This is a genomic window from Paraflavitalea speifideaquila, assembly GCF_032395985.1.
GTDB classification, from domain to species: Bacteria; Bacteroidota; Bacteroidia; order Chitinophagales; family Chitinophagaceae; genus Paraflavitalea; species Paraflavitalea speifideaquila.
The window spans coordinates 5720490-6172275 of record NZ_CP135920.1 but is presented as its reverse complement, the minus strand read 5'-3'; the positions used below and the strand labels follow the sequence as shown (position 1 = coordinate 6172275).

The 451786-nt window shown below is 46.0% G+C and carries 578 protein-coding genes, 2 tRNA genes, 1 other RNA gene and 37 pseudogenes (2 of these 618 only partly in view); 320 read left to right on the top strand and 298 right to left on the bottom strand.

The annotated features are described in order from the left end of the window. Window positions 1–26 carry the final stretch of a tetratricopeptide repeat protein gene (locus RS881_RS62425; protein ID WP_484557607.1) on the top strand. 1039 nt of this gene lie to the left of the window's left edge, so only the last 26 of its 1065 coding nucleotides appear in the window; its start codon lies beyond the left edge, outside the window; its stop codon occupies window positions 24–26. Then, window positions 1–280, top strand: the 3' portion of a protein-coding gene (locus RS881_RS42375) for a tetratricopeptide repeat protein (RefSeq protein ID WP_484557644.1). It extends 59 nt beyond the left edge of the window; only the last 280 of its 339 coding nucleotides appear in the window; the start codon falls outside the window, past its left edge; the stop codon is at window positions 278–280. Before RS881_RS62425 ends, RS881_RS42375 begins: the two co-directional genes overlap by 85 nt. Before the next feature lie 564 nt (window positions 281–844). Then, entirely contained in the window at window positions 845–2059 is a 1215-nt protein-coding gene (locus RS881_RS42370; RefSeq protein WP_315816314.1) for a TonB-dependent receptor, read from the top strand. Between the two features lie 376 nt (window positions 2060–2435). Next, entirely contained in the window at window positions 2436–2717 is a 282-nt protein-coding gene (locus RS881_RS42365) for a hypothetical protein (protein ID WP_315816313.1), read from the top strand. A 133-nt stretch (window positions 2718–2850) separates the two neighbouring features. Further along, a complete protein-coding gene (locus tag RS881_RS42360; RefSeq protein ID WP_315816312.1) occupies window positions 2851–3060 on the top strand; it encodes a hypothetical protein in 210 nt (69 codons plus the stop codon). 325 nt (window positions 3061–3385) lie between these two features. After that, window positions 3386–3808, top strand: a complete 423-nt coding sequence (locus RS881_RS42355) for a methyltransferase domain-containing protein (protein WP_315816311.1) — start codon at window positions 3386–3388, stop codon at window positions 3806–3808. Continuing rightward, window positions 3775–4083, top strand: a complete 309-nt coding sequence (locus RS881_RS42350) for a methyltransferase domain-containing protein (protein ID WP_350340312.1) — start codon at window positions 3775–3777, stop codon at window positions 4081–4083. Before RS881_RS42355 ends, RS881_RS42350 begins: the two co-directional genes overlap by 34 nt. A 68-nt stretch (window positions 4084–4151) precedes the next feature. Here RS881_RS42350 and RS881_RS42345 read toward each other — a convergent pair whose 3' ends face one another. Further along, the gene (locus tag RS881_RS42345) at window positions 4152–4976 is read right to left on the bottom strand and encodes a glutaminyl-peptide cyclotransferase (protein WP_315816309.1); all 825 of its coding nucleotides are present in this window, start codon (window positions 4974–4976) and stop codon (window positions 4152–4154) included. A gap of 447 nt (window positions 4977–5423) precedes the next feature. Here RS881_RS42345 and RS881_RS42340 point away from each other — a divergent pair, with 447 nt between their 5' ends. The 3 genes from RS881_RS42340 to RS881_RS42330 are packed head-to-tail and all read left to right on the top strand — an operon-like array spanning window position 5424 to window position 6674. Beyond that, a complete protein-coding gene (locus RS881_RS42340; protein WP_315816308.1) occupies window positions 5424–5621 on the top strand; it encodes a hypothetical protein in 198 nt (65 codons plus the stop codon). Beyond that, window positions 5618–6013, top strand: a complete 396-nt coding sequence (locus RS881_RS42335) for a zinc metalloprotease (protein WP_315816307.1) — start codon at window positions 5618–5620, stop codon at window positions 6011–6013. Before RS881_RS42340 ends, RS881_RS42335 begins: the two co-directional genes overlap by 4 nt. After that, a complete protein-coding gene (locus tag RS881_RS42330) occupies window positions 5910–6674 on the top strand; it encodes a zinc-dependent metalloprotease (protein ID WP_315816306.1) in 765 nt (254 codons plus the stop codon). Before RS881_RS42335 ends, RS881_RS42330 begins: the two co-directional genes overlap by 104 nt. A 3-nt stretch (window positions 6675–6677) precedes the next feature. Here RS881_RS42330 and RS881_RS42325 read toward each other — a convergent pair whose 3' ends face one another. Beyond that, complete coding sequence (locus RS881_RS42325) at window positions 6678–7550, bottom strand: NAD(P)/FAD-dependent oxidoreductase (RefSeq protein ID WP_315816305.1); 873 nt, start codon at window positions 7548–7550, stop codon at window positions 6678–6680. Window positions 7551–7683: 133 nt separating this feature from the next. After that, the gene (locus RS881_RS42320) at window positions 7684–7809 is read right to left on the bottom strand and encodes an FAD-dependent oxidoreductase (protein WP_315816304.1); all 126 of its coding nucleotides are present in this window, start codon (window positions 7807–7809) and stop codon (window positions 7684–7686) included. Window positions 7810–8041: 232 nt separating this feature from the next. On the opposite strand from RS881_RS42320, the gene RS881_RS42315 reads away from it, so the two are divergent. Together RS881_RS42315 and RS881_RS42310 are read left to right on the top strand one after the other, a co-directional pair. Continuing rightward, complete coding sequence (locus tag RS881_RS42315; RefSeq protein ID WP_315816303.1) at window positions 8042–8239, top strand: hypothetical protein; 198 nt, start codon at window positions 8042–8044, stop codon at window positions 8237–8239. A gap of 105 nt (window positions 8240–8344) precedes the next feature. Beyond that, window positions 8345–8757: pseudogene (locus tag RS881_RS42310) on the top strand (DUF4197 family protein); the annotation flags it as partial. A gap of 340 nt (window positions 8758–9097) precedes the next feature. On the opposite strand, the gene RS881_RS42300 reads toward RS881_RS42310, so the two are convergent. The 3 genes from RS881_RS42300 to RS881_RS42290 are packed head-to-tail and all read right to left on the bottom strand — an operon-like array spanning window position 9098 to window position 10604. Then, window positions 9098–9829, bottom strand: a complete 732-nt coding sequence (locus RS881_RS42300) for a LytR/AlgR family response regulator transcription factor (protein ID WP_315816302.1) — start codon at window positions 9827–9829, stop codon at window positions 9098–9100. Further along, window positions 9805–10362, bottom strand: a complete 558-nt coding sequence (locus RS881_RS42295; RefSeq protein WP_315816301.1) for a sensor histidine kinase — start codon at window positions 10360–10362, stop codon at window positions 9805–9807. Before RS881_RS42295 ends, RS881_RS42300 begins: the two co-directional genes overlap by 25 nt. 17 nt (window positions 10363–10379) lie before the next feature. Then, window positions 10380–10604: a hypothetical protein gene (locus RS881_RS42290; RefSeq protein ID WP_315816300.1), complete on the bottom strand. Its 225-nt coding sequence runs from the start codon at window positions 10602–10604 to the stop codon at window positions 10380–10382. Between the two features lie 374 nt (window positions 10605–10978). On the opposite strand from RS881_RS42290, the gene RS881_RS42285 reads away from it, so the two are divergent. Beyond that, window positions 10979–11992: a hypothetical protein gene (locus RS881_RS42285; protein ID WP_315816299.1), complete on the top strand. Its 1014-nt coding sequence runs from the start codon at window positions 10979–10981 to the stop codon at window positions 11990–11992. Continuing rightward, window positions 11935–12282: a hypothetical protein gene (locus RS881_RS42280; protein ID WP_315816298.1), complete on the top strand. Its 348-nt coding sequence runs from the start codon at window positions 11935–11937 to the stop codon at window positions 12280–12282. The genes RS881_RS42285 and RS881_RS42280 overlap by 58 nt, the downstream gene beginning before the upstream one ends. 175 nt (window positions 12283–12457) lie before the next feature. Here the strand turns inward: RS881_RS42280 and RS881_RS42275 are convergent, their stop codons facing one another. From RS881_RS42275 to RS881_RS42260, 4 genes are all read right to left on the bottom strand, one after another. Further along, window positions 12458–12820, bottom strand: a complete 363-nt coding sequence (locus tag RS881_RS42275) for an oxidoreductase dimerization domain-containing protein (RefSeq protein ID WP_315816297.1) — start codon at window positions 12818–12820, stop codon at window positions 12458–12460. A 61-nt stretch (window positions 12821–12881) separates the two neighbouring features. Next, window positions 12882–13370, bottom strand: a complete 489-nt coding sequence (locus RS881_RS42270) for an FAD-dependent oxidoreductase (RefSeq protein WP_315816296.1) — start codon at window positions 13368–13370, stop codon at window positions 12882–12884. After that, the gene (locus RS881_RS42265; protein ID WP_315816295.1) at window positions 13340–13621 is read right to left on the bottom strand and encodes an FAD-dependent oxidoreductase; all 282 of its coding nucleotides are present in this window, start codon (window positions 13619–13621) and stop codon (window positions 13340–13342) included. Before RS881_RS42265 ends, RS881_RS42270 begins: the two co-directional genes overlap by 31 nt. Beyond that, a complete protein-coding gene (locus RS881_RS42260) occupies window positions 13618–13857 on the bottom strand; it encodes an FAD-dependent oxidoreductase (RefSeq protein ID WP_350340005.1) in 240 nt (79 codons plus the stop codon). Before RS881_RS42260 ends, RS881_RS42265 begins: the two co-directional genes overlap by 4 nt. 94 nt (window positions 13858–13951) lie before the next feature. On the opposite strand from RS881_RS42260, the gene RS881_RS42255 reads away from it, so the two are divergent. Next, window positions 13952–14491 carry a hypothetical protein gene (locus tag RS881_RS42255; protein ID WP_315816294.1) on the top strand — a complete coding sequence of 180 codons (540 nt, stop codon included), beginning with the start codon at window positions 13952–13954 and terminating at the stop codon, window positions 14489–14491. A gap of 20 nt (window positions 14492–14511) precedes the next feature. Continuing rightward, window positions 14512–15159 carry a serine hydrolase domain-containing protein gene (locus RS881_RS42250; protein WP_315816293.1) on the top strand — a complete coding sequence of 216 codons (648 nt, stop codon included), beginning with the start codon at window positions 14512–14514 and terminating at the stop codon, window positions 15157–15159. 49 nt (window positions 15160–15208) lie between these two features. Here RS881_RS42250 and RS881_RS42245 read toward each other — a convergent pair whose 3' ends face one another. Further along, window positions 15209–15616, bottom strand: coding sequence for a hypothetical protein (locus RS881_RS42245; RefSeq protein WP_315816292.1), 408 nt, complete (start codon window positions 15614–15616; stop codon window positions 15209–15211). After that, the gene (locus RS881_RS42240) at window positions 15607–16002 is read right to left on the bottom strand and encodes a hypothetical protein (protein ID WP_315816291.1); all 396 of its coding nucleotides are present in this window, start codon (window positions 16000–16002) and stop codon (window positions 15607–15609) included. Before RS881_RS42240 ends, RS881_RS42245 begins: the two co-directional genes overlap by 10 nt. Before the next feature lie 378 nt (window positions 16003–16380). Between RS881_RS42240 and bshB1 the strand changes: the two genes are divergently transcribed. From bshB1 to RS881_RS42205, 6 genes and pseudogenes are all read left to right on the top strand, one after another. Beyond that, window positions 16381–17118, top strand: a complete 738-nt coding sequence (bshB1, locus tag RS881_RS42235) for a bacillithiol biosynthesis deacetylase BshB1 (protein ID WP_315816290.1) — start codon at window positions 16381–16383, stop codon at window positions 17116–17118. 628 nt (window positions 17119–17746) lie between these two features. Next, window positions 17747–18319 carry a fatty acid desaturase gene (locus RS881_RS42230; protein WP_315816289.1) on the top strand — a complete coding sequence of 191 codons (573 nt, stop codon included), beginning with the start codon at window positions 17747–17749 and terminating at the stop codon, window positions 18317–18319. Beyond that, entirely contained in the window at window positions 18310–18810 is a 501-nt protein-coding gene (locus RS881_RS42225) for a fatty acid desaturase family protein (RefSeq protein ID WP_484557606.1), read from the top strand. Before RS881_RS42230 ends, RS881_RS42225 begins: the two co-directional genes overlap by 10 nt. Window positions 18811–19063: 253 nt before the next feature. Further along, window positions 19064–19938, top strand: a pseudogene (locus tag RS881_RS42215) (carbon-nitrogen hydrolase). Window positions 19939–20111: 173 nt separating this feature from the next. Continuing rightward, entirely contained in the window at window positions 20112–20474 is a 363-nt protein-coding gene (locus tag RS881_RS42210) for a four helix bundle protein (protein WP_315824781.1), read from the top strand. Between the two features lie 112 nt (window positions 20475–20586). Beyond that, window positions 20587–21570: pseudogene (locus RS881_RS42205) on the top strand (agmatine deiminase family protein). A 750-nt stretch (window positions 21571–22320) separates the two neighbouring features. On the opposite strand, the gene RS881_RS42200 reads toward RS881_RS42205, so the two are convergent. The 5 genes from RS881_RS42200 to RS881_RS42185 all read right to left on the bottom strand — a co-directional run bounded on the left by RS881_RS42200 (window position 22321) and on the right by RS881_RS42185 (window position 25344). Further along, on the bottom strand, window positions 22321–23076 hold the full coding sequence (locus RS881_RS42200; RefSeq protein ID WP_315816286.1) for a DUF2911 domain-containing protein: 756 nt from the start codon (window positions 23074–23076) through the stop codon (window positions 22321–22323). 76 nt (window positions 23077–23152) lie between these two features. Continuing rightward, entirely contained in the window at window positions 23153–23395 is a 243-nt protein-coding gene (locus RS881_RS60700) for an energy transducer TonB (protein ID WP_350340003.1), read from the bottom strand. Further along, window positions 23332–24408, bottom strand: a complete 1077-nt coding sequence (locus tag RS881_RS42195; RefSeq protein ID WP_315816285.1) for a carboxypeptidase-like regulatory domain-containing protein — start codon at window positions 24406–24408, stop codon at window positions 23332–23334. The genes RS881_RS60700 and RS881_RS42195 overlap by 64 nt, the downstream gene beginning before the upstream one ends. Further along, window positions 24402–24782, bottom strand: a complete 381-nt coding sequence (locus tag RS881_RS42190; RefSeq protein WP_315816284.1) for a hypothetical protein — start codon at window positions 24780–24782, stop codon at window positions 24402–24404. Before RS881_RS42190 ends, RS881_RS42195 begins: the two co-directional genes overlap by 7 nt. After that, window positions 24775–25344 carry an RNA polymerase sigma factor gene (locus RS881_RS42185; RefSeq protein WP_315816283.1) on the bottom strand — a complete coding sequence of 190 codons (570 nt, stop codon included), beginning with the start codon at window positions 25342–25344 and terminating at the stop codon, window positions 24775–24777. The genes RS881_RS42190 and RS881_RS42185 overlap by 8 nt, the downstream gene beginning before the upstream one ends. A 226-nt stretch (window positions 25345–25570) precedes the next feature. Between RS881_RS42185 and RS881_RS42180 the strand changes: the two genes are divergently transcribed. From RS881_RS42180 to RS881_RS42165, 4 genes are all read left to right on the top strand, one after another. Next, the gene (locus RS881_RS42180) at window positions 25571–26410 is read left to right on the top strand and encodes a cytochrome-c peroxidase (RefSeq protein WP_315816282.1); all 840 of its coding nucleotides are present in this window, start codon (window positions 25571–25573) and stop codon (window positions 26408–26410) included. A gap of 53 nt (window positions 26411–26463) precedes the next feature. Next, on the top strand, window positions 26464–26778 hold the full coding sequence (locus RS881_RS42175) for a hypothetical protein (protein ID WP_315816281.1): 315 nt from the start codon (window positions 26464–26466) through the stop codon (window positions 26776–26778). Window positions 26779–27163: 385 nt separating this feature from the next. Next, a complete protein-coding gene (locus tag RS881_RS42170; RefSeq protein WP_315816280.1) occupies window positions 27164–27487 on the top strand; it encodes a hypothetical protein in 324 nt (107 codons plus the stop codon). Window positions 27488–27632: 145 nt separating this feature from the next. Continuing rightward, the gene (locus RS881_RS42165; protein WP_315816279.1) at window positions 27633–28187 is read left to right on the top strand and encodes a carboxypeptidase-like regulatory domain-containing protein; all 555 of its coding nucleotides are present in this window, start codon (window positions 27633–27635) and stop codon (window positions 28185–28187) included. A 194-nt stretch (window positions 28188–28381) separates the two neighbouring features. On the opposite strand, the gene xerD is transcribed toward RS881_RS42165, so the two are convergent. From xerD to RS881_RS42150, 3 genes are all read right to left on the bottom strand, one after another. Continuing rightward, a complete protein-coding gene (xerD, locus tag RS881_RS42160) occupies window positions 28382–29242 on the bottom strand; it encodes a site-specific tyrosine recombinase XerD (protein ID WP_315816278.1) in 861 nt (286 codons plus the stop codon). A gap of 115 nt (window positions 29243–29357) precedes the next feature. Beyond that, the gene (locus RS881_RS42155) at window positions 29358–29861 is read right to left on the bottom strand and encodes a YkgJ family cysteine cluster protein (protein WP_315816277.1); all 504 of its coding nucleotides are present in this window, start codon (window positions 29859–29861) and stop codon (window positions 29358–29360) included. A gap of 917 nt (window positions 29862–30778) precedes the next feature. Beyond that, window positions 30779–31096: a YraN family protein gene (locus RS881_RS42150; RefSeq protein WP_315816276.1), complete on the bottom strand. Its 318-nt coding sequence runs from the start codon at window positions 31094–31096 to the stop codon at window positions 30779–30781. A 76-nt stretch (window positions 31097–31172) separates the two neighbouring features. On the opposite strand from RS881_RS42150, the pseudogene manA reads away from it, so the two are divergent. The 3 genes and pseudogenes from manA (at window position 31173) to RS881_RS42130 (ending at window position 33103) form a co-directional block, all read left to right on the top strand. After that, window positions 31173–31737 (top strand): annotated as a pseudogene (gene manA / locus RS881_RS42140) (mannose-6-phosphate isomerase, class I). Window positions 31738–31803: 66 nt separating this feature from the next. Beyond that, window positions 31804–32388, top strand: a complete 585-nt coding sequence (locus RS881_RS42135; protein WP_315816273.1) for a cupin domain-containing protein — start codon at window positions 31804–31806, stop codon at window positions 32386–32388. A 187-nt stretch (window positions 32389–32575) separates the two neighbouring features. Beyond that, window positions 32576–33103: a DUF6580 family putative transport protein gene (locus tag RS881_RS42130; RefSeq protein WP_315816272.1), complete on the top strand. Its 528-nt coding sequence runs from the start codon at window positions 32576–32578 to the stop codon at window positions 33101–33103. A 1168-nt stretch (window positions 33104–34271) separates the two neighbouring features. Here the strand turns inward: RS881_RS42130 and rnhA are convergent. The 8 genes and pseudogenes from rnhA to RS881_RS42090 all read right to left on the bottom strand — a co-directional run bounded on the left by rnhA (window position 34272) and on the right by RS881_RS42090 (window position 39429). Continuing rightward, window positions 34272–34745: a ribonuclease HI gene (rnhA, locus tag RS881_RS42125; protein WP_315816271.1), complete on the bottom strand. Its 474-nt coding sequence runs from the start codon at window positions 34743–34745 to the stop codon at window positions 34272–34274. 12 nt (window positions 34746–34757) lie between these two features. Continuing rightward, a complete protein-coding gene (locus tag RS881_RS42120) occupies window positions 34758–35351 on the bottom strand; it encodes a YiiX/YebB-like N1pC/P60 family cysteine hydrolase (protein WP_315816270.1) in 594 nt (197 codons plus the stop codon). A gap of 573 nt (window positions 35352–35924) precedes the next feature. Continuing rightward, window positions 35925–36359, bottom strand: a complete 435-nt coding sequence (locus RS881_RS42115; RefSeq protein WP_315816269.1) for a choice-of-anchor J domain-containing protein — start codon at window positions 36357–36359, stop codon at window positions 35925–35927. Further along, window positions 36305–36559, bottom strand: a complete 255-nt coding sequence (locus RS881_RS42110; RefSeq protein ID WP_315816268.1) for a hypothetical protein — start codon at window positions 36557–36559, stop codon at window positions 36305–36307. Before RS881_RS42110 ends, RS881_RS42115 begins: the two co-directional genes overlap by 55 nt. A 154-nt stretch (window positions 36560–36713) precedes the next feature. Then, the gene (locus RS881_RS42105; protein WP_315816267.1) at window positions 36714–37412 is read right to left on the bottom strand and encodes a choice-of-anchor J domain-containing protein; all 699 of its coding nucleotides are present in this window, start codon (window positions 37410–37412) and stop codon (window positions 36714–36716) included. A 388-nt stretch (window positions 37413–37800) separates the two neighbouring features. Next, the gene (locus tag RS881_RS42100; protein WP_315824780.1) at window positions 37801–38580 is read right to left on the bottom strand and encodes an acyl-CoA carboxylase subunit beta; all 780 of its coding nucleotides are present in this window, start codon (window positions 38578–38580) and stop codon (window positions 37801–37803) included. Next, window positions 38520–39274: pseudogene (locus RS881_RS42095) on the bottom strand (carboxyl transferase domain-containing protein). The gene RS881_RS42100 and the pseudogene RS881_RS42095 overlap by 61 nt, the downstream one beginning before the upstream one ends. A 23-nt stretch (window positions 39275–39297) precedes the next feature. Beyond that, a complete protein-coding gene (locus RS881_RS42090) occupies window positions 39298–39429 on the bottom strand; it encodes a hypothetical protein (protein ID WP_315816266.1) in 132 nt (43 codons plus the stop codon). A 323-nt stretch (window positions 39430–39752) separates the two neighbouring features. On the opposite strand from RS881_RS42090, the gene RS881_RS42085 reads away from it, so the two are divergent. Beyond that, window positions 39753–40661, top strand: coding sequence for a DUF3810 domain-containing protein (locus RS881_RS42085; RefSeq protein WP_315816265.1), 909 nt, complete (start codon window positions 39753–39755; stop codon window positions 40659–40661). Window positions 40662–40781: 120 nt separating this feature from the next. On the opposite strand, the gene dcd is transcribed toward RS881_RS42085, so the two are convergent. After that, window positions 40782–41318, bottom strand: a complete 537-nt coding sequence (dcd, locus tag RS881_RS42080; protein WP_315816264.1) for a dCTP deaminase — start codon at window positions 41316–41318, stop codon at window positions 40782–40784. A gap of 158 nt (window positions 41319–41476) precedes the next feature. Between dcd and RS881_RS42075 the strand changes: the two genes are divergently transcribed. Further along, window positions 41477–42025, top strand: coding sequence for a 4'-phosphopantetheinyl transferase family protein (locus RS881_RS42075; protein WP_315816263.1), 549 nt, complete (start codon window positions 41477–41479; stop codon window positions 42023–42025). A 173-nt stretch (window positions 42026–42198) separates the two neighbouring features. Here the strand turns inward: RS881_RS42075 and RS881_RS42070 are convergent, their stop codons facing one another. The 6 genes and pseudogenes from RS881_RS42070 to RS881_RS42045 form a co-directional block, all read right to left on the bottom strand. Continuing rightward, window positions 42199–42462 (bottom strand): hypothetical protein, encoded by a 264-nt coding sequence (locus RS881_RS42070; RefSeq protein WP_315816262.1) that lies wholly within the window; start codon window positions 42460–42462, stop codon window positions 42199–42201. A 43-nt stretch (window positions 42463–42505) separates the two neighbouring features. After that, window positions 42506–42715, bottom strand: a complete 210-nt coding sequence (locus RS881_RS42065) for a hypothetical protein (RefSeq protein ID WP_315816261.1) — start codon at window positions 42713–42715, stop codon at window positions 42506–42508. Then, window positions 42712–43179, bottom strand: coding sequence for a hypothetical protein (locus RS881_RS42060; RefSeq protein ID WP_315816260.1), 468 nt, complete (start codon window positions 43177–43179; stop codon window positions 42712–42714). Before RS881_RS42060 ends, RS881_RS42065 begins: the two co-directional genes overlap by 4 nt. 33 nt (window positions 43180–43212) lie before the next feature. Further along, window positions 43213–43906 (bottom strand): annotated as a pseudogene (locus tag RS881_RS42055) (DUF2130 domain-containing protein). A 53-nt stretch (window positions 43907–43959) separates the two neighbouring features. Further along, window positions 43960–44250: a hypothetical protein gene (locus tag RS881_RS42050; RefSeq protein WP_315816259.1), complete on the bottom strand. Its 291-nt coding sequence runs from the start codon at window positions 44248–44250 to the stop codon at window positions 43960–43962. Continuing rightward, on the bottom strand, window positions 44247–44489 hold the full coding sequence (locus tag RS881_RS42045; protein WP_315816258.1) for a hypothetical protein: 243 nt from the start codon (window positions 44487–44489) through the stop codon (window positions 44247–44249). The genes RS881_RS42050 and RS881_RS42045 overlap by 4 nt, the downstream gene beginning before the upstream one ends. A gap of 185 nt (window positions 44490–44674) precedes the next feature. On the opposite strand from RS881_RS42045, the gene RS881_RS42040 reads away from it, so the two are divergent. The 20 genes from RS881_RS42040 to RS881_RS41945 all read left to right on the top strand — a co-directional run bounded on the left by RS881_RS42040 (window position 44675) and on the right by RS881_RS41945 (window position 59865). After that, the gene (locus RS881_RS42040; protein WP_315816257.1) at window positions 44675–44929 is read left to right on the top strand and encodes a hypothetical protein; all 255 of its coding nucleotides are present in this window, start codon (window positions 44675–44677) and stop codon (window positions 44927–44929) included. After that, a complete protein-coding gene (locus tag RS881_RS42035; protein WP_315816256.1) occupies window positions 44869–45519 on the top strand; it encodes a trypsin-like serine peptidase in 651 nt (216 codons plus the stop codon). The genes RS881_RS42040 and RS881_RS42035 overlap by 61 nt, the downstream gene beginning before the upstream one ends. After that, window positions 45494–45718 (top strand): trypsin-like serine peptidase, encoded by a 225-nt coding sequence (locus tag RS881_RS42030; protein WP_315816255.1) that lies wholly within the window; start codon window positions 45494–45496, stop codon window positions 45716–45718. Before RS881_RS42035 ends, RS881_RS42030 begins: the two co-directional genes overlap by 26 nt. Before the next feature lie 103 nt (window positions 45719–45821). Continuing rightward, complete coding sequence (locus RS881_RS42025) at window positions 45822–46217, top strand: hypothetical protein (RefSeq protein ID WP_315816254.1); 396 nt, start codon at window positions 45822–45824, stop codon at window positions 46215–46217. Then, window positions 46174–46791, top strand: a complete 618-nt coding sequence (locus RS881_RS42020) for a DNA/RNA non-specific endonuclease (RefSeq protein ID WP_315816253.1) — start codon at window positions 46174–46176, stop codon at window positions 46789–46791. The genes RS881_RS42025 and RS881_RS42020 overlap by 44 nt, the downstream gene beginning before the upstream one ends. A gap of 43 nt (window positions 46792–46834) precedes the next feature. Next, complete coding sequence (locus RS881_RS42015) at window positions 46835–47659, top strand: effector-associated domain EAD1-containing protein (protein ID WP_315816252.1); 825 nt, start codon at window positions 46835–46837, stop codon at window positions 47657–47659. Then, window positions 47659–47937, top strand: coding sequence for a hypothetical protein (locus tag RS881_RS42010; protein WP_315816251.1), 279 nt, complete (start codon window positions 47659–47661; stop codon window positions 47935–47937). The genes RS881_RS42015 and RS881_RS42010 overlap by 1 nt, the downstream gene beginning before the upstream one ends. Window positions 47938–48018: 81 nt before the next feature. Then, on the top strand, window positions 48019–48186 hold the full coding sequence (locus RS881_RS42005; protein WP_315816250.1) for a hypothetical protein: 168 nt from the start codon (window positions 48019–48021) through the stop codon (window positions 48184–48186). A gap of 8 nt (window positions 48187–48194) precedes the next feature. Continuing rightward, window positions 48195–48725: a S1 family peptidase gene (locus RS881_RS42000; RefSeq protein ID WP_315816249.1), complete on the top strand. Its 531-nt coding sequence runs from the start codon at window positions 48195–48197 to the stop codon at window positions 48723–48725. A gap of 11 nt (window positions 48726–48736) precedes the next feature. Beyond that, window positions 48737–51703 carry an ATP-binding protein gene (locus RS881_RS41995; RefSeq protein ID WP_315816248.1) on the top strand — a complete coding sequence of 989 codons (2967 nt, stop codon included), beginning with the start codon at window positions 48737–48739 and terminating at the stop codon, window positions 51701–51703. Between the two features lie 61 nt (window positions 51704–51764). Beyond that, window positions 51765–52373, top strand: coding sequence for a trypsin-like serine peptidase (locus RS881_RS41990; RefSeq protein ID WP_315816247.1), 609 nt, complete (start codon window positions 51765–51767; stop codon window positions 52371–52373). Window positions 52374–52396: 23 nt separating this feature from the next. Next, a complete protein-coding gene (locus RS881_RS41985; RefSeq protein WP_315816246.1) occupies window positions 52397–52792 on the top strand; it encodes a trypsin-like serine peptidase in 396 nt (131 codons plus the stop codon). Window positions 52793–53273: 481 nt separating this feature from the next. Further along, entirely contained in the window at window positions 53274–53816 is a 543-nt protein-coding gene (locus RS881_RS41980; protein WP_315816245.1) for a phage tail protein, read from the top strand. 33 nt (window positions 53817–53849) lie between these two features. Further along, a complete protein-coding gene (locus tag RS881_RS41975) occupies window positions 53850–54401 on the top strand; it encodes a phage tail protein (protein WP_315816244.1) in 552 nt (183 codons plus the stop codon). Between the two features lie 45 nt (window positions 54402–54446). After that, complete coding sequence (locus tag RS881_RS41970; RefSeq protein WP_315816243.1) at window positions 54447–54992, top strand: phage tail protein; 546 nt, start codon at window positions 54447–54449, stop codon at window positions 54990–54992. 321 nt (window positions 54993–55313) lie between these two features. Next, window positions 55314–56156, top strand: coding sequence for a type 1 periplasmic-binding domain-containing protein (locus tag RS881_RS41965; protein WP_315816242.1), 843 nt, complete (start codon window positions 55314–55316; stop codon window positions 56154–56156). Then, window positions 56147–56791 carry a formyltransferase family protein gene (locus tag RS881_RS41960; protein WP_315816241.1) on the top strand — a complete coding sequence of 215 codons (645 nt, stop codon included), beginning with the start codon at window positions 56147–56149 and terminating at the stop codon, window positions 56789–56791. Before RS881_RS41965 ends, RS881_RS41960 begins: the two co-directional genes overlap by 10 nt. Further along, on the top strand, window positions 56773–57066 hold the full coding sequence (locus RS881_RS41955) for a hypothetical protein (protein WP_315816240.1): 294 nt from the start codon (window positions 56773–56775) through the stop codon (window positions 57064–57066). The genes RS881_RS41960 and RS881_RS41955 overlap by 19 nt, the downstream gene beginning before the upstream one ends. Window positions 57067–57094: 28 nt before the next feature. Further along, window positions 57095–57952 (top strand): hypothetical protein, encoded by an 858-nt coding sequence (locus RS881_RS41950; protein ID WP_315816239.1) that lies wholly within the window; start codon window positions 57095–57097, stop codon window positions 57950–57952. Further along, on the top strand, window positions 57943–59865 hold the full coding sequence (locus RS881_RS41945) for a T9SS type A sorting domain-containing protein (protein WP_315816238.1): 1923 nt from the start codon (window positions 57943–57945) through the stop codon (window positions 59863–59865). Before RS881_RS41950 ends, RS881_RS41945 begins: the two co-directional genes overlap by 10 nt. Window positions 59866–59984: 119 nt before the next feature. Here the strand turns inward: RS881_RS41945 and RS881_RS41940 are convergent, their stop codons facing one another. The 7 genes from RS881_RS41940 to RS881_RS41915 all read right to left on the bottom strand — a co-directional run bounded on the left by RS881_RS41940 (window position 59985) and on the right by RS881_RS41915 (window position 63962). Continuing rightward, entirely contained in the window at window positions 59985–60749 is a 765-nt protein-coding gene (locus RS881_RS41940) for a response regulator transcription factor (protein WP_315816237.1), read from the bottom strand. Window positions 60750–60760: 11 nt separating this feature from the next. Further along, window positions 60761–60934 carry a hypothetical protein gene (locus RS881_RS60695; protein WP_350340310.1) on the bottom strand — a complete coding sequence of 58 codons (174 nt, stop codon included), beginning with the start codon at window positions 60932–60934 and terminating at the stop codon, window positions 60761–60763. Between the two features lie 29 nt (window positions 60935–60963). Beyond that, window positions 60964–62022 carry an ATP-binding protein gene (locus tag RS881_RS41935; RefSeq protein ID WP_315816236.1) on the bottom strand — a complete coding sequence of 353 codons (1059 nt, stop codon included), beginning with the start codon at window positions 62020–62022 and terminating at the stop codon, window positions 60964–60966. Further along, window positions 61967–62575, bottom strand: a complete 609-nt coding sequence (locus RS881_RS41930; protein WP_315816235.1) for a ligand-binding sensor domain-containing protein — start codon at window positions 62573–62575, stop codon at window positions 61967–61969. The genes RS881_RS41935 and RS881_RS41930 overlap by 56 nt, the downstream gene beginning before the upstream one ends. Continuing rightward, window positions 62568–62843 (bottom strand): hypothetical protein, encoded by a 276-nt coding sequence (locus RS881_RS41925; protein WP_315816234.1) that lies wholly within the window; start codon window positions 62841–62843, stop codon window positions 62568–62570. Before RS881_RS41925 ends, RS881_RS41930 begins: the two co-directional genes overlap by 8 nt. Window positions 62844–62848: 5 nt before the next feature. Continuing rightward, complete coding sequence (locus RS881_RS60690) at window positions 62849–63067, bottom strand: two-component regulator propeller domain-containing protein (RefSeq protein ID WP_350340309.1); 219 nt, start codon at window positions 63065–63067, stop codon at window positions 62849–62851. 466 nt (window positions 63068–63533) lie between these two features. Continuing rightward, complete coding sequence (locus RS881_RS41915; protein WP_315816232.1) at window positions 63534–63962, bottom strand: ligand-binding sensor domain-containing protein; 429 nt, start codon at window positions 63960–63962, stop codon at window positions 63534–63536. Between the two features lie 335 nt (window positions 63963–64297). On the opposite strand from RS881_RS41915, the gene RS881_RS41910 reads away from it, so the two are divergent. The 25 genes and pseudogenes from RS881_RS41910 (at window position 64298) to RS881_RS41780 (ending at window position 84525) form a co-directional block, all read left to right on the top strand. Beyond that, complete coding sequence (locus RS881_RS41910; protein ID WP_315816231.1) at window positions 64298–65650, top strand: TonB-dependent receptor plug domain-containing protein; 1353 nt, start codon at window positions 64298–64300, stop codon at window positions 65648–65650. Continuing rightward, complete coding sequence (locus RS881_RS41905) at window positions 65647–66792, top strand: SusC/RagA family TonB-linked outer membrane protein (protein WP_315816230.1); 1146 nt, start codon at window positions 65647–65649, stop codon at window positions 66790–66792. Before RS881_RS41910 ends, RS881_RS41905 begins: the two co-directional genes overlap by 4 nt. Continuing rightward, complete coding sequence (locus tag RS881_RS41900; RefSeq protein ID WP_315816229.1) at window positions 66789–67067, top strand: hypothetical protein; 279 nt, start codon at window positions 66789–66791, stop codon at window positions 67065–67067. Before RS881_RS41905 ends, RS881_RS41900 begins: the two co-directional genes overlap by 4 nt. 1 nt (window position 67068) lies before the next feature. Further along, the gene (locus RS881_RS41895; protein WP_315816228.1) at window positions 67069–67476 is read left to right on the top strand and encodes a hypothetical protein; all 408 of its coding nucleotides are present in this window, start codon (window positions 67069–67071) and stop codon (window positions 67474–67476) included. Further along, window positions 67451–67921 carry a hypothetical protein gene (locus RS881_RS41890; RefSeq protein WP_315816227.1) on the top strand — a complete coding sequence of 157 codons (471 nt, stop codon included), beginning with the start codon at window positions 67451–67453 and terminating at the stop codon, window positions 67919–67921. The genes RS881_RS41895 and RS881_RS41890 overlap by 26 nt, the downstream gene beginning before the upstream one ends. Then, window positions 67899–68309, top strand: a complete 411-nt coding sequence (locus tag RS881_RS41885) for a RagB/SusD family nutrient uptake outer membrane protein (protein ID WP_315816226.1) — start codon at window positions 67899–67901, stop codon at window positions 68307–68309. The genes RS881_RS41890 and RS881_RS41885 overlap by 23 nt, the downstream gene beginning before the upstream one ends. A gap of 189 nt (window positions 68310–68498) precedes the next feature. Next, entirely contained in the window at window positions 68499–69371 is an 873-nt protein-coding gene (locus RS881_RS41880; RefSeq protein ID WP_315816225.1) for a RagB/SusD family nutrient uptake outer membrane protein, read from the top strand. A gap of 20 nt (window positions 69372–69391) precedes the next feature. Further along, a complete protein-coding gene (locus RS881_RS41875; RefSeq protein WP_315816224.1) occupies window positions 69392–70090 on the top strand; it encodes a DUF3823 domain-containing protein in 699 nt (232 codons plus the stop codon). A gap of 86 nt (window positions 70091–70176) precedes the next feature. Next, the gene (locus tag RS881_RS41870) at window positions 70177–70515 is read left to right on the top strand and encodes a hypothetical protein (protein WP_315816223.1); all 339 of its coding nucleotides are present in this window, start codon (window positions 70177–70179) and stop codon (window positions 70513–70515) included. Window positions 70516–70546: 31 nt separating this feature from the next. Beyond that, the gene (locus RS881_RS41865) at window positions 70547–71647 is read left to right on the top strand and encodes a glycoside hydrolase family 2 protein (protein ID WP_315816222.1); all 1101 of its coding nucleotides are present in this window, start codon (window positions 70547–70549) and stop codon (window positions 71645–71647) included. Between the two features lie 34 nt (window positions 71648–71681). After that, window positions 71682–72020: a hypothetical protein gene (locus tag RS881_RS41860; RefSeq protein ID WP_315816221.1), complete on the top strand. Its 339-nt coding sequence runs from the start codon at window positions 71682–71684 to the stop codon at window positions 72018–72020. Window positions 72021–72039: 19 nt separating this feature from the next. Next, window positions 72040–72270: a hypothetical protein gene (locus tag RS881_RS41855; RefSeq protein ID WP_315816220.1), complete on the top strand. Its 231-nt coding sequence runs from the start codon at window positions 72040–72042 to the stop codon at window positions 72268–72270. Window positions 72271–72432: 162 nt separating this feature from the next. Continuing rightward, window positions 72433–73884: a beta-L-arabinofuranosidase domain-containing protein gene (locus RS881_RS41850; protein WP_315816219.1), complete on the top strand. Its 1452-nt coding sequence runs from the start codon at window positions 72433–72435 to the stop codon at window positions 73882–73884. After that, window positions 73863–74111, top strand: coding sequence for a hypothetical protein (locus RS881_RS41845; RefSeq protein WP_315816218.1), 249 nt, complete (start codon window positions 73863–73865; stop codon window positions 74109–74111). The genes RS881_RS41850 and RS881_RS41845 overlap by 22 nt, the downstream gene beginning before the upstream one ends. An 81-nt stretch (window positions 74112–74192) precedes the next feature. Beyond that, window positions 74193–74768, top strand: a pseudogene (locus RS881_RS41840) (glycoside hydrolase family 43 protein); the annotation flags it as partial. 50 nt (window positions 74769–74818) lie between these two features. Beyond that, window positions 74819–75175, top strand: a complete 357-nt coding sequence (locus RS881_RS41835; protein WP_315824779.1) for a family 43 glycosylhydrolase — start codon at window positions 74819–74821, stop codon at window positions 75173–75175. 26 nt (window positions 75176–75201) lie between these two features. Beyond that, window positions 75202–77644: pseudogene (locus RS881_RS41830) on the top strand (glutaminase domain-containing protein). A 160-nt stretch (window positions 77645–77804) separates the two neighbouring features. After that, the gene (locus RS881_RS41820; RefSeq protein ID WP_315816215.1) at window positions 77805–78191 is read left to right on the top strand and encodes a hypothetical protein; all 387 of its coding nucleotides are present in this window, start codon (window positions 77805–77807) and stop codon (window positions 78189–78191) included. After that, complete coding sequence (locus RS881_RS41815; RefSeq protein WP_315816214.1) at window positions 78125–78739, top strand: cellulase family glycosylhydrolase; 615 nt, start codon at window positions 78125–78127, stop codon at window positions 78737–78739. The genes RS881_RS41820 and RS881_RS41815 overlap by 67 nt, the downstream gene beginning before the upstream one ends. A gap of 63 nt (window positions 78740–78802) precedes the next feature. Next, window positions 78803–79228 carry a LacI family DNA-binding transcriptional regulator gene (locus RS881_RS41810; RefSeq protein WP_315816213.1) on the top strand — a complete coding sequence of 142 codons (426 nt, stop codon included), beginning with the start codon at window positions 78803–78805 and terminating at the stop codon, window positions 79226–79228. Continuing rightward, complete coding sequence (locus RS881_RS41805; protein WP_315816212.1) at window positions 79165–79833, top strand: substrate-binding domain-containing protein; 669 nt, start codon at window positions 79165–79167, stop codon at window positions 79831–79833. Before RS881_RS41810 ends, RS881_RS41805 begins: the two co-directional genes overlap by 64 nt. Before the next feature lie 218 nt (window positions 79834–80051). Continuing rightward, window positions 80052–80540: a glycosyl hydrolase gene (locus RS881_RS41800; RefSeq protein WP_315816211.1), complete on the top strand. Its 489-nt coding sequence runs from the start codon at window positions 80052–80054 to the stop codon at window positions 80538–80540. After that, window positions 80495–82622, top strand: a pseudogene (locus RS881_RS41795) (glycosyl hydrolase); the annotation flags it as partial. The gene RS881_RS41800 and the pseudogene RS881_RS41795, both read left to right, overlap by 46 nt. Before the next feature lie 39 nt (window positions 82623–82661). Then, window positions 82662–83210, top strand: coding sequence for a glycosylhydrolase-like jelly roll fold domain-containing protein (locus RS881_RS60685; RefSeq protein WP_350340307.1), 549 nt, complete (start codon window positions 82662–82664; stop codon window positions 83208–83210). A 316-nt stretch (window positions 83211–83526) separates the two neighbouring features. Next, on the top strand, window positions 83527–84525 hold the full coding sequence (locus RS881_RS41780) for a DNA alkylation repair protein (protein ID WP_315816207.1): 999 nt from the start codon (window positions 83527–83529) through the stop codon (window positions 84523–84525). 117 nt (window positions 84526–84642) lie between these two features. Here RS881_RS41780 and RS881_RS41775 read toward each other — a convergent pair whose 3' ends face one another. The 8 genes and pseudogenes from RS881_RS41775 to RS881_RS41745 form a co-directional block, all read right to left on the bottom strand. After that, entirely contained in the window at window positions 84643–85599 is a 957-nt protein-coding gene (locus RS881_RS41775) for an efflux RND transporter periplasmic adaptor subunit (protein ID WP_315816206.1), read from the bottom strand. Then, complete coding sequence (locus tag RS881_RS41770) at window positions 85578–85796, bottom strand: hypothetical protein (protein WP_315816205.1); 219 nt, start codon at window positions 85794–85796, stop codon at window positions 85578–85580. Before RS881_RS41770 ends, RS881_RS41775 begins: the two co-directional genes overlap by 22 nt. Window positions 85797–85826: 30 nt before the next feature. After that, window positions 85827–86291: a TolC family protein gene (locus tag RS881_RS41765; protein WP_315816204.1), complete on the bottom strand. Its 465-nt coding sequence runs from the start codon at window positions 86289–86291 to the stop codon at window positions 85827–85829. Next, on the bottom strand, window positions 86266–86826 hold the full coding sequence (locus RS881_RS62420) for a TolC family protein (protein WP_484557605.1): 561 nt from the start codon (window positions 86824–86826) through the stop codon (window positions 86266–86268). The genes RS881_RS41765 and RS881_RS62420 overlap by 26 nt, the downstream gene beginning before the upstream one ends. After that, window positions 86733–87023 (bottom strand): hypothetical protein, encoded by a 291-nt coding sequence (locus RS881_RS62415; protein WP_484557604.1) that lies wholly within the window; start codon window positions 87021–87023, stop codon window positions 86733–86735. The genes RS881_RS62420 and RS881_RS62415 overlap by 94 nt, the downstream gene beginning before the upstream one ends. A gap of 5 nt (window positions 87024–87028) precedes the next feature. Further along, the gene (locus RS881_RS41755) at window positions 87029–88570 is read right to left on the bottom strand and encodes an efflux RND transporter permease subunit (protein ID WP_315816202.1); all 1542 of its coding nucleotides are present in this window, start codon (window positions 88568–88570) and stop codon (window positions 87029–87031) included. Beyond that, window positions 88458–90082, bottom strand: a pseudogene (locus tag RS881_RS41750) (efflux RND transporter permease subunit). The gene RS881_RS41755 and the pseudogene RS881_RS41750 overlap by 113 nt, the downstream one beginning before the upstream one ends. 389 nt (window positions 90083–90471) lie before the next feature. Next, window positions 90472–90657, bottom strand: a complete 186-nt coding sequence (locus RS881_RS41745) for a hypothetical protein (protein ID WP_315816201.1) — start codon at window positions 90655–90657, stop codon at window positions 90472–90474. A gap of 418 nt (window positions 90658–91075) precedes the next feature. On the opposite strand from RS881_RS41745, the gene RS881_RS41740 reads away from it, so the two are divergent. The 3 genes and pseudogenes from RS881_RS41740 (at window position 91076) to RS881_RS41735 (ending at window position 92114) form a co-directional block, all read left to right on the top strand. Continuing rightward, window positions 91076–91513, top strand: coding sequence for an aminotransferase class V-fold PLP-dependent enzyme (locus RS881_RS41740; RefSeq protein WP_315816200.1), 438 nt, complete (start codon window positions 91076–91078; stop codon window positions 91511–91513). A 182-nt stretch (window positions 91514–91695) separates the two neighbouring features. Further along, a pseudogene (locus RS881_RS62680) lies at window positions 91696–91802 on the top strand (YdeI/OmpD-associated family protein); the annotation flags it as partial. Window positions 91803–91823: 21 nt separating this feature from the next. Beyond that, window positions 91824–92114 carry a YdeI/OmpD-associated family protein gene (locus RS881_RS41735; protein ID WP_315816199.1) on the top strand — a complete coding sequence of 97 codons (291 nt, stop codon included), beginning with the start codon at window positions 91824–91826 and terminating at the stop codon, window positions 92112–92114. Between the two features lie 296 nt (window positions 92115–92410). Here the strand turns inward: RS881_RS41735 and RS881_RS41730 are convergent, their stop codons facing one another. The 20 genes from RS881_RS41730 to RS881_RS41650 all read right to left on the bottom strand — a co-directional run bounded on the left by RS881_RS41730 (window position 92411) and on the right by RS881_RS41650 (window position 107836). After that, window positions 92411–93070, bottom strand: a complete 660-nt coding sequence (locus tag RS881_RS41730) for a M90 family metallopeptidase (RefSeq protein ID WP_315816198.1) — start codon at window positions 93068–93070, stop codon at window positions 92411–92413. A gap of 345 nt (window positions 93071–93415) precedes the next feature. Further along, window positions 93416–93685, bottom strand: a complete 270-nt coding sequence (locus RS881_RS41725) for a tetratricopeptide repeat protein (protein WP_315816197.1) — start codon at window positions 93683–93685, stop codon at window positions 93416–93418. Continuing rightward, entirely contained in the window at window positions 93652–94245 is a 594-nt protein-coding gene (locus RS881_RS41720; protein ID WP_315816196.1) for a tetratricopeptide repeat protein, read from the bottom strand. Before RS881_RS41720 ends, RS881_RS41725 begins: the two co-directional genes overlap by 34 nt. 23 nt (window positions 94246–94268) lie before the next feature. Continuing rightward, complete coding sequence (locus tag RS881_RS60680; protein ID WP_350340306.1) at window positions 94269–94523, bottom strand: tetratricopeptide repeat protein; 255 nt, start codon at window positions 94521–94523, stop codon at window positions 94269–94271. 386 nt (window positions 94524–94909) lie between these two features. Further along, window positions 94910–96112 (bottom strand): DEAD/DEAH box helicase, encoded by a 1203-nt coding sequence (locus RS881_RS41715; RefSeq protein WP_315816195.1) that lies wholly within the window; start codon window positions 96110–96112, stop codon window positions 94910–94912. Further along, window positions 96109–97173: an SNF2 helicase associated domain-containing protein gene (locus RS881_RS41710; RefSeq protein WP_315816194.1), complete on the bottom strand. Its 1065-nt coding sequence runs from the start codon at window positions 97171–97173 to the stop codon at window positions 96109–96111. The genes RS881_RS41715 and RS881_RS41710 overlap by 4 nt, the downstream gene beginning before the upstream one ends. A gap of 86 nt (window positions 97174–97259) precedes the next feature. Further along, window positions 97260–97658, bottom strand: coding sequence for a hypothetical protein (locus RS881_RS41705; RefSeq protein WP_315816193.1), 399 nt, complete (start codon window positions 97656–97658; stop codon window positions 97260–97262). 253 nt (window positions 97659–97911) lie between these two features. Then, the gene (locus RS881_RS41700) at window positions 97912–98139 is read right to left on the bottom strand and encodes a hypothetical protein (protein WP_315816192.1); all 228 of its coding nucleotides are present in this window, start codon (window positions 98137–98139) and stop codon (window positions 97912–97914) included. A gap of 161 nt (window positions 98140–98300) precedes the next feature. Then, window positions 98301–98903, bottom strand: a complete 603-nt coding sequence (locus tag RS881_RS41695) for a response regulator (protein WP_315816191.1) — start codon at window positions 98901–98903, stop codon at window positions 98301–98303. A 2-nt stretch (window positions 98904–98905) separates the two neighbouring features. Next, the gene (locus RS881_RS41690) at window positions 98906–99418 is read right to left on the bottom strand and encodes a sensor histidine kinase (RefSeq protein WP_315816190.1); all 513 of its coding nucleotides are present in this window, start codon (window positions 99416–99418) and stop codon (window positions 98906–98908) included. After that, on the bottom strand, window positions 99364–100719 hold the full coding sequence (locus RS881_RS41685; RefSeq protein ID WP_315824778.1) for a 7TM diverse intracellular signaling domain-containing protein: 1356 nt from the start codon (window positions 100717–100719) through the stop codon (window positions 99364–99366). The genes RS881_RS41690 and RS881_RS41685 overlap by 55 nt, the downstream gene beginning before the upstream one ends. 226 nt (window positions 100720–100945) lie before the next feature. Then, a complete protein-coding gene (locus RS881_RS41680) occupies window positions 100946–102118 on the bottom strand; it encodes a serine hydrolase domain-containing protein (RefSeq protein WP_315816189.1) in 1173 nt (390 codons plus the stop codon). A gap of 169 nt (window positions 102119–102287) precedes the next feature. Next, window positions 102288–103316: a DUF4249 family protein gene (locus tag RS881_RS41675; protein WP_315816188.1), complete on the bottom strand. Its 1029-nt coding sequence runs from the start codon at window positions 103314–103316 to the stop codon at window positions 102288–102290. Window positions 103317–103325: 9 nt separating this feature from the next. Continuing rightward, complete coding sequence (locus RS881_RS41670; RefSeq protein ID WP_315816187.1) at window positions 103326–103583, bottom strand: hypothetical protein; 258 nt, start codon at window positions 103581–103583, stop codon at window positions 103326–103328. Window positions 103584–103665: 82 nt separating this feature from the next. Then, a complete protein-coding gene (locus RS881_RS41665; protein WP_315816186.1) occupies window positions 103666–104892 on the bottom strand; it encodes a TonB-dependent receptor plug domain-containing protein in 1227 nt (408 codons plus the stop codon). Further along, entirely contained in the window at window positions 104865–105557 is a 693-nt protein-coding gene (locus RS881_RS41660; protein WP_315824777.1) for a TonB-dependent receptor plug domain-containing protein, read from the bottom strand. Before RS881_RS41660 ends, RS881_RS41665 begins: the two co-directional genes overlap by 28 nt. 59 nt (window positions 105558–105616) lie before the next feature. After that, window positions 105617–105748 carry a hypothetical protein gene (locus RS881_RS60675; protein WP_350340305.1) on the bottom strand — a complete coding sequence of 44 codons (132 nt, stop codon included), beginning with the start codon at window positions 105746–105748 and terminating at the stop codon, window positions 105617–105619. A 330-nt stretch (window positions 105749–106078) separates the two neighbouring features. Next, entirely contained in the window at window positions 106079–106873 is a 795-nt protein-coding gene (locus RS881_RS41655; RefSeq protein WP_315816185.1) for a FecR family protein, read from the bottom strand. Window positions 106874–107228: 355 nt separating this feature from the next. Further along, on the bottom strand, window positions 107229–107363 hold the full coding sequence (locus RS881_RS60670; RefSeq protein WP_350340304.1) for a hypothetical protein: 135 nt from the start codon (window positions 107361–107363) through the stop codon (window positions 107229–107231). A 29-nt stretch (window positions 107364–107392) separates the two neighbouring features. Next, window positions 107393–107836 (bottom strand): RNA polymerase sigma factor, encoded by a 444-nt coding sequence (locus RS881_RS41650; protein WP_315816184.1) that lies wholly within the window; start codon window positions 107834–107836, stop codon window positions 107393–107395. Window positions 107837–108355: 519 nt separating this feature from the next. On the opposite strand from RS881_RS41650, the gene RS881_RS41645 reads away from it, so the two are divergent. Together RS881_RS41645 and RS881_RS41640 are read left to right on the top strand one after the other, a co-directional pair. Then, window positions 108356–109531, top strand: a complete 1176-nt coding sequence (locus tag RS881_RS41645; protein ID WP_315816183.1) for a tetratricopeptide repeat protein — start codon at window positions 108356–108358, stop codon at window positions 109529–109531. 91 nt (window positions 109532–109622) lie between these two features. Beyond that, complete coding sequence (locus tag RS881_RS41640; protein ID WP_315824776.1) at window positions 109623–110291, top strand: sensor histidine kinase; 669 nt, start codon at window positions 109623–109625, stop codon at window positions 110289–110291. A 17-nt stretch (window positions 110292–110308) separates the two neighbouring features. On the opposite strand, the gene bsh is transcribed toward RS881_RS41640, so the two are convergent. The 5 genes from bsh to RS881_RS41615 form a co-directional block, all read right to left on the bottom strand. Next, on the bottom strand, window positions 110309–111001 hold the full coding sequence (gene bsh / locus RS881_RS41635; protein WP_315816182.1) for a bile salt hydrolase: 693 nt from the start codon (window positions 110999–111001) through the stop codon (window positions 110309–110311). Continuing rightward, window positions 110950–111357: a linear amide C-N hydrolase gene (locus tag RS881_RS41630; protein WP_315816181.1), complete on the bottom strand. Its 408-nt coding sequence runs from the start codon at window positions 111355–111357 to the stop codon at window positions 110950–110952. The genes bsh and RS881_RS41630 overlap by 52 nt, the downstream gene beginning before the upstream one ends. Before the next feature lie 166 nt (window positions 111358–111523). Beyond that, window positions 111524–112198, bottom strand: coding sequence for a TonB-dependent siderophore receptor (locus RS881_RS41625; RefSeq protein ID WP_315816180.1), 675 nt, complete (start codon window positions 112196–112198; stop codon window positions 111524–111526). Beyond that, on the bottom strand, window positions 112189–113031 hold the full coding sequence (locus RS881_RS41620; protein ID WP_315816179.1) for a TonB-dependent receptor domain-containing protein: 843 nt from the start codon (window positions 113029–113031) through the stop codon (window positions 112189–112191). The genes RS881_RS41625 and RS881_RS41620 overlap by 10 nt, the downstream gene beginning before the upstream one ends. Window positions 113032–113140: 109 nt before the next feature. Next, entirely contained in the window at window positions 113141–113845 is a 705-nt protein-coding gene (locus tag RS881_RS41615) for a TonB-dependent receptor plug domain-containing protein (RefSeq protein ID WP_315816178.1), read from the bottom strand. A gap of 372 nt (window positions 113846–114217) precedes the next feature. Here RS881_RS41615 and RS881_RS41610 point away from each other — a divergent pair, with 372 nt between their 5' ends. Continuing rightward, a complete protein-coding gene (locus RS881_RS41610; protein ID WP_315816177.1) occupies window positions 114218–114799 on the top strand; it encodes a hypothetical protein in 582 nt (193 codons plus the stop codon). 130 nt (window positions 114800–114929) lie between these two features. On the opposite strand, the gene RS881_RS41605 is transcribed toward RS881_RS41610, so the two are convergent. After that, entirely contained in the window at window positions 114930–115571 is a 642-nt protein-coding gene (locus tag RS881_RS41605) for a S24 family peptidase (RefSeq protein ID WP_315816176.1), read from the bottom strand. Window positions 115572–115895: 324 nt separating this feature from the next. Here RS881_RS41605 and RS881_RS41600 point away from each other — a divergent pair, with 324 nt between their 5' ends. Beyond that, window positions 115896–116732: an SGNH/GDSL hydrolase family protein gene (locus tag RS881_RS41600; RefSeq protein ID WP_315816175.1), complete on the top strand. Its 837-nt coding sequence runs from the start codon at window positions 115896–115898 to the stop codon at window positions 116730–116732. Window positions 116733–117273: 541 nt separating this feature from the next. Here RS881_RS41600 and RS881_RS41595 read toward each other — a convergent pair. From RS881_RS41595 to RS881_RS41500, 20 genes and pseudogenes are all read right to left on the bottom strand, one after another. Further along, on the bottom strand, window positions 117274–117621 hold the full coding sequence (locus RS881_RS41595) for a hypothetical protein (protein WP_315816174.1): 348 nt from the start codon (window positions 117619–117621) through the stop codon (window positions 117274–117276). A gap of 418 nt (window positions 117622–118039) precedes the next feature. Beyond that, window positions 118040–118360: a S8 family serine peptidase gene (locus RS881_RS41590; RefSeq protein ID WP_350340002.1), complete on the bottom strand. Its 321-nt coding sequence runs from the start codon at window positions 118358–118360 to the stop codon at window positions 118040–118042. Further along, the gene (locus tag RS881_RS41585) at window positions 118285–118950 is read right to left on the bottom strand and encodes a S8 family serine peptidase (RefSeq protein ID WP_315816172.1); all 666 of its coding nucleotides are present in this window, start codon (window positions 118948–118950) and stop codon (window positions 118285–118287) included. The genes RS881_RS41590 and RS881_RS41585 overlap by 76 nt, the downstream gene beginning before the upstream one ends. Before the next feature lie 50 nt (window positions 118951–119000). Continuing rightward, the gene (locus RS881_RS41580) at window positions 119001–119351 is read right to left on the bottom strand and encodes a hypothetical protein (protein WP_315816171.1); all 351 of its coding nucleotides are present in this window, start codon (window positions 119349–119351) and stop codon (window positions 119001–119003) included. 89 nt (window positions 119352–119440) lie between these two features. Then, window positions 119441–119674: a hypothetical protein gene (locus RS881_RS41575; RefSeq protein WP_315816170.1), complete on the bottom strand. Its 234-nt coding sequence runs from the start codon at window positions 119672–119674 to the stop codon at window positions 119441–119443. A gap of 111 nt (window positions 119675–119785) precedes the next feature. Continuing rightward, window positions 119786–119986: a hypothetical protein gene (locus RS881_RS41570; RefSeq protein WP_315816169.1), complete on the bottom strand. Its 201-nt coding sequence runs from the start codon at window positions 119984–119986 to the stop codon at window positions 119786–119788. 71 nt (window positions 119987–120057) lie between these two features. Further along, window positions 120058–122157, bottom strand: a complete 2100-nt coding sequence (locus RS881_RS60665) for a zinc-dependent metalloprotease (RefSeq protein ID WP_350340303.1) — start codon at window positions 122155–122157, stop codon at window positions 120058–120060. Next, window positions 122140–122262 (bottom strand): annotated as a pseudogene (locus RS881_RS60660) (DUF5118 domain-containing protein); the annotation flags it as partial. The gene RS881_RS60665 and the pseudogene RS881_RS60660, both read right to left, overlap by 18 nt. A gap of 191 nt (window positions 122263–122453) precedes the next feature. After that, the gene (locus tag RS881_RS41555; RefSeq protein ID WP_315816168.1) at window positions 122454–122594 is read right to left on the bottom strand and encodes a hypothetical protein; all 141 of its coding nucleotides are present in this window, start codon (window positions 122592–122594) and stop codon (window positions 122454–122456) included. Between the two features lie 38 nt (window positions 122595–122632). Beyond that, window positions 122633–123361: a hypothetical protein gene (locus RS881_RS41550; protein ID WP_315816167.1), complete on the bottom strand. Its 729-nt coding sequence runs from the start codon at window positions 123359–123361 to the stop codon at window positions 122633–122635. A 26-nt stretch (window positions 123362–123387) separates the two neighbouring features. Beyond that, the gene (locus tag RS881_RS41545; protein WP_315816166.1) at window positions 123388–124905 is read right to left on the bottom strand and encodes a RagB/SusD family nutrient uptake outer membrane protein; all 1518 of its coding nucleotides are present in this window, start codon (window positions 124903–124905) and stop codon (window positions 123388–123390) included. A 41-nt stretch (window positions 124906–124946) separates the two neighbouring features. Next, a complete protein-coding gene (locus RS881_RS41540) occupies window positions 124947–125297 on the bottom strand; it encodes a hypothetical protein (protein ID WP_315816165.1) in 351 nt (116 codons plus the stop codon). A 25-nt stretch (window positions 125298–125322) separates the two neighbouring features. Continuing rightward, entirely contained in the window at window positions 125323–126048 is a 726-nt protein-coding gene (locus RS881_RS41535) for a TonB-dependent receptor (protein ID WP_315816164.1), read from the bottom strand. Continuing rightward, window positions 126045–126365 (bottom strand): TonB-dependent receptor, encoded by a 321-nt coding sequence (locus RS881_RS41530; protein WP_315816163.1) that lies wholly within the window; start codon window positions 126363–126365, stop codon window positions 126045–126047. Before RS881_RS41530 ends, RS881_RS41535 begins: the two co-directional genes overlap by 4 nt. Then, window positions 126338–126793, bottom strand: coding sequence for a hypothetical protein (locus tag RS881_RS41525; protein ID WP_315816162.1), 456 nt, complete (start codon window positions 126791–126793; stop codon window positions 126338–126340). Before RS881_RS41525 ends, RS881_RS41530 begins: the two co-directional genes overlap by 28 nt. Beyond that, window positions 126760–128328, bottom strand: coding sequence for a SusC/RagA family TonB-linked outer membrane protein (locus RS881_RS41520; protein WP_315816161.1), 1569 nt, complete (start codon window positions 128326–128328; stop codon window positions 126760–126762). The genes RS881_RS41525 and RS881_RS41520 overlap by 34 nt, the downstream gene beginning before the upstream one ends. Continuing rightward, window positions 128325–128519, bottom strand: coding sequence for a hypothetical protein (locus RS881_RS41515; protein ID WP_315816160.1), 195 nt, complete (start codon window positions 128517–128519; stop codon window positions 128325–128327). The genes RS881_RS41520 and RS881_RS41515 overlap by 4 nt, the downstream gene beginning before the upstream one ends. Window positions 128520–128700: 181 nt before the next feature. Beyond that, complete coding sequence (locus RS881_RS41510; RefSeq protein WP_315816159.1) at window positions 128701–129585, bottom strand: FecR family protein; 885 nt, start codon at window positions 129583–129585, stop codon at window positions 128701–128703. Window positions 129586–129963: 378 nt separating this feature from the next. Next, complete coding sequence (locus RS881_RS41505) at window positions 129964–130218, bottom strand: sigma-70 family RNA polymerase sigma factor (protein WP_315816158.1); 255 nt, start codon at window positions 130216–130218, stop codon at window positions 129964–129966. Continuing rightward, the gene (locus RS881_RS41500) at window positions 130215–130529 is read right to left on the bottom strand and encodes an RNA polymerase sigma factor (protein ID WP_315816157.1); all 315 of its coding nucleotides are present in this window, start codon (window positions 130527–130529) and stop codon (window positions 130215–130217) included. The genes RS881_RS41505 and RS881_RS41500 overlap by 4 nt, the downstream gene beginning before the upstream one ends. A gap of 467 nt (window positions 130530–130996) precedes the next feature. Here RS881_RS41500 and RS881_RS41495 point away from each other — a divergent pair, with 467 nt between their 5' ends. Both RS881_RS41495 and RS881_RS41490 read left to right on the top strand, forming a co-directional pair. Continuing rightward, window positions 130997–132055 carry a M20/M25/M40 family metallo-hydrolase gene (locus RS881_RS41495; RefSeq protein WP_315816156.1) on the top strand — a complete coding sequence of 353 codons (1059 nt, stop codon included), beginning with the start codon at window positions 130997–130999 and terminating at the stop codon, window positions 132053–132055. After that, a complete protein-coding gene (locus RS881_RS41490; protein ID WP_315816155.1) occupies window positions 132052–132531 on the top strand; it encodes a peptidase dimerization domain-containing protein in 480 nt (159 codons plus the stop codon). The genes RS881_RS41495 and RS881_RS41490 overlap by 4 nt, the downstream gene beginning before the upstream one ends. 188 nt (window positions 132532–132719) lie before the next feature. On the opposite strand, the gene RS881_RS60655 is transcribed toward RS881_RS41490, so the two are convergent. The 6 genes from RS881_RS60655 to RS881_RS41465 form a co-directional block, all read right to left on the bottom strand. Next, window positions 132720–133127, bottom strand: a complete 408-nt coding sequence (locus tag RS881_RS60655; RefSeq protein ID WP_350340001.1) for a TlpA family protein disulfide reductase — start codon at window positions 133125–133127, stop codon at window positions 132720–132722. Continuing rightward, window positions 133066–133296, bottom strand: coding sequence for a hypothetical protein (locus RS881_RS41485; protein WP_315816154.1), 231 nt, complete (start codon window positions 133294–133296; stop codon window positions 133066–133068). The genes RS881_RS60655 and RS881_RS41485 overlap by 62 nt, the downstream gene beginning before the upstream one ends. Window positions 133297–133312: 16 nt before the next feature. Continuing rightward, entirely contained in the window at window positions 133313–133948 is a 636-nt protein-coding gene (locus RS881_RS41480) for an efflux RND transporter periplasmic adaptor subunit (protein WP_315816153.1), read from the bottom strand. Between the two features lie 558 nt (window positions 133949–134506). Next, window positions 134507–134701 carry an IS66 family insertion sequence element accessory protein TnpB gene (gene tnpB / locus RS881_RS41475; RefSeq protein WP_315816152.1) on the bottom strand — a complete coding sequence of 65 codons (195 nt, stop codon included), beginning with the start codon at window positions 134699–134701 and terminating at the stop codon, window positions 134507–134509. 520 nt (window positions 134702–135221) lie between these two features. Then, window positions 135222–135701, bottom strand: a complete 480-nt coding sequence (locus RS881_RS41470; RefSeq protein WP_315816151.1) for a helix-turn-helix domain-containing protein — start codon at window positions 135699–135701, stop codon at window positions 135222–135224. A gap of 115 nt (window positions 135702–135816) precedes the next feature. Beyond that, window positions 135817–136092 (bottom strand): cupin domain-containing protein, encoded by a 276-nt coding sequence (locus tag RS881_RS41465; RefSeq protein ID WP_315816150.1) that lies wholly within the window; start codon window positions 136090–136092, stop codon window positions 135817–135819. 276 nt (window positions 136093–136368) lie between these two features. Between RS881_RS41465 and RS881_RS41460 the strand changes: the two genes are divergently transcribed. From RS881_RS41460 to RS881_RS60640, 37 genes and pseudogenes are all read left to right on the top strand, one after another. Then, complete coding sequence (locus RS881_RS41460; RefSeq protein ID WP_315816149.1) at window positions 136369–137142, top strand: sodium:solute symporter family transporter; 774 nt, start codon at window positions 136369–136371, stop codon at window positions 137140–137142. Next, window positions 137139–137507: a hypothetical protein gene (locus RS881_RS41455; protein ID WP_315816148.1), complete on the top strand. Its 369-nt coding sequence runs from the start codon at window positions 137139–137141 to the stop codon at window positions 137505–137507. The genes RS881_RS41460 and RS881_RS41455 overlap by 4 nt, the downstream gene beginning before the upstream one ends. Further along, window positions 137477–138226, top strand: a complete 750-nt coding sequence (locus tag RS881_RS41450; protein ID WP_315816147.1) for a sodium:solute symporter family transporter — start codon at window positions 137477–137479, stop codon at window positions 138224–138226. The genes RS881_RS41455 and RS881_RS41450 overlap by 31 nt, the downstream gene beginning before the upstream one ends. A 126-nt stretch (window positions 138227–138352) precedes the next feature. Beyond that, window positions 138353–139411, top strand: a complete 1059-nt coding sequence (locus RS881_RS41445; RefSeq protein ID WP_315816146.1) for a glycoside hydrolase family 130 protein — start codon at window positions 138353–138355, stop codon at window positions 139409–139411. A gap of 1 nt (window position 139412) precedes the next feature. After that, entirely contained in the window at window positions 139413–139838 is a 426-nt protein-coding gene (locus RS881_RS41440; protein WP_315816145.1) for an AGE family epimerase/isomerase, read from the top strand. Window positions 139839–139953: 115 nt separating this feature from the next. Further along, on the top strand, window positions 139954–140379 hold the full coding sequence (locus RS881_RS41435) for an AGE family epimerase/isomerase (RefSeq protein WP_315816144.1): 426 nt from the start codon (window positions 139954–139956) through the stop codon (window positions 140377–140379). After that, a complete protein-coding gene (locus RS881_RS60645) occupies window positions 140289–140588 on the top strand; it encodes an AGE family epimerase/isomerase (RefSeq protein ID WP_350340301.1) in 300 nt (99 codons plus the stop codon). The genes RS881_RS41435 and RS881_RS60645 overlap by 91 nt, the downstream gene beginning before the upstream one ends. A 474-nt stretch (window positions 140589–141062) precedes the next feature. Next, window positions 141063–141233 carry a hypothetical protein gene (locus RS881_RS41430; RefSeq protein WP_315824774.1) on the top strand — a complete coding sequence of 57 codons (171 nt, stop codon included), beginning with the start codon at window positions 141063–141065 and terminating at the stop codon, window positions 141231–141233. Then, window positions 141161–141634 (top strand): TonB-dependent receptor plug domain-containing protein, encoded by a 474-nt coding sequence (locus RS881_RS41425; RefSeq protein WP_315824773.1) that lies wholly within the window; start codon window positions 141161–141163, stop codon window positions 141632–141634. Before RS881_RS41430 ends, RS881_RS41425 begins: the two co-directional genes overlap by 73 nt. Before the next feature lie 277 nt (window positions 141635–141911). After that, window positions 141912–143021, top strand: a complete 1110-nt coding sequence (locus RS881_RS41420) for a SusC/RagA family TonB-linked outer membrane protein (protein ID WP_315816143.1) — start codon at window positions 141912–141914, stop codon at window positions 143019–143021. Between the two features lie 31 nt (window positions 143022–143052). After that, entirely contained in the window at window positions 143053–143583 is a 531-nt protein-coding gene (locus RS881_RS41415; RefSeq protein WP_315816142.1) for a hypothetical protein, read from the top strand. A 53-nt stretch (window positions 143584–143636) separates the two neighbouring features. Beyond that, on the top strand, window positions 143637–144014 hold the full coding sequence (locus tag RS881_RS41410; RefSeq protein ID WP_315816141.1) for a hypothetical protein: 378 nt from the start codon (window positions 143637–143639) through the stop codon (window positions 144012–144014). 245 nt (window positions 144015–144259) lie between these two features. Continuing rightward, complete coding sequence (locus RS881_RS41405) at window positions 144260–144589, top strand: RagB/SusD family nutrient uptake outer membrane protein (protein WP_484557603.1); 330 nt, start codon at window positions 144260–144262, stop codon at window positions 144587–144589. Between the two features lie 5 nt (window positions 144590–144594). Then, on the top strand, window positions 144595–145845 hold the full coding sequence (locus RS881_RS41400; RefSeq protein ID WP_315816140.1) for a RagB/SusD family nutrient uptake outer membrane protein: 1251 nt from the start codon (window positions 144595–144597) through the stop codon (window positions 145843–145845). 71 nt (window positions 145846–145916) lie between these two features. After that, complete coding sequence (locus RS881_RS41395; RefSeq protein WP_315816139.1) at window positions 145917–146837, top strand: DUF5017 domain-containing protein; 921 nt, start codon at window positions 145917–145919, stop codon at window positions 146835–146837. A 32-nt stretch (window positions 146838–146869) separates the two neighbouring features. After that, window positions 146870–147394 carry a hypothetical protein gene (locus RS881_RS41390; protein WP_315816138.1) on the top strand — a complete coding sequence of 175 codons (525 nt, stop codon included), beginning with the start codon at window positions 146870–146872 and terminating at the stop codon, window positions 147392–147394. Further along, the gene (locus RS881_RS41385) at window positions 147337–147690 is read left to right on the top strand and encodes a hypothetical protein (protein WP_315816137.1); all 354 of its coding nucleotides are present in this window, start codon (window positions 147337–147339) and stop codon (window positions 147688–147690) included. Before RS881_RS41390 ends, RS881_RS41385 begins: the two co-directional genes overlap by 58 nt. A gap of 150 nt (window positions 147691–147840) precedes the next feature. Next, window positions 147841–148676: pseudogene (locus tag RS881_RS41380) on the top strand (polysaccharide lyase family 8 super-sandwich domain-containing protein). Then, window positions 148660–149010, top strand: a complete 351-nt coding sequence (locus RS881_RS41370) for a polysaccharide lyase beta-sandwich domain-containing protein (protein ID WP_315816135.1) — start codon at window positions 148660–148662, stop codon at window positions 149008–149010. The pseudogene RS881_RS41380 and the gene RS881_RS41370 overlap by 17 nt, the downstream one beginning before the upstream one ends. Before the next feature lie 34 nt (window positions 149011–149044). Next, window positions 149045–150637: a discoidin domain-containing protein gene (locus RS881_RS41365; protein WP_315816134.1), complete on the top strand. Its 1593-nt coding sequence runs from the start codon at window positions 149045–149047 to the stop codon at window positions 150635–150637. Continuing rightward, complete coding sequence (locus tag RS881_RS41360; protein ID WP_315816133.1) at window positions 150610–151371, top strand: polysaccharide lyase family 8 super-sandwich domain-containing protein; 762 nt, start codon at window positions 150610–150612, stop codon at window positions 151369–151371. The genes RS881_RS41365 and RS881_RS41360 overlap by 28 nt, the downstream gene beginning before the upstream one ends. Beyond that, on the top strand, window positions 151326–151982 hold the full coding sequence (locus RS881_RS41355; protein ID WP_315816132.1) for a T9SS type A sorting domain-containing protein: 657 nt from the start codon (window positions 151326–151328) through the stop codon (window positions 151980–151982). The genes RS881_RS41360 and RS881_RS41355 overlap by 46 nt, the downstream gene beginning before the upstream one ends. Window positions 151983–152101: 119 nt before the next feature. Beyond that, window positions 152102–153096: pseudogene (locus tag RS881_RS41350) on the top strand (glycoside hydrolase family 88 protein). Beyond that, entirely contained in the window at window positions 153093–153230 is a 138-nt protein-coding gene (locus RS881_RS41345; RefSeq protein ID WP_315816130.1) for a hypothetical protein, read from the top strand. The pseudogene RS881_RS41350 and the gene RS881_RS41345 overlap by 4 nt, the downstream one beginning before the upstream one ends. A gap of 7 nt (window positions 153231–153237) precedes the next feature. After that, window positions 153238–153534 (top strand): glycosyl hydrolase family 28-related protein, encoded by a 297-nt coding sequence (locus RS881_RS41340; protein ID WP_315816129.1) that lies wholly within the window; start codon window positions 153238–153240, stop codon window positions 153532–153534. Between the two features lie 67 nt (window positions 153535–153601). After that, a complete protein-coding gene (locus RS881_RS41335; RefSeq protein WP_315824770.1) occupies window positions 153602–154594 on the top strand; it encodes a glycoside hydrolase family 28 protein in 993 nt (330 codons plus the stop codon). 98 nt (window positions 154595–154692) lie between these two features. Next, a complete protein-coding gene (locus RS881_RS41330; protein ID WP_315816128.1) occupies window positions 154693–155031 on the top strand; it encodes a sialate O-acetylesterase in 339 nt (112 codons plus the stop codon). Window positions 155032–155057: 26 nt separating this feature from the next. Next, on the top strand, window positions 155058–155555 hold the full coding sequence (locus RS881_RS41325; RefSeq protein ID WP_315816127.1) for a sialate O-acetylesterase: 498 nt from the start codon (window positions 155058–155060) through the stop codon (window positions 155553–155555). 43 nt (window positions 155556–155598) lie between these two features. Next, complete coding sequence (locus RS881_RS41320) at window positions 155599–157065, top strand: sialate O-acetylesterase (RefSeq protein WP_315816126.1); 1467 nt, start codon at window positions 155599–155601, stop codon at window positions 157063–157065. Window positions 157066–157093: 28 nt separating this feature from the next. Next, a complete protein-coding gene (locus RS881_RS41315) occupies window positions 157094–157558 on the top strand; it encodes a hypothetical protein (RefSeq protein WP_315816125.1) in 465 nt (154 codons plus the stop codon). Between the two features lie 614 nt (window positions 157559–158172). Then, a complete protein-coding gene (locus tag RS881_RS41310; RefSeq protein ID WP_315816124.1) occupies window positions 158173–158544 on the top strand; it encodes a HEPN domain-containing protein in 372 nt (123 codons plus the stop codon). Beyond that, entirely contained in the window at window positions 158525–158812 is a 288-nt protein-coding gene (locus RS881_RS41305; protein WP_315816123.1) for a helix-turn-helix domain-containing protein, read from the top strand. Before RS881_RS41310 ends, RS881_RS41305 begins: the two co-directional genes overlap by 20 nt. 325 nt (window positions 158813–159137) lie before the next feature. Beyond that, window positions 159138–159383 carry a hypothetical protein gene (locus RS881_RS41300; protein WP_315816122.1) on the top strand — a complete coding sequence of 82 codons (246 nt, stop codon included), beginning with the start codon at window positions 159138–159140 and terminating at the stop codon, window positions 159381–159383. Between the two features lie 172 nt (window positions 159384–159555). Then, window positions 159556–159852, top strand: coding sequence for a hypothetical protein (locus tag RS881_RS41295; protein WP_315816121.1), 297 nt, complete (start codon window positions 159556–159558; stop codon window positions 159850–159852). Next, window positions 159812–160210: pseudogene (locus RS881_RS41290) on the top strand (recombinase family protein); the annotation flags it as partial. The gene RS881_RS41295 and the pseudogene RS881_RS41290, both read left to right, overlap by 41 nt. Window positions 160211–160240: 30 nt before the next feature. Next, window positions 160241–160723 carry a recombinase family protein gene (locus tag RS881_RS41285; RefSeq protein ID WP_315824769.1) on the top strand — a complete coding sequence of 161 codons (483 nt, stop codon included), beginning with the start codon at window positions 160241–160243 and terminating at the stop codon, window positions 160721–160723. Beyond that, entirely contained in the window at window positions 160662–161354 is a 693-nt protein-coding gene (locus RS881_RS60640) for a recombinase zinc ribbon domain-containing protein (RefSeq protein WP_350340300.1), read from the top strand. The genes RS881_RS41285 and RS881_RS60640 overlap by 62 nt, the downstream gene beginning before the upstream one ends. On the opposite strand, the gene RS881_RS41280 is transcribed toward RS881_RS60640, so the two are convergent. Then, window positions 161313–161390 (bottom strand) — tRNA-Lys (locus RS881_RS41280). The genes RS881_RS60640 and RS881_RS41280 overlap by 42 nt on opposite strands. A 223-nt stretch (window positions 161391–161613) precedes the next feature. Here RS881_RS41280 and RS881_RS41275 point away from each other — a divergent pair. Together RS881_RS41275 and RS881_RS41270 are read left to right on the top strand one after the other, a co-directional pair. After that, window positions 161614–162099 (top strand): hypothetical protein, encoded by a 486-nt coding sequence (locus tag RS881_RS41275; RefSeq protein WP_315816120.1) that lies wholly within the window; start codon window positions 161614–161616, stop codon window positions 162097–162099. 61 nt (window positions 162100–162160) lie between these two features. Then, the gene (locus tag RS881_RS41270; protein WP_315816119.1) at window positions 162161–162388 is read left to right on the top strand and encodes a DUF4268 domain-containing protein; all 228 of its coding nucleotides are present in this window, start codon (window positions 162161–162163) and stop codon (window positions 162386–162388) included. A gap of 6 nt (window positions 162389–162394) precedes the next feature. Here the strand turns inward: RS881_RS41270 and RS881_RS41265 are convergent, their stop codons facing one another. Then, complete coding sequence (locus tag RS881_RS41265) at window positions 162395–163018, bottom strand: class I SAM-dependent methyltransferase (RefSeq protein WP_315816118.1); 624 nt, start codon at window positions 163016–163018, stop codon at window positions 162395–162397. 179 nt (window positions 163019–163197) lie between these two features. Here RS881_RS41265 and RS881_RS41260 point away from each other — a divergent pair, with 179 nt between their 5' ends. Continuing rightward, window positions 163198–163368 (top strand): hypothetical protein, encoded by a 171-nt coding sequence (locus tag RS881_RS41260; protein ID WP_315816117.1) that lies wholly within the window; start codon window positions 163198–163200, stop codon window positions 163366–163368. Window positions 163369–163385: 17 nt separating this feature from the next. Here RS881_RS41260 and RS881_RS41255 read toward each other — a convergent pair whose 3' ends face one another. Then, a complete protein-coding gene (locus RS881_RS41255) occupies window positions 163386–164495 on the bottom strand; it encodes a zinc-dependent alcohol dehydrogenase family protein (RefSeq protein ID WP_315816116.1) in 1110 nt (369 codons plus the stop codon). Between RS881_RS41255 and RS881_RS41250 the strand changes: the two genes are divergently transcribed. From RS881_RS41250 to RS881_RS41225, 6 genes are all read left to right on the top strand, one after another. Next, window positions 164494–165009, top strand: coding sequence for an alpha/beta hydrolase (locus tag RS881_RS41250; protein ID WP_315816115.1), 516 nt, complete (start codon window positions 164494–164496; stop codon window positions 165007–165009). The two genes, RS881_RS41255 and RS881_RS41250, sit on opposite strands and share 2 nt — an antisense overlap. Continuing rightward, window positions 165006–165386, top strand: coding sequence for an alpha/beta hydrolase family protein (locus RS881_RS41245; RefSeq protein ID WP_315816114.1), 381 nt, complete (start codon window positions 165006–165008; stop codon window positions 165384–165386). Before RS881_RS41250 ends, RS881_RS41245 begins: the two co-directional genes overlap by 4 nt. A gap of 76 nt (window positions 165387–165462) precedes the next feature. Then, window positions 165463–166182 (top strand): hypothetical protein, encoded by a 720-nt coding sequence (locus RS881_RS41240; RefSeq protein WP_315816113.1) that lies wholly within the window; start codon window positions 165463–165465, stop codon window positions 166180–166182. A 23-nt stretch (window positions 166183–166205) separates the two neighbouring features. Continuing rightward, window positions 166206–166397, top strand: coding sequence for a hypothetical protein (locus RS881_RS41235; protein ID WP_315816112.1), 192 nt, complete (start codon window positions 166206–166208; stop codon window positions 166395–166397). Window positions 166398–166408: 11 nt separating this feature from the next. Then, complete coding sequence (locus RS881_RS41230) at window positions 166409–168070, top strand: glycosyl hydrolase family 95 catalytic domain-containing protein (RefSeq protein ID WP_315816111.1); 1662 nt, start codon at window positions 166409–166411, stop codon at window positions 168068–168070. After that, on the top strand, window positions 168019–168468 hold the full coding sequence (locus tag RS881_RS41225; protein WP_425476401.1) for a glycosyl hydrolase family 95 catalytic domain-containing protein: 450 nt from the start codon (window positions 168019–168021) through the stop codon (window positions 168466–168468). Before RS881_RS41230 ends, RS881_RS41225 begins: the two co-directional genes overlap by 52 nt. A gap of 212 nt (window positions 168469–168680) precedes the next feature. Here RS881_RS41225 and RS881_RS41220 read toward each other — a convergent pair whose 3' ends face one another. The 5 genes and pseudogenes from RS881_RS41220 to RS881_RS41205 form a co-directional block, all read right to left on the bottom strand. After that, a complete protein-coding gene (locus RS881_RS41220; RefSeq protein ID WP_315816109.1) occupies window positions 168681–168869 on the bottom strand; it encodes an ATP-binding cassette domain-containing protein in 189 nt (62 codons plus the stop codon). After that, on the bottom strand, window positions 168866–169657 hold the full coding sequence (locus RS881_RS41215; protein ID WP_315816108.1) for an ATP-binding cassette domain-containing protein: 792 nt from the start codon (window positions 169655–169657) through the stop codon (window positions 168866–168868). The genes RS881_RS41220 and RS881_RS41215 overlap by 4 nt, the downstream gene beginning before the upstream one ends. A gap of 18 nt (window positions 169658–169675) precedes the next feature. Beyond that, window positions 169676–169912 (bottom strand): annotated as a pseudogene (locus tag RS881_RS60635) (ATP-binding cassette domain-containing protein); the annotation flags it as partial. Continuing rightward, window positions 169906–170133: an ATP-binding cassette domain-containing protein gene (locus RS881_RS41210; protein ID WP_315816107.1), complete on the bottom strand. Its 228-nt coding sequence runs from the start codon at window positions 170131–170133 to the stop codon at window positions 169906–169908. The gene RS881_RS41210 and the pseudogene RS881_RS60635, both read right to left, overlap by 7 nt. A 120-nt stretch (window positions 170134–170253) precedes the next feature. Further along, window positions 170254–170577 carry a carboxypeptidase-like regulatory domain-containing protein gene (locus RS881_RS41205; protein WP_315816106.1) on the bottom strand — a complete coding sequence of 108 codons (324 nt, stop codon included), beginning with the start codon at window positions 170575–170577 and terminating at the stop codon, window positions 170254–170256. 737 nt (window positions 170578–171314) lie between these two features. Between RS881_RS41205 and RS881_RS41200 the strand changes: the two genes are divergently transcribed. The 16 genes and pseudogenes from RS881_RS41200 to RS881_RS41130 all read left to right on the top strand — a co-directional run bounded on the left by RS881_RS41200 (window position 171315) and on the right by RS881_RS41130 (window position 182359). After that, complete coding sequence (locus RS881_RS41200) at window positions 171315–172634, top strand: M43 family zinc metalloprotease (RefSeq protein WP_315816105.1); 1320 nt, start codon at window positions 171315–171317, stop codon at window positions 172632–172634. Then, window positions 172556–173254: a choice-of-anchor J domain-containing protein gene (locus RS881_RS41195; RefSeq protein WP_315824768.1), complete on the top strand. Its 699-nt coding sequence runs from the start codon at window positions 172556–172558 to the stop codon at window positions 173252–173254. Before RS881_RS41200 ends, RS881_RS41195 begins: the two co-directional genes overlap by 79 nt. Beyond that, entirely contained in the window at window positions 173236–173376 is a 141-nt protein-coding gene (locus RS881_RS41190; protein WP_315816104.1) for a T9SS type A sorting domain-containing protein, read from the top strand. Before RS881_RS41195 ends, RS881_RS41190 begins: the two co-directional genes overlap by 19 nt. Window positions 173377–173971: 595 nt before the next feature. Beyond that, a complete protein-coding gene (locus RS881_RS41185; RefSeq protein WP_315816103.1) occupies window positions 173972–174340 on the top strand; it encodes an ATP-binding protein in 369 nt (122 codons plus the stop codon). A 100-nt stretch (window positions 174341–174440) separates the two neighbouring features. Beyond that, window positions 174441–175868, top strand: coding sequence for a toprim domain-containing protein (locus RS881_RS41180; protein WP_315816102.1), 1428 nt, complete (start codon window positions 174441–174443; stop codon window positions 175866–175868). Between the two features lie 31 nt (window positions 175869–175899). Next, window positions 175900–176217: an SAM-dependent methyltransferase gene (locus RS881_RS41175; RefSeq protein ID WP_315816101.1), complete on the top strand. Its 318-nt coding sequence runs from the start codon at window positions 175900–175902 to the stop codon at window positions 176215–176217. Between the two features lie 19 nt (window positions 176218–176236). After that, window positions 176237–176380 (top strand): class I SAM-dependent methyltransferase, encoded by a 144-nt coding sequence (locus RS881_RS60630; RefSeq protein ID WP_350340000.1) that lies wholly within the window; start codon window positions 176237–176239, stop codon window positions 176378–176380. After that, window positions 176377–176682: a hypothetical protein gene (locus tag RS881_RS41170; RefSeq protein ID WP_315816100.1), complete on the top strand. Its 306-nt coding sequence runs from the start codon at window positions 176377–176379 to the stop codon at window positions 176680–176682. Before RS881_RS60630 ends, RS881_RS41170 begins: the two co-directional genes overlap by 4 nt. A 92-nt stretch (window positions 176683–176774) precedes the next feature. Continuing rightward, a pseudogene (locus RS881_RS61935) lies at window positions 176775–177011 on the top strand (DUF1835 domain-containing protein); the annotation flags it as partial. Window positions 177012–177322: 311 nt separating this feature from the next. Then, the gene (locus tag RS881_RS61930; protein ID WP_315824767.1) at window positions 177323–177529 is read left to right on the top strand and encodes a DUF3658 domain-containing protein; all 207 of its coding nucleotides are present in this window, start codon (window positions 177323–177325) and stop codon (window positions 177527–177529) included. Continuing rightward, window positions 177522–178483 (top strand): annotated as a pseudogene (locus RS881_RS60620) (serine hydrolase domain-containing protein); the annotation flags it as partial. The gene RS881_RS61930 and the pseudogene RS881_RS60620, both read left to right, overlap by 8 nt. Window positions 178484–178531: 48 nt before the next feature. Next, the gene (locus tag RS881_RS60615) at window positions 178532–178888 is read left to right on the top strand and encodes a DUF3471 domain-containing protein (RefSeq protein WP_350340299.1); all 357 of its coding nucleotides are present in this window, start codon (window positions 178532–178534) and stop codon (window positions 178886–178888) included. Window positions 178889–178940: 52 nt separating this feature from the next. Next, window positions 178941–180841, top strand: a pseudogene (locus RS881_RS41145) (DNA gyrase/topoisomerase IV subunit A); the annotation flags it as partial. Window positions 180842–180853: 12 nt separating this feature from the next. After that, window positions 180854–181462, top strand: coding sequence for a hypothetical protein (locus RS881_RS41140; protein ID WP_527250442.1), 609 nt, complete (start codon window positions 180854–180856; stop codon window positions 181460–181462). A 187-nt stretch (window positions 181463–181649) separates the two neighbouring features. Continuing rightward, window positions 181650–181832: a hypothetical protein gene (locus RS881_RS41135; protein WP_315816096.1), complete on the top strand. Its 183-nt coding sequence runs from the start codon at window positions 181650–181652 to the stop codon at window positions 181830–181832. Between the two features lie 314 nt (window positions 181833–182146). Beyond that, on the top strand, window positions 182147–182359 hold the full coding sequence (locus RS881_RS41130; RefSeq protein ID WP_315816095.1) for a hypothetical protein: 213 nt from the start codon (window positions 182147–182149) through the stop codon (window positions 182357–182359). A 72-nt stretch (window positions 182360–182431) separates the two neighbouring features. Here the strand turns inward: RS881_RS41130 and RS881_RS41125 are convergent, their stop codons facing one another. The 5 genes from RS881_RS41125 to accD form a co-directional block, all read right to left on the bottom strand. Beyond that, complete coding sequence (locus RS881_RS41125; RefSeq protein WP_315816094.1) at window positions 182432–182902, bottom strand: hypothetical protein; 471 nt, start codon at window positions 182900–182902, stop codon at window positions 182432–182434. Between the two features lie 2 nt (window positions 182903–182904). Continuing rightward, complete coding sequence (locus RS881_RS41120; protein WP_315816093.1) at window positions 182905–183165, bottom strand: hypothetical protein; 261 nt, start codon at window positions 183163–183165, stop codon at window positions 182905–182907. Next, a complete protein-coding gene (locus tag RS881_RS41115) occupies window positions 183162–183407 on the bottom strand; it encodes a hypothetical protein (RefSeq protein ID WP_315816092.1) in 246 nt (81 codons plus the stop codon). Before RS881_RS41115 ends, RS881_RS41120 begins: the two co-directional genes overlap by 4 nt. Before the next feature lie 41 nt (window positions 183408–183448). Then, the gene (gene smpB, locus RS881_RS41110) at window positions 183449–183883 is read right to left on the bottom strand and encodes an SsrA-binding protein SmpB (protein ID WP_315816091.1); all 435 of its coding nucleotides are present in this window, start codon (window positions 183881–183883) and stop codon (window positions 183449–183451) included. A 95-nt stretch (window positions 183884–183978) separates the two neighbouring features. Beyond that, a complete protein-coding gene (accD, locus tag RS881_RS41105) occupies window positions 183979–184722 on the bottom strand; it encodes an acetyl-CoA carboxylase, carboxyltransferase subunit beta (RefSeq protein WP_315824765.1) in 744 nt (247 codons plus the stop codon). 507 nt (window positions 184723–185229) lie between these two features. Between accD and RS881_RS41100 the strand changes: the two genes are divergently transcribed. From RS881_RS41100 to RS881_RS41060, 8 genes and pseudogenes are all read left to right on the top strand, one after another. Further along, window positions 185230–185934, top strand: a complete 705-nt coding sequence (locus RS881_RS41100; protein ID WP_315816090.1) for a succinate dehydrogenase cytochrome b subunit — start codon at window positions 185230–185232, stop codon at window positions 185932–185934. Window positions 185935–185994: 60 nt separating this feature from the next. Then, window positions 185995–187214, top strand: a pseudogene (sdhA, locus tag RS881_RS41090) (succinate dehydrogenase (quinone) flavoprotein subunit). Continuing rightward, the gene (locus tag RS881_RS41085) at window positions 187192–187968 is read left to right on the top strand and encodes an FAD-binding protein (protein WP_315816087.1); all 777 of its coding nucleotides are present in this window, start codon (window positions 187192–187194) and stop codon (window positions 187966–187968) included. The pseudogene sdhA and the gene RS881_RS41085 overlap by 23 nt, the downstream one beginning before the upstream one ends. Before the next feature lie 134 nt (window positions 187969–188102). Next, window positions 188103–188408, top strand: coding sequence for a four helix bundle protein (locus tag RS881_RS41080; protein WP_315816086.1), 306 nt, complete (start codon window positions 188103–188105; stop codon window positions 188406–188408). A gap of 71 nt (window positions 188409–188479) precedes the next feature. After that, window positions 188480–189229 carry a succinate dehydrogenase/fumarate reductase iron-sulfur subunit gene (locus RS881_RS41075; RefSeq protein WP_315816085.1) on the top strand — a complete coding sequence of 250 codons (750 nt, stop codon included), beginning with the start codon at window positions 188480–188482 and terminating at the stop codon, window positions 189227–189229. A 260-nt stretch (window positions 189230–189489) separates the two neighbouring features. Next, a complete protein-coding gene (locus tag RS881_RS41070) occupies window positions 189490–189972 on the top strand; it encodes a VOC family protein (RefSeq protein WP_315816084.1) in 483 nt (160 codons plus the stop codon). A 102-nt stretch (window positions 189973–190074) separates the two neighbouring features. Beyond that, window positions 190075–192216, top strand: a complete 2142-nt coding sequence (locus RS881_RS41065) for a S9 family peptidase (protein WP_315816083.1) — start codon at window positions 190075–190077, stop codon at window positions 192214–192216. Window positions 192217–192386: 170 nt separating this feature from the next. Continuing rightward, a complete protein-coding gene (locus RS881_RS41060; RefSeq protein WP_315816082.1) occupies window positions 192387–194003 on the top strand; it encodes an ABC-F family ATP-binding cassette domain-containing protein in 1617 nt (538 codons plus the stop codon). Window positions 194004–194056: 53 nt separating this feature from the next. Here the strand turns inward: RS881_RS41060 and RS881_RS41055 are convergent, their stop codons facing one another. Together RS881_RS41055 and RS881_RS41050 are read right to left on the bottom strand one after the other, a co-directional pair. Continuing rightward, window positions 194057–194356, bottom strand: a complete 300-nt coding sequence (locus RS881_RS41055; protein ID WP_315816081.1) for a hypothetical protein — start codon at window positions 194354–194356, stop codon at window positions 194057–194059. 56 nt (window positions 194357–194412) lie between these two features. Then, on the bottom strand, window positions 194413–194868 hold the full coding sequence (locus tag RS881_RS41050) for a hypothetical protein (protein ID WP_315816080.1): 456 nt from the start codon (window positions 194866–194868) through the stop codon (window positions 194413–194415). Between the two features lie 252 nt (window positions 194869–195120). On the opposite strand from RS881_RS41050, the gene RS881_RS41045 reads away from it, so the two are divergent. The 6 genes from RS881_RS41045 (at window position 195121) to RS881_RS41020 (ending at window position 198622) form a co-directional block, all read left to right on the top strand. Beyond that, complete coding sequence (locus tag RS881_RS41045; protein ID WP_315816079.1) at window positions 195121–195759, top strand: hypothetical protein; 639 nt, start codon at window positions 195121–195123, stop codon at window positions 195757–195759. Further along, complete coding sequence (locus RS881_RS41040; RefSeq protein WP_315816078.1) at window positions 195756–196628, top strand: DUF8818 domain-containing protein; 873 nt, start codon at window positions 195756–195758, stop codon at window positions 196626–196628. The genes RS881_RS41045 and RS881_RS41040 overlap by 4 nt, the downstream gene beginning before the upstream one ends. 11 nt (window positions 196629–196639) lie before the next feature. Continuing rightward, complete coding sequence (locus RS881_RS41035) at window positions 196640–197167, top strand: hypothetical protein (protein WP_315816077.1); 528 nt, start codon at window positions 196640–196642, stop codon at window positions 197165–197167. After that, window positions 197164–197937 carry a hypothetical protein gene (locus RS881_RS41030; protein WP_315816076.1) on the top strand — a complete coding sequence of 258 codons (774 nt, stop codon included), beginning with the start codon at window positions 197164–197166 and terminating at the stop codon, window positions 197935–197937. Before RS881_RS41035 ends, RS881_RS41030 begins: the two co-directional genes overlap by 4 nt. Beyond that, window positions 197907–198350: a hypothetical protein gene (locus RS881_RS41025; protein ID WP_315816075.1), complete on the top strand. Its 444-nt coding sequence runs from the start codon at window positions 197907–197909 to the stop codon at window positions 198348–198350. Before RS881_RS41030 ends, RS881_RS41025 begins: the two co-directional genes overlap by 31 nt. Window positions 198351–198463: 113 nt before the next feature. After that, entirely contained in the window at window positions 198464–198622 is a 159-nt protein-coding gene (locus RS881_RS41020) for a hypothetical protein (RefSeq protein WP_315816074.1), read from the top strand. Here RS881_RS41020 and RS881_RS62675 read toward each other — a convergent pair. Next, window positions 198606–199073, bottom strand: a complete 468-nt coding sequence (locus RS881_RS62675) for a DUF8428 domain-containing protein (RefSeq protein ID WP_527250441.1) — start codon at window positions 199071–199073, stop codon at window positions 198606–198608. The two genes, RS881_RS41020 and RS881_RS62675, sit on opposite strands and share 17 nt — an antisense overlap. A 194-nt stretch (window positions 199074–199267) precedes the next feature. Next, window positions 199268–199663 (bottom strand): hypothetical protein, encoded by a 396-nt coding sequence (locus RS881_RS41015; protein WP_315816073.1) that lies wholly within the window; start codon window positions 199661–199663, stop codon window positions 199268–199270. Between the two features lie 439 nt (window positions 199664–200102). Here RS881_RS41015 and RS881_RS61925 point away from each other — a divergent pair, with 439 nt between their 5' ends. Both RS881_RS61925 and holA read left to right on the top strand, forming a co-directional pair. Then, a complete protein-coding gene (locus tag RS881_RS61925; RefSeq protein WP_425476312.1) occupies window positions 200103–200210 on the top strand; it encodes a hypothetical protein in 108 nt (35 codons plus the stop codon). 19 nt (window positions 200211–200229) lie between these two features. Next, entirely contained in the window at window positions 200230–200886 is a 657-nt protein-coding gene (gene holA / locus RS881_RS41010; RefSeq protein WP_315816072.1) for a DNA polymerase III subunit delta, read from the top strand. Between the two features lie 32 nt (window positions 200887–200918). Here holA and RS881_RS41005 read toward each other — a convergent pair. Further along, window positions 200919–201862, bottom strand: a pseudogene (locus RS881_RS41005) (bifunctional riboflavin kinase/FAD synthetase). A 383-nt stretch (window positions 201863–202245) separates the two neighbouring features. Between RS881_RS41005 and RS881_RS41000 the strand changes: the two are divergent. The 4 genes from RS881_RS41000 to RS881_RS40985 are packed head-to-tail and all read left to right on the top strand — an operon-like array spanning window position 202246 to window position 203382. Next, window positions 202246–202542, top strand: a complete 297-nt coding sequence (locus RS881_RS41000) for an AIR synthase related protein (protein WP_315816071.1) — start codon at window positions 202246–202248, stop codon at window positions 202540–202542. Continuing rightward, entirely contained in the window at window positions 202518–202640 is a 123-nt protein-coding gene (locus RS881_RS40995) for a hypothetical protein (protein ID WP_315816070.1), read from the top strand. The genes RS881_RS41000 and RS881_RS40995 overlap by 25 nt, the downstream gene beginning before the upstream one ends. After that, window positions 202637–203194 (top strand): AIR synthase family protein, encoded by a 558-nt coding sequence (locus RS881_RS40990; protein WP_315816069.1) that lies wholly within the window; start codon window positions 202637–202639, stop codon window positions 203192–203194. Before RS881_RS40995 ends, RS881_RS40990 begins: the two co-directional genes overlap by 4 nt. After that, entirely contained in the window at window positions 203191–203382 is a 192-nt protein-coding gene (locus RS881_RS40985) for a hypothetical protein (RefSeq protein WP_315816068.1), read from the top strand. The genes RS881_RS40990 and RS881_RS40985 overlap by 4 nt, the downstream gene beginning before the upstream one ends. 478 nt (window positions 203383–203860) lie before the next feature. Here RS881_RS40985 and RS881_RS40980 read toward each other — a convergent pair whose 3' ends face one another. The 3 genes from RS881_RS40980 to RS881_RS40970 are packed head-to-tail and all read right to left on the bottom strand — an operon-like array spanning window position 203861 to window position 204927. Beyond that, window positions 203861–204256, bottom strand: a complete 396-nt coding sequence (locus RS881_RS40980; protein WP_315816067.1) for a hypothetical protein — start codon at window positions 204254–204256, stop codon at window positions 203861–203863. Continuing rightward, window positions 204226–204456: a hypothetical protein gene (locus RS881_RS40975; RefSeq protein WP_315816066.1), complete on the bottom strand. Its 231-nt coding sequence runs from the start codon at window positions 204454–204456 to the stop codon at window positions 204226–204228. Before RS881_RS40975 ends, RS881_RS40980 begins: the two co-directional genes overlap by 31 nt. Before the next feature lie 45 nt (window positions 204457–204501). After that, window positions 204502–204927 carry a hypothetical protein gene (locus RS881_RS40970; protein WP_315816065.1) on the bottom strand — a complete coding sequence of 142 codons (426 nt, stop codon included), beginning with the start codon at window positions 204925–204927 and terminating at the stop codon, window positions 204502–204504. Between the two features lie 113 nt (window positions 204928–205040). Between RS881_RS40970 and RS881_RS40965 the strand changes: the two genes are divergently transcribed. Continuing rightward, on the top strand, window positions 205041–205229 hold the full coding sequence (locus tag RS881_RS40965) for an SAM domain-containing protein (RefSeq protein WP_315816064.1): 189 nt from the start codon (window positions 205041–205043) through the stop codon (window positions 205227–205229). A 121-nt stretch (window positions 205230–205350) separates the two neighbouring features. Here the strand turns inward: RS881_RS40965 and RS881_RS40960 are convergent, their stop codons facing one another. Together RS881_RS40960 and RS881_RS40955 are read right to left on the bottom strand one after the other, a co-directional pair. Further along, window positions 205351–205704: a hypothetical protein gene (locus RS881_RS40960; RefSeq protein WP_315816063.1), complete on the bottom strand. Its 354-nt coding sequence runs from the start codon at window positions 205702–205704 to the stop codon at window positions 205351–205353. Next, the gene (locus tag RS881_RS40955; RefSeq protein WP_315816062.1) at window positions 205701–206072 is read right to left on the bottom strand and encodes a BlaI/MecI/CopY family transcriptional regulator; all 372 of its coding nucleotides are present in this window, start codon (window positions 206070–206072) and stop codon (window positions 205701–205703) included. The genes RS881_RS40960 and RS881_RS40955 overlap by 4 nt, the downstream gene beginning before the upstream one ends. Before the next feature lie 405 nt (window positions 206073–206477). On the opposite strand from RS881_RS40955, the gene RS881_RS40950 reads away from it, so the two are divergent. The 7 genes from RS881_RS40950 to RS881_RS40920 all read left to right on the top strand — a co-directional run bounded on the left by RS881_RS40950 (window position 206478) and on the right by RS881_RS40920 (window position 209982). Continuing rightward, on the top strand, window positions 206478–207335 hold the full coding sequence (locus RS881_RS40950; protein ID WP_014217201.1) for a sigma-70 family RNA polymerase sigma factor: 858 nt from the start codon (window positions 206478–206480) through the stop codon (window positions 207333–207335). 136 nt (window positions 207336–207471) lie between these two features. Further along, on the top strand, window positions 207472–207612 hold the full coding sequence (locus RS881_RS40945; protein ID WP_315816061.1) for a hypothetical protein: 141 nt from the start codon (window positions 207472–207474) through the stop codon (window positions 207610–207612). After that, a complete protein-coding gene (locus RS881_RS40940) occupies window positions 207606–208046 on the top strand; it encodes a DUF4249 family protein (protein WP_350340298.1) in 441 nt (146 codons plus the stop codon). The genes RS881_RS40945 and RS881_RS40940 overlap by 7 nt, the downstream gene beginning before the upstream one ends. 22 nt (window positions 208047–208068) lie before the next feature. Then, window positions 208069–208356 carry a DUF4249 family protein gene (locus RS881_RS40935; protein ID WP_315816059.1) on the top strand — a complete coding sequence of 96 codons (288 nt, stop codon included), beginning with the start codon at window positions 208069–208071 and terminating at the stop codon, window positions 208354–208356. Window positions 208357–208559: 203 nt separating this feature from the next. Beyond that, a complete protein-coding gene (locus RS881_RS61920) occupies window positions 208560–209015 on the top strand; it encodes an NAD(P)/FAD-dependent oxidoreductase (RefSeq protein ID WP_315816058.1) in 456 nt (151 codons plus the stop codon). After that, window positions 208973–209497, top strand: coding sequence for an NAD(P)/FAD-dependent oxidoreductase (locus tag RS881_RS61915; RefSeq protein ID WP_315816057.1), 525 nt, complete (start codon window positions 208973–208975; stop codon window positions 209495–209497). Before RS881_RS61920 ends, RS881_RS61915 begins: the two co-directional genes overlap by 43 nt. Before the next feature lie 125 nt (window positions 209498–209622). Beyond that, window positions 209623–209982: a dihydroneopterin aldolase gene (locus RS881_RS40920; RefSeq protein WP_315816056.1), complete on the top strand. Its 360-nt coding sequence runs from the start codon at window positions 209623–209625 to the stop codon at window positions 209980–209982. 1 nt (window position 209983) lies between these two features. Here the strand turns inward: RS881_RS40920 and RS881_RS40915 are convergent, their stop codons facing one another. Together RS881_RS40915 and RS881_RS40910 are read right to left on the bottom strand one after the other, a co-directional pair. Continuing rightward, the gene (locus RS881_RS40915) at window positions 209984–210430 is read right to left on the bottom strand and encodes an MATE family efflux transporter (RefSeq protein ID WP_315816055.1); all 447 of its coding nucleotides are present in this window, start codon (window positions 210428–210430) and stop codon (window positions 209984–209986) included. After that, complete coding sequence (locus RS881_RS40910; protein WP_315816054.1) at window positions 210420–211355, bottom strand: MATE family efflux transporter; 936 nt, start codon at window positions 211353–211355, stop codon at window positions 210420–210422. The genes RS881_RS40915 and RS881_RS40910 overlap by 11 nt, the downstream gene beginning before the upstream one ends. 151 nt (window positions 211356–211506) lie before the next feature. Here RS881_RS40910 and RS881_RS40905 point away from each other — a divergent pair, with 151 nt between their 5' ends. The 9 genes from RS881_RS40905 (at window position 211507) to RS881_RS40865 (ending at window position 217327) form a co-directional block, all read left to right on the top strand. After that, window positions 211507–212355 (top strand): DUF3822 family protein, encoded by an 849-nt coding sequence (locus tag RS881_RS40905; RefSeq protein ID WP_315816053.1) that lies wholly within the window; start codon window positions 211507–211509, stop codon window positions 212353–212355. Then, the gene (locus tag RS881_RS40900; protein WP_315816052.1) at window positions 212346–212636 is read left to right on the top strand and encodes an RsmD family RNA methyltransferase; all 291 of its coding nucleotides are present in this window, start codon (window positions 212346–212348) and stop codon (window positions 212634–212636) included. The genes RS881_RS40905 and RS881_RS40900 overlap by 10 nt, the downstream gene beginning before the upstream one ends. 5 nt (window positions 212637–212641) lie before the next feature. Next, complete coding sequence (locus tag RS881_RS40895; protein ID WP_315824764.1) at window positions 212642–212884, top strand: RsmD family RNA methyltransferase; 243 nt, start codon at window positions 212642–212644, stop codon at window positions 212882–212884. Between the two features lie 105 nt (window positions 212885–212989). Continuing rightward, a complete protein-coding gene (gene bioD, locus RS881_RS40890) occupies window positions 212990–213619 on the top strand; it encodes a dethiobiotin synthase (protein ID WP_315816051.1) in 630 nt (209 codons plus the stop codon). A gap of 36 nt (window positions 213620–213655) precedes the next feature. Further along, window positions 213656–214093, top strand: a complete 438-nt coding sequence (locus tag RS881_RS40885; protein ID WP_315816050.1) for a 5-formyltetrahydrofolate cyclo-ligase — start codon at window positions 213656–213658, stop codon at window positions 214091–214093. A 74-nt stretch (window positions 214094–214167) separates the two neighbouring features. Beyond that, window positions 214168–215112 carry a tetraacyldisaccharide 4'-kinase gene (lpxK, locus tag RS881_RS40880; RefSeq protein WP_315816049.1) on the top strand — a complete coding sequence of 315 codons (945 nt, stop codon included), beginning with the start codon at window positions 214168–214170 and terminating at the stop codon, window positions 215110–215112. Continuing rightward, window positions 215106–215243: a hypothetical protein gene (locus tag RS881_RS40875; protein WP_315816048.1), complete on the top strand. Its 138-nt coding sequence runs from the start codon at window positions 215106–215108 to the stop codon at window positions 215241–215243. Before lpxK ends, RS881_RS40875 begins: the two co-directional genes overlap by 7 nt. A gap of 9 nt (window positions 215244–215252) precedes the next feature. Continuing rightward, window positions 215253–216551, top strand: coding sequence for a ribonuclease R family protein (locus tag RS881_RS40870; RefSeq protein ID WP_315816047.1), 1299 nt, complete (start codon window positions 215253–215255; stop codon window positions 216549–216551). Further along, window positions 216527–217327, top strand: coding sequence for an RNB domain-containing ribonuclease (locus tag RS881_RS40865; RefSeq protein WP_315816046.1), 801 nt, complete (start codon window positions 216527–216529; stop codon window positions 217325–217327). Before RS881_RS40870 ends, RS881_RS40865 begins: the two co-directional genes overlap by 25 nt. A gap of 512 nt (window positions 217328–217839) precedes the next feature. On the opposite strand, the gene RS881_RS40860 is transcribed toward RS881_RS40865, so the two are convergent. The 3 genes from RS881_RS40860 to RS881_RS40850 form a co-directional block, all read right to left on the bottom strand. After that, the gene (locus RS881_RS40860; protein ID WP_315816045.1) at window positions 217840–218169 is read right to left on the bottom strand and encodes a VOC family protein; all 330 of its coding nucleotides are present in this window, start codon (window positions 218167–218169) and stop codon (window positions 217840–217842) included. 167 nt (window positions 218170–218336) lie between these two features. Then, a complete protein-coding gene (locus RS881_RS40855; RefSeq protein ID WP_315816044.1) occupies window positions 218337–218957 on the bottom strand; it encodes an oxidoreductase in 621 nt (206 codons plus the stop codon). A 68-nt stretch (window positions 218958–219025) separates the two neighbouring features. Beyond that, on the bottom strand, window positions 219026–219172 hold the full coding sequence (locus tag RS881_RS40850) for a hypothetical protein (RefSeq protein ID WP_315816043.1): 147 nt from the start codon (window positions 219170–219172) through the stop codon (window positions 219026–219028). Between the two features lie 135 nt (window positions 219173–219307). On the opposite strand from RS881_RS40850, the pseudogene RS881_RS60605 reads away from it, so the two are divergent. From RS881_RS60605 to rnpB, 9 genes and pseudogenes are all read left to right on the top strand, one after another. Then, window positions 219308–220056: pseudogene (locus RS881_RS60605) on the top strand (polyprenyl synthetase family protein). Beyond that, window positions 220053–220271 (top strand): hypothetical protein, encoded by a 219-nt coding sequence (locus RS881_RS40835; RefSeq protein ID WP_315816040.1) that lies wholly within the window; start codon window positions 220053–220055, stop codon window positions 220269–220271. Before RS881_RS60605 ends, RS881_RS40835 begins: the two are co-directional and overlap by 4 nt. A gap of 417 nt (window positions 220272–220688) precedes the next feature. Beyond that, window positions 220689–221803 (top strand): annotated as a pseudogene (locus RS881_RS40830) (amino acid permease); the annotation flags it as partial. Window positions 221804–222010: 207 nt separating this feature from the next. Beyond that, window positions 222011–222148 carry an amino acid permease C-terminal domain-containing protein gene (locus tag RS881_RS40825; RefSeq protein ID WP_315824763.1) on the top strand — a complete coding sequence of 46 codons (138 nt, stop codon included), beginning with the start codon at window positions 222011–222013 and terminating at the stop codon, window positions 222146–222148. A 149-nt stretch (window positions 222149–222297) separates the two neighbouring features. Next, window positions 222298–222789: an HD domain-containing protein gene (locus tag RS881_RS40820; RefSeq protein WP_315816039.1), complete on the top strand. Its 492-nt coding sequence runs from the start codon at window positions 222298–222300 to the stop codon at window positions 222787–222789. Between the two features lie 182 nt (window positions 222790–222971). Then, the gene (locus tag RS881_RS40815) at window positions 222972–223211 is read left to right on the top strand and encodes a hypothetical protein (protein WP_315816038.1); all 240 of its coding nucleotides are present in this window, start codon (window positions 222972–222974) and stop codon (window positions 223209–223211) included. Next, the gene (locus RS881_RS40810) at window positions 223190–223648 is read left to right on the top strand and encodes a hypothetical protein (protein ID WP_315816037.1); all 459 of its coding nucleotides are present in this window, start codon (window positions 223190–223192) and stop codon (window positions 223646–223648) included. The genes RS881_RS40815 and RS881_RS40810 overlap by 22 nt, the downstream gene beginning before the upstream one ends. After that, window positions 223624–223998 (top strand): Smr/MutS family protein, encoded by a 375-nt coding sequence (locus RS881_RS40805; RefSeq protein ID WP_315816036.1) that lies wholly within the window; start codon window positions 223624–223626, stop codon window positions 223996–223998. The genes RS881_RS40810 and RS881_RS40805 overlap by 25 nt, the downstream gene beginning before the upstream one ends. Window positions 223999–224016: 18 nt before the next feature. Next, window positions 224017–224443, top strand: an RNA gene (rnpB, locus tag RS881_RS40800) — RNase P RNA component class A. A gap of 107 nt (window positions 224444–224550) precedes the next feature. Here rnpB and RS881_RS40795 read toward each other — a convergent pair. From RS881_RS40795 to RS881_RS40775, 5 genes are all read right to left on the bottom strand, one after another. Next, window positions 224551–224964 (bottom strand): CPBP family intramembrane glutamic endopeptidase, encoded by a 414-nt coding sequence (locus tag RS881_RS40795; RefSeq protein WP_315816035.1) that lies wholly within the window; start codon window positions 224962–224964, stop codon window positions 224551–224553. Between the two features lie 222 nt (window positions 224965–225186). Continuing rightward, complete coding sequence (locus tag RS881_RS40790) at window positions 225187–225465, bottom strand: hypothetical protein (protein ID WP_315816034.1); 279 nt, start codon at window positions 225463–225465, stop codon at window positions 225187–225189. A 20-nt stretch (window positions 225466–225485) separates the two neighbouring features. Further along, on the bottom strand, window positions 225486–226427 hold the full coding sequence (gene plsX / locus RS881_RS40785) for a phosphate acyltransferase PlsX (RefSeq protein ID WP_315816033.1): 942 nt from the start codon (window positions 226425–226427) through the stop codon (window positions 225486–225488). A 29-nt stretch (window positions 226428–226456) separates the two neighbouring features. Next, the gene (gene rpmF / locus RS881_RS40780) at window positions 226457–226648 is read right to left on the bottom strand and encodes a 50S ribosomal protein L32 (protein WP_315816032.1); all 192 of its coding nucleotides are present in this window, start codon (window positions 226646–226648) and stop codon (window positions 226457–226459) included. 28 nt (window positions 226649–226676) lie between these two features. Further along, window positions 226677–227225 (bottom strand): YceD family protein, encoded by a 549-nt coding sequence (locus RS881_RS40775; RefSeq protein ID WP_315816031.1) that lies wholly within the window; start codon window positions 227223–227225, stop codon window positions 226677–226679. A 213-nt stretch (window positions 227226–227438) separates the two neighbouring features. Between RS881_RS40775 and RS881_RS40770 the strand changes: the two genes are divergently transcribed. From RS881_RS40770 to RS881_RS40685, 18 genes are all read left to right on the top strand, one after another. Beyond that, window positions 227439–227849: a DUF4920 domain-containing protein gene (locus tag RS881_RS40770; protein ID WP_315816030.1), complete on the top strand. Its 411-nt coding sequence runs from the start codon at window positions 227439–227441 to the stop codon at window positions 227847–227849. A gap of 717 nt (window positions 227850–228566) precedes the next feature. Continuing rightward, window positions 228567–229433, top strand: coding sequence for a group II intron reverse transcriptase/maturase (ltrA, locus tag RS881_RS40765; RefSeq protein ID WP_315816029.1), 867 nt, complete (start codon window positions 228567–228569; stop codon window positions 229431–229433). A 52-nt stretch (window positions 229434–229485) separates the two neighbouring features. Then, on the top strand, window positions 229486–229842 hold the full coding sequence (locus RS881_RS40760; RefSeq protein ID WP_315816028.1) for a group II intron maturase-specific domain-containing protein: 357 nt from the start codon (window positions 229486–229488) through the stop codon (window positions 229840–229842). 159 nt (window positions 229843–230001) lie between these two features. After that, window positions 230002–231138 (top strand): cytochrome-c peroxidase, encoded by a 1137-nt coding sequence (locus tag RS881_RS40755; protein WP_315816027.1) that lies wholly within the window; start codon window positions 230002–230004, stop codon window positions 231136–231138. A 77-nt stretch (window positions 231139–231215) separates the two neighbouring features. Then, window positions 231216–231344 carry a hypothetical protein gene (locus RS881_RS40750; protein WP_315816026.1) on the top strand — a complete coding sequence of 43 codons (129 nt, stop codon included), beginning with the start codon at window positions 231216–231218 and terminating at the stop codon, window positions 231342–231344. Window positions 231345–231370: 26 nt separating this feature from the next. Then, window positions 231371–231772: a TonB-dependent receptor plug domain-containing protein gene (locus RS881_RS40745; protein ID WP_315816025.1), complete on the top strand. Its 402-nt coding sequence runs from the start codon at window positions 231371–231373 to the stop codon at window positions 231770–231772. Between the two features lie 5 nt (window positions 231773–231777). Continuing rightward, window positions 231778–232776, top strand: coding sequence for a TonB-dependent receptor domain-containing protein (locus tag RS881_RS40740; RefSeq protein ID WP_315816024.1), 999 nt, complete (start codon window positions 231778–231780; stop codon window positions 232774–232776). An 8-nt stretch (window positions 232777–232784) separates the two neighbouring features. Continuing rightward, window positions 232785–232997 (top strand): hypothetical protein, encoded by a 213-nt coding sequence (locus tag RS881_RS40735; RefSeq protein ID WP_315816023.1) that lies wholly within the window; start codon window positions 232785–232787, stop codon window positions 232995–232997. 33 nt (window positions 232998–233030) lie between these two features. Further along, window positions 233031–233243 carry a hypothetical protein gene (locus tag RS881_RS40730; RefSeq protein ID WP_315816022.1) on the top strand — a complete coding sequence of 71 codons (213 nt, stop codon included), beginning with the start codon at window positions 233031–233033 and terminating at the stop codon, window positions 233241–233243. 151 nt (window positions 233244–233394) lie between these two features. Continuing rightward, window positions 233395–233562 carry a hypothetical protein gene (locus RS881_RS40725; RefSeq protein WP_315816021.1) on the top strand — a complete coding sequence of 56 codons (168 nt, stop codon included), beginning with the start codon at window positions 233395–233397 and terminating at the stop codon, window positions 233560–233562. 145 nt (window positions 233563–233707) lie between these two features. Beyond that, window positions 233708–234382, top strand: a complete 675-nt coding sequence (locus RS881_RS40720; protein WP_315816020.1) for a glycerophosphodiester phosphodiesterase family protein — start codon at window positions 233708–233710, stop codon at window positions 234380–234382. A 10-nt stretch (window positions 234383–234392) separates the two neighbouring features. Continuing rightward, complete coding sequence (locus RS881_RS40715) at window positions 234393–234629, top strand: glycerophosphodiester phosphodiesterase (protein ID WP_315816019.1); 237 nt, start codon at window positions 234393–234395, stop codon at window positions 234627–234629. Between the two features lie 1094 nt (window positions 234630–235723). Further along, window positions 235724–236086: a hypothetical protein gene (locus tag RS881_RS40710; protein ID WP_315816018.1), complete on the top strand. Its 363-nt coding sequence runs from the start codon at window positions 235724–235726 to the stop codon at window positions 236084–236086. Beyond that, entirely contained in the window at window positions 236071–236286 is a 216-nt protein-coding gene (locus tag RS881_RS40705; RefSeq protein ID WP_315816017.1) for a hypothetical protein, read from the top strand. The genes RS881_RS40710 and RS881_RS40705 overlap by 16 nt, the downstream gene beginning before the upstream one ends. 93 nt (window positions 236287–236379) lie before the next feature. Further along, window positions 236380–238503, top strand: a complete 2124-nt coding sequence (locus tag RS881_RS40700) for a DUF8740 domain-containing protein (RefSeq protein ID WP_315816016.1) — start codon at window positions 236380–236382, stop codon at window positions 238501–238503. Beyond that, the gene (locus RS881_RS40695; RefSeq protein ID WP_315816015.1) at window positions 238401–239039 is read left to right on the top strand and encodes a hypothetical protein; all 639 of its coding nucleotides are present in this window, start codon (window positions 238401–238403) and stop codon (window positions 239037–239039) included. Before RS881_RS40700 ends, RS881_RS40695 begins: the two co-directional genes overlap by 103 nt. A gap of 221 nt (window positions 239040–239260) precedes the next feature. Beyond that, window positions 239261–240268: a hypothetical protein gene (locus RS881_RS40690; protein WP_315816014.1), complete on the top strand. Its 1008-nt coding sequence runs from the start codon at window positions 239261–239263 to the stop codon at window positions 240266–240268. 16 nt (window positions 240269–240284) lie between these two features. Next, on the top strand, window positions 240285–240662 hold the full coding sequence (locus RS881_RS40685; RefSeq protein WP_315816013.1) for a hypothetical protein: 378 nt from the start codon (window positions 240285–240287) through the stop codon (window positions 240660–240662). Window positions 240663–240817: 155 nt separating this feature from the next. Here the strand turns inward: RS881_RS40685 and RS881_RS40680 are convergent, their stop codons facing one another. The 3 genes from RS881_RS40680 to RS881_RS40670 form a co-directional block, all read right to left on the bottom strand. After that, a complete protein-coding gene (locus RS881_RS40680; protein WP_315816012.1) occupies window positions 240818–241612 on the bottom strand; it encodes a DUF2452 domain-containing protein in 795 nt (264 codons plus the stop codon). 144 nt (window positions 241613–241756) lie between these two features. Next, window positions 241757–242188, bottom strand: coding sequence for an META domain-containing protein (locus RS881_RS40675; RefSeq protein WP_315816011.1), 432 nt, complete (start codon window positions 242186–242188; stop codon window positions 241757–241759). A 145-nt stretch (window positions 242189–242333) separates the two neighbouring features. Beyond that, window positions 242334–242549, bottom strand: a complete 216-nt coding sequence (locus tag RS881_RS40670) for a YqaE/Pmp3 family membrane protein (RefSeq protein ID WP_315816010.1) — start codon at window positions 242547–242549, stop codon at window positions 242334–242336. A gap of 899 nt (window positions 242550–243448) precedes the next feature. Between RS881_RS40670 and RS881_RS40665 the strand changes: the two genes are divergently transcribed. Both RS881_RS40665 and RS881_RS40660 read left to right on the top strand, forming a co-directional pair. Beyond that, window positions 243449–243628: a hypothetical protein gene (locus RS881_RS40665; protein ID WP_315816009.1), complete on the top strand. Its 180-nt coding sequence runs from the start codon at window positions 243449–243451 to the stop codon at window positions 243626–243628. Continuing rightward, entirely contained in the window at window positions 243604–244389 is a 786-nt protein-coding gene (locus tag RS881_RS40660) for a sensor histidine kinase (protein ID WP_315816008.1), read from the top strand. The genes RS881_RS40665 and RS881_RS40660 overlap by 25 nt, the downstream gene beginning before the upstream one ends. Before the next feature lie 22 nt (window positions 244390–244411). Here RS881_RS40660 and RS881_RS40655 read toward each other — a convergent pair whose 3' ends face one another. The 3 genes from RS881_RS40655 to RS881_RS40645 form a co-directional block, all read right to left on the bottom strand. After that, window positions 244412–245230, bottom strand: a complete 819-nt coding sequence (locus RS881_RS40655) for a hypothetical protein (protein ID WP_315816007.1) — start codon at window positions 245228–245230, stop codon at window positions 244412–244414. A 281-nt stretch (window positions 245231–245511) separates the two neighbouring features. Further along, entirely contained in the window at window positions 245512–245820 is a 309-nt protein-coding gene (locus RS881_RS40650) for a dienelactone hydrolase family protein (protein ID WP_315816006.1), read from the bottom strand. Between the two features lie 8 nt (window positions 245821–245828). Further along, the gene (locus RS881_RS40645) at window positions 245829–246347 is read right to left on the bottom strand and encodes a dienelactone hydrolase family protein (RefSeq protein WP_315816005.1); all 519 of its coding nucleotides are present in this window, start codon (window positions 246345–246347) and stop codon (window positions 245829–245831) included. Window positions 246348–246512: 165 nt separating this feature from the next. Between RS881_RS40645 and prfB the strand changes: the two genes are divergently transcribed. From prfB to RS881_RS40590, 11 genes are all read left to right on the top strand, one after another. Next, window positions 246513–247605 (top strand): peptide chain release factor 2 gene (gene prfB / locus RS881_RS40640; RefSeq protein WP_394341593.1). Its coding sequence is split into 2 segments (ribosomal slippage): window positions 246513–246572 and window positions 246574–247605, totalling 1092 coding nucleotides; the frame shifts between segments, so codons are not numbered across the junction. Window positions 247606–247641: 36 nt separating this feature from the next. Continuing rightward, entirely contained in the window at window positions 247642–247815 is a 174-nt protein-coding gene (locus tag RS881_RS40635) for a hypothetical protein (RefSeq protein WP_315816004.1), read from the top strand. Between the two features lie 2 nt (window positions 247816–247817). Further along, entirely contained in the window at window positions 247818–249272 is a 1455-nt protein-coding gene (gene pruA / locus RS881_RS40630) for an L-glutamate gamma-semialdehyde dehydrogenase (RefSeq protein WP_315824762.1), read from the top strand. A 272-nt stretch (window positions 249273–249544) separates the two neighbouring features. Further along, window positions 249545–249916 (top strand): porin family protein, encoded by a 372-nt coding sequence (locus tag RS881_RS40625; protein ID WP_315816003.1) that lies wholly within the window; start codon window positions 249545–249547, stop codon window positions 249914–249916. A gap of 246 nt (window positions 249917–250162) precedes the next feature. Then, entirely contained in the window at window positions 250163–250684 is a 522-nt protein-coding gene (gene pyrR / locus RS881_RS40620; RefSeq protein ID WP_315816002.1) for a bifunctional pyr operon transcriptional regulator/uracil phosphoribosyltransferase PyrR, read from the top strand. Between the two features lie 202 nt (window positions 250685–250886). Beyond that, window positions 250887–251222 carry a hypothetical protein gene (locus tag RS881_RS62670; RefSeq protein WP_315816001.1) on the top strand — a complete coding sequence of 112 codons (336 nt, stop codon included), beginning with the start codon at window positions 250887–250889 and terminating at the stop codon, window positions 251220–251222. Beyond that, complete coding sequence (locus tag RS881_RS62665; protein ID WP_527250440.1) at window positions 251114–251344, top strand: hypothetical protein; 231 nt, start codon at window positions 251114–251116, stop codon at window positions 251342–251344. Before RS881_RS62670 ends, RS881_RS62665 begins: the two co-directional genes overlap by 109 nt. 130 nt (window positions 251345–251474) lie before the next feature. Continuing rightward, window positions 251475–251684, top strand: a complete 210-nt coding sequence (locus RS881_RS40605) for an aspartate carbamoyltransferase (protein WP_315824761.1) — start codon at window positions 251475–251477, stop codon at window positions 251682–251684. Between the two features lie 60 nt (window positions 251685–251744). Then, window positions 251745–251939 (top strand): adenylyltransferase/cytidyltransferase family protein, encoded by a 195-nt coding sequence (locus tag RS881_RS40600; protein WP_315816000.1) that lies wholly within the window; start codon window positions 251745–251747, stop codon window positions 251937–251939. Then, on the top strand, window positions 251876–252232 hold the full coding sequence (coaD, locus tag RS881_RS40595) for a pantetheine-phosphate adenylyltransferase (RefSeq protein ID WP_315815999.1): 357 nt from the start codon (window positions 251876–251878) through the stop codon (window positions 252230–252232). The genes RS881_RS40600 and coaD overlap by 64 nt, the downstream gene beginning before the upstream one ends. Window positions 252233–252373: 141 nt before the next feature. Further along, window positions 252374–252679 carry a hotdog fold thioesterase gene (locus RS881_RS40590; RefSeq protein ID WP_315815998.1) on the top strand — a complete coding sequence of 102 codons (306 nt, stop codon included), beginning with the start codon at window positions 252374–252376 and terminating at the stop codon, window positions 252677–252679. A gap of 84 nt (window positions 252680–252763) precedes the next feature. On the opposite strand, the gene RS881_RS40585 is transcribed toward RS881_RS40590, so the two are convergent. Then, window positions 252764–253396, bottom strand: coding sequence for an NUDIX hydrolase (locus RS881_RS40585; RefSeq protein WP_315815997.1), 633 nt, complete (start codon window positions 253394–253396; stop codon window positions 252764–252766). 61 nt (window positions 253397–253457) lie between these two features. On the opposite strand from RS881_RS40585, the gene pyrE reads away from it, so the two are divergent. Both pyrE and RS881_RS40575 read left to right on the top strand, forming a co-directional pair. Continuing rightward, window positions 253458–254093 carry an orotate phosphoribosyltransferase gene (gene pyrE, locus RS881_RS40580; protein ID WP_315815996.1) on the top strand — a complete coding sequence of 212 codons (636 nt, stop codon included), beginning with the start codon at window positions 253458–253460 and terminating at the stop codon, window positions 254091–254093. A 168-nt stretch (window positions 254094–254261) separates the two neighbouring features. Further along, the gene (locus RS881_RS40575; RefSeq protein WP_315815995.1) at window positions 254262–254480 is read left to right on the top strand and encodes a heavy-metal-associated domain-containing protein; all 219 of its coding nucleotides are present in this window, start codon (window positions 254262–254264) and stop codon (window positions 254478–254480) included. Here RS881_RS40575 and RS881_RS40570 read toward each other — a convergent pair. Continuing rightward, the gene (locus tag RS881_RS40570; protein WP_315815994.1) at window positions 254477–254824 is read right to left on the bottom strand and encodes a hypothetical protein; all 348 of its coding nucleotides are present in this window, start codon (window positions 254822–254824) and stop codon (window positions 254477–254479) included. The two genes, RS881_RS40575 and RS881_RS40570, sit on opposite strands and share 4 nt — an antisense overlap. A 3313-nt stretch (window positions 254825–258137) precedes the next feature. Beyond that, window positions 258138–258617: an LEA/WHy family protein gene (locus tag RS881_RS40565; protein ID WP_315815993.1), complete on the bottom strand. Its 480-nt coding sequence runs from the start codon at window positions 258615–258617 to the stop codon at window positions 258138–258140. A gap of 491 nt (window positions 258618–259108) precedes the next feature. Here RS881_RS40565 and RS881_RS40560 point away from each other — a divergent pair, with 491 nt between their 5' ends. The 14 genes and pseudogenes from RS881_RS40560 to RS881_RS40490 all read left to right on the top strand — a co-directional run bounded on the left by RS881_RS40560 (window position 259109) and on the right by RS881_RS40490 (window position 270761). Then, the gene (locus RS881_RS40560; protein ID WP_315815992.1) at window positions 259109–259351 is read left to right on the top strand and encodes a WbqC family protein; all 243 of its coding nucleotides are present in this window, start codon (window positions 259109–259111) and stop codon (window positions 259349–259351) included. 385 nt (window positions 259352–259736) lie between these two features. After that, a pseudogene (locus RS881_RS60590) lies at window positions 259737–260963 on the top strand (hypothetical protein); the annotation flags it as partial. Window positions 260964–261158: 195 nt separating this feature from the next. Next, window positions 261159–261728, top strand: coding sequence for a PKD domain-containing protein (locus RS881_RS60585; RefSeq protein WP_350340297.1), 570 nt, complete (start codon window positions 261159–261161; stop codon window positions 261726–261728). Beyond that, the gene (locus RS881_RS40545; RefSeq protein ID WP_315815989.1) at window positions 261632–263056 is read left to right on the top strand and encodes a PKD domain-containing protein; all 1425 of its coding nucleotides are present in this window, start codon (window positions 261632–261634) and stop codon (window positions 263054–263056) included. Before RS881_RS60585 ends, RS881_RS40545 begins: the two co-directional genes overlap by 97 nt. Before the next feature lie 127 nt (window positions 263057–263183). Further along, a complete protein-coding gene (locus RS881_RS40540) occupies window positions 263184–263999 on the top strand; it encodes a T9SS type B sorting domain-containing protein (RefSeq protein WP_315815988.1) in 816 nt (271 codons plus the stop codon). A gap of 113 nt (window positions 264000–264112) precedes the next feature. Next, a pseudogene (locus tag RS881_RS40535) lies at window positions 264113–265134 on the top strand (PorP/SprF family type IX secretion system membrane protein). A gap of 122 nt (window positions 265135–265256) precedes the next feature. Next, window positions 265257–265592 carry a carboxypeptidase-like regulatory domain-containing protein gene (locus RS881_RS40525; protein ID WP_315815985.1) on the top strand — a complete coding sequence of 112 codons (336 nt, stop codon included), beginning with the start codon at window positions 265257–265259 and terminating at the stop codon, window positions 265590–265592. Continuing rightward, window positions 265589–266128 (top strand): hypothetical protein, encoded by a 540-nt coding sequence (locus RS881_RS40520; RefSeq protein WP_315815984.1) that lies wholly within the window; start codon window positions 265589–265591, stop codon window positions 266126–266128. The genes RS881_RS40525 and RS881_RS40520 overlap by 4 nt, the downstream gene beginning before the upstream one ends. 286 nt (window positions 266129–266414) lie before the next feature. Continuing rightward, window positions 266415–267614 carry an outer membrane beta-barrel protein gene (locus tag RS881_RS40515; protein ID WP_315815983.1) on the top strand — a complete coding sequence of 400 codons (1200 nt, stop codon included), beginning with the start codon at window positions 266415–266417 and terminating at the stop codon, window positions 267612–267614. After that, window positions 267587–268033, top strand: a complete 447-nt coding sequence (locus RS881_RS40510; RefSeq protein ID WP_315815982.1) for an outer membrane beta-barrel protein — start codon at window positions 267587–267589, stop codon at window positions 268031–268033. The genes RS881_RS40515 and RS881_RS40510 overlap by 28 nt, the downstream gene beginning before the upstream one ends. Before the next feature lie 97 nt (window positions 268034–268130). After that, window positions 268131–268628, top strand: a complete 498-nt coding sequence (locus tag RS881_RS40505; RefSeq protein ID WP_315815981.1) for a hypothetical protein — start codon at window positions 268131–268133, stop codon at window positions 268626–268628. A 55-nt stretch (window positions 268629–268683) separates the two neighbouring features. Then, window positions 268684–268893, top strand: coding sequence for a hypothetical protein (locus RS881_RS40500; protein ID WP_315815980.1), 210 nt, complete (start codon window positions 268684–268686; stop codon window positions 268891–268893). Between the two features lie 5 nt (window positions 268894–268898). Further along, the gene (locus tag RS881_RS40495) at window positions 268899–269357 is read left to right on the top strand and encodes an FKBP-type peptidyl-prolyl cis-trans isomerase (protein WP_315815979.1); all 459 of its coding nucleotides are present in this window, start codon (window positions 268899–268901) and stop codon (window positions 269355–269357) included. A gap of 306 nt (window positions 269358–269663) precedes the next feature. Then, window positions 269664–270761, top strand: coding sequence for a T9SS type A sorting domain-containing protein (locus RS881_RS40490; protein WP_315815978.1), 1098 nt, complete (start codon window positions 269664–269666; stop codon window positions 270759–270761). Between the two features lie 133 nt (window positions 270762–270894). Here RS881_RS40490 and RS881_RS40485 read toward each other — a convergent pair whose 3' ends face one another. The 5 genes from RS881_RS40485 to RS881_RS40465 form a co-directional block, all read right to left on the bottom strand. After that, a complete protein-coding gene (locus RS881_RS40485; protein WP_315815977.1) occupies window positions 270895–271071 on the bottom strand; it encodes a hypothetical protein in 177 nt (58 codons plus the stop codon). A gap of 324 nt (window positions 271072–271395) precedes the next feature. After that, a complete protein-coding gene (locus RS881_RS40480) occupies window positions 271396–272283 on the bottom strand; it encodes a M56 family metallopeptidase (RefSeq protein ID WP_315815976.1) in 888 nt (295 codons plus the stop codon). After that, window positions 272280–272753, bottom strand: coding sequence for a hypothetical protein (locus tag RS881_RS40475; protein ID WP_315815975.1), 474 nt, complete (start codon window positions 272751–272753; stop codon window positions 272280–272282). Before RS881_RS40475 ends, RS881_RS40480 begins: the two co-directional genes overlap by 4 nt. A gap of 3 nt (window positions 272754–272756) precedes the next feature. After that, the gene (locus RS881_RS40470) at window positions 272757–272882 is read right to left on the bottom strand and encodes a BlaI/MecI/CopY family transcriptional regulator (RefSeq protein WP_315815974.1); all 126 of its coding nucleotides are present in this window, start codon (window positions 272880–272882) and stop codon (window positions 272757–272759) included. Next, window positions 272879–273139: a BlaI/MecI/CopY family transcriptional regulator gene (locus RS881_RS40465; protein ID WP_315815973.1), complete on the bottom strand. Its 261-nt coding sequence runs from the start codon at window positions 273137–273139 to the stop codon at window positions 272879–272881. Before RS881_RS40465 ends, RS881_RS40470 begins: the two co-directional genes overlap by 4 nt. A gap of 285 nt (window positions 273140–273424) precedes the next feature. On the opposite strand from RS881_RS40465, the gene RS881_RS40460 reads away from it, so the two are divergent. Then, window positions 273425–274336, top strand: coding sequence for a 7TM-DISM domain-containing protein (locus RS881_RS40460; protein ID WP_315815972.1), 912 nt, complete (start codon window positions 273425–273427; stop codon window positions 274334–274336). Window positions 274337–274546: 210 nt separating this feature from the next. Next, window positions 274547–275371 (top strand): sensor histidine kinase, encoded by an 825-nt coding sequence (locus tag RS881_RS40455; protein WP_315815971.1) that lies wholly within the window; start codon window positions 274547–274549, stop codon window positions 275369–275371. Window positions 275372–275554: 183 nt separating this feature from the next. On the opposite strand, the gene RS881_RS40450 is transcribed toward RS881_RS40455, so the two are convergent. After that, entirely contained in the window at window positions 275555–275764 is a 210-nt protein-coding gene (locus RS881_RS40450; protein ID WP_315815970.1) for a sodium/proton-translocating pyrophosphatase, read from the bottom strand. Next, window positions 275761–277720, bottom strand: a pseudogene (locus RS881_RS40445) (sodium-translocating pyrophosphatase). Before RS881_RS40445 ends, RS881_RS40450 begins: the two are co-directional and overlap by 4 nt. Window positions 277721–277970: 250 nt before the next feature. Between RS881_RS40445 and RS881_RS40440 the strand changes: the two are divergent. Then, window positions 277971–278384: a hypothetical protein gene (locus tag RS881_RS40440; protein WP_315815969.1), complete on the top strand. Its 414-nt coding sequence runs from the start codon at window positions 277971–277973 to the stop codon at window positions 278382–278384. Here the strand turns inward: RS881_RS40440 and RS881_RS40435 are convergent. Genes RS881_RS40435 through RS881_RS40420 form a run of 4 tightly spaced genes read right to left on the bottom strand, consistent with a single transcriptional unit; the run spans window position 278345 to window position 281337 of the window. Beyond that, window positions 278345–279073 (bottom strand): AsmA-like C-terminal region-containing protein, encoded by a 729-nt coding sequence (locus tag RS881_RS40435; RefSeq protein WP_315815968.1) that lies wholly within the window; start codon window positions 279071–279073, stop codon window positions 278345–278347. The genes RS881_RS40440 and RS881_RS40435 overlap by 40 nt on opposite strands. Further along, window positions 279052–279609 (bottom strand): AsmA family protein, encoded by a 558-nt coding sequence (locus RS881_RS40430; RefSeq protein WP_315815967.1) that lies wholly within the window; start codon window positions 279607–279609, stop codon window positions 279052–279054. Before RS881_RS40430 ends, RS881_RS40435 begins: the two co-directional genes overlap by 22 nt. Further along, window positions 279606–280856: an AsmA family protein gene (locus tag RS881_RS40425; RefSeq protein ID WP_315815966.1), complete on the bottom strand. Its 1251-nt coding sequence runs from the start codon at window positions 280854–280856 to the stop codon at window positions 279606–279608. Before RS881_RS40425 ends, RS881_RS40430 begins: the two co-directional genes overlap by 4 nt. Window positions 280857–280893: 37 nt before the next feature. After that, window positions 280894–281337 carry an AsmA family protein gene (locus tag RS881_RS40420; protein WP_315815965.1) on the bottom strand — a complete coding sequence of 148 codons (444 nt, stop codon included), beginning with the start codon at window positions 281335–281337 and terminating at the stop codon, window positions 280894–280896. 76 nt (window positions 281338–281413) lie between these two features. On the opposite strand from RS881_RS40420, the gene RS881_RS40415 reads away from it, so the two are divergent. The 10 genes from RS881_RS40415 (at window position 281414) to RS881_RS40370 (ending at window position 286383) form a co-directional block, all read left to right on the top strand. Further along, window positions 281414–281701 carry a TrmH family RNA methyltransferase gene (locus tag RS881_RS40415; RefSeq protein WP_315815964.1) on the top strand — a complete coding sequence of 96 codons (288 nt, stop codon included), beginning with the start codon at window positions 281414–281416 and terminating at the stop codon, window positions 281699–281701. Then, the gene (locus RS881_RS40410; protein WP_315815963.1) at window positions 281593–282012 is read left to right on the top strand and encodes a TrmH family RNA methyltransferase; all 420 of its coding nucleotides are present in this window, start codon (window positions 281593–281595) and stop codon (window positions 282010–282012) included. Before RS881_RS40415 ends, RS881_RS40410 begins: the two co-directional genes overlap by 109 nt. A gap of 215 nt (window positions 282013–282227) precedes the next feature. After that, window positions 282228–282974, top strand: coding sequence for an ankyrin repeat domain-containing protein (locus tag RS881_RS40405; protein WP_315815962.1), 747 nt, complete (start codon window positions 282228–282230; stop codon window positions 282972–282974). Further along, a complete protein-coding gene (locus RS881_RS40400) occupies window positions 282938–283417 on the top strand; it encodes an ankyrin repeat domain-containing protein (RefSeq protein WP_315815961.1) in 480 nt (159 codons plus the stop codon). The genes RS881_RS40405 and RS881_RS40400 overlap by 37 nt, the downstream gene beginning before the upstream one ends. Window positions 283418–283433: 16 nt before the next feature. Beyond that, the gene (locus RS881_RS40395) at window positions 283434–284174 is read left to right on the top strand and encodes an ankyrin repeat domain-containing protein (RefSeq protein WP_315815960.1); all 741 of its coding nucleotides are present in this window, start codon (window positions 283434–283436) and stop codon (window positions 284172–284174) included. Between the two features lie 44 nt (window positions 284175–284218). Continuing rightward, window positions 284219–284476, top strand: coding sequence for an ankyrin repeat domain-containing protein (locus RS881_RS40390; protein ID WP_315815959.1), 258 nt, complete (start codon window positions 284219–284221; stop codon window positions 284474–284476). Window positions 284477–284481: 5 nt separating this feature from the next. Continuing rightward, window positions 284482–284661, top strand: a complete 180-nt coding sequence (locus RS881_RS40385) for a hypothetical protein (RefSeq protein WP_315815958.1) — start codon at window positions 284482–284484, stop codon at window positions 284659–284661. Further along, window positions 284633–284761 carry an SHOCT domain-containing protein gene (locus tag RS881_RS40380; protein WP_315815957.1) on the top strand — a complete coding sequence of 43 codons (129 nt, stop codon included), beginning with the start codon at window positions 284633–284635 and terminating at the stop codon, window positions 284759–284761. The genes RS881_RS40385 and RS881_RS40380 overlap by 29 nt, the downstream gene beginning before the upstream one ends. Window positions 284762–284941: 180 nt before the next feature. Further along, window positions 284942–285154, top strand: a complete 213-nt coding sequence (locus RS881_RS40375) for a thioredoxin domain-containing protein (protein WP_315815956.1) — start codon at window positions 284942–284944, stop codon at window positions 285152–285154. 467 nt (window positions 285155–285621) lie between these two features. Then, the gene (locus RS881_RS40370; RefSeq protein ID WP_315815955.1) at window positions 285622–286383 is read left to right on the top strand and encodes a hypothetical protein; all 762 of its coding nucleotides are present in this window, start codon (window positions 285622–285624) and stop codon (window positions 286381–286383) included. 94 nt (window positions 286384–286477) lie between these two features. On the opposite strand, the gene RS881_RS40365 is transcribed toward RS881_RS40370, so the two are convergent. From RS881_RS40365 to RS881_RS60575, 12 genes and pseudogenes are all read right to left on the bottom strand, one after another. Beyond that, window positions 286478–287086, bottom strand: coding sequence for a redoxin family protein (locus RS881_RS40365; RefSeq protein ID WP_315815954.1), 609 nt, complete (start codon window positions 287084–287086; stop codon window positions 286478–286480). A 36-nt stretch (window positions 287087–287122) separates the two neighbouring features. After that, window positions 287123–287917 (bottom strand): YihY/virulence factor BrkB family protein, encoded by a 795-nt coding sequence (locus tag RS881_RS40360; protein WP_315815953.1) that lies wholly within the window; start codon window positions 287915–287917, stop codon window positions 287123–287125. Window positions 287918–288108: 191 nt separating this feature from the next. Next, a pseudogene (gene mltG / locus RS881_RS40355) lies at window positions 288109–288551 on the bottom strand (endolytic transglycosylase MltG). Next, complete coding sequence (locus RS881_RS40350) at window positions 288545–288964, bottom strand: endolytic transglycosylase MltG (protein WP_315815952.1); 420 nt, start codon at window positions 288962–288964, stop codon at window positions 288545–288547. The pseudogene mltG and the gene RS881_RS40350 overlap by 7 nt, the downstream one beginning before the upstream one ends. A gap of 579 nt (window positions 288965–289543) precedes the next feature. Further along, window positions 289544–289867 (bottom strand): preprotein translocase subunit SecG, encoded by a 324-nt coding sequence (gene secG / locus RS881_RS40345; protein ID WP_315815951.1) that lies wholly within the window; start codon window positions 289865–289867, stop codon window positions 289544–289546. 66 nt (window positions 289868–289933) lie between these two features. Next, window positions 289934–290485: a hypothetical protein gene (locus RS881_RS40340; protein WP_315815950.1), complete on the bottom strand. Its 552-nt coding sequence runs from the start codon at window positions 290483–290485 to the stop codon at window positions 289934–289936. Further along, window positions 290427–290843 (bottom strand): DUF8458 domain-containing protein, encoded by a 417-nt coding sequence (locus RS881_RS40335; protein ID WP_315815949.1) that lies wholly within the window; start codon window positions 290841–290843, stop codon window positions 290427–290429. The genes RS881_RS40340 and RS881_RS40335 overlap by 59 nt, the downstream gene beginning before the upstream one ends. Before the next feature lie 8 nt (window positions 290844–290851). After that, a pseudogene (gene lptE / locus RS881_RS62410) lies at window positions 290852–291220 on the bottom strand (LPS assembly lipoprotein LptE); the annotation flags it as partial. Window positions 291221–291485: 265 nt separating this feature from the next. Beyond that, a pseudogene (locus RS881_RS61910) lies at window positions 291486–292722 on the bottom strand (sigma-54 interaction domain-containing protein). 76 nt (window positions 292723–292798) lie between these two features. After that, the gene (locus RS881_RS40315) at window positions 292799–292930 is read right to left on the bottom strand and encodes a TRAM domain-containing protein (protein ID WP_315815948.1); all 132 of its coding nucleotides are present in this window, start codon (window positions 292928–292930) and stop codon (window positions 292799–292801) included. A 7-nt stretch (window positions 292931–292937) separates the two neighbouring features. Next, a complete protein-coding gene (locus RS881_RS60580) occupies window positions 292938–293612 on the bottom strand; it encodes a radical SAM protein (protein ID WP_350339999.1) in 675 nt (224 codons plus the stop codon). Continuing rightward, window positions 293576–294247 (bottom strand): hypothetical protein, encoded by a 672-nt coding sequence (locus tag RS881_RS60575; RefSeq protein WP_350339998.1) that lies wholly within the window; start codon window positions 294245–294247, stop codon window positions 293576–293578. The genes RS881_RS60580 and RS881_RS60575 overlap by 37 nt, the downstream gene beginning before the upstream one ends. Before the next feature lie 275 nt (window positions 294248–294522). Between RS881_RS60575 and RS881_RS40305 the strand changes: the two genes are divergently transcribed. The 3 genes from RS881_RS40305 to RS881_RS40295 all read left to right on the top strand — a co-directional run bounded on the left by RS881_RS40305 (window position 294523) and on the right by RS881_RS40295 (window position 298237). Beyond that, complete coding sequence (locus RS881_RS40305) at window positions 294523–297006, top strand: outer membrane beta-barrel protein (RefSeq protein WP_315815947.1); 2484 nt, start codon at window positions 294523–294525, stop codon at window positions 297004–297006. Between the two features lie 146 nt (window positions 297007–297152). Then, window positions 297153–297374 carry a hypothetical protein gene (locus RS881_RS40300; protein WP_315815946.1) on the top strand — a complete coding sequence of 74 codons (222 nt, stop codon included), beginning with the start codon at window positions 297153–297155 and terminating at the stop codon, window positions 297372–297374. Beyond that, complete coding sequence (locus RS881_RS40295) at window positions 297290–298237, top strand: patatin-like phospholipase family protein (protein WP_315824759.1); 948 nt, start codon at window positions 297290–297292, stop codon at window positions 298235–298237. The genes RS881_RS40300 and RS881_RS40295 overlap by 85 nt, the downstream gene beginning before the upstream one ends. An 85-nt stretch (window positions 298238–298322) precedes the next feature. Here the strand turns inward: RS881_RS40295 and RS881_RS40290 are convergent, their stop codons facing one another. Both RS881_RS40290 and RS881_RS40285 read right to left on the bottom strand, forming a co-directional pair. After that, a complete protein-coding gene (locus tag RS881_RS40290) occupies window positions 298323–298463 on the bottom strand; it encodes a hypothetical protein (RefSeq protein WP_315815945.1) in 141 nt (46 codons plus the stop codon). 274 nt (window positions 298464–298737) lie between these two features. Then, window positions 298738–299157 (bottom strand): hypothetical protein, encoded by a 420-nt coding sequence (locus RS881_RS40285; RefSeq protein WP_315815944.1) that lies wholly within the window; start codon window positions 299155–299157, stop codon window positions 298738–298740. A gap of 117 nt (window positions 299158–299274) precedes the next feature. Between RS881_RS40285 and RS881_RS40280 the strand changes: the two genes are divergently transcribed. From RS881_RS40280 to RS881_RS40270, 3 genes are all read left to right on the top strand, one after another. Further along, window positions 299275–299350 (top strand) — tRNA-Gly (locus RS881_RS40280). Window positions 299351–299649: 299 nt separating this feature from the next. Beyond that, the gene (locus tag RS881_RS40275; protein WP_315815943.1) at window positions 299650–299886 is read left to right on the top strand and encodes a nidogen-like domain-containing protein; all 237 of its coding nucleotides are present in this window, start codon (window positions 299650–299652) and stop codon (window positions 299884–299886) included. After that, window positions 299840–300229: a T9SS type A sorting domain-containing protein gene (locus tag RS881_RS40270; protein ID WP_315815942.1), complete on the top strand. Its 390-nt coding sequence runs from the start codon at window positions 299840–299842 to the stop codon at window positions 300227–300229. Before RS881_RS40275 ends, RS881_RS40270 begins: the two co-directional genes overlap by 47 nt. A gap of 245 nt (window positions 300230–300474) precedes the next feature. Here RS881_RS40270 and RS881_RS40265 read toward each other — a convergent pair whose 3' ends face one another. The 6 genes and pseudogenes from RS881_RS40265 to RS881_RS40240 all read right to left on the bottom strand — a co-directional run bounded on the left by RS881_RS40265 (window position 300475) and on the right by RS881_RS40240 (window position 307605). Further along, window positions 300475–301824: a TolC family protein gene (locus RS881_RS40265; RefSeq protein WP_315815941.1), complete on the bottom strand. Its 1350-nt coding sequence runs from the start codon at window positions 301822–301824 to the stop codon at window positions 300475–300477. Window position 301825: 1 nt separating this feature from the next. Continuing rightward, window positions 301826–302409: pseudogene (locus tag RS881_RS40260) on the bottom strand (ABC transporter ATP-binding protein). Between the two features lie 395 nt (window positions 302410–302804). After that, a complete protein-coding gene (locus tag RS881_RS40255; protein WP_315815940.1) occupies window positions 302805–303032 on the bottom strand; it encodes an ABC transporter permease in 228 nt (75 codons plus the stop codon). A gap of 44 nt (window positions 303033–303076) precedes the next feature. After that, entirely contained in the window at window positions 303077–305050 is a 1974-nt protein-coding gene (locus RS881_RS40250) for an ABC transporter permease (RefSeq protein ID WP_315815939.1), read from the bottom strand. A 22-nt stretch (window positions 305051–305072) separates the two neighbouring features. Beyond that, window positions 305073–306962 (bottom strand): FtsX-like permease family protein, encoded by a 1890-nt coding sequence (locus RS881_RS40245; RefSeq protein WP_315815938.1) that lies wholly within the window; start codon window positions 306960–306962, stop codon window positions 305073–305075. Then, window positions 306898–307605: an ABC transporter permease gene (locus tag RS881_RS40240; protein ID WP_315815937.1), complete on the bottom strand. Its 708-nt coding sequence runs from the start codon at window positions 307603–307605 to the stop codon at window positions 306898–306900. Before RS881_RS40240 ends, RS881_RS40245 begins: the two co-directional genes overlap by 65 nt. Before the next feature lie 614 nt (window positions 307606–308219). On the opposite strand from RS881_RS40240, the gene RS881_RS40235 reads away from it, so the two are divergent. Then, complete coding sequence (locus RS881_RS40235) at window positions 308220–308522, top strand: VOC family protein (RefSeq protein ID WP_315815936.1); 303 nt, start codon at window positions 308220–308222, stop codon at window positions 308520–308522. 405 nt (window positions 308523–308927) lie between these two features. On the opposite strand, the gene RS881_RS40230 is transcribed toward RS881_RS40235, so the two are convergent. The 4 genes and pseudogenes from RS881_RS40230 to RS881_RS40220 all read right to left on the bottom strand — a co-directional run bounded on the left by RS881_RS40230 (window position 308928) and on the right by RS881_RS40220 (window position 310188). Further along, on the bottom strand, window positions 308928–309287 hold the full coding sequence (locus RS881_RS40230; protein WP_315815935.1) for a hypothetical protein: 360 nt from the start codon (window positions 309285–309287) through the stop codon (window positions 308928–308930). Between the two features lie 53 nt (window positions 309288–309340). Next, complete coding sequence (locus RS881_RS40225; protein ID WP_315815934.1) at window positions 309341–309703, bottom strand: DUF389 domain-containing protein; 363 nt, start codon at window positions 309701–309703, stop codon at window positions 309341–309343. Window positions 309704–309732: 29 nt separating this feature from the next. After that, a pseudogene (locus RS881_RS60570) lies at window positions 309733–309977 on the bottom strand (DUF389 domain-containing protein). Continuing rightward, window positions 309928–310188 (bottom strand): DUF389 domain-containing protein, encoded by a 261-nt coding sequence (locus RS881_RS40220; RefSeq protein ID WP_315815933.1) that lies wholly within the window; start codon window positions 310186–310188, stop codon window positions 309928–309930. The pseudogene RS881_RS60570 and the gene RS881_RS40220 overlap by 50 nt, the downstream one beginning before the upstream one ends. Window positions 310189–310667: 479 nt before the next feature. On the opposite strand from RS881_RS40220, the gene RS881_RS40215 reads away from it, so the two are divergent. The 8 genes from RS881_RS40215 (at window position 310668) to RS881_RS60565 (ending at window position 314751) form a co-directional block, all read left to right on the top strand. Further along, window positions 310668–310796 carry a hypothetical protein gene (locus RS881_RS40215; protein WP_315815932.1) on the top strand — a complete coding sequence of 43 codons (129 nt, stop codon included), beginning with the start codon at window positions 310668–310670 and terminating at the stop codon, window positions 310794–310796. 99 nt (window positions 310797–310895) lie between these two features. Then, window positions 310896–311282: a hypothetical protein gene (locus tag RS881_RS40210; protein ID WP_315815931.1), complete on the top strand. Its 387-nt coding sequence runs from the start codon at window positions 310896–310898 to the stop codon at window positions 311280–311282. Window positions 311283–311615: 333 nt separating this feature from the next. Further along, on the top strand, window positions 311616–311891 hold the full coding sequence (locus RS881_RS40205; RefSeq protein ID WP_315815930.1) for a hypothetical protein: 276 nt from the start codon (window positions 311616–311618) through the stop codon (window positions 311889–311891). An 8-nt stretch (window positions 311892–311899) separates the two neighbouring features. Further along, window positions 311900–312139, top strand: coding sequence for a hypothetical protein (locus RS881_RS40200; protein WP_315815929.1), 240 nt, complete (start codon window positions 311900–311902; stop codon window positions 312137–312139). Beyond that, the gene (locus RS881_RS40195) at window positions 312136–312339 is read left to right on the top strand and encodes a hypothetical protein (protein WP_315815928.1); all 204 of its coding nucleotides are present in this window, start codon (window positions 312136–312138) and stop codon (window positions 312337–312339) included. The genes RS881_RS40200 and RS881_RS40195 overlap by 4 nt, the downstream gene beginning before the upstream one ends. 81 nt (window positions 312340–312420) lie before the next feature. Next, complete coding sequence (gene istA, locus RS881_RS40190) at window positions 312421–313974, top strand: IS21 family transposase (protein ID WP_315814078.1); 1554 nt, start codon at window positions 312421–312423, stop codon at window positions 313972–313974. A 19-nt stretch (window positions 313975–313993) separates the two neighbouring features. Beyond that, entirely contained in the window at window positions 313994–314683 is a 690-nt protein-coding gene (locus RS881_RS40185; RefSeq protein WP_315814079.1) for an ATP-binding protein, read from the top strand. Further along, entirely contained in the window at window positions 314635–314751 is a 117-nt protein-coding gene (locus RS881_RS60565; RefSeq protein ID WP_350339967.1) for an ATP-binding protein, read from the top strand. Before RS881_RS40185 ends, RS881_RS60565 begins: the two co-directional genes overlap by 49 nt. Before the next feature lie 676 nt (window positions 314752–315427). On the opposite strand, the gene RS881_RS40180 is transcribed toward RS881_RS60565, so the two are convergent. From RS881_RS40180 to RS881_RS40165, 4 genes are all read right to left on the bottom strand, one after another. Further along, window positions 315428–315886, bottom strand: a complete 459-nt coding sequence (locus RS881_RS40180; protein WP_315815927.1) for a hypothetical protein — start codon at window positions 315884–315886, stop codon at window positions 315428–315430. Window positions 315887–315897: 11 nt separating this feature from the next. Beyond that, entirely contained in the window at window positions 315898–316344 is a 447-nt protein-coding gene (locus RS881_RS61905) for a hypothetical protein (RefSeq protein WP_425476311.1), read from the bottom strand. Between the two features lie 177 nt (window positions 316345–316521). Then, a complete protein-coding gene (locus tag RS881_RS40170) occupies window positions 316522–316665 on the bottom strand; it encodes a hypothetical protein (RefSeq protein ID WP_315815925.1) in 144 nt (47 codons plus the stop codon). Between the two features lie 1903 nt (window positions 316666–318568). Further along, window positions 318569–318886, bottom strand: a complete 318-nt coding sequence (locus RS881_RS40165) for a hypothetical protein (protein ID WP_315815924.1) — start codon at window positions 318884–318886, stop codon at window positions 318569–318571. 258 nt (window positions 318887–319144) lie between these two features. Between RS881_RS40165 and RS881_RS40160 the strand changes: the two genes are divergently transcribed. Then, entirely contained in the window at window positions 319145–319318 is a 174-nt protein-coding gene (locus tag RS881_RS40160; protein WP_315815923.1) for a hypothetical protein, read from the top strand. 412 nt (window positions 319319–319730) lie between these two features. Here the strand turns inward: RS881_RS40160 and RS881_RS40155 are convergent, their stop codons facing one another. After that, complete coding sequence (locus tag RS881_RS40155) at window positions 319731–319967, bottom strand: hypothetical protein (RefSeq protein ID WP_315815922.1); 237 nt, start codon at window positions 319965–319967, stop codon at window positions 319731–319733. Between the two features lie 414 nt (window positions 319968–320381). Beyond that, window positions 320382–321686 carry an RHS repeat domain-containing protein gene (locus tag RS881_RS40150; protein ID WP_315815921.1) on the bottom strand — a complete coding sequence of 435 codons (1305 nt, stop codon included), beginning with the start codon at window positions 321684–321686 and terminating at the stop codon, window positions 320382–320384. Between RS881_RS40150 and RS881_RS40145 the strand changes: the two genes are divergently transcribed. Then, the gene (locus RS881_RS40145) at window positions 321663–322268 is read left to right on the top strand and encodes a hypothetical protein (protein ID WP_315815920.1); all 606 of its coding nucleotides are present in this window, start codon (window positions 321663–321665) and stop codon (window positions 322266–322268) included. The genes RS881_RS40150 and RS881_RS40145 overlap by 24 nt on opposite strands. Here the strand turns inward: RS881_RS40145 and RS881_RS40140 are convergent. From RS881_RS40140 to RS881_RS39785, 74 genes and pseudogenes are all read right to left on the bottom strand, one after another. Continuing rightward, window positions 322252–322674 carry a hypothetical protein gene (locus RS881_RS40140; protein ID WP_315815919.1) on the bottom strand — a complete coding sequence of 141 codons (423 nt, stop codon included), beginning with the start codon at window positions 322672–322674 and terminating at the stop codon, window positions 322252–322254. The two genes, RS881_RS40145 and RS881_RS40140, sit on opposite strands and share 17 nt — an antisense overlap. Further along, window positions 322671–323120: a hypothetical protein gene (locus tag RS881_RS40135; protein WP_315815918.1), complete on the bottom strand. Its 450-nt coding sequence runs from the start codon at window positions 323118–323120 to the stop codon at window positions 322671–322673. Before RS881_RS40135 ends, RS881_RS40140 begins: the two co-directional genes overlap by 4 nt. Next, window positions 323087–324013, bottom strand: coding sequence for a hypothetical protein (locus tag RS881_RS40130; RefSeq protein ID WP_315815917.1), 927 nt, complete (start codon window positions 324011–324013; stop codon window positions 323087–323089). The genes RS881_RS40135 and RS881_RS40130 overlap by 34 nt, the downstream gene beginning before the upstream one ends. Window positions 324014–324140: 127 nt before the next feature. Beyond that, window positions 324141–324899, bottom strand: a complete 759-nt coding sequence (locus RS881_RS40125) for a DUF6443 domain-containing protein (protein WP_315815916.1) — start codon at window positions 324897–324899, stop codon at window positions 324141–324143. A gap of 35 nt (window positions 324900–324934) precedes the next feature. Further along, window positions 324935–326359 (bottom strand): hypothetical protein, encoded by a 1425-nt coding sequence (locus RS881_RS40120; RefSeq protein ID WP_315815915.1) that lies wholly within the window; start codon window positions 326357–326359, stop codon window positions 324935–324937. Between the two features lie 266 nt (window positions 326360–326625). After that, window positions 326626–326907 carry a hypothetical protein gene (locus RS881_RS40115; RefSeq protein ID WP_315815914.1) on the bottom strand — a complete coding sequence of 94 codons (282 nt, stop codon included), beginning with the start codon at window positions 326905–326907 and terminating at the stop codon, window positions 326626–326628. A gap of 52 nt (window positions 326908–326959) precedes the next feature. After that, a complete protein-coding gene (locus tag RS881_RS40110; protein WP_315815913.1) occupies window positions 326960–327583 on the bottom strand; it encodes a hypothetical protein in 624 nt (207 codons plus the stop codon). 5 nt (window positions 327584–327588) lie between these two features. Next, window positions 327589–328170 (bottom strand): hypothetical protein, encoded by a 582-nt coding sequence (locus RS881_RS40105; RefSeq protein ID WP_315815912.1) that lies wholly within the window; start codon window positions 328168–328170, stop codon window positions 327589–327591. Beyond that, the gene (locus RS881_RS40100; RefSeq protein ID WP_315815911.1) at window positions 328148–328897 is read right to left on the bottom strand and encodes a hypothetical protein; all 750 of its coding nucleotides are present in this window, start codon (window positions 328895–328897) and stop codon (window positions 328148–328150) included. Before RS881_RS40100 ends, RS881_RS40105 begins: the two co-directional genes overlap by 23 nt. A 384-nt stretch (window positions 328898–329281) precedes the next feature. Next, window positions 329282–329686, bottom strand: coding sequence for a RagB/SusD family nutrient uptake outer membrane protein (locus tag RS881_RS40095; RefSeq protein WP_315815910.1), 405 nt, complete (start codon window positions 329684–329686; stop codon window positions 329282–329284). Window positions 329687–329694: 8 nt separating this feature from the next. Beyond that, the gene (locus RS881_RS40090) at window positions 329695–330780 is read right to left on the bottom strand and encodes a RagB/SusD family nutrient uptake outer membrane protein (RefSeq protein ID WP_315815909.1); all 1086 of its coding nucleotides are present in this window, start codon (window positions 330778–330780) and stop codon (window positions 329695–329697) included. 71 nt (window positions 330781–330851) lie between these two features. Next, window positions 330852–333731: a SusC/RagA family TonB-linked outer membrane protein gene (locus RS881_RS40085; RefSeq protein ID WP_315815908.1), complete on the bottom strand. Its 2880-nt coding sequence runs from the start codon at window positions 333729–333731 to the stop codon at window positions 330852–330854. A 115-nt stretch (window positions 333732–333846) separates the two neighbouring features. Then, window positions 333847–334077 carry a hypothetical protein gene (locus tag RS881_RS40080; RefSeq protein ID WP_315815907.1) on the bottom strand — a complete coding sequence of 77 codons (231 nt, stop codon included), beginning with the start codon at window positions 334075–334077 and terminating at the stop codon, window positions 333847–333849. A 147-nt stretch (window positions 334078–334224) separates the two neighbouring features. After that, a pseudogene (locus RS881_RS61900) lies at window positions 334225–334433 on the bottom strand (FecR domain-containing protein). A 343-nt stretch (window positions 334434–334776) separates the two neighbouring features. Continuing rightward, complete coding sequence (locus RS881_RS60560; RefSeq protein ID WP_350340296.1) at window positions 334777–334860, bottom strand: hypothetical protein; 84 nt, start codon at window positions 334858–334860, stop codon at window positions 334777–334779. A 5-nt stretch (window positions 334861–334865) separates the two neighbouring features. Then, complete coding sequence (locus RS881_RS40070) at window positions 334866–335327, bottom strand: hypothetical protein (RefSeq protein WP_315815905.1); 462 nt, start codon at window positions 335325–335327, stop codon at window positions 334866–334868. A 237-nt stretch (window positions 335328–335564) separates the two neighbouring features. Then, complete coding sequence (locus tag RS881_RS40065; RefSeq protein WP_315824758.1) at window positions 335565–335891, bottom strand: sigma-70 family RNA polymerase sigma factor; 327 nt, start codon at window positions 335889–335891, stop codon at window positions 335565–335567. Continuing rightward, window positions 335801–336151 carry a sigma-70 family RNA polymerase sigma factor gene (locus RS881_RS40060; protein ID WP_315815904.1) on the bottom strand — a complete coding sequence of 117 codons (351 nt, stop codon included), beginning with the start codon at window positions 336149–336151 and terminating at the stop codon, window positions 335801–335803. Before RS881_RS40060 ends, RS881_RS40065 begins: the two co-directional genes overlap by 91 nt. 155 nt (window positions 336152–336306) lie before the next feature. Continuing rightward, window positions 336307–336678, bottom strand: a complete 372-nt coding sequence (locus RS881_RS40055) for an ABC transporter permease (RefSeq protein WP_315815903.1) — start codon at window positions 336676–336678, stop codon at window positions 336307–336309. A gap of 80 nt (window positions 336679–336758) precedes the next feature. Further along, on the bottom strand, window positions 336759–338387 hold the full coding sequence (locus tag RS881_RS40050) for an ABC transporter permease (protein WP_315815902.1): 1629 nt from the start codon (window positions 338385–338387) through the stop codon (window positions 336759–336761). A 54-nt stretch (window positions 338388–338441) separates the two neighbouring features. Continuing rightward, window positions 338442–338717, bottom strand: coding sequence for an ABC transporter permease (locus RS881_RS40045; protein ID WP_315815901.1), 276 nt, complete (start codon window positions 338715–338717; stop codon window positions 338442–338444). Between the two features lie 146 nt (window positions 338718–338863). Then, window positions 338864–339427: an ABC transporter permease gene (locus RS881_RS40040; protein ID WP_315815900.1), complete on the bottom strand. Its 564-nt coding sequence runs from the start codon at window positions 339425–339427 to the stop codon at window positions 338864–338866. Continuing rightward, entirely contained in the window at window positions 339376–340680 is a 1305-nt protein-coding gene (locus tag RS881_RS40035) for an FtsX-like permease family protein (protein WP_315815899.1), read from the bottom strand. Before RS881_RS40035 ends, RS881_RS40040 begins: the two co-directional genes overlap by 52 nt. A gap of 88 nt (window positions 340681–340768) precedes the next feature. Then, complete coding sequence (locus RS881_RS40030; protein WP_315815898.1) at window positions 340769–341128, bottom strand: ABC transporter permease; 360 nt, start codon at window positions 341126–341128, stop codon at window positions 340769–340771. A 2-nt stretch (window positions 341129–341130) separates the two neighbouring features. After that, window positions 341131–341304: a hypothetical protein gene (locus RS881_RS40025; protein ID WP_315815897.1), complete on the bottom strand. Its 174-nt coding sequence runs from the start codon at window positions 341302–341304 to the stop codon at window positions 341131–341133. A gap of 19 nt (window positions 341305–341323) precedes the next feature. Beyond that, the gene (locus RS881_RS40020) at window positions 341324–342466 is read right to left on the bottom strand and encodes an ABC transporter permease (RefSeq protein ID WP_315815896.1); all 1143 of its coding nucleotides are present in this window, start codon (window positions 342464–342466) and stop codon (window positions 341324–341326) included. Window positions 342467–342531: 65 nt separating this feature from the next. After that, entirely contained in the window at window positions 342532–342954 is a 423-nt protein-coding gene (locus RS881_RS40015; protein ID WP_315815895.1) for an ABC transporter permease, read from the bottom strand. Between the two features lie 110 nt (window positions 342955–343064). Next, window positions 343065–343298, bottom strand: a pseudogene (locus RS881_RS60555) (hypothetical protein); the annotation flags it as partial. Between the two features lie 78 nt (window positions 343299–343376). After that, entirely contained in the window at window positions 343377–343733 is a 357-nt protein-coding gene (locus tag RS881_RS40010; RefSeq protein ID WP_315815894.1) for an ABC transporter permease, read from the bottom strand. A 124-nt stretch (window positions 343734–343857) separates the two neighbouring features. Continuing rightward, a complete protein-coding gene (locus RS881_RS40005) occupies window positions 343858–346275 on the bottom strand; it encodes an ABC transporter permease (RefSeq protein WP_315815893.1) in 2418 nt (805 codons plus the stop codon). 85 nt (window positions 346276–346360) lie between these two features. Further along, complete coding sequence (locus RS881_RS40000; RefSeq protein ID WP_315815892.1) at window positions 346361–347392, bottom strand: DUF4097 family beta strand repeat-containing protein; 1032 nt, start codon at window positions 347390–347392, stop codon at window positions 346361–346363. Between the two features lie 100 nt (window positions 347393–347492). After that, on the bottom strand, window positions 347493–347783 hold the full coding sequence (locus tag RS881_RS39995; RefSeq protein ID WP_315815891.1) for an ABC transporter permease: 291 nt from the start codon (window positions 347781–347783) through the stop codon (window positions 347493–347495). After that, window positions 347780–349234, bottom strand: coding sequence for an FtsX-like permease family protein (locus tag RS881_RS39990; protein WP_315815890.1), 1455 nt, complete (start codon window positions 349232–349234; stop codon window positions 347780–347782). The genes RS881_RS39995 and RS881_RS39990 overlap by 4 nt, the downstream gene beginning before the upstream one ends. A gap of 22 nt (window positions 349235–349256) precedes the next feature. Next, window positions 349257–349673 (bottom strand): ABC transporter permease, encoded by a 417-nt coding sequence (locus RS881_RS39985; protein ID WP_315815889.1) that lies wholly within the window; start codon window positions 349671–349673, stop codon window positions 349257–349259. Between the two features lie 368 nt (window positions 349674–350041). Then, window positions 350042–351628: an FtsX-like permease family protein gene (locus tag RS881_RS39980; protein WP_315815888.1), complete on the bottom strand. Its 1587-nt coding sequence runs from the start codon at window positions 351626–351628 to the stop codon at window positions 350042–350044. Between the two features lie 23 nt (window positions 351629–351651). Further along, window positions 351652–352452, bottom strand: a complete 801-nt coding sequence (locus RS881_RS39975) for an ABC transporter permease (RefSeq protein WP_315815887.1) — start codon at window positions 352450–352452, stop codon at window positions 351652–351654. Between the two features lie 125 nt (window positions 352453–352577). After that, window positions 352578–353810 carry an ABC transporter permease gene (locus RS881_RS39970; RefSeq protein ID WP_315815886.1) on the bottom strand — a complete coding sequence of 411 codons (1233 nt, stop codon included), beginning with the start codon at window positions 353808–353810 and terminating at the stop codon, window positions 352578–352580. Then, window positions 353810–354166, bottom strand: coding sequence for an ABC transporter permease (locus RS881_RS39965; RefSeq protein ID WP_315815885.1), 357 nt, complete (start codon window positions 354164–354166; stop codon window positions 353810–353812). The genes RS881_RS39970 and RS881_RS39965 overlap by 1 nt, the downstream gene beginning before the upstream one ends. Window positions 354167–354186: 20 nt before the next feature. Then, window positions 354187–354723, bottom strand: a complete 537-nt coding sequence (locus RS881_RS39960) for an ABC transporter permease (protein WP_315815884.1) — start codon at window positions 354721–354723, stop codon at window positions 354187–354189. Then, complete coding sequence (locus tag RS881_RS39955; protein ID WP_315815883.1) at window positions 354687–354974, bottom strand: hypothetical protein; 288 nt, start codon at window positions 354972–354974, stop codon at window positions 354687–354689. The genes RS881_RS39960 and RS881_RS39955 overlap by 37 nt, the downstream gene beginning before the upstream one ends. 153 nt (window positions 354975–355127) lie before the next feature. Further along, a complete protein-coding gene (locus RS881_RS39950) occupies window positions 355128–355643 on the bottom strand; it encodes an ABC transporter permease (RefSeq protein WP_315815882.1) in 516 nt (171 codons plus the stop codon). Window positions 355644–355672: 29 nt separating this feature from the next. Then, entirely contained in the window at window positions 355673–357532 is a 1860-nt protein-coding gene (locus RS881_RS39945; protein WP_315815881.1) for an ABC transporter permease, read from the bottom strand. A 150-nt stretch (window positions 357533–357682) separates the two neighbouring features. Next, on the bottom strand, window positions 357683–358066 hold the full coding sequence (locus RS881_RS39940) for an ABC transporter permease (RefSeq protein ID WP_315815880.1): 384 nt from the start codon (window positions 358064–358066) through the stop codon (window positions 357683–357685). 26 nt (window positions 358067–358092) lie between these two features. Beyond that, entirely contained in the window at window positions 358093–360138 is a 2046-nt protein-coding gene (locus RS881_RS39935; protein WP_315815879.1) for an ABC transporter permease, read from the bottom strand. 63 nt (window positions 360139–360201) lie between these two features. Then, window positions 360202–360771 carry an ABC transporter permease gene (locus RS881_RS39930; protein ID WP_315815878.1) on the bottom strand — a complete coding sequence of 190 codons (570 nt, stop codon included), beginning with the start codon at window positions 360769–360771 and terminating at the stop codon, window positions 360202–360204. Between the two features lie 68 nt (window positions 360772–360839). Then, on the bottom strand, window positions 360840–361943 hold the full coding sequence (locus RS881_RS39925) for an FtsX-like permease family protein (protein ID WP_315815877.1): 1104 nt from the start codon (window positions 361941–361943) through the stop codon (window positions 360840–360842). A gap of 31 nt (window positions 361944–361974) precedes the next feature. Further along, the gene (locus RS881_RS39920) at window positions 361975–362592 is read right to left on the bottom strand and encodes an ABC transporter permease (RefSeq protein WP_315815876.1); all 618 of its coding nucleotides are present in this window, start codon (window positions 362590–362592) and stop codon (window positions 361975–361977) included. 350 nt (window positions 362593–362942) lie between these two features. Then, entirely contained in the window at window positions 362943–363806 is an 864-nt protein-coding gene (locus RS881_RS39915; protein ID WP_315815875.1) for an ABC transporter permease, read from the bottom strand. 109 nt (window positions 363807–363915) lie between these two features. After that, window positions 363916–364428 (bottom strand): ABC transporter permease, encoded by a 513-nt coding sequence (locus RS881_RS39910; RefSeq protein WP_315824757.1) that lies wholly within the window; start codon window positions 364426–364428, stop codon window positions 363916–363918. 17 nt (window positions 364429–364445) lie between these two features. Continuing rightward, window positions 364446–364868 carry an ABC transporter permease gene (locus RS881_RS39905; RefSeq protein ID WP_315815874.1) on the bottom strand — a complete coding sequence of 141 codons (423 nt, stop codon included), beginning with the start codon at window positions 364866–364868 and terminating at the stop codon, window positions 364446–364448. Beyond that, window positions 364865–365113 carry a hypothetical protein gene (locus RS881_RS39900; RefSeq protein WP_315815873.1) on the bottom strand — a complete coding sequence of 83 codons (249 nt, stop codon included), beginning with the start codon at window positions 365111–365113 and terminating at the stop codon, window positions 364865–364867. The genes RS881_RS39905 and RS881_RS39900 overlap by 4 nt, the downstream gene beginning before the upstream one ends. 11 nt (window positions 365114–365124) lie before the next feature. Then, window positions 365125–365346 carry an ABC transporter permease gene (locus tag RS881_RS39895; protein WP_315815872.1) on the bottom strand — a complete coding sequence of 74 codons (222 nt, stop codon included), beginning with the start codon at window positions 365344–365346 and terminating at the stop codon, window positions 365125–365127. Between the two features lie 73 nt (window positions 365347–365419). Next, window positions 365420–365794, bottom strand: coding sequence for an ABC transporter permease (locus RS881_RS39890; protein WP_315815871.1), 375 nt, complete (start codon window positions 365792–365794; stop codon window positions 365420–365422). Next, complete coding sequence (locus tag RS881_RS39885; protein WP_315815870.1) at window positions 365761–366654, bottom strand: ABC transporter permease; 894 nt, start codon at window positions 366652–366654, stop codon at window positions 365761–365763. Before RS881_RS39885 ends, RS881_RS39890 begins: the two co-directional genes overlap by 34 nt. A gap of 14 nt (window positions 366655–366668) precedes the next feature. Further along, complete coding sequence (locus RS881_RS39880; protein ID WP_315815869.1) at window positions 366669–367829, bottom strand: ABC transporter permease; 1161 nt, start codon at window positions 367827–367829, stop codon at window positions 366669–366671. A 120-nt stretch (window positions 367830–367949) separates the two neighbouring features. Next, a complete protein-coding gene (locus tag RS881_RS39875; RefSeq protein WP_315815868.1) occupies window positions 367950–369578 on the bottom strand; it encodes an FtsX-like permease family protein in 1629 nt (542 codons plus the stop codon). Window positions 369579–369705: 127 nt separating this feature from the next. After that, the gene (locus tag RS881_RS39870) at window positions 369706–370077 is read right to left on the bottom strand and encodes an ABC transporter permease (RefSeq protein WP_315815867.1); all 372 of its coding nucleotides are present in this window, start codon (window positions 370075–370077) and stop codon (window positions 369706–369708) included. Continuing rightward, on the bottom strand, window positions 370074–370325 hold the full coding sequence (locus RS881_RS39865; protein WP_315815866.1) for an ABC transporter permease: 252 nt from the start codon (window positions 370323–370325) through the stop codon (window positions 370074–370076). The genes RS881_RS39870 and RS881_RS39865 overlap by 4 nt, the downstream gene beginning before the upstream one ends. Before the next feature lie 135 nt (window positions 370326–370460). After that, window positions 370461–370826, bottom strand: coding sequence for an ABC transporter permease (locus RS881_RS39860; protein ID WP_315815865.1), 366 nt, complete (start codon window positions 370824–370826; stop codon window positions 370461–370463). Next, window positions 370754–371272, bottom strand: coding sequence for a hypothetical protein (locus RS881_RS39855; RefSeq protein ID WP_315815864.1), 519 nt, complete (start codon window positions 371270–371272; stop codon window positions 370754–370756). The genes RS881_RS39860 and RS881_RS39855 overlap by 73 nt, the downstream gene beginning before the upstream one ends. Beyond that, on the bottom strand, window positions 371263–372318 hold the full coding sequence (locus RS881_RS39850) for an FtsX-like permease family protein (RefSeq protein WP_315815863.1): 1056 nt from the start codon (window positions 372316–372318) through the stop codon (window positions 371263–371265). Before RS881_RS39850 ends, RS881_RS39855 begins: the two co-directional genes overlap by 10 nt. Beyond that, on the bottom strand, window positions 372315–372818 hold the full coding sequence (locus RS881_RS39845) for an ABC transporter permease (RefSeq protein ID WP_315815862.1): 504 nt from the start codon (window positions 372816–372818) through the stop codon (window positions 372315–372317). The genes RS881_RS39850 and RS881_RS39845 overlap by 4 nt, the downstream gene beginning before the upstream one ends. Window positions 372819–372987: 169 nt before the next feature. Then, on the bottom strand, window positions 372988–373548 hold the full coding sequence (locus RS881_RS39840) for an ABC transporter permease (protein WP_315815861.1): 561 nt from the start codon (window positions 373546–373548) through the stop codon (window positions 372988–372990). After that, the gene (locus RS881_RS39835; protein ID WP_315815860.1) at window positions 373539–374774 is read right to left on the bottom strand and encodes an FtsX-like permease family protein; all 1236 of its coding nucleotides are present in this window, start codon (window positions 374772–374774) and stop codon (window positions 373539–373541) included. Before RS881_RS39835 ends, RS881_RS39840 begins: the two co-directional genes overlap by 10 nt. 77 nt (window positions 374775–374851) lie before the next feature. Further along, window positions 374852–375175: an ABC transporter permease gene (locus RS881_RS39830; protein ID WP_315815859.1), complete on the bottom strand. Its 324-nt coding sequence runs from the start codon at window positions 375173–375175 to the stop codon at window positions 374852–374854. Further along, the gene (locus tag RS881_RS39825) at window positions 375148–375348 is read right to left on the bottom strand and encodes a hypothetical protein (protein ID WP_315815858.1); all 201 of its coding nucleotides are present in this window, start codon (window positions 375346–375348) and stop codon (window positions 375148–375150) included. The genes RS881_RS39830 and RS881_RS39825 overlap by 28 nt, the downstream gene beginning before the upstream one ends. Before the next feature lie 119 nt (window positions 375349–375467). Further along, a complete protein-coding gene (locus RS881_RS39820) occupies window positions 375468–375644 on the bottom strand; it encodes a hypothetical protein (protein WP_315815857.1) in 177 nt (58 codons plus the stop codon). Between the two features lie 231 nt (window positions 375645–375875). Continuing rightward, window positions 375876–376376, bottom strand: a complete 501-nt coding sequence (locus tag RS881_RS39815) for an ABC transporter permease (protein ID WP_315815856.1) — start codon at window positions 376374–376376, stop codon at window positions 375876–375878. A 17-nt stretch (window positions 376377–376393) separates the two neighbouring features. Further along, window positions 376394–377803, bottom strand: coding sequence for an ABC transporter permease (locus tag RS881_RS39810; RefSeq protein WP_315815855.1), 1410 nt, complete (start codon window positions 377801–377803; stop codon window positions 376394–376396). Continuing rightward, the gene (locus RS881_RS39805) at window positions 377800–378147 is read right to left on the bottom strand and encodes a hypothetical protein (protein WP_315815854.1); all 348 of its coding nucleotides are present in this window, start codon (window positions 378145–378147) and stop codon (window positions 377800–377802) included. The genes RS881_RS39810 and RS881_RS39805 overlap by 4 nt, the downstream gene beginning before the upstream one ends. 271 nt (window positions 378148–378418) lie before the next feature. Continuing rightward, entirely contained in the window at window positions 378419–379096 is a 678-nt protein-coding gene (locus RS881_RS39800) for an ABC transporter ATP-binding protein (RefSeq protein ID WP_315815853.1), read from the bottom strand. 53 nt (window positions 379097–379149) lie between these two features. After that, window positions 379150–379371 carry a hypothetical protein gene (locus tag RS881_RS39795; RefSeq protein ID WP_315815852.1) on the bottom strand — a complete coding sequence of 74 codons (222 nt, stop codon included), beginning with the start codon at window positions 379369–379371 and terminating at the stop codon, window positions 379150–379152. Between the two features lie 323 nt (window positions 379372–379694). Next, a complete protein-coding gene (locus tag RS881_RS39790; protein ID WP_315815851.1) occupies window positions 379695–380432 on the bottom strand; it encodes an efflux RND transporter periplasmic adaptor subunit in 738 nt (245 codons plus the stop codon). Between the two features lie 103 nt (window positions 380433–380535). Beyond that, on the bottom strand, window positions 380536–380787 hold the full coding sequence (locus tag RS881_RS39785; RefSeq protein WP_315815850.1) for a hypothetical protein: 252 nt from the start codon (window positions 380785–380787) through the stop codon (window positions 380536–380538). A 328-nt stretch (window positions 380788–381115) separates the two neighbouring features. On the opposite strand from RS881_RS39785, the gene RS881_RS39780 reads away from it, so the two are divergent. The 4 genes from RS881_RS39780 to RS881_RS39765 all read left to right on the top strand — a co-directional run bounded on the left by RS881_RS39780 (window position 381116) and on the right by RS881_RS39765 (window position 384070). Then, window positions 381116–381343, top strand: coding sequence for a response regulator (locus RS881_RS39780; protein ID WP_315815849.1), 228 nt, complete (start codon window positions 381116–381118; stop codon window positions 381341–381343). Then, window positions 381340–382431, top strand: a complete 1092-nt coding sequence (locus RS881_RS39775) for a sigma-54-dependent transcriptional regulator (protein ID WP_315815848.1) — start codon at window positions 381340–381342, stop codon at window positions 382429–382431. Before RS881_RS39780 ends, RS881_RS39775 begins: the two co-directional genes overlap by 4 nt. Next, complete coding sequence (locus RS881_RS39770) at window positions 382401–382475, top strand: helix-turn-helix domain-containing protein (RefSeq protein ID WP_315824756.1); 75 nt, start codon at window positions 382401–382403, stop codon at window positions 382473–382475. Before RS881_RS39775 ends, RS881_RS39770 begins: the two co-directional genes overlap by 31 nt. A 104-nt stretch (window positions 382476–382579) precedes the next feature. Next, window positions 382580–384070: a sensor histidine kinase gene (locus RS881_RS39765; protein ID WP_315815847.1), complete on the top strand. Its 1491-nt coding sequence runs from the start codon at window positions 382580–382582 to the stop codon at window positions 384068–384070. Window positions 384071–384185: 115 nt separating this feature from the next. Here the strand turns inward: RS881_RS39765 and RS881_RS39760 are convergent, their stop codons facing one another. The 13 genes from RS881_RS39760 to RS881_RS39705 form a co-directional block, all read right to left on the bottom strand. Then, window positions 384186–384983, bottom strand: coding sequence for a nuclear transport factor 2 family protein (locus RS881_RS39760; protein ID WP_315815846.1), 798 nt, complete (start codon window positions 384981–384983; stop codon window positions 384186–384188). 115 nt (window positions 384984–385098) lie between these two features. Beyond that, window positions 385099–385464 carry a hypothetical protein gene (locus RS881_RS39755; protein ID WP_315815845.1) on the bottom strand — a complete coding sequence of 122 codons (366 nt, stop codon included), beginning with the start codon at window positions 385462–385464 and terminating at the stop codon, window positions 385099–385101. Between the two features lie 149 nt (window positions 385465–385613). Then, window positions 385614–385895 carry a class I SAM-dependent methyltransferase gene (locus tag RS881_RS39750; protein ID WP_315815844.1) on the bottom strand — a complete coding sequence of 94 codons (282 nt, stop codon included), beginning with the start codon at window positions 385893–385895 and terminating at the stop codon, window positions 385614–385616. A gap of 230 nt (window positions 385896–386125) precedes the next feature. Continuing rightward, window positions 386126–387472 carry a DUF3526 domain-containing protein gene (locus RS881_RS39745; protein ID WP_315815843.1) on the bottom strand — a complete coding sequence of 449 codons (1347 nt, stop codon included), beginning with the start codon at window positions 387470–387472 and terminating at the stop codon, window positions 386126–386128. 4 nt (window positions 387473–387476) lie between these two features. Beyond that, complete coding sequence (locus RS881_RS39740; RefSeq protein WP_315815842.1) at window positions 387477–388925, bottom strand: ABC transporter permease; 1449 nt, start codon at window positions 388923–388925, stop codon at window positions 387477–387479. A 12-nt stretch (window positions 388926–388937) separates the two neighbouring features. Further along, window positions 388938–391082, bottom strand: a complete 2145-nt coding sequence (locus tag RS881_RS39735) for a TonB-dependent siderophore receptor (RefSeq protein ID WP_315815841.1) — start codon at window positions 391080–391082, stop codon at window positions 388938–388940. Next, complete coding sequence (locus tag RS881_RS39730) at window positions 391016–391402, bottom strand: carboxypeptidase-like regulatory domain-containing protein (RefSeq protein WP_315824755.1); 387 nt, start codon at window positions 391400–391402, stop codon at window positions 391016–391018. Before RS881_RS39730 ends, RS881_RS39735 begins: the two co-directional genes overlap by 67 nt. A 587-nt stretch (window positions 391403–391989) precedes the next feature. Further along, window positions 391990–392304, bottom strand: a complete 315-nt coding sequence (locus RS881_RS39725) for a ribosomal maturation YjgA family protein (RefSeq protein WP_315815840.1) — start codon at window positions 392302–392304, stop codon at window positions 391990–391992. Between the two features lie 162 nt (window positions 392305–392466). Then, complete coding sequence (locus RS881_RS39720) at window positions 392467–393759, bottom strand: hypothetical protein (RefSeq protein ID WP_315815839.1); 1293 nt, start codon at window positions 393757–393759, stop codon at window positions 392467–392469. Between the two features lie 207 nt (window positions 393760–393966). Then, window positions 393967–394794 (bottom strand): glutaminyl-peptide cyclotransferase, encoded by an 828-nt coding sequence (locus RS881_RS39715; RefSeq protein WP_315815838.1) that lies wholly within the window; start codon window positions 394792–394794, stop codon window positions 393967–393969. A 13-nt stretch (window positions 394795–394807) separates the two neighbouring features. After that, window positions 394808–395317, bottom strand: coding sequence for a hypothetical protein (locus RS881_RS39710; RefSeq protein ID WP_315815837.1), 510 nt, complete (start codon window positions 395315–395317; stop codon window positions 394808–394810). Between the two features lie 21 nt (window positions 395318–395338). Then, complete coding sequence (locus tag RS881_RS61895; RefSeq protein WP_425476310.1) at window positions 395339–395554, bottom strand: heterodisulfide reductase-related iron-sulfur binding cluster; 216 nt, start codon at window positions 395552–395554, stop codon at window positions 395339–395341. Beyond that, window positions 395484–396113 (bottom strand): (Fe-S)-binding protein, encoded by a 630-nt coding sequence (locus tag RS881_RS39705; RefSeq protein ID WP_315815836.1) that lies wholly within the window; start codon window positions 396111–396113, stop codon window positions 395484–395486. The genes RS881_RS61895 and RS881_RS39705 overlap by 71 nt, the downstream gene beginning before the upstream one ends. Window positions 396114–396318: 205 nt before the next feature. On the opposite strand from RS881_RS39705, the gene RS881_RS39700 reads away from it, so the two are divergent. The 6 genes from RS881_RS39700 (at window position 396319) to RS881_RS39675 (ending at window position 398748) form a co-directional block, all read left to right on the top strand. Then, window positions 396319–396834 carry a Crp/Fnr family transcriptional regulator gene (locus RS881_RS39700; RefSeq protein ID WP_315815835.1) on the top strand — a complete coding sequence of 172 codons (516 nt, stop codon included), beginning with the start codon at window positions 396319–396321 and terminating at the stop codon, window positions 396832–396834. Next, window positions 396831–397019 (top strand): helix-turn-helix domain-containing protein, encoded by a 189-nt coding sequence (locus RS881_RS39695; protein WP_315815834.1) that lies wholly within the window; start codon window positions 396831–396833, stop codon window positions 397017–397019. Before RS881_RS39700 ends, RS881_RS39695 begins: the two co-directional genes overlap by 4 nt. A gap of 311 nt (window positions 397020–397330) precedes the next feature. Beyond that, entirely contained in the window at window positions 397331–397465 is a 135-nt protein-coding gene (locus tag RS881_RS39690) for a YHS domain-containing protein (protein ID WP_315815833.1), read from the top strand. Next, complete coding sequence (locus RS881_RS39685) at window positions 397429–397611, top strand: YHS domain-containing (seleno)protein (protein ID WP_315815832.1); 183 nt, start codon at window positions 397429–397431, stop codon at window positions 397609–397611. Before RS881_RS39690 ends, RS881_RS39685 begins: the two co-directional genes overlap by 37 nt. An 18-nt stretch (window positions 397612–397629) precedes the next feature. Further along, window positions 397630–398019 (top strand): DoxX family protein, encoded by a 390-nt coding sequence (locus tag RS881_RS39680; RefSeq protein ID WP_315815831.1) that lies wholly within the window; start codon window positions 397630–397632, stop codon window positions 398017–398019. A 174-nt stretch (window positions 398020–398193) separates the two neighbouring features. Further along, window positions 398194–398748 carry a hypothetical protein gene (locus RS881_RS39675; RefSeq protein WP_315815830.1) on the top strand — a complete coding sequence of 185 codons (555 nt, stop codon included), beginning with the start codon at window positions 398194–398196 and terminating at the stop codon, window positions 398746–398748. Between the two features lie 50 nt (window positions 398749–398798). Here RS881_RS39675 and RS881_RS39670 read toward each other — a convergent pair whose 3' ends face one another. Next, window positions 398799–399047, bottom strand: coding sequence for a hypothetical protein (locus tag RS881_RS39670; protein ID WP_315815829.1), 249 nt, complete (start codon window positions 399045–399047; stop codon window positions 398799–398801). Between RS881_RS39670 and RS881_RS39665 the strand changes: the two genes are divergently transcribed. The 3 genes from RS881_RS39665 (at window position 399000) to RS881_RS39655 (ending at window position 399956) form a co-directional block, all read left to right on the top strand. After that, entirely contained in the window at window positions 399000–399335 is a 336-nt protein-coding gene (locus RS881_RS39665; RefSeq protein WP_350339997.1) for a YceI family protein, read from the top strand. The genes RS881_RS39670 and RS881_RS39665 overlap by 48 nt on opposite strands. A 98-nt stretch (window positions 399336–399433) precedes the next feature. Next, window positions 399434–399715: a YceI family protein gene (locus tag RS881_RS39660; protein WP_315815828.1), complete on the top strand. Its 282-nt coding sequence runs from the start codon at window positions 399434–399436 to the stop codon at window positions 399713–399715. 49 nt (window positions 399716–399764) lie between these two features. Further along, entirely contained in the window at window positions 399765–399956 is a 192-nt protein-coding gene (locus RS881_RS39655) for a hypothetical protein (protein ID WP_315815827.1), read from the top strand. A 270-nt stretch (window positions 399957–400226) separates the two neighbouring features. On the opposite strand, the gene RS881_RS39650 is transcribed toward RS881_RS39655, so the two are convergent. Continuing rightward, a complete protein-coding gene (locus RS881_RS39650; protein ID WP_315815826.1) occupies window positions 400227–400382 on the bottom strand; it encodes a hypothetical protein in 156 nt (51 codons plus the stop codon). Between the two features lie 145 nt (window positions 400383–400527). On the opposite strand from RS881_RS39650, the gene RS881_RS39645 reads away from it, so the two are divergent. The 6 genes from RS881_RS39645 (at window position 400528) to RS881_RS39620 (ending at window position 402985) form a co-directional block, all read left to right on the top strand. Beyond that, complete coding sequence (locus RS881_RS39645) at window positions 400528–401226, top strand: NRDE family protein (RefSeq protein WP_315815825.1); 699 nt, start codon at window positions 400528–400530, stop codon at window positions 401224–401226. 27 nt (window positions 401227–401253) lie between these two features. After that, complete coding sequence (locus RS881_RS39640) at window positions 401254–401541, top strand: hypothetical protein (protein ID WP_315815824.1); 288 nt, start codon at window positions 401254–401256, stop codon at window positions 401539–401541. After that, window positions 401541–401780 (top strand): hypothetical protein, encoded by a 240-nt coding sequence (locus tag RS881_RS39635; protein ID WP_315815823.1) that lies wholly within the window; start codon window positions 401541–401543, stop codon window positions 401778–401780. The genes RS881_RS39640 and RS881_RS39635 overlap by 1 nt, the downstream gene beginning before the upstream one ends. A 62-nt stretch (window positions 401781–401842) precedes the next feature. Then, the gene (locus RS881_RS39630) at window positions 401843–402316 is read left to right on the top strand and encodes a hypothetical protein (protein WP_315815822.1); all 474 of its coding nucleotides are present in this window, start codon (window positions 401843–401845) and stop codon (window positions 402314–402316) included. 22 nt (window positions 402317–402338) lie between these two features. Continuing rightward, a complete protein-coding gene (locus RS881_RS39625; protein ID WP_315815821.1) occupies window positions 402339–402581 on the top strand; it encodes a hypothetical protein in 243 nt (80 codons plus the stop codon). Continuing rightward, entirely contained in the window at window positions 402560–402985 is a 426-nt protein-coding gene (locus tag RS881_RS39620) for a hypothetical protein (protein ID WP_315815820.1), read from the top strand. The genes RS881_RS39625 and RS881_RS39620 overlap by 22 nt, the downstream gene beginning before the upstream one ends. Window positions 402986–403188: 203 nt before the next feature. On the opposite strand, the gene RS881_RS39615 is transcribed toward RS881_RS39620, so the two are convergent. Beyond that, a complete protein-coding gene (locus RS881_RS39615; protein WP_315815819.1) occupies window positions 403189–403683 on the bottom strand; it encodes a phosphoribosyltransferase family protein in 495 nt (164 codons plus the stop codon). A 103-nt stretch (window positions 403684–403786) separates the two neighbouring features. Here RS881_RS39615 and RS881_RS39610 point away from each other — a divergent pair, with 103 nt between their 5' ends. Together RS881_RS39610 and RS881_RS39605 are read left to right on the top strand one after the other, a co-directional pair. After that, entirely contained in the window at window positions 403787–405088 is a 1302-nt protein-coding gene (locus RS881_RS39610) for a 4Fe-4S dicluster domain-containing protein (protein WP_315815818.1), read from the top strand. A gap of 47 nt (window positions 405089–405135) precedes the next feature. Further along, on the top strand, window positions 405136–405387 hold the full coding sequence (locus tag RS881_RS39605) for a DHCW motif cupin fold protein (RefSeq protein WP_315815817.1): 252 nt from the start codon (window positions 405136–405138) through the stop codon (window positions 405385–405387). A gap of 92 nt (window positions 405388–405479) precedes the next feature. Here the strand turns inward: RS881_RS39605 and RS881_RS39600 are convergent, their stop codons facing one another. From RS881_RS39600 to RS881_RS39585, 4 genes are all read right to left on the bottom strand, one after another. Next, the gene (locus RS881_RS39600) at window positions 405480–405911 is read right to left on the bottom strand and encodes a hypothetical protein (RefSeq protein WP_315815816.1); all 432 of its coding nucleotides are present in this window, start codon (window positions 405909–405911) and stop codon (window positions 405480–405482) included. After that, window positions 405877–406344 (bottom strand): hypothetical protein, encoded by a 468-nt coding sequence (locus RS881_RS39595; RefSeq protein ID WP_315815815.1) that lies wholly within the window; start codon window positions 406342–406344, stop codon window positions 405877–405879. Before RS881_RS39595 ends, RS881_RS39600 begins: the two co-directional genes overlap by 35 nt. Window positions 406345–406464: 120 nt before the next feature. After that, the gene (locus RS881_RS39590; protein WP_315815814.1) at window positions 406465–406980 is read right to left on the bottom strand and encodes a hypothetical protein; all 516 of its coding nucleotides are present in this window, start codon (window positions 406978–406980) and stop codon (window positions 406465–406467) included. Continuing rightward, the gene (locus RS881_RS39585; RefSeq protein WP_315815813.1) at window positions 406965–407270 is read right to left on the bottom strand and encodes a DUF2279 domain-containing protein; all 306 of its coding nucleotides are present in this window, start codon (window positions 407268–407270) and stop codon (window positions 406965–406967) included. The genes RS881_RS39590 and RS881_RS39585 overlap by 16 nt, the downstream gene beginning before the upstream one ends. Window positions 407271–407686: 416 nt before the next feature. Between RS881_RS39585 and RS881_RS39580 the strand changes: the two genes are divergently transcribed. The 3 genes from RS881_RS39580 to RS881_RS39570 all read left to right on the top strand — a co-directional run bounded on the left by RS881_RS39580 (window position 407687) and on the right by RS881_RS39570 (window position 409962). Next, window positions 407687–407968: a hypothetical protein gene (locus RS881_RS39580; RefSeq protein ID WP_315815812.1), complete on the top strand. Its 282-nt coding sequence runs from the start codon at window positions 407687–407689 to the stop codon at window positions 407966–407968. Next, a complete protein-coding gene (locus RS881_RS39575; protein ID WP_315815811.1) occupies window positions 407943–409415 on the top strand; it encodes a phospho-sugar mutase in 1473 nt (490 codons plus the stop codon). The genes RS881_RS39580 and RS881_RS39575 overlap by 26 nt, the downstream gene beginning before the upstream one ends. Window positions 409416–409494: 79 nt before the next feature. Continuing rightward, on the top strand, window positions 409495–409962 hold the full coding sequence (locus RS881_RS39570; protein ID WP_315815810.1) for an OmpH/Skp family outer membrane protein: 468 nt from the start codon (window positions 409495–409497) through the stop codon (window positions 409960–409962). A 391-nt stretch (window positions 409963–410353) separates the two neighbouring features. Here the strand turns inward: RS881_RS39570 and RS881_RS39565 are convergent, their stop codons facing one another. The 10 genes and pseudogenes from RS881_RS39565 to RS881_RS39520 form a co-directional block, all read right to left on the bottom strand. Then, entirely contained in the window at window positions 410354–411505 is a 1152-nt protein-coding gene (locus tag RS881_RS39565; protein ID WP_315815809.1) for a DUF8696 domain-containing protein, read from the bottom strand. Between the two features lie 483 nt (window positions 411506–411988). Continuing rightward, window positions 411989–412111: a hypothetical protein gene (locus RS881_RS39560; RefSeq protein ID WP_315815808.1), complete on the bottom strand. Its 123-nt coding sequence runs from the start codon at window positions 412109–412111 to the stop codon at window positions 411989–411991. A 41-nt stretch (window positions 412112–412152) separates the two neighbouring features. Beyond that, on the bottom strand, window positions 412153–412512 hold the full coding sequence (locus tag RS881_RS39555) for an RHS repeat domain-containing protein (RefSeq protein ID WP_315824753.1): 360 nt from the start codon (window positions 412510–412512) through the stop codon (window positions 412153–412155). A 224-nt stretch (window positions 412513–412736) separates the two neighbouring features. Beyond that, the gene (locus RS881_RS39550) at window positions 412737–413483 is read right to left on the bottom strand and encodes a hypothetical protein (RefSeq protein ID WP_315815807.1); all 747 of its coding nucleotides are present in this window, start codon (window positions 413481–413483) and stop codon (window positions 412737–412739) included. Between the two features lie 1187 nt (window positions 413484–414670). Next, window positions 414671–414880 (bottom strand): hypothetical protein, encoded by a 210-nt coding sequence (locus RS881_RS39545; RefSeq protein ID WP_315815806.1) that lies wholly within the window; start codon window positions 414878–414880, stop codon window positions 414671–414673. Between the two features lie 498 nt (window positions 414881–415378). Beyond that, window positions 415379–415699, bottom strand: a complete 321-nt coding sequence (locus RS881_RS39540; RefSeq protein ID WP_315815805.1) for a hypothetical protein — start codon at window positions 415697–415699, stop codon at window positions 415379–415381. Window positions 415700–417454: 1755 nt separating this feature from the next. Next, a complete protein-coding gene (locus RS881_RS62405) occupies window positions 417455–417958 on the bottom strand; it encodes a BamB-related PQQ repeat family beta-propellar protein (RefSeq protein ID WP_484557643.1) in 504 nt (167 codons plus the stop codon). 57 nt (window positions 417959–418015) lie between these two features. Then, window positions 418016–419630, bottom strand: a pseudogene (locus tag RS881_RS62400) (c-type cytochrome); the annotation flags it as partial. 184 nt (window positions 419631–419814) lie between these two features. Further along, a complete protein-coding gene (locus tag RS881_RS39525) occupies window positions 419815–421008 on the bottom strand; it encodes a Gfo/Idh/MocA family protein (RefSeq protein WP_315815802.1) in 1194 nt (397 codons plus the stop codon). 36 nt (window positions 421009–421044) lie between these two features. Then, window positions 421045–422233 (bottom strand): annotated as a pseudogene (locus RS881_RS39520) (nucleoside permease). A gap of 348 nt (window positions 422234–422581) precedes the next feature. On the opposite strand from RS881_RS39520, the gene RS881_RS39515 reads away from it, so the two are divergent. From RS881_RS39515 to RS881_RS39420, 18 genes and pseudogenes are all read left to right on the top strand, one after another. Beyond that, complete coding sequence (locus RS881_RS39515; protein ID WP_315815801.1) at window positions 422582–423046, top strand: MarR family winged helix-turn-helix transcriptional regulator; 465 nt, start codon at window positions 422582–422584, stop codon at window positions 423044–423046. A 46-nt stretch (window positions 423047–423092) separates the two neighbouring features. Beyond that, window positions 423093–424640, top strand: a complete 1548-nt coding sequence (gene hutH, locus RS881_RS39510) for a histidine ammonia-lyase (RefSeq protein ID WP_315824752.1) — start codon at window positions 423093–423095, stop codon at window positions 424638–424640. 26 nt (window positions 424641–424666) lie between these two features. Then, window positions 424667–426353: pseudogene (gene hutU, locus RS881_RS60550) on the top strand (urocanate hydratase). A gap of 500 nt (window positions 426354–426853) precedes the next feature. Further along, window positions 426854–428229 (top strand): annotated as a pseudogene (locus tag RS881_RS39490) (alpha,alpha-trehalose-phosphate synthase (UDP-forming)). Further along, a complete protein-coding gene (locus RS881_RS39480; RefSeq protein WP_315815795.1) occupies window positions 428223–428435 on the top strand; it encodes a hypothetical protein in 213 nt (70 codons plus the stop codon). The pseudogene RS881_RS39490 and the gene RS881_RS39480 overlap by 7 nt, the downstream one beginning before the upstream one ends. Further along, on the top strand, window positions 428366–429085 hold the full coding sequence (otsB, locus tag RS881_RS39475; RefSeq protein ID WP_315824751.1) for a trehalose-phosphatase: 720 nt from the start codon (window positions 428366–428368) through the stop codon (window positions 429083–429085). The genes RS881_RS39480 and otsB overlap by 70 nt, the downstream gene beginning before the upstream one ends. Next, window positions 429078–429353, top strand: coding sequence for a trehalase-like domain-containing protein (locus tag RS881_RS39470; protein WP_315815794.1), 276 nt, complete (start codon window positions 429078–429080; stop codon window positions 429351–429353). Before otsB ends, RS881_RS39470 begins: the two co-directional genes overlap by 8 nt. Continuing rightward, on the top strand, window positions 429350–430849 hold the full coding sequence (locus RS881_RS39465; protein ID WP_315815793.1) for a glycoside hydrolase family 15 protein: 1500 nt from the start codon (window positions 429350–429352) through the stop codon (window positions 430847–430849). The genes RS881_RS39470 and RS881_RS39465 overlap by 4 nt, the downstream gene beginning before the upstream one ends. A gap of 131 nt (window positions 430850–430980) precedes the next feature. After that, window positions 430981–431196, top strand: coding sequence for a hypothetical protein (locus RS881_RS39460; RefSeq protein ID WP_315815792.1), 216 nt, complete (start codon window positions 430981–430983; stop codon window positions 431194–431196). A gap of 256 nt (window positions 431197–431452) precedes the next feature. Next, the gene (locus RS881_RS39455) at window positions 431453–431707 is read left to right on the top strand and encodes a carbonic anhydrase (RefSeq protein ID WP_315815791.1); all 255 of its coding nucleotides are present in this window, start codon (window positions 431453–431455) and stop codon (window positions 431705–431707) included. Beyond that, the gene (locus RS881_RS39450) at window positions 431704–432087 is read left to right on the top strand and encodes a carbonic anhydrase (RefSeq protein ID WP_315815790.1); all 384 of its coding nucleotides are present in this window, start codon (window positions 431704–431706) and stop codon (window positions 432085–432087) included. The genes RS881_RS39455 and RS881_RS39450 overlap by 4 nt, the downstream gene beginning before the upstream one ends. A 251-nt stretch (window positions 432088–432338) precedes the next feature. Further along, a complete protein-coding gene (locus RS881_RS39445; RefSeq protein ID WP_315815789.1) occupies window positions 432339–433274 on the top strand; it encodes an amidohydrolase family protein in 936 nt (311 codons plus the stop codon). After that, a complete protein-coding gene (locus RS881_RS39440) occupies window positions 433247–433579 on the top strand; it encodes an amidohydrolase family protein (protein WP_315815788.1) in 333 nt (110 codons plus the stop codon). The genes RS881_RS39445 and RS881_RS39440 overlap by 28 nt, the downstream gene beginning before the upstream one ends. A 300-nt stretch (window positions 433580–433879) precedes the next feature. Further along, a complete protein-coding gene (locus RS881_RS39435; protein ID WP_315815787.1) occupies window positions 433880–434299 on the top strand; it encodes a transporter-like protein in 420 nt (139 codons plus the stop codon). A gap of 35 nt (window positions 434300–434334) precedes the next feature. Continuing rightward, window positions 434335–434829, top strand: a complete 495-nt coding sequence (locus RS881_RS61890) for a transporter-like protein (RefSeq protein WP_425476309.1) — start codon at window positions 434335–434337, stop codon at window positions 434827–434829. Beyond that, entirely contained in the window at window positions 434826–435872 is a 1047-nt protein-coding gene (locus RS881_RS39430; RefSeq protein ID WP_425476308.1) for a transporter-like protein, read from the top strand. The genes RS881_RS61890 and RS881_RS39430 overlap by 4 nt, the downstream gene beginning before the upstream one ends. A 193-nt stretch (window positions 435873–436065) precedes the next feature. After that, entirely contained in the window at window positions 436066–436365 is a 300-nt protein-coding gene (locus RS881_RS39425; protein ID WP_315815786.1) for an arginase family protein, read from the top strand. Next, on the top strand, window positions 436362–436973 hold the full coding sequence (locus RS881_RS39420; RefSeq protein ID WP_315815785.1) for an arginase family protein: 612 nt from the start codon (window positions 436362–436364) through the stop codon (window positions 436971–436973). Before RS881_RS39425 ends, RS881_RS39420 begins: the two co-directional genes overlap by 4 nt. A gap of 2 nt (window positions 436974–436975) precedes the next feature. Here RS881_RS39420 and RS881_RS39415 read toward each other — a convergent pair whose 3' ends face one another. Genes RS881_RS39415 through RS881_RS39390 form a run of 7 tightly spaced genes read right to left on the bottom strand, consistent with a single transcriptional unit; the run spans window position 436976 to window position 441085 of the window. After that, window positions 436976–437383: a helix-turn-helix domain-containing protein gene (locus RS881_RS39415; RefSeq protein ID WP_315815784.1), complete on the bottom strand. Its 408-nt coding sequence runs from the start codon at window positions 437381–437383 to the stop codon at window positions 436976–436978. Beyond that, window positions 437325–438071 (bottom strand): response regulator transcription factor, encoded by a 747-nt coding sequence (locus tag RS881_RS39410; protein WP_350340380.1) that lies wholly within the window; start codon window positions 438069–438071, stop codon window positions 437325–437327. Before RS881_RS39410 ends, RS881_RS39415 begins: the two co-directional genes overlap by 59 nt. After that, window positions 438005–438673 carry a sensor histidine kinase gene (locus tag RS881_RS39405; protein ID WP_350340379.1) on the bottom strand — a complete coding sequence of 223 codons (669 nt, stop codon included), beginning with the start codon at window positions 438671–438673 and terminating at the stop codon, window positions 438005–438007. The genes RS881_RS39410 and RS881_RS39405 overlap by 67 nt, the downstream gene beginning before the upstream one ends. After that, on the bottom strand, window positions 438651–439022 hold the full coding sequence (locus tag RS881_RS39400) for a triple tyrosine motif-containing protein (RefSeq protein WP_315815783.1): 372 nt from the start codon (window positions 439020–439022) through the stop codon (window positions 438651–438653). Before RS881_RS39400 ends, RS881_RS39405 begins: the two co-directional genes overlap by 23 nt. A gap of 38 nt (window positions 439023–439060) precedes the next feature. Then, window positions 439061–439285 (bottom strand): hypothetical protein, encoded by a 225-nt coding sequence (locus tag RS881_RS60545; protein ID WP_350340295.1) that lies wholly within the window; start codon window positions 439283–439285, stop codon window positions 439061–439063. Beyond that, window positions 439255–439470, bottom strand: coding sequence for a hypothetical protein (locus RS881_RS39395; RefSeq protein ID WP_315815782.1), 216 nt, complete (start codon window positions 439468–439470; stop codon window positions 439255–439257). The genes RS881_RS60545 and RS881_RS39395 overlap by 31 nt, the downstream gene beginning before the upstream one ends. After that, entirely contained in the window at window positions 439457–441085 is a 1629-nt protein-coding gene (locus RS881_RS39390; RefSeq protein ID WP_315815781.1) for a ligand-binding sensor domain-containing protein, read from the bottom strand. The genes RS881_RS39395 and RS881_RS39390 overlap by 14 nt, the downstream gene beginning before the upstream one ends. Before the next feature lie 252 nt (window positions 441086–441337). Between RS881_RS39390 and RS881_RS39385 the strand changes: the two genes are divergently transcribed. The 8 genes from RS881_RS39385 to RS881_RS39350 all read left to right on the top strand — a co-directional run bounded on the left by RS881_RS39385 (window position 441338) and on the right by RS881_RS39350 (window position 449476). Then, window positions 441338–444487, top strand: coding sequence for a SusC/RagA family TonB-linked outer membrane protein (locus tag RS881_RS39385; RefSeq protein WP_315815780.1), 3150 nt, complete (start codon window positions 441338–441340; stop codon window positions 444485–444487). A 214-nt stretch (window positions 444488–444701) separates the two neighbouring features. Further along, a complete protein-coding gene (locus RS881_RS39380; RefSeq protein WP_315815779.1) occupies window positions 444702–445022 on the top strand; it encodes a RagB/SusD family nutrient uptake outer membrane protein in 321 nt (106 codons plus the stop codon). Next, complete coding sequence (locus RS881_RS39375) at window positions 445022–446176, top strand: RagB/SusD family nutrient uptake outer membrane protein (protein ID WP_315815778.1); 1155 nt, start codon at window positions 445022–445024, stop codon at window positions 446174–446176. The genes RS881_RS39380 and RS881_RS39375 overlap by 1 nt, the downstream gene beginning before the upstream one ends. 111 nt (window positions 446177–446287) lie before the next feature. Then, complete coding sequence (locus RS881_RS39370) at window positions 446288–446860, top strand: hypothetical protein (RefSeq protein WP_315815777.1); 573 nt, start codon at window positions 446288–446290, stop codon at window positions 446858–446860. A 59-nt stretch (window positions 446861–446919) separates the two neighbouring features. Then, window positions 446920–447621 (top strand): hypothetical protein, encoded by a 702-nt coding sequence (locus tag RS881_RS39365; protein WP_315815776.1) that lies wholly within the window; start codon window positions 446920–446922, stop codon window positions 447619–447621. 11 nt (window positions 447622–447632) lie between these two features. Further along, the gene (locus tag RS881_RS39360) at window positions 447633–447872 is read left to right on the top strand and encodes a heparinase II/III family protein (protein WP_425476307.1); all 240 of its coding nucleotides are present in this window, start codon (window positions 447633–447635) and stop codon (window positions 447870–447872) included. Between the two features lie 168 nt (window positions 447873–448040). Further along, window positions 448041–448211 carry a hypothetical protein gene (locus RS881_RS39355; RefSeq protein ID WP_315815775.1) on the top strand — a complete coding sequence of 57 codons (171 nt, stop codon included), beginning with the start codon at window positions 448041–448043 and terminating at the stop codon, window positions 448209–448211. 8 nt (window positions 448212–448219) lie between these two features. After that, complete coding sequence (locus tag RS881_RS39350; protein ID WP_315815774.1) at window positions 448220–449476, top strand: glycoside hydrolase family 88 protein; 1257 nt, start codon at window positions 448220–448222, stop codon at window positions 449474–449476. 170 nt (window positions 449477–449646) lie between these two features. On the opposite strand, the gene RS881_RS39345 is transcribed toward RS881_RS39350, so the two are convergent. Both RS881_RS39345 and RS881_RS39340 read right to left on the bottom strand, forming a co-directional pair. Next, complete coding sequence (locus RS881_RS39345) at window positions 449647–451089, bottom strand: BamA/TamA family outer membrane protein (protein ID WP_315815773.1); 1443 nt, start codon at window positions 451087–451089, stop codon at window positions 449647–449649. Further along, the gene (locus RS881_RS39340; RefSeq protein ID WP_315824748.1) at window positions 451076–451747 is read right to left on the bottom strand and encodes a patatin-like phospholipase family protein; all 672 of its coding nucleotides are present in this window, start codon (window positions 451745–451747) and stop codon (window positions 451076–451078) included. Before RS881_RS39340 ends, RS881_RS39345 begins: the two co-directional genes overlap by 14 nt. Between the last annotated feature and the right edge of the window lie 39 nt (window positions 451748–451786).

Sequence of the window (451786 nt, the reverse complement as noted above, 5' to 3'; positions counted from 1 at the left end):
GTATGAAATTGCCAATAGCTTTTTAGCGCAGAACCGGTTGGCTGATGCGGAGAAAGCGGCTTTTGAAGTGATCAATAAAGCGGGATCTTATGAAAACTGGGTAACCAGGGCGTATATTCTGCTGGGGGATGTTTATTTTAAGCAACAAGATTATTTCAATGCCAAGGCTACTTATCAGAGTGTTGTCGACAATGCCAAAATAGAAGAATTGCGCCAGGAGGCAGAAAGGAAGCTGAAAGAAACGGCTGATGCGGAAAAGAAGGGGAGTAAGGTGGAGTAGAATCGCTGATTGAAAAGGTGAAGGCAGATTGCGCGGATTGAAGGAGTCGAAATCTGGATGGATTAAGACGGAGTGCGCAGATCATAGGTATTAAACTTAACAACACAGAATCAATTTGCAGATGAATAATAAGTCAGTTTTTAAAGTAGTAGGCATGAGTGTCTGTTTCCTGGGTGCAGGGATGGTGGCACTGGCACAGGATACTACGAAACGTAAAACGATTGATATTACATCCACCTTTAAGCCTGTATTAAGGGAGGCTGCCAAGATCAACTTCAATGCAGTACCACCATTGGTGGATACTTCGCGGCCTGCGCTGACTTACAATATACCTGTACAGAACTTGTATTTTACTTATCAGCCTGCGGAGCTTAAGCCGGTTGCTTTACAAATGGATTCGATCAGTGGCTGGCAATACAGTAATTATATTAAAGTAGGGATTGGTAATGTGCATCAGCCTTATGTAAAAGCAGGCTTTAGTTTTGGTGACGGGAAAAACAGTTTCTTCAACCTGTTTGCCAATTATTATAACTCAAAGGGGATCAGCCTTTTCAAAAGAACAGTTTGGCCAGTGTTGGGGCAGCAGCTACTTATAAAACCTCTCAAAACCTGGAGTGGAATGGTACGTTGGGTTTTAGTAGCAATGATTATTACTTGTATGGTTTCAAGCCTGAGAACCTGCAATTCACCAAGCGTGATCTGCGGCAGCGTTTCCAAACGATTGAAGGGAAGGTGCACCTGCGTAACCTGGAGCCTACGGAATTTGGTCTTAACTATCACCCCAGCCTGCGGGTAAGTGTTTTTGGGGATAATCATACTATTAAGGGGCGTGAAGCGAATACGGTGCTGAACCTGCCGTTGGAAAAATCATTTGGAGATGAATTTTCGTTCAAGTTGGGTGTAACTGCCGACCTTACGAATTATCAATTGGATAAGAGTGGCAGTAAGTTCACAGACAATAATAATTTGTACCAGGTAGCGGCGGCAGTATTATACAAAACGCCCAACCTGTACATTCATGGAGGGGCAATGCCTACCTGGCAAAATAGCCGGTTTAATTTGTTACCCAACCTGATGGCGGATATCACCACGAATGATAAGCAGTTGACCTTACAATTGGGGTGGATTGGATATTACCTAAAGGGATCTTATCAGCGTTTTGCCTCGCTGAATCCCTGGCTGGCACAGCCGGATTCGTTGATGAACACACGGGTGGAGGAACGATATGCTGGTTTCAAGGGATCGGTAGCGGGGCATTTCACTTATTCGGCCAAAGTTGGTTTGCAGAAGTTTACAGACATGGCGTTGTTTGTGAATGATACGGTAGATGGGAAAACTTTCAAAACGATCTATGAGCCACGGATCAATGCAGTAAACCTGCATACGGAAGTGGGGTATAATATTGGAGAAAAATTCAATGCTTCGGCGTCGGTTAATTTTAACTGGTTTACAAAGGTAGAGCGGGAATTAAAAGCCTGGGGGCAGATCCCTATTGAGCTCAATGTAGGGCTTCGTTGGCAGATGATGAAGGACCTATGGTTTCACACGGATGTATGGGCCTGGGATGGTCCACGTTATCGTGCCAGGAACGGAGATGCGTATAAAGGGGATGCGGGTTTTGACCTGAATGCAGGGGCGGAGTTTCGCATTACTAAAAACTTTAACCTGTGGCTGCAGATGAACAATATCCTCAACAACAAATACGAACGCTGGAATCAATACCAGGTATTTGGATTCAATATCCTGGGAGGAATTACGTATTCTTTTAATCAGAAGTAGAGAGAAGTCGGGAAGTCGGGAAGTCGGAAAGACCGAAAGACCGAAAGACCGGAAGACCGAAAGACCGGAAGAAAAACAGCAAGGTTGCTATGGTATTGCTTACCGACTTTCGGACTTTACTGACTTACGGACTGCTCCGGAAGTCCGGAAGAAAAGCAGCAAGGTTGCTATGGTATTGCTTACCGACTTTCGGACTTTACTGACTTACGGACTGCTCCGGAAGACCGGAAGAAAAGCAGCAAGGTAGCTATGGTATTGCTTACCGACTTTCAGACTTTACTGACTTACGGACTACTCCGGAAGTCCGGAGACCGTAATTTTTCTTTGTTATTCCCATAGAAAAACTGTTGCTTCGCAACGCTAAAAACTGCGGAATATGACAGAAGCGCTGACGAGTTATTTGATCCAACATAAAAGTATCAGTATCCCGGGGTTGGGAACGGTTTATATTGAACGTATCCCGGCTCAAACGGATTTTATCAATAAGCAGATACTGCCGCCTTCCTATCATTTCAGGTTTGACAAATATTTTGATGCACCTGATAAGGAATTTTTACGTACCTGGCTCAGCAAAAGGACATTGCGGATTATGAAGCGATCAAATGGTATAATGAATGGGCATATGACCTGCGTAACCGGCTGCGTACGGATGAGGTAGTGGAATGGAAAGGGGTAGGTTCGCTTAAAAAGATGTTTCGGGTGATATTGTATTTGAGGCTTCGGGGGCCATTCCCGCCGACCAACGGCCTGCTCCGGCGGTACGGGTTATACATAGTAATACGCAGCATACGATGCTGGTGGGCGACCGGGAAGTGACGCGGGAACTCACTGCTGATGAAAATTATGCGCCTTACCCCGAAGAAGTGCCCACCAACAATAACTACTGGTGGATCTATGCGCTTATTATTGCCGCTATTGCACTAAGTGCCATTTTTTTCCATTTCTATCAGAACGGTTTTTCCGCTACGGGCAGCCAGGAACGGATCAGTGTTCCTCGTTAAGTCCGGGAGTCCGAAAGTCCGAAAGACGGAAAGTCCGGAAGACGGAGAAGACCGGAAGTGGGGAAGTACGCAAGTTCGGGGGCAAAAAGCCAGTGAGCATTGCTGGCTAAATCGAACATACTTGCCGACTTTCGGGTTTTACTGACCTTTTGGACTTTTGTATTCTGTAATCTTTCGCTTTCTTTGCAACCGTGGAAAAAAGGATACAATACACTACACGCATTGCCCGGCCTGCAAAGGGAACTCCCTACACAAGGTACTGGCTGTAAAGGATTTTACTGTATCACGGGAAATTTTTGAGGTATGGCATTGTGATGGCTGCAGTTTGCGGTTTACGCAGGATATTCCGAGTGAAGGGGCTATTGGGAAGTATTACCAATCGGAGAATTATATCTCTCATACGAATACGAATAAGGGGCTGGTTAACCGGCTTTACCATATTGTCAGGAACCATACACTGAATAAAAAGAAGAAACTGGTACAGTCTTTTACCCAACGCAGTACAGGGAGTTTGTTGGAGGTGGGGGCCGGTGTAGGGGCTTTTGCAGCCTTTATGCGCCAGGCGGGTTGGGAGGTAATGGGGCTGGAGCCGGATGCTGAAACGCGGAAGCGGGCATTGGAGCAAAACCGTATTGGTTTACAGGATACGGGGATCTTTTCAAGTTGCCGGCAGGAACCTATGATGCTATTACGCTGTGGCATGTATTGGAGCATGTGCATAGTTTGCATGAATACCTGGATCAACTAAAAGTATTATTAAAACCGGGCGGCGTACTGCTGATCGCGGTTCCCAACTATACCTCGCATGATGCGGGCTTTTACCAGGAATACTGGGCTGCCTATGATGTGCCCAGGCACCTGTATCATTTCTCCCCCGCCTCTATGCAGGTACTGCTTCAGCAGCATGGACTTGTATTAAAGTCGGTGAAACCAATGTGGTTTGACAGCTTTTATGTAAGTCTGCTTAGTGAGCAATACAAAACGGGCAAGGCCGGTATGGTCAAGGGCTTTTACGTGGATTAATTTCCAATAGTAAGGCGATGGGCGATAAAAGAAATGTAGCTCGCTGATCTATCTTATCACCCGATAAGTTATTGAATTTTTATCTCATACAGGAGGGGCCATTTTTTACCGGTAACATATAGTTTGCCGGTTGTGCTGTCGTAGGCAATTCCATTTAATTCTGCTGCGCCAGGGTAGATGGCCTTGGCTTCCTTATCAAGGTTTTCGAGATCCAATTGACCCAATACTTTACCGGAGACCGGATCGATCTTGAAAATGATGTTTTCGCTCCATTTATTAGCATAGAGAACGCCATTCACATATTCCAGTTCATTGATATTGCCTACAGGGTTTCCATTGTGTATAACGTTAACGGTATATTTTACGCGTAGGGAATCGGGATCGAGAAAATAAAGATTACTGGTACCATCGCTCATGATGAGGGAGGCGCTATCGTGTGTTAATCCCCAGCCTTCGCGGGTAGGCAACTTAAATTCTTTGATCAATTTATAGGTATTGGCATCATATATGAAACCGGCACCGCTCTGCCAGGTCAGCTGATAAATTTTATCCTTAAATACTGTGATGCCTTCTCCAAAGTGTTTTGACCTGTCGAGCTTTGCCTTGGTCACTACTTTTCCTGTTTCCCGGTTCACCATACCAAATTCAGAAGGGTAGGGGCTGCCCTCGTTATTGCCACCTGAACTTTCCAGTAGCTGACCTTTGTAAAATTCCAATCCTTCGGTGAAATAGGTGGTATCATGGGGCAGTTTGTTGACCACGGTAAAGGGGATGGCAGGCGGCGCCGCATCTGCATTTCCATTATTGGGAATATCTGGGGTATTGGTATCATTATTACCACAGGCCCAGGCTGCAGCCACGATTACAAGTGCTATGTAGATGGTTTTCTTCATAAAAGACTATCCTAAAGGGCTCAAAAATACAATTTGACGGTAAGTAAAGGGATTTCGGTACTTGAAATTTTTGGTAAAGTGCTTTGATTTGTAGAAAACTTTTATCAGTTTTACAGTAGCTTATGGTCTGAATACCACTCAATCGCGTATCTCCTATCCTTTTTCTTCCCAAACCAGAGTGGCTCAATCAATAGGTTACTCTGTGGACCAGTTGGTGATTATTTTTCCTTTTTGTTTACTTGATTCGCTCCAATATCAATGGTTTATTGTTATTGTCCTGGGCCTGATATGCCGGTTTTGCGGTCATCAGGACTTATGGTTAATACGTATCCTTTTAGTTCCAGACTTCCTATAGAAATGATTCCACCCTACTTGTTAGCAAGCAAGTCCTTATGAAGACGACTTCCATCGCCTATGTGACCGACACCAAGAAAGAATGTCGTTGCTATGAAATATTTTGTACTTGCTTACTTATTATTGTTCACTGGCCTGGCTGCTACTGCTCAACGTAATTGCGCTACGTATGAATACCTGCAACAGCGTTTGCAGGCAGATCCTTTACTGGCGCAAAAGATGGCAGCTATAGAAAGTTATCAAGGCGGTGATGTTATACTCAATGGTACGGTAACTCCTGCTCCGGGGTGATCAAAATACCGGTTGTAGTGCATGTATTGTATAATACGCCGGACCAAAATATCAGTGATGCACAAATCAAATCGCAAATAGAGGTATTAAACAAAGACTTTAGAAAGCTCAATGGAGATACGGTGAATATTCCGGCGATGTTTAAACACCTGGCAGCAGATTGTCAACTGGAATTTGAGCTGGCTAAAATAGATCCTTCGGGTAGGGCTACTACCGGGATCACGCGCAGGAATACATCGATCATGATGTATGGCCTGGATGACCGGATTAAGTTTTCCAATAAGGGGGATGGATGCCTGGGATACGGAGCATTACCTGAATATTTGGATAGGCAACCTGGCGGGTGGGTTATTGGGATATGCGAGTACGCTGGGTTGCGACAAAGCGATTGATGGGGTGGCGATCAGGCCTTCGGCTTTTGGCACCACGGGTACAGCGGGGTATCCCTATAACAAAGGGCGTACGGCTACGCATGAAATTGGGCATTGGCTGGGCCTGCGTCATATTTGGGGTGATTCTTATTGTGGTGATGATCATATTGATGATACACCGCCACAGCGGAGCTCTACACGCAATTGTCCTACGGGTGTTGTTATTACGTGTGATAACAATCCGACGGGTAATATGTACACGAATTATATGGATTTTACGGATGATGCCTGTCTTAATCTCTTCACGCAGGGACAACGTAGTAAGATGAGAAGTTTGTTTGTGCCTGGTGGGGTACGGTACTCGTTGTTGTCATCAAAAGCGATCACGGGAACACCCGTCACTGAACCGGTAAGGCCGGTGGATGAGCCGGTAAGGGTAGTAGCTTCGGGCATCAAGGCTTACCCCAATCCGGCCAATAGTTTCTTTGTGTTGGAGGAAGCCAGGGAAGGGGAACTGATCGGTAAAACGGTTACGGTACGTAACCACCTGGGGCAAGTGGCAGTACGGGTAAAGTTGGGCAAGGGAAATACGCAGATCAATGTGGGGCACTTACAAAGCGGTATGTATTTTATTCATATAGAGGGTTCTTCAGAGATCATTAAGTTGCTCAAAGTGAAGTAGGCTTTACCCTTTCATCATTTCTGCTACTTTTTCTCCAATAACGGGGGCGAGGGCTACGCCCATACCGCTCATACGCACGGCGCAAAAAACGTTGGGTGAAATTTCCTTCATGATGGGCATTTTTTCGGACCCCATGCCCATGATCCCGCTCCAGCGGTCGGTAATGGCATATTCTTTTCCGGGTAAAATATAATGTGCCAGGAAATGTTCGAGTTCTTTCTGAATGGCGTCGGTGGTATTCAATTCGGTGGTGTGTTCTTCCCGCAGGGCTTTGTTGCGGGCGCCTCCCAGGAGTACGCGGTTGCCAATATTGCGGAAATAATAGAAGCCTTCATCGTAATGAAAAGTACCATTCAGTTTCAGGCCATGTATGGTGGAGGTTACCAATACCTGGCCACGGGCAGGTATAATATCGAGTTTGGGTAATAGTTCTTTGGCAAAAGCATTGGTGCACACCAGGATCCTGGCTGCGGTAAAGCGCAATTGGTGATTGGTATAGAGCACTATTTTATCGAGGATCTTTTCAAAGCGGGTAATTTCTACGCCATTGAATACAATGACACCCATGGATTGTACGAGTTGCAGGAGGGCCTGGCAAAGTTTACCGGAATGTAAATAGCCTTCGAGTTTATTTTCCAATAAATGGGCCACGTTGTGAAAACCAAAATCGCTGATCTTTTTATCGGATAGTTTAAAGGTTTGGCTTGTTTTAATGGCTTGCTTTAGTTTCTTGTTCACACTGGCCATCAGTTCTTCCAGGGCTTCTATGCCGGGGTCGTTATTGGTGGGGATCAATTCATAGCCGCCACACAATTCAAAGTCGATCTGTTTTTCATCCAGTACTTTGCGTATGCGTTGTAAACCCTGGTAGCGCATGCTAACAAGTTCGAGGGTTTTGTCTTCCCCATTTTATTAAAATCGTCCTGTAGTTCGGTAACGCTGCCAAAACAAGCAAAACCGGCATTGCGGGTGCTGGCGCCGGTAGGTATGATACCACGGTCGACGATGGCTACGGAACACTTAGGGTTTTGTTTTTAATATAATAAGCACTCCACAATCCTACGAGGCCACTGCCGATAATAATAATATCCTTAGGTGCGTAAAAGCTCTCTTTTTCCCAAATGGAGATCTGCATAACGGTATAATTATAGAATAGTGGTATTAAATTTGGAATCAACAACCGCAGGCAGGCAGTACAACACGTTGTCAAACGCTACAAGATCAAATAATTCTGGTAATAATGTATCCCCGGCGGAGCTTATGATTTTGCCCACACAGATACGGTAAAAGCAACCAGAATATTGTACGTTTGCGCTTGACATAAAACAAAAATAATCGCTAATCTGTACTACTTCAATTATTTCCTTATGAAAAAATCGATCTACGCTTTATTCCTATGCACGGTATTGTTGAACAGTTGTGAAACTGCTCAGCAAATTATTAAAGATTATGGACAAACCACAGGTAGGTTGACGAATGCCGACATTGTGTCGGGCTTAAAGGAGGCTTTGTCGGTGGGGGCGCAGCAATCGGCCAACCAATTGTCATCGCTGGATGGTTTTTAAGAATGCGGCAATCAAGATCTTATTGCCTGAAGAAGCGCAGAAAGTAGAAAAACATTACGTGATGTTGGCCTCGGGAGCCTCGTAGATAAAGCAGTTCTTTCCGTAAATCGTGCAGCAGAAGATGCTGCCAAATCGGCTGCTCCTATTTTCATCAATGCGGTGAAGACGATGAGTATCCAGGATGCATTGGGTATTCTTAAAGGCGGTGATTTTGCAGCCACAAATTACCTCAAACAAAAAACGACGCTTCAGTTAACAGAAGCTTTTCGCCCCATCATTGAGCAATCATTGAGTAAAGTAGGGGCTACTAAATATTGGTCGGACGTATTTACGAATTATAATCGTTTTGCTGCCAATAAGATCAATCCCGATCTTAGTGCTTTTGTAACGGGTAAAGCCATGGATGGTATTTTTTCCAGGTAGGACTGGAAGAACAGAAGATCCGAAAAGATCCTGTTGCCAGGACCACAGAAATACTGAAAAAGGTATTTGGTAGTAAGCAGGCGCAGGGGAGTTAGGTCGGCAATCATGCATTGGCAATGGGCTTGCTTCGATCATGTGTGTGGAATTTTTAGTGGATAAAGATCAAATACATAATAATTTTTTCGTTCCAACTTCAACCATCGGAAGCGGCTCTCTTAGGAGGGTCGCTTTTTTGTTTGGGGAACAAGTACGCCCCCGCTCTAAAGGATGGTGCAAAAAGCTGGGTAACAAAGAGGTGACACCTTTCGTTTTCGTAACAAGGGAAAGGTGTCACCTCTTTCCTGATGAAGGTGAGCCGCTCTCCAACGCTGCATTCGCCGGGCGACAGAGCGACCCACCTTTGTTCCTTGCGCCAGGAATGCCATAGAAAGATCGTTACTGGTTGATGGCTTTGAGCAATTCGTCTTTGTGTTTGCGGCTGATAGGAAGTGTGTGGGTGCCAATGGTCACCTCGTAGCCCTGGAGGCTGTTTATTTTGGAGGTGGCGATGATGTATGACTTGTGGATCTTCAGGAATAAAGGGGCCGGTAAATTATCCTGCATGGATTTAATGGAGGCATAGGTAATGATCTTTTGGGTAGTGGTATGGATGATCACGTAATTCAGCATCGCTTCTATAAAGAGTATCTCATTAAATGACAGTTTTTGCAACTGGCGATTGGTTTTTACAAACAGGTAATCTACAGGCGGAATATTGCTGGTAGCAGGTACGGATTGCTGCCTGGTTAAGTTAAAATATTCCTGGGCTTTGTTGACGGATTTCAGAAAGCGGTTTAAGGTAATGGGCTTTAAGAGGTAATCCAATACATCGAGGTCGTAACCGGCAATGGCATATTCGGGGTAGGCGGTGGTGAAAATGACTTTTGGGGGCTGGGTGAGGCTTTTCAAGTAGTCAATACCATTGATGCCGGGCATCTGGATATCGAGGAACAATAGTTGAATGGCATGTTGAGCCAGGTACTGGCTGATCTCGCTGGCATCTTTGGCCATGCCCACCAGGTGGAGGGCGGGCGCTTGCTGCACCAGTTTTTGCATGCCTATCCTGGCAATGGGCTCATCGTCGGCAATGAGGCATTGGATGGTTATATTGTTTGGAGGTTGAGCCATACTTCAAAAGTGTTCTCGTGTTGTTTAATTGTCAGGGAATGGCTGCCGGGATAGAGCAGGGCGAGCCGGCGTTTCATATTGGCCAGTCCGATACCGCCGATGGGTTGGTTGCTATTGTGGTGGTGCCAGGTATTGAAACCATAAAAACTTAATTGGTTATTGGTATAGGTCAAACAGCCTTTAATAATAACGGGATCATGGATGTTGGGGGCATGTTTGAACATGTTTTCAATAAGGGGCATGAGGAGAAAAGGGGCAATGGTAAAACCTTGTAATGGATGCTGGAAGGTAAAGCTTACCTGGTAATGTTCATCCATGCGTATTTGTTGGAGGTTTATATAATGCTGGAGGTATTCCACTTCTTTTTCGATGGGTACTTTTTCCTGGTTGCATTCATACAACTGGTACCGTAACATTTCGGAGAAAGCGCTAAGGGTATGTTTGGCAGCTTCGGTCGATTCATCCATTTGTATGTATACGGTATTGATGGCATTGAACAGGAAATGGGGGTTGACCTGTGTTTTGAGGTACATGAGTTCGGTAGCGACCTTTATTTTTCGGCCTCTTCTATTTTTCTTTTGGCCTGGAACCATTCAATAAAGAGTTTGCCAATAAAACCTGCGAGGGCACCTAATAAAGCAATGATGTAGCGGTTGGTGACGAGGTCGCTATAATTCCAGGTAAAGTTAAAGCGAATGGGGACGACCTGGTGGTGCAGGGAAAATTGCATTAGGTACACGAGGAGGAGACCAGATAGTACAATGGTAGTGAGCATGGCTGCCAGGAAGAGCCATTTGTTTTTCCGGGAAAATAAACGGGGGTGATGAGGAAATAAGCGATATAAAAACGAGCATTACCTGGCCCACATCGAATGCTGTGAACAATAACCGGTTGGCAATATTGTCGACATAAAAATACACGACCTGTTGCCAGCCCAAAAACACAACGATCCAGATCAATGCCTGCAAAAGGATTTTGCGCATGGCGTTAAAGTACGATTTTCAATACACTCCCACTTTGTTTTTATAGGAAATGACGGCTTTCCGGGATCAATAACAGGTTGTTGTCAGTGCTATAAATTATTGAAGGGTTGATATAATAAACTTTTTAACGCGCGTGGCAGGAGGAAGCTTTGCAGAAAAGAAAGGTATGAAATATCGGTTGTTCATTGTTTTGCTTGTCATTGGTAGTTTACCGGGTACTGCCCAGGAGGCTACCGACAGTATGTTGACCAAAGCGCAGGGTTATTTTGAAACGATCCGTCAGGTTAGCGCTACCCGGGAAGCGGGTTTGTGGGGCAGGGGATTGGCCGGACCGGTGATGCTGGTGGATACGGGTTCGCGAAAGGTATATACGAATACGGTGGATAAGGAAGGGCGGCTAAAAATAGAAGGGACTGTTTATACGGGGCAATTGCCGCTGACGGTCAATATTGCCAATACGGCTACTGAATGGGCAGGTATTAGGTGGACGATGTTGTTATTGCCATTGCCTGCTTCTCGGTACGAAAGGGTGAAGTTGATGGCGCATGAATTGTTTCACCGCATTCAGGATTCACTTGGTTTGCCGGCCCAAAGTCCGGTTAGTGAGCACCTGGATACGGAGAATGGGCGTATCTATTTCAGGCTTGAATTAAAGGCATTGCAGGCCGCCTTACGGGCGCCTGTTAATAAACGCCGGCATCACCTGGAACAGGCGATCTTATTCAGGCTATGGCGTTATGAATTGTTTCCCGGTGCCCGTGTTGCTGAGGTTGCCCTGGAGCGGAATGAAGGGCTGGCAGAATTTACAGGTGTTTATGTGAGTGGCATTGCCGGCAAAGACACGGGTTATTTACCAGGGCTTGTTGAGCATGCTGCTACGAGTTATCCCACCTTCACCCGTTCCTTTGCTTATATAACGGGCCCCTTGTATGGGATGTTGCTTTCGCAAAAGCAGGCGGGTTGGCAGGGGACGCTTCAACCGGAAGATGATTTTGTGAAGTTGCTGATCAAAGTATATAAGTTGCAGGTACCCCTGGTTACCAGGGAGGCGGTGGCCAACCCCCAACAGGCTTATGATGAGGTATTGATCCGCCGGGAGGAGGCCGTGCGGGAAGAAAAAGGATGGCCAAAGAAAAGGCTTATGTTGCCAGGCTGGTACAGGGGCCTATACTGGAATTAGGGCTTACCAAAAACATGCGTTTCTCTTTTAATCCCAGCAGGCTTTTCCCACTGGGCAGTTATGGAACGGTATATCCTACAATTACGATGACAGATGATTGGGGCAGATTGGTGGTAACAGGGGAGGCATTGATGAAAAACTGGCGTATTTTATTTGTAACGATGCCTGTGGATACAGATCCTACCGGCCAGGTAATCAAAACAGCGGAGTGGGAGTTGACCTTGAACCAGGGATGGAAACTGGTAGCGGGAGAAAGGGCAGGGGATTATAGGGTGGAGCGTGGGAGGTGAGGAGGCAGCATCCAGAATTTAGAATACAGTATTCAGCCTGTAAGATGGGGCATATAGAAAGTGGGCAGTATTTAAAGAACAAGGTCCGTAGGTAATATTTACTTACGGACCTTGTTGTATGGGAACTAGTTTATGAATGATAGTTCATTCGCCACACGCTATTCACCACTCAACCTTACAGGTGGATGGCTTCGCCATAGGCGGCTTCGATAGCGTCTTTCACGCTTTCGCTGATGGTGGGGTGTGGGTGGATGCTGTTCAATACTTCATGGTAAGTAGTTTCCAGTTTGCGGGCTACCACTGTTTCAACAATCACTTCGGTTACGTTGTAACCGATCATGTGGGTGCCTAACCATTCGCCGTATTTGGCATCGAAGATCACTTTTACGAAACCTTCGGTATGACCAGCGCCAACAGCTTTACCAGAAGCGCTTAATGGGAATTTACCCACCTTTATTTCATAGCCGGCTTCTTTGGCTTGTTTTTCGGTGTACCCTACAGAAGCAATTTCGGGTGTGCAATACGTACAACCGGGCACGTTGCCATAATCGAGTGGCTCGGGCTGGTGGTTGTATTTCTTTCATTGTAACCAATATTCTCTACGCAAATGATACCTTCTTTGATGCTACGTGGGCCAATGCCTGACCAGGTACGCAATCGCCAATGGCATAGATGCCAGGTACATTGGTTTGGTAGTATTTGTCGACGGCAATCTTTCCTTTTTCGGTCTTCACGCCAGTTTCTTCCAGGCCGATGCCTTCAATATTGGCGCTAACACCTACGGCGCTCAACAGTACGTCGGCTTCGAGGGTGATCTCGCCAGTAGCGGTCTTCACTTTTGCTTTAACACCATTACCGCTGGTATCCACGCTGGTTACTTCGGCATTGGTCAATACATCGATCCCTTTCTTCTTAAAGTTCTTTTCGAGCTCTTTGGAGATATCCTCATCTTCAACGGGAACGATCCTTGGCAGGAACTCTACGATGGTTACCTTGGTGCCCAGGCTGCTGTAGAAATAACCAAATTCAACACCAATGGCGCCACTACCTACCACGATCAGGCTCTTAGGCTGTTGGGGCAGTGACATGGCTTCGCGGTAGCCAATGATCTTTTACCATCTTGTTTCAGGGTAGGCAGTTCGCGACTGCGGCCACCAGTAGCTACGATAATGTGTTTGGCTTCTACTAGCTGCTTAGCGCCATCGGCAGCAGTTACTTCTATCTGGCCCTTGGCTTTTAATTTACCAAAGCCCATTATTACGTCGATCTTATTTTTCTTCATCAGGAACTGAACGCCCTTGCTCATTTTATCGGCTGCTCCACGGCTGCGTTTGATCACAGCGGCAAAATCATGCTGACCAGTGGCTTCAATACCAAAATCTTTGAGTGGTTAATATAGTCCATTACCTGGGCACTTTTGAGGAGTGCTTTGGTTGGGATACAACCCCAGTTGAGACAGATACCTCCCAGGTTTTCCTTTTCAATAATTGCTGTCTTAAAGCCCAGCTGCGAGGCACGGATAGCTGCCACGTATCCACCGGGGCCGCTACCGAGAACTACTACGTCGTATGCCATATGTGATGTACGATTTTAAATTTCAGAATTCTGAATATGAACACTTTATTGCTCAAAAGACCAGCGAAGCTACTCGAAAATGGTAAAAAGCCAAATGAGCACATTCTATAACAACAGATGGCAGTCAGATGTTTATTCAGTAACTTCCTTGTCAAAGCGGTTGTGGTATGAAAAAGATTCTTCGTTTTTTCTCTATACGATTGTGCTCCTCCTTGTTGTTTTTACGGTCTATGCTTTTGCCAGCGGCCGCACGTACCTGTTCAAAGCGGTTTGGTACAATTTTGCGGATATTGATGATTATGAGAAGTTCACGAATAATACGGTTACTACGGATGTACACCAGCCCTGGGATACCTCGACGGCTTATAATGGGGTAAAAATGCCAGATAGCCTGCATAAAATGCTACAGGAACTTAGTACGGTGGCGGTGCTGGTCATTAAAAATGATTCGCTGTATTTTGAACAATATGATGAGGGTTACAATGACTCGTCATGGTCCGGGTCATTTTCGGTAGCCAAAAGCATTACCGGGCTGTTAATAGGGGCTGCTATCAAGCAAGGGAAGATCGGTTCGGTACAAGACCTGGTGGGCAAATACCTCCCGGAATTTGCTTCGGGTAAAAGGCTACGGTAAAGATCATTGACCTGCTGACGATGAGCAGTGGCAGTGATTGGGACGAATCGTATTCCAACCCGCTTTCTGTGACCACGCAGGCGTATTACGGCAGTGATATTTATAAAACGGCCACGGGGGTGAATATTATTCATACACCAGGCACCTTACACAGTTATAAATCGGGTGATACCCAACTACTTGGCCTTATTGTGGAAAAAGCAACGGGCAAGTCGCTTAGTGCTTATGCTGCTGAAAAGCTGTGGCATCCGCTGGGAGCTGAGCATCCAGCTTTGTGGAGTACGGATCATACGGGCGGGCATGAGAAGGCGTATTGCTGTTTTAACTCCAACGCGCGTGATTTTGCACGGCTGGGACAGTTGATGCTGGACAGTGGCCGCTGGAAAGGGCAGGAGATCATTACGCCCGAATATTTCAAGAAATCCATTACGCCTTGCGGCATCAAAGACGAAGGTGGCAATGCCTGCGATTATTATGGTTATCAATGGTGGATCGTACCCAACCAGCCGGATATATTCTATGCACGTGGCATTCTTGGTCAGTATATTATTGTGATCCCTGCTAAAAAGCTGGTAATGGTCCGATTGGGTAAAAAGCGTTCACCAGTGCGCATCAATGGCGCCCCCGCCGAGGTGGACGGGTTGATCCGTTGGGCGGAGGGGTTGTAAGGAAATGTGGTTGATAGATCGTATGGAGAAATTGCTAAGTGACGTGGCTCTACAAGTTCGCATTGTTGGAATGATCGCACCAATCATACACCACCAGGTTTCTCCAGAAGGGGATAGCGGGTAGTTTGGCTTTATCGTAATACTCAAAACAATCTTTGTAAGGTTCTCTAAGGTGGCCGTTCCAGTCGTCCGATTCCTTAGCTGTTTCATTGCGAACATAAATGTCCAGGAGATCTTGCAGCTCACTGATCAGGTAATGCCGGAAGTCGCGGCCATACCATACTACGTCAAATCCCCGGATAGATAATACGGGGCTTACTTCCACCGAAGGATCCACTACCTGATACCGATGGTAGGCTACGGGCACTAATGCAGGGGCTTTTTCCCAGATCTCATGAAAGCTCCTGATCTTGTTGTCGGGATCTGCAGGTTTCGGTCCCCATGATTTTAGCCACAATCCCCTGCCTTTTGCAGATCGTCAATCATCCAGTCATAAACATCAGTCAACCTGTTCCCTATTTCCTCTTCATCATCTTCAAACCAATTGCGTAATAGGGACTGTTCATAAAATTCACCTTCTTCCACATCCGGATACGCGTAATGGCGGGTTTTCCGGTCAACAGTATGCAGGATGCGTAGAAATTCACGATGCTCCGGGGAGAATTTGAGCCCATATTTCTCCTGTACCTGGTCGATCTGCTCATCGGTCATCCCGATCCATTTGGCGCCACAGGCCCATTGAGGACAGGTTCTATGGCCCAGTGGAAGCTGGGGATCCTGGTTCCAGTGGTTCTCCGTATGGTCTTTCAGCCAATACAGAAAATCGGTATAGTCGAGCGACATCGGAGACATAATGGTTTACAAGGTTTTATGGTTAAATAATGGATGTCCCGGTCCTTATACGAACCTTGCCTCATCCATATACCAGCCATCTGTCAAACAGGGGTGTTTACCAATGGAAGATACAAGTTTGGTAGATGGTTGACACCTGGTTTGCCGGATTTTTAAAAAAGGTTACTGTCAGGCAGTTTTTTTCTGCAACCGGGCGGCTTTTAGGCGCACAGCCAGGCCAGTGATTGCGGTTTGCCGGAGCTAACACTACTCAAATCTATTGGCGCCTGATTAAGAGCTGTTCACGCCAGAATAATGTCTTAACAACAAACCTTTTACCTTTTTTGATGTTTTACTACTTTTGACGCGCATTTAACTGCAAAATCAGGTATGAAACTAGACATTCTCGCCATTGGCGTACATCCGGACGATGTAGAGCTGGGCTGTTCCGGAACGCTGCTCAATGAAATCAGGCTGGGTAAAAAAGTGGGTATCCTTGACCTCACACAGGGTGAGCTGGGAACCCGCGGTACCATCGAAACCCGTTATGCAGAAGCAGGTGCAGCGGCCAAAATCCTGGGCGTACACATGCGGGAGAACCTCAAAATGCGGGATGGTTTTTTTCGCAATGATGAGGCGCATCAGCTTCAATTGATCCAGGCGATCCGTACTTATCAGCCAGAAATAGTGATTGCCAATATACTGGATGACCGCCATCCGGATCATGGCCGGGCGGGGCACCTCATTGCTGATGCCTGTTTCCTTTCGGGGCTTATCAAAATTGAAACAAAAGATACTGCTGGAAATTCTCAAGCGCGCTGGCGGCCCAAATATGTATTGCATTACATGCAGGATTGGTTCCATGAGCCTGATATCCTGATCGATATCAGTGAAGTGTTTGAGCAACGAATGAAATCAATTGAAGCATATTCCACGCAGTTTTTTACGGGTGGCCCTGACAATAAAGAACCACAAACGTATATTTCATCGCCCGATTTTTTAGATAGTGTCATCGCACGGGCGCGCATGCTGGGCAAACGGATCGGGGTTAAATATGCGGAAGGGTTTATTAGTGAGAAGAAGATCGGTATCCGGAACCTCGATGCGTTGGTGCAAGTAGAAACATAGTCGGGAAGTCGGTAAAGACCGGAAGTCAGTAAAGTCGGGAAGTCGGTAAAGTCCGAAAGTTAGTAAAGTCCGGAAGTCGGTGAGTATGTTCGATTTAATCGGAGACACTCACCGGCTTTTTGTCTTTGGACTTTCCAGTCTTCCGGACTTTACCGACTTACGGACTTCCGGACTTGTCTTCCGGACTGTTTCCAGTCTTCCGGACTTTACCGACTTACGGACTTTCGGACTTGTCTTCCGGACTGTTTCCAGTCTTCCGGACTTTACCGACTTACGGGCTTCCGGACTTGTCTTCCGGACTGTTTCCAGTCTTCCGGACTTTACCGACTTACGGACTTCCGGACTTGTCTTCCGGACTGTTTCCAGTCTTCCGGACTTTACCGACTTACGGGCTTCCGGACTTGTCTTCCGGACTGTTTCCAGTCTTCCCGACTTTACCGACTTACGGGCTTCCGGACTTGTCTTCCGGACTTGTCTTCCGGACTTTTTGTCGGGGAATTGTCATCAAAGTTAGCGTCTAGCTAAAATTCCCGATTTCGGTATATCAATTGCACATTTTTAGCCGTTTTTTAGTAGGTTAAGCATAACTTTGCCAACCTTTTAGAATTAAATCAGTTGTTCAATGTCAGTGCCCAAGTTTGCAAACGTTCCACATTCTTTTCACGCAGAATTAAAAAAGCGTATCAGTTCTTACTTTACAGAAGTAGGAAAATCTACAACCGGTGATTACCCTATCTTTATGAAGGCGGTGATCCTGATGGTGGCTTTTATGGTCATCTATGTGCACCTGGTATTCTTTACACCCGGTGTGGTATTGCAGGTACTGGAAAGTATTTTGCTGGGTGGCGTTGTTTCGGCCATTGGTTTTAACGTGATGCATGATGGTGCACACGGTAGCTTCAGCAAATACAAATGGATCAATTCCTTTGCTGCGCTTTCACTCAATATCCTCGGTGGTAATAATTTCATGTGGAATGTAAAGCACAATGTGATCCACCACGCGTTTACCAACGTAGACGGTGTTGATGATGATATTGACATCCAACCCTGGATGCGCATGAGCACTACGCAGAAAAATATCGTTTACACAAATACCAGCATATCTATTTTTGGTTCTTGTATTCCCTGCTTTACATCTTCTGGATATTTGTATTGGATTATCAAAAGTATTTTAAGAGCAAGATTGGCAATATGCCACTGAAGAAAATGAAGTTGTCGGACCACCTGGTATTCTGGGGGTTCAAAGTATTCCACTTCTTCCTTTTTGTAGGGTTGCCTATTTACATGGTAGGTTTCACCTCCTGGTTGATCAGCTTTTTGATCTTCACCCTCGTAGCCGGGTTGGTATTAAGCCTTGTATTCCAATTGGCGCATACGGTAGAGCATACTGCTTTCCCCATGCCTGATGAAGCAACCGGTAAAATGGAAGATGAGTGGGCGGTACACCAGATCAAGACTACGGCCAACTTTGCTACCAACAACAAACTGGTAAGCTGGCTGGTAGGCGGATTGAACTTCCAGATAGAACACCATTTATTTCCTAAAATATCGCATATTCACTATCCTGCCATCAGTAAGATCATCAGGCAGGCATGCCAGGAATACGGGATCGCGTATATCGAGTATCCCCGTGTACGGTATGCAGTGGCTTCGCACGTAGCTTTCTTAAAGCAAATGGGACGGGCGGCGTAGGGAGAAGTCCGAAAGTCAATAAAGTCGGAAAGTCCGTAAGTATCTTCGTAATAATCGAACATGCTTACGGGCTTTCGGTTTTCCGACTTTCTGACTCCAGTACCTGATTTGCGGGTCTCTCTGGTTTTCTGGCAACGATCACCTGCCATTGAGCGTCTTACAGCCGGTATTAACTTTCGGTCTTTCGGACTAACCGGCTTACCGACTTTACTACTAATAAACTATTTTTGCACTTCATTTTTAACGAGCTATCATGTCAACAGTAAAAGTAGGATTGGTGCAAATGAGTTGCACGGCAAATAAGGAAGAGAACCTGCAAAAGGCAATCGTCAAGGTGAAAGAGGCAGCTGCCAAAGGGGCGCAGATCGTGTGTCTGCAGGAACTGTTCACATCCCTTTATTTCTGTGATGTGGAAGATTATGAAAACTTCAAATTGGCGGAGCCCATTCCGGGTCCTTCTACGGATGCGCTGAGCAAGGTGGCAGCCGAAGCGGGGTGGTGATCATTGCTTCTTTGTTTGAAAAACGTACACAGGGTATTTATCACAATACAACGGCGGTATTGGATGCCGATGGCACTTACCTGGGCAAATACCGCAAGATGCATATCCCGGATGATCCGGCTTATTATGAGAAGTTTTACTTCACGCCGGGAGATCTGGGGTACAAAGTATTCAAAACCAAATTTGCCACTTTTGGGGTACTGATCTGTTGGGATCAATGGTATCCGGAAGCAGCCCGTATAACGGCCCTGATGGGTGCGGAAATACTGTTTTATCCTACGGCTATTGGCTGGGCTACATCACAAGATGAGGCTACGAATACGGAGCAATACAATGCCTGGCAAACGATCCAGCGCAGTCATGCAGTAGCCAATGGCGTGCATGTGGTGAGTGTGAACCGGGTAGGATTGGAGCAGCAGGGCGCGATGAAATTCTGGGGTGGTTCTTTTGTGTCCAACCCTTTTGGTACGTTGCTGTACAAAGCATCGCACGACGAGGAAGAAGTAACTGTATTGGAGCTGGACCTGGCAAAAACAGACCGGTATCGTACGCATTGGCCTTTCCTGCGCGATCGTCGTATCGACTCTTACCAGCCGATCACGAAGCGGTTTATAGACGAAGAATAAGTCGGGAAAGTCGGGAAAGTCCGAAAGTCGGGAAGTCTGAAAGTCGGGAAGTCTGAAAGTCGGGAAGTCGGGAAAGTCCGAAAGTCGGGAAAGTCCGTAAGTATGTATGTATTTGATTAGTTTAATATTTATAAGGCTGCTGATTGGTTCTACTAATCACTAAAAATTATTTGATGCCTTTTAAGTTTGAAAAACTAATTGTTTGGCAGAAATCTTTGGAGCTTGCAAATGAGGTGCACTTATTAAGCAGTAAATTCCCCAAAGATGAGTTGTACATATTGACATCGCAAATTAAGAGGGCTGCAGATTCTGTGGCCTTAAATATTGCAGAGGGCTCAACCGGACAATCAAATGCAGAATTTGCAAGGTTTTTAGGGATCGCTTTGAGGTCGAACATTGAAGTTGTTGGGTGCATACATCTTGCTAAAAGAAGGCAATATCTCAACTGCCTGGAATTTGATAAAATCTATAAGATGTGTGAGGAAATTTTGGTGATGATTAATTCATTAAGATATTCACTTAATAAAAATAATTAGTTTGAGCAAGTTACGTGCAGACAGCAGTCATCTTCCGGACTTTCAGACTTCCGGACTTCCGGACTTACCCCAAAGCTTAGGATATTATTTTCCTGCAGAGTTTGCTCCGCATGTGGCTACCTGGCTTAGCTGGCCCCATAAAGAAGCATCCTGGCCTGGGAAGATAGAAGCTATTTATCCTTATTACAGTCAGTTTATTAAAGAGCTGGCACTTAGTGAAAAGGTACGGATCAATGTAGCTGATGAGGCCATGAAGCAATTTGCGCTTGGCCATATCCGGGAAGCAGGCGCCAATCTTGATCAGGTGGAATTTTTATACATCCCACAAACGATGCCTGGTGCAGGGACCATGGTCCGGCCTTCCTGATCAATCCCAAGGCTGCTATCAAAAGGTGATCGTTGATTGGGGTATAATGCCTGGGGCAATAAATATCCACCTTTTGACCTGGACGATGTAATACCCACGTTGATCGGCAAGGCATTCAACCTGCCGGTTTACCATCCCGGTATTGTTATGGAAGGTGGGTCGGTAGAGTTCAATGGCAAGGGTAGTTTGCTTACTTCCACAGCCTGCTTACTCAACCCCAATCGCAACCCGCAGTTGGATCAACAACAGATAGAAACCTACCTCATGAACTATTATGGGGTGGAACAAATACTGTGGGTAGATGATGGTATTGTAGGTGATGATACAGACGGCCATATCGATGATACGGTTCGCTTTGTAAACGAAGACACGGTATTAACGGTAGTGGAAGAAAACAAGCAGGACGAAAACTACGACTTATTACAACACAACCTACAGCAGTTGAAAGCCATGCGCCTGCTCGACGGAAAGCAGTTGAATATTGTAGAATTGCCCATGCCGGATGCGGTAGTATATGATGATCAGCGCTTACCGGCTTCTTATGCCAACTTTTATATTGCCAATACATCGGTGATCGTTCCTACCTTCCGTTGTGATAAGGACGATAAGGCATTACAGATCATTCAACAAAGTTTCCCGGACCGTAAGGTGATTGGTATTGATTCGACAGAGATCATTTGGGGGCTGGGTAGCTTCCATTGTTTGAGTCAACAGGAACCGGCGGTTTAGTCCGGAAGTCCGGAAGTCCGGAAGTCCGGAAGTCCGAAAGTCAGTAAAATCAGAAAGCCCGTAAGTATCTTCGATTATATCGAACATACTTACGGGCTTTGGTCTTTAGCCTTGCTGTCTTTCGGACTTTCCGACTTTCCGACTCTTTAGGGGCTTTGGTCTTTAGCCTTGCTGTCTTCCGGACTTCCAGACTTTCCGACTTTCTGACTCTTTAGGGGCTTTGGTCTTTAGCCTTGCTGTCTTTCGGACTTTCCGACTTTCCGACTCTTTAGGGGCTTTGGTCTTTAGCCTTGCTGTCTTCCGGACTTCCAGACTTTCCGACTTTCTGACTCTTTAGGGGCTTTGGTCTTTAGCCTTGCCGACTTCCGGACTTCCAGACTTTCCGACTTTCTGACTCTTTAGGGGCTTTGGTCTTTAGACTTTCCGACTTCCGGACTTTCCGACTTTCCGACTTTCTGACTCTTTACGGGCTTTGGTCTTTAGCCTTGCTGTCTTTCGGACTTCCGGACTTTCCGACTTTCTGACTCTTTACGGGCTTTGGTCTTTAGCCTTGCTGTCTTCCGGACTTCCAGACTTTCCGACTTTCTGACTCTTTAGGGGCTTTGGTCTTTAGACTTTCCGACTTCCGGACTTCCGGACTTTCCGACTTTTATCCTTTTACACCCAGCTTAGCCAGGAGCTTTTTGTTCAGGGCTACATAATCATCGTTCTTAGCTTCTATGGCCAGTTCGATTGATTTATTGGCAGAAGCTATGGCGTCTTGCTTTTTGCCCAGTTTAGCCTCGCAATTAGCTTTTGGTGTAATACCCAGAAAGCTTTGGGGTTTAATTCGGCAGCTTTATTAAACCAGCCAAGTGCTTTGTTGAGGTCTTTACCATTATCCAGGTAATACAGGGCAGCAGTGAAATAGGGTTTCTTGGCTTCTTCCGCGTCGTCATTGATCAGTTGGTCGATCTGTGCCATCACCTTGGTATCGATATCGGTAGCGATGGGCAGGCTTACGAGGGTTTTGTCCCACTGGATCTGTAATTCGCAGGTGCTTGCTTTTACATTTACAAACTGCATGGTGAATGATTCTGCAGCGGCGGGAACAACACGGGCAGGAACTTTTACGCGTACTACATCATTCTCTTCTTTGTAAGCGGAGGGAGAAGTGATGTCGAGTTGTTTGGTAATGATGAGGGTCCAGCTGGTAACATCGGGAATGGATACGAGGCCGTATTTACCTGCGGGGATCTTTTTACCGCCAATAGTTACTTCATCGCCAAAGGTGAGGGTAGTAGCCTGGTTGGCACCGGTACGCCATACTTTTTTGTAAGGCACCAGGTCGCCCATGATCTTACGGCCTTTGATCACAGGGCGGGAATAGGACAGTTCAATGGAGGACAATCCAAAGTCCTGCTTAATGTTTTGTGTAGGAGAAGGTGCCGGGGTTTTTAGTGACTGTGCATGACCGGCATACGCTAATAGGAGCGTGAAAGCAAATACGTTGATGAGTTTGCGCATGACATTAAATTTGCGCAAAGGTAAAAGAATAAAGGCGTGCAGAAAGTTTAGTTATACAGAAGGTTGATCGGGCAGGTTAGAAGTTAATTACCACCGTAGCTGTTGCCTTACGGCCACTGGTCAATTTCCAGGAAGGGCCGGCTTTGATAAGGCGAATGGCTTCCTCATCATAGGCTTTCCCAAGGGATTGCCCGACTTTGAAATCGGACAGGATACCTTTTTTATTTACCTGGAAGGAGACAACTACGGTTCCTTTTAATTCGGGGTACCGGCAGGTAGCCGCTTGTTTTTTTCCAGGTATTGCTGGTATTCGAGCCAACCATATTCAGGCTGGGCATTTTGGATTGTTTTCTGGCGACCAGCCGGGGTGTTGACCAGTCCCAGGTCTTTGCTTAGTGTTTTGAATGCAACTGTATCCAAAGTACGGTCCTGTGTTTGCAAGGATTCATTGAGCAAGGGATTGGGAGCTTTTATACCCAATTGGTTCAGCGAAATTTTGTTATCGGAGTTGTTCAATAGTTTAATATTCTGTGTATAGTAGCCCGAATACCCCACGGCCACATTGACTACGGAATCTTTTACAGGGATATTGAAATAGCCCTTTTGATCGGTATAGAAATCCTTGTTGCTATCATCTATCCTTACCAGGGCATTGGAAAGGGGATTGTTGGCCTGATCGGTTACGCGCCCGCTTATAAATCCGCTCAGCAAGGCATCGGGATTCTTTTTAGCTTGTCTTTCGGATAATTCCTTGCGGGACCTGTTCATCTCCTGTTCGCGTGGCTTGGTATAGGAACCAAATGCATTGGAATCCCTGGCTGTTTTGGCAATAACGATCTGTTCGTATTCAGCTTTGCTTTTATATACTTTGTCCAGGGTATTGCTATAGTAGTTGAAATTTTTGCTTTGGTTATCAACTGGCTTGGTATTGGCGACAATGGAGGCATTGTCGTTCTTCAATTGCTTGCGGTAGCCTGGCTTTCCTTTGGCGCTATCTGCCAGGGAGATATTTCCTGAAGCTTGTTTAGCCTCCTCCAGGGTGGATATAGAATTGGGTTTTGTCCAGTTCTGGGTAAGGCTTTCGCGGGTAGGGGCGGGTTCATTAGCTGCCAGGTTTGGTGTTTGTGGCAGGATGGCTTTTTTAGGAGCCAGCTCAGGCAGGGGTCTGTTTTCAGGTCTTAAGAGGTCTGCCTCGTTATTATTAGCGAATGTACTTTCATTGGTGGATAAAGTAGTCTTAAAAGAAGCGCCTGAATCTGTGGCATTGGTTGCTGGCGCAGCAGCAGGTGTTGGAGGAATAACGCTATCGGGTTTGGTTTCCTGTTTTACCACGGCCAGTTGATGTTCGGCAACCAGGGGGCGTTGGATTGTTGGAAAGCATTGTAGGCCCAGATGCTGCCGGTTATAACGATAATGGCGGCGGCAGCGGCCTTCCACCAGGCGAAAGCGATTACGCGTGCTGGTTTGGAGTCGTTTTTATGCACTCTTTCCTGCAGTTGCTCGCCGAGTTGTTGCAAATGGGTATCCACCAGAGAGGCATCATGTTGTGCCAGTGTTTGTTGCATGCCTTCAATGGCATCGGCCAGGAAGGGATCTTCCAGGGCCGCTTGTTCGAGGGCGTGCATTTCAGCCGGCAGCATTTTGCCTTCCAGGTATCGTTGGATATCTGCTGCTGAATATTGTTTAATATGGTCGATATTAGCCATTTCTTGTATCGTCAATTGTCAATCGTGAATGGATTGGCTGCATCGGCTTTGGTGTTCTGTGCTTTGCTTTTAGTGCCCCCTCTTCCTCTTTTTCCATACAAATCTTCAAATTTCTTCGGCCATTTTGTATATAACTGCGCACCTTGTTCCAATCCAGGCCGGTTATATCTGCAATTTCCTTATAACATTTGTTTTGTAAATAGAACAGCTCTACGCTCACTTTTTGTTCGGCCGAAAGGGTTTCCAGGCAGCGTTCCATTTTCTGCAGGTTTTCTTCCTTCAGCATTACTCCATTCAGATGCATTTCTTCCCCGGATTGCATACTGTCGGGATTAAATTCGGTGGTTTTCAGATTTTTGGGGGTTCTTAGCTGCATCAGGCAGTAATTCTTGGCCAGGGTATAGAGCCAGCTTTTGAAATTATCCACCTGGTGTTTGGGCAGCTTTTGTACCAACTCCTCAAATACCTGCATTACAGCATCTTTGGCGGTTTCGGGCTCTTTCAGATACTTCAGGCAAACGCCATACAAAAGATCCATATATCGTTGAAACAGAATGGCCAATACCTCCAGGTCGCCGGAGCTTTGAAACTTTTCTACCAGGTCTTTGTCTGGCAGGGTGTTGGTTGGTATGTTTTTATAAAGGCCACTGACTCATAAAATTAGTAAAAGATAAGATAAAATGGATGGTGCAAAAATCGGGGTGGCATAAGGGTAATTTCCGGCAGGTGTGTTATAGGGATGTGGGCGGGTGGCGCCCTATTTCTTCACACTAATAGCCGATTGAAAAATGAAAACCAGGATCCTGTTACTGATGGTATTTTGTATAGCCTGTTTGGCTTTTATTGTTGAATCCTGCCAAAAGCCGGGGAAGACCCAGGACCGTCAAAGCCGCCGGGTGGCGGGCCGGGGCCGGATCGGGGATGGTAGTGGACCTCAACTACCAGCTACGCCGTATGATTATGTAAATAGTGCTGCCGGCATGCCTGCATATCTGCGCGATTACTTGAACGGCCACGCCGATGTAGACAACACGCCGGCCAATAATGCGATCACGAACCAGGGGGCTACGCTGGGGCGGGTATTGTTTTATGATAAGTCTCTTTCGGTGAACAATACGATCAGTTGCGGCACTTGCCACCTGCAGGCGCAAGGGTTTACAGATGGTCAGGCATTTTCTACCGGGTTTCAAGGCGGCAAAACGAGGCGCAATTCCATGGCAGTGATCAACCTGCGTTATTTCAAGGCCAGGAAAATGTTTTGGGATCTGCGGGCGCCGGACCTCGAAACGCAGGTATTGATGCCCATCCAGGACCATATTGAAATGGGCATGCCTTCGCTGGCAGCACTGGAAACGAAACTAAGGGGCATTGCTTACTACCCTGACCTTTTCAATAAAGCTTTCGGAACAACGGATATTAGGTCTGACAGGATATCGAAGGCGCTTTCGCAATTCCTGCGTTCTATTGTTTCTTTCAATTCAAAATATGACCAGGGACTGGCCACCAACCTGTCGAACCTCAGTACGGCGGAAAAAGCCGGACTGGTGGTATTGCAGCGGCTGAATTGTGTGGAATGTCATAGTGATCTGAGTACGGTATTCCCGCGAAAAATCCCACTTTCTTTATAGCGGATAACTCGGGCGAAAATACGGGTAATGGCTCCAACAATGGACTGGATGAAGTGTACCCGGATAATGGCATTGGTGAAATAACGGGGCTTGCCAAAGACCAGGGCACCTTTAAAATCCCCACTTTAAGGAATATTGATCTTACAGCGCCGTATATGCATGATGGGCGTTTCAGTACGTTGGAACAGGTGATGGAACATTACCGGGTAGGGGCTAAAGTGCATCCCAATAAAGGAATACAGATACCAAATGGTGGTTATAAGGGGGTATTAACGGCCACGGATATTGCCAATGCGATTGCATTCATGAGAACGCTGACGGATGAGTCGATGACTACAGATGTTAAATATTCCAATCCATTTAAGTGAGAATAAGCTGCGAGCCCCGGGCTGTGAGCTGCGAGCGAAAGGGTATAGCTGTTAGGTTTTTGTAGCTGGCTTTAGCTTCCTGGAGGTGACACCTTTCGTTTGCGTCGCAAGCGAAAGGTGTCACCTCTTTCTAATAAAGGTGAGTCACCCTCCTGCTCTGCCTGGCAGCGCTGCAGGGTGGCCCACTTTTTTCTACCTGCAAAAAAGGCGTCACCTCTCTGGCATTTTGGCTAACAGCTCATTCCGCCCCCTTTATGTAATTTTCCGCTCCCTGCATCTAAGCCTTAAACCTTTTGTTTATGGCTGCACCTATACATGTCAACATCCCCGAGCCCTGCCATGAAAACTGGCAGCAAATGACACCAATGAACAAGGCCGCCATTGTATGGCTTGCCAGAAGACGGTAGTGGATTTTACGTTGATGAGTGACCAGGAGATACTGAACTTTATTTCAAGCGCCTCTTCCTCCGTTTGTGGCCGTTTCAACAATGATCAGCTAAATAAGACGTATGTTGAAAAGAAGATCAAGCCTTCTTTTACGTTCCGGTATGCCTGGAATATGTTGGTAAGTGCCTTTCTCCTTAGCGGCTCAGGTGCTATGGCTCAAACGGAGAACATAACACAGGGCAAAGTGGCTGCCCCGGTCAGGCCGGCACCGCCTAAGAAAAAAAAAAGGTCAAGAAAAAGTCTATCGATTTCGAGTATCTGAGTATAGAAGAGATCAGTTTAAAAACAATGGGTCTCATAGGTATGAAGATTGTTCCTGTTGAGCCACGTAGCTCCACTACCCTGGGTTTTGTTACTACTGGTACTTATGCTCCCCCATGGACCGGTATCTGATCCCACCTTTAAAGATGTTTGGTTTCATTAAGGATAGCAGTACGCAAAAAGCGATTGGCTATGCCTCTGTTCGTATCAAGGGTATTAAGGAGGGTATTGCTGCTGATGGAGATGGACGCTATGAACTGGCCCTGCCGGACATGGGCGGACAAGTGATGCTGATAGTAAGTGCGGTGGGTTATGAAACAAAGGAGTATATAACAACTGTGAATAATTTCAAGGCAGCAGAAATACTGTTAGCACCTGCACCGGATGAGCTAACCCCGGTAGTGGTGACGGCTGGGAATGTAATGGGTAAAATATCAAGAACGGTGTGTACCACTACCACCGCTGGTAAAGTGATTACGGTTCAGGAAATATCAAGGATACAGCAAATAAAACGCCAGGTGAACGATTGGTTGCCTGGTAAAAAGGATGTACGCATTTTTCCCAACCCGGTAATAGCAGGCAACAGCATCAACATGCAGGTGAAGTTGAAAGCAACAGGTGAATACAAGCTTGAACTGATGGATGCGGCCGGCAGGGTAGTGTATATTCAGGCCTTGCAGATAGTGCAAAAGAACAGTTGATCAATATGTCTACGCAATCATCCTGGAGTAAGGGTATTTACTGGGTGCGTATTTCCAATGGTACAGGTAAGAAAGTGTACGAGGCTAAGGTATTGCTGCAGTAATTGATTATTGATTAATCATTATTGAATATTACGCCGGCAAGATGTTTTGAGGCGCGCCGCTCGTAGCTCACGGCCCGAAACTCATTGTTCTTATGGCTTAAATGCCGGATGGAATCGTTGGAGGGTATCGCGCAGGAAATCGCGGTCGAGGTGGGTATATATTTCGGTAGTGGTAATGCTTTCGTGGCCCAGCATTTCCTGTACGGCGCGTAGGTCGGCGCCGCCTTCTACCAGGTGCGTGGCAAAAGAATGCCGGAATGTATGAGGAGAAATATTCTTCGTAATTCCGGCTTTCTTTACCAGGTCTTTCAGCATCAGGAAGATCATTACACGGGTCAATTTACTACCCCGCCGGTTGAGGAATAAAATATCTTCCTGTCCCTTTTTAATGGGCATGTGCACCCTGATATCATTGCGATAAATATTGATGTATTTGATAGCCGATAAACCGATGGGTACCAGTCTTTCTTTATCGCCCTTCCCCACTACCCGGATGAATTCGGCGTCCAGGAATAATTGGGATAGTTTTAAATTCACTACTTCACTTACCCGCAGGCCACAACTGTACATGGTTTCCAATATGGCTTTATTGCGGCCCCCTTCGGGCTTGCTAAGGTCTATCTGGTCAATGATCTGCTCTATTTCTTCAAAGGCCAATACATCGGGTAAGGCACGTTTTAATTTGGGAGCTTCCAGTAAAACGGTGGGATCATTCACAACGATCTGCTCCATAGAGCAGTATTTATAAAAAGCACGAATGCCCGAAATGATCCTTGCCTGGGAGGTAGCCGTCATACCCAATTCGGCCACCCAGCGGGTGAATTGTTGTAGGTCATTCAGTTCAAGGGCGGCGGGATTTTTTTCAATACCTTTTTGTTGGAGGAACTGGGTCAGCTTTTCAATATCGCGGCCATAAGCTTCGACGGAGTTATCAGACAGGGATTTTTCCAATTGGAGAAAAGCCCTGAATCCCTTTATATGGTTCCCACATGGTGAAACAGGAGTTAGCGTTTAGGTTGTAGCCGTTAGCGCCTTTGCTTTGCTAAAGGCTAACGGTTACATGCCATTACTTAATGTCTACTTTTACAATTGAGTTTTTCTCTTGTTTCACATTTACCTGGCTCATCATCTTCTCTACCAACTTGTAGGTGGCGGGGCAGTATTCTACATTTTGTTTGAATACATGCATATACTCGGTCATATGCCGCTTGGTATGGTGCGGAAAGCCTGAGCAATCGCGCGGGCGCACCTCATAGATAGAACATTTATTGTCCTTCAGGTTCAGGAACTGGCAGGGCTGTTGTTTGTTGATCCAATCGCCATTGCGGTCTTTGTACAGCCATTTTTTACGAAAATCATCTGCCTTCATATCCAGGTGGCGGGCAATGCGCTTAATATCTACCTGGGTAAACGTAGGGCTCATTGTTTTGCAGCAATTGGCGCAGGCCAGGCAATCCATGTCTTTCCATACTTCTACATCTGTGCGGGCAGCCAGTTGATCAAGGCCCCGGGGAGGATTGTTTTCCAGTTTGGTGAGAAAACGCCGGAATGCCGAGCGGTTGCTAAGCATGATCTTTTGAAGGAACGAAAATTAAATGCCATCTGTAAATGCTGGGTTAGATGTGTGAAATAAGTGCAATATAAAGATAATACAGAATAAAGTCGGGAAGTCCGTGAGTCGGGAAGTCCGTAAGTCGGGAAGTCCGTGAGTCGGGAAGTCTGAAAGATAAAAGTCAGTAAGCAACTCCGATTAAATCGAACATATTAACAGACTTTCCGACTTTACCGACTTTCGGACTCGTTTTCACAAATACAGAATAAAGCCGGGAAGTCCGTAAGTCGGGAAGGCCGAAAGATAAAGTCAGTAAGCAACTCCGATTAAATCGAACACATTAACAGACTTTCCAACTTTACCGACTTTCGGACTCGTTTTCACAAATACAGAATAAAGCCGGGAAGTCCGTGAGTCGGGAAGTCCGTGAGTCCGGAAGGCCGAAAGATAAAAGTCAGTAAGCAACTCCGATTAAATCGAACACATTAACAGACTTTCCAACTTTACCGACTTTCGGACTCGTTTTCACAAATACAGAATAAAGCCGGGAAGTCCGTGAGTCGGGAAGTCCGTGAGTCCGGAAGGCCGAAAGATAAAAGTCAGTAAGCAACTCCGATTAAATCGAACATATTAACAGACTTTCCGACTTTGCCGACTTTCGGACTCGTTTTCACAAATACAGAATAAAGCCGGGAAGTCCGTAAGTCGGGAAGTCCGTGAGTCGGGAAGTCTGAAAGATAAAAGTCAGTAAGCAACTCCGATTAAATCGAACACATTAACAGACTTTCCGACTTTACCGACTTTCGGACTCGTTTTCACAAATACAGAATAAAGTCGGGAAGTCCGTGAGTCCGGAAGGCCGAAAGATAAAAGTCAGTAAGCAACTCCGATTAAATCGAACACATTAACAGACTTTCCGACTTTCGGACTCGCTTTCACAAATATACGTCTTCAATAAACAGGTATTCGGGTGGTTGTTGATCGAGGATCATAATGGAGAGTACATCGTATTGTACGCGTTTCCATTGGGGATATTGATATTGAAAGGCTACGCCTGCGGTAACAATGCTCCTGATCTTTTTGTGGGTAACGCTTTCTTCGGGCAAGCCATAAGAAAGGCTTTGGCGGGTTTTTACCTCCACAAAATGTAAGACTTCTTCGCGGGTGGCGATGATATCAATTTCATAGTGCTGGTGGCGCCAATTGCAATGCAGTACTGTGTATCCCTGTTGTTGCAGGTAATCGGCAGCCAATCGTTCTCCTTTTTACCGGTTTCATTGTGTCGGGCCATGAACAGCTTTTTGTATTATTGTGCCCTTAAACAGGATTATGGACAATCGTACAAAAATAAGTAAGCTAGCTGGAAAGGTTCAACCGTATGCATGGGGAGGATCACAATTTATTCCCGCCCTGTTGGGGCAAAGTAACCCGGACAACAAACCATTTGCTGAATATTGGATGGGGGCACGACAATGCACCTGCCGACCTCATTGATGCGCAGGGGCAAAAGCAGGCGCTGAATGCCTGGGTAGCGCAAGATCCGGTGGCTGCGCTGGGCAAGGTAGTGAATGACCGTTTTGGCCGTCTTCCTTACCTGTTTAAAGTATTGGATGTAAAAGACATGCTCTCCATCCAGGTGCACCCTGAAAAAAAAGCTGCAGTAGAAGCCTTTGCTGCGGAAAATAAGCAAGGGGTGGCGCTTACGGCTCCCAATAGGAATTACAAAGACGATAACCATAAGCCGGAGTTGATGCTGGCTTTGAGTGATTTCTGGCTGCTGCATGGCTTTAAGCCTGCCGATCCGCTCAAAAGGTATTGGCACAAGTACCGGAACTGCAATTCCTGCTGCCCATCTTTGGCGATGGTGATTATGCAGCTTTGTATAAAACGGTAATGGAAATGGACCAACAGGAGGTCAATGATCGTTTGCAACCCTTGCTTGATCGTATCCTGCCTTTGTATGAAAAGGGGGCTAAAGAAAGAGCAGGAAGACTTTTGGGCTGCGCGTGCTTTCAATACTTTTTGTGAGCCGGGACGTACAGACCGGGGTATCTTTTCGATTTACCTGTTCAATGTGGTGAACCTCCATCCGGGGGAAGCTATATTCCAGGATGCGGGTATCCTGCATGCCTACCTGGAAGGACAGAATATGGAGATCATGGCCAACTCGGACAATGTACTGCGGGGTGGATTGACGAATAAACACATTGATGTGCAGGAACTGATGAAGCATGTACGGTTTGAACCCATTGTACCTATGGTGATCAAAGGAACACCCGGACGGGTAAAAGGAGAGGAGATCTTCCTGACGCCTGTTAATGATTTTGAATTGCACCAGCTTACACTGCAAGCGGATGAACCGATAACGGTAACAGCTACCACGGCCGATATTTATTTTGTGTATGTGGGTAGTGCTGAAGCCAAGGCTGGGGATAACCAGGTAAGCCTCCACAAGGGCGAAGCGCTGCTGGCCCGGGCTGGTGTTACGGTGCAGTTCAAGAGTACTGAAAATGCCGTGATCTTCACCGCGACTGTACCGGCTTAAGTTTCTGCGAGGTCTTACCAATTGCCATTTTGGCAAATTGGGCGCTTTTTCTCATTTTGGGAACACCCATAGTTAAGGCAAGGATAAGACAAGGTTAAGACAAGGATGAGGCTTGGGTAAAAAATGCCGGATTGGCAGGTTGCCCCTTAAAAATAATTAAGTTACTTTTGCATTATTAATGTCCCGTATGAAACTGAACCGATCAACCATCATTTATCTATTGGTACTCATAGCAGCCGCTTCGGTATACCGCGCCTTTGATAACCGTATGTGGGGTTTTGCTCCACAGATCGCTATGGCGCTGTTTGGCGGTATGGCTATCCGCAACAAAGCCTGGGCTTTTGGACTGCCGCTCTTTTCGCTCTTTATCTCTGACGTTATTTATGAAGTATTGTATACCAAAGGCTTGACACCCATCCGGGGATTCTATGATGGCCAATGGGTCAATTACCTCATTTTGGGTTCTGTAACGCTGGTAGGTTTCCTGTTCAGCAAGGTAAATATCAAGAACATTGTATTGGGGTCGCTTCTGGCGCCGGTATACTTTTTCCTGGTTTCCAATTTCATGGTATGGGCTGGCGTAGGGGTTGATCTCTATCCAAGAACCTGGGATGGACTGGTAGCTTGTTATGAGGCTGCATTGCCTTTCTTTAAAGGTTCTTTGATCAGTACCTTCTTTTTAGCGCTATCTTCTTTGGCGTTTATTATTTGGTAAACAAACAAGCGAAGCAAAAGGCGCAGGTGCCTGCTGCCGCCTGATAACATATTTGCACACTACATGTAAGCCCGGGTCAGTAATGGCCCGGGTTTTTTATTGTACGGGCAGTCGCATTCCTACCGTGAGGGGTTGAAAAGGATCATTTTTTGGGATAGTGGGGGCTCAACATTTTATGAAAATGCGCCTTTACTACCCTGCCGGTACCCTGGGACTACCCTTGTTCTACCTTGGAACCACCCTAGGGGGCTGGTTCTGACCTGCGCGGATTGGCCTTTAACCATAGACTTAAAACTGTATTTTCATTTGTGGTTTTTGGTATCATCCTTGATGAACGTCAAGCACTATGTGGGCATAATGGCTAACCTGACACTTTAATATATTTTAATGACTAATGTTATAGAGTTTTTTTGCTGGGATAATGACAGGCCATTGGAAATTCAACTTGAACCAGAAGCCACTCTATTCACCGTCAACCCGGGTGACACTATAAAGTTTGTTCCAATTAATCCGACAGAAAAGTTTAGGTGGGGGATTAGGGTGGACAATGACACAAAATGTCTGCAATTATTTCCAGATACTCCTGGTGCATACGATGATGTTGATGTTTATTTAAACGACAAAATCATTATATAGGAAAATATACTATTGTTTAGGCTATACCCCAGCCATGCTGCGACCACTGAAATTGAATAGCCTTCGGACTGCCCTATCAATCCCCGGAACGGGGCTGTCGCGATTAGAGGTTATTAGGGGCCATTTGAAGGGAGAGGTTTTTAGGAGAGAGGGAACTGCTATTGGCCAGAGATCGGGTCCTAAATGAACTGTAATGGGATTATAATGGTTGCCCCCACCCGACCAGTACCCCGGATACCAGTGGGATCCATGTAGGATAGCCTGAACATCCACTGAACATCCACTGAACATCCACTACACATTCACTACAACTCGCACTGGCTCCCTGTGTAGAAGGCAATATTTAGAGGGAGTCAGTGCGAGTTGTAGGTGCTTTTAGGCCTATAAGCGAGGCCCAGACCAGGTTTCAGCTGGTGCCAACGGTACAGTTTTGGTCAAAACAACCCGATTCCTGCCTTAGAGAAGGAAGCGGCATTTTGTCCTGATTTTAAGTAAGTGATTGATTATAAACTAAATACACCAGTGGCGCTACCTAGCCGGCTTCGCCCGATTCATAACCATGGTCTACCTGCAGGTTTCTGCCATCGGCGGCGGTAGTAGCCAATACATCGCAGCGGTTATTGTATACATTTTCGGCATGGCCTTTTACCCACACAAATTTGATATGGTGTTTTTGAGATAGTTGGTGGTAACGCATCCACAGGTCTTTATTCTTCTTGCCGCCCGCAAAATTGGTGGCGATCCATTTCTTAAGCCAGCCTTCTTTAACAGCTTTTACGATATACTGGCTGTCGGAATAAATGGTAATGGTCAGTCCATCACGGTTCAGGGCTTCCAGGGCAGCAATTACTCCCAGGAGTTCCATGCGGTTGTTGGTGGTGCGGCGGTAACCGGCTGATAGTTCTTTGGCTTTGCCTCCATACATGAGGATGGCGCCATAACCTCCGGGACCAGGATTACCACGGGAAGACCCATCCGTATAAATAACCAGTTCTTTATTAGTCAAAATAGCAATGGATTAAAGTGTTTGAAAAGGGTAACGCATTACGACGCTGCACCAGGGGTTCAGGTATAAATGGTCAATAGGAATGATATCACGGGTCACGATCTGTTTTTCGGTGAGCTTAAAATATCGTTTGATCAGTTTAAACTTATTGCGGTCGGTGATGCGATCGGTTGGGATCAGTATCCTTTTGTTGGTGGCCCTGGCCAATCCTTTATAGATCATTTCAGAGCAATACATTTTATCGTCGGTAGCCAGGTCGAACTGGATATCAAAAGCTACTTGTTGGCGCTCCCGTTCGTTCATATAGACCAATAGCTTGCTTTTTTCGTCATCGGTGAGTTGATAGCGGGCGATGGCAAAGCCCAGGTTTTTGGCGGGGTTGCAAAAGCTATCCAGCAATTCCTTTTTCACTTTGTTGTGGATATGGGCATAATCGGTTTCTACATGGCATACATACACTTTTCCGCTGTCGATCATGGCAATACCGCTGTGTGAATAAATGGCCTCCCGTTTGGATAAGGCTTTGATCTGTTCACTGGCATAATCGGTGCCGGTACGTAATATCAAGTCTCCTGGCTGTATGAGGGTACGGGCTTGCCGTATCATGGAATCATTGGCTTTTTCACCTCTCCAACCTCCAAAGCTACTACATCGGCGGTATTACCTGGCTCAGGAGTGTCATTACAACCTGTAAGGGCTGACAACAGCAATAGCGCACAAAAAGGGATAATGAAAATGATAAACGCATCATGCGATGAATAACATAGCGGCAATGATCGGCAAAAATGAACAAATAAAAAAGTCGGGAAGTCGGGAAGAGGGAAAGACCGGAAGACCGGAAGTCCGGAAGTCCGGAAGTCCGGAAGTCCGGAAGTCGGGAAGTCGGGAAGTCGGGAAGTCGGGAAGACGGGAAGACGGAAAGTCGGGAAAGTCCGGAAGTCAGTAAAGTCGGGAAGTTTGAAAGACGGAAAGTTTGAAAGCCGGTAGGTTCGGAAAGTAGGGAAGGTGGTAAAATAAGTAAATCCGTAAGTATGTTCGATATAATCGATAATAACTTACGGACTTTCGACTTTCCGACTTCCGGTCTTTCGGACTATTTACTTCTTTCGGACTATTTACTTACAAAGCTAAAGTCGTCGATACCGATCTGGTCGCCATAGGAGCCGCCGGGTCCACCATCTAACATGTAATAGCGGAAGGCGATGCGGCCTTTTTGGTACCTGTGATACCGCTTAGGGTGATGGTGTATTTGGTCCATACGGCAGGATAAGCGCCTCCCATACCCGGATTAATATCCAGTAGTTTGGGTGAAAAATCGCCGGTATCTACAGCTGCTTTTCCTACGAAAGCATTACTGGTTTTGGTATTGATCCATACCTGCATCCTATCGGCATAATCGCCTTTGGTGCGGGTGTAGAAGGAAAATTCATCCCCATTCTTCATGTCGGTAGGAGGCGAAATAAGCCAGGCGCTAAGGGTAGATGATCCCAGTCCGCAGTTCATATCTACGCTTACGTATTCGTTTTGACTGAAAGTAGACGAATAGGCGGGGAATCCTACTACTTCATCGCCCAGTTTGCCACCATATTCAAAACGCCCCTGCCTCCAGGCCATGGGGCCGATGGGGTCGCTGTTGTTGATGATGACCCATCCTTTTTGGAGATATTACCTACGGTATCAAACGACTCTTTATAGGAGCGGGAAACGATGGGTGGGGGCTGGTTTTCATCGGCCTTAAAATCCTTTTCGCAGGAAATGATCAGCAACACCAATACGGTGAGACTGGTTAAGGAAAGGTATAATTGCTTATTCATAAGAATAATTTTTTGAGGCGCGGGAATTATTGTTTACTAACAAAAGCTACGCTGTCGATGCCCACAGCGCTACCATTACCGGTGCTGCCTGCATCCAGGGTATAATAGCGGAAAGCAAAGCGGCCTTTAACAGGTTTGGAAAAGCCGGCAAGGGTTATCTCAAACCGGGTCCAGTTGAATGGAAAGGCTTTGGGATTGAAGGCAGCGGGATCATCGGTGGCGGTAGCATAATCGAACCAATCATCAACAACATTGTAAACAGGCGGATTGATGGAATGGATGAGTTCAAAATCGCCCCGGTCGGCGGTATAGTTGAAATTGGGATCGCGTGGATCAAGGAAGTGCCTACATTGGTACCATCATTTTTGCGATTGATACAAATTTCCAGGTTATTGCCATAATCCAATGCTTCGCCCGGATCGCCATAGAGGGCACAACGGCTATAAAAGATGATCTTATCACCATTTTTCATCCATACCGCTGGCGAAATCAACCAATTGCTGGCTACGGAAGCGCCGCCGCTGGTTACCTCAGCATCGCAAATGACATAACCTACATGACTTCCTTTGGAGGAATAAGCGGGAAAAAGAGGCATGGCAATGGGCTGGCCGCTTTCTGTGGTCATTGGGGCGCTGGCCTGCACCCAGATATGGGAACCTTTTGGATTGCTATTATTAAGCGGAATCCATCCGCGGTGCCAGGCATTGGCCACAGTATCAAACTCTTCTACAAATGATTGATCTGGAAGGGGTGGTGGGATAAGGGTGGCCGGATCATCTTTCTTACAGGCTGTTACACCTGTAATAACGACACATAAGGACAGGACAATCCTGGTTAATGTAGATTTTCTCATGATGCGCAGTAGTTTGGTAAATGATGAAATGAAAATAATCAATTTTTAACAAAATTTCAAAAATCACTTGCATCATCAATGCACATCCTGACAGCTTTTCATGAGCTGCATAAAACCGGTTACTAACGGGGGTTAGCAAGCGGGGAAATCCTCATGGGAACTGGGTATTTTCGGCCATCGTGAATCAATGTTGTTTAGTGAAGAAAACGTTTGCCAGTAACAAAGGTGGGCCACGCTGCAGCGCTGCAACAGCCGGGCGGCAGCGTGACTCACCTTAAAGGAGTGACAAACTTCACTAAACGATATTGAATCGGCAGTCGTGAATGGCCAGTAGTGAGTGGTAAATGGGGAGTAAGGTGATAAATTCTTGATGCTGTGTTCTGCATACTTACACTTGAATAACCCCTGTATTAAATGGTGGTATATGGGGTTGGTGGTTGGCAGCGGTTAGTCCTTCAGAAATGACCTGGCGGGTTTGCAGGGGATCAATGATCCCGTCGACCCATAAACGTGCAGCAGCATAATAAGGGCTTGTTTGCTGGTCGTACCGGCCTTTTATTTCATTGAGCAATTGTTGTTCTTCTTCTGGTGATACTTCTTTGCCTTTGGCTTTCATACCGGCTACCTGTATCTGTAATAAGGTTTTAGCTGCTTGTTCGCCGCCCATTACGGCTATTTTGGCTCCCGGCCAGGCATAGATGAAACGGGGATCATAGGCTTTTCCGCACATGGCATAGTTGCCGGCGCCATAAGAGTTTCCTATTACGATGGTGATCTTGGGTACTACGGAATTGGCTACGGCATTGACCATTTTAGCGCCATCTTTAATAATACCTGCCTGTTCGCTGCGCGAACCTACCATGAAGCCGGTTACATCCTGCAGGAATACGAGGGGTATCTTTTTCTGGTTGCAATTCATAATAAAGCGGGCTGCTTTATCGGCACTGTCATTATAGATCACACCACCCATTTGCATTTCGCCTTTTTTGCTTTTTACCATTTTGCGCTGATTGGCTACAATGCCTACGGCCCATCCATCGATGCGGGCATAACCACAGATAATGGTTTTGCCATAATCCTGCTTGAACTGGTCGAACTCAGAATTATCTACCAGTCGTTCAATAATATCCAGCATATCGTAGGCCTTGGTAGCATCGGCGGGGAGGATGCCATAAAGTTCTTTGGGTGATTTGGCTGGTTGGGCGGGTTGGATGCGGTCAAAACCAGCAGTAGGATTGGGGTGGCCCAGCTTACCGATGATCCTTTTACCTGGTCCAGGCATTCTTCTTCGGTGCTGAACTTATAATCGGCAATACCGCTGATGGCGGTATGGGTAGCGGCTCCGCCCAGTGTTTCACTGTCTACCTCTTCACCAATGGCTGCTTTAACCAGGTAGGGGCCTGCCAGGAAGATGGAGCCATTGCCTTCTACCATCAGGGTTTCATCGCTCATAATGGGCAGGTAGGCGCCCCCTGCCACACAAGAGCCCATCACGGCGGCTATTTGGGGTATACCCATGGCGCTCATGCGGGCATTGTTACGGAAAATACGGCCAAAATGTTCTTTATCGGGAAAGATCTCATCCTGCATGGGCAGAAAAACACCGGCACTATCTACCAGGTACACCACCGGCAGGTGGTTTTCCATGGCTATTTCCTGCATACGCAGGTTCTTTTGCCGGTTATTGGAAACCAGGCGCCTGCTTTAACGGTTTGGTCGTTGGCTACAATCATACATTGCCGGCCGCTGATATAACCTATACCAGCCACGGTACCGCCCGATGGGCAGCCACCCTGGTCGGGGTACATTTCCCAGCCTGCAAAAGCGCCTATTTCAGTAAAAGGAGTATTGTCATCCCGCAGGTATTCAATACGCTCACGGGCGGTTAGTTTTTCTTTTCGCGTTGTTTTTCAATGGCCTTCTTTCCGCCGCCTAGTGCCACCTGGTCAAAACGCTGACGCAATTGACTCAGGGCTAATTTCATTATATCTTCATTCTTGTTGAATTCCAGGTTCATGGTGCAAGCATTTGTATTTGCAAAATAAGCTTTTCGTTTGGACCCGAAAGCGGTTCTTTGAGCTGTTAGGGTTTGAAGAGGTGACACCTTTCGTTCGCCGTGCAGGGGAAAGGTGTCACCTCTGATTAAAGATTTTAATTACTTTTAAAGGGTATGTGGAAGAAAAATAAGACACTGGTTCTATTAATAGCAGCGGCCATCCTCATTAAAGTTTTCTCCCTTTTCCCCGATGCGGTAGAGCGATATTATACGCATGGATTGTACGTGTATACCTCGGCCATCCAACGGGCACTTTTGGTTGGATACCTTTTAGCATTGGCGACTTGTTCTATGGGGTAGCCATTATATTCCTGTTGTATAAACTGGTGGACCTGATAAAACGACTTTTCCGAAAGCAAACCAACCGGGCTTACTGGCTGGGTGGCGGGCGTTTGTTCCTGGTTATCTTTCTTTGGGTCTATGTGTCGTTCAATGCCTTGTGGGGGTTGAATTATAACCGTCATGGCATTGCTGCCGAATTGGGGTTGGAGGTAGAGAAATATACGAAAGAAGACCTGTTGTCGGTAATGCATACGATAACGGACCGCTTGTATACGCTGGATTCAACGGGGCGTGTGCATCGGGCTTCCTTGCTGAGGAAAAGAACCTTATTCAAAGGGGCGGTAGCTGCCTATGATAGTTTATCGCTGCACCAAAGCGGCCTGGGTTATTCTTTCAGGTCAGTAAAACCATCCTTGTACAGTTACCTGGGTAATTACCTCGGCTTTTCGGGGTATTACAATCCTTTTAGTGGCGAAGCGCAGGTTAACACCACGATGCCGGTATTTGTATTGCCGTTTACTACCTGTCATGAAATAGGCCATCAGTTGGGCTATGCCAAGGAGAATGAGGCGAATTTTGCGGGCTACCTGGCCAGCAAATCATCGGCAGATGCAGCTTTCCGTTATTCGGTATATTTTGACTTGTATTCGTATTCCTGGTATTACCTGTACCGGCAGGATTCGGTACTGGCCAAGCGGTTTACGACGCAATTGCCGCCAGGGGTAAAAAAGGACTATGCGGAGTTAAAAGAGTTTTTACTCAGGCACCGTAACCCGGTGGAGGCGGTCATTGATAAACTGTACGGGCAATACCTGAAGGCCAATCAACAACCGTCGGGTAAACTAAGTTATAATGAGGTGATCGCCTGGCTGATTGCTTACTATAAAAAATATGGTGCAGAAGCGATATAATGTGGTAATGTGCTGATTTGAAAATTTGAAAATGGGCTTAAGTGAGGATGCCTACCTGTCTCTTAACTACATTTAGTCTATTAGTTCATTTTCAAATTAACACATTCTCAAATTCTCAAATTAAAACTTGTTCTTCCACATCATACTTTCAACGGGCCTGTTGGGTTGGCCGCTGTATTTGGCATTTTGTTTCTGGTTGTATTTCACTTCAATTTCACCATCTACAGGGAAATAGATCAACTGCCCTACGGGCATACCGGCATATACTTTTACGGGTTGTTTGACGGATATTTCGAGGGTCCAGTTTCCGCAGAAGCCAACATCGCCTTTGCCGGCAGTAGCGTGGATATCGATACCCAGGCGGCCTGTAGAGGACTTTCCTTCCAGGAAGGGTACATGGGCATGGGTTTCGGTATATTCCAGGGTAACGCCTAAATAAAAGACGTGTGGATATAGTACAAATCCTTCTTCGGGGATCTCGAAAGATTCGATGGTATTGTGTTTTTTGGCATCCAGGATATGTTCACGGTAGGTGGCCAGTACTTTACCCAAATGCACATCGTAGGAGTTACTGCCCAGGCATTCCCTGTCATAAGGCTCAATCTTAATGGTTCTTTTCTCTATTTCTTCCAATATGCGGGTATCCGACAAGATCATGTGGTATGCTTATTTTATATTTGAGGCGAATTTAGCTCAAGCAGCGAAAGTAAATGCTAAAATTATACAGTGGGGCTGTTTTATCAACATAATATCAACGAGCATACAAAACTGGGGATCTGGCGTATAGAAGAAGCGGAATCGTTTTTCTGGAAAAAGTGCCGCTCAAGCGGGATGTATCGCATCCCTACAAGCGTTTGCAGCACCTGGCGGGCCGGTACCTGCTGCCTGCTTTGTTTGACGATTTCCCCCTATCAGAAATACTGGTAGCGGATACACGCAAGCCCTTTTTGGAAAATGAGCAGTACCATTTTTCCATTTCTCATTGTGGCAATTTTGCTGCGGCCATTGTTAGCGACACCCAACGGGTGGGGGTGGACATTGAGTTTGTGACGCCCCGTTTGCGCAAGATTGCGGAGAAATTTCTGCATCCCGCCGAAGCGCTGTTCCTGGAAGATTGGGAGGCCTTGCCACAAATGCACCTGGAACTAACCACTTTGTTGTGGAGTGCCAAAGAAGCCATTTATAAATGGCATGGAGAAGGGTTGGTAGACTTTAAAGAGCATATGCGGCTTTGCGGGCCCATTGTTTCTGGTAGCAATGAATGGATTACGATGCCTTTTGAGTTCCGCAAAAATACAGTGGTTCCCATGACGGTTACAGCCCGTCTTTTTGACCAACTGGGGCTGGCCTGGGTGGTGACTTAAAATTTAGCCCCATTAGGGGCTCCGCTTTGTGGAAAACGTATTCATAGCATATTGTGCGCTGTAGGCGCACAACCATTGTAGCGTCACCTACGGTGCCGCATTGAACGCTGAACGTGGTTCTACAAAGCTGTAGCACCTGAAGGTGCAAATAATACCCTTCAAAAGCTAGTGCATTAAGTAATTGATGTTGATTTGCTGTTGGGCAGGCTGTCCCAACAGCAAGCAGTATATTTTGTAGTCACATCTTTATTGAGAATTCCAGGAACCTGCTTCATTTGCGTGCTAGTAGAGGCTATGCGGGCTTTGTGAAAAATTTCTCCCGTTTTATATTCCTGATTTTTATGAGCAAGGATAGATTTCTTTTTCTGTGTTCCCAGGATACGAACATCATCCAACGTATAGTACTTCTTTTTGTCAACCATCATAGTGACTTTCATAATTCGAATGTACTAATGATTTGATTTTCAGAAGCAAAAGGGGTTAATCACCTGCCAGGAAGGCGGCGATCTGCCATTTGCCCTTTTTCTTCTCCAGCTGCAGGCGGTAATCGCAGATATCCCAGGTCAGGTCATTACGTACCCAGCCGGTTATTTTGCCATCAAAGGTTTGGATATATACCCAGTTGTCGGAGTTGCCTCCCTTTACTTTGGAAACAGGCTCATCTATGATCTTTACCACATCATAATTCAATTGACCAACGGAGGGAGATAAGCGGTCGTCTTTTTGCGTACGTGTACGTCGGGTGCAATGATGGTGATACAATGGCCGCACTCATCGCAATATTTGTTCTTACTATCGCGCTGTGCTGCATAAGGGAAAATAAATCCATCGGCTGTATTAGCTTTGAATACGCCTCCCAGGCTAATTACGTCCTGCAGGTTCTTCCATATCTGTGAGGCGGGAAACTGGGGTGCATATATTTCCTTAAACCCCTTGATGCCATTGGTAGCTCCATTAGACGCTACTTTCACAGCCGGGCTCAATTGTTTCAGCAAGGCGGCGGCATCCTTCCGGGTTACTATGTTTTTCAGGGTATCCACAAATACCTTCAGGGAACTGTCTTTGTTCACTTCATTGCGGGGTGGGTACTTATAGTTTTGGGCAGCAGCCAATAAAGCATTTAACAAAAGGAGAAGGGTCAGTGTATATTTCATATCAGCGCCTTGGAATTGGGCGCAAGTTTACGGTTAATCTTCCAATAAATCGGCTTCATCCAGTAGATTCAATTGAATATTTTCACTGCCGGCAATGCCTTCAATAGAGCCCTTGATATGGGCGGCATTCAACAATACTTTTTCCAATTGCTTTTCTCTTGCTTTCCACAGTTTTTCCATGGCATCCCTTTCCTTTTGTATGGAAGTTTTCATGGATTGGAATCCTTCGCGGATGGCTTTCCACTGTTCGCCAAACTCATTGCTGGTGAGGTAATCGTATAGCAGGTGCATTTTTCGCCCCGGTTTTCCTGTGAGCGGTTGGCATTGGATACTTTAATGATGCCATCCCGCAGCACATAGGCCAGGGCGGCCACTTCGCCAAAAGAACATACCCAAATGCCTTCTACCTGGCCAAATTTGGTTAGTTGCTCGGGCATGGCCTGACTTACAATCACCGCTACATCGGCTGTCGTACTGCGCATATCGGCCTTCAGCTTTTCTATCCACGATTTATCGAAATGTTTGGTGCGTTTACTTTCATAAATAATGCGTCCACATTCCTGTCCAAACTGGTTGCGGATGGTTTGGATACAGTCTGCCCCCGGATTCCTTTTCCTACCTCACTGATCATATCAAAGGGAAAAGCGGCTTTCAACATTTCTTCCAGGGCCAGTTCCTGTATCTCACCCTGCAATTGCATGGAGCCTTGCTCGGCCTTGCGTTTCATTTCTTCTATCAGCTTTCGCTGGTCTTCCAGTTGTTTTTCCAGTTCGCGTTGCTTTAGCTGGTGTTCCATGTCCTTACTGGCGGTTTTGGCTTCCTCCAGTTTGCGGATCTCGTCTGATAGTTTGGTTCTTTCTTCCTGTAATTTGCGTTGAACAGACAGTTCCAGTTCAGCTTCCCTGGTTTGGAGCGATTGTTCTTTTGGAGGAACTCCAGCTCTTTCTGTCTGGCCAGTTTCAGTTTTTCTTCGTTGTCCTTATTATTTTGGGTGAGTAAGTTGACCTGGTTCTCATAATCGGCACTGATGCTTTTGCGGAGGTTGGTTTCCAGGGATTGCTGCAATTTCACTTTCTCTTCCTGCAGCTTTTGGGTATAGGCGTTGGCCGCGGCCTGGGTCTGCTGCTGGTATTCTCTTTCTTTCCTGGCCAGGAGCTCGGTCTGGTCGCGTTCTTTTTGGCGGATTCTTCCATGACCTGCTTTTTATAGGCCACCATCTGTTCGCGTAGCTCCTTCTTGTATTCTTCCGATACAGCATCCTCAATATCAAACTGATGCCCGCATTTTGGACATTTAATATCCGTCGCCATTCCCTGTATTTTGGCGCAAGTTAATTAAAAAGGGAGTGGCAGGGGCAGGGGGTGGAAAGGATGAGCATATTTGACCTGGTTGTTCTCCCGGCCGGAAAGCGGGGCCTATTTCGCAAAAAAGCGTGTTTATACGGTTTCTGAAGTTGGGCAGGTAGAATAACTTTCCTGAAATACTGCTTCAAAATGTGGATACAGGGCGGGAAGCCGGTATCTGCCATCGGTTTAACCAGTTAAAAACATTGTTTATGGCAACTACTCAGGAAAAATTGAAAGGCTTGCTTTCGCAGATAGCCAACCAGGACAATCTCCTGGGCCAGGAATTGCAGGACAGGGGTTCCAGTGCAGCCTGGGAAGAGGAGGGGATCAATATTATGAGGGGATGGCGAGTCATCAGGGTGATCAGGAATCTTTTGAGGAAGATTATGGCAAGGAGGCGGTGATACTGCGGGTGGGCAGGCCGGTACTGATCATCAGGAACAATGAAACGGAACTGGTATTTGAAGAAGCTGAAAGTGAAGTGTGGAGGGATCGTTTATTGAATGCAAAACAACAATTATCGCTGTCTATACCTGCCATTGGCCGTATTGAATTGCAAAATCATCCTTCTTTGGATTGGTGCGGTACGGGCTGGTTGATTGATAAGGATACGGTAGTAACCAACCGGCATGTGGCCGAATTGTTTGGCCGCAATAGTGGTGCTGGTTTTACCTTCCGTCAGGGTGATGATGGCAAAGCAATGAGCGCTTCTATTGATGTGTTGCAGGAATACAATAACCCGGAAACGAGAATGTATAAACTTAAGAAGATATTATACATAGAACCAGAGCCTGGGCCTGATATGGCATTTTTAACAGTGGAGCCATTTGGCGATGATATGCCCAGGCATATTGTGTTGGCAGGGAAGCCAGCAACTGATCAAAGTGATGTGGCGGTGATCGGTTATCCGGCCAAGGACAGCCGGATGCCGGATGTGGAATTGATGGAAAAGATCTTTGGCAATGTGTTTGGTAAAAAGGCTGGCGCCGGGTAAGATCACGAATGTTACACCCACCCGGATATTCCACAACTGCTCTACACTGGGAGGCTGTTCGGGCAGTGCTGTTATTGACCTGAATACGGGTAATGCGGTAGGCTTGCATTTTGCCGGCCGTTTTCTTCAATCCAATTATGCGGTACCTACAGCACTGTTGGCGCAGAAACTGGATACTGTAAAGAATAAAAGACGGTAGTACCGGTATCGCCGGTGGAAAAGCCAACTCCAGGCAATAATGGGGCAACGCCGGCGCCGGCACCAGTAGTACCTGGGGTAAGCATACAAGGGGCGCTTATACGGTGACTATCCCCTTACAAATCACTGTTTCCCTGGGTGGCAATGGTACTATTACGGGTGTGGTGGGCAATACGACTACCGGAGCAGCTACGCCGGTAGCGCCCGAACCTGAGTCGGATGAATTTTTCACGGAAGGGCGTGCGGAGGATTATGCCGACCGTAAGGGGTATGATGCCGATTTCCTGGGCGAAGACTTCCATGTACCTTTGCCCCAGGTAATAAGTGATAAGCGGAAGAAGGATATCCTTACTTATGATGTAGATGGGGCTGCTGAACAGGTGTTGAGGTACCAGCATTTTTCGGTGGTAATGAGCCGTAGTCGCCGGGTTTGCCTGTTCAGTGCCGTGAACATCAATGGTGCGCGATCCAAAAGGCAGCCCGTGCCCCTGGCGTTTTGATCCGCGTATACCTCAGGAGGCCCAGGTCATGAAAGAATGTTATGGCAATGCGCCTAAATACAGCCGTGGACACATGACACGCCGGGAAGACCCGGTTTGGGGTCGTGAGGAAGAAGCATTACAAGGCAATGCCGATTCAATGTGTGTAACGAATACGGTACCGCAAATGCAAAGTTTTAATGCACCGGTATGGCTGGCTTTGGAAGATTATGCCTTGGCACATGCCCGGGAAGATAAAATGCGTATATCGGTCTTTACAGGTCCGGTATTGCGGCCCAATGATAAAGTGCAATTTGGCGTTAAGATACCTGAGCAATTCTGGAAGATCATTGTATTTGTGCATGATGAAACGGACAAACTTACTGCCACCGGTTATATGATGTCGCAGGAAGAACATATACCCGACCAGGAATTTGTATTTGGCGAGTTTGGTACGGCACAGGTCTCGATCGCTTCGATTGAAAAGAAGACGGGCTTATCATTCGGCAACCTGTCAGGACTTGATCCCATGAATGATGAAGCTGTTGGCGACCCTATACGGCCGTTGACTGATAAAAGTCAGGTAAGGTTTTAGCATTCATTATCCATTCACCAAACACCGTTGTAGCGGCTGTACTATGCACCCTGTTTTTGATTCATTGGTTTATCCCTGGCACCTGGATGAAGCACTGCGCTTTTATACGGTGTTGTGCCAGGCTTATCAGCAGACAGGTGATATAGATACATTTTATAAAAGCTGCGGGGTATATGTTACTGAATTACCTACCATCAACCCGGCGCAACCCTCTGGCGATCTCTGGAAAGAGGTATTGAATAAGTTATCTACGAAAAATAAATTAAAGAAACTTACTGAAGTATTGTTGGCGGATAATCCTGTTCAGCAGGTAATGGATGTGATACAACTGGTACAAAATGCGGTATCGGCCGTTGATGCCAGCGTCATCAATATTAACCTGGTTATTCTTGACCGGGCGGATCTAAGGCGAAACCTGGAATTGCTGGCCACTGAGAATGATCCGGTAAAAGTGTTGTTGATCAAGGGTGGACCGAAGAGTGGTAAATCGTATAGCAGGCATTTGTTTGAGTTAATGGCTACACAGCGGGGTGCTGAGGTGGTTTATCTCTATCGCTTTATAATAGTAGAATTGAGAGATGTATTGGAAGAGCTGTTTGCTACGGCAGGCGATGTGAAAGCGATACCTGATGGGGATACGACTGCGTCGGGTTGGTATGCGAAAGCATGTCGCCGGCTGCGTGATACAGCAGTGGCCAATAACAAACATATCTGGGTGGCCATTGATGACCTTGGTTTTATTGAAACAGGAGGCACACCAGAAGAGGTACGGAAAACGAATTCGATCATGGATCCTGAGATCAGGGATTTTTCGATCAGTTTGTGGCGCAAATGTCAGGACTGGCTTTCCGAAAGCATTTTAAACTGATGCTCATTAATTATCCATCGGGCAAATTGCCTACGAGTTGGTACCAGGAGTACCTGAGAGAAGAAATGTTGCAGGAATCGGATATTATAGAAACGCATATTGAAGACCAGATACAGCGATGGTGTCATGCCAATAAAAAACATGTATTGCCGGGTGATGTAACAAAAGCGGCGGTTGATGTGATCACGAAGGCCAATAATCCCGGGCCTGAGGATAACGATAAACCGCGCCTGGAACGGATCAAAGATGCTACCAGTCAATTACTCAAAACCCTTTAGTTAATACGATATGATCACTGGCGCCAATAGTATTTATGATTTTTACCAGTTCATGGATGCTTTGCAGAAAGCGGCCAGGGGGTGGTATTTCTGCAAACGATTGAAGAAGATCATGTAGTAAGCATTTCTACGGGCTGGCTGATCACAGATGAGTTGTTGGTAGCGCCTTGGAATGCCAATTGGCAGAATGGGGAGCTTCCTTGTCGTTTTGCCTGCCGATTTGCTGATGACAGTGAAAAACAGATGTAACCATTCATGTGCAGTTGATTAATGCGGTGGCATTACCCGGCAATAAAGAGCGTGATTTTGCTTTGTACCGGATGCCGCAGGCTTATCTGGGAAGGGCGATGCATCTATGTATGGATAGCTTGCAGGAAGGGGAAGGCGTTTTTGTACTCCAGTATACGGAGGGAGCTAGTAAGCTGAAGATTGCAGCAGGGCATTTGTTGCGCCTAGGCGAATTGGTTCAATATAGTGCGGATACTAATCTGGGAGCGAGTGGAGCTCCCGTTATCAATGCCAAGGGCCAGGTATTGTGCATGCATTTAGGAAGCATTTATAGCGATAACGAAGGACAATGGGTAAATACAGGTACAAGGTCTAATCATGGGGTCTCGCTGGAATCGCTGTTTACCCAGTTAAAAACATATAAGGACGAGTGGTTTGAAATAGCCAATTACCACCAACTGGCCATGTTGACTATTCAGGAAGCGGTGCTGCCTGCAGCAGAACTGGAATCTGTACCGTCGATGCCACCACGCGGTGTTAAAAAAGTATTCAACCCATAGTATCTCCTGTATTGCTACAAGCAGCCTTACAATGGTATATAGATCCTTCTACACTGAATGAAGGAGAGCAAAAGGAGCTTAAACCTTTTGTAATAGATGGCCATCCTAAAAAATGGGCTATGAAGCTGGAGGAAAGGCAACAACTTTTATCGGCAACTGGTTCTTTGGAGGTATTACGTACTACCTGGCATTCAATTCCCAAAGAGGAGGTGCCATCGGCATCCACTATGATCCGTGAAAAAGTAATTGAAGGGATACTGGAAGGACCGCCGTATGCGCTGGAGGCTATTGCAGAAGCGGAATTGCCCTATTGGCTACAGGCAGTACCCTGGTTTGATAATGCCATCACGGGATTGCCAACGCCTGCTGCCATTCAGCTTTCGCTGGAACAACGCCGAATGCGAAGCCGGTTGAGCATGGTGGCCGGGCCTGACTTCAGTGGCCGGCAGGAAGAGTTGACCACGATGCAAAAATGGTATGGGGAAAAAGAACAAGGCCCCTTGCTGATCACGGGCATTGGTGGAGTAGGTAAATCATCGCTTATTTCAAAATTCATACTGGATCAGCCACCAGCGACGGTGTTTTTCTGGCTTGATTTTGACCGGGCCGATCTTTCGCCCGATGATGGGGAGTCGGTGTTGGCTGTTATAGACCAACAGGCTTATGTACAATTAGAAGGGTATAAAAATGTCATTCCGAAAGAAGGGGGTTGGGAGCAACAGGCTGTACGATTGGGTGAAGCGATTGCCGGGGTGTTGTCTCCGTCTGATCCTGGCTTGTTGATGGTACTGGATGGATTTGAAGTAGCACAGCATACCAAGCGATACAATGAAATTTGGCAGGTGTTGGAACGCCTGATGCAGCAATTGCCCGAACTGAAAGTGATCGTAAGCGGCAGGGCGCCCGTCAAGTCCTTACAATTGATGGGCCGCAAAGCGGTGCCACTTCCATTAAAAGGAATGGATGCAGCAGCCTCGGCGGGCTGGCTCCGTGCACATCAGATCACGGATGAGACTGTCATTGCTGAAGTATACAGGATATCGAAAGGGGTACCCCTCATATTGAGGCTGGCGGCCAGGCTGGTAGAAAAAGGAGGCAATGTATTTGACCTGCCCAAAACCTTGCCCGAATCGATGATAGAAGGCTACTTGTATCAACGCATACTGGACAGGGTAATAGACCCCTTATTGCATCCGCTGGCGAAAGACCTGTTGGTGGTGAGGAAAGTAACGCTGCTGATGCTGGAAAAGGTATTTGCGGGCAGCATACCGGAAGGCAAAGAACCTGCAGAAGTATTTGAAGGCTTGATGCGTGAGATGGGACTGGTAAATGAAGCGGACCCGGGAGCTTCGATTGCGTTGCCGGCTGAAAGCGGAGAACTGCACTTAAGGTCGGAAGTACGGTCTGCCACCTTGAAGTTGTTGGAATTAGAGAATGCGGATCATGTGAAGGGCATTCACCAGAAAGCTATTGACTGGTATACTGGGCAGGATCAATCGATCGCCAGCAACCGGGCTGAATTGATCTATCATTACCTGCATTTGGGTGACATTATGAATGCGGAGGCTTTGTGGCAGGAAGACTGCCGGCTATTGCTTGCAGATGCGGAACCCGATTTTGTGGAAGGAGCCATCGCTGCCAAAGCCTGGTTAAAAACAAAATTAGAAACAACGCTGCCTGTCAATGCCGGTGGCCAGTTAAATACGGAATCCTGGGAATTGGATGCCCTGGGGCGTATTAAAGATGCGATGCTAAGAGGATTGGAAAGGATTGTACCTGATATACTGCAAGAGCAGGGACAGCGCAGTGCCAAAAGCCCACTATTGGTATATGATGCACTGGTACTGATGAAAAAGGACCAATTGGGGGATGCGTATCAACTGCTTGATGGCAACTCCACTCTAACCTTGCCCATACGGCTGCAAAGAACAGCGTTGAAAGCGCTCCTTGCAAGAAAACAAGGAAATATGCCGGCAACAGAGGATTGTCTTTTACTATTAGAGTCCATACTGCCTGAAAAAGTGGGTGATTTGTCTTTGCCCGTTTTGTTGTTGCGTGCGGCCCGTATCAGGTTGCAAGTGCTTTTTAAACAAGAGATGACCCTGTATTCGTTGATGAATGAAAACGGCAATGAACAAGGCGAATGGATCAAACGAAATATTCATCGCTTCCTGGTTCCTGCTGATGTCGTCATGTCGGTACTTTGTGATCAGTTGACGAATATTTCAGTAAAGCAGGAATCCTTTACGGCCTTACTGGATGTTCCCTATGGTCCTTCAGGTTTGCAGGAGTTTAAAAGTTTGCTGAACCGGAAAAGAACGAGGAGTACCGGTTATAAATATGAAATACTACCACCCAATGCAAATGTAGCTGAGGCGGAATCCTATTGGCGGAGCATGCTGGAGGAGCGGATGCAGAAATTAACGAAAGAAGACCCGCTTCCGGAGGGCCATCAACAATTGATCATCAGCCTGGCGCTTGCGGGACTCAAAAAGTGGATGTTGGCCACCAATGACCTGTACCTGGCACAGGCTACGGATTATTTAATGGAAAGTAAGACGCCCAATGAATGGGCGCCCCTTGCCCTGGTCAACGCTTTTGCGGCCCTCAGGGGTGAACAATTGGAGTTTTCCCGTTTTAAAATGGCGGGTACCGACCGGTTTATTGCTACGGTTATCAATCCACGTAATAAAGACATGCTGTCAGCCCGGTTGCCGGTTTCGGATGACGCGTTGAAATTGGCAATTGATGTATTAATAGCCGACCAGGCTGGATCTTATGTTGATAACTTACAGACGCTAAGGGGAAAGATCGTGGAGACTGTACCGGGCGGGCAGCCCAAAAAACGGTTGCCCCTGGGAGTGATCCGTGAAATGCCGCCGGAGTCTGGTCCGCTCGCTTTACTGATATTGGGTCCCGATCCGCTGGAGGAGTTATGCCGTTTGCAATTGGGATTGCCTGCAGATTTTGAATGGTAAAAGAAAAGGTCCATGATAGATATCTTTGCCCCCTGGTATATCCGTTCGATGATCCCCAGGGGTGGAACTGCGCCGGTTGCTATCCGAGCTCTTTATTACCAATGAGGAGGCCCTGGATATTGCACAGCAGGCTGGTTTGAAAAGGTATAAGCTGAATACGGGGCAAGCGCCTTATTATCTGTGGAAGCAAATATTGGAAATGGCATCCAGCGAGCAACGCTTGCGTAAGGTGGTGGAAACGGCTGCCGGCTTTCTGCACCAGGAACATCCTTCGCTGCCCTTTTTTACTGCCTTACTGGCCCAGGAAACGCCCATCATCATGGCGCAGCTTCCACGAAACAAGGATGGTTCCACCAATTTCATTAATAGTACGGACCTGGTAACAAGGCCGGAGGCCTTATTATATTACGATGACCTTACGCTCCAGGTTGGCCGGATACCAGCGCTTATCGGTAGTTTGCAATTACTGCAGCAACTGGCGCCGGCTGTTTGCCACCTGTTGATCGACTTTAATGGCCTGATAAAACATGGAACGGGTTTTCGCATAGGCAATAACTTATTGCTAACCAATTGGCATGTGGTACATGATGAGCAGGGAATGGGTGCCACGAGCATTACAGCCGAATTTGGGCATGAAGACGATGGCCAGGGGGATTTAAGAATACGGTAAGGTTGTCCTGCCGGCATGATAATGTGGTATCTGATAAAAATGATGACTGGGCCGTTATAACGGTTACGGCGGCTATGGATGCTGGCTGGCCCATCATAAAGTTGTCGGATGCGGTTGATCCTGAATTGCATACGCCTGCTTACATCATACAACATCCTGAAGGACAAAGTAAACGAATTGGTTTTGTGCGTAACCAGGTGGCCGATTTTACCGACCGGGTAGTGCATTACCTGACCGACACACAGGAGGGATCATCCGGCGCCCCTGTATTTAATGGTGATGGGAAATTAATTGCGTTGCACCATGCGGGTGGGAGGCCACAGCAGATACCAGGCCGTTCTCCGGTGAAAAAGAATGAGGGTATCCGTATTGCCCGAATCTTGACAGCCTTACAACAACAAGGAGTTGTCATTGCTTAACAAGTCATACGCCCTGTTGCAAACGGTAGCTGCCATAGGTTGACCTTTTTCGGGCATAGCTATAATTTTTGAAACGTAGTATTACTTAATCTTTTTACTGAGATCAATAAAATATAGATCTGTACTGCCTGTTTTATTAACTGAATAGGTTGAGATATAATTACTTACTGACAAGTACGTATGTTTTTTTGTAGGCTTGTCAAAAAAATACGCGTTGCAGTATATTATCAAATTTGCCTATTTTTATAAGGCTTATTTGAATCGCTACTTATTTAATCCTTACCAGGTAACACACTGACTCCATTCTGAAGCAACTACCACTAACCCATGCCGTTGGCTAAGCAGCTTGTACCCTTTTAGCCTTTCCGGATTCCCTAACTGGTTATTGATTCTGTTTAGCACCTGATTGTCGTTGTTAAAAAGTGCATGCTTTTTTAGCATTGATCTTCTTTGTCATTATATAAAACCTAAACATTCAATTATGCAAGGAACTATGGCAGTTGTTACCTGCTGGGCTGCAGATTTTGCACCCAAAGGCTGGGCTTATTGCAATGGGCAACTACTGCCTATTGCTCAAAACCAGGCCTTATTTTCCCTGTTAGGGACAACCTATGGAGGGAATGGAACTACAAATTTTGCGTTGCCGGACCTTCGTGGCCGTTCTGTGGTAAGCCAGGGAAATGGACCTGGCTTGTCGGGCTACACTTTAGGGCAACAGGTAGGGAATGAGAGTACTACGTTAGTCATTAATAATATGCCTATCCATGCGCATGCGGGGAATACCAATTATTACCTGCAGGGCGATGGTGTATCATCCGGTGAATCGAATGTTGAGAATAATTACCCGGGCAATTTTGCGGGGGCTTATGCGCCTAATCCGACAGCCAGTGTGAATATGCTGGAGCCTGCTTATGCGGGTACTGTATCAGCGGTTGGCGGCACGCAACCATTTTCGGTGTTAATGCCTTACCTGGTTATTAATCATATCATTTGCTTACAGGGCATTTACCCCAGCCGTAATTAAGCTCACTATCTATCACCCTTACAATTTTTAATCATGTTTGTGGATCAATACTTATCAAACGTTACCATATTTGCCGGCAATTTTGCTCCCCGTGGATGGGCTTTTTGCCAGGGGCAATTAATGTCTATTGCAGAGAATACGGCGCTTTTTTCATTAATAGGAACTACCTATGGAGGCGATGGGGTTCAGACTTTTGCTTTGCCCGATCTTCGTAGTCGTGTAGCCGTTCATGCCGGACAAGCGCCTGGCAGGCCAACGTACGTCCTTGGCCAGGCGGCTGGTACAGAGAACGTAACTTTATTACTTAGTAACCTGCCTAATCATACGCACCCTTTTGTGAGTGCCACGGGTAAACCACAAGCCAATAGTGCGGTAGGAACGGTAGCCAGTCCGATCAATGCAGTGTCGGCACAATTGGCGGCTGTTGTTTACAATACTGCGAGCTCAGGGTCGGTGATGGGTATATCTACCTGTAATGCCGTTACACCTTCTACCGGGGGCAGTACTCCCATGCCTATTTTATCGCCTTACCTGGCGATGAATTATATCATTTCGAAAGAAGGTATTTTCCCATCACGCAACTAAGTCTTTGATACAACATTTAACTAACATTCTTTAAAGCATATAATTATGGACGGAGTTATTGGTTATGTAACCGGCTTTGCCGGCAATTTTGCTCCACGGAGCTGGGCATTATGTCAAGGGCAAATAATGGCCATTGCTCAAAATACAGCTTTGTTCTCCATTCTTGGAACAACCTATGGTGGTAATGGTCAAACAACCTTTGGCCTCCCCGACTTGCGGGGAAGGGCTGTTGTAGGTGCTGGTCAGGGACCAGGTTTAAGTTCTTATTCATTGGGTCAGGTAGGAGGTACTGAAACCAATACAATGACCTTGTCCACTATGCCCGGCCATAGTCACCCGGTTATTATGAAGATCACACCGGGTGCCAATACTACACCGGATAGCAATTTGCCTACTGCCGGGGTGTATGCCACACCGATCACAGGCGAGCAGCTTTATTCGGGCGGTATTACAGGTGCTATGAAAACTTATCCTGGCACAATTGTAACAGGAAATTCACCAGGAGGTTCTACACCTTTTTCTATCCTGCATCCGGTAATGGCCCTTAATTACCTGGTTTGTTTGCAGGGTGTATTTCCTGCGAGAAACTAAGGGAATCACTATTCATTTTTTAAACTGCTTATATGTCGCTTGTTGCGGGACTTTTGTTACCCCGGTCTACTGATTATCCCGCTCTGGGATTTGATATCCTGGATGGACTTCGATATAACTTAAAAGGAACCGGGCAAGAGGATGCCCGGTTCCTTACAGAAAATATTGGGTATGGTGAAGATCATGACCTGAATTATGCCAAGGCTGAAAAGTTAGTATTACAGGACAATGTTGATGTGGTCATTGCTTATTGTAGCGCTGCCAATGCCGAGCCCCTCTATAATTTGGCAGGTATATCAGGCAAACCATTTATATTTTTAGATGCCGGTATGCAATTGCCGGAAATGGCCCCTCACCCTAATTGTTATTATATTTCCTACAGGGTATACATGCCTGCCGCCTGGCAGGTTTTATGGCAGGCCATCAAAACCGGAAGGTATTGATGGCTACCTCTTTTATGATGGTGGTTATCGCGGCCCCTGGGGGTATACGCGCGGACTGGAAGCTGCCGGTGGGTTGATTTGTGGCAACTACGTAAGCGGATACAAGGAAGCAGAATTCAATATTGACATGTATATGGAACTGCTTCATCATTCAGGTGCGCAATCGGTGGCAGCCTGTTTCAGCAGTTACCTGGCCAACTTGTTTATTAAAGCGCTGAAAGAGAAAGAACCATCGGCCATTGCTTTGCCTTTTTATTGTTCACCTTATATGGCTGAAGAAATACTGCTCTCCCAATGTGATTTTCCGGGTGGTACTTTCCATGCTATTGTGCCCTGGGGTACCAGCCTGCAGGGAGAAGAGCAAACGATATTCAAAGAAACGATACGCCGGGAGAAAAACAAGGCTGCCAATATCTTTCATTTACTGGGCTGGGAAGCTGGCATTGTTTCGCAGCAAGTAGTACAGGCTGGTATAAACTCGCTCAAGGGCTTTGCTTATAACAGTCCACGGGGCACCGTTACCATCCACCCGGTTACCCAGCACACCTATGCGCCTTTGTATAAGGGCGAGATCGTTGTTGGTGAAGGAGGTAATGCGCCTTGCAAATACCGGAAACGATTGCGGTATTGGCTGATGATCATGCCCAGGTGCAGAACGATAGACCTGAATCAGGCTCGGGTTGGAGGAACAATTATTTATGTATTTAACCTATGCGTATAGCTATACTTTGTAATGACAGGATCGCTTTGCCGGCATTGGACCAGTTGTTGGCTACAGGGCTTGTGGTGGCTGTGGGCGTTCCATTTGGGAATCATGCGATCCGTACACTTATTGAAGGGCGATGTAAGCAGGTAAATGTATTGCTTCAGGAGTTTCATAAGAAAAGCATGGGCGCCGAATTGCAGCAATGGATTGGCCAATACGTACCAGATGTGGTGTTGGTCAAAACCTTTCCCTTCCTGATCCCTGCTGAGGTAATACGGTTGCCCCGCTATGGCTTCATTAATTTTCATTATGCGCCCCTGCCGGAATGGAGAGGGGCTAATCCATTGTTTTGGATGATCCGTAATCAGGAAACGACGGGCGCTGTTACGGTACATGAAATGAATGAAACGTACGATGCAGGCCCGGTGTTGTTACAACAACCTGTGCCACTGACGCCTGATGTGAACTTTGGGCTTTTCTATACACAATTGGCCTATGCGGGCGTGCATGTTACCGGTATGCTGTTGAATGGATTGCTTACGGGCACTTTGCAGAAAAAGAACAGGACCATTCCAGGGCCAGGTGGTATAACAGGCCTTCACCCGCCGACCTGTTTATTAACTGGGCCATCATGGATGCGGGCGAAGTAAATGCCCTGGTGAATGCCTGCAATCCCTGGAATAAAGGAGCAGCAACGCGGTGGAATGACTGGCTATTTGGCATCAGTCATGCTACTGTTGTAGCATTTGCCGGTGATGGTAAACCACCCGGCACTGTTATTTCGATCAATGCCCGGGAAGGTCTGACCATTGCCTGTAAAGGGGGACAAGCCATCAGGGCCGAAGTGGTGTACTGTGAAGAGGGGTTTTATCCCGGTCATAAACTAGCAGCCTTTGGACTACAGGAAGGACATTGCCTTTCCTGAATAAGAATAAAAATGTAAAACCATCCAAATGAGACATAAAATACTTACTGTAATTCCATTATTGTTGATTGTTATTTTAATGCATTTGCCGGGAAGTTTGCAGGCGCAGACCTGGGGCTTCCGGAATGGCTGGGGTACTGTTACTCCTGGCCAGGAAAGAGGATTGGCCACAGCAACTGATGCTGCCGGTAATGTGTATATGGCCGGTATTTATACCGGGGCTATTGATTTTGGCACAGGGCCTTTGCCCGCCATTGCCCCGAATGAAGGTTTTATCGCAAAATTCAATACGTCTGGAGTTTGTGTTTGGTCTATTGGTATAAGCGGCTCTGGAGGAGGTAATGACGCTGTGACGTCTATTACTGTAGATGCTGCCGGCACTACGGTATATGCGGGTGGTACCTTCAATGGTGATATCACGATTGCACCTATACCCACGATTACCAAAACGGGCATTACCGGTTTTATTGCCAAATTGAATGCTGCCAATGGTCAGGGGTTATGGATCAATACGATTGATGGCACCGGCTCGGAGACTGTGCAGGGGCTTTGCCTGGATGCCACGGGTAATGTATATGCATCGGGTACTTTTCCTACTGGTGCTGTTTTTGGAGCCCTGGGCGCGAAGACAGCCAATGGAGGTAGTTCTACCGATCTATTTGCAGCGCAACTAAACCCTGGTACAGGCGCCTTTAACTGGGTGAGTACTGGCGGTGCATTTGAGAGTACAGATAATGTGCAAGGAAGTGGCATTGCCTGGGTATCGGCCTCTAATGAAGTCGTAGTAGTGGGTAGTTATAATAGTGCTACTGCTACTTATTCGACTACCACACCCGCCTCTAACTTTGTTCTCAACAATGCCGGCTCGGTGGATATTTGTTTTTAAAGCTCAATGCTTCTACAGGTGCATTTACCAATGCTATAGGCGTGGGAAATACCGGCCTTGATGATGGTGTGGCGTGTGTTTTTGATCCATCTACACAGGATATCATGGCGGCAGGTTATTATAACAGTGCTACCCTTCAATTTGGTACTAACACGCCACTTACCAATGAAGGAAATTTTGATGCCTGGTATGTACGGTATAATCCCGCTACCAATTTATTTGTATGGTCTAATGGGGCCGGAGGAAGTACTGGCGGTTCCGATAGGGCCTACGATATTACGACCAATGGTACAGGTGCTATTTTTGTAGTAGGCACTTTCCGGGGTGTATTTGATATTCCCACTAACCTTCCCGCGTTTACATTAAACAACACTAATATTGCTGATGATATATTCCTGGCCCGTATCAATGCCGCAGATGGCAATGGTCAATTGCTGGCACAAGGGGCAGGACCTGCCGGAAACACGATAAGCAATGTAGGTTTTTCCTGTACTGCAGGCGCCAGCGGCAGCATCTGGATCGCCGGCAGCTATAGCAATAATATTACGCTGGCTCCTTTGGCTCCGTTGGCTGCTGTAGGCGGCACGGCCGATATATTATTAGCGAGGTATAATGATCCGGTGCTGACAGCTACTCAATCGCAAACGGATGTAACCTGTAATGTGGGTTGTAATGGTACGGCTACGGTTACCCCTTCGGGTGGCGTTGCACCTCTTACCTATACCTGGGTAGGCAGTGCAAGTACTACGGGTACAGCTTCCGGCCTCTGCGTAGGGGCCACGCCAAGCGTTACGGTAAAAGATGCTATTGGTCAAACGGTGTCCAAGAACTATACCATCACCATGCCAGCTACTTCACTGGCTACAGCCAATACCACGAATACTACTTTTGTGGTGTCTGCTTCTAATAATAATATTTACGATGCCACCTGTAAGCTCATCACTACGGTGGTACCCAATGGGGCCAACCCGGTAAGCGGTACGGTGGCAGCGCGGGTATGGTTTGAAGCAGGTGTACCCGTGTTTGGCGGCACACCGTATGTAGCCAGGCACTATGAGATTGCACCGGCTACAGGTGCTGCTACAGCTACTGGCCGTATTACCTTGTACTATACGCAGGCTGAATTTACTGCCTTCAATGGTGCTCCCAATACACCGGCTAAATTGCCTACAGGCCCTGGTGACGCTGCCGGCAAAGCCAATGTGCGATTTACCAGGTATGGCGGCGTGAGCAGTAACCCTGCTACCGGATTGCCCGCTACTTATGCTGGGGCTGGTACTATAATTGATCCTGTAGATGGCGATGTGGTTTGGAACGCTACGCTTAGCCGTTGGGAGATCAGCTTCAATGCAGTTGGCTTCAGTGGCTTCTTCATGCAAAGCTCTTTCGCGGTATTGCCGGTTTCCTGGGTATCTGTCAATGGTTTGCTGAACCAGCAGGGTCAACCTGTTATCAGTTGGAAGGTACAAGAGCAGGATGTGGCTTCTTATAGCATAGAAAAATCCATTGATGGTCAGCCTTATACTTCCATTGTAACTATTTCCTCTAAAGGGGATGGCGAAAATGAATACAGCTTCCAGGAGTTACAGGCACTAAGTGGAAAAGCCAATTACCGGATCAAACAAACAGATCACAACGGCCGTGTTACTTATAGTAAGGTATTGCTGTTGAAGAGTGACCGGAAAGGATGGATAACTCTGTATCCCAACCCGGTTAAGCGAACAGCTATCTTAAATGTAACGGATAAGGAGTTGCTGAATACGGTAGCCCGCTTGTACGATGGTACGGGCAGGGAAGTACAACGCATACAAATAACCCAAAGTGTGACCACAATACATATGGATCAACTCAATGCAGGTGTATATACGCTGAAATTGATGAATGGGCAAACGATGAGGATACTGAAGGAGTAAAGAGTTGGAATACTGAATACAGGAGACAGCATATAGGATACAAAATATAGCATTTAGAATCCAGAATGGTTGCAGGGCTTACCTGCTCCTTCTGGATTCTTTTTTGCGTATTTTGTTTCTTACTCACCTTTTTTCATGCTCATGTACTCGGTGGGTGTGATGCCAAATTGTTTGAGGAAATTACGGCCGAAATTATTCTGTGAGTTGTAGCCTACCATATCTGCCACTTCGTATATTTTATACTGGCCAACTGCCAGCATTTCCGCTGCTTTTTTCAACCGGGTAATATTGATCAGCTCATTGGGGGTGAGGTTGGAGATGGCCTTGATCTTACGGTATAATGTGGGGCGGCTCATATTCATTACCCTGGCCAGCTTTTCAACATCCAATGCTGTATCTTCCAGGTGATGGCAAATGGTTTCATTGAGGCTTTCCAGGAATTGTTCATCGGCGCTGGAATAGGCCATACTCTTGATATGTACCAGGGGTGAGTTGGCAAAGTATTCCCTTATCTTACTGCGGTTGGTGAGCAGGTTGGCCACCTGTACCTGCAGGTGCTCGGGTGAGAAAGGCTTTTCTATATAAGCATCGGCTCCCAGCTTCAGCCCTTCGATCTTTGATTGGAGGGTATTTTTAGCAGTGAGCAGGATAACAGGGATATGGCTAAAATCGAAATTTGTTTTGATCAGCCGGCACAACTCAAAGCCATCCATGACCGGCATCATCACATCGCTGATCACCAGGTGTACAGCTTCCTGGGATAGTATGGACAATGCTTCTTGTCCATCGGTAGCGGTTAGTACAGTATAAGCTTCTCCCAGTTCATTGGCCAGGAATTCAAGGATCTCCTCATTGTCATCAACCAGCAGTATGGTGGGCCTCATGGTATAGCAGGTTATTGGGTTACTGAAAATTGAGTGTTGTCATTGGGCTCCCCGGCACCTGCACTGTTTCCGGTGCCAGTGAGTGGTAAGCTGACCACGAAAGTGTTCAATTCATTAGACTGTTCTTTCAGGTACAGGTTGCCTTTATGTAATTGTGTCAGCGACCGGGCCAATGCCAGGCCAATACCGGTACCCTTTTGCTTTTCTGTTTCCTTTAACCGGAAAAAAGGTTCAAATATTTTTCCTTCATGTCCTGTGGAATGAGGTAGCCGTCATTGGCTACTTCGATAGTAAAGTATTGATCAGTTGGTTCAACAGGCAATAGCTGCACCTGCACTTTGGTTCCCGCATATTTAATGGCATTACTGAATACGTTGCTGAATATCTTATTCAGTGCATCCAGGTCGGCCAAGGTATTTAAAGGAGCTGCCGGAAGGTCCATGTTGAAGGATAAATTGCGTGCCTCGGCCAGGGTTTTGAAATTGGCATACATCTCTTCCAATAATTCGGAAATATTGATGGGGGTAAAAGTCAGGCTAAAGCCCTTGGTTTCTGTTTGCCTGAAATCGAGCAATTGATTGGTAAGGTCTATCAGCCGGTCGGTATTGCGCTCCATGATGCGGAGATTGCTCTGCCATTCAGGAGCGCCATCCGATCTTTTGATCACTTTCTCCAAAGGGCCTTTGATTAAGGTAAGGGGTGTTTTTATTTCATGGGCTACATTGGTAAAGAACGCTATTTTGGCCTGGTACAACTCTTTTTCTTTTTCATGCTCCAATAGTTCCATCTTACGTTTGTTCCTTTCTTCTGTTCTGCGGTGGTAATGCCGGATGATGTAAAGTACGATCAGGATCACGAGCAGGGTATACAGGAGATAAGCTGCTATGCTGGCCCAAAAGGGTGGCAGGATGCGTATTTGTAGTTGTAATACGCGGCTATTCCAGGCGCCACTGTTATTGGCGGCCTTGACCATGAAATGATAGGTGCCTGGGGCGAGACCGGTAAAATATACCTTTCGGTTAGTGGCGAGGTGTGTCCATTCTTTATCCAGGCCTTCCATTTTATAGGCATATTCTGTCATTTCGGGAGCAGTGTAACCCAAGGCCGCGAAATCAATACTGAAGGATGACTGGGTATGCTGTAAAGTAATTTGTTCGGTTTGCAGGATGGATTGGGTAAGGGACGAGCCTTGCGATCTGATGCTGAGTTCTTTGTTGTTAACCTGGAAGCCGGTAATATAAACGGGGGATAAAATTGTTTTGGGTAAACTCATCCGGGTTGAAGCTGATCAATCCTTTTACGCTTCCAAAATACATACGGCCCTGCTTATCCTTGTACCCGGAACTATAATTGAATTGATCACTTAATAGTCCATTGGCTTTGGTAAAAACTTTCATGGCGCCGGTTACAGGATTAAAACAGGTTAGTCCCCGGGAAGTACTGATCCATAAATGTTTCTTGCCATCCTCCAGTACTTTAAACACAAAATCACTGGGTAGTCCATTCTGGGTGGTATAACGTTTTACTGTTTTACCAGCAGGGTTGTACAGGCATAAACCACCACCTTCGGTAGCAAACCATAGGTTATGGTAGCTGTCCTCAAAAACATTATTGATCAGGTTGCTGGGTAGGCTGTTGGCATTGTGAGGATCATGTAGTAGTTGCCCATGTATTCCGCTGGTTGTATTGTAATAGTGTACGCCACTGCCCAGTGTGCCCAGCCATATAGTTCCATCCCGGTCCTCCAGGATACTATAGATAAAAAGATAACCGGGGGCTTCCTGAACAGGTATAAAATGATCACCTTTCTTTTCATACTTAAACAATCAAGGGGGTGCCCGCCAGTATCTCACCTGCCCGGGTTTGGAATAAAGTGAGTATAAAATTGCCCCGGAAAGATGAGGCACCCCCACCACCTGAATAATGCCTGATCACTTTACCAGTGGCAATATCCATTACATCCAGCCCATGTTCAAAGGTGCCAATCCACAATTCTTTACCTACTGCGAGTATACCATGAATATTGGAATAGGAAATACTGGTTCGATTGGCGCCGGGAAGGTAATGTGTGATCTTTCCGGAAGTCTGATCCATTTTATTCAATCCCCGTCTTCGGTGCCTATCCAAAGATGGCCATATTGGTCTTCACAGATCTCGCGGACGGCATTGCCGCTAAGGGTTGAAAGGGTATTATCGGGAAAGAATTTTTGAAAGGAAGTGTATTGATGGGGGTAATAGTTGACGCCTCCGAAATAAGTGCCTGCCCATATTCCTCCTTCTTTGTCCTTGCAGAGGGAATATACTGCATTGTCAGAAATGGAGTAGGGGTCATTGTATTTTTACGCAGGTTGATAAAGCTATTGTCCCGGATATTGTAAATATAAATACCCGACTCTGTGGCGATCCAGTATTCATCACCACCGTAATGGATAAAGTCACGGCCATAAACTTCGGTACCATCGCCATTGTAGGTAAGGATATCCTTGTAGGTACGGCTGGCTATATCGAAGCATTTTATGCCCTGGTTGGAAGTGGCTATGAGTAAGGAACCTTTACCGGTATCATAAATATCATCGATCCATTTGGAAGGGGAGGAGCGTGAATGATTAAAAACATCTGTATTGGTAAACTGATTTGCCCGGCTATCGTAATGTTGTACCTGCCCTTCGGAAGTAGCTGCCCATAATTCATCATTAGCCAGGATGCAAATAGAGGATATCTCGGTATTGCTGTTGCTGATGAGCTGGGGCAAGGTATCCTTCAATTCATTGTAACGATACAGTTTTAATCCCACAACAAACCAAAGGTTGCCAGTATTGTCAGAAGCCAGGTCGCGCACATCTGACCAGCCGGTGTTTTTATGAAACGGAAACTTTCGGTAGCTGCATTGAAGCGATACAGTCCTTCGCGGGTACCTACCCAAAGAATGCCTCTTTTATCTTCATGCAGGCTGTAGGCAAAATTATTGCCCAGGCTATTGCTGTCGGCAGGATCGGGACGGAATACTTTGAAGCTGATGCCATCAAAGCGGTTAATACCATCTTTCGTACCAAACCATATAAACCCTTTCTTGTCCTGTACACTGCAAAAGACGGTATTATTGGAAAGGCCATTCTCTACCTGGTAATGCCTGAAATAATAACCCTGTCCATACCCTTGGGGAGTACAGGCAAAAAGCAGGGCAATCGTTATGCAAATGACACAATTTTTCAAGCAGCGTGCATGGGTATTTGCACAAATATAATGAGATATAAGCCTCGTGTTGCATGATCCTTTCAATTCAGGTGATTGTTCAACCTGGGCTACCATCCAGTGCTGCTTTGTGCAAATTCGTATTAGCACTGGTACTCAGCCAATTCGTAGTATTTATGCAAACGCCCCCACCTATTTGAGACGTTTTGCCTAAACAATGAGACGAATAATACCGTCCGGGAAAAAGAATATTCCAAAATTTACAAACGAATGCTGCACAGGTGCATATTGATGGCCTGAATAAACTCATTCATGCAAAGGTTTACGTTGTTTATTCACTAACAATTAACTGCCATATGAAATTAGTAACCAGGTGTTTCCCCGCGGGAAACAGGCAATCCTTATTGTCATTGCCTGCAAAAATACTGATCCTGCCTTTCCTGCTCCTTTCAGTAGCCGGGTTAGCCCAAAATAAGATACCTGTTTCGGGTATTGTGGTAGATAGTGCCGGAAAAGGTATTTCAGGTGTTACGGTAACAGAAAAAGGTACGAAAAACATTATTGTCACTGCGGACAATGGCGCATTTTCCATCAACGTGGCAGGCACCAATTCGGTACTTAATTTTACCTATGTTGGCTTTGGCACCAAAGAGGTAAGGATAGGTAATCAAACTCAGTTAAACGTATCTCTTGAACAGGCCAATGCCGATCTGGGTGAAGTGGTGGTAGTGGGGTATGGTTCAAGGAAAAAGGAATCATTGACGGGCGCTATTTCTACGGTAACCTCCAAAGACCTGGAGCGTGTGCATGGTGGCGCCACGGTTAGTTCGGGATTGGCGGGTAAATTACCTGGTGTAACGTTCCGTATGCCCGATGGACGTCCGGGCGCCAGTGCCAGTATTCAGATCCGGAATATGGGTGATCCGCTCTATGTAATAGACGGTATTCAACAGGATGCAGGGCAGTTCAATAACCTGGCTCCGAATGATGTGGAAAGCATCACGATCCTGAAAGATGCTTCTGCGGCCATTTATGGGGTACGGGCAGCTAATGGGGTAGTGGTGGTAACCACTAAACGTGGCAGGACGGGTACCCGCAATACGATTAATATTGATGCTTATACTGGTTGGCAAAATTGGTCACGATTTCCTAAAACTGTGAATGCTTATGAGTGGCAGCTGGGTGTATTGGAAGCCGACATGAACCGGGTGAACCCTTCTACGAATATGACGAAAGAAGAACTGGCGAAGTGGAAGCAAGGTACGGAATATGGCTACCGCAGTTTTGATTGGTACGATTTTATTGTAAAAGGCAATTCTCCTCTTACTTCCATGAATGTAAATGCTACGGGAGGATCGGAAAGGATCAACTATTACCTGTCTGTTACCCGCCTCGACCAGAACTCTGTACTGGGTCGTGAATTCACTTTCAAACGCACGAACGTACAAAGTAATATTGATGCCAGGATCACCAACCGCTTTAAAGTTGGTATGCAGATCAATGGCCGGGTGGAAACACGCGATAATCCAGGGGTGCCAGGGGAGATGATTACTGGGCGCCTCGTTTTGCCCTATTCCGCAACCGCCCTTATGAACGGCCTTTTGCCAATGATAACCCGGAATACCTCAACGATATTGGTCACAATGCGGAAAACTGGGGCCTGCTCAATAAAGCCAAATCGGGTTATTGGCACCAGGACTGGCGGGTGATCCAGTTGAATTTTAATGGAGAATATACTACGCCTATCAAGGGGCTGACGATACAAGGAAAATATTCTTATTACCTGGCAGATATGGTGACGAATGGGCATGAATATACGTATGATGCATATACATTTAACCCGGCAGACAGTACGTACAAAAGAACGGGCGGTAGTGATAATCCCTGGCGGGAGCGGATCGTTGAAAAGGTATTTAACCAGGTTGTTCAGTTGCAGGCCAACTACAGCAATACTTTTGGGCGGCATACGGTAGGCGCCACCCTGGCCAGTGAACGTATTGATAGGAGGAATATCAGGACCTTCCAACATGCGGTGCCCAGTATCAATGAACTGCCCAACCTGCAGTTTCCAGATATGGATGCCAATAATTTTGAGGATTATGACCGGCAGGAAGCCCGTTCGGGGTATATAGGGCGTGTGAATTATAACTATGACAATAGGTATTATATTGAGTTTTCCGGTCGCCGGGATGCTTCCTGGAAATTTGCACCTGGCAAACGGGTAGGGTATTTTCCCAATGTTTCGGCCGGTTGGAGAATTACCTCGGAACGGTTTTTTCAACGAATGACAGGTGGCAATAGTATACTTACTGATCTTAAGCTCAGGGTCTCTTATGGTCAGTTGGGTGATGACAATGTTCCCGGCCTCGGGCCATTTGATTACTTATCGGGTTATAACTACAATGTAGGCCGCTCGATCTTTAATGGTACAACTGTATTAGGCGCTCGCAACCGGGGTGTTCCCATTACCAACATCAGCTGGTTTGTAAGTACCATTACAGATATCGGTGCCGACTTCTCCCTGTTGAATGGACGTTTAACGGGTTCTGTGGATTATTTCTATCGTAAGCGAACGGGTTTGCGTGGCCGTAAATATGATGTACTGGTTCCTTCGGAGTTGGGTTATGGACTGCCTGATGAGAATGTGGAAAGTGATGCCGTGATGGGAGCCGAAGGTTCATTAAATTATACAGGATCTATTGGTGAGGTGAAGTTCAATGTGGGGGTAACCTGTCATTTGCCCGTAGCAAATTCCTTAATTCTTATAAACCGGTGTATGGTAATTCCTGGGATAAATATTTCAGGGGAAGGGAAAACAGGTGGAATGATATTTATTGGGGATATGAAGTGATTGGTCAGTTCCAATCGCAGGATGAGATCAATGGCTATGATGTAAATATTGACAATGAAGGTAACAGGACGCTGCTGCCTGGCGACCTGATCTACAAAGATATCAATGGTGATAAGAAGATCGACGGATACGATGTTCGGCCTATTGGGTATGCTGCCAATAAGAATCCCAATGTGAATTTTGGCTTCACTTTGTCGGCCAGTTTCCGGGGATCGATTTTACGGCCGATTTCTCGGGCGGTTCCATGTATACTTATGGACAGCACTGGGAAATGAAATGGCCTTTCAAAATGGGGGCAACCTGCTGCGTCAATTCTTCGACAGCCGTTGGCACCGGGAAGATCCGTTTGATGTGAACAGTAAATGGATTCCGGGGAAATACCCCGCCTTACGTTTCAACCAGGGAGGACATAGTAACTACCGGGATGGACAATGGAACTCGACGTTTTGGACCACCAATGTAACCTACTTGCGGGCAAGGACGATTGAGATTGGTTATACGCTGCCCAAAGCCTGGATGCAAAGAGTGAAACTGAATAAGGTGCGGTTCTATGTAAACACGTACAACCTCTTTTCGATCGATAACTTAAAGGATATTGGGGTAGAACCGGAAGTGATGGACCCCAATGGGTTGCAATATCCACAGAACAAGTTTATAAATGTTGGCGTCAACCTATCCTTCTAACTACACAATTGCACTGCAATATGAAAAGTATTTTTCAGCCATCCTATTATCTGCGGCCCTGCTGGGTACGGGATGTACCAGGGAAAGTGATTTTCTGGATAAAAAGCCTACGGACATCCTGTTGGATGAGGCGGTATGGAAAAGCAAAAAACTGGTATTGAATGTACTGGCAGATCTCTATGACCGCATACCCAACTTTCAGGGTATTGATGGTTATTGGAACTATGGCAACTTTAATGAAGCATTCATCTCCCGTAATGGGGACCGTTGGCGCTTTGAAAATTCGGATTGGAACTATGGTGAGTGGGGTATGTGGGACTATGGGTATATGCGGGATCTCAACATTGCCATAGGCAAACTCGGAAAAGCCACTGAATTGGGTGAAGGAGACCGGAACTTATTTCTGGGTGAAACGCGTTTTTTTGCGGGCCCTGCTTTACTTTGAAATGGTAAAGAGAATGGGTGGGGTGCCGTTGATCACAGAACCGATGACGTATGATTTCAGCGGCGACCCTACACCGCTGCAGCATCCCCGGGCAAAAGAGGCAGAACTGTATGATTTTATTATCAGTGAGCTGGAGGCTGTAACTACTTTGTTGCCAGATGCGCCCGGTGATAAAACAAGGGCCACGAAGGGCACTGCGCAGGCTTATATCAGCCGCATTGCGCTTTATGCAGGTTCCATTGCAAAATATGGGGCTTCTACACCCTCTGTTACTTTGCCGGGCGGGGAAGTAGGTATACCTGTTTCAAAAGCAACTGCTTATTATACAAAAGCATTGGCAGCCGCGAAGGCTGTAAGCGGTTATTCACTGTATATGAAAAAGGGGTGACCTGCCGGATAACTTTGCGAGCCTCTTCCTGGATAAAGGAGCTAACCCGGAAGTGATCTTTGCGGAAGACTATAAATTGAAAAGTGGTAAAGTACATGGGTATACGATCGACAACCAGCCTATGTCGATGACGGAAGAGAGTTTTGGCGGGGGCTCAATCCTGCATTAAACCTGGTACAGGAATTTGAATTGCTCAATAATACCTTCGCCCCGCTTGCCAATACTTCAGGTACAGGCTACGTATATTACAACGCACCTTCAGATATTTTCCAGGGGCGCGATGCCCGCCTGGCAGGCACCGTGATCTTTCCCGGCGCCAGCTTCAAAGGCCGTACGGTAGATATATGGGGAGGATTTATGCTGGCCGATCAATCGATTATTTCGGGTACCAACTTTGGTGAACAGAAAACATTACCAGGGAAAACATCTCCTGAAGTAGTAGTGGGGGAAGATGGCCCTATTCCCGGACTTGAATGGAGTGCACAAACGGGATTCCTTGTTCGCAAATGGCTGGACCCTGCTGCGGGCGCCGGCTCATTGGGTACACAAAGTGACGTATGGTTTATCCGGATGCGTTATGCTGAAGTATTGCTCAATGCTGCAGAAGCTGCTTTTGAACTGGGGCTTGCAGAAGCCAAAGACCACCTTAACCTGGTGCGAAGAAGGGCAGGCTTTACCACCGATCTTACGGATGCAGATGTTAGTTTCGACAGGATCGTTCATGAAAGAAGGGTGGAACTGGCATTTGAAGACCATATACTCTGGGACAACAAGCGCTGGCGGCTGGCACATAAAGTTTGGAATGGAAGCGCCATGAATGAAGCCGATCTCAAGGCCAATATAGGAAAGGCTGATAAGGTAAATACGCAGGTATTTGGCCTCATTCCTTACAAAATGTATACACCGGCCACACCAGCTACGAATGGCAAGTGGGTCTTTAAGATAGCCAAACCCAATGCGGTTACAGGGGCAGACAGGTTCCGCCTGGGCAATTATTATTCTTACATCAACAATGATATCATTAACAACAATCCCAAGATTGTTAGAAATCCCAACCAATAAAGTTGTTAAACGATCAATGTATGAAAAAGACACTTGGATATATACTCGGGGCTGTTTTTATCCTGCTATTTGCCTCCTGTGCAAAAGACAATTATGATTCGCCCAATGCAACACTGGCAGGCCGGATCGTATACAATGGAGAACCCATCAATGTGGAATACAACCAGGTATATTTTGAACTTTGGGAGCAGGGATGGGATAAGCCAACACCTATTGGCGTAAACATTGCCCAGGATGGGGGATATTCGTCTGTACTTTTTAACGGTACTTATAAACTTATTTTTCCCGGCGGGCAGGGGCCGTTTATGTTGAAGAGTGGAGGTGCTACCAAAGATACTATTGTGGTTAGTTTATCTGGTAATCAAAAGTTGGATATTGAGGTACTTCCTTACTACATGGTACGTAATACGCAGTTTACTGCCAGCAGCAACAATGTAACGGCTGCCTTTAAGCTGGAAAAGATCATTACTGATGGCAATTCAAAGAATATAGAAAGGGTTACGTTGTATATCAATAAAACTCAATTTGTTTCAGAAGGAAACAATGTGGCCAAAACCAGCATCAATGGCCCCGCTATTGTGGATCCTAATAATGTAAGTCTTAGTGTGGGTATTCCTACGCTGGTGCCCTCCCAAAACTATGTTTATGCACGGGTAGGCGTTAAAATAAGCAATGTGGAGGATTGGATCTTTTCACCGGTTAAAAAAATATCATTTTGAATTGAAGTCTATAAGCAGGCTCTCTGCTGAAATACTATAAGGAGCCTGTAACATTTATCCGTATATTTCTAACAAATCGACCCATCATGCGCATTTATCCTGTATTAGTGACACTCTTATTCTTTTTCAACGCCCTTCATGCACAGCAAAACTGGCAAATGGTACCCGGTCATATTACTACTCAGTGGTCGGCCGAGGTGCAACCTGCTAATCCGTTGCCCGAGTATCCACGTCCTCAGTTGGTGCGTAAGAACTGGCAAAACCTCAATGGTCTCTGGCAATATACGATCCTGCCAAAAGCACAGGAAGAAACAATACCGGCTCCTTTTGCCGGCAATATCCTGGTGCCTTATGCTGTAGAGGCGGCCTTATCGGGTGTTGGGAAAACAGTTGGAAAGGACAGTGTGCTGTGGTATAAAGAGTGATCAACTTACCGGCAGCTAAAAAGATCAGCAGGTGTTATTGCATTTTGGCGCGGTTGACTGGCGTTGTACGGTATATGTAAATGGTAAAAAGGCAGGCACTCACCAGGGCGGTTATGATCCTTTCTCTTTTGATATTACAACCTTGCTGAAGAAAGGCAAGGAACAGGAAATTGCGGTATGTGTATGGGACCCTTCTGATGAAGGGCCACAGCCACGCGGCAAGCAAGTGAGAAAACCCAATGGCATCTGGTATACGCCCGTAACGGGTATCTGGCAAACGGTATGGTTAGAAACAGTGCCTGTAACTCATATTGTATCTACTAAACAAACACCGGATATTGATTCCAATAGCTTACGTGTTGAAACGAAGGTGGCCAATGCACAAACGGGTGACCTGATAAAGGTTGCGGCATTTGATGGCACTACCAAACTTGGTGAATACAGTGTTACTGCCGGCGACGATGTTAATGTGGTGATCAATGAGCCGAAATTATGGTCGCCTGAAAATCCATTTCTCTATGCATTGAAAATAACGTTGGTTCGTGCTGGTAAAGTAGTGGATGAGGCGGATAGTTATTTTGCAATGCGTAAGATATCTATGGGGGTAGATGGTCATGGTGTACAAAGGATGTTGCTCAATAACAAATTTGTATTTCAGTATGGCCCGCTGGATCAGGGATGGTGGCCTGATGGGTTGTATACCGCTCCAACAGATGAGGCCCTGAAGTTTGATGTAGTGCAAACCAAAGAGATGGGGTTTAACATGATCCGTAAACATGTGAAGGTAGAGCCAGCCCGCTGGTATTACCATTGCGATCAGGCGGGCATCCTGGTATGGCAGGATATGCCCAGTGGTGACCTGGGCGCCCACTGGGAACCACGCCCTGCTGTAGAAGGCATTGGGTATGATATGGAGCGGTCGGCTGAATCGGAACAGATTTACCGTACGGAGTGGACTGCCATCATGGAAAGCCTGCACAATTTTCCCAGCATTGTATCCTGGGTACCTTTCAATGAAGCCTGGGGCAGTTCAAGACGAAAGAAATCGTTAACTGGACCATGCAAAAGATCCTTCCCGCCTGGTCAATACAGCCAGTGGCGGCAACTTCCATGCAGTAGGGCATATCATTGACCTGCACAATTATCCTCAACCGGCGATGCCCAGTGTGGAATTATTCGGAGCACAATACATTATTGTGTTGGGAGAATTTGGTGGATTGGGATTGCCGTTGGAAGGGCATACCTGGCAGGATAAGAACAACTGGGGATACCGTAGCTATAAAAACAAAGAAGAGCTGTTTGCCAATTATGTACAGCTCATTAATAAATTCCCTGCCTTGATCAAAAAAGGGTTATCTGCCGCTGTATATACGCAAACTACGGATGTAGAAGTGGAAGTGAATGGGCTGATGACCTATGACCGGAAAGTATTTAAGATACCGGTCCAAAGTCTAAAGCAGGCACATAGCAAACTGTATGATAGTAACCTGGTGCGCATGAAATAATCAAAAAAGATCAGTTGATATGAATCATCCTAACTGGAATAAATATAGAAGGAAGGCATTCCTGTGCCTATGGCTAGCGACGGTAGTAGCCGCCACGACGATTCAGGGGCAGATGAGCCTGAAGGTGGAGACGGTGAACAAACCTGACAATACGGCCCGCAACCGGTATTATGTGGGTAATAAAGCGCCTTTGCAGCAGCAGTATTTTATCAAGCTGCCGGTTACTGCGATCCGCCTGGCGGCTGGCTGAAAAAGCGCTGGAACTGCAAAGGGATGGTCTTACAGGCCACCTGGGGAGATTAGCATCTGGCTGTCGCGCGAGGACAATGCCTGGCTGCACAAAGATGGCAAAGGAAAATATGGGTGGGAAGAACTGCCTTACTGGCTTAAAGGATATGGGAATATTGGTTATATGCTGCGCGATGAAAAGATGATCACCGAAGCAAAATTTTGGCTGAATGCTGCGCTGGATAACCAGCGGGAGAATGGTGATTTCGGTCCCCTGGTGACACGAAATGGTAAGCGAGACCTATGGACGAATATGCCCATGCTCTGGTGTTTACAATCGTATTATGAGTATGCAAAAGATCAACGGGTATTGGACCTGATGACCAAATACTTTAAATGGCAACTGTCTATTCCGGATAGCGAGCTGTTGGAAGACTACTGGGAAAATAGCCGGGGCGGTGATAATATTTACAGTGTATACTGGTTATACAACCGTACAGGCGAGCCCTGGTTGCTGGAACTGGCAACCAAACTGCATAAAAATACGGCCAACTGGACGCATGCTAACAACCTTCCTAACTGGCATAATGTTAATGTGGCACAGTGCTTTCGTGAACCTGCTCAATACGCTTTGTTAAGCCATCATGCCAATGACCTGCAGGCCACTTACAATAACTTTAAACTGATCCGTGATATCTATGGACAGGTACCGGGTGGTTTATTTGGCGCGGATGAAAATGCCCGTAAAGGGTATGATGATCCGCGCCAACTGGTAGAAACCTGTGGTATGGTAGAACAAATGACTTCCGATCAAATGTTGTTATGGTATACCGGCGATACCAAATGGGCCGAGAATTGTGAGGACATTGCTTTTAATACGTTCCCTGCTGCTTTCATGACGGATTACAGGTCCTTGCGTTACCTCACAGCACCCAATATGGTGGTGAGTGATAGCAAGAACCACGCACCTGGTATTGATAACAATGGTCCCTTTCTCATGATGAACCCTTTCAGCAGCCGCTGCTGTCAGCACAATCATGCTGCCGGTTGGGTTTATTATGCCGAAAACAGCTGGATGGCTACACCAGATAATGGATTGGCAGCACAACTGTATGTAGAGGGAGAAGTAAAGGCACAGGTAGGCAATGGTGAGGAAGTAACGATCATTGAAAACACGCATTATCCTTTTGAAGAATCGGTGAGCCTTACAATAAAAACCACTAAGGCTACCAGCTTTCCTTTATATCTGCGGATCCCGGAATGGTGTAAGCAAGCAGTCATCAAAGTAAACGGAAAATCAGTTAGCACCTCAATTACTCCAGGCGGTTATGTGCGGTTGCAGCAACAATGGAAAAACAATGATCGTATTTCTTTAGAGCTGCCCATGGCTTTACAACTGCGTACCTGGGATAAGAATAAAAACAGTGTGAGCATTAACCGGGGGCCTATTACGTATTCTTTGGAGATAAAGGAGCGGTATGAGCAAAAGACAGTAAAGAAACAGCCATTGGTGATTCGAAATGGCAGGAGAAGGCGGATCCCGCTAAATGGCCTTCCTTTGAAATTTACCCGGCCACAGCCTGGAACTATGGATTGTTGCTCAATAACCAGCCATTGGATAAAATATTCACGGTAGTAAAGAAGGAATGGCCTAAAGACAATAACCCTTTTACACTTACTAGCGCACCTATTGTATTAAAGGCAAAAGGAAAACAAATTCCTTCCTGGACGATTGATCAGTATGGACTTTGCGGCCTGTTGCCCCAGAGCCCGGTAAACACGACTGAGCCAGTTACGGCGATAACATTGGTACCCATGGGAGCTGCCCGTTTGCGGATCAGCGCTTTCCCGGTGGTACGATAAAGATAAAGCAGCATGCATGAGTAGAATAAGCAGTCTTTTAGTTTTGTTAGTTTTCGTCGCAGTTAAAGGTGCGCTGGCTCAATCGGCCAGCGCCACCTTTCCAATCCGTTACTACCTGCAGGGGCCGACCCATTTTCTTTTTATAAAGATGGCCATTACTATTATACGCATACAACGGGTAACCGGGTAGATATTTGGAAGACGAGAAGCCTGGCTGACCTCAGGACTGCACAACGGAAAACGATTTTCATCCCACCACCCAACACGGCTTATTCTAAGGAAATATGGGCACCGGAAATTCATTTCATCCAGGGCAAGTGGTATGTATATTTTGCCGCCGATGACGGGCGCAACGAGCATCACCGGATGTATGTGCTGGAAAATGGATCGCCCGATCCGCTGGAGGGCAGTTGGACCTTTAAAGGGAAAGTGGCCGATCCGACAGATAAATGGGCTATTGACGGTGATGTATTTACCTGGAATAACCAATTGTATATGATCTGGTCGGGATGGGAGGGAGATACCAATGGACAACAGGATATTTACATCGCCAAAATGAAGAACCCCTGGACGATAGAAGGCAATCGTGTAAAGATTGCCGCACCACAATTTGACTGGGAAAAACATGGCGATCTGCACGATGCCAATAACCCACCTCATGTAAACGTGAATGAAGGGCCACAAGCCCTGGTGCATAATGATAAGCTATTCATCATTTTTCGGCCAGTGGTTGCTGGACTGATTTCTATGCGCTGGGTATACTTAGCTTTACCGGTAAGCAAGATCTACTCGATGCTGCTAACTGGAAGAAGCATCCACAACCTTTCTTTAAACAATCAAAAGAGCAGGGCGTGTATGCGCCTGGGCATAATTCATTTTTCAAATCACCAGATGGGAAGCAGGATTGGATCCTGTACCATGCCAATAGTGCACCGGGGCAGGGATGTGGCGGACATCGTTCACCGAGGGCCCAGCTGTTTACCTGGGATAAGGCAGGTATGCCTGTATTCGGAGAGCCACTGAAGGAAGGCATACCTATCCCGGTGCCATCGGGAAATAAATAATTTCACCTAAAACAGTAATAACAATCATGAAAAAACTGCTGGCAATTGGCATAGCCTCTGTACAGTTAAGCAGTGCAATGGCGCAGGAAATGCGTGCGCCTGCGTACCCTTTGATCACGCACGACCCCTATTTCAGTGTATGGTCAACCTCGAACCAATTAAATGGCTCACCAACAAAACATTGGACGGGCGCGGATCAATCCTTATTGGGATTGATCAATGTAGACGGTACAACGTATCGTTTTATGGGGGCTCCTGAAAAAGTATACCATACGGTAGTGCCCACCTCGGACGAAAGATCATACCAGATAGCTTATACAGAAAGTGAACCAGCCAGCGATTGGATGACTCCTGCTTTTAATGATCAATCCTGGAAGAAAGGCGGCGCTCCTTTTACTGATGACCAAAGCAACGCCGGCACTTTATGGAAAAGCAAGCATTTATGGGTGCGCCGGGAATTTACGCTGGATCAAACGGCATTCAATCAGCTGTTCCTAAAGATCAACCATGATGACAATGCAGAAGTATACCTCAATGGTGAGAAGATATATAGTTATGCAGGCTGGTTGAATAAGTTTCAATACTTCAGGATACCAGAAACAGCCATGCGAAAGCTGGTAAAAGGGAAAAATGTACTGGCCATCCATGTAGCCAATACTGCAGGCGGTGCCTGGCTGGATGCTGGTATTGTCAATGAACCGAAAGAACAGCCGGGTGGTAATATCAAACTGGCCACCCAGCAAAGTGTTACAGTCAATGCTACGCAAACGCATTACCAGTTTACAGCAGGAAAAGCAAAACTCTCCCTGGTATTTACCTCTCCCTTATTGCCCGATAACCTGGACCTCCTTTCGAGGCCGGTAACTTATGTTACGACAAGAGTAAGCTCTATGGATGGCGCCAATCACAAGGTACAGTTGTATTTTGGTGCTTCTTCCTTGCTGGCCACCAATACGGCTGCGCAGGAAGTAAAAGCACAACAATACCAGGCACAGGGATTGTCGATCCTGAAAACAGGAACTACGGAGCAACCGATCCTGAAAAAGAAGGGGGACGACCTGCGGATCGACTGGGGTTATCTCTATGTAGCGGTGGCTGAAAAAGACAAAGGGCTGCAATATGTTTCAACTGCTGCGGAAGCTATGAATGTATTTAGTGCGGCCAAATACAAAAGGGCTACGCAAATGGCAGGCAGGCAGTTGATGCTAAATACTATTTTGTCGGGTGTGGCGGGCTACAACAAGGACTTTACCAGTACCATCCTGGTAGGGTATGATGATCTTTATTCCATCCAATATTTTGGCCAAAACCTAAAAGCCTGGTGGACGGATAAAGGAACAACTATCGAGCAGGAACTGGCACAGGCGGCGGCTGATCAGGAAAGGATCCTGGCTCAATGTGATCAGTTCAATAAAAAACTGTACAATGAAACGCTTAAGGCGGGTGGCGAGCAATATGCTCAATTGTGTGAGCTGGCTTATCGCCAAAGCGTGTCAGCCCATAAGATATTGAAAGATCCGCAGGGCGATATTCTCTTCCTGTCGAAAGAGAACTACAGCAATGGTTGTATCAATACGGTAGATGTTACCTACCCTTCAGCGCCTTTGTACCTGGCTTATAACCCAGTGCTATTGAAAGGAATGCTGAATGGTATCTTTTACTACAGTGAGAGCGGCAAATGGACGAAACCCTTCCCGGCACATGACCTGGGAACTTATCCCCTGGCCAATGGCCAGTTGTATGGCGAGGATATGCCGGTGGAAGAAGCAGGTAATATGATTATTCTTACTGCCGCCATAGCGCATGCAGAGGGTAATGCCAATTATGCCAGGAAACATTGGAGCACGCTCACTACCTGGGTTGACTACCTGGTAAAAGATGGATTTGATCCGGCCAATCAATTGTGTACGGACGATTTTGCCGGCCACCTGGCTCGCAATGCCAATCTTTCTGTAAAAGCCATCATGGGCATTGCCGGTTACGGTATGCTGGCGACTCAGTTGGGGATGCTGCTACTGGAAAAAATATCATGATACAGCGGTAGCCATGGCCAACAGGTGGATGCAGCTGGCTGGCGATGGAGATCATTATTCACTGGCTTTTGAAAAGAGTGGCACCTGGAGTCAGAAATACAACCTGGTTTGGGATAAGCTGCTGCATCTAAACATCTTCCCCAAAGAAGTCTTTGAGAAGGAAATAAAATTCTACCTGGGTAAGCAGCAAGCATTCGGATTGCCACTTGATAGTCGCAAAACTTATACAAAGTCTGATTGGATCATTTGGACGGCCACCCTTACCAATAATCAACAAGAGTGGAATGCTTTCATTCAACCCTTGTACAAATTTGCTGCTGAAACTACCAGCCGGGTGCCACTGAGTGATTGGCACGAAACCACGAACGGCAAGCAAGTAGGTTTTCAGGCAAGGAGTGTAGTAGGCGGATACTTTATTAAACTTTTAGACAAATAATGAAACAATATAAAGTTGTATTCTTACTACTTGTCATTACAGGGGGTGTACAGGGGCAATCAACGAAAAAGCCATAGCCCCAGGCAATACAGCAACTGTAGCTGCCGGTAAAATATGGCCAGTCGAAAAAGCCAATGCATGGTACCAGCAGCATAAGTGGTTGACGGGCGCTAATTATATTCCCGCCAACGCCATCAACCAATTGGAAATGTGGCAGGCAGCAACCTTTGATCCTGCGACGATTGACAAAGAATTGGGATGGGCCGAAAGTATTGGCTTTAATACGATGCGGGTATTCCTGCATTCACTGGCCTGGAAACAGGACCCTGAGGGGTTTAAGAAAAGAGTAGACGAGTTCCTGGTGATTGCTGCCAAACATCATATAGAACCCATGTTTGTTTTCTTTGATGATTGTTGGAACAAACTCCCAAGGTGGGCTTGCAGCCTGCGCCTAAAACAGGTATTCACAATTCGGGTTGGATGCAGGACCCTGGGCAGCCTGCTTCTTCGGACAGCAGTAACTTTCCTGATCTGGAAAAATATGTAAAGGATGTGCTGACGCAATTTGCGCACGACAAACGTATCCTCTTGTGGGACCTGTATAATGAACCCGGCAATTCGGGTAAGCGCGATTCTTCGTTGCCGCTGCTTAGGAAAGTATTTGAATGGGCCAGGGCGGTGAACCCCGATCAGCCCATTAGTGCCGGTTTATGGTCCTGGGACTTTGAAAAGCTCAATGAGTTCCAGTTAAACAATTCAGATATTGTTACGTATCATGATTATGAAGAAGCGCCCTGGCACCAGCGTGTGATAGAATTGCTGAAGGCGCATGGCCGCCCATTGATCTGTACTGAGTATATGGCGCGCACACGCAATAGCCGGTTTGCCAATATCCTTCCCCTGCTGAAGAAGAAAAATGCAGGCGCTATTAATTGGGGATTTGTAGCGGGGAAAACCAATACGATCTATGCCTGGGATACGCCTTTGGCCGATGGCAGTGAACCCATTGAATGGTTCCAGGATATTTTTAGACCGGATGGTAGCCCATACCGGAAAGATGAAACTGATCTCATCAGGAAACTGAACCAACCATAAGCACTTTATGGAGGGTTGTCTGTTACGGACGGCCCTCCGATAAAGATGTGTTAACCAATTGGCATGAGTGAACCTATTATCAGAACTACGATACTGGATATAGCGCGTGAGTTGAAGGTGGCCGCAGCAACAGTTTCCCGGGCCTTGAATGATCATCCGGCCATCAGTAATGCCACCCGTGAAGCGGTAAAGCTGGCTGCCAAAAGAATGAATTACCAGCCTACTAAAATAACTTCTTCTTTACGATTTGGTAAATCAAAGATCATTGGCGTGATCATTCCCAGTGCCGAGATCAATTTTTTTGGTTCTGTTATTCATGGCATTGAAAAAGTAGCCAGTAAGAACGATTACAATGTACTGATCTACCAGTCCAATGAATTGTATGAATTGGAAAAAAAGCGGTGCAAACCTTTCTCCGTTCGCGGGTGGATGGAGTGTTGGCTTCTATCTCCAAGGAAACCATCAACCTGGGCCATTATGCGGATCTGAAAGCCAAAGGGGTACCGCTGGTATTATTCGACCGGGCACATGATTCGTTACAAACGCCGGCAGTGGTGGTTAATGATTACCAGGGTGCTTTTAATGCTACCCGGCACCTGATCGAACAAGGCTGCCGCCGTATTGCCCATATCGGCGGGCAGCAACATGTGACCAATTTCAACCAGCGGCTGCGTGGGTATATTGATGCGCTTAATGTGCACAATATTGCTGTTGACGATGACCTCATTGTATATGGAAAGGTGAGTATAGAATCGGGCAGGGAATGTATGAAGGGGCTTCTGTCCCGCCAACCCGATGCCGTATTTGCGGTAGAGGATTTCACTGCCTTGGGCGCCATGCAAACGATCAAAGAAGCCGGGCTTCGCATTCCCAATGATATTGCCATCATTGGTTTTGCCAATGAAATGTTTAGTGAATATTTAACGCCGGCTTTATCCACGGTTAACCAGCATACCGTTCGTATGGGTGAAGAGGCTGCTGCGCTGTTCTTTGAATTATTTAATAAAAAAATATCACCTAAGCTCCCTCCCCGCAAGCTCGTCCTGGAGCCGGAGATCATTTGCCGTCAATCCAGCGCTCTGCGCGCTATTTAACTCGGTGTTTGGCTGACGTAAACGTATTGCCCCCATGCAGTATGCACGATTGCCGATTCAATGTCATTTAGTGAAGGGTGTTCCCCTTTAAGGTGAGTCACGCTGCCGCCCGGCGGATGCAGCGCAGCAGCGTGGCCCACCTTTATGACGCGCAAAAGTTTTCTTAACTAAATGACATTAATTCACGATTCCCGTTTTCGCTGTATCTTACACGGGTCATGCTACACATAAAACCCTATGCCCTCAGCTCCCTGCTGTTGCTCTTTTGCCCTGCTATGCTGCAAGCACAAAAAGCAGCTCCTGTTACCGGTGTGCTGGAAAAAGGTTTTCTCACGCCGCCGGATTCTGTAAAACCAAGTGTATACTGGTATTGGATGAGTGACAATGTATCGGCCGAAGGGGTGGTAAAAGACCTGGAGGCCATGCAAAAGGTGGGTATTGGCCGGGCTTTCATTGGTAATATTGGTTATCCTGCAACGGAAGTGCCTTATGGACAGGCGCCTTTGTTTTCGGAACCATGGTGGCAGGCCACCGAAGCGGCCATCCGTACAGCATCGGAAAAAGGCATCGAGATCGGGCTTTTCAATAGTCCTGGGTGGAGCCAATCGGGCGGCCCCTGGATCAAACCCGCCCAAAGCATGCGCTACCTCACCAGTGTGGAATGGCGGGTAAAGGCCCCAGGAAATTGTCTATGCCCTTACCTGTAGACAAAGAAAATTTCCAGCCGGTAGCCATTATGGCTTTCCCTGCACCGGCACATGATGAAGAGGAGATCGCCCTGCAGAAACCTGCATTGACTTCCACGATTGGGCTTGCTGCTATACAAAATCTGACGGATAGGGATATTAGCACCGAAGTATTGTTTCCCGATAAAACGACCGCTGTCAGCATCGATCTAGCCCTTACAAAGCCATTCACCGCCCGTAGCCTGGTGCTGTATCCTGCTGCCACTCCTTTCCGGGCCAGGGTAACCTTACAAGCCGGGGATGGTAATCAATTTAGGGATATAGAGGAGTTTGAGCTCAACAGGACCAATCCTCAACTGAATGTGGGGTTTATTCCCTTTGCGCCCGTGTCCATTTCGCTACCTGCCACCAGTGCAAAAGTATTCCGGCTGGTGCTGGCTGATATTCAAGGCAAGGCTGGTCTGGCCGAAATTAAATTATCTGCCGTACCGGTAGTAGAATATTATATGGAAAAGCAGCTGGCCAAAATGTTCCCAACACCCTTGCCTTTGTGGAATGAATACCAATGGCCCCGGCAGCAGGAGCCTGAATCGAAAGACCTGGTAGTAGATCTGAATAAAGTGATGGACCTTACCCGACAGCTTTCACCCAATGGCACCTTACTCTGGAATGTGCCCAAAGGCGATTGGATCATTGTACGCTATGGCATGGTCCCTACGGGGGTTACCAATAGTCCTGCTTCTGCAGAAGGTCAGGGATTGGAATTGGATAAACTGAACAAAGCAGGTATAGCCAACCATTTTGAGTCTTTTGCCGGTAAAATACAAGATCGAATAGCACCTGAGCACCGTACTGCGCTGAAATGGCTGGTGGCAGATAGTTATGAAACGGGTTCACAGAACTGGACGGATGATATGGCCGTTGATTTTAAAACAGCGATGGGTTATGATCCCCTGAAATGGTTGCCCACTTTATCGGGTAGGGTAGTAGCCAGTGCGGACCTGTCGAACCGTTTCCTTTGGGACCTGCGGCGTTTTATTGCCGACCGGGTGTCTTCACAATATGTGGGCGGTTTACGTGATATCAGTCATCAGCATGGCATGAAATTATGGCTGGAGAATTATGGCCACTGGGGTTTCCCCGGTGAGTTTCTGCAATATGGCAGTTTGGCCGATGAAGTATCGGGTGAATTCTGGAATGAAGGTGACCTGGGGAGTATTGAGAACAGGGCTGCTGCTTCTTCGGCGCATATTTATGGTAAAACAAAAGTAACTGCTGAATCCTTTACAGCCGGTGGACAAGCGTATGTACGTTATCCTGCCCTATTAAAAAGCGCGGCGATTGGTCTTTTACTGAAGGGGTGAATAATACCTTGTTGCATGTTTTTATAGAGCAACCCTATGGGGATAAAAAGCCCGGGGTGAATGCCGGTTTTGGAACTGAGTTTAACCGCAACAATACCTGGTTTTACCAGGGCAAGGCATTTATAGATTATCTGCGCCGGTGTAATTTTTATTGCAGCAAGGTAAGCCGGTTATAGATGTAGCCTATTTTATTGGAGAGGATGCACCTAAGATGACAGGTATCCGTGATCCGGAACTGCCAGCTGGCTACCAGTTTGATTATATCAATGCAGCGGCTATTAGCAGGCTATCGGTAAAGGATGGCCGTTTGGTATTGCCGGATGGCTTATCCTATCGTTTACTGGTGCTTCCGCCATCGGAAACCATGCGGCCCGGGGTATTGTTGAAGATCAGGGAATTGGTGCTGGCCGGTGGGGTAGTGATGGGTACTCCACCCAAGCGTTCGCCTGGCCTGCAAAACTATCCTGCCGCGGACATGCAGGTACAGCGCACGGCCACTGAATTATGGAATGGCGTGGATGGCATCAACAATAAACAGGCTTCTTTTGGAAAAGGACTGGTATTGCAGGGGATGACGATGAAGGAGGCTTTGTCTTTATTGGAAACACCTCCCGATTTTATTAGCAATACGGCCACTACGATATTGTATACGCATCGTACAACACCTGTTGGTGAAATCTACTTTATCACCAACCAAACTGATCAGGCTATTGAATTTGAACCGGCCTTTCGCACTTTGGGCAAGCAACCGGAATGGTGGGATGCGGTAACAGGGGTAATGCGGCCCCTACCCGAATACAAAGTAGAAAAGCAACATGTTACTATCCCTGTAAAGCTGGAAGGGTATCAAAGTGCTTTCATTGTATTCAGAAGGCCGGCTATTGGTAAAATGATCGGTGTTAATTTCCCAAAACTGAAGCCTTTGCAAATGCTCAATAAGCCCTGGATGGTGCAATTTGATACGGCTATGCGGGGTCCCCTAAAGGCAGTTGTATTTAACAAACTGGAAGATTGGACCAGGCATGTCAATGCAAATATTAAGTATTATTCCGGCCCGGCTGTTTATAAAACAACCTTCGTGGTCAATAACCTGCCAGGCGGCGAGCGTTTCCTGCTCAACCTGGGATCGGTAAAGGTGATGGCAACGGTTAAAGTGAATGGGAAAAATACAGGTACCGCCTGGACAGCTCCCTGGCAGGTAGATATTACGGAGGCGTTGAAGAAAGGAGAGAATAAACTGGAAATAGAAGTAGTCAATACCTGGGTGAATCGCCTAATAGGCGATAGCAAATTGCCCCGGACCAACGGAAAACCTGGACCAATGTAAATCCTTATCAGGCCGATAGCCCGCTGCAACCTGCCGGTTTGATGGGGCCGGTTACTTTGTGGTCGGTAAAATGGTAGCTTGTTACTACGGCCACTGTGTAACCCGCGGCCTATTCCGCGAGGGTATTCCCTATCTGAAACTATAGAATGGGGTGGTTTCGCGGATCTTCTTTACGGGACTGTCCGTATCTTGTGTGCCAAATTCTGATCACGGTGGAACCATTCAAAAACATATACAACGATACTTTCTTTAGTTTATTTACCCGTATACTTTCTAATACGCTTAAAGGGGTCGATAAGAAAAAGTTCCTAAAAGGGTGTACGACGACGGTTGGGAAGAAAGGGAGCTGAAGCAACGCATGAGGCATATAGCGGTGGTACTGCATGACTTTTTACCCGGCAATTATGATCAAAGCATCGCAGGTATTAAGCAGCTCATCACCGCACTGCGCGAGGAAGGCATCAACGGTGGATTAGAATACATGATATTTACCGAATATGTAGAATGTTATGGGCTGGATCATTATGATACCTCTATGCAGGCCATGGAATTTATTACGCAGTTTATCAGTTGTGAATTTGCCATTCGGCCCTTCCTCATCCGGTATCCGGAAAAAGGCATGAAGCAGATGCTACAATGGTCGAAACATGAAAGCCTGCATGTGCGCCGCTTTTCCAGTGAAGGGTGCCGTCCCCGCCTGCCCTGGGCCATGGCTTTGCCGGCACTGAAAAAAGATCCTGCCTTGATCTTACCCATACTGGAAAACCTGAAAGATGATAGTTCGGAGTTTGTACGCAAAAGTGTAGCCAATAACCTCAATGATATTGCGAAAGACAATGCCGATACTGTATTGGGCATTGTTAAAAGGTGGCAGGGGCATTCGCCCCGCACGGACTGGATCATTAAACATGGCAGTCGCACCTTACTGCGCAAGGCCCACCCGCAGGCCATGAAAATATTCGGGCTTGCTGTAGCCGATAAAATAACCATCGATAAGCTAAAGATCGCTGATAAAAGTATTGGTATTGGCGGAACGCTTCATTTTACTTTTAATCTTACCAATAACGGCAGCAAGCCCATTAAGCTGCGGGTGGAATACGGCATTGATTATATGAAATCCAATGGAAAGGGGAATAGGAAATTGTTTAAGATCACGGAGAATACTTATCAACCTGGTCAAGTTTATACCTTTAAACGCGCTCAGTCATTCCGCAACCTCACTACACGGAAGCATTATGCCGGTCAGCATTCTCTGGCAATAGTGATCAATGGGCAGGAGTTGGCTAGGAAGAAATTTATTGTAACGGCCTCCTGATGCGCCTGGTTTAATGCCTTAACTTAGGGCAACCAGGCCCCATCAATGGTGCTTACCATCAATGGGCCTGGTTAAAAGTAAAATGTTTTTAGCTGCCCACGCTTCTCTTAATACCCACTATTCCTCTCCGCTGTTCTTCATTTTCATCAGCAGGGTATAGGCATTCTTTACTACTACCGGGCGATCCAGGGGCAGGCTACTCCTGATCTCTGTATAGCCTTTTGAAGATACGCCGGTTTCAACCGGCTGCAACTTGTACTTATTGCTGCTTTCTTCACTGAATATATAATACGTATTATTCCATTTCACTATGGCCTCTTCCGGAACGGCTATTACCTGGGTATTGTTGAATTGAATGGCTGCATTCATAAACATGCCCGGCATCAGCGCTTTTCCGGGGTGTTCTATATGGCAATGCACTTCTGCCGCCCTTTCTTCATTCACTGCGGGTGTAATAAGGCTGATGGTGGCGGTATATTTTATTTCCGGTTGACTATTGGTATAACAGGTGACCTTTTGTCCAATAACCAGGTTGGCTGCATTGTTCTCAAATACCGTAAGGCTTAGGTGCAGGTCTTCCGGGCTGATGAGCTCAAACAGTACATCGGTGGGGCTTACATACTTGCCGGTATTGACGTTTACCTTACTCACAAAACCACTGATGGGAGCATAGAGATAAATACTGCGGGAGATATTGCCTTCATGCAGGGATTCGGGATTGATACTTATCAGCCGTAGTTTTTCGGCCAGGGAGCGTAGGAGTATCTGTTGGCTTTCAAATTCACTGCGGGACTGCTGGTAAACCTTATCACTGACGGCCTTGGTTTCGTTCAATCCCTGCTGCCGTTTATAATCGACTTCTGCAAAACGAAGACGGGTTTTGGCGGTCAGGTAATCCTGTTGCAACTGTATGTATTGCTGGTCTTCAAGGGTAGCCAGGATGGCGCCTTTGTTGATCCTGGAGCCTGGCAAGAGGGTGGTCTTCTTGATATAGCCACCCAAAGGGATGCTGATGGAAACTATGTTTTGTGGTGGTACATCTATGATGCCGCTTACCTGTATGCTGGAGTGCATGGCTCTTTTTCGGGCCTGCCGGTCGCTATGCCTGCATTGGTAGCCTGTACAGTAGTGAGTGTTACCATGTTGTCCTGTACCTGAATGGTATCGGCCAGTGGTTTTGGTTCGGCAGGGGCTGCTGTGGCAGCAGGCTTTTCCTTGCAATGGGCAAATACACTGATGAAAATAAATGCAGTTATAATTCTATTGGTCATGATCATGCTTTTATGCTTACTTAGAAGCCGTTATTTTTCTATTTCAAAAGCAGCTTCATTGCGCTGCTGTATTGCATTAAAATAATCACTGCGTAATTGCAGTGCCTGGTTCACCAGTATCACCCAATCGAGGTAACCGGTTTCACTGGCCTGCAACCGCTGGGTAGCGGTATGGATGATGGTAGTGGCATTGGGCAGGAGCTGTTGTTGGTATTCGAATACCAACTGGTTGCGTTGCAGGTATACCTGTGTTGCGGCATGGAGGCTGGCCTGTAATTGTTGGGCGGCTGCGGCTGTTTCCTGGATACGCTGGCTCACCTGGATATCAGCTGCTTTGATGCGTGACCGCTGGGCTCCTGAAAAGATAGGTATGCCTATGCCTATATTGGCCGAAGAGAACCGTTTACTTCCTGCGAAGTACAACTCCTGGTGTTCTTTGGTGGTTTGCCATCCAATAATGGAGGTATTATTATAACCTGCGGTAAACGAGGGCAACAGCTTGCTTTTTTTCGAGCCTGGCCTGTTCAGCCGAAAGTTGTGTCTGCTGTTGTTGCAGTTGTAGGGCAGGGCTTAACCGAAGCAAACTGGTATCGGGTATAGCTGCCAGTGGATATAATACGGTATCTGCTACGGGCTCCGGTTTATCCTGACTGTTCAGTAAGATCTTTAATTGTGTTTGTAATACCTGGTAATCGGTTTCCAGCAGGCTTAACTGATTGCCTACCTGCTGCCGCTGATTTTGAACCGTTGTTTTTTCCAGTACATCAATATCTCCTGCCTGGAACCGCTGCTGTGATCTTTTGAGGAGGTTGCTGTACAGGCTATCGGCTTCCTGTAGCAGGCGGCGCTTTTGTTGCAATACCAGGAGTTGATAAAACACCTGTTTTACGATGGCCCGCAGTTCCACCTGCTGTTGTTGCCTGCTTGTTTCACTGATCAGGACATTGGTCTTATGAATACTGCGCTGGTGTTTGTATACTGTAGGAAATTGGATGCTTTGTGAAATAGAGAAACGGTTGTCATTGGCCAAACTGTTAAACCGTCCATACTCTGCGGTAAGGGCTGTTTTGTCCAGGTCGAAATAGCTTTTTGAAGCGCTTTGTAATAGCTGATGGTGGTATTGGCTATTTGTAAGCGTTGGTTGTTCTTCAGTGCACTGTCGATGGCAGCCTCCAGCCGGATGGGTTGCTGTGCTTGTGCAGCGGCTGCGCCTAGTAATAGTAACACCAGGGCTATTGCCTTTTAGGTCGTGGTTTGAAATTGCCAAAGCCTTTCTCGAATAGAATATAGAGGACGGGCAACAGGAATAGGGTGAGCAGGGTAGAGATGATGAGTCCACCGATCACCACCGTAGCCAGGGGCTTCTGTACTTCGCCACCGGCACCGGTACTGATGGCCATGGGAATAAAGCCTAGTGAAGGCACGAGTGCCGTCATCAATACGGCCCTCAGTTTTGATTTGGTGGCATGAATCACAATGCCCCTTACATCGTGCCAACCCTCCTGTTTCAGCCGGTTAAATTCGCTCACCAACAGGATGCCATTCAATACGGCTACGCCAAATAGTGCAATAAAGCCCACTCCAGCGGAAATGCTGAAAGGCATATCCCTTATCCAAAGGGCGGCGATACCTCCGATTGCTGATAAGGGAATCGCGGTATAGATCAATAAGCCCTGTTTGATGGAATGGAAAGCAAAATACAAAAGCAGGAAGATCAGCAGCAGGGCTACTGGTACCACAATGCTCAAACGTTCTTTTGCTGCATTCATATTCTCAAAAGAACCACCATAAGCAATGGTATATTCCCTGGGTAGGTTGAGTTGCTGCTGTACTTTTTGTTGCAACTCCTGTACGACGGACTGTACATCGCGGCCATTTATATTAAAACCAACAATGATGCGGCGACGAGTGTTTTCCCGCTGTACCTGGTTCACGCCTTCTATTTCCTGGATGCTAGCTACCATGGATAAAGGTATTTGTGTGCCCTGCCGGGTAGGTACCAGCAGGTTTTGAATATCGGCCATATGCTTACGTGATTCTCCTGCCAGGCGAACTACCATATCAAAACGTTTTTCTCCTTCATATACCTGCCCCGCCACTTGTCCGGCAAAGGCGGTATTCACTACGCGGTTGATGTCGCTTACATTCAATCCATATTTGGCCATGCCATCGCGGTTGTATTTAATTACGACCTGGGGCATGCCTGTAACGGTTTCTTCATACACATTGATAGCGCCATGTACGGTTTGTACGATCCCATTCAACCGGTGTGCGTATGCGGTGAGGGTATCGAGGTTTTCGCCAAATATCTTACACACAATGTCCTGGCGTGCGCCTGTCATCAATTCATTGAAACGCATCTGGACGGGGAATTGAAAACTAACGGTAATGCCTGGTACGGCTTCCAGGGCGGTGGTCATTTTGGCACTGAGCCCGGGAAAAGTTTTTGCAGAGGTCCATTCCTTTTTGGGTTTCAGTACCACGATCATATCGCTGGCTTCAAAAGGCATGGGGTCGGTAGGGATCTCGGAACTGCCAATCTTGGTGACCACCTTTTCTACTTCGGGGAACTGCTTCAATAATATCTTTGAAGCCTGTTGGGTAGAGCGGATGGTATTGTTGAGGTTGCTGCCGGTTAATAACCGGGTCTCTACCGCAAAATCACCTTCTTCCAACTGGGGAATGAACTCTCCTCCCATACGACCCAGGATGATCACTGCGCCTATGAACAAGGTGAGCACAACGGCGATCATAGATTTGGGATATTGCAGCAAGCGGCTTAATGTGGGATGGTACCTTCTCTCCAGCCAACTCATCAGCCGGTCGGTCATTGTTTTTATGGTTGAGCTTTTTGTTCAGACACAAAGCAGCCATCATGGGTACATAAGTTACGGATAGCAGGAAAGCCCCCAGAATGGCAAAGGCAATGGTGATGGCCATGGGTTTGAACATCTTTCCTTCAATGCCCTGCAAGGACAGGATGGGCAGGTAAACAATGAGGATGATGATCTGGCTGAATACTGCACTTTTGATCATAGAGCCTGTAGAGTTGATGACCTCTTCATCCATTTGCTGCTGATTGATGCTGCTTAGCTGCCTGAAGTGTTTGGAATGGGAAAAGCGATGGAGGATGGCTTCCACCACAATGACGGATCCGTCTACGATCAACCCAAAATCAATAGCGCCGAGTGACATCAGATTGCCGCCTACACCAAATTGGTTCATCAGTATAATGGCGAATAACATGGATAAGGGGATAACTGAAGAAACGATGAGCCCTGCCCGCAGGTTGCCCAAGAAGAATACCAGGACCAGGATCACGATCAGGGCACCTTCGAGTAAGTTGGTTTCTACTGTCTCAATGGCATTGTTTACCATTTTGGTGCGGTCGAGGAAGGGTTCAATGATTACGCCTTCAGGCAACATCTTTTGTATTTCTGCTACTTTTGCTTTTACCCGTTTTATTACTGCCGATGAATTTTCTCCTTTCAGCATCATCAGTACGGCGCCTGCCACTTCACCCTGATCATTGTAGGTCATAGCTCCATAACGGATGGCAGCCCCGTATTGTATGGTGGCCACATCGCGCATGAGCAGGGGAATACCATTGCTGGTTATTTTAACCACTATCTTTTCAATATCTTCCAGGGCTTCCGTAAGTCCTTCGCTACGGATATAAAGTACGGTGGGTCCTTTTTCGATGTAAGCACCGCCGGTATTCTGGTTGTTCTTTTCCAGGGCATCGAATACGTCGGCAATCGTAAGGTTAAAGGCTTTTAACTGTTCCTGCCTGACGGCAATCTCATATTGCTTTAATTGTCCGCCAAAGCTCGATACTTCGGCTACGCCTGGTGTGCCCATGAGTTGACGCCGCACGATCCAGTCCTGCATGGTACGCAGCTGCATGGCATTGTATTTACCTTCATAGCCCCGTTTGGGTCTTACTACGTACTGATATATTTCGCCCAGACCAGTTGATACGGGGGCCATGACAGGCGAACCGATGCCAGCCGGTATTTCCTGTTGTACCTGTTGCAATCGTTCACTGATCTGTTGACGCGCCCAGTATATGTCGGTTGCATCATCAAAAACGATGGTGACGAGGACAGGCCAAAGCGGGAGAAACTGCGTACCTGCTTCAGGCCGGGTATATTGCTGCAGGCCTGCTCAATGGGAAAAGTAATGAGCCGTTCAATATCCGGTGCGCCTAATGAAGGCGAAACGGTAAGTACCTGTACCTGGTTGTCGGTGATATCGGGTACTGCATCAATGGGAAGTCTGGTCACCTCAAAACTGCCCCAGATGGTGAGGGCAATAATAAATAATCAATGACCAGCTTATTCTTTACAGAAAAGCTGATGATCTTATTCAGCATAAGGAATGAAATCTTGTAAAATGAATAAATGGTTATCATGCAGTAATAGCCTGCATGGAGGGTTTACGGATAATATCATGTGGGCACAATAGGAATACAAGCCTGCTGCACCAATCGATTAATCCATAAAATGAAATGACCTATGTTAGCATTTGGGAGGACGGAATAATGTGCCCAAGGCAGGCTGGGGAAGATCTTCATTATTAAAAACAGGCTGTACTACTACAGTTGTAAACAAGGGATGTTGTTCGATAGCTGGTTTAAAAGAGAGGATCAGCGGATGATCAACAGACTGGAGGTTTACTTTTTATAGGGCAATTGCATGTCGCGGTCATCATCATTGTCGTTGAGGTCGGTACCCCAGTAATGCATGGCCAGGAATTGAACAAAATCTACCCGGTTGTCCAGTTGGTGATGCTCCATGTAATGACCTATCAGGGCTGGCAGTTTCAGTAACTGGTTCAGTGAAGTATCATTCAGCAGCACAATGAAAAACAGTATGGATATGCATCCTTTTTCACGGGACAAATATAGTCAGGTATTTTCATAATCAATATGTATGGCACCAGGTATTGTCTGGGAATTAATTAACTTTAAATATGAACCATCCTATTGATACTGCTAAAGACCTTTTCCAGCTGGAAGAAGGGATTACTTATCTCAATTGTGCTAATATGTCGCCTATGCTCAAGGCGGTGCGGGAAGCCGGGATACAGGCGCTGCACACCTGGCTACGCCCTGGAATATCAGATCGGTTGATTGGTTTACGCAAGCGGAAATATTGCGGGAATTGGCGGGTACTGTATTTCAAACAGCGGCCAGCAATATGGCTATTATACCTTCTGCGAGTTATGGCCTGGGATATATGTATGTATCACCTCATCGGTAGGAAGCGGGCGACCCCTTGGAATATTCCTGGCTTACAAAGCGTGGTAGTGAAGATTTTACGGCACTAAAAAGTAATACGGAAGGGTACCGGCCTGGTGCCCGGAAATTTGATATGGGTGAATTTTCGCAGTTCAATTTAATGCCTATGTCCATTGCCGCTTTGGAGCAAATTGTTCGTTGGGGACCTGGCGCCATTCAGCAGCAACTCACCACACTTACAGATAACATAACAGCTTATAAAAAAGAAAAAGGTATTGAAGATGGGAGCATCGAAAGTACAGTGGGACATATAGGAAGTATTCCATTGGGCAACAGGGATGTGGCTGCTTTGCAAAAACGTTTGGCAGAAAACAAAGTGATCATTAGTTTCAGGGGCGAATCTATCCGGATAGCACCGCATCTGTACAATGATATGGATGATATAGAGCGATTACTGGCATGCCTGGAAGGATAAAAGGATCTAATTAAACAATAAATGATGACAAGCAGCAAGGACGAATTACCTGTTAAAGCCTTTAAAACAGCGCAGTTATTTGAAAACTGGGTAGCTAAAAATGTCAAAGGGAAAGGCATCTGGCTTCGTGTGTATAAAAAGATTCGGGCATACCCAGTATTACGATCACTGAAGCGCTGGATGTGGCGCTTTGTTATGGATGGATCGATGGACAGCGGAATACTTTTGATGAGGAATCCTATATCCAGAAGTACACCCCCGCCGTGCGAGGAGCATCTGGTCTAAAAAGAATATTGAAAATGTGGAGCGATTGATCAAGGCAGGTAGAATGCAAACAGGTGGATTACAGGAAATTGAAGCGGCCAAAGCCGATGGCCGTTGGGGGCGGGCTTATGACTCACAGGCCAACAGTCAGGTGCCCGATGATTTTCTACAACTGGTGAAGAAAAATAAAGCTGCGTGGAAATTCTACCAAACCCTTAACAAAACGAACCTGTTTGCCATTTCCTGGCGACTGCAAACGGCCAAGAAACCCGAAACCAGGGAAAAGCGGATGGTTACCATCATTGCTATGCTGGCAGAGGAGCAAAAGTTTCATTAGGGGTAGTGGATATTTGCCCTGATTTTGCGTATACCCTACGGGCAGGGCTTCATAATAACCCCCTATCTTATTGCCTATGCTTTGTGTAATAGGACTAAGTATAGCCGGTTGAGTTTCAATGATTGTGGGTAGATCGTTGGCCTCTTTGTTTTTGTGGCAGGATACAGCCAGGAAGGTAAGGCAAATCCAGCCTGTTAGGGTACAGATTGTTTTATTCATGATAGGGTGCTTGATTTTCAGGATGGACCACCAATAATTACGAAAATCATACCCGGAAGGATGGCTGAACAGATCTTTTAACATGTGTATAACGTCCTGGGATGGATGGGGTTATAACCATGGTGGGCCTTAAAGCTGGCAATAAGGGATATTAATGGCTGGGCTTTATTTAGGAGGAGCGGGCAAAAGATGACCTTCAACAAGGCGTATAGTTCGGGGTGTTTCTTTTCCATTTCGGCAGGTTTCTCAAAGAAGTATTCAGATACTACGGCTAAAAATTCAGCTTCATTGGTAGTGCCATAGTAGTTGATATCCGACCGGCCTTCGCGTATCAACTGCATTTCTTCATGAATGCGTTTTAACCAGGGCCTTGCATATTGATGAGGAATGAGTGCTTCGGGCAGTCCATCGGTAGCGCCATCTGATTTATCTACCAGGTGTACAAATTCGTGGATAGTCGTATTGTGTTTATCTGAACTGCTGCGGAACCCATCTCTTACATTTTGTTGGGATAGGATCATTACATTTTGCATGGGGCCATTACCTACCATGCCCAAAATATTGCGGTCTTGTCCATCCTGTTGGTAATCCTCATTGAAGGAGCCGGGATACAGCAGTACCTCATGTATATTCCTGTATTCCCAATCGGGGAAGGCGAAGATGGGAATAATGGCACCTGCAGCTACCAATACCTTATCAATATCTTCTACAGTGGTTTTTACGCCGGTGATATGCACTTTTGCAAAAAGGCCATTACCCGCGCTTCAAACCGGGCTTTTGGTCATTGTCCAGTGCACGGTAAAAAGCTACTTGTTGTTGTAATATGGGTTGTATGGTTTCGGGTGTGAGTGTGGGTAAGGCTTTTTCCTTCTGAAAGCCAGCGAAAGTAGTATACCCATGATCACTATTCCTGCAATGCCAATAATAGTTTCCATCCTATAAGAATATTGTCAAATATCATCATTTCATCCCTAAGCCGGTAAAATAATTATGGATACTAGAGGTATCTGCCTTTTTTCATTTTAGGGTAGCTGTAATAAAATTTGTCTTGTTGCTACCAAATTAACGGTCGCTTTTTTTTCTTAGGAGCGGCCTTTTTTTTTACCAGCTGGCATGGGGCCTGCGGTGAAAGTACGCTGTAACATCTCTTCAAAACTGACCATGGTCTTTTCCTGGATCCTTGCCAACCACTTGGGTGCAAACTGGTCGTAAGGATTTATTTCCAACGCTCTTACAAGATCGGGAACCGCATTTTGATAATCAAAAATGGTAGCATAAAGTATGCCCCTGTTGCAAATGGCATCCGAATGCAGTGGGTCTATTTGAAAGGCGCGGGTAAAATCATCCAGCACATGTTGAAGTTCGTTGTGCGCCTTGGTTTGTAGGAATAGCTCATTCCAGGAATTGCCCCTGTTGTACCAGCCATCAGCGTTTTCTGGTTTGAGGCCAATAGCAATGGTAAAATCATCGATGGCCAGCTTGTCTTTTTCAAGGCGGCATATACACAACCCCGGTTAATATAGTTTCTGGCTTCCATAGGTTTTAATTTGACTGCTACATGGTAGTCTTTCAATGCCCGCTCATGTTCCTTTTTCTCATCCCAACAGTCGCCCCGGAGCCGGTAAGCGTTTACATGTTGTGGATTCAGCTTTATCACCTGTGAATAGTCCTGTATGGCTTTGTCATAGTTGTGTTTATCAAACCAGGCGTAACCGCGATCCAGGTAGGCTAACTCAAATTTAGGATCCAGTACAATGGCTTTGTCAAATTCCTGCAGATCATACCATACATTGCCGCGTTGATACCAGGTATAGACAAAGTCAGGTTTTAATTTGATGGATTTGCTAAAGTCGTTGATGGCTTTTTCATATTTTTTGATGTAATGGATATTACCCCTGCCATAATACGCCATGGCATTTTTGTGATCCAGGGATATTACATGATCGTGATCTTCATAAGCCTATCGTATTGGCTGGTGGCTTTATAAGCTTCACCCCGGTTGAAACGGGCAGCGACATTATCAGGATCTAATTCGATTGCCTGGCTGCAATCATTATTAGCCTCATCAAATGATTGTTTCAGGAGTGCTAGTACTCCACGGTTGGTATAGTACCTGGCTGCCTTGGGGTTGATGGCAATGGCCTGTGTATGTGCTTTTACTGCCTTGTCAGGTTGTCCTGTATCGGCCAGCGCCAGACCCAGTTGGTGGTAAAGTTCTGCATCGTTGTGTTGGGCAAGTACCTGGTCAGGTAAAAGGGTTATTACTTTCTGAATTGATCATTGTCATTGAGTGCAGTTACGGTTTCCCGTAACTTATCTAGACCCGTCATCGTTAGTAGTTTGTAGGTAAAATAGGTTAATTATTTTAAACACCAAACAGAAGGTAGCGCTTACCTGTTTTTCTTATTATACTTATGCCGGCTGGAACCACAATAAATTCAATAGGTCGTCTTTGGACAAAGAGGATACTAAAGAACTGCCGGTTTTGATGAGGTCATCGGCCAGTGATCTTTTAGTATCCTGCATTTTCATGATCTTTTCTTCTACGGTTTCAGGGCAGATGAGGCGGATGGCAATTACTTTTTATCCTGTCCAATGCGATGGGCGCGGTCAATGGCCTGATTTTCTACGGCGGGGTTCCACCAGGGATCTACCAGGTATACATAGTCCGCTTCTGTGAGGTTGAGGCCGGTGCCGCCAGCTTTGAGGCTGATGAGGAATACCCGGCTATTGGGATTGGTTTGAAAGGCATTGACTACCGCGCCCCGGTTGCGGGTGCTGCCCGTGAGCATTTCAAAGCCAATATTCCTGCTGATCAATTGTGTTCTGATCAATTGCAGCATGGACACAAACTGGGAGAAAACGATGATCTTATGATGGGGTGATTTGGTTTCAATTTGTTCTATGAGGGTATTGATCTTGGCCGAACTGGTACCGGTCAGGGCATCATCACCCAATAAGGCGGGTGCATCGCAGATCTGTCTTAAACGGGTCAATCCCTTTAGTACATTCATAGGGCTTTTCTTCAATTCATCGGCTGTTGTGGCAGAAATATATTCCCTGAACTCTTTTTCATAAGCTTCATAGATTCCACGTTGTTCCTCTTCCATTTCACAATACAATACCATTTCGGTTTTCTCCGGCAGCTCTGGGGCTACTTCCTGTTTTGTTCGTCGTAAAATAAAAGGTTTTACTTTTTTGTGCAGCTCAATAGCCCGCTTGCTGCTTTTGAAGGTGTCAATGGGTATGGAATAGGTGTCTTTAAAGAATTGCTTGCTGCCCAGGAGGCCGGGGCAGGCAAATGACAGTTGACTGAACAGATCGAATGTATTGTTTTCGATGGGGGTGCCGGTAACGGCTATTTTGTTGCGGGAGTTTAGGAGGCGTACTGATTTGTACCGTTGGGTTTCGGGGTTCTTGATATTTTGTGATTCATCGAGGAAGACATAATTGAATACATAGTCTTTCATAAACTGAATATCCGTCAGCAAAGTGCCGTAGGAAGTTAGTATCAGTTCATATTGGTCGAAGCTGGCGGCATCCCTGATGCGGCTGGCTCCATGAACAGTCAGTAGTTTAATAGAAGGGGCAAAACGGGCTACTTCCTGTTGCCAGTTAAATATCAATGTTGAAGGTACAACCAGCAAATTTGTGTTGCGCTGTACCTTATTTCTTTGTGAAAGTATGAAAGCAATGATCTGGATGGACTTACCCAATCCCATATCATCGGCCAGGCAGCCGCCGAAATTGAGGTCATCTAAAAAGTTGAGCCAGTTCAACCCTTCTTTTGATAAGGGCGAAGGGTGCCCTGGAATGCTTCGGGTACTTCAATTTCCTGGATATGCTGTATGTCGTCCAGTTTTTTGCGGTACAATTGTACCTCTTGCATTACAGCTTCATCGACCATGGCTTCCTCATACAGTTGCTCAATGGCAGTGAAGTTGATCTTATCAATCCGGATGGTTGATTCATCAATTACCTCGGCATTGTTGAAGTAATGGGTAAATTTCTCGATCCATTCAGCAGGCAGGATACCTTTGGTACCATCATCGAGTTGTACGTACTTGTTTTGGTTGCGGATGGATTTATATACTTGCTTTAAGGATGCTTTCTGCCTGCCAAATTTTACGTGTACATTGGCATTGAACCAATTGATACCGGTATGTATCTTGATATCGACCTTTACGCGGTGAGGGTTTAACCTATTGCCCTCCAGGTCGTTAAAACCTAAAACGGTAATTCCCTGCTTGTGCCATTCTTCAAAAGCATGCAGGAACCAATCTTCGGATAAGAAACGGTCGCGGTGCAGGTACCAGTAATGGAGGTCATTGTCCCGTTGTTCTTCAAAATGGGGATGTTGCTGCAGTATGAGTGCTGTAAAACTCCTTTCGGCCTGGTCATCGCGCTTTACCAGGAACTCCTTGCCTTTGGCATCGGTACCATGCACCTGTCTTTGGGTACGGATGGGAATCTCTATATCGCTATACCGTACTACCGGGATAATCATGACGTAGTTCTTCAGGTCGGATAAATAGATAATGCGTTGTATTCCCTGGTTGAATCCTTCCTGCTCCAATTGAATGGGTGTAGCCTCGCCGATATAGTCATAATGGATCGGGATATTGTCTTCCAGTTTATCCAGCAGTTGTGCTTTGAACTCAGGATACTTGTTGGAATGTACCAGGAAGTGGTGCTTTTTCTTCAGTAGTTCAATGACTCCCAATGCCTGCAATTGATCTACCAGGTAGAGGATATTGTTGGCTTCCAGGAACCAGTTGAACCGAAGATTTAGCTCACTTAAGGTATACTCTTTATCATACAAATTCAGTTTACCATCCACGGCATAGAATTCAGCTTCCCGTGATACGGTGAGGTTGATGGGGGTAGGTATCAGGGCTGCTTTAATTGCTACAACGGAACTGGCTGTTATATTATCAGACGCTTCGGGATTGTGGTAAAAGAAAGGGTAGCGGGCGGGGTTTTTACGATGGCTTTCAGGGCGGTAAGATCGGTTGCTGACCTTTTAGCAGACGGGTGTTGCTGGAATTTATGAACAGCGGTATAGAATTTCAGGTGATCCGGGTCATCAAGGGTCCAGGCCAGGTCGAGCGGCGGCACCAGGATCATGGGATTTTTTATCTTTCCTTCTTTGGATACAGGAGCCTGGTACAATTCGACCAATAAATGTTTATGGTATTTGTGTTGTTTGAATACGACACAAATGGTTTTGCCATCGACCTCGGGTGATTCTTTGGGTATGTCGCTTGTTGCGGGGTACAGTACCTGCTTCATGGCCTGCAGGGTGTCCTGGTTGATGGCCAGCAAGGCGGGTTCCCGGGGAGTAATGGCTATCTTGTTGTGTTCAAATTGGATGTTGAAATATTGGTAGAGGTCGGCTGCCGCAGACAGGCCATAATCGGCTGCAAACTTTTTAAGTTTTTCATGACGCAGGCGTGGAAAGAAAAAATACCTAGTTCTTCCCGGCGGATGATGGCGGTCAATACTTGTGCTTCATGGGTGCACAATTGGTTGGGGTCCTGGTTGCAGGTACAGGATACGAGCAATTGCTGGCCCTGCCTTAGGACTGATACGGGGGAAATGGGGGGATGGCGTATGGGCCAATAAAGATGCCGTTGTCGATGTTCAGGCTATGAGGGGTAATGAGGCGGTACTCCCTGGCTTCCACATAGCCGGCGCCCCGGCTGTGTTGTGCGATCAGGGTTTCGGTAAGGCCTTCGGCGGGAAACCTATTAAAACGAATATCCTGGCTTCCGGAGAGGGATATGTCATTACCTGTCTGCTCCATAAGCCTGCAAATATCGGGAACAATACCCTTTTAGTCATATTTTAAAATAGCATGAAACGCCTGCTTATCATCCTCTTTTTCCTTCCGGTTGGCCCCTTCTGGAGTCCGGCCAGTAAGTGGATTGCTTTCATTAGCAATAGTGGTAGGTTTAAATGATCATGCTATAACAAATGGGTGTGTTGCATGACCCATTTCAACAGGGCATTGTTCCCTTCATCCAATTGTAGTTTACGACAAATATTGTGGCGGTGGTTCTTGATGGTATAAGGGCTTAAGAACAAGGATTGTGCAATTTCCTTGGTTGTTTTCTGGTCGCGAATGAGTTGCAGGATATTTAACTCTGTGGGGTTCAATAAGCCGGCAGGGTGTGTGATCTTTTCACCTGTGGCCGAATTGTTGATGATGCGGTTCATGACCAGTTGCACGCCTGCAAAAAGTTGGGCTTCATCCACGGGTTTTATGATGTAATTGGCCGGATTGGTGGCAGCGGCCTGTTCTATGATGGTCCGGTTTTGATAGGAGGTGATGTATATCACTTCAAAAGCATAGTCGCGCTGCAGCTCTGTGATGAGTTCAATGCCCGATTGTGATTCATGGAGGTTAATATCGCAGAGGAGGAGGTGCGGCAACATTTCGGGCATGGCGGCCTTTACCTCTTTGACGGAGATGGCAATACGGGTTGTACATTGAAAAGCCGACAGCAATTGTTGTTCAATAAACCGGGCTATAATAACCTCATCTTCGATAATCAATACACGGACCATATTTAAACAGGAATTAAAAGCTGATAAGTTAAGCCGTACCCATTGGATACGGTAATTTTTCCATTCATTTGCCGGGTCAGGTCATGGACGAGTGAAATGCCCATGGTTACAGGTTTTTCCTGCCGGGCATGATCTATCCCGCTGCCATTATCGGAATAGGTAAACAACATGCTGTGTTCATCCACTGCTTGCATGGAGATGTTGATTACGGGATCGTGGTGATCTGTAAAGGCATATTTATAGGAATTGGTGAGTAGTTCGGAGAGAATGAGGCCAAAGGACAGGGCTTGCTTGCCCTGTAGCTGGATACCGGCGCTGATGTTTTGCTGGATGCGTATCCTGCCTTTACTATCGTAGATGCGTTGCAGGTGATCGGCCAGTTCGGTAGTGAATTCATGTACATGCACAGAGAACTGTTCTTCATAGCGGAACAGTTTTTCATTGACCAGCATCATGGCCTTTATCTTGCCCATATTGCCTTTGAGTATTTCGCGGGAGGCTTCATCATTGACCATGGGGCTTGCAGGCTGCTGAGGCCATAAAGCAGTTGCAGGTTATTCTTTACGCGGTGATTGAGTTCATTGATGAGTATCTCAATTTTGGTATTCTTATCTGCCAGTAAAGCTTGTTGTTCAATAAGGTGGCGGTTTGAGATACTTAGTTCTGATGTACGGCTGGCTACTTTTTTTTCGAGCAGGGCATTCTGGGATTGCTGCAGCCTGTTGAGTTCTTCCAGGGCTGCATGTTTGTCTATTTCATGCTGGCGGAGGTCTTCCTTCAAGCCGGTGGCAAACAACAGGAAAACGCCCAGGGTGGTGAAGTTGGATACATAGGGGGCAGTGAGCAAACTTTTTTCCTTGAGGATTGCTGAACTGAATACAAAGTATATGGCCGACAGGAAAAACAATAAAAGGCCATAGGCCAGGTAACGCTGGGCAGGTGTAAGCCGCCACCAGCATATCCATAAAGATGCCACCACAAAACTGAGGGGGAATACGGATAGCCATAAATTGATGGTATTGACCAGCGCAAAGGAGCCGGTTATATAATCAATAATAAAACCTGTAAATGACAATACGCCTACTTCTATAACCAATATGCGCCCTACATTGTACAATATGGGATTGTACAACTTCATGTGCCAGAAATCCATGAGCAGCCTATAAATAGCGAAACTGCCCAGGTGAACAAAGATGAGGTTGAATAACCAACCGGTTGATGGGTGATTGGGGAAAAACCAATCAATAAAATAGCCCCCAGTACAGATGCCGTACATGCCAATGCCAGCCACATAACACAAAAGCCATAGGTAGGGCCTGTACCGGCTTACGATCCAGGATAATAAGGCGTATATAAACAAGACGCACACAGCGCCCTGCGACCAGGCGTCGATCTTATTCAGTTGTTGTTTTGATTGATCAAAGGAGGCTTCCTGCTGTAAGGAGAAATTAAAGATGGGCCAATAGCCCTTGGTATGATGAACCTTGAGCAATAATTCATAGGATTGGCCTGGTTGAAAGGTCAATAAGTTATACAATCGTCCATCAAATGGAATGACCTGCCGCTGCTCTCTGAATAAGCCTGCCTTTCTATGGAGTATACATTGATTTGCCTGATAAAGATATACATCTACGAAGGTGAGGTTGTTGAAAGAAAGGACCATATCGGCTACGGTACGCATATTGTTTTTAATGGGCATGCGGAGCCAGTAAATGCCGGTAGGTGATTTCCCCTTTAGTTGGGCCAGTGGAATAAACCGGGTGCGGTGTAGATTGGCAAAGGATGTATCTGAGCCGGGGGCTTCATCTTCCCAGATGGTAAGATAAGAAGCCAGTAATGTTTTTTGAGCAGCCTGATTGGTGTTGTGCAGGGTTAAGGTATCAGCCTTGCAGGGGAGGGCTGCAAGTAGGAATATGAAGAAGCAACATGTAAGCTGTCGGGCGAGGGGATGATCAACATGTACAATAAAAACGCAATATAGTATTTACGGGTTAATAAACGGCTGGAAGTGAATAGAACCCTGGGGTCTATTGGGGGATGGTTTAGGGTTTTCCACCAGGTAGCTTCATTTCATCCAGGAATAACCTCAGTTTCTCATAGAACCAGCCTCCTTTATCGCAATTGGTAAAATAAACATAACCGATCTTAGGCTCCCGGTAAAACATACAACCTGCCTGGAAACCACCATTATCGCCGCCATGTGAATACCGGATACCATGATCGGTAGGTTCTACGGCAAAGCCAAGGCTCCAGCCTTTGATGGTTCCCCAATTGGCTTGGGCTTCCCTGGGTACATGAGATTGTTGCTGAAGCATTTGATCTATGGTGCTTTTCTTTAGCCCTTTGTTGTTTATGATAGCTATCAAGAAACGGGCATAATCAACGGCTTCGGTATGCAAGGTGCTGGCTGCTCCAAAATAAGTGGAATCTTCATCGGGTGGGGCAGCGGGCCAGGCCTTGGCAAATACTTTACCGCCCTGGTAGCCTGTTACTTTATGGAGGCGGATGCGATCATTCCAGGTAAAATAAGAATGGCTGAAACCCAAGGCCTTTGCTGCCTCCTGTTGAAAAAGGGGATCGAGGTTTTTCAGCGTACGTCCCCGCAGGTGGGCCACCACTTTGGCGAGGTAATGATAGCCCTTGCCTGAGTATCCAAAAGTGCTGGGTGGATAGGCGAGGTACATGTCTCCACGTTGTATATGCCGGGAAGTATCCAAATCATCATACCAGCGCCAATTGGGAAAACCTGTGGTGTGGTCCAGTACCATCCTGGCTGTAATGCGTTTGTAACGTTCGTCATGCGCAATTTCCGGAAAAGGGAGGTATTGGTACAAAGGCGTATCGAGGTTTAATAAGCCCCTTTCTACCATTTGTAATACCCAAAAAGCAAATACGGGTTTGGATAAAGAAGCTGCTTCAAAAAGCGATTGTTCATTTACTTTTGGGGCATCCAGGCGGGCAACACCCAGCGCGCGGTGATAGACCACTTTACCTGCGCTGATAAAAGCAATGGACAGGGCTGGTAATTGGAGGGAGTCTACCTGGTTCTGAAGAAACTTGTCCATCGCAGCTGTGCTGATCTGCCTGCCGTTCCAGGTTTTGATCTGGGCAGGGGCTGTATACAAGAGGCCCATGCACAGGATCAGTAAAGTGCTATATTTTGCAATTGGACCCGTATATCGTGTCAGGCAGGCTGGTGGATGGTGTACATGCATAGCAACAGGTTTATGGTAGCTTGTATACAAGTTAGGTAATCCCGGGAATGCAAAAAGCGCCCTGCAGCCAGGACGCCTTTGCGTAGAAAGGGGCGTAAGAAAAGGTTAGTGGGCCAATACGATTGCCAACAATTCGCGGGCAATCCATCTACTACTTATTTGGGATAGATCAGTCTGTCGGAAACAGCGGTAGCATAAAAGAATCCCAGCGCTCCCCGCTGATATTACCAGGGGCTGAACTGGGCGCAGGTTTATAGATATTGCCATCGTCTTCCAGCTGTTTGATTAGGATATTGAGGTAATTGTATATCTCTTTCGTTAAAGACTGTAACCTAACCTGCACAGGATAGGGTTGGAGTATCCCATAAGAATAATTTAATTCCTCTCCTTTATTATTGAACATTTTATAGCGTACTGGTATAATATTGATGCCGGGGGACAACAACCTGTCATCAAATACATAGAATTGAATTGTATTGACACTAGTATTCGTGATCCTCCCCGAATCTAAGTAATTGTCGTACGCGTAATACAGTGGGACAACACCCGCAAAAAAGTCAGCTGGGGAAGCGAGAGAGTAAAGACTTGTTAGCAAGTAATAGTTTTTTTCGTTGGGCGGGTCTTTAAAGAATACATAGGGTACAGATCCGCGGTTGGTATAGGGTTGAAGGATGGTATCTCTGAATTCTGCGTGTTCCACTGCAGATACAGGAGGCATAAAGGCCGAAGCCTCGAACACTTCATGACCGATCTCTACCCTGAGCCGGTAGGTATGCCCGGGTTGTCCCTTGATTTTGGTAGTTTGATAAAACCCGTTATCGTAGTTTTTGAAGAGGTTATGTGAGGTAGTGAGGAGCGTATCTATTACCCTGGTATTTATATGATAAACATATTTATACCGCTCTATGGATTTGGGAGCTGGGGTGAGTGTATCTGTAGTGCCGGCATCGTCTGTAATGATCACCCGCGCTCCTTTTACCGGTTCGGCATTGTCGGGCCCGTTGTATGTAGGACCTGGTTTGTTGATCAATCCGGTTGATTTGGTGATCCGTACATGGTAAGGCCCCTTCATGGTGCTGATGCTTCCTTCGATAGTATAGAAAGACCGGACAGCTTGCGGGCCTGGATTAAAGTCTTTGGTACAGCCTGCCAGGGCTATTATAAAGGTCGTGCAGGCTATAAAGTATGGAATACGCATGATCGTTGCTTAGAAGTTAAAATTGTAAGTGACAGTGGGTAAAATGCCACCCAGGTAAACTTTGGATGTTTTGACAAAACTGTAGTTACTTTCATCTTGCTTGACATAAAGGGCAAACACATTGTGCCGGCTGTAGGCATTGTATATGTTGAGCACCCATTCGCCCAGCCATTTTCTTTTCTTTTTGAAGCGTTCTTTCCAGGTCATGCTGAGGTCGAGCCGGTGATAGGCGGGCAGGGTATAACCATTGCGGGTACTGTAATACATAAATCGGTTTCCATAAAAAGTATAGGTTCCCAGGGAAGGGTAGTATGGCCACCGCTGCGGTACACCCAATTACCCGAAATGCTTAACCTGGGAGAAATGGTTCGACTGTAGACCACTGAGACATTGTGCCGGCGATCATAGGTAGCGGGATACCATTCATGATTGTTGATGCCATTGATACGGCGTGAGGCCTTGGACCAGGTATAACTGATCCAACCGGTAGATAGTCCCTTATTTTTTTCACCAATAGTTCCAGGCCATATCCACAGGCTTCTCCGGTTAGTACCTGGGTTTCAATTTTATCATTGAGGAACAGTTCTGCATTGTCTTTGAAATCGATGATGTTGTATGATTGCCGGTAATAGGCTTCGAGACTGGCTTCGTATTCATTGCCGGAAAAGGTTTTGTATATGCCTGCTGAATAGTGGTCGGAATATTGTGGTTTGAAGTAAGTATCGGAAGGCATCCAAAGATCGGTAGGCAAGCCTACCGAAGAATTGGTGAGTAGGTGCTGGAACTGGTAATTGCGTCCATAGGCTATCTTAAGTGAGGTGACTGGGTTTAATAATATCCGGACGGTGATCTTGGGCTCTGCGCCAAAATAAGATTTGACGATTTTCCCACGGCCATAGAAAGTACTGTCAATAGCCGCCGAGGTATCGGCGTTGTACCGGTATACGGTCTGATCGCCCAGGGCCGCAAAGCCTGTGGCGCGGATACCATAGGCCACACTGATGCGGTTGCTTAATTTTTGTTCATGGTTGAAGTAGGCAAACAACTGAACAGACCGGCGATTGTTGAGGGAAATATCATTGGCATACGGGCGACTTGAGTTGGGTATTACTTTACCGGGTGATACGTCCTGACCTGTGATGCCGGCGCCGAATTTGAACTGGCTGTTCTTATGAGAGCTCCAGTCAAAATCGGTCTTGAGGGTGACCTCTTTCAGGTTGGCCTTCCAGGAAAAATCTTTTGTATCATCCAGCGTATAGTATGAATAATTATAATTGCTGTAGAGCAGCGAGGTGTTGGCAAATAGGTGGGGATTGAATACATGGTTCCACCGGGCGGTGATGGTGGTATTGCCCCAGTCGAGGCGGGTGGTATAATCGAGTGGTGCGAAATAGAATTTGTCATGCCCGGTATAAGCGGATAAGTATAGCTTATCTTTCTTACCCAAGACGGTATTGAATTTGGCATTCAGGTCATAGAAGGATATCTTGTTTTTGGTGGTCTGGGCCTCGATAAAGTTCAATACATGGGTAAGGTTCAACAAGCTGCCTACTGCACTGAAGCGACCAGATACCATGAAGGAGGACCTGTCTTTTTAATGGGGCTTTCATAAGTAAGCCGGCTGGCCAGTATGCCTATGTCACCGGAGCCGGTGTATTGTTTGTTATTGCCTTCTTTCATGCGGATATCCACTACTGATGACAGGCGTCCACCATATTGGGCCGGGAATACGCCTTTGTAGATGGCTACATCTTTCAATGCATCGGTATTGAAGACGGAGAAAAAGCCCATGGTATGGGTGGGATTGTATACCGGCGCCTCATCGAGCATGATCAGGTTTTGATCGTACGACCCACCACGTACGGACAAATTGGTGGTGCCTTCAGCCGAGGCCTGGATGCCGGGCAGGACCTGGAGGCTCTTCAATACATCCGGCTCGCCGCCTCCCATGGCTATTTTCTTAATGTCGGTAATACTCAGGCGGTGATTGCCAGTGACTACATTGCGCACGATGCTTTTCTTGCCGGTAGATGAAATGACTACGGATTGGAGTGTATCGCTTGTTTTAGTACTTAAGCCAATATTGTGTTTGTATCCCTGCTCAACGGAAATCGTTTCTTCCAGTTCCTGGAACCCCACATAAGAGCAGTTGAGCAAGTAGGCTCCGGTAGGAACGGTTAAGGAATAAAAACCATAGGCATTGGAAGTAGTGGTAAATGTTTTACTGCCTGATAAGGTGATGGTGGCCCCGATCAGGGATTCGCCGGACTGGGTAACTGTTACAAACCCATGTACAGTGACTATTCGGTTAGCTTGATTATTGTTTTTTTTAAGATGATAATGTTGCCCATTACCTGGTGCTGTAAGGGGGTATTGGATAACAAATCGTCCAATACCTTTTTCACGGTAACTAAATTTTGCTTGTAAGTGATGCGCTTCAGGCCTTTTATGTCGGCGCTTTTGTAGCTGAACTTAAATTTTGTAACCCATTCTATAGACTCTAATGCCTTTTGAAGGAAACATCGTTGAGTTCGATATTAATTGTGTCTTTATTGATGTCCTAGGCCTGGCTTTGTTTTGTTGTCAATTGGGCACAGGCTACCAATAACAGGATTGCTATGATCTGTTTCATAAGTTGTGTTCCCGAATTAGTTTATTCTATTGTGATAATGCCTTTATTTTTGTGATGCGGCATTCGAAGACGATTTGGATAACGTTCAGTGCTTTGTCGAGGCCGTCTTCTTCCCTGAGGGCTGCGTTGATCAATTGTTTTTTGAGGTCATTGTTTTTATTACAATGGAATCTTTATAGACCCTTTGCAGATCGGCCACCATATTTTCGAGGGTTTCCTCTTCATACCGTAGTTCACCCCGCTTCCAGCTACTCACTTTGTTGGTGTCTATTTTATGCTGGCGGATGATGGTATCGGCAATCACCTTTAGCTGATACCCTTTTTCGAGGGTGGCGAGTAATTTACTGCCCGCTTGTACCTGTACCTTGCCGCGTTGTACATCCACTTGTAGCTGGTGCTGACCAGGATAGGCTTTGATATCAAAAGCTGTTCCCAGCACGCTGGTGGTAAAGGCTCCCGAATGAACAAGGAAAGGAATTTGTTGGGCATGCTGTACATCAAACCAGGCTTCGCCAGCGAGTTCAACTGTGCGTTGCTTACCGGAAAAAGAAGCCGGGAACCGGAATGAAGAAGCTGCGTTGAGCCATACATGGCTACCATCAGACAGTATGACCTCATAATCACTACCCGGCGCCGTAGAGATCACATGGTAGTCGGTAGTTGCGTCATAGGATCCCATGGCTGCATAGACGATCTGCTTATCGTATTTGCTTACGGTAATATAGCCCTGGGTAGCAATAACACCATTGGCTACCTCATCCAGGAGTATCTGCGATCCATTGTTGAGGGTGAGTACGTTTTTGTCAACAGGCGCCAGGGCCAGGACAGGAGGCTGGAGCTTCCTATTGTGACTTGTGTGACTGCGGTTGAGAAAAAGTAAACACCTGCGGTTACCAACATGAGAACGGCTGCTGCAGCAGCCCAACGGTATATTGGCAAAAGCATACGTATAGGGGCGGTGGCGGGTCGCGCAACGGATTTATCAATGCGTACAATATGTTGCACCATTTTTTGCCAGTAGGCGGTATTGCCGGGCATGATGGGTGTTTGCTGCTGCATTAGGCCTGTCATTACGGTACTGAACAGTTCCTGGCCGGCATCGGACTTTATAAAAGCTGCCAGTTCCTGCTCTTCGGGAGGAGTGGCTTTACCTGCCTGGTATTGTTGCAATAAATAGGTTAACCGTTGTTTTTCCATTGATCTTCGCTTTTATCATGTGCCGGGCGCCTCTGCCTTAATAAGAAGCGCGAGCGGGCATTTAGGACTATCGGCGTCCAAAATTATTTTTCTCCGAAAAGGAATAGGAGAATGGACAGGGTAACACCAGCCTGGGCCAGGTATTCCCGTATAAATTTAAGAGCGGCCACCAGGGCATTCTTAACGGTATTGGGAGACAGTTGCAGGGCTTCTGCAATTTCCGGAATGGTTTTCCCCTGATCGCGGCTTAGCTGGTAGATCTTTTGCGCTGTGCCGGCAATTGATCCACGGCATCGACAATGAGCTGGTTCAGTTCTTTGAGGTCATACCATTCATGGGTGGCATGGGCAGTGGCTTCGGATTCTATTGGGAGGGGCTGTGAAAACTTATTGGTCAATACCATTTTGCGGGCATAGGTATAGCACTCGTTGGAGGCTACCTTAAATAACCAGCCGCCAGGATTATCTATCTGTTCCAATTTATCCCTGTTGAGCCAGAGCCTGATGAAGGTTTCCTGGATAATTTCCTGTGCGGCTGTTTCTGACCGGGTAAATTTCAGGATGAAAGGATGCAGACGGGGTAAGAAGAGATTGAATAAGCTTTCAAAGGCCTGTTCATCACCTGTGGTAATCATGTTGAATAATAATCTTTCGTCGGGAGGCAAGGTTGCCTGGTTGTCTTGATGGGCCAATGGGAGTTGTTTAACGTAGCTTGATCAATGATGCGAAGGTGATGGCAAATGGGCTATTCTGCAAAATCAAATTTCCGGGTAAGGGGTTTTAGTGCTTGTTTTTGCATAATGAGTATGGACAAAATATATTTGTGGCTCGTTTACAGGCAGCTCATAAAAAGCGCCTGTAGTGCAACAAATGTCCTTTTAAGAGGGGTAAATGGGGATGGAAGGGATTGGGGCTGGTGGGCAAGGTGAATGCAGGGTGTATTTATTTAACTAATATATTGTTGATAATTATTGTATTATAAGTTAATTTACTTTCTCTTATATCCGGTAAATGGGGAAAATAGGGTGTATGAATTGTTGAAGCAGGCGAATGAATTGCCGGAATTTCTTGCTCAACTTCCCGGGGTGGGCGCCGACTATTAGCTGCAACTCATATAGTAAAAAAATCCTTCTTAAATTGGGGCTTTTAGTCGATTGAACATGATAGTAACCTCGGTAATACTTTTCCGCAAAAATTGGTTTTTGACGAGTTTGTCGCTCCTGCTGTTTGTAACGGCTTTCCCGCAGTCATTGCAGGACGTTCATAACCGGTATCAACCGTTGATAAAAGGCGCCAAAGAAGATACCACGCTTGTCAGGAATCTGCTGAAGTATGGTAATGATCTCCTGGATTATAACAATGATACGGCTGTTATCATCTTGCAGCAGACTGCTATAGTAAGTAGCAAAATAAACGATGTCTATGGAATGGGCAAAAGCGCCTTCCTGATAGGAGGAGTGCATCAGGATAAAGGGGAATATGGAGTGGCCAGGGCCTGTTATGATACGGCAGTGAAATATTTTTCTTTACTAAGCAGTCAGTTAGACCTGGGCAAGGTTTTTTATAATACGGGCAACCTGTATTATTTCCAGGATCAGTATGATGAAGCTATTGGCTGGTATCTGAAAGGGGCGGCTGCTTTTGAAAAAGCAGCCGCCCCGGGTTTGCTGGCCAGGGCTTATGATGGCATAGGGAATACTTTACATAGTATGGATCAATATGAAAAAAGCCTGGGCTATTTTAAAATGGCGGAGGGAATTGCCAGGGAGAACAAGGATAGTGTAATGCTTACGCGCATACTTAATAATAAGAGTATTGCTTATCATTCCATGGGCAAAAAGAAAGAGAGTTTACAAATGAAACTGGCGGCTTTACCATTTGCGGACTCGCAGCATGACCTGATTTCGCAAAGCACGATCAGGTCTAATATAGCTGATGCGTATATTGACTTCAGGAAAATGGATTCGGCTGCATATTACCTGCGGGAGGCTGAAAGACTGGCACTCAAATCTGGCAGGCCTTATTACCTGATGCAGGTCTTTTTATGTTATTCCAAAATGTATAAGGGAACCAAGGATTATCGCAAAGCCAGGGATTATTTGCTGAAGAGTATAAAGATCGCTGAAGAATTAGGCAGTAAAGAAGGATTGTTTAAAGCTTATGGCAACCTGTTGCAGGTGTATTCGTCACTGGGGATGAATGAGGAAAGCATGGCGGCATTTCAACAATTCGTGTTGTACAATGATAGTATTGCCAATGAAGGTATGCTGGCGCAGGCTAATGAACTGGAGACAAAATACCGTACGGTTCAAAAGGATAAGGAAATAGCTGAAAAGCAACTGGCTATTGAGCACCAACGGTCGACCTTGAAGAAAAAGATATGGTAATCGTTTTTCGATCATTTCACTGATCACGCTGGTGATCATTGGTATGTTGATATGGCTTGGATTCAGGCAGAAACAAAAATTGCAGTGGTTGATGATCCGTAAAGAACATGAACTGCTGGCAGTGAAAGCGATGATGGAAGGAGAGGAGCGGGAGCGTACGCGTATTGCCCGCAATTTACATGATGGGGTAGGAAGTATATTGTCGGCAGCCAGGCTGAATATGGACTCTTTGGGGCACCAGGTGGGGCAGTTGCCGCTGATTCCCGCCTACCGGGAATCGCTTACGTTGCTGAAAGATGCTACGGCGGAGATCAGGGAAACGGCGCATAACCTATTGCCCGTAATACTGTATGAGCAGGGGCTACAGGAAGCGGTACGGACGTTTTGTATGAAATTCACCAGCAACCATCAACTGGGCATCGACTTTCAATCTTATGGATCGCCGGTCCGGTTCAATCACCATTTTGAATTGATGGTGTATAGAACGATCCAGGAGCTCATCAATAATGTGATCAAACATGCAGAAGCTACGCGGGTACTTGTGCAACTGGTATTTAATGCGGACATGATCAGCATTACGGTGGAAGATAATGGAAAGGGGTTTGAATCTGCTGATACCGGTCGGGCCATGGGGTTGGGGATTACGAGCCTTCACGCACGAATGAAAGCTTTCCAGGGAAAGGTGGATATAGATTCTTCTCCGGGCGGCACTTCGATCCATATTGAATTCAAGACGGATCCACTGCTGTATGTGGCCTAATGCAGTCAGGGAGCCTGCTAATTGTCCAGACCCTGGAACTTGAAAGGTGCACTGGTTCTGAACATTCCTGCTGCATTGCCGGCATAGGTTTCTCCATTGGATATGCCCAGCTTTTTAACAGATGCCGTTGCTGAAAAATCAACATCCTTAAAGTTGATCCAGAAGGTATTGGGGGTAAGTACAGTTTCAAAATAATAGACGAGGTTCTTATGATCTGCTACTGACCGCCACCGCGTAGAGGAAATATTGGGCTGTCCTGGCGTGGTGATGCCATAGGGAACAGAACAGTTCCTGATCACGCTGAACACACTGGCAATGGCAACATGTGTATTATCGGTTTTAGGTATTGCTTCTGTGTAAAAGGCTGCTCTTACAAATCGATCAGCTGCGCGGTTGGTGCCCGGCAACATAACAGTGCCGCCTATTTCGTGCCAGTATTCATTTAAGGCCAGTTGTTTTTCATAAGCCGGCGAATTGGTCATAACCAGGTAGCTCTGGTGGTGGTGGATGATCAACCTGCCTTTTATGTACTCAAAAATGGCATTGTCGCCCGATGCATCCGAAACAGAAAGATGGAGATTTGCCATTCGATCCTGGCCAGGCACTTTATCGGTTACCACTGTGTATGTTTCTTTGGAAAGCTCCTGAACCACTTCGTTTACAGTGGCAAAATTGTCCAATACATATTGTGTCCAGGCTGAAACAGACAAGCCTGGTTTCCTACCATCATAAAAGGGTATTCCGATTCGGCCAGCCACAATAAATTGGCTACCAGCCCTTTTTCATTCATGCCATCGGTAGTAGAGATATCGTAACCCGAAGCTACTACGCTGCCGTATTTGGCCTTCCATTGTAAGGAATTGGGGCCCGCTACGCCGTTTCGGGTTATACCCCTGGGAAAGATCCATAGATTGGTAAGGATATCTTCTTTCCAGTCCATTGACCGGGCGGTGAGGATAATATTGTTGAGTCCTTTGTACATAACCCGCGTACAGGCAAAACTCATGTAGAGGGCGCTGCCCAACTGTATTACAACTGTCAATAAAGCGGCTTTGAAAGTAGTCATACTGTGATCTTTTAAGTTAACAGATGCCTACGGTAGAAGGGAGGTGAGGCGGAATAACTGGTAATATAGATTAATTATGCCATGTAGGTTGTTTTTGTTAAGCCTGACTATATAAAAAGGGGTGTCTCACAAAATAAGACACCCCTTTTAGGGCTTGATTGCCAGTTTATGGAAATGTGTTGGTTAAAACCGATAAGAAAAGCTGGCCACAAAGTTGCGAGGACGCTGGGGGGTTTACAGACCAGTAGCCGATATAATATACCTCGTTGGTGAGGTTGTTAACATTGCAGCCAATGGAGAATTTTTCGGCATTGTAGGAAATACCTGCATTGATCAGGGTATAGCTGGGCAGGAAGAAATCGCCTGTGGTGGTATTGTTGATCACTTTATACTGACTGGCATAGTTACCACCCACCCCGATGCCGAAATTCTTCAGCTTTCCGGATTGGAATTTATAATTAGCCCAGAGGTTGGCGAGGTTAGGAGGGCCCTGGCCGCCGGGTGCACTGCCTACTTCGGCATAAAAATCATTCTTGTTACCTGCTTTTACTTTGATGTCGTTATAGCTGTATCCGGCAATGATGCTTAAACCGGCCATGGGGAAAGCGCGCAGGTCCAGTTCAACGCCCTTGCTTTCTACCTTACCGCCTTGCTTGTAATCGTTCCTGTTTAATGGATCAACCGTTACGCGGTCACTTACTTTAATATTGTAGAAGGACAGGGTGGCGCTTAGTTTATTGGCAAATAAGTTGGTTTTAACACCAAATTCCAGTTGATCGGCATGTTCGGGCCGGAATGACCTGGTGCCTTTGCTATTGCCGAGGGTATCGGCTATGGGCAAGGGGCCACATTGATGAAGGCATTCATATAATTGACAAAGAGTGATACCTTGTCGGGTACGGGTTGGTATACGATGCCAAATTTGGGAGATAGGGAGGTCTGGTCATATTTACCCTGCCTGGTACTCTTTTCTCCCTTATTATCAAAATAATCTGCTCTCAGGCTCACCATGGCCATCAGGCGGCGGGAGATATTCAGTACATCGGAGGCATAAGCGCTGTAGGTATAATTGCTGATGTTGCTGTTGGTCTCCCCGCTTTTGGCTATGAGTTGGTCAACAGAAGGCTTGGTAAGGTAAACGGGATCGTGGGCGTTGCCTGTTTCATTATCTAAATAATTTACCTCGCCCTGTGGTGTTACATTCCTGGCCCAGGCCCAACCGGAACCATTGTTGATCACATTGCGGCTAAAATAATCGAGACCTACCAATACGCGGTTGCGCATGCCGCCTATGCGGAAGTCGCCATTAAAGTTTTGTTGGATGTCGGTGGTAATGGTGGTTTGATTTTCATTGTGAAAATACTGGCTGAAATATTTATCTCCTGCTACATCGTCCCATACAGAGGGATCATCCCATATATAGGTATAGTATCCGTTCGATTTAACGGTTCCTCTTGAAAAAACAGTTTGTGAGGTCCACCTGTCGGATAGTTTGTAGATCATTTGTCCCTGGAAATTATACCGGGGATTTTTGATGGTGATGTCGTTGCTGGTAAAGGATAGTGAATTGTTGAGGTTAAGCTCCTTTATGTTTTTAAAGGTAAGCGGGCTTTCGCGGTCGGAATGGAAAAATACGGGAGCTACAGCTCTTTCTTCTTCCAGTATCCCGGCCATGAAATGGAAGGATAGTTTGTCGTCTACCTCATATACGAGTGAGGGGCTATGAAGAATGATTTTTTGAATCCTGCATCCTGGAAGCTGTTCTCTGAATGATAGGCTGCATTTACGCGCAGGGCGATCTTATCTTTTTTGCTGAGGGGGTATTGATATCGGCGGTAATCCTGTTGAGGCCAAAACTGCCAAAATTATAGGCAATCTCTCCGCCTGTAGTGAAGTAGGGTTTCTTGGTAATGGTATTGATGATACCGCCATAGCTATAGAAGCTACCGCCAAACAGGGTGCCTGAAGGGCCTTTGATGACCTCAATTTCTTCTATATTGGCGGGATCGAGGTTGCCGCTGGTAATGCCTGGCAGTCCATTGTACATGGTGGGCTGGGCATCAAAGCCTCTTAAAGCAAAATAGGAAGCGCCATCGCCTGCCCGGCCGGTTGACTCCCAGGTTCTGCTGATGCCGGGTATATTGCGCATGGCATCATCAAAGTTGGTAATCCCCTGCTGCTTGAAGGTTTCGGCCGAAACAGTACTGTATACCTGGGGATTCTCCAGGTTCTTCAGCGGCATTTTGGCTACGAAACGGTTGGCTCTATTCAGGTTCTTAGAAGAAACAACTACTTCTTCCAATTGGGTAGCATTTTGGTTGAGCACAAAATCGATGACCACAGTTTGGTTGGGAGCAATAGTTACCTTCTTTACTTCAGTGGTAATGGAAACTGCATAGGCCTTGACCTTCCAATTGCCCGGCTTTACGCTGGGAATTATATAGGTGCCGTTTTCGTCGCTGATGCCTGACCAGGGACTGTGTTCCACCTTTACAGTAACATAGGGGCGGGTTTTCCGTCGTTGGTGGTGATAGTGCCCTTAATAACGCCATTATTTCCATTGTAGGGCTGCCCCAACAGGGTAAGAGAGGATAAAGGGTACTAAGAATAAGCAGTAGCTTTGCCATTGGTAAACTTTGAGATTAGGTGTGATTAAGGCGCAAGGTGTTTCATAGGCTTAAAAACCCTGTTCCGCAATCAGGAAAAAAATATGCGTAACCGGGAAAAAGTTGGCTCATGTATTCCTTTGAGGCGGGCGCTGACGGGTTGGAAAAGATTGGGGGAAATTGGGCTATCGGGTAGCAATGGGCTGATTATTGCTCCTGTATTTTTAGTAATATCGTATTAATAAGCAAATAACATGAAAGGTATTTCAGCGGCTTTAATTTTGTTGTTTTCGGCCTGCTACGCTAGTGGGCAAACTACTGCACAAGGATATTATGTAACACAAGCCAATGATACGATTGCTGCCCAAATTAAGATCAAGAAAGGGATATTGGGTCAACAGAATAATGATCTCAATGAAAAAGTTGAAGTAATGGATAGTATAAAGGGGATCATAAAATACCTGCCAGAAGATATTAATGCCTATGGGTTTTTGTATAAGGGCCACAAGTATGTCTTTGTATCGAAACCTATCAAAAATGGGTCGAGAAGATTTCTGGCTGCCTTTTACATTGGTACTAAATCGAGTCTTTACTATTACGGTTTCCATAACACCGAAGGAACTTTTGGTTCCAAACAGGTATTTTATACATTTGAAAGGCCGGGTAATACTTACCTGTTTTTAAAGAATACGGTGAACAAGCAGTTTAAAAGCCAGGTAAAGGAATTCTATAAAGATAGCCCTGCTGTGATGGAAATAATTGACTCAAAACTTAGATATTGGCTGGACCTGGATAAGGACCTTGTTGAAATACTGCAAAAGGCTAACCTGGAGTGATTCCAGTTCATCTGTATAAATTCCATTGAATTGTTGGAGAAGATGGAGGACCAGCCTTATAATTTTATCTCAAACTTTTTCGGCGGGGCCATTTCCCAATCCATTTTTCTTTTCACGAGCCAAAGCTCTTTCATCTCGGCAGCAGGGACGGTAAATTGTGGGTAGAACTCTTCATTGTCGCTAATGGCAATAAAGTTGGCTGTATCCTTTTGTATAAGCGTTTTACCAGTATATCGTTTTCCAGCACGATCACGTAGATGTAGAAATTGGCAATTTGCATCCATTGGTCCTGTTCTATCTTTTCGCATACGAGGTGATAGCCTTCTTTATAGGTAGGCTGCATGCTATCGCCTTTTACTTCAAACACTCTATAGTTTTCTCCGCGATAAGGAAATCCAGGTAAGGTAAACATGCTCAGTTCCTGTAGATAGACGGGATCATTGTAATTACGTGCGTAGCCTGCCTGTGCGGCAATGGGTACAAAGAAGATACCCTGGTTATCCAGATCGTCCCCAATCTTTTTGTTTCTCCTGGTTACAAAATAAGGTATTGGTTTTTCCGTTAACGAATCCACAACTGGAGGGGCTCCTTCATAAAAACTATCATAAAACTTTTTAATAAAAGCCTCACTGGGATCAGCTTGTCTGGAAAGGTACCGGCTCACATTGCCTTTGCTTTCCCCGGTTGCTTTTGAAAGAGCAGCGACTGGAAACCTCAAGCTAAGTGACTCGAAATCTTTGTAAAAGGCCTCTATTTGTAGCTTTGTGAGCATTTGCAACAATGTTGTAATGAAGGAATTTAAAATACTAAACCGGGTATAATGATAGTTGTATAAAAGTTGTATATTTGAGTGGTAAGGATACAACAAATATAATACAAAGGATTGACATATAAAAACTATCTCATACTCTAGCGGCAGCCTCAAAAGAATCCGTCACTTAATAAAAACCAATAAATATGACAATGGAACTCGAAAGAATTCTTAGAACAGAGGGTACTCCTTCCGGGGAAAGCTTGGTGAAGCAACTAACAGTGCACCTTCGATCGGAAATGTACTTTTATCCAAAACATTTATTACGGGTGGCACTTTCAACCAATGGATCAAAAGCTTTACATTACTACCTCGATTGACTGTGAGATCTTGTTGAACATCCGACTTGCCAATGGGTTCCTGAATGCCAGTAACCAGGATCTAAAGGGGGTAACCAATTTACACCTGAACCTAAAGGGAGGGGTAATGCAGACGTTGGACCTGGATACGATGTTGTTATACAACCAGGTTATACAGTTTCTCTTCATTGCCTACAGGAACGGATCGTCGGGCCCCATTACCATTACTGTTTCCTACAGCAGTTATGAGTTATTTATGAACCGGAATATGTATGCTCCTAAGGCTATTAAGATCCTGGGTGATAGTATATCGGCAGGGGCCAATTCTTCTTCCACCAATGCAAAGCCTTATGGCTCCTGGTTTTCTCAAGTGGTTTTCAACCATTATGGCGCTACAAAGGATGTAAAAGGTATCAATAAAGCGGTAGGTGGTGTTACTGCTGAAGGAATGGACCGGGCTTCTATTACCGGATGGAGTTACTGCGACAATGCTGATGTTGTGCTGGTGGCGCTGGGCACCAATCCGGATACGTCGGATACTGTGTTTACGAGTAGTATTGAAAATATTCTCAACCGGGAGAAAGTGTACCATCCCAATGCCTGGTTTATAGTTTGTGCCCCCATTGTGAAAGACAATTCAGGAGAAGCGCAAATGGTAGTTTACCGGACGATCCTGCAGAATATCGTTTCCACACGCAGCGATCCCAAGACGCTTTACTTACCTTTTGAGAACCTGGGTATCCTTCCGGGGTTATACCGACAGATGTTCACCCGAACCAGGCCGGTCATGACAGCATGTATAATTATGCCAAGCAATTCCTGATTACCAACAATGTGACGATCTAAAGAAATCCGAACAAGGTAACCCCGGAGCAAGTACATCTTGCGAGGTTTAAAAATAATGTGTAAGGATGGCGAAGGTAAACCTTATAGCGATGGGAACACAGCTGCTGGACTTTATTTCTCCATGCTTACACATTATTTTCAATCATGAGGTACTTGGTCAGAGGGGTATCCATCACCTTAGTTACGAATGAAGGTATCATGATGACGGCCTTGCCTGTTACCCGGTCGATTGTTACAGGGCACTTCGCAAAAAGGGAGATTTGAGTGACGAACGTGCGTTGCAGTTGAAACCCTTCAACTGCATTGGGCCGCCCTTGGTAACCGTACGTTCCCACCTTTTACTGACCCTATCAGCAGAGCGTGCGCGCTTAAGGACGGTCAACAGCCTTGCCTGTAGGTTGACGTCCTTTGCATACGCGGTGAGGTCGCAAAACAGGTTGCGCGCGATGCTGGCGACTTTACCTGCTCTTCCAAATTCAGCCATGTTATCCCGTGTACGCCCGAAACCAGGATCGTTCCTAATCCTGCCTGCAGTTATACCTTTGGTTCTTCATTTTCCATTTTGCTGTTTTTTGTGTGTTAAGTAATAGAATGCATTGGCCGGTCCAACTGATAAAATCTTTATATAGCCGGAAAAGGCCATGCACCCAATCGTGCCCACTTCGCCCGGTATGGCTGTTTTTTTGCGGGGGTATTGCCTGGGTATTGCCTAAGTATTGCCTGGGTATTGCCTTGGCGGGGTAGTATTCCTCTGGGATTCCCTGGGGATCCGGATAGAGTAGGCAGGCAATCCGGCTACCAGTTTCATACAATACAGGTACCATTACGCTACCATCCCGTCCAGCTATGTTGAGTGTGTTTGTCATATACATCAATTTTGATGACACAAAGCTGCGGCATTTGCCTGGGCCGATTTACCCATATCGTACCCAGTGGGTAGAAGTTTATTTTTGCAACAGGGCATAAAAAAACACCCTAACAGCGCGTTTTTAGCTAAACCATGACCGGATATCCAATTACGTAAGTGAATTACCGGACATAAACAATCCAGTGGGTGGATTTTATTTTTGTCACAGGAACTGTAGCATACATGGAGCACCCTAAATCAGCAGGCTAACCGAAATTGATTATCATAGCCTATGATAGGGATTTGCCTTCCTCTTAGTACGAGTCAATGGTTTTTGTGGACTTCTGGTAGTCACTTTTCTTACGCAATTGGAAGGAATTGTGACCACTAAATTTTGCCTGCCGGGACATATGAAAGTATGGGCCGACCATTCAAGGTCAGCCCAACGTTTCATTTTTCATGATAAGGTTCCGGTGAAGAGTTGACCGGATGTAATCCATTATTCTAATGTTTTTCTGCTTGCTTACCTGGGCAGCCAGTTGAGCGGCGCGATAAGCATTAACGATGCCACCGGAACTGCAAAGCTCACCAAAATCGATTTTGGGTTCTCCCTGTATTGATCCGCCCGGAGCCAATACCTGAACTCCTTTACGGGACACTACACTCTTCTTCAGGATATCGATCATTTGTTCGGTTGTAAGGTCAGGGAAATAAGTCCACAGTAAGGCTGCAATACCGGATACCACAGGCGTAGCCATACTTGTACCGCTTTGGGATAAATATTTGTTGCCGGGAATAGTGGAATAGATATCACTACCGGGAGCAAAACATCTACGGACTTCTTTCCATAATTACTGAAAGAAGACGGCTGCCCCTGCCAGGTGGAAGCCCCTACCTCTATTACATTCTTAACAGCCCGCTTTTGGGCAATTTTCTTATATGGATAATGGATATGTGTGTCCACATCTCTTGAATCATTGCCGGCTGCATGAACCAGCAATACGCCTTTCTTTTCCGCATAGCGATAAGCCGCATACACCAGTTCAGGATGTGGTGTCAGGTATTTTCCAAAACTCATGTTGATAACTTTGGCGCCATTTTCCACGGCATACATAATACCGGCTGCCACATTCTTGTCTGTTTCATCTTCGAAGTAAGCAAGGATACGAACAAACATCAGCTCAGCATCGGCAATGCCATCCATACCGATCCCGTTATTCCGTTCTGCTCCAATGGTGCCGCCCACATGCGTACCATGATCTGCGCTCCTGGCTAAGAGATTGGGATTTCCATAATAGCGCTTTTTCAGATCGGTCTGATGTGGATCGATGACAGCAAGACTATCCACATACTTTTGATTTGACAGGCAAACTTCCTCGAATTCCTGGCGGGCCTCTTTTACCCAGTTCCCTTTTGAGCAACAATGGAATCCCACTTTGAAACCGGCAGACCACGCAATTTGTTTCCGAAGAAATAGAATGCGTTCTTTGCAACCTTATCATCTTTATCGGATGGACTGATCTTAAAGCTTGCTCTAAAAGTGAATTCTTCTTCCGGATTGGTACACTTCTCTTTCAACTGCCTGGTAAAACCTGGTACATATTTCAAATAAAGTTCTGTTTCAGCAACCTTATGAAATGTACTGGCAAGGCCCGGTTTGGTCATTACTACATCTTTGAAATAGCGATACTCTTTCAACTCTTTTTTTGAGAATTGTGTAGTATTGGTATCCAGGTACCGCCCTTTCAATCTTATAAATTCACGGTTCGATTCCAGTATTCCTCTTTGTTGTTGTTTCCCATCCGGGTAACCAACAAAGTTCCAGCCATGAATATCATCTACATAACCGTTATGATCATTGTCGATATGATCACCTGGGATCTCCCTTTATTAACCCATAATTTGTTTTTAAGATCCTCATGATCCACATCACCGCCGGCATCCACAATGGCTACCACTACTTTTTGCCTGGGCGTGAACTGTTTCAGGAATTCGTATGCCTTATTGATGGAGGAACCCCAAACGGAATCCTGCTCCAGGTCTAGCTGTTCCCAGCCAGCGGGGCTTTCCACTGCGTTTTATTCTGCGAATAAGCAAAGCCAGACACAAGAAAAGACAATAGGGTCAAATGAACTCGTTTCATTATTCTATTTTGGATGAGTGTTAATAAGCTGATACCTTTTCTATTTATTCTTTAGCACCTTATTGATCTGAAGGGCCAATGCCTGGTAATGCAGCTTATCATCACCGGTAGCAGTGCTTGCTTTTGCAGTTGCCAGCTTCTGGATCTTCAGTGCAATATCCAGCAGGTACAACTTACCATTGTCAATTGCCGTTGTGGTTACTTCTTTTTGAAAACCCGGGTTGTCTCCGAATTGCTCCAACAACATCTTTGTGGTGAATGTCCCTTCGCCTTCTTTATTTTCGATTTTCCTGATCTGTTCCGCATATTTTTTTACAAATCCTGTAGGGTCAAGATCATAAGCAACAATTTCATCGAGGATGGTGCAAACGCCTGATCATTCAGTCCAAAGAGCCCGGTGGATTTCTTTTCTTCAAAAGGCTCAAGCGCCATATCGGCCACAAAATTTTGCAGACTGATATCACTGGCGTTCAATTTACGCCCTGCAATTGTGCCTTCGAATGCACCTGTATACAGGTCATTGAGGTATTCTCCGATCCCGTAAGGATTATCTGAAATATGGGATGATAACAAAACATTTTTTGTCAATTTTTTGAGCTCGCCAAGCAATTTTCCTCTCAACAATACAGCTGGATCGAGGCCAGGTGACAGTTTTTTTCTCAGTTCAGCATTGTTCAACCAGTTTGCCTGGCGATATTGATTCAGCGTCCATTTCAGCGCATTTTTTTGCAGCTCTTTTGGAACGGACTGGTGCAGCTTACCGGCAGTGCCATCTTTTACCTCGTTCAGGTAGATGCCTCCCACATTGTACATGACGTTACGGATATAACGGTAATATTGATTCATGATCTCATCATATATCCCCTGACGGTAGCTGTGATCGGGATCATCCTTCACCCAGTTGTTGAGGTTGGAGAGAATATACTTCAGGTTCTGAATACCGTATTCACTGGCCTTTACAGGATCATTACCGAGATCCTCCTCTATGGAGCTGGGATCATAACGGGAAAGGATTTGTTGCTTTCCATAGCGGTAGATGGGGTTGCCGGCTTTGGCATCCACCCAGCTTTCGAGCGTTGCCTGTTCATCCCATTCTGTTTTGGTTCCGGGCACTGGTTGATAATTCCATTTTACCAGGAAATAATCATACTCGCCCAGTTGAGGAGGTGTAAGTTTAACCTGCTTGTCCTGCGGCTGTGCCACATAATTGAAACGCGCATAATCCATGATAGACGGGGTGGTGCCATATTGCTGTGTGAAAGTCGCCGATCTCAGGGAGTCTACCGGGAATGCATTGGAAGAAGCCATATTGTGCATGAAGCCAAGACAGTGCCCTACTTCATGACCCACCACATATTCGATCGACTCATTGAAAAGCTCATCAGTCAATTTTCCATTGCGGATACTTTCATCCAGTTGCGCCGTCTGCACATAACGCCATTTATTCAGCAAACGCACCACATCATTGTATACGAGTACAGTGGCAGAAATGATCTCGCCGGTTGTGGGATCAACCCAGGAAGGTCCCATGGCATTCTCCGTGGAAGAAGGCAGGTAACGGATACAGGAGTATTTGAGATTGTCCGGATCGAAGCTGGGATCGTTTACAGGAAAATCCTTCACCTGAACGGCGTCTTTGAAACCAATCGCTTCAAAGGCAGTGTTCCAGTGAAGAACAGACTTCCTGATGGGCTCTTTCCATTTGCCGGGGAAAGCATTGTCTACATAGAAGAGGATCGGTTTTACGGGCGTCACTTTCTCTCCCCGTGCGTAGGCTTCAGGGTTAGAAGGCTCCAGGCGCCAGCGGTTGGCCAAAGCATATTTGAAACTACCATCCTTTTGCTGTGAAAACTGCAATTTCTCGGTAGGGAATATACCCACGCGTGCATCTGCGATGCGTGGCGTCATTTTGTCCTCGGGTAGCAAGAGGAAAGACCTTGTCACTTTTGCAGAAACGGGGTATTTGTCTAAAAGTGTGAAGAACAACACTTTGATAGACATTTCATAAGACAAAGTTGATGTGATGGAAAAATTATCGTCAAATGTTTTGATAGCCCCCAGGGCGGAGTTGTCTCTTTTGAATTCTCCGGTCAGAAATCCCGCGCGTGAGAAAAAACTGAAGGCCCTGAAGTCAGACAGGAACAGATTGGTAAAATCCACCACAATAGCGCTGCTGTCTTTATTCCAGGCTTCGATCTTGCTTTTGGCAATTACAGATGTACCAAAGTTCTTACTGATAGCCTCTTTTCCTCCATCACTGTTATCATCCGATGTTACTCTTACATTCAACTGCTGTAAAAAAGCAATCGAATCTTCCACCACAAATTTCACGTGTATGGGTGGGTTCGCTTTATAACCTACCACGCCAAAACTATTGTCGGACACCTCACTAAGGGTGGAAGCTATCAGCATTTCCCGGTTGAGGTATTTCGCCGGAATTTCGAAATACACTTTTTCCTTCACCTTGTAAAGGGTTACAAAATTGCTTGCTGCTTTTTGTGCTCCTTTCAACAGCTTCTCATAATCAGATTCCCTTACATAGGGTTTTGCGGGAGCAGCATTTGTTACAGGGGCGCGCTTTTTTTCTTACCGAACAACTGAGCTGAAGCATTTGTGTAAAATAATATACACAATAATGCCCCGAAGAATGCAAATAGATTCTTTTTCATACACTTTACTGTTTAAATCGCCTTATTTAAGGAATTACTTTATACGGGTTGGGCTATGGCCTCCAGGTCCAAACCATAATTGTCTTTAAAATAATTGATCATGGCAGTTCTTGCCTGGTGAATTTTGGGATAGGTGGCTTTAGGGTAGAGCGATTGGAGCTCTGCTGCTGTATAGCGCATGCACAGAAATACATACCCTTTGAAATTATAGGCAGGCGTCAGGTATTTGATAGTGGCTCCAATTGGCAGATAGGTAGAAAATGCATAGCCGGTTGCATCCAGGTCTCCCAGGAATCCCCGGTACCTGAAAAATGTTCCCCTTCGAAGGAGTATTGCTTGATCTCTGTTACATAATCGAAGAGAGAATGGAATGCAGGCGCATCATTTATCTTTTTCCTGTCGTAAGCAATTTTGATTGCATGGGCCAATATCTTCACCCTCGTTTCTTTCAATTTTGCGGCAGGCACCGGTGGTGCGCTTTGCGCTTCAGTGAACAGGGCGTTCACCCAAAAATCCACACCACCGGGGTATACTGTGTTATATACTTTACTGGTTCCTGAAGGATAGTAATAGTTGTACACCAGATACAGGTAGGGAGGAAATATATCTTTTGCATATTCAGGTTTCAGGAAACTGAATACTTTGTCTTTCAGGAAATTTATTTGATAGGTTGCCTGCTCATCATTGAGTGGCTTTCCACTATAGATCTGGGTGGAGCCCTGCCAGGCTCGGTTCAGATGGGTTGAGTCGAAGCCCGTATAAATAAAACGAATGCCGAATTGATCGAAGACTTCTTTTGCTGCGGCATCATAGGCATGGTTCCCCTGCGGGAATTCATAACGCGTGCCGAATGGAGAATCTTCTCTCGGAACAATTGCCGCTTCTTTGGAACAGGAAGCCAGTACCAGCATTCCCGCTATTGATATATATAGAAAGATCTGTTTCATTTTTCAGTATTTCTGTTTTGGTAATACTAATTATCTCTTTTAGGCGCCAGTTTATTTTGTTGGAGCGCCCTGTTCCTATTCATCACTTCTTCGGGTATGGGAAGCGTGTAAGCAGGGTCTTTTTCTTTGAGGGTATAGGTATTGAGCGGGTTGGCAGCATTGAGCCCAACGCGCCAGCTATGGGTAATGCCGGGCATTCCATAACGGCGAAGGTCGAACCAGCGATGTGCTTCATAGCATAATTCCATGCGGCGTTCTTCCCGCACCAGCTGAACAAGGGCCTCTCCGGTTAGGCCGGATACGGGCATATAGTTTCCCGGTTTGAAACGTTTGATACGAAGCGCATTCAACGCATCGGTAGCCACTGTGGCGCCTACTTCAGCCGACATGGCCCCGGCTTCGGCAAGATTCAGGTAAGCTTCCGAAATACGGAATGCACGCGAGAATACTTCTCCCATTAAAAGGTTTGAATTGGTGAGGTAAGGCACTCCTTTTCCATACGCGAGGAATACATTGTCATTATCCTGATCCCTGTTGATATACCATTCCTTTCTGAGATCGCCTGTTTCAAAACTGTTCACCAATGCAGGTGATGCAAGAAAATAACGCTCGGTCTTATAGGCCGAAGTGAGGAAAGTGTTGCTGTATACCCAGGGTGTGATATCCTGTGAATTGAAGCCAAAGAGCCAGATCACTTCCGGAGATTTGAAAGAAGTGAAAGGATGATAAAGCCTCCTGGAGCCAGCAGGCGCCAATTGCAGGGTATTGAGATCAAGCAATTTGAAGCGATTGTCCCTGATCACCTGTTGCGCATAGCTGGCCGCCTCTTTCCAGTTTTCCATATACAGGTAAACCCTCGACAGCAACAGTTGCACCATCGGCAGGCTGGTGCGAAAATCAGGCGCAAACTGTGAAGACTCCGGCAATTGCAGGTAATAACTTTCTGCTTCCTTCAGGTCTTTCACAACCTGGTCATATACTTCTTTAACGGTATTCCTGGGTATCTCTTCATATTCGATCTTGCTCGACAGCTTCAAAGGTACACCCGGAGATTGTGGGTTATAGTTATAGGGCTCTCCGAAAAGATTCACCAGATGAAAAAAGTAAAAGCCTCTCAAAGCATAAGCCTGTGCCTTTATTTTATCTTTTTCCAATTTCGTTCCTTCTACAATATCTACATAATCCAGCGCTGCATTGGTACCCAGTATCAGTTTATAGGTAAGGTCCCAGAGGTTCTTATACTTTCCGTATCCGCCATTGTCGCGCATCTGCGTATGCATTTCCGCCTGCCAGGTAAACGTATGAAAAAGTGCATTGTAGAAACTGGCATCGCTGACAATGGCAGCCGTACCGGTAGTGAGGGCGATATCATCGTCCAGTACCTGAAGCCCCGCAGTGATCTCACCACAGTCCACCTGATTGCGCGGATACCCGTTGCCCAGCAGCATGCTGTTGATAGCGCTGGCGTCTTTGGGTACAAAATATTGCTGGGATTGCGGCTCAAGGAATTTCTTGCAGCCCGCGGTGGAACCCAATGTGAACAACAGTATGATAAGTTTCGATTTCGTATTCATTGCAGATACCATTAAAAGTTAACATTTAAGCCAAGTGTGTAAGTGCGCGGCATTACCTGGTTGCCGGGCAGCTCAGGATCGAACCCGTTGAGCCGGCTGCTGGCAATCACAAATGGATTGGCCACACTGGCATTCAGATTTAGTTTGGTTGCACCTATTCTCTTACAGAATTTCTCGTCGAATTCCCAGGCAAGCGATAGTTGACGGCAACGCAGGAAAGATGCATCGATCACTCGCATATCGGATCTCGCCCACATATCCAGCCAGGAGTACCTTATGAGGTTGGGCAACTCGTACCGGTAATCCGTTCCGCGGATCATGGCTGGGATATTCGTAAAGGCTTCATCGCCCGGTTTTTCCAACGGTCCAGCAATTCCCTGTCAAAATTCACTTCTGGGGCCGGCATTCTTCCATCGCTGGAGAAACCGGAATAAGGTGATGACAGTCGTTTTTGGCTCCAAACAAAGCGGCAAACTGGCTCGTGAACAATAAATTCTTATACCTGAAATTGATATTGAGACCGCCGGTAAAATTTGGCGTCGTTTCGCCTGAATACACCAGGAAACTGAGCGGATCAACAAAAGTGCTTTTCTGATCAGCAGGCATATCTATATTGTTGAAGAGCGGCCTTCCGTCCACACCACTCAAACCTGCATAGGAAAAGGACCAGAATCCTGAAACCGGATAACCTTCGCGTAAGATCTTGCTGCTGCTACCCTGCAGAAATTCATACATCGTGGTCTCTCTTACAGCCTTTCCAACCTTATTGAAGTTCCTGGACGAATTGACGCGGACCATCAGGTAGAGGTCTTTCTTGTTGATCGGCAGCCACTCGATAGCAATTTCAGCGCCACGGTTGTTGATACGTCCACCGTTGATGTCCATGGTATTGAGGCCTAATCCATATTCATACGGAAGGTTCTGCGGCAGGATCACGTTCGATTTCTTGGAATAATAATCGAATACGATATTCACTCCTTTGAAGAGACCCATATCGAAACCGATATTCCAGTCGGTGGTTTTCTCCCACGACAGGTTGAAGTTCGGCAACTGATAAATCCTGTTCAGGAAATCGTAATAGGTATTGTCGAGTGCGCCGAGGCGGAGTATCAATTCATTGCTCCTGTTGGTGAGCGCATTCCCCTGATGCCATAAGATCCGCGCAGGCGCATCATATCCACAAAAGGTAATTTGTTTTCAATCCAGGGCTCCTTCGAAATATCCCAGGATAATCCGAATGAATAGTTGGGATCGAATCGTTTGGTTACATCCTGCCCGAAGCGGTTGGACATATCGTTCCGGATATTCGCATTCAATACATAGCGGTTCTTGTAAGAATAGGCAAATGTTGCAAAGTAGGAAGCGAAATTGGTCAGGTTCCTGTTCTTGCTCCAGGATGGATTCAGGTCTGAATACAGGGCATCGAACACCCCCAGTCCGGTGGATAAGTACCGGTGATCGGCACTAAATTTCTGAGCGGTGTGGGTTTTGCCAGCAGGTTTCCATTTTCAGGCATATACCCCCAAACGGTGTTGGCAATGGTAGTTTCTTCATTGGACCTGATCTCCTGCCCTACCATCGCATTGATGCGATGTACCCTGTTGAACTCTTTCGTTAACTGCAGGAGATTGGTGATATTACTGGTTGTTTGCTTTGCATTATTGGTATACAACTGACCGCCGTATGGAAGGATCGCAGATTTGAACTCGGCAGTTCCCGGCGCAAATTCGCTGTAATCATAGCCACGGTAAGTCCTGGCGATATAATTGGTCCTGGCGCCTGAATAACTTTCGCCGGTCAGGTTGGATGCAGATAATCCTCCTCTCAATTGATAAGTAAGCCAGGGGTCAGCTTCCATTGAAAATCGATGGCGGCATTGATCTGTGTATTCTTTGCAGAAGTGCCGCTGTTATTCCTTTCATTCACTAAATTAAAGCCATATGCTTCGCGATTTGTATTCAGCGCATACGAAGCCCTTGTATTGTAGAAAAGCAGGGAGCCATCGTCTTCATAGGCAGGTATGGCGCGGCTGGTGGTCAGTGCATAGTTCAACGGGTTTACCAATGGGGCAAAACTGTTGGTTTGGGTCATCGTTCCGTTGAGGTAGGTATTCAGCGTGATCTTGTCTGTCAAACGGGAGTTGATCACCAGGTTGGCAGTATACCGTTTATTATCATTTCCTGTTTCCTGTCCTTGTACATTATTGTATCCAAGTGAAAAACGGTAACTGTTTCTGAATGTACCACCGGATACGCTCACGTTATGGGTTTGAGAAACGGCATTGCGGGCAAGGATGTCCAACCAGTCTGTGTTGCTGCTTTCCAGTTTTCCCCTTTGTGCCAGATAGGTTTCCAGTGAAATGTTTCCTTCGAGATACATCCTGTGAATGCCTTCGAATGTATTCATTTGCTTCAGTGGCAGGAAAGTATAAGGAGTACCCCAGTTGAGCGCTTCTTCAGAGGTGAGGATCCGCTCCTGCGAATTCATCATGTTGAACCGGTTGTAACCAGGTCGGCCGGTCATGGAAACATAGCCGTTATAATTGATCGAAGTTCTGTCCCTGGCAATCTTTTTTGTTGTGATAACGATTACACCATTGGATGCTTTCGATCCATAGATGGCAGTGGCCGACGCATCTTTCAGAACAGTGATCGATTCAATGTCCAGCGGATTCAACCAGGATACCTGGTTGCCGATAATATTTCTCAGCTCGCTCATCAGCGAAGCATTCCCTTCGAGTTTCAGGGGATCTGGCTGTATAATGCCATCCACTACCCAAAGCGGCGATTTATTGCCCAGGAAGGTGGATGTTCCGCGTATTTCCACAGCAGGTGTGTTACCGGCCCTGCTTCCTGAATTGGTGACCATCACACCTGCCATCTGCCCCTGCAACATTTCATCGATGGTGGTTGAAGCGGGGTTGAATATGTCCTTTGCTTTCACAGTTGCCGAGGAGCCAACCATATCTCTCTTGTTCATGGTCTGGTAACCGGTAACTACATATTCTTCAATCGATGAGCCCACTATTTCCATCTCAACATTGATGATGGTGGCCTTACCTACTTTAACCTGGTGCTTCTTATAACCCACGTAAGAGAACAACAGTATCTCGCCCTGCACGGCTTCGATCCTGTAAGTTCCATCTGCGGAGGTGACCGTTCCTTTTTTTGTAGTAAGGTTGACAACGGAAACAATGGAAAGCGGAACACCGGCGGAGGTAATTACCTTTCCCGTGATCAGCATCACTGCTGTTTCCGGCTCTGCAGCATTTCCTGGCGGCGGCAAAGGCGTTTTGCTTTCGATCAGCGTGATAGTACGGCCCTGAATGATAAAGTCGATACCGCTCCCTTTCAGTGCCAGTTTCAAAGCATCAGCCAGTGGCATGTCTTTCACCGAAATGCTGACCTGGCCAACTTTATCCAGTTCCTGTTGGCCGGCAATGATGCTGTACCCGGTTTGAGTTTGATGGCTTTCAGCACCTCGATGATCTTCGAGTTCTTTGCCGAGAGACTCACTGTTTGCCCCTCAGACCTTGCAGCCACCTGCATACAAAGGACAAGCATAAAGAAAGAAATCAATCTCATAACTTTTACAATTTGGCTGGACGGATACGAAAAACATCGTATCCTTTGAAAAACACGACAGATTGCATAAATTCGCAATTAGTTTTAGGTATAACAATAAAGGTCTGAAGGCTTTTATCTTGCTTTGCCTGAGATCCAGCCCCTGTTCACAGCAAGGGGCTTTTTCACAAAGCAGGTTTATTCATCGGATGATCAATTTTTTATCTTCTATAAGGAATTGAAGGCCACTGTTTTCCAACGATTTCAATACTTCGCGGAGTGGAAGTTTACGATCCACGATCATAAAGAACCGGCGGCCTTTCAGTTCATCATTACTTTGGTAAACTACCTCTACATCATACCACCTCGAAAACTCTTTCATGATGTTTTCCAGTTTTTCATTTTCGAAATAGAACTTTCCACTTTTCCAGGCCATCACGCTGTTGATGTCTGCATGCTGCTTTAACTGGATCTTACCCGATGCTGTAACAGCTTGTTGTCCCGGAGAGAGCAACTGTGTATTTTGATTATCGGGTTTATCATTGAGCAGTGCAGCTACTTTTACTTTGCCTTCAAGCAATGTAGTTGCAACGGTGCTTTCGTCAGGATAGGCGTTTATATTGAAATGCGTACCGAGCACCACCACTTCGCTTTTTCCGTTTGCAATCACTTTGAATGGAGCCTCGCTCCTCGACACTTCAAAGTAGGCTTCACCGGTAAGCGTTACAATGCGCTCATTTCCGGCAAACGCAACCGGGTACCTCAACGAGGAAGCTGCGTTCAGCCACACTTTAGTGCCATCGGCCAGGGAAACATCGTAAGTGGCGCCCCTGGGAGTTGAAATGGTATTAAACAGGTTGGCATTATTACTACCCCTGTACGCCAGTTGTCCATTTTTATAGGAAAGATTTACCTCCCCCTGATTGGGTAATACGGCAAGCCCATTACTGTCCAGGTTAACGCGGGAGCCGTCTGCCAGCGTCAATTGGGCTGAGTTGGAAGCAGGCGGGCGATCATACTGAACAGGATTTTCCGCCACCTGGGAAGAAGGTATTTTATTCGTTTGGTACAAGAGTATTCCTGCCACCAGGATAACCAGTATCGATGCAGCGGCGATCCATCTTGTGCTCCTTAAACGCGTAAATGGAACAGTTGCAGCTGTTCTCCTGCGAATAACTTCCAGCGTTTGAGTGCTTATCTGTTCTTTTTATCAGCGGAGTAGGAATCGGTAATATTGGGCTGCCTATCTGCATAAGCATCGTATTCGTTCAAAATGTTGCTCCACTTCCCTGGCATTACCCTTGAGAAAGCGGCGGATCATTCTTTTAAGATCGTTTCTGAGGTGGTCAACTGGTCTCACAGTTTGCTTCTTTTTCCCCTATGTGACCATTTTCTCAAAAACTCCCAAAAAAAAATTAATAATTATTTTTGCTGGTACCAGTTGGCAGGAATATTTAGCAGGGATTCAGACGCCCGGAATGATGGTGATGGCCACCAATAACTTCTTTCTAAGCGCTTTGGAAGAAGTCCCGATCTGATTCTGTACTGTTTTCTGTGAAATATTGAGCCGCTCTGCAATTTCCTTTGTAGACAGGTTTTCCCGGAAGTATAACAAGAATATTTCTTTTCTTTTGGGAGGAAGGGTATTTAGCCAGGCAGTTGCCAGGTCCTGCAATTCCTTTTCTACCACGGCATTGTCTGCTCCCAAGGCTGTAGTCACCAGCGCATCAAATGCTTCATAATAGGGAACATCCGTTTTTTCCTGGACAACAATTTATAGAGCTTATAGCGGATAGCGCTGTTCAGGTAGGCGGGAAAATTATCGATGGAGAGTTTCGCCCTGCGATCCCAGATGTCTATAAACAGCTCCTGGACCATATCCTGGCATTGATCTTCATCTTTTAGGCGTTTATACGCAACATTATATGCCAACTCCCAATAACGATTCCAAAGTTCTTCAAAAGCTTTGTGGTTGTTGTTGGTCATTTGGGCGAGCAGTTCCTGATCGTTGTATGATGAGAAAGGAGACAAATAAAATCCGGCCTGTTAGTTCTACTGTAACAGCCTGTCAAAGAAATCGAAATATTTCCTTTCAGCAAAAGTAAAAGCCCCTGGCATTTCCCCGGGGCTCTTGATCCCGAGCGGGGACCGGAAAGAATGTATCCAATGCCTTTTGCAGTTTCCTTCCTGCTCTTCCCTGATCCTTTCAATCCAATATCCCTTCTTTCACAAGGCTTGCCGGTACAACAAAAGCCGGTAAGTTCGATATGTGCGGAAAAGCTCATTATCGATGAAAGAGATCCGCGGATACGCGTGCTGGGCGGGGCCTGCCTGTGCGGACGAACCTTTTCAAATGCGAATTGGGGAAATTAGTTGGAATAGCGCATAATTTACTATTTATCAAGTACTTGTACATTGAAGGGGCCAATATAGTAATATATATTATATATTACTATAATTAATATACCTTCACATTTAACCAGCAAAAAGACTTCTATATGAGAAACATGCTATTGATTTTACTAAGTCTCATTTTAGTATTGGTTATTACCGTCGTGATAAAAACAGCGATTTACCCTTTTACCAAAACTCCCACGGCAGCTGAAGCCTTTCGAGCGCCTGTCGATGAATCAGCAGTCCGTAGACTATCAGGTGGCATTAAAATTCCAACTATATCCACAGGCGAAAGCGGCGTTTTCAATTACGCTCCGTTCGATAGCCTGAAAACGTACCTTCAGGCTAATTATCCGCTTGTTTATAAAAATTGTGTTTACGAGGAAGTAAACAATTACGGCCTGGTTTTTCGCTGGAAAGGAAAAGATTCATCTAAACAACCCATTTTATTTCTCTCTCACCAGGATGTCGTTCCACCCGGAACAGCTCCTGTAAAAGACAGTAGTACCAATATTTTTAACCTTGATGCTAAATCCATACCACCAATCGACACAATTTCGGAAGCATGGGATTACGGACCTTTCTCGGGCGCCGTTATAAACGGCCGCATCTATGGGAGGGGTTCACTAGATATGAAAAGCATGTTATTTGGCTTGCTAGAAGCGATGACCAAAGTCATGCAGGAGGGCTTTCAACCTTCGCGTGATATTTATCTTGCTTTCGGTTTCGACGAAGAAGTTGGCGGACGAATGGGCGCGGTGAATATCGCCAGCTATTTTAAAAACAAAGGGCTGCATTTTGATGCGGTTTACGATGAAGGCGGTATCATCGCTACCAGCGGGACGATAAGCGGAATGAACAATGATGTTGCATTGATTGGCTGCGCGGAGAAAGGTTTTTTGTCAGCACGGATAACCGTGAAAGGATTGGGCGGGCATTCTTCTACGCCACCATTGCAAAGCGCGATCGGGAAAGCCGCAATCATTATGCAACGTCTTGAACAAAGTCAGATGAAACCGGAGATTATTCCACTGATCAACAATTTTTTCACCAATGTGGGTGGTTCGATGAGTTATACGAACAAAATGGCCATTGCCAATCAATGGTTGTTGAGATCAATCCTTTCAAAACAACTGACAAAAATAATTCGACAAATGCATTGATCAGAACTACCACAGCATTGACAATGATGAAAGGAAGCGATGGCACTAACGTGCTGTCGCCTGCGGTTTACTTTGTTGTAAATTTCAGAATATTGCCCGGCAATACCGTGGCAGAAGTACGGCAACATATAAAAAAGGCGTGTGAGGGATTCGATGTCAGCGTTGAAGATATCGACAATACTCGGGAGGCGTCACAGGTATCCCCTACCAATACCAGGGCTTACTCCATGATCACAAAAGCTGTACATCAGCTATATCCCGGTGCCATTGTTACGCCTTATTTAACTGTTGGAGGAACGGATGCCTACAAATATGAAATCGTGAGTGACCATGTTTATCGCTTTACCCCTTTCGCCATTAATAAGTTCGAACAACAGACAATTCACAGTACAAACGAATACATCAGTATCGATAATTTCAGCAGGATGATTGCGTTTTTCGAAATAATGATTAAGCACTACGATGATGCCAGTTGAATGAGTTTTTAATGCCAGTTATGAAATTTAAACGACACAAGCCCTACAACTTCCTGCGGTAATAGAATTGGATCATCTCTATTGTCAGTTTTTGGATTAGCCCTTCCAGCTTCATTACACACCCTTTGTAGTATTGTTCCATAGGTTTTCGATTTTATCAATTAAAACATTTCTTGTCTCATAACTTTTTATTCATTTATCAGTTCTTCAATTTGCTCCACGAATTTATTCGATTCGTAATTGGCCAATCCTGTATGATGGAGCCTGATTTTTCCGTATTTATCCAATATGACGGTAGTAGGCAATGAACCGGAGTAAATCTCTCCGGGAACGTTGCCATTTGACTGATACATAGGGATTGAAAACTTCTCTTTATTCAGATAGGCTTTGCCTGTAGCGGGGTCGCTGTCCTCGTTGATGGTCAGAAAGAATATATCAGGATTGTTTTTGAACTTGGAATAAAGTGCTTCGATAGAGGGAAACTCTGCCCGACAAGGCGGACACCACGATGCCCAAAAGTTGATGAATGCAACCTTACCTTTTAATGAGCTTAACGATACGCTTTTCCCCGTCTTTATCCTTAAATATAATATCATAACCGGTATGTTCCGGTAATAATGCCCTATCTTCCATTACGGCAGTTTGGGTGGGTTGCTTTTTCTCCACTTTATTATTTTTCCCGTTGTTACAGGCAGCAAAACAGAAGCCTGCCACCGTCAATAAAATGTATGTGAGCGTCACTCTTTTATTCAATTTTATTTTCATAATTTTTTATGCTTTGCTACTTTATCTTGCCCTCTTTGATTTCTTCCGAAGGCTTTACAATAATTTTATCCTGTGGCGCAAGGTTACCAAACACTTCTGTCAGCGTATCTAAGCGAACGCCCTCACTTACAGCTATACGTTTTATTTCATTGCCGTTCAAGGTAAGTACATAAGTTCCCGACTGCGTATTTAAAACGCTCTTGCTTTGAACCCAATAAGTATAATTTTTACGCTGTAATTTCAACTTTACCTGTGTATAGTCGCCGCCCTGCAATTCGCCCGATGGGTTGCTCACGTCAAATTCCAATGTGAGGGAGCGGTCTTGCTGGTCGAGCAAACCCGATGTTCGGGAAAGAACGGCATCAAATGTTCTGCCCGGCTGTGGGCTTACGGTAAACGTAGCAGGCATGCCCTGCTTTACCGAAGAAGCGTGTTTTTCGGGCAGGGATAAGGTCAGGCGGAGCTTATTGCTCTGCGCCATCATAAATATGGGTGTATTGCTTCCTGTTCCTGCCAATGCTCCAACAGAAACATTCCTTCGGGTAATCACGGCATCAAACAGCGCTGTAATGCGGAGATACTGCTGTAACTGTGAAGAATGCGCCGTACCTGCTTTGAAGCATCGTAAGCGGATTTGGCACTTTCCTAGCACTTTTAGCCCTGTCCAGTTCAATATCCGCTACCGCTCCGGTAGTTTTGGAAGCAGTTACCAATCGGTCATACGCCTGTTTTGCATACAGGTAATCGCTATATACCTTTTGCTCGGTGGATTTATCGGAAAGGTACTGCTGCTGCATTTGGGGGCTTCCAGTACCGCCAAAAGCTGACCTTTACGAACCCGGTCGCCTCTGTCCACATACATCCGCTTTACAAATCCTGTAACCATGGCATCACCACATGGTCTTGGTTATGATGGCGCTGCACTTCCTGCTGAGTGAAAAATAGTATTCAAAAATGAATATCCTCTATTGAGCGCTTACGATATCAGGGATATTATATTAAGGACTTATGCCATTAAAGCTAAATCTCCGCTGGATGTACTCGAACAAATTAAAAAAAGGCATGACCAGAGAAAGCTGGAAAAGGCAGCCAAAGACTCACCTTAACTTGTCAAAGTAGAAATAACTACCCTGTATTTTTGGGTCGTCGCCAGTCAAGACCCGACAGTAGCATTTGCAGATCATAAGCACTCAGTTGTACTGAACCATTATCATCTATCAGAGTCACGTTGAAGCGACCTTTTGTGTAGTCTTCCGTAAAATAAGGTATAGCCATCTTGTTCTGCCAGTAATAGTTTAACATGCGTACACCACTTATTAAGGAAGATAAAGATATCCTTATCACTTATTGTCTTGCCCAATTCATTACGAACGATACCACACAAGCCATCAAATGACTTCTGCATATTGATAAAACTGGAATATAAAAAATTGCTGTGATGATCAGTTAGTAGTGCAATAGCGCTCATGATACAAGGGCTTTAAGATAATCCGCCGCAACGGGCTGTTAAATCTTGATACCCTTCGCTTCTGCGAACAATGGCGGTGATGTTTCTTTTGCACGGGAGCCGTAATGGCAATAAAACCACTTGTCGCTGCTTTTTTATTAGGTGCTTTGGGGAATGGCAACGACTTCGATAATAATAAAATACAGCTCTGTTGAAACCATGCTTACTGCAGAACTCCTTTACTGTTTGATCAGGAGTTTTTTCATACTCCGCCAGCAACTGTAGATATTGATCCCTGGTGAGTCTAGATGCCCTGGATCTTTTTTTCTTTTCTATTTGGGCTGGTGTATTATTAGCATTTACCTCTTTCGTTATTCTCTCTCTTTTGTTTTGAAACCTTACAGCGTTTTACTACAGGCGGGTGGAGTATTGATAATATTAAGTGACTATTTGAGATTATATCCAGTCTTGTTTTATGCTACGGATATTCCTTAAAGAAGTGGACGATTTGAAAAGAATTCTGTTTAGATAAAAGTTCTGGTGCCCGAAAAGTTATCCCTGAATTCCTTAGGGTGATTCCTTTCTTCCTTTTGAAGACCCGGTTAAAATTGGAGATATTATTAAACCCCACTTTGTAGGCAATTTCAGCAATCGTATTTGTTGTGTCTATTAATAAACGGGAGGCATGACCAATCCTTATTTCATTCAAACAATCGATAAAAGTAAATCCGGTTCGCTTTTTAATGAAACGGCTAAAGGAAACATCCTTCATATTGGTTATTGCGGATACCTGGGCGAGGGAAATTGGATCGCTGTAATTTGCATGCATAAAAGCAAATGCTTTTTCGAGCCTTCGGCTCTTGTAGTTAAATTGCTCGTCAGAGACGCTGGTATCAGACAGGGTCAGATAATTACGGGATGTAGAAAGATCGTGCAAAATTGACATCAGCTCCAGCACAGAATCAAATCCCTGTTTTTATTGAGATGCAACAGCCGGTCTTTTATATTTTCTGTTGTTTCTACAGAGAATAAAATACCATTTTGTGCACGTTTGAACATGTTTCGGATAAAACTCAGCTGGTTCCTATGGAGCGTTTTCTCTTCAAAAAATCCCGGTGAAATTGTATGGTGACTTCCGTAATTTCCCTGGTTTTGCATTCATGTGTAAACCAGGCATGGCTCAGGTTCGGACCAATCAGTACAAGCTCAAAGGCCTCTAATATACCTACATGATCGCCGACAATACGCTTGGCGCCTTTTGCATGTAAGATCAGGTTCAACTCATATTCTTCGTGATAGTGGAGCGGAAAATCGAACTGCTTTTTCTTCCGGGAAAAATGGTAAAACAATCACTTTGTGTGAGTGGTGTAATTTCCCGTACAATGTTATTATTCATAGCGGGAGCGATTAAAAAGTACTACTTTTTTAACCGAAGTTAAGATATTGATTCACACAATAAATAGTTTCTGCGAAAACGTTTTCGGCGCAGATTCGTATCACTTGTTGGCAAAAAGTATTAATAAGGGAAAGAGCGCCTTGTTACTTTTGAAAAGTATATTGTCGAGTATTTTTTGTTTAAAAACCGAACATCCATTGCGTTTTCTGCGGAACGATAAACCGGTTCAATGCAGAAAAACGAAGAAAGCCGGACTGCTATGCATCTAACGCCCATTGACTTTGCCATTCTCCTGACTTATCTGGCCACAACGATTTTCATCGGGCTATGGCTCCGCAAGAAAGCACGGAAAAATAAAGAGAGCTATTTACTGGGAGGTAAATCGCTGTCCTGGTATAAACTGGGACTCAGTGATGCCTCCGATATGTTCGACATCAGCGGGACCATGTGGATGGTGAGTCTGTGTTTTGTATACGGCATGAAGAGTATTTGGATACCCTGGCTTTGGCCTGTTTTTAATCAGATATTCCTGATGATGTTTTTATCCAAATGGCTCCGCCGTTCCAATGCTGCTACGGGAGCAGAATGGCTGAAAACACGTTTCGGGACTAACGGTAAAGGCATTACGGGCTCTCACAGCATTATAGTCGCCTTTGCTATATTAAGCTGCCTGGGGTTTTTGGCCTATGGCTTTATTGGCCTGGGCAAATTCATCGAAATATTTATACCATGGCAGGTGCTGAATGAATATTTACCCTTCGACCTTCCCAAAGTGTATGTGCCCCATTTCTATGGTATCGTTTTTACGCTCTTTGCCATGTTCTATTCTATTCTTGGTGGACTGCACAGCATCGTGCTTGGCGATATCATCAAGTATTGTATAATGATTGTTGCCTCTGTTTCCATTGCTGTGATAGCGGCATTGCACCTCCACCGAAGCCAATCGGGAATCGCCGTTCCGGACGGCTGGTTAAATCCTTTTTCAACTGGCATCTGGGATTGAACTGGGATCCTATTTTTAAGGATGCCGGAAAGAAAATTTCCGAGGATGGATTTGGTGTTTTTGGTTTCTTCTTTATGATGATGCTGTTTAAAGGTGTTTTTGCAAGTCTTGCCGGGCCGGCGCCCAACTACGACATGCAAAAAATACTGTCTACACGTTCGCCAAAGGAAGCCTCCAAAATGACTGGGTTTGTGTCGCTGATCTTGCTTCCGGTCCGCTATGCAATGATTATCGGCATCACTGTACTGGCACTGTTGTATTATCATCAAATGGATGTCCAGGGGCCGGAAGGCACTGATTTTGAAAAATATTACCCGGTGCGATCAATAGTTTTTTGCCGGCAGGGATATTGGGGCTTGTTCTGACGGGCTTGTTAGGAGCGTTTATGGGAACTTTTTCCGGGACCCTGAACGCTGCACAGGCGTATATTGTCAATGATATTTATCTAAAATACGTTAATCCTACTGCTGGTACCCGAAGGATAATGAACATGAACTACCTCGTAGGCGTATTGGTGGTTGTGGTTGGGGTCTTACTTGGATGCTGGGTAAAAGATGTCAATAGCGTGCTGCAATGGATTGTTGGAGCGCTGTATGGCAGTTACATCGCGGCCAATATGCTTAAATGGTATTGGTGGCGTTTCAATGCCAATGGCTTTTTCTGGGGTATGATCTGCGGTGTGATAGCGGCACTCATTTTTCCTTATTTATTCGACGGGCTTGCGCTGTACTATTGGCCCCTGCTATTTTTGATTTCATTGCTTGCCTGCCTTATCGGAACTTACTTTGCTCCTCCCACCGACCCTGAAACATTGGAGTCTTTTTATAAAACAGTGCGCCCGTGGGGATTTTGGGGGCCTGTGCATGAAAAGGTACTACTGAAAGATCCCGCATTTCAACCCAATAACCGGATGAAACTCGATGCATTTAACGTGATTTTGGGTATGCTCGCGCAATGCTGTCTCACTCTTTTACCCATGTACCTTGTTTTATGGATGAAATTGCCGCTTCTCATTATTATCGCAATATTGATTGTTATCATATTCATACTGAAACGGACCTGGTGGAATAAGCTGGAAGATTAAATCTAATACTATGTCATTTAAAGAAAGATTGTCTGAACTGAATCGCTATTACCGGTTATTGAAAGAACAGAAAAATGAAGCACTGTTTTGTAAGAATGGCTTTTTAGCCGGTATAAAAATCCTGTATTGACGGCAGCCCATATACCCATCGACTGGCGTTATGATTTGGATGAAGCATCTAACCCGTATTTGATGGAACGTAACGCGTTTAACGCCGTCTTCAATCCTGGTGCCATCAAATGGAAAGGGAAGTATCTGCTGATGGCAAGGGTAGAGGGAGCCGACCGTAAATCATTTTTCGCTATTGCTGAAAGTGCAAATGGTATTGACGGGTTCACTTTTTGGGATTATCCGGTGGTGATGCCTGAAACAAAGCAGCCGGACACAAATGTATATGATATGCGTTTGACAGCACATGAAGATGGATGGATATACGGCTTGTTTTGTACGGAGCGGCGTGATCCTTCCGCGCTGCAGAGCGACCAATCAGCGGCACTTGCCCAGTGTGGCATTGCGCGCACCCGGAATCTGATAGATTGGGAACGATTACCTGATTTAAAAACAACTTCGGCGCAGCAGAGAAATGTTGTGCTGCATCCTGAGTTCGTGAATGGACAATATGCATTTTATACCCGTCCGCAGGATGGCTTTATTGATGCAGGCAGTGGCGGCGGCATAGGTTTTGGATTATCCGCGGCCATTAGTCCCGCAGTAATAGAAAAAGAATCCATCATTGACGGCAAAAGTTATCATACCGTTTACGAAACCAAGAATGGCCAGGGACCAGCGCCATTAAAAACGCCTTATGGCTGGCTACACCTGGCGCATGGTGTACGTAATACGGCGGCAGGGCTCCGCTATGTCCTGTACATGTTTATGACAGACTTGCACGATCTCACCAGGGTCACTTATAAACCCGCTGGTTATTTTCTTGCCCCGGAAGGAGAGGAACGCATAGGTGATGTGTCTAATGTTGTTTTTTGTAACGGCTGGATAGAAGATCAGGGACGCGTATTTATTTATTATGCATCCTCTGATACACGTGTTCATGTGGCGACCTCATCGATGGAAAAGCTGCTGGATTACGTGATGCATACTCCGCAGGATGAGTTGCGCTCAGGGCTACCGCAGATCGTACCTGCTCACTTATTAATAAAAATAAACTTTTGCGGGAGAGCATATTAGTATGATAACAAGGGATGAGTGCGAAAAAGAGTTGAACGATATCCTGGACTTTTGGGCACATACTGCCTATAATGAAACAAGCGGAACGTTTTACGGCAGGATAACGAACAACAACCAGCAAGATGCGACTGCGCCGCTGGGGGTGGTGCTTTATGCGCGCTTGTTGTGGACTTTCTCGTCAGCGTATCTGCATACCAGCAATCCCCTGCATAAACAGCGTGCTGATGCGGCATATACTTTGCTGCACCGGCATTTTTACGACAAGGAACACGAAGGCTTTTACTGGTCCGTAACAGCGACAGGCGAACCTCTTGATACACAAAAAAGATATATGCGCTTGCTTTCGTGCTGTATGGGTTATGCGCTTATTATACAACTTCCCCGGACAGTAAGGTATTGGAGGAAGCCAGATCATTATTCCATCTGATAGAACAGAGGAGCTATGACACTAAAAATGGTGGTTACCTGGATGCTTTCCTGCGTAACTGGCAACCGGGGAAGATCTGCGGCTAAGCGCCAAAGATGAAAATGAGCAAAAGACCATGAATACGCATCTGCATGTTCTGGAGGCTTACACAAGCCTGTACCGTATATGGCAGGATGCTCTGCTCGCAAAAAGAATAAAAGAGCTGATCCATCTTTTGAATTACATATTGTTCATTCCGGGACACATCACCTGGTGCTTTTTTGACGAATACTGGAACCGCAAATCGGATATTATTTCCTATGGCCATGATATTGAAGCTTCCTGGTTGCTGATGGAAGCGGCACATGTATTGGGTGATAACGCGCTGCTTTCTGCTACGAAACAACTGTCCATCCAAATAGCCACAGCAGCATTGACGGGAATGGATAAAACGGGTGGGCTTGTTTACGAATATCATCCCGGCCGGCAGTCCCCGACCGAGACAAACATTGGTGGGTACAGGCAGAAGGCATTGTTGGCTTCCTCAATGCCTGGCAACTAACCGGTGATAGTGTTTTCTTGCAGGCTGCCAGCGGGCTGTGGGATTTTGTGCGCAATCATTTACGGGATAAAAGATATGGAGAATGGTATTGGGGTGTTCACGAGGATTTGTCAGTGATGCAGGGGGAGGATAAAGCCGGTTTCTGGAAATGCCCGTATCATAACAGCCGGTGTTGCCTGGAAGCCGTGACAAGAATGGCATTCGTATGATCTGGATTGTTGGTGTGTGCATCATTATTACAGGATCGTACCTATTCATATTATGTGTGGCTAAAAAGTATTACTATTCAATATAACGACAGAACTAAATTTGAACAATCCCTTTTACTAAAACGACTACTATGTTTGCCATAACCATCTCCCTGCCTTTAGGCTACCCGTGCAAATGGGTTTTGCCAGTATACAAATACACCCAACTTACTACTAAGTTTCTATTGTTCTTTTCCGGACAATATCTTAAAATCGCCTAACAAATTACCATATGAATTTCCTTAGATCCTTTTGCTATATTTCACTTGTATGGGTGATGTTGTTCGCCTTCAAGGCAACTGTTTGTGCTCAACAATCCAAAAAAGTAACCGGGAAAGTGCTTTCCGATAAAGGCGCACCGTTGCCAGGTACTGTTATTGTTGTAAAAGGGGTAATGGAGCAGCAACCCTTGCTGATTCCACAGGCAACTTTGCTATTACCCTAACATCTCCCAATGCATTCCTGTTGTTTTCCCATGTAGGTTATGACAGCCTGGAAGTAGCCGTTAATAACCGCAGTTCGGTAAATGTAATATTGAAGCCGCGCAACCTGGAACTGGAAGATGTGGTGGTGATTGGTTATGCACAGGTAAAAAGAAAGATCTGACCGGTTCAGTTGGCTCTGTCAGGGTCGAAGATCTTCAGAAAGCGCCCGTGCGGTCATTTGAAGAAGCCCTTGCCGGCAGAGTGGCGGGCGTGCAGGTCTCGGCCAATGACGGTCAGCCCGGTTCGGCTTACAATATCGTTATTCGTGGTAACAACTCTGTAACACAGGACAATTCCCCCTTGTATGTAGTGGATGGGTTCCCAATTGAAAATCCCAATAACAATGTGATCAGTCCGGAAGATATTGAATCCATCGATGTATTAAAGGATGCTTCTGCAACGGCTATTTACGGCGCCCGCGGTGCAAACGGGGTCATCATCATTACTACAAAACGTGGGAAGGGCAAAACCTCTGTTTCTTTCAACAGTAATGTTGGTATGAATGAAGCGATAAAAAAGTAAAATTGCTAAGTCCCTATGAGTTTGTCAGGTACCAACTGGAATATTATCCAACTTCTGCTCAGGCATCTTATTTGTCAGACAGTACAACACTCGATGACTATAAAAACGTGCAGGGTATTGACTGGCAGGATTTGATCCTGCAAAAGGTGTTTTTCAAAATTACAATCTTGCTACAAGAGGATCTACTCCCAATAGCAATTACTCCATCTCCCTGAATGCAACAGACCAGGATGGGATCATTATTAATTCAGGCTTTAAACGTTACAGTGGTCGCGTAGTGGTGGATCAGAAGATCAACCCAAAATTGAAGGTCGGCGTCAATACGAACTATACCTATACCAAATCTTATGGCAACGTCATGGCCTCTTATGGTGGTGCTACGCCGTATGCATCTGTACTTGGCAGCGCATGGGTATACAGACCCATCACCGGTTCACCCAAAGGCGCCGGGTTTGAACAGAATAATGAGGACCTGGTTGATAACAGTTTTGACCCGGACATTAACCCTTCCAGTGATTACCGGTATAATCCCGCTATCAATACGCAGAATCTATTGAATGACCGTTTTTCCAGCACCATTAATGCCAATGGATATGCACAATATGAAATCATAAACGGACTGACAGCAAAAGTGACCGCCGGTGTCAGTAACGCAAACAATAAAACCAATATCTTCTATAACAGCAACACCTACGGTGGAGATCGCAGGAGCATAGGCGGCTTAAACGGCCCTAACGGAAGTGTTTTAAATGCTCAGGTGTTCAGTTATCTCAACGAAAATACGCTTACTTATAACAGGGTTTTTAACAAAGCACATCAACTCAATGTGCTGGCAGGTATTACTTTCCAGGGACTCAAGACAAATGCCAACGGATTCAGTGCCGGATCATTGCCCAATGAAGAACTGGGGATAGAAGGTTTGGATGAAGGGGTAGCAACGACTACTGTTTCCAACAAAAGCACCAATACACTCATGTCTTACCTGGGGCGGGTAACCTATAATTATAGATCTACCTATTACTTGACGGCTTCTTTCAGAGCAGACGGCAGTTCTAAATTTTCCCCGCAAAACCATTGGGGCTATTTCCCGTCAGGTGGCGTTTCCTGGCGATTCTTTAATACGCCCTTGTTTAGAAAACAGGACTTTATCACAGATGGAAAGTTGCGCCTGACCTACGGTGTCATCGGGAATAACCGGATCAGTGACTTTGCAACACTTCCGACCATTGCCCTACCGGCAACGAGCGGGTATAGTTTCGGCAATGCGATCTCTCCCGGCGCATCCTATTCCGCGCTGGGTAATAAAGACCTTAAATGGGAAAGCACTTCACAACTGGACATAGGGGTAGACCTTGATATCCTGAAAAAGAATATCACTAACCGTTGATTATTACAAAAAGGTGACTTCCGATCTGCTATTGAATGCTTCTTTGCCTGGTTCCACAGGATATGCTTCAGCCTTTGCTAACATAGGTAAAGTACAGAATACAGGCTGGGAGTTTACGATAAACACGATCAATGTCGCTAACAAGCAATTTAACTGGGAGAGCAGCTTTAATATTTCTTTTAATAAAAATAAAGTAGTTGCACTGACTGATAACCAGGAAGCGATGCTGAGTTTCGTAAGCTGGTCCACCAACAGTTACAGTTCGTTGCCCTCTTTTATCGCCAAGATTGGTCAGCCCATCAGTATGTTTTACGGCTATGTATTTGATGGTGTGTATCAGGTAAACGATTTTAATAAAAACTCTGCAGGGGGCTATGTGCTAAAAGATAATATCCCCGGCAACACCGGCCCGCGTGCTTCTGTGCAGCCCGGCAATGTCAAGTTTAAGGATATTAATGGAGATGGTACTGTCGATGCAAAGGACCAGACTATTATAGGAAACCCCAATCCGAAATTTATTGGCGGCTTCTCAATAATTTCCGATACAAAGGATTTGACTTAAATATTTTCTTTCAATGGTCCTATGGGAATGATATTGAAAACGCCAACCGGTATGTGTTCGAAGGGGGCGTTGGCAGCAATAAAAACCAGTTTGCCTCATTTGCAGGCAGATGGACATTCGACAATCAAAGCTCCGGTATTCCCAATAATAACGGCCCGGCAGTTTATTCTTCAAGAGTAATTGAAGATGGCTCTTACCTCAGGTTAAAAACTGTTCAACTGGGCTATACTTTACCGGCAAAATCGCTTGGTAAGGCAGGAATAAAAAGCCTTCGTCTGTATGTTTCGGGGCAAAACCTGGTAACCTGGACAAAATATACAGGCCCTGATCCGGAAGTTTCCATTTTCAGTACAGCTCTTAAAACCGGATTTGATTATTCTGCTTATCCCAAAGCACGGACCCTGACAGCAGGGGTCGATATTACTTTCTAACGATTAAATTGACCTTTTATGAACCGACATACCCGTTTTGTTATCGCAATGCTATCTCTCATTCTCATAACCTTTACGTCCTGTAAAAAATACCTGGAAGGTGCGCCTTCTGATTTTTAACGCCCTCCGAGTATTATAAAACGGAGGGGCAACTTAATAATGCCCTTACGGGGATTTATGACATTATCGGGAGGCAGGGTACCTATCAGAATTATTACTGGTCTTTCCTGAGCTCGGTCAGTGATGTGGAGTATTACCGTGTCTCTTCTCCGGGTGCCACCAATCCTTTACTGTTCAATCAGCTTCCTTCAGATCCTTATATAACGTCCTGCTGGAACACGCTGTACGATGGTATTAACCGCGCCAATGCCTTACTGGGCGCAATCGATAATTCACCGGTAGATACCACTATTAAAAAGCCCATCAAAGCGCAGGCGCAATTCCTCCGGGGATATTATTACTTTTTGCTGGTATCTAATTGGGGTGAAGTGCCGTTGCGTTTAAGAGCTTCAAAAGTACAGCAGATGCCAACTGGCCCAAATCATCCATTAAAGACATCTACACACAAGTATTAACCGACATGACAGTCGCCGAGGCTGCATTACCGACTCCCTTACAGGTGGGGACTGCCGCAGGTATTCGTGTTACCAATACGGTGGCCGAAGGGATCCTGGCAAGAGTATGCCTGACAATGGCAGGAGAGCCTTTAAAAGATGCATCCAAATATGCAGATGCAAAGATGTGGGCAGCCAAAGTGATCAACTCCGGATTTCATTCACTTAACCCGGATTACCGGCAGGTCTTTATCAATCACTGCGCGGATGTTATTGAACCCAAAGAATGCCTTTGGGAAGCCGAGTTTTACCGCACGCCCAGCAACGGGTCGGAATGGGGAACTAATGGCGCTACCAACAGCATCAACTTCAGGAATATCGACTACGGCCTGTCCTATGGGCAATATGCATTAACCAAGAAATACTGGGATTTGGTCAACCTGACACCCAATGACCTGAGACGAGACTGGAATATGGCGCCATTCGCCCTGTCAGGAGCGCAGACTGGTACGACCGGTATTATCAAGACCGCCATTGGCACAACTACAGCTAATATCTGGAGCCGCTATGAAGGTAAATGGCGGAGGGAGTTTGAGACCTATACACCCAAAGCCTCCGGTGCTACCAGTATAAACTGGCCTATCTTACGCTATGCCGATGTGTTGTTGATGTATGCTGAAGCAGAGAACGAGCTCAACGGGGCTACTGCAGACGCCTATAATGCTATCAATCTGGTGCGGGAAAGGGCGCAGGGAAAAGGTTACCGGATTACAGGGTTTACCATCACCAATGCCGGCTCTGGCTATACCAGTGCGCCTGCAATCACTGTCCCCTCTCCGACGCAGGGCAATGGAGCTACCGCTACAGCAACCATATCCGGAGGAAAAATAATTGCTGTCACGATCAATAATATTGGAGGAAACGGTGCTTTTTATACTTCAGCGCCAACCATAACGCTGACCGGCGGTAACGGTATTGGTGCCGTTATAGCGGCTACATTGGAGTCCATTGTTCCCACGAGCGCAGATTTAATAGCCGGATTGAGCCAGGAGGCTTTCCGTCAGGCAGTACGTGATGAACGCGCTGTGGAACTGGCAGGAGAGGCTTTGCGAAAACATGATTTGATCCGTTGGGGAACACTCGTGTCTTCCATGAAGGCATTGTCGGCATATATACGCGCAGATGCAGGCGTGATATCCGGGTTTCAATATGTGGCGATTCCCGGGGATAATGTCAGTTCAAGAGATATCTTTTGCCGATACCGACGACAGAGCTGACGCTTAACAAAGCACTTAATGGACAGAATAATCCAGGATATTAATAAAGCATAAGCATTCAAACTGATTTTATGAAACGATACTTGCTGATACTATTTGTAGCCTTCTTTTTCACTGCCTGCCGCAAAGACGGCGTTAACAGACCAGACTTCGATGTGTCTGTGGAGAACCTGACCTTCCATGTTGGGGATACTGTTATGTTTACCTTCAGCGGCAACCCGGATTTTCTTACTTTTTATCCAGGTATTGCCGGATATAGATATGATTTCAAAGACCGGGTAAAAGCTGCCGGTAAACCCATACTGACATTTACTTCATATGCGCAGAAAATAGGGACCCAACAGCCTTCCCTGCAGTTACTGGCATCCACAGATCTTAATGGCAATTATACTCCTGCCGGCATTGCGGCTGCTACCTGGACCAATCTTACAAACAGGGCAGTGTTCTCATCGGGAACAGATAATACTCCGTCTGGTGATATAGATCTTTCGGATATTGGTAATGTCGATAAAAATATATACCTGGCTTTCAAGAAACATGATGATAGCAGCTCGACCCTGAAACCCTGGGCCTGGACAATCAGGAGTTTTAATATTAATCTGACCACTACAGAAGACAGTCAGGTCTATCCTGTTACGACCTTGTCTGCCAGCGGCTGGTTGGCCATCGATGTTCGTAACCCTGTATATAAATGGACTGTATCCGGCACAGCGTTGACCATTGATGGTGGTACGATCGATACTCCTGAAAATGAAGACTGGGTGATAACCAATCCGCTAAACCTGTACGCAGTGAAACGTGATGTCGGCATATCTTTAAAAACATTGATACAAGGATATCTTCCTATACGTATGTGTATACAACGCCCGGAACCTATTCGGCAACATTTGTGGCCGGCAATCAGAATGCCAAAGACAGGGATGAAGTGGTTAAGCATTTTAGCGTCGTTGTACAATAAGATTGTGAATGACAGGCGAAGACAATGGCAGTGATTTATACGACAAACAACAATAAGGTGAAAAGTATGACAAAAGGTTGTCAGCACGCAGGATGCAGCCTGTTCATTGTTCTCTTACTTCTATTTATTAGTAGCAACCCCTTGATTGCGCAGGTACGGCCTGCGCAATCAAATATTGATACGTTGTGCAGTCGCCTCACACGCCCGTATCAATATGTAAAAGCGGATGTTACTGGAATTCTGTCAGGCATACTGGAAAATGGCAGTTGGCCGGATATCAATTATGAAGATACGGTACAACCCTCCTTCCGCGAGCATGTAACACGGATGAAGAACATGGCCATTGCTTATAGCAACACGGGCAATCCTTTGTATCATTCAGCCGGGTTGCTCATGCATTTGAAAAGCGCGTTCGGATTTTTCTATAATAAAAAATGGAAGTCTGCCAACTGGTGGTATACAGAAATTGGTATGCCTAATGATTATATGGTAGCGCTTTTACTTTTAAAACCTGTATTGCAAAAGAACCCTTATTGCGCTATGCTACTTTTCTCAAAGATGCTACCGGCAATCCATCACATCAGGGAATGAATCGTTTGTGGGTCTCACGCATAACAATATTCAAGGGATGCATTGAAGATGATTATCCGTTGATCGAACGCGGGTTTTTGTCAGCAGCTTCTACGCTCGTCATAGCTGAACCGCAAGGCAGCGAGGGGATTAAGAACGATTGGAGTTTTCACCAGCACCGGGCACAGCTCTATTCAGGAGGCTACGGATTGTCCTTTGCCGGCGATATGGCTGACCTTATATGGTTAAGCGAGGGAACGGTGTTCGCTAACCTATTTAATAATGAACAGCGGGATATTTTTTTAGCCTGCTGCTGAAAGGACATCAACGGCTGGGCTATCGTGATGCGGTAGATTTTGGTACGGTAGGCAGGAATATTACGCGGCCGGATGGAACAAGAAATATCGATAAAGGTACACTGGGGAAATTAGTGGCTGTTGACAAAGATCACGGGGCGGATTCACGCAATGGCTACGCCACCTGGATGGTGGAAATTATCCCGATCAGTATCAGGGAAATCATTTTTCTGGCGATCTGCTATCATGATCCAACATGGACCTGACTGGTATCTATCCGCCAAAATGATATCTGCGCGGACTACCGGAACCGAAATGTTAAATGATGAGAACCTGCAGGGTTATAACCTCCCACTCGGTGCCACCAATATCATGACTACTGGAAAAGAATACAGCAATATTTTCCCCGTGTGGGACTGGAGCCGTGTGCCGGGAGTGACCGCTGTCAGAAACCCTTCTGCCAATAAACTCTCCTGGTACCTGTTTGGCTCGAACGAGTTTGCAGGCGGGGCAAGTGATGGCAAAAATGGGGTAATGGCCTATGAACATCTGTATAATGGCGTGACGGCTCAGAAAGCTTATTTCTTTTTAAACGGCTACCTTGTTTGTCTGGGGGCCGGCATCGAAGCGATGAAAACGCAGGAGATCATAACCTCTATTGATCAGTCCAATGCCAATGGCAAGGTAGAAGCAGGTTATTTGTCAGGAAAGACTTTCGCATTGTTGGGCAGTGATGTCTTGTCCTTTGATACAACTGCTGCTATCTGGGTCTATCATAACCGCACCGGATATTTTTGCCCAATGGCGGCAAAGGAGTAGTGCAGCAACGGGATCAGACAGGTTCCTGGGGAAATATCAATAATTCGGCGAAGTCTATTGCTGTAAGCAAAAATGTATTCAGCTTTTGGCTAAGCCACGGTGAGCAACCTGTCCATGCCACTTATGCATACCAGGTCGTACCCGGCAAGGCGTTGCCGGAATTTCAAAAAGATGATCGCCCGCCCTGATTTCAGTATCATAAGCAACACAAAAGATGTGCAGGCTATCAGGACCGACAGCGTTAAGGCAGCAGTGTTTTATGAGCCGGGAAGTGTCGATTTTGGCGATGGGTGGGAGGTCAGCGTTGACAGAAAGGGCATTGTTTTACTGACCGTCAGAAATGGCCGTTGCTCCATTACTGTTGCCGACCCCATGTATAACCAGCAAAAGATAACAGTTTCCGTGAACAGGACGATAAAATGGCCATCCGTTGCTGTGAAAAACGGAGTGAGTTATATAACGATCGATTTACCTCAGGGCGCAATGCAGGGCAGTAGTGTGAAACTGGACTGCGCATATTAAGAGTGTCACCTCTTTTTAACGATAAAAAAGCCATATGAAAAAGTATTATTTCATTGCCCTGGTGGCAACCGTTTGCGCATGCAATCAGGTCACCGCACAAATAAAACTGTCGCTGAATAAACCGACCATGGATTCGACTACTGAAAATAGCAGTTATCCGCCCTCCAATGCCGTGGATAGTGATACGACGACCAAATGGTCCTCGTCCTATTCCTATAAGCAGTGGTTGTATGTGGATTTACAGGCAACCTGTGATATCAAAAAAGTGACTATCCAGTGGGCTGACGGTTGCTATGCAACAGTATTTGACATTTTCTTCTCCCTTGATGCCGCCAACTGGACATTGGCAAAAACTTTCCCTTCCAATACCAATGGTACTTTCCTGAGTATTGATGGATTATCTGGCCAGGCCCGTTATGTAAAATTCTTAGGGAGGGGAAGAGCTAACACATTAAAAGGTTACCGTATCTCGGATTTTTCTGTATATGGTTATTTACCGGCTACAACAGCTCAGCAAACTGAGATCAATACATTGACCACCCGTTTGCTGACACGCTACGCAAAAAAAGGTGTCACGACTTCAGAAGTTAGCGGTTATTTCAATACAATACTGACAGACGGCAGGTGGTCTGATCTTTCCTATACAACCGGCGGCAACTGGTTGCAACATCCGGACCGGCTGCAGAAAATGGCGCTTGCCTACAACAAGCCTGGAAACCTGTATTATCACGATACGGCAATGCTCAATAAAGTCGCAAAAGGACTCAGTTATTTGCGCCGTAAACATCCAGGCTCCGGCAATTGGTATGATACGACGGTTGCTGCACCGGAAGGCTATATGACGGCGCTTATCATCGTGAAAAATGATCTTAACCCCGATTCCGCACAGCTCTATTCAACCTATTTACTGGATGCTACAGATAACTACGCCCACCAGGGGATGAACCGTGCCTGGGTATCCGGCATTACGATACACAAAGGTTGTATAGAGAAACGCTACTGGCTGGTTGATAAAGGATATTCTTCGATGTCTGACTGCCTCAATATTGTCACAGGTACGGATAAGGAAGGGGTCATGGCAGATGGCAGTTTCCATCAGCATCACGATCAGCTTTATACAGGTGGTTATGGAAAAACGATGCTGGAATACCTGGCTTATTATCTTAGGCATAGCGACAGCCTTTCCGTCAATACTTATTTCACGCAGGCAAAGCGACAGACGCTCACTGATCTGTTTTTAGGCGGCCTGCAGTTATTGTCCTATGGAAAAAATGTTGACTTCGGCAGTGCGGGCAGAGAGGTTTCCAGGAACAATTCAACATCCATGCTTATAAGCACACCAATGATGGATACGATGGCCCTTAATGATACTGCCAACGCCACGGCGTACCTAAACTGGCGGGACCATATCAACGGGGTGGGCGACTTCCCGTCTGCCTTTGCAGGTACAAAATATTTCTGGAAGTCTGCGATACTGACGTCCCATAATACCGGCTTTTACATGTCAGCTAAAATTATTTCCTCCCGTACTTACGGAACGGAAGGCATCGGAGGGAAAATGCCAAAGGTTATAATCTACCGCTGGGTGCGACAAATATCATGCGGACAGGCAATGAATACAAAATGAAGGTCAGTGGTGTTTATAAAGGCATCTTCCCTATCTGGCAGTGGTGCCGCATTCCAGGCACAACGGCCGAACTGAATGAAGCGGCGACTACATTAACCAATTACCTGGAAGGGACCAATGATTTCGGTGGCGGTTTATCACACTATGACGATGGTATCATTGCTTACGAGCATGACTATAACAGCGTTCAGGCTAAAAAGGCTTACATCTTTATGAATAACCAGATGATTTGCCTTGGGGCCGGAATCTATGCGACCAAATCCAACGAAATCATTACCTCTGTTGATCAGGCGCGTTCCAGTAGTGCCATTTCCTATAATAATGGAGCTACAACCCAAACCTTTGCCGCAGACTCTTTGACGGCCAATACCTTTACGTGGGTGCATCACAATAATATCGGTTATATTTTTCCACAAGGCGGACTGGTCACCTTACTCAATAAAGTTCAATCCGGTAGTTGGTCTGATATAAATAGCGGAGGTAGTACCAGTGTTTTATCCGACACTGTTTTCAGCACTTACTTCAGGCACAGTTCAACGCCTTCGAACAGGCACTACTACTATATTGTTACACCTGATGTGCCGCTATCCTCCATGGATTCCCTGTATAATAACAACAACTATGCGTTCCCCAGGAATGAGGCCGATATACAAGCCGTAAGATATGATGGTGCCAACAAAAATATGCAGTGGTATTCTACTCTCCGGGAAGTATTGACATGGGAGATGGAATGACGATCACCTCGGCTAATAAAGCCATCGTTTTCATTAAAGAATACGCAACAAGCTACCGGGTTTCCATAGCTGATCCATTGTATAATCAGAGCAGCATATCCATTACCATCAATCAGCAGCTTACCGGATCTGGAGCCAGCTATGCCGGAGGTGTTACTACCATCACTTTTACGATGCCTCCCGGAGATGCGGCGGGCAGCACTGCTACGTCATTTTATACCAAAGTTTCTTCCGGAGCAAGGATAGCATTGAATGCTGCATTAAATAAAGACAGAGTGGTAGATATTTCATGGACACCTGCGGACAGTAGCCGGTATTACCGGTTGAAAATACAGGAGCGCAATGGCCGGGCAGTATATTCTGCCGTCAGGAAAGTGTATACAGATAATGATGCTGCGATAAAAGTATATCCTAATCCCGCGCAGGATTTTGTAGAACTGCGGGGTGAGGCCATACCCGCCGGGAATACGTTTGTCAGGCTGCTTGACGGGCAGGGAAGATTGATAAAAACAGTGAATACTTCACAACGCCCGGTACATATTCAGACAAACGGACTGAATGCCGGAAAATATTATCTGCAGCTGGGGGGGATAAGACTGGTAGAAAGGTGAGTTACTCATTCCTTATTGTTCGTTAATGAATGATTATGTACGGGGAATGAAAAGGAAGCAATGCGAAATAAAAGGATGGACCCGAATTTATAGAAATACAAAAGTGAGAATATACAGATATGCTACGGTTATTGAAATTGCCCCGTTTTAAATCCATCAGGCAGGCACTGCTGCTGTTAATGTTCGCAGGCCTGCAAACACTGCCCTTAGTGGCGCAGCGCACGCTTATGAAAAGAGATACGGTCCTTTCCCTGATGAACAAGGTTTGCCGCTGGCAGATCAATGAATGGGGAGAGGGCCGCATCATCAAACTGCCCAAAACACAATGGGAAAATGCGGTTTTATACACCGGCATAGTGGCATTGCAGGACATAGCGCATAGCAATGACTATGACCGGTTCCTGTATCAGGTGGGAGAAGAATGCAATTGGAACACGGGCCCGGTAAGATTATTTGCTGACGATTACTGTATAGGACAACTGTACACAACGATGTACAAGTGGCATAAACAACCAAAAATGATCGCCTCCTGGCGCCTCCTGGCAGACACCATCGTGGATCGTTATTTTAATGAACCGCTGGAAGTTGTACCTGGCATCAATCATCGTGAATGGGCCTGGTGCGACGCCTTGTACATGGGGCCTGCTTCGCTGGCCTCTCTTTCAATGGTAACGGGCGATAGCAGGTATTTGCGTAAGGCGGATACACTCTGGTGGAAGACCTCGGCTTATCTCTATAGCAACAGCGATAGTTTGTTCTACCGGGACAGCCGTTTTTTTACGCGCCGGGAAGTAAACGGACAAAAGGTCTTCTGGTCCAGGGGCAACGCCTGGGTGCTGGCGGGGCTTGCAAGGACCATGGATAATATGCCTGCATCTTTTGCAAACCGCAAAAATATATCCGGCAGTTTAAGGAAATGGCAGCGAAAATAGTTGCTCTTCAGCAGCCGGACAGCAGTTGGCATGCTTCATTGTATGATCCTGTAACGTTCAGTACAAAGGAATCAAGCGGAACGGCACTGTTTTGTTACGGGATGGCATGGGGTATCAATCACGGTATTTTGTCAAAGAAAAAATACCTGCCTGTTGTTGAAAAGGCCTGGGGGCTCTTGTGACCTCCCTGCATCCTGATGGCAAACTGGGCTATGTCCAAAATGTAGGCGACAAACCGGTAGCAGCTACCTATGAAAGCACCAATGTGTATGGAGTAGGCGGTTTTTACTGGCGGGTAGTGAAATCTATAAAATGAAGCTGCGATGATAAAGAAAGGGTCAATTCTATTCTTTTTGGTGGGACTGCAGTTATTGTTATGTGCGCCCGTATCTGGTCAAACCTGGAATATTGCAGACTTCGGAGCTATCGGCGATGGGAAACATGTCAATACAGGAGCGATCCAGCGAGCCATTGACTCCTGCACACTTAAAGGAGGGACCATTCTTGTTCCAAAGGGGATCTTTCTTTCAGGAACATTGTATCTGCGTTCAGGTATTACACTCCATGTTTCGGAAGGCGCGACCTTGAAGGGCAGCCCCATTTTAATGATTATCCCGTAAATAAGGTTCGGTATGAAAATGCGTTTACACATGCGCCAAACGGCACGCTGATTACTTCAGGGCATTTCTGTTTGCTGAAAATGAGCATCATATTACCCTTACAGGGAAAGGTACCATAGATGGAAGCGGTGATGCCACTGATTTTAACCTGGGTAATGACAGCGATGATCCAAAAAGTAAGCTCCGGCCTTGCATGTTACTGTTCATAAATTGTAAAAATATCAACGTATATGATCTTCATTTGACCAATTCGGCTTATTGGTTGCAAAATTATATCGGCTGCGATACACTGCATTTACGCGGTCTTTCGGTATATAACCATACCAATTACAATCAGGATGGTATTGACATCGATGCGCGGAATGTACTGGTCGAAAACTGCCGGATAGATGTTGATGATGATGGTATCTGTTTCAAAAGCCATGAACGGAAAAATATCGTGGAAAACATCATTGTACGAAACTGTACGATCGCTTCCAATTGCAATGCCATAAAATTTGGTACAGTGTCAATGGGCGGGTTTAAAAATGTTCGCATCAGCAATTGCCGTATCCATAAAGCCTCTGCTGACCATATCCGGCACTGGCAGCAAAACCTTGAGTTTATTGAACAACCGGTAACCGTACTGTCTGGTATAGCCCTGGAATCAGTAGATGGTGCTGTAATAGACCAGGTACATATCGAAGATATAGAGATGAAAGATGTGCAGACACCTGTTTTTATCGTACTTGGAAATAAAAGCAGGCGACCTGCCGGAGATACCACTTACCGGCAGGGCAAGATAAGTAATATTCACATCAGCAATGTAAGAGCCGAAAGCCACAGCAAAATGGCCAGTTCTGTAACGGGATTTCCCGGGGCATATATAGAGAACGTGCAACTGGAGAATATCCGCATTAGTGGTATGGGTATGGGGACGTTGGCCGAAGCAAATGCATTTTTCCCGGAGAATGAAAAAGCGTACCCGGAAAACAGAATGTATGGTGTGGTATATCCTGCAAGCGGGTTTTACCTGCGTCACGTAAAAAGATCTCGCTTTCAAATGTCAGCCTCGACCTAAGAAAAAGTGATGCAAGACCTGCGATCGTTCTCAATGATGTGTCCGGGGCCAGTGTCCATAAACTCAGGGCAGCCATTCCGGCAGAAGGGAGCGCTCTGATGCGGATCATCGATAGCCGTTCGATAACGATCACAAACCCGTCGATTGGAAAAAGCAAGCCGAAGCTGGTCGAATTAATCCGGACAGACGAAGAGGATTTGTCTCTGGAAGGGACCAGGCGTTATCCAGAATGGCTGCATAAAGCGGATAACGTAAATACGGTGACAGATACGGCCTTTTACATTTTTCTGCTTGCCGGCCAGTCGAATATGGCAGGCCGCGGTAAGACAGATGACAGCAGTAAAGTGGTAAATGCAAATATCTTCATGCTCAACAGTCATAATGAATGGGTGCCTGCGGTTGATCCCGTGCATTATGATAAACCTTTGCCGGCGTAGGCCCCGGGATTGCCTTTGCAAAAGCCATGATAAAAGACAGGCCCTGGATTAAAATTGGGCTTGTGCCCTCAGCCGTGGGTGGTTCGGCCATAAGGTATTGGCAGCCGGATTCATTGTATATCGGTCTTCACCCGTTTGATGATGCTATCAGACGAACAAAAGCTGCGATGAAAGATGGCGTGCTGAAAGGAGTACTCTGGCACCAGGGAGAAGCAGATAATTCACCTGAGGGAGCTGCGCTTTATATGAAACAGCTATCCATTTTAATTGAGCGTTTTCGAAAAGAATTTAGGACGCCTGCATTGCCCGTTGTGGCAGGAGAGCTTGGTTATTTTCATAAGCCTTATATTAACGGCGTATTAAAAAACTTACCTGCCATAATACCGAATACAGGTATAGTTGCTGCCGCCGGGTTGACCGCCAATCCCGACGGAATACATTTTACTACCGGATCAGCCAGAGAATTGGGAAGAAGATATGCGAAAAGTATGCTGCTGCTGCTCGACACGACAACAAAGCCATGAATAATTGAATTTAAGATAAAGGAATATTTTATACGAGATGAATTTGAACTACAAAAGACAATCAGTGGCCATGCTGCTAAGCTCCCTGGTTGCTTCAATGACCGCAATGAGCCAATTAAAACTACCGGCCTTCTTTGGTAATGGTATGGTGCTGCAGCGAGACCAGCCGGTTGCTGTTTGGGGCCAGGCAGCGCCTGAGAGAGACATAGAGATTTCTTTCGACGGCTCGGTTGCGCGCGTAAAATCTGACGCAGAAGGAAAGTGGAAAGTAAACCTTCCATCGCATAAGGCGGGAAGATCTTACACTCTTACCGTAAAAGATGGACGGCAAGTGGTTTCTTTTAAAGATGTTTTGGTCGGAGATGTTTGGTTGGCTTCAGGTCAGTCCAACATGGAGTTTAAGATGAAACAGGCAAAGGACAAATATCCTGCTGAGATCGCTGGTGCCAATAATCCTGAGATTCGTCAGTTCATCGTAAAAACAGGCTATCAGTTTAATGGCCCTGCCGGGGACGTGGGACGTGCGGAATGGAAGGCCGTGACGCCTGAAACGATCAATGATTTCACTGCTGTAGGGTATTTTTTTGCAAAAGAACTATATAGAAAATATGGTGTACCGGTTGGCATTATCCTCTCCAGTGTCGGAGGAACACCTGCGGAAGCGTGGATGAGTGAAGAGGGGCTAGCCACCTTTCCCCACTATGAGCAGGAGGTGGCTGCCTGGAAAGATTCTATAAAACTCCAACAGACGATTGCAGCGGAGGCAAAGACCCAACGGGAGTGGTACGGTTATCTAAAGCAGCAGGATAGCGGATTGGCGTATTCCTCTATACCGTGGTACAGTGAACAGTACCAGTCTTCGGATTGGAAATTATTTAAGCTGCCCGGATTTTGGGAAGAACAGGGTATGCCTGAAACAGATGGCGTGGTATGGTTCCGTAAAGAGATTGATCTTTCCCCAGAGCAGGCAGGAAAACAGGCAGTGTTAAATCTGGGATTTATTTCTGATGAAGATACAACCTACGTAAATGGAATAAAGGCAGGAGCGGTCAGCAGTCGTTTTGCAGGCAGAAAATATATCCTTCCCGACGGGCTGCTCAAAGCTGGGCGGAATGTAATTGTGATCCGGGTCATCAATAAGTGGAACCGGGGCGGTTTCATGCCCGGTAAAGAATACGATCTGAAAACCGGCGATAACGTGTTAAGCCTTGAGGGAGATTGGCTATACAAACCGGGCGTGCTTGCCCGCAATCCTTTGCCTGCGGCTACGGCGTTTCAGAATAAGCCAGCAGGCCTGTACAATGGAATGATTGCGCCGCTGATCCCGTATGCTGTCAAAGGCGTGATCTGGTATCAGGGGAGGCCAACACGCCGAAGGCTAAAGAATACAGGGCACTTTTTCCTGCACTGGTCCGGGACTGGAGAAGCAAGTGGCAGCAGGAAAAGCTTCCTTTCCTGTTTGTCCAACTGGCTAATTATTTTCCGGCAAAAAAGAACCGGGCGAGAGTGAGTGGGCTGAACTACGTGAGGCGCAATTGATGACGTTGCAGGTTCCTCACACAGGTATGGCGATAATCAGTGATATTGGAGAATGGAATGATGTACATCCGCTTAATAAAGAAGATGTCGGTAAACGTCTGTACCTGGCAGCTGAAAAGGTGGTCTACGGAGTGAAAGATCTTGTTTATTCCGGACCGTTGTATAAATCCATGAAACGGAAGGGGAATAAAGTAGTGCTTACTTTTACAAATGCGGGAAGTGGTTTAATGGCTAAGAATGACTCCGTGTTGCACACATTTGCAATCGCCGGAATAGATAATAAATTTGTTTGGGCAAATGCGCAAATAACAGGAAAAAATGAAGTTACGGTATGGAGTGATAAAGTAATAGTTCCTGTCGCAGTTCGCTATGCATGGGCTGATAACCCGGAAGGCGCTAATCTGTATAACAAAGAAGGATTGCCTGCTTCCGGTTTTAGAACAGATTTAACTAAAATAAAGTAAGCGTAGTGGATTCAAAGATAAAATCGGGTCTTAACTGCGTGCCCGATCAAATTGACCATGTCATGCCGAAGCAAATTGACCCCCGATTTTGCTGGCGAAGATTTTCAGTTTATGTATGATGGGGCGATTCAAAACTGAGTTGCTTTTTTTTTTTCAACAGGAGAGTATAAAATACTTTGTGTAAATAGTTAAAGTAACGGTATTAGAGTCGGCATCTGTGTTCAAAGATAGTTAAGAACTGGTGAAGAATAAGACCCCAGTTTCAGATTGTGACTCTTTCTGATTCCTTCAGAAGAGGGCATACACTTATTATAATTCCAATCAGCCGTAGTCGGAATCTTACCAATTTTTCTTACTAAATTACCCCACTGTATAAGAATACCCTCTATGTCCGTTTTTGGGTTTAAAAATATATTTGGCATATCGCCTGCCAACAAGGGGCATGGCTGTACCGGGCCACTGATTTGCCCTTAAATGAACAGTCGGCGGAACTCCCATTGATCAGCAAAGGACAAATCGAAAAAGAATGGAATAAGGATTATACTAAGGCATGGTAGTTTTACCAGGCGGCCCGGCACAGCATTGAGAATAGCTGGACTGAACTCTGTGCGTTTATGCTGCACCAATCGGTGCAGCATATTTGTATGGCCTTGTTCAGGATAATGATGGGCTACCGCTCCAATACCCATAACCTTATCCGGCTGCTGTTACTGACAGGCTGCTTCTCACCACGATTACTTCGTGTGTTTCCAGGTAGTACAAAGGAGGAAACTGAATTGTTCGACTACTTGCAGGAGGCTTATGCCGGTGCCCGCTATAAAGAAGAATACTCAGTGCCTGCTGATAAAGCAACCATACTGGTCAGGCGGGTTAAACTACTACTAAGTTTTGCTGAACAGCTCTACGCAGACAAATTCATTACCCTTGAAGAAGCGCCCATTTTTTCTTTTCCTTTAACCCCAAACCATGCCCCGGAAAAAGACTGACCCCCGATTTAAAGAAAGAATACCTGTTTTCCTGCAAATGATCGGTGATACCTTCCATTTCCTGCGACTGGAAAAAGGAGTATCCATCCAGCAGGTAGCCAAAGCCATTAAAATGGCTCCTCTCACCATTAGTAACATAGAAAAAGGCAGTAACCAGGGAATTCGGTATCTCACTTTTATACGGTTATGCACTTACTATGATGTAACAGCGAGGGAGTTCTTTTCTGGTTCAGGATTTACTTACCAATTTTATGCAGAAGGGATATAGATCAGGGGCATTATGCTGGCCTCATTTAACTTCGCTTTATTTTGTTTTAATTATCAGCAATTAAAATCGAATCCTTTTAAATAGATTTCAAATGGTTTTTAATTCCCCGGATAAGATGCCGATTCGTTTTTTGTAAATAGGGCTTATAGTCTCTCTTACGTTGTTGTGCTTGTTAAGGCTATAGTTCTTGCCAAATCAAACAAAATCAACTACGATCGGATATAATCGCACTCGATCGCATACAATCGGATAAAATCGCTTACCTACACTTTTCGCGCGTCGTAACTTGGCTGTGTAATCCATTTATCCAAACAAATCAAAATGTATGCAAAAATTTTTCAAAGAAGAATTCCAGGTACCAATCGATGCGATGGTCGAAGTATCAAGTGTTAAATGTGAACACAATCTTCACCATATAATCCTTGAGGTCGACGAGTATGAAGAGATCATCACCATGCAATTGGAATACTCGAAAGAAGAAAGAGAGGTCATTCATAAAATTGAAGATGCAATAGATGACTATTCGCAAAGCGATGATGACGACGAAGAAGAAGAGGGCGACGATGAGTAAGCCTTCTCCTATATCATGACCAGAAAGATGCTGTAAGAGAAGGCTATGCCATGTTGTAATGTATAATATCACTCGCTCATGTTTATTGACGCGGGTGATATTATAACTGTTATGGATATATCATAATCCATTTGAAATTTTGATGTGCATTTTGTATATTTAAACCAATCCTATGAAACCCCACATGATTCCCTTGCCCAAGCTTAAAATGGGTAATTCTGAAGAGGGAGGCGAAGAAGAAAAAGGTAAGCTGTCAATTGCTAAATGTCGTGAGCTATTGAAAGAAGAAGGTCGAAACCTAACCGACGAACAAATCCTTAAAATTCGAGATTTCATGTACCGGTTGGCGGCTATCGGCTGGGAGCAATACCAGTACCAGCAGCAACAAGCTAAAGTTATTCACCTCGAAGAACATAAAACAGTAAACAATGAAAACAGCCATTGTTTACGTACGGGTTGGTACCGATGAGCAAAGCGAAAAAGGATATTGTTTACAACACCAGGAAGAGCGTTTGCGTCAATACTGCCAGTACCAAAATATCGAGGTAGTAAGATTTTACAAGGAAGATCATTCCGCTAAAACATTTGAAAGGCCAGCGTTCAATGAACTGCTGGCTTTTTTATAAAAGAACAAGCAGGCTGTAGACTTACTGCTTTTCCTAAAGTGGGATAGGTTCAGTCGTAATGCGGGGGATGCTTACATGATGATCAGCCGGTTGAATAAGTTAGGTGTAGAGCCACAGGCTATCGAAGAGCCCATTGACCTGAACATCCCGGAGAACAGGATCATGCTGGCTTTTTACCTGTCAGCCCCGGAGGTGGAAAATGACAGGCGTTCGCTCAATGTCATTGCTGGTATGCGCCGGGCTATGAAAGAGGGCCGGTATGTAACTACAGCTCCCAAAGGGTTTAAAAACGTCCGTAACGAGCTGAACAGGCCCATCATAGTCCCCGGCAAGGATGCCCATTTAATTCAATGGGTATTTGAAGAGGTGGCAAGAGGCGTATACACCGTCAAAGATGTATGGCGCATGGCAAGGCGAAAGGGATTGGACGTAGGACGTAGCAATATCTGGTACCTGCTTCGTAACCCCATCTATTACGGGAACATCTTCATACCTGCCTATAAAGATGAACCGGCTATGTTGGTTCAGGGCCTTCATGAGCCTCTTATCAGCGAAGCCCTATTTTATGAAGTACAGGATGTATTGGATGGCAAGAAAAGGAAAACGACCTCCAAATACACTGCTCAAAAAAGAACTGCCATTAAGGGACTTTATGCAATGCCCCAAATGTGGCCGCAACCTGACCGGCAGCGCTTCCAAAGGCAAAGGAGGTAGGTATTTCTATTACCATTGCATATCTCCCTGTGGCAACCGGCTAAAAGCTGAAGATGCCAACGATAAGTTCATCAAAAAGTTAGCAATAGCAGTCAAAGAAGAGCATATCACCCTTTTTGAACACGTCATGAGGGATCATTACCATAAATCCAATAAAGACAATAGCAAGGTTGCCAGCGAGCTAAAAGCAGAGATTGAAAAGAATCGTGAACGGATTGCTAAAGCCCAGCAATTAATGGTAGATGGGGAGTTGCCTGCTGCGGATTACCGTGAAATTAAGATACGTTATGAAGCGGCGATACAAAGACAGGAAAGGGAGCTAAATAGTTTATCCCAGGTAGATAACAACCTCCTGGAATATGCAGAGGCGGCGGCAGACATCTTACGGAACCTTCCTATGTATTTTTCAACAGCCAGCCTGCCGGTGCAACAAAAGATCGTGAGTTCAATATACGCGGAAAAACTGATTATTGATGAAAAGGAATGTCGAACCCCGAAGTACAATGATGTGATCGAGTGGATAAGCACGCTGGGCGCGGCTTCCGGCGAGATCAAAAAACAGGCTTCCAAATTTGGAAGCCTGTCCGACTGGGTGACCCCCTGGGACTCGAACCCAGGACCTACTGATTAAGAGTCAGTAGCTCTAACCAACTGAGCTAGGGAGTCTATTCCTGTTACTGTTCGATATTGTGATTACAAAACCGGATTGTAAAAGGGATTGCAAAAGTAAGGAAAGTCAATGATATGAAATACAGTTTGGCTAAAAATGTCAGCTTCCGACCGGAAATTCTCGCCGGGGAGGATTGCTGCTTCCATTTTTAGCAAGGATTTTGCATAGGGTAGGGGAGGCCGTTCCAATAACCGGCCTCACCCCTTAAAATCAACTATTTATGAAAAACACTTCTCTCGTCCTGGTCTGCTTGCTCCTGGCAACAGCCTCCCTGGGCCAGTTAAAAGCCAAAGTCATTTGCGCGCCTTTTGATGTTGATATCCTGGAAGGAAAAGTGAATGGTATGAAGGCTACCATTGGCGCCGGGGAGTTAAAAAATAAATTCCCTTGTTTTACCAGCGCTACCAACGACAGTGCCAAATGCGGCGAAGCGATCTACTTTAAGGACAAGGATATTACCTTCTATACGGGCAGGGACTATGTAGAGATCGGGGAAAAATTCAAAGGAAAGATCAGTCTACCACTGATCGGGGCCAGCCGGGGCAGTTTATTCAAATGGTTGGGCCATCCCAAGATAAAAGATGATACCTGGGATGCTTTTCAAACAGCCTATGGCACCTTAGTACTGCACTACAACAAAGCCAATAAGGTACGGCTTATGCAATTCAGCACCCGGGATACGGGTTCCTTAACCTTGTGTGAGTAGGCTGCTGTACAAAGCATGGCAATAAAGGATGCTGGTGTATCTTGCGCGCTAAAGTATTGGGATGTACACAAGAGAGGATATTTCCAGGCAAAAGCAAGCCTTCTGGACAGCATTTGGCAGGTATATGCAGCCGGTATTATCTGCTGAAGGTATGCCAGTGAGCTGGCTGAATTATAAAACCGGGGTAGGTGGTATCCATTTTAAAATGGATGTAGAGCGGGATCACGCTGTGATCATGATCCTGTTGTCGCACAGTGATAGTATGGTGAAACATTCCTTTGAAAATTGATTGAAGTCACGAAGGCTTCCTGGCAACGAGGAAATATTGTTGCCCGCTACGCTGTATACATGTTGTCTCTTGCATCTTAAATCCCGTATTGATTATCGTGCCTTCCAATTCAGCAAGGTTGAATAACCTGTGGGGCGGTATCAGTCCAACTTTGCTAATCAATAAGAGGGCAATACCGGTCAATGACCTCTTGCCCAGGCAAGGGGTTACAGAAATAAATAGTCCTCCTGGTTTTAACAAGTCATGTATTCTATGCAAGGCCTTAGGCATGTTCTCCAGTAAATGAAGCATATAGATGCCCAGGATCACATCAAATGTGCCGGACTTGTATTCCTCATCAAACAGTATTGTATGCTTGTAGTGTATGTTGGGGATATGGCGTTCATTGGCTTTGTCTTGGGCGATCTGGATCATTTGGGCCGAACTATCAATACCATATACGGTATGTACCTCATGAGCAATTTCGTTGGCCAGAATACCGGTTGCGCATCCAAAATCCAACACTTCATGCTGTTTGAGGAGGTATTGAGTTATTTTTTCAAGGATCTTAATCCGTACCTGCTGATCCTTCATTTCTTCTTTGTCGTATGCTGCTGCGTTCTTGTTCCAAAAGTTTACTGATCTATCCATTTTGCGTATGGTTGTTTTTAACCATGGTAAAAATAACCAATTAGTTTCCAGCTTCCCTACCATCGATCACTACCTGGCGGAAACGGTAAATGAGCACCAGGGTTGTATAGGGTAGTGGCGTCCAGTTTTGTACATCCTGGGGGATCATTTACAAGGGCCGGTCATTAGCAGAGTGGTTAATGGATGGGTTTCTATTGTTGAATGCGACGGTAGAAAAACTTTTGCTGAAGGATCACCTCAGCTTGCGGATCACGGCTGATAATATAACGGATTATACCGACCGGTTGATGCCTGCTCAACCCGGTCGTATAATATTGTTGGGTGCTACTTATCGCTGGTATAAAGATTAGTTGGGAAGGAATAGTTTTTAGAATTTTATGATCACTTTGCCGAATGCCTTGCCCGATTTGAAACGATGAAAAGCATCCTGCACTTTTTCGAGGGGATAAACGCTGTCAATAACAGGTTTGATATTATTTACTTCAATGGCATTTACAAAGTCACCTAACTCCTGTGCATTCCCCACTGAATAAGCCTGTAGCCGAACATAATTGGTAATTAATGGGATCAGGTCGATGGTGAGCTGCGTGCCTGTCATCAAGCCGATCAACCCCACAAAGCCATGTTGTTTTACAGAAAGGATGCTTTGTGCAATGGTATTGGTTCCGGCTACATCCAGGGTAATATCAACGCCCCTGCCACTATTCCGTCGTTTTACTTCCTTACTCCATTCCGGAAATTCTTTGTAGTTGATCACTTCATCGGCCCCCAGGTCTTTCAGTGGCCATTCTTTTTGTTTGCTGCCGGTGGTGGCAATCACTTTTAGTCCAAAGGTTTTGGCTATTTGTAAAGCAAAGAGGGAAACGCCGCCACTGCCCTGCACCAAAATCGTTTGTCCTGCCCGGATATTGGCTTGTTCCACCAGGCAGGTCCAAACGGTGAGCCCACCGACGGGCAGGGGGGCTGCTTCTTCATCCGAAAGGTTGCCGGGTGTTCTGACCAGGGTATTTTCGGGTTGCACGGTATATTCGGCCAACAGGCCCGGTGCTGAAAAACTGGTTCTTAGCTGATCGTGGTACGGCGTATTTCTGCCTGCTTCCCAACGGACAATAAAGGGTATGATGACGCGATCGCCCTTTTTCCAACGGGTTACTTTGCTACCCACTTCTTCTACCATACCCACGCCTTCGGAAACCGGAATATGGGGAAGGGGAATGCCAAAAGGTATCCTGTTTTCCACAACGATCAGATCATGGTATTCAAGGGAGACGGCGGTGGTTTTTACCAGCACTTCATGTTCGCCTATAACAGGGGTAGGTATCTCTCTAAGGTGTAAATGTTCAATGCCAAACTGTTCTACTTTCAATCCGTGACCTTTCCATTTCATGCGGAGAACCCCAGGCTCATAATTGAGCATTTTGGCATATAGCGTTTCTGGTGGGTTGATAGTTTTGGGCCTTCTAAATCTACCCCACATGAAAAGTGTATTACTGGTTGTTGTTAGTATGGTATGTTCACAGTTAGCCCCTGCCCAAGGGAAACCCATTCCCTTGTATGAAAAAGAGATACCCAATTCAAAGCCAGCGCCAGCCGATTACGTAGAGAATACCGATAGTTCGGGATTGATCAGGAATGTGACGCATCCTACCATCACCCCCTATTTCCCAAAAAAAGGTACAGGAACAGGAACGGCTGTTATCATTTGTCCAGGTGGTGGTTATGCCGTGTTGGCATCAGCAGGCAGTGCAAAAGTGGCCAGGGCCTTTACTGATATTGGGATTACGGCTTTTGTGCTGAACTTCCGCCTGCCCAATGACCTGATCATGCAGGATAAGACCATTGGTCCCTTGCAGGATGCTCAAACGGCTTTGGCATTGATCCGTAAGCGGGCGGCAGCCTGGGGCATCAATCCGCAGAAGGTAGGCTTTGTGGGTATATCGGCAGGGGGCACCTGGCAACAACGGCAGGCACCCATTATGATAGGCCGGTGATCGAGAATAAAGAACAGGTCAACCTGCGTCCCGGTTTTATGGTCCTCGTCTATCCGGTGATCCTGTTCGATACGGCCATAGAAAGCGGTACCCGTGAAAACCTGATAGGCGCTGCAGCTCAACCCGCACTCATCGATCATTTCAGCAATGAAAAGCATGTGACGGCCGCTACACCGCCCAGCTTCCTGGTACATGCGGCAGACGATGATGTGGTACCTGTAAAAAACAGCCTTGTATTCTTCAATGCCTTACTGGTAGCCCATGTGAAAGCATCCATGCATATTTTTCAATCGGGCGGACATGGGTTTGGTTTCAACGATCCCAATACTAAATGGTTTGACTGGTGTAGAAATTGGTTGAAAGAGAACGGATTCTAAAAATATCCCGGTATCTTTTGGGAGGATTTCCTATTCTCCCATCCAATATGAAAAACAGCTCATTATCCCGGTCCTGGTGGCCCTTATCCTTATTGCTGCAGCATTCAGCAAACCTTCTCAGTTACCTGCTGAACCTGCCAAGACCCATTTTACATGGACAGGCGCCTGGCAGCCCACCCGCAAAAGTGCGGGTGATGGTATTACAAAGCTCGATACCAAGATTGGTCAGTTTATTACCCTGCCCAATAAGGAGGCCATGGCGCAGGTGATCTTCAACATCCATCATAAATTTCCAGGCTCCGCACCCTGGGCCACCTGGGCAGTAGGCGATCTGTCGCGGGCTACACCCGCTTATGCCGGTATTTCGGACGAAACACATGAAGCCTGGTTGTCTTATATGGATCGGCTGGGTGTAAAAATATTCCTGGAGATCTTTCCCTTTAAAGCAAATGCCAGGAAAGGCACTACTGCTACGGATGTTCCTGCCACAATGGATACCTGGCTACAGAAATTCAAACACCACCCATGTGTTGCCGGTTTGGGCATTGAACTGGAGTATTGGGGAAAAGCGACTGATTCGGCCGTTGCTGCCTGGGATGCGAAATTGAAATCGCATAAATCCGTTTACCGCTTATTCCTGCGCCATTATGATGCTGCATATATGCCGCCTGCTTATCGCGGTAAAGGGGATCTAATCTTTATCAACGATGCTTCAGAAGGCACCATCGAAGAACTGAACCAGGGTTTTGCCAATTGGGCCAATCGCTTTGCGCCCACAGCTGTTGCATTCAAGTAGGTTACCCCGCCGATGAGGATGGCATGAATGGCAGTGCAGACCTGGGTTGGTGGAAATTAAAAGACCCGATAAGAGATTGGGGCGAGGCCATTCTTCCTTTGATCAAAGATACTAAGCAGGAATTAGGATATATTTGGGTCACTGCGCAATCGGGCAAATCCTATCATACAAAATGGGATATCACTAAAGGAGCCCGCTTGCCTGCACACCCATGAATACAAGTACCATGAGATCATTGTTTTTGTTATTATTACTGCCCACTGGCATTTTGTGGGCACAGCCTGCCAAAAAACACAACCTTCAGTTTGACCACCTGGCTACGCGTTGGGATGAGGCCATGCCACTGGGCAATGGTATGTTGGGCGCCCTGGTATGGGGCAAACAAGATCAATTGCGTTTATCGCTCGACCGGGCCGATCTATGGGATGAGCGAAAGGCCATGGACCTGTCGGCCTTTAATTTTAAGTGGGTAGAGGAGCAGGTATTGAAAAATGATTATGCTCCTGTACAGCGATTGGGCGACCGGCCTTATGATGCCATAGCCTACCCTACCAAATTACCGGCAGCGGCCATGGAATTTGATATCCATACTTTCGGCAAAGTGCGGTCCAACACCCTGGATATTGAAACGGCTCTCAATACCATTCAATTTGAATCGGGTATTGTATTCCGCTGTTATATCCATGCTACCTTGCCACAGGGCTTCTTTAGTTTTGAAAACCTGCCGGCAGCCCAAGCCGCCCAGGTGCTGCCAAAGCTTATTGTACATAATTACAACAGGGATAAAAGCCCCACCGCATCCGATAACAGCCATGCAGGCCAGGGGTTGGAAAAGCTGGGGTATGCAAAAGGAACGGTTACCCAAACGGCCGGTTCTATTCATTACAGGCAGCCTACTTACGATGGCCATTATTATGAAGTGCGGATACAATGGAAACAGTTTCCCGGCAACCGGGTCATTGGTACCTGGACCATTACAAGTGATAAACCTGCGTTGTTGCCTGCTTTATCTGTTGCTGCTAAAGAGCCTACCGGCTGGCCTGCTCATATAAGCTGGTGGAAACAATTCTGGAGCCGCTCGGCTGTTCAAGTGCCTGATGAACTGATCGAAAAACAATACTATTTAGAACTGTATAAGCTGGGTAGTGTAGCGAGGGCTGGTGCGCCGGCCATTACCTTACAAGCTGTTTGGACGGCAGACAATGGCAGCCTGCCACCCTGGAAAGGTGATTTTCATAATGACCTCAACACGCAATTGAGTTATTGGCCCACATATACCGGCAATCACCTGGCCGAAGGGGCCACGTTTACAGATTGGTTGTGGAAGATGAGGCCCAAGAACCTGCAGTATACCCGGCAATATTTTGGTGTAGCGGGGTTGAATGTGCCGGGTGTGGTAACCCTGAGTGGTGATCCTATGGGCGGATGGATTCAATATTCCTTATCGCCTACTGTAAGCGCCTGGTGTGCACAGCATTTTTATTGGCAGTGGAAATATTCCATGGATCCGCGTTTCTTGCAGGAACGGGCTTATCCTTATATCCATGAGGCGGCTACCTATCTTGAAAATATCACACGCCTGAAAGATGGCGTCCGGAAATTACCACTTAGTTCTAGTCCGGAATACAACAATAACAGCATCGATGCCTGGTTCAGGGATTGGAGCAATTTTGACCTGTCCTTGTCAAAATATTTATTTACAGTGGCTGCTGAGGTAGCTGTTGCTGCAGGCAGGCCACAAGAGGGAAAGCATTGGCAAACCATATTGAGCCAGCTACCGGATTATGAAACCAATGAAACCGGATTTACCGTTGCGCCTGGTCAAAACCTCAATGAATCGCACCGCCACTTCTCCCAATATATGGCCATCTACCCCTGGCATTATTAGATTATAATAAAACCCGTGATAAGGAGCTTATTGACAAATCGCTGGCGCGCATTGAAGAAAAAGGCACCCGCGCCTGGTGTGGTTATTCCTTTAGCTGGATGGCTTCTTTATATGCCAGGGCTTATAAGGCGGATAGTGCATGGAAGCAGTTGCAGATCTTTGCTGCTAATTTCTGTTCACCCAATAGTTTCCATTTAAATGGCGATCAGAAGGGTGGTCAATACTCCGGTTTTACTTATCGTCCATTTACCCTGGAAGGCAATTTTGCTTTTGCCCAGGGGCTGCAGGAAATGTTGTTGCAAAGCAGGAAGGGCTACCTGGAAGTATTTCCGGCGGTGCCCCGTAGTTGGAAGGAAGCATCTTTTACCAACTTAAGAGGGAGGGGGCATTTCTGGTAAGCGCCATCAAAGAAAATGCCGTACCTGTATCAGTGAAGGTGTTTGCTGAAGCCGGTGGTATACTAAAGATCAAGCTGCCATTTAGAACCTGGCTGGTAAAAATATACCCTCCTCACTGGTGACGGTGAATGAGGAAGGCGTTTTATCCGTACGGTTAAAAAAAAAGGACAAACCGTAGTGTTTGAGAATGGCTATGAATAGTTGTAAGGCTATCACACAGTGATGGTGGCTTTTCCTTTCTCCAATGCCAGGAACTTATTTACACAAGAAGGGATCTCGGCCTGGTAATGGCTTACATACACCAAGGTAGTAGGCGATTTTGCACAGATAGTATCTACCAGCTGACGGAATAACTGCGTATGCGCTGCATCCAATCCCTGGCAAGGTTCATCCAGGATCAATAGTGCTGGGTTTTGATCAGTGCCCGGGCTAGTAAAGTAAGCCTTTGTTCGCCGGCAGATAATCTCGACAGTCCATGCTGTGCTTTGGCTTCCAGTTGCATCACCTTGATCCATTGATTCACCAGTTCTTCCTGTTCTTCGCTAAGCGTACGGAACAGGCCGATGGTGTCAAATAAACCAGAGGCAATAGCCTGGAAACAGGTAGCTGTATAATCAAAATACAAGTGCATTTCGGGCGATACATAGCCTATCTTTTTCTTGATATCCCAGATACTTTCTCCACTGCCGCGCAACTTGTCGAATAAATAGATTCTATTGGCATAGGCCTGCGGATTATCGCCGGTGATGAGGCTAAGCAGTGTTGATTTGCCTGCGCCATTGGGGCCTGATACACTCCACCGTTCACCACGCTTTACTTCCCAGTCAATATGGTTCAGGATATACTTCCCTTCATACTGGATGGTTACCGCTTCCATTTTAATAGCCGTGGTAAAATCAGTTTCCGGTGTGCCAGTTATAGCTTGTAATGCTGTTGTAATGGGCAGGGATATATTTTCCGGCTCAGGGGCGCGGTATTGATGGACAGGAACAGCACTGCCAAGCACGCCTTTTTGAAGGGTAGCTACATGCGTAATGCAGGGCGATAATTGATCGGGTGTAGTGATTAAGAGTAAGGTAATGCCGGAAGTGCTGATCTTATCCAGTATCTGGTGCAGGATGGCCCGGCCATTGACATCGAGACCCACAAAGGGATTGTCTAGCACCAGCAACCTGGGCTGCCGCAACAAGGCAGTGATGAGTTGTAACCTTTTATTTTCACCATTGGATAATTGTATCAGGGGTTCTTCCAGCAGTTTGTCAATTTGCAGCAGGGATATCCATTGTTGGGCGGCTGCTTCATTGGCGGGTGTAATATACCCGGCCAGGGTTTGAGCTACGGTAGCCGTTTGTTCCGCATCGAAGGAGTTAAAACGTTGCTGGTAATAGAAGTCACTCCGGTTGGTAAGGTCTTTAAACCGGTGTTGTTGTTCTACTACTACAATGGAATGGTGAAAGGTTTCCGGTATGCCAAAGCAGGCATGGATATGACCACTGAAAAATGACGGCCTTCCAGCGTATGGGCCAGTACTGTTTTACCACTGCCCGATTGACCGGTGATGGCCCAATGCTGTCCATCATAAATACTAAGATTGATATTGTCTAATACTTTTTGTGCCCCCAGCTTTACTGCAACCTGATCTAATTGTAATAATATCTCTGCCATGGTAATCCTTCCTTATAAGTGGGGCAAAGATAAGGGATAAAAAAAGCACACCACGGTTATAGGATATTCCTATGCCGTGGCATGCTCTGAGTGAGGATCAATAACTATAAATCTAATAGACTATTGTTCCAGTTTGATTTCGCCTACATCTGTGGGTTGTCCATCAACCACTGTAACGCCATCTTTCGCTGCATTCTTATAAGGTGGCTTTGCTTCAATGATCACGCGATACGTACCAGCTTTTGCACCGGTAATTTCAAAAGCGCCTTTATCGATAGTTGCTTTCAGCGTATCCGTGCCTGATAAGGCCCATGCACGTACTCCACCGTCAGCGGGTGATACTGTACCTTTAACGGAACCTGTTTGAACAGCCTGGAAGGCGAATAATCCTGCAGTGGCGGCAACAATGCTTAATCCCACCAATTTTGACTTGATGCTTTTCATAATAAAGCTAAATTATAGGTTAATAAAAATGGTTGCTTAATAGACTCTCTTACGGTTGTTTTGGAGTAGTGGGGTTATGTACAAGTAGACAAGGACTATGCCATAATCTTTTTCAGTTGACAAAAAATAAATTAACAACTCTTTGCCCGGCGCAAGCCAATGCAATGGCTTTCATGGCACGATTGTTTTAATGCGCTGTTTTTATTTACACTTTTGTTGAGCAAGAAAATCTACACGCAGTTGATTAAGAATTTATTTTTGTTAGCGCTCATAGCACGTTGAATAAAAAAGGATCAGACCAACCAGGAAGGTAGAACGAATATGATACTGCACCTGATACAATGCTTACTCTACCGTATTTCATTAAAATAATTTTATTTTTTTAGTCTCCTTTCGGCATGTCATATACAGCCCGGATGATAGGGTAGTTATAATTACTGTGAATTAAGCGGCCAGCCATTCGCCGGTAAATTTTGTCATCTAGCCGTTATTTATCGGGGAGATTTTTTTATTTCAGTAATTTGGTAGGGAAACTGGTGCCTTCAAAATGCTGGTTGGCAGATAAAATACCTGGATTGCTCTATTTTTAGCCCCGGCAACCAACAGTTTTGAACCATCATACGTAGTCATATTAAACAATTCAGCATGTTGGCCCTCAACCGAAACTTATTGCCTACTGTATTTCTGCTTCTGATCTACTGTTCCGTCTTTGCCCAGCAAAAGCAAAAAGTTGACCGTTGCGGAACGGTCGGGGCCCTTCAAAAGCCCTGGAACGCAATCCCGCTTTAAAAGCCAATTTTGAATCCTCGGTCCAGGAACTGCGCCAGGTAACTACTTTACGCCAAAACCAGCTTAACGGCGCCCTGCGGGAAGAAGGTGACCCCATCTATGTGCCGGTGGTCTTTCACATTGTTTTACAAAATCCTAATCAGGTAACTGATGCCCAGGTACAGGCCCAACTGGATGTACTCAACAAAGATTTTGCGGGACTCAATGGCGATTCTACCAAGATTCCCGGCTATTTCAAACCCCTGTTTGGCAAGTCGAAGATCCAGTTCAAACTGGCACAGCGTACGCCCAATGATGAGCCTTCCAACGGTATTAACCGCTACGTTACCACCCGCGCCTCGTATGCCTATACTGATAATACCCTTAAATACACTGCTTCTGGTGGAGCTGATTCCTGGGATCCCACCCGCTACCTTAATATATGGCTTACCAATATATCGGGCGGCATTCTGGGCTATGCTACCTTTCCCGGTGGTAGTGTGGCCGCCGAGCAGGGCGTGGTAGTATTGTACAGCAGTGTACCAGGCGGCAGCGCAGCCCCTTACAATAAAGGCCGTACCCTGACGCACGAAACCGGCCACTACTTTTTCCTGTACCATATATGGGGAGATGACGATGGCGCCTGCTCGGGCACTGATTACGTAGACGATACACCCAACCAGTCGGCCGAAACAGGTGGATGCCTGACCGGTCTTCAAACCGATGCCTGTGCTCCTGCTGCCACGGGTAAGATGTACCAGAATTATATGGACTATACGGACGATGCGTGTATGGTGATGTTCACCCAGCAACAAGATACCCGGATGGAAACTGCCTTTAATTTATACCGGGCTTCCCTGCTCAATTCCAATGGGGCCGATCCCGTGGTGTTGAAAAATGTAAACGCCTCCCTGCGCAGCATCAATAATCCTGCTTACCGCGTGTGCATTGCCAGTTTTGCGCCTTCCATCACCTTGCGCAACATGGGTATTCAAACCCTGACTGCTGCCAATATCTATGCCAGCATCGATGGAGGTACACCCGTAGGTACTGCCTGGACAGGCTCCCTGGCAAGCCGGGCTACTACCAATATAACCCTCAACAATCTTACTACTGTGGCCGGTAAACATAACCTGAAGATCTATGTAACCGATCCCAACGCCACCACCGATGGTGATATGAAAGATGATACGCTTACCACCGTTTTTGAATATTTTCCCCGGTTGATCCGTCCCTTACCGAAGGGTTTGAAGGCAATACTTTCCCGCCACAGGGTTGGGATATCGTAAATCCCGATAGTTACCTTACCTGGGAAAAGGTGACCGGCATAGCCAAAACCGGCAATGCGTCGGTGGTGATCAAGAACCTTCAATATGAACAAAACGGTCCGAAGGATTACCTGCGCCTGCCCTTGGTGAACATTGGTACAGCCGATTCGGCCTTCCTTTCCTTCCAGGTGGCGGCAGCCGTGGCAACCGATCCCTCTACTGCAGGCAATGTATGGGATACCTTGCAGGTACTGGTAAGCACCGATTGTGGTAATACCTATACCAGCCTCTATAAAAAATGGGGCGGCTCGCTGATTACCCGTAAAACGCCTATTACTACCTCTTTTGTACCCAATTCAACCGAATGGCGCAAGGATTCGGTCAACCTGACCAGCTATATTGGAAGCGGACCCATAATGGTAGCATTCCTGAATAGTTCTGAATACGAGAATAATATTTACCTCGACGATATCAATCTGTATAAGGTGCAGATCAATCCCAATTTGAAGGAGAAGGGGGTACTGGTATCGCCCAATCCTACCAGCGGCGCGCTGACGGTGCAATTTTATCCCAATCCCACCAACCTGAAGGGAATTGCTATTTATAATGTAGCAGGTCAAAAGTGGCTGAAAGACTGGTAGGCAATAACAATGCTACCACCCGGTATGATTTTGACCTAAGTCCATACGCCAATGGTCTATATTCTGTGCGTGTGGTGTTCAGCGACCGGACGGTGGTGCAAAAGGTGATCAAGAACCGGTAATTAGGTTTTCTGGTGAAATAAAGATCAAACCGGCTTTTGCGGCCCCTGGGTCGCCGAAAGCCGGTTTTCTTATGCCTCCTGCCAGTACTTAGTACCTATGATGGTCCTATCATCTACCTCGTATCTTATGGTCATCTTAGGGTCATCCTAGGGTTATCTTAGGTTTATCTTAGGGTTTAAACCCTAAGATAAGCCGAGAATAAGCCAAAGATATCCCTAAGAAAACCTTATTCACAGAGAAGGTACAGAGGTAGATCATAGGCTGAAGCAGGACGAAGGCCGGTATTAGGTTAAACTGTAATGCAAATAGTTCATCGTCAAGCCTTTTTCCACAAATCGTTAATATCTAGCGGAAACAGCTTCTGACTCGCTTTTCCTATATTTGCCCGTTCTGGAAAAAGGGGCAGGGTAGCGGCTGCCCTAAAAAAATGGGGCACCAATTTGTTTTTTCTCGTATTTCGCAGTTTATTGCCTTGGAAATCAGGACACAATTGACTGCGGCGGAATAGCCGCCTGGTTGATGATTTGGGCCAAGTGGCTAATAATCAATATTGTATAGAAAACCTTAGTTGATAACATAAAAACAATTCCCCGATTGGCGGGGAGAATGGATATGGCAAAAGAAAAAGACAGCAACCTGTTTGATTACAATGAAGAGTCGATCCGTAGTCTTGACTGGCGGGAACATATTCGTCTGCGACCTGGTATGTATATCGGGAAACTGGGCGATGGCAGCAGTCCGGACGATGGCATCTATGTATTAATAAAAGAAGTGATTGATAACTGTATTGACGAGCATACCATGGGATATGGTAAACATGTGGATATTACCATTGAAGGTAAAACAGTTACCATCCGCGACTATGGCCGTGGTATTCCGTTGGGCAAAGTAGTAGATGTAGTGAGTAAGATCAATACCGGCGCTAAATATGATAGCAAGGCCTTTCAAAAAGTGTGGGATTGAATGGAGTAGGTACCAAGGCGGTCAATGCTTTGAGTACTTATTTTAAAGTAACGGCTTACCGTGAGGGTAAGGAAAAGACGGCAGAATTTGAAAGGGGGTATTGACCAAGGAACACAAAGAAGCCAAATCAACGGAAGAGAATGGAACGATGGTATCATTCGTGCCCGATGATACGGTATTCAAGAATTTCCACTATATCCATGAGTACCTCGATGGGCAGCTCTGGAACTATTGTTACCTTAATGCCGGATTGATCATTAACCTCAATGGCAAGAAGTATGTGAGTAAGAATGGCTTGCTGGACCTCTTGCAGCGTAAAACCAATGAAGATGAACTGCGCTATCCTGTGATCCACCTGAAGGGGGAAGACATAGAGGTAGCCATCACACACGAGAATCAATATGGGGAAGAATATTATTCCTTTGTAAACGGGCAGTATACGACGCAGGGAGGTACGCACCTGGCCGCTTTCCGCGAAGGATACGTGAAAACCATTCGCGATTTCTTCAAGAAGGATTATGATGCGGCGGATATCCGTGCCAGCATTTGTGCAGCGGTATCGGTTCGTGTACAGGAGCCGGTATTTGAGAGCCAAACCAAAACAAAACTGGGTTCGCAGGTCGTATATGATGGCGGTCCTACTATGCGGAACTTTATAGCGGATTTCCTTTCCAGGGAGTTGGACAATTTCCTGCACCGTAACCCCACTACCGCCGAATCGCTGAAGAAGCGTATTGAACAAAGTGAGCGGGAGCGCAAGGAATTGGCGGGCATCAAAAAGCTGGCCAATGAGCGGGCAAAAAAAGCCAATATGCACAACCGTAAGTTGCGCGATTGCCGCTTTCACCTCAATGATGAAGCTACCGGAAAGGACAAGGATAATATACTGGAAAAGCAAAAAGAGAGTACCATCTTTATTACCGAAGGTGATTCGGCCAGTGGATCTATCACCAAAGCCCGCCAGGTAGAAACGCAGGCGGTATTCAGCTTGCGTGGTAAGCCCCTCAACTGCTTTGGTCTTACCAAGAAAGTAGTATATGAGAATGAAGAGTTCAATCTCTTACAACATGCCCTCAATATTGAAGAAGGGTATGAGGGCTTGCGTTATAACAATATTGTAATTGCTACCGATGCGGATGTGGATGGTATGCACATTCGCTTGTTGTTAATGACCTTCTACCTGCAATTCTTCCCCGACCTGGTGAAGAATCAGCACGTGTACATTCTGGAAACGCCATTGTTCCGCGTACGTAATAAACAGGAAACGATCTACTGTTACGATGAAGGAGAAAAGCAGGCTGCTATTAAAAAGCTGGGCGGCAAACCCGAGATCACCCGCTTTAAAGGGTTGGGTGAAATATCGCCCGATGAGTTTGCCCACTTTATAGGTCCTGAAATGCGTAAACAGCCGGTGATCATTGAGCAAGGGAACATATCCAGCAACTGTTGGAATATTATATGGGCAAAAATACCCAGGAGCGCCAGGAGTTTATTATTGATAACCTTAAAGTGGAACTGGACCTGGTAGAAGAAGGGGCAGGGGAAAAGAAAGATTAACCATGTTTGAATTTCATGCCGACCGGAAACGATACTTTGATATCCAGCGCGATAATGCTGAACGTTTTGTAATTCCGTTTATTGAAGAAAAGTTTCCTATTAAACCAGGGCAACGCATACTGGAAATAGGTTGTGGTGAAGCGGGGGTATTGATGGCCTTCCTGCAAAAAGGATGTATCGGCGTAGGGGTGGAATTGGATTCACCGCGCCTGGTTCATGCCAGGGAATGGACAAAAGAGTTCCTGGATGCCGGGAAAGTAACTTATATCGACAAAGACATTTATAAGGTAGATGTAGAACGCGAATTGGGGGAAGTTTGATGTCATTGTCCTGAAAGATGTGATTGAGCATATTCATGATCAGCCCAAGCTGATTGCTGCAATGAAAGGGCTGCTGAACCCCGGCGGTTGTATCTTTTTGGTTTTCCACCCTGGCAAATGCCATTCGGAGGCCACCAGCAGATCTGCAAAGGAAAATGGTTGAGTAAGCTGCCCTGGTACCACCTGCTGCCACGCAGCTTGTACGCCTATATTCTAAAACGGAATAATGAGCCCGTAGGGGATCTACTGGAAATAAGGGATACCCGTATTTCCATCGAACAATTTGAACGAATTGCTAAAAAAACGGGATATAAGATAAGTTTAAGCAGGCATTACCTGATTAATCCGATCTATGAGTATAAATTTGGATGGAAGGCCCGGAAGCAATTGGGCATTTTCAGGCATATTCCCTGGTTTCGCAATTTCGTAACCACCTGTGTATATTATCTCATAACACCTGAATAGAAAATTCAAGTAATGATCCATATAGTTTTTAATGAAGCTGATGTTGATGTACTGAAAAAGCCATTGAGCTGGATGAAACCCTGCAAGGAGATGTGATTCAGATAAAAGACGATTATGCAGTGGGGCCATTAACTGGTATTTATACCACCGAAGGTATAGAAGCCCGCAAGCAATGGTGGCGTGATATTTTGGCCGGTGGGGATTATGACGGCAAAGTAGAAGCTCAGGAAGTTGACGACAATAGGGTAGTGGCTGAGTTGGTGGAACGTTTACAAAACGAACCCACTGAACTGGTTTGGATCTGGGCCGCCCAGAATAAACATGATGTAAGTGGCTATTATTGGCTCATGAGCCAGTTGAAGGATTTTCAGGGAAGGTTGTATATCCTGTACCTGAATAATCTGCCTTTCATCAATGAAAAAGGGCTGATCTTTTATCCCGAATGGCTCCATGTGATTCCGCCGAAGGAATTCCTGAAAGCAAAAAAACTGGCCCGCCCCATTACGCTTAGTGAGTTTGAAGTTGATCCCGATGAATGGACCAAATTGACACTGGAAGATAAAGGTGTACGCTTACTGGAAGGGGGTAAAAAGCTATCACAGCAGGACTATGCCTACTATGATGCTGACCTGAAAAATATATTACCAACGATTGGCAGAAGGCTTCCAGGATCATTCACCAATTCCTGCATAAGAATAAACAAACCACCGGCGATGCGTACATCCTCTGGCGCATCAAGACCTTGTTGGCGGCTGGTGAATTTGATGTACAAGGCGAAGTAAAGAACATGAAGGAGTTTGAAGTCAAGAATAAAGTTGTGCAGGGAGCAGAAACAACCAATGCCTAATCATATCATGAGACAAAACTTCTGGCTGACCTTATTGGTAATACTGCAGTTGGCCTGCAGCAGCCATACCACCTCCGTCCAAACCGATGCCGACCGCATCAATGAACTGGTTACCGCTTATGCGCGCCAATACAAGTTCAATGGAACAATACTGGTGATCAATAGAGGACAAGTGGTATTCAGCAAAGGATATGGCTTTAAAAGTGTTAAAGACAGTACCTGGAATGATGTAAATACCATCTATCAACTGGGGTCTGTTACCAAACAATTTACTGCTACCATTATCCAGCAACTGCAGGAACAGAAGAAATTGTCGGTGCATGATAAACTGGCGAAGTATTATCCGGGACTTCCGGGGCCGATACCATAACTATTGAGCACCTGCTGACCCATACCTCGGGTATTTTCAATTATACCAACGATGGTAAGTTTATGGCCAGCGAGGCGGTTAAACCCGCTACCCAGGAAAAGATCATCGCCTTGATTAAAGACAAGCCGCTGGATTTTAGCCCCGGTACACAATGGAACTATAGTAACTCAGGTTATTCCCTGTTGGGTTATATTATTGAAAAAGTAACCGGCCAGCCTTATGAGCAGGTAGTGCGGGAACGTATTTTCAAACCATTGGGCATGATGCACAGCGGCTTTGATTTTACCCACCTCACAGATGCAAATAAAGCGACCGGCTACAATATCTACCGGGAAAATGTGAAGGTGCCGGCTGGCATTGTTGACTCTTCCGTGTCTTATGCAGCAGGCGCCATTTATTCAACCGTCAATGATCTGTGGGAATGGCATAAAGGATTATTGAAAAATACGATCATTAAAGCCAGCTCTCTTGAAAATGCCTATACACCCTATAAGCGGAATTATGGCTATGGCTGGACAATAGATTCAATATTTGGTAAGCGGATCGTGCAGCATGGGGGTGGTATCTTTGGTTTCAATACCAACTTTGCACGCATTCCAGCTGATGATGTTTGTGTAGTATTATTGGCCAATATGAATACCGGAGCGTTGGGGGCTATCAATGAAGGTATCCTGGCTATTTTATACAACCGGCCTTATCAAATACCCAGGGAGAAAGTGGCCATTAAAGTAGATTCGGCTATTCTGCAACAATATGCAGGTGAATATGAATTGAAGCCAGGGTTTACCATTACGGTGCGTGTAGTGAATGGGACTTTGAAAGGAGTAGCAACCGGGCAACCGGAGTTTGACATGTTTGCAGAAACAGACAATAAGCTCTTCCTGAAAGTGGTGGATGCCAGTGCCGAGTTTGTAAAAGATGCGGAAGGCAAGGTGAATACGATGATTTGGACGCAGGGAGCAACGATAACTGCTAAAAGAATAAAATAAATAAGGATGGGAATGCCGTATTAAGGCTTTTGTATCCTTCTAAAGAATATCTATGGCAAAATCAAAAATAAACGAGCAGGCATTTAATCTTGACACTGGGTTAACGGGCCAATACAAAACCTGGTTCCTGGACTATGCATCTTATGTGATCCTGGAAAGGGCAGTACCTGCGGTGGAAGATGGGTTGAAACCAGTACAACGGCGTATCCTGCACGCCATGAAAGAAATGGATGATGGCCGTTACAATAAAGTGGCCAATATCATCGGCCAGGCCATGCAATACCATCCCCATGGTGATGCCAGTATAGGTGATGCACTGGTGAATATGGGGCAGAAAGACCTGCTGATCGATACTCAGGGTAACTGGGGTGATGTGCGTACCGGCGATGATGCGGCGGCGGCCAGGTATATTGAGGCTCGCCTTAGCAAGTTTGCCCTGGAAGTGGCTTTTAATGCCAAGACTACCGAGTGGGCATTGAGCTATGATGGTCGTAAAAATGAGCCGGTAACATTGCCCATGAAGTTTCCTCTATTGCTGGCACAGGGTGCCGAGGGAATTGCGGTGGGACTGGCTACTAAAATATTACCACACAATTTCAATGAGTTGATCGAAGCAGCCATTAAATACCTGCGGGGCAAGAAGTTTGAATTGATACCCGATTTCCAAACGGGTGGTATGATGGATGCCACCAATTACAACGAAGGCAAACGGGGTGGTAAAGTGAGGGTGCGCGCTCATATTGAGGAATTGGATAAGAAGACATTGGTGATCAAAGATGTACCCTATGGCGTTACTACGGCTCAGTTGATGGACTCTATTGTAAAGGCCAACGACCAGGGCAAGATCAAGATCAAAAAAGTAACTGATAATACAGCTGCAGAAGTAGAGGTACAGGTAGACCTGGCGCCCGGTATTTCGCCGGATATCACCATTGATGCCCTCTACGCATTTACAGATTGTGAAGTGAGCATTTCTCCCAATGCCTGCGTGATCGTAGACCACAAACCGCAGTTCCTGAGCGTATACGACCTGCTGCGTTTGTCGGTAGATAAAACCAAGGATCTGCTGAAACGTGAGCTGGAGATCAAATTGGGCGAACTGCAGGAGAAATGGCATTATACCTCTCTGGAAAAGATCTTCTTTGAAGAAAAGATCTATAAAGAGCTGGAAAAGAAACATGAGACCTGGGATAAGGTATTGCTGGCGATTGCCAAGGCTTTTGAACCCTTCAGAAAGCAACTGAAGCGCGATATTACGCGCGAAGATATTGTGAAGCTGACGGAAAAGCCGGTACGCCGTATCTATAAGCTGGATATTGATGAGTTGAATGACCAGATCAAGGGACTTGAAAAAGAGATCAAACAGGTAAAGAGTGACCTCAATAACCTGGTTGATTTTACGGTGGCCTATTATGAAAACCTGCAAAGCAAATACGGTAAGGGCAGGGAACGTAAAACTGAGATCAAGTTGTTTGAAGCCATTCAGGCCAAGCAGGTGGCCATTGCCAATATCAAGATCTACGTAAACAGGGCAGATGGTTTTATTGGCACCGGTTTAAAGAAAGATGAGTTCATTGCCGATTGTTCGGCCCTGGATGATATCATTGCCTTTACCAAAACCGGCAAGATGAAGATCGTGAAGGTATCGGATAAGGCGTTTATTGGTAAGGATATTATCCATGTAGCGTTGTTTCAGAAAAACGATGAGCGTACTACCTACAATATGATCTATGTAGATAGCAAAACAGGTATCAGTTATGCCAAACGCTTCAATGTAACTGGTATTACGCGCGATAAAGAATATGACCTTACCAAGGGTGATGAAAAAGTAAAGTCCATTATTTCACGGCCAATTCCAATGGTGAAGCCGAGATCGTGAAGATTGTACTTAATCCCAACAGCTCGGCCCGTAATAAGGAACTTGATTTTGCCTTTGAAGAGCTGGAGATCAAGAACCGGACCAGCATGGGCAACCAGGTGACGAAATACCCCATCAAGAGCGTTAAGTTCAAAGAAGCGGGCCGTTCTACCCTGGGTGGCCGTAAACTGTGGTTTGATGACCAGTTTGGCCGCTTGACCACAGAAGCCAAAGGCGAATACCTGGGCAGCTTCCAACCGGAAGACCGGTTGCTGGTGATGTACCACGATGGTACCTATCAAATAACCGATCAGGAATTGACCAAGAAGTTTGATGTAGAGCAAGTGGTAGAGATCGAGAAATTCAATCCTGAAAAAGTAGTTACCGCTATTTACCTGGACAATGATAAACAGCAGTTCAATATCAAGCGTTTCAAAATTGAAACGACTACCTTGAACAACAAGTTCATGTTTATTAAAGAAGGAGATGGCAATTACCTGGATTCGGTAACTACCCATCCTGAACCTATTGTAATGATCAAATCGGGCCGCGGCACACAGGCACGTACACAAAAGGTCAAGATCCATGGGTTTGTGGAAGTAATGGGCTGGAAAGCGGTAGGTAATAAACTGACCGACTTTACGAAGAGCACCGAGTTTGAATGGGCCATGAAGGAGATCAAGGAAACTGAGAATGATCAACCTGAGTTATTTTAGATCAATTGGGTAAGGAGGCAATCAACAGCTTCTGCAGCCTGTCATATTATAACAGTGGGTTATCTGTTCCGGACAGGTAACCCATTGCTTTTAAGTAGTGGACAATATAGCGCATGCCTATGCGTTAATTTTTAGTAGTTTCGGGCCCAAACCCTTTAACTATATTTACCCTCAACCCTCCCAAAGCATGAAAAGGATAGTAGGTTCTTTACTGGTGATAGCCCTGTTGGCCACCAGCTGCGGCAAAGAGATCAGTACGGAAACCAATGGCACAGGCACCGGCAACGGACCAGGCACAGGTGGTGGCGGCTCGTCAGCCCCGGTACCTACCAGTATTTTTCAAAGGGCAGTTACTGGAAATACAAACTAACGGGTGCTTTTCCGGGCGAAACAACCATTACCAGCACGGGACAGTCACGTACGGTAAGCGGCATTCCCTGTACCGTATTCAATGGCACCAGTACCACTACGCCAGGTACATCTGAAGGCTTTTATGGTATTAAAGACCATAATTACTACACTTTTATAAAAGCTGTTTCACCCAATACAGGTGCACTGCTGGATGTATCTTTCCTGTACCTGAATGATACGGCATCTGTTGGGTATACCTGGGATCATGAAGGAGGAACGGGCAATGGCTTTAAAGCATTTACTCCCGGCGAAATACTGGAAAAAGGTATTACGATGACAGTGGAAGGCAAATCCTACAAAGACGTGACGCATACACAGATTGAACTACAGTATGATATACCTGGCTTGGGGGTGCTCACATTTGCTACCTATGATTACTATATTGCTAAAAACATCGGTATTATCAAGATCGATACAGAAGGCGACCTCACCTGGGGCGGTGGTATAAAGACGGAATCGAACCTGATCGATTATTCTATCAAATAACAACTGCATTCGTAATTAAAAAGGGTGGTTTACTTCTTATAAGTGAACCACCCTTTTAATTTATTGAATGAGCTATTTTTTTCTTTTTCGCAATCGCACCAGGGCATTTTGGGTAAGGCTGCTGGAGAGGTACATATCATACCGGTGAATGCCGTCGGTGATGACCATCAGGGCCGTATTGGGCGGATATTTACCCAGGTTTTCGGCAAACATACCTATTTCGCTAACGGGTCGTTTATCGTCCATAGCAATATAGATAGTGAGTGCGCGGGAGCTCAACTCCTGTTTCAGGATAATGGGCGTTTTATTGAGTAATACACTGATCGTGTCCCCATCAATATCTCCATTGTCATAAAAACTGATCCGAATGGAATCGCTTTCTATCTCCAGGTCCTGGAGGTAGATATTTTTCCTGCTTTCGTATTTCTCTACCAGTTTAGCCGTCACCGCTTCCTCTAATTTGGTTGGCTTTAATACCAGCGAATCTGGCGTCAGCACTGCAATGGAGGCTACCGGTTTTTCGCTTGCTGGCGAGTTGGTCACAATCACATCTTCCTGCTGGGGCTGCCAGATCTTTTGCCAGTAACCATATTGTTCAGCAGACTATCCTGGTTGGCATTATCCAACGTAAAACTGGTACGTAATTCGGGGCAGGTATATTTGTACTTAGGTTCAGTAATAAACGAACCACTCAAGGTACTTTTGGCCTGGCTTACCATTAGTTTGCCATAAAAGCCCATGGGGCATTCAATACCATTGCGGGTATTGGAGCTGTAATGGAACATGGATAAACCTGGAATGATCACTTCCCGGGTAGATTTGTTGTAGCTGCCGCGTACAAAAAACTCTGATAACTGTCCTTGAAGTAATAACCGAAGATACCCTCTACTTCGTCGCCTTTTTGTTTGAGAATTAATTCGGTGAGGTAGTTGTTCTGATTGCCCTGGTCTACAACATCGGCCTTGCCAAACCAGGAGCCGGTTACTGTTTGGGCACCCAGGTATTGGGCTGCCAATAACGATAACAGGAGGATGGTAGTTTTCAGCATATGTGAAATTAAGGAGAAAAAATCAAGCCAAATCCATCTCCCTATTTCATATAACGCTTCATTTCGCGGTCATTGTCCCTTTGTTTAATGGTTTCGCGTTTATCGTACAGTTTCTTACCCTTGCCCAGGCCTATTTCCATTTTTGCCAGTCCACCCTCATTAAAGAATATCTTGAGTGGCACGATGGTATAGCCCTTTTCTTTGACCTTGGCCTCAATTTTACGCAATTCCTTTTTTTGTAGCAATAGCTTTCGCTCCCTTACCGGGTTGTGGTTATTGCCGATGCCATGGGAGTATTCTGCAATATGGAGGCTTTTAATCCACAGTTCTCCTTTCTGAAAATAACAATAGCTGTCATTGAAGCTGGCCCGGCCAGCCCGGAGTGATTTTACTTCCGTTCCCATCAATACCAGGCCTGCATCGTATTTGTCTTCGATGAAAAACTCATGATAGGCCGATTTGTTGCTAATAGACATGGGAGAAATACAAGCATTTAGAAGACAGGAGACAGAATACAGAAGTCTGCATCGCAACATTCTGTATTCTGTCTCCTATATTCTGTATTCTTTTCTTAGTTTTTAAACAATGATAGTACGGTAGCCAGTTTATCCTTTAGCTCCTTGCGGTGTACAATGAAATCAAGGAAGCCATGTTCCAACAGGAATTCGCTGCGCTGGAAACCTTCAGGCAGGTCTTTCTTGATGGTTTCTTTGATTACCCGGGGGCCGGCAAACCCTATCAGGGCGCCTGGCTCGGCAATATTCAGATCGCCCAGCATACCGAAAGAGGCAGAAATACCTCCAAAGGAGGGGTCGGTCAACAAAGAAATATAAGGAATGCCAGCATCAGTTAGTTGTGACAACTTACCCGATACCTTGGCCAGCTGCATCAATGAAAAAGCACTTTCCATCATACGTGCGCCGCCAGATTTACAAATGATCATCAACGGGATACGGTGTTCCAGGCATAGGTCGGCCGCGCGTGAAATACGTTCGCCCATTACACTTCCCAGCGAACCTCCAATGAACTCAAAGTCCATACACCCAATTACCAGGTCAAAAGATTTGACCTTACCCCGGGCCACCCGGATAGAATCGGTAATATCGGTTTTGGCCCAGGTTTCCTGCAGGCGTTTGTCGTAAGACTTCAGATCGGTAAAATGGAGGAAATCTTTAGAACGGATGTTCTCATACAAGATCTCAAATTGATCCTCATCATAAATGACATCAAAATACTCTGAACTGCCTATGCGGTGATGGTAATTGCATTTGGGGCACACAAAAATATTTTCCCGGAGCTCGGTCACGGTACATATATAACCGCATTCCGGGCATTTGCTCCAGAGTCCTTCGGGTGTTTCCTTTTTCGGCGGTACTGGTCAGAATCCCCTTCTTAATCCTTTTGAACCAACTGCTTTTCGTTTCTTCACTTTGCCCTTCTTCTCCTGCCAGATTGGCCTCAAAATCCTCTTCTTGCTTCATTAGGTCGATTTTAAGGGGGCTAAGATAGAATTTTAGAATAAGTGCAAGAAGTACAGTATAAAGTGAAAGAAGATTCAACAAAATAACCAATGAAATGACGCAGGAATGGTGTGCCATATTTTCACTGAAGGAGTATTCAATACATTATAAATGCGTAAGCACGACATGGTATAACGAAATGTTGCCAAGAATGGTATATATATCAGGAAATTTTTACCGAAATATGATATTTGACCTTGCTGCGTTATTTTTGCGTCGAAATCAGTCGAATAGAACAACTTGACTCAAGATGATCACATTCAATCATCGGGAGACTTGCCAAGAATAATAAATACTAACCAATGAAATGGTCTGCCTTCTTTACGTCCTCCATCGGCAAAAAACTGGTAATGAGCTTAACAGGAATTTTTCTGATCACCTTCCTGGTGGTGCATGCGGGGATCAATGCCTGCATATTTGCCGACCTGTTCGATCCTGCGGATGATGGTGAAATGTTTAACCGGGCAGCTCATTTTATGGGTTCAAGTTGGGTGATCCGTGCCGCAGAAATTGGCCTGTTTGCGTTTATCATCCTGCACGTGGTACAGGGTTTTATGGTAGAAATTCAGAATCGCAGCCGCCGGGGCGTAGGATATCAAAAGCAGATGGGCAACAAAGGCAGTAAATGGTACAGCCGCTCTATGGGGTTGCTGGGTACCTTGTTGTTGTTGTTCCTGATCATGCACATCTCTCATTTCTGGGTGCCTTCCCGTATTACAGGTTTACCTGAAGCTTCCTACGATGTTAATCACCACGATCTTTTTATTAAAATGTTGCAGGTTTTTGAGAACCCATTCATTGTAGTCTTGTATATACTGGGATGTATTTCCCTGGCCTATCACCTGGCACATGGTTTCCAGAGTGCTTTCAGAACCCTGGGTGTTTACAATAAGCGTTACCTGGCCCTGCTTAATGGCGTAGGTATTGGATTTTCTATCCTGGTACCCCTGGTATTCGCCCTGATGCCCATTAGCATGCACTTTCAGTGGGTAGGTTTACAGAACTAAGCAAACAAAAATTATTCCGGAGACCTGCTCCAGATAAATTAAAAACCATAAACTGGTTATATGTTGAATTCAAAAATTCCTGCCGGTCCTTTAGAACTCAAATGGACAGATTATAAAGGTCATTGTAAGCTGGTAAACCCAGCCAATAAGCGTAATCTGGAGATCATTATTATCGGTACAGGATTGGCTGGAGCTTCGGCAGCAGCTGCCTTGGGTGAACTGGGGTATAAAGTAAAAACCTTCTGTTTCCAGGATTCTCCCCGCAGGGCTCACTCCATTGCTGCACAGGGTGGTATCAATGCTGCCAAGAACTATCAGAATGATGGCGACTCTGTTTTCCGTTTATTTTATGATACAGTAAAGGGGGTGATTACCGCGCCCGCGAAGGCAATGTGCACCGGCTGGCCGAAGTGAGCGCCAATATCATTGACCAGTGCGTGGCACAGGGGGTTCCTTTTGCCCGCGAATATGGTGGTTTGTTGAGCAACCGCTCCTTTGGTGGAACACAAGTACAAAGAACTTTTTATGCGGCTGGTCAAACCGGTCAGCAATTATTAATAGGCGCTTACCAGGCCCTGGAGCGCCAGGTAGCACTGGGTAATGTGATACAATATTCCCGTCATGAAATGCTGGATATTGTAAAGATCGATGGTAAAGCAAGAGGTATCATTGCCCGCGACCTCATTACCGGTGAACTGCAACGCCACTTTGGTCATGCAGTATTGTTGTGTACAGGTGGTTATGGCAACGTTTTCTACCTGTCGACCAATGCCATGGGTAGTAATGTGACCGCTGCCTGGAAAGCCCACGTAAAAGGCGCTTATTTTGGTAATCCCTGTTATACACAGATCCACCCCACCTGCATACCTGTAAGTGGTGATCACCAGTCCAAGCTTACCCTGATGTCGGAAAGCTTGCGTAATGATGGCCGTATCTGGGTGCCCAAACAAAAAGGCGATAACCGCCGTCCCAATGAAATCGCAGAGGAAGAAAGAGATTATTACCTTGAAAGAAGGTACCCTGCTTTTGGTAACCTGGTTCCGCGCGACGTAGCCTCCCGTGCCGCCAAAGAACGTTGTGATGCAGGTTATGGTGTAGGTACTTCCAAACAGGCTGTATACCTGGATTATACCGATGCTATTGAGCGTTATGGAAAGATAGAATGCCGCAAGCTGGGCATCAACAATCCCGATGCTGAAACCATTCGCAAGCATGGTGTAGCCGTTGTGAAAGAGAAATATGGTAACCTTTTTCGATATGTACGAAAAGATTACCGGTGAAAATCCCTACGAAGTGCCGATGCGCATTTATCCCGCGGTGCATTATACCATGGGCGGCTTGTGGGTAGATTATGAACTAATGACCACGGTACCTGGTTTATATTGTCTTGGTGAAGCCAATTTCAGTGATCATGGTGCTAACCGCCTCGGCGCTTCTGCCCTCATGCAGGGATTGGCCGATGGTTATTTCGTGATCCCTTATACCATTGGTAATTACCTGGCCGAAGAGATCCGTACCAAAGCGATCCCAACCACTGATGCAGCTTTTGAAGAAACTGAAAAGGCTGTACAGAGCCGCATCGAAAAACTGATGGGCATTAAAGGAAAGCAAACAGTTGAGAGTTTCCATAAACGCCTCGGCAAGATCATGTGGGAGAAATGTGGTATGGCACGCAATGAGAAGGGACTCCAGGAAGCCATTGTAGAAATACAACAACTGAAAAAGGAATTCTGGAGTGATGTACGTATACCTGGCATCATCAATGAAATGAATCCCGAGTTGGACAAAGCCAACCGGGTAGCAGATTTTATTGAGCTGGGTGAGCTGATGTGTAAAGATGCCCTGAACCGCAGGGAGAGTTGTGGTGGTCACTTCCGCGAAGAATCACAAACCGATGAAGGAGAAGCCATGCGTGATGACAGTAAATTCCAGTATGTAGCTGCCTGGGAATATAAAGCGGATAGCCAATGGGAGTTACACCAGGAGAAATTAGAATTTGAGGTAGCTAAGCCAAGTCAACGTTCTTATAAATAGAATTTCTAATTTGAAAATTTGAGAATGTGGTAATTTGAGAATGAAAAATTACATCCACTATCTAATTTTCAAAGTATGAGAAACGACAAAGAGAATGTGATCGTAGAAAAACGTTCAACTTTTCGCTGGCTGTTGTGAAGTATTGTGAAGTTCTTGAATGCAATCGGAAATATGTAATAGCTAAGCAGCTTTTACGCGCAGGTACATCAATTGGAGCTAACGTATTTGAAGCTCAAAATGCTGAAAGTAAGGCTGACTTTATTCACAAAATGAAAATTGCGGCCAAAGAGGGGAGTGAAATTTTGTACTGGTTGATGTTGTGCGAAAAAAGTGAGGGATACCATTTTAGACCTGAACTGAGGAGAGCATTAGATGAGATCATGAAGATTTTGTCCAAAATTATTTCCTCAGCCAAAGCTAAAATTCAACACCCGATGTAAATGTTCTTAATGCATTTTCAAATTATCAAATTGTCTAATTAACACATTTCATACACATGGAGCATTATACAATGAATCTGACTCTCAAGGTCTGGAGACAAAAGAATAAGGACGACAGGGGACAATTTGAAACCTACCCGGTAAAAAATGTTTCATCGGAAATGTCTTTCCTGGAAATGTTTGATGTATTGAATGAAGAGCTTATCCGGGATGGTAAAGATCCCATCACCTTCGACCACGATTGCCGGGAAGGGATTTGTGGTGCCTGCTCCATGTATATTGATGGCCGGCCACATGGTCCCTGGCAAGCCAATACCACCTGCCAGTTACACATGCGTGCTTATAAAGATGGTGATACCATCGTAGTAGAACCCTGGAGGGCGAAAGCTTTCCCCGTGATCAAGGACCTGATGGTAGACCGTACTGCGTTTGACCGTATTATTCAGGCTGGTGGTTACATTTCAGTGAATACGGGTAACCCAGTTGACGCCAATGCTATTCCGATTGAGAAAGACAAGGCAGACCTGGCCTTTGCCAATGCAGCCTGTATTGGTTGTGGCGCCTGTGTAGCAGCCTGTAAGAACAGCTCGGCCAGTTTGTTTTTATCTGCCAAGGTTTCTCACCTGGCCTTATTGCCACAGGGTGATCCAGAGCGTAAAGACCGTGCGCTGAATATGATTGCTCAAATGGACAAAGAAGGATTTGGCGGTTGTACCAATACGGGCGCTTGTGAGGCCGTATGTCCCAAAGAGATCTCCATCAGTAATATTGCCCGCCTCAACAGCGAGTACCTGCGTGCCGGACTGACCATTGATAAGTAATTGTGGGAATCTGGATCTATTGCATTTTGAGGATTTAGATGAGCTTATAAATAATTATAAACCGGCTTATGGCCGGTTTTTTGTGCCTTTAAAGATTGGCAAGTGGTGACACTTTTCGCGCTCGATGCAGGCCCTAGGGTGGGTCGCCCTTTCAGGGCGGCTGCCCCTGAACCAGAGAACATTTTCAAGGCTAAAGGCTAATATCCAACAGCTAATACCCTCCTTCAACCTTTACTCCTCAATTGTTGTTAGTTTAGCTGATGGAATATAAAATACCTTCTCAAACACGCATTGGGCATGTGCATTTAAAGGTGGCCGATCTGGACCGGTCGCTGGCATTTTACCAGGGCCTGCTGGGTTTTGAGATTATGCAACGTTATGGTTCCCAGGCAGTTTTCATTTCTGCGGGAGGATATCACCACCATATTGGTCTCAATACCTGGTACAGTAAAAACGCACCGCCTGCGCCTCAACAAGCTGCCGGTTTATTTCATACAGCCATCCTGTATCCCACCCGGAAAGACCTGGGTCAGATATTGAAAAGGCTAATGGAGTCCAAATATCCGTTGACGGGTATGTCGGACCATGGCGTATCGGAAGCTATTTATCTTGATGATCCCGATGGCAATGGGGTAGAGCTGTATTGGGATAAACCCAGGGAGCTATGGCCTCTGGATGCGGCCGGCAACCTGCAAATGATCACCGAACACCTGGATGTGGAAGGCCTGCTGGCCGAAGCGTGATGCACGCGTTTTACCCATTTCCCGTGAATTTTCATTCTTTACACCAGAGGTAATACCAACTGCCTTGATTGAGTACTTTCAGCACCATTAAAAACCTGCTGCATGAAAAATCTATGTTTATTGTTCCTGGCTGTTTGGTTAACTGCCTGTAATCAAAGTTCTACAACTATGCAAACGTATCAGTGGCCCAAGGATATTAAGACGCCTGGCGTTGGGAAAGAACCCAAGGAGTTCAAAGCACATGGCGATACCCGTATCGATGATTATTATTGGCTTAATCAGCGTGATAATAGCAAGGTAATAGACTACCTGAAAGCAGAAAATACTTACCTGGATACGATGATGGCTGGCACCAAGGCATTGCAGGATAAACTGTTTGCCGAAATGAAAGGTCGTATCAAGGAAAAAGATGAATCCCTGCCATTCAAGAACAATGGCTATTGGTACTATTCCCGTTTTGAAGAGGGAAAACAATATCCCATCTTTTGCCGCAAGAAAGAAACACTGGAAGCGCCGGAAGAGGTCATGTTGGACCAGAACAAAATGGCCGAAGGATTCAAGTATTATTCCATTGGCGGAAGGTCGGTGAGTGATAACAATGAATTACTGGCTTATACAGTGGATTCTGTAAGCCGCCGCTTATATGGCCTGCGGTTCAAGAACCTGAAAACAGGAGAGATCTATCCTGAAAATATTCCCAATGTAGAAGGAGGCAGCCTTGCCTGGGCAGCCGATAACAAAACCTTCTTTTACATTAAGAAAGACGTTACTACTTTATTAGGCTACCAGGTATGGCGCCACGTATTGGGTACCGATGCCAGGCAGGATGTACTGGTTTATGAAGAGAAAGACAATCGTTTTTACATAGGTATTTTCCGCAGCAAATCAAAAAAGTATGTAGGTATCGTGTCTGATATGAACCAGGTATCAACAGAATACCGGCTGCTGGAAGCCGCTAACCCAACAGGCAACTTCAGTATTTTTCTGCCAAGGCAGAATAACCTGCAATACAGCATTGAGCATTTTAACGATAAGTTCTATGTGCTTACCGATTGGGATGCTCCCAATTTCAGGTTGATGGAAACGCCCGAAGGGAAAACAGCAAAGGAGAACTGGAAAGAAGTGATACCACACCGTAAAGATGTATTTGTATCCAGCCTCACTGTTTTCAAGAACCACCTGGTATTGAGCGAAGTGAAAGATGCCCTGAACCAACTGCGGGTGATTAATCAAACCGACAAGAAGGACTACTACATAACATTCGATGAAGCCGTATATACTTCTTTTGTAAATGTTAATCCCGACTACAATACCAATGTGCTCCGTTTCTCTTATACTTCTATGACCACGCCCAGTTCCATTTATGATTACAATATGGATACCCAGCAGCGTGAATTGAAGAAACAAACGGAAGTATTGGGCGGTTATAAGAAAGACCTGTACACTTCCGAGCGTGTATGGGCCACTGCCCGTGATGGTGCGAAAGTTCCCATATCGCTGGTATACAAGAAAGGCGTGAAGAAAGATGGCAGCAATCCCTTGTTGCTGTATGCCTATGGGTCTTATGGCTCCAGCATGTCTCCTGGTTTTAATGGCAATGTGATCAGCTTGCTGGACAGAGGTTTTGTATATGCCATTGCGCATGTACGTGGTGGACAAGAAATGGGCCGCCAGTGGTATGATGACGGGCACCTGTTTAAAAAGAAGAATACGTTTTATGATTTTATTGATGCAGGGGAGTTCCTCATCAGCGAAAAGTATACTACCAAAGAACACCTGTATGCCAATGGCGGCAGCGCGGGTGGTTTGCTCATGGGTGCTATCACCAATCTGCGCCCCGATCTGTGGCATGGAGTAGTAGCTGATGTGCCTTTTGTGGATGTGATCACTACCATGTCTGATCCATCCATTCCTCTTACTACTGGTGAGTATGAAGAGTGGGGTAATCCAGCCGATAGCGCTGAATACTTCTATATGAAGTCTTACTCTCCTTATGATAATGTAGAAAAGAAAGCCTATCCCAACCTGCTGGTTACCACTGGTCTGCACGATTCTCAGGTGCAGTATTTTGAACCTGCCAAATGGGTAGCCAAATTGCGGGAGTTGAAAACCGATAGTAATGTGGTGCTTTTCAAGATCAATATGGAAGCTGGCCATGGAGGCGCTTCAGGCCGTTTTGATTACCTGAAAGATGTGGCTTTGCGCTATGCCTTCTACCTGGCGCTGGAAGGGAAAACGGAATAGGGCGCTGAATGATTGAAAAGTTGATAGGTTGATAAGAGCCGGGTTTAAAGACCAGGGGGAATAGAAATTGAGGAAGTTTGTCTGATAATCAGTCTTTTATCAACTTATTAACTTGTCAACTAATCCACCTATTTATCGTACCTTTGCGCCCTGAAATTCAGATTTAAAATATGATATCGGTAAATAACGTAACACTCTCTTTTGGCAAGCGGGTTTTGTTTGATGAGGTAAACCTTTCTTTTAATAAGGGTAACTGCTATGGAGTTATTGGTGCCAATGGTGCCGGTAAGTCTACCTTCCTCAAAATATTATCTGGCGAAATTGAGCCTAATAAAGGCACAGTCGACATCACACCCGGCGAACGGATGGCGGTGTTGAATCAAAACCATTTTGCGTTTGATGAATCCACCGTATTGAATACGGTGATGATGGGGCATACCAAGTTGTGGAAGGTGCTGCAGGAGCGCGATGCGATCTATACCAAAGAGGATTTTACCGAAGCTGATGGTTTGCGTGCCGGTGAGCTGGAGGGTGAGTTTGGAGAAATGGGCGGCTATACCGCCGAAAGCGATGCGGCAACCCTCTTAAGTGAGCTGGGTGTAGAAGAAGAAGTGCACCAAACCCTGATGAAAGATATCAGTGGTGCCTTGAAGGTAAGGGTACTGTTAGCACAGGCATTGTTTGGTAATCCCGATGTACTGATCCTCGATGAGCCTACCAACAACCTGGATGTGATTACTATTTCCTGGTTAGAGAATTTCCTGGCCAGCTATGAGAATATTGTGATCGTAGTATCCCACGACCGTCACTTCCTCGATTCTGTATGTACACACGTAGCCGATGTGGATCGTCAAAAGATCAAGATCTATACCGGTAACTATACTTTCTGGTACGAGAGCAGCCAGCTGGCAGCCCGCCAGGCAGGCGATAAGAATAAGAAGATGGAAGAAAAACGCAAGGACCTTATGGAGTTCATTGCGCGTTTCAGTGCCAACGCTTCCAAATCCAAGCAGGCCACTTCCCGTAAGAAAGCCCTGGAGAAATTGGTTATTGAAGATATTACCCCTTCCAACCGTAAGTATCCTGGCATCATCTTCAAGCAACTGCGTGAAGTAGGTAACCAGATATTGAATGTAGAAAAGCTTTCAAAGTCTTTCGATGGCCGGGCATTGTTTTCCAATGCCAGCTTCACCCTCAATAAGGGCGATAAGGTGGCCATTGTGGCCGATGACCAGATGGCGGTAACCGCTTTCTTTGAGATCATCAACGGTAACCAACAGGCAGATAACGGTAAGTTTGAATGGGGTACCACCGTATCCAAAGCCTACTTGCCTAATGATAACTCCGAATTCTTTACCGGTAGTCTCAACCTGATGGACTGGTTGCGCCAATATGTTCCACCCCATGTTACGGATGTGGATGAACCCTTCCTGCGTGGCTTTTTGGGCAAGATGCTATTCAGTGGCGATGAGATCATGAAGAAAACGAGTGTACTGAGCGGAGGTGAAAAAGTACGTTGTATGATCAGCCGCATGATGTTGCAGGACCCCAATGTGGTGATCCTTGATGAGCCTACCAACCACCTTGACCTGGAGTCTATTCAGGCTTTCAACGAAAGCATGGAAAACTTCAAAGGTATTGTGTTGATCACTTCTCATGACCATACCTTCCTGCAAACGGTGGCCAACCGCATTATCGAATTGACCCCCACAGGTGTTATCGATAAGCTGATGAGCTTTGATGAGTACCTGGAAGAAAAGCAGGCCAGGAAGCTGAATGTGGCGTAAGATTATAAGAAGCTACTTATACAAGATACAGGCGGGACAATGTTCCCGCCTTTTTATTTGCCTAAACGTAGGTTGGCGCCCAACTGTAACCCCAGGGCAAAACTGCCTATATTCAACTGGCAATAACCGGTGACCCTTCGGATGGTTAGGTGAAAGGTGTTGGCCACATAGTTGGAATTATAGCTTTCCGGCTTGGCGTACTTATCAAATCCCTTCAGTCTCCGGGGATTGAAAACCGCTGCAATCTTGTAGCCAATAAAGCCACCAGTAATAGGCACTAAAATATCTGAATGGATGGCCAGGGTCAGGAACTGCCGGTTACGGTCGATCAGGTTGGCGGCCGTATCCGGCAATTGTTGCCGGAAATCCAGGTATTTCCCAAACTCATTGTTCCAGGAAATCTCTGTGCCTATTGCCCTCCATTCACCGCCATTGTAAAAGGTATCACTACGTTAATGCCTCCCATAGCTCCCCAGGAGCCAAAGAATTTCCCGCCCTGCCGGGCATTGATCAGCGAATCGTTCATGTTGTCATTGCGATACTGGTCTCTGTCGTTGGTAACGGAAGTTACTTTATACCTGCCCAGGGCGCCACTTACCCCATACCAGGCCTGGAAATGGCCCAGGTTGTGGCTTCTGTATACCGAGCCCAGGAAAGCCGTAAAACCATCCCGATGATCATCATTTGCACCGCCTGTGGTAATACTGCCGCTGGCAAAGGTGGCTGATGCGATATGCTCGCCTTTGGTGGGAATGGTTTTGTAAGCATTCGTATTGGTATGCATCGGATGCTGAAAATAAGCGTAGCGGGTACAACTGCTGAGGATAACAATAACTAAAAAGCAGGTAATAAAGAGTTGTTTCATGCGATGATGGAAAGGTTGTGAAGAAGACATCCGGTCAAACCTATACGTTGCATAGAGCAGGTTGCCGGTATATTACGACGATAAAAGCCCTGTTGAGGCAATAAAATCCTAATTTTAAACGCTATAAATAAGGCTACTGCTGTTGATGCTTAAAAACATGAAAATCAGAGGGCTTTATATAGGTTGCCTTTCTGGAAGCCCAATTGCCCTCCACTTGCAGAAAGGAATTCTGTTAACCGAAATTGCAGTTTGTTGATCTGGAGGATCCTGATACTTGCTTTATTGAGTCTATCCATACTGCAGCCGGCTTTTGCCCAGGCTCCGCGGACAGAGAAATCTTTGTCCAACCTCCGGGAAAAGACGATCCTTGCCAACCAAACCGTGGTTCAGCTAGATACCCTTAGCATCGTTCCCAAAACGGTGTTCATACTGGGGGCGCCGGATAGCCTCTATACCATCGATTTTGTGAATGGGTTACTTACCTGGAAATCCAGGCCTGCCCTGGATACCCTGGTGGTCTATTACCGCGTTTTCCCCGCCCGGCTCAATGCGGTGATGAACAGGATGAAGTATGACAGCATCATGAACAATTTCATCGGCCAGCCTTTTGCGCCCAATTATGCCGGCATATCCCCATCCGAAGGGTTCTTCAACTTTGGCAATATCAATTACAATGGTAGTTTCGGCAGGGCCATTTCCTTTGGCAACAGCCAGGATGCCGTGGTTACTTCCAACCTCAACCTGCAGCTGAATGGGTACCTGGCCGATAGTATAGAGATCGTTGCTGCCATTACCGACAACAATATCCCCATTCAGCCAGATGGTACCACCCAGGAGCTCAATGAATTTGACCGCATCTTCCTCCAGTTCAAAAGAAGAACTGGGCATTGAGTCTAGGTGATATTGATATCCGTCAACAACAAAGCTATTTCCTCAGCTTTTATAAACGCCTGCAGGGTATTTCATTTGAAACTACCACCGCCATTACCCCTTCCATCAGCAATAACCTACTGGTAAGCGGCTCCATAGCTAAGGGGAAATTCACCCGCAATGTGTTTAATGGCCAGGAAGGTAACCAGGGGCCCTACCGCTTGCAGGGCGCCAACAATGAATTCTTCTTTGTAGTGCTGGCCAATACAGAACGGGTATATATTGATGGAGAATTACTGCAGCGGGGCGAAGACCAGGATTATGTGATCAATTATAACACTGCCGAAATTGCCTTTACGCCCAAAAGAATGATCACCAAAGACCGGCGTATCCAGGTAGAGTTTGAATATGCCGACAGAAATTACCTCAACTCCAATATCTACCTGGCCGATGAAGTAAAGCTGGGTGAAAAGGCAAAACTACGCATCGGCTTTTTCAATAATGCAGATGCCAAAAGTTCACCCATCAATCAATCGCTGGACGCCCAACAGAAGAAATTTTTGAATGCTATTGGCGATAGTGTATCCAGGGCCTTTTATCCTACTGCCAGCCTCGATACTTTTGCGGCCGGTAAAATACTGTACAAGAAAATAGATACTACTTATACCGGAGCCCCTGCCCGCGATTCGATCTTTGTATACAGTACCAATCCCGATAGCGCCCGTTACAGCCTTTCTTTTATTGATGTAGGTGTGGGGAATGGTAATTATATCCCTGACCTCAATGGCGCCAACGGAAAAGTATACCGCTGGGTAGCGCCCATAGATGGAAAATTACAGGGACAGTATGAACCAGCCGTTCTACTGGTAACACCTAAAAACAGCAGCTGATAAGCATTGGAGTGGATTACAATATCACCAGGAATATGGTCCTCAATACCGAAGTGGCCATGAGTAATTATGATATCAATACTTTCTCAACCAAGGATAAAGGCAACGATAAAGGATATGCCGGCAAAGTGCTATTGAAAAATACCACCCCGTTTAAATCGTCCAAAGTAGGATTACAATTGGTTACCGAAGGTGGATTTGAATATGTAGAGGCAAAGTTTAAGCCACTGGAGAGATTAAGGAATGTGGAGTTTACCCGCGATTGGGGATTGCCATTTCAGGTAACACCCGAAAATGAAGCCATAGCCACGGGAGGAGCACAACTGCTGGATGCCAAGGGTAATTCGGTCAAGTATCAGTTTACGCGTTATACCCGGGGTAGCATTTTTACAGGTATCCGCAATACCATTAGCCATTATCAGATCATTAAGGGCTGGAAACTGAACAATGTGTTCATGTATTCCAATGTAAACAGTGTTACAGATAAAGGGTATTTTTACGCCCTACTATTGATATCTCCCGCCAGTTTCCTGGCTTGAAGAATTATACGTTGGGATTGAATTATTCCATAGAGCACAATAAGATCCAAAATAAGATCTCTGATACCGTATTACCCCAAAGCTTTTCCTTTGAGAACTTCCAGGCCTCCATTAAATCAGATCTTGCCAAACCCAATCACTGGGGTGTGATCTATTTTACCCGTACCAATGCCTATCCATTGGGTAAAGTCCTGGCTACTTCCGATCGAAGCCATAACATAAATGTCTTTGCTGAACTGCTTAAGAATGAAAGGCACCAGTTTCGCTTTAATAGCACGTATCGCACCCTCACCATCCTCAATGACAAGGTAACCTCTCAAAAGGCCGATAACAGCCTGTTGGGAAGGGCCGAATACCTCGTGAATGAATGGGGAGGCATGCTTACCGGCAATGTATTGTATGAGGTAGGAGCGGGGCAGGAACAAAAGCGTGATTACGCTTACCTGGAAGTACCAGCGGGTCAAGGTGAATATACCTGGATCGATTATAACAACGATGGCATTCAGCAACTCAATGAATTTGAGGTGGCTTTGTTCCAGGACCAGGCCAAGTACATTCGCATATTTACCCCTACCAATCAATTTGTGAAGGCCAATTACAATACCTTCAATTATACCCTGGGTTTGAATCCCCGGTCGATCATTAATATGTCTACCGCCAGGGGATTCGCTAAGCTATTGGCCAATGTGAACCTGCAATCATCTTTACAGCTCAATAAAAAGAAATTGCCCGGGGCATTGTGCAATTCAATCCTTTCAAAGCTCCTTTAAATGATACCTCGCTGATCACCCTCAATTCTATTTTCGTCAATACCTTTTCTTTTAACCGGTTCAGTCCTAAATGGGGGTTTGACCTCAACAATTCGCGCAATAGCAGTAAATCCTTGCTTACTTATGGATATGAAAGCCGTAAGCTGGAAGAGTGGAACCTACGCGGGCGATGGAATATTACCCGGATGTTCATGCTGGAATTGAGTGGTAAAACCGGCGTTAACCAGCTCAATACCTCTAACCCCAAATTCGACAACCGTAATTTTAAGATCGACCAATATGCGGTAGAGCCCAGGTTGACCTTTACCAGGGGAGCCAATTTCCGGGCCATGGTAGGATATAAATTCACTGATAAGAAAACCAATCCGGCAGCAAAGAAAAGTCGGCCTCCAATGCTCTTAGTTCCGAAATAAAGTACAATATCCTGCAAAGCACTTCTATCCTGGGGCGCTTTACCTATAACAATATTTCTTATAGTTCACTCGCCCCCAATCCCAATACCAATTCACCGGCTGCCTATATCCTGTTGGATGGTTTATTGCCAGGTAAGAACTTTCTTTGGAACCTGGATCTTACCAAGCGCCTGTCGAATAACCTCGAAATAAATATCCAGTATGAAGGGCGTAAACCGGGTACTTCAAGGGTAGTACATGTGGGGAGAGCGGCCATCAGGGCCTTGTTATAGGGGCATAAAAAACCGTCCCGGTATAGCCGGAACGGTCTTCCATATTGTTAAATATCCTATAGAGAATTATCCGAAGATGCCACCTTTTTTTCAGTTCACGTACGCCTTCTCCGATCTTGAAACCATTGTGGTAAACTTCAATTTTGTAGTTACCTTTCTTGAAACCACTGTTTTGTTTCCAGGGATATTCTACGTGTGTTTTCTTGCCAGTTTCAATGTTTACAGGCATTTTGAAAGTGTAGAACTTGTCGCCTTCTTCACGGGTAGTGAAGGTACCGGAACCCAGTGCTTCAACAGTTACTGGCTTTCCTTCGGGATCAGTTACTGCTACATATACATCTGTAGCGCCTGCATCTGCAATACGATTGTCAACATCGAAAGAGATAACCAGCTTGTCTACTCTTTTTGCAGTAGTAGTAACCTTTTCTTTACCGCTGCTTCTTACATCAATCGGTGTGATAGCAATGTTGGAAGCATTGAGGGTAATGGCTACATCTACTTTCTTTCCAGGGCTTGCTTGGCAGTATTGGTAGTTGCCAGGTCAGTAGAAAGTTTTTCTTTGTCGGCTGTTAACTGAGTTTTTCAGTAGTCAGCACTTGATTTTCCTGTGTTAAGCGGGCTACTTCCTGCTCCAGGTTATTGATCTTAGAATTCAGCTCGGCAATTTGACCGGCCAATTCTTTTTCTCCCTTTCGTTAAGCCTGTCTTTTTCAGCTTGGCAGCGATCTGGTTCTTCAGTTTAGAGATCTCGCTGTTGCGTTCGCTTAATTTACCTTCCAGTTCATTGTTATAACCGGTCAGTGAATCCAGGCGGATAACGGCTGCATCAAAAGTTTTTTGCAATTCATTCTTGGAAGAATCTACTGCCACATATTGTGTTTGCAGATTAGTGATTTGTTGGTCAGATTTGTTTTTGTCCCACAGGAAATAACCCCATGTACCCAAAATACCAACGGCCAGTAAGCCGATGATCAGGTTTTTGGAATCTTTCTTAGGAGGCTGATTTTGGGGACTAGCTGATGGATAATTGGTTGTGCTCATAATTAATATGTGTTTTCAAAAGTTTAAAATTTGGGTGCTAACCCTTTTGTTAGGCTTCGATAGTGGGTTGGTCCAAAACCATGCCAGAAATTCCCGGGAGGGGGCTGGATGGCGGGTTGGAAAACGCTGAAATGTAGTATAGTATTGTGTTATAGCTGTGTATATTTCATCTCCAAACAAGGTTTTTTTAGCGTAATATTGCACCAATTTTAAATAGTCGAAGCCCACATGTCTGCTGAAAAATACTATCCGATTGGAAAAAGAAGCAATATAAACCGATCTATTGGCTGGAGGGAGAAGAAGATTATTTCATTGATAAGGTAGTTAATTATGCGGAACACCATATCCTGAATGAAGCAGAGGCGGGCTTTAACCTTACCGTTTTTATGGCAAAGATGCCAGTTGGCCCGATATCATCAATGCCTGCCGCCGCTATCCCATGTTTTCCGATAAGCAAGTTGTACTACTCAAAGAGGCGCAGCAAATGCGGGATATTGATAAGCTGGAACCTTATATCGAGAACCCCTTAAGTCCACCATCTTTGTAGTATCCTATAAGGAAAAAAGGTGGATGGGCGTAGTAAACTGGCCAAAACCCTTAAAGAGAAAGGGGAGATGCTTACTACCAAAAAGATGTATGATAACCAGTTGCCCGACTGGACCAATGAGCTGGTACAATCCAAAGGTTATACCATGTCGCAGAAAGCATTATTGCTGTTGGTAGATCATATTGGCAATGACCTTAGCCGGATCAATAATGAGATTGATAAAATGCTGGTGAACCTGGGTAGCCGGAAGAATATAACAGAAGATGATATTGAAAAATATGTAGGTATTAGTAAGGAGTACAATCCATTTGAATTACAAAGCGCGATTGCTGCCCGGGATCTTTCCAGGGCCATGCGCATCATCCAATACTTTGAGGCCAACCCTAAAGCCGCGCCCATCCAATTGGTTTTACCGGCTTTGTACAACCTTTTCAGTAAAACCTATATGGTCTTTGGTCAAAGCGCCAAAGATGAAAAGACCATAGCCCTGAATATCGGTGTCAATGCCTGGTTTGTGAAGGACTACCTGCTTACCGCCAAGAATTATGGATATGAGGGCACCGAAAGCGCTTTATTATTATTACACCATTACAACCTCAAAAGCATCGGTGTAAATGATGCGGGTACCTCTGATGCCTCCTTGCTTAAAGAAATGGTAGCAAAGATGATGGCATAGCCGGTTGAGTATACAGTTGCACTACAAGTATGCTATAGCTCAGATTCGAAAAAGCGGAGTGAATCTACTTTGTCCTTTGCCAATTGTTCCTTCAGGGCCTCAAGACCATCGAACTTGAGTTCCGGGCGTAAGTATTTTTAACGTATACCCTAAGCGTACGGCCATAAATGTCCTGATTAAAATCAAACAGGTTCACCTCTATGGTGCGCCTGTTATCCGTAATCGTAGGCCGTATGCCAATGCTCATCATACCTTTGAGAGGTGAGTGGACATTTACTGTACCACTTGCTTCCGCCTCCTGGCTGTTCCCTTCTGTCTTCTGTATTCTAATTTCCGCTTCCACTACATAAATGCCATTGCCAGGCACCAGTTTTTCGTCCTGTTCCATGCGCAGGTTAGCTGTAGGATAGCCCAATACCCGGCCCAGTTGATTGCCTGCTACTACTGTGCCCTCGAAAAAGAAATCATAGCCCAGTAAAGTATTGGCCTGCTCAATCCGGCTATCCAGGATGGCTTGCCTGATACGCGTAGAACTTACGGTATTTTCATCGATCACATGTGGCGAGATCTCCATCAGCTTAAATTCCGACCGCTCACTATAGGCTTCCAGGAGCTTATAATTACCGGTGCGGCCCTGCCCAAAGCGATGGTCGTACCCAATGATGATGGTATGCGGGTGGAATTTTTCTATCAGGAAGTGCTCAATGTATGCTTCCGGGCTTTGTTGGGCGAAACTGGCTGTAAATGGAACGATCACCAGGTGATCGATACCACATTTTTCCAGTAACTCAATCCTTTCCTCAATTGTATTAAGCAGTTGAAAAGCGGGTTGCGTTTCCGATACTACCTTTCGCGGATGCGGGTGGAACGTTATAATTACCGTTTCTCCATCTATCCGGCGGGCTTCTTCCTTTAATTGCTCCAGTATTTGCCAATGCCCCAGGTGTACCCCGTCGAACGTACCGATTGTAAGCACTGCCCGCTTAAAGGGGGTATAGATTCTGTTGAATGATAAACTTTCATAAATGCCGTGCGAAAATACTTTGAAAGTCCGAAAGTCCAATAGTCCGTAAGTCCGAAAGACGGTAAGTCACGACATCCGGGCCTGTATTTGCAGCTTTCGGACTTCCGGACTTCCCGGCTTTTCTGACTTCCCGGACTTTTCGGACTTGGCGGCTTTCCAACTTCCCGACTTCTTTCTTAGTTTTGCGCCATGAGTTTATATTCACAGCGGGGCGTTTCTGCTCAGAAAGAAGAGGTGCACAGGGCTACCGAAAAACTAGATAAAGGCTTGTATCCCTATGCTTTTGTAAAATTTACCCTGATTACCTGACTGGCGATACCAATTTTGTAAACCTGATGCATGCCGACGGGGCGGGCACCAAGAGCATCCTGGCCTACCTGTACTGGAAGGAAACTGGCGATATCAGCGTATGGAAGGGCATTGCCCAGGATGCCATAGTGATGAACCTGGACGACCTGCTTTGCGTAGGTATTCACGATAACCTGCTTTTCTCCTCTACCATCGACCGCAATAAATCACGCGTACCCGGTGAAGTGCTGGAAGTGATCATCAATGGTACACAGGAATGCTTTGATGAGCTGAAGCAATACGGTGTGAATATTCATTTTTGGGCGGCGAAACTGCCGATGTAGGCGATGTAGTGCGCACCATTGCCGTCAATGGCACCATGGCAGCCCGCTGGCCCCGGCAACAACTGGTGACCAATGAAAAATACAAGCAGGCGATGTGATCGTAGGATTTGCCAGCTATGGACAAGCTGTTTATGAATCTACTTACAACAGCGGTATTGGCAGCAATGGCCTTACCAGCGCCCGGCATGATGTACTAAGTAAGTTCTATGCTCAGCAATTTAAAGAATCATACGAAAACTCCCTGAGCGATGAGGTGGTTTATATCGGACCCCATAAAATGACTGATGCGCTAAAGGATGCTGGTTACGACCTGGGAACTGACTCGAAACTCGCAGCTCAAAGCGCGCAGCTTACTATCGGTCAACTGCTGTTAAGTCCCACCCGTACCTATGCCCCTTTATTAAAAACGTTGTTCAATACCCAATTTGAAGCCATTCATGGCTTGATCCATTGCAGTGGTGGCGGGCAAACCAAATGCATGAAATACCTGCCAGGTAATTTCCGCATTGTAAAGGACAACCTGTTTGAGCCGCCGGTGATCTTCAAGATCATTCAACAAGCATCTGGCAGCGATCTGCGCGAAATGTACCAGGTATTCAATATGGGCCACCGCCTGGAAATATTTACTTCGAAGCCGCTGCTGCCGGCATGATCGAGGCGGCTACAGCATTGGGCATTGAAGCAAAGATCGTAGGCAGGGTAGAAGCCAGTGACAAAAAGAACTGGTACTCAAAACCGGCGGAGAAGAAATCGTATACTAGATTTAAATACCGACTGGCAGCTACTTATTACCTGGTGAACATTAATCAGGTAGTAAGTAACTGCCAGTTGCTTTTTTAATGACCATAGGGCAGATAGTAATTTGTTGAGGTGGTTATACGCCGTTGGTAGACCTGTGCGCCTGACAATCGTTTTTGGGAGTACCTTAAATTGACGAGGGGCAGGTGGAAACCTGCCCCGTAGTTAACGAAGGTTAACTTGCGTATAGAAAAACGTAATACTTATTGTTGGTAATAAAAATACTGGTCGCATGGATTCAAGGGCTGTGCCATTTTCTTATCTATTGAAAACCAATTGTTAACAATGCGATGGCCATTCCTGGAATGATCGGTTTTGATACAGTTTGTGCGCATTATCGGACACGTTGTTTTACTCATGGAAAGTTGAGGCTGGCCATTGAATAGTTTCAGTGATTTATTTCACTTTTTTCGATCTTGAAAGTAGCTTTATAATAATAACGGCCTGCGGACACCTTTCGCGTTCCAAATAGGGAGGCCTCTTTTGAGCGATCCTTTCTACTTCCGCTTTCATCAATCGCTCAATTTTTTTCCTTACCCAGGTAAGTTGCGGCGGCTTTGTTTTTACGAGGGTAAGCAATGATCACAATTTCCTGCAGGTTGCCCTGCGCGGCAGCCGGTGCTTCTGAATAGATTTCATAATCCTTCAATTTACCTTGCTCATCCAGTGCAAAAGAATACCAGATAGCGCCTTCGCCGTCATTATCTATCATCTCTGCCGGATAGCGGAAATTCTTATTAAAGAACCGCATCAGGGTAATCATTACGGTGTCGTCCGATTGGTAATTTAATAGCGCCCGCTGCTTCAGGTATAGCTGATGTGCTTCATTCATGGTTTTTTGGCGTAAGGCCATTAACTCTAATTCTTTTTCCCTTTTCAATTGTTCTATAAACGTTGCCTGTTGTTCTTCAAGCAATAGCGCTTTTTTTTTTCATATATTATACGTTGTTTGGCGTCGAGGGCTTGCTTCTCTTCTGCGTTTTTTTGCAGTTTGTAGAGTATCAATTCTTCCGGTGAAGTTTGTTGCTGTTGCTGCATTGTTTTCAATTCTGCCAATTCCTTCTTAATAAGCGTACTGATCTTTTGATCTTCCTTTATTTCCTTTTTCTGCAGCATTTCTTCCAATACCTCTTGCCGGATATGATTTTTTCATCTTTGAATTTATACTTCAGCTGCACATATCTTTCTTTTGTTGCAATACCAATTCTTTTTCATTTCCAACAATTTTTGTTGGATAACATTATCATTTTGTGCATCACCCTTGATCGCTTTTTCCTGCAGCAATTTTTCCAGCACCAGTTTTTGTTGCCGGATTGATTCCACCTTCATCGCCTCTTCTGACTTTTCTTTAGCAGGAACGGTATCGGTGTAATAAAGATCCTGCTGCGGGCTGGTATAAATATCCTTTTGCTGTGAAACGTACTTATCTGCTTGTTGCCTGGTGTTACTGCCTTGCTGATTGGTAGCCTGAGCTTCCTTTTGCTGACCAGCATATAAAGTCACAGAAAAGAACAGTACCAATGAAACAGGTAATACCATTACCCGGCTCCAGTAACCATACTTGGATTGATTGAGTCGAGTGATCATGGCAATACGTCTTTTGAGTTGGTTTTGAAAAAAATGTTGCGCAAGTGATTGTTGACGGCTAGCCATCACCTGCTGTACCAATAGTTCGGCATATTGGTATTTGTTGCTGCCAGATGCAGCATATTGGTCGGCCAGGAACTCATGAATGGCTTTCAGTTCTTTTTAATGAGGTAGAAAAAGGGGTTCATCCAGCCGATCATAGCGATCAACTCTGCCAGCAAAATATCAACGGAATGTCGTTGCTGCACATGGAACAGCTCATGGCGGAAGACCTGCTGTCCCTGCTCACTATTAAAATTTAATTGATCATTCCAGAAGATCGAGCGGAGAAAGGAAAAAGGTGTGCCCGGTTCCTGGGTTTGGTAGAATTTTAATTTTTCTACTACTTCAAAGGATAACGCCGGGATAGCTGGCGGATATACCTTAAACTACGCAATAGGGCCACCAGAAAAACAGGATACCTGCACCATACATCAGCTTAATAAGATTGGGTAAGCTGATCAAGGCGTTTACCTGTTGCTCCTCACTTAGCATGGCCGGCACTTCCTGCAGGGTCACCACCCGGGCTGTGTGATATACAACTTGATGGAGGGTATTACTTTCCGCCTCTAAAACGGGGATCCTGATCAATGGCAATATCACTGAAAGTACCAGGCTACCCATCAGGTAAAACCGGTTGTAATGGTGAAAGCGCTTGTTGCGCAGGAACAGGTGATAGTATCCAAACATTACTCCAGAGCAAAGCACTACTTTGCCCAGATAGGATAAAATGATCATGATGGGTTATTTTGGGCTTTCTTAATTTGGTCGAGCAGGCTCTGCAAATCTTCCTGGCTGAGCTTGTTGTCATGTACAAACTGCGAAACCAGCTTGGCTGGCGAGCCTTCAAAATAACCCTTCACCAGCTGGTTAACACTCTTTTTGCCATAATCTGTTTTACTGACCCTTGGTTTATACAGGTTATTGCGTCCTTGCACCTCATACTCTACAAATTCTTTGTCAATCAATATCTTAAGAATAGTGGCCACCGTATTGGAGTGTGGCTTCGGCTCCGGAATATGCTCCATAATCTCTTTTAGAAACCCCTGCCCCAGGTCCCATACTACCAGCATAACCTGTTCTTCGGCTTTAGTGAGCGGTTTCATAACTATGTTTTTAGTTGTACCCCAAATCTATAACTATTTTTTTAGTTACAAAATCTTTTTAGGGGTTATCCACAATGTTTTTTGCCATTATCCTGATCGCACAGGTTTTAAATAGTTACAGCGTCTATAGTAGTGTTGGCGCAGATTACAGCTTACTATCACCCCTAGGGACAATCGTTTGTGCTGACATTCAATCCGAAGTATGCCCTCCACAGCTTTGTTTTTATCCACAAAAGCTATGAGATTTCGGGATTGCGTGTTATTTTTGCAGACGGTTCTGGACGGAACGGACACATTAACAGCTCATTTGCAGTTGATTTGCAACCTGCCCTGAACTTTCTCAGTCTATATATTGTTGATACTGTACCCTGCCCCAAAAGTAATTTTTATACTTAGAAATTTGATATGAGACAGCTCAAAATTGCTACCCAGATAACTAATCGTGACTCGCAGGCAGTAGAGAAATATCTGCAGGAAATTTCAAAAATTCCGATGATTACTCCTGAAGAGGAGACTGTACTTGCCCAGCGGATCAAGATGGGGGATCAGAAAGCGTTGGATAAGTTAGTTCAGGCGAACCTTCGTTTCGTAGTTTCCGTAGCCAAGCAGTACCAGCACCAGGGCTTGTCCCTCAGTGACTTAATCAACGAGGGCAACCTCGGTTTGATCAAGGCTGCCCAGCGGTTTGACGAAACCAAGGGTTTTAAATTTATCTCCTACGCCGTATGGTGGATCCGTCAGTCAATTTTACAGGCTTTGGCCGAACAAGGCCGTCTTGTACGCCTGCCTCAAAATAAGATTGGCACTTACAACAAGGCCAATAAAGCCTATATGGCTTTTGAACAGGAGCATGAGCGCGAGCCCAGCACCGAAGAACTGGCCGAGTTGCTTGAAATGAGCGAAACCGAGATCAACAATATCTTCCAGAGCAATACCCGTCACACCTCCCTCGATGCCCCTGTGCACGAAGCCGAAGATGTGGCTATGGGCGACCTCCTGGAAGGCGGTGATGATACCGATGATGACGTGATGAAAGACTCCTTGCGTAACGAGATCCGCCGCGTACTGAAATCCCTCAGCCCACGTGAAGCAGAGATCGTAAACGCTTATTTTGGCCTCGATGGCGAAAATGGTGTTACCATTGAGCAGATCGGTCAGAAATACGATCTTACCAAAGAACGTATCCGTCAGATCAAGGAAAGGGCTATTAAGCGCTTACAGAAAGCCCGCTACAGCAATGCGCTGAAAGCCTATTTAGGATAATTTTCCAGCTTACCGGGGCACCGTTCCCAGGTAGGTACAACCATATTTAGGTTAGTATTAGTACGTTAATCAACATAAAAGCCCGGTATGGTGAAAACCAGCCGGGTTTTTGTTGCATTCCATATCTTTATAAGGTATGTTCAAGCGCCTGGGTCTGGCTATATTGCTCATGGGGATACTCGTATCCTGCGAAAAAGCCATTTCTTTCGCACCCCGTAATGCCGGGCCAATGGTGGTGGTAGAAGCCACGATCGAGAATGACCAGCCCCCATTGTAATCCTTTCCCGCAGTCTCCATTACTTCAGTAAAATATCACCCGATTCGCTGGCGGCCTCCTTTATTCGTAATGCCGAAGTGTCTATTTCCAACGGCACCCGCACACACCTCCTTAAAGAATATGCCTTGCCGGCCAATAATGGCTATATCGTTTATTACTATTCCATTGATTCGGCCAACCTGGCCACCGCCTTTAAAGGCGAATTCAATACAAGTTACTCCCTGCGGGTAAAAGTAAATGGCAAAGAATATACAGCCCAAACCACTATTCCCCGTCTTACCAAAACCATTGATTCCATTTGGTGGAAACCGGCTCCCGTCAATACCGATGCCAACAAGGTGATCCTATGGGCCGCACCACCGATCCCCTGGCTTTGGCAACTATATCCGCTACTTTACCCAGTCCAATGCCGAACCCTTTTACCCGGGCCTTAATTCGGTTTTTGATGACCAGATCGTGGATGGAAAAACCTACGATGTACAGATTGAACATGGAGTAAACAGGAATGAGTCTATTGACCTGGAAGATTATGCGTTCTTTTACCGGGGTGATGTGGTAACCGTGAAATTCTGTAATATTGACAAAGCTACTTTCGATTTCTGGCGTACCATGGAATACAATTACTCCAGCATCGGCCATCCTTTTTCTTCCCCTGTTAAAGTACTTAACAATATCAATGGAGGCGCCCTGGGCTATTTTGGCGGTTATGCCGTTCAGTATACTACCCTGGTTATACCCCGATGATAAGTTAATTAGTTGACAGATTTACAGGTTAACTGGTTGATCGGGGAAACAGTTTCCACCCTTTTCAACTTTTAAACTTGTTAACCTGTAAACTGTTATATTACACACCAGGTTATTCACAGCCTATTAAGGTCTGCTAAGCCTGGTGATTTGTTAACCCTTTACACATTATTTTTGCAAATTGTCTGTAAGAAAAATAGAATATGCAAAGCGAAAAAGTACATTGTTTAATTATAGGATCAGGTCCGGCAGGATATACAGCAGCTATATATGCAGCAAGGGCTAATATGAAACCAGTATTGTACCAGGGTATTCAGCCTGGCGGTCAATTGACCATTACCACTGAGGTGGAAAACTATCCTGGTTATGCCGATGGCGTACAAGGCCCCGAAATGATGATCCATTTCGAAAAGCAGGCTACCCGTATGGGCGCCGATATCCGGTTTGGGCTGGCTACCAAGGTTGACTTTTCCCAACAACCTTATAAAGTGTGGATCGATGAGGAGAAATTGATAGAAGCCGATGCTGTTATCATTGCAACCGGCGCTTCGGCCAAATGGCTGGGCCTGGAAAGCGAACAGCGGCTCAATGGCTTTGGGGTAAGTGCCTGTGCCGTTTGCGACGGGTTTTCTTCCGTACCAAAGAGGTGGCCATTGTAGGGGCAGGCGATACCGCTGCTGAAGAAGCACTTTATCTTTCCAAGCTGGCATCTACTGTACACATGTTTGTACGCAAGGATGCCATGCGCGCTTCCAAAGTAATGCAGGAGAGGGTATTGGCTACTCCCAATATCAAAGTATACTGGAATACCGAAACCGATGAGGTATTGGGCGAAAATAAGGTGGATTCCGTTCGCATCAGGAATATTAAGACTGGCGAAAAACAAACCATTTCCGTTCAGGGTTTCTTTGTAGCCATTGGTCACGAACCCAATTCCACCATTTTCAAAGGCATCATCGATATGGATGAAGCCGGTTACATCAAAACTATTCCCGGTACATCTAAAACCAATATTGAAGGCGTTTTTGCTGCTGGTGACGTACAGGATAAAATATATCGCCAGGCCGTAACAGCTGCCGGTAGTGGTTGTATGGCCGCCCTGGATGCCGAACGTTACCTGTCGGCTAAAGGTTTGGTCTAATGTTAATAGCAGGTCTCCGCTGCTGTATTACAATACTTTCGGTGATACCGAAAAAATAATATTACAATTCCCTAGTTCTTTCTAATTTGGCCCCGCCCCAATAAGGCGGGGACCAAATTTCTCTTATGGTTACTATTGAACTACAAAGCATCCGGTTACAGGCATATCATGGTTTTTATGAGGGCGAACAAAAAACAGGAAGCTCTTATGAAGTGAACCTGAAGATCAGTTACGATGAAGGCGCGGTTAAGTTCGACGACCTGAAGAATACCATCAATTATGTGGATGTATTTGAGATCGTAAAACAAAGGATGAAAGTTGCTACCCCATTGCTGGAAAAAGTAGCCGAAGGCATTATCCGTAAACTGAAGCACCAATACCCCTTTTCTACCGAAATTATCCTCTCTATTTATAAGTTGGAACCACCCATCGAAAATATCCAGGGAAAGCTGGGGATCACCATGCACAAGAAGTACGGGCAGTAAGCTAGATTTCTTTCTTCTTCCACCGGCCACTCCTGATATACCAATAGGATAGCGAGAACAGAGTAGTCCAGTAAAGCCATTCCGACATCCAGCCCCAGGTAATGGACCATTTGAATACTTCCAGTACCAGGTAAATATAAAGGCAGTAGAGGGTAATGGCGGCAGCCTCAATAGCCAGGTTCACCGCCGAATTGCCGGTGCCCGTTACTGCGTTCAGCCATACTGTAGAGAACGACATCAGCACCAGGGCGCTCGATACCACCCGCACTACCGGTATAGCATCTTCTACAAAAGATGCATCCTGCCCATAAACCGACAGCAGTACATGCGGAAAGAAATTCAGGAATAGCGCAATCGTCAAGGCAATACAGAAGCTGATACGTACAATTTTTTGAACCAGCGGGATCACCAGGTCCTTTCTGCCCTGGCCAATTATATTACTCACCATCGTATTGGTGGTAGCAGCAAAAGACCAGGTAAATACACCAAAAAACCAAAGAGGTTACGCATCGTATTGAGATGGCCAGGTCGCGGTTACTATGTCCTTGCGAAAAGCCATGCCGCTCTACCAGGATATAAAAGAAGATCCAGCTGATCACGCTAATGGCGTGTTGAAATATCAATGGAGAGGATTGTACCAGGATCAGTTTGGAAATATCTTTCTGGTATCCCAAATGTTTGTACAGTGAAAACCGTTTGCTGATCCCTTTACGATGGATCACTGCAAATACCACGAACATGCCTGTTGCTTCGGCAATCACTGAGGCGATAGCGGCTCCGTTGAACCCCAGTGCGGGGAAACCCAGTTTGCCATAGATCAGCGTATAATCAAAGAATATATTCGCTATTGTTTCGGCCAGCGTGCCAATTACCAGGTATTTACTTTGGTTGGTGCCTACCAGCAAGGCATTGCGCATCTGGTAGATGTATAGGAAGGGCAAACCCCAGATCCGGATATAGAGAAAGTTGACCGATTGCTTCAATACATTTTCATCGTGCAGAGAGTATTTCAGGATGGTGGGCGCTACCAAAAAAGTAAGTGCGATACCAATGATGGCAATTACCAAGGCAATACGCACCCCTTGGGAAAACAGTTTTCCAATCTCGTCCACCCGGTTTTCACCTGCCCGGCGTGCGATCAGCGCCTGCAAACCATTGTTGAGGCCAAAACCAATGGCGGCAAATATGAGGTAATATACGCCTGTGAGGCCGGCTGTGCCGAGTTCCTGCTCACCCAGGCCGCCGAGGAAGATGTTATTGGTAATGAAATTGATCTGAGGTACCAGCAATGCAAAACTGATCGGCAAGGCGATCTTCAATATCTGTTGGTTGGATACTTCTACCCGTAAATCATTCGGAATAACTGTGCCCATAACTAATAACTACTCCTCCCAAATCTCATGGTACCGTTGTAGAACCTGCAAAAATAATATATTACCGGCAAATCGACTGTTTCCTCGTACAGCTGCGGCCTTCAATTCGTCTAATTCGCATAATTCGTGTAACATTGCAGCTCTAAATAATATGCTTAAAGCCACATTCGATATTATTCCGGAAAATGCCCGGCAGGAAGAAATACAGAACAGCCTGTTACTCATGGAAGTGGGCGAAAAGGTATTTAGTTATTTGTTGTACAACAAACAGCAGCAACGCTTTATGGCTTTGCGGCAGTATAACCTTGATTTTATGCCTGGTAAACCGGTGATGGAAGCATTGCAGGAAATATTAGCGGGCGATGAGCTGTTGCAGCTTGCCTACCGCGAAGCATTTGTTATTTACCACTATACCGATAGCAACCTGCTGCCCGAAAAGTTCTTCCATATTGAACTGAATAAGCCGGTTACCGAATTGATATTTGGCAATGCCCATAAAGGATTGCTCCTGAGCGAAAAGATCCCAGGCTGGAATGTGTACAATATCTATCGTATACCCCGGGAAGCTCATACCCTGATGCAGCAAAAATTTGCTGCCGGCAAATATTGGCACTATTATACCATCATGCTTTCTGGTATTGAAAAAGAGTCTTCCGGTGAAGGTGTATTGAAATTGATCGTAGCTTCCGACAGGATCGTGGTGACTGTATTCAAGAACAATACCCTACAACTTATACAAACCTATCAGTACGATACCCCGGATGATGTATCGTATCATTTACTAACCCTTTGCAACCGGTTTGAACTGGACAATCAGCAGGTATTGCTTAAAATATCGGGCCTCCTCGATGAGCAGTCCATCCTGTACCAGGAATTATTCAAATATTTCCTGCACATGGAATGGGAAGCCATTACCGCCAGTTCGGCCCTGCATGAGGCCTTTGAAGCCTATCCTGCCCATTATTTTTCACCTTTGCTGAACATGGCCCTATGCGTATAATAAGCGGTGAATTAGGAGGACGACGCATCAATCCGCCGGCTAAAATGCCGCATACACGCCCTACGACTGATATTGCCAAAGAAGGCCTCTTCAATATTATTCAGAATAATCTCGACATAGAAGCCCTCAAAACACTGGATATCTTTGGTGGCACTGGCAGCATCAGCTATGAACTGGCTTCCCGCGGAGCTGCTGACCTTACTATCGTGGAGAAAGATACGGCCATGTATGAGTTCATTAAGAAAACTTCGCAGGACCTTAAGCTCTCAATTTCAAGGTGATCAAGATGGAAGTATTCAAATTCCTAGAGCAATGCACAGAACAATTTGATTTCATCTTTGCCGGACCGCCTTATGCCCTTGCTACCATTGACGAGCTGCCGAAAAAGATAGTAGAAAAGCAGTTGTTGAAGCCCAATGGGTGGTTTGTGCTGGAACATACACCGCGCAATAATTACGAAAACTATCCCCAGTTTGTTACCGCCCGCAATTACGGTACCACAATTTTCAGCATTTTTGTAAATAAGTAAAGAATAGCTTCGAGCTGTGAGCTTCGAGCAACGAGCAATCAAATACATGGTTCTGTATTAGCTCGCAGCTCGCAGCTAGCGGCTCGCAGCTTAATACTCGAAGCTATGAACAAAATATTCGTCACCGGTATCGGTACCGGCATCGGTAAAACCTTTATCTCGGCCCTTTTAGCCAGGGCCCTGGAAGCCGATTATTGGAAACCCATCCAGGCTGGCTATGAAGAAGGGACCGACGGGGAGTATGTAGCGGGTACCCTTTCAGGTACCTCCTCCATTGTCCATCCTGAAGTGTACAAGCTGAAAATGCCTGCATCCCCCCATATTGCCGCCCGGGAAGAGGGCGTGACCATCTCCATCCAAAAAATTTGTGAGCAGGTTCCGTCAATAAGTCGTAATTTGATCATCGAAGGTGCTGGTGGATTATTGGTCCCGTTAAACGGATCGGAATTTGTGGCAGACCTTATTAAAGCCCTGGGAGCTAAAGTGATCTTGATCAGTCGTAACTACCTGGGCAGCATTAACCATTCATTATTAACCGCCCGTGTGTGCAGGGAAATGAATTTGCCGGTGTTGGGGTGGATTTTCAATGACCAATATCTACACTATGAAGAAGAAATTGTAAGCTGGACCAACTACCCAATGATAGCATCGGTTCCCTTTAAGAACGCAGCAGACGGACAATTTATCGAGGCGCAAGCGGCCACCCTTCAAAAGCGACTGAAAGGATTTCTATGATAAAAAAACGTTCGTAAGGACTACCTGCAACGCAGGATGGATATTCCCGAAGAAGATCTCCAACAGCAAACAGCCCTTATGGCGTTTAACTTTAGAAAGTTAAGCTTCCCATCCATTAAATACCTCCTGTCTTATTCACCGCTATTGACAAGGCGTGAATTTGATGTATCTGTTTGTGAAGACATGCTCAAGCAACAAAACCCTTCCATGCAAACTGCCTGGCCGCGCATAGAAGAAAATGCTGCCGACATGGAGGCTTCCTGGTGCAAAGGGGGACTTTTTATCAAAAACAGGTATAATATTCTGGAACCCATCAGTACCAATATCATCGAGCCCGAACAACTGGATGTCATATTCATACCCCTGGTGGCTTTTGATGAAAAGGGATACCGTGTAGGCTACGGCAAAGGGTATTATGACCGCTACCTGGCACGTTGCCGGCATGATATCATTCGCGTAGGATTCTCCTTTTGAAGCCATACGGGGCATTGAGGACATCAACCAATTTGATGTACCTTTAAATTTTTGTATCACACCGTATCGTAATTATGAATTTTAACGCTCCGCTGCTACGGCCCATACGGATATTGCTATTTCCTCTTTCATTGGTTTACGGCGCTATTATTTGGTTGCGCAACAGGCTGTTTGATAAGAATATACTGAAGTCTTCTTCCTTCAACCTGCCCATTATTTGTGTAGGTAACCTTTCGGCAGGAGGTACCGGCAAAAGCCCCATGGTAGAGTTTTTGGTGAAGCAATTGCATACTGATATGGAGGTAGCCGTATTAAGCAGGGGATATAAACGCAAAACCAGGGGTTATGCCCTGGCAGGGCCCCGTACTACAGCCCTGGAAATTGGCGATGAACCCATGCAGTTCCATCTCAAATTCCCAGATGTGTCCATTGCAGTGGGCGAAGAGCGGGTAGTGGCCATTCCACAGCTGCTGCATGATAAACCCGGTACCAGGGTGATCATACTGGATGATGCTTTCCAACACCGTACCGTAAAGGCTGGACTGAACATCGTGCTCTCTGATTATAGCAACCTCTTTACCCGTGATTGGTTCCTCCCCACCGGCGACCTGCGGGATGAAAAGAACAGTTATAAGCGGGCCGATATCCTGGTGGTTACCAAATGCCGCTCCGACCTGGCTGTGACAGAAAAAACGGCCATCCTGGAAGAAATAAATCCCCTGCCTCACCAGCAGGTATTCTTTTCCTCCATTCGTTATGGACAGCCATATCATATACTCCATAGAGATCAGCTGTCACTGAACGATTCCATGGAAATACTCCTGGTAAGTGGTATTGCCAACCCAACACCTCTCAAAAGGTATATGCAGGAGGTTTCTAAAACCTACTATGAGATACCGTACAGCGATCATCATATCTTCTCCATTGATGATTTAAAAGACATCGTAAAAGGTTTGACGCTATTCAAACCGCCAATAAGATCATTCTCACCACCGAAAAAGATGCTGTACGATTGGTAAAATTTGAACAACAATTAAAAGAATTGCCTGTGTATGTAATTCCTATAGAAGTGCAGTTCCTCTTCAACGAAGAACAGGTGTTTAGTGATTTAATCACTAAATTCATCAAGGAATTTACATTCAGGCCTTAAAAACTTGTGATGAGTAAGAAACAATCAAAGAAGAGTAAGAACAACAAGAGTAAAAAGAAAAAAGGGTTTACCGATCAGGATACCTTTAAAGGTGTACTCGACATTACCCGTTCCGGAGTAGGATACGTAATTGTACCCGATAGCCCCAGTGATATACTGGTGCGTCCCGGCGATTTCAATACCGCCCTTCATGGCGATACCGTAAGAGTACGGGTGATCAATAGCGGCGGACGCCAGAGTAATCGCCAGCAGGGGAAAGTGGTAGACGTTGTGCAACGTAAGCAAACCGAATTCATGGGCCGACTGGAAATAGGAAAAACCTTTGCGTTTTTCATTGCGGATGTAGATAAACCCATGCCCGATATTTTTGTACCCCTTACGAGCCTCAAAGCGGCAAAAGACAAAGACCGCGTTATTGTGCGCATTGTTGAATGGCAGCCCAATAAAAAGCCCGTAGGCGAGGTGGTGCAGGTGATGCAGCCAGGCGATGCCAATGATATGGCCATGAAGGAGATCCTCATGCAAAACGGATTTCCTTTGACCTTCTCCGATGATGTATTGGAAGAATCGGCCCGTATACCCGATGCCATTCCTCAATCAGAGATCAAGAACCGTAAGGACATCCGCGATACCCTTACCTTCACCATTGACCCGGTTGATGCTAAGGATTTTGATGATGCCATATCCTTCCGGGTATCGAAGAATGGGAACTATGAAATAGGCGTTCATATTGCCGATGTGAGCCATTATGTAGAGCCCGATACTGCCCTGGATAAGGAAGCTTATAACAGAGCTACCTCGGTATACCTGCCAGATAGGGTACTGCCCATGCTGCCCGAAAGGATCTCCAATGAACTTTGCTCCCTGCGCCCCAAGGAAGACAAGCTCACCTTTTCAGCTATTTTCCAGATCACTGAGAAAGGCGATATAAAACAACATTGGCTGGGCAAAACTGTGATGCATTCCGATCACCGGTTCACCTATGAAGAAGTGCAGGAGATCATTGAAAACCAGGAAGGTTTATACAAAGATGAAATACTCATCCTGAATAACCTGGCTCAAAAATTCCGCAAGGGCCGTTTTAAGAAAGGCGCCATCAACTTCTCGTCCCAGGAAGTGCGTTTTAAACTGGACGAAAAGGGCAAGCCAATTGGGATCATGATCAAGGAAAGCAAGGAAGCCCATCAACTCATTGAAGAGTTTATGCTGCTGGCCAATCGTACGGTGGCCGAAAGTGTGACCAAGATCAAGTTCAATAAAAAGATATTCCTTTCCCATACCGGGTGCATGATACGCCCGATGAAATGAAGCTGGAACCCTTTGCCGCTTTTGCCCGCAAATATGGCCATGAGTTCGATACCAAGTCGCCCGAAGGCATTGCCCGTTCTTTTAATCAGATGTTGAAAGATGTACAGGGCAAGCCCGAACAACATGTACTGGAACAATTGGGTATCCGTACCATGGCCAAGGCCGTATATACCGCCGAGAATATTGGCCACTATGGGTTGGGCTTTAAACATTACTGTCACTTTACTTCACCCATACGACGTTATCCCGACGTAATGGTACACCGCGTATTGTTTGATATCCTGAATGAAAAGATAGAGCCCGATAAGAAGATGGAGCAGAAATGCAAACACTGCAGCGAAAAAGAACGCAGTGCCATGGAATCCGAAAGGGCCGGCAATAAATACAAGCAGGTTGAGTATATGCAAAACTTCCTGGGTGATGAGTTTGAAGGTGTGATCAGTGGCGTGGCATCCTTTGGATTTTGGGTAGAGACCATCGAGCATAAATGTGAGGGTCTGGTAAGCATCAACAGCTTGTTGGAATATGATGATTTCCGTCACCTAGAGGGCGATTATAGCCTGGCGGGTATGCGTAGCGGCCGGAAATTCAGGATGGGCGATAAAGTACGTATCAAGGTGGTGGCTGCCAACCTTACCAAACGACAATTGGATTATGAATGGGTGATCACCGCCACGGCAGGAGATGACAAAGTAGAAGCCAATTTGCAAAAACCAGGTTATCCCATCCCCAAAAGGGTAAGGGAGGCAAACGCAAAAAATCATAACAGAAGGTAATCCTTTATAACGATAATCCGATACAGGAGCAGTGACCAGGTGGTTAATGTTCTTTTTGTATCAGCAGGCGTAAGTAGTTAGTTTCTTTTGTTGAGCCAGATGCCGGGCGGGTTAGGCGATTCGGTATGGGTAAATACTGCCTGCAGACAGGTTAACCCGACAATAATAAGCGTGATTTTATATAGCCAGCTGTTAAGCTGCGTCTAAATGCCTGGGGAGCAGATGAACTGCCTTTTTATAGGCTGAAATGATAAAGGGCCTTAAAACAAAAAAGCTTACCGGAGGATGGAAATCCCTGGTAAGCTCGTACATGGCTATACCGTAAACTGGTGGAAGCGTCTATTAATTGTAATACTCAGGCAGCATCATAGGCAGCCTGCAGATCCTTAATGATGATCTTGTTCATCTCCATCATAACAGCCATCACATTATTGGCTTTCTTTTGATTCTTATCCATTAACATTTTGGGCAGGATGCGAGGCGTGATTTGCCAAAAAGACCAAATTTGTCCTTCAGCCAGCCACACTGACTTTTTCCCCGCCTTCTGAAAGCTTTTCCCATAACTCATCAATTTCTTCCTGTGTAATACTATACACAACTATCGAAACGGCCATATTAAATGTGACTTGAGGACCACCATTCAACGCAAAGAACTCCTGTCCGTACAGGTGAAAAGTAGAGGTCAATACTGACCCTTTAGGTCCATGACCTACATCGCCCCAGCGCAGTATATCACCCTGTTGCAGGTTTTCTTTGAAAATGGAAGCATAGAATGCTACCGCTTCTTCTGCATTGTTATCAAACCACAGGCAGGTGGTCAGCTTTTGTTCGTTTTGTTGCATGATCATTGGTTTAAAAGATGATGATACAAACTTACTATCGGGAAACATTGTGGAGCGGGTGCAGTACCGTCTATGTTAAGGGTAAATTGCGACAAATAGACAGGGAAGTGGGTTTGTAACACCCGCCTGGCCATAGAACGGGCGTCATTATCGCTGGGAATGGTAGCCTAATGGTAGTGATAGGGCAGATATATTGCCTGAACATGGCCTGATACTCCCCAGCATATGAAAGCAATATCGCCCCATTCAGATTTGATGCCGCCGGGCTCTATCACGATCACATCGATGCCGAAAGATTTTACCTCATTGCGCAATGCATCACTGAGACCTTCCAGTGCAAATTTACTGGCATGATACCATCCGCCGAAAGGAGCCGCTATTTTACGCCCTATAGAAGATATGTTCACGATCTTGCCCCCTTTTTGCACCCGCATCCCGGGAAGTACCAGCTGTATTAACCGCGCTGCGCCAAAGAGGTTTACTTCCAGTTGGTATTTGGCATCCTGCATGGGTACATCCTCAACGGCCCCATAAGAGCCAAAACCTGCATTGTTGATCAGCACATCGATTCTTTTCTCCACTGCCAATATTGAAGCAATGCCGGCTTGCATGGATTGATCATTGCTAACATCCATCGCAATGGGTTTAATACCCTGCTTTGTAAGATCGTTTAATTTATCCGTTCGCCTGGCTGCTCCATAAACGATATAGCCATTTTGTGCCAACACCCGGGCAGTTGCTTTACCAATACCGGCAGAGGCACCAGTGACCAATACTACCTTTTTCATACCTGACATGTTTAATGTTTGTATAGCAAAGGTCGGACAGGAAAAGGCAGGTTGTTTTTGCCAGCGGCTCAATTTACTTTGGTCAACAGCTCATGGGCCAACACACTCATCTTATTGTCTGATGCCTGGATCAGCAGAAAGATTTTATACCCTGCATAAGGTAGCCAGTATACGTAACTGGTATCTTCTTTCTTGCGACCTGTTTTCAGGTCCATTATTTCACTGTCTGATAACCGGGCTATCCGGGAGAAAGCGAACAGGGAAAAGATAGGGATTCAAAGAGATTGCATAACATACCCTCTTCCACTTATCAACCTTTCAGCCTATCTTGCATTCCTTACTTCACCACCATGCATTCATTTGAAGAGCTATCAAAAGCATTTGCGCAACAGTTCGGCATCCGGCATTTTCCCGAACAACCGGCTTCCCTGTACGATCCCAATGAGTATTTCTTAAGCCTGGGTGGGAAAAGGGTCAGGCCCGTATTATGCCTTATGGGCAATGAGCTCTTCGATGAAATTGCACCCGATGCCTGGCATATTGCCACGGCTATAGAACTTTTCCACAACTTTACCCTTATCCATGATGATATCATGGACAAAGCGCCCTGCGCAGGAATATGCCCACCGTGCATGAGAAGTATGGAGAATCAACCGCCCTGCTGGCCGGCGATGTAATGCTGGTAGCAGCCTATGATTACCTCAATAAAGTGAAGTCCGAGCACCAACGTAAGATCACTAGCCTTTTCAATAGAACCGCCAAAGAAGTATGTGAAGGACAACAATTGGATATGGATTTTGAGAAACAGGAAACAGTGAACCTCGAGGATTATATTCGCATGATTGCCCTTAAAACCTCTGTTTTACTGGCTGCCAGCCTTCAGATGGGCGCCATCCTCGGTGGCGCTTCAAGAGGCAACCAGGAAGATCTATACGCTTTTGGACGCGAACTGGGTATCGCCTTCCAGGTACAGGATGATTACCTCGACGCCTTTGGAGATCCTGCCAAATTTGGCAAACAGGCTGGGGAGACATCGTGGCCAATAAAAAGACCTTTCTCGCTATTAAGGCACTGGAATCCTGCACCCCTCTTCAGGTGAAGGAGCTCAAGCGCCTCATGCAGGATAACCCGCCTGATAAAATAGATCGTGTACTCACCATCTTCCGCGATGGAGGGGTAGACAAATGGGCTTTTGACCTTAAAGAAAAATACCTTAACAGCGCCTTGGGGCACCTGGAAAATATTGCCGTGCTTTCAGGCCGTAAGGACCCCATCACCCAACTGGCCCATTTCCTCGTACAACGCGATTACTAATCCAGCCCAAAGCAGCCATATCAAGTCATTATAGCCGGAAACAGCCTTTCCCGGCTATTTCGTGGATAGCTAGAGGGTAGCTGAAGGGTAGTAATAGGGTACAAATAGCGTTCATTACCCAAACTGCCATTCTTCCCGGAAAAACTGCCTGATTTCTGTTACTGGTTCCATAACCTGTCAACTTTTCACCTTGTCAACCTTGCGTTTCCCTTTTTTTCCCTAATTTCCGCCCCTTAAACCCAACACCAGTATGGCAAACTCGTTATTCCGGAAAAATCACTCGATACACTCACCAGGGAGTATAATACGGGATTGGGGGAGGGGCATAGCCACACAGGGCTCAAAAGAGCCTTGCGGGTGAAAGACCTCACTGCCATGGGTATTGCAGCTGTTATTGGGGCCGGTATTTTCTCTACCATCGGAAAAGCCTCCTTCGATGGAGGGCCTGGTGTCATCATCCTGTTTATTATTACGGCCATTACCTGCGGCTTTTCGGCCCTGTGTTATGCCGAATTTGCCAGCCGTATACCCGTATCGGGCAGCGCCTATACCTATGCCTATGTGTCCTTTGGCGAAGTGGTGGCCTGGATCATTGGTTGGTCGCTCATCTTAGAATATGCCATCGGTAATATTGCTGTAGCCATCAGTTGGAGCGGCTATTTCCATAACCTGCTTACCGGTATTGGCGTTCATTTGCCGGCCTGGCTGGTCAATAACTACGACAGCGCCTCTCCCGAAGTGTTGGCTGCTGCTCCACATATTGGTAGCCTTCCCATAATCATGAACCTGCCCGCCTTCCTCATAGTGGTTTTGATCACCTGGATCGTTTATATCGGCATCCAGGAAAGCAAGCGTACTACCAACTATATGGTGGGGTTGAAGATAGCCGTTATCATTTTCGTGATAGTGGCCGGATTCTTTATGTAGAACCAGCCAACTGGAGCCCCTTCCTGCCCAATGGGTTTGATGGTGTATTGAAGGGCGTATCCGCTGTTTTTTTTGCTTATATCGGCTTTGATGCCGTGTCTACTACCGCCGAGGAGTGCCGTAATCCACAGCACGACCTGCCCAGGGGTATGATCTATTCCCTCATTATTTGTACCGTATTGTATATTCTTATTGCACTGGTATTGACCGGCATGGTATCGTATACCGAACTAAATGTGGACGATCCCCTCGCTGCTGTATTCCGTAAAATAGGATTGCCCAAAGTAAGTTATGTGATCTCCATCAGCGCTGTGATCGCTACTGCCAGCGTACTCCTGGTATTCCAAATGGGCCAGCCCCGTATCTGGATGAGCATGAGCCGTGATGGTCTGTTGCCCAAACGCTTCAGCAAAATTCACCCCAAGTTCAACACCCCTTCTTATGCTACCATTTTAACAGGTATCCTGGTAGGTGTACCCGCCTTATTCCTGAACCTGACGATAGTAACCGACCTTACCAGCATCGGTACCCTCTTTGCATTCATCCTGGTTTGTGGAGGTGTATTGACATTGCCTAAAGAAGAACTATCTTCCAACAAACGTTTTAAACTGCCCTATATCAACGGACAATGGATCATCCCCTTGTTGGTGATCATTGCCTTTGTTGGTTTCAGACAAGCCATCATCGAACGGTTCGAGTTCTCCAAAGGATTTGAATTCTGGAAACATTATATCCCCTTTTATCTTTTCCTGGTCGTGGCTATTATATTGGCTGTAGCAAGTTTTACCCGTAAACTCTCTTTCATTCCTGTAATGGGCATGCTGAGCTGTTTCTACCTCATGACCGAGATCGGCGTTAAGAACTGGATCGTATTTGCTATCTGGATGGCCATCGGCCTGTTTATTTATTTTATGTACGGCTATCGTAAAAGCAAGCTGGCCAAAGCCTGATCTATGGTGGATGAACTGAAAGATACCTGGCAGCTTTTATGCCAGCGTTATTCTACAGACCCTATTCTAATGGAGGGATTGTATGAGGAGTTGCATAAAAATATGCTTCCTCTATCCGTTATTACCATAACCAGCAGCATATTGCTCACTTGCTACAACTGGCCCGGGAATACAGTTCCCATTTGCAAAATAAAGAGGTGGTATTGTTTTCGATCTTCTACCATGATATTATCTACAACGTGCTGCGCAAAGACAATGAATTACGCAGTGCTGCCCTTGCCGTTAAAAGGCTGGCCCTGCTGCAGGTGCCAGTGGTTCAACGCGAGGCCGTAAAGGTCTTTATTGAAGCCACACAAACCCATAAGATCCCCGACAAGGGGGTGAACCAATCGGACCTGGCATTCTTCCTCGATTTTGATATAGCTATTCTGGGCACTTTCTGGGAACAATACGAAACTTATACCCGCCAGGTACGGAAAGAGTACCGCGTATATCCCGATATGCTCTATAAGCCCGGCAGGAAGAAGTTTTTGCAAAGTACCCTGCAGGCTGATCACCTGTTTCATACCCATCTTTTCAGAACAGCCTTTGAGGCCCAAGCCAGGGCCAATATGGAAAAAGAACTGCTGCTGTATGCCTAAGCCGCTGGTTACCCGTCAGGGCCTGTAAGCAGGGGCAGGAACAATTCCCGAAATGCCTGAAGAAGTCATTACCTGGCACCACGCCTCCGTGAAAAAGTCGCTCTGAAACCCTCACCCACAAAATCTGCGATAAATCCGCCTGATCTGTGATAAATCTGCACAATCAGCGATAATTTTGCACCATGAAATTTCAGATAGGTGATAAGGTCGTGGTGCTGCACTCCAATGACGATGGGGAGGTGGTTGATATTATTAATGAAAAAATGGTCATGGTGGATGTACGGGGTGTAAAATTCCCAGCTTATACCGACCAGTTGGATTTTCCCTATTTCAAACGGTTTACCGAGAAAAACTATTTCCGGAAAAGAAAGGGAAAAAGGAGAAGAAATACATTGATGATGTGCCCCGCGAAAAGAAGGTAATAAAAGACAAAGTAGTAGATGGCGTATGGATTACTTTCATACCTGTATTGGTGGCCGATGAATTTGGCGATGATGTAGTAGAAGAATTGAAAGTTCACCTGGTGAACAGAACCCACACCGGATACAAGTTTACCTATACACTCAATTACCAGGGCGAAACCTCCTTCGACCTCATTAACCAGATACATCCTTTTGAAGATTTCTATATTCATGATGTACCTTTTGAAAACCTCAACGACAGTCCCACTTTTGCTTTTGAATTTTCCCTGATCAATGCTGATAAGAACAAAGCCGAGTATTTTGAGGCCTCCCTCAAACTGAAACCCAAACAGGTTTTTGCACGAATAGAAGAGCTAAAGAAAAAGGCGAGGCTACTTTTTCTTATAAACTGTTCGATACCTACCCGCCCCGGGTGGAAGATGCCGGGATTGACATGAGCGTATTGAGTAATAAAGGCTATAAGGTATACGATGCTGCTCATACCAGGCAACACCTGGAGCCGGCTAAAAATGAAATAGACCTGCACATTGAAAAGCTTACGCCCGATCCTGATAAAATGGATAACCTGGAAAAGCTGGACCTGCAATTAAAGACCTTCGAGAAATACCTCGACCTGGCCATCCTGCACCACAAACCTGCTTTTATAGCCATCCATGGCGTAGGCAGCGGTAGGTTGCGGGATGAGATCCATGAAGTACTCCGTTTGCGCAGAGAGGTTAAAAGCTTTTTCAATAAGTATCATCCCGCTTATGGCTATGGCGCCACTGAGATCTACTTCCAGTATTAAAAATGTACCTTTGCGGCAACTACAAACCGGGTTATCGCTTTCTCTGCTTGCAGAGAGGGAGGAAAGTCCGGACAGCGCAGAGCAATGTACCGGTGAAGAGCCGGGTTCATGGTGATTGGTGGCAACACGGGTCACTGTGAAACAGATAGTGCCACAGAAAATAACTGCCGTACTTCGGTGCGGTCAAGGTGAAAATGTAGGGTAGAGCCTACGGTGTTATACAGTAATGTATAGCAGGGGTAAACCTTACATGCTGAAATGCCATGTATACCAGCGGTCGAGGGCTGCTCGTCCGAATTCGTTCCGGCGCAAGCTGGAAAGGTCCGTTGGGTGGGTAGGCAGCAAGAGCCTGTCAGTAATGCCAGGCCCAGATAAATGATAACCATATTCACGCCGGCTTGCCGGCATGAATAAACAGAATCCGGCTTACAGGTTTGTAGTTATTTTAAATAGTCAGAAAGTCTGGAAGTAGGTTCGGAATCTTTGAACACACTTCCAGACTTTCATTCTTCTGGTCTTTCCGACTTTCGGCCTTCCCCTCTTCCGGACTCTTTATTTCAGGTTTCCCAGATACCCAGCCAACTCCATTAACCAGGCTATGCCCAGGTGTACGATCAATCCGCCCCAAATACTACGGGTATGATATACCACTACACCTAAGATAATTCCACCAAAATAGGATGTAATGCATTCAAACAAGGGTTTGCCAAAGTGAATGCAGCAATAAAAAGCACCCATGGGCAAAATGGCATCCTTGTCTCCATATCGCATAAATGCTAGTACCAGGAAGCCACGGAAAAAGAACTCAATGGTGAGAAAATCAATACCATAAGATAGCTCATACAAGAACTTCCAGGGCCAGGAAGTAGTTGCGTGATCATCTATGAAAGCAATGCGCTGTACTTTGGGATACGTTTGCAGAAAGTCGGCCTGTGTGCCTGCCAGCCCTATTAAAGGCACCATCATCAGTAATAAAGAAATAGGGCTTTATTACAAAGCCTTTTAATTGCGTGCCCGCCACTGGCCAGTCGTATTTGAACCAACGCCAAACCAGCGTGACCAATATGCCTACCAACAGGCATTTTAGAGGCCAGTTAAGCGTCATATACCAATACCTATCCCAGGGAGTAGTTAAGGAAGAAGTAAGCCACCGGGCAATATCATCGGCCGATACCTTAATAGCAAAGATCAGCGGGGCGGCCAGTAGTAACAGGTAGAAATGGAAGGGTGGGGGAGCTGTATGCTTATGTAGTAAAAATTGCAATAGCCAGGCACTGCCAAAAACAAAGAGGTAAAGACAAAAAAGCCGGCCAGCCGGGGCAAGGTTTCCTTACCTATGATGGAACGTTCGATACCAGCTGTATAATTGAAATAGATCAGTACCGCCATCAGTAAGGTTACCAATAGCCATAACTTGATAGAGAGCCCACGAACATATTCCCGTAAATAGCCGAGGATGAGTTTCATGGTAAAATATAGGTAAGGAACTAGGCTACGAAGCTGGCCTTCATCTTGCCCATCAGGTCGGCTTCAATCATTTTCTGCGCTACCTTGATCATATTGCAAAATGCTTTGGCATGTGATATGCCATGCCCAATGATCACCGGTTTGGCAACACCCAGTACAGGTGTACCACCATACAGTTCAAAATTGAAACGGTCGAAATATTCGTGCTGAATTTGCTTGCGGTGGGTAATATCGTAGATGGATTCAGCCATTTTAAGGATCACATTACCGGTAAAGCCTTCGCATACCATTACATCGGCCTTATCTTCCAGTACGTCCCGGCCTTCTATATTGCCGGTAAAATTGATCTGGCTGTTTTCTTTCAGCAGCGGATACGTATTCTGCGCCAGGATATTGCCCTTACCTTCTTCTTCTCCAATATTCAATAAAGCTACCCGGGGATTGGGAATACCCAATATATGCTGTGCATACAGGGAACCCAGGATGGCAAACTGGTTCAGGTGCTCTGGTTTACAATCGGCATTTAAGCCGACATCCAGCAGCAAACCGGTTTTACCGTCTTCTTTGGGAATAATGGTAGAGATGGTAGGGCGCTGAACACCTTCTATGGCTTTAATACTGTACATGGCGCCTACCAGCATGGCGCCGGTATTGCCGGCGCTGATAAATGCCTCAGTTTTGCCCGTTGCCAGCAGGTGAAAGCCTACGGCAATAGAAGATTGTTGCTTTTCTTTAAGCGCTTTGGTGGGATGTTCGTGCATGTCAATAACCTGTGGCGCATGCACAACTTTTATCCTACCTGCAGGAATTTGGTATTCCTGCAGCAATGGATTGAGCTGGGCTTCATCACCGGTTAGAAACAATATTGCCGGATTATCAGTTTCCGACAAATATAGCTGGATACCTTTCACCGTTTCCAGCGGTGCAAAATCTCCACCCATCATATCTAAACCAATTATCATCCGGCAGGTAAGGTTTGTATTAAAAGGGTTTATTTAATGGGAGAATTTTCTACCACCACTTTTCCTTTATAATACAATTTACCCTCGCTAACGTGAGCGCGGTGACGTACATGGATCTCTCCAGTAGTGCTGTCCTTGCTTAATGTAACCTTCTCAGCTTTATAGTGAGTTCTTCTCTTCGCACCCCTTTGTTGGGAATGTCTGCGTTTCGGATTAGGCATAACCTCAAAATTTATATACTACTAAAAATCAATTGTCTCCTAAATCTTTGAACTTTTCTAACCCTTTCCATAACGGGTTGGTAGGTTCGTTGTTTTGTGCATCCAGCTTTTTAAGCATGGCCAGCACTTCTTTATTACAATGTGGGCCTCCCATCTCCTCCTCTGTACACATACGCTGCATGGGAATGCTCAGGTTAATAAACTCATAGATCCAATCTGATACCCGTAAGTGGCTTTCGCCCCTGGATATATAATAAACATCCGGATCTTCTTCCTGCTCATTCATCACTTCCGGGTCTTCCACCATCTTCACTACAATGTTGAAATCATCCCAGAGGTCCAAAGGCAGGTTATTACCACAACGGTCGCAAGTTACTTCCAGTTTACCGCCTACCTCAAACTTCAACAGCATAAAACCCACCTTCTTATCAAGCGTTAGCTTTACCTGTGCCGTACAGTGGCGGAAGTCCTGCTCCTGGTAATCTACAAAGAACTTATCGTCGATAACATACTCAAACTCATGAATTCCCGGCTTTAATCCTACAAATGCAATATCAAAATTCCTGCGGCTACTCATGAGCATCCCTTTTAAAGAGTTTGCAAAGGTAGGGATAATCCACTAAAGATTAAGCCCTAAGAGGAAAAAAAGGCGTAAAATATTCCCACAGTTGTTAATTGAGTCATACCAGCCTGTAAATCAGGCACACAGGAATCAATTTTCTGCTTTCGTAAACGAGTCTGGCCCACTTTCTGCACCTTTGTAGTCTAAAATTAAAGAAGGAACATAAATATGAAAAAGCTTTTATTATTAGTGGTAGCTGCCACTACCTTATCCCTGGCACAAGCCCAGCCCCCTAAAGGCCCTGCCAATCCTGGTAATACTTACGGCGCTAAGATCAACTCCAAAGGTGCTATCGACATTTCCAAATTGCCCGATGCTTTGGCTAAAAAGACAGTATTGGACAAACCAAGGTCATTGCCAAAGTATTGGATGTATGCCCCAAAAAAAGGCTGCTGGATGAAAGTACAGGTGAACGACTCCACCACTGCTTTCGTAAAAATGAAAGATTATGGGTTCTTTGTACCCATGGACATGATCGGCAAAACCGTGGTATTGGATACCGAAGCCAAACTTAAAACCACTTCAGTAGATGAACTGAAGCATTATGCTGAAGATGCTAAAAGCCACAAGCCGAAATAGACGCCATTACCCAGCCCAAGAAAGAGATCCGTCTCCTCGCTAATGGTATCCTGGTAATGAAGTAAACAATATAAAGTGAGGCCTAAGGAAAGTTGGGTTTCAGTAACTAATAGAGAAAGAGGATGACCTGTGATGGGCCATCCTCTTTGTTGTGTGCCGGGCATGTATATCAGCTCTAGGGTGAAAGTCCCGAATACGTGTTACAGTGCATAGTATTAGCCAAGGGCAAGGGTGTCCATCGCGAGGTGGAATCTGAAAGAAGCCGGCGGCAAACGTTCGAGCCTACGAACAGAAATTGCATACAAGGCGGGCTGACATGGGTGATGTTGCAACACAAACAGAAACCCTACACTGTGCAGACTGTCAGAACGTAAATGCAGAGGCTACATGAACGGAAAGCGGATATACTTACCCCGGGAGGTCTGCAGGCGATTCTTCGCTTAGAGCAGAAGTCAGCCGAAGCCGTAGTAGGAAGGAAACGAGCCATCTCCCCGTAAAGGGCAAAGACGGAAGACTCACAGCCAAACCGAAGGGCCGAATGTTAGAATGGCGAAAATGAACAAGACGTTTATGATTGAGGCGATTACAATAGAAGAACATTAGAAAACTACCTGTGTGAGGATAAGCCGGAAGCTAAAAGTAAAACACAGGAGGAGTTGAGCCTCATCATGCAACCAATGGGAATAACGCTGGGATGATTTTTTTTTAAGTAATAGTATGCTGGAAGAAATATTAGATATCCGCAATGTACAAAAAGCCTTTAAGCAGGTAACTGCCAATAAAGGGGCTGGAGGTATAGATGGTATGCAGACCGATGAACTTCGCGACTACCTGAATACCAACTGGCAAACACTGCGTACTAGTATTTTAGAAGGCACGTACCGCCCCCAGGCAGTGAAGAAAGTAGAAATAGACAAGGAAAACGGAGGCGGTAAAAGGATGTTGGGAATACCTACAGTAATCGACAGGTTAATTACGCAGTCAATAGCCCAGTGGTTGAGTCCGCAGTATGAAGCGGAGTTCTCCAATTATAGCTATGGGTTTAGAGAGAATCGCAGTGCTCATCAGGCAGTGTATCAGGCTCAAACCAGCCTGAACGACGGCAATGAATGGGTAGTAGAGCTGGAGCTGGAGAAGTTTTTCGATCGGGTGAACCACGACCGGTTAATGTCGGCGCTGGCCCAAAAGATAACGGACAAGCGGACACTGAAGCTACTGCGAGCGTACCTGAACTGCGGAATAATGGAGAATGGAGTAGTGATAGAACGCAAAGAAGGCACTCCTCAAGGTTCTCCGTTATCACCGCTGATGAGCAACATTGTTTTAAATGAACTGGACAAAGAGTTAGAGGCAAGAGGCCACCGGTATGTACGATATGCAGATGACTGTAGCATCTATGTGAAAAGTGAAAAGTCAGCGGCTCGAGTGCTGACTACAATCACAGAGTTCATAGAAAAGAAGCTAAAGTTAAAAGTAAACCGCACAAAAGTAAAGTCAGCCGCCCCAATGACAGTACGCTACTGGGTTTTTCTTTTTACCGAAGCGAAAAGGGCTGGCAAATACGTATTGCGCCCAAATCGCTGAGAAAGATTAAAGAAAAGATGAAAGAGCGAACTCAGCGTAAATCCCCGGTAAAGTGGAAGACAAGATAAAGAAGATGGAGGCGACAATCGTTGGTTGGGTGAACTACTTTAGGATAGCCAAAGCCAAAAGCAGAATGGAGGAACTGGACAGATGGGTAAGAACGCGTCTAAGGATGGGAATATGGAAACAATGGAAAAGACCAAAAACGCGGTGGATTAACCTGAAAAGGCTGGGAATCAATCCTGGGAAAGCCTATGAGTGGTCAAATAGCCGTAGGGGCTATTGCCGCATTGCACACAGTCCAATATTGACAAGGGCATTAAATAATGAATACTTTGTCAGGCATGGATACGTAGGGTTCGCAAACTACTATTACTGGAAAACAACTCACCAAACTAAGTTATTCTGACAAACCGCCGTATACCGGTCGGTACGTACGGTGGTGTGAGAGGTCTGTGAGGGAATTAATCCCTCACAACCTACTCGATTATCATTCCTGCCCAGGCCAACTCAACCTGGTGCCAACAAGTGATTCATCCAAACAGCTATCCGACTATCTTTGTAGCGTATGAAAAAGATTATTGTCATCACCCTAATGACAGGATTAGTAGCAGTAATAGCCTCCTTTACCAGCCTCGACCCGGCAACGGAGCCCCTTGATCTTAATGACAGCCTCCGTGCATTGTATGCCCGGCCGGTGAGCGAATGGCCACAGCCCATAATTGACCAGGGCGTGCAATGGAAAGAATTAACAGCTCTGCCAGTCGACTCCAACATAGTAGCCAAATTAAAAGACCCTAAGATCCAATTAGGTAAGTTGCTGTTCTTTGATCCCCGCTTATCAGGGTCCAACCAGATATCCTGCAGCAGCTGTCATGATCCGGACCTCGCCTGGACGGATGGGCGTACGGTATCCCTGGGTAATAATCACCTGCAGGGTACCCGCAATACTTCTACTTTATTAAATATTGCCCAGGTAAAAGAACTCTTTTGGGATGGCAGGGCTGCCAGCCTCGAAGACCAGGCCATTAATCCCATGGCCACCATGCATGAAATGAACCAGGAACCGCCCACCATACCGTCAGAACTGGCGGCTATTGCGGGCTATCCGCCTTTATTTGAAAAAGTATTTGGTGATAAACGTATTACCCTCGACCGCATACTGGATGCCATTGCCAGCTTTGAAAGATCACTGGCCAGTCGCAGAAGCCGCTTTGATGACTTCGTCAATGGCAAATACAAACAACTGTCTGATGAAGAAATACAGGGATTGCACCTGTTCCGCACCAAAGCGAGATGCATGAACTGTCACAATGGAACCTACTTCACAGATAACCAGTTTCATAATATTGGCCTTACTTATTATGGTCGTAAATACGAGGACCTGGGCCGCTATCATGTTACCAAAGAAGCGGCTGATGTTGGTAAGTTCCGTACACCTTCCCTGCGTGATGTAATGCGCACGCGACCCTGGATGCACAATGGACTTTTTGATAATATCGACGGCATCCTCAATATGTACAATGCCGGCATGCCGCAACCCAAACCCAAGCCCGACCAGGTGAATGATCCCTTGTTTCCCAAAACAGATCCACTCATTAAAAAGCTTGAGCTCACACCAGAAGAGAAGAAAGCCGTTGTGGCATTCCTGGATGCTATAACAGGAATTCCATATAAGATGGACCGGCCCGAATTGCCAAAATAAAAGTTTTATTGCCTCTATTACACCGTATCACCTTGGTGGATAATTTGTAATATTGACGTTCATATTGAACGATGCACATGAAACTCTTATACTCCCTGATCGGTACCCTGATAAGTTCCGGAGCCCTGGCGCAAACTGTAGACAGCCTTGATGCCATTGTAGTAACAGCTCAAAAAAGGAAGAAAAATTACAGAAGATCCCTGTAAGCGTATCTGCCATTACCTCCAGGCAGGTGATTGATTATCGTCTATGGAATACGAAAGATATTACGGCCATTGTTCCCAACCTCTATAGTGCCGATCCTGGCGATAACCGGAATGTGACTTCTATTCGCGGCATTACCACTACTTCCTATGATCCGGCCGTGGCTACCTATATTGATGGTGTAAACCAGTTTGGGTTGGATACTTATATATCCCAGCTCTCCGATATTGAACGCATTGAAGTATTGCGTGGCCCACAGGGCACTTTGTATGGCCGTAATGCCATGGGCGGAGTGATCAATATCATCACCAAACAGCCCGGCAATCACCTTACCGGCTTTGCTGAAGCCAATATGGGGAATTATGGCCAGCATCGTATTGCTGCGGGTATCCGCACCCCGCTGATAAAAACAAACTATTCCTGGGCGTAGCAGGCTTGTATGACCGTCGCGAAGGATATTATACCAATCTCTACAACAAGAAGGATTTTGACCGTCAGCACAACCTTTCCGGCAATTACTACCTGAAGTATATTGTTAATCCACGTTGGGCCGTCACCTTCAACCTGAAGCACCTGGCCAACCGTAACAAGGGTACCTTTCCCCTGGTGAATGGCGTAGAAGATGCCTTTGCCCATCCTTTTGAGTTGAATCAAAATGCGGTAACAGAAATGGTGGATAATACCTTCAATACCTCATTATCCATTAATCATACTGGCCATGCTTTTAATTTTACTTCTCAAACTGCCTGGCAATCCAATCACCGGTATTATAAAGATCCCATTGATGGCGATTTCTCGCCCATTGATGGGGTAAGCATTATTAACAATTATGGTAGTAAATGGAATAAAGTAAAAGTGCTTACCCAGGAGTTTAGGTTTACCTCACCCACAGCCACCAGGTCGCCATTAAAATGGACTGCCGGTACTTATCTATTTGTACTGGACAATCCGGTAAAGCAGGCTACTCATTTTGGAGAAGATGCAGAGCTGATGGGATCGCCCGATAAAAATTACGCACTGATCAATACTTCTACAGACAAAGGTTTTGGGTTGGCATTTTATGGTGAAGTAAACTATGCCTTGAACAAACAATGGGAAGCAATTGTAGGCCTGCGTTATGATTATGAACATAAGAAACAACAAGTGTTGGGTGAATACAAACCCGATGCTTCACCCGATCCTATCTTTAATTTTCAACCCGATACGGCCGCCACGGCCAACTTCAATGCCTTTTCACCCAAGCTGGGAGTATTGTACCATGCTACTAACAACAATGATCTGTATATCACCTTTAGCCGGGGCTATCGTGCAGGTGGCTTAACTCAATTAGCGGCTGACCCTTCCACACCACCTTTGTACCCTTATAAGCCCGAGTATAGCAATAACATAGAATTGGGTAGTAAGAATACTTTTTCAACAACAAGGTTCGTTTAAACATTGCTTTGTTTTATGGTACTGTTACCGATGCCCAAGTGCCTGCACTCGTATTGCCCGATGCCATTACCATCACTAAAAATGCCGGTAAGTTACAAACCAATGGGGCGGAAATAGAACTGGCTGCTTTGCCCCTAAAAGGGCTGGAAATTAATTACCAGGTAGGTTTCACCGATGCAGAATATAAAACGCTTAAGGTGCCGCAAAATGGGGAGCGGTAGATCTGTCTGGCAAAAACAACTTTTACACCCGACATGACCTCTATGCTGGCCCTGCAGTACCAGTTTGCTGTAAGCCATAAACCTTTTATTCAATTCATGGCGAGGGGTGAATGGCAATACCTGGGCGAACAATATTTTGACCTGGCCAACAAGATCAGGCAATCGCCTTATAACCTGCTCAATACCCGTACCGGTATTAGTACAAAAAAATGTGGACCTGCTTTTCTGGGCCCGCAATATTGGTAATAGGAAATACATCAGCTATGCTTATGATTTTGGAGCTGTACACCTGGGTAATCCCGAAACCTGGGGTGTTACCCTACGGGTGAAATGGTAATAATAAGATACAGTACTAACCCCGTCTGTATTTGGCATAATTGTTTTAAATTGGATAATTATGACAAATGAGCAAAAAGGGATTGGGAAAAATGAACCAATCAGTGATAAGGATGCAAACACCCGCAGTGTTGATGAAGCTGCTAATATTGCTTCATCGGGCGCTGTATTACCTGACCCAGAAGAAATAAAACTTCCACCTTTATACAAAAGGATACACCTCATCTGACCGTTGTTGATGTAAACAAACCAAAGGACAACAATTCAGGTGAGGATAATGAAGATCAAGGCGCCTGGGATTTCCGGAGAAATAAATAAATTAATGCCTTCATCAAAGTGCACATTGTATATTTATCCCTACAACCAAATACTCCATGAAATATACGCTGCCATTGCTGTCGGTTACTTCAATTGTTGCAACAATCGTCCTGCTTTCCTGTAAAACAACCCATAAAATGGCTTCCTCCGATCAGTTTCCTGCATTTTATAAAGAAGGCCATCGCGGCACCCGGGGTCTTATGCCGGAGAATACTATTCCAGCCATGATTAAGGCCATTGAAGTAGGAGCTAATTTTATTGAAGTTGATATTTATATTACCAAAGACAAACAGGTTTTAATTGCCCACGATCCCATGGTGAACGTAAACCATTCCTTGTACGGGGATGGAACAGAAATAGCCAAAGCTGATGCCAGGAAATATGTTTGGCGTCAGATGAATTATGCCGATATCCGCAAATTTGATGTGGGGTCCAAGCCTTATAACGGTTGGCCACAACAGCAAAAGCTAAAGACCTATATGCCCCTGCTGGGTGAACTGATCGACTCTGTGGAGGCATTCACGACGGCCCGTAAAATACCAGGTGTTATTTACAATATTGAAGTAAAAACAAGTCCTCAGTATGATAGCCTGGGCTACAATGCTGGCCCGGAAGAAATGATCAAAGCAGTGATGGATGTAGTGAACAGCAAATCCATCGGCAAGCGTTTCTATATCCAGTCATTTGATGTACGTCCCTTACAGGAAGTGCATAAAAATATCCCGGGGTGACCATCGGCTTTTGACTGGCTCTGCCAACATTACCCTCAACAATAACCTGACACAATTGGGCTTCACCCCTGATATTTACAGCCCCCATTACAAAATGGTAACGTCCGAAATGGCGGCTGCTTGTAAACAACATAAAATGAAGCTGGTACCCTGGACGGTAAACACCAAGGAAGAAATGCAGGCCCTCATCAAGTTGGGCGTAGATGGCATCATTACTGATTATCCCAATTTTTTCAGCCAATTGTAGTTTGTTATCTCTGGCCCTATTTTAATGTAAATCAAATTATTCAGCCCTGTTTCAGGGCTTTTCCCATTTCCGTAAATGCCTTTTACTGAAACCGTAACAGGGATAGCCTTCTTACGCTGCACATTTGCGTACAAATTAATGGCTTAGATGAAAGGGATCTTTACGCTTATTACTATTAAAGATAGCTCTTTGTAATGCTGGTGGGGCCCTCCGTCATGCTCTTTAGCGTTGAATTTAACGGATTATGTGGTCCTGAATTGACATCATCATCTGCTCCACCTCGTTTTATTATTCTCTATCAGCCAGGGTCAAAAATACTGAGAACATTTTTGAGTAAGCCAGGTCTGACAATTTAAGATACTAAGTCCTTTGAATGGTTCCATTGACCTACGAAAAGTTAAACCGGTTCCTTTAAAGGCACTACTTGATCACAGGGGCCTCCTGTCCTTGCAGGAGGCTTCCTATTAAAGACCCCGAGGTATCTGCGAGGTGTCAAATAGGCACCAAAAAGGGGCCAGGTTCGTACCAAATTCGGGATTAAAGCGTACTTGCCTAAGCGGGCCCAGAACAAGGGGCGAATCAGAGGCGAATCAGACCCAAAGCCCCCCCGTACCTTTTACTGCATTTCCTTGCAAACCATGCATTTACTATGCGACGAAGTATTTCAAAAGGCAGCAACCATGCTTTGGGGAATGCCTTTCTCACCCAATTATTCTAAAATATACCACGAAGAGGGAATTTTTATATTTGAAAAAGTCTCTACTTTTATGTCAGATTAGTAGTGCCCCTTCATATCCCCAACCGTAACATATCTCATTGTCGTTTACTAACCATCAGCAAACGATGGTCCTTGAAAAGATCAGAACTCACTCAACCTGTACTGGTATTGATACCTTGCTACGGATGTCCCCATGACCCGCTAGCGATTTGAATGATTACATTGAATTTCAAGACCCTGCCTGACATATTCCAGTATGCCATATACCTTTTAGCGTCTGACCTGTTGTACACCAAAAAAATATCTACTACCGGCCAGTATTGAGCATGGATTCTATTCTCCTGTATTACCTAACCTTTAAAATACATACCTGCTTATGAATAAAATCTACAAGGCATTCCTCCTTTTACTATTGACAGCCAGTACCTGTCACCTATCAGCGCAAAGCATTAAACCCTTTGTTTTCAATGTTGCCGGCGGATATTTCAATGATCCCAATTCTTATTATCGTTATGATTGGAGTATTGGTGAAATGACCATGATCGATGCACTGGCTCCATCCGACAGCATTATCCTCCTTACTCATGGTTTGTTGCAACCTTTAACCGAAATAGTAGGGAAGTCAAATCTCTCCCTGATATTCGGTTCCGGTGAATACCGGCTGTTTCCAAATCCTACCCCTGGTAAGTTTGAACTGGACTTTTTGTGCGGGAAACAGGTTTTATGGAAATACAGCTAACAGATGGTAATGGCAGGGTGCTTGAAACACGCGAATACGAGTACAAGAACTGTTGCCGTATTGAGTACTTCGACCTGTCGCGTTATCCAACTGGTACCTATTATGTGGTGGCCCGCTTGTCGCCTGATAGAAAGCGCAGTGATAACCATGCCGTGATCAGGCGTAGTGCTTTCAGGGTAGTCAAAATTGACAACAGATAATCCCACACAAATATTTTCCATACCCTTATAAGGCAGGATAATACCTGCAGGTTGATCAAATAGCATCTCTCTAACCACAAAACACATCAAACTATGAAGCGATTTTTATGCATACTCCTTGTATTGCAACTGGTATTTATGATCACCATAGGGCAGGCCCCCAACCTCTTAAATTACCAGGGAGTAGCCCGCAATTCCGTAGGTAATGTTCTTCCCAATAAAGCTATTAAGCTAAGGCTAAGTATCCGGGATGGTTCTGCTGCAGGAGCGATCGTGTATTCTGAAACCCGTTCTGTAACAACCAATCCTGTAGGCTTGTTCTACGTACAGGTAGGAAGCGGAGGTGCAACCAACGTAACCGGTACCGTAGCTGGTATTAACTGGGGAGGTGGCGCTAAATTTATGCAGGTAGAAGTAGATCCCGATAACGGCAATGCATTTACCACCCTTGGCACGTCACAACTATTATCAGTACCCTATGCTTTGCATTCTTCAGGCGGTGCACCAACAGGTCCGGCAGGTGGAGACCTTAGCGGTACTTACCCAAATCCGGCTATTGCCGCCAATGCAGTAGTGACTGCTAAAATTGCCAACAATGCCGTGACTACGGCCAAAGTAGTAGATGCAAATATTACAACTCCTAAATTAGCGGATGGTGCTGTAACCACCCCTAAATTGGGGAATGGATCTGTTACTCAAGTTAAAATAGGTCCCGGCGTAACACTGCCTCCCAGCGGTCCCGCAGGTGGCGATCTCACAGGCACCTATCCCAATCCCACTATTGCCCCCAATGCAGTTGTGACAGCTAAAATTGCTAACAATGCAGTAACCACTGCCAAAGTACTAGATGCTAATATCACAACTCCTAAATTAGCGGATGGTGCTGTATCCACCCCTAAATTGGGGAATGGATCTGTTACTCAAATTAAAATAGGTCCCGGTGTAACCCTGCCTCCCAGCGGCCCCGCAGGTGGCGATCTGACAGGTAGCTATCCCAATCCCACTATTCTTGTTAATGCAGTAACCACTGCCAAAATACTAGATGCAAATATTACAACTTCCAAACTGGCTGATGGTTCTGTAACTACTCCCAAACTAGCCGATGGATCAGTAACAACAGCCAAGGTAGTAGATGCGAATATCACAACTTCCAAACTGGCTGATGGTTCTGTAACTACTCCCAAACTAGCCGATGGATCAGTAACAACAGCCAAGGTAGTAGATGCGAATATTACAACTTCCAAACTGGCTGATGGTTCTGTAACTACTCCCAAACTAGCCGATGGATCAGTAACCACAGCCAAGGTAGTAGATGCGAATATCACAACTTCCAAACTGGCTGATGGCTCTGTTACAACGCCAAAGCTCGCCGATAATGCAGTAACCACAGCCAAAGTAGTAGATGCGAATATCACCACAGCCAAACTGGCTGATGGCTCCGTTACAACGCCAAAGCTTGCCGATAATGCAGTAACCACAGCCAAAGTAGTAGATGCGAATATCACCACAGCCAAACTGGCTGATGGCTCCGTTACAACACCAAAGCTCGCCGACGATGCAGTGACAACCAGCAAAGTAGTAGATGCAAATATCACAACCGCCAAACTGGCCGACGATGCTGTTACTACCGTTAAGGTGTTGGATGCAAATATTACAACACCCAAACTGGCAGATGCTTCAATAACGCAGGTAAAGATCGCCCCGGGTGTTACCTTGCCACCCAGTGGCCCTGCAGGTGGTGACCTAAGTGGCGCTTATCCCAATCCTACTGTGGCAAAGATCCAGAGCGTTGGTGTATCAGCCGTTGCACCATTGGCCGGACAAGTGTTAAAATATGATGGGGCTAACTGGGCACCCGCGGCCCTCGGCGGTGGCGGATTTACCCTGCCTTATATAACACTGGAAAACAATGCAGGCACTTTATTTTCAATAACCAATGCTGGCGATGGTACATCGGTGGAAGGGGTGAATAATACAACAAGTAGTAGTATCAGTGCTATACGTGGTATTGTGTCTTCTGCTTCCCCGGGCGGTTTTTCCGCTGCAGTACGTGGTATCAATAATGGTACAGGTGGCCTTGGTATTGGTGTGTGGGGCTCTCAAGCAGGTTCCGGATGGGGCGTGTATGGAGTTTCCCCAACGGACTGGGTGTTTATGGAAATTCATCAGGTGCAGGCACCGGCGTCTATGCCAACAGCAATGCCGGGACGGGCTTAACTGCTACTTCCAACAATGGCATACCAGCCAGCATTTCCATTTTCAATAACGCCAATAACAACAATGCACTAAATGTTAGTTCTTTGGGTAATGGTACAGTTGTTAATGTATCTAGCTCGGGCAATGGTAAAGGTGTATTTAGCTCCACAGGAGCTGGGTTTGCTGTACATGGTATTACAAGTGCGGTAAGCTCGGCTGGTATTATAGGTGATAATTCAGGTGGTGGTGAAGCGGTAGTAGGTCGCAATACCAGCGATATTGCAGGCGCTGTAGTGGGCCGTAATGATGGCGGAGGATATGGCGTGCGTGGATTCATAGCCACCAATACCAGCAATACCGGCGTAGGTGTATTAGGACAGGTAGGAGTGAACGGTAGCACCGGCCGGGCCGGCAGGTTTGAAAACTTCAATGCGACCAATACTGATGCAAACATACTTGAAGTGGAGTCCAACAGCAATGGTAATATTCCGGATAATACCCTCGGTAATGCTTCATCCTTTTACTCGATAATACCAACAGTGTTGGTGCTGCCGTAAGAGCAGAGGTAAATACCATTTTCGGCAACTTCGGTGCAGCGGGTGTATTTGGTATTTCTTCGGGAACCGGCGGTCGTGCAGGTCTCTTCTATGCATCCAACCCGGCTGGCAATGGCGCATCACTGATAGCGCTGACAGATGGCAATGGTAATGCCATCACAGCCAATGCCGGTAAAGACGGAAATGGTGTAGAGACCAATATTGATGGGTCAGGCACAGCTATGTATGCCTGGGTCCCTACCTTCTCCCAGGGACGTGCCGGCAGGTTCGAGATATTCAATGAAGGCAACAATAACAACGTAGTTACGGTGAAAACAGTAGGTAATGGTACCGCTGGTGATTTCAAGGTAGACCGTACCACTGGTACGTCTCCGGCAGTGAAGGGAGAAGTGAATTCCATATTTTCCAATTTTGGAACTGCAGGGGTATATGGTATATCCTCCGGTACTGGTGGATTTGCCGGTCTGTTCCATTCTTCTAACCCTGCAGGAAATGGTCCTGCAGTGATAGCCTTGGCCGAAGGGAATGGTAATGGCGTAACAGCCAATGCGTCTAATGGAGGTGACGGTGTTGAAAGCACCGTTAATGGAACAGGTACCGCTGTTTTTGGTTGGGTCCCCAATTTCGCTAATGGCAGGGCCAGCCGTTTTGTAAACTTTAATGCCGCCAATACCAACCCTGTACTAACAGTAGAACAACATAGCAATGGTTCCATAGCTCTCTTTAAAAGCGGTAATCCGGGAACAGTCAATGTAGCCAGAATAAATTCAGCAGGCAGAGGTTTCTTTAATGGCGGTACTCAAAATAGTGGAGCGGACGTTGCCGAGGTTTTTGATGTGAACGGTGAAATTGAACAATATGAAGCAGGAGACGTATTGATTATCTCCACCAATAAAGACCGTGCTGTTGAAAAATCTGCCCTGCCTTATTCAATGCTGGTGGCGGGTGTTTATGCTACCAAACCAGGCGTTTTGCTTACGGAAGAACACATTGATAGCGATTTGACTGGCAAGATCCCCATGGGTATCATTGGCGTGTTACCTACTAAAGTGTGCACAGAAGGTGGAGCCATCAAACGAGGCGACCTGATCGTTACCTCCTCTATCAGCGGTGTAGCCATGAAAGCCGATCCCGATAAAGTTAAAGTTGGGCAGGTAATAGGCAAAGCCCTGCAAGATTACAATACCCCAGGTATAGGAAAGATCAATGTATTGGTAAGCATTAAATAAACGCTAAAAAACACGTATGACATTCAAACAACAATATAAAGTAATGATCGCTGTGATGGTATTGCTGGGCCATGCCTTCATTGCCAATGCGCAGGATGATGAGAAAAGAAATACAGGCGAAAGCCTCGGAAAACAATACCTCAACAATCGGGTACCGGGATTACAATATGCACCTGAGAAACCAAAGGCGCTAAGAAGGGCTACGGTTGCAGAACAAGCAGAGAACCACAGCGAAAGCAGTGGCATGCAACTGAAAAAAGGAACCATCAAGGAAATGCGTTTTGCCCAGGGGGCGGTGGAGGAAATTTCAAAAGTACTGCCCGCAGTACGGCCAGATCACAGTCAGCTGGCTCCACTTTGCCCAGTGATCAGAAACCAGGTGGACAAAAGCTAACTCCACCTGCCAATGGCCCCTTGCCTACACAAGGCGGTGCGGTAGAGCCAGCAGCAACTAAACAAGCGCCTGAAACAAAATCCAATACAACCAAGCCGGTTGCGCCAAAGGAAGTTAAAAAGTGCCTGCGAACCAATAAAAACGCTTAATAATTTTTATACCACTTCCACCCAGGTATGATCGGCCAGTAATTTCACCGCTGCTACAAAACGCTTATAAGGCCCGGCTCCGCCGCCCCATTCGCGCGGACTTACCAGCGACAGCAAGTGACTGCCGTCTTGCTTTTCATACAGGTAATAGGTTTGCCCGATCACGGGGGCAAAATTCAATTTGGCGCCATAAATGACCAGTGATAGTTCCTTGCGTTTCTGTATTTCCTGGGCCTGTAAAGCCAGTAGCTCTATTTGTTTACGTATCTGACCCAGCTGCATATTCGTTTGTTCTTCCATGGCAGTAAGCGCTTTATGACGGATCACCCCTTCCTCTGTTGGTTTGATCAGGGCCCCCGCTATAGAAGCTGAATAAGGCAGTACACTCATTTGCTTATGGTAATATTCCACATTGGTATACTCCCGTTGAGCAGGGGTATATCCTTTTTGGGTTATTTTCATATAGCCATTCGGCATCAGCTCATTCATTACCTGCAATACTGGCTTATGATCCTTGTAGAACAGCGTTTCAAAGGTAATACCATCAATGAAGGTAGCTTTACTGGTATCGGCTATCTCCGGGTTTTCAAAACTATGTTCCTGTCCGTCTGGTACCAGCGTATATTTTGACTCAAATGCCTGGTTCTCTATGGTTACCCAATTCATGTTAATTGATAATAACCGTTCGTTTTCCACAGCTTCCATCTTGTAGATGCCAGACCGTGGCCTGTCTCCAAACTCATAGATGCCTTTTTCTGGAAACAGCTGCCAACTGGATAGGAAATTATAGGCCTGTATCATGTCTCAAAAATATAAAACCTGCCAGTCTTTTAAAAACCGGCAGGTATATTTAACAGCTTCATACTGTTGAAGCAAGCGATTACTGATTGACGGTTCATGGCCCACCGAAGCAGAAGAATGCTAATTGCCGAAGGGCGATACACATCACTGTAGGTACAATGCTTCAAATGTAGCCAGCAGTTCCTGGTCCTTTAACAACTCGAGTTTAGTTCCGGTAATGCGATAATGACTGGTGGTATTGAGTGCCTGGAATAGCTTGGACTCAGTATCCATAGCATTTTGGCAAAACATTTTGGTACTGGCTACACCTGTAAAGCTAAGGTGTGATTCGTGGGTAGTATAACCTCCAAAATAGTTGTTACAGCCGCCAAAGCCTTTGACACGGCCCGTATCTAATTGCAGAAATACATCTTTGGATAACTTGGGTAATCCATTGGGCATACTGCTCAGCCCGGTTAATTTCCATCTTGTATTGGTGAGTGTACTATTGGCTCCTCCATCCGTGGAAGGCCTGTTCCTGGGCGTACAACCTGCCAGGAGCGCAATAACTGCCAGAAAGAATAATACCTTTTGCATAGTCTATGTTTTGTTGGTGGAAAGATGCTGTTACAACGGTACATACATACTACGGCAAAAGGATTAACATTTTTTAGGGGAGATAAAAAAGAACTTCTACTTGGAATAAGGCAGAAACTCGACATACATTGAGGCAGAAAAGCTATTAAGCTGCGTCAAATACTACCAGTAAAGCATAAACAACGCCAGGAATCCAGAAGATCAGGGTCAAGATAAGGCTGATCCAGAATTTGCTGTTGATGGTGCCTTCCTTAAGGTATACAGCCAATGGCGGTAATAAAATGGCCAGGATAGCCAGTAATACCTGGTCAGTCTCTGCGTCCTTGCCAGCCTTTTTATCAGCCTTGTATAGTTTAAACAATTTCTTGGCTTCTTTCAGGCGGGACCTCCTTTCACTGCGGGGCAGATTTTAAAATCCTTCATCGCATCCTTTACGGCATTGGGATCTGGTTCAGAACTGGCAGGTACTGTAGCGGGAACAGGCACAGAAGTGCTAGCCGCCATGCTTGCGGGTGTTACTGTACTAATCAGGATTAACAATGCAAGTAGGTAAATAATAAGTCTTTTCATAGTGATTAATTTTGGAATTTAATACTATGAATTTAACATATATTTTTGATTTCCAACCATGAATTAATTCCCCACCTCTTTGGTGTATTCATGATCAGGGTCAAAATTCAGGGCATAAATGCGCGGAACAGCGCCAGGGTACTTGCAGATCAAATCTTTTATAACTATCTTTCCTTATATCTCTAAAACCACCCAACCCTGATACGTTTTTATAAATTCAATCCTGCGAAATCGTCCGCTATCCAACCTTTTGGGCAGGCATTATTGCATTATTGGAACTTCCTTAAATCCATTGGTATTACCAATGCGATGGAGGAATACGAAAAACGCAGGTTAAGCATCTTTAATCAGCTTAACATTTTCAGTATGGTGGCTGGCCTGGTGTTAACCCTGGCCGGGCTTTTCAGTAATGACCATCTTCCCCCCTGGTATGGTATGTAGTATGCTCCCCGCTCGCCATCGGTATCATTATTTTATGGCTTACTTATGAGCAATACTATGAAGCCTCGCGACTCATCTATTTTAGCGTATATCCCATTGTTACTTGCCTGGTATACCTCGGTAAAGTAGATGCAGGTGTTTCTTTGTTCTTTATCCTGTATGGCGTGATGGCCGTTTTTCCTCCAAAAGTTTACCAGCATCGTATTTGCCTTTTGTTGGTCGGCTGCTTGTTACATCATCGCCGCCGTAATGCCGCATGATTATTATTTCCGCCTGGCTACCGTTAATTTCTGGCTATATGTATTCCACCATGTTACCGCCCTTGGCTTTATCTTCTATACCTTGTTCCTTATAAAAAAGAGAATGCTGATTACCAATTCAGCCTCCTCGGAAAAAGTAGGGAATTGCACCGGCGTAACCTGGAAATAGGCAAACAAAAACAGGTGATTGCTGAAAAGGCCGCTTTATTAGAACAGCAAACCCGGGAACTGACGGAGCTGAACCAGGTAAAGAACAAGTTGTTTTCGGTCATAGCGCATGATCTTAAAACGCCCATGTACGCATTACGCAACCTGTTTTACAACATGCAACGCTACAAACTATCTTCCCAGGAGATATTGGATATGGTGCCGGGCATTGCTACCGAAATGAACTATACCACCAGCTTAATGGAAAACCTGCTCCAATGGGCCAAAACACAGATGAAACACGCTACCGTGAATCCGGAGGTGCTCGATGTCCAAAGGATGGTTATTGAAGTATTACAACTATTACAACTACAAGCTGAAAATAAAGAAGTGTACCTGGAGTCAAAGTTGGATGAGCCGGTATATTGCTATGCCGATCGTGAAATGGTAAGCCTGGTACTGCGTAACCTGCTGTCCAATGCCATTAAATTCACCCCCAAACACGGTACCGTGTATGTGGGCGCTACTGAAAAATCCAGGCAAATTGAGGTATTTGTGCAGGATACAGGCATTGGCATGAGCCGGGAAAATATGCAGCGTATTTTTGGAGAGGCCTATTATACAACCAAGGGAACCAATCATGAAACCGGTACCGGCCTGGGCCTCAAACTTTGCAAGGAATTCCTGGCAAAGAATGGGGGCGATATCACTGTTGAAAGTGAACCAGGCAAGGGTAGTATATTCTCCTTTACCTTGCCACGTTATGATAACCAGGTAACCTAAAGAAGAGTGAATGCCTGGTACGTTAAAGAATAGCTTTTATACCCAAACCATAATAGTTCCTGTTGCCGGTGATGCTGTAATCTTTATCCTGGCCGGGGTTGCTGCAAGCAGCATATAATTCCAGCCCCTGGGTCTTTTTCAGAGGAAGTTTATAACCAACATATACGTTCTGTATGGAGATCGCCTCCTCCTTGCTTTCTCCGGGAATCATGGGAAGCAGATCAGGATTGAAGTAATAAACGATATCTATACCAGCAGAAATTTGCTTCCAGGAAATCCGGTTTACCCAACCGTCGGTCCAGCTTGTTTTATCGCTGTTGAGATCACCAGTTACGTTATGGTCAACATAATAGTTAATGGGGTCTACTGTTTTACTTTTTATACTGGTGGCATTAATGCCTGTGAGCCAGAACAGGGAGTTCTTATTCGGCAGTGTTGCATTGATCCCTAAATGATGCGTGGTTCCATTGACATTGGAAAAAATGTACCGGTAAGTTGATGGTGGTAAATAAGTCATCACCATGGCACGAAAATGCCGCCGTTCATACTGATAGTTTATTGATAACCGGTTATTAGACAGGCCCAAACGAGTGCCTGCCTGCAATGTCCAGTAAGCATGGTTCGGATCTGTGGTTGTGGGAGGAAAGTAGATACCGCCACCCACCGTATAAAATGGATTTACATCAGGGATGTATGTATTATTATTCAATGGAGTGGATACGTCTCCAAAGCTATTTGTTTGGGCATAAGAGGCAAAGAGCTTCAGACTGGTAGGATGATTCGGATCCGTCAGTCGAAAAACATCAACAGTGCTGGTGACAAAGGGAAAAATCCGCTTCACTTCCAGTACATTTCATTCCAGCTACTTCCTGCTGGAAAACCGTTATTATAGGTCATATAAGTTGACGTATAACGATCATCAAGATAACGGAACATAAAATGTACTGGGGTTCTATATGCCAGTTGTTAATCAGTACCCTGTGGTAGTTTATCCGGTCGCTGCGCAATACCTGTTGCATTTTGCGCGCTGCATTGTTCAATTGGTAAAGATCATCGCGGCCGGGATTGTCCCTTAACATATTTTTCTGATAGCCCTTCAGCTATACGGTGTCGATATAACGATTATTTAAATATCCTATTGAAGAAATCCTGCATATCCTTCCAGGAAGCAGTGTCAGCAGCTGCATTGTATTTAATGGGCATGTTAAAACGTTGTCCTGTTAGGGTTGCACCTGGGTTGGTAAAAGCGTGTTTCGCATCAGCATAGGCTTTAAATGTATAATCTGCTCCGATAGCATCCATTTGCTTTTTAAAGGCATCTACCTGTTCTTGTGGTACATAACTATCAGCAGCGCCATGACATACGAGGATCTTAGCTTTCAGCAGGTTTTTGTCTGCAGGTACTCCTCGCAGATCCCCATGGAAGCTCACAACGCCTGTCAGGGGGCTCCCATTTTGGCGGCATTTAATACCATCGAACCTCCAAAGCAATAACCAATGGCTGCAATTTTAGTGGTATCCGTCTGTGGATAGCTTTTCAGCTTATTCAGACCAGCCATGAAACGTGAACCTGCCAGGGCCGGATTGGTATAAAAAGGAGTAGCATATTTTTCTGCCAGGGCGGGACTATCTGCTACAACGCCATTCCCGTACATATCAGCTACCAGTGCTATATAACCCAGGTTGGCCAGTTGCCGTGCCCGCATTTTAGGATATTCTGTCAACCCCCACCATTCCGGTATGACCAATACAGCAGGGCGCCTGGCCGTATCATTTTCATTATAAGCCACAAAACCAATCAGTTTGGCGGTATCGGCAGTATAATTGGCAGCTTCTTCCTTGATGAGTACTGGCTCGGTTTTAGCGCCTGCTGCATCATGCTGGGCTGGCTGGTCATTACAACCTACCAGGAAATGATTCGCTATCAGTAGGGTTAGCAATAAAGAAACATATTTCATAATTGAGCTGATTTTGATGGTTAATTGGTTTTTGGGGCCCTGAAGTTCGTCTAAAAGTTAAATATCCCCTTCCTTTTATCCGTATTTGGTCAATACTTAACTATAATTATTATGCCTGTTTGATCCCTAGCACCCAAATCAACTAATCCTTATCTTTGCGCCCTTATGACACAAGAATCAATCAAGGCTATGAGGGACCGTGTGGTGGTCCTGAGGAGGTTTCTTTGACGTCGATAACAGACGTGATAAGATAAACCAGGATAAACAATTGTCTTTATCTCCCGGCTTTTGGGACGATAATAAACGCGCTACCGAGATCCTCAAGAACATTAAGCTGAATGAGTACTGGGTAAAACTATATGAGCAATCCGAAGCTTCTGTAGAGGATTTTGCTGTGCTTTTCGATTTTTGGAAAGCCGCCGAAGCCTCTGAGGAAGAAACCCGGGAAGCCTATCAGAAATCCCTGCAACAGCTCGAAGAGGCGGAGTTTAAAAGTACCCTGAATCAACCCGAAGATGAATTGCCCGGCGTATTGCAGATCAATAGCGGCGCTGGCGGTACGGAAAGTCAGGACTGGGCCGAAATGCTGGCCCGGATGTACCGTATGTATGGGGAAAAGCAAGGTTGGTCGGTCACTGAGCTCGACTGGCAGGATGGCGATGGAGCCGGCGTTAAAAGCGCTACCCTTCAGTTTGATGGTCCCTTTGCCTATGGCTTCCTGAAAGCCGAAAGCGGGGTACACCGCCTGGTTAGAATTTCTCCTTTTGACTCCAATGCCCGCCGTCATACTTCCTTTGCCTCGGTGTATGTATACCCCCTGGTGGATGATAGTATTGAAGTGGCTGTTAATCCCGCCGACCTGGAATGGGAGTTTTACCGCAGTGGTGGTAAGGGTGGTCAAAACGTAAACAAGGTAGAAACGGCCGTACGCCTGAAACATATTCCCAGCGGCATCATCGTTGAATGTCAGAAAGCCCGTACCCAGGGCGAAAACCGGGAAATGGCCTTGCAGATGCTGAAAAGCCGTTTGTATGAAGAGGAAATGCGTAAGCGGGAGGCCCTGAAAAATGCAGCCAATGCCAATAAGAAGAAGATAGAGTGGGGTAGCCAGATACGCAGCTATGTTTTCCATCCCTATAAGATGATCAAGGATCACCGTACCGATTTTGAAGTAGGTAATGTGCAGCCCGTCATGGATGGCGAATTAGATGGCTTCATCAAAGCTTACCTCATGATGGAGAAAGAAACACAGAGTTAATTCATGAAAAATCTACTATAATAAACTACTTGAACTATGAGCTTAGGTTATTTTTCCTATCCAATCCCTGTTAATGAGCCTGTACTCAATTATGGCCCCGGTTCACCGGAAAAGAAAAGGCTGAAAGAAGTATTGGCTGAATTGAAGAGCCAGGAAGCCGATATACCCATGTACATAGGCGGTAAAGAAGTGCGTACCGGTAAAAAGTAGCCATTCACCCTCCCCATGAAATAGCTCATACACTTGGCTATTTCCATGCTGGTGAAGAACAACATATTACACAGGCTATTGACGCAGCCCTGGCTGTTAAAGACAGCTGGGCAGCTATGAGCTGGGAAAACCGCGCCAATATATTCCTCAAGGCAGCTGATCTTATTGCTACCAAATACCGCCCCTATATGAATGGTACTACCATGCTGGGGCAAAGTAAGAATGCTTACCAGGCTGAGATCGACAGCGCCTGCGAGATCATCGATTTCCTGCGATTCAATGTTCACTTCTTAAGTGAGATCTATAAACAACAACCCATTAGTGGCCCCGGCATTCATAACCGGCTCGAATTTCGGCCGCTCGAAGGTTTTGTATTGGCTATAACGCCTTTCAATTTCACCGCTATCGGTGGCAACCTGCCTACCTCTGCTGCCATGTGTGGTAATGTGGTGGTTTGGAAACCCGCCAATACCCAAATCTATTCAGCACAGATGTTTATGCGTATTATGCAGGAAGCTGGCTTGCCCGATGGCGTCATCAACCTGGTATATGTTGATGGTCCTACCTTAGGTAAAGTATGTTTTGGCCACCGCGAATTTGCCGGTGTACATTTTACCGGATCTACAGGCGTATTCAACAATATGTGGGAAACCATTGGGAAAAACATGGCTTCCTATCGCTCTTATCCAAGGATAGTGGGTGAAACTGGCGGGAAAGATTTTGTGGTAGCCCATAAGAGCGCCCTTCCTGATGCCGTAGTAACTGCATTGTTACGTGGTGCTTTTGAATTCCAGGGTCAAAAATGTTCAGCCGCTTCCCGTGCTTACATCCCTTCTAATATAGCTGCTGAAGTAAAGCAAAAGCTTATTGAGGGATTGAAGAGCTTTAAAATTGGTACGGTAGAAGATTTTACCAACTTTGTAAATGCCGTGATCGATGAAAAAAGCTTTGATAAGATCAAATCGTATATCGACAATGCCAAAGCCGATAAGAAAGCCGAAATATGGGTAGGAGGCGATTGTGATAAGTCGAAAGGCTATTTTATTCAACCTACCATTATTGAAGCTAAAGACCCTCAATACGTAACCATGTGCGAAGAGATCTTTGGACCTGTACTAACAGTATATGTATACGATGCTGAAAAATTCACGGAGACCCTGGACCTGGTAAACAATACCTCTCCCTATGCGCTTACTGGTTCTATCATTGCGCAAGACAGGGCTGCGGTAGAACAGGCCACCAATCAATTGAGGAATGCTGCTGGTAATTTCTATATTAATGACAAGCCCACTGGTGCTGTAGTAGGTCAACAACCATTTGGCGGCGCCCGCGCTTCAGGCACCAATGATAAAGCAGGTTCCATTCTAAATCTTTATCGCTGGTTAAGTGCCAGAACCATTAAAGAAACATTCAATCCTCCTACCGACTATCGGTATTCATTCCTGGCAGAAGCATAACCGTCAGGTTTTGATACAACTTAAGGCAAATAAGTTGAGAGGCTGTACCTCCAGGTACAGCTTTTTGTTGCTTGTACTCCCGGGAATCCAATGAACGTATATGTTGTGGGTTTGTTTTCTTATAGTTTTGCGCATCATATTTCAAATCACTCCGGTGAAAAGTCCGGAAAAACTAAAAGTCATGAAAAAAAAATTCTTATTGATTGTATGTGCTGGTTCTTTTCTTATTGGGCAGGCACAAATTAAGCTCGGTGTTAAAAGTGGATCTAACGTTGGCTAACGTCGCTGGAAATGGGAAGAATAATGACATGAAACTAAGTTTTCATGTAGGAGGTTTTGCCAATATTCCCTTGGTGGAAAGCTTTAGTTTGCAGCCCGAATTGGTATTCTCCAGGCAGGGTGCAAAGTTTGAAGATGAAGGGGAGGATACCAAGCTGCGTCTTAATTACCTGAAGGTACCTGTATTGGGACTGTATAACCATTCTTCAGGTTTTTATGCTGAGACGGGTCCTCAATTGGGTTTTTTAATAAATGCCAAAGTGAAGGAAGATGGCCGTGTTCACAGCGTTAACAGTGCTTACAAATCAGTAGATATATCCTGGGGATTTGGCGCTGGTTTTAATTTTACCACCAGGCAAGTGTAGGCCTTCGGTACAATTTGGGCTTAACCGATGTATCCGGCTATGCCGGCAAAGTACGTAACAGCGTATTACAGATCGGGGTTGCTTATTCCCTTGGATCATTCTAATGTACAGGCCCTGGTGGCCTAAACATATTCTTTAGGAGAAAACCACTGTCATTGGCAGTGGTTTTCTTACTTTTATGGAAATTTTTCTTTTTAGGCACCGGGCTGTCCGTCAGCTGGCTTTGAGGAGAATAATAATATTTACATGAAAACGGTATTGAACGAACAGCAGCTGGCTATAACCATCAAGCGCCTGGGCCACCAGATACTGGAAAACCACGTAAACCTGGAGAATACGGTGCTGATAGGCATTCAGCCCCGGGGTATTTTCGTTTCCGATCAGATCGTGCGTGAAATACGTGAATTGGTTCCGCCGGAACTGGTAAAATATGGCAAACTGGACATTACCTTTTACCGTGATGATATCCGCGGTTCCCTCCACGCACCCAACCATACAGATATCCCCTTTAGCATTGAAAATAAGAATGTAGTGATCATTGATGATGTACTGTATACCGGACGTACCATCAGGGCTGCTCTGGATGCATTAATGGGCTTCGGACGCCCCGCCAAAGTGGAGTTGTGCATCCTCATCGACCGCCGTTTCAGCCGTCAACTCCCTATTCAGGCTGATTATGTAGGGAAATCCATTGATTCCATCGTATCGCAGAAAGTAAAAGTATTTTGGAAAGAAAAGGATGGAAAAGAAGAGGTTGTATTACTCTAAGATGTTAGTAATCTGTGCGATACCTTATTTTGTACCTTATTGTATTTTGCCCTAATTTTGCTGCCCGACATGCAACTTTCAGTTAAACATCTGCTCGGCATCAGGGATCTTACCCCACAAGACATCCAGCTTATCTTAGATACTGCTACGGAATTCAAAGAGGTATTGCAGAGACCCATCAAAAAGTCCCTTCCTGCGGGATGTGACCATCGTGAATCTCTTCTACGAGAACTCTACCCGCACCCGGATATCGTTTGAATTGGCTGAAAAACGTCTTAGCGCCGATACCATTAATTTTACCGCCAGCGGCTCCTCTGTTTCCAAGGGTGAAACCTTATTGGATACAGTCAACAATATATTATCCATGAAAGTGGATATGGTGGTGATGAGGCATAGCGCCAGTGGCGCCCCCATTTCCTGGCCAAACATATCCCAGCCGCCATCATCAATGCCGGCGATGGAATCAATGAACATCCTACACAGGGATTACTCGATGCCTTTTCCATACGCGAAAAACTGGGTAAGCTGGAAGGCCTGAAAGTTGCCATTATTGGCGATATCATGCACTCCCGCGTTGCCATGAGCAATATTTACCTGCTTAAGAAAATGGGTGCCGAGATCATGGTGGCTGGCCCCCACACTAATACCCAAGTATATTAAAGAGGCCTTTGATGTACGTGTTGAATACAACCTGCGAAAAGCATTGAGTGGTGTGATGTAGCCAACGTCTTGCGTATTCAGTTGGAAAGACAAAACCAGGTACTTTTTTTCGTCTCTTCGCGAATACAGCCTGGCTTACGGTATCAATAAACAATTACTGGATAGCCTTAATAAAGAAGTAGTGATCATGCACCCAGGCCCTATCAATCGAGGCGTGGAACTGGATAGTGATGCAGCAGATAGTAAGCAATCTATTATCCTGCAACAGGTGGAAAATGGCGTAGCTGTTCGTATGGCTGCTCTATACCTCCTTTCAGGCGGAAGAGGAAGCATGAATTGAGGATAATGCACAATGTTCTCTGTATCTTGCCTTTCAAGCCTTGTTCCTTAAAATCTTCTTATGCAACGAATTGCTTTATTTCCCGGAACTTTTGATCCCATTACCATTGGTCACCTGGATATTATTAACCGGGCCCTGCCTTTGTTTGACAAACTCGTTATTGGTATTGGACGCAACATCAATAAAACCCCATGTTTTCTGATGAGCAGCGTATTAACTGGATCCAGGAAATCTATAAAGACAATTCAAAAGTAAGTGCTGTATTGTATGAAGGCCTTACCGTGAATTGCTGCCAGAAAGTAGGCGCCAACTTCATTTTGCGCGGTATCCGGTACGTCAATGATTTTGAATACGAAAAGGCCATTGCTGATATGAACCGCAGCCTGGACACTAATATTGAAACTATTTTTCTTACCTGCCTTCCTCAATTTACTTCTGTAGCTTCTACCCTGGTAAGGGATGTATTGAGAAATGGTGGTGATGTGATGAAATTCCTTCCCGATGTAGTAGCCAAATCCCTGGAGCAAAGAAAGAAATACGAGATCTGATTTACGACCCACGATTCACAATATGATCTGGTTTCACAAATCCATAGAAGTCCACGATATTCAGCCCCTCTGCAAGGGTACCATTGCAGAGCAAATTGGTATTGAATTTACGGAAGTAGGCCCTGACTTCTTAAAGGACGCATGCCCGTAGATCATCGCACCCAACAGCCTTATGGTTTATTGCACGGTGGTTCTTCCTGCGTATTAGCCGAGACTTTGGGTAGTATTGCATCGGCCTTAGTGATCGATCAGGAAAAGTTTATTTGCGTTGGGTTGGAAATAAATGCCAACCATATTCGAGGTGTACGGGAAGGTTTTGTTATCGGTACTACCACCCCCATTCATATTGGTGCTTCCACCCATGTTTGGGATATCAGGATACAGGATGAAAGGAATAAACTGATATGTATTAGCCGTCTTACTGTTGCTGTTTTACCTAAGCGATAAAGCCTTATGAAGGCTCCCTCTTTTAGGCTACTCTTATCTACAACAAACTGTACTGCGCAACGTACACAAAACAATGATTTTGATTCAGGGCAATAAGAAACCACCTTTCTGAAGTACATCAATAATAGAGGGGAAAGTGTTTTTTACATATTCTTTCACGGTACCTGCGGGTACCCATTTTAAAGCGGTGATCTGCTCTTCAGATTGCGGTACAAGCGGTTGTTGGCCTGGTGCTTTCATTAAATACCAGTGCGACTCCTTTAAGATATGCTTGCCGCTTTCGTCATAAGTATGATAGGTTATCAGCAAAGGCTGTTCAATATATACATTGGTAAGGCCGGTTTCCTCTTGTACTTCACGAACAGCACAGGTTTCCAGTGATTCTCCGGAATCCAGTTTCCCTTTGGGTAGGTCCCATTTACCCCGGCGCAACATCATTAATACTTCACCTGCATCATTCAAAACCAGCCCACCGGCAGCCTTTACCAGCGTAAACTTTTTGCGAAATGTCTTTTCCAGTTCTTTAAGATTTGAGTGGACAAAGATACCGGCATGTATTTTCTCCTGCCTCATTTCATGGATCATGGAATTAACTCCCGGGGTGGAGTATTCATCGATCAATATCGCATCATCATGATGGGCATATGGCTCAATATCGGGCGTTATTTCATCCGTTAGGAACAAAGGTTTATCGTTGAAGTAGATCTTGATGTGCATAAATAATTTTCCATTTTCCCGGTTCAACCGCCAATTTCGCCGGACTGAATAAAATCACTCTATGTCCCAGAACGAAAAAGCAGTAGCCGAAAAGCTACTACAAATTAATGCTATTAAATTAAATCCCGGAGAACCTTTTACCTGGGCTTCCGGTTGGAAAAGCCCTATTTATTGCGATAATCGGAAGGTATTGTCTTTTCCTTATATCCGTGATTTCATTAAATCGGAAATGTGCAATGTGATCTTCGGGCAGTTTCCTGAAGCAGATATGCTGGCTGGTGTAGCTACTGCTGGTATTGCCTGGGGAGCTATGGCAGCTGATCAGTTGAAACTACCCTATATATATGTACGTCCCAAGCCAAAAGAACATGGCCTTGGTAACCAGATAGAAGGATTTTATACATCCGGACAAAAAGTAGTTGTTATTGAAGACCTGGTATCTACCGGCAAAAGTAGCCTCCAGGTGGTAGATGTATTGAAATCCGCAGGATTGGAGGTTATTGGGATGGTTTCGATATTTTCTTATGGCTTTCCGGTGGCTGCTGCGGCTTTAGAGAAAGCGGCTATCACTTACCATTCACTTACCAATTATCCCGTTCTCATTGATCTGGCTATTGAAAAAGGATTGGTATCTGCCGATCAGCAGACGGTTTTGTTAAACTGGAGCCAGGACCCTGGCAACTGGACTGGGAAATAGCTATATTTGAGAAAACTATGTCTGTATGAAGAAGCTATTTCTATTGGCTGTTGCTATTACTGGCATCCTGACCGCAGGATTTGGACAAGTTAAAAAGGTGTCCAGACAGTCACTATTAAAACCCCTACCGTTCAGTGCGAAAGCTGCAAAAAGCGCATTGAGGAATTCATGAAACGCGAAGACGGCGTGCAAAAAGTAAATGTGGACTTCAAAAAGAAGGTGACCAAGGTTACCTTTATTTCCGAACGCACCAATATCGAAAACGTTAAGACCGCCATTGCCAATGCAGGTTATGATGCAGATGATGTAACAGCTGATGCAGAAGCTTACAAAAAGCTGCCCAAATGCTGTAAAAAGACGGAAGACGGCGGTGGTATGGATCATTAAAACGCTACTAAAAGACCTTCACCAATAGGTTGGAACGACCATTTTCTACCGGAAGATGGTCGTTTTTTTATGCCTTGGCTCCATCCCGGAAAATCCACGCCAGGAGCATGTTGCAGGCTTAAACACCAGGTCAAAGAGCTGTGGGCGATTTTATCCAGGATCAACGCCCGTCTTGGGTTCAAAATCAAACCTTCTGTCACCGGATGAAAGGTTGAACCTAACAATTTCATTCCCTTTACAGGTACTGCCGTTAGGAGAGGGTTAGCAGGTTCGCTCTTCCCACTGTACCCAAGCGAAATCTCCTTTGGCAGTGACTGATACAGCAAATGTACATCAGCTTCCACAACGGATTCTCAAAAATGAGTTGGTCTTCTCGAAAACCTGGGACGAATGCATAATGTATTGGGACGAACAGCATTTTCTCCTCGAAAACCCTTTCCAATCAGGGACGGACCGTGGAAATACCTGGGACGAACAGCGAATGTTCTGGGACGAAGAACAGAGTTGACACCTTTTCTCCTCATTGGGTCCTCTTTGCTTCCTCGATTCCTTCTCTTTGCCTCCTCGGGGCCCGGGGAGGCAAAGAGGACCCAAAGAGAAGGATGTGTGGAATCATCGAGGTACCATTGAGGCCAACCCAAAGACACGCAAAGCCGGGCGTCTATGTCCTATTCTGTTTGCCTTCTCATTGGTCAAAGTTGCCCGAATGGGAGACGCAAGTAGGTTTCTTTGGCCCAGTTCAGGTGGTCATACTTGCCCGGAAACCGGGCACTTGGCATTCTAATTTTTTGCATCCGGCATAAGTCTTAAATGACCTATGTTGAGCTGGTCAAACTTGCCTGCGTGAGGCTGGTAATTTAAAGGCTGGATCAGTCAATATGCAAGGAAAAATGCAGAGAATTTCGCCCGGTGTAAACCTCCTTGTATTGGGCAAAAAGACCTTTTTCGACCTCTTTCAAATAGGTCATACTTGCCTGGGGACGGAAGGTTGGTAGACAGATTTTTCGTATTCAGAATAAGGCATAAATGACCGGTCGTCAACTCTATGCTGACTGTCAAAAATGCCTGACTTTGGGGAGTTAGGTGCTCAGTTTCCTGCTACCGAAATATGGCGTAAATGACCTCCTGGATGTTCTGGCGGGCCAGTCAAAATTGCCCTTGGAGGGGTAAGGTGGGAGGCAGGTTTTCAACGCTTAAAAGTAAGGCTTAAATGACCTCCGGGGAGCCGCCGTCAGGGGTGTCAAAATTACCCGGAGGCAGGAGGATTATAGCTGGATTTACTGCTTCAGTAACAAGGCTTTAATGACCTATGTTTGATTGCTTTAGATTAGTCAAACTTGTCCAGGTGATGCAGTAGTTTAACGGCCGTAGCATCAAATATTTGGGGAGAAGTACAGGATAATTCGTTCTACGCAAATCTAGTCGTATTGGTCAAAAACGACCTTTCAACCCCCTTCCGGATAGGTCATACTTGCCCGGAGGGTGGAAGGTTTGTGGACAGATTTCTTGTATTTGAAATAAGGCGTAAATGACCGGAAGACAGCTCTTTCTTGGCTGCCAAGTATGCCCAATTGTAGGGAGTTAGGCCGAAGGTTTTTCCTATTAAAATATGGCGTAAATGACTTTCTAGATGCGCTGTTATATTAGTCAAAATTGTCCGGGGATAGGTAAGGTAAAGGCAGGCTTTCAACGCTTAAGAGTAAGGCTTAAATGACCACGCGGAGGCCTCGGTCTAGGGTGTCAAAATTACCCGGAGGCAGGAGGATTATAGCTGGATTTACTGCTTCAGTAACAAGGCTTTAATGACCTATGTTTGATTGCTTTAGATTAGTCAAACTTGTCCAGGTGATGCAGTAGTATAACGGCCGCAGGATCAAGTATTCAAGGAGAACTACAGGATATTTTACTCTACGCAAATCTAATTGTGTTGGTCAAAGACGACCTTTTCCGGCTTCTTCCCGAAAGGTCATACTTGCCCGAAGGGTAGAAGCGTTTTAGGCAGATTTTCCCTATAAGGAATGAGGCATAAATGACCTGTCTGGCGCCTCCCTCTGTCTCTCAAATATGCCCGTTGCTTTGCGGAGTAAGGTAGATTTCTCTTTTAAAAACAAGGCTTAAATACCTTGCCCTGGCCTACTTGAATTGGACAAACTTGCCCTGATCCTGAGGCGGGGATATGGCCTGCAGGAGTCAATATTGGGAGTGGCTTGCTGTAAAATTTCCTCTGTCCAAGGCAAAATGAGCTGGTCAAAAATGACCATTTTTAGTAGTATTCCTTCTGTCATAATTGACCAGTGGAAGACGATTGATCGGCTGACTTTTAGCGCCTGCAGTACGGCAAAAATGACTGCCCGGGTTTGACTTTGGGATAGCAAAAATGACCTTCCACCGCCGGTTCATTTTCCCCGAGTTTCCGCAGAACTGTGTTTGTTTAGCCTGGTAAAGCGAGGGTGTTGGACGGCAAAAATGACCTCCTATTTGTTCGATAAGGAGAGTATAATTGGCCGAAAAAGGCCAGATCCTGGGCAATTTGTTTCGGATAGAAAGAGTCAAAATTGTCCCTTCTGCTTTCTTTTTGGAAAGGTCAAATAAGCCCTCTTAAAGGAGCTTCAAAATGGGTCACTCCTGGAAAAAAACAACAAAAAATGGAAAAAGTCAGCAAAACTGCCTACGCCTTGGGTGTCAAAGATGACCTTTTGAAGTCGGTAAATGAGTCGGAATAGCCCGTTTTTGACGGCGCTTTAGTGAAGGGAGAATTACAGAATTTCAGCATATTGGGCTTGTTTATGCCTCGATCCAGGTTGCAGCAGGTAGTCAAAAACGACCTTTTGCAAGTGTGAGTTAGAAGTCAAAATTGACCGGTAGAGTTGGCCTTTCTATCAGCCCTTGATCGAAATTTTTGATTATCGGCGATCCAAATTGCCCCTTTTCCAGCGGGCAAATTTGACCTATCAAGGAAATTGTCAAATACCTTTATATTCCCTTTTGAGCGTAGAACCAATTTTCAAAGCTCTTTTAGTGAGGTCAAAATTGTCCGTTTTTGGCTGATTTGTTTCCTGCATTAGAATGGTCAAAAATGCCCTTTTGAGGTATTTAATTGTAGCGGGAAAAATGGCTTTTTCGACCATTTTTACTGTTCCCACCATGCTCCTAATCCTGGGTATGAGAAAATAAGTAGGGCAAAATTGACCGCCCATGCTATCATTTTTCTTCGCTTGCTATACTGAAAGAGACCGGATCCATGTCCTGGGCAAATGTCAAAAAAGACCGTAATTCGGCGCCCTTATTGGGGAATGAATTGAGGAAGGATTGAGTAACCTTCAAATATCGCCCCGGAATTGGGTGACCTGTGAATGTCAAAAGACCGGATTAGGCCCACTCAAGCAGGTGCCTTTAAGAGCCCGAAATCATAAAAATCAGACTATCTGCACGCGCTAACTCAAGCCCAAAATGACATAAATGGTTAAAAGTAAAATGGGCCATTCTGAAAAGAATGACCCATTTTAATAATGTGCATATATATAATAAGTGTCGTTGGGATTGAGATATTGGGTAAGCCAATAATAAAACATCAATTGAACGAAAAATGATATGACCGGTTAATTAGCTGTATATGTCTTTTATGACCTGCTGACAACCCCTTTTTATTTCTCTCCATCAGGTCATTTTATACCGGTGACTGGAAGTTTCAGAATTGCAATTTTGCTTCCCTTCATATTTTATGGGGTAATTGATAAAAATTCCACCCCTTCCGATCCTGGCTTTGCCGTCCAACTTGATGAGTACTTCATCCTGACCACCCCCTAAAGTTTGGATTAAACTCATGGCTGTTGTTGACATATTGACAGTCAAAACAACCGGTAAATAGAAGGTATCCTTCCGCGGAATCTTGATGGTAGAATCCAAAATGCTGTGCCCAAAAAAGTTGCTGTTGACATAAACATCCACCTCGGCCCGCTTCATGGTGACCGGATATTTATTGGGATTATAGTATCCCACTTCGGCCGAAACCGTCGATTCCTTCAGGCCAAATTTGACCACTTTAATGTTCCGTACACCCAGGTAATCGAACCCCGTGGGCTTGGCGCAGGCCAACAAGAGGATAGGGAATAGGCCTATTAGAAGCGTTTTTTTCATGTCTATTTTTTGTGGACACAAAGTAGGGCATAAATTTTTCCTGCCAAAAACAGGGTTGTACATTTATGAGAATCTTTGCTAAAAAGTTTAGAGATGCTTAGCCAAATCCAGGGTGAAAGTATTCAAAATCAACAGCTAATTTGTTTAGTTTACTATTTATTGTTTAGTTAACTAATTCCAAACCTTTTATCGCCTGTTATTTTGAATTTTTATGATGGATAAAATGTGCTTAAAAAGCTTGTTTGAACAGAATTTTCCAACCTCCTTAAACAGTACTTCTTAGTTTATGCGTATGGATAGTATAGTAATTGAAAGTCAATATTTTGCACCAGTTATATTCTATAATAAGGCAAATAATTTTTTACATATTGAGTTTGACATATATGAGAACTGGCAAAAATGAGTTTTCGGAACAGGTGTACCCTCGCGGGCTCCAACGGGCCGGTTAGCCTTAGCATTCCCTGGAAGATGGACGTGGTCAGCGGAGGTTGATGAAGGATGTGCGGATCGCCAACCGGTACCCCTGGCAATCGCAACATTGGAAAACGATCGTGTCTTGTTATAACCGGTCGCCCTGGTTTGAATTTTACCGGGATGAGTTGGAAGTCTTGTTCCAAAAGCCGGTCAACTTTCTAGTCGATTGGAACCTGGCCTGTTGGGATTGGACACTCAAAAAATGGGAATGGAAGTTTCAACTGGCACTACCAAGCAGTATTTGGCCAACTACGATATGACAAAATGGCTGGACTTAAGAAGCCAGTTATTACCCAAATCTATCATGGATAATTACCCCGATCCAATCGTTTATCCGCAGGTTTTTGAGGACCGAACGGGCTTCATTGCACATTGCTCCATTTTGGACTTGATTTTCTGTGAGGGCAAAAATGCCCGGTTGGTGTTGTCCAGGCATGCTGACTGATGGGAAAAGAAGTTGACAGTGGGGGCTTTTTTGATGGTCAAAGTAGGGAGGTATTTGCAGCATTTCTACCCGCTTATTTTGTATTCTTTTTTTTATAATGCATTCAGGCAGCACCTAAAATACCCAGTTAAAACAACTAAGGGCAGGCGTTATTTTCTTATATTGCAAGAACACCCTTCCTCCTAAAATGGAGGGACTTAATGAGAAAAATTACACTGCTTATTTGCCTTATCTTTTCAATCACCTTATCCTGGTCGCAAGATTTTACGAACAAGGGTAAGGAATTTTGGCTGGGCTATGGCAATCACCAGCAGATGTATGCCGACCGGAATAACCAACCAGGCATGGATGTTTATATTACGTCGGATGTTAATACAGATGGCATTCTCGAACTTCCTGGATTAGGCATCTCTCAGCCCTATACAGTCATTGCCAATCAAACAACAAGAATCACCATCTCTTCCAGTGCCTTTTTAGATGCTGAAGGAATTTCAGACAGGGGAATCCATATTACTGCGATGAAGCCGGTTGTGGTTTATGCGCATATTTATTTTGCATCCGTTTCAGGCGCTTCTCTTTGTTTGCCCGTTGCTACCCTTGGCAGGGAGTACTATTCCGTTAATTACAAGCAGGAGGCTCAATCCAATGTGAACCTCAATTCCTACTCTTGGTTTTTTGTAGTGGCTACCGAGGACAATACGGAAATAGAAGTGAAGCCTTCGGCTAATACCCAGACCATGACGGCCGGCCAAACCTATACACGCACTTTACAAAAGGCCAGGTATTTAATGTGCTGGCAAGTACAGACCTTACCGGTTCTACCATAAAGTCGGTAAACAATGGGGCAGGCTGTAAAAAATTGCCGTGTTCTGTGGCAGCGGTCGTATTGGTATTGGTTGCGTTCCTGGCGGCGTCAGCTCCTCCGATAATCTCTTTCAACAAATGTATCCTTCCAGCACCTGGGGCAAAAGTACCTGACCGTTCCCAGCAGTACCCGGCCCTTGAATTTTTACCGCATCATCAGACCCGATGCTACGGCGGTGGTGAAGAAGGATGGGGCCGTCATTCCTGCCGGCAATTTCACCAATAATTTTTACTTCCAGTTTTCAGATGCGGTTCCCCACGTCATAGAATCTGATAAGCCCATCCTGGTGGCTCAGTATTTTACCACCCAGGATTGTGGAGAGGCAACAGGCAATGGTGATCCTGAAATGATCTACCTCAGTCCGGTGGAGCAAACGATCAACAAGGTTACCCTGGCTTCCATGCGTTTGATCAATAATATCAGCAATGCCCATTTCATTAATGCGGTGGTGAAGAACAGTCCGGCGGCGATCAACACTTTTAAGGTTGATGGGCAATCCTATGCCACCAGTTTTGTGCCACATCCGGTTGACCCTACCTATGCTTATGCCCAGATCCAGGTGAATGGACCTACTACGCATACGATCACTTGCGACACTCCCTTCAATGCCATCGCCTATGGATTTAGCCGAACGGAATCTTATGGCTATTCGGCTGGCAGTAACCTGAAGGACCTGTACCAATTTGTGTCGGTCCAAAATGATTACAGCATTGTTCATTTCCCGGCCGGCTGTAAGAACACGCCGTTCCGGCTGTCCATGACGTTCCCCTACCAGCCCACAGAGATCAAATGGATATTTGGAACAGCACTCAACGCAATGGGTTTTACTGATGTGACCATTGCATCACCGGTGCCCGATTCAACCTGGGTGGTCGATGGCCGGACGCTTTACCGGTATAAGCTGCCGCTTCAATATACTGTGGGCACACCCGGCACGTACCCCATCAGCATCAAAGCCAATAATCCCACGGCCGATGGTTGTAATGGGGAGCAGCAAATAGATTATGACCTGGAGATCTTTGAACGCCCCAAGGCTGACTTTCTCTTTACTCCAAAATGCCTGGGCGACCTGTTGACCTTTACGGATAAGATTGATGGGCAGGGGCGTGAAGTTTTTAAATGGTTCTGGAATTTTGATGATGGCAATAGCAGCACCCTCAAAGACGCTACGCATACCTATGCTACAGCGAAGATGTATAAAGTAAAGCATTGGGGAATTACGGACGTAGGATGCCTGTCAGATACGGCGGAGAAAGTGGTGGAGGTGTCGGCCCTTCCCTGGCCAATTTTAGCATCTCGCCCATCCATTGCCAAGACTCGGCCATGACCTTTACCAATCTGTCAACTGTAGTGGGCGGTACAATGGCTAAATGGACCTGGAACTTCGGCGATAATAGTACGGCTGCCATGACCAATGGAAACCCAATTACCCACACCTATACCACACCCGGCAATTATACCATTGGCCTGGTGGTAGAAACTACTTTTGGTTGTAAGAGTACAACCTTTGAATTGCCGGTGACGATCCATCCAAAACCGGCCGTTGATTTCAGTCTTCCCGGGACGGTTTGTTTGCCTGCAGGTAATGCCAACTTTGCCAGCATGTCGACGATTGCGGATGGCACACAAAACCTCTTTACCTACCTGTGGGATTTTGGGGATGGTCAGACTGCCACAGGCAGCAATCCGCCTCACCAGTTTACAGGGGTGGGACCTTATGATGTGAAGCTCACGGTTACTTCCAGCAACCAATGTGTAGGCAGCAGGATAAAAACGGTCAATACAATTTATCCGCAGCCCAAAGCTGATTTTACGGTGAGTGGTGAAGTATGCCTGGCGGCACCGATCCAATTCACAGATAAAAGTGATGGCAAGGGCAGTGCTGTTACGGAATGGCATTGGAATTTTGGGAACACGCAAACTTCCAACCAGGCCAATAACACAATTACCTATGCACTGGCTGATACTTTTGAGGTAACGCTGTCGGTGGTGACGGATAAAGGGTGTCCATCTGATATGGCAAGCAGGCAGGCCATTGTGCATCCGCTTCCGGTAGCCGTCTTTACGGTGGCAGCGCCTACCTGTGAAGGTGCGCCGGTGAGTTTTACGGATGCTTCAATTGCCAATGCCGGCACCCTTTCCAATTGGCAATGGTCGTTTGGCAATGGCAATACCTCCACGGCCCCCAATCCCACTAATACATATGCCAGTGCCAATACCTATACGGCCAGCCTGGTGGTGCAGAGTAGTAAAGGTTGTGTGAGCCAGTTGGCCTCCCAGGCAGTAGTAATACATCCTATGCCTGTACCAGGTTTTACGGCTCCGGAAGTCTGTTTACTCGACCTGGTGCAGTTTACCAATACCAGTTCTATTGCGGATAAAAGTCAGGCCCAGTTTATCTATAACTGGAACTTCGGCAATGGCAATACTTCCACGCAGACCAACCCTCAACTCAATTATGGTACGGCGGGCAATTATACGGTAAGCCTGGCGGTAACTTCCAGGGACGGATGTACCAAGTCGATTACCCATCCTTTAGCCGTGAATGGCGATGTGCGCAGGGGGCCTTTATGGTTGATGACGCGGCGGCGCTTTGCGTCAATAAAGCGGTGCAGATACGGGATAATTCGGAGGTGGTATCGGGTAAGCTGGTGAAAATTGAGATCTATTGGGATTATACAGGCGATCCTACCATCAAAACAGTGGATGAAGATCCGGTGATTGGTAAGACCTATACGCATAAGTATCCCGACTTTGGCAGTCCGCTACCCGTACGCACCAGGTGCGTTATATCGCTTATTCGGGCGAGATCTGCTTTGAAACGGATGTACAGACCATTATGCTCAAGGCAAGCCCGCAAGTTGAATTTAAGGCCTTACAGGCCGTTTGTGAAGAGATAAAACCATTCCCGATCAATACAGCCAGGGAGGTATTCGGATTTAGTGGCACAGGTAGTATCAGCGGGCCGGGTATGGCTGCTGATGGTATTACTTTCGATCCGCATGCTGCTAAACCGGGCTTGCATACTTTACGATATGAATTTATGGCCAATAATGGTTGTTCGGCCTCCATGGATCAAACCATCCGGGTAAATGCCACACCTATCGTGAATGCCGGCCCTGATAAAGGTATACTGGAAGGTGGTTTTGCAGTTCTGAATGGACAGTCTACGGGGTCCGGCCTGCATTACTTATGGACGCCGGCGCTCGGCCTGGATGCTCCTACAAAGGCTACACCACGGGTGAGCCCTTTGGAAGATATGACCTATACCCTGAAGGTGGTTACGGGCGATGGCTGTTCGGATAGTGACCAGGTATTTGTAAAAGTGCTGAAAAACCTCATTGTGCCCAATACATTTACGCCCAATGGCGACAAGATCAACGATACCTGGAAAATATTGTACCTGGAGTCATATCCTGGTTGTACAGTAGATGTATACAACCGTTATGGGCAGCGTGTATTCACCTCCATAGGTTATGGCCGTGAATGGGATGGTACGGTGAATGGTAATCCTTTGCCCGTTGGAACTTATTATTGGATCATTAACCCCAAAAATGGGCGGCAGCAAATGAATGGATCGATAACGATCATAAGATAAGCAATAAGGAAGCGAGGCAGAAAAGCAACGGGCTGGTGAAGTAGACAAACAAGGTAGTAGGTCTTTTCCCGGAATACCGGTGTGCGAAATTATTAACCAAAGAAACCTGTGACATGAAGAACATTATGTCCTGCTTAGGTGGTCTTGTATTGTGTGTTGTAGCGCAGGCGCAACAGAAACCTCATTATACTCAGTATATATTGAATCAGTATATACTCAATCCTGCCGTTACGGGTATTGAAAATTATATTGATGTGAAGGCCAGTCACCGCCATCAATGGGTGGGGCTGGATGGCGCGCCTGTTACAACTTATCTCACGATTCATGGGCCGCTAGGTAAAAAAGATTACCGTACTTCTGCTACTTCTTACCGGGTGCCGGGCGAAAATCCACGGGGAAAGAGTTATTGGGAGAATTATGAAGCGGCAGCGCCGCATCACGGTATTGGCTTGCAGGTGATCAATGACCGGACGGGGCCGCTCAACAATTTTTCGGCTTATGCTACGTATGCTTATCATATAGGTATCAGTGCCCGCACCAGCCTGGCTGCGGGTTTTGGAGCGGGGTTTACCAATTTAAGTCTTAATACAAACAAAGTATTTCTGGGCATACAGGCGCCGGTGGATCCGGCAGTTTATACCAGCGGGGAGATCAACAATTTTAAACCCGATTTTAGTGCGGGTTTGTATCTCTATTCGGCTGATTATTTTGTGGGCTTATCGGCTCAGCAACTGATTCCTCAAAAGGTAAATTTTGCCAATAGCAGTGTGGTAGTGCGCGATGCTAAGTTTGTTCCGCATCTCTTTGGCACGGCGGGTTATCGTTTTTGCTGGATGATAATTTTAACCTGATCCCTTCGGTGATGGTCAAATACATCAAACCCTTACCGGTACAGGCCGATTTTAACCTGAAGTTACAGTACCAGGACCTGGCCTGGGTGGGGGCTTCCTACAGGAGCGGGGAGGGGTTTGCAGGCATGATCGGTATGAATATTTCCAATACGCTCAATGTGGGTTATGCATACGATTATACTACTTCTAATCTCAATACAGTGAGTAAAGGCACGCATGAGATCATGATTGGTTTTCTCATCGGCAATAAGTATGGTGATTGGTGTCCTAAAAATGTTTGGTGATATAGAGGGTTATTTCATTTGTTAAATATATCCTTATTCGTTTGTCCGGCGGGGGCAGTTCCTATGGGGTAGGTAGACAATTCTTATATTTGGTGAACCCCTAACCCAAACCATCACTTTTCATGCTTTTTGCACCCCGATTCATTCGTCGTTGCTTCGGATCATTGATATTGTTGCTTTTTCTAATTCCCACTCAGGCACAAAAAAACAAGCTTACAGGTACGGTAGTAAATACAGCCGAAAACAGGAAGCTGCATTATTCGATCGTAGCGCTGATCAATAAGTCGGATAGTATTTTGTATCAATCGGTGCGTACCAATGTGGAAGGGGCTTTCGAACTCACCAAAATACCGCCCGGTCAGTACACCCTGATGGTCTCTTTTCCCAAGATGGCCGATTTTTACATGAGCTCACGATTACAGATACTTCTACGATTGACCTGGGCAAAGTGGTTATGATCACAGAAGCCAGGTTATTGGAGGAGGTGGTGGTGCGGGCGGGTGTACCCATCCGTATGCGCGGGGATACGTTGGAATATACGGCGGATAGTTTTGCGTTGAAACCCAATTCCAGCGTGGAAGAGTTACTTAAACGGCTGCCAGGCATTCAAGTGGAAAGGGATGGAAAGATCATGGCGCAGGGGCAGGAGGTGAAGAAGGTATTGGTAGATGGGGATGAGTTTTTCTCGGACGATCCTGGCCTGGCCTTGAAGTACCTGCAATCGGGCTCGGTGGATAAGGTGCAGGTATTTGATCAGAAAAGTGAACAGGCGCAGTTTACCGGTATTGATGATGGTACGCGGAATAAAACGATCAACCTGAAGCTCAAAAGAACAAAAAGAATGGTTATTTCGGGAAGCTGTCGGCCGGTGCCGATGGCAAGGATTATTACCAGCATGAGGGTATGGGCGCTTTGTTTAGCGGCACCAGGAAAGTATCGGTATTTGGTGTGGCTGCCAAGACGGGCAGGCAGGGACTTTCTTACAATGATATGAGCAAATATGTGGCACAGGATTATGAAATGATCAGTGACGGTACAGGTGGGATCATCTACAGCAATTATAGCAGTAACGATAACGAGAGTGAGAATTATTACGGCAATGGGATCCCTTCGGTATTGTATGGCGGGGCGCATTTTTCGGACAGGTGGAATGGGGACAAGCAAAAATGTTTGGTAATCACTGAATCAAAGAGATCAAGGCCAATGGCTGGGGAAACTCCAGTAGTACGAATCTATTGCCTGATGGTACGGGATTTAGGAATAAAGGCGAGAGCCGGGAAATGGTGTATGGCTTCTCACAAAAAGCCAGTGGCAGCTTTGCCATCATACTCGACTCGTTTACCACACTTAAAGTAGCGCTCAATGGGGGAATGGGCAAAACAAATAACCTTACGCAATCGACCAGTGAATCAAAAAATGAAAAAGGATTTCTCGTTAATAATAATGAACTATCTAATGAAACGATCGGCAATAACCGGCGCTTTGGCAGCAATATAACCTACCAGCGGAAGTTCAGGAAGGAAGGGCGCACCTTTTCGTTTACTTTCCAGCAGGATTATAGCCGGGTGTTATCGGATGTTTATGCTTTCTCGGCCGTCAATTATTATGATCCGGCGACGGGTAGTTTTAAAAATGTGGATACGCTGAACCAGCTTCAGCAAACGCAAAACCCTTTTGAATCTTATGCTGTGCGGGGTGTGTATACTGATAAGTTGAGCAAGGAATTCGGGTTCTCGGTAGAGTATGGATGGAAAACAGCGCAGGCGGCCAATGTGTTCAATACCTATAATAAGCAGGGTGGGAAATTCGACGCACGTGTTGATAGCCTGAGTAATGATTATGACTTCATGGTTAATACGCATATTACGGGTGCTACGCTGAGCTGGGGCCGGAAAAAGATCAATATTACGGCTGGTAGTAAGGTGTTTCATTCGGGATTGGATCAGGTGAATAATGATCTTAAAGCACAAACGAAGCGCCGTTTTGTTAACCTGGCTCCCCAGCTCAATGTGAGCTTGCGCGTGTTCAAGAATGGCAGTATTAATATAAACTATTCCGGAAATACGGCACAGCCTTCGATAGAGCAGTTGCAGCCTTTGCGTAGAACGAGCACGCGCTTGTATATACAGGAAGGAAACCCCGATCTGAAACCTGCTTTCAGGCACCAGGGCTCGATCAACTTCAACAGGTATAACCCGGTTAAAGGGAGTTCGATGTATGGAAATATTGGCATTAATTATACGGATAATGCGATCACCATGCAAAGGAGTACGGATGCCCAGAACCGTACTATGAGTAAGTACATCAACCTGGATGGGGTATTAGGTATGAATGCTTTTATGGGGTTCAACTGGCAATATAAACCACTGCACCTGCGGCCTTCTCTCAATGTCAACCTGAGCAAAGGAGGGGTAATTCCATTCTCAATGGTACGCGGATCAAGAATGAAAATGTGTATGGTTCGATCCGCGCCTCGCTGAACCACGACTGGAAGGATGTAATGTCGACTTCTTATACGGGGTCGGCCAATTACAATGTAGGCTGGTCGGACGCTCCCAACAATAAAACGAACCGTAATTTTTCGCATTCGCATACACTGGCCAATACGTTCTTACTGCCCTTCAAAATGGAATTAAGCTCGGATTGCAGTTTCCAGTTCCAGCCTAAGAACAATGCGTTTAGCAAAAGCATTAACATCATCCAGTGGAATGCTTCCTTGCAAAAGAAATTACTGAAGAATGATGAAGCCTCGATCAAGTTCTCGGTTAATGATATCCTGAACCAGAATACGGGCTATAACCGGAATGTATCGGGCAATAATGTGTATGAATCTAACCGCTTGGTATTGAAACGGTATTGGTTGCTCACGGCGACCTGGAATTTTACGAAGACGTTGTAGTTGAGTTGATAGGTTGAAAAGTTGATAGGGCGAAAAGGGAGGGCAATTTCATAATGATTAAATGCTGTAAGATAGATATGAAACAGTTTTTTACTCTTTGTTTGTTGATGTTCGTGGCCGGCGAGCTGGTGCATGGACAGGATTTTATTACGCGGGGAAAATTGAATATGAGATCAGGCGGAATAACCGGCGGACGTATGCCGACGTGGATAGCCGCAGCAGTTCGTATTATGCAGCCTTGCCGGAGTATGATGTGAGTTACCGGGACCTGATCTTTTCCTGGAACCGGTGGGTGTATCAGCAGGGGCGGATTGCGTCCACAGTATCGCACAATGTGGGTGAAAGCAGTTTGTATATCGACCTCGATACGCGGGAAACGGTTGCCAAAAAGCGTTTTATTGATGACTACTTTGTATTTGGAGATAGTTTGCGGACGATTAAATGGAAAATAGAAAATGAAATCAGGAAGATAGCAGGGTGGGAGTGCCGTAAGGCAATTGGGCGCATTCACGATAGTGTTTATGTAGTAGCTTTTATTGCCCGGAGATCATTACGCAGGGAGGACCTGAGTTCTTTACGGGATTGCCGGGCATGATATTGGGGCTGGCTATCCCCGGTATTATACCACCTGGTTTGCCACGAAAATAGAAGTGGCCAGTATTGATGAATCGAAGATCCTGTCTCCAACCATCAAAAAAGGTAAACAATACGCCAAAAAAAGACCTGGCTGGGATCTTATTGAAGAAGTACAAGGAGTCGGGCTGGTGGAAGGACGTTACGCTCGAGAAAGTGATGGAAAATATGACGGATTATATATTGCATTAAAATACCGGGGTATTATATTTGCGCCTAAACTGTAGAATACATGCGTTTATTCAATCTTGCTTTTTGTATGGTTTTGGGGGTAGCCTTGTTTGGCTGTAATAAGAAAAATAAGGACCAGGGATGTGCCACTGCTGAAGAGAATGATGCTAAGATGCAGGCTTATATCACTGCCAATAGCATTACGGCCACCAAACATGCCACTGGTATGTATTACCAGATCATTGAACCGGGCAGCGGCGTTACCCCCACCCTTAATTCAACCGTGAAAGCGAATTATACCGGTAAATACACCAATAATACTTCATTCGACAGCAGGGTAGCCAGTTTTCCGCTGGGAGGTGTTATTCCTGGCTGGCAGGTAGGTATTCCTCTTATCAGGAAGGGAGGAAAGATAAAACTGATCGTTCCACCTAATATGGCTTACGGGTGTTATGACTACCAGGGCATTCCAGGCAATTCGGTGCTGGTATTTGATGTGGAATTGCTGGAGGTGAATTAAGCCTTAACGGCCTGCCCGTTTTACATTTTTAAGTGCAGAAAGGGAGTTTTCCCCTTTTCTGCGCTTTTCTATTTTATAGAACTTCTTCTCTCTGCTCCTGGCTTTCAGATCAATAAAAGGGAACATTTATTTTATTTGTACATTATGATAAAAATGTAATTTGTGTACAAGGCATTTTCTCTTACACCACACCAGCGTTCCTGTTCGCCTTTTCTTACATTTCCTTATTGTATTCATTATACCCCACAACCTCATACCGTTGAAATCGCTCAACGTAGCTTTCCTTTTTCATCAAAACAAATCCGTATGAGGCATTTTAGACCTACCACATTATTCTTACCGGCCTTTTTCCTTTTTTCTTCTTTGAGAAGTGTAGCCCAATGCGCTTTTACGGAAGCCGATCTGATTGGTGCTCCATCGCCATTTGTGGTGGCGGCCGGGCAGACCTTGTGCATCAACTCTAATTTTTGTTTGGGCAGTTCGTCCAACCATCCCGGGACTTGTGCCAATACTGGTCCCAATGCTATAACAATCAATGGCACTTTGCAAATAGCTGCCAATGTTACTTTTAAATTCCAGGGATCACTTGACGGGGCGGGGGAAGTAGTAATACAGCAGGCGGGGCGAATGAGCCTGTTTGGATCGATAAACTGCGCCAGTGGGTTGACCTTCCAGGCTGTTGACCCGAGTATCACTTCCGGCACATCGTCAACCAATCCTATCTTAAGTTGTGCGGCATTTACATGCGAACCGCAGTTTGCCAATGGGTATGCACCTTTTGGGGTAGTGGCGAATGGACTTGGCTATACCGCCAGTGGTTGCGGCCCCATCACAGGCCTTCCGGGAATTACGGCATTACCTGTTACGTTGGCTGGTTTTACTGCCCGCCGCGACGGTGAGGGGGTATTGTTGAACTGGAAGACCGCTACGGAACAGGATAATGCAGGTTTTGATGTACAACGATCAACCAACGGCGCCAGTTGGGAAGCAGTAGGTAATGTTCCTTCGGCTGCGGCAGGTGGCAACAGCAACGTACTGCTCAATTATTCTTTCCGCGACCCGGTGCGTATTTCAACCAATTTGTACTACCGGTTAAAACAAACAGATATCAATGGACGTTCGCAGTTATCGACCATCGTAGTGGTGAAGGATTTTGCAGATAACAATTTGCGCATCTTCACGGCGCCGGGTGTCATTAACCTGGAGATCAATTCTTCGGTTACCCAACAGGCCAGCTTAAAGATAGCAGGGGCTGGGGGCGCCATTGTTCGGCAGGCCGCCTATGCACTGAAGCCGGGTTTAAATCGTTATTCGGTCAATACCTCCAATCTGCCCAAAGGAATGTATGTAGTGATCCTTCAAACTACTAAAGAAACCCGGCAGGAGAAGATCTGGGTACCATGATGAAACCAGTAATGATTCAATGGAGTAGTATATACACTTCGGTCTACCCATCTTAGATATTCAGCCCATGTGAAAACAAAAAGGTCGCTTCCAATTGGGGGCGACCTTCTATTATTAGTTGATGAAACCTTTCCTAGATCACGACGATCTTTCTGCGCTTCGCTGGCTTTTGTTCATTGGTAGCCGAGCGCTCTGTTTCACAGGTATTATTGCTCTTTTCATTTGATTTTAGCCTGTCCATGATGATCTGGTATTGTGCCTGGTTGACCTTTTCCTGCTTTTGCTGGCGGTGGTGGTTGTAACGTTCCAACTGAGTTCTTAGCAGGGCCTGTTCTTCCAGGATTTGGCTATTGGATTGTTGGATAGCTTTTTCTGTTTCCTGGTTGATCTTTTTCCAATCTACTTCTTTAAAGGCTTTTGATCTCGTTCTGTAATTGTTTCATATCTACGCTACCTGTAGCGGAATTCAGTTCTTTTTCTACTTTTTCCAGTCAATAGCCTGTAAGGCTATCATGGCTTTGTCCATGGCTTCGCGGGCTTCTTTTTCGGAAGCGCTCATGGTGTATTTTTAGGCAGCAGGGTATCTTCCAGGGCCTGGATCAGAAAGCTGTTGCCTGGAATATAGGGTGTGTATTCACCGATCCTGCAGTAGCCAGGGCTTCCTGGGTGACCTGCATGGAGAAGTCGCGCATTTCTTTGAATTGACCAGGGTGATCATTTCCTTGGCCAGTTCGCCTTTATAGGATGCCAGGGATACCAACTGTGATATTGGGTTTTCTTCCGCTTCTGCGTCTGCATCGGGCATGGCATCGGCCATTGCTTCTTCTATATGGCTATCTATTACATGGGCAATAGTGGGGGCCAGGGCAGGTGTTGCTGCTTTGGATGGGGCAGCAGGCTGTGCAGCGGGGGTACTGATACCGGCCGGGAATTCATTATTAGGTATTTCAGGCGCTTTTACGGTCACTTCCTGAATGGTGGTGACGATTGCCTTGCCTGGATTGTACCAGCCAATAGACCCTATCAGGAGGGCCGATAGGAGCCAGGCTACCAGTTTCTGGTTCAGGGTGGTGGTAACAGGATCATTGGAAAGTATGCGTTTTACCCGGTTCAGCAAGAGGCTGTTATGGCCGGTGGCGGCTACGGCCAGTGCAGGAGCCATTTGGATGCGGCTCTGTTCCAGCATCAGGAGGGCCCGGGCGTACTGGGAAGCATCGTACCTGAACTGTAATACCATATCATCACAGGAATGTTCCCGCTCGCGGCGGATGATGCCAGAGAACAATTGTGCAAAGGGATTGAAAAATAAGATAATATCGATACAGGCAATGAGCAGGTTCACGAGGTAGTCATTGCGCCTGATATGGTTCAGCTCATGCAGTATAATGGCTTCTGTTTGTTGGATGGTAAGGTTATTCACGGCCGCTATGGGCAATAAAATAATGGGTTTCCAGAAACCGACGGTTAAAGGGGTATCCACGCGTGAGGATAACCAGATATTTACTTTTTTAGGGATGCTCATGTGTTGAGCGGCCTGTTGGAGGAATACACGCAGTTCGGGATTGATCTTTTGAGGCCCTGGTGAAATAGCTGGCGTGTAAATCGGTATTGGCGATAAAAACGGCCCAAAAGTAAGATGGTGATAAGTAGGTAGGCAACGGATAGGAAAGGAAGTACCTGTTCAATCCAGGCGGCCATATTGCTTTTGAAAGAAGCAGGGGTATTCAGCGCTTCTCCGGCATTGACCAATAAGGTCAGTAAGGCTGGTTCGGCTGCTGCATTATAAAAATTGATCGCCAGGTTGATGAGGAACCAACCCGAGCCTCCGGCCAGTGATAACAGGGCCAGGGTATTGCGTTGGCGTGCGTTAAATTTTCTTCCATTGGCAGTCAAAACAACATAGATCAGCCATAAAACACCCATTTGCCACAAGCTGTCTAATAATGACCATCCCAATGCCTTCAGGAAAGCAGATTGGTTGACCAGGTTCATCGGCTACTGTTTTTTTAGGTTGTCTAACATTTTCTGGATCGCTTCCAATTCATCAGCAGAGGCTTTATGGTTGCCCAATGCCTGAATGACCAGTTCAGTAGGGGAACCTCCAAATAAATTATCGATCATTTTACCCAGCAAATGTTTTTGTGTTTTTCCCGGCTCACAGCGGCCTGGTAAATATGCGTTTTGATGGAATCATCGCGCTTTACCAATCCTTTTTCAAACATGATCTGCATCAGCTTTAAGGTAGTGGTATAGCCAGCATCTTTTACTTTCAGTAATTGTTCATGTACTTCACGAACGCTGGCAGTACCCTTTTCCCATAATACCTGCAGGATCTCCAGTTCACTCTCAGTGGGTTTAATACTCTTGGTTGTGGACATAGCGGAACAACATTTGCCTTAAAAATACGATAAATTTCGTAATGAATTGTTACAGGAAGGTAAAGAAGCGCTGCATTTTAATCACTACTTAATCAATGAGTGGGGATAAAAATGGCAAGCGGCGGGTCGATCTGAAAGCCAAGGGTGATTTCTTTTCGTATATTACTCTGTTCCCCCTGGTTGATCGTTCCCCTAAAAATGTTGGAAGTTCCTGGTTTCGTGCATAAAGGAATAAATAACAGTATATTTATTCAGCTTAATAACACCACTTACTGTGAAAAAGGCTTGCTTAATACTTTCCTGTTGATCCTGGTATGCATCCAGGGTATTGCTAATTCCATCGTTCAGCTAACTGGTGAAACACCCTATCAACGGATTGCCATGCAAAGCGGCTGGTTGGTAGATAGTACAGCCAGGCTTACGCTACAGGAGTTTTTACAAATGCCTTATCAAACCAGGTTGCAGCCGGCAAAGCATGAAATGGGTACTTATGGCCTTACGGATGCCGCCATTTGGGTGCAGGGCAGCTTTAATTATCCGGGCACGGATAAAGTGTACCTGCTCATTGAATTTTCCAATATCGACAGTATTACACTCTTTTATTATGATAAGGGACAATTAAGATCGGTTCAATCGGGCAGCCATATACCACTTGCCAGTAAGGCCTTTAATTTTCCCGGGTACAGTTTGGAGATCCCTTTTGTGAGCAACCAGCCCCAGGATTTCTGGGTGCGTTTCCGTACGGGTAATAAGGTCATTATTCCACTGGCGCTCACTACTACGGATGGCCTGATCAATAAGCTGAAGGACGTTAATATCATAGCACTTATCTATGCGGGTATTGTGCTGGCCATGTTCTGTTATAACTTATCCCTGTCTACCTGGATCCGGGAGCGTGCCGCATATTTATATTACCTGGGCTACCTGTTCTTCCTCGCCATATTCATATTACTGTACCTGCTTGGGTTGCATGTGTACCTGGGCCAGTCAATGTCACGGTTTATTAACCAGTATGGGATAGGGACAGTGGCGGTGAGCTATATGTTTATGATCCGTTTTGCTATTTCTTTCTTAGATGGAAAAAGCATGGGCCACGGCTTACGAAGGCGTTGCGCTGGCTGGATGTGCTGCTGTGGGTCACCGTATTTTGTTGTGCGAAGGGGTGGCGCCATGCTACCATTCGTTTACTGGAAATAGAGAGTATCCTGTTTCCGATCCTGTTTATATGGATGGCTATAAGCGCTTATAAACAGGATTATAAACCTGCCACCTTTTTCTTATTGCCTGGCTATTGTTTTTATCGTCCATTGTATTATTTGCCATTACGAATATGGGGGTACTGCCATTTGGCAACTGGACCTTTATATATTACCTGTTGGTTCGGCTTTTGAGGTGATCCTCCTTTCAATGGCATTGGGACATAAGTATGGTATATTGGAGAAAGAAAAGCGGGATCTGCAGGCGAAAGAGCTGCAATCGGCCAATGTGCAAAAGAACTTGTTGAAACAAACGGCGGAAGAACGGGCGCAGGCCCTGCAACTGGCTCTGGATCAACTGGAAGAAAATAACAAGGCCAAGGATAGCCTGCTCAATATAATTGCGCATGACATCAGGAGCCCGCTGAATAACCTGGTGGGGTATCTTGAACTGGCAGAGAAAAAAGAAGTTGATCCGGGACAGATACAGCAATTTACCCAGGTGCTCAGGCGGCAGATTAGCCTTATTGCCAAATCCATCAACAATATACTCAACTGGTCGCTCACGCAGCGTAACCATATAGAAACAATTCCCACAGATGTATTGCTTTCACCGATGACGCGTCAGATATTGGATACCTATCGTTTTTCGGCCGAAGAAAAGGGGGTGACGCTGAAAAAGAATATGGCGGAAGAAATCGCCGTGGTGATGGATAGTCGTCAGTTGGAGCTGGTGTTGCGCAACCTGCTGGATAATGCGATTAAGTTTACCCCCAAGGGCGGCGCCATTACGATTGGCTGTAGGCTCAAGGCGGGCAAGGCAGTGATCTATGTGGCCGATACTGGTGAGGGTATGCTGCCGGAAGAAGCTGAACAATTATTGCACAGGAATATCCTTTACGCCAGTGGTGGCACAGTACAGGAAAAAGGTACGGGACTAGGGCTTCAACTATGCCGGGAGTTCGTGGCCAGTAATGGAAGCGAACTACTGGTAAAAGCGCCCCGGGAGAGGGAACTGAATTCTATTTCAGCTTGACCATTGGGAGTTAAAGATATAGGAAAGTTGAAAGGTGTAAGTGATTGGTTATGCTTAAAAAGTAAAGACCCCATGTGGAAACATGGGGACTTTGGTATTTGGTATGATATAGTGCCTTTAGTTATGAGCTGCAAATATAACAGCTTGTGGGAAATAATAAGGGTTTTCCTGTAAAATATTTCCTTAGTTTTTCTGTATAACGGTAGCAGGATCGTTTACCACAATTGCCTGCTCCATTTTCTGCACGGGTTTGAAAACTTCTGGCTCGGGATGATGAAGTTCCTTAAGCGTCGGGGCTACCACCAATGACACGATGGACATCAGTTTGATAAGGATATTCATAGAAGGGCCGGAAGTATCTTTAAAAGGATCACCTACGGTATCACCAGTCACAGAAGCCTTATGGGGTTCTGATTTTTGTAATAGGTCTGTCCGTTGATCTCCACACCTTTCTCGAAAGACTTTTTAGCATTGTCCCAGGCGCCGCCGGCATTGTTCTGGAACATACCCATCAGTACGCCACTAACGGTAGCGCCTGCGAGGAAGCCACCCAATGCTTCGGGGCCAAAAAGAAAGCCGATAGCGAGGGGGAGATGATGGCAATAGCGCCGGGCAGCATCATTTTTTTGATGGAGGCGCCGGTAGAGATGGCTACGCATTTGTCGTATTCGGGTTTGCCGGTACCTTCCATGATGCCTGGAATGGTACGGAACTGACGGCGAACTTCTTCTACCATGGCCATGGCTGCCTGTCCAACAGCACGGATAGCCAGGGAAGAGAAGATGAAGGGGATCATACCACCAACAAACAAGCAGGCGAGTACATCGGCTTTATAAATATCGATACCTGTAATGCCAGCCACACCTACAAAGGCAGCGAAAAGGGCCAGAGCGGTAAGGGCGGCAGAAGCGATGGCAAAACCTTTACCGGTAGCGGCGGTCGTATTACCTACGGCATCCAGTACATCGGTTTTCTCACGCACTTCTTTGGGCAGTTCACTCATTTCGGCAATACCGCCGGCATTATCGGCAATGGGACCAAAGGCGTCAATGGCCAGTTGCATGGCCGTAGTGGCCATCATACCGGCAGCGGCAATGGCTACACCATATAAACCAGCACAAGCGTAAGAACCATAGATACCTGCTGCCAATACGATGATGGGCAGGAAGGTAGATTCCATACCTACTGCCAAACCACCAATCACGTTGGTAGCATGACCAGTAGAAGACTGGCGGATGATACTCATTACAGGGCCTTTACCCATAGCGGTATAATACTCGGTAATGATGCTCATAAGGGTACCTACGGCCAGGCCAACGCCAATAGCGCCCAGTACACCCCATTTGGTGAACTCCGTACCGCGTAACTCCATTGTTTCGGGAAGGATATAATAAACCAACCCTACTGAAGCAGCAGCGGTTAAAATAATAGAGCCCCAGTTGCCCATATTGAGGGCTTTTTGTACCACACTGGTACTGATACCAGCTGAATCGCTGATACGCACGAAGAGGGTTGCTACGATAGAGAACAGGATACCTACACCGGCAATGAGCATGGGCAGGAGGATGGGGGCAAAGCCACCAAAACTATCGGTAGAATGTGTTTCCTGACCCAGTACCATGGTAGCCAGAACGGTAGCTACATAGGAGCCAAAAAGGTCGGCACCCATACCGGCAACATCGCCCACGTTATCGCCTACGTTATCGGCAATGGTGGCGGGGTTGCGGGATCATCTTCCGGGATGCCTGCTTCTACTTTACCTACCAGGTCGGCGCCAACATCGGCAGCCTTGGTGTAGATACCACCACCTACGCGGGCAAAAAGGGCAATGGATTCAGCACCGAGGGAGAAACCCGTGAGTACTTCTATTGTTCTCAGCATTTCGGCAGAAGAAACTTCCGTAGCACCGAAGTAAGCTTTTAATAAAATGAATAAGCCACCCAGTCCCATTACGGCCAGGCCGGCTACGCCCAATCCCATTACGGCACCGCCGGTAAAGGATACGTTGAGGGCTTTACTTAAACTGGTACGGGCCGCTTGTGCAGTACGCACATTGGCTTTGGTGGCAACCTTCATACCGATGTAACCGGCAGTAGCGCTAAATACAGCGCCGAGGGCAAAGGCAACCGCGATGGACCAGTGGGAGTGAGGATTGGCTTGTGCCATTACCCCCAACAGGATACCCACAATAACCACAAAATAGCCGAGTACTTTCCATTCCGCTTTCAGGAAGGCCATAGCACCCTCTGCGATGTAGGTGCTGATCTCCTTCATACGGTCATTACCAGCATCTTGCTTGGATACCCAGTTGAATTTAATCAGGGTGTACAGCAGGCCTATGACTCCCATCACAGGGACGAGATAGAGCAATTTGTCCATAAGTAGTTGATTCTTATTCGAGTTGAATTTTTAAGGATGGCAAATATAGGGCAAAAGGCCTCTAAATCAATCGCTGATTAGGCGGATTTTGGCGGATTTCGCAGATTGGAAGCGCAGATTAAGCAGATTTGAGGGATTTCGCGGATGGGATCGCTGATTTGTGGATTTTGATAGATGACGCAGATAGAAACGCTGATTATCCTGATATACCAAGCTATATATGCCCGGAGGGCCTGCTACGAAAAATAAAACGACGGCAGCAATTATCCGGCATTTTCACCAAATGTTCTCCAAAGGCGAGCGTCATGAATACCTGCAACACATTTTGTACGGATTTGCTACTGCTGAAGATGACAGGCTTCCCCTGGATGGGTTTGAGCGATGCCCAATCATCCACTTTATACAGTATATCAGCGCTTTGATTCAGGTGCAACAAAAATTGTATGGCCAGCAGGGAGCACTACTCCTCAGTGGCCACTTCCCATTCTCACGTCTCACTTTTCACATCTCTATTGCTTCACGCTATCAGTATCTTTTTCTTTTTCTTAAACAGGTTATTGATAAGGCCCTTGCCGGTTTCTTCCAGGCCCTTCTTTACATCCTTGCTGCCACCATTGGCTGTGGTATCTTTTGACCGGAGAGTTGTTTGCCCAGTTCATCTTTCAAGCCCTTTACGACCTGGTTTTTGGCCGAGGCAATGGAATCCTTAGTGGCTTGTTTGGCAGCAGCTACGGCACTGTCAGCAGCGGCTTTCCTGGCTTCTACAAACTGGTTGGCCTGGTCTTTCATATCCTGGGCCAGGCTGCCACCTGCATCCTTCAGATCGGTCTTAATGGTGGGACTGGTGATATTACCACCAATATTCACTTTCATATTGATCACATCGCTCAGCTTCACGGGTACGCCCTTGCTGGTGGCCTGGGAGGCGAGGTTATTGACAAAAGCATTGGCTTTTTCGCCCAGTTTGGCCCGGGGTACTTTCAGGTTCAGTACATAATCCAACGACTGATCCAGGCCGTGCATACCGCCTACTTCCATATCCATATCCTTGACCTTCACATTAAAGGGCTTTACCAATACTTTACCATTGGCAAATTCAAAATAGTTCTTGATGTCTTTTACAGAGAAAGACTGGAGTTCATTGATGTTGAGGGTAGAGGCCAGTTTCTCCAATGGCTGGAATTTGGCAAGGAAACCTTCCAGCAGGAACAGGGTGCCATCACCGGTAAGGGTGGTCATGTCGGGCATCATGTCTTCGCCCAGTTTGCCCTTCATGGTCATTTTAGAAGTGAGTTTACCGGCTATGAACTTGCCAATAGGCATAAGCTTTTGTACAGTATTGAAAGCATTGAATGTTTTTGTACATCGAGGTTTTGTACATCATAAGCCAGTGAAATATCGGGCTTGGTTTTGCTTACTTTGGTAGAGTAGGAGCCATTGAGGCCAATGGTACCGTCCAGGGCATTCATCTTCACATCTTTCAGGGCTACTGTTTCATCTTTCAGTGCCAGGGTTCCGCTGATATTGTTGTAATCTACCTTATCGTACTTCACTTTGTCTACCTTGGTATTGAGGGTGAGGTTTATATTTTTAGGCACTGCAAATGGTGCGGTGGTGGTGGTTGACTGGGCAGTATCGGCGGTGGTGGTTTCGCTGGTAGCGCCCATCAATTTGTTGAGGTCAACTTTATCGGCCGATACATTGAGGGTACCTGTGAGTGGCTCATCTTTCATGGCATAACCAATGAGGTTATCAAAACTACCATTGGCATTGAAGTTGGTTTCCATGAACTTACCGGCCAGGTTATTCAGGGTTACATTCTTTGGTGTAAAGGTGAGGGCCGTATTGCTGATGTTCACACCATCGGGGTAGTCTTTGGATTTATAGGATACATTGGATGCTTTGATCTGACCATTGGTTTGGAATGCTTCGTACTGGCTTTTGTCGATGTAAGATTTTTGCCTTTAAAGGCCACATCGGCATTGAGTAAGCCAGCGAGGGAGGTGCCAGGCTCAAAGGTGTAGAACTGGGCAATATTGGCCAGGTTTAGGGACCCTTTTACGGTACCATCGAAATAAGGATCAGAAGCAGGTGTTTTAAGCAGCAAAGTAATATCGGCAGCATCTTTACCTACTTCTACGTGGGCAGCCGGAATTTGCACGGTAGTGTGGTCGGGCACACCATCGGGATTGTCGATATTGATGCGGGCGCTGGTATTCTGTATGGGCTGTGGAAAATCTTTGGATGAATAAAAGAGGTTGGCGATCTCTACAAAACCTTTGGCACTGAATTCACCGGGCTTTTGCTGGGTGATCACAGCTACATTGCCTTTTGCCTGTACATCGGCACTTACCTGTCCGCTTAATTTGGTATCGGGCAATTTGACAAACTGGGTAATGCTGGCCAGGTTGAGCTTGCCTTTGGCGGCGGCATCAATATACTGATCGGTAACGGGCTTTTTGAGCAACAGGTGAAAATCGAAAGGATCATTTCCAAATTCAATATGGGCTTTGGGAATGGTCACTACGGTATTGTCGGTTATACCATCGGGATTGTTGACCTTCAGGTCGAGGTTGATGTTCTTAACGGGCTGGGGCAGGTCGGGGTATTGGAAAAATCCGTCCTGGACACCCAGGTTGATATTGTAAGCGGGGATCTGTGTGGGGCTAAAGGTACCTTTTACAAATCCGTCGAATAAGGCTTTACCGCTGGTCTTGATCTTAGAAAAATCCTGTGCGTATACGGCAGGCACCAGGGATAGGATGCTTTTAAAGTCGGTAGAAGGGGCTTTGAAAGCAATGTCCATATTGTAGGTGCTGTCGTTTACCAATTGAAAAAAACCTTCGGTGCTGATCTTGAGATCATTTACGGCAATCTCATCGGTCTTGAAAGTATACTTGCTGTTTTTGTTGTCGATCTGGAAATCGGCATCAATAACGGTTTTAGTTTTAGACAGGTAGGGGATGCCGCCATAGCTAAAGGTGATGGCATCGGCAGTTGTATTGGTTTGGAGGGTAAACAGGTCGGAAGTAAAATCGCCGCTGCCTTCATGGTTGAGGTTAACGATCTCACTGCTCATGCCGGCACTGGCATCATCGTAATACACATAGCCGTTCCTGATGGCATATTTTTGCAGGTTCAGCTTAAAGGGCTGGCCGGTTCTTCGGGGTAGTTACGGCTGAGGTATCGGGTTTGGCGATATCATAGTTGGCCTTGCCTTCTTTGGTCACCAGGGCATGGATGCGGGGTTCATCAATGTTGATGGAATACACTTTCATGTCTTTGGCGCTGAAAACGCTGAAGAGGTTCACGGCCACATCAATTTCTTTGGCACTGATAAGGGTATCTTTTGAAAATTCGCCCAGGCCAATGACCTGCAGGTCTTCCAGGGCCACGGATACGCGTGGGAAATGACGGAAGAATGACAGGCTTAGGTCTTTAAAATCGGCCTTCGCATTGATATTTTTATTGATCTGTTCTTTGGCGATCCTGAGGATCTTGCCTTTGAAGATAAAGGGGGCGGTAAAAAGTATCACCAACAGTACAAGGAGGGTAATACCGGTGATCTTCAATATTTTCTTAAGCATAGGTAATCAGGGTTTGCGGTGGTTTACAGGTTGCAAAAATAGTTTATTGTACTTTAGCATTCAATACTTTACAAATATGACGCCAGAAAGACGTGAAAAGTTGTTATCCGTACTCAATAAACGCCAGAATGACCTTACGATTGTGCTTGAAAACGTATCGGATCCTCATAATATTTCGGCCGTCATGCGCACCTGCGACGCCATCGGCATCCAGGAGATCTTTGTACTGAATACCCGGATACCCCGGCATAAGAAATGGGGGCCAAAAGCAGCAGCAGTGCAGCCAAATGGCTTACGATCCACCAATATACGGATGCGCAGGAATGCTTCCAAAAGATCAGGGCCTCCTATAGCCGTATTTTAACCACGCACCTGAGTAGTGATGCTATAGATCTGTACAGTATTGATTTCACGGGCTCGGTGGCGCTGGTTTTTGGCAATGAACACGCCGGGGTTACAGATGAGATACGGGGTATGGCCGATGGGAATTTCATTATTCCCCAGCAGGGTATTATCCAATCGTTAAATATATCGGTAGCTTGTGCGGTAACGCTATACGAGGCCTACCGGCAGAAAAAGAATGCCGGTCACTACGACCAGCGGAAACTGGAAGGGCAGCAATTAGGCACGCTATTGGATGAGTGGGGTTTTTATGGAGAGGAGAAGGAAGTTTAAGAAGACAGCATATAGAATCCAGTATATAGAATACAAGGCACAGCATATAGAATGAATGTCGTTGGTTTAGAAAGCTTTTGGCAGTTACAAAGGTGGGCCACCCTGTAGCGCTGCCTCAGCCGGGCGGCAGGGTGACTCACCTTAAAGGAGCGACAAGCTTAACTACAGGACATTGAATATAGAATACACAACGAAACCTTGAAATAAACGGATATATGGACCAGGAAAAAGATATTGTACAGGCGATTGGTAAGTACCAGTTTGGTACTGTTTTTCAACTGATCGCGGATGGCGAAAAGATCCCGGCGTCGGCCAATCAATATGCTGTTAAAGCGCTTTATGAAAAGATGGTGGAACAAAAACGTTTTGACCTATTGGGCCAGCTGATCGACCAGAAAGAAATACCCACAGACCTGTATGAATATGATTCTTTCAAAGACAGTGTATTGGAAACGGTGATCAAAAGGATAGCTGCTGATGAAGACTCCTTGAAGGAATTGGAAAAACTGGTGGGGAGGTTTACGAGTATCAACGATGAGGTGGCCGGTTATACATTACTGGGTTATGCGGTGAACGAAAAAGTAAAGCCGGGAATTGTACAATCGCTGATCAATGCAGGCTGTGATGCGCGCTGGAAAAATACGGCAGAAAATAACTTTATTGCACAAACGGTGAACCTGACGATGATGCCCAAGGAGGACCAATTGGCTTATATTCATATTTTCCTGTCGGCTGGGGTTGATCCTGCCGAAGTGAATGTGGAGAAGAAAAATGGGTTGCATTTGGCCGCCGAACGCCATAAGATCGAACTGGTGCAGGTATTGCTGGATGCGGGCGCCAGGCCCAATGAGCAGGATTGGAAAGGCAATACCGCCTATTATTATGCGATTATTCATACGGGTGGGGAGAAGAGTTTTATAACAAGATGGCAGCTATTGAACCGCCCAATTTTACGTTGGTGAATAATGGGCGTGAAACGCTTTTAAGCGCTTATTTAAGTTGCATGCAGAGCAGTGAAAAGCAAATTGCTTTGTTGGAACGGATGATGGATGAAGGGGCCGACCTGGACCAGGCGGCTGATTATTACAGTAAGCCCAAGACTGGATGGGCCTGGATGGCGGAGAAGCCTATGGCTGTGTTGCAGATGGTTTTGAACAAAACCGGGCGCGATGTAAATGCACAGGACGATGAAGGCAATACCTTATTGCACATGATTTGCCGCATTGACTGTAATTGCTCGCATGAGGCAGCCAAAGAAATGTATAAAAAAGTAAAGCTGTTACTGGAAGCAGGCGCCGATGCGGGGATCACCAACAATAATGAACAAACGGCCATGATGCTAGCTTCGACGGATAACCTGAAAGGAAAGATCGTAGAACTATTATTGTCAGCCAAAAAGCCATAAACCAATCACTATGTCAATGTCGTTTATAATAGCCTGCGAAAGCGGTAAACGGAAAATTGCGGAGATATTAATAGAAAATAAGGAAGTAGATGTGAAATATACGGATGAAAAAGGCCGAACCGGATTGCACTACGCCGCGCATCATGGATACCTGGATATTGTGAAGTTGTTGATTGGGGATGGAGCAGAGCTGGATTATGAAGATCATCAGGGGGAAACCCCTTTGTACTTTGCCTGTTTGCAAAAACAGAAACAAACGGCTTTATACTTGCTGGAGCAAGGGGCACGTGCTGGTATCAATGACTTCAAAGGGAATAGCCTGCTGCACATTGTTTCGCTGAACGGGCAAATAGAAATTGCCGAAAAGCTGCTGGAAACAGGAGAGGCTGCAGACGTACCAAATAATGAAGGGGTAACGCCTATGTTGATGGCGGTGGCTTATAGAAACCAGGGAGTGGTTCAATTGCTGCTTAATAAAGGTGCGAATGTTAATGGCACTGATAAGCAGGGAAATACAGGGCTATTATATGCTGTGCGTAATAAACAGCTTCCCATGGTTGAATTGTTGCTGAATAATGGGGCCACGATCAACCAGGTTAATCACGGTGGAGAAAACGGTTTGTTGCTGGCTTGTTATGATAATAATATTTCAATAGTAAAACTATTGGTAGGTAAGGGGCGGATGTTACTGTTGCTTCCAATGAAGGTGTATCGCCCATTTGGTATGCCTGTGGCAATAATCAAAAGGAAATTGTAACGCTGTTCCTCGATAATGGGCTGGATGCGAATTACAGTAAACCCGTGAGTGGTAACGAGGAATCAATGAATGCTTACCTGAATTGGGTAGAGACTGCCAACAATATTGCGATAGAAAGTAGTTTCAGTTTAAACAGTAGTTATTCTTACGGTGGAGAAAGTTTGTTGCATATAGCAGCGAAGAAAGGGAATTTAAGTATGCTGAAGTTGTTGGTGGAACGGGGTGCGCAAGTAAATATACAAGATGAATCGGGTAATACGCCTTTGCATTATGCAACAGCCAATGGTAAAAGGATGCGGTGAAATATTTGCTGGATCAAGGAGCCGATCCTACGCTAGTAAACGTAAAAGAGCAGAAGGCTGTGGACTATTCCAATATCAAGGGGTTTAATGAGATCACCCAGTTCATTTTGCAAATGAGTCCCAAGGGTACCACGGTACTGCCTGTTACTGAAAAAGATGGAATCATCACAAGCGCCTGTCAGTGATAAAAAGCGGGCATTGCTTGATCTGAAGGAGTTGCTGGATGCCGGGGTGCTTACACAAGCTGAATTTGACCAGGAAAAGGCGAAAATATTGAATGGGTGATGAGTCGGGAAGTGGGAAGAGTCAGAAAGTCGGAAGAGTCCGGAAGTCGGAAAAGTCCGGAAGTCGGTAAGTATCCTCTTGCAATTTAGATATGCTTTAGTCTTCCGGTCTTCCGGACTTCCGGTCTTTCGGACTTCCGGTCTTTCGGACTTCCGGACTATTATATAATTCAACCTATTTATGAAACGTATTATACTTATTCCTTGTTTCCTACTCATGACTTCATTGCTTTTTGCTCAGGTGAAGAAGGTAAAGATCACGGACCTGGAAACATATATACAGGACAGTGATCATCCGCTGATGATCAGTTTCTGGGCCACCTGGTGCGCTCCTTGTGTGGAAGAGATACCCTGGTTTCAGGAAGGAGTAGCTAAGTTTAAGGATCAAAAGTAGAGTTGATCCTGGTAAGTCTTGATTTTCCGAAAGACTATCCGAAGAATATTGAAGCCTTTATCAAAAGAAGAACTTCCAGGCAAGGTTTTATTGGCTGGATGAAACGAATGCAGATTATTTTTGTCCGCGTGTACATCCCCGGTGGGAAGGTGGTATCCCTGCCACATTATTTGTGAACAATAAAACGGGCTATCGCCGTTTCTTTGACCGGGCTTTAACAGACCGCCAGGTAGAGCCGGAGATCAAAGCGATGCTGAAGTGACGAACCCCGGATTAACAGACGAACGGCATGGTATATTTGTAATGATCGCTAATTTTGTGGTTCCCCCTCTGTGCTTGCGCTTTGCAGGCAGGTTGTTAACAGCTACTCTTTATTATTCCATTTCCTCTGAAGCTGTTCGGACTACCGACCGGTAGTAGTTCGTGGTGCCATTATTTTTAAACTAATCATTAAATCTTTTTCAGTTATGAAGAAAGGGAATCGCATGTGGCTGATAGCAGGTATCAGCCTGTTGGTGATGTCATTGTCGGGGTGTAATAAGCTGTTGGACTATGTTAACGGTCATGGTAAGGGCGCCCCAGGTGTGTCCAAATACAGGATCAAAACGATTGCGGGGTGGGATGATCATGATAGTGCCCGCGCCACGTTTACATATAATCAGTGGGGCGATCCGGTGGAAATATGGCTGGACCGCCCAACGACGGGCAGAGGGCATTCATTATTCAGGTATGATCAGGCGCGTAAGCTGACGGACTTTATCAATACGTATGATGGGGAATATTATGAGCACTGGAACAAATACGTGTATGACAGGAACGGCCGCGTGATTCAGGATACCTTGTACCAATTGGGTGAAATGGGATCCGATGGGCCTAAGAGCTTTGAGCATAAACTGGTAGCTGATTATAACTATGATAGCTATGGCCGGATCATTAAGGTTAAAACAACGGTGATGGTGCCTGGGCATTATGAGTTTGAGGATGTGTATACGTATGATATCAAAGGAAACCGTACATGGCATTCGCCACCGGATACGATTGATAATAAGGTGAACCTGTTACGAACGCATCCTGTTTGGCAATTGGTGGACAAAGATTACAGTATGAATAATCCTTTTATCGCGGATATGTATAATGAAAGTCGTTTGCCGGTAAAGCTGCATGTGAACAGTGAAAGTGGTGTATTCTATTTCCTGCGTGCCTGGGTACCCGGCAAAAGGTGGAAATAACGTATGAAAAGGAGTAATGATCTTTTGATACAATAAAAAGGGTGGGTCGCTGTTGAAAGGCGGCCCACTCTTTAAGATTTTAAAAACGGGGTGCTTATGATTTAAGTCTTTTAATAGCACAGCCAACGGAGCGGGATTGCTTTACACTCACCTCTTTGCCGGCGGTTCCTTCCCTGATGGCTTCTTGCAGGTGTTTGCGGCTCACAGCGTCGGGATTATTGGGATTGTCGTCTATGGCGCCATGGTAGATCAGCTTGCCTGCTTTATCAAACAGGAAGCATTCGGGAGTGCGGTTAGCGCCAAAGGCATCTGCCAGCTCATTGTTCTTATCCTCGGCATAATACCATTTAAAGCCCTGGCCTTCGGCATAGGACTTCATAGCCTGTAATGATTCAGCACCATTGCGGTTGCCTTCATTTGAGTTGAGGAGTACCACGCCTACATTTTTTTCCTGTGCATATTTACATATTTCAGTGGTACGGGATTGGTTGTTGATAACCACGGGGCAGGTATTGCAGCTAAACATGACCAACAATCCATTTGCTTTCAAGGCTGCTTTCAGGGTAATCTCTTTTCCGGAAACGTCTTTCAGCTTGTTTTCTGCTTTAGGCAGGGGAGCGCCAATGGGCAATGGGTCGTTATTGACGGTAAATGCCAGCAATGCTACCACTGGTAGCGCGAGGGCAACAAGTAGCTTTTTCATGAGAAAGCATTTTATACTTACAAGTTAACGAAAAAATCACTTCACCAGTTCACCGCCTGTCTCGTGTTTGACCCTTTCGTCAGACAAGGCTTTGAGGGAGTGGATACTTACGTTCAATTCATACCCAATCAATAGAACCAGTGAATTGATGTATATCACGATCATGAGCACAATGATGGTGCCAATGGAGCCGTAGAGGGCATTGTATTTGCCAAAACTGGTCACAAAGATGGAGAAGCCGACGGTGGAAAGAATGCTTAGAAAGGTAGCCAGAATGGCTCCCGGAGAGGTGATACGCCATCGTTTTTTGATAGCGGGGGCATATTTGTAAATAAAACCATACGCGTAAAAGATTAACGCTACTAAGAGTACCCAGCGTACGATGCGGATCAACGTCTTCACGAAGTCATTGTTGATGCCCAACCAGCTCAATACAATACCCTGCAGGGAAAGGAGTAATAAACAGGCAAAGATGAGGCCCATCATGATGAGGGTAAGCTTGATGGCGGCCCAGCGGGTTTGAAGGCCGGTGCGGCGCTGAAAACCAATGTAGTTTTTGTTGAAGGAGCGCATCAACCCCATCATTCCATTGGAGGCAAAAAAGATAAGTAATACAAAACCAAAGGATAGTAAACCAATCTTGGAACTTTCAAAAAAGCTGTCCACAAATTGTATAATGCCCTCATTGTATTGAGGGGCCGGGATCATTTCCCGGATCAGGGTCTTCAGTTGCCACCTGATGGACTTCTGGCGTATAAATGGCAATTGGGGTATAAGGGTGAACAGGAAAAGGCAGGTAGGCGGGATGGCCATAATGAAGTTGTAGGACACGGCAGAAGCTCTTTCAGTTAATCCTACTTTATTCATTTGCTGGATAAAAAAACACCCACATCATATAACGGAACACCATCAAAACCAGGCAACACAATGTGTTTACTTTTCTCCGTCACAAAACGAACGGGTGGTAAATTCAACAGTATGCGTTCTAGTTTGGTCATCTTGAATTGATAGGAGGCCTCAGGTTAGGCTTTGGGCTGTTTACTTTTTGGTTCCTCTCCGGTTTCTTCTTTTGCTTTTTTAATGGCTTGCTGTTCATCCTGTGCTTGCTGGAATGCTTTGGCATTGACCAGGTGTTGCTGATAGGTTTCACTGAACAGATGCCGGCCCGAAAAATCGGGACTGGCCACAAAGTACAGGTATTTTGTTTGTGGTGCGCTTAAAACAGCATCCAATGTAGGCAGGGAAGGAGTACAGATGGGACCGGGGGTAGTCCTTTGTTGCGGTAGGTATTGAAAGGTGATTCTACGGTAAGGTGCTTTTCATAAATACGCCTGAGGGTGAAATCCTTCAGGGCAAATTTCACGGTAGGATCGGCTTGCAGGCGCATGCCTGTATTGTAGCGATTGAGGTAAACGCTGGCCATGGTATCTTTTTCCTCATTGTCGCGGGTTTCTTCTTCTACAATGGAAGCCAGGGTATAAGCGGCAATGGGGAGAGGCCCAGATCGGCAGCTTTCTTAATGCGTTCGGGAGTCCAAATGATCTTGTATTCAGCAAACAGTTTACTAAAAATAGCAGCCGGGGTGGTATTCCAAAAGTAGGTATAGGTATTGGGATACACGGTGGCCATGATGGTATTGGTATTGAAGCCATAGTGTTGGAGGGTATCGGGATTGCTCATGTATTGCATGACGGAGGCGGAATCGCACTCGAACTTACGACCTATCAGGGCTGCCAGGTTTTCCCTGGTACGCAGCTTGGTAATGATGAGGTTAACGGGTGATTGCTGGCCATTGCGCAACATGCGTACGATGTCGGAAATGCTCATGCCTTTTTTGACCTCATAACGGCCTGCCCTGATCTTTTCCGGCAGGTCCATACGCTGGGCCAGGAAATTGAAGGAACCGGGGTTTTGACCAGTTGGCTGTCTTTGATGGTTTGAAATGCCTCCTCATAGGTAGCGTGACCGGTGCGGATGTAGAGGTATTTGCTTTTTCACTGAATGGGGTATTGGACAAAAAGAATCTCCAGCCAATAAATGCAGCGGCTGCCAAAAGGATTACAAGGATTATAAGGATTAGCTTCTTCCACATAAGGTATTAAGATTGACGCTGTAAAATAGGGAAAGAATTGGGAAGTGGGAAAGTCAGAAAAGTCCGGAAGACCGGAAGACCGGAAGTCCGGAAGACTGGAAGTCTGGAAGTCTGAAAGTCTGAAAGACCGGAAGTCCGGAAGACTGGAAGTCTGGAAGTCTGGAAGTCTGAAAGTCTGAAAGACCGGAAGTCCGGAAGACCGGAAGTCCGGACTTCCGGAAGTCTGGAAGACTGAAAGACTAAAGCATATCTAAATTGCAAGAGGATACTTACCGACTTCCGGACTTACTGACTTCCCAACTTTTTTACAACAAAAAACCCTGCCAGATTATGACAGGGTTGAATATATTGGGTTGAATAACTGCTTATTTAGCTGCGGGAGCGGGTGCAGCAGGCGTATTTGCGGGTGCCTGTTGTTGTGTAGCAGGCTTGGCGTTGATTTCTTTAATGGTAGAACCAGAAGCACCACCTGAAATAAAGACTGCTGAACACAAACACAGCAATGCAATAACAACTGCCATTACCCAAGTACCTTTTTCCAATACATCGGTGGTTTGTTTCACGCCCATGAACTGGGAATTGAAGCCGGCAATATTACCAGCCAGGCCACCGCCTTTGGGGTTTTGGATGAGGATGAACAAGCCCATCGCTACACTCGCTAGAATGATCAGAATCAGGAAAATAATCATATCACATTGCTTTTATTTGGTCAATTCGGGCTACAAAATAAGGGCTTTTGGCGGGATTGAGCAAACTTAATTTCTCGTAAATAGCGATAGCTTTTGCTTGCTGCCCTGCTTCACCCATACTTCGGCCATGGCTTCTGTAATGATGTCTTTACCTTCTACAGAGTGCCCGGCACTTTCCTGAATAGATTGTTGCAGGGTTTCATCAAAAGCAGGAGCGGGCTGTTCGGACATAACGGGGGCTATGCGTTTCATACTACGCAACCATTCGGTGAAGCTTTTTAATTGCATGCCCAGTTTATCCTTGAAATCTTCCTGGCGGAGTTTGATCCCCTGGGAAGCAAAATAATCGATGGTATGGTAGGGTTCAAAAATGGGCTCTTCACTTTCGCTAATCACAGGTTTGAACGTATGGGTAAGTTCGGCGCCGGTAGCTTCGGCAGGTGGAACAGGTATAGTCACTTCCTCCACTGGTGGAGGGGGAACTGGTGTTTCTTCCAACAGGCTGATGGGTTCGGAAACGCCGGGGATCAGGATCTCTGTTTCCTGCAACTCATTTTCTTCAATAGTGGTGGCAGGTATATCTGTAAGGACTTCGGGTGCAGGGGGGGATTGCTTCAACGGTCGGGGGCTCTGGTTGTTGGGGCTCCGGTTCGGTGATTACAGGCGGGGTAATGAACGTTGCCGCCACAGGCTCCTCTTTGGGTATACTGGGAATGAGCAAGGTTTCGGTCACGATCTCATGCTCTTGCAAGGTCCAGTGCAACCAGAGGGGGTTATTGAACCAGGCAGTGGCACTGGCCGATTGGTCCTCAGCTCTTGCAGGGGTGGTATTGTGCACCTTTTTGGCCAGTAACCAATGGCCAACAGCAGAATAAGGATAGTCTTCGGTAAACTGCTGGAGTGCTTGCTCAGGAACATCCTGCAAGGAATCTTTTTGGAAAAAATGCTTTACAATGGTGTGAATATGTTGTTGCATGAAACGGATTACCAGTTTGAAAATATACGATTGAACATTTCATCCACCATCATTTTGATGATGCTTTCGTTCAATTGTGGTTCGGCCTGGGTAAGCGAAAGGTTCGCGTCGAAGTCGAAGTTACGGGAAACACTGGCTTCAAAATTCGTTTTCGGGTCATTGGGGTCCAGGGTATTTTTCAGGGTCAATTTAATACCCACGGTCAACCGGCTAATGGAGGCGGTTTGTTGTCCGGTTTGGCTATTGGGCGATATACCGGATGTGCTCACATTGTATTCGGTAATGGTACCTGAAATTTCAAAGTGGCCATTTTCAGGGGCTGGTGAAAGCCTGGTTTGGTTGACGATCTTTTGCCTGAGCTTATCGGTGATCTGTGGACTTAATTGAGGATTTACATAGCGGGCTGTATTTCCAATCAGGTCAAGATGGAAAGTTCTTACTGCGGGCGGTATGCTTACATCTTTGAAGGAGTAGCAACCGCTGAACAGGAACAGGCATAAAATAGCTACGAGCTTCGAGCAATGAACTGTGAGCTTGAAAGCAGCTGCGTGCTGCGCGCTTCGCGCTGTGAGCCTGTTGTTGCTTGTAGTTTCGTTTTGGGCTTCTGACTTCTGTATGCTGTATGCTGTATGCTGCATGCTATCACTCCTTGATATCATATTCTTTAAGCTTGCGGTATAAGGTTCTTTCGCTGATGCCGAGGTCGGTGGCGGCATCTTTCCGTTTACCCTTGTGTTTTTCAGGGCTTTCATGATCAGGTCTTTCTCCATGTCCATGATGTTGAGTGAATCTTCCACTTCTTCATGGTGGTGGATGGCATCTTCATGGTGCAACATCACAGGTTGGGCACTGCTAACAGCCGGTTGGGGCATGATGGCCGGCGCCAGGATCTCTTTACTGTTTTTCAGTTCATTGATCAAGGCCTGGTTTTGGGTCATACCCGGATTTTGCAGGATCTCCACAAACATCTTTTTCAGCTCGGTCACATCTTTCTTCATATCGAAGAAGAGTTTGTACAGGATCTCGCGTTCATTGGCAAACTCATGACCGTTGGAGCTTCCACCTGTATTGACCAAAACGGGCAGGCGATTGGAAACATCTCTTTCGGGCAGGAAGCGCCTTAGTCCTTGAGCCGTTACCTGTTTATCGCTTACAAGAACGGACATCTGCTCTGCAATATTCTTTAATTCACGAATATTTCCTGGCCAGCCATAGTTAATTAACACATCCTTGGCCTCGTCTTCGAGTTGGATGGGGATGGCTTTGTATTTTTCGGCAAAATCTACAGCAAAACGCCTGAACAGGAGGGGAATGTCTTCTTTACGGTCGCGCAGGGCAGGCACCCTGATGGGTACGGTGCTCAAGCGGTAGTACAGGTCTTCACGGAACTTGCCATTCTGTGTAAATTCGAGCAGGTCCTTATTGGTGGCGGCGATTACGCGCACATCTGTTTTTGTACTTTGGAGGAACCTACCCGGATGAATTCTCCTGTTTCCAGTACGCGTAATAAACGGGCCTGGGTGCCGAGGGGCATTTCGCCAATCTCATCTAGGAAGATGGTGCCACCGTTAACGGTTTCAAAGTAACCTTTCCGGGAATCGACAGCACCGGTAAAGGATCCTTTTTCATGACCAAAAAGTTCGGAGTCGATGGTGCCTTCGGGAATGGCGCCACAATTCACCGCAATAAAGGGGTTATGCTTTCGGTTGGATAAAGCGTGAATGATTTGCGAGAAGGCTTCTTTACCAGCCCCGCTTTCGCCGGTAATTAAAACGGTAAGATCAGTGTTGGCAACCTGGCCAGCCACCTGCAATGCAAAGTTCAATGCGGGTGAATTACCAATGATGCCAAAGCGGTTTTTGATTGATTGGATATCCATAGACACAATTCTTTTAACTCAATTAATCTGGTTTCTCAATTCCTGCCATCCCCTTTGTATCATAAAAACCGGTGGATTACTCAACAATGTTGCCGAGCAAGGTGCCTCCGGTACAATCGTATACAGTAACCATTGCATAATCACCTTTGTTCAGTGCATGCCCGGCTTTTGGAAAAACAACTACTTTGTATTGGCTGGTGCGGCCCATCCAATCATTAGCACTTTTTTTTTGAGTCGCCTTCTATTAATACTTTAACGGTTTGGCCAATATCTTTCATATTGCTTTCATGGCTCAGTTTGCGCTGCATATTGATGATCTCGTCCAGGCGTCTTTTCTTCACTTCTTCAGGGATATCATCCTGGTAGCGTCGTGCGGCGAGGGTACCGGGGCGTTCGCTGTAGAAGAACATATAGCTGTAATCGTACTGGCTATATTGCATGATGCTTAAGGTATCCTGGTGGTCTTCTTCGGTCTCAGTGCAAAAACCGGCAATAATATCGGAACTAATGCTGCAATCAGGTATGATGGTTTTGATGCGGTCTACCTTGGCCATGTACCACTCCCTGGTATAGGTGCGATTCATGAGTTGTAAGATCCTGGTCGATCCGCTTTGAACGGGGAGGTGTATGTACTTGCAAATATTTTCGTATTTGGCAATGGTATGGAGCACCTCGTCGGTAATGTCTTTAGGGTGGGAGGTAGAAAAGCGTACACGCAATAGGGGGCTGATGAGGGCTACGCGTTCCAGCAGTTGGGCAAAGGTGACGGCAGCAGCCTGACCTTCTCCAGCAGCCATAGAAGCACCCAGATCGGGCGTCCAGTAATAGCTGTCCACATTCTGGCCAAGCAGGGTTATTTCGCGGTAGCCTTTGTAAAAAGGTCCTGGCATTCGCGGATGATGGAGTGGGCGTCGCGGCTTCTTTCGCGTCCGCGGGTAAAGGGAACCACGCAAAAGGAGCACATATTGTTGCAGCCGCGCATGATGCTTACAAAGGCATTAATGCCATTGGAGTTAAGTCTCACGGGGGCAATATCGGCATAGGTCTCTTCCCGGCTCAGGAGCACGTTTACGGCTTTTTGCCCGTCGGCTGCTTCTTCAATCAGTCCCGGCAGGGTACGGTAGGCATCGGGCCCCACCACCATATCAACCAGCTTTTCTTCTTCCAACAGCTTGGCTTTCAGGCGTTCGGCCATACAGCCCAGGACACCGATGAGGGCGCCAGGATTTACTTCCTTGGCGGCTCGCAGGTACTGGAGGCGATGGCGTACGGTTTGTTCGGCCTTTTCGCGGATGGAGCAGGTATTAATGAGGATCAGGTCGGCCTCTTCATAGTTGCGGGTAGCTCCGAAACCATTCTCATTCAGGATGGAAGCCACGATCTCACTATCGGAGAAGTTCATGGCGCAACCGTAGGATTCAATATAAAACTTCTTACCATAGGTCACAGGGTCATTCACAAACGGGCTATAAGCCTCTCCCTGGCGATATTCGTCCTGTTTGGTATGGGTAATCAGATCCGGCATCAGTTAATTCAAAATTTGGAAGGGGCAAAGATAGCTAAAATGAGGGATAAATGATGACAGGATGGCAGGGGTGACCGAAAGGAGTGTGTTAAAAAGCGTCTTATCCTTGCCAGGAAGCCGTATAATTGAAGGGCAGGGGGCCCCGGGAGGTTTTGTGGGAACGGTTCCAGGCCCGTTTGTACCGGAAAACTGCTATTTTAAACCTAATCCTTTAGATAATTTTTGCGAAAAGTTAACTTTACCCTTACATGACCCTTCTATACCGTTGCTTTTTATTGATATTTTTCATCCTATTGACGTTTTCCTTGCATGCGCAGGAAAATGCCGCTGCCGCGCCTGGCATACTTACGGGTAATGTGCTCGACGAAAAACAAAAAGCAGTAGGGGATGCTACGGTGGAACTTCAATTCCTGGCGGATACGCTCACAAAAAAGACGACGATCACTGATAAGGACGGCAATTTTTCGCTCTTACAGATTGCTTTTGGCTGGTACCGGCTAAAAGTTACGTATGTGGGCCTGCAGCCACTGGTCATTGACAGTCTTCATTTCCGGATGGAGCGGTTCGACTTTAACATGAATGACCTGGTGATGAAGCGGGGTGGTAATGACCAGTTGCAGGAAATTGTAGTATATGCGGAGAAGCCATTGATCCAAAGTAAGGATGGGAATATCACGTTCAATGCAGGTGAATCGGCTTTGAGTGCGGGTGCTACGGCCAGTGAATTGTTGAAAAGTGTACCGTTGGTTGCCAATGATCCGGATGGGAAAGTGGTGGTGCGTGGAAAAGAGCCCAAAATACTGATTGACGACAAGCCGGTAGAACTGAATGCGCAGCAATTGCAGGACTTTCTGGAATCGATGCCGGGTAGTATGATAGAACGTATTGAAGTGATGACGAACCCGCCGCCGCAATATGCCAATGAGCAGGGAGGGGTGATCAATATTATCACCCGTAAGGGTAAAGTAGGGGCCGGGGCCCGTGTAACGGTTACGGCTGGCACAAATGGAGAAAGGAATATCAGCGGAAACCTTAATTACCGTAAGAAAGGGTTGGCCATTAACCTGAATTTGAATGCGGGCGACAACCGGGTGAATGGTTCTGGCTACTCGAAGCGGGAGAATATTTACAAAGACTCCTCTAATTATTTTAATACGACCAATAGTTACCGTAATCGCAATACGCGGCCGGGGGCCAGGTTAAGTATTGATTATGATATTGACCCGCGTAATATTGTGAATGTATTGTTGTTGTTTAACCACAATGATTTCAGGAACCGCAGCGAAAATGAGTATACCAACCTGAATCGTTTTGAAGACATCACGAAACTGAGTAACCGGTATGTTGAAACGGAAGGACAGAATGTGAATCCTGCTATGAACCTGACGTATACGCACCGGGGTAAAAAGCCTGGTGAAACGCTTCGGATGATTGCCGGGGCCAATTATTCGTATAACCAGAATGACCGCACTTTTTTCCAGCAGTTCCTGAAGCCCGACCGTACGGCTACGGGAATAGATTCAACGCAGCAGCAATTGAATGATAGTTGGAACCATGGCTATAGCTTACGGATCAATTACGATAAGCTGCTGGATAATAAGCGTACATCTTTTTCGACGGGGGTAGCTACAGTGGCCGATGCCAGTCATGTGGTGCTGAATACTCAGTATTTGAAGAAGCCAGACAATGAGTATGTGAACAGTCCCTTGCTGAGCAATGATTTTGGTTTTAAGCAATCGGTACACAGTGCGCGTTTTTCGATGAAGCAGGTGATCACGGAACTGATGAGTGTTACGGCGGGTGTTACAGCCGAAATAACGGATATCCAGTTTGACCTGAAGGACAAGTCGCAGGTGAACAATGATTATAGAACCTGGCTGCCTTTTGCCAATTTCAATAAACGCTGGGAGGAGGTATTGAACCTGAGTGTGGCGTACCGGAAAACTATCCGCCGGCCAGGAATCGGGCAGTTGAATCCCAGTATTGATTATGGAGACCCAAACAATATCCGTTATGGTAATCCTGAATTAGCGCCTTCTACTGCACATAATTTTGACCTGGTACTGGGTAGGAATGGCAATAACTATTATACGAACCTGGGCTTTGGTTATAATATTGTGCAAAGCATTTTTAGTCAGATCAGGAACCTGCAGCCGGATGGAAAAACAGAAACGACCTGGCAGAATATAGACGATCGCCATGAATATGAAGTAAGTACCTGGAGTGGGTATACGGTATCGCGTCAATTCCGGATGAACTTCAGTGCCAGTTATACTTACAATAAGTATAGCCTGTATGATAAAACAAAGAATAAGTACCAGGATGGCGGCACTTTCACAACGAGCTTCAATACCAATTATTCGCCCAGGGATGTGTGGAATTTCAATGGCAATTTTACGCTCAACCGCTTTGCCAATCCACAGGGTACGGTACGCAGCAATGTGCGGATGAACCTGGCATTGCAACGCAAATTGTTCAATAAGCGACTGGTGCTGACGCTGAATGCAATTGATCCTATTTTCCAACAGAAGTATACGAGTTATACTTTTGGTCCCAATTATAACCTCGAATCTTTCAGCAATGCGCGCACGCGTAGTTACCGCCTCACGGTAAGTTATGCTTTTACCAACCTGGTGGGAGGGAAGAAAAAGCCACTGCCAGTTAAACAAGGGGCTAATAAAGCAATCCCTGGTAAACAACCAACTTCTGTTCAGCAAAAACCTGCACCAGTAAAGCAACCCATCGGGAAGAAATTGTGAGAGATTGGTGAATCGGCCACCAACGTGCTTGCTTCTCTGGCAACTTATCAACCTGTCAACCTGCAACCCCATATTCCGGCGGTAAAATATCGTTAAATCGTTTTCTTTCGCTTGTATCCCTGAGTCAGGGAGAATATTTTTATAACATGAAGCATTTTCTGTTATCGGCAGTGGTCACGCTGGCAGCGGTGGGCACTGGATCAGCACAGCAAATCTGTTACAAAAACCTGGTACTGGAAGGTGGTGGTGTAAGAGGCTTTGCGTATGCGGGTGCTTTCCAGGTATTAGACAGTATACACATCCTGTCGGATATAGAAAGGGTGGGGGCACTTCGGCAGGAGCCATTCAGGCTACGCTACTGGCTGTAGGTTATACACCGCAGGAGATATTGGAGCTGACGGCTTATCTAAAGCCGCAGGAATTTAATGATGGGGCCTGGTTTATTGGTACAGGCATACGGCGACTGAAGCGGGAATTTGGTTATTACAAAGGAGAAAAAATAGCACAGTGGATAGAAGCACAGATTGCGCGTAAAACAGGGGATGGCAATATCACCTTTTCCCAACTGCACCTGCAGCGAACAATAAAAGGGTACAAAGACTTGTATATAACAGGAACGGATCTTACCTATCAAAGTTTGCGCATATTCTCCTATGAACGGTATCCGGATATGCGCATCAAAGATGCAGTACGTATATCGCTGTCGATACCGCTGTACTACAAACCGGTATTGATTGATGATAAAGGAAAAGTATATGATAAGCCGGTGGTGGGCATGCGGCTGCACATGATGGTAGATGGAGGTGCACTTAGTAATTATCCATTGTTTATGTTCGACTCGTCGAAGTATATAGCAGGAGTGGTACTGCCACGCAATGTGGTGATGGAAAACCCGGAGACGTTGGGGCTGATGATGGAAATGCCGGAACAGATTGAGTACAATAAAAAGCAGCAGGGTAAGTACCCTATTCCTATCAGGAGTATTAAAGATTATTTCAAAGCAGTATATGTAACGCTGATTGATAAGGCCAATCCGGAGGCGGAGGGGAATAGTCAATGGCGGCGAACGATCACCATCAGTACGTTGAACCATTCGGGCAGGGTGCGTAAGCTGCCTAAAAAAGTAGTAGAAGAATTACTGGAAAGTGGGCGGGAAGGGACGCGGCGTTTCTTCCAGGAAACGGCAAGCAATAATGCTACTGCGAATAGAATGCCCGGCACCCCACTTTGATCTGTTGTATTCGCAAGAGCTATCGCTCACCTCAATACATAGGCTGTTTAATAATTGCTAAGGGTATAAAACTGGCAACTTGTGCTTAATGTGATTTCTTATCCTGCAAGGTCTTGATCTGCTGCTTTAACTTCCCGACTTCGGTGTTGCGTTCCCTTAATTTCGTTTCTAATAGTTCGTTGTATTGAACCAATGAATCGAGGCGAATAATCGCTACATCTACCATACGCTCCAATTCTCTTTGGAAGAATCCAGGGCTATATAGTTTTTCGTAATTCCTTGCAATCCTGATCTGGTGGGTAACTGGTTGTAATGGATACAGGCTCTAATGGGGCTACTGGTGTTAAATTGGTTTGAATGATGTATGGATTATTATCCTGACAAGAACAGCAGCCAAGGGTGATGGCTGCTATTAGTAATGTACTTTTTATCATACGATATTATGAGGGTGTTCTAAAAGTATAAGTATCGTCGATTTCCTGGTAAATATAAAGATGGTTTTAAGGTATGGTACAGATCTCTGAAAAGCGTAGGAACCTATCTCCTGTAGGACCACCGCACCAGGGCCAGCCGAAATAATAGGTAAGTGTGTCGGCATTTAATTGTTGTACGGCCAATTTGTGTAAGGATGTTGGGTTGGCGGTATTGTACAATGCAATGGTGTCCTTGGTTAGTGTGTACCTATTGAACAGGGGGTTGCGGCTGTCTTTATAAAGACCTTTGGGTCCAAAAAATACATAGTTCAGTTTCTCGGGTTTTCGCCAGGTACCACTGCCATCGCCGGGATCGGATCTGATGTCGGAAAGTACCCAGGTGCCAACAATCCCTTCGTATTTTGCGGTGGAGGGATCATCTTTGTGGTCTTTACTGCATGCCATGAAGACCATGATGAGGCAGAGGCTGAAAAGCGTCGTTCGCATAAAAGGTTGTTTTGTATATTGAGCCTGGTATAAGTATATCCGTTGCACGGGCCCCTAAAATAACCTGGAGGAGGTAATGGGAACATACTATTATATTCTATATCTTTATCAGCACCAGCGGAAATAGCTCATCTGGTAGAGCGACAGCTTCCCAAGCTGTAGGTGGCCGGTTCGAGCCCGGTTTTCCGCTCCAGAATAACCGGCAATCGCCGGTTATTTTATTTGTAACAGGCGTCGGTTCCTTTCGACAGGCGAGATAACCTATCCCCAGTTCATCGGAAATTTTAACAATTGGTCGGATAGCGGTTTGTATTGAAACGGGCCTGGTTATTTTTGCTGCTGGTTCACGCAAAGCAATACAATATCCTTCCTATGGCTATCTGATTAGAATCCCTTGCCTATTGAATTTGCGTTGAACCTGTACACCAACCTCAACAAGAGAGGCTGTCTGGCAGCTTTTCATCCAATTATCTTAAGCATTTACTGATTGTAATGCAGGAATATCATATTGACGATGAGAGTAGTGGTCAAATTTATTATAAAGTAATACCTACGCACCTCATCGTGATCTGGGACAGGGTAGGGATTTATTGGGATAATGATGGACGGGTAAATACCTTCCAGGTGGTGATTGGTGTGCCAGGCGACCCATTGCTGGGAACCAATAACGTGTTGTTTAATTATGGTGATATGCAGTGGGCCGTTGAACCGGAATGGACAGGTGGATAAGGTGGTGTTGATCACGGCCAATGGAAGAGGAGGGGAAAGTAATGGTAAAGACAAGGGTAAAGGCATGATAGGAGAGGAAATGGGATCAAGGGATGGTGAATTGGCAGTGATGGTATCGCCGGTACCTAGTTATTACGATTTTACGGTTCACCTGCAACAGGGACATCCTAATGAGGCGGTGCGGATGCGTGTATTTGACCAGGCTGGCCGCATGATAGAAGGCCGGGAAGGGCTAAGGATTGGCGCCCGGATCACGCTGGGTAGTGGATATGGAAAAGGGTTTTACCTGTTGGAGGTGGTGCAGGGAAGTAATAGGAAAACGGTGAAGTTGGTGAAGTTGTAAGGGGACTTGAATGGTTTGCTTTGATGGTTTTGAGATAATGAAACGAGGTGACTTCGGAAGGAGTCACCTCGTTTATTTTTTAAGGTTATTGTGGTAGGGGTGCCAATTTTCGTTCGTTAAGTTGAGGAAAAGTGTCACCGCTCCCGAATAAAAAAAGAACCCATCCATACTGACAGGCTCTTTTATTGGTATCCCGGCTGCATCCGGGATAGCATAGGTGTTCTTTTTCTGCAGGATCTATTGTCTTATCTGATCGTTACCAAAGCATTTTTGCCCTGGTAGTAATCAAGGATCTTGGTACGCAACACATAATCATACCGGGCAATGATGAGGTTGATATTGGCGCGGTCGAGGTTATTTTTTGCAATGAGGTAATCTACCGAAGTGGAAGCGCCTTCAAGGAACCGAACTTCTGCAGCCCGGAAGGTTTCGGTATAGGCGCTCACCTGGTCTACAAGCACTTTGTATTTATTCAGTGAGGCATCCATATTGAAATGGTCTCTTTCAATATTTTGTCTCAATTGTATGTGGGCGGTTTGTGCTGCAAATTCTGCTTCTTTCAGGTTGATCTTATCCAATGCGAGTTGGTTTCTGACGCGCCAGTTGTTGAGAATGCCAATATTTATACCGATACCGGCATTGAGGCGGTAGTTGTTTTTCAACTGGTCGTAGTATTTGATCTTCTTATCGTTTCCATCCAGGGCGAGGCTGGAGAAATTGGTATTGACGCCTGCACCAAAGCCAATGGAGGGAGCGAGCCTTCCACGGGTAGAGGCCACGGTTTTCTCGGCGCTTTTTTTCCGTAGATCCACACCCTTGATGATGGCGAGTTGTTCAAGGGCTATTTTGAAGATATCTTCTGTAGAGGCTGCATAATCCAAACCGAATTGGGCAGCATCCAACTTCTGTACCTGCAGGTCTTCCCGGTAGGGCAGGTTCATTAGTTGGGCAAGGCTGAGCCTGGCGGCATTGAGGTTATTGCGTATGTTAGTAATGGTAAGCTGGTTGTCGGCATACTGGCCTTTGAGGTCGTAGAGGTCGGCAGGCTTTATCGCTCCTTCCTTGTTCATGATATCAAGACGTTCTACCTGTTTGCTGCTTACCGCCAGCTGTTTCCGAGCCTGGTCCAACAGGTCCTCGTTGGTCAGTATCTGGAGGTAGGCGAGTATGACATCCAGCATCAGTTTGTCTTTCTGCTGTTGCATCTCCATACGGCTGGCCTCATAGGCATATTGTGTACTTTTCAGGTTGTTGAGCAAGCGCCATCCATTAAACAGCGTTACATCTGTATTGGCGTTATAAGTAGCAGAAGAATAGGTTTGCTCTACATAGGCGTTGGTATAAGGGTTAATACTGCGGCCTGTATTGAGGTTGTGGTCTATATTCCCATTCAGGGTGGGGATTAAGTTATCCCTTCCCTGTTTGGCATTCACGCGTTCGCGTTGTGACTGGAAGTCTCTGGTCTTTACGTCTACATTATTGGCAATAGCCGTTTCAACACACTGTTGCAGTGTCAGGGGCGTATTTTGTGCCATACTGTTCAGCGACATAGATACTACCGCATAACAGATCATCAAGGCTTTACCGGGTTTCATTCTATTCTCTTTTAATTGATTTTATTGGTTTAGGCGTTATCGATCCTTCCGTCGAGCAGGTTGATGATATGTGATCCATAGCCTGCATTTTTTCGGAGTGGGTAACCTGGATAATGGTGACGCCTTCTTTGTTCAGTTGTTTGAAAAGGTCCATAATATCCTCCCCTTGTTTTGAGTTGAGGTTGCCGGTAGGCTCATCGGCCAGGAGTAGCTGTGGTTTGGCAATGAGGGCCCGTGCAATACCTACCAATTGTTGCTGGCCGCCGGAAAGCTGGGTAGGGAAGAGGTCTTTTTTCCTACGATCTGGAAGCGGTCGAGTATATCGGCTACCATGGCTTTACGTTCGGACGCTTTGACATCCTGGTAGATAAGCGGGGTTTCAATATTCTCGTATACGGTGAGCTCATCAATGAGGTGATAAGCCTGGAATACAAAGCCGATATGTCTTTTGTATAATTGTGAGCGTTGTTTTTCTTTCATGCTGTGCACAGCCTCGCCATTAAAATAGTATTCGCCTTCATTGGCATCATCCAACATGCCGATGATGTGGAGGAGGGTGGATTTACCCGATCCGGAAGGGCCCATGATGGACAGGAATTCGCCTGCATTCACGGTGAGGTTAACATCTTTTAAGAGAAAGGTTGGCTTTCCGCCTACATTAACCCATTTGGAGATATGCTTTAACTCTAACATGTGGTCTATTGTTTTTGTTTACTATTTGTTTTTTGAGAACCAGCTTTGAGCTGTGAGCTTCGAGCTGCGAGCCATTAGTTCTGTTCTTATCTTTCTGTCTTTAGCCCGTAGCTCATGGCTCGCGGCTCGTAGCTTGTATTCTTACTCACTTCTCAAGCTATTCACCGGATTGGCTGCGGCTACCCGGTAAATTTGTGTAATAATAGACATTAATGCGATCAATAGCATACTGCCGAAACTGATGAATAAAATATCTATACCTATTGATATGCGGTTTGCGAATATGTTTAAAAGAAGAAACCCAACAGGTACCCAATGGGCAGGGCAATGGCGCCTGCGATGAGTAACAGTTTCAGGAAGCTTCTGCTTAGTAAGGTCATGATGATGGCAATGCTGGCGCCCATTACTTTGCGGATACCGATCTCTTTGCGGCGGGTTTCGGTACTATAGATCACCATGCCCAGCAGGCCCAGGGAAGCAATGGTGATGGTAATAAGGGTAAGAAAACCCAGCATACCTACGGTACCGGTTGCTTTGTTGCGGTTGATCCAATCTTCGTTTAACCATTTACCTTCAAAGGGTTGGTTGGGGTATTGTTTTTCCAGGTGCTTTCCACTGTTTTCAAGAAGCTGAAGGGTAAACCATTGGCTGTATTGACCACCAGGTAATGGAAGGCAGTGGGTTTATTACGTATGACCAAGGGCATAAAGGGAATGGCCATACCGCGATGGGATACATTTTTCATTACGCCGGCTATTTGTACCTGTACGCTATCGTCGATCCAGATGGCTTTGCCAATGGCTTCCTGGGGTGAATTGATGTGCAATCGTTGCAAGGCCATTTCGTTCAACACTACATGAGTTTCAGTGCGCACGCTATCGGCCTGAAGCGGAAAGGCAGTGCCTGCCAGCAAGGTCAGCTTCAGTGTTTTGAATATGGCGGCATCGGCATAATAATAATCCATGCCAATGGCGGTAGCGCCGGGTTGGGGCCTTATGCTGGCGTAGCCAGTAGCGTCTTTGCCCGGAATGGTAGAGATGGAGGCTACCTGGGATACACCGTTGAGCTGTTCGAGCTCATGTTTAAATACGGGCTGGCTGGTGGCCGCCAGGGGAATGGTAATAATATGATCCCGCTTGAATCCCGGATCGGCATTGGCCATATAATCGAACTGGCGGAAAAAGGTCAGGGTGAATACAGTGGCAACGAGGGAAAGGGTAAACTGACCCACGATGAGGGTTTTCCTGAAATTATTGCCCAGGAATAATTTTACAGTAGCCAGGTTTTTCAATACTTCCACGGGTTTGAAAGATGACAAAGCCCAGGCGGGTAAAACGCCTGCCAATAAACCGGCAAAAAGGCTGAAGAGAATAAACCAGGTGCAGGTACTGGCATCAAGTGAAAGGTCAATACCGCCTGTGATCTCCTGGGCAAAAGGCTGACCTGTGATCAGTCGCAGCAGCAGGTAGGCCAATACCAGGGCCAGGCAGGAAGTGAGTAGGGATTCAATTATGAACTGGGTAAATACCTGGCCGCGTACGGCGCCGGATACTTTGCGGATACCCACTTCTTTACCTCTTTTGAGGGAACGGGCTACTGATAGGTTGGTATAGTTGAAACAGGCCGATAAAAGGATGATGAAAGCTATGACCACTTCGGCCAGCATTTTACCCCGGGAGCCGGTATTGCCCAGTGGGGAGTTCATCTCTTCGCTCAGGATGATCTTATTCAATGGCTGCAGGGCAAAGGAGAAGTTCTCTTTCCCTTCCAGCTTGCTTTGTTTCATCAGGCCATTGGAAATGGTTTGTACGGCCTGCGTCAGTTGTTGTTGCTTTACCTGAGGTTTTAGCAGCAGGTAGGTATAAGCACCGGTAAAATTGTTCCATTGTTGCAGGTTGGCGGACAGTTTGCCTGTTTTTTCGAGCAGTGGCATGGAGCTCATAGAGAGGAGGGCATCCTGTTCAACATGCGATTTGCCGGCCGGTGTATTCATGATACCGGTTACGTGGAAATCACCCAGCCCGGTAAACGACAGTACCTGACCCATAGCATTGGCATTGCCAAAGAATTTTTCTGCTACTTCTTTGCTCAATACAATGCTGTTAGGAGCGGCTAAAGCAGTTTGTGGGTTGCCAGCCTGCAGGGTATATCCAAAGATGTTGAAGAAATTGGAGTCGACAAATGCCTGGCTCAACCGCAATTCTTTTACGCCATTGGTAGCACTGGCATTATGGGGGTAGATGCGGGTAAAGGATTCTATGAGGTTGAAATCGGTCGAGAGTTTATCGGCCAGGGGTAAGGGGGTACTGGCAAAAGTGTGGGCATTGCCTTCTTTGCTGGTGATATGGGTAATAATACGCCAGGTGCGGTTGGGCTGGGGATGGAATTTGTCGTAGCTCAACTGGTCTTTGAGGTGGATGATCACCAGGAGGCATACGGCCATACTCAATCCCAAACCGAATATATTGATGAAGGAAAATGTTTTATTCCTCATCAGGTTTCGGATCGCTATTTTGAGATAATTACGTATCAAGTTGGTTTATTTTTTTAGTCCTTTAAGCTTCGAGCCGTTTGCCTGGAAAGGATTTGTTTTCTATAACTCGTAGCTCGCAGCTCAAAGCTTGCGGCTTGTTTTTCTTTATTCTGTTCTTAAGGCCTTTACCGGGTTGGCCAGGGCTGCCCGGACGGTTTGAATGCTTACGGTCAACAACGCAATGAGCAGCATCATTCCCCGCCTGCGGCAAATATCCACCAGGAGATGGAAGTGCGGTAAGCAAAGTTTTGCAACCAGGTATTGGCGGCCCAGCCAGCCAGGGGGCGGTGATCACAAACGCCAGGATAACCAGGACTACAAAATCTTTTGACAGCAGGGAAATGATCTGGGTTACAGATGCGCCCAATACTTTGTGTACCCCGATCTCTTTTACCCGCTGGTGGGTGGTATAAATAACCAGTCCCAATAAACCCAGACAGCTGATGGCTACTGCCAATGCACTGGCCCAGGTAAGCAGGCCTGCCATGGATTGTTCGGTTTTATAAAAGGCAGCAATCTGTTCATCAAAGAAGGCATAATCGAAAGTTCTTTCGGGATATACTTCTTTCAATGACTGGTCTATTTTAGCCAGTGCCTGCTTCCAGTTATTGCCGCCAGCCTGTAAGGGTGGCAGCAGGATATGGAAGGTATTGGATTCTTTGGTTTTTGTGAAGAACGCCAGGGGTTTGATAGCCTGGTGCAGGGACTGGATATGAAAATCGGCTACTACTCCAACGATGGGCAGTTGTGTTTTATCGTGTCCTCTGCTAATGAACTTACCGACGATATCAGCAGGCCGGGCATAACCCATGGCACGGGCATAGGCTTCATTAACGATGTATTCTTTGGCCAGGGTATCGCTGGGCTGCAGCATATTGCCGGCCACCAGTTTGAGCTGGTAGAGGTTGAAATAATCGGCATCGGCCTGGCGGATCTCGGTTTGGCTTTCGATGGTTTTTTTGCCATCATCGAATGTAAGACTGGTGGAGGTGAAGCCTTTTGATGCAGGGGCCATGCCGCTGAGGCTCACCATTTTTATTTCGGGAATGGCTTTAAATTTCTCCAACAATACTTGTTTCTTCGAGGCACTTAGTTCGCGCCAGGGGATGGTAAAATTAATGATGGCATCCTTGCGGTAACCCAGGTCTTTATTGATGGAATAATGGATCTGTTTGGATACCATGAGGGTGCCGATGATCAAGAACTGGGCGATGATGAATTGAGAAACGGTCAGGGTTTTGCGCAGCCAGGCGGTCCTTGTTTTACCACTACCGGCAACGGCCTGGTTTTTCAGCACCTGTACGGGTTTAAAGCGCGACAGGACCAGGGAAGGGTAGAAGCCGGATACCAGGCCTATCACCACTACCAGCAGGCCGATGAAAGCCAGGAGGCCGGGTTGTAATAGCTGTTTGAAAGCAACCCCTTCGGGCAGATAATTGGAAAATAGTTTGAGTAAATAGGGCACCAGGGCAATGGACAATAGGGTAGCTATGATGGTAAGGGCAAAGGTTTCGCTGAGGAACTGGGACATTAGCTGCCAGCGGGTGCCGCCCATGGTTTTGCGGATGCCAGTTTCTTTGGCTCTTTGTGCGGCCTGGGCCGTGGTGAGGTTGATGAAGTTGATACAACCCAACAGCAGGAGAAACCCGGCTACGAGCAACAAACCATTGAGGGTAGGCTTATGGGCTTTGCGCTGTCCATAGTTTTCGTAAACGGTGCTGAAATGGAGGTCACCCAGTGGCTGCAATAAGTTGGTAGCCTTAAAGCCGCTCATTTGGGGTGAGTTTTTTACTACCAGAGCGGTAGCCTGCGCAGCTACCTGTTGGGGCGAGGCGCCTTTTTTGAGTTTAACAAAGAACTGTGAAGAGGCGTTGTAATTGTTCCAGGTATTGTACCAAAGGGCTTCTTCCATTTTTGGCCGGAATGGTGGCCAGGGAAATGAATTCTTTAAAGTTTAGGTCTGTACGTTCCGTGATGTCTTTCACAATACCGGCTACAGTTACTTCCATGCTGTCGTCGTAGGTAATGCGTCGTCCAATGGCCTGTGCAGGATCGGTCAGGGAAAAGTATTCTTTGGCGCGGCTCTCGGTCAGCACACTGGAAAAGGGTTGTTGGAGTACATCGGGTGAGCCGGCGATCCAGGTATGGGTAAAGAGACTGAAATAATGTTGGTCGGTGAAGATGACGCCTTTGCGGGCTTTGAATACTTCTTGTTTTTGGTGGTTGTTTTTCAGGATGTCAGCTGTTGGATTATACATGGTATGAAAGGCTACAGCCGTTTCGATGCCGGGCAGGGTAGTGCGGGCTGCGGCTGGCAGGGGCGCGCATACGCCGCTGTTATCATAAGGAGTACCATTGTAATTGAGGGCGGTCACAACGCGGTAGATGCGATCGTAGTCCTGGTGGTGGCGGTCGAACCCGTTTTCATATTGTACGAGCAGGAAAATCACGAGGGATGCGCTGATGCCAATGGCCAGCCCCAACACATTGATGAAGGAGAAGGCTTTGTGTTTCCTGACATTGCGGAAGGCCAATATGAAATAATTCCTGATCATAAATGGTTTTGTTTTAATTAGTTTATAAGGAATAAACTAATAGGCTCCCGTAACGGCTGTATGTTGCATCAGGGTACTTTTTCATGGCTATACTTTCCCTGGCCATTTGGGAGCCTGCGGGTAGTATGGCAAACACATGCCAGAACGTAGTTGAATGATTTGCAATTTGTTAGACGGTGTTCGTGATAAGAAGTAGTCCGTTTCCGATACAAAAACTGTCCGGTTTTGATACATTGGAAAGGCGAGTGGCGCCGGGAGCCAGTGGGGCGAGTGGTGAGTGGTCCGGTAAATGCCGGGAATGAGGAGGGCCAGTGGGGAGTTGGCATAGGGGACTGCCTGGCTGGGTTACAGGCAGGTGTTGGGAGGCGGGGTAGTTGTAACTCTACCCGGAAACTGGTTGCATGTCGGGTGAGGTGGTGGAAAGGGGGATTTTTTCATTCATAAGATGGTTACCTTTAAAACCCCGTTCATGACCACTTCATCCTTATTTACACACCAATAAAACTGTTTAGTATGGCAACAATGAATCCTTACTTAAATTTTGATGGTACTGCCGAAGCGGCTTTTACTTTTATAAGTCGGTATTTGGCGGTGAATTTCTGACTATTGCTAAAATGACAGACGCGCCAGGTACGGAAAACCTGCCGGACAATGAGAAGAACCGGGTGATGCATATTTCGCTGCCGATTGGAAATAATACGATGCTGCTGGCATCGGATATTGTGCCTTCGATGGGGCATAAACTGGTAGAAGGAAACAATGTGCATATCTGTTTAAGTCCTGCAAGCCGGGAAGAAGCAGAGCGTTTGTTTAATGGATTGAGTGCTGGCGGTGTAGTGGAAATGCCTTTGGCGGATATGTTCTGGGAGCTTATTATGGCAATTTTAAGGACAAGTTTGGCATTCAATGGATGGTGAACTATGATGCAAGGGAGCATAAGTGAGTTGGAAGTCGGGAAAGTCGGGAAGACGGGAAGACGGGAAAGTCGGGAAGTCGGGAAGACCGGAAGACCGGAAGACCGGAAGACCGGAAGACCGGAAGACGGGAAGACGGGAAGACGGGAAGTCCGGAAGTCGGAAAGACCGGAAGACGGAAAGTCTGGAAGACCGGAAAGTCCGGAAGTTGACAGGTTTAAAAGTTGATCCGTTAAAAGGTTGGCCAGGTGAATAGCCAATAAGGTCTTACTTCAATAGAAAGAGGGTGTCTTTTAAAAGGCATCCTCTTTTTTGTTTGAAAAATGATTGGTCCGGGAGATGGATGGTAGACGCACTGGACGGGCTATGGAAAGAACACGCCCAGTTTGTAATTGCGCAGGCGGGTTTTTAGCCAGCTTTCCATTTTGATCTTATCGGCGGGTAGTTTTTACGGGTAAAATAAAGGGCCACCCATTGACCTGGGAGGGCGCTGTTGTCTTTTACGGCATTACCCGACCCAATGAGAAGGCTATCAATATCGGGGTATTGTATTTTCAATTCATCAAAAAGCTGCCTGCCCTGTGCGTTGAATTGCTGAATGGTATCGAACTGGGTGCGCAAGGTTTGTAATTCGGCTTCCTTTGCTTTTAAGATGGAGTTTACCTGGTTCAGTTGTTCGTTGTGTTCATTGTTGGTACCTGTTGCTGTGAGGTAAGCAAATCCCTGGTTGATCTCGAGGGTAGTATTGGTGAGTTCAAAGTTTTTCAATTTTCCCTTTAACTTGTCAATGTCTTCTTGCCGTATTTCGGCGCCGCCATAGGTTAATGCAATGGTTCTTTTTTGGGGGTCGATATTTTTTTGCAGGAGGTAATCATTGGGAAATTTGGCTTCGGCATCGATAAACTGTTGCGCCTTTTGAGGAATTTTTCTTGTTGAACAATTTCATATCCCAGGTAAATGCTGGGGATTAAGGTGAGGGTGACGATGAACCAAATAATTCTATTGGCTCTGGCATCAGCTTTGGGATCGGGCAGGTGTTTATAGGGGAACTTCAGGAACCTGACGGTTATAAAAGTAGCCAGGGCAATAAAAACGGTATTGATCAAAAAAGAGGTAGAAGGCGCCTGTAAAAAGGAAAGTTTCAAAGTGGCAAGGCCATAGCCGGCAGTACAAAGGGGCGGCATTAAAGCGGTAGCAATGGCTACCCCGGGAATTACATTGCCTTTTGTTTGCTGGAGGTGGCCAGGATGCCTGCGAGGCCGCCAAACAAGGCAATGAGCACATCATAAATATTGGGGGAGGTTCTTGCCAGGATCTCGGAATGGGCGTCATTGAGGGGGACAGCAGGAAGAAAAGGGTAGAAGTGGCGAGGGCTACTCCTGTAGCGATAGAATAGTTGTAGATGGCTTTACGGAGCAGGGAGAGGTCGTTGATACCTACGCCCAGGCCTATGCCCATGATGGGACCCATAAGGGGGAATGAGCATGGCGCCGATGATAACGGCTGTAGAATTTACATTGAGGCCGAGGGAAGCTATGAAAATGGCAAAGATCAATACCCATAAATTGGTGCCTTTGAATACTACGCCTTTGTCGATATTATCAATGACAATATCAGCATTTTCTTTCTCCTGTTGTAAACGGAATTTGTCCCAAAAAGAATTCGTCATGGGTAGATTGTTTTAGTGTGGATCGCGGATTGAATCGTTGATTACACAGATTTGGAAATGCAGATTTCAAGATCGAAATACAGATGCCGGCTATTGAGCATCCGCTATCAATGATTTGGGGGATGGGGGTGGGAATAAGGTTGGCATATTAAAGATATTGCATCCGCGTTTTCCGCCCAAAACAGTGTAGGCTGCGGTTAGATCTGCGTAATCTACATTTCAAGGGTAGTATGGGGGTGTTTGAGGGGTACTGTAACTATTGATCTTTCGTTCTACCTTGATCATACGATAGAAGAAATTGCAGCCTATATAAACAAGTACTGGAAAGCTTAATATAGCCCCGCATTGAATAGATTGTGTTAGCTTCATGGTGAATTTTTTCCCTATGGTAAAACAGGTCGCCAGATATTTCGTATATTGAATAAGGAGACAATACTTATGTTTTACCAATCTATGCTTAAAACTTCCATTTCGATCAAATGCGCCAGGTGGCTGGTTTTGCCAATCGAAAACAATACAAACCCGCATTCCGCCTGCATTTGAGTTCTCCTTCCTTACTATTGCTTTACGGTTCCTTTACTGTTGCCTTACTGCTCACCTGGACCTGACCAGGGAGAACCCAGGACCTACCCAAGGCTTAGCCCGGAATAAGGCAGGGGTGGAGACCTGAGGGGGCCTGACCATGACTTTACCAGGATAAATACCAAGTGGTGTCTTGTGCTGGAAGCAGGTTGCCGTTCATCAAGGGGTGTTCCAGGTATTGTCATGGGGTGTGCCTGGTGGTATACCAAAGTGATAGGCACCGGTTCTTCTATGATCGTAATTTCAGACCATCTAAAGATTTAACATTTTATTGCGACACTATACGACAGGGTGCGCCAGGTTGCGACAGGGGCCTTTTTGTTACCGCAATCCTTAGTTACCTGATCAGCGGGAATAAAACGGAGAAGGCTAAAGTATCGCTGAATAGCGCTGAACTGATACAACGCTTTAAAGATGTGAATGCCCTGCCCGAAGAAGAACAAGGCATCCTGATAAAAATTATCTCCGCTTACGTCAGAGACTACAAAGCCAAACAGGCCTATGCTTCCTGAATATGATAAAGCCACCAGTAAATAGGTGGCTTCAGTAGTTTCATACAGGCACAAGATGCTAACGCTCATGACCTACCCCTCAATCTTGCGCCAGTGAGGAGGGGCGTTCTTTTGTGCCTGTACCTGAAGCACCTGGAGGATAAGGAATGGATAGATCAGGGGGAGGATGCTGGGGAGCTGGCCGGAGCGTCCATAAAAGCAGCTTGGGGAGCAGGTCTCTATAAGGTCTCTAAAATGTCTCTGTAAGATCTATCCTCTATTTTATTTCGTAGATAGGTTTAAGTGGAGGGTGGCCCCACAGAAATCAATTATTGAAACCAAAAAGCTTAGGATATGGCAAAGAATATATCTGCTGTTTTTAAGTTCAAGGGAACGCTGGGGAATGTAACTTATGTGGACAGTCCAACATATGGTCCTCATACACGTATGGAACGTGGTACTTATACGCCTATTTCGCTTAACAAGACGATGAAGTTTTGCAAGGACAAGCTAATGACCTGCAATAAGCAAGCCAAAGGGATCTTTGATGCTTTAAAGGATGAGCAACGGGATGGCAGTTTGTGGTGGCGGTTGTTGTCTGTTTTTTCAAGCAGGCCAAAGCAGGTTTAAAGCCGCATGTGGGCATGCTATCGGGACTGGAATGTGATGCGAAACAACCCTTGGATAGGTTACTGGGAGTTTGTTACCAGGTAGGGGTTGAACGTGGGAGTAAAACACTGGAGATTACGATTGTACTTGATAAAGCCCCAAAGAAAAATGATGTGAAGAAAATGACGCATTACCAGTTGCAGGTGGTTGTGTTGTATCCTTCTTTTGCCAAGGGGGTGTGCGCAAGGAAATCGCTGCTGGTTCGATGACGCCCTTTTCAGAGGAGCCTGGAGCACTGAAGCTGGAAGTACCTGCGCCTTCGGCTACAGCCCCCTATGTAGTGTTGCTGGGGGTTACGGGAGGTACGTATGTAAAGCGGTTTTATGAGGTGGCTAGTTACCGTGTAATCGGCAACTACAACTACACAGTTTTCGGCAATCAGGAATACATAGAAATCGGCAACAACTGATACATAGTTTTCGGCAACAACGGTGCAGAGAAATCGGCAACAAAGAGTGCAGAGCTTTGTGGGTTAATCAATACCCCATTCATGGCGCTGACACCGTATTTATCGAAGCTTATGACGTATCACGAAGTACACAGATTATCGAGAGAAGGATTTTCCATCAGTTACATCAGCAATCACCTGGGTTTAAACTGGCGTACTGTAAAGCGCCTGTTGGTGGTAGAGGATGACCGTGATTACGAGGAGATACTGCAACGTGGGGTAGAAAAGGATTGTATATTGGATCGCTACGAAGTGTTTATAAAGTTGAAGCTGGAGCAGTATCCCGACACCTCATCGGCACAGATGCACGACTGGCTGAAAGAACATTACCCTGATCTGCCTTCCGTATCTGTGAGAACCGTATTTAATTACGTATCCCGTGTACGCCAGCGGTACCAGTTAGTGAAAACCGAAGGGGTACGGGTGTATGAGATGGTGCCGGAGACACCTTATGGAGCGCAGGCACAGGTCGACTTTGGGCAGTACAATATGCGTAACACACAGGGTGGTAGGGTTAAAGTATACTTTTTTACACTAGTGCTGTCAAGATCCCGGTATAAGTACGTCTTTTTCTCACAGGAACCCTTCACTGCCATCACCGCTATAGAAGCCCATGAGCATGCCTTTGCCTTTATAGAGGGACTGCCTGATACAGTGGTATACGATCAGGACAGGTTGTTCATTGTAGATGAGAATAAGGGAGATCTGATCCTTACTGAACAGTTCAGGGCCTATAGCAGCCAGCGTAAGTTCAAGCTGCACTTCTGCCGTAAATCCGATCCGGAAAGCAAGGGAAAGGTAGAGAACGTCGTAAAATACGTAAAACAGAACTTCCTGTATAATCGCTCCTTTAGCGATATAGATACCCTGAATGCAGAAGCACTGGCCTGGCTAAGCAGAACAGCCAATGAGTTACCCCATAGTACCACCCGCAAACAGCCCATACAGGAATGGATCATAGAAAAATCCCTGCTTCATCCTTATACGCCACTGGTACTGCAAGGGCCTAAAGGAACGCTTTATGCCGTTCGTAAAGACAACAGCTTCTCCTATAAAGGCAACTTCTACTCTTTACCTTCCAGCACCTATCAGGGACGCGGCAGCCAGGTGCTGCTGGCAAGGCAAGGCACCTGCATTGTTGTCTATAATTTAGAACACCAGGAACTCTGCCGCCATCTGATCAGCTCTGGCAGCGGAGAGAAAATTATTAACAATGATCATCGCCGTGACAAGAGTCCTGCTATACAGGAGCTGGAAGACCAGTTCTGCTCACTGGTCAGTGATGCTGAAGCTGCCGGCAGGTTCATCTCTGCCATCCGGCAGGATAAACCTCGTTACATACGCGACCAGTTACTGCTGCTGATACAGGTGGCGCAGCATTGCCAACCGGTTATTGCAGCGCAGGCATTAGCCTATTGTCTGAAGATTGGAGCAAAAGGAGCTGCCGACTTTAAATCAGTGGTGCTGCATCTGAACAACGAGCTGGAAGATCAGCAAGCCCCTGTAGTGTACCTCAATCCACTAAACCACAAAACACCCACAGAGGCACTAATACAGCCTGACACCAGCTCTATTAACGATTACGATATGTTTTAAACACACACAACAGCAATACATGGAACAAAAACAAATGATCAGGCAGTACTGCCAGCAGTTTAACATGACTGGCGTAAACAAGGTAATAGACGAACTTATTACCGATGCGGAAGCCAGGGCGCTGGGGTATATTGATTATACCCTGGGCTTCCTGACCACCGAAGCAGAGTACCGCAGGCAAAGAGACATCAAAAAGCGGCTAAAACTGGCCACCCTGCCCCGATACTGTGATCTGGCAGCTTATGACCCAGCCTTCACAAATGGCCTTAGTATTACCCGGCTACATCAATTACGGGAGCTACACTGGATGGATCAGATTTTTAATATCATCTTGATGGGGCCATCCGGTACAGGAAAAACATTCCTCTCGGCAGGACTATGCAATGAAGCGGTAAAGAAAGGCTATAAGGCTTACTTCCGCACTATGGACACACTTATCGGCACGCTTAAGATGAAGGAGATTACAGCCTCCGCAAAGGCTGAATACAAGCGTCTTTTAAACGCCCACCTGATTGTAATAGACGACATCATGCTGTTCCCCGTAGAAAAGAAAGAGGCGGTATTACTGTTCAATTTTATTAACCAGGTTTATGAAAAAACATCTTTCATTATTACCACCAATAAAAACCGGCGGAATGGGCACAGATGCTTAATGATGAGGTGCTGGCAACGGCACTACTGGATAGGCTACTATACCAATGCGAAGTGATTAACCTCACTGGAAAGAGCTACAGGCTTAAAAATCGCAAAACTATTTTTGAAGAACAGAACAACTAAATCTACTTTTGAGCTCTGCACTCTTGTTGCCATTTTTTGTGTACTCATTGTTGCCGAAATCTCTGCACTCGTGATTGCCAAAAACTCTGCACTTTGGGTTGCCGACTACATACCGGGGCTGAAGGTGGTAGAGACAAGTTGAATCGCGGATTATAGGGATTTGAGAGGGATTTCGCCGATTGAAATAGGATGGAGTGCAGTTTATCCAGGTAAAAAGTACACTTAGTACATTTCCTTTCCCGTGACAAGCAGGTCTTTCACAATACAGCGCGCTTGCGTTTTCTTGTAAAGGTATGATATGAGTACCCTACCCATAAAAATTTGCTTCATATGCCAATCAGGAGGCTTTGATAAATTTTAGCCAAATTCATGCCTTATTCCAATCTTGGAAATTCAGCTATACTCAATAGGATATCCAATAATTCATTCCTTTTTTCTTTTCTTTGTTTTGGCCCATTTTATTGTCCTGTATACAATAAAGGTCAACACGCAGAAGAGTATTATACAGATAGAAAGGCCGGTCCAAAATGAGTCGAGTATTGGACCCTTCTCTCCCCAAAGTGCTATATTACCTAAAAGGAACATGACAGCGCCAATGTAATACAAGATGTCCAGGATTTTACCTATAACAACAATAGACTTTTTCATATCTCTGCTCTTTATACCTGGAGGATAGTCAATTCTTGGACTTGTTTTTACTTTTTAATTGCACACTACTTTTAAAATCGTTTGCCTTCCTGTTGTCTATCCCATGTACCGCATGCATCATAGCTATCGGTTCTTTTTCTTTATCAGCAAGTATATGAACCTCATATCCTACAGGGTCCCACCCTGTACCAAAAGAAAGGTTATTATATCCCCATAATATTGTAGCATCCATACTGACGTTGGCACTAAGAAATGTTACTCCTTGCCTGTCATCCATTCTTGATTGCTTCGAATACTCTTTGGGGTTTCTACTTGCCAAGTCCATGAATCCTCTAAATCCCTCAGCATCAAATGTTATAGTACTCTCTAAGATTTTAATATCAGTTGTCGTAATAGTTTCTGTAACTATTTCCTTGTTTTCTCCTTCGCCAACTTCATAGGTATTAACCGTTGTGTTTACTGTTACTTCAAAATCGAATGAAAACACAGCTTTGCCAGTTATTTGGAATGGTGTTTTAGTCTTAAATGTCCATAATTGCGTATCCTGATTGACCTCTTGTTTAAGTAACTTTTTTCCTCTACTACAGCCCTTTCTTTGTCATTTCTAATTTCGTCTTCAGCTAACATCCCATCAGGATCAATAAACCGCATTGGGTTATTAAAAGCATAATTGTAGGGAGAATGCCGACGTATTTTTTTCTGATAAGGGATCCACCACATGCCACCTGCCAATCTGCGCATCATACATCCTGGCCCCATAATCATACCATTCCAAACCACTACCATCACTAAACTCCTTTTCTTGCCATTGTATTCGTACTTGTTATCCAGTTTACCAATGGCTTTGGAGGATATCCCTGCCATAGTCAATCCAAACGGATAGTAATGCGTTTCCTCGATGATAGGACCGGTAATATGCTGTATACTCAGGTTATCAAAGAACATCCCGACAGTTACTGTCGGGACAAACTATCCCAATTCTGGGTTTCATTGCTGACGTAAATATACAGAAATCCATTTTTAGTCATGGGGATGGCTGACTGGGCCAGGGGAGTACGGCATTGGGATCGCCAACCGGAAGGTAGCCACTGCTGGCCGCTACATAATTCAATTGTTCATTAATTAATATATCCGCTTAAGATAGGCCTTGTGTTTGTTGTTGCCAGCCTGGGAAGGCTGGTGAAGGCTGGTTTCGGCACTTGCCAGGGGACCAGGATTGGCGCTGAGCTGGGCCAGGGTGCCCTTGGCCCGACCTGCCGCACCCACGGGAAACTACAGGCCTATTCTCTTAATTGCCGGAGTTGCGTAAGAAGATCAATGAGGCTACGTTTTCGCGGTTCTGAACAGCAGGCTACTGCCCACGTCCTAACTATTCAGGCACCACATTCAGACAAAATAGGCCCCGCTCTCACGAACGGGGCCATTGCATAGTAACACCAGGTCAATACAGGTGATGGCATGCATTGCTGTATATACTTACCAAACATTGACATGTTCAAAAACAGGCTATATAACCGTTAGCTCCTAACAGTTCAAGCCAAGGCCCTTGTCCCGGCCAAAACCTGCCTTCCATTCTGCTGTTCCTGGCGCAAGTTTGCAGCCCGGTAACTGTGCCAGGCGTACTTGTGCCGTCGAGCCTTGGTGGCTGGCTCACCAAAGCCTTTCATAGATCACAGCAGCAAAACGAAAACCAGTGGCAATAGCCCTCAGCCGGTAGCCATCAACAAACTGCTAATGGCGAAACCTTAAGGCCAACTGCTAAAACCCAACCGCTAATAGCCCAACCTGGCCGCTAAAAGCAAAAGCTAATAGCTGATACCTAAAACCTGACTGCTGACTCCTAAGGCTCACAGCTCGTAGCTCGTCGCTCCAAGCTGGTATTCCCAAGTGTTGCACAACACTCCTCGTACATCAACCGTGCTTAGGGGCCCCGTCCACACAGTCGATCAGCTTCTTTATGGATACTCCGCCAAACCCTCAAAAGAGATCCAACGAAGCAAAAGTTCATAATCCGTGTAATCCATTTAATCCTTGCATCTGCGATTCAATCCGCGAAATCCGTTTAATCCCTTAATCAGCGATTAAATCTGCGATTCTATCTGCGATTACAAACATACAACATCCACCTACCCGTTTCCAACACCCCATTGCCGGTTTATGTCGTTTCGGCTATAAATCGACGTCAATTACGTCGATTTATAGCGCTTTCGACATAAAATAGCCGAAACGACAAAAACACATTTGGAAATGGCCTATCCAGTGTCGTACGTTTGCCCTGCAGTGTTACTGAAAAAGAAAAGAAAGGATAAGCATAAGGACCAGAAGCAAAGCACAGAAGACAACAGTAAAGAATTTACAAAGATCAGAGCAATCAATAATCAGTAATCAATAACCCTTCAGAATAGCTTCTCTATAGCTTCAGTATACCTTCCCTATAGATAGAGTATGCTAATAGCACTAAACACAAAAACAGCCCATTTTTGCACAAAGTGGCAGGGAAGCTGGCGCCTCCCACCCAAAGCAACAATGGATGTAGATAGGTTGCACCGCGGGCAACCGTTTATAAAGTTCTTTGATCGGGTGGTCTTTTTGCGCTCAACTGATGTCTCACCAGGCTTTGCCGAAGGCGCCTTCCGTAAAGCCTCAAACGTTCAGCAGTGCACAGTGACAGGAAGACTGCCCGACCAAAGAACTTCATTAAAAGAGGGGATTTTTATGGATGTATACCAGGTCGGCAGGAGAGCGCGCCATTAATTCCTGGTTGGTGCAAGTATACAGCGTTGATTATGCGCATGGCGTACTTGTGCCCTTATGTATTGTATTATTTTTATAGCTGCGTCGCTTTATTGAGTAGTTCCATTGCTGTCTGCCCAATTTTTCGGCACGTGTATTATACACGAAAATCAGCTCCCGGAGACTCTCAAAGGAGTATTCCTCCATTTCGCCAAGGGCTTTGAGGACCACAGCATCATCTTCCACCAGTGCGCTCATCCCTTCCGTCCGTAAAAACTTGTACCCTCAACATACCGCCGTCTTTAGATGTGTTTTTCTTGCCTGCTCAGTTTATGGACCTCCCAAAAGACAGTTACTAATCCAGACATAATTATCTTATCCACAAGGCTCAACATTCTTGCATTAATTAAAATAGATGAAAGAGGGGTTCAATTTGCTAATGGGACCATCTCAATAACTTCCGGATCCTGCCATAGTTCTTCCTTGTCATAAATACTAACAATAAACTTTCTGTCATTCTGGTCTCTAAAAAGCAAAATATCGACATACTCTGTTGCATTTTTTTGCTTTCCCATGTTTTTATTTTAGCGATTTCTCCAGTTTTAATTAACTGTGATATGCTTGAATATTCTTCTTGATTAAAATAGGAAGCCACAATAATTTCAAGATCTAATACCTTTAAAATTTCATATTGGTTATTGGCAATGATTGTCGCCTTAATATTTATTAAGTAATTCCCTTCTGTACTTCCCATCTCAGGTGATTTAATAGAAAATATTATCTTTTATCACTACTCCTACCATAATTAAGCAAATTGCAGCAGTAAGCAACGGCATACTTGTTGGATTAACTTTTCCATGTTATTTATATCGGGACAAGCTATCCCAGTTCTGGGTTTTATTGTTGACCTAAATATACAGAAATCCATTTTTAGTCATGGGGATGGCTTACAACAGCACGCCGATAAAATAGGAGTTTCCAAATCCCAGTACATACGCTATGAGACAAAGATGTGCAGCCGCCGGCCAATATTATGAACAAACTGGCCGATATGCTGGGCACTGCTGTTGATTACCTGATCAGCGGGGATAAAACAGAGAAGGCTAAAGCATCACTGAAAAACTCCGAACTGATACAACGCTTTAAAAAGTGGATGCCCTGCCCGAAGAAGAACAGGGGGTATTGATAAAAATTATCTCCGCTTACGTCAGGGACTACAAAACCAAACAGGCCTATGCTTCCTGAATATGATAAAGCCACCAGTAATGGTGGCTTCAGTAGTTTTATACAGGCACAAGATGCTAACGCTCATGACCTACCCCTCAATCTTGCGCCAGTTGGGGGCTTCAGTATTTTCATACACACAAGATGCCATCACACAAACCCACTCCCCAATCTTGCGCCAGTTAAGGGGTTGACTTACCGGGCACAAGTACTCTACCGCACAAGGCCGGTCTACATACTAGCGCCAGTTTGGGGTACTTCAATCGCTGCGGCTTTTTTCTATCTTAATCCTTGGAATATTTTGACATCGTCTTTATTAACTAGCTCTAAGTAGTAATCTTGGTCAACAAAATAAATCCTCCCATCTTGCCTATTCAAAAACTAATTTCTTGATTGGTAATATTACAATTTGAACAAGCCTTATACTCTACTTTAGAGGTGTCACTTAATGTTAATTCATATTTTCCTTCTTTTACTTTCTTAAGATTAAACTCCATATCAACATCAGCTAAATATCTGTTATTATCCAAAGCAATTGTTGGCATTCTTTTAAACTCTATTCCCTTGTGCTCTCGACTAAATTCATTTAATTCAAGAACAGCGAACAACAATAAGCTATCTTTTTATTTGATACTTGAATCGTAGCATCGCCTGGATAGTTTAATATACTACAGTTTTTAAAATCAAAACTCTTTGTGTTATTTCGCAATCCGATGTTCTCATAATACACTGTATCCTTTTTTCCTGCTTTTTCATAAAAATATTGTACCCCATGAATATGAGAATATACTTTTCCTTTTTTAGATAAAGAGCCTATATAATCAGCCCACACCATAATAGGTTCAACATCGGAACCATAATTAAGCAAGGTAGCATGTTGTGTCATGTAAATAGGTCTCTGCAATGTGTCATTAATATTTTTTCAACCATTTTTGCCGGTGTGTTAAAACAACTGAGATTAAATGATAGAGAATACAGTATTATAATAACAAGTTTCATTTTGCTTTCCATTTGAAGTTCATTGATTATTGTTTTTTAGGTATTTCGACCCGTTCGACTTCATACTCACTTTCTATGTCTTCAATATTTCCCTCTCCATATAATGTAATAAAACTCCAATCAATACCACCTGCTGCACCTACTGCCCTTGCAAATTTTGCACAGTATGTTGCACTATTACAATAATTATAGCCTTCACTATAACCACCAAAAGGTAGGTAGCCTTCGCTTTCTGCACCTCTTGCATAAGCTAACATTTTACCATAATCAAGATTGTTTGCAAGTGCCCCAATGACTCGACCATAACCGGCAAGCAACGGGGAGTTGTGTAGTTTTGTTAATATTGCGGTAACATTTTCAGCATCGGACTTCTTAGCATCCCAATTTGGAAGAGATAAACTTTTATAATTCTTACTTGACCTCACTGCCCCTTCATCTTTTCCTCTTTTTCTCCCCTTAACATCAGATCTGTCATATCTGCCAAAGTCAAAATAACTTGTATTGCCTTCTCCATCTATCAACACAATACCCGCATGCCCTCCTTTATTAAGTTTACCATCCCCGTCACCGAATTTCTTTTCAAACCATTTTGCCGCTCCTTGATTTGAAGGTATATCAGGACTTGCATCAGGGAAAGCTACCAATATAGCCTTGCCGCTATTTTCATATGCACCTTCATCTGTTAAACTTTGGTTTACAACATCCCATCCTACCTCATTCCCTTTTTCATCTTCGTACCTACTTTTATCCCAATTATAGGAATATGGTGCCATTCCTTCAGGGTCTATAAATCTTACTGGATTATCAAACGCATAATTATAAGGCGACCACCTTCGCATCTTATTTGAGAGGGGGTCAACATGTAACCATCTCCCTATTTGTGCATCATACATCCTTGCTCCAAAATCATAATTCTCCAAGCCGCTTCCATCACTGAACTCGCCACTATTTAATTCTTTTCCACCGAACTTGTACTTGTTAGATTGTTTACCAGCTGCCTTAGAAGATATTCCCGCCATCGTCAAGCCGAAAGGATAGTAATGCGTTTCCTCGATGATGGGACCGGTAATATGCTGTACACTCAGGTTATCAAAGAACACGTCCCAGTTCTGGGTTTCATTGCTGACGTAAATATACAGAAATCCATTTTTAGTCATGGGGATGGCGGACTGGGCAAGGGGAAGAACGGCATTGGCGCCGCCTACGGGAAGGGCACCACTGCTGGCCGCTACATATTTTAATTGTTCATCAAGCAGTATCCAGTTGAGGTAAGCCTTGGGTTTGCTGTTGCCAGCCTGGGAAGGCTGGTGAGCAGTCTGGAAACTGGTCACGGCGCTTGCCAGGGGCCCAGGATTGGCACTGAGCTGGGCCAGGGTACCCTTGGCCTGGCCTGCTGTACCCACAATACCACCGGCCAGGGAAGACAGGATGGTGGGCACCATGCTGGCGCCATCGTTGTAGGTGCCGCCACTACGGTAAAAATGGCTTACCCCAATATCTACCTTATCGCCACTCATGACCTTCAGTACAATGGCCGGGCCGATTTTATTGCCGCTGGCATTTACTACCGCCACTATATCGTTAGGGCTTGTAACGGGATTGGGATTGGTTGGATAACCGCCCGGTACGCTGGTTTTGGCAATAGCGGTCTGAGCAATATTGGAAAAGAGTTGCTCTTCTTTGGTGCGGTAAGCTGTTTCCATGGAAGCCAGGTACTGGGCGGTATCGGTTTGTTCGGTAAGTACCATGCGCACATTGCCCAGGTGGTCTTTGAGGAAGTAATCGTATATAAAGTTCCCATTACTACCACCATTGGCAGCGGAACTTTTGGTATAGCGTATCCTTCCTTCTTCAAAAGGCAGGAACTGGAGCACATTGTCCTCATAAACAAAGCCATCAATGTACAAAGTTGATTTGGACGGCTTTCCGGTCTCGATTTACTGTTTTCTCTAATTTATTGCCAGCGGCATCATAGAGGTATTCGATACTACCCTTGCCAGTGACCTGGATTATTTTGGGGCAGGTTGAGGTAGTTATAGGTAATATTGAACTGATGTTCTTATTACCATCTGCTATCAGGTTGCCATTGGCATCGTAGGTATAATCTACCGTTGAACCGGTTTTAGTGCCGGTGTAATGGAAATCGCCCAGTTTGGTATCGGGCATATTGAGGTCGTCCCATACCTGTTCGAGCTGGTTGCTGTTGTTGCCCTCTTTGTACTTATAACGCATGGCATCAATAACGAGATCGTTATTGCCCGGTTTAATGCCATGTTGTATCATGGAAAGGATATTGCCATTGGCATCGTATTTCATCATATAGCCATTGTCGGCATCAAACCCACCGACGCTGAAATTAGCTTCACTGTAGTTCCAGTTACCCCCGGTACCGGGGTGGAATTCTGGTAGAAACCTGCTTTGCCCAACCTGTTGGCAGCATCGTACTGGAAATTGAATTTACGGCGTACCTGGTCGCCTTTGCTTTTCCAAACGCTGGTGGAAATATTGCCATTGTATTGATACACGCCATCGGCACAGGAGCCGGGACTCTGGGTACAATTGTCGTAGCCCAGTTCAAAACCAAAATATTTATCGGTATAACTGGCAGTTCCTTGATTTAGGAGGTAATTGCGGTTGGCGCCCAGCAGCCAGCCGCGGATATTGTAGTCGTAGGTGAGGGTTTCCAGCGGCCCGCCACCGGAACCTCCGGCAGGCGATAGTATTTTGTTTTTCAACTGGCCAAGTGCATCATATTCATTACGCACAATGGTTTTTCGGGAACCAGGATATGCCCTTCAGGGGTATAAGCATCCAGCCATTTTTTGATCTCCACAGGCCGTCCCAGGTCATCATAGTTGTAGGTGGTCATTACAAAGAGCGTATGTTGGCTTGCATCCCCTTTCGTTGTCTGTGGAAGGTGCGCAGCCAGGGGTTGACCGCTAAAATCATACTGGGTTGTAAAGATCGAAGTTGGATTTGATTGATCGCCGGTAATATTATTGCTTTTGACTTGCACTGTCCTTCCTTTATCATCATAAAAGATGGATTTGACAATGGCTTTACTGGTGCCCAATGCTTTGGTCCAGGAGCCGGTGATCATACCGCGGGTATTACTGGTTGTTGTAAGAGGTTGTGGATAAGGATAATTATTATTGTCGGCCGTAAAGAACATGGGATCGCTGTCATTGTCACGGTCATGAAAGCCTGATCCATATACGGCTGTCCAGTCGTAATTGTCATAGAAGGTTATGGTTTGTGGATCGGGAAAGCCTGTACTGGGAAAACTGAGTTGTGTGGTGTAGCCATATGTTTTAGTGAGGTCAACAATTTCAAAGCGGGCCAGGTTTTGGCTGTTGAGGTTGCCCTGCATGGCGCTTTGGGTGGTATAGGTAGCATTGGTGAACCAGCCCGTCATGATGGGCCTGTTGAGGTAATCATACTTGGTGAATAACCACTTTTGGTTGGGCCGCAGGTTAGCATCTTGCATGAGCACGAGACGGTCCCATTTGTCATATACCATCCACATTTCCCCAGAACCGGGTACTTTTTTCATGGTCAAACGACGACGTGCATCGTATTCATAACGAAAAGATTGTTCATTAAGGACAACACTGTTATCTGCGGTGGTATTCCAGTTGTTGGCCACCAAGAGCTCCACGCCCCTGGGTTGTACAACAAGGCGGATTTGGTTGAAGCCATCATAGATATAGTAGGTACAAAGCCAGCCGGTATAACCACTACCGCTGCCATTATCGGCAGTGGCAGCAAATTGTATTTTTTGAGGATCATCTGGCCTTGATCGTCTTTGAACTCAATGACCTGTTTACCCTGTTCATCAAGGAATATGGTTTTATTGAGTTGGTTGGCGGTATATACACCGGTAACTGCATAGGTCCCCATCCATTGGCCACATCGGTAATGGACCAGATCTTCACGTCATCGGTGGCAGTATTGAAATAATGCTTGATTTTAGTAGAGCGACGGTTGGCTTCATTGACCTGGCCGGAGGTACCCACCCAATTGGCGCCGGGGGCAAAGGTTTCCTCCACCCGGTTGAGGGGAGAGGATTCAAATTTGGTTTGGCCATAGGCCCAGTTGCGGCTATTGGGACCTACATTGGTTTCACCTGCCTGACCGTCTAGCTGACTATTGTAAAATTGTACTTGTTGGGGGAAGGGATTGAGCTTGAAGAAGCCATCATTGATGGACGTGTTAGCCCCTGCATTGTTGGCGGGTGAAGGGAGGTACTTGTATTTTTCGCGACCAAACTCATCGTAAGTGATTGCGCTTACCATATCAACCGGGCTGCTACCTGTGGTGAGGGATCCTTGTTTGACCACAGTTTGCAGCGGGCGGCCCAGGCCATCGAAGAAAGCGGTTGCTTGTTGTACATCGCGCAAGGGACGGGTTACCAGGGTGGCCGGGCTTTGCTCAGGGGCTTTGGCGACCCAGGTGCGTACATAGTTGACCTTACTATTGCTGGTGTAATTATCTGGCGGGGTTGCTTGTCCAAAGGTCATTGCTGAAATTAACAGACCTGTCAATGTCAGGTATCCATGGGTTGATTGGCGGGGTATCATCAGCAGCTATATTTTAATTGGATAGGTTGATTATTTATTACTGACTTCATAATGAGATGATTAAAGGGCACAAGGCTCATTATTGTATTCGGTATAGTTTTGCGACAGGGAGTAATCAGGGAATACATAATGGTAAATACACTCATACATTCCCGTAGATGGATTATAGTTGCTGCTTGTGTATGTTTTAACGCCCGATTGGCAAATCCCATTGATACATTTTTTATTCTCGAGGTAACAATTGAGGAGTTGCAGGTAGCGGCAGGGCAGGCTGTACTTAGTCCGGAATTTACCCATCTTAATTGGTTGTAGGTAGGGCTGCACACTACAATATCTCTTTCTTCTCTTTCCTGTTCGCCGGTGTTGTTGTTGCTTGCGTCCTTTATGCAGCGGTAGTTACCTGTAGATTGCCAGACGGCAGATCTTGGACAGGCAACGCAGTTCTGGCTTAGGAGAGTCCATTTGATTTGGTTGTAAGTAGGGCTGCAGGGATTCATATCGCGTTGCTCCCTTTCCTGGTATCCTGTATTCTCAATGGCAATGGTTTGGCACCGTACAGGGGTGGTCGTATTCTGCCAGTCGGCAAGGGCTGCGCAACTACCATCCGGACCTATATCGATCCAGCGAAGTGTATTATAACTGGAGCTTTGGGGGTTCAGGTCTTTTTCTTCCTGCTGCCGGATACCGGCGAGGTAAATGCTGTTGGCAGGACAGGTTTTGCAACGGGTATTACCGGTAGCTGTCCATAAGGCATCGGGATTGTTGGGCGCCTGCAACTGGTAATCGTATGCCTTTAGGATATTCTTGTTTTCATCACGCACACGCAATAATCGATTAAAGCTATCGTACTCGTAATAGGAGACCTGGTTATTGGCATTACAGGCGCTTGAATGACCTATTAATGGATGATAGGTATAGGTGGTCATTCTGGCATTGGAAGGATAAAGCCGGACCTCATCTACCAATCCGCCGCCGCCACCAATATTGATGGTGGTAACACCAGTCAATTTCTTTTCGCGGTAGGTCCAGCCATTGACAATAGCTCCTACGGTCCAGTTGTTGTTATCTGCAATTACCTGGGTAGCGCCGTTAAAGCCATTGTAGTTGGGAATGCCGTTTTTTGTCCAGATAGAAACGGTATAAGTTAGAGCAGGATCGAGGTTGTAACGAGCCAGCACGCCATTGATGGCATAACTTCTCTTACCAGTAAAGCCCTCACTGGTGTTGATCATTCCAGGCTGATTCAGGAACCAATATCCATTGTCATCGGCTTCAAAGGAACTATAAGCGATCTGGTTGATGCCGGCGCCAGTTATTTCTGCAATTGGATAGTTGGACTGGTAATCCCATATATAAGCAATGTTGATGTCATTGGCTTTTTGTTGCTGCAGGATATTGCCCTTATTGTCATAAGCATTAAACAATATTTTTTCTATATAGCGGTTATCCCTGGTGATTGCCCCTGCGCTTACTGAGGCCAGAGTAAACCCTGTAAGCGGTGTAGCAGTTTCCAGTGCCAGTATCTTATCGGGTACGGGCGTGGTATTTTTGTATACCGTAAATACAGCATTCAGTAATTGATAAGTGCCGGCAGGAGTTGGCTTTTTAAAGACAGCTTGTTCTATCGGTGCATTGATGACATGCAGGTCGTTCAGGTTCTTGATGCCGGCAGAAAGGGCATCGGTAGCTGTTATGCCAGCAAAATTTGGGGATACAGGCTCGTTTTCTTATTGAATGAGTTGTCGTTGCCCTGTACCTCCACGGATACTGGAGCGAGTATGGTATTGGGAAGATAAGAATAGGAGGTCAGCCTTTTGCTGAAATCAGCACTGGTTTGTCCGTACGTAAAGGTTTGCTCTTCCTTCAATAATACCGGAGAAGAGACCATACGGAAACTTTGTTGAAAGTATCTGTAAGGATAACAGTAAGCTACACCCCAGGAACCTCCGCATTCGCTGGCATTGGAAAACATTTCGGCCCGTAAAACCTCGAAATCAAGTCCATAAGTACGTACTTCCCGAGAGTTAGTTGCATCCAGGAAAAAAAGTAGAACTGTTTTCGGATTCTGCCAGAGTTTCATATATTTTAACCTCCTTTGTAACTGGTTCGTACGCGGAGCCTACCTTTCTGTATACGGTTTTCGAGATCAACAGATCTGCCATATCTGGCATGCCTACCCTGGGGCTGAGGTCTTGTTCATGGTTGCGGTATTGGTATTCGATCTTTCCGTTTGTGCCACCTGTGCCATAGTATTCGGTCACCTTACCATATCTTTCAGTTGCGTCGCCATAGAAGGAAGAATATACGTCGATTACCGGGTCCGAATAGGTCTCAATTTTCTCGCAACTTATCAGGCCTTTGGGATGTCCTGTGGCCACACAGGCCATTGTGTTATATTGGATATGCTTTGAATAAACCCCTCCAATGGCTGCCCGTAACTGATCATATTCATATTCCTTCACACTGGTGAGGGCATTGTTCATGTCGAAGTCTTTTACTGATCTAACGCGAAGGCCACCACTGTATTTGAGCTCGTAGTCGAAAACGGTATACCCTCCTGTTGGATAGGAAACTTTTTCCAGCATGCAGGCTTTGGCATGGGTTAATGACCGGCTCCTGTCGTTGGACAATACAGGTACGAGACTCATATTATTTATTTGGCCATTGAAAAGCCAAGGGAGTCCTGTGCAGCCGAAATGCGGGAAGGCAGGTTGGCGGTATTGTATACAAAACTGTAGCTTTTGAGTGTTTGGTTGGCTGTATCCACCTGCTCAACCCCATCCAGCTTTAATCTTAATTCCCGGCTATTGGTACCAGAGCCAAAATAACTGTTGTTCAGTTTAAAGGAAGCTATAAAAGTTTGGGAGGAAGCCGTTTTATAATAACGTATTATGGTATTGAGTTTACTGGCGCCGGCCAGGTCATTACGACCGCTGTAGCCAAATACGATTTTGTCGCCGCTGGTGGTAACAATGGAGTCGAGCCTGGAATCGCAGGCATCATTGTATATGGATTTGTGTTTCAATGGTTCGAAGCCATCCCCGTTATAGTTACAATTCAAACCAGGATTAGGAATCTTTGTGTAGACTTCCTTGTCGCTGCTCCGGTAGATATAAAACTCCTTGGTATAAAAGAATTCGATCTTATCGCCGAACAGGTTTTCTATTTTCTTCAAAACAAATACGGGATTGTAGTTGCCATAAGCGGCCGGATTACCCCGGACCTTCGAGATCAATATTGTTTGGCCAATAAAAGTTGCTGGCATTGCCTCCGCTCAATTCGAAGGTATATTTATTGCCCTGTTCGTCTTTTACTATCCAATGGTGGCTTGGCGTAGAGAAATGTTCGATGGAGATATCCTTAGAGGGCATGCAGTAGCCCTTGTGGTTTTTGAGGAAGAATTTGGCATTGAGGCTGCCGGCCGAGAGGTAAAAGACATCGGGCATGAAGTTCTGAATATTCCTGGAATCTTCATTTTCCCTGGCGGCCATCATATTTGTAACAAAACCATTGTCCTGGGGGTTCACATAAGAGCAAGCTCCAAGTTGGGGATCGGCTCCTGTAGCACCCAGTACGAAGGTTTTTTTATAGGCCGGATTATCTCCTTCATTGTTGACAAAGACATCGCTTTGCTGTAAGGAGCGACTGGAGATCATGCCGGGCGCCTGGAGGTTCCAGCCTAGGCCCACACAGCCCGACAATTCCGACACTTTTATGCCCTGTGTTTGATAAGAGAGGCTAATGTCCCAATCCACGTTTTTAATGCCTATTTTAAAGAGGGGTACCTGCACGGTAGCAGTACCTGTGCTGGTATTGACGGGCATGTCTCCATACTTTTGAAACTGATAGGCCTGTGGCGTGCTTTGGGTGATGATATTGGTAACTGAGTTGTTTAAGGCGATGTTTTGGGCCTGTGCATACGAAGAGAGGAAGAAGCAACATACTGCAAGAAAGTGTCTCATGCTTTAGGTTTAGGTTAAGCAAACGGGTAAGAAACCATAAAGCAGGTACGCTCCACCGGTTCTTTTGGGTTTGTGGATACAAAATAAGGGTTATCCGATCGGACTGGCAAGCACAAACCGATGGTCGTGCAGTTTTAGCCTAAAACCGTGCAGATTTGGCCTATAAGTGTGCAGTGCGTTTCGTTCAAAAACAACAAAAAGCCCTGTTCCGCCAGTGGTAGAACAGGGCTTTTGATCGCCTTCGATCAGGGTGAGCCGCTCCTGGAGAGCGCGCCCCCTTTGACGGCTTCGACAGGTTACTTTAGATAGAAGGTGAGTCACCCTGCTGCCCAGCATAGCAGCGCCGCAGGGTGGCCCACCTTGACAGCCGATAGCCGTGATATGTTAATAATTCGGATTCTGTTTCATGATGTTGCCGGAATTGTCGATCTGAGTCTGCGGAATGGGAAACACTTCATGTTTGCCATCCACAAAGGCTTTGCCATGGGCACGCATCACCGTACCAGCGCGACCCTGGCGTACGAGGTCGAAAAAGCGGTCATGCTCCATAGCGAGTTCCACCCTTCTTTCTTTCCAGATAGCCAGGCGCAGATCACCCTGGGTAGTAGCGGTGGTATTGGTCAGCCCCGCCCGGTTGCGTACGGCATCCAATGAGGTCTTTGCCTGACTGGTGTTGTTCTTCTCATTGGCGGCCTCTGCATTGATGAGGTATATTTCTCCCATACGCAGGATACGGATGTTCTTATTGGTATTGTTGTCATTGCTGTAGGTCTCCTTTGTTTTGCTCACATAAGCTTTCATGTTAAAGCGCTCATTGAGGCGCTTACCAGCTTCACACCATCCCACAATACATCGCCAATATGAATAATGGTAGCATTTTTTCGTACATCACCTGCTTCAAAGGCTGCATCGAGGTCGGCCGATGGGGTGTTGAATCCCCAACCTGTATAAGCATTGGTAACGCCGCTAAAGGTAGCGCCGCGCATAGCTTGCACCTGGCTGTACTGTTGTACACCAGCCAGGGTAACGGTGCCCTTACCCTGTACCTCAAACAAAGACTCCATACTGTTTTCCCCCACCTCACGCCATATTTTGGTGAAGTCGGGCTCCAATCCATAAGTACCATACTTACCGGCAATGATATCATTGGTAAGGGCGAGTACGGCATCCCATTTTTGCTGGTACATGCTCACCTTGGCCAATAAGGCTGCTGCTGCACCCTTACTGGCGCGGCCAATATTGGCAGGGCCATATTGTTGTTTGGTAGGTAATATAGGCAGGGCAAAATTGAGGTCGCTTTCAATAAAAGCGTATACCTCTGCTTTGGGCCTCCTTACATTGGCTTTTTCAAAATCGGCGGGATTATTGGCATCGAGGGCAGTATCTACAATGGGCAGGTCGCCATAGGCACGCACCAGGGTAAAGTAAAAATAAGCACGCAGGAAACGGGCTTCGGCCAGTAAACGTGTTTTCAATGTCTCATCGATCTTGTATTTGGGTACATTGGCCAATGCCTCATTGGCACGCTTGATGCCCTGGTAATTGCCTGTCCACACTTCATTGATGGAGGCGGCAGTGGGGGTATAGGTAAGGGCATCGAGGAGGTTCTTATCGGTGCCATTGTCGCCGGCTGACGAGCCTTTATCAGCATCATCGGTAGCAATGCTGCTCATACCTATCCAGGAAAAGGTAGCGGTATTCCAGGCGGTGAGCTGGTTGTAGATCATGTTCACAAAATTGGTAGCATTCTCGGGTTTGAGAAAGGTGGAGTCGGTAGCTACCAGGATATTTTCATTGGCGGGACTGAGCCAGTCTTTTTTACAGGCGGGCATGATGGCTACCGCTGCCAGCCCTGGTATGATGTATTGAATTAGTTTTTTCATTGTGTGTACTTTGAAAGGTTAAAAACTAAGGTTGACGCCCAATAAATAGGTAGAGTTAACAGGATACAGGTTCAACTCGATACCTGAATCAAGGGGACCACCCGGCAATTCGGGTGTATAACCACTGAACTTTTAAAGATGACAGGATTCTGTGCCGAAGCATAGATGCGCAAACGGGTGATGCCCAGTTTAGGGCTCAAAGCAGGCAGTGTATACCCGGCCGTAATGTTGTTGATCCTGAAAAAGCTACCGGATTCCACATAATAATTGGATACCAGGGGACCAGTGCTGGTAGCGCGGGGATTGGTACCGTTGGTATTGGTGGTAGTCCACCGGTTACTGGCCCGATCCATTTCAATATTGTCGTATCCTACCAGTACAGCTTTCTTGGCATTGTAGATCTTATTGCCTGCATTGCCATAGCAATCGAAGGAGAAGTCGATCTTTTTCCAGGTAAAACCACCATTGATGCCATAATAGGTTTTGGGCTGATAAGCACCTACAAACATTTTATCCTTATCGTCGATAACACCATCTTTATTCCTGTCTTCAAATTTCAGGTCGCCGGGTTTGTAACCGCTGTACACGGGGTAGGAGGCAGCATCGGCTGCGTCTTTAATAACACCCAATACGTTGTAGGTGTAAAAGCTGCCAATGGGTTCACCTTCGACGGTATAGGTTACATTTTGACCATTGCCCAGGCTGCCGCCTATGAGTTTGAGCACGCCATTGACCTTCTCTACATTGTTGTTGTTGAGGGTGAGGTTGCCACCGAGGTACCAGGTGAAATCTTTACCGATCTTATCGTTGTACCGCATGGTAAATTCAAAACCTTTGTTGCGTACGTCGGCTGCCTGGGAGATCACAGTACCCGTGGTACCAAAGGTTTGACCAATGGTGATGGGTACATAGGCATTGGTGAGCTTGTTGTAATAGGTGATCTCACCGGTGAGTTTGCTGTTGAGGATACTGAACTCCACACCTACATCCAGACCCGAAGTGGTTTCCCAACTGTATTTGGCATTGGGCAGGGTAGCAAAGGTGATACCGGGTGAAGAAATGTTGTTGCCTTCATCGAAAGAATAAGCAGAGGAGTTTTGGGTAACGGGGTTGAGGGCGGAGCCATCTACGCTGCGGTCGTTACCGATCTTACCATACCCACCTCTCAACTTCAGTTCATTAAAAATCTGTTGGTCGTCCATGAATGCTTCGCGTGAAATAACCCAGGAAGCGCCTACGGAGTAGAAGGTACCCCATTTTTGGTCTTTGGGGAAATTGCTGGACCCATCTCTCCTTAATACGCCGCTTACGGTGTATTTATCCTTATAGCTATAATTGAGTCTTCCATAATAGGACGCTCTCCTGGTGAGGCCACCTGCATCGGTAAGGGTAATGCTACCGGCCCTGGCCTGGGTGAGGTACCACAGGTTGGTTTCATACGGCACACCCTTGCCGGTAACGGATAAAGAATAATAGTTCCTGCGTTCGGCCGTATAACCTGCGGTAAGGCTGAACTCATGATCGCGTGCAATGATCCTGCTATAGGTAGCATAGTTATCAAAGATCCAGCTAAAGCCATTGCCCTGGTTGATGGTTATGGAAGTATCGGAGTTTTGCTGGGCGCTCCATACAAAGTATTTGGGTACAAATACTTTTCCATTGTTGTTGTATTTGTCGATGTTGAAGCTGCTGCGGATGGTGAGGCCTTTAATGGGATTGAGTTCGCCATAGATATTGCCTACAAAACGCAGCTGGTTGGAAGTGTTGTTGGTGTATTCCAGTGCCGCTACGGGATTGCCTACGGTGATGAGGTCGGTAAAACCATAAGCGCCATTGTCGAACTTAACAGGCACGGTGGGGGCGTTGCGATAGGCATTCTGAAACTGGTTGCCCTTGTTGTTTGCCTTGGCAATGTTGGCAGTTATATTGTGGCCCAGTTTAATGAATTTGGTCAGCCGGTATTCGTTATTGAGGCGGAAAGTAGCGCGGGTAAAATCGGCTCCTTTTTGAATACCATCATCGGTAAATAGGCCGGCGCTGAAATAATACGAAGTATTATCCGTACCGCCACCAATACCCAATACATGGTTTTGTACAACGCCCTGGTGGGTGATCTCATCAAACCAGTTGGTATTGTATTTTAAGGTATCGAGGTTAAAGGCGGGGGCAAGACCCTGGTATTGCCTGGTTTCATTGGTGTACTGGGCATAGGTTTTGGCATCGGCCATTTTGATGCGGGAGGTAGGTGTTCTGAAACCTATATAAGAGTCGACGCTGATCCTGGCTTTTCCTTTCTTACCGGTTTTGGTGGTAACGAGGATGACGCCATTGGAACCACGGCTACCATAGATGGCTTGTGAAGAAGCATCTTTCAATACTTCAATGGATTCGATATCGGCGGTATTGAGGTTGGTGATATCGTCGGTAATAACACCGTCCACAATATAAACGGGATTGGCATTGCCGCTTACGGTGCTGGTACCGCGTATCCTGATCTGGGGTTGTGAGCCGGGGGCGCCATAACCAATTACCTGCACACCGGCAGCTTTGCCCTGCAGGGCCTGGGCGGCAGTTAGTAAAGGTTGTTTGGCGAGTTCTTTGCCGGATACTTTGGCTACAGAGCCGGTGATCTGGCTGCGGCGCTGGGTGCCATAACCTATTACTACGGCTTCGTTCATGGTTTGGGTAGAAGGCTGTAGCACCACGTTGATCTCGGTACGGGTGCCTACGGTTTCTTCAATGGGTTGATAGCTCACTGAAGAAAATACGATGATGGCATCATCGGGCACGGTGAGGGAGTAATAGCCATTGTGGTCGGTGGTGGTGCCCACAGAGCTGCCTTTAATGGTTACGGATACACCGGGTAGGGCATCGCCCGCAGCATTGGTAACACGGCCTGTAATTTTGGCCTCCTGTACGGTGATGTCGGCTGGGGAACCAGTTTGCTTCAATACAATGAGGTTGGTATTGAGTATGCGGTAAGCAATACCAGTATTGGCAAAAATATGGTTGAGGAGGTCATTGATGTCAACGGCTTCGGCTTCTACATCGACGCGGGGTTTTCCTTTATAATGTCTTCATCAAATAGGAAGCGGTATTCGCTTCTTCGCTCGATGGCAAAGAGGACTTTTTAATATCTGCCGTTTTCATTTTGAGGGTGATCCTTTCCTGTGAATAGGTGTTGGCAGTGACTTGCATACAGGCAAGGGTTAGCAGCAGCATCGTCAATTTCATAATCCGGTAGAGCTTTGGTGATAGCAGGTCCGGGCAAAAAGGACCTTGCTTCAATTTTTTCATAATTTACAATTGAAGGGTTAATAACTGATGTTCTCCTGGCGGGAGATCGGATGAAAAATGTTAACCTTGGCGGGGAATGTTGACGCATTTCCCGCATTTTTTATAACCAGTTTCAGGAACTGTTGCTGATCATCATACGGCGGTACGTTATCGGTGAATAATTATTTGGTTGTTTTTTCTTTCAAAGAGGAAAGGGGTACTAATGGTCAATGCCTCCATGGCCTGTTCGATGGTCTCCGTTGTAAAGCTGCCGGTAAACCTTTTTGTTCCAGTACGGCATCTTTGATGGTTATTTCCACGCCATATTTTCTTTCTATTCTTGCTGCTAATTCACTAAACAGTTCATCATTAAACACCAGTTTGTTGTCGATCCATTGTATCTCGTTGACGGTACTATCGCGCGGGTTGACCTGGAGTTTATTGATGAGTACAAGTGGTTCCTGTTGCTGTTGGGCGGGGAAGGTAGTATCGCCGCCGGTGATGGTGAGGGTATTGTCTACGATCAGTTTTTCATTGGGCGACAGGTTGATCTTATCGTTCGACCTGTTTTTGAGGGATACCTCAATGCGGCCGCGAATAAGGCTGATCTCGGCGGTTTTATCCTCTGGGTAGGCTCTTACATTGAAAGCGGTGCCCAGTACCTTGATATCAATGCTGGTGGCATGAATGAGAAAGGGGCGGGTAGGGTCTTTAACAATATCAAAAGCCTTCGCCGCTAAGGAGTACTTCACGGATTCCTTTACCAAAGTCTTTGTTGTAAGTAAGTTTGCTACCTGCATTCAACCATACTACCGATCCATCGGGGAGTTGGATATTGGAGGTAGAACCCAGGCGGGTGGTGATGATATTGATATTGGGAGCCAGCGGTATTTCGTTCTTTTGGATGGCCAGTTATTGTATAAGACAAAGCATACCAGCAGGAGGGAGGCGGCAATGCCAGTGATGGTATAAATTTTCCTTAAGCGGTTTTTGGACCTGAATTGATTATCCATTTCAAGCACCTGGGTATCGTATTCCTTATCATAGGGAATATTGTTTTCGGCCATTTTTTGGAGGTGCAGCAGCCAGGCGTCTTCCGCTTCTACACCAGGAGTGGGGCGTTGGGAACGCCAGATATCTTCCAGATTCTGTAAGGCATACTGCCATTCGGGGTGCTGGCGGATGAGTTGCTCCAGCTCCAATAGCTCTTCGGGAGTGGCTTCTCCGGCTAGTTTTTTAGAAAACAGGATCCAAAAGTCCTCCTGGCTCATGCAGTTTATAGGGGTTTTAGGGGTAAGACATCGCTGTGAGGAAAACCCTGAAAGGAGGAACAACTATTTTTTGATAAAAGTCGGGAAGTCGGAAAGTCCGGAAGACGGGAAGACTGTAGTCGGAAAGTCGGAAAGACAGGAAGAAATGGGGCAAGTCAACTACTGTATTACTTTCGGACTTTTCGGACTCACGGACTTCCGGTCTTTACTGACTTCCGGTTTTTACTGCCTTTCGAACTATTTCCTGGGAATCTTTTGCCCTTGTATGGCTTCCATATCGAGGTGCATGCATTTACCCAGGCGGCGGATGGCGATTGCCATTTGGGTTTCTACTGTTTTGACAGAGATCTGGAGGAGGTCGGCTGCTTCTTTGTATTTAAGCCCGTCTTCTTTTACGAGCTTGAAAATAAGCTGGCAGCGGGTGGGCAGGTCTTCAATGGCTTTCCTGATCTTTTGGATGAGCTCTTCGGTCATCAGGAGTTTTTCGGGATCGAAGTAAACGCTGTTGAGGGGCATGATCCATTGGCTGGTATCGAGGGCGCGCTGGCGTTTTTGTTTGACGATGCGGTTGAGGGCCCTGTTCTTGACGGAGGTATATAAATAGGCCAGTGGGGAGTCAATATCGTGAAGGCGGTCTCTTTTTCCCAGATAAAAGCAAAGGTATCGGACACTACTTCTTCAGCATCATCCTGGCTGCGCAGGATGCCATAGGCAAACTGGCATAGCTGTTTATACAACAGGATAAACAGCTCTTTGTAGGCTGCTTTACTGTCTTCTACGGCTACCTGGTCAAGCAATCTTTTTATTTGGGCATTATCCTTCATGGGCACAATGGTGGCATAAATATATGGAAAAAGGCATTGAGGCAAGAAGGCAATGAGGTATTACTACAAATGGCAATAGTCAATAATTATAAATTAATAATTATTGACTATTGCGGATGTTCTATGAAGTATTATCAATGTTAATTACCAGCTACCTACTCCGTTCGCAAACTCTTAACGGGATTGATGGTGGCGGCGCGTAATCCATGCAGGCCCACAATTAGTAAAGTGATCAGTACAGCGATAGCTCCTGCCAGGAGGAAGATCCATAGGCTGATGGAAATACGGTAAGCAAAATCCTGCAGCCAATGGTCCATGGCCCACCAGGCGATGGGGGTAGCTACGCCAATGGCCACCAGCACGAGGAGGAAAAACTCTTTAGACAGCAGGGTAATAATACTGCTGATGCTGGCGCCCAGTACTTTGCGGATGCCGATCTCTTTCCTGCGGCGTTCGGTAGTGAAGGCAGCTAATCCGAGTAAGCCGAGGCAGGAAATAAAGATGGCAATACCGGCAAAGAGGCTCATGAGGGAGGATATCTTGAGTTCTGCCTTATAGAGTTTATTGAACGACTCGTCCAGGAAGGTGTATTCAAAAGGCTGACCAGCTACTGTTTTCTTCCATATTTTTCCAATTGAGGCAATACCCTGCCGATATTAGCGGGAGCAATTTTTACAAAGTATTGATTACGTCCGTTACCGCCGGTATGCAATGCCAGGGGTATTACTGCTTCATGCAGGCTGCGGAAATGGAAGTCTTTCATGATGCCTACGATCTGGCCAGAATCACCATTGAGTTTAAATCGCTGACCGATATAAGGCTTGCGGATATTCAGATCTTTAACGGCTGTTTCATTAAGGATGAAATTGTTGTTTTCATCCGTAGGGTCATGGGGGTGAAACCAGCGACCTGCTACCAGTTGCAAACCAAAGAGGGGCGCATAGTCTTCATCAGCCGACAGGCGGGCGATGCTGGGGGCAAAGTCTTTGGGACGGCCCTCCCAATCGGCCGATCCGGCGCTGGTGCTACTTATGTTCAATACCGATGCACTGGCAAACGATACATGTTCCACACCACTGATGGATTGTAGATCCTGTTTGATGGCATACTGGAAACTCTTTATTTTTTCCGTATCAAAACCAAAAGGTTTCAACGTTTTGTAGGGCAGACTAAAAGAAAGTATTTGTGAGCGGTCATAGCCGGTACTTTGTTGTTGAATATAGTTCAGTTGCCGGTATATGATGAGGGTAGCGGCAATTAATATGACGGATATGGAGAACTGGGTGACCACTAATATCTTCCGCAGGGTCACATCTTTTAGTTTCAAAATGCTATTGCCTTTGAATAAGGCGATGGGTTTGAAGGACGACAATAACAAAGCGGGATAGATACCGGTGAGCAGGGTAGCGGCGGCCAGGGTGCCGAAGATCAATAACCAGAAGCTGGCGGAGGTAATGGGTAAGGTGAATGGTATTTCGGTAAGACGATTAAAAAATGGCAGGCTTAATTGTACAAAAGCAATGGTTAGCAGCAATGCCAGGGCACTGGTGAGTATTGACTCGATAACGAACTGACCAAAGAGGGAGGCCCGTGGTGCACCTACGATCTTGCGGATACTGACTTCCTTTGAACGAAGACTAGCACGGGCAGTGGTAAGGTTCACATAGTTAATGCAGGCCACCACCAATAGCAAGATGCCCAGGATGGCGAAGATGTATACGGATTGCCGGTTGCCTACTGCAAAGGAAGAACTGTCTACCTCTTTATCAAAATGCAGTTGTGCCAGTGGCATGAGGCTGGTATATACCTTATTTTCTTTCCTGTTTTTATCGAGGATGTTATTTAGCTTCTGTATTACCTGTGTGTTGTTGGCGCCTGGGCGGAGGCGAATGAAAGTAACGTAATTAAAATTGCCCCATTGCTCGTCATTTTTCCGCTGATCGGGATTGGCATGCATGGCCTGGATGGGCATGAGGATATCGTACTGAAAACTTGAATTGGTGGGATTGTCTTTTACAATGGCTTGCACCTGGTAGTTGATGGTATCAATACGTAAGAACTGACCAACAGCCGGCTGATCGCCAAAGTAGCGTTTAGCGGTTGATTCGGTGAGCAGGAGGCTGAAGGGTTGTTGAAAAAAAGCAGCTGGTGAGCCTGCTATAAAATCATATTTGAACAAATCCAACCATTGGCGGGAGATATAGGCTGTTCTTTTTTTCTTTAAAGTATTCACCATTCCTGTTAATGATGGGAGGATTGTATTTATTACCGGAAAGCATCGCTAATTTTTCTATCTCAGGTATCTCGAGATTGGCTTTATCGGCCAGCGGAAAGGCGTACTTTCCCAATCCCAGGTTTCGGTAGGGGTAATGGGTACGTGGTTGGTGATGCGGTAAATATGCTGTGCTTGTGGTTGGTAGTTGTCGTAGCTCAATTCATTTTGCACCCATAGCATGATCAGTACTGCGGCTGTCATACCAATGGACAAACCAGCCAGGTGGATGGTGCTTTCGGTTTTGCTCTTGAGTATTTTGCGCCAGGCGGTTTTGAAGTGATTATTAAACATTTACAAGATACTTTATGGTATTAGATAACAATTCTCTGTCTGTTTTAACTTTCAAGCTTTGAGCTTCGAGCTGCTAGCTTCGAGCTTTTAATTTTGTTCTTACTTTTCTGTCTTTAGCTCATAGCTCGTTGCTCGCAGCTTGCTTTCTACTCACTTCTTAAACTTTTTACCGGATTAACCACAACGGCTTTGGCGGCCTGCAATACAATAGTAAGCAGGGCAATCAATAACGCCAGTGCTCCAGCTACAGCAAATATCCACCAGCCTATATGGATACGATAAGCAAAATCCTGCAGCCATTGGTGCATCACATACCAACCTACGGGGATGGCCAGCAGCAGGGCAATGAATATGAGTTTCATGAAATCTTTCGACAGCAGGAGTAAGATGCTTTGGGCAGATGCTCCGAGTACTTTGCGGATACCAATCTCTTTGGTGCGTTGTACCACATTGTAGGCAGAGAGTCCTAATAAGCCAAAACAGGCGATCAAAATAGCCAGGAAAGCAAAGATGCCAAATACTTTTCCAAAGAGGATATCAGCCTTGTATTGTTGGCTAAAGGTCTCGTCCAGGAATGAATAATTGAATGGATCGGCAGGGAAATATTTGTCCCAGCTTTTCTTTATAGCAGCAATGGTGGCGGACACATTGCCGGGTGCTACTTTAATGGAATAATAATTCCTGGTATTAGCCCGGTAATGAACGAGCATGGGCTCAATGGCTTTTTGTAAGCCCTGGTGGTGATAATCGGCCAGTACACCCACAATGGTGGTCGTATCGCGGCCGGTATGGATCTTTTTCCAATGGCAGCAGCGGCATTGGAAAACCCCATGAGCTTTACTCCTTTTTCATTGAGCAACACATTTTTGTCTTCGGTTCCAAAACTGGTTGAAAAATGCCTGCCGGCTACCAGCTTCATTTGAAACATGGGTATAAAATCATTATCGACGCTCACATTATACAGTGTATTACCTGTTTGTATTTCACCATCCGCCCGCTTCTGGGTATTGGTCCAGTATATTTCCTGTCCCATTACGTTGGAAGAGGCAGCGATTTGTTTGACACCATTCACCTGAAGGAGATCGGTTTTGAAGGGCTGGAAAACATTCTGGTATGCAGACTCGGTAGGAGAGGCGGCTCCTTGTAAAACCAGGGTTTGATCAATATTGGCACCCAATTTCTGGTTGCGCATATAGTTTACCTGGCGGTATACAATGATGGTGCCTGCGATCAATACCACGGAGGTGGTGAATTGCAGTACGATCAATCCTTTGCGTAAGAGAAGGCCGGAGCCTGAATTTTTAAAGACGCCTTTGAGTACCGTAATGGGCTGGAAGCCGGAGAGTACAAAGGCAGGATACATACCCGATAGAAAAGTGCCTGTTACAAACAAGAGGGCAAAAAGGCGCCAGTAATAAAGCGATAAAGTGATATGGGTATCGGGGTGGCCGGTGAATTGATCGAAGGGGAGGCGAAGCAGGAAAAATATGCCCAGCGAAAGGACGAGGGCTATGAAATTGAGCAATAGGCTTTCGGTCAGGAATTGTTTGATGAGGTTGGCCCTTAAGGCGCCCAATACCTTCCGTACACCAACTTCCCTGGCACGTTCTACTGATCGGGCAGTGGCCAGGTTGATGTAATTGATCCAGGCAATGCCAATGATGAAGAGGGCTACCAGGAATAGGAACCCTACGGCTTGTCCATTGCCATTGACCTCGGCTTCCTGGTTAAAATCGGAGTACAAATGAATGTCCTGCATGGGCATCATGTGTATCTCTGTTTTGAAATTGTTCTTCCTGGCCCATTCGGTACTATTCATGTAGCGGTCGCTAAATGCAGGGAGTTTGGCCGCTAGTTTTTCCTTGTCGGCGCCAGGCTTTAATTGGATATAGGCGTAAAAGTCATACCATCCCCAGGCATTGTCTGCCGGATTGCTGCTATCGCCCCATACTGTCAGGATCACTTTTTAAAGGCATCGTAAGAGGCCAGGTATTTAATATCGAGGTGTGAGTTGGCGGGGTAGTCCTTGAATACACCGGTGATCTCATAATTCAGGGATTGCCTTCGTAGCGTACGGTTAGTTGCTTACCCAGGGCATTCTGCTGTCCAAAGTATTTAACAGCCATGCTTTTTGAGATGATCAGTTTGCCGGGGCCAACGAGGGCAGTAGCCGGATTGCCTTGTATCAGTGGTATACTGAACATATTCAGTACAGAGGGATCGGCAAAGTAGCCTTTGTTCTCATTGAACTTTGCCCGGGTAGCTTCGTTGGTGATGAGAAAATCGGCATCTATGAGGCGGCAGAAATCCTGCACTTCAGGAAAATCCTTTTTCATGGTAGGAGCGATAGCCGGGTATACGGTGGCCGATTTCCATCGTAAGTCGCCTTTGCTGTAACTATCAATACGCAACCTTACAATATCATTGACATCTTTTTGAAAGGTATCGTAGCTTTTTCGTACGATACATAATGAAAGATGAGGAGGCAGCAGGTCATACCGATGGTAAGGCCGGCAATATTCAACAACATATGGCCTTTGCGTTTGCGCAGGTTACGGAAGGCTATCTTGAGGTAGTTAAATATCATAATTCGTTTTTCTTGTTTTCTATTCGTTTCTCAAACTCTTCACGGGATTGGTAATGGCGGCCCGGATGGTATGGATACTGATGGTAGCCAGGGCGATCAATACAACGGCCATCGCTGTTCCAATAAACATCCAAACGCTCATGGAAATACGGTATGCAAAATCCTGTAACCAGTTATACATCAGCCAACCTGCTATGGGCGCAGCAATGAGAAAGGCAATCAGCACTAATTTCAGAAAATCTCTGGAGAGCATGGTGGTGATATGGAGAACGGAAGCGCCCAATACTTTGCGTATGCCAATTTCCTTTATCCGTTGTTCTACTGAAAGTGTAGTAAGGGCAAACAGGCCCAGGCAGGATACGATGATGGCAATGAAAGCAGCATAGGTGATGATCTTTTTCCATTGGGCTTCGGCTTCGTACTGCTGCCGGTTCCAGTCTTCCATAAACTGGTAGTTGATGGTAGCGTAAGGTAGCACCGTCTTGAAGGCTTTTTCGATGGCTGCCGTAGCCTTTGTTGCCTGGCCAGGTGTGTATTTGATAAAGGTGTTGAAGGTGGAGCCCCGCTTATCAAGCATAAAAACGACGGGCTCTATCTTTTCTTTGAAATTGGCCAGGTGATAATTTCTTACCACACCTGCCACGGTATAATTTGATTTACCGCCGGGCCTGCTGACTACTTGTCCCAGGGGATCTTTGCTTTTGTCGAGTAGTTGCTCCACAAATGCCTCATTGACCAGGCAGGTAGAGATGGTGTCGATGGTATTGTTATAGCTTAAGTAACGTCCTTTAACGAGCCCAATACTCAGCGTTTGGAGGTATTGATCGTCTATATTTTCGAAGTAGGTCCATTCGGTTTCCTTGTTGTTGACGGCAAATTTAGATTTGTTGCGATCACCTCCTTTGGCGCCTACCAATTCAATGGCAGGATTTTGGGTCAGCTCATTCCTGAATATTTTCATTTCGGAATCCTTACCCCAGGGGGCTTCAAGACGGATGATATTGGCAGTACTAAAACCCAGTTCATCGTTTTGGGTCATGTAGGAAAACTGGCGGTTGAATACGATCATACTGATGATAAGGCCCAGGGCTATTACAAATTGTACTACGACCAATGATTTGCCCAATACGTTTTTGTTGGACAGGCGGAAACGGCCATACAAGGTGGCTACGGGCTTAAAGCCAGATGCTATAAATGCGGGCCAGGCGCCGGCCAGCAGGGAAACGACTACCCATAAGGTTGCAAAAGCGCAAGAATGCGGGGCTGAAACAGGTAGGTGATATCAAAATGTTTATAAGAAAGTTCACTGAATAAAGGCAGGCAAAAGTGCACCAAAAGAAAGGCAGGCAGGAAGGAAAGGGCTGTTATAATAAAAGATTCGCTTAGGAATTGCAGCATTACCTGTGTACGGGAGCCGCCGGATACTTTGCGGATGCCTATTTCTTTATTGCGCCGGATGGACCTGGCAAGGGTGATATTGATAAAATTGATACAAGCTACCAGGAGCAGCAGGATGGCAAGGCCAGACAGGATGTAGGAGTAATAAGAATCGCTCCAATTTTGTAACCCGTTGGAGGCAAAAAAATCGCTATCGAGGTGCATGGAATAAAAGGGTTGCAGGAATAACTGGAGGTTGATGGTTGCGCCCATGTGTTGTTTCCTTTTTCCCATTCGCTGCCATTGTGCTGGAGGTAAACCTGCATCAGTTTAGCATTGGCTGTTTCGGGGCTGACCTTTTCACGCAGGAGGAAAAATGTATTGAGGTGCAGGGAGCCCCAATCGCTCATTTGTTCGGTACGCCGTGCTGGGTCGAGGTCAAACTCTCTTTCAAAAGAGAGCAACATATTGAACTGTATTGAGGAATTGCGCGGGGCGCTTTGTACGATACCGGTAACGAGAAAAGGTTCAAATGTTTCATCTACTTCCAATTCCAGCACCTTGCCAATAGGGTCTTCCTGACCGAAATATTTTTGGGCCGTTGCTTCAGTCAACACGATTGAATTACGGTCCCTTAGTAAAGTGGCGGGATTGCCTTTGAGTATGTGGAAAGAAAAACATTAAAAAAGAACTATCTACCAGCAATACCTGTTCCTGTATGCCTGCCGTTCCTTTTTGGCTGTCATACGCCAACCTTTAAGCCTGCAGAAGGACTCTATTTCCGGGATGGCTGTTGCATAAGCAGGGCCAGCAGGGATGGCCGAATTGCCCTGGCGGAATACTTTGCCGGCTGTATCGGTAAAGGTTTGTACCAGTCTTACAATACGGTTTCCCCTGGTATGGTTCTTATCAAAGCTATATTCGTCGTTCACGAATAAGAGAATGAGCATTACACAGGCCAATCCAATACTCAAGCCGCCAATATTAATAGCGGATAATGTTTTGTGACGCCAGATATTGCGGAAAGCAGTTTTGAAATAGTTCTTGATCACAGCGTATTGTTTTAATGTTGTTATTCTTATGATCAGGGCAATAATTATTGATTATTGCTTTTGCTACGTCATATACTTTGAATTGTAACACTCATTTAAGTATCTTATTCACTTCTCAAACTCTTTACCGGATTGGCCAGGGCTGCTTTAATGGCTTGAAGCTCACGGTAAACAGGGCGATGAATAAAGCAGCCGCGCCTGCCAGCACGAATACCCACCATTGGAGACCTACCTGGTAAGCAAAGTCCTGTAGCCACCGGTGCATGGCCCAGCCTGCAATGGGGAAGGCAATCACCGTTGCTATCAGTACCAATTTCAGGAAGTCTTTGGACAACATGGAAATGATGCTGCTTACGCTGGCGCCCAGTACTTTTCGGATACCAATTTCTTTGATGCGCTGTTCGGCGGCATAGGTTGCCAGGCCAAATAAACCGAGGCAGGCAATAAGGATGGTCATTAAGGCTACAGAAAGGAAAATGACCTCCCGTTTTTTGTCTTCCTGGTAAAACAGGTCCCATTGTTTGTCGAGGAAATTGTATTCAAACAAGTGGGTAGGATCTATGGAACGTAAGATGCTTTCCATTTGTTTCAGGGTCTCGGCCATATTGACGGGATTCACACGTGCCGTGAAATAATCAATATTGTGTACGCGCAGGCGTGGGCTGCCAATGACCATGGGTGCCACTTTTTCGCGGAGTGACCGGAAGTTGAAATCATTCACAATGCCTATTACGCGAACGATTAGCGGTGTTGCATAGGTATTGATACCATCACCAAATAGGGCGGCTGGGATCTCGATGAGTTGTTCGGAAGGATGCGTAATGTTCAGGGCTTTGGCGGCAGTGGCGTTGATGAGCACGGCTTGTGAATCGGCGATGTCGTTGCCTGCTATAAAGTTCCTGCCACTTTGCAGTTTTATCTGAAAGGTATTCAGGAATTGGTCATCGGCTGCTATAAAATACATATCCTGTGTGGAGGCCGGGTTGGCGGCTGACTGGACCTTTATTTGTGGAATGGTTTTCCATTCACCCGGTACGCGGGAGGTAACGGTTACATTTTTTACGTTGGCTAAACGGGCATATTCGTTTTTGATGGTGGTGGCGGAGCGACGTACGGATCCACTATTGATGTCTACCACTACCAATTGTTCTTTATTGAAACCCATATCTTTTCCATCTACGTATTTCAACTGTTGAAAAACGATGATGGTGGCTACCATCATGATGATGGAAATAGAGAACTGGAAGATAACGAGGGCCCGGCGAAAAGAGAGATGACCGTTGCTAAGCTTTAGTTTGTTTTTGAGTAGTTGTAATGGCCTTAACCCCGATTGGAACAGGGCGGGGTAGATACCTGCCATCAGGGCGGCCAGTGCTGTAACTGTCAATACACCCAGCCAAATGCGGTAATCGGTATGTAAGTTTAATGACAGTTCTTTTCCGGTGAAGGAATTGAAGGCCGGCATCAGCATTTGTACTGCAGCAAGGGTAATCAGCAAGGCAATGATGGTGATGAGCAATGCTTCGGCCAGGAACTGGACGATGAGGCTATTGCGCATGGCGCCGGCCACTTTGCGTACGGCGATCTCTTTGGACCTGCCGGCAAAGCGGGCGGTTGTAAGGTTCATATAGTTGATGCAGGCAATGAATAGTACAAAAAGAGCAACGATGCCAAATACATAGAGATGCATGATGCCACTTTGGGCATTTTCGTTTTCCTGGCCATCGGGATAAAAGTGTACTTGTTTTAATGGTTGAAGGTTGAAGGTGCTCTTCCGGGTGTCGGGAGAGGCAGGCCTGTTCTTCATTACCAGGGCGCTTATTTTGGTGGCTGTACCGCTGGCCGCCTTATTGTCTTTCAATTGTACATAGGTGGTAAACAGCGTTGAGGTCCAGTCGCTGGTAGCAAATTGCCTGAACCGGGCGTTAGAGAGGTCGGTTGCTTCTGAAAACAGCACATTGAATTGAATGTGCGAGTTGCCGGGGATCTTTACCACGGCGGTAATACGGTAAGGCAGGCTATCATCTTCCACCCTGATGGTTTTGCCCAAAACATCTTCACGACCAAATAGCTTAATGGCCATTTTATCGGTTACAGCTACGGTAAATGGTTCCTTCAGCGCATCCCTGGTGCCTTGCAACAGTTGGAAATCGAACAGGTGAAAGAAGGTTTCATTAGCAGTGATGTAATCATTATAGAAAAGGGCGGTATTAGTTTCGGTGCCTACATTGACCCTGCCAAAGGTAGTGAGGCGGGTAGAGGCAGTCACTTCGGGCAGGTCTTTCAATACAATGGCCGACGTATTGTAAGATACCGCCGTAGCGGTTCTATCCTTACCGGTAGCAGTCGTATAATTTTCTACCACGCGGTATATTGAACCTGCATGGGTATGAAAACCATCAAAGGTGAGTTCGTCGGCCAGGAAAAGCGCAATGAATAAAAAGCAAGTAAGGCCTGCAGAGAGGCCAAAGATATTGATGAAGGAAAAAGATTTGTGCTTTAGCAGGTTGCGCCAGGCAATTTTGAAATAGTTTCTTAACACAGTTGGGTGGTTTTAGTCGATACTTAGTTAAGATGGAAATAATCAATAATTAGTAATTATTGATTATTTCGTTTGTATAAAACTGTTATTTGATGGTAAGGGTAACTCTACCACTACTTCCTCTTACGGTAACAGGTATGCCGCCTCCATTCAGTTTTCCATCAATGGAATCATTTTCGATGGTGCCGCTGAAATTGCTCATCTTATCGGCTTTTACTTTGTCGCCGGTGATCCTTAGGTCAAGGCCTTTATTTCCGGGCATGGACAGGCTGATATTGCCGCCGGAGTTGGACAGTTTCACAAACTTGCCCACTTCTTTAATGTTGACCGTGATATTACCGCCACTGGTAGAAGCGTTGACGCTGCAAGCCAGGTCGTCCAGGCTTACATTGCCACCGGATGTAGTGGCCGACAGGTCGCCTGAAATGGTATTGGCGCGTACTGAGCCGCCGCTGGTGGTTGCGTCGATATTGCCGGTAAGGTCTTCGAGTGTCACATTACCGCCTGAAGTATTGAGATCCAGCCTGCCATTGCTTTTTGAAGCGGTGATATTGCCGCCGCTGGTGGTGAGGGTAATATCGTCTTTGGAATTGCTAAGGTGGATATTACCGCCGGAAGTAGTTCCTTTTACTTTGCCGGCCAGGTCGTCAAGATGCAGGTTGCCTCCGCTGGTCCTGAAATCCTGCGTGCCGGTTAAATGAGCCATGTCGATATTGCCACCGCTGGTGCTAAGGTTGGTAGCAACATTGCGGGGAACAAATAGCTTAAAGGAAATAGAAAGGGCTCTTTTCCAATCCCATCTTCCAGACCTGTCCTTTGGTTTAGCAATGACAGTTAGTTTATGGTTGTCGGTAGAAATAGAAAATTCATAATCTGCATCCAGTCTTTTCTGGATCTCTTCTTTCGACAGGAAATGATCCTGCCATTGCTGGGGCGTATATATACTTCTACCCTGGTTTCGGCAGTTGGCATATCGCCACTGATGCTGATATTGCCACCCGAGGTTTCGGCCTGTACCTGGGTGATGGCCGCATTGGACAGTGATTTGGTCAGATAAGGGTATTGTTATCCTGTGCCTGTAAAGAAAGGCCCAGGGAACCGCTGAGTAAAAGGGCAAGTATTTTTTTCATAATGTATTTTTTTCATAGTTAAAGACATGGCTAAAAATTAAAAGTTGCAAACCGGCTATTTGTTTTTTAGGAGCCGGCCTATCCTATTTATTCACTTCTTAAGCTTTTAACCGGATTGCTAACGGCCGCTTTGATGGCCTGGAAACCAACGGTGAGTAAAGCGATGAGCAAAGCGGTGATGCCTGCTACCAGGAAAACCCACCAACTGATATTGACCCGATAGGCAAATTCCTGCAGCCATTTGTTCAGCACCAGCCAGGCCAGGGGCCAGGCAATGAGGTTGGAAATGAGCACCAGTATGAGGAAGTCTTTCGATAGCAGGCGAACAATGCCTTGCACCGAAGCGCCCAGAACTTTGCGGATGCCGATCTCTTTCACTCTTTTTCGGCTGCATAGGAAGCCAGTCCAAATAAACCGAGACAGGATATTACAATGGCCAGGGCGGCCAGGATACCCACAATTTCGCTGACCTGCGAGTCGGCCTGGTAGAGCTCTTTAAAATGGTCGTCGAGGAACTCATAGTTCAGTTCCTGACCGGGATTGATCTTCTGCCAGGTGTTTTGGATATGGCCAATGGCTTGTTTGGCACTGGCGCCATTGATGCGAACGGATACTTCGGCAAAACCCCAGTCTTTCTGGTTGAGGATGGTAAGGGTTTCTATTTTATGGTGAAGGGAGTTGAAGTTGAAATCTTTAGCAATACCTACAATGCTGCCTACTGAGTCCATACCGCCAAAGCCAAAACGTTTTCCAATGAGGGTGGAAATGGGGGCCTTGGGATGTTCTTTTGATAATTCCCTGGCCATGGTTTCGTTGATGATATAGGCTTTGGCGTTATCGGTACCGTAATCCCTGGAAAAGTTACGGCCGGCCACCAGGGGTATTTTGTATACGGTAAGGTAGTCGGGATCTACCACTACCTGCGAAGTAGCCATTTCGCGTGCGGGCCCATCGCCAGGGTGATAGGTGATGCCTGTTTGGTGCAGGTTATTGCCCAGGCGCTGCCAGGAGGCGGTGACGCCGCTGATCAATGTATTGTTCAATAATTCCTGTTTGAGGGCATCGTATTTGGGTGAGGTATTGAAATTAAGCAGGATGGTAACTACCTGGTCTTTGTTAAAGCCGGGATCCTTTTTCTGCATGAAATTCAGTTGTCGCAGGGCAAAGATGGTGGCAATGATGAGGAAGATGGCGCTGGAGAACTGGCCTACAACCAGGATATTGCGCAGTGTTCCTTTGTTCTTGCCTGTTTGAATGGTTCCTTTCAATACTTTAATGGCCTGGAAAGAAGAAAGGTAGGCTGCAGGGTACAGACCAGCCAATATGCCAACGAGCAACGTGCCTGCCAGGGCGCTTAGTAACAGGTTGATATTGGTAAATACAGATATACTGATATCGCGTTGGCTGAGTTGGGCTACCCAGGGCAGGGCGAGCTGTACAAGGGCCAGGGCAATGATCAGTGAGAGGAGGCAGAGAAGTACTGATTCGCCAATGAACTGCATGCTCAACTGGAAACGTTGAGCGCCTACTGATTTGCGTACACCTACTTCTTTAGCCCTGCCAGCCGAACGGGCAGTAGACAGGTTCATAAAATTGATACAGGCAATAATGAGTACGATCAGGGCAATGATGGAAAAAAGCCTGGTATAGGTACCATCAAATTTGTGGTAATTGTTGTAATCGTGGGTAATATCAGTGGAACCTGCATGTACGGCAGCCAACGGTTGCAAAAAGAGTTCGTAAAAAGTAGCGCTTTCTGCATTCATGTGGCGCTTGAGGTAATCAGGAAACTTCTTTTCCAGTGCGGCAATATCGGCACTGGGAGCCATTTCAAAATAGGTGTTGACCCAATTACCCCCAGTTGCCCATCAATTGGGCCGTGTTGCGCGTATTGAAAGATAGTAGTCCATCAAACTGCAGGTGCGAATTGCCCGGCACATTGGCCAGGATACCGGTTACGGTATAGGTAGTTGTATCGTTGCTTTTGATAGCTACCAATTTACCCATGGGATCTTCGTTGCCAAAAAGCTTTTGAGCGCTTTCTTTGGTCAACACCATACTATTGGGGCTTTGGAGGGCGGTTTGACGGTTGCCTTCCAACAACGTAAAATTGAATAGGTCGAGGAAGGTGGAATCGGCCCAGAATAACTTAGAGAGGATGAGCTTTTTATCCTTGTAAAACAAAGGTGGCTTATCGTACTGAGTAATGCGGGTAAATTGTTTGATCTGTTGAAACTCCTGTTTGAGGGTAGGGCCCATGGGAAACATGGACAGTGCCACTTTTGAGGGGCCACCATGCCGGGGTATTTCTGTACCTCATCCAGGCGGTAGATATTCTTTGTATGTTGTTTGTCAAAACTTCTTTCATAAAATACAAAGAGCATAATGAGGATGCAGGCGGCCATACCTATTGACAGGCCCATGATATTTATGGTGGAATAGGCTTTGTTTTTCCAAAGATTACGCCAGGCGGTTTTGAGATAGTTCTTGAACACGGTGTATTGTTTTTATAATATTATTCGTTCAATCAATATTGTTACCTATTATGATAATAATCAGTAATTATTAATTAATAATTATCGATTATTGCTTTTACTACGTCATATACTTTGAATTGTAACACTCATTTAAGTATCTTATTCACTTCTTAAGCTCTTCACAGGATTGGCCAATGCTGCCCGGATAGCCTGAAAACTGATGGTGATCATGGCGATCAATATGGCAGTGGCGGCCGAAAGGGCAAACACCTGCCAGGTGATGGATATGCGATAAGCAAACGCCTGCAACCAATTGTGCATGGTGTACCAGGCTATTGGAACGGCCAGCAGGATGGCTATACCTACCAGCTTCAACAGATCTACCGACAGGAGGGCAACGATGCCTCCAATACCTGCTCCCAATACTTTGCGGATGCCTATTTCACGTACTCTTTTCTGGGCGGTATAAATGATGAGGCCCAGCAAGCCAAGGCAGCCAATGACCACGGAAAGGGCTGCAGCGATGCCGAAAAAGCTGCGCAGCTTATCTTCCTTGCTGTACTGGCGCTGAAAATCTTCGTCCATAAACCGGAATTCAAGGGGATACCCTTTGTATACCTCATCCCATACTGCTTTTACATTGGCTACTGCCTGTGCAGGGCTCACACCCTCATAGCGCATAGCAAAAAGGGTATAGAACTTTACAGGGCTTAATACCACGGGGTTGATTGCTTTTTGAAGGCCATGCTGGTGATAATCTTTCAACACACCTACTACAATACCATTCTTACCAGAGGTAGAGAGTTTTTTACCCAATGCATTTTTGGGGGTGCCCCAGCCAAATGTTTTAACAGCTGTTTCGTTGATGAGGAAGGCCTCCTTGGCATCGGCTTCGCTGTTGGGCATGAAATCACGGCCGGCTACGAAGGGCAGGCCAATGGTCTTTACATAATCATCATCGGTAGCAATGTATTCTACTATCAGGGCCTGTTCTTTGGTTTTACCTTCGGGGTAGGCAAATTGACCGGCCCAGCCGGACCTGCCGGGTACAGCACCTGCCGCAGTAATATGACGGGTACCCGATTTGCGAAGTAGTTCCTGCTTAAATACACCGGCTTTTTCGTGCCGGAGTACCCAGGGCACTTTGATGGCATCTATTACCAGCATTTTATTTTTGTCAAACCCAAGGTCCCGGTCCTGCATATACTGCATCTGCTTCCACATAATAAGGGTACACATAATAAAGCCGGCGGAGATGACAAATTGCAATACGACCAGTGATTTTCTCAGCAAGGCGCCAGAAGCGGTATGGGAAAAACTGCCTTTCAATACTTTAATGGGCTTGAAGGATGACAATACCCAGGCGGGGTAGAAGCCTGCCAATGGCACCAGCACCACGATGATGCCCGATAGTAACAGGAGGTTTTCGAGGGTAAGTAGTGAACCAATGGTAAATGATTTCCCGGCAAAAGTGTTGTAGGCCGGCAATAAGGCAATCATCAGCACAATGCTCACTATGGCAGCTATGGTACACAACAGGGCTGCTTCTGTAAGGAATTGCAGGATGAGTTTTTTCCGGTCATTGCCCAATACTTTTTGTATGCCGATCTCTTTGGCCCTCTCCACGGAACGGGCTGTGGATAGGTTAATAAAATTGAGGCAGGCAATGAGTAAGATGAAAATACCTATAGCGAGAAAGAGCCGGATGGTGGTGATATTGCCTACGGCTCCCAGGCCGGTGGGCATACCTGAATAGAGGTAAATACCTTTTACGGGACGCAGGGAGAGGTTGGTTTTAAAACCGCTTTCAGCAACTGCTTTTTACCGGCTACCTGTACCAGGTTTTTGATCTTGGCAGTAGTAGCCGCCAGGGAAGCATTTTTATTGAGCCGCACATAATTGTACACGTTAATATCAAACCAGCCACCAGCCAGCTCTTCTTCGCACATGCCGGGGTTGAGGCTGCACATGGAAGCAAACGAGCCGATCATGTCGAAGCGCAGGTGGGTGGCGGCGGGCAAAGCGGCAAAAACACCGGTTACTTTATAAGGAACGGTATCATTTACCATCAGCACTTTTCCGAGGGCATCTTCTTTTCCGAAGTATTTCTCTTTCACAGCCTGGGTAAGTACTACGCTGTAGGGGTGTTTGAGTGCAGTAGCTGCATCGCCTTCCTGCAGTGGGTAGCCAAACACAGCAAAAAATTGGTCATCAGCATACAAAGCATCTTCAAAAAAACGGGTTTCATTCTGTTTGATGATGGGGCGCCATTCGCGGAGGTAAGTGAGGTGTTCGATTTCCGGGTATTGGGCCAATAAGGTTTTGCCGATGGGCCAGCCTACGCTGCTCATTTTACTCACCTGACCATCGGGTCTGATCATATCGCTTTCGAGGCGGCATACCTGCTCCTGGTTGGCAAAGGAGGCATCGTAGCTCATTTCATCTTTTACCCACAGGCTGATGAGGAAGAAGAGGGTAATTCCTAAAACCAGGCTCCCGAGGCTGATCGCGGTAAAGCTGCGGTTCCTTAAGGCAGTACGCCAGGCGATTTTGAGGAATGTCTTTATCATTGGTTGTTGTTTTATGTCCGCAAAAGCTTTGGGCTGCCGGCTGCAAGCTTTGAGTCTTTTGCTTCGATCTTTTCTTGTATTTAGCTCGTAGCTCACGGCTCGTAGCTTGTTTTTCTACTCACTTCTCAGGCTTTTACCGGGTTGACCAGGGCGGCACGTATGGCCCTGTAGGCCACGGTGATCCAGGCAATAACAATGGAACCGGTAATGGCCAGTATGAAAATGCCTGCGCCCAGTTGAATACGGAATTCAAAATCCTGCAGCCATGCACTCATGATATACCAGGCCAGGGGCGCTGCAATCACAAATGACAGGATGATAAGGAGGGTAAACTCACGCGAGAACAGGTAAACGATATGGCTTACGGAAGCACCCAATACTTTGCGGATACCCACTTCTTTTATACGCTGGGCTGCCATAAAAGATACCAGGCCATACAAGCCCAAACAGGAAATAAAGATGGCAATCGCTGCAAAAACGGTATAGAGTTTTGAAAGTTGTATTTCACGTCGGTAGAAGCGATCGATCTTCTCATCGAGAAACTGGTACTCATATACAAAATCGGGAAAGGTATGGGTCCATAGTTTTTCAACATTGGCCATGACCGCTTTGGTTTTTTCAGGACGGATTTTAGCACTGAACATCCTGAATTCCGCAGTCAGGGGAGCAATAATGATTGGATCAATGGGATTACGGAGTGACAGGGTATGAAAATCTTTGATTACACCGCAAATGGTGGCTACATGCATACCATCCCAGAGATTGATCTTTTTGCCAATGGCTTCCTGTGGATTGCGGATGCCCAGTTTGGTCAGCAGCATTTCGCTCACTACAAATTCACGGATGGTATCGCTGGCATAAAATGGACGGCCTGCTATAAATTGGAGATCGAAGGTTTTGAAAAATGCTACATCAGCCCATTTCAGGTTGGCGGCAAATCCACTGCTTTTGGGAGCATTGTCGTACTTGAAATCGCTGCTCCAATTGCCGTTTTCGGAAGGGCTGGTAAAACTGAAGGATACATCGGTAATACCGGGTTGCTGAAGCAACTGGGAACGCAGGTATTGGATCTTCGATCTGCCTGCACTATCGGCGGGTATGGGTACTGAAAGGATATGGTCTTTTGTGAAGCCAAGTGACGCATTCTTAAAGAAGTTCATCTGGCTTACAACTACCAGCATACCAATGATGAGTACCTGGGCAATAGCAAACTGGAATACCACGAGGCCGCGCCTGAGGGTAAGGCCGCCACCTGTTTTGGCTGCGATCTTGCTTTTAAGGGCAGTAATGGGGTTGTAGCCAGATAATACCAGGGCAGGGTAGAAACCGGCCAGTAAAGTAACCAATAAGGTTACCACTACCAGGAAGGCAGGAATGGCCAGGTTATTGAAAAAGATTGGGACAGTTGTATTTGCAATAAAGTATTGAGTGCAGGTATGGCGATCCAGGCTACACCGGCAGCCAGTATTACGGCTGCCAGGGTAATGAGCAGGGTTTCGCCCATAAACTGCAAAATGAGGTGCTTACGGCTACTGCCCAATACTTTGCGCACACCTACTTCTTTGGCGCGGTTCACGGCCTGGGCGGTAGCCAGGTTGATAAAGTTTACGCAAGCAATAATGAGCAGGAAAAGACCGATGAGGGACAAGGCCGTAATGAGCTCTTTGCTGAACGTTTGGCGGGAGAAAACACCAAAGCGGGTATCAAAGTGCATTTCGTTCAGGGGTTGCAGCGTTATGAGGTCATTGGCGTTATCGGCGGGTTTGTGCTTTTAACAAAGCCGGGTAATAAGGCGTTCAGCCTGGATGCGGGATAACTGGCAGGCAATACTATAAAGCAATTGTGATCGCTGTAAATACTTACCCAATCGTTGATATTCTCTGTCTTAAAGGTTTTAAAGGATACCAATATTTGAAAGGGCATATCGGTATTGGGTGGCAGGTTTTCCAGGATGGCAGTTACTTTCAATACCTCAGTATTCTCCAATTTAATGGAGCGGCCCATGGCTGCCTGCCAGTTGCCAAAATATTTCTCGGCCATCTGCCGGGTCAGCACCACTGTATTGGGGCTGGATAAGGCGGTTTGCGCGTCTCCTGCCAGAAAGGTATAATCGAAGATGGAGAAAAGCTCCGGTTCAGCAAAATAGAGGCTCCGGGCTTCCTTGAACTTTTGGGCGGGCTGGTTATGTTCGTTTAGTACTGTGATCTGATCATTGCCACTAAAGAGGATACCAGCTACTTTTCCCTCCAGTTCGGGATAATCTTCCCGCATCGCCCGGGGGTAGGGAAGGGTACGCCCGGAGAGCGGAATACCTGGTTGTCCTCACCAGCGGATTCCGATACTAAACGGTAGATCCGGTCCTTTTTATTATTGAAAGTATCAAAACTTAGGTGATAGCTGGTGATCAGGTATATAATCATGCAGGCAGCAATACCCACGGTAAGGCCGGTAATATTAATGACTGCATAGCTTTTGTTGCGTTGCAGGCTGCGGAAAGCGGTTTTGAAATAGTTCTTTATCACTGGTTAATTTTTATTCGATGCTTGAACCTGTTTCTGATCAGCATTTGTTTACTCATAGCTTTGAGCTGTGAGCTTCGAGTTGCGAGGCTTTTGTTTCGATCTTTCCTTGTATTAGGCTCGTAGCTCGCAGCTCATGGCTCGTAGCTTGTTTTCCTACTCACTTCTCAAACTCTTCACCGGATTTACCAACGCGGCCCTGATTGCCTTGTAGGCAACAGTGAGCCAGGCGATGACGATGGAGCTGGCAATGGCCAGTCCGAAGATGCCGGCGCCCAACTTGATCCTGTATTCAAAATCCTGTAGCCAACTATTCATTAAGAACCAGGCTAAGGGTGCTGCAATAGCAAATGACAAGAGGATGAGCAAGGTGAATTCACGGGAGAACAGGTAAACGATATTGTTTACTGAAGCCCCCAGTACTTTACGGATGCCCACTTCTTTAATGCGCTGTGCTGCCATGAAGGATACCAGTCCATACAATCCCAGGCAGGAAATGAAAATGGCAATGGCGGCAAAAATGGTATAGAGGTAAGACAATTGGTTTTCCTGGCGATAGAAACGATCGATCTTTTCATCGAGGAACTGGTATTCATACACAAAATCAGGAAATGCAGCAGTCCACAGTTTTTCCAGGTAGGCCATTGTTTCCTTTGCTTGATCGGGGCGCAATTTCAGGTTGATGGAGCGGTAGTGGGATTTCAGGGCGCTACGATCACGGGATCGAGCGGCACCCGAAGGGCGCGTGCATGGAAGTCTTTTACTACGCCGCATATAAGAGCAGCATGTTCTCCATCCCACAGGTTGATCCTTTTGCCAATGGCTTCTTCCGGATTGCTGATACCTATTTTTTTCAGCAGGGTTTGGTTCACTACAAATTCGCGGATGGTATCGCTTTTTACAAATGGCCGGCCTGCTATAAATTCAATGTCGTAGGTTTTGAAGTAATTTTCATCAGCCCACTTCAGGTTGGCCTCAAAACCAGAGTTCTTGTCGGCATTGCCGTATTTGAAATCGCTCTGCCAGTTGCCAATATCAGAAGGGCTGCCAAAACTAAAACTAACGCTTTCAATGCCCTGGTGTTGGGACAATTCAGACCTAAAGTATTCGATCTTTGCCTGTCCGGCACTATCGGCTGGAATGGGTACAGTAAGGATATGGTCTTTTGTAAAGCCAAGGGAGGCATTTTTAAAGTAGTTCATTTGTCCTACTACTACCAGCATACCGATGATGAGTACCTGTGCAATGGCAAATTGAAACACCACAAGGCTTCTGCGGAGGGAAAGGCCGCCCGCGGTTTTGGCGGCGATCTTGCTTTTAAGGGCGGTAATGGGATTATAGCCCGATAGTACGAGGGCAGGGTAGAAGCCTGCCAATAATGTAACCAATAAGGTAACGAATAGCAGGAAGGCAGGTATACGGAGGTTGGAGAATAAGGCGTTGGACAAGTTGATCTGCAATAAGGTATTCAGGGACGGAATAACCAGCCAGGCCAACGCTGTAGCCAGTACTACGGCCAATAAGGTAATGAGGAAGGTTTCGCTCATGAATTGGACAATGAGGTTTTTGCGGCTGCTGCCCAATACTTTGCGTACCCCTACTTCTTTGGCGCGGTTCACGGCTTGCGCGGTAGCCAGGTTGATAAAGTTTACGCAGGCAATGATGAGCAGGAAGAGGCCTACAAGCGACAGGGCAGTTATTAGTTCACGGCTAAAAGTTTGGCGTGACAAGGTGCCAAAGCGTCTTTCAAAGTGCATATTGCTCAAGGGCTGTAAGAGGATGCCATCTCCTGCATTTTCAGCTGGTTTGTGTTTCTTAACAAACGCAGGTAATAAGGCGCTTAACCTGGAAGCGGGATAATTTTCGGGCAGCAGTATAAAACAGTTGTGTGAACTCCATATACTTACCCAATCGGTAAGGTCATGGCCCTTAAAAGTTTTAAAGGAGGCCACGATGGTTAAAGGGAGATCGGTATTAGGGGGCAGGTTGGCCAGGATGCCGGTTACTTTCAGTACCTGGTTGTTTTCGTATTTGATGGAACGTCCCATGGCGGCATGCCAATCGCCAAAATATTTTTCGGCTATTTGCTGGGTTAGTACAACTGTATTGGGATCAGATAAGGCTGTTTTAGGATCGCCGGCCAGCCATTTGAAATCAAAGATCTCAAAGAGCTCAGGCTCGACAAAATAAAAGCCCCTGGCTTCTTTGTATTTCTTTCCTGGCAGGTTTTGCTTATCCAGTACGGTGATCTGATCGTTGCCGCTACCCAATATGCTGGCTACCTTTGCCAGTTCGGGAAAATCTTCGCGCAAGCTCCGGGTTACCGCGAAGGGTATACCTGAGGTATAAGTCGTTTCATTCTCCATTTTGCTGGAGGTAACAGCGCGGTAAATACGGTCCTTCCTGGTATGGAAGGTATCGAAGCTAAGGTGGTAGCTGGTAAGCAAGTAAATAAGCAGGCAGGCAGCAATACCTACCGAAAGCCCGGTAATATTGATAACTGCATAGCTTTTGTTGCGTAGCAGGTTTCTGACAGCAGTTTTGAAATAGTTCTTTATCACTGTTTAGTTATTATACGGTTCGTGAACCTTGTTTTTATCAACAGTTGTATCTCAATAGCTGTGAGCTGCTAGCTTCGAGCTGCGAGCCTTTTGTTTTGGATAGGCTTTATTGTATTTAGCTCGTTGCTCGTTGCTCGCAGCTTGTATTCCCTATTCACTTCTCAAACTCTTTACCGGATTGGTCATGGCTGCCCGTATGGTTTGTAAACCCACGGTAACCAGGGCTATCAGGATCATGGTGCCGGCGCTAAGACCAAATACCCATATACTGACACCGGTACGATAGGCAAAATTGTTCAGCCATTGATGCATGGCCAGCCATGCCAGGGGAGCAGCTATAAAAAATGCCAGTATCACCAATGCCATAAAATCTTTGGACAACAGGGTTACCAATTGTGCCACCGAAGCTCCCAGTACTTTGCGTACACCAATCTCTTTTACCCTTACGGTGGTAGTATAGATCACCAAACCCAGCAAGCCCAGGCAACTGATGAAGATGGTAAGTCCGGTGGCCCAGGTGAGCAGGGTAGACACCTGCTTTTCGTTTTCGTAAAACTTAGCTATTTGCTCATCAAAAACTTGTATTGAAACTCTTCTTCCGGATAGATGCTTTTCCATGCATTTTCCATTGCTTTGATACTGGCCGACCAGTCGCTACCGGCATTGTTTTTAGGATGCAGGAGAACATTGATGGTGAGGGCCCTGTTGGTAGCATTAACAATTGCCAATGGTTTAATAGATTCATGCAATGAGCGCTGGTGAAAATCGGCTACCACACCAATAACCGGGAATTGTTTCTTACTCCATTCAATGTATTTTCCAATGGCATCCTGTGGCTGCTTAAAACCCAGGGTATGGGCAAAGGTTTCATTGATGATGAGTTGAGTAGCCGTATCGCTTTGGGTAATGTTCCGGCCAGCTAATAATTTAAGCTGGTATAGTTGGATATAATTGGTATCGGCATGTTTGATCTGTACATCGGTTTGTATATCCTTTTTCCCGTCTTTATAGGTAAAGGTGCTGGACCATACACTGTTGCCGGAAGGTGGATTATTGGCAAGGCTTACCATAGCCACTCCCGGTATTGCAGCCACTTTATTCATCAGCACCTGTTTGTTGGTGCGCACAGTATCGTAAAAGTTGGCCTGGAAGTATACAATAGCGTCTTTGCGAAAACCCATGTCCATATTGATGGCGTAATGAATCTGTTTGCTTACCAGTACCGTGGCTATGATGAATACCTGGGCAATGACAAATTGGGATACGGTGAGTGATTTGCGCAACCAGGCATTGCGTGTTTGGCCGGTATGCGCATAGGCCTGGTTCTTCAATACCAATACGGGTTTATAACCTGATAATACCAGGGCAGGATAAAATCCTGCCAGCAGGCTCACGATGACAAGCAGCAATAACAGGAACAGGAGGATGCCCGGGTGACTGATGAGGCTGAATTGTAATCCTTTGGGAATGAAATCAGCGAATACCTTTAGTAGGAGCGGGGTTATGATAACCGATAATGCGGTGGCCAGCAGTGTAACGAGGAAAGTTTCGCTAAGGAACTGAAGTACCAATTGTATTTTCTGGCCGCCCAGCGTTTTCCGGATGCCTATTTCTTTGGCCCGCTGGGAGGCCTGGGCAGTAGCCAGGTTGATAAAGTTGATAGCTCCTAACAGCAATAAAAAAGCGCCAATGGCCAATAACCCATATAGTGTGGGCTTATGGGCTGTACGTTGATCAAAATTGCCATAGTCTGTATTGAAATGGATATCCTGCAAGGGTTGTAGCAGGTGCGCTGTTTTTGTATTATCGTCTTCGTCGCGCTTATTGTATTTGTTGTACAGCGTGCGGATGTCTTTTTCCACTTTAGCTACCCTAGTACTGGCAGCCAGCTTTACCAATAATTGTGAACTGCTGGTGGTATTACCCCAATTCTGTGCATTGCCATTCGACAGGTTTTCTTTTTCAAGGGTGCTCAAAGCAATGAATGTTTTGAAAGTAAAATCCGTGTTTTCAGTAAGGTCTTTTACAATACCGGTTACGCTTGTTCTGACCGTGTCATCAAAATATATTTCCCGGCCAATAATATCTGCGGGTTTTATGCCTGGAAAATACAAGGCTGCATTGGAGGTGGTCAACACTACCTGGTAGGGCTGCTGTAAAGCAGTGGCAGGAAAGCCTGCTATCCATTCATAAGGCAATAGTTTAAAATAACCTGCATCGGCATAGATAACACCTTCCTGGTTTTTATAGGTGGTGGGCTTGGCATCCCGGCCAGAGGGTAGGGTTACTTTACCGCTTCCTTCCCAGGAGTAGAAGGGCGCTACCACCTCAAGACCGGTCATTTCATTGGCTACGGCTTTGCCCATGGGAACCGGCACACCGGAATTATGGTATACCTCTCCGTCGGGAGAAGAGAATTTAGAAACGATGCGGTAAATGCGGTCGCCATCTTTATGAAACTTATCAAAGCTGAAATCATATTGCACCAGCAGGTAAATGACCAGGGAGGCACTGATGCCAATAGAAAGTCCGGCTATGTTAATAGCCGTGAACACCCTGTGTTTCCAGAGCGTTCTTAAGGCTACTACTAAATAATTTTTGAACACGTTGTCTTTTTATTGATTGTATTTGTTCAATAAGCGTTATAAGTAATAATCAATAATAATTGATTATTCGTTTCTTAAGCTGTCAACCGGGTTGGCCAGGGCCGCCCGGATGGCATGGATGCTAATGGTAGCCAGGGTGATGACCAGTGCCAGGATACCTGCCAATCCGAAATACCACCACTGGATAGAAATGCGATAGGCAAAACCCTGCAACCATTGGTGCATGGCTATCCAGGCAATGGGGGTAGCAATAAGAATGGCAAAAATGACCAGTTTAATGAAATCGCGGCTCAGCATGGTAATGATGCTGTTGACCGAAGCGCCTAATACTTTGCGGATGCCGATCTCTTTCACCTTTTGCTGAGCAGTAAATGCTGCCAATCCAAATAAACCGAGGGCAGCAATACATACAGCCAGGATGGTGAAGATGAGCGACAGTTTTTCCTGTTTTTGTTCGGCCTCATATTGGCGGGCAAAATTCTGATCCAGGAAATTGAACTCAATGGGATTGCTTTTGTCAAACTGGCGATATACCTGCTCTATCCAGGCCAAGGCTTCTTTGGTATGGCTGGTATTGATCTTTACGTATAGATTGTCTTCCATGGAAGCCACCGGGGGCATTAACAGTACCATGGGTTCTACTTTGTGTTGGAGGGAGTAGGTATGTATATCTTTGATAACGCCTATAACAGTTCTTTCTCCTATTTCACCTTCACCGTATTTGAAACGTAGTTTTTATTGATGGCATTTTTCCAGCCCAGTTCCTGCATAAGGGTTTCATTGACCATGGCGGCGCCGTATTTATCAGATTCAACAGCGGTGGAAAAATTCCTTCCTTCAGCGACCTTAATATCCATGGCCGGTAGGTAATCGGCATCTACCATTAATTCCTGCGCCAGCTTGTTGCTGTTGGAAAACGAACCATCATTCTTTTCAAATACAAATCCATGCGAGCCCAGGTTATTATTACCAATAGGATTGCCTGCTGCAGAGACACCTTCTATCAAGGCATTTTTTGATAACTGGGTTTTGATGGCTGCTACCTGTTGCCTTACTGCGCGGTCGTGGATATGAAAAGTAAGCACCTGGTTCTTATTAAAGCCCAGGTCTTTTTGGGAAGCAAATTGCATTTGGCGGTAAATGACAATGGAGCTGCCGATCATGACCACGGTAATGGTAAATTGAAATACCACCAATGATTTGCGGAAGAGGATATTGTTGGCCAGGTTGCCCATCTGCCCTTTTAAAGCTGGTATGGCTTTAAAGCGGGATAGGAAAATGGCGGGATAGAGACCGCTCATAAAACCGGTCACAATAGCAAAGCCGGCCATGAGGAGCAGGGTAAGAACGGTGCCAAAACGCCAAAGCGTCAATTCCTTATCGGCCAGGGTATTGAACAGGGGCAATAAAGCCTTGGTGAGCAGGGCGGCGCCAATGGTTGCCAGGGTAGTTAATACCAGGGCTTCGGCAATGAACATACCAATAAGGTGGCGACGGCCTGAACCGATCACTTTGCGTACGCCTACTTCGCGAATGCGGGTAGAAGAACGGGCAGTTGAAAGGTTGATATAGTTGATCACGGCAATGATGAGTACCAGGGCCGCAATGGCTATGAAGATATAGACGCGGGTAATGCTGCTATTGGGACCTACTTCTACCTGAAGGTTGGAATGTAAATAGATGGCAGTAAGGGGCTGCAATTCCATTTGATACTCCTTTACGTTCATGATCTTCCGGATGGTTTGATCGGCAAACGCAGGCAGTTTGGCTTCCAGTTTTTTGTAATCTGTTCCCGGTGTAAGCAAGAGGTAAGTATATACACTGAAATTTTGCCAGTTATCTGTATAGTTGGAAGGTAAAGAGCGAATGGCGCTGAAGCGCAGGTGCGTATTGGCTGGGACGTCCTTGATAACACCGGTTACCAGGTTGGGATAATTGTTGGAAAAGTAAACCGTTTGATTGAGGGCTTTTGTGGATCCGTAAACAGTTTACGTGCCAGGCTTTCGGTGAGTACAATGGCCTGGGGTTGGGCAAGGGCAGTAGCGGCATTACCACTGATGAAGGGATAGCTGAATACTTTGAAGAGGTTGGCATCGGCAAAAAGATATCATCGGCCTTTATGGGGTTATTGTTAAAGCTGATAATACCTCCTCCTTCAACCAGCACGCGGGTAGCTTCCTGTATTTCGGGAAAGGTAGCTTTCAATGCGCCGGCAAAGGGGGCCGAGGTAGAAGCCTGGTCAATATTGCCACCATCCCAACTGGTATGCTGGGCCACCCGAAAAACGCGGTTGGCATTGCTATGAAAGCGATCATAGCTTAGTTCATCGGCCACATACAAGGCGATGAACCAAAAAGCAGTAAGGCCGATAGTCATACCGGCAATATTGATGGCGGCGTAGGTTTTATTACGCTGCAAGTTGCGGAAGGCTGTTTTGAAATAAGTCCTTAGCATACCAGTTAATTTTTCAGGTTGGGTGGTCCGGGGTTGTCTGCTGCCGGAACCCCGGTACATTGGCTCCCCGCAGGGGAAGCTGTTCCAATGCAAAACAGAAAACATACCGTGTTTACCCGATCTGTAAATCAATTACTTATGCAATAGGCTCTACGAACCTGTTCGTTAGTAGTACAAATGCCGTCCGCTTTTGATACAGGGTTTTGATAAGGCCAGTCCCCAAATACCAGCTTATTGTCAGCCTGAGCCGTCGAAGGTGGCTAAAAGGTTTTCTTCCTGTCTTCCGGACTTTCCGACTTCCGGACTCTATTAACACCCTTACTCACTGCGCAGGCTCTTGACAGGGTTCATCAGGGCTGCCTTAAGGGCCTGAAACTGACGGTACAAGCGGCGATCACCAATACCAATAATCCGGCGGCTCCAAATACCAGCCAACTGATCTGAATGCGGTACGCAAAATCTTCCAGCCATTTGCTCATCGCCCACCAGGTAGCAGGTACAGTAATGGCAAACGACACGAGAACAAGGCTCAGAAAACCTTTGGATACCAGCAGCAGCAGGTGTGGTACTGATGCACCCAATACTTTGCGGATGCCGATTTCTTTCTGGCGTTGTTGAATGGCATGGTAGGAAAGACCAAACAGTCCCATGCAGGCCAGTACAATGGCAATGGCTGCAAAAAGGTTCATGATCTTGCCCAGGCGGATCTCGGCATTGTACATTTTATTATAATCCTCATCGAGGAAATGGTAGTCGAAAGGACGGTGTGGCACCATCTTTTTCCATTTGTTCTGCAGGGAGGCGATGGTTTGCTGAACGTTATTGCCGGTCACTTTCACCAGTAAGTTCCTGCCCCAGGCATCGGGAAACAATACCAGGGGTAATACCGCGGAGTGGAGTGACTGGAAATGGAAGTCCTGGATAACACCTCTTACCGTGCCGGGCCGGGTTTCGTCGAGGTACATCGTTTTGCCTACCGCTTCCTGGGCTGTCCATCCCAATGCTTTGGCTGCTGATTCATTGAGGATAAAATGATATTTCTTGTCTTCATACTTTTCTGTCTCTATATCTTGCATATCCTGCAGTGTAAGGTCCGCGCCGGCAATGATGCGCATGCCCATGGTCTTAATGTAATCATTGTCGATGATGTCGGCGGTAACAGACATGTTATCTGTTTGAGGCATGGTAGAAGAGCGCATATTGTAACCACTCACAATGGAAGTAGGGGATTGCCCGAACGGCTGATGCTTTGAATGCCAGGTATAGTTACCAATTCATCTTTCAGGCTTTTATAATTGGTGAGCATCTTACTATCGAGGGGCATCACCAATACCTGTTCCCGGTCATACCCCAGTTTTTGTCCTGGATATAACGCATTTGCTGGTGGATCACAAAAGTGGCGATGACAAGGAAAACCGAAATACCAAATTGGAAAACGATGAGGGTTTTACGCAACAAGGCGCCGCCTGTTCCACTTTTGTTCTGTGCACCTTTCAGCACTTTGGCTGGTATAAAGGCCGATAATACGAGAGCGGGATAACTACCGGCGAGGAAACTGTTGCACACGATGATCAATATGATAAATGCCAGGATAGCGGGAGTGAACAGGGATTGAATGACCAGCTGGGTACCTGCCAACTGGTTAAAGGCAGGTAACAAAAGCAATACCAATCCTGCACTTAACAATACCGCCAGTAGGGAGAGTAGCAATGACTCACCTATGAATTGCCCGAATATTTGTTGTCTCAAAGCACCTACGGCTTTGCGAATGCCCACTTCTTTACTCCTGTCGAGTGAACGGGCAGTACTGAGGTTAACATAGGTAAAGCAGGCGATGGCCAGTATGAGCAGGGCTACACCCGTAAGAATATAGATATAGGAAATATTGGTATTGGGTTCAAAGCTGTCGTATTCGGAATGGAGGTGAATTGAGTTGAAAGGTTCGAGGTAGAAATTGATGGTGGCATTGGCGCCTTCCATTTCTTTTTCATAAAGGCTGGCAGCCTGTCCTGCATCGTTTTCATACCTTCCTTATTTTTCATCAGCAGGAAGGTGGTGTAATTGGCATTCCACCAGGTATTTTCCTGGTTGGCCTTGAGGGAGGAAAAGGAGGCCAGGAAGTCAAATTTTATTTGTGAGTTGGAAGGGCAATCCTCCATGACACCGGTTACTTCAAAAGGGGTGGCATCGCCGCCTATTTTTAGTACTTTGCCCATGGGATTGGCATTGCCAAAATATTTACGGGCGGTAGAAGTAGTGAGGATTATTTTATTCAAGCCGGAAAGCGCTTCTTTAGGATGCCCTTGTAATAGTTTAAAAGAAAAAGATCGAAGAAGGTAGAATCGGCAAACATCAGGCGGCTTTCCTCAAACTGCTTATCGTCAAGTGTTACTACCCGTTTGTATTGTGCCATCCGGACGCCGGTTTCCACCTCACTAAAAGCCCCGGAAAGGGCGGGTAATACCTTGGTGCTGTTGAACGTTCCTTTCTTGAAATCGCCGCTGGTAAAGCGGTATTCCATCAGCACGCGTGCTATGCGGTCGCCCTTTGCTGGAAACGGTCATAACTGTATTCATGTTGAATATACAATCCGATGAGCAGACAACAGGTAATGCCGGTCATGAGTCCCAGCACATTGATGAAGGTCATCGTTTTATTCTTCCATAGGTTACGCCAGGCGATTTTCAGGTAATTTCTGATCACGGTACTTATTTTAAAGTTGTTATTATACTCAAAGTCTATACTATTTTCCAATAATCAATAATTATTGATTATTGTTTTCGGCTCGCCGCTCGTAGCTCAAAGCTCAAAGCTCGTAGCTTGTTTTCTATTCATTCCGTAAGCTCTTCACCGGATTCATCAACGCTGCTTTAATGGCCTGAAAACTGATGGTGCAAGCAGCGATGAACAGGGCCATGATGCCGGCCATACCAAAGGTCCAGGCGTTGATGGTTGTACGATAGGCAAAATCTTCCAGCCATTTGCTCATGGCCCACCAGGTAGCCGGAATGGCGATCACAAAAGCGATCAATACCAGGTATAGGAATTCTTTGGATACCATGAGCAATACCTGTTGAACCGAAGCGCCCAATACTTTGCGGATACCTATTTCCTTCGTCCTTTGTTCGATCGTATAAGCTACCAGCCCAAATAAACCGAGGCAGGCGATCACAATAGATATAATGGCAAACAAGGTAAACAATTGCCCGCTCTTTTCTTCAGCGGCATAAAGCGAGGCAAATCGTTGGTCCAGGAAGGTATAGCTGAAGGGGGCATTGGGGCCAAATGCTTGCCAGTCTTTTTTATGTCGGCCACTAATTGGGCGATATTGGTCGTTTTTATTTTAGTGATCACGGCCCCTTCATTGCGTCCCAGCAGCATAATGAGCGGAGCGATCTTTTGTTTGGCCGAAGTGAAATGAAAGTCTTTGACGATGCCTACAATGGTAAATTCCTGGCGGCCCGAGCGAACGATGGTACGGCCAATGGGATTGTCCTTAATGCCTAATTCGCGCACAGCGGTTTCATTGACCAATACGGCGGTGGAATCGGAGGGATACCCGGGTGAGAAGTTTCTGCCGGAGGCCAATTGCATGCCCAGGGTTGCCAGGAAATTATAGTCAATGCGGTAGATGCCTGTTTGTATTTCATTGCGGGGATCATTGTCATGCTGTGGCCGCACATAGATCTGCGTACCGTCCATGCGGCCGGTGACAGGGGCCGACCAGGAAATGGCCGCATTCACTACCCGGCTATCTTGTAATAATTTTTCCTTAAAAGCTGTTTCATTGCTCCCCAGCGTATAGGTATCGTTGATAACGAGCACCTGTTCTTTGTCGTACCCCAACCTGATGTTTTGCATGAAATGCAATTGCCGGTATACAATGAGGGTGGAAATGATGAGGGCTGTTGAGATGACAAACTGGAATACTACCAGGCTATTGCGCAACAGGCTGCGGCGCGAATGGGCAGTGCGTGTGCCTTTTAATACCTTAATGGGTATGAACGATGATAAAACAAAAGATGGGTAAATGCCTGCCAGGATACCGGTTAGCAGGCTCATGCCCAGTGCTATCGCTAAGTTGATGGGTTGCAGGAAAAACTCATCGCAATGTTTTTGCCTGCCAGTTGGTTGAACGCGGGCAATAAAGCGTATATGATGCCCAGTGCAATAAAGGTAGCTGCCAGGCTTAGCAATATGGATTCTGTCAGGAACTGGAAAATGAGCTGCGTCTTTAAAGAACCCATTACTTTCCGGATGCCCACTTCTTTGGAACGCTTGCCTGCGCTGGCAGTAGAGAGGTTGGTGAAATTGACACAGGCCAGTAGCAGGATAAACAGGGCCAGGGCGCTAAAGATATACAGGTAGTTGATATCGCCATTGGGCTCCAGTTCATATTGCGTATTGGCATGGAGGTGAATATCGGTAAGGGGTTGCAGGGTAAAACGGAATGTATTGACTGATTTCTGTGCTTCGGCCAGGCTTACGCCCATATCGCGCTGGATCTCGGGCACTACATGTTTGGCTACCAGTTGCGGAAATTTGGCTTGTAGCTGTTCGATGTTGGCGCCTGGTTTTATAACCAGGTAGGTGAAGTGCGATACATTACTCCAGGTTTCGGGCCGGTTGCGTTCCCGGGTAGTAGGGCTCATGGCCATATCGAAATGGAAATGCGAGTTGTCCGGTACTTTGTCAAAAACACCGGTCACCGTATAGTTCTCATTGGCAAATGCAATGATCTTTCCCAGCGCTGGTTCTTTGTCAAAATATTTAAGTGCAGTAGCCTTGGAAATGACCATGGAATTGGGTGCCACCAGTGCATTCCTTTGGTCGCCTTCTATCAGGGGAATGGAAAATATTTCAAGGAAATTGGAATCGAGGAAGGCTACTTTTTCTTCCTTAAACTGTTTATCCTTATAGCGGGCAAAAAGGCGGCCTCCGTTTTGATAGCGTGTAACAGCTTGTACTTCCGGAAAAACCTGCTGAATGCCTTTGCCCACTGCGGCGTCGACCATGGGATAACTGGCCGTGCCACCATTGGCGTCAACGTTCAGGTTAACCCGATAGATATGCTCCGACTGGGCCGCATACCGGTCATAGGATAGCTCATTGTATACAAAGGCGGCAATGAGTATAAAACAGGTAAGGCCCACCGAAAGGCCAAAGACATTGATAAAGGAAAAGGTTTTATTCTTTACCAGGTTGCGCCAGGCGATCTTGAAATAGTTCTTAATCATGGCATTTATCGTTTAATGTATTTTGATCGTAGTTACAGTTCTTAAGAACACCTTCGAACCCTTTGCCGGCCATCCGCTTACTGTATTTAGCTCGCAGCTCAAAGCTCCTGGCTTGCTGCTCTACTCACTTTTCAAACTCTTCACCGGATTCACCAGCGCTGCCCGGATGGCCTGGAAACTGATGGTTGCCAACGCAATCACCAGTGCTATAATACCCGCCAGGGCAAATATCCACCAGGCTATGGAGGCTTTATAAGCAAAACCTTCCAACCATTTGTTCATACAGTACCAGGCTACCGGTGCCGCCACAAAGAAGGAAATGCCTACCAGCTTCAAAAAATCCTTTGACAAGAGATTGACGATGCTGGTTACAGAAGCGCCCATTACTTTGCGTACACCTATTTCTTTTGTACGCTGCAGGGTGCTATAAGCTGCCAGCCCCAGCAATCCCAGGCAGGAAATGAAAATGGCCAATACCGCAAAGTTCAGGAACAGCTTGCCAAACCTTTCTTCGGCGCGGTATTGCTTATCAAACAAGTCATCTAAAAACTGGTAGCTATAAGGCCGGTTGGGGATCAGGGATTTCCATTTATTTTCAATCGCCGCCAGGGTAGCGGGTAAATTGGACATGGCTATTTTAACAGAAAGCAGGCTCGATCCTCCTGGTTCTATGCGCATGGTGAGGGGCTTGATATCCTGCTGAAGAGAACGGAAATGGAAGTCCTTTACCACACCAATGATCTTGCCTTCCCGGCCCCATTGCTTAAACCGCCTGCCAATGGCCTGTTGTGGAGAAGCATATCCAAACAATCTGACCGCTGTTTCATTCAGCACCATGGCCTGCGTAGTATCGGTCAGGAATTCGCGGGAGAAAGCCCGGCCAGCCACTACCTTCATATCGTATTGCTTTATATAATCGAAATCCACAAAATACAGGTCGAGGTTGGCGACTTGCAGATCGCCTTTGCTGTTCTCGATCTCTGAATAAGCACCATTGGTACCTGAGCCCGGTACACCGGACGACATCGTAATTGATCTGACCGCAGGAATGGTGGTAAGCGCTTGTTTAAAAGCATCTTTTGCGCGATCATTATCGGTGGCAATGATCAGGGTCTGGTCTTTGTTGAAACCAAGGTCCCGGCTGCGCATATAGTTCATTTGCCGGTACACCGTAATGGTGCCAATGATGAGGGCAATAGAAATGCTGAATTGTGCTACTACGAGCCCCTTTCTTAGCAGGATGCCCCTAACACCGGTTGCAAAACGGCCTTTTAACACAACAACCGGACGGAAAGACGACAGTACCAGGGCAGGGTAGGAGCCTGCCAGTAAGCCAATGCCAATGGCAGCTACCAGTAACAGCCCCAGGTATTGCCAGTTGCTGAAAATGCTTTGACTGACCTGCTTGCCTGCCAACTGGTTAAAGAGTGGCAATAACAGCGCAGCGAGCCCCAGCGTGAGTAGAAAGGCGATGGTACAAATAATAACCGATTCGCCGATGAACTGCCGGATGAGTTGCGGCCTGCCGGCGCCTGCTACCTTACGTATACCAACCTCCCGCGCTCTTTCGGTAGAGCGTGCCGTGGTAAGGTTAATAAAGTTGATGCAGGCGATGAGCAATATGAAAATGGCAATGATGGAAAAAATGTAAACGTTGTTGATATTACCAGTGCCACCCCGGGTAGAATAGAGATAAACTTCCCTTAATGGCTCCAGCAATATAGTGGGGAACATTTGGATCTGCTTCATTTCCGACCCATTGCGTTTTTCAAGGAAGGCCGGGAATTTAGCCACCAGCGCCTTGGCCTGTGTGCCAGGTTTCAGTAGCAGATAGGCGGCGGCGCCAAAATTGGTCCATTGACCATCGAGCCGGGGATTAAATTTTTTTGGTAAGGGTGCTCATGGAGACCAGCATATCGGCCCTTACCTGTGAGTTTTCCGGCATGTCTTTCATGAGCCCGGTTACGGTGGCAGGTATTCCTTCGGATGTAAACAACAAGGTTTTACCCATGGGGTCTTCATTGCCAAAGTATTTTTGAGCAGCTCTTTGCGACAACACCACGGTCATTATTTCACTGAGTGCTGTTTTGGGGTTGCCTTTTAATAAAGTAAAATCAAATACCTGGAAGAAAGCCGAGTCAACATATAAAGCCTCGCCCTCCTGAAATTTCATATCCCCTCTTCTTACCAGCAAATCGGCATTGCATACGCGGACAAAGGCTTCCACTTCGGGAAACTCGTCTTTCACATTGGGGGTACTGCCCAGGAAGGGCCACTGGTTTTAATGACCTCCGAAGGGGTTTTAAGATCCGTTACCACGCGGTAAATGCGGTCGGCCTTACTGTTGAAAGCATCATAGGTCAATTCAAACCGTACGTACAGGAAGATCAGGAAGCAGGCCGTCATACCTACGGTAAGCCCCATAATATTGATGAAGGAAAAAGCCTTGTGTTTCCACAAGTTTCTGAATGCTGTTTTTATATAGTTCTTGATCACTGGTTCTATGTTTAATTCGTTATAAGTATTGTTTCATATTCTCATCGAATGGCTGCGAGCCGCGAGCTGTGAGCTTCAAGCTCTTTGTTGGTAGTGTGCTTACTGTATTTCGCTCGTAGCTCGAAGCTTGTCTTCCTATTCACTCTTCAAGCTCTTCACCGGATTGGTCAAGGCCGCCTTGATGGCTTGTGTACTCACCGTAGCCAGGGCAATGAATAAGGCGATGATGCCTGCCACCAAAAAGATGACAATGTTGAGCTGGGTACGGTATTCAAAGCTCTGTAGCCATTTATTCATTGCTATCCAGGCAATGGGTGTGGCAATTACAATGGCGATCAATACCAATTTCACAAAATCCCTGGCCAATAATCCTGTGACCGAAATAACAGAAGCGCCCAATACTTTACGAATGCCGATCTCGCGGGTTTTTACCTGCGCCGTATAGGTAGCCAGGCCAAATAAGCCCAGGCAGGAAATGAGGATGCCAATACTGGCAAACACATTAAAGAGCGAACTGGTACGCTGATCGGATTTGTAAAGCTGATCATACCGGTCGTCCAGGAAAGTATAATCAAAAGGGAAACCGCTATTGTACTGATTCCATCTTTTTCTACCGCGGCAATGGCTTTGGAGGCCTCCTGGCTGGTCGTTTTTACATACATCACGGAGTTGGTTTCACTGTAATAGAAAACAGCCGGCTCAATTTTGTATTTAAGCGAGGAGAAGTGAAAGTCTTTCACCACCCCAATAATACGGCATTTGGTAGACCAAAGAGAGAACCATTTCCCAATGGGATCTTTGATGCCTGCTTCCCGTACCGCTGTTTCATTGAGGAGGATATTGGCCGTGTCGGATTTACTGCCCGTAAAACCTGTACCAGCCACGAACTGCAGTTTCATTTGGCCAATAAAATCTTTGTCAATCGCCATGGGGTTCACTATGAACATACTGTTGGGATCTTTCCTTCCCAATCCGTATCGCCGGTAGTACTACCCAGCGCTACCAGGTTGCCATCGGCCGAAGTGATGCCTGTAATGCCTGGTTGTTTCAACAGGTCGGCTTTTACAGCTTCGTAATGTTTTTCCATATCACGCATGTTCAGGGTAAATACATGCGATTTGTCGTAACCCAGTGCTTTTTCCTGGATATACTTCATTTGCCGGCCTATGACCAGGGTGCCAATGATCAGTATAACAGACAGCGAAAATTGTGTTACCACCAATATTTGCCTGAAACGGGTATTGCCGATACCAATAGATAGCTTCCCTTTTAAAGCCAGTATGGGTTTAAAGGAGCTTAGCAACAGCGCCGGATAGATGGAAGAGGCGATCAGCGTGCCGATGATGGTAATGCCTATAGTGGTCCAAACATTAAGGTCCGACAGACTAAAGGATGAATCTTTGCCCGACAGGTTGTTATAGAAAGGCATCAGGGCATAAATGAGCAAAATGGCCAGCACGGTAGCCAGTACAAACAGGATCAGCGTTTCTACAATGAACTGCATGAACAGTTGCATTTTGGCGGCGCCAATGATCTTACGTACACTTACTTCTTTTGCTCGCAGCATGGACCTGGCTGTAGAAAGGTTGATGTAATTGATGCAAGCGATCAGCAGCAAGAGGATGGCTACCACAAAGAAGATCCGCACGGTTTGCATAGCGCTGCTGCTGCCATCGGGCGCATAGAGATGCATCTTGGCCAGTGGCTGCAGTTGATAATAGGAGGTCTTTTCAAATTTGTTGTGCTCGCGCTGTAGCTGGGTGAGTTTCTTTTCAATACTTACCGTGGATGCCTGCGGGGTTACCTGCAGGAAGGTGAGGCAGAAATAATTGCCCCAATCGGCATTCATGGAAGGCCAATACTGGTTGTATCGGTATTCTTTAACCAGCTTGTCAATGGGAAACAGGATATCATATTGCAGTGAACTGTTTTTCGGAAAGTCGGCCATGACCGACCGGACAGTGAAATTATCTTTATTGTCGGCCTGGATCACTTTCCCGATGGGGTTTTCAGTGCCAAAGTATTTTTGGCAATCGAGGCAGTTATAACAATGGAATTGTTGTCGGGAAAAGGATACCCTTTATTGCCTTCAAGGATGGGGAAATTGAAAATGGTGAAGAAAGAAGGGTCGATATAGGCTGTTTTATTTGCCTTGAATTCCTTATCACCATATTTGTAAACGGAATACTTATAATTGGAAGCTATCCGTACGGCTGCTTTTACTTCGGGTATTTCATTCAGGCTATAAACCGCGATGGGCGCAGGTACACTGCCCCAGGATTGTTTGCCACTGCCAGACCCAACATTGGATACCACCCGGTATAGATGGGCGCTTTGTTCATGAAAACGGTCATAACTCAATTCATCTTTAACCCAAAGCAGGATAATAAGCCCCACGGCCAAACCAACAGAAAGCCCCAACAGGTTAATGGAACTGTAGAATCGGTTCTTCCACAAATTCCGCCAGGCAGTTTTAAAATAGTTCTTGATCACGAGATATGATTAAATATGTAATGATTGTTTTATTTCCAAATGCTACTACGCTGTAATTATTGATTCATAATTACAGCATAGTAGCACCTACTAGGTTCAACTTGTTGATTGTCGCTTATAACTGTCTTCTATTCGTAAATCCTATCCCAGCCAACGCATTTCCGATCCATTACTCACTCCGTAAACTATTCACCGGATTTTTCAAAGCAGCTTTTACGGATTGCAGACTCAGGGTAATGAAGGCAATGACCAGGGCTATTAAGCCTGCCAGTGCAAACACCCACCAGGAGATCTGAATACGGTAGTAAAATGATTGCAGCCAGTTGTGCATTACATACCAGGCAAGTGGCGTAGCAATTACGATGGCCACCAGTACCAGCAGCAGGAAATCTTTGGAAACCAGTCCAACGATTTGAGGAACACTGGCGCCCAGCACTTTGCGGATACCGATTTCTTTGGTGCGTTGTACAATGGCCAGCAGGGCAATGGCAAACAGGCCCATGCAGGAAATGAGGATGGCCAGTACGGCGCCACTCATGAATATTTTGGATAACCGGGCTTCTTTATTGTAGGTGCGGTCTGTATTCTCGTCCAGGAAGGAGGCCAGGAAAGTGGCTTTGGGGTTTACTTCTTTCCAGGCTTTTTTGATCACCTCCATGGAAGCCGGCAGGTTATCAGGCTGTACCCGGATAAAGATATACGATACAGGCCAGTTGGGTCTTACCACCATGGTAAGGGGGCCAATTGACGGTGGAGCGATTTGAAGTGAAAATCCTTTACCACTCCCAACACCTTTAACTGCGTGCCATCGAGTGCCAGCATGGCGCCAATGGGATCTTTCTCGCCGAGTGAGCGTGCCATGGTTTCATTAACGAGTACGCCGCTGGTATCCATGCCATAGCTGCGGGAAAAATCGCGCCCGGAAAGCAGCTGAATATCCATTGTTTTCAGGTAGTCATAATCTATCCGCAGCCAGTGGGTGGTAATTCCTTTGTTTTTATAGTCAAAACCCATGATAGAAGTCGTGGAGGAACCATCACGTCCACGGCCCAAATTCATATCGGTACCGGTAACACTGATGATGCGGGGTTCATGAGCCAGGCGGTCGCGCAACAGGCTCAGAGCTACCTCACTGTTGATGGTACCGCCAATAGGCAAGCTGATCACCTGTTGTTTATTATAACCCAATGGTTTGTTGCGAAGGTAATTGATCTGTTGCCATACGATCATGGTACAGATGATGAGCAGGGAAGACAATACGAACTGTACTACCATTAGTGCGTTGCGTACCCTGTTGGACCGGCCCACAGGCAATTTGCCTTTCACCGTTTGGATGGTATTGAATTTGGATACCATCCAGGCGGGATAACCGCCAGCAAAAAGGGTGACCAATAAAAAGCCTATCAGTATATACACTATGATAAGCGGCGAGGCCAGCATATTGACCGATAAGGCCTGGTAAAATATTTGTTTGTAATAGGGCAATAGGAAGTAGGCAATGCCAAGTCCTACGATGAGCGCAAAGAAACTTACGATCAGCGCTTCGCCCCAGAATTGGGAGATCAGCTGCCAGCGTAGGGCGCCCATTACTTTGCGGATACCGATCTCCTTTGACCGGGTAAAGGAACGGGCCAGGGAAAGGTTCACAAAGTTTACACAGGCTATGAATAAAATAAAACCGCTAATGACCAACAGCATGTAAGCGTAGAACTTACTGGCGCCGGCTCCTGTGCCGCTTGCTTCACTGAAATGAATATCTACAAAAGGGATTCCCCGCAGCTGTATGATCTCGCTCGATTTATTGGGTTGGGCGCCATCCCTTTTTAGTTTTGTTAACTTCTCCGTATAATATTTATGAATAAAGGAAGCCGTTTGTTTTTCAAAGGCTGCCAGTTTTGCACCGTCGCGCAATTGTATAAATACTTCATGATTATCGCTATCCCAGGTATCTACCAATTCCTGGTAGTCACCAAAATGTTCAAACCTGGACAGGATATCGTAAGTAATGCTGGAATTATTGGGAAAGTCCTTCGTTACTGCTGTAACAGTAAAAGTGGTCCAGCTGTTGCCTTTTTCATTTCTACACTTTTCCCAATGGGGTCTTCCTGGTCAAACAACACTTTGGCACAATGTTCCGTGATCACAATATCATTGAGGTTGCCGAGGGGTGTTTTGCTATTGCCGGCATGGATGGGGAAGGTAAACATGCGCATAAAGTCGGGATCCACAGCCCGCACATTCAGGTGCACTTCCTTGTTTTGGTAACGCACCATGCCATAATCGCTGCCGCCATAGCGGGTAATGTATTGTACATCGGGGTATTCGGCTTTTAATGCCGGCGCCAGGGGAACCGGCATGCTGGAGCTGGTTTCATCACCCTTGCATGTTGCTCATGGAAATAGAGCTGGTACAGGTTCTTTTTGTGCTCATGAAACTGATCATACGACAGTTCATGATAAGCAGTAAGAGAAAGGAACAGTGCTGCTGTAATTGCAATGGCCATACCAAAGATGACAATCGAGGCAAACATTTTATGTTTCCAGAGATTGCGCCATGCGATTTTAAGGTAGTTGCTAAACATAATCTTTTGATTGGGTTAAAAGAACTGTTTGTTTTAGGGTGGTATGGCCTATATAGAATAACTGGATTTTATTTACCGTCGTTTTCCCGAATGTTCAGGGAATCCATGATGCGTTTTGCCATCGCTTCCCGCCCGGCCTTATCAAGACCGGCTACATTGTATTCCTTTTTAAAGTCTTGTACTTTCCGGCCATCGATCTTGGCATATACCTCTATTTTCATGATATCGCCCTGATAAGAGATCAATTTTTTTTACAGTGGTGCCTCGACCGCAGCTGGTAAAAATCATCACCATGGCAATTAATGCGACGGACAGTGTAAGGACTGTTTTTTTCATTGCTGTTTGATTGGGTCTGTGAAAAGGTTCAATTTCTAATAGCCATATCTGTTGGTACGAAACCAATAATCAATTATTAATTAATAATTGATTATTGGCTTAATATTCTTTTTACGTGCAGCAATGCTGCAGCTTGTTTTCTATTCACTCCTCAAGCTCTTCACCGGATTGGCTGTTGCCGCTTTGATGGCCTGGAAACTGATGGTAACCAGCGCAATGATCACTGCAATAATACCAGCTGCCAGGAAAATCCACCAGGGCATATTGCTTCGATACGCAAAATCCTGTAACCAATTGTTCATTGCATACCATGCAATGGGGAATGCGATGACCGTGGCGATAGCTACCAGTTTCAGAAAATCTTTTGACAGGAGCGTGACGATGCTGCTTACCGAAGCGCCTATTACCTTACGGATACCTATTTCTTTAATGCGCTGGGTGATAGCAAAGGCCGATAAGCCAAATAAACCAAGACAGGCGATTGCGATGGCAATGCAGGCAAAAATGGTGAAGATAGTGCCTTGCCGCTGCTCTGATTTATACAGGTTTTCAAAGCGATCATCCAGGAACGTATATTCAAAAGGTGTTTCAGGTAAGAATTGTTTCCAGGTGCTTTCTATATGCGCAAGCGCTGCTGTCATATTGTTGCCGCCAACCTTTACCGATATCCTGGCATAATTGCCATTGATTTAGGGATCACCATTACCAATGGAATGATTCGCTGGTGCAGGGATTCAAAGTGAAAATCATTGAATATGCCGATGATCTTTCCCCGTTCACCACCATAGCTGAAATTTTTGCCAATGGCCGAAGCTGCTGAAGGCAGGCCCATGGCTTGCACCGCTGCCTGGTTCACCATATAGCTGGCTGTATCCAGGCCATAATCGCGGGAGAATGCCCGGCCTGCTACCATTTTTACACCATAGGTTGAAACAAAATCCTGGTCAGTAGCCAGGTACTTGATATCACTGGCAACAGGTGTTAATGAGTCGCCACGTTCCAACGAAGCGCCTTGTGCATCCAGCAGGCGACCTGTAGGGATGCGGGAGGAGCGGGCTATATTTTTAATATTACTATTAGACAGTAGTGCTGTGCGGAAGGCATCGAACCGGTCGGTAAGTCCATCATTATAACTCATTGTTACAATATGCTCCCGGTCAAACCCCAATGATTTCTCCTGCATGTATTTGAGCTGCCGGAAAACGATGGCCGTACAAATGATGAGCATAATGGAGATGGAGAATTGCGCTGTAACCAATACCTGGCGGAATGAGATATTGCCTCCCCCTGATTTCAAAAAGCCTTTCAATACTTTCACGGGTTTGAAACTCGACATGAAGAGGGCAGGGTAGATACCGGCAACAGTGCCCACCAGGAAGGGAGCTATCAAAATAGGCACAATGATCTGCCATTGAAACAAAGGCGTTATGGAAAGCGTTTGCCCGGATAATTTATTGAGGAAAGGAACCAGTTGCCAGGTCAATAAGAAGGCCAGTATCATGGCCATCCAGGTAATCAGGGTGGATTCGCCAAGGAATTGGAAGATGAGTTCCTTTCTTTCGGCGCCTACCACTTTGCGGATACCTATTTCACGGGCACGCAATACAGACCGGGCGGTAGAGAGGTTCATATAATTGATGCAGGCGATCAATAATATAAACAAAGCGATGGCCGAGAATACATAAACGCGTTTGATATCGCCATTTTCATCGATCTCTGAATCGAGGTGAGAATGTAAATGGATATCCGTCATTTTTTGCAGGAAAAGCTGTGTCCAACGGGAAGCTTTCATTTGTGAACCTGACTCTGTCAAATGCCGGTCGATAAATGAAGGGAACTGCGCTTCCAGCTTTTGGCCGTCGTAGCCGGCGGGTAAAAGCAGGTACGTATAAAATGCGTTATTGCCCCAATTCGTTTGTAGGTTGCGTTCGCCGTAAACGGTAGAATCCCTCAAGGTATTGAAGGATACTAACAGGTTGGGATGGAAGTGGGCGTTGGATGGTAAGGGTTTAAAAATACCGGTCACTTTAAAGCTGAGACGGTTATCAAGCCGCACCATTTTGTTCATCGGATCTTCATTGCCAAAATACTTTTAGCCAACTCTTCCGTCAATAAAATGGTGTTGGGATCTTTCAGGGCCGAGGCTTTATTGCCGCTGCTTACCTGAACGGTAAAGAGGTTGAAGAATTCTTCATCGGCAAAAACCACATGCTGTTCATTGAATACCTTATCCTGGTAGCGAAGCGTCATCGTGCCCGCTGGCAGTATACGTGTGACCTTCTCTATCTCCTTAAAATCATTTTTCAGTAAAGGGCCGAAGGGGGTGCTACGGCGCCCAGGTGCAGGTTGGTGGCGCCTGTTTCTGAATTCGGAATAGGCGGGTAACCCGGTAAATGCGATCGGCTTTATCATTGTACTTGTCATAACTTAACTCGTGCAGAATATATACAAAGATGAGTAAACAACAAGTAAACCCTACGGTTAGGCCAAAGAGATTAGTGAAGAAGATAAACCTGTATTTAAGCAGGCTGCGAAATGCAATCTTCAGATAATTGTAGATCATGGCTGATTTTTTGGCTGGGAGCTTTAAGCGGTGAGCAGCGAGCTATGAGCAAATACAGCCAGAGAACCCCTTTCGATGCAGCAGGCTCGCAGCTCGTAGCTCATGGCTCGTAGCTGGCTGTTAAACCATTATATTTTCCAGTACTGCTTGTCCATCCAGCATCCTGATGATACGGTGGCTGTAACGGGCATCATGTTCGGAGTGGGTAACCATTACAATGGTAGTACCTTGCTCATTGAGGTCAGTAAGCAATGCCATTACTTCATTACCGTTGGATGAGTCGAGGTTACCCGTAGGCTCATCGGCCAGGATCAGTTTGGGATTGTTTACTACTGCACGCGCTACGGCTACCCGTTGTTGCTGACCACCCGATAATTGTTGTGGATAGTGGTTACGGCGGTGCATGATCTGCATTTTGTCCAGCGCTTCTTCCACCCGCTTTTTGCGGTCGGCCGATTTAACGCCTGTATAGATCAGTGGTAATTCTACATTTTCAAATACCGTGAGCTCATCGATCAGGTTAAAGCTCTGGAATACAAAACCAATATTGTGTTTGCGCAGGTCAGCACGTTTGCGCTCATTAAAATGGGCAATTTCCTGGCCATTGAAAACAAAGCTGCCCGCATCGGGATCATCCAGTAAACCCAGGATATTTAATAAGGTTGATTTACCGCAGCCCGAAGGGCCCATCACCGCTACAAATTCACCCTCCTTTACTTCAATCGTGAGTTTATTCAACGCCACAGTTTCCACTTCTTCTGTACGGTAGACTTTCTCGAGGTCTGTGATCTTGATCATGTTATTTGTTTTGTTTGTTTGATCCGAAGCTGGTCTCCGGTAAAAGAATATGATTAGTTCATAAAAATAATGCTATAACCCGGCAAATAGCCAGTAACGCCCGGGATCGCTGTTTCTCCGGAACCCGCTTCCGAATGGCTTTTATCCAGGGGCAGAACAGTGCTGCCAGTGCAATTTTTCAGCGCCTCACAGTTGCTGTTGGTGTTTCTGTTAGAAGATGCGCCCAGGGTGCAGCAAAGCAGCAGTAACAGGGCGTAGATGATCTTGACTTTCATGGCGGTCAATTTATGTGAATTGTCAGTTGTACATGATGCAGCTTTCATCTTCCTGCTTGCCGGCTACCGTTTTAAAGGACAGCCATTTTTTGCTCATGTTTCACTTTTGACGTTTCACGGTGTATATAAGTTACTCGTTTTTCTTTATTTTTCCTCTTCCCACTATTCCTTCTTCAGCACCAGTTCCTGCATATCTCCATAGTTCTCATAGCTGGAAGTCACTACTTTGTCCCCAGGTTTCAAACCTTCCAATACTTCAAAGTAGTCAGGACTTTGGCGGCCAAGGGTGATCTTGGTGATATAGGCGGTATTTCCCGTTTCGCTTACTTTAAAGATCCAACTGCCACCGGTTTGTTGGTAAAAACCACCTTTGCCAACAGGATCGCTTCAGATTCATCGCTCAATGCCAGGCGTATCTGCAGGGTCTGACCACGGCGGATGCCTTTGGGCACTTCGCCTACAAATTGCATATCTACCTGGAACCGGCCCGCTGTTATCTGGGAATATACCTTGGTAATGCGGAGCTTATAGGTTTTATTGGCAAACTCAAAAGTGCCACTCAGTTCGGTATAGATCCGGGAAAGATAGTGCTCATCAATATCGGCCCTTACTTTAAAGCCGCTCAGTACGTCGATCTGGCCAAGGCGTTCGCCTTTGTTCTTGTTTTGACCCAGTTCAGCATCCAGGGAGGTGAGCTGACCATCTACGGGCGATCTTACGATCAGGTCACCTACTTTTTTGCGGGTGAGGTCCAGCGCATTTTGAGAACCCGTATAAAGCTGGCGGGCCTGGGAGATCTGCTGGTTGGTGGAAACAGAGTCCTGCTTCAGGATCTCGGCGGTAAGTTTTTTCTTCTGTACCTGGTAGTTGTAGGTATTTTCTGACTGGCGGAATTCCTGTTCGCCAATCGCTTTCTGGGCAAATAATTTTTTGTTGAGCAGGTATATCCGTTCAGCTTCTTTGAGACTGTTTTCTACATCCGTCATCTGGTTCAGCTTGGTTACGGTATTCTGCTGCGCATTGTTGCTGGCGATCTGCATTTGCGTCAGCAGGTTGTACACCTGTGTTTCCTGGTTTACCAGGTTAAGGGCCAGATCGGGGTTGGAGAGGCGCAGGATGGCCTGGCCTTTTTCATCACCGTTCCATCTTCTACAAACTTTTCTTCTACCCGGCCACCTTCTGAGGCATCCAGGTAAATGGTGGTGATGGGTAGTACCACACCATTAATGGGAATGGTTTCCTGGAAGGGCGCCTTTTTACTTCCGTAATAGTAATACGTTCAGTATCTACATTCAGGCGCTTTTTGCCCGATGTAAAGTAAATGCTGGCGGCAATCAAACCTGCCAGGGCAATAATGCCCCCGATCGTCAGTAACTTTTTGCTGGTCCATTTCTTTTTGGCAATGACTCTATCCACGGTATAAACTTTTTTAGAATTTAGCTTTTTTAAAAAAGTCATCCGGCTGGCTGATGGCCGGATGACCACAATAACAATCACATGAGAAATACCTAATTGACGAACTATGAAAGCAACAACGTGCCAGAATGCAATGCCTATGATTTACAGAAACTTAGCACGCCCATTTCTACGAATCTGTTCGTTACCGCTACAACTACTGTCCGCTTTCGATACAGTTGGCTTTGGCCGGTGCTTTTACGTAAAAATTGTTTGCCATGCCTTTGTATTTATGGTATAATTGTAGTTGGGTTTTGTTGCATCCAACTCAATTTTTATTTTTCCAATTATGCTACTTAAAAATGCCAGTGTTTTAATTATTGATGATGATACCGATGTTTTGACTGCTGTAAGGCTGTTATTAAAAACGGAGGCCAAGGAAGTGGTGACAGAAAAGAACCCCGAGAACCTGCGATGGCTGTTATCCAAACAAACTTTTGATGTGATTTTGCTGGACATGAACTTTACCAGCTCGATCAATACAGGCAATGAAGGCCTTTTTGGCTTAGTAAAGTGAAGGAGTTCAAGTCCGAAGCTGCCGTGATCATGATCACCGCTTATGGGGATATTGACCTGGCCGTGCGTTCCCTGAAGGAAGGGGCAGCCGATTTTGTGGTAAAACCCTGGCACAATGAAAAACTGATCACCACCATCAAGGATGCCCTGAAACGTAAAGGAAGCGGCAAAGCTACCGCCAGTCCTTCCATCAGCAATGATTCTATTATCGGCAAAGAACTGTTGGGCGAGTCGGAGATCATGCAGGACATCTTCTATAAGATCGAGAAAATAGCCCCTACCGATGCCAATATCCTCATCCTGGGCGAAAATGGAACGGGTAAGGACCTGATTGCCAAAGCCATTCATCAGCAATCACTTAGGGCCGATAAAGCCTTTGTAAAAGTGGATGTGGGCGCCCTGACCGAAAGCTTGTTTGAAAGTGAATTGTTTGGCCATAAGAAAGGTGCATTTACCGATGCCCGGGAAGACAGGGTAGGGCGTTTTGAAGCGGCCAATAATGGCACTTTGTTCCTGGATGAAATAGGTAATATTTCCCTCCATCAACAAGCCAAATTATTGAGCGTTTTACAAAATCGCCAGGTAACCCGGCTGGGTACAAACGACCCCGTTCCCATCAATATCAGGCTCATTTGCGCCACCAACGTGCCCCTGGCCGAACTGGCCAATGAGAACCGTTTCCGGAAAGACCTGATATACCGGATCAATACAGTAGAGATCATGGTGCCACCCCTTCGCAAACGCGAAAACGATATTATCCTGCTGGCTAAACATTTCAGCAGGCTCTACAGCAATAAATACCTGAAACCGGTATTGGAGTTCGATTCCAAAGCCATGGAAAAACTGTTGCAATACCATTATCCCGGTAATATCCGTGAATTGCAATACACCATCGAAAGGGCCGTGATCATGGCCGATGGCAATGTGCTGCAGTCTACCGACCTTATCTTTTCGCCCATCGAATCATCCATTGTGGTAGATTCTGAACCAGATGAGCTGAAACTTAGTTCCGTAGAAAAAATACCATCCTCCGTGTTATTGAAAAGCACAATGGTAATATTACCAAAGCGGCCAAGGAACTGGGTTTAACAAGAACCGCACTGTACAGAAGGCTAAGTAAATATGATATTTAACTTTAGAAGTCCGGAAGACCGGAAGTCCGAAAGACAGTTAAACAAAGTTTTACTTTTCGACTTTCCCGGTTTACCGACCCTTTCCGACCTCATACCTCAATATAATGATGGATTTTAGAAACATAGAATGGCGCATCCTGAGCCGGGTATTTTTATTACTCGTTACCTTAACGGCAACAGCTTTTCTGATCGTAAACCAGCTATTTATTTACCTGGTGATCATGCTGCCCGTGATCATTTACCAGGTGATCGAGTTTTATCGTTTTCAACGCAAGGCCCATGATGAGCTGAACCAGTTTGTGGAGTCCGTTCATTATCGCGACTTTTCGCGCTATTTTGATGTAAAGCATGCCCCCGTAGAGTTACAGCCCCTCCGCAAGGGATTTAATGAGATCAATTCCACTTTTAAGGTCATCAGTAAAGAAAAAGAAACACAATACCAATACCTGCAGAAGATCCTGGAACTGATCGATACGGGCATATTGATGTTTAAAGAGGATGGGGGAGAAGTAGTATGGATGAATGAGGCGTTGAAGAACATGTTGCAGTTGCCCTACCTGAAAACCATCCATTCCTTGTCCAAGCGTGATGGCGATCTGTACCGGCAAGTGCTCATCTTAAAGCCTGGCGATAGCAAGATCGCTACGGCGCATCCCGATAAAAACGCCGTGAAGGTATTGCTTTCGGCTACTGCCTTCCAGACAGAAGGGCTCAAATACAAGCTCATTGCTTTTCAAAATGTGAATGAAGCATTGGATGAAACAGAGTCAAAAGCCTGGCAGAAACTATTGAGTGTAATGACCCATGAGATCATGAATTCCATTGCGCCCATCTCTTCCCTGGCGGCTACCTTAAAACTGCGGTTGCAGGAGTCGGTGAGTTCGATCGACAACCAGAGTGGCCAGTTGGAGGACCTGGAGCTGGGTATTGATACCATCAAGAGAAGGAGCGAGGGCCTGCTGAAGTTTGCCGAAACCTACCGCAACCTCAACAAGATCACCGCGCCCAATGTGAAGAAAGTATATGTGCGTGACTTATTTGAGAACCTGCACCAGTTGATGGAGCCTACACTTAGCCAGAAGAATATTGAAATGGAGATCATTCTCAAAGATCCCGACCTGATGCTGGAAGCCGATACCAGCCTGGTAGAACAGGTGTTGATCAACCTGGTGGTCAATGCCATGGAGGCCGTGAAAGACCAGGTGGAACCACGTATCATATTATCTTCTTACCTGGCCTCCAACCGTAAAACGGTGATCAAGGTGGCCGATAATGGCATTGGCATGCCTGAAGAACTTATCGATAAAATATTCATTCCCTTCTTTAGCACCAAGAAAAGCGGTAGCGGTATTGGTCTTAGCTTGTGTAAGCAGATCATGATGCTGCACCGCGGTCATATCCATGTACAGTCTGTTGAAGGGAGGGTACCGCCTTTGTATTGCAGTTTTAATGCTCAATTCCCTCGGAAGGGATTGATATACAGTATGCTGTGTGCGGTTGGTTACTCAAGTGATACTGGCGGATTGTGCTATTTGTTTAATGATCAGTTAATACAAGTACGAAACTGGCACAAGGATGAGGCCAGGTTCATATAAGGTTTGAAGCTGGGTGAGCTAGCCTGGCGATTGTCAATATGTTCATTGCTATGCAGTAAACAAAAAGCCATCCGTGAAGATGGCTTAATATTATTTCAATAAGAGATGAACTGCCTCACTTTTGTAAGGTCAACTCTTCCGTAACGACCCCGTTTTCTTGCACCCGCAATCCTGTTACACTTTGCTGACCGTTCCTGGTAAATTCAAAACTCAGGTCGCGCTCTTTCATAAAGAAGGTATTGTTTGTTTCGGCAAAGAGGGGGATGGTACCCTTGCCGGCAAGTTCCATCACCAGGGTTCCTTTTTCCTCACGGATAAGTAGGTTATTGGTTTGCGGACCTTTATACCTGCCTGCATATTTACGCAGCACAGCTACAGGTACGGCTATCTCTTTCCGCGTGTTGATGTATGCAGCAGGATGATGGTCATAACTCAGTATACGTTCCATTTTCCAGGCCCCCTCTTTCAATAACCATAAGTGGTTAAAGCTGGCATGCCCGTCCCGGAATTCTTTCTTTCCTTTTTGGATGATGTAGAAATAGTGCTCGCCTTGCAGAACGGCGCCATACAAGGTGTCCCTGTTTTTCAAGGGGAAGAATTTTACAGTACCTGGTACAGCCTCTCTTCTTAACCGCCTATCGGGGTTGCTACACAAGTTCTTCTTTAGGCTGGCATTCAGCTCTCCTCTTCCTTTGGTGATGCCGCCTACGTCATGGAAAAACTCAATATCATCGGCGAGGAACTGGCCAGTCAGGGTAGTATCACAATTGTTGTAACCTGCCCAGAACAGACTGTCTTTTTGCAGGATCAGGGTTTTCAATTCTTGTGGCGTGCGTTGAGCCTGCAGGGAATGCAAGCTGCTGAAAATAGCAAATAGGGCGCAGGCAATGGGGATACAAACATTTTGTTTCATGTGCTAATAACTTTTTACAGGGTCATCTTTGCGTAACACTGTTGAACAATAAAATGAATAATGATTGAATGGGCCGTACACTGCGGCGCCTATAACAGGCTGAAGTAGTTGGGGGCTATAAAGATAGGCATAAAAGTGAATGGAGCACTTTTATGCCTTGAAGTGTAAGATTATTTTTTTGCGCACTCACCACCCAATCCCAGGGGAAGGGCGATTTCATCCAGGTTGGTGGACCATCAAATTCAGTAGCCCAGGTATATTCTACTTTTTCTATGTGCAGCAATTGAAAACCCTCATTTTGCAGGGTTATTTCCAATTCTTCTTTCAGGTAATGCTTGGTGGGTATTTTATCTAACTCAATAACACCGCGCTTGAGTTCATTGAATCGCCTGGTATCACTAGTTGACAGGGACGATTTTTGCTTGATCCCTTCCTCCTCATTCCATTGCCCCCCTGAATTCGCTGTACAAAGCCGATTCAAGGGAAGGTACTACCAATACCAGGTGTCCCTTCTTCTTGAGGCAACTATTGAGGTTTTTGAAAAAGACAGCCCTTTTTTACTGTCGTTGATCAGAATGGCATTTACACAAAGTACTACATCACAAGGAGGTACTTTCACAGGTTGCCTGGTCATATCGGCGGTGATAAAATCGATATTGTCTTTTTTTCAAATTTTGCCTGGGCATAGGCCGTGTACTTTTCTGAATGATCCAACGCATATACTTTTTCAAAAGAAGAAGATAAGAGTGGTAACCATTTGCCTACTGCACAACCAATATCTGCTACTGTTTTCTTAGGTGATGCAAATTCCTGAATACGGGATTTAATAACGCCATGTTTATCATTTTTCAAAACATCAAAGATCTCTTCCTCGTATTTGGGTGACATTTCGTCCCAGTACTTTTTGTCCATTGGATTTTTAAAATTGGTTATTTACTGTCCTTGCTATTGTTGCTATGCTAATTACTTGATTGCCTGCCAAAATATATTTCAGCATACCTCAATTTGCCACGAAAGTAAACTGTTTAAATTAAAAACAAGCAAATGAAGAGGAAATTATGAACAATACAAGGCTTTACGTTAAACGTATAGTTTAACAGCTAGTTGTTTTTTTGTGCAAATAGCAGCAGACGGGAAATAACTTAGTGGCTATTGATCCTTCTTAAATGATAGCTGCTTAAGCAACCTAAGAGCAGCGTACTGATCAATAACGGTAATAACAGTGTTGTCCAATTTATTGGTTGATCATTGGTATATATTGCTACATCGATCTTATTCCAATCTTCTTGATTGACTGCTGTATTGTCAAATATTTTTGGATAATAATAAAGTCGTTTGCTTTCATGAAAGCGGGCGGCGCTGTCGAGATAGGAGAGGTAATTACCCAGTCCCGATTGTGCCAGGTTATTCATTTGCCATTGTGTATGGAGCGTGGGAATAAATAAAGCCAATTGCTCACCGGCAGCCTCCCTGCTGTATAATTTATTTTTCAATTGCCGGGAAGCTTGTTGGGCATCATCATCACCCATTTGCTGCATGGCATAATACCATAGCCAGCTAAACTTCCCATCGGGTAAAGCATATTTTCTAAACTGGGGGTAATGGGCATAAAATTTATCCATGGTGATGGCCTTATCCATATCCCATTTTTCGTGATACCCTTTGCGTTGTTGTACGGCCGTTTCCAGTGCTTCGGGTACCGGGTATTTATTGATGAGGTAATTGTTGATGCCTGCCGGCGCTACAATGGTGAGCGCTACCCATAGGGTCAATAAACTGACAGCATTTACGGCCGAACGTTGTTGCCAGGATACTACCCAGAAACTGATGGCAAACCAGCACAGCAGGTAGCAACTGCCCATACTCATAAAAGCCAGTAAGGCGCTATTCAGCGGTAATGACAATATTAAAATGGCGGCTGCCACCAGCAAGAGATAAACCGCCAATACGACTGCACTACGCAAGGCAAATAGTTTCAACAACAGCATCTTGGGCCGGCCCGATTGAGTGGTGAGCAAGGACCAGGTACCATTTTCCTTTTCGCCCGAGTAGGTGTTAAATGTACAGGCAATGATGAGCAAGGGAAAGAGGTACAGGAGTACAAAGCCAAAATCGAGGTTGCCCAATAATAGGTTCGTGGGGTTGTACAAACCCGTATCATATAGCTGCCCTTCCAGGTTGCGAATGGTTAAACTTTTAATAGAGGGATTAATATCGCGTTGCCCGATGGTTAATCCATTGATAGGCGCTGTTTGGTTAACAAGGGTAAAGCGCAGGTAATACAACAGCAATCCCATTTCCTTGTTATAACCCGTTTGCCGTTTAATATGGTCCTGCTGCCAGGCCCTTACCTCGGTAATATGCTGCTGTTGTTTGTCGAGGAATTGTTTACCAATATACAGGCTGATGATGCCGGTGAAAAAGAGGAGCAGGAGGCCTGTGATCACACTGCGCGTCCTGATAAAGTTTTTAAATGCTAAGCTGATCATCGGATTAGATGGTTTTTAATTGACGAGCCGATAGGTTGGTGATCAATAACAGCAACAGGAGCCAGATGAAAAAGGCAAAAAGCGAAACCTGTTCATTCCTGATAACCGCCGTAAACGCAATGGGCTGGTATTGAAATTCGGGCAGGTCGGCCCAATGGCTGCTGCTAATCGTGGCCGGATGATCAGGTGGCCCCGGTTTCCGGTTGCTGATGTATTTCATTTGCAGCTCATTCATCTTTTGCGCCAGGCTATAACGGTAGGCTTCGGCTTGCTGTTGAAAATGGATATAGGAATTATAATCAGTACCGGCAATACCCATGGAACAATATTTAACCGCCATAAACGGATTGAGAAAGGCCGCATACCGGGCAATGCTGTTTTGCTGATCATACCTTTGTAAAAGCTGAGTCTGTTGCTCGTTATAGATCGTGGCACTTATCTTTTCTCCTTCGGCCATAATAAAACCACTATAATTGAAGGGCAGTTTTTCTACTGAATCCACCTGGTAACTTTTTAACAGCGATTCTTTAATGGTTTTGTAATGAGCATCATTGGGGTTATGGCTGTCGCCTTCTTTTAATATAGCTTGTTCAATACTTGCCTGAAAAGCTGTGACAGAAGGGGCAGGATAAAAATATGCGCCCAATGATTGGGTAGCCCTGGGTAAAACGATGGTGAATAAAAGCCAGATACCTATCAGTTTGATAAGCGCTGCCTTGGCCGTATTGCTCCAGGCCGATACCAGTACAGCTATCAGGCTGTAAATAACAAAATACAGAAAATAGGAGCCAGATATGCACAATAACCTGGTGAACTCACCGGCTGTTACCTGAAACTTCATAAGCAACAGCCAAAGTATGATCGATAGGGCGATTACCGGTAGGAAGAGTACCAGTATCACACTGATAATGCCCAGGCTTTTACCAGCTATCAATTCTTTCCAGGAAATACCTTGACTAAATAAGAGCTTCAGCGTGCCCTGTTCCCGCTCTGCAGCAATGCTGCTATAACCTAAGAACACGATCAGCAGGGGTACCAGTACCTGGAGTATCATAGCAATGCTGATCTCCCCAAATCGAAGTAAACCCGTGGAGAAACCAGCCTCTGAAAAATTAACCGTGTTTTGTTTATGGGCTTCCAGGAACAGCGAGCTGCCCATATAATTTTCCATACCCGGGTCAAAGAAACTAAGCGCGGGTTTAGGCCTGAATGCAAAATGACCATAATGGGCCATGCGGTGCGGATGCTTATCGGGATTGTTGAGCCAATCCTGCCTGGCCACTTCCTGATACCGTTGCCGTATATCATGTTGTTGCACCCCATTTACCCAGCCGGTATACCCTGCGTAAGCCAGTAAGCAGGCCATGAGCAGCGTTAAAATAAATACCCCTCTGTTCTTGAAGGCATGCATCCATTGCTGGGTGGCCAGGAGCCGTAATACCTGTATACGCATATACTGAATAGTTTAAAATTTGTAAGTAGCTGTCAACAGTAAGTTGCGAGGCGCCCCTGGAAATAAGCGCAGGTAGTTTTGTGCGCCTATCCAGTAGGCTTTGTTGGTGATATTGTTGATGTTCACCGCCAGTTGCATATTGCTTTTATTGGGCGTGTAATAGATGGCTGCATCCAGCAGCGTATAAGCCGGTACTTTAAAGCTCCTGGTAAACCAGGGCACTTTATCGCCACTGCATTGCAGACCCAGGCCAACACCCAGGTCTTTCAGGATCATCCCCTGCGTTATATTGTACCGCATCCACAGGTTGGCGCTATGAATGGGCGTGTTTTGTTTCCGTGCACCTATTAAGGCCGCGTCTTTATCGTTGCGGATAGTAGCATCAATATAACTGTACGAGGCATTGAGCTGCCAATTGGAGCTGATAAACCCTGCCAGGTCCATTTCAAATCCCCTGCTTCTTTCTGCACCCCGCGTTACCAATAGATCGGGATTGGCCGGGTCATTGGCACTCATCAACAGGTTACGTTGATTGATCTCAAATAAAGCGGCATTGAGTTGTATCCTGTTTTTAAACAGGGTGGTTTTAATCCCCACCTCCTTCAGGTTGCTGGTAATTGGGTCAAACGTACTGCCTGCAGGCGCCGCTACCGGTAACAACGTTACCGTATTGGCCTGTGGCTGAAATCCTTCCAGGTACGTACCATACACATTCATATCCGGTGTAAGCGCATACGTGAGCCCAACGCGCGGTACTACCCGGTATTGATTCACCTTTATCGTGTTGTCGGCCTTGTAATTGGTAATATCCGAAAACCAATCACTCCGCAGGCCCAACAATAACAGGAATCCTTTCCATTTTAGTTGCTCCTGGATATAGACAGCATCCGATTGAATAAGCGCGGGCGATAAAGCTGTTTTGGTAAATACATAATCATTGATATTACGGATGAGATAGGCCGGATTGGCCAGGTTAAAATGGTCTACATTGGGCTTGGGCATTTGAATGCCATCTACCGTGATCACCTGGTATTGTGCCTGATTGGCTGGATTGTACGTATTCGCCGTTTTTCCGTTGGTAAGCAAAAATCCCCTTGCCGCATTTTGGCCGCCCCCTTTGAGCTTGCGGGTATGCGTGAGGTCATAACCGATCAACAGGTTATGCTGCAAGGCGCCTGTTTTAGCCGTAATCGTAAAATAACCGTTCACATTATCCGTACTCCAGTTTTGTTGCCGCTGCACCATTTGCATAGCAGCCAGCGTAGGGATGGGCTGGTTGTTGATGTCTACAGCAAAAGCATTCGTCGTACGGTGCTCTTGCAGGTCTTCCGTCCAGTTTTGCTTCATATACGAAACCGTAAAGCTCACCTGGTTGCTGAACTTGTGCGACAGGTTGCCCGTGAAAATAACCTCCTTCGACTTAAAGTGATCATTAGGAGCACCCATGTTGAAATTAGCAGCCGTACTATTGAGATTCGTCTTTCCTTCCGTAGCGCCAAAGATGGCTTGTCCACGGTCGAGCCGGGAATTAATATTACTATAGATCAGTTCGATATTAATAGAAGTACGGTTGTTGGGTATATAAGAAAAAGAAGGAGATAGCAATAGGGCTTTTTGGTATTGCAGGTCCCGGAAGCTATTGGCATCCTGGCAAGCGCCATTCAAGCGATACAAAAGCGTTTTCTCTTTATTGAGCGGACCGGTAAAGTCAAGCGTACCCCGGATCGTGCTAAAGCTGCCTACACTAAGACTGATCTCCTTGCGGTCAACAGCCAACGGTTTTTTGGTAACGAGGTTAATACTACCCCCTGGATCAACACTGGAGAAGGTGGCGCTGGCCGGCCCTTTGATAACCTCGATCCTTTCGATATGAGGCGTGAGCGGTTGATTGAAGTAATATTGCCGCGTGCGCATACCATTCAGGATCACCCCTTCTTCGTTTTGACTGATACCACGAATGGTAAACTGGTTGTAGTAACTGGTGGCCGTAACGCTGCTGGCTGTTTTAAGTGCATCGGCCAGTTGAAAAGCCTGCCGGTCGGCAATTAGTTCCTTGGTGACGGTTGTAATGGCCTGCGGGATATCCTTGGTCAGCGTAGCCATTTTGGTGGCAGCAAATGAATAGGCGCTGGTATAGCCGGTGGCACTACGCCCCAATACTTCCACCGTTTGCAATTCCGGGATTGAAGGAATAGCTTGACCAGGTAACTGGTTTTTGCCAGGCTGTCAGTCAGGTTGATAGAGCTGGTAAAAAGCTCGTACCCAATAGCAGTAACCGTAATAGCGTATGAGCCTGGGGCCAGATGTTCAAAGACAAAGGCCCCTTCCGTATTGCTGGTAGTGGTTGTTTTGACCCATTGATTGCTGATGTGCAGGGTGGCGCCATGCACAGGATGCATAGCGGTATCCAATACTGTACCCGGAAAACGAACCTGCGCCCATGCCGGAATACCCAGGCAGATGGACATTACGGCCATCAAAAATACTTCATAATGCAGTGGAGTTGCTTGAATAGTTAAAATGGTTTCCCCCTATCCCTGGCTCATGCACTGGCAATAGCAATAGAGCAGGAGTTACCTGCCGGGAAATGGAGATAGGTTATACGAAAGCTTAGGAAAAGAAGGCAGGAGGGCCTTTATTGGAAAAAGACCAGGTAGGTAGTGAATGAACCGACGCTGTATACGCTGCATGCGTGACAGGGTAAACCTGGTTTACTGTTTGAAGGCAATAAGTAGTAGTGGCAGCATGTACTGAATAGTGGTGGGAGCAGATGCTGCAATTGGTAGAATAGCTTCCAACAGCATGCACTGTTAACTGCTGTTTACCCCTTTGTGGCCAATAGCAGGAAAAGTACTTCCCTGACCCCGCCATGCTGGTGCCACCAATGTACCGGAGTAGCTATAAAGAGATAGACCAGCAGGAGCCCTGCCGCCAGAAAATGCTTGTATTTAGCTACACCCGTCAATCTGATTAATTCAACAGTGTTGCAAATATAGGGACTGGTGACCAAACTAAACTGGAATAGGTCAGGAAATATTCCTGTCAACCATTCATGGCAAACCTATTATAGGGTTTGCCTGACCTTGGTGCTGGTTCTTTTGGTTTCAATCACCAGTACGATGGCTATTCCCGCTGTATAAGCCAGGAGATCGATCCATTCAAAGGAACTGCCGATAAGCGTTCTGGCAAGTTGGGAATGGCCAAGACCAAGCCGGTCAACCAGGCTGAAGTATTGCAGGATCTCCAGGAGGTAAGCGAAGAGCAGCGAGCCCATGGCGGCTGGCAATACCCGTATTTTCAGGAAGGCTTTCAGGAAACAATACACAAGTATCACTGCTAAAAGATCGCCTACATAGGGCCGGATAATGGGATCATTCAAATACAAGGCTATCAGTACTTCAATTACGAAGAGTAGCAGTGCCAGGAAAAAGTATTTTTATGGAAGGTAAACATGGGGTGGCGCAAGACCGGTTGCAAAATATAAAAGTGTTGCGGAAGCCGCAACACTTTTTAGTTGTATTAATGTGAAGAGCGGATTAGGCTATAGTTTAACCAACTGCACGGTGGACGATCTGTCGAGCTTGCCGTTGAAATACAAATAATAATTGCCGGCGTTGACCCCGTTGAGGTCAATGCGGTAATTGTTGGCCCCGGAACTGAGGTTGAGTGGCATTTTCTTGATGGGCCTTCCCATATTGTCAACAATTAGCAGGTCGCCGTTTTGGGCCCTGTCTACAGCAATGGAAATAGCTGCATAGGATTTGGTGACGGGATTGGATAAAACGGTTAATTGAAGGCCCGCTATGATTGCTTTTATCCTCACGATGGAAGAATAGGTAAACCTGCCATCAATGTCTACCATTTTTAACCTGAAATAGCCACCTGTTGCCAGTGGTATGTTAAACCTATAAGTAGATGGCTGATTGCGGGCCTTTACTTCACCCGCATTTTCAAAGATCACCCCATCCTTGCTGCGTTCAACGATGAAGGACTGTACATTCTCTTCCCAGGTGGTGATCCATTCCAGTTCGGCCTGCTCATTGAGTTGCCGTCCTTTGAAGGAAAGTAATTTTAAGGGTAATAAAGCTGAGCAACTGGTGCAGGGGTTGCTCACCACAGCAGCGCCCACTACCACGGGAACAGGGTTGCTGGCACCGGCTAATTGACATATATGTACGTTGGAAGTTGCAGTAATTGCATTGTTGCCCGTAAAAGAGTTGCTGTAGCTTACACAGGCTACGCCGCCAGGCGCTGTTACAGCATTGGTTTGATTGGAAGTAATATTAACCGTTTGAGAAATGGAACCCGGGCCCAGGCATACCTGAGCGCCTCCATTGAGTGTAATATCGTTGCCGGTAGCCGCACCATTGTTAATGAACAGACCACTATTAAAAACAACGAAGGCGCTGGTGACATTGATGTTAGCGCCTGCTGCATTGTACACAAAAGTATTACTGCCTTGTACATTTACAGTGGTATTGAAGGTTGCCGTGCCCGAATTGAAGAAATTATTGTTGGGGCCTGTATTAAAACTCCCTCCAAATGTTATTGCTGCACCTGCATTGATGACCACTTGGCCGCTGGTGAAATTGGTATTGGTAAGCGTGGCTGTACCGCACAACAATAAGGTGCCACCGTTGATGGTAATATTGGAGAAGCTGCCACCCACACCATTAAAGAAATAAGTTTGCCCGGTATTGATCGTAACCCCATTGGTCAGGGGCGTGCCAGTGCCACAGGCCAGTATAGGAATGGGAACAGGTGGCATGCATTGACCCTTTGTTTGCAAGGAAATAATAAGGCCGATAAAAATAAAAGTAGTAATAAGACGCATAACAAACCATTTTGAGTAAAGAATTTATCCCTACGGTTTGTTGCAGAGGGTGAAAGTAATTTTGGAAATCTCCTGTTAAATTATTAAATATAACAATTCAAAACAAAAGAATTGACAATTGATCTACAGGAGCTGGCTCGAAGAGCAAGCGGGTTGCAAGGTCAATTCAAAACCTGATCGGTGCCTCCATGCCTCGTTGCCTTTCTTTTAATGCGGAAAGTTGATCTGATACAAATTGGCCCATAATTTCCCCGTTACATAAATTTTATCCGTTACAGCATCCCAGGCAATACCATTCAAAGCGCCTGCTTCGGCCTGCCTGGCTTTCGCTTCCCTGGCCAGTGAACTAAGATCAAGCCTGCCCACTATTTTCCCATTGGCCGGGTCAATCTTAACGATCTCATCGCGTAGCCAGATATTGGCATAGATAAAACCGCCGATGTATTCCAGTTCATTGAGGTAATTGCGGGGTGACCCATTTTCCGTTACTGCCAGTTGTTTGACTGGTGTAAATTGATCAGGATGCAGAAAGGTTAATTTATCCGTACCATCACTCATAATGATCTCGGTACCATTGGTGGTAAGGCCCCAGCCTTCAGGATTACTGTAACTAAACTGGCCAATGCGTTTAAACGTTTGAGCATCGTATACAAAACAGGTACGGTTTTTATAAGTGAGCTGGTACAACTTGTTGTTCAGGATCACAATGCCTTCTCCGAAATATTTCTTTCTATCGAGCTCAACTTTGATGTTCATCTTCCCCGTAACTGTATCAAGGCTACCCACCAGGGATCTCGTATACGGCAGATCATCGGGCGAACCAGTACTTTCAAACAGTTGACCATTGTATACCAGCAGCCCTTCGGTAAAGTAAGTAATATCATGCGGGAAGGGTTTCACCACCGCGTAATTAATGGTGGGTATGGGAGCCACGGATGGCGTTATGCCCTGGTTGTGCTTGTCTGTTCCGTCATTACAACTCAACAGCAAAAGGGCTGCTACAAAACCAGGTATTGCTTTGAATGAATAATGCATTGGGGTTGTATACTTATGCTTTGATAGCAATGCGGCGCGTGAGCCAGCTATCTTTTACCGGTATCATCCATTTCGTTTCCAGTTCCTCCCTGGTTTGTACCAGGTTGTTGAAGTAAAGCGTATCAGCACTGATAAAATTATTGTCTATCGCATGTTGCAGTTGAGACAAGGGGAGGAGTTGTACTTTGTCCTTTACCTGGAAAGCCAGTAATTGGCGGTCGAACAGGAGTACTTTATAGAGTTCTTCAATTTGTTTGATCAGGCGAACAGAACTATCTGTACTACAGCCGCTTACACCAGTAGCCTGTTCATCGGCCATCAATACGATGAATTGTCCGAAGAGCAAAGTGCCAAAACCTTTTACAGGCGTGCCATGTGATTTCCAATGACTGGTAAAATCATTGAGCAGGTCCTCTACCTGTAAAGCTTCGCCCATAGCGAAGAGGCGGCTGCTTTGGTAGATCCAAACGCGGGAGTCAGGTGCAAAATCAGCGGGTAACAGCGGTTGATAATTCCAGTTCATGGCGCAAAGATACGGAAATGGTCAAAGTGATTGTGCGATCAGCTCCGCCACATCTACTACCTGTACGTTTTGCTCTTGTTCTTTATTTTTTACGCCATCCGTTAACATCGTATTGCAAAAGGGGCAGGCAGCCGCAATGATCTGGGCGCCCGTATCCAGGGCTTCATCACTGCGCTCGAAGTTGATGCGCGTACTTCCTTTTCTTCTTCCTTGAACATTTGAGCGCCCCTGCTCCACAACACAGGCCCTTGCTACGGCAGCGTTTCATTTCTACCAGCTCCGCATCCAGCGCTTCCAGTACCTTACGGGGCGCTTCATAAATATCATTGGCGCGGCCCAGGTAACAACTGTCATGATAGGTAATGCGTTTTCCTTTGAAAGGACCACCACCCTGTAATACGATCTTACCTTCATCCAGGAGTTGCTGCAACAGCGTAGTGTGGTGGATCACCTCATAACTACCGCCCAGGGCGGGATATTCATTTTTAAATATATTAAAGCAATGCGGACAGGTGGTCACTATTTTCTTGATGCCATAGCCATTCAGTAACTGAATATTCTGGTAGGCCATCATCTGGAACATAAATTCATTACCAGCACGGCGGGCAGGATCACCTGTACACATTTCTTCCTTGCCCATAATAGCATAATTATACCCCACTTTAGAAAGGATCGTCGCAAAAGCCTTCGTGATCTTTTGGGCCCGTTGATCAAAACTGCCCGCACATCCTACCCAAAACAATATATCCGGTGTAGTGCTGCTGGCCATCATCTCGGCCATTGTTGGTACATGCATGCCATACTAATTTGGGTGTAAATCTACTGAGAAGAATTTAGAATTCAGAATACAGAATTCTAAAGGCAGCTTACAGCATTAGCTAAGGGCACGCGAACTGCTTCCTGTCAATGTGTATAAAAAAATGGCAACAGGCGCTATTTGTCAATAACTTTAACAGACCATTCCCCGGCTACATTATCCCAAATCCGGAATGACGACTGATATGCTCTCTGACGAAAAACTTTTATTGATCCGTCGCTACGACCTCTGGCGACATATTTCTGATGAGGAATATGAGGCACTCAATGTAGTGCATAATTTTATTGAAGCCAGGAAAGGCGACTATATCTACTTTGAAGCCTTTCACCACAATAAACTGTATTTCCTGAAAGCAGGCCATGTACGCATTGGTTATATTGATGAGCAGGGCAATGAAGTGATCAAAGAGATCATCGAAAAAGGAGAGATATTCGGTCAGCTTACCCTGGAGCGCAATAACCTCCAAGGCGAATTTGCACAGGCTTATAAGCAAGATGTAAGCCTTTGTGCCTTCACAGTAGAAGCTTTTGAACAATTACTGGCCCAAAAACCTCAACTGGCCTTAAAGTACAGCAAACAGGTGGGCTCCAAACTCCGCACCATCGAAAACAGGCTCGTGAACCTGCTCAATAAGGATGTGCGGACGCGGTTGATCAATTTTTGTGGCAGTTGGTATTGCAGCACCTGGCAGATCAGGTGACTGACGAAGTGCATATTCCCAATTATCTCACACATGAAGATATAGCCCAGCTCATTGGCGCCAGCCGCCAAACCATTACCACCCTCATCAGCGAATTATCCGCAGATGGCTTACTGGTCTATAACAGGCAGGAGATCTTTTTCCCGGATGTGAAAAAATTGCAAAAGCTGGCAAATGTCGGGTAGGTGACAATTAGAAGGGTAAAGACGGAAGTAGTTTTGAAGTAGGAAGCTTGCAGCCGGGACATTCTCCCGGGATATTGCAGCAGGATGAACTTTCTGAACTTATTTTTCGTACTTCTAATAAACCAATTTGTCATGCAAAAGTAGGGTTACTGGTAGGCTGGTTGCTGTTGGCAGGGACTGCCTTTTCACAGGACGCCACCCAGGCGCGTGCGCAACAGTTTAATACAGAAGACGGGCTGGCTATCCAGGGTACGACCCCGTAGCTTATTTTAACCTGGGAAAAGCCGTAAAAAGGCAGTAAAGACAATGCCTTGTATCACCAGGGCGTTACCTATTACTTTTCTTCCACCGGCAATAAAGATGCATTTAAGAAAGATCCTGCCAAATATGAACCCCAATACGGTGGCTGGTGCGCCTATGCCATGGGAGCAAAGGGGAGAAGGTAAGCATTGACCCCAAAACCTTTAAAGTACTGGACGGGAAACTGTACCTCTTCTATAACAAGTTTTTCAACAATACCCTCACCAGTTGGAATAAGGATGAAGTGAACCTGAAGCGGGAGGCCGACAAGCATTGGATGAATTTTAAGTAAGCCTGCAAAAACAACATCATGAAATTACTTGCCATTTTCACCTGGGTATTGCGCCTGCTCGCTGCCCTGATCTTATTACAAACCCTCTATTTTAAGTTTACCGCCCACCCCCAATCTGTAAAGCTGTTTACCGAATTGGGCATGGAGCCCTGGGGGCGTATAGGTACAGGTGTGCTGGAACTGATAGCCTCCATCCTGTTGCTGAATCCACGTACTACAGTATATGGTGCTGGATTGGGACTGGGCCTGATGGCCGGCGCCATTTTTTTCCATCTCACCAAACTGGGTATAGTGTTTGATGGCGATGCCGTTTTGTTTATCTATGCCGTAATCACCTTTACCTGTTGCCTGATACTCCTCATTATTTACCGGGCACAATTATTACGCTTACTAAAACTAAAATCATGAGTAATAAATGGCTGTTATTGGCAATTAATTGTTGCCTGGCTACAGGTACCATGGCCCAGGCAAAAGTGGAGCGTATGAACCGGTTTGTTGACCTTTCAGGTACCGTGGGCAATGCCCAGGGCAGCCTGGCTGCCAGCTATGTACACAACTGGAAGATTGGCAGGAAACGGAAATTTGAAATGGGCATTGGCGGCCGGTGGACTACCTATTGGGGTACCAAAAGGATTTTATCACCGCAGGCCCCGCCAAATATACCCGCTCCTTTACCATTCCTTTCATCATCTTTTTGCGGGACAACAGGAAGCCAATTTCGACACCCTTACCGTGCAGCGACCATTAACACATACTATCAACCTGACGGCCAACCTGGGTTACCAGGTAAGCCCCAAATGGTATGCTGGCTTTAATATTGATGTTATTGGCTTTACTTTCGGTCGTAAAACGGCTGGCATTTTTACCAGTAATGGAACCAGTACCGTCGACAGCCATGTAAAGCCGGCAGCTTTCAATTTATTACTTACCGGTGACCATGACCGGGGCAGCCTTAATTCAGAATTCTTCGTAAAGTATGCTATTACTCAACACTGGCAACTGAAAGCTATTTACCAGTTTTTGTTTGTAGAATATAAAACAGAACAGGTGCAGCAGATGATCCCCAATGGACCATTGAATGACCGGTTTCGCAACAAAGTAAACAATGTTGGATTGGGCATAGCCTTCCACTTTTGATCAACCACTCAATTTTCCAGCAGTCAGATCTATATAGTTCATGTATAACCTTAAAAGATACCATTGGTAATGGCCTGCCTGATGGCAGTAGTTACAATAACTGCCCAGGAATATGAACCGGCCGACAATGCGTCTGCTATTAAGTTCAGGGTTAAAAACTTTGGCCTGGGAGTTACCGGTACATTTACAGGCTTGCAGGGGCCATTGTATTTAATGCGGCCAACCTGCCTTCCAGTAGTTTCCTGGTAAGCGTGGATGCAAGCTCTATTGAAACGGGCATCAATTTGCGTAATAACCATCTCCGGGGCGAAGACTATTTCGATGTAAAACAGTATCCACGCATCAGTTTTGCCAGTAGCCGGCTCACTACCACCGGGCAGCCAGGCGCTTTCTTCCTGATGGGCAAACTAACCATCCGGAATGTGACGAAAGAGGTCGGCTTCCCCTTTACGGCAACAGCTACAGAAAACGGGTATTTGTTCGACGCAAGCTTCAGGATCAATCGCCGCGATTTTAAAGTGGGAGGCAACAATACCATTGCCGATAGCGTGAGCATAACCCTGCACGTGGCAACAAGGAAGAAATAAGGGTATAACAATGATTTTGATGAAAGGTAGAGGAGGGTTGGTCTTTGATGAATATTTTTAGCGAAACGGGGAACAGGATATATGATCAAAAGATGGTTGTGTTGTTGATAGGCATAATATGGTGCACCATTGTACAAGCTCAGTCCTATATTCCGGTAAATGACAGTTGCCAGATCAGTTTTACCATCAAAAACCTGGGCATTAAAGTAAAAGGTTCCTTTACTGGTTTGCAGGGAATCATTCAATTTGACCCCGCGCAGCCTGAAAACAGCGCTTTTGATGTACAGTTGGACGCTGCTTCTGTCAACACTGGTAACCACAAACGGGATGAGCATTTGCGCCAGCCAGTCTTTTGGATTGTACTAACTATCCACAAATAAAGTTCGTATCCACGAAAGTCGCCCAGGGTAGAAAGGCTGGCACATTTTTATGGAAGGTACCCTGACTATCAAAGGAATATCCTTACCCCTTTCTTTCCCATTTTCCGTTATTCCCACCACTGACGGATATTGGCTGGAAGGGAAGTTGGGGATGCGCAGAAAACCTTTTACCGTTGGCCGAACAAGTACGGTTTCCGATAAGCTGACCGTATTCGTCCGGGTGCTTGCCAAAAGGGTGTGATCGTGCATGAGGTGTTGATTAAAAATCAGTTAGATCGTTGCGGGAAGCTGAATTAGTGCTATTTTGCAAATAATAAAACCGACCGATGCAATTACAACAAGCTGTCAATACGGTCTTCGTACAGCTTTCTGAGTCTCTCGTGCAAATCTCTCAGCAAGAGTATGTTCAACCATGTAAAACATTGTTCAATAATACTATTGGGCAGCATGTGCGTCATGTAATTGAATTGTTTCAATGCCTGGAAAAAGGATATGAACAGGGAACCGTGAACTATGAAAAAGGAAGCGTGATCAGGATATTGAAACCAATAAGGAACTGGCCAGTCGCCTCTTGCACGAAATACATGGTGGCCTTGGTAAATCCAATAAAGAACTTACCCTGGAGGCTACCTATGATGATCATGCTACTCAACCCATCACTATTCAAACCAATTATTTCCGGAAATAGCCTATAACCTGGAACATACCATTCACCATATGGCCCTTATCCGGGTAGGATTAACGGAGGTTGCTACCATCACCTTACCTGAAAATTTTGGTGTCGCTTCCTCCACGGTCAAGTATAAAAAGCAATGTGCACAGTAACCTACATTCCAGTTTCAGATAAAGTATACCTTACTTCTAACCGGGATGAGAAACAGGGGCGTTCGCCGGCATTGGCGCCCGCTGTATATGATCTCTCCCCGGGCAGGTTCTTGTTTCCCAAAGATGCCGATGCTGGTGGCACCTGGATAGCCGCCCATGAAAATGGCAATGCCATTGTATTCCTCAATGGAGGGTGGGTAGCCCATACACCACAACCGCCTTATCGCAAAAGCAGGGGATTGGTTTTGCTGGAGCTGCTCAACAGTACCATGCCTTATCATTATTTCCTCACCCTGTCATTGGACAATATAGAACCCTTCACTGCCATCATTTGGGAAGATGGAGCTTTGTACGAATGCCGCTGGGATGGTAAGAAGAAGTATGAACAGGCATTGGATACCTCCCGGCCCTATATCTGGAGCTCGGTTACCCTATACAACCAGGAGGTGATACGCAAACGCCAGCAATGGTTTGAATCCTGGCTTCGCCAACAAGGAACCCCCTTGCTGGAAGATATCCTGCATTTCCATCAGTTCACCGGCGATGGCGATGAAAAGAATGACCTGATGATGAACCGCGATGGGAAAGTATTTACCGTAAGCGTTACAGCTGTCGTTATAACAGCACATTCCACCGATATGCATTACCTGGATTTAAAAATAACCAGACTTTTGCGCAGGAATTAGCAATCGAAAAACAATGGTAGGCCGATAATGAATGTTTTCCAAAGAATCCTGCACCGACCTTTCTTCATAAGACTATTGAACTGGGAATACTGGAGTTTTACACCTGTTTATATATGGCTCTATCCTGTTTGGTTCTTCATTTGTCTACGTGCACGGTCTTTATTCTTCTTCGCAGCAGCCAATCCCCGTATTAAGAATGGTGGTTTTCTCAATGAATCAAAGGAAGATGTGGTAGCCCTGATACCGCAGCAACATCATCCTAAAACAGCCTTTTTGCCATACCTGCCAATGGTTCCATTGTCATCAATGAATTAATGCGCCAGGGACTGGCATTTCCCCTCATTGGTAAACCCAATGTAGGTGGGCGTGGGCGCGGCGTAAAAGTATTGGCCGATGAAACCGCTGTCATCAATTATGTAGCCCAGGCTTACCTCGATTTCCATATACAGGAATATGTGCCCTGGAAAAATGAAGTGGGCATCTTCTATTACCGCTATCCCGGCGAAGCCAAAGGAAAGATATCAGGCATCGTTAAAAAGAATTCTTATCTGTAACCGGCGATGGGCAACATTCCATACGTGCGTTATTGTTGCAAAACAAGCGGGCACTGATGTATATGAGCAGCCTGGAAAGCATGCATGGCGAGGGCTTGCAGCAAGTATTGCCGGCAGGGGAGAAACTGATCGTTTCGCCTTATGGCAACCATGCCAGGGGTTCCCTTTTCCTGGATCACTCCCATTTGATTGATGCCGGATTGGAAGCCATGATCGATGGCATTTGTAAACAAATACCTGAATTTTATTTCGGCAGGTTGGATATTCGCTATAATACTTTGGAAGAATTAAAGCAAGGACGCAATTTTGCCATTATTGAGGTCAATGGCGCAGGAGCCGAACCTACCCATATCTATGATCCAAAACATTCCCTGTTTTTTGCCTGGAAGGAAATTGTACGGCATTGGTTTATATTGGGCCGTATCAGCCGTATGAACCACCAGCGCGGGCATCCCTATCTTACCTGGAAAGAAGGGGTACAAATGTTCAGGGAGGATAAAGAATGGTCGGCAAAACTGGCTGCCATGCCCAAGTGATCCGTTTAGTGTCAACATTAACATGAAACTGTTACGCATATTTATTACGGGACTGTTCATCAGTTTCCTGGGCACCTTACCCCTTGGTACCCTCAATGTAGCTGCCATGCAGCTATCCGTCACCGATGGCCTCAGGCCGGCGTTCTATTTTGCCCTGGGTGCATTGCTGGTGGAAATGGTGTATGTACGGCTGTCCCTGGTGGCGATGGATTGGGTGCGCAAACAAAAAAACTATTCCGCTGGTTGGAATGGTTTACCCTCCTGATCATCGTAGCCCTGGCCGTAACCACTTTTGTTGCTGCGGCCAACCCTTCGGGCGAAGGGAAAAATATCATCCTTAGCAGCACCATGCACCGCTTTTTACTGGGCCTTACCATGAGCGCCGTAAATCCCATGCAAATCCCTTTCTGGTTTGGATGGAGTACCGTATTGTTTACTAAAAAAGTATTACTGCCCCGCAATGATCATTACAATACCTATATATTAGGCATTGGGTTTGGTACCCTATTGGGCAATTGCATATTTATATTGGGTGGTCACCTGATGGTCGACAAACTCAATGCCAACCAAAATGTCTTGAATTGGGTCATTGGCGGCATATTTGCCATTACCGCCCTTATCCAGGGTTGGAGAATGTGGCGCCATAAAGACGCAGCGGAGAAATTGTAAGGTGATCTTGCCCCTGAGGTGGCGTCAGCCTGTATTTGTCGATTTTCAGCGTTTACCCGCTTCGCGTGGCTAAGCCTGTCGAAACTGCCGAAGTGGTCGAAGCGGTCTTGGGGTGGGTCGCTTCTTCAGTCGCCAGCCTTCCCGGCGCATGCCGGGATGACGCCTATTTCAAAGCGGCTGGCTTTGTTGATCTACAGTACATCTTATTCCATATACGCCCCTATCACCGCATCGCCTTCTGTTTCCACAAAAATATGCTCCTGTAAGGTCGTGGCTACCGACAGGCCCACATAATCCGTACTTACCGGAAATGTTTTGTGCGTACGCTCTACCAGGGCCAGCGTTTGTATTTTGCGTGGGTGAAAAGCCAGTAAAGGTTTCATGGCATACAGCAGGGTTTTGCCACTGTTGGCCACATCATCAATAATGATCACTACTTTATCTGTAAAGTCCATCGTGGGCGTAACCACTACTTCGCCAGGTTTCTTTTTATCCAGCGATAGCGTGATCAATTCAGTGGGCAAATTGCTGATCTGTTTCAGCAGTTGCTGAATATTTCTGGCTATCACACTGCCGCTTTCCCGGATGCCGGCCAGTATCAGCTGTTTTTCATCCAGGTTATTCTCAACTATCTCATAAGCCATCCTTTGCATCTTTCGGTGCGCCGTATCTGCATCCAGGATATAGTTCTTTGCCATACTGAAGTTTTGCCAAAACTAATAATTTTATGCTTCTGTGCTGCACTTATGTGATTTACCCCCTTATACATTACCTAATTCGCACATAAGGCATATCTTAGCGGTGACCAATCTATCAAGGCATGTCATACCTGCAGCAGATTTTTTTGTTATTGCCGCCGCTATCACCATTTGGCTATTTTCCCGCAAAGTCATTGCCATCCGCAGGAATATCCTGTTGGGTAAAGAGGAGAATTACAATGATCGTCCCGCCGACCGCTGGAAAAATGTATTCCTGTTGGCCTTTGGTCAGAAGAAAATGTTCCGCAAACCCCTGGTGGCCTTCATGCACTTTATCATTTATGCAGGGTTTATCATCATTAATATTGAGGTAGGAGAGATATTTATTGATGGCGTAGTAGGTACCCACCGCCTCTTTGCCGGTTGGTTGGGCAGTTTTTATAATTTCCTCATCAACGCCTTTGAGGTACTGGCTATCGGTGTATTGGCTGTATGCGTTGCCTTCCTGGTTCGCAGGAATATCCTCAAATTAAAACGTTTTATCAGCCACGACCTCGATGGATGGCCACGCAGCGATGCCAATTATATCCTCATTACCGAGATCATCCTCATGACCCTCTTCCTCACCCTCAATGCTTCCGATACCTTGTTGCAAGCGCGTGGGTATGGTCATTATGCAGATCATGTAACCGGCAATTTTATTGTTTCCCAATGGTTGCAGCCCTTATTGAATGGCTTTAGCGATGGAGGCCTGGTAGCAATAGAACGTGCCTGCTGGTGGTTGCATATCCTGGGTATCTTTGCTTTCCTCAATTACCTGCCTTATTCCAAGCACCTGCATATCTTATTGGCATTTCCCAATGCTTATTATACCCGTTTATTGCCCAAGGGCGGGATGCGCAATATGCCCGAAATTCAAAATGAGGTATTGTATGCCATGCAGCCCGAAATGGCCCCTACCGATGCAGCGCCTCCCGGTAAATTTGGCGCCAAAGACGTAATGGACCTTAGCTGGCGCAATTTAATGGACGCCTACAGCTGTACCGAATGTGGTCGCTGTAGCAGCGCCTGCCCCGCCACCACTACCGGCAAACTCCTTTCGCCCCGTAAGATCATGATGGATACCCGCGACCGCCTGGAAGAAGTAGGCAAGAACATAGATGCCAATGGCGGCCTTAAAGAGGATGGTAAATCCCTTTTGCACAATTATATCACTACCGAAGAGTTGAGGGCCTGTACTACCTGCAACGCCTGCGTGGAAGAGTGCCCAGTAAGCATCAGTCCCCTGGAGATCATCCTCGAACTGCGCCGCTCCCTTGTCATGGAAGAAAGCAATGCCCCCAGGAATGGAATGGCATGTTTGGCAATATCGAAAACAACTTCGCCCCTGGAAAGTACCGCCTGATGACCGCGACAAATGGGCGCAGGAAATGGAAGCCTAAAACATACACCATGGACATACTACCTTTCAACTTCCAAACTATCGACTGGTCGCCTATTCCCCGGGAAGAGGCACCGGGCGAGCAGGGCTCCCTCGTACGACAGGTGGTGATGATGGGTAATATCCGCGTGCGCAGGGTCAATTACTCAGCCGGTTATATGGCCGATCATTGGTGCACTAAAGGCCATGTACTTCATTGCCTGGAAGGGAAATGGATACCGAGCTGGCCGATGGCCGTATTTTCAGACTTGTACAAGGAATGACCTACCTGGTGGGCGACAACAGCGAACCCCATCGCTCGTCCACACAAACCGGTTGCCAGCTGCTGATTGTAGATTGATCCTTTAAAACTGTATTATTGGGAACAATGCTTTTTGATCTTTTTCATTAAAGTCCTGGCTTTATTGCCCATTTCTGGCGGAAATTGGTATTGAACATACCTGGCCTTCATACAAAGGTCCAGCAGCCAGTTATAGTCTTCTGAAATTTCACGGCAATGCTTTTCTACAAGATCTGCCAATAACTGATGCTTATTCGCATTTCTATGACTCCGGTAGTTTTGGAATTCTTCAATCGTTTTGATATTGGTTTTCCCTCCACTTATTGAAGGGACGGAAAAAGGGAATATTTTATAACTCACAAATTGAAGAGATGCATAAAAGGCAGTAGTAATTATCCAGTCAGAGAATTCCTTCTTTGTTTCTAAAAAATCACAGGTAGCTTCATTATGTTCTCCATGCTCAAACCGGTCCTTATTTTTTAGCGTACTTCCATGAGTAACCATCATCTATTAGGTAGCTTTCGTTAAAGTTGTTTGATTGAGGCATAAAGGAGAAGGCTATGTAATAGTTGTCTTTAAGATACTCGTTCTTTATTTGCCGGGCAATTGTATATACCGATCGAAAATCATCAGCTACAAAGTCTTTTTCACTTACAACGAATAGAACCTCAAAGGAGGTAATACCATCCGCTTTCAGGAAAACTGCATGTACAGTTATGTTTTGTTTTTCTAATTCACCTAAAAGCTTTTCTGTGGCATCGCCACTCTCATTCATATTGGTAGCAAATTGTGAGGTGAGTACCTGGGTGTATTCAGTTTTACCAGCTTCTACCCCCTTTAAATAGGCGTCAATGATAGGATCAGGAGAGGAGGTTCCTTCCTTTTGCTTCCATACAACCCTTAAGTTGTTAGAATTAGATGAAGTAGTAGCTGCTTCCATAATTGGCAAATTACCATTTCGGCATCCCGCTCATAAATGTTAATGGTTAGTCCGCAAGATAATCATTGTTTTCAAATTAAAACAATTTTGCATAAGATGCTTCGGGCGCGTGTAAAAACATCAGAAGTATACCAAATGTCCACGCAGTTTGCCCTTTGAGCTCAACTCCAATGTAGGGGCGGGTATCTTGATCATATTGAGGATGAAGAAAGCAGAGCGCAGGAACTTGCTTTTCGTTTTGATCTTCGTGAGGTCTATATCGGGACTTAGGTAAAAATGCCTGGTACGCGCTATATCCCACCGGTTGTATGCCGTACCTCCTTTATCCGTCCATTTGTTTTCCATGCCGCCCAGCATGCCTTCGGCGGAATACCCCACGGCCAGGTTGAGCCATTTAGGTAATTTGGTATCTGGCAAAAAAGCGTGGATATTGGCACTCAGCCAATACGTTTGAGAATTATAATCTTTCAACATTCTTTCCTGGATGCTTTTTCCAAAAAGCTGGTCGCGGCGGGCTTTTAGTTCCGGGCTGCTATAATCGTAGGGCCAGTAGCTCAGTTTTACCTGTAACCGCTGTTCATGCCATAGCAATTCCTGTGCAGTGTAGAGCGCCGAGCCGGTTACATTGGCGGCCATATCCCCCAGCTAAAACCCCATTCACTCGAAAAGCCATCCTGGATCTCGATAATACTTTGATAGGCTACCCCACTGATACCCCCCAGCCAGGCGCTTTTGGCAGCACTCAACCCTGCCCATTTCCACAAAGCCCCCGATACCCGGCTCATCTGGTAGGCTGTCCACACATGCCCTGCCTTATCCATTTGCAGCCATTCCCCGTTGTCATTAAAAAAATGGAACGATTCTTTAGGATAGTCTGCATACCAGGCCTTGTTGAGCGCTATATACGAGCCCCCACAGCGCCACATGCGTACCGGCTACCAGCCACAACCGCTTTTATTAACAGCAGGCTTGGAAAGCGTATCAAAGCCGCTCCAGCCCGAAACCAGCCTGGAAGCAGCCAGAAGCCCGGATCTACCCACGATTGAGGATTGCCAATTGCCACTGTGATCCAGGATCGATTGAGGTTTGTAAATTGCCAACTGCCGACTGCCGATTGCCGATTCGCAACTGCCGATAGCAGGTTCCTGACCCGGGACCGACAGGCATATCAATATCGCTAGCAGCACTGCCAGCCATTTTGAGGTAGGTATTGTACAGGAAAGCACAGCCAAATTTAATGATAACTTATTGGCGGCTAATTTACAATAAAAATGTGGCCCTGTTTTGTAATATTGTCAATTGTAACGATATTAGTCCCCCAACTATTAAAATAAGTACGAATATGGATGCAGCAATACAGGACAAAGTGAGTACATGGCTGACTGGTAATTTCGACCAGGCCACTAAAGAGGAGGTCAGGAAATTACAAGCCGAAAATCCCAATGAATTAACCGAAAGCTTTTACAGGAGCCTCGAATTTGGAACCGGAGGTTTGCGCGGTATTATGGGTGTGGGCACCAACCGCATGAATAAATATACCGTGGGTATGGCCACCCAGGGGTTTGCCAATTACCTCAAAAAAAACATATCCCGGTGGTGTGGTGCGGATCGCTATAGCCCATGACAGCCGCAATAATAGCCGCTTCTTTGCCGGGATCGTAGCCAATGTAATGGGCGCCAATGGCATTAAAGTATTCTTATTTGAGGCTTTGCGTCCTACACCCGAATTATCTTTTGCTATCCGTCACCTGGGTTGCCAGGGTGGGGTAGTATGTACTGCTTCCCACAATCCCAAAGAATACAATGGCTACAAAGCCTATTGGAATGATGGCGGGCAACTGGTGCCGCCACACGATAAAAACGTGATCCTGGAAGTGGAGAAGATCGCTTCCGTAGATGATGTGCAATGGGAAGGTGGCGAAGCCAATATCTCTGCCATTGGAAAGGACATGGATGAGGCGTATATCAAGATGGTGAAAAGCCTGAGCGTGTATCCCGAAGTCATAGCCAAACAGCATGACCTCAGGATCGTTTATACCCCTATCCATGGCACTGGTATTACCCTGGTGCCCGAAGTGTTGAAACGTTTTGGATTTACCAATGTCAATATTGTTGAGGAACAAGCCGTGCCTGATGGTAATTTCCCCACTGTAGTATATCCCAACCCCGAAGAGAGCGAAGCCATGAGCATTGGCTTAAAGAAAGCCCAGGCCCTGGATGCGGATATCTTATTGGGTACCGATCCCGATGCCGACCGTGTAGGCATTGCCATTAAAGACAATCAGGGTAAGTGGGTGCTGATGAATGGTAACCAAACCGCTGTACTGGCTTTTAATTACCTCATTGAAGCCCGTAAGGCCAAAGGTATTGCACAGGCCAATGATATGGTAGTAAAAACCATTGTGACTACCGATATGATCGACAATATTGCCGCCCAAAGCAATATCAAATGTTACAATGTACTTACCGGGTTTAAATGGATAGCCGAACTGATCAAAGAAAAAGAAGCTGCCGAAAATTACGTGATCGGCGGTGAAGAAAGCTATGGCCTCATGATCGGTTCACAATTGCGCGATAAAGATGCTGTATCTGCCGTAGCCTTCTTGTGCGAAATGGCTGCCTACGAAAAAGATAAAGGTCATACCCTGTATGATAAACTCATTGACCTGTATGTGAAATATGGTTTCTTTAAAGAACACCTGATCTCCATTACCAAGAAGGGTATGAATGGGCAGAAGGAAATTGCTGATATGATGGAAACCTATAGAAGCAATCCACCTCAAACCATCAATGGCAGCCCGGTTGTACAACTCCTGGATTATGAATTACGCAAAGGCAAGAACCTGCAAACAGGGGAGGAGTGGGAGATCAAACTACCCAAATCAAATGTATTGCAATTCATCCTGGCCGATGGCAGTAAAATATCCGCCCGTCCCAGTGGTACCGAGCCCAAGATCAAATTCTATTTCAGTGTAAATACCAAACTCGACAGTGCGGCTAATTTTGACAAGGTGCATACCGGACTAAATACCCGCATTGATGGTATTATTAAGGACATGCAACTAAAATAGCGTGACCGGCATCTGTTATAAAAGCAGCGAAAAGGCTAATTTTAATGACTTACATAAAACACAACTACAAACAACTAACATGCAAAAGCGTTTTTCTTTAGTGATCATTGTATTGGCCTTGGTGCTTTCCGCTGGAAAGGTAAGCGCACAAACCAAAATAGGGTATATCAGTCTGCAGGAACTGATCGTGGCGATGCCTGAGTTTAAGAAAGCCAATGCCGATATGGCCGATTATCAAAATGCACTGCAACAACAAGCCAATGAATACCAGGAGTCTTATCAACGTCTGGATAGTATTTTCTCTGCAGATTCCGCTAAATGGACGTCAGCTCAAAAGCAGGTAAAACGCCGTCAGTTGAATGAGGCCTACCTCAAAGCGGCTAATTTCAGTCAGCAGGAAGCGCCTAAAATGCTGCAGCAAAGAGAGCAGGAACTATTGGCGCCCATTCAGCAAAAAAGCAGTACAAACTGCTCAGGCGGTAGGCAAAGAGAATGGCTTTACCTATATATTGAGCAAGGAGCAGCTTATTTCTTTCCCTCCCGGTGATGATATTTTACCACTGGTGGCCAAGAAACTGAACATTACTCTTACCAAGCCCGATGCAGCAGTTCCTGGCACTACGCCACCCGCTGCGCCTAAAACGCCCGCCAAACAATAAACATTTTAATAGCATTTATAAGCGATCCCGGCATGGTAGCATGCCGGGTTTTTTTGTGTCTAGACCAGGTATTATTGGCTTACTAGAACTACTACATTAGAAAACTAATTTTAACCGCTACAAGGTAGGGGAAACGTTCATCCACACTGCATCCCACCACTACCTGATATAAAGGTCAACTGCTCGTCTAAAGATTTCCAACTCAGATAAGCTTCTGACTTATGCTTACAAGGAATATTATAGACATTCAGTGTCTCCGAGGCAAAAAGGAAGAACTATCTAATTTAATATCAGGGGGTAAAATGATTCCAGGCACGCCCCATTACTAGTCACCACGCGCTGGAAATAAGTGGTAACAGCCAGGTTGCCCGGCGTGTAGTTTAATGCCGTGGCGCTATTGATATTAGTAAAGGTCGTATTGTCTGTTGATTGCTGCCATTGGTAAGTGTAAGTACCATTGCCGCCGGTAGCAGCGGTACCGCTTAGTAATCCGGGAGCGGTATTGTAGTTGATTGATGTGCTGGCTGGTGTTACACTACCTGCCACCAGTTGCGGATACACCGTAACTGCCGCTACATTGCTGTTCAAGGTTATTCCATTGCTCGTTACCGCGCGGCGATACCAGGTGTTGGCAGTCAAGTTACCTGGTGTGTAGGTTTGAGCCGTAGCACCACCAATATTGGAATAGGTTGTATTGTCAGGCGAGCTTTGCCATTGGTAGGCGTAGCTGCCATTACCACCAGTTGCTGCCGTACCACTTAGTAATCCTGGACTGGTATAGAAGTTAATGGATGCACTCGCAGGTGTTACACTTCCCGCTACCAGTTGAGGATATACGGTTACCGTAACCACATTGCTATTCACCGTAATCCCATTGCTGTTCACCGCGCGGCGATACCAGGTATTGGTAGTCAAATTACCCGGTGTATAGTTTTGTGCCGTAGCGCCACTGATATTGGTAAAGGTTGTATTGTCGGGCGAGCTTTGCCATTGATAGGCAAAGGTACCATTACCGGCTGTGGAGGCGGTGCCACTTAACTGTCCTGGCGATGTATTGTAGTTGATGCTGATACTGGCAGGCGATAAGGTGCCAGGCGTGGGCGGTGTAGCAACAGTTACCGTAACGGTATTGGATGTATAGGTATTGCCGTTTTCAAAAGTGAGTAGCTTGAACCAGGTTTTAACACTCAGCGCACCCGGTGCATAACCACTGCCCGTGGTTGCCCCGGATATATCCGTCCAGGTGCTGCCATTGGTGGAAGACTGCCATTGAAAGGTATAAGGATAGTCACCCGTTCCGCCATCGGGCGCCGTAGCGGATAGGGCAGTGGGTACCGTACCCGTACCGATGGTTTGAATGGAAGGGCTTACCACACCCGGCGTTACAAACTGGGCCAGTAAGGATGCTGGCAGCAGTGCTGCAAACAACATACAAATTGCAGGTACAATAATAACAAGCGGATTACGCATAAGCAGTTGGCTTAGGTGATAAATACCTACCTGACTGTCTAATGACAGCAGGGAACGTTGATCTCAATGGATGGCCAGCGGGAAAATGGGCACTTCAGTTTTTATCACTAAGGGAAGAGTGTACCGGAATACCTATGCGACAACCGGTACGGGGTACAATATTAATGTCTTCATTCAATACCCCGAAATGAAAGCCCCCATTTAACCATTTTACGCATACTTTAAACGCCACAGCTATAATGGGAACGGTTGGTAGTTGTAATCATGCTGTACGGAGAAAGGTGCGGCAGAATAAAAACAGGCAGGGAAAGTTGCTAATACAAGGTTAACGAGATTTATACGTACGCACAAACAGACAAGGCTGAACTTTTGAAAATACTACTGGTTGCAGCAGCCCTACCTGGTTGAAGATCGGCAGGAATGATCAAAGCCAGGAAATATCCATTAGGAGAGGGGCACCAGTACCCATCCACACCAATGCCCTACTGCATACTGGCGCCAGTTGGGGGTCATGAGAACAGCATTTGTTTTTGCGTCTACCATTCTTTCAATCCGTTTTGCAGCCACTACTGTGTAGACTTTTTCGGACCCATAATAATCAACCCTATCTACTTTATTTGTAAGGCCATTGTATTGAACAAGGCCATACCATGTTTCGCTTTCAACATACTTTCAGGAGCTGCCTCATTACTCACTTCTTTCCTATTTTCGTCTATATACTTGCCAGTATTCCAGTTATAAGCAAGCATACCATCCGGATCAACAAAACGAAGCGGATTATTATACGCATAATTATAAGGACTTAATCTCCTGGACACTTCCACATAGGGATCTACCATGTGCCACCTCCCAATCTGTGGATCATACATCCTCGCCCCATAGTCATACCATTCCAGGCCACTGCCATCACTGAATTCCTTTTCCTGTACAAGTACGCCATGCGCTGTGCCGGGCTGCGTACGCCAAATAAGGGAAACAAAAAAGCCATTCCTTATGAACTGCTTTGTTGTTATTTATTCAGCATCTGGGTAATTGTACATTATTGTTCTGCTTGTTTCTTGAATCTATTAATTTACTAATTCACTATTGCTTTAGGCCCATAAGTTTAATCCTTTCATCTTTTGATACATCGAAAGATTGAGCCTTAACATAATTATTCAACTGTTCCAATGAATTATAAATAGGGTTAAACTCAATTGAAAAAAAAAAACAGGCGCTTTATATCAAAAACGAAGAAAATTTCTTTGTTAAAATCATGTATAATAAAATTTGCATTGTCATGCCAATAATGTTTAGTAAAGAAAACAAAAAATAAGTCAATTATTGGGGTGCCCTTAAGAAAATGTATTCTATGTTTAAATGAATTTCCCTTTTCTGATACATCCAGATAATATTCGGCATACAGAGGATGTATTTCACAAACAAGTTCAACCTTGTATTTTCTATCTAATGATGAATGATTTTTACCAATCGTAACCGAAACGAAATATTTCTCACTTATAATTTCATTTATTATGTTTTGTATATCCTTAGCATTCCAGTTATTCTTGTTCCATGACACAATCAGACAATGAGAAACATTTTGGTAGATTTCTGCTATACCATCCATTGAAGTCAAGTCATTAAATTGGTGTTCTATAGTACAGCTTATAGTTGAAGTTTTTCCGTCATCCCAGTCAATTCTTAAATGTCTAAGAGCCTGGTTTACTGAAAGCGTAATGTCAATTCTACGATAGGTTATGTATTTTAGTTTACTTAATTTCTTCAATAGGTTGTATTGAATATGCTTCAATACTTTTGAGTCCAGCTCCTCATCCTTAAAACTTAAATTAAACTCTTTTAACATATTGCTGTTTATGATTAAGTTACTTGCATATCCTTGACCTTGCGATAGTAATAGCTGTGCAGATGGTCGGATTTCAATTGGTATACAGGACATACAGGCTTTTTTGACGGCTAATTATATTAACTACCGCTTCTTTGTCCATTATTTCAATATCTCTAACTTCAAATAAATCATCTCTTTGTGTTATAAGACAAGAACTGACGACCATTGGTTATGTTTCCAACTTATAACGGAATAGCGACCACAATCAACCACATATCTTAAAACCATCAAAATTGACGAAGAACCAGATACACCGGAATTTACACGCTCATTATAAGCGGCTTCATAATTTTTATCCTGGCACTAGCAAGACTTGCACGATTCAGTGTGGCAAGTTTGCGTCAGTTATGGAATTTTAGGTTTGTTTGAAAGACTTGCCATCCTACTATGAAGGTTCGACATAGCAATTATTATACAGTTTTCTAAATAACATTGTGTCATAAGTTAAGTTCACGGGATTGTCAGGATCAATGGTTATATCCATAAACTTTTGGTTGATAAAATCAATCTTAAGCCAGCCCATTGGTACATCCTCATTGCGTTCAGCATTTTTATTGTGATTTTAAGAATAGCAACACCTTTAGACACGGTATCCACCCATATCCCATAGTTTACTTTTTTTATCATTGGGCTAAAAGTACTTTTAGCAACAAAAGAGTACAATATGTCTTTGCAGTTTAAGATTGAGTCTGTATTTTTTATTTCCTTTCGATTAGTAGTTAAAGTGTCAATGTTATTAATATTAGTATCGTACCTATTATTGGAGATTGAGTCATAGATTGGATTGGGGAGTTTGTCATTTCGTTGAATGTTGTGTTCTTGACAACTTGCAAGCACAATTACGAGAGTAAAAAGCGTTCTATTTTTCATTGTTTTAAAATCTATTTACAATTCTACGACGGCAAGGACTTATAGTCTCGCCATAAAATATCACCCGTTGCATCAACATATTTCCGCCCATAACCCATTATAAGCTAGATTTAGTTTATTTTATACCGACCCAAACACGCCTTGTACAGTTCAACGAGGTATATGCCTAAGCAAAGCACGGGAGATACAAATCTCGCGTTGTTCCTTGCGTAAGTGAAATATCTAAAATCACGTCGGGAATAGGATACTTCAACTTAAATACTGAAGCCACTCATAACAAGCGTCTTTAGCATTTTTGACCAGTTATAATACTCAACTGAACTTAATCTGCATCCTCCAGTAGCATTATTATTGTCACTAAAAGGGTATCATTTGGTAACCATTTTAGTCAGAACTGTTGGCCATCCCTTAACTCTTTCGCTTCCAAGTATATCATAAACGACTCCTGAGATGACAATAGTATCATTAATCTTTACTGACATGGGAGGCAAATTACAAACCCACATCCGCACATATTTTGAAGTTGCAAGAAAAGTATCCCTCTCATTACTTTTTAAAACAGCATATTCATCATTCAATACTTCCTTTATAGTTCTCCCGATGTTAAATTGCCCGCATGCTGAAGAGTCAAAGACATGTTTCCTTTTAAACAGTAAGGTGTCAAATTTATAATCTTCCTTCGGAAGATTCTCAACGGGTTCTGTTTTAGAGATATTCGACTTGGTTTGTGCGTTATTACATGCCGTAAGATATATTACCCAAAAACATATAAAAAGCCTATACCTGCACAGTTGAATATATTTATTTTATCTTTTATTTGTGCCATTAATGGTTTCTCTGTTCACTCATCTAAACTTTATAGCTAATTCAAGCGCTTTAAATTGTATCCCATTGACCTGAGTATTACTGCCCCTCCTACAGAAAGCATAAGGTTAGTTGGGGTCCAAAGTTGGCTTTGCCGATGGCTTTGGAGCTAATCCCCGCCATTGTCAAGCCAAAAGGATAGTAATGCGTTTCCTCGATGATAGGACCGGTAATATGCTGTACACTCAGGTTATCAAAGAACATCCCAACAGTTACTGTCGGGACAAGCTATCCCAATTCTGGGTTTCATTGCTGAGGTGAATATACAGAAAACTATTTTTAGTCATGGGGATAGATGACTGGGCCAGGGCGAGCACGGCATTGGCCCCGCCAACGGGAAGGGCGCCACTGCTGGCTGCTACATATTTCAATTGTTCATCAAGCAATATCCAGTTGAGGTAGGCCTTGGGTTTGCTGTTGCCAGCCTGGGAAGGCTGGTTGGCAGTCTGGAAACTGGTGACGGCGCTTGCCAGGGGACCGGGATTGGCACTGAGCTGGGCCAGGGTACCCTTGGCCCGACCTGCCGCACCCACGAGCAACTACAGGCCTGGGCACTGCTGTTGATTACCTGATCAGCGGGGATAAAACAGAGCAGGCTAAAGCATCACTGAAAAATTCTGAACTGATACAACGCTTTAAAGAAGTGGATGCGCTGCCCGAAGAAGAACAGGGGGTATTGATAAAAATTATCTCCGCTTACGTCAGAGACTACAAAACCAAACAGGCCTATGCTTCCTGAAAGGATAAAGCCACCAGTAAAATGGTGGCTTCAGTAGTTTTATACAGGCACAAGATGCCATCACACAAACCCACCCCTCAATCTTGCGCCAGTGTAGGTGGATGGCTTTTATTATTAAGGTTGAACGCTATTGTAGATTGACGCTAATACAGGCACAAGTACTCCTCACACGAGGCTCTACTGCATACTGGCGCCAGTTTGAGTACCGGCAGTCCAATTTCAGCCACCGATCTTCCGGACTTTCCCCACTTCTCCCACAAACTTACATTCACCCATAACCCGTCTCCAAATCTTCATGACCGTTATGACCATTAATACCGTAAATGTCCTGGTTTGACCGGTCATTTTAGGACATTCCGGTCTTCCCACAACAAAAACACAACACGCTGTTTGGAAGTAGATTAGCCAGTGATGTACTTTTGTTTGGAAGTAACAGACGTAGTGGAGTAGGAGCAGAAACACAACAACAGGAAAAGCGAAAAGAACAGCAATCGTTGCAGCCGTACCTGGCTCCACTCACGCCCGTACTACGCCCGTACTACATCCGTACTACGTCCGTACAAGACCCGTATAAATAGCACTAACTCCAAAAAGAGCTTCTTACACCAAAAGCGGCAGGGCACCTGATGCCAGTCAAAAAAAACAATTAGACACATGATTGGTCCATGGCAACCTATTCCTCCAAAAACACACCTGGAAACCATAGGGTAGCCTGGCATAGGCCATGTGGTATTCACTAAGAAGCCACTGGATATACAGGAGGGATACACGCGGGATATACTAGCCCCAGTATATCGCCAGTGGCCTCCCAGTGAACTCCCAGTGAATACCCCTTGCCTATTTTTAGGACGGTGCAACGGGACACATCGCATTGCTGACCGTTTTCTTCACATTAGTGTCCTTGTTTCGCCATGTTTTGGCGCAAAATTGCTAGTGGAAGGGTTGCGTTAAGGTTGTCTTAAGGTAGCCTTAACCTTGTCTTAAGGTAGGGTGAACCTTTGACTGCTGGAATTCCAGGAAAATGGTCAGGAAATGGCGCCTGGTGCGCTGGAGTTTGCACAGAACCTCTACTGTCTAGGACCACTCCCAGGTTATACCCAGGACAAGATTTATAGCAGGAGAATGGCAGGGTTGTATAATACGTGCACCCGAATGGGCGCAAAAGGCTAGGGTAGTGGTCGTGGACCAGCCTGGATATGGCCTGGGAGTCCTATAGAAACCCTATAGGTATTTAGCTTTTGCAAGGCAATACCCAGGCAATACGTAGGCAATGGTTAGGCAATACCCCTGCGGGTTAACACGCTTTACACGCCTGATACAGGACCATTGCCTGTAATATGGGCAGGCTGTTGAGTGGCTCCCCGTGTAAAGTCATTAGAGGCGATTTGCGGTCCGCTTTATTTAAGTGAGGATTGGGCCGCGTGCATGGCGAAGATACGGCTTAATGAGGCTGTAATGGGATTTAAGTAGCGGAAACTAGCAGGAGAAGACTAGCTGACTTTGAATACGCATTGCGTGGGATTTACACAAAGCAATCGTAGTATAACTGCTAATCGCGATCAGGCAACGCAAAAGCCATATACGTATCGCCCGATGGGGTACCCAGTTTACCACCGCCACAGGCTATCACTACAAACTGCCGTCCCTGCACCGCATACACCGAAGGCGTAGCAAAGCCTGGTACAGGTAATGAATACTCCCATAACAGCTGACCGGTAAATTTATTAAAAGCCCGGAGTTTGCTGTCACGCGCAGCCGCAATAAACAACAAGCCCCCGGCGGTAACGGCCGATCCACCATAGTTTTCCGTCCCGGTAGCCGGTATGCCTTTCGCTTTTAGTTCGGGGTACTCGCCCAGTGTTGTTTTCCATACATGCTCTCCCGTATGCAGGTTGATGGCGGTGAGTGTGCCCCACGGCGGACTAATAGCCGGATAGCCTTCCGTGCTCAGGAACTTGTAATAGCCTGTCATACCATAAGGGAGATTGAGAAAACTATCCACCGGTTTGGGGGTGAGTTTAAACGCTTTCTTTTGCCGTACTTTGCTTTCCATGATAAACGATACAATGGCCTCCTTCTCTTCCTGCTCCAATTGTCCAAAGGCAGGCATCATCCGCCGACCGGTATTGATGAGCGAAATTATTCCTGCCTCCTTGTATTGTGCCTGTATATTGAGCAGCGAAGGATTATTACCCGATCCCTTACGATCGGCGCCATGACAACTGGTGCAATAACGTTCGTACAAACGTTGCCCTGCCTGTCCATAATTTTCAGCCTGTTGCGTAGGGGGTTTGTTTGCCCGCATCGTGAGCAGCCAGGCCATTTCGTTAGCATTTACAAACATATACCCCGATTCAGGATCATACGAAGGACCGCCCCATTCGGCGCCACCATCCAGCCCAGGTAACAATACCTGCGTTTGTTGACTCGGTGGCATAAACAATTCGCCATAGCGATAGCCTGCCAGCACTTTCTTCAATTGGGAGATGGAACTATCGGGCAAGTAAGGATTGAGATCGTTGAGCGTGAATACCTGCCTTACAAATGGCTTGGGTGTTGACACAATAGGTTGGGTGGGCCATATCTTTTCATGAAGCAGCGTAGTGTTGGTATCAATCGCTTTTTCTTTGATTGGATAAATGGGTTGGCCTGTTTCCCGTTCATAAATATATACCATGCCGTGTTTCGTAACCTGCGCCACCGCATCAATAGGATTGCCATCTTTTTAATGGTCACCAGTGCCGGTGCACAAGGCAGGTCCCGGTCCCAAACATCATGATGGATAAACTGGAAATGCCATTTGCGTGTACCCGTGGCCGCATCGAGGGCCAGCAGGCAATTGGCAAAAAGATTGGCGCCTTTACGTTTGCCTCCATAAAAGTCGAAGGAAGCCGAACCGGTAGGCGCAAACAAAATGCCTCTTTGTTCATCCAATGAAAAGCCGCCCCAGCTATTGGCGCCACCAATATGCTTATAAGCTATGGGATCATCCCAGCTATCATACCCGAACTCGCCCGGTTGCGGAATGGTATGGAATATCCACTGCAATTTCCCTGTTCGCACATCATAAGCACGGATATGACCCGGCGCAGCAGTAGGGCCCTCATCCACGCGCGAGCCCAATATGAACAAGTCTTTGTAGATAATACCTGGCGAAGTAGCTGTAACATACAGGTCTTGCACTTCCCTGCCCAGTCCATCATGCAGGTCTACCCGTCCATGGCTGCCAAAACTATCAATGAGCTTGCCATTACTGGCATTCACCCCATACAAAAAAGAACCTGCTGTATAGAGTATGCGTTGGTCATTGTCATGCCCCCACCAGGTCACCCCACGGTTGTTGTTGAGGATAAAACGGATATCGTTGTGTTGTTGCGTAGAGTCGGCCGGATCAAAGGTCCAGCGGTGTTCACTCGTTGCGGCATCAATGGCAAATAATTTGAGGGTGGGGAGGTGCCGTATAAAATGCCATTCACTACAATGGGGTTGCATTGTATTTGCGAGTGGTGCACCGTGTCAGCATCCTTAGTACGATAGGTCCAGGCTGGTTGTAGCAACCTTACATTGCTGGTATCGATAAGTGTCAGGGAAGAATAGTGGATATTGTCTTTCCCGCCGCCATAAGCGGGCCACCCCGTATGATCTTTGGTGGCGGGTTTACAGGCAGGTAATGCTAGGAGCGTGGCAAAAACTGCCAGGCAGTAAAGGTGCTTAATAGATCTCATTTTCTCAATGTTGAGTATGCCGGACAATATGCCTGCATCTCCATAAGGTATTAATAAAACAGGGATGAAGCAAATGAATGCCTCATCCCTGTTTTATTATTTTTCTGAAGGCCCTCTAACAACATCCCATTTCTACTAAACCTATCCACGCAAAAGGCCCTTTTCAACTAGTCAACCTATCAGCCTACTCCAGCACCTTCTCACTGATCTTACCCGTTGCCTTGTTTTTAATGATCACTTTTTTAGCACCATAGTGCGTCATTTCCTCTTTTACCAGGTAATGATCCGCATCATATTCTGTAAGGTGACTGTCCTTAGATACCCCTTCGCGGCCACGCCAGATATCCAGCTTCACGGGTTCCCACAATTTGCTTTTAGCACTGCGGTAGGCGGCATCCAGGATACAGTTCACCACATAGCCATCATAAAATGATTCTTTGGGCGCTGTACCCGATTCTATCGCATTGAACATATCCATGAACATGTGGTTATACCCCAGCTCATTCAGTTCATCACCTACGGGGAACAACCAGCCCGTATTGCTTTCAGCTTTTTCCGCTACATAGTCGGCTCCTTTGCCCGTGGTGAACATATCAAAACCTGTACGGAGGAAACTATTGATCCAGATCGTGCCTTCCGAGCCCATTACTTCATCACGCAGATCAAGTCCGCCACGGAAGGTCCAGCTTACTTCAAATTGTCCAATCGCTCCATTCTCATATTTTACCAGGCCAATCGCATGGTCTTCCGCATCGATGGGTTTTACCTGCGTGTCGGCCCAGCACATCACTTCCACGGGTTTAATATCTTTTCCAATATAACTGCGGGTGATCTCTACACAATGACAACCGAGGTCGAGGATACAACCGCCACCGGCTTGTTCAATATCCCAAAACCAGTCACTGTGTGGGCCAGGGTGCGTTTCCCGGCTCTTGGCCCAAAGAATACGGCCCAATGCGCCATTCTTAACACTGTCCAGCGCCTTGATGAACTTGGGTGTGTATACCAGGTCTTCGAGGTAACCATTGAAAATGCCGGCTTTCTCTACCGCTTCCAACATGCGTTTCGCTTCTTCTCCATTCCGGCCTAAGGGCTTCGTGGTGATCACCGCTTTCTTGTGTTTGCAGCAAAGCAGTACCGCTGCTTCGTGCAGGTTGTTGGGCAGCGCAATACATACCATATCCACTTCCGGATGCGCAATCGCTGCTTCCAAATCCGTAGTCCAATGTGATACCTTGTAATCGTCGGCAAACTTCTTGGCACTTTCCTCACGACGCGAATAAATACTTACGATCTTGTCCTTACTCCTGTAACCCTGGATCGAATCCGCATAAAAACGGCCAATGAACCCCGAGCCTAGCATAGCGATACGTTGCATAAATATATGTTTATGGTTTACTGTTGTTTGTTTGTGTTAAGAACATACCTGTATTAGGCGGCCTGACTGATCTCTTTTTTTCTCCTTGAAGAAGAGCACAAAATACACCATTACAGCTACAGCTATGATGGCAGGTACATACCAGATGCTTTTCCAGTCATGGGTCACAGGGGTGCCGGCAATGCTATATTTATCCACGATAATACCAGAGAACCAGGTACCGGTCAGCATACCCAGCCCGTAAGTGGCAAAGGTAAACAGGCCCTGGGCAGCATTCTTGATCTTTTCGCCTGCCTTCTTCTCAGTGTACATATACCCTGTTACAAAGAAGAAATCATAGCAAATACCATGCAGCAGGATGCCGGCATACAACATCCAGGTATTGCTGCCTGCATCGCCATAAGCAAATGCCACATACCGCAATACCCAGGCGGCCATACCCAATAACAGCATTTTTTTAACCCCAATACTATTGAAAAGGAAAGGAATGGCAATGATGAATACCGCCTCTGAAACCTGTCCCAGGATCATTTTACTGGCAGGCTCAGTCATACCGATCTCATTCAGAAAGGGATTGGCAAAACCATAATAAAAGGAGAGGGAATACATACGAGGATGGCGGCAATAAAGAAAATGAGGTAGGATTTACTTTTGAACAATACAAAAGCATCTTTACCAAATGTTTCTCCAATAGAGCTGCTTTGCCCCTTGGCTTTGGGAGGTGTATTGGGCAGTGCAAAGCTATACAGACCCAACGCGGCCGATGCGGCGGCAGCAATCAGGAAGGTGGTACTGGTCTTTTCAATGCCCAGGCGACCAATAGTAAAACCGGCTACGATCCAGCCCAATGTGCCAAATACCCGTATCCAGGGAAATTGCTTGCCCGGGTCGTTCATCTGTGAAAAGCAATACTATTCGATAATGCAATCGTTGGCATGTAAAGCAACGAATAACCCAGGATCACCCAATAGAATGGGCTGTTGCTATTGATCTGAGTAGCCAGGTACAACATGGCTGCACCCAACAGGTGCAATACACCCATAATCCGCTGCGCGGCGAAAAAACGGTCGGCTACCAGCCCTACAAAGAAGGGAGAAATGATCGTGGCGAAAGCCAGTGCACTATAAGCGGCCCCTATCTGCACCCCGGTAGATTGCAAATGCTCTCCCATATAAGTTCCCATCGTCACATACCAGGAGCCCCAGATAAAATATTCCAGGAACATCATAAATCCAAGCGATACGCCGGTCTGAGTTTTCATTAGTCGTAGTTTGATCTGTTTTAGTTAGGTGGTTTAAGCGTGGCGGAAATTACGAACAAATCCCATATTTGCTGCAACGATTTAGGACTGGGGTTTCCACCCGGTATTCCCATTTTCTTTTGCCGTTCCCCTGCGCAATCGCTTGCAGCGCCTCTTCATGGGTCCCAGTTCGCCCCTGGCTGTTTTTCCACTAACCCATCGTCAATAGCGGCTCGTAGCTCGCAGCCCGTTGCTCGCCGCTGGTTGTTTCCCCACTCGCCGCTGGCTGTTTTCCCAAAAACTCCTATATTTGTATAAGTACTTATATAATTTATGAACTTTTACGAATCCCTCGGCTTTCTAGTCTTCGGCAGCCGCCTGCGGCGCCTCAGCGAAACCTTCCTGGGTGATGTGAACCGTATTTATGAGTCCCATAACCTCAAGTTCGATGCTGCCTGGTTTCCTGTATTTTATATCCTGTCGCGCAAAGAATCCGTTTCCATCCGCGACATTGCCGATGAACTGGCCATTTCCCATTCTTCTGTAAGCCAGCTCATCAGCGCCCTCCAGCAAAAAGGATTGGTAAAAACCTCCACCGCAGCCGACGACGCCCGCCGCAAGGTCGTGGAGTTTACCCCCAAAGGAAAAAAGTTGCAACAACAAATAGCCCCCGTATGGACCGCTTTGTCGCAGGCCATGGAAGAACTGGTAAATGAGGGCAAGCACAGCAAAGTATTGCTCAAGGCCATCACCGAACTGGAAACAGGCATGACCAAAAAAGTCTTTTTGACCGCGTAGAAAACATTATGAAACCTTAATGATCAAATATGGCTACCGCATTTGAATATGGCATCGATTCATTGACCGCCGGCAAGGCCTGGCCATTGCCCAAGGCAGTTTACAAGGTATTCTAAGCAAAGAGGCCCGGCAACGCATCCTGGCTTCCCAGCAACAGGTGCAGCAAATTGTTGACGATAATAAAACGGTATATGGCGTCAACACCGGCTTTGGCATCCTGGCCAATGCTAAAATATCGGAAGAAGATACCCGCACCCTTCAGCACAAAATATTGCAAAGCCACAGCGTAGGCGTGGGTAATCCTATTCCGGTCGAAGTAGCCAAACTAATGCTCATTACCAAAATGCAGGCATTGGCCAAAGGTTATTCAGGCGTTCAATTACAAACCCTCGAACGCATTAACTGGCATATCGAACAAAATGTAATACCCGTAGTGCCCGAGAAGGGTAGTGTAGGCGCCTCCGGCGACCTGGCCCCACTGGCGCATTTGTGCCTGCCCCTGATTGGATTGGGAGAAGTATTTTACAAAGGACAGCGACAAAGGTCGGCCGAGGTGCTGCAACAGTTTGGCCTCGATCCCATTCAATTGGGTCCCAAAGAAGGCCTGGCCCTCATCAATGGCACGCAGTTCATTTTATCCTTTGCCGTAAAAGCTGTGCAACGCATGCACCATTGCCTCGAAGTAGCCGATATCATTGGCGCCATGAGTCTGGAAGCCCTCACTGGTACACAAGCCCCTTTTGATGCCCGCCTGCATCAACTACGTCCCTATACCGGTACCCAACTGGTGGCCCAGCGTTTGCGACTCCTGCTGCACAATTCCGCCATCATGCAAAGCCATGTGGATTGCGGCAGAGTACAGGACCCCTACAGCCTGCGCTGTATGCCACAGGTACATGGTGCTTCCCGCAACGCCTGGCTCCATTTAAAAGAACTGACCGAGATAGAACTCAATTCTGTAACCGACAATCCCATTATCCTCGCAGCCGGTGATACCATCAGCGGTGGTAATTTCCACGGCCAGCCACTGGCATTGCCCCTGGACTATGCCTGCTTTGCCGCTGCCGAGATTGGCAATATTGCCGACCGCCGTTGTTACCTACTCCTCGAAGGCAAATGGGGACTACCCATGCTCCTCATGAAAAATGTGGGCCTCAACAGCGGTTTCATGATCCCACAATACACCACCGCAGCACTGGTTACCGAAAACAAAACCCTGTGCTTCCCAGCCAGCGCCGACAGCATTCCTACCTCCCTGGGGCAGGAAGACCATGTAAGCATGGGTAGCATCAGCGGCCGCAAATTGAATAAAGTACTGGACAACCTGGAATACATACTCGCGATCGAATTGCTGAGCGCCAGCCAGGCCATCGAATTCCGTCATCCCCTCAAGAGCAGCGCCATCCTCGAATTTGCTCACGAACAAGTGCGCAAGCAGGTGAGCTTTGCTGAGGAAGACAGGATCTTTGCCGAAGACATCAACAAGATAAAAGCCATCATCACCGATTTTTCTTTTGTAGAGTCCGTGAATACCTATACCAACCTGGCCGGTGTCGAATTGAACAAAGGGTATAATGGATTTGAGCTATTATAAAATAGTCAACCGTAAAAATCATTTATATGGGAAATACAATCACACGCAAATACGATCCCGTTAAATACAAAACACCTACCGGTGCACAGTTAACCTGCAAAGGATGGATACAGGAAGCGGCCCTGCGTATGCTGCTCAATAACCTCGATCCGCAGGTAGCCGAAAGACCCGATGACCTCATCGTATACGGTGGGCGTGGTAAAGCGGCCCGTAATTTCGAGGCCCTGGACCTCATTATCAAAGGACTCAAAGACCTCGAAAATGATGAAACCCTGCTCATCCAAAGTGGAAAGCCTGTAGGCATTTTAAAAACACATCCCGATACTCCCCGCATCCTCATCTCCAATTCACAGCTGGTACCCCGCTGGGCTACCTGGGAACATTTTGATGAGCTGGAAAAGAAAGGCCTGATGATGTACGGCCAAATGACGGCCGGCTCCTGGATCTATATCGGGTCACAAGGCATTGTACAGGGCACTTACGAAACCTATGCCGCTGCTGCCAACAAACATTTTGGTGGCACCCTCAAAGGTACCCTCAATGTGACCGCCGGATTAGGCGGTATGGGTGGCGCACAGCCCCTGGCCATTACCATGAACGAAGGCGTGGCCCTGATTGCTGAAGTAGAAAAATGGCGCATGGAAAAAGGCTCGAAACCCAATACCTCGATCTCCTGGTAGAAGATGTGGATGAAGCGATTGATCGCGCACTCACTGCCAAAAAGCAAGGTGAAGTGATCTCTATTGGTGTATGGTGTAATGCCGTGACCCTATTAGAGCGCCTGATCGAACGAAAAGTGATTCCCGATACCTTAACCGATCAAACTTCCGCCCATGATCCCCTTATCGGTTACTGGCCCCATACCATCAGCTATGAACAGGCGAAAGTATTGCGCGATCAAAATCCCCAACAATACATCGACCTGGCTTACGACTCCATGTACCGTCATGTGGAACTGATGCTGGAATTGCAAAAACTAGGCGCCATCACCTTCGATTATGGCAATAATATTCGCGCCCGCGCCCAGGAAAGAGGATTACAAAATGCTTTTGATTTCCCCGGTTTTGTACCCGCTTACATACGTCCCCTGTTTTGTGAAGGCAAAGGCCCTTTCCGCTGGGCTGCCCTTAGCGGCGATCCGGCCGATATTGCCGTAACCGACCAACTCATCAGCGAAATGTTTCCGGAGAACACTTCCTTACAACGCTGGCTCAACCTCGCCAAAGAAAAGATCGCCTTCCAGGGATTGCCTGCCCGCATCTGTTGGCTGGGACAAGGTGAGCGCGAGAAAGCCGGATTGGCATTCAATGAACTCGTGAGAACCGGTAAAGTAAAAGCGCCCATCGTTATTGGCCGCGACCACCTCGATACCGGTTCAGTAGCTTCCCCCAACAGGAAACAGAAGCGATGATGGATGGCAGTGATGCCGTGGCCGATTGGCCATTGCTGAATGCCCTGGTCAATACCGCTGGTGGCGCTTCCTGGGTGAGCTTACACCATGGCGGCGGCGTGGGTATGGGGTATAGCATTCATGCAGGTATGGTCATTGTTGCCGATGGTACCGGGGCAGCCGCTGCACGGTTAAGTCGCGTATTGCGTAATGATCCCGGTATGGGAGTGATCCGTCATGCTGATGCTGGTTATGACACCGCCAAAGCGACAGCGGATGCGCATGCATTAGATATCCAAGCACGATTAAATGACAGCAAATAAGCATATAGCGTAAGTTGTTAGAGAAAAGTTAAGAACTCCAGAGCCCCTTTAAACCAAAGGGGCTTTTGTATTGGCTCGCAGCTCGTAGCTCGTGGCTCAAAGCTAATTTGTTGCAAAGGGGCTTTTCTGTATTTGGCTCGTAGCTCGTAGCTCGTGGCTCAAAGCTAATTTGTTGCAAAGGGGCTTTTCTGTATTTGGCTCGTAGCTCGCAGCTCAAAGCTCACAGCTTGTAATTCTTTCTGTCCATCTTCCTCCACATTTTAATGATATTGTAATGTCATTATAAGGCTCGCCTAATACCCGCCATTTACTTTTACCCCTGCGGAATTATTGCTTCCTATCCCGGCTATTGCCCAATGTCAATTGATTGGGCCCAGTAGTTGTTAATTTACTGAATAGCTTTCCGTTCGTTTGTGGTGTTGATTGCCCAAACTGGCCTCCTTTTGAAAACCTATTTATTAATCATTTTATTTAATCCCCACCCCTTAATCTATTTTGCTATGGGTAGACTTATTATTGTTTCAAACAGGTTGCCTTTTTCTGTTGACCGTGATGGTGAACAGGTGACGATACGGCAGAGTTCCGGTGGACTGGTATCTGCCATCAAGAGTTATTTTGAAAGTGATCAATCCACCAATAGCGCCATTACTGAAAAAGCATGGATGGGCGTAGCCGATTTTTCCAGCGAAGATTGGGAATCGGAAGTAGCGCCCCGCATGGCCAAATATGATTTTATAGCTTATCCCTTATTCGTGGATAAAACCGTGTATCGGGATTATTACAATGGCTTTGCCAATTCTGTTATTTGGCCCTTGTTTCATTATTTCCCTTCCCTGGTACAATACCAAACCAATTATTATGATGCTTTTGTTCAGGTCAATAAAGCTTTTGCCGATCGCCTCATTGAGGTATTGAATCCGGGTGATACCGTATGGATTCATGATTACCAGCTAATGTTGCTGCCCGGCATGTTGCGCGCCAGTCAACCCAATATCAATATTGGCTTCTTTCTCCATATTCCTTTCCCTTCTTATGAGATACTAAGATTGATGCCGGCAGATTGGAAAAATGCCATTATGCGTGGACTGATGGGCGCCGACCTGATTGGTTTCCATACCCACGATTATGTTCAACACTTTATGCAAAGCGTAAAGATGCTGCTGGGCGTAGATAATTATTTCTATACCATGCAATACCAGGATAGGTTGGTAAAAGCCGACCTCTTTCCCATTGGGATCGACTATAAAAAATTCCACCAGGCCGCCTTTGATGGAGAAGTGCTGAAATTGCGCAATGATATCAAAAGGAATTTCGATAATAAGAAGATCATTTTCTCCGTCGACAGGCTCGATTATACCAAGGGTTTAATGGACAGGCTTAATGGCTTTGAATACTTCCTCCAACAAAATTCCGAATGGTTGGAGAAAGTAGTATTCATATTGAATATAGTTCCTTCCAGGGATGAAATACCTGCCTACCTGGAAAGAAAAAGACAAATTGAAGAAAAGATAGGTACCCTCAATGGTAAATTCTCTACCATTAGCTGGCAGCCTGTTGTCTATCGTTATAACCACTTACCTTTTAATGAACTTTGCGCGCTGTACCAGGCAGCCGATGTAGCCCTCATAACCCCCTGCGCGATGGTATGAACCTGGTGGCCAAGGAGTATGTGGCCAGTTGCACCACCCAACGGGGCGTACTGATATTAAGTGAGCTGGCCGGCGCTGCCAGCGAATTGAATGAGGCTTTACTCGTAAACCCCACCGATGTGGTAGATGTATCCAATGCCATTGTAAAAGCGTTGAATATGCCCATGCATGAACAAAAGAACCGTATGGCCCTTATGCAAAAAGACTGGCCGATTACGATGTGGTAAAATGGGTCAATGATTTCCTGGATCAACTCATCAATATCCGCAAGGAGCAGTTGAAGCTGCAAACCAAACTATTGGATGATAAGATCTATAAACGCATCCACCAGCATTATCAAAAGCACAGAAACGATGCTTCCTCCTGGATTATGACGGCACCCTCGTATCCTTTGCCCGCCTGCCCCAGGAAGCTGTACCTGGTAAGGAACTGAAAGAGCTGTTGTACAAGCTGGCCAGCGATGAAAAAAACCATGTGGTCATCATCAGCGGCCGTGATGCCGAGGTTTTGGAAAAATGGCTGGGCCATTTACCCCTTACCCTCGTGGCAGAACATGGCGCCAGCGTGAAAATGAAAAATGAGGTATGGCAGCAGGCCATCCCCATGTCCGAACAATGGAAAGATGAGATACGCCCCATCATGCAAATGTTTGTGAGCAGGTGCGTAGGGTCGTTTGTAGAAGAAAAGAACAATACCATTGCCTGGCACTACCGCAACACGGCACCCGATCTGGGATTTAGCCGATCCCGTGAATTGATCAATAACCTGGGGCAACTGGTGCAAAATACCATGCTGCAGGTAATAGATGGCAATAAAGTAATTGAAGTAAGGATGGCTGGTTTCGATAAGGGTGTAATGGCCTTGCGTTTGGTAAATGACCTCAATCCCGATTTTACCTTGTGTATAGGGGACGATACCACCGATGAGGATATGTTCAAAGCACTGGGCAATAAAGCCTACAGCATTAAAGTAAGCAACGGCATTACTGCCGCTCAATACACCGTATTTTCTCAAAAGAAAGTATTACCACTGTTAGACCAATTGTTGACCCCCTTAATTGAAAACGAATATGCCGGTGCATAAATACAACATGGGCATCATTGGTAATTGTTCTTACCTGGCCTATATTGACTTGAAAGCAGATGTAAAATGGATATGTCTTCCCAGGTTCGATAGTAGCTTCCTCTTCGGCTCTTTGCTCGATGAAGAGAAGGGAGGCCATTTTTCCATTGTTCCAGCCAACGAAGGATATACCAGCCGCCAGTACTATGTACCCAATACAAACGTATTGTGTACCGAGTTTACCGCGCCCGATGGAAGTTTTGTCGTGAAAGACTGCGCCCCCGTATGACCATTCATGATCGGCAGTTCAGGCCCCTGATGCTGGTGCGTAAGATAGAACTCCTCCATGGTGATCCGGCTATTCGTATTACCTGCGATCCACGGGGCAATTACGGCGATATTGTGCCCGAAACCACCACCGGCAGCAACCATATCCGTTACATGAACCTGGGCCAGCAGGTACGTATTACTACCGACATATCCCTGACCTATATTCTCAACCAACAAGCCTTCCTGCTCGATCAGGATCGCTATGTGGTACTTACTTATGGCGAACCCCTGGAAGCCCCACTTAAAGAAACCTGCGAAGAGTTTCTGCGTAAAACCATACAACACTGGCAGCAATGGATCAAGAGCTGTTACCTGCCCGATATTTACCAGGATGAGATTATCCGCTCGGCCCTGGTGCTTAAACTACACCAGTATGAAGATACCGGCGGCATCATTGCTTCCGGTACTACCAGCCTGCCCGAATTTCACGACAGTACCCGCAACTGGGATTACCGCTTTTGCTGGTTTCGTGATGCACACTATACCCTAAGGGCTTTTAACCAGATCGGCCACTTTGAAGAACTCGAAAAGTATTTCGACTTCATCCATAATATCCTGGCCAATACAGGCAGCTCCCTGCAACCTTTGTATTCCATAGCAGGGGAGAAGGACCTCGAAGAAATTACCATAAACCTCCATGGTTATATGGGCAATAAACCTGTGCGTATTGGCAATAAAGCCTATGTGCAGGTGCAACACGACGTATATGGACAGGTATTGGTGAGCCTGCTGCCCCTGTACACCGACAAGCGGCTCACCTTCATGCGCAAGAACAGTTACCGCAACATCGTACCCTGGCTGCTCAACCAGATAGAACGTACCCTTACCATGCCCGACTCGGGCTTATGGGAGTTCCGCAACCAGGTGCAGGTACATACCTATACCTTGCTGTTCCATTGGGCCGGCGCCAAAGCTGCCTATAAAATAGGCGCCGTATTCAATGATAGGGAACTGATGCGCAAGGCACAGGACCTGGCTGCCGCTGCCAATAAACTATTGGAAGAAGCTTATGATAAAAAAAGAAAGGTATACCCCCAAGCCATCGGTACCCCCAACCTCGATGCCAGCACCCTGGCCATGGTCACCATGAATTACCTGGACCATAATTCCCATCGCGCCAAAGATCATATTGCTGCCCTGGAAAACGAACTATTGGCCGATCATGGTTTGTTTTACCGCTATAAACATTATGATGATATTGGCTTTCCCGAAACAACATTTTTGGTGTGCGCGTTTTGGTATGTGGATGCACTGGCCTGTGTAGGAAGAACCGACGATGCCATCAAGAACCTCGACAAGCTCCTGGCATTCAGCAACCACCTGGGCATCTTCAGCGAAGATGTGCATGTAAATGGTTCACAATGGGGCAATTTTCCCCAAACCTATAGCCATGTGGGCTTGATCAATGCCGCATTCAGAATTGCCAGAAAAGTGGATAAAGTAGATTTCCTTTGATAACTCAATTTCCCTAATTTTATGCACCCATGCGAAAATTGCTAATCATATTACAGGTGATGTGCTTCGGCTTACTGCTGATGGCGAATCTTTATCGCCTTACGTCGACTATAATAGTCGATAGTACTGATATGGAATCTGTTGTGGGGTTTGCTGATACCGAAGAAGTGAAGAATACAGCCGATACCAATGTGCTTATGGTAGAAGAAGTACTACCTTCTCACAACATCAACCTGTGCTTGCCCGAAGAATGTGCTGCATTTTATATCCGTCATACCACCGAATTACCCTGGCAGCATGCTGAAACCCTGTTGCTGCCTCCCGAATTATCTTCCAGCTTATCTTAAATCTTTCTTAAAATAATCAGTTACGACACAAGGTCGTTTACTAAAGCTGTCGCTTCCCTTCGTGGACAACTTGACCGCTGTTAACCTAAAATTATTGTCGCAGAGAGCTGGTTGAAGGACTATACAAAGGTTTTTCCTTTGTCCTGATAACTATCCGTACGGACTTTCCGGTCACCCGGTCTTCCGGCCTCTAAATCAATTTGTCAATCATCAACCCAAAATCAATAATTTATAATCAGATAATTAATAATTAACAATGAGAACCCATAGCAAAGAAACGCAAGCCACTACCACACCTCAAATGGCATTACAGTTTTTAAAAGAGGGAAATACCCGGTTTATGAACAACCTGAAAGTGAACCGGAATTTGTTGGAGCAAGTGAATGACACCAAAGAAGGCCAATGGCCCTTCGCTGTGATATTAAGTTGCATCGACAGCCGTACTTCGGCCGAATTGCTTTTGATCAGGGCCTGGGCGATATTTTCAGCGTTCGTATTGCAGGTAATGTGATCAATGACGATATCCTGGGCAGCATGGAATTTGCTTGTAAAGTAGCCGGTTCCAAATTGATCATGGTGCTGGGCCATTCCAAATGTGGCGCCATCAAAGGAGCCTGCAATCATGTTGAATTAGGGCATCTTACCGGATTGCTGGATAAAGTACAACCTGCCATCGAAAAGATAAAAAGCAAGGGACAGGAAACCGTGAATCCCGAATTCATCGAAGCAGTAGCCCAGGCCAATACCTTACATACCATGGATGAAGTATTAAGGCGCAGCCCTATCTTAAAAGAGATGTATGAAAATGGGGAGATTGGCATTGCGGCTGGCTACTACAGCGTGGAAACAGGTGAAGTGAAGATCATCAAAGAAAAGTATTGGACCTGGTAGCTGAAGTAGAGTAAATCCTTAACAACAAGGTTACAGTTATAGAGGTGACACCTTTACCCTTCCTCGCAAACGAAAGGTGTCACCTCTTTCTAATAAAGGTGAGTCACCCTGCGGCGCTGCCATGCTGGGCAGCAGGGTGGCCCACCTTTGTCTTCCTCGCAAACGAAAGGCGTCACCTCTTTCTAATAGAGGTGAGTCACCCTGCAGCATAATAACCTATTTTTGCCGACAATAAAATGCTACTATAAACCATGGGGGCACTCCTGATTACCAATATCAAACAACTGGTCAACATTCGTGAGCAATCAACCCTTTTGCGTGGCGCAGAGCTGGCCCGGCTTCCCTGTATTGACAATGCTTACCTCATTGTAGAAAAAGATACCATTGCTGATTTTGGAACCATGGACAACGCGCCTACAGGCCGGTTTCCTGCTTTGCATACGTTTGATGCTGCAGGGGCTACTGTGCTCCCTGCCTGGTGCGATAGCCATACCCACCTGGTATTTGCCGCCAGTCGCGAAGAAGAGTTTGTATACAAGATCAAAGGCATGAGTTATGCCGATATTGCCGCCAAAGGCGGTGGTATACTCAACTCCGCCCGCAAACTCAACAATGCCTCGGAAGAGGAACTGTTTAACCAGGCATGGAAAAGATTGGAAGAACTTAGCCTGCTGGGTACCGGCGCTATCGAGATCAAAAGCGGGTATGGATTGACTGCAGAAGGCGAATTGAAAATGCTGCGCGTGATCAAAAAGCTGAAGGAAAGATCGGCCTTGTCCATCAAAGCTACTTTTCTGGGCGCCCATACTTATCCCCAGGAATACAAGGATAACCACCCCGGGTATATTGATCGTATTATCAACGACATGCTGCCGGTAATAGCCCAAGAAAAACTGGCCGATTATATTGATGTGTTTTGTGAAGATGGTTTCTTTTCTGCGGCCGAAACCGAACTCATCTGCAGGGCAGGAATGGCCCATGGCTTGAAACCCAAGATACATGCCAATCAACTCCATCTTTCAGGCGGCACCCAGGTGGGCGTTAAACTGGGCGCTGTGAGTGTGGATCACCTTGAAACGATGGATGAGGCCGCCATTCAATCCCTGGCTGCTTCCCATACCATTGGTACCTTATTGCCTGCCGCCGCTTTTTCCTGCGGATGCCCTTTCAGCCGGCCCGCGCTTTAATTGATGCAGGTTGCGCCATTGCCCTGGCCAGTGATTTCAATCCCGGTTCATCACCCAGTGGTAATATGAACCTGGTGGTGGCCATGAGCTGCATCCAAATGAAAATGTTGCCCGAAGAAGCCATCAATGCCGCCACCCTCAATGGCGCCCATGCTATGGAAGTCGGGGCCCAACTGGGTAGCATTACCAAGGGCAAAAAAGCCAACCTCATCCTCACCAAACCCATTCCTTCCCTGGCTTATATACCCTATGCATTTGGCTCCAACCTCATTGATAAAGTAATGATAAAGGGCGAATGGTTATAATTTGTTGTATATTCATTACAGTGCGGGTAGCTAACTTACAAGGGTGGGTTGCCCTTCCAGGGCGGCTCACCTTCATCAGGAAAGAGGTGACACCTTTCCCTTGCCTCGAAAACGAAAAGGTGTCACCTCTTAGCCCCCTGGCATAAGTAGGCAGAGTGGTTTAGTGGGGATGGATACCGTGCCCGTATTCAGATAATATCTATACCAAACGATAATGATCCGGAAGAAAAAAAGGTCGACCCTTTTACCCAGTTTCTTGAAAACAAACCAGCGGTTTCCCTCAAAGACCGTCAGGGTGCATTGGATTACCTCGTCTCTTTCATTCGCCTCATACGTCCCAAAACCGCCAAACCAGGCGAAGCTGTTCAGAATTTTGGCAAAACCCTTCAATTCTTGTATCACAATACGGCCGTAGTGAGTGAACTGCGCCTGGCCATCCTGGCCCAACTCATCAATAGCAATTTGCTGCCCCTGCTCACAGAAAGTGGCATTACCGTATCCCGGGGTGCTGGACGTGAGTTGTATGCCCGCCTCAAACATAAATTCCTGCCTGCCCTGCAGGATCCCAACGACTTCCTATATGTATTGGATCGCCTCTTCTACCGCAAAGACGATTATGTATGGGTAGAAGAGATTGGCCATGCCAGGTGGATCCAGTTCTTTAATGCCGTAGGTATTTCTTTCGAGGGCGTGAACCCATTATTACTCGCCAGGCATTAATAGCCTTACAGGTTCTTTCGGCAGGCGTAGCCCAGTTGGGTTGGGAAAATGCCATTGTAAGAAATGCGCCCTTTAAGGAAGATCAGGAGGATAACCCATTTGCTATACAACAATACCTTGTATACGAATTAAAAGAACACATCCTGTACAATGGGCCGCTTGAAGAAGTGCGGTCCTTGCTCCAACACATCCGGCAGGTATTTGATAAGGGCCTCGAAGTCGTGCAGTTCATCCGTGATCAGTCGGTAGAAAAAGGCGCTAGCCTGTCACAAACTTTCATCCTCCTCCAGCTCGAACAAAAACTGGAGCGCATGCAACTGGTGCTGGAGATTGTAGACGAAGACCAGTTGATGAATACTTCCCACCTGGCTACCTTGTTCATCAAAGTCGTGAGAGATGAAAATCGCAAGAACAGTATCCGCGAATTCCTGTCCCAAACCACCGGTACCCTGGCTTACCAGATAGCAGAGCAGAAGACTAAAAAGGCAACAAGTATATTACTTCCTCACCACTGGAATATTGGCAAATGATCTTTACGGCCATGGGGAGGCCTCATCGTTTGTTTTGTGGCCATCTTCAAAATATTACTGGGCAAAGTACACATGGCTCCTTTTGGCACGGCTTTGCCTACAGCGTGAATTATAGCATTGGGTTTGTAGCCATAGAAGAAACCCATACCACCCTCGCCACCAAACAACCCGCTTTTACAGCCAGTGCAGTAGCCGGGTCACTGGATACCAGGAAAGCCGATAATACCCCCAACCTGTATAACCTGGCAGTTACCATATCCAAAGTATCCCGCAGCCAGATCGCTTCTTTCATAGGTAATCTTATCATCGTATGGCCCGTCACCTTTCTGCTGGCCTGGTTGTATGATATTTGTTTTGGTAAACCCCTGGCGGGTGGCGAACATGCCATGAAGCTGTTGGAAGCCCAGCATCCCTGGCATAGCCTTTCCTTGCTCTATGCCTGCAATACCGGTGTATTCCTTTTCCTTAGCGGCATAATTGCGGGTTATGTACAAAATAAGATCAACTATGGCCGCATTGGCCGCCGCCTTTCCGAACATCCCGTATTGCGCCAATATATTCCCCGCAACCGCCTGGAACGCATTGCCCATTACCTGGAAGGCCATGCCGGTAGCCTGGCAGGTAATATTTCCCTGGGTTTCTTCCTGGGAATGGCCACTACCGCGGGCGATCTGTTTGGCATCGGGTTCGATATTCGCCATATTACCATTGCTGCCGCCAATACTTCCATTGGTTTGTATGGCGTAGGCTGGAATAATGTATCTTTCAGTTATATGGCCGTGGTTTGTACCGGCGTATTGGGTATCGGTTTCCTGAATTTCCTGGTGAGCTTTGCCCTGGCCTTCATCGTAGCCGTTCGCTCAAGAGGCATCCGGTTACGGGAATATCCCGAGTTCTTAAGCATCCTTTGGAAGTATTTCCGTTCCCACCCCTTGATTTTTTTAGACCGAGAAGAAGACTTGTTACGTAGTTACCGGCAATTACCTGATAGGCGCTTGCTGTTAGCAATTGAACACAAAAACAGCATGAAGCAAAAACCCTAAAAGCTGTATTCCAAATTCTGTATTCTCTACTCTAATTCAACACCATGCAACACTTTAAGTTCTACGATAAAAGGATATCCTCTCCCTTACTAAGCTGCGCAAATTTGAAACCAGGCTGGGCGAAACCCTACAGGTAATAGCTGATAAAAACCAACTCGAAACCTCCCTCGCCCAATCCAAAGCAAGCTACGTATTGATCGGCATTCCCGAAGATATTGGCGTGCGTGCCAACCATGGGGTAGGGGGTACCGATTCAATCTGGATACCTTTCCTTTCAGCCTTTTTAAATATTCAAAGCAATGATTTCCTCGAGGGAGATGATATACTACTATTGGGTCATTTTGATTTTGGCGATCTTAAATACCTCATTGAACAAAATGCCCATGGTTATGAAGAGAAAGTAGATGCTTACCGCCATGCTGTAGTGACCATTGATGAAGAAGTGGAAGAATTGGTAAAGATCATCACGTCCCATAAAAATTACCCATTGTGATTGGTGGCGGCCACAACAATGCCTATCCCCTGATCAAAGGAGCGGCTAAAGGATTACACAAAGCCGGCCTGCTGCCCCTGGCACAGATCAATTGCATTAACCTTGATGCCCATTCCGATTTCAGGCCCGCCGAAGGCCGCCACAGCGGCAATGGCTTCCGCTATGCCGAAGAAGATGGCTACCTGCAGAAGTATTGTATCGTTGGCCTTCACGAAAACTACCTGCCACAAAACGTATGGCTGGATATTGTGAACAATCCCTTCCTCGACTTTATCACCTACGAAGATATTTTTATACACGAAAAGCGCAACTTCATACAGGCTGTTGCCCATGCTACCGGCTTTACAGAAGAAAATTATACCGGTATTGAGCTGGACCTCGATTGTATAGAACATACTTTATCCAGCGCTATGACGCCTTCGGGTATACTGCCGCTTCATGCCCGCCAGTACCTTACTTTTACCGCACTGGATTGCGATGCCGCCTACCTCCATATTTGCGAGGGCGCTACCCAACTGACCGACGGCCGCAAGGACGAAAGTACGGGTAAACTGGTAAGCTACCTGGTGAGCGATTTTGTGAAGGCCCGTAACAATGTGGCTGATTAGCTTTAGCTGCCCTGCTTATACCCACTTGCATATTCACTCGGTGTTTTGCCAAACTGCTTTTTAAACTCTTTACTGAAATACTTGCGGTCCTGGTAGCCAACGCTGTAGGCTACTTCATAAACCGTCAATGTACCTTGCTGCAAAAGTTGTGCTGCCCGTTTTAACCGGATCGACTTTACAAACTCATTGACCGACATACCTGTCACTGCTTTGATCTTCTTGTATAAGACCGGCGCACTCATGGCTACCTTGCGCGACAATTGTTCCACCCCAAAATCAGGATCGTCGAGGTGCTCTTCCACCAGTTGTACCACCCGCTGCAAAAACGCCGAGTCAATGCTGATCACAATACTACTGGCTGGCACTTCTACCGATCCTTCGGCCGCCACGGTGCTGTCTGCTCCATGCACCTGGCGGCCAAAAAAACTTTCGCATCTTTTCCCTGGATGCCAGCAGGTTGCCCACATTCAAAGCCAGCACCTTGGGACTGAACGGCTTGGTAAGATATACATCGGCGCCTGTTTCCAGGCCACTCACCTGGTCAGTTTGTGAACTTTTGGCCGTTAGTAAAATAACCGGTATATGGCTGGTGCGCTCATCTGTTTTTAGTTGACTACAGAAAGTAAAGCCATCCATTTCGGGCATCATCACATCACTAACGATCAGATCAGGTATATGCTCAGTCGCCATATCCCAACCTTGCAACCCATTTTCGGCACACAATACATGGTACCGGCTGTTCAGCGTTTCCTGTACCAATAAGCGCAACTCGACGTTGTCCTCCACCACTAAAATCGTATATAACTTGTCTTCACTACTCCCAGCCTCTACCGTACCAAGCGTAGGAGAGGGAATATATTCCGGCGCCGTTTCATTGCCAGCTTGCTCACCAGCTATGCTATCCATTACCGTAATGCCGCCAGCTTCAAAATGAGCTTTGCCTGCCAGCAGGATTACCTTAAAAACTGTTTTGCCTTCCTTGCCATCAACAGCTGGTTCACTCACAACGCTGATCATCCCCTGGTGCAATTCTACAATATGCTTCGATAAGGCCAGGCCAATACCATAACCTGTATTCTGCCGCCCATGATCTGCCACCTGGAAAAAGTTGGTAAACAACTTGTCCAGGTACTCGGTGCAATACCCCGTCCATTATCGGTTACCGATGCGATCACTTGATTGCCCTGCAGTTCTACCACCAGGCTAATACGTCCTCCATCGGGTGTAAACTTAAATGCATTGACCAGCAGGTTGAAGAATACCTTTTCCAGTTGCGCCCGGTCAAAATACAAAAGCAGGTTGGCTGGCGGATGTATAAAAGAGAGGTGAATGTTTTTCGAGAGCGATAAGTCTTCAAAACTGCTGTATATCTCCTGCAAGAAAGGAATGAAAGCATGTTGGGTTACCTGTAATGGCAAGTGATTGGTTTCGGCCTTACGAAAATCCATCAACTCATTGACCAGCCGCAAAAGCCGGTGCACATTACTCTTTACCTGCGATAAATGCTGCTGCAACACCGTATCATGGCTGCTTTTACTATCCAGCAATTTTTCCACCGGCGCCATCACCAGCGTCAGGTGCGTGCGTATTTCATGCGACACGTTCGTAAAGAAATTCAACTTCACCTGGTGCAACTCGTCCTCTTTCTTCAATAAGGCCCGCAGAAAGAAAAACGGATCACCACAAATAAGATGGCGCAAAACAACAACACGTAAATGGTATAAGCCCACCAGGTAAGCCAAAACGGAGGAAGTACTTTGATGAGCAAGGAAACCTCTTTGCTCCATACCCCATCATTATTAGCTCCTTTAACATGAAAAACATATTCCCCCTGGGCAGGTTGGTATAAGTGGCCGATCCGCTGTTGACTTCATTCCAGTTCTGATCAAACCCTTCCAATTGATACGCATACCTGTTTTTATTACTCTTGATAAAGTTGAGTAGCGCAAATTCAAGCGTAATTACATTTTGGTGATGTTTCAATAGGAGCTTCGGAATAAGGTCGATCTTTTCCTGCAACAGCCCATCCGAACCGCCTATAGTCACCACATTATTAAACAGGCGAAGCCCGGTAAATACAACCGGCGCTACATAACTGTTCGTAACGATCTGGTCGGGATAGAAATAACTGATGCCATTATACCCCCAAAGAAAAAGGCGCCCCGGCTATCACGGAGGAAAGCGTTGTAGTTAAATTCATTGCCTGCCAGGCCATCACTTACCGTATACGTTTGACAGGTTTTCGCAGACGGGTTGTACTTCATCAACCCATTGTTTGTACTTAACCAAAGATACCCGTCATCATCTTCCAGCAGGCCAATGATATTCCGGTTGGGCAGCCCCTCTTTTCAGTATAGCGTATTAATTGCTGAGTTTGTGTATTATATTGCGCCAGCCCACCACTACTTAGGCCAGCCCAGATATTGCCTCCTTTGTCCTCCAGTAAACAGTTGATACCAACACCCCGGCTGAGCTCTTGCAGTTCATTGCCTTTCACAACATACAAACGACCTGCCGCTCCGATCCATATATTCCCGTGCCGGTCTTTCAGCAGCGTATTCGCTTGTACATCCCCACATTGCCATTGATGGTGGTAAGCGGTAATTGTTCCAGCGAAGTGCCTTTTTAGCAAATAACGCTATACGCGAATTGCCAGCCAGCCAAAAACGTCCCGCATCATCCTCCGCCAGCGAAGTGATCTCTGAATGAGCAGTAAATACGTCATTCTCTTTATACAGGTAGCGTTTAAAGAACTGCGCACCGGAGGGCAGTACATTGAGCCCGCCGCCATGCGTACCACACCATACATTTTGCTCCTTATCTATATAGACCACTTTTACCAGGTTGCTCCCCAGGCTCGATCCGTCCTGTAACCTGTTTTTATATACCGTAAAAATACCCGTACCCCGGTTAAAATGGTTCAGGCCACCCCCTTCCGTACCTATCCACAAATTATGCTGCCCATCTTCCACCATACTACTTACTACATTATTGCTGATGCTAAAACGGCTCCCCTCATTCTGTAATACCTTAAAGCTGGTGGTATAAGGATAGGTATAGTTGACCCCGCCAAAATAAGTGCCTACCCACATCGAGCCGCTGGCATCTTCAAACAAGCTGTAAATGGAATTCTGACTAAGACTCTTTTTATTGCCTGCATCGTTTTGATAGGAGACCATGTTCAAACTGGCAGGATCAATAACACTTAACCCTTCCTGCGTACCGATCCATAACCGGCCATTCCGGGCCCGTTTGATGATGCGTACATGGTTATTGATAAGTCCTTGTTTATTGGCAGGATGGTCCGTGTATCGGACAAACGATTGCGCAGCGGGTGTATATACGTTCAGTCCATTGTTTTGCGTACCGATCCACAAGGCTTGCTGTTGATCTTCGGCAAGGGCGGTAATATAATTGGCACTTAATGAACTGCTTTTATTGGGATCATGATAGAAATTGGTAAACTGATAATGCCCGTTCACTGCATGCATGCGCGTAAGGCCATTGCCCGTGCCCACCCATAAATAACCATGGTGATCCTCAAAAACCGTCCGTACATTATTATCTGCAATACCCTGGTTATTGCCCCTGGCAATATGTACGATAAAGCTGGAGTCGCTACCCTTGGGCAGGGCAAACAATCCATTCAGCGTACCGATCCACAAAGTACCGGCCCTGTCTTCATACAGGCAGTTGACCGTACGGTTGGGGTTGCCTTGTAAGGACATCCTGATAAAAGAATCCTGGGTTTCGTCGTATCGAAGCAGCCCCGCTGAGGTGCCTGCCCAGACCCGTTTCCGGGAATCGCAGAGGAGTGACAGGATATTATTGATATTAATAGGGTACTTACCTTTTTCATCGAAGAGGTAATTTTTTATGCGGGAGCCATCATACCGGTTAATACCCTGGCGGGTGCCCAACCAAAGAAAACCATCAGCATCCTGTGTGATGGCCAACACTGAATTGCTCGAAAGCCCCTGTTCTACAGTAAGATGATTGAAAGACAAGTTTTGTGACCAGCCTACCCGGGACCCGCAAAGCATGATCAATACCCAGAAGACTTTTCTTACAGGAAGCAATTCATTCAAAAGGGGCAGTGAGAAACCATTCATACAGCGGCGCCAAAAGTATTAATTAATTGAAGAAAACTACATGGATAAGGTAGGTTATTCATTAATTGTTGTTTGACAATCATCGGTTTACGCAAGCGTTTATAAAAATCACCCCATTCTTTTAAGATACTCACCCCTGGCTTTTTGTACCCCCGCGTAAATTACCTGTGCACGGATTGCCATAGGAAAAGATAGCGACTTTCCAGCCTGGCCCTGCTGCAAATTACATTACTTATCTAAAACTAAATTGCTATGCGATTGCTGAAAACTGCCGGCAAACTACCCCTTGTCAGATTACTTGCCGGGGCCGCTGTTTTACTCCTTTGCCCGGTTTTGCTCCTGGCCCAAACAAGAATGATCCATGGAACTGTACTCGATGAAAGTGGGAAACCACTGGTAGGTGCCTCCGTCGTGGTTAAAAATAAGTCGGGCGGTTCGGCTACCAACGAGACCGGTGCTTTTTCCATCAATGCCACTACCGGCAATGTGCTGGTTATTTCGGCCGTTAATTATGAACCTGTAGAAGTCAGGGTAGGCACCGACAACAACATTAATATCTCCCTTAAGCCCCAGGCAGGCAGCCTGTCGGATGTGGTGGTAGTGGGTTATGGTACCCAGAAGAAAGCCCATATGACCAGTGCGGTGAATGTAGTAGATGGGTCACAACTCGTCAACAGGCCCTCCACCAATGCGCTGGCTGCTTTACAGGGTGTAACTCCCGGCCTGGTGCTTACCCGCAGCAATGGCCAGCCCGGTAAAGAAGGTTGGGACATGACGCTGCGTGGTATTTCTTCTATCAATGGCTCCAATAGTCCGCTCGTCATTGTAGATGGTGTGCCCGGTACCATTTCTACCCTCAACCCCAATGATATTGAAAGCATTTCGGTATTGAAGGATGCGGCGGCTGCTGCCATCTATGGCTCTGAAGCGGCCAATGGCGTGATCGTGGTGACTACCAAAACCGGTAAATCGGGCAAGGTTAAGATCGATTACAGTGGCATCTATACCTTCAATAAACCGTATAATATGCCTGAGCGCAACCCTTCGTGGATAGAGGCCGACATGCTCAATAAAGCCCGTCTCAATGCTGGTCAGGGAGCTTCCTGGTCAGCCGATCAGATACGCTGGATGCAATCGCCCGATACCAATTACCTGCCCAACCCCACCAATCCCGGCGCATGGGATTTTTATGAGAATATTGATTACATCGACATGCTCTTCCGCGATGTGACCCGCAGCCAGCAGCACAACCTGTCTGTATCGGGCAAAACGGGTAAATCCGGTTACCTGTTCTCCCTGGGCTATTACGACCAGAATGGTATTTTCAAAATGGGCCCCGATGACCACAAACGTATCAATGCCCGTATCAACCTCAATACCCAGTTCAACGATTACATCAGCTTAAGCTCCCGCGTTGCCTATACCCGGTCCAGCACTTTATCGCCTGGTGGCTCAGCCAATGGCGACTATGGACTGATCTATGGTCTGTATCAAACCCGTACCTTATACCCGGTGTTCCTGCCTAAGAATGATGGTTCCACCGCTGGTAGCTACGACGAAACCAAATATGCGCAGGGAGGCAGTACCACTTACGCCATTCTGAATGAAGGTGGCTATACCGATGAAAGTTCCAACCGTCTCGAAGGCGCCTTTACTTTGAAAGTAGACAAGCTGGTGAAAGGGTTTTCCGTGCGTGCCATCTACAGCCCGCGCTATATTGAAAGCAGCAACGATAATTTCAGAAGGTATATTCCTTTCTACAATAAGAATGGTACCATTGGAGGCCAGGCCAACAACCCCAACAGCATTTCAAAGAACAGGGCCACTACCTTTTACAACAACTTCCAGTTATTGGGAGATTATGATTACCAACTGGGCGATCATGGTTTTCACCTGTTGGCAGGTTATCAGTATGATGATTATAATTACAATTATGTTTCTTCTACTGCCAGCAATCTTATCTCCAATGAATTACCCTCTCTTACCTGGCCGGCCAATCCTGCCATCAATACACCTGGTGTAGGTGACAATATACAGGGATGGGCCAGGGTTTCTTATTTTGGAGAGCTCACCTATAATTTCGATAGCCGTTACTTACTGAAAGGATCACTGCGCAGGGATGCCAGTTCCATCCTTGCGCCAGGCTACCGCACCAAGTGGTATCCCGGTGTGTCACTCGGCTGGAATATGCACAGCGAAAAATGGTTTGAGAACCTGGTACCTTTTGTACAACAATTAAAGCTCCGTGCTTCCTGGGGTCGCCTCGGCAATTCCAACTCTTCCAACTTTGGCAACTATGATTATATCGCCTTGCTGAACAAAGGAGGTACTTATCCATTCAACAATGTGCTGAACAACTCCGTTTACCAGGCTGCCTATGCTTCCGAATTAAAATCATGGGAAACGCTGGAATCTTATAACCTGGGTATGGACATTGCCTTGTTCAAGAACAGGTTCACCGGTTCATTCAACTATTTTACCCGCAACAATATCGACATGCTGGTGACGCCTGCTGTACCGGCCATCTTTGGTTTGACAGCAGCACAAAGAAATGATGCCGCCATGAAATCATGGGGCTGGGAAGTAGAAGTGGGTTGGAAAGAAAAGATCAATAAGAACCTGAGCTATTTCGTAAACGCTAATATTGCGGATGCCAAAAACAAGATCACTGATCTGAAAGGCAATAAAGTATACAGCGCAGGTGTAAGGGGTACTATTGAAGGCTTGCCTGTAAATACGATTTGGGGATACAAGACAGCAGGTTATTTCCAAACAGCAGCCGAAGTGGCCGGTCATGCCAAACAAGATAACCGTGTTGGTGCAGGAGATATTAAATACGTTGACCAGAACAAAGACGGTTTCATCAATGGCGGCCGCAATACGGAAGCTGATCATGGCGACCTGGTGAATCTCGGTGAAACGACACCGCATTATACATTTGGTTTCAACTTCGGTTTTGAATACAAAGGGTTTGATTTCTCTGCTTTCTTCCAGGGAGTTGGTCAACGCAAAATGCTCATCTATTCTTTGGCTGCGCTGCCTTATGGCGAAAGCTGGCGCCAGGCATGGAAGATCAACAACGACTACTGGACACCCGAAAACCCCAATGCCATGTTCCCCCGTTTGTACCTGGGTGGCACCCACAATACAGTTGTATCCGATTTCTGGGTACAGGATGCCTGGTACGTGCGCCTGAAGAACGTGCAATTGGGCTATACCCTGCCTGAAAAGCTTACCCAAAAAGCAGGTATTTCCAAGTTGAGGGTTTATTTCACCGGCCAGGACTTGTGGGAGAAAACAGGTATGTGGTATAAATACTATGACCCTGAACAACCCAACAACTCTTCTTTCGATTATCCATTTTTCAGGTCCTATGCTGCAGGCCTCAACATTACCTTCTAATTGCACACTGTAAAAACTAGAACATGACTACTCTTAATTTTAATATACGCCGGCTTTCTGTGGGAGCACTTTGTTTGCTGGCACTCACCAATTGCAATAAAAACTGGACCAGTCGCCCGAAACAGCGCTGTCGGATGCCAACTTTTGGAAAACACCGGCCGACCTAAAGCTGGCTGCCAACTATTTTTATACCTTTTTACCGGGCAATACGATTATGACCACCGACAACTGGACGGCTGATGCGTATGCCACCGGTCCCAATACCACCAGCGATGGGTCAAGGTTGGCCCCGGCCAGCGATGGCACCTGGAATGACACCTATCGGGTGATCAGGGCCTGCAACAACCTGATCGAGAAGTCTTCCATGACGCAGGGAGATGAGAAGGCCATTAATGCGTTCCGTGGAGAAGCCCGTTTCTTCCGCGCCTGGAATTACTTTGAACTGGTAAAGCGGTTTGGAAATGTACCCTTGATATTGCGCACTTTCAAGTTGGAAGATTCTCTCATCAATGCACCCCGTGCCCCCGCGAAGTAGTGATCGATTCGATCTATAAAGACCTTGATTGGGCTGTTGCCAACCTGGAACAAATAGATGCTCAGGCTGCGGCTGACTATGGCCGGGTTACCATTACTGCCGCCCAGGCTTTGAAAGCCAAGGTGGCTTTGTTTGAAGGCACCCGCCAGAAGTTTCACAATTATGGAACACCCTCCAAGCACTTACAGATTGCTGTTGATGCCAGCAAGGCAGTAATAGACGGCGGCAAACACGCGCTGTATAAATTCAATAAAGTGACCGTTCCGGATAGCAGTTATTATAACCTGTTCCAAATGGCTGCTGATGGCAAAACCAATAAAGAAGCCATCCTGGTACGCTTATATGGCGCTGATCTTACCAACAGGATCTCTGTACATAATATTGCCCGTAGTCTGGAGCAGGGTGGTACTACGCCTACGCGCAACCTGGTGGACGCCTACCTGTACAAGGACGGACTGCCCTTTAATAAAAGCGTGCATGATTCCACTACACCATCCAAACAAATACGTACCCTTAGCCAGTTCTCCAACAGGGACTTCCGGATGGGGCAAACGATCTTTAACCGGACCTCGTTTTTCCTGACTGGTAATTATAATCCCACTTACCTGTTTAGTCCCTCCGGTTACAAGACCATGAAATACTTTAATCAAGTGGATTGGCAGAACCAGGCAGGGTTTGCGGACTTCCAGATCATTCGTTATGCAGAGGTACTGTTGACCTATGCCGAAGCGCTGTATGAATTGAATGGCGCCATTACTGATGCCGACTTAGATAAGTCTATCAATCTGACAAGAGCCAGGGCTGGTTTGCCCAAATTGACCAATGCCTTTGCTACGGCCAATACGCTCGACCTGCGTGAAGAGATCAGGAGAGAAAGAAGGGTGGAGCTGGCTTTTGAAGGCAATCGTTATTGGGACATCATGCGTTGGAAAACAGCCGAAATTGAATTGCCTAATGACATCGTGGGCGCCAAACATATTCAGGCCGAATATGGTAACCTGCCGGCTAATACTACACTAACCGCCGATGGTTTTGTGATCGTGCAAAAAGCAGCCAATAGAAAATTCGAGCCGGCAAGAGACTACCTGTTCCCGCTGCCTACACAGCAGCTTGCATTGCAACCGGCTTTGACGCAAAATGATAATTGGCGATAAGATTGAATACCTATGTAAAAAACACCACGTTCCCTTATTTAAAAGGTGCCTGTTCTGACGGAGAACAGGTACCTTTAACGTTAAACCCTGTTGTCCATATACCCTTTGTCTATGCGTAGAACAATCCTTTCCACCCTGCTCTTATTGATCTTCATCATTAGTCATGCTCAGGAGGCCCGCAACCTCCTGCAAAAGATAGCTACACCCCAACAGGTGAAGGCCAGCCTGGTTGACAAAGCCAACTGGATCAAATACCCGGCTTATGACAATAGGAGCGGCTGGGATGCATTGACCGGTACTTTGAAAGCCGCGTTGATCAAAGAAGGAGAGGGGGTGCTTACCTATTCCTGGAAAGTAGTAACCGCCACCGATTACCTCGAATATGAGCGCAGCGGCAGCCGCCTGGCCATGGAAAATCCCTTTGGCGCTAACAATACCGCCCTTAGCCGCCTGGTGTTGGCCGAACTGGCCGAAGGTAAGGGGCGTTTTCTGGACCAGATCATTAATGGCGTATGGCAGGCCTGCGAAATGTCGTCCTGGGTATTATCCGCCCACCAGGTAGTACAACGATCAAAACGTACATTGCCCGACTACCGCGAGCAGATCATCGACCTCACTTCCGGCGATATGGGTGCTTTCCTTTCCTGGACCTGGTACTTTTTCAAAAACAATTTGATAAGGTAGATCCTATCATTTCCCTCCGGCTACGTACTACCATTCAGCAACGTATCCTGGAACCCTATATGACCCGCAGCGATTACTGGTGGCAGGCATTGAACAACAGGCCCAACCAGTTGGTCAATAACTGGAACCCCTGGTGCAATTCCAATGTATTGATCTGTTTCCTCTTGCTGGAAGACGATAAGGACAAACTGGCTACCGCCGTTTACCGTACCATGCAAAGCACCGATCAGTTCATGAACTATGTAAAAGAAGATGGTGCTTGTGAGGAAGGCCCTTCCTATTGGGGCCATGCTGCAGGTAAATTGTACGATTACTTACAATTGCTAAGCAATGCCAGCAATGGCCGCCTTAGCATTTTTGATAAACCCATGATCAGGAATATGGGCGAATACATTGCCCGTAGCTATGTGGGCAATGGCTGGGTAGTAAATTTTGCCGACGCCTCGGCAAAGGGTGGGGGCGAACCCGGTCTCATTTACCGTTATGGTAAGGCTGTAGCCAGTACTGATATGAAGGCCTTTGCGGCTTACCTGCTGCAGGCTGCCAATGGGAAAATGGACATCAATGCCGGGCGCGACTTTTTCCGCACCATGGAAAACCTGGCTTCCTACAAAGAGCTGCAAGCAGCCTCGCCGGCGCTGCCAACTGCTTCCTATTCCTGGTATCCGCAAACAGAGTTCTGCTATATGAAAACCAGCAGGGCTTTTTCTTTGCCGCCAAAGGAGGTCACAACAACGAAAGCCATAACCACAATGATGTAGGCACTTTCTCTTTGTACATAGATCAAACCCCTGTACTGATTGATGCCGGTGTGGGCACCTATACACGCCAAACTTTCAGCAGCGAGCGCTACACCATCTGGACCATGCAGAGCAATTACCACAACCTGCCTTTGATCAATGGAGTACCCCAGCAATTTGGCGCCCGGTACCGGTCGGCCAATGTATTATTCGATCCCAAAAGAACCAGTTCAGCCTTAATATTGCCAATGCTTATAAAGAGGCTGCCGTAAAAGTTATGTGCGCAATTATTCTTTATCCGCCAATGCACTGACCATAGAGGATGTGTTTGAGCTTACATCTATCAAAGCGGCCAACCGCGTGCATTTTATGACCTGGGCCAAACCCCAGCTCCCAACACCCGGTACCGTGTTGCTTGAGAAAGAGGGAGTACCTGTAAAATGCAGTATGACCCCACTGTGTTCGATGTCAGCATAGATACCATTCCACAAACAGATCAACGTTTATCGAAAGTTTGGGGCGATGCTATATACCGCCTGGTGCTCACTGCTAAAAAGACTCCTCTGAAAGGACGCTATAAATGGATCATCACTAAAAACCCATCCAAATAAGTTTAACCATGAAAGGAACATTGTTGTTAACCGGGCTGATCTCGCTGTGTTTGTTAAGTTTTAATAAAGGTGGCAATGATGCCCCTTTCATCAATGACAATTTTACTTATGCAGGCAAGCAACTGAAGAATATGCTGAAAGAAACCGGTCCTGCTAAAAATGCTTTTCCCCGCTCTATCAACGCCGGCGGCAAACTGGTAACCACCAATATGTATGATTGGACACCGGGCTTTTTCCCGGGTAGCCTCTGGTATACCTTTGAGTACAGCAAAGACCCTGCATTGAAAACGGCTGCTTTACATTGGACGGAGCAACTGGAACCACTAAAAACATTTACCGAACATCACGACCTGGGGTTCATGATGTACTGTAGCTATGGCAATGCTTACCGCCTTACCGGCAATAAAAAGTATAAAGATATCCTGGTACAATCCGCCCATTCCTTAAGCACCCGGTTCAATCCCGTAACCGGTACCATCAAATCCTGGAACCGCTTCAAGTCCTGGCATGGTGAAAAGACGTACAATTTTCCCGTAATCATCGACAATATGATGAACCTGGAGCTGCTGTTCTTTGCCTCCAGGGCGAGTGGAGACACCTCCTTCCGCCATATAGCCGTAACACATGCCCTGAATACCCTGAAAAACCAGGTACGCAAGGACTACGGCTCCTATCATGTTGTTTGTTATGATACCATTAACGGACAGGTAGCGGGCAGGGAAACGGCGCAGGGTTATGCCGACAATTCTACCTGGGCAAGAGGCCAGGCCTGGGGTATTTATGGTTTCACCATGGTGTACCGCGAAACCAGGGACCCTCGCTTCCTGCAAACTGCACAGGGGATGGCCGATTTCTTTATTCATCATAAGAACCTGCCTGCTGATAAAATACCTTATTGGGATTTCAATGTCCAGGAAGCGGGCTTTCAGCCTGGTGTAAGGTCCAATGCCAATAAAGTACCTGACAAGTACCGCGATGCTTCGGCAGCCGCCATTGTAGCTTCGGCCCTGATGGAATTGAGCACTTATGCCGGTACAAAAGGTCCGGAATACCGCAAAGTGGCTGTTGAAATGCTGCATTCACTCGCCAGCCCTGCCTATCGGGCGCCTGTAGGCAACAATGGCAATTTCCTCCTCATGCAAAGCGTGGGAAGTATACCGCATAATTTTGAGATCAATGTGCCCCTCGTATATGCCGATTATTATTTCCTGGAAGGCTTGCACCGGTATGATTTGCTGCTGAAAGGAAAGAAACTTTTTAGTTAGAATACAGCTAAGGGTGAACGGTTAGTGTGGCGCATGCTACGCTAACCTTCGCTCTATTTTTTTATGATCCAAGGTTCGTTGACACAGCCACTGTTCTACATGCATCGTTCACCACTGACCTTGCCCACCTCTCACGTTTCACGGCTGCTCCCAAAGGCTCGCAGCATGCCTTAAAACGGTATCCCCAAATTCACATACGATTGTATTTTCCGCGTCTGATCGCAATACATGGCACTTATTTCAAGCGGCCCTAAAGCAAAGTTATAAGAGAAGGTTACCGCATAACCTGAAAAGAAGTCACGTACCAAAAAGAAACTGCTGTTCTCCACAAAATTATTGAACAGCACATTGGCCCGGCCCGTTAAGTAAGTGTTGTTGAATACCTGCACCCGCATACCTCCCATCAATGCTGCTGTGCTCGTGGCATATTCGGCCCCTTCCGGCAGGCCTGCAAAAGTGATCTGGTTGCGGAAAGTTTTAACCAGCCCACCAATCACATTTTCATTCAATATATTATCTGTATAATTAAAGTTGGCCCCACCTTGTAACTGTACCAGGATGGTAGTGCGTTTACTCAAAGGAGTAAAACCTTCCAGGTTAAGGCTCGAACGGTAAAAACTATTATCACTCACGGGAATAAGGTCAGGAGGTATTTGTGTTCCGTTTTGATAGAACCGGACACGTGAGTTTTGTGGTGCTATCCAGCCTGCTTCTACATCCAGTTTGAAACCCCGCTTGGGGAAAATGCTTTTATCCAGCGAATTGTGCGATAGGTATACAAAGGGGCTAAAGAATTTTTTACTTCCCTTGAACTCAACTGCCGAGGATATCTTGGGGCTGTATTTCACCCATTCAAACCGGCTTCCCGCACCTACAGTAAATTGCCGTTTGGCCGAAAACTGCAGCTTGCCGCCAAGCTTAAAGAAGTTGAGGTTGTACAAGCCATCCTGTTTGGATTCCGTATACGTACCAATATCAAAATTGTCATACTGCGTTTCAAAGATCATGGCCACATTCTTGAGCCTGCCCAGGTATTGCAGGTGTTCGCCCCGGATGCGAAAGGTTTCACCGATATTGATCGATAGCAGGCTCCGGGAGTTGGTAAGAAAGAAATTACGGGCTGTAATATTGGTAATGAGCCCTACTCCTGTAAAGCGGTTGTAATGCAAGCCCAGTTTGGCAAAGGTGAGCGGATATTCCGTGACATCAAATATGATCTTGCTGCTGCCATCCGCCTGTTGTTCCAGGGAATAAGTAACCCGGCTATAGTACCTGGTACCATAGGCCTGGCGCACCATATTGGCCAGCTTGCGGGCCGTATAAAATTGATGCGTCTCGAAGTTCATCGTATGGATGAAAAACTCGGCAGAAGTCCTGTCTACCCCCTTCACTTCATAGGAAGAAATCACCACACCATGCACCTTTGGAAGGCGGTTTACTCTGGGCGGTACGGGGCCATACTGCGCATTCAGGCTATCGGCCAGGTGTTTGAAGCGGGGATATAGTTTACGGCCCTCTTTGATACCCAGTTCCATCAACTCTTTGGAGTCCCCAAAACTGCCCATGCTGAATTTTTCCATGTTAAAGGGCACATAGATATCACATTGCGCCACTTCTTTTTATTGTCCTCTGCTTCCCGGAAAAAGCTACCTGCAGCAGTATCTGTAAGGCATTGCGTACCTTTTCCGAGGGCATTAATCCGGTGGCCACATTACTGCCGATCACAAAATCAGCCCCCATTTCTTTCACGTCCTTCACCGGAAAATTGCGCACCAGACCCCCATCGATCAGCTTTTTACCCTTGTATTCTACCGCTGTAAATACCGAAGGGATGGCCATACTGGAGCGCACCGCGCTGATGATCTCACCATCCTTCATCACCACTGCTTCGCCCGTGCCCACATCCGTACCGATGCAGCGAAAGGGGATGCTGAACCTGGAAAAATCCTTTTCATTGTATACTGGAAAGAATAACTCGGAAAACTTTAACCATAATTCCTGCCCTTGCAATACCCCACTGGGCAGGCGAAACCGGTGATTCACCCAGGGAAGCTCAATCACGTATTTGCTATACTCCTCTTTTTCTTCCATGAAAATGCTGCGCAGGGAAGATTGGTTGCTAAGCAGCAAGTCCCAGTCAATAGCGCGGGCGATCCTTTCAATCGAATCGGCTGAATAACCTACCGCATACAGGCTGCCGATGATACTGCCCATGCTGGTACCAGTAATATAATCCACCTGCAGACCTGCAGAGTCAAGCGCTTTGAGAATACCAATATGGGCCAGGCCCTTGGCGCCACCGCCACTAAG

Excerpts from the sequence above, each read along its gene's own strand:
- RS881_RS42115 (WP_315816269.1), bottom strand. The coding sequence starts at position 36,359 with ATGGCCTGGAGGCAGGGGCGTTTTGAATATGGTGGCAAACTGGGCGAT.
- RS881_RS40675 (WP_315816011.1), bottom strand. The coding sequence starts at position 242,188 with ATGCAAAAGGTATTATTCTTTCTGGCAGTTATTGCGCTCCTGGCAGGT.
- RS881_RS39635 (WP_315815823.1), top strand. The coding sequence starts at position 401,541 with ATGCGCCAGGGACTGGCATTTCCCCTCATTGGTAAACCCAATGTAGGT.
- RS881_RS40680 (WP_315816012.1), bottom strand. The coding sequence starts at position 241,612 with ATGATACAGGCCTATAATTTCCTATCCAGTTGGCAGCTGTTTCCAGAA.
- RS881_RS41370 (WP_315816135.1), top strand. The coding sequence starts at position 148,660 with ATGATCGCCCGCCCTGATTTCAGTATCATAAGCAACACAAAAGATGTG.
- RS881_RS40970 (WP_315816065.1), bottom strand. The coding sequence starts at position 204,927 with ATGATCACTCGACTCAATCAATCCAAGTATGGTTACTGGAGCCGGGTA.
- RS881_RS40270 (WP_315815942.1), top strand. The coding sequence starts at position 299,840 with ATGGTGATATGCAGTGGGCCGTTGAACCGGAATGGACAGGTGGATAAG.
- RS881_RS41670 (WP_315816187.1), bottom strand. The coding sequence starts at position 103,583 with ATGTATTACAGTACCCGCAATGGTTATACCCTGCCCGCCTATCACCGG.
- RS881_RS40245 (WP_315815938.1), bottom strand. The coding sequence starts at position 306,962 with ATGGAAGAAGCCCTTTGGTACAATACCTGGAACAATTACAACGCCTCT.
- RS881_RS60575 (WP_350339998.1), bottom strand. The coding sequence starts at position 294,247 with ATGCCGGATCTGATTACCCATACCAAACAGGACGAATATCGCCAGGGA.
- RS881_RS41720 (WP_315816196.1), bottom strand. The coding sequence starts at position 94,245 with ATGGCGTATTATGGCAGGGGTAATATCCATTACATCAAAAAATATGAA.
- RS881_RS39630 (WP_315815822.1), top strand. The coding sequence starts at position 401,843 with ATGAGCAGCCTGGAAAGCATGCATGGCGAGGGCTTGCAGCAAGTATTG.
- RS881_RS40520 (WP_315815984.1), top strand. The coding sequence starts at position 265,589 with ATGATCACAGAAGCCAGGTTATTGGAGGAGGTGGTGGTGCGGGCGGGT.
- RS881_RS39595 (WP_315815815.1), bottom strand. The coding sequence starts at position 406,344 with ATGGAAGCAGCTACTACTTCATCTAATTCTAACAACTTAAGGGTTGTA.
- RS881_RS41210 (WP_315816107.1), bottom strand. The coding sequence starts at position 170,133 with ATGGCAGAGATATTATTACAATTAGATCAGGTTGCAGTAAAGCTGGGG.
- RS881_RS41295 (WP_315816121.1), top strand. The coding sequence starts at position 159,556 with ATGAAACCCCACATGATTCCCTTGCCCAAGCTTAAAATGGGTAATTCT.
- RS881_RS42325 (WP_315816305.1), bottom strand. The coding sequence starts at position 7,550 with ATGCGCTACCAGGGTTTACAACGCATACGCAAAGTACTGGATGAAAAA.
- coaD (WP_315815999.1), top strand. The coding sequence starts at position 251,876 with ATGTTTTCTGATGAGCAGCGTATTAACTGGATCCAGGAAATCTATAAA.
- RS881_RS40370 (WP_315815955.1), top strand. The coding sequence starts at position 285,622 with ATGAAGAAAGGGAATCGCATGTGGCTGATAGCAGGTATCAGCCTGTTG.
- RS881_RS42260 (WP_350340005.1), bottom strand. The coding sequence starts at position 13,857 with ATGGCATACGACGTAGTAGTTCTCGGTAGCGGCCCCGGTGGATACGTG.
- RS881_RS42270 (WP_315816296.1), bottom strand. The coding sequence starts at position 13,370 with ATGTCACTGCCCCAACAGCCTAAGAGCCTGATCGTGGTAGGTAGTGGC.
- RS881_RS60580 (WP_350339999.1), bottom strand. The coding sequence starts at position 293,612 with ATGCCAGGACCTTTTTACAAAGGCTACCGCGAAATAACCCTGCTTGGC.
- RS881_RS39980 (WP_315815888.1), bottom strand. The coding sequence starts at position 351,628 with ATGCCCACCGGCCTGGGAGCCGTAGGCAATATCACCACCATCCGGCTC.
- RS881_RS39855 (WP_315815864.1), bottom strand. The coding sequence starts at position 371,272 with ATGTTCATAGTGAACCCCATGGCGATTGACAAAGATTTTATTGGCCAA.
- dcd (WP_315816264.1), bottom strand. The coding sequence starts at position 41,318 with ATGATCTTGTCGGATACCCGCATATTGGAAGAAATAGAGAAAAGAACC.
- RS881_RS39460 (WP_315815792.1), top strand. The coding sequence starts at position 430,981 with ATGGAATCTGTTGTGGGGTTTGCTGATACCGAAGAAGTGAAGAATACA.
- RS881_RS39655 (WP_315815827.1), top strand. The coding sequence starts at position 399,765 with ATGGAAGGTACCCTGACTATCAAAGGAATATCCTTACCCCTTTCTTTC.
- RS881_RS41060 (WP_315816082.1), top strand. The coding sequence starts at position 192,387 with ATGATATCGGTAAATAACGTAACACTCTCTTTTGGCAAGCGGGTTTTG.
- RS881_RS41895 (WP_315816228.1), top strand. The coding sequence starts at position 67,069 with ATGGCCTTTCAAAATGGGGGCAACCTGCTGCGTCAATTCTTCGACAGC.
- RS881_RS41260 (WP_315816117.1), top strand. The coding sequence starts at position 163,198 with ATGGATGGGTTTCTATTGTTGAATGCGACGGTAGAAAAACTTTTGCTG.
- RS881_RS40240 (WP_315815937.1), bottom strand. The coding sequence starts at position 307,605 with ATGATCAGGAATTATTTCATATTGGCCTTCCGCAATGTCAGGAAACAC.
- RS881_RS41205 (WP_315816106.1), bottom strand. The coding sequence starts at position 170,577 with ATGAAAAGCATCAAGTCAAAATTGGTGGGATTAAGCATTGTTGCCGCC.
- RS881_RS40415 (WP_315815964.1), top strand. The coding sequence starts at position 281,414 with ATGACGCCAGAAAGACGTGAAAAGTTGTTATCCGTACTCAATAAACGC.
- RS881_RS39370 (WP_315815777.1), top strand. The coding sequence starts at position 446,288 with ATGCGTAGAACAATCCTTTCCACCCTGCTCTTATTGATCTTCATCATT.
- RS881_RS41255 (WP_315816116.1), bottom strand. The coding sequence starts at position 164,495 with ATGTGGGGTAGATTTAGAAGGCCCAAAACTATCAACCCACCAGAAACG.
- RS881_RS40545 (WP_315815989.1), top strand. The coding sequence starts at position 261,632 with ATGCCTGTCAGATACGGCGGAGAAAGTGGTGGAGGTGTCGGCCCTTCC.
- RS881_RS40635 (WP_315816004.1), top strand. The coding sequence starts at position 247,642 with ATGAGCTTAGGTTATTTTTCCTATCCAATCCCTGTTAATGAGCCTGTA.
- RS881_RS41085 (WP_315816087.1), top strand. The coding sequence starts at position 187,192 with ATGTACGAAAAGATTACCGGTGAAAATCCCTACGAAGTGCCGATGCGC.
- RS881_RS39440 (WP_315815788.1), top strand. The coding sequence starts at position 433,247 with ATGCCCTTTCAGCCGGCCCGCGCTTTAATTGATGCAGGTTGCGCCATT.
- RS881_RS42225 (WP_484557606.1), top strand. The coding sequence starts at position 18,310 with ATGCCACTGAAGAAAATGAAGTTGTCGGACCACCTGGTATTCTGGGGG.
- RS881_RS40575 (WP_315815995.1), top strand. The coding sequence starts at position 254,262 with ATGAAACGCGAAGACGGCGTGCAAAAAGTAAATGTGGACTTCAAAAAG.
- RS881_RS41400 (WP_315816140.1), top strand. The coding sequence starts at position 144,595 with ATGACAGTCGCCGAGGCTGCATTACCGACTCCCTTACAGGTGGGGACT.
- RS881_RS41325 (WP_315816127.1), top strand. The coding sequence starts at position 155,058 with ATGATAAAAGACAGGCCCTGGATTAAAATTGGGCTTGTGCCCTCAGCC.
- RS881_RS41015 (WP_315816073.1), bottom strand. The coding sequence starts at position 199,663 with ATGAGCACAACCAATTATCCATCAGCTAGTCCCCAAAATCAGCCTCCT.
- RS881_RS39525 (WP_315815802.1), bottom strand. The coding sequence starts at position 421,008 with ATGCAACGTATCGCTATGCTAGGCTCGGGGTTCATTGGCCGTTTTTAT.
- RS881_RS40590 (WP_315815998.1), top strand. The coding sequence starts at position 252,374 with ATGCCCGTAGATCATCGCACCCAACAGCCTTATGGTTTATTGCACGGT.
- RS881_RS41440 (WP_315816145.1), top strand. The coding sequence starts at position 139,413 with ATGATAACAAGGGATGAGTGCGAAAAAGAGTTGAACGATATCCTGGAC.
- RS881_RS40070 (WP_315815905.1), bottom strand. The coding sequence starts at position 335,327 with ATGAGCCAGGAGGACTTTTGGATCCTGTTTTCTAAAAAACTAGCCGGA.
- RS881_RS40380 (WP_315815957.1), top strand. The coding sequence starts at position 284,633 with ATGGAATCATCACAAGCGCCTGTCAGTGATAAAAAGCGGGCATTGCTT.
- RS881_RS39700 (WP_315815835.1), top strand. The coding sequence starts at position 396,319 with ATGCTCTCTGACGAAAAACTTTTATTGATCCGTCGCTACGACCTCTGG.
- RS881_RS40055 (WP_315815903.1), bottom strand. The coding sequence starts at position 336,678 with ATGAGCCTCTTTGCCGGTATTGCCATCTTTATTTCCTGCCTCGGCTTA.
- RS881_RS40285 (WP_315815944.1), bottom strand. The coding sequence starts at position 299,157 with ATGCGAACGACGCTTTTCAGCCTCTGCCTCATCATGGTCTTCATGGCA.
- RS881_RS41960 (WP_315816241.1), top strand. The coding sequence starts at position 56,147 with ATGCGTATAGCTATACTTTGTAATGACAGGATCGCTTTGCCGGCATTG.
- RS881_RS40495 (WP_315815979.1), top strand. The coding sequence starts at position 268,899 with ATGCGTTTATTCAATCTTGCTTTTTGTATGGTTTTGGGGGTAGCCTTG.
- RS881_RS40185 (WP_315814079.1), top strand. The coding sequence starts at position 313,994 with ATGGAACAAAAACAAATGATCAGGCAGTACTGCCAGCAGTTTAACATG.
- RS881_RS40045 (WP_315815901.1), bottom strand. The coding sequence starts at position 338,717 with ATGTTTAATAATCACTTCAAAACCGCCTGGCGCAAAATACTCAAGAGC.
- RS881_RS39645 (WP_315815825.1), top strand. The coding sequence starts at position 400,528 with ATGTGCACAGTAACCTACATTCCAGTTTCAGATAAAGTATACCTTACT.
- RS881_RS60655 (WP_350340001.1), bottom strand. The coding sequence starts at position 133,127 with ATGATATTATATTTAAGGATAAAGACGGGGAAAAGCGTATCGTTAAGC.
- RS881_RS41065 (WP_315816083.1), top strand. The coding sequence starts at position 190,075 with ATGAAAAATCTATGTTTATTGTTCCTGGCTGTTTGGTTAACTGCCTGT.
- RS881_RS39730 (WP_315824755.1), bottom strand. The coding sequence starts at position 391,402 with ATGGCCGTAATGTCCATCTGCCTGGGTATTCCGGCATGGGCGCAGGTT.
- RS881_RS41870 (WP_315816223.1), top strand. The coding sequence starts at position 70,177 with ATGCGCATTTATCCTGTATTAGTGACACTCTTATTCTTTTTCAACGCC.
- RS881_RS40790 (WP_315816034.1), bottom strand. The coding sequence starts at position 225,465 with ATGAAACTCATCCTCGGCTATTTACGGGAATATGTTCGTGGGCTCTCT.
- RS881_RS40600 (WP_315816000.1), top strand. The coding sequence starts at position 251,745 with ATGCAACGAATTGCTTTATTTCCCGGAACTTTTGATCCCATTACCATT.
- RS881_RS40695 (WP_315816015.1), top strand. The coding sequence starts at position 238,401 with ATGGGGCGTGTATGGAGTTTCCCCAACGGACTGGGTGTTTATGGAAAT.
- RS881_RS40235 (WP_315815936.1), top strand. The coding sequence starts at position 308,220 with ATGACAGACGCGCCAGGTACGGAAAACCTGCCGGACAATGAGAAGAAC.
- RS881_RS39800 (WP_315815853.1), bottom strand. The coding sequence starts at position 379,096 with ATGATCAAGATCACAGACCTCGAGAAAGTCTACCGTACAGAAGAAGTG.
- RS881_RS40895 (WP_315824764.1), top strand. The coding sequence starts at position 212,642 with ATGGAAGTATTCAAATTCCTAGAGCAATGCACAGAACAATTTGATTTC.
- RS881_RS61925 (WP_425476312.1), top strand. The coding sequence starts at position 200,103 with ATGTTTTCCGATAAGCAAGTTGTACTACTCAAAGAGGCGCAGCAAATG.
- RS881_RS41980 (WP_315816245.1), top strand. The coding sequence starts at position 53,274 with ATGCAAGGAACTATGGCAGTTGTTACCTGCTGGGCTGCAGATTTTGCA.
- RS881_RS39780 (WP_315815849.1), top strand. The coding sequence starts at position 381,116 with ATGCTACTTAAAAATGCCAGTGTTTTAATTATTGATGATGATACCGAT.
- RS881_RS39930 (WP_315815878.1), bottom strand. The coding sequence starts at position 360,771 with ATGGTACTGTTAATGCCCCCGGTGGCTTCCATGGAAGACAATCTATAC.
- RS881_RS42290 (WP_315816300.1), bottom strand. The coding sequence starts at position 10,604 with ATGCTCACTACCATTGTACTATCTGGTCTCCTCCTCGTGTACCTAATG.
- RS881_RS40040 (WP_315815900.1), bottom strand. The coding sequence starts at position 339,427 with ATGCTCGTTCATTACCGGGCTAATACCAGGAATTATTATTCCATTAAA.
- RS881_RS41815 (WP_315816214.1), top strand. The coding sequence starts at position 78,125 with ATGCAGGACCCTGGGCAGCCTGCTTCTTCGGACAGCAGTAACTTTCCT.
- RS881_RS42280 (WP_315816298.1), top strand. The coding sequence starts at position 11,935 with ATGGCCAAAGAAAAGGCTTATGTTGCCAGGCTGGTACAGGGGCCTATA.
- RS881_RS40975 (WP_315816066.1), bottom strand. The coding sequence starts at position 204,456 with ATGCTGCAGAAAAAGGAAATAAAGGAAGATCAAAAGATCAGTACGCTT.
- RS881_RS40455 (WP_315815971.1), top strand. The coding sequence starts at position 274,547 with ATGGCATTGGGACATAAGTATGGTATATTGGAGAAAGAAAAGCGGGAT.
- RS881_RS39880 (WP_315815869.1), bottom strand. The coding sequence starts at position 367,829 with ATGATTAAGAACTATTTCAAGATCGCCTGGCGCAACCTGGTAAAGAAT.
- plsX (WP_315816033.1), bottom strand. The coding sequence starts at position 226,427 with ATGATAATTGGTTTAGATATGATGGGTGGAGATTTTGCACCGCTGGAA.
- RS881_RS39615 (WP_315815819.1), bottom strand. The coding sequence starts at position 403,683 with ATGGCAAAGAACTATATCCTGGATGCAGATACGGCGCACCGAAAGATG.
- pyrE (WP_315815996.1), top strand. The coding sequence starts at position 253,458 with ATGTCCCAGAACGAAAAAGCAGTAGCCGAAAAGCTACTACAAATTAAT.
- RS881_RS42010 (WP_315816251.1), top strand. The coding sequence starts at position 47,659 with ATGCTCATTAATTATCCATCGGGCAAATTGCCTACGAGTTGGTACCAG.
- RS881_RS41270 (WP_315816119.1), top strand. The coding sequence starts at position 162,161 with ATGTACACAAGAGAGGATATTTCCAGGCAAAAGCAAGCCTTCTGGACA.
- RS881_RS40960 (WP_315816063.1), bottom strand. The coding sequence starts at position 205,704 with ATGATCATTTTATCCTATCTGGGCAAAGTAGTGCTTTGCTCTGGAGTA.
- RS881_RS40770 (WP_315816030.1), top strand. The coding sequence starts at position 227,439 with ATGAAAAAGCTTTTATTATTAGTGGTAGCTGCCACTACCTTATCCCTG.
- RS881_RS39965 (WP_315815885.1), bottom strand. The coding sequence starts at position 354,166 with ATGCACTTTGATACCCGCTTTGGTGTTTTCTCCCGCCAAACGTTCAGC.
- RS881_RS41680 (WP_315816189.1), bottom strand. The coding sequence starts at position 102,118 with ATGCATGTACACCATCCACCAGCCTGCCTGACACGATATACGGGTCCA.
- RS881_RS41395 (WP_315816139.1), top strand. The coding sequence starts at position 145,917 with ATGAAACGATACTTGCTGATACTATTTGTAGCCTTCTTTTTCACTGCC.
- RS881_RS39760 (WP_315815846.1), bottom strand. The coding sequence starts at position 384,983 with ATGAAACAAAATGTTTGTATCCCCATTGCCTGCGCCCTATTTGCTATT.
- RS881_RS41435 (WP_315816144.1), top strand. The coding sequence starts at position 139,954 with ATGAATACGCATCTGCATGTTCTGGAGGCTTACACAAGCCTGTACCGT.
- RS881_RS40910 (WP_315816054.1), bottom strand. The coding sequence starts at position 211,355 with ATGGGCACAGTTATTCCGAATGATTTACGGGTAGAAGTATCCAACCAA.
- bioD (WP_315816051.1), top strand. The coding sequence starts at position 212,990 with ATGAACAAAATATTCGTCACCGGTATCGGTACCGGCATCGGTAAAACC.
- RS881_RS39640 (WP_315815824.1), top strand. The coding sequence starts at position 401,254 with ATGAATGTTTTCCAAAGAATCCTGCACCGACCTTTCTTCATAAGACTA.
- RS881_RS40015 (WP_315815895.1), bottom strand. The coding sequence starts at position 342,954 with ATGGGCGCAACCATCAACCTCCAGTTATTCCTGCAACCCTTTTATTCC.
- RS881_RS41235 (WP_315816112.1), top strand. The coding sequence starts at position 166,206 with ATGAATGGCAGTGCAGACCTGGGTTGGTGGAAATTAAAAGACCCGATA.
- RS881_RS39990 (WP_315815890.1), bottom strand. The coding sequence starts at position 349,234 with ATGGCTCCCAGTGCCGATATTGCCGCACTGGAAAAGAAGTTTCCTGAT.
- RS881_RS40945 (WP_315816061.1), top strand. The coding sequence starts at position 207,472 with ATGTTCAAGCGCCTGGGTCTGGCTATATTGCTCATGGGGATACTCGTA.
- RS881_RS41115 (WP_315816092.1), bottom strand. The coding sequence starts at position 183,407 with ATGCTGAAAACTACCATCCTCCTGTTATCGTTATTGGCAGCCCAATAC.
- RS881_RS39985 (WP_315815889.1), bottom strand. The coding sequence starts at position 349,673 with ATGTTTCCCATGGGCCCTACCCTCAAACAGGAGTTTCAACAGATCAAA.
- RS881_RS40090 (WP_315815909.1), bottom strand. The coding sequence starts at position 330,780 with ATGAAAAAACTAATTCAATACATCATACCAGGGCTGGCAGCGGTAGCC.
- RS881_RS40685 (WP_315816013.1), top strand. The coding sequence starts at position 240,285 with ATGACATTCAAACAACAATATAAAGTAATGATCGCTGTGATGGTATTG.
- RS881_RS40720 (WP_315816020.1), top strand. The coding sequence starts at position 233,708 with ATGAAATATACGCTGCCATTGCTGTCGGTTACTTCAATTGTTGCAACA.
- RS881_RS40855 (WP_315816044.1), bottom strand. The coding sequence starts at position 218,957 with ATGAAAAAGGTAGTATTGGTCACTGGTGCCTCTGCCGGTATTGGTAAA.
- RS881_RS40710 (WP_315816018.1), top strand. The coding sequence starts at position 235,724 with ATGAATAAAATCTACAAGGCATTCCTCCTTTTACTATTGACAGCCAGT.
- RS881_RS41340 (WP_315816129.1), top strand. The coding sequence starts at position 153,238 with ATGATAAAGAAAGGGTCAATTCTATTCTTTTTGGTGGGACTGCAGTTA.
- RS881_RS42090 (WP_315816266.1), bottom strand. The coding sequence starts at position 39,429 with ATGAACCTGGAATTCAACAAGAATGAAGATATAATGAAATTAGCCCTG.
- RS881_RS40730 (WP_315816022.1), top strand. The coding sequence starts at position 233,031 with ATGACCTCTATGCTGGCCCTGCAGTACCAGTTTGCTGTAAGCCATAAA.
- RS881_RS42250 (WP_315816293.1), top strand. The coding sequence starts at position 14,512 with ATGAGCAGTGGCAGTGATTGGGACGAATCGTATTCCAACCCGCTTTCT.
- RS881_RS40900 (WP_315816052.1), top strand. The coding sequence starts at position 212,346 with ATGCGTATAATAAGCGGTGAATTAGGAGGACGACGCATCAATCCGCCG.
- RS881_RS41390 (WP_315816138.1), top strand. The coding sequence starts at position 146,870 with ATGACAAAAGGTTGTCAGCACGCAGGATGCAGCCTGTTCATTGTTCTC.
- RS881_RS41360 (WP_315816133.1), top strand. The coding sequence starts at position 150,610 with ATGCGGACAGGCAATGAATACAAAATGAAGGTCAGTGGTGTTTATAAA.
- RS881_RS40225 (WP_315815934.1), bottom strand. The coding sequence starts at position 309,703 with ATGCCGCCCCTTTGTACTGCCGGCTATGGCCTTGCCACTTTGAAACTT.
- RS881_RS41130 (WP_315816095.1), top strand. The coding sequence starts at position 182,147 with ATGACAGTGGAAGGCAAATCCTACAAAGACGTGACGCATACACAGATT.
- RS881_RS39840 (WP_315815861.1), bottom strand. The coding sequence starts at position 373,548 with ATGGTGGTAAGACCCAACTGGCCTGTATCGTATATCTTTATCCGGGTA.
- RS881_RS40860 (WP_315816045.1), bottom strand. The coding sequence starts at position 218,169 with ATGCAACAAAACGAACAAAAGCTGACCACCTGCCTGTGGTTTGATAAC.
- RS881_RS42155 (WP_315816277.1), bottom strand. The coding sequence starts at position 29,861 with ATGCTTAGCAACCGCTCGGCATTCCGGCGTTTTCTCACCAAACTGGAA.
- RS881_RS41330 (WP_315816128.1), top strand. The coding sequence starts at position 154,693 with ATGCGGATCATCGATAGCCGTTCGATAACGATCACAAACCCGTCGATT.
- RS881_RS42120 (WP_315816270.1), bottom strand. The coding sequence starts at position 35,351 with ATGATACGGCAAGCCCGTACCCTCATACAGCCAGGAGACTTGATATTA.
- RS881_RS42210 (WP_315824781.1), top strand. The coding sequence starts at position 20,112 with ATGCCTTTTAAGTTTGAAAAACTAATTGTTTGGCAGAAATCTTTGGAG.
- RS881_RS39750 (WP_315815844.1), bottom strand. The coding sequence starts at position 385,895 with ATGGACAAAAAGTACTGGGACGAAATGTCACCCAAATACGAGGAAGAG.
- RS881_RS40700 (WP_315816016.1), top strand. The coding sequence starts at position 236,380 with ATGAAGCGATTTTTATGCATACTCCTTGTATTGCAACTGGTATTTATG.
- RS881_RS39825 (WP_315815858.1), bottom strand. The coding sequence starts at position 375,348 with ATGTTTGCCTCGATTGTCATCTTTGGTATGGCCATTGCAATTACAGCA.
- RS881_RS42300 (WP_315816302.1), bottom strand. The coding sequence starts at position 9,829 with ATGGCTCAACCTCCAAACAATATAACCATCCAATGCCTCATTGCCGAC.
- RS881_RS41940 (WP_315816237.1), bottom strand. The coding sequence starts at position 60,749 with ATGAGGCCCACCATACTGCTGGTTGATGACAATGAGGAGATCCTTGAA.
- RS881_RS39715 (WP_315815838.1), bottom strand. The coding sequence starts at position 394,794 with ATGCATTATTCATTCAAAGCAATACCTGGTTTTGTAGCAGCCCTTTTG.
- RS881_RS40205 (WP_315815930.1), top strand. The coding sequence starts at position 311,616 with ATGGCAAAGAATATATCTGCTGTTTTTAAGTTCAAGGGAACGCTGGGG.
- RS881_RS39565 (WP_315815809.1), bottom strand. The coding sequence starts at position 411,505 with ATGTTGTTTGCAGCACTGCTGCCAGCATCCTTACTGGCCCAGTTTGTA.
- RS881_RS40440 (WP_315815969.1), top strand. The coding sequence starts at position 277,971 with ATGCCCGGAGGGCCTGCTACGAAAAATAAAACGACGGCAGCAATTATC.
- RS881_RS41610 (WP_315816177.1), top strand. The coding sequence starts at position 114,218 with ATGAAAGGTATTTCAGCGGCTTTAATTTTGTTGTTTTCGGCCTGCTAC.
- RS881_RS42345 (WP_315816309.1), bottom strand. The coding sequence starts at position 4,976 with ATGAAGAAAACCATCTACATAGCACTTGTAATCGTGGCTGCAGCCTGG.
- RS881_RS42330 (WP_315816306.1), top strand. The coding sequence starts at position 5,910 with ATGGATGCCTGGGATACGGAGCATTACCTGAATATTTGGATAGGCAAC.
- RS881_RS42045 (WP_315816258.1), bottom strand. The coding sequence starts at position 44,489 with ATGGCGACGGATATTAAATGTCCAAAATGCGGGCATCAGTTTGATATT.
- RS881_RS40985 (WP_315816068.1), top strand. The coding sequence starts at position 203,191 with ATGATCGAGGCGGCTACAGCATTGGGCATTGAAGCAAAGATCGTAGGC.
- RS881_RS41810 (WP_315816213.1), top strand. The coding sequence starts at position 78,803 with ATGAGTGAACCTATTATCAGAACTACGATACTGGATATAGCGCGTGAG.
- RS881_RS42240 (WP_315816291.1), bottom strand. The coding sequence starts at position 16,002 with ATGTCGCTCGACTATACCGATTTTCTGTATTGGCTGAAAGACCATACG.
- RS881_RS41485 (WP_315816154.1), bottom strand. The coding sequence starts at position 133,296 with ATGAAAATAAAATTGAATAAAAGAGTGACGCTCACATACATTTTATTG.
- RS881_RS39720 (WP_315815839.1), bottom strand. The coding sequence starts at position 393,759 with ATGCGTCTTATTACTACTTTTATTTTTATCGGCCTTATTATTTCCTTG.
- rpmF (WP_315816032.1), bottom strand. The coding sequence starts at position 226,648 with ATGCCTAATCCGAAACGCAGACATTCCCAACAAAGGGGTGCGAAGAGA.
- RS881_RS39670 (WP_315815829.1), bottom strand. The coding sequence starts at position 399,047 with ATGGTTATTACGCAAATTGATGCCCGTTTCAATAGAGCTTGCATCCAC.
- RS881_RS40565 (WP_315815993.1), bottom strand. The coding sequence starts at position 258,617 with ATGAAAAAAACGCTTCTAATAGGCCTATTCCCTATCCTCTTGTTGGCC.
- RS881_RS42320 (WP_315816304.1), bottom strand. The coding sequence starts at position 7,809 with ATGCAGATCTCCATTTGGGAAAAAGAGAGCTTTTACGCACCTAAGGAT.
- RS881_RS41310 (WP_315816124.1), top strand. The coding sequence starts at position 158,173 with ATGCTGCACCAATCGGTGCAGCATATTTGTATGGCCTTGTTCAGGATA.
- RS881_RS39900 (WP_315815873.1), bottom strand. The coding sequence starts at position 365,113 with ATGGAATACCGCTTTACCAGCGGCGATTTCAAGAAAGGAACGTTCAAC.
- RS881_RS40195 (WP_315815928.1), top strand. The coding sequence starts at position 312,136 with ATGACGCCCTTTTCAGAGGAGCCTGGAGCACTGAAGCTGGAAGTACCT.
- RS881_RS41950 (WP_315816239.1), top strand. The coding sequence starts at position 57,095 with ATGAGACATAAAATACTTACTGTAATTCCATTATTGTTGATTGTTATT.
- RS881_RS40515 (WP_315815983.1), top strand. The coding sequence starts at position 266,415 with ATGGTGTATGGCTTCTCACAAAAAGCCAGTGGCAGCTTTGCCATCATA.
- RS881_RS41515 (WP_315816160.1), bottom strand. The coding sequence starts at position 128,519 with ATGAGATTGATTTCTTTCTTTATGCTTGTCCTTTGTATGCAGGTGGCT.
- RS881_RS40375 (WP_315815956.1), top strand. The coding sequence starts at position 284,942 with ATGAAACGTATTATACTTATTCCTTGTTTCCTACTCATGACTTCATTG.
- RS881_RS39455 (WP_315815791.1), top strand. The coding sequence starts at position 431,453 with ATGAGAACCCATAGCAAAGAAACGCAAGCCACTACCACACCTCAAATG.
- RS881_RS39445 (WP_315815789.1), top strand. The coding sequence starts at position 432,339 with ATGGGGGCACTCCTGATTACCAATATCAAACAACTGGTCAACATTCGT.
- RS881_RS39705 (WP_315815836.1), bottom strand. The coding sequence starts at position 396,113 with ATGCATGTACCAACAATGGCCGAGATGATGGCCAGCAGCACTACACCG.
- RS881_RS40410 (WP_315815963.1), top strand. The coding sequence starts at position 281,593 with ATGGGGGCCAAAAGCAGCAGCAGTGCAGCCAAATGGCTTACGATCCAC.
- RS881_RS40400 (WP_315815961.1), top strand. The coding sequence starts at position 282,938 with ATGGCAGCTATTGAACCGCCCAATTTTACGTTGGTGAATAATGGGCGT.
- RS881_RS40690 (WP_315816014.1), top strand. The coding sequence starts at position 239,261 with ATGTATGCCTGGGTCCCTACCTTCTCCCAGGGACGTGCCGGCAGGTTC.
- RS881_RS40050 (WP_315815902.1), bottom strand. The coding sequence starts at position 338,387 with ATGGTGAATACTTTAAAGAAAAAAAGAACAGCCTATATCTCCCGCCAA.
- RS881_RS39570 (WP_315815810.1), top strand. The coding sequence starts at position 409,495 with ATGCAAAAGCGTTTTTCTTTAGTGATCATTGTATTGGCCTTGGTGCTT.
- RS881_RS42130 (WP_315816272.1), top strand. The coding sequence starts at position 32,576 with ATGAAACTGAACCGATCAACCATCATTTATCTATTGGTACTCATAGCA.
- RS881_RS42340 (WP_315816308.1), top strand. The coding sequence starts at position 5,424 with ATGAAATATTTTGTACTTGCTTACTTATTATTGTTCACTGGCCTGGCT.
- RS881_RS39605 (WP_315815817.1), top strand. The coding sequence starts at position 405,136 with ATGGACATACTACCTTTCAACTTCCAAACTATCGACTGGTCGCCTATT.
- RS881_RS41555 (WP_315816168.1), bottom strand. The coding sequence starts at position 122,594 with ATGCGCTATACAGCAGCAGAGCTCCAATCGCTCTACCCTAAAGCCACC.
- RS881_RS40100 (WP_315815911.1), bottom strand. The coding sequence starts at position 328,897 with ATGAGACACTTTCTTGCAGTATGTTGCTTCTTCCTCTCTTCGTATGCA.
- RS881_RS41525 (WP_315816162.1), bottom strand. The coding sequence starts at position 126,793 with ATGGAAGCTGACCCCTGGCTTACTTATCAATTGAGAGGAGGATTATCT.
- smpB (WP_315816091.1), bottom strand. The coding sequence starts at position 183,883 with ATGTCTATTAGCAACAAATCGGCCTATCATGAGTTTTTCATCGAAGAC.
- RS881_RS41855 (WP_315816220.1), top strand. The coding sequence starts at position 72,040 with ATGAATCATCCTAACTGGAATAAATATAGAAGGAAGGCATTCCTGTGC.
- RS881_RS41630 (WP_315816181.1), bottom strand. The coding sequence starts at position 111,357 with ATGACTACTTTCAAAGCCGCTTTATTGACAGTTGTAATACAGTTGGGC.
- RS881_RS40435 (WP_315815968.1), bottom strand. The coding sequence starts at position 279,073 with ATGCCTATTGGCAAGTTCATAGCCGGTAAACTCACTTCTAAAATGACC.
- RS881_RS42060 (WP_315816260.1), bottom strand. The coding sequence starts at position 43,179 with ATGAAATATACACTGACCCTTCTCCTTTTGTTAAATGCTTTATTGGCT.
- RS881_RS41230 (WP_315816111.1), top strand. The coding sequence starts at position 166,409 with ATGAGATCATTGTTTTTGTTATTATTACTGCCCACTGGCATTTTGTGG.
- RS881_RS41620 (WP_315816179.1), bottom strand. The coding sequence starts at position 113,031 with ATGGCCGGGATACTGGAAGAAGAAAGAGCTGTAGCTCCCGTATTTTTC.
- RS881_RS41665 (WP_315816186.1), bottom strand. The coding sequence starts at position 104,892 with ATGGTATCTGGTCGCTTCAGTGCAGTAGGCAGCTTGTTGAACCTTACC.
- RS881_RS42255 (WP_315816294.1), top strand. The coding sequence starts at position 13,952 with ATGAGCACATTCTATAACAACAGATGGCAGTCAGATGTTTATTCAGTA.
- RS881_RS40220 (WP_315815933.1), bottom strand. The coding sequence starts at position 310,188 with ATGACGAATTCTTTTTGGGACAAATTCCGTTTACAACAGGAGAAAGAA.
- RS881_RS40140 (WP_315815919.1), bottom strand. The coding sequence starts at position 322,674 with ATGATGAAATACGATGCCAATGGCAATATCCTTTCCATGATACAACAT.
- RS881_RS40560 (WP_315815992.1), top strand. The coding sequence starts at position 259,109 with ATGAAGGATGTGCGGATCGCCAACCGGTACCCCTGGCAATCGCAACAT.
- RS881_RS60615 (WP_350340299.1), top strand. The coding sequence starts at position 178,532 with ATGAATACCGGAGCGTTGGGGGCTATCAATGAAGGTATCCTGGCTATT.
- RS881_RS41300 (WP_315816122.1), top strand. The coding sequence starts at position 159,138 with ATGCAAAAATTTTTCAAAGAAGAATTCCAGGTACCAATCGATGCGATG.
- RS881_RS41305 (WP_315816123.1), top strand. The coding sequence starts at position 158,525 with ATGCCCCGGAAAAAGACTGACCCCCGATTTAAAGAAAGAATACCTGTT.
- RS881_RS60665 (WP_350340303.1), bottom strand. The coding sequence starts at position 122,157 with ATGCTGATAGCTTCCACCCTTAGTGAGGTGTCCGACAATAGTTTTGGC.
- RS881_RS42165 (WP_315816279.1), top strand. The coding sequence starts at position 27,633 with ATGTTTGGTTTCATTAAGGATAGCAGTACGCAAAAAGCGATTGGCTAT.
- RS881_RS41775 (WP_315816206.1), bottom strand. The coding sequence starts at position 85,599 with ATGCACTCCAGCATACAGGTAAGCGGCATCATAGATGTACCACCACAA.
- RS881_RS41925 (WP_315816234.1), bottom strand. The coding sequence starts at position 62,843 with ATGGATCAGACTTCCGGAAAGATCACACATTACCTTCCCGGCGCCAAT.
- istA (WP_315814078.1), top strand. The coding sequence starts at position 312,421 with ATGGCGCTGACACCGTATTTATCGAAGCTTATGACGTATCACGAAGTA.
- RS881_RS42070 (WP_315816262.1), bottom strand. The coding sequence starts at position 42,462 with ATGAAAGTCACTATGATGGTTGACAAAAAGAAGTACTATACGTTGGAT.
- RS881_RS42015 (WP_315816252.1), top strand. The coding sequence starts at position 46,835 with ATGCACCCTGTTTTTGATTCATTGGTTTATCCCTGGCACCTGGATGAA.
- RS881_RS39875 (WP_315815868.1), bottom strand. The coding sequence starts at position 369,578 with ATGAAGCAGATCCAAATGTTCCCCACTATATTGCTGGAGCCATTAAGG.
- RS881_RS60685 (WP_350340307.1), top strand. The coding sequence starts at position 82,662 with ATGCGGCCCCTACCCGAATACAAAGTAGAAAAGCAACATGTTACTATC.
- RS881_RS62405 (WP_484557643.1), bottom strand. The coding sequence starts at position 417,958 with ATGGAAAGCAAAGTACGGCAAAAGAAAGCGTTTAAACTCACCCCCAAA.
- RS881_RS41550 (WP_315816167.1), bottom strand. The coding sequence starts at position 123,361 with ATGAAACAGATCTTTCTATATATATCAATAGCGGGAATGCTGGTACTG.
- RS881_RS42180 (WP_315816282.1), top strand. The coding sequence starts at position 25,571 with ATGAAAACCAGGATCCTGTTACTGATGGTATTTTGTATAGCCTGTTTG.
- RS881_RS42190 (WP_315816284.1), bottom strand. The coding sequence starts at position 24,782 with ATGGCTAATATCGACCATATTAAACAATATTCAGCAGCAGATATCCAA.
- RS881_RS42105 (WP_315816267.1), bottom strand. The coding sequence starts at position 37,412 with ATGAGAAAATCTACATTAACCAGGATTGTCCTGTCCTTATGTGTCGTT.
- RS881_RS41850 (WP_315816219.1), top strand. The coding sequence starts at position 72,433 with ATGCTGCGCGATGAAAAGATGATCACCGAAGCAAAATTTTGGCTGAAT.
- RS881_RS39975 (WP_315815887.1), bottom strand. The coding sequence starts at position 352,452 with ATGATAAAGACATTCCTCAAAATCGCCTGGCGTACTGCCTTAAGGAAC.
- RS881_RS39390 (WP_315815781.1), bottom strand. The coding sequence starts at position 441,085 with ATGAATGGTTTCTCACTGCCCCTTTTGAATGAATTGCTTCCTGTAAGA.
- RS881_RS41695 (WP_315816191.1), bottom strand. The coding sequence starts at position 98,903 with ATGGTCCGTGTATTGATTATCGAAGATGAGGTTATTATAGCCCGGTTT.
- RS881_RS40470 (WP_315815974.1), bottom strand. The coding sequence starts at position 272,882 with ATGATCGATAATTTATTTGGAGGTTCCCCTACTGAACTGGTCATTCAG.
- RS881_RS41050 (WP_315816080.1), bottom strand. The coding sequence starts at position 194,868 with ATGAAACAACTCTTTATTACCTGCTTTTTAGTTATTGTTATCCTCAGC.
- RS881_RS39920 (WP_315815876.1), bottom strand. The coding sequence starts at position 362,592 with ATGCTAAGGACTTATTTCAAAACAGCCTTCCGCAACTTGCAGCGTAAT.
- RS881_RS39810 (WP_315815855.1), bottom strand. The coding sequence starts at position 377,803 with ATGAACAAAATGGTGCGGCTTGATAACCGTCTCAGCTTTAAAGTGACC.
- RS881_RS41070 (WP_315816084.1), top strand. The coding sequence starts at position 189,490 with ATGGAATATAAAATACCTTCTCAAACACGCATTGGGCATGTGCATTTA.
- RS881_RS40950 (WP_014217201.1), top strand. The coding sequence starts at position 206,478 with ATGAGACAGCTCAAAATTGCTACCCAGATAACTAATCGTGACTCGCAG.
- RS881_RS41315 (WP_315816125.1), top strand. The coding sequence starts at position 157,094 with ATGACGTTGCAGGTTCCTCACACAGGTATGGCGATAATCAGTGATATT.
- RS881_RS40815 (WP_315816038.1), top strand. The coding sequence starts at position 222,972 with ATGAAATTTCAGATAGGTGATAAGGTCGTGGTGCTGCACTCCAATGAC.
- RS881_RS39385 (WP_315815780.1), top strand. The coding sequence starts at position 441,338 with ATGCGATTGCTGAAAACTGCCGGCAAACTACCCCTTGTCAGATTACTT.
- RS881_RS41675 (WP_315816188.1), bottom strand. The coding sequence starts at position 103,316 with ATGCGTATTCCATACTTTATAGCCTGCACGACCTTTATAATAGCCCTG.
- RS881_RS40080 (WP_315815907.1), bottom strand. The coding sequence starts at position 334,077 with ATGAAAAAATTGAAGCAAGGTCCTTTTTGCCCGGACCTGCTATCACCA.
- RS881_RS42170 (WP_315816280.1), top strand. The coding sequence starts at position 27,164 with ATGGCTTGCCAGAAGACGGTAGTGGATTTTACGTTGATGAGTGACCAG.
- RS881_RS41175 (WP_315816101.1), top strand. The coding sequence starts at position 175,900 with ATGTTTGAATTTCATGCCGACCGGAAACGATACTTTGATATCCAGCGC.
- RS881_RS40665 (WP_315816009.1), top strand. The coding sequence starts at position 243,449 with ATGCCGCATGATTATTATTTCCGCCTGGCTACCGTTAATTTCTGGCTA.
- RS881_RS41275 (WP_315816120.1), top strand. The coding sequence starts at position 161,614 with ATGAAAAACACTTCTCTCGTCCTGGTCTGCTTGCTCCTGGCAACAGCC.
- RS881_RS42365 (WP_315816313.1), top strand. The coding sequence starts at position 2,436 with ATGACAGAAGCGCTGACGAGTTATTTGATCCAACATAAAAGTATCAGT.
- RS881_RS40775 (WP_315816031.1), bottom strand. The coding sequence starts at position 227,225 with ATGAGTAGCCGCAGGAATTTTGATATTGCATTTGTAGGATTAAAGCCG.
- RS881_RS41365 (WP_315816134.1), top strand. The coding sequence starts at position 149,045 with ATGAAAAAGTATTATTTCATTGCCCTGGTGGCAACCGTTTGCGCATGC.
- RS881_RS41140 (WP_527250442.1), top strand. The coding sequence starts at position 180,854 with ATGGGCAACCAGGTGACGAAATACCCCATCAAGAGCGTTAAGTTCAAA.
- RS881_RS41265 (WP_315816118.1), bottom strand. The coding sequence starts at position 163,018 with ATGGATAGATCAGTAAACTTTTGGAACAAGAACGCAGCAGCATACGAC.
- RS881_RS39680 (WP_315815831.1), top strand. The coding sequence starts at position 397,630 with ATGAAATTACTTGCCATTTTCACCTGGGTATTGCGCCTGCTCGCTGCC.
- RS881_RS41875 (WP_315816224.1), top strand. The coding sequence starts at position 69,392 with ATGAAAAAGACACTTGGATATATACTCGGGGCTGTTTTTATCCTGCTA.
- RS881_RS39430 (WP_425476308.1), top strand. The coding sequence starts at position 434,826 with ATGATCTTTACGGCCATGGGGAGGCCTCATCGTTTGTTTTGTGGCCAT.
- RS881_RS39585 (WP_315815813.1), bottom strand. The coding sequence starts at position 407,270 with ATGTGGCGCTGTGGGGGCTCGTATATAGCGCTCAACAAGGCCTGGTAT.
- RS881_RS41800 (WP_315816211.1), top strand. The coding sequence starts at position 80,052 with ATGCTACACATAAAACCCTATGCCCTCAGCTCCCTGCTGTTGCTCTTT.
- RS881_RS40395 (WP_315815960.1), top strand. The coding sequence starts at position 283,434 with ATGTCGTTTATAATAGCCTGCGAAAGCGGTAAACGGAAAATTGCGGAG.
- RS881_RS40885 (WP_315816050.1), top strand. The coding sequence starts at position 213,656 with ATGGATATTCCCGAAGAAGATCTCCAACAGCAAACAGCCCTTATGGCG.
- RS881_RS40870 (WP_315816047.1), top strand. The coding sequence starts at position 215,253 with ATGAGTAAGAAACAATCAAAGAAGAGTAAGAACAACAAGAGTAAAAAG.
- RS881_RS41700 (WP_315816192.1), bottom strand. The coding sequence starts at position 98,139 with ATGGAGCAGACAGGTAATGACATATCCCTCTCCGGAAGCCAGGATATT.
- RS881_RS40920 (WP_315816056.1), top strand. The coding sequence starts at position 209,623 with ATGGTTACTATTGAACTACAAAGCATCCGGTTACAGGCATATCATGGT.
- RS881_RS40465 (WP_315815973.1), bottom strand. The coding sequence starts at position 273,139 with ATGTCCACAACCAAGAGTATTAAACCCACTGAGAGTGAACTGGAGATC.
- pyrR (WP_315816002.1), top strand. The coding sequence starts at position 250,163 with ATGAAAACGGTATTGAACGAACAGCAGCTGGCTATAACCATCAAGCGC.
- RS881_RS40525 (WP_315815985.1), top strand. The coding sequence starts at position 265,257 with ATGCTTTTTGCACCCCGATTCATTCGTCGTTGCTTCGGATCATTGATA.
- RS881_RS39600 (WP_315815816.1), bottom strand. The coding sequence starts at position 405,911 with ATGATGGTTACTCATGGAAGTACGCTAAAAAATAAGGACCGGTTTGAG.
- RS881_RS40750 (WP_315816026.1), top strand. The coding sequence starts at position 231,216 with ATGAAACTCTTATACTCCCTGATCGGTACCCTGATAAGTTCCGGAGCC.
- RS881_RS40705 (WP_315816017.1), top strand. The coding sequence starts at position 236,071 with ATGGAAATACAGCTAACAGATGGTAATGGCAGGGTGCTTGAAACACGC.
- RS881_RS39355 (WP_315815775.1), top strand. The coding sequence starts at position 448,041 with ATGCAGTATGACCCCACTGTGTTCGATGTCAGCATAGATACCATTCCA.
- RS881_RS40850 (WP_315816043.1), bottom strand. The coding sequence starts at position 219,172 with ATGGACCTGAAAACAGGTCGCAAGAAAGAAGATACCAGTTACGTATAC.
- RS881_RS40405 (WP_315815962.1), top strand. The coding sequence starts at position 282,228 with ATGGACCAGGAAAAAGATATTGTACAGGCGATTGGTAAGTACCAGTTT.
- RS881_RS39765 (WP_315815847.1), top strand. The coding sequence starts at position 382,580 with ATGATGGATTTTAGAAACATAGAATGGCGCATCCTGAGCCGGGTATTT.
- RS881_RS40585 (WP_315815997.1), bottom strand. The coding sequence starts at position 253,396 with ATGCACATCAAGATCTACTTCAACGATAAACCTTTGTTCCTAACGGAT.
- RS881_RS40490 (WP_315815978.1), top strand. The coding sequence starts at position 269,664 with ATGAGGCATTTTAGACCTACCACATTATTCTTACCGGCCTTTTTCCTT.
- RS881_RS40115 (WP_315815914.1), bottom strand. The coding sequence starts at position 326,907 with ATGTTTTCCAATGCCAGCGAATGCGGAGGTTCCTGGGGTGTAGCTTAC.
- RS881_RS42295 (WP_315816301.1), bottom strand. The coding sequence starts at position 10,362 with ATGTACCTCAAAACACAGGTCAACCCCCATTTCCTGTTCAATGCCATC.
- RS881_RS39795 (WP_315815852.1), bottom strand. The coding sequence starts at position 379,371 with ATGAAAGTCAAGATCATCTACGCCCTGTTACTGCTGCTTTGCTGCACC.
- RS881_RS42315 (WP_315816303.1), top strand. The coding sequence starts at position 8,042 with ATGAAAAAATCGATCTACGCTTTATTCCTATGCACGGTATTGTTGAAC.
- RS881_RS40755 (WP_315816027.1), top strand. The coding sequence starts at position 230,002 with ATGAAAAAGATTATTGTCATCACCCTAATGACAGGATTAGTAGCAGTA.
- RS881_RS41000 (WP_315816071.1), top strand. The coding sequence starts at position 202,246 with ATGCATGCCGACGGGGCGGGCACCAAGAGCATCCTGGCCTACCTGTAC.
- RS881_RS40255 (WP_315815940.1), bottom strand. The coding sequence starts at position 303,032 with ATGCTGGGTTTTCTTACCCTTATTACCATCACCATTGCTTCCCTGGGC.
- RS881_RS39580 (WP_315815812.1), top strand. The coding sequence starts at position 407,687 with ATGGATGCAGCAATACAGGACAAAGTGAGTACATGGCTGACTGGTAAT.
- RS881_RS40315 (WP_315815948.1), bottom strand. The coding sequence starts at position 292,930 with ATGGGCCGCACCAGCCAATACAAAGTAGTTGTTTTTCCAAAAGCCGGG.
- RS881_RS40825 (WP_315824763.1), top strand. The coding sequence starts at position 222,011 with ATGGGCATGCTGAGCTGTTTCTACCTCATGACCGAGATCGGCGTTAAG.
- RS881_RS40480 (WP_315815976.1), bottom strand. The coding sequence starts at position 272,283 with ATGAGCATCCCTAAAAAAGTAAATATCTGGTTATCCTCACGCGTGGAT.
- RS881_RS39710 (WP_315815837.1), bottom strand. The coding sequence starts at position 395,317 with ATGAACTGGAATTATCAACCGCTGTTACCCGCTGATTTTGCACCTGAC.
- RS881_RS41965 (WP_315816242.1), top strand. The coding sequence starts at position 55,314 with ATGCCGGTATGCAATTGCCGGAAATGGCCCCTCACCCTAATTGTTATT.
- RS881_RS42020 (WP_315816253.1), top strand. The coding sequence starts at position 46,174 with ATGGTGCGCGATCCAAAAGGCAGCCCGTGCCCCTGGCGTTTTGATCCG.
- RS881_RS40905 (WP_315816053.1), top strand. The coding sequence starts at position 211,507 with ATGCTTAAAGCCACATTCGATATTATTCCGGAAAATGCCCGGCAGGAA.
- RS881_RS40025 (WP_315815897.1), bottom strand. The coding sequence starts at position 341,304 with ATGATATTTAACTACCTCAAGATAGCCTTCCGTAACCTGCGCAAACGC.
- RS881_RS60640 (WP_350340300.1), top strand. The coding sequence starts at position 160,662 with ATGCAATGCCCCAAATGTGGCCGCAACCTGACCGGCAGCGCTTCCAAA.
- RS881_RS41460 (WP_315816149.1), top strand. The coding sequence starts at position 136,369 with ATGCAGAAAAACGAAGAAAGCCGGACTGCTATGCATCTAACGCCCATT.
- RS881_RS42135 (WP_315816273.1), top strand. The coding sequence starts at position 31,804 with ATGAAAAGGGGGCTAAAGAAAGAGCAGGAAGACTTTTGGGCTGCGCGT.
- RS881_RS39815 (WP_315815856.1), bottom strand. The coding sequence starts at position 376,376 with ATGACAGCAGCGCTTGCGCATATAGAAAGCACCTGGAAACAATTCTTA.
- RS881_RS42200 (WP_315816286.1), bottom strand. The coding sequence starts at position 23,076 with ATGCGCAAACTCATCAACGTATTTGCTTTCACGCTCCTATTAGCGTAT.
- RS881_RS40110 (WP_315815913.1), bottom strand. The coding sequence starts at position 327,583 with ATGAGTCTCGTACCTGTATTGTCCAACGACAGGAGCCGGTCATTAACC.
- RS881_RS60585 (WP_350340297.1), top strand. The coding sequence starts at position 261,159 with ATGACGTTCCCCTACCAGCCCACAGAGATCAAATGGATATTTGGAACA.
- RS881_RS40350 (WP_315815952.1), bottom strand. The coding sequence starts at position 288,964 with ATGGACCTGCCGGAAAAGATCAGGGCAGGCCGTTATGAGGTCAAAAAA.
- RS881_RS41975 (WP_315816244.1), top strand. The coding sequence starts at position 53,850 with ATGTTTGTGGATCAATACTTATCAAACGTTACCATATTTGCCGGCAAT.
- RS881_RS40725 (WP_315816021.1), top strand. The coding sequence starts at position 233,395 with ATGACAAATGAGCAAAAAGGGATTGGGAAAAATGAACCAATCAGTGAT.
- RS881_RS39745 (WP_315815843.1), bottom strand. The coding sequence starts at position 387,472 with ATGATCAGCTTAGCATTTAAAAACTTTATCAGGACGCGCAGTGTGATC.
- RS881_RS42360 (WP_315816312.1), top strand. The coding sequence starts at position 2,851 with ATGCTGGTGGGCGACCGGGAAGTGACGCGGGAACTCACTGCTGATGAA.
- RS881_RS41605 (WP_315816176.1), bottom strand. The coding sequence starts at position 115,571 with ATGCTCACAAAGCTACAAATAGAGGCCTTTTACAAAGATTTCGAGTCA.
- RS881_RS40475 (WP_315815975.1), bottom strand. The coding sequence starts at position 272,753 with ATGAACCTGGTCAACCAATCTGCTTTCCTGAAGGCATTGGGATGGTCA.
- RS881_RS41135 (WP_315816096.1), top strand. The coding sequence starts at position 181,650 with ATGAAAAGGATAGTAGGTTCTTTACTGGTGATAGCCCTGTTGGCCACC.
- RS881_RS40965 (WP_315816064.1), top strand. The coding sequence starts at position 205,041 with ATGCAGCATATTGGTCGGCCAGGAACTCATGAATGGCTTTCAGTTCTT.
- secG (WP_315815951.1), bottom strand. The coding sequence starts at position 289,867 with ATGATTATTTTCCTGATTCTGATCATTCTAGCGAGTGTAGCGATGGGC.
- RS881_RS41955 (WP_315816240.1), top strand. The coding sequence starts at position 56,773 with ATGGATGCGGGCGAAGTAAATGCCCTGGTGAATGCCTGCAATCCCTGG.
- RS881_RS40265 (WP_315815941.1), bottom strand. The coding sequence starts at position 301,824 with ATGAAACCCGGTAAAGCCTTGATGATCTGTTATGCGGTAGTATCTATG.
- RS881_RS41690 (WP_315816190.1), bottom strand. The coding sequence starts at position 99,418 with ATGGTCAATGATGAAGCCTCCCGCGAAATACTCAAAGGCAATATGGGC.
- RS881_RS39515 (WP_315815801.1), top strand. The coding sequence starts at position 422,582 with ATGAACTTTTACGAATCCCTCGGCTTTCTAGTCTTCGGCAGCCGCCTG.
- tnpB (WP_315816152.1), bottom strand. The coding sequence starts at position 134,701 with ATGCAGAAGTCATTTGATGGCTTGTGTGGTATCGTTCGTAATGAATTG.
- RS881_RS42285 (WP_315816299.1), top strand. The coding sequence starts at position 10,979 with ATGAAATATCGGTTGTTCATTGTTTTGCTTGTCATTGGTAGTTTACCG.
- RS881_RS39625 (WP_315815821.1), top strand. The coding sequence starts at position 402,339 with ATGAAACTGTTACGCATATTTATTACGGGACTGTTCATCAGTTTCCTG.
- RS881_RS40645 (WP_315816005.1), bottom strand. The coding sequence starts at position 246,347 with ATGAAATATGTTTCTTTATTGCTAACCCTACTGATAGCGAATCATTTC.
- RS881_RS40300 (WP_315815946.1), top strand. The coding sequence starts at position 297,153 with ATGAAGCATTTTCTGTTATCGGCAGTGGTCACGCTGGCAGCGGTGGGC.
- RS881_RS40795 (WP_315816035.1), bottom strand. The coding sequence starts at position 224,964 with ATGATGGTGCCTTTAATAGGGCTGGCAGGCACACAGGCCGACTTTCTG.
- RS881_RS40165 (WP_315815924.1), bottom strand. The coding sequence starts at position 318,886 with ATGGGAAGTACAGAAGGGAATTACTTAATAAATATTAAGGCGACAATC.
- RS881_RS39365 (WP_315815776.1), top strand. The coding sequence starts at position 446,920 with ATGACCCGCAGCGATTACTGGTGGCAGGCATTGAACAACAGGCCCAAC.
- RS881_RS61920 (WP_315816058.1), top strand. The coding sequence starts at position 208,560 with ATGCAAAGCGAAAAAGTACATTGTTTAATTATAGGATCAGGTCCGGCA.
- RS881_RS40420 (WP_315815965.1), bottom strand. The coding sequence starts at position 281,337 with ATGCTTAAGAAAATATTGAAGATCACCGGTATTACCCTCCTTGTACTG.
- RS881_RS40955 (WP_315816062.1), bottom strand. The coding sequence starts at position 206,072 with ATGAAACCGCTCACTAAAGCCGAAGAACAGGTTATGCTGGTAGTATGG.
- RS881_RS39590 (WP_315815814.1), bottom strand. The coding sequence starts at position 406,980 with ATGGCCGCCAATGTAACCGGCTCGGCGCTCTACACTGCACAGGAATTG.
- ltrA (WP_315816029.1), top strand. The coding sequence starts at position 228,567 with ATGCTGGAAGAAATATTAGATATCCGCAATGTACAAAAAGCCTTTAAG.
- RS881_RS39380 (WP_315815779.1), top strand. The coding sequence starts at position 444,702 with ATGACCACCGACAACTGGACGGCTGATGCGTATGCCACCGGTCCCAAT.
- RS881_RS61905 (WP_425476311.1), bottom strand. The coding sequence starts at position 316,344 with ATGTTCTTTGATAACCTGAGTATACAGCATATTACCGGTCCTATCATC.
- RS881_RS42035 (WP_315816256.1), top strand. The coding sequence starts at position 44,869 with ATGGCGAGTCATCAGGGTGATCAGGAATCTTTTGAGGAAGATTATGGC.
- RS881_RS40275 (WP_315815943.1), top strand. The coding sequence starts at position 299,650 with ATGCAGGAATATCATATTGACGATGAGAGTAGTGGTCAAATTTATTAT.
- RS881_RS40290 (WP_315815945.1), bottom strand. The coding sequence starts at position 298,463 with ATGGTAGATGTAGCGATTATTCGCCTCGATTCATTGGTTCAATACAAC.
- RS881_RS41910 (WP_315816231.1), top strand. The coding sequence starts at position 64,298 with ATGAAATTAGTAACCAGGTGTTTCCCCGCGGGAAACAGGCAATCCTTA.
- RS881_RS39885 (WP_315815870.1), bottom strand. The coding sequence starts at position 366,654 with ATGAGCCTGCTAACCGGTATCCTGGCAGGCATTTACCCATCTTTTGTT.
- RS881_RS39740 (WP_315815842.1), bottom strand. The coding sequence starts at position 388,925 with ATGCGTATACAGGTATTACGGCTCCTGGCCACCCAGCAATGGATGCAT.
- RS881_RS39550 (WP_315815807.1), bottom strand. The coding sequence starts at position 413,483 with ATGTCCTGTATACCAATTGAAATCCGACCATCTGCACAGCTATTACTA.
- RS881_RS41285 (WP_315824769.1), top strand. The coding sequence starts at position 160,241 with ATGCGCCGGGCTATGAAAGAGGGCCGGTATGTAACTACAGCTCCCAAA.
- RS881_RS41890 (WP_315816227.1), top strand. The coding sequence starts at position 67,451 with ATGTTGGCGTCAACCTATCCTTCTAACTACACAATTGCACTGCAATAT.
- RS881_RS41640 (WP_315824776.1), top strand. The coding sequence starts at position 109,623 with ATGATCCGTAAAGAACATGAACTGCTGGCAGTGAAAGCGATGATGGAA.
- RS881_RS42110 (WP_315816268.1), bottom strand. The coding sequence starts at position 36,559 with ATGAATAAGCAATTATACCTTTCCTTAACCAGTCTCACCGTATTGGTG.
- RS881_RS39350 (WP_315815774.1), top strand. The coding sequence starts at position 448,220 with ATGAAAGGAACATTGTTGTTAACCGGGCTGATCTCGCTGTGTTTGTTA.
- RS881_RS39805 (WP_315815854.1), bottom strand. The coding sequence starts at position 378,147 with ATGATAAAGCCGATCGCATTTACCGGGTTACCCGCCTATTCCGAATTC.
- RS881_RS40215 (WP_315815932.1), top strand. The coding sequence starts at position 310,668 with ATGCGCCAGGTGGCTGGTTTTGCCAATCGAAAACAATACAAACCCGCA.
- RS881_RS39465 (WP_315815793.1), top strand. The coding sequence starts at position 429,350 with ATGACCATTCATGATCGGCAGTTCAGGCCCCTGATGCTGGTGCGTAAG.
- RS881_RS41935 (WP_315816236.1), bottom strand. The coding sequence starts at position 62,022 with ATGAGTTTACCCAAAACAATTTTATCCCCCGTTTATATTACCGGCTTC.
- RS881_RS41600 (WP_315816175.1), top strand. The coding sequence starts at position 115,896 with ATGGATCAAAAGCTTTACATTACTACCTCGATTGACTGTGAGATCTTG.
- bshB1 (WP_315816290.1), top strand. The coding sequence starts at position 16,381 with ATGAAACTAGACATTCTCGCCATTGGCGTACATCCGGACGATGTAGAG.
- RS881_RS40365 (WP_315815954.1), bottom strand. The coding sequence starts at position 287,086 with ATGAAAAAGCTACTTGTTGCCCTCGCGCTACCAGTGGTAGCATTGCTG.
- RS881_RS41970 (WP_315816243.1), top strand. The coding sequence starts at position 54,447 with ATGGACGGAGTTATTGGTTATGTAACCGGCTTTGCCGGCAATTTTGCT.
- RS881_RS40915 (WP_315816055.1), bottom strand. The coding sequence starts at position 210,430 with ATGGTGAGTAATATAATTGGCCAGGGCAGAAAGGACCTGGTGATCCCG.
- RS881_RS41770 (WP_315816205.1), bottom strand. The coding sequence starts at position 85,796 with ATGACCAATAGAATTATAACTGCATTTATTTTCATCAGTGTATTTGCC.
- RS881_RS39830 (WP_315815859.1), bottom strand. The coding sequence starts at position 375,175 with ATGCCGGTTCCCCTGGCGCCGGCATTAAAAGCCGAATACCCCGATGTA.
- RS881_RS41250 (WP_315816115.1), top strand. The coding sequence starts at position 164,494 with ATGAAAAGTGTATTACTGGTTGTTGTTAGTATGGTATGTTCACAGTTA.
- RS881_RS39960 (WP_315815884.1), bottom strand. The coding sequence starts at position 354,723 with ATGCGGGAAGATTATCCCGAACTGGAGGGAAAAGTAGCTGGTATCCTC.
- RS881_RS40335 (WP_315815949.1), bottom strand. The coding sequence starts at position 290,843 with ATGCAACAACATATTCACACCATTGTAAAGCATTTTTTCCAAAAAGAT.
- RS881_RS40060 (WP_315815904.1), bottom strand. The coding sequence starts at position 336,151 with ATGAAGGATAATGCCCAAATAAAAAGATTGCTTGACCAGGTAGCCGTA.
- RS881_RS41590 (WP_350340002.1), bottom strand. The coding sequence starts at position 118,360 with ATGGCTACGCCTGTGGTATCCGGTATTGCAGCCTTACTGTGGACTTAT.
- RS881_RS41100 (WP_315816090.1), top strand. The coding sequence starts at position 185,230 with ATGAAATGGTCTGCCTTCTTTACGTCCTCCATCGGCAAAAAACTGGTA.
- RS881_RS41595 (WP_315816174.1), bottom strand. The coding sequence starts at position 117,621 with ATGACAAACACACTCAACATAGCTGGACGGGATGGTAGCGTAATGGTA.
- RS881_RS41075 (WP_315816085.1), top strand. The coding sequence starts at position 188,480 with ATGAATCTGACTCTCAAGGTCTGGAGACAAAAGAATAAGGACGACAGG.
- RS881_RS41495 (WP_315816156.1), top strand. The coding sequence starts at position 130,997 with ATGAGAAACATGCTATTGATTTTACTAAGTCTCATTTTAGTATTGGTT.
- lpxK (WP_315816049.1), top strand. The coding sequence starts at position 214,168 with ATGAATTTTAACGCTCCGCTGCTACGGCCCATACGGATATTGCTATTT.